412 protein-coding genes, 3 tRNA genes, 1 other RNA gene, 3 pseudogenes and 2 riboswitches (2 of these 421 cut by a window edge) are annotated in these 455,823 nt (G+C 66.0%); of the genes and pseudogenes, 255 read left to right on the forward strand and 164 right to left on the reverse strand.

Annotation, left to right across the window (positions count from 1 at the left end):
- The 4 genes from infB to typA all read left to right on the forward strand — a co-directional run.
- A protein-coding gene (gene infB / locus KY496_RS24585) for a translation initiation factor IF-2 (protein WP_219862847.1) crosses the window boundary here: on the forward strand, window positions 1-2,455 show its 3' portion. The gene continues 380 nt to the left of window position 1, outside the view; 2,455 of the gene's 2,835 nt are visible here — the last part of the coding sequence; its start codon lies off the left edge, out of view; it ends in the stop codon at window positions 2,453-2,455.
- A gap of 216 nt (window positions 2,456-2,671) precedes the next feature.
- On the forward strand, window positions 2,672-3,100 hold the full coding sequence (rbfA, locus tag KY496_RS24590) for a 30S ribosome-binding factor RbfA (protein WP_005668560.1): 429 nt from the start codon (window positions 2,672-2,674) through the stop codon (window positions 3,098-3,100).
- Window positions 3,097-4,023 carry a tRNA pseudouridine(55) synthase TruB gene (gene truB, locus KY496_RS24595; protein WP_219862848.1) on the forward strand — a complete coding sequence of 309 codons (927 nt, stop codon included), beginning with the start codon at window positions 3,097-3,099 and terminating at the stop codon, window positions 4,021-4,023. Before rbfA ends, truB begins: the two co-directional genes overlap by 4 nt.
- Window positions 4,024-4,263: 240 nt before the next feature.
- Window positions 4,264-6,096, forward strand: coding sequence for a translational GTPase TypA (typA, locus tag KY496_RS24600; protein WP_005668564.1), 1,833 nt, complete (start codon window positions 4,264-4,266; stop codon window positions 6,094-6,096).
- 285 nt (window positions 6,097-6,381) lie between these two features.
- Here typA and KY496_RS24605 read toward each other — a convergent pair whose 3' ends face one another.
- The 3 genes from KY496_RS24605 to KY496_RS24615 all read right to left on the reverse strand — a co-directional run bounded on the left by KY496_RS24605 (window position 6,382) and on the right by KY496_RS24615 (window position 7,837).
- On the reverse strand, window positions 6,382-6,975 hold the full coding sequence (locus KY496_RS24605) for a hypothetical protein (RefSeq protein ID WP_040777014.1): 594 nt from the start codon (window positions 6,973-6,975) through the stop codon (window positions 6,382-6,384).
- Window positions 6,956-7,183, reverse strand: coding sequence for a CHAP domain-containing protein (locus KY496_RS24610; RefSeq protein WP_219862850.1), 228 nt, complete (start codon window positions 7,181-7,183; stop codon window positions 6,956-6,958). Before KY496_RS24610 ends, KY496_RS24605 begins: the two co-directional genes overlap by 20 nt.
- A gap of 159 nt (window positions 7,184-7,342) precedes the next feature.
- Window positions 7,343-7,837, reverse strand: coding sequence for a type VI secretion system tube protein Hcp (locus KY496_RS24615; protein ID WP_005668568.1), 495 nt, complete (start codon window positions 7,835-7,837; stop codon window positions 7,343-7,345).
- 138 nt (window positions 7,838-7,975) lie between these two features.
- Here KY496_RS24615 and KY496_RS27325 point away from each other — a divergent pair, with 138 nt between their 5' ends.
- Complete coding sequence (locus KY496_RS27325; protein WP_267877508.1) at window positions 7,976-8,107, forward strand: hypothetical protein; 132 nt, start codon at window positions 7,976-7,978, stop codon at window positions 8,105-8,107.
- Between the two features lie 17 nt (window positions 8,108-8,124).
- Window positions 8,125-8,583, forward strand: coding sequence for a hypothetical protein (locus KY496_RS24620; RefSeq protein ID WP_157225638.1), 459 nt, complete (start codon window positions 8,125-8,127; stop codon window positions 8,581-8,583).
- Window positions 8,584-8,611: 28 nt separating this feature from the next.
- On the opposite strand, the gene fliD (KY496_RS24625) is transcribed toward KY496_RS24620, so the two are convergent.
- The 13 genes from fliD (KY496_RS24625) to flgB all read right to left on the reverse strand — a co-directional run bounded on the left by fliD (KY496_RS24625) (window position 8,612) and on the right by flgB (window position 19,852).
- Entirely contained in the window at window positions 8,612-9,940 is a 1,329-nt protein-coding gene (gene fliD / locus KY496_RS24625; RefSeq protein ID WP_219862852.1) for a flagellar filament capping protein FliD, read from the reverse strand.
- A 137-nt stretch (window positions 9,941-10,077) separates the two neighbouring features.
- On the reverse strand, window positions 10,078-11,115 hold the full coding sequence (locus KY496_RS24630) for a hypothetical protein (RefSeq protein ID WP_229520359.1): 1,038 nt from the start codon (window positions 11,113-11,115) through the stop codon (window positions 10,078-10,080).
- 5 nt (window positions 11,116-11,120) lie between these two features.
- On the reverse strand, window positions 11,121-12,032 hold the full coding sequence (gene flgL / locus KY496_RS24635; RefSeq protein WP_219862855.1) for a flagellar hook-associated protein FlgL: 912 nt from the start codon (window positions 12,030-12,032) through the stop codon (window positions 11,121-11,123).
- Window positions 12,033-12,042: 10 nt separating this feature from the next.
- Window positions 12,043-13,416 (reverse strand): flagellar hook-associated protein FlgK, encoded by a 1,374-nt coding sequence (flgK, locus tag KY496_RS24640; RefSeq protein ID WP_219862857.1) that lies wholly within the window; start codon window positions 13,414-13,416, stop codon window positions 12,043-12,045.
- Between the two features lie 101 nt (window positions 13,417-13,517).
- Complete coding sequence (locus tag KY496_RS24645) at window positions 13,518-13,862, reverse strand: rod-binding protein (RefSeq protein ID WP_219862859.1); 345 nt, start codon at window positions 13,860-13,862, stop codon at window positions 13,518-13,520.
- Window positions 13,862-14,971: a flagellar basal body P-ring protein FlgI gene (locus KY496_RS24650; protein ID WP_219862861.1), complete on the reverse strand. Its 1,110-nt coding sequence runs from the start codon at window positions 14,969-14,971 to the stop codon at window positions 13,862-13,864. The genes KY496_RS24645 and KY496_RS24650 overlap by 1 nt, the downstream gene beginning before the upstream one ends.
- Before the next feature lie 10 nt (window positions 14,972-14,981).
- The gene (gene flgH / locus KY496_RS24655; protein WP_005668584.1) at window positions 14,982-15,635 is read right to left on the reverse strand and encodes a flagellar basal body L-ring protein FlgH; all 654 of its coding nucleotides are present in this window, start codon (window positions 15,633-15,635) and stop codon (window positions 14,982-14,984) included.
- Window positions 15,635-16,420 carry a flagellar basal-body rod protein FlgG gene (gene flgG, locus KY496_RS24660; RefSeq protein WP_005668586.1) on the reverse strand — a complete coding sequence of 262 codons (786 nt, stop codon included), beginning with the start codon at window positions 16,418-16,420 and terminating at the stop codon, window positions 15,635-15,637. Before flgG ends, flgH begins: the two co-directional genes overlap by 1 nt.
- Window positions 16,421-16,457: 37 nt before the next feature.
- Window positions 16,458-17,183: a flagellar basal body rod protein FlgF gene (locus KY496_RS24665; protein ID WP_219862863.1), complete on the reverse strand. Its 726-nt coding sequence runs from the start codon at window positions 17,181-17,183 to the stop codon at window positions 16,458-16,460.
- 9 nt (window positions 17,184-17,192) lie between these two features.
- On the reverse strand, window positions 17,193-18,377 hold the full coding sequence (locus tag KY496_RS24670) for a flagellar hook protein FlgE (RefSeq protein ID WP_219862865.1): 1,185 nt from the start codon (window positions 18,375-18,377) through the stop codon (window positions 17,193-17,195).
- Between the two features lie 14 nt (window positions 18,378-18,391).
- Window positions 18,392-19,075 (reverse strand): flagellar hook capping FlgD N-terminal domain-containing protein, encoded by a 684-nt coding sequence (locus KY496_RS24675; RefSeq protein ID WP_005668592.1) that lies wholly within the window; start codon window positions 19,073-19,075, stop codon window positions 18,392-18,394.
- Between the two features lie 2 nt (window positions 19,076-19,077).
- Window positions 19,078-19,482 carry a flagellar basal body rod protein FlgC gene (gene flgC / locus KY496_RS24680; protein ID WP_005668593.1) on the reverse strand — a complete coding sequence of 135 codons (405 nt, stop codon included), beginning with the start codon at window positions 19,480-19,482 and terminating at the stop codon, window positions 19,078-19,080.
- A gap of 10 nt (window positions 19,483-19,492) precedes the next feature.
- Window positions 19,493-19,852 (reverse strand): flagellar basal body rod protein FlgB, encoded by a 360-nt coding sequence (gene flgB / locus KY496_RS24685; protein ID WP_005668595.1) that lies wholly within the window; start codon window positions 19,850-19,852, stop codon window positions 19,493-19,495.
- Window positions 19,853-19,965: 113 nt separating this feature from the next.
- On the opposite strand from flgB, the gene flgA reads away from it, so the two are divergent.
- Entirely contained in the window at window positions 19,966-20,628 is a 663-nt protein-coding gene (gene flgA, locus KY496_RS24690) for a flagellar basal body P-ring formation chaperone FlgA (RefSeq protein ID WP_229409855.1), read from the forward strand.
- Between the two features lie 4 nt (window positions 20,629-20,632).
- Here the strand turns inward: flgA and flgJ are convergent, their stop codons facing one another.
- From flgJ to KY496_RS24775, 17 genes are read right to left on the reverse strand one after another with little or no spacing between them, the layout of a single operon-like run.
- Window positions 20,633-21,397 (reverse strand): flagellar assembly peptidoglycan hydrolase FlgJ, encoded by a 765-nt coding sequence (gene flgJ / locus KY496_RS24695; RefSeq protein ID WP_005668599.1) that lies wholly within the window; start codon window positions 21,395-21,397, stop codon window positions 20,633-20,635.
- A complete protein-coding gene (flgN, locus tag KY496_RS24700; RefSeq protein ID WP_219862867.1) occupies window positions 21,384-21,812 on the reverse strand; it encodes a flagellar export chaperone FlgN in 429 nt (142 codons plus the stop codon). Before flgN ends, flgJ begins: the two co-directional genes overlap by 14 nt.
- Entirely contained in the window at window positions 21,812-22,084 is a 273-nt protein-coding gene (gene flgM / locus KY496_RS24705; protein WP_071360150.1) for a flagellar biosynthesis anti-sigma factor FlgM, read from the reverse strand. The genes flgN and flgM overlap by 1 nt, the downstream gene beginning before the upstream one ends.
- 29 nt (window positions 22,085-22,113) lie before the next feature.
- On the reverse strand, window positions 22,114-23,061 hold the full coding sequence (locus tag KY496_RS24710) for a flagellar motor protein MotB (RefSeq protein WP_219862868.1): 948 nt from the start codon (window positions 23,059-23,061) through the stop codon (window positions 22,114-22,116).
- A 3-nt stretch (window positions 23,062-23,064) separates the two neighbouring features.
- The gene (gene motA, locus KY496_RS24715) at window positions 23,065-23,976 is read right to left on the reverse strand and encodes a flagellar motor stator protein MotA (RefSeq protein WP_005668603.1); all 912 of its coding nucleotides are present in this window, start codon (window positions 23,974-23,976) and stop codon (window positions 23,065-23,067) included.
- A gap of 36 nt (window positions 23,977-24,012) precedes the next feature.
- Window positions 24,013-24,747 (reverse strand): FliA/WhiG family RNA polymerase sigma factor, encoded by a 735-nt coding sequence (locus KY496_RS24720; RefSeq protein WP_184235048.1) that lies wholly within the window; start codon window positions 24,745-24,747, stop codon window positions 24,013-24,015.
- A 28-nt stretch (window positions 24,748-24,775) separates the two neighbouring features.
- On the reverse strand, window positions 24,776-25,225 hold the full coding sequence (locus KY496_RS24725; RefSeq protein ID WP_184235045.1) for a flagellar basal body-associated FliL family protein: 450 nt from the start codon (window positions 25,223-25,225) through the stop codon (window positions 24,776-24,778).
- 5 nt (window positions 25,226-25,230) lie between these two features.
- On the reverse strand, window positions 25,231-26,493 hold the full coding sequence (locus KY496_RS24730) for a flagellar hook-length control protein FliK (protein ID WP_219862870.1): 1,263 nt from the start codon (window positions 26,491-26,493) through the stop codon (window positions 25,231-25,233).
- Window positions 26,490-26,804 (reverse strand): hypothetical protein, encoded by a 315-nt coding sequence (locus tag KY496_RS24735; RefSeq protein WP_219862872.1) that lies wholly within the window; start codon window positions 26,802-26,804, stop codon window positions 26,490-26,492. Before KY496_RS24735 ends, KY496_RS24730 begins: the two co-directional genes overlap by 4 nt.
- Window positions 26,797-27,186: a flagellar export chaperone FliS gene (fliS, locus tag KY496_RS24740; RefSeq protein WP_219862874.1), complete on the reverse strand. Its 390-nt coding sequence runs from the start codon at window positions 27,184-27,186 to the stop codon at window positions 26,797-26,799. The genes KY496_RS24735 and fliS overlap by 8 nt, the downstream gene beginning before the upstream one ends.
- Window positions 27,187-27,196: 10 nt before the next feature.
- The gene (gene fliD, locus KY496_RS24745) at window positions 27,197-28,588 is read right to left on the reverse strand and encodes a flagellar filament capping protein FliD (RefSeq protein ID WP_219862876.1); all 1,392 of its coding nucleotides are present in this window, start codon (window positions 28,586-28,588) and stop codon (window positions 27,197-27,199) included.
- 27 nt (window positions 28,589-28,615) lie between these two features.
- Complete coding sequence (locus KY496_RS24750) at window positions 28,616-29,062, reverse strand: flagellar export protein FliJ (protein WP_184235033.1); 447 nt, start codon at window positions 29,060-29,062, stop codon at window positions 28,616-28,618.
- Window positions 29,059-30,375, reverse strand: coding sequence for a flagellar protein export ATPase FliI (gene fliI / locus KY496_RS24755; protein WP_219862879.1), 1,317 nt, complete (start codon window positions 30,373-30,375; stop codon window positions 29,059-29,061). The genes KY496_RS24750 and fliI overlap by 4 nt, the downstream gene beginning before the upstream one ends.
- Window positions 30,372-31,046 (reverse strand): flagellar assembly protein FliH, encoded by a 675-nt coding sequence (gene fliH, locus KY496_RS24760; RefSeq protein ID WP_005668613.1) that lies wholly within the window; start codon window positions 31,044-31,046, stop codon window positions 30,372-30,374. The genes fliI and fliH overlap by 4 nt, the downstream gene beginning before the upstream one ends.
- Window positions 31,043-32,065 carry a FliG C-terminal domain-containing protein gene (locus tag KY496_RS24765; protein ID WP_005668614.1) on the reverse strand — a complete coding sequence of 341 codons (1,023 nt, stop codon included), beginning with the start codon at window positions 32,063-32,065 and terminating at the stop codon, window positions 31,043-31,045. The genes fliH and KY496_RS24765 overlap by 4 nt, the downstream gene beginning before the upstream one ends.
- The gene (fliF, locus tag KY496_RS24770) at window positions 32,049-33,764 is read right to left on the reverse strand and encodes a flagellar basal-body MS-ring/collar protein FliF (RefSeq protein WP_219862881.1); all 1,716 of its coding nucleotides are present in this window, start codon (window positions 33,762-33,764) and stop codon (window positions 32,049-32,051) included. Before fliF ends, KY496_RS24765 begins: the two co-directional genes overlap by 17 nt.
- Before the next feature lie 19 nt (window positions 33,765-33,783).
- Window positions 33,784-34,125 (reverse strand): flagellar hook-basal body complex protein FliE, encoded by a 342-nt coding sequence (locus KY496_RS24775; protein ID WP_219862882.1) that lies wholly within the window; start codon window positions 34,123-34,125, stop codon window positions 33,784-33,786.
- 332 nt (window positions 34,126-34,457) lie between these two features.
- Between KY496_RS24775 and KY496_RS24780 the strand changes: the two genes are divergently transcribed.
- From KY496_RS24780 to KY496_RS24810, 7 genes are read left to right on the forward strand one after another with little or no spacing between them, the layout of a single operon-like run.
- Window positions 34,458-35,393: a FliM/FliN family flagellar motor switch protein gene (locus KY496_RS24780; protein WP_184235022.1), complete on the forward strand. Its 936-nt coding sequence runs from the start codon at window positions 34,458-34,460 to the stop codon at window positions 35,391-35,393.
- Window positions 35,393-35,749, forward strand: a complete 357-nt coding sequence (locus KY496_RS24785) for a FliM/FliN family flagellar motor switch protein (RefSeq protein WP_370662473.1) — start codon at window positions 35,393-35,395, stop codon at window positions 35,747-35,749. The genes KY496_RS24780 and KY496_RS24785 overlap by 1 nt, the downstream gene beginning before the upstream one ends.
- Window positions 35,746-36,522: a flagellar type III secretion system pore protein FliP gene (gene fliP / locus KY496_RS24790; RefSeq protein ID WP_083415088.1), complete on the forward strand. Its 777-nt coding sequence runs from the start codon at window positions 35,746-35,748 to the stop codon at window positions 36,520-36,522. Before KY496_RS24785 ends, fliP begins: the two co-directional genes overlap by 4 nt.
- 31 nt (window positions 36,523-36,553) lie before the next feature.
- Window positions 36,554-36,823 (forward strand): flagellar biosynthesis protein FliQ, encoded by a 270-nt coding sequence (gene fliQ / locus KY496_RS24795; protein WP_005668624.1) that lies wholly within the window; start codon window positions 36,554-36,556, stop codon window positions 36,821-36,823.
- Window positions 36,824-37,615: a flagellar biosynthetic protein FliR gene (gene fliR, locus KY496_RS24800; protein WP_219862884.1), complete on the forward strand. Its 792-nt coding sequence runs from the start codon at window positions 36,824-36,826 to the stop codon at window positions 37,613-37,615.
- Window positions 37,605-38,744, forward strand: a complete 1,140-nt coding sequence (flhB, locus tag KY496_RS24805; RefSeq protein WP_005668627.1) for a flagellar type III secretion system protein FlhB — start codon at window positions 37,605-37,607, stop codon at window positions 38,742-38,744. The genes fliR and flhB overlap by 11 nt, the downstream gene beginning before the upstream one ends.
- On the forward strand, window positions 38,741-40,843 hold the full coding sequence (locus KY496_RS24810) for a flagellar biosynthesis protein FlhA (protein ID WP_005668628.1): 2,103 nt from the start codon (window positions 38,741-38,743) through the stop codon (window positions 40,841-40,843). Before flhB ends, KY496_RS24810 begins: the two co-directional genes overlap by 4 nt.
- Here the strand turns inward: KY496_RS24810 and KY496_RS24815 are convergent.
- Window positions 40,840-41,703 (reverse strand): hypothetical protein, encoded by an 864-nt coding sequence (locus KY496_RS24815; RefSeq protein WP_219862886.1) that lies wholly within the window; start codon window positions 41,701-41,703, stop codon window positions 40,840-40,842. The two genes, KY496_RS24810 and KY496_RS24815, sit on opposite strands and share 4 nt — an antisense overlap.
- 85 nt (window positions 41,704-41,788) lie before the next feature.
- A complete protein-coding gene (locus KY496_RS27510; protein ID WP_370660073.1) occupies window positions 41,789-42,961 on the reverse strand; it encodes a flagellin in 1,173 nt (390 codons plus the stop codon).
- 184 nt (window positions 42,962-43,145) lie between these two features.
- On the opposite strand from KY496_RS27510, the gene KY496_RS24825 reads away from it, so the two are divergent.
- The 9 genes from KY496_RS24825 (at window position 43,146) to KY496_RS24865 (ending at window position 51,637) form a co-directional block, all read left to right on the forward strand.
- The gene (locus KY496_RS24825) at window positions 43,146-44,243 is read left to right on the forward strand and encodes an NAD(P)/FAD-dependent oxidoreductase (protein WP_219862888.1); all 1,098 of its coding nucleotides are present in this window, start codon (window positions 43,146-43,148) and stop codon (window positions 44,241-44,243) included.
- 203 nt (window positions 44,244-44,446) lie between these two features.
- Complete coding sequence (locus tag KY496_RS24830) at window positions 44,447-45,229, forward strand: alpha/beta fold hydrolase (protein WP_219862889.1); 783 nt, start codon at window positions 44,447-44,449, stop codon at window positions 45,227-45,229.
- A gap of 36 nt (window positions 45,230-45,265) precedes the next feature.
- Window positions 45,266-45,409, forward strand: coding sequence for a hypothetical protein (locus tag KY496_RS24835; RefSeq protein ID WP_219862891.1), 144 nt, complete (start codon window positions 45,266-45,268; stop codon window positions 45,407-45,409).
- Window positions 45,410-45,498: 89 nt separating this feature from the next.
- Entirely contained in the window at window positions 45,499-45,930 is a 432-nt protein-coding gene (locus tag KY496_RS24840; RefSeq protein ID WP_219862893.1) for a DUF2231 domain-containing protein, read from the forward strand.
- Complete coding sequence (locus KY496_RS24845; protein WP_219862894.1) at window positions 45,927-47,222, forward strand: sorbosone dehydrogenase family protein; 1,296 nt, start codon at window positions 45,927-45,929, stop codon at window positions 47,220-47,222. The genes KY496_RS24840 and KY496_RS24845 overlap by 4 nt, the downstream gene beginning before the upstream one ends.
- Window positions 47,223-47,489: 267 nt before the next feature.
- Window positions 47,490-48,449, forward strand: a complete 960-nt coding sequence (gene dusA / locus KY496_RS24850) for a tRNA dihydrouridine(20/20a) synthase DusA (RefSeq protein ID WP_229520551.1) — start codon at window positions 47,490-47,492, stop codon at window positions 48,447-48,449.
- Between the two features lie 354 nt (window positions 48,450-48,803).
- Window positions 48,804-50,573 (forward strand): methyl-accepting chemotaxis protein, encoded by a 1,770-nt coding sequence (locus tag KY496_RS24855; protein ID WP_005668655.1) that lies wholly within the window; start codon window positions 48,804-48,806, stop codon window positions 50,571-50,573.
- 94 nt (window positions 50,574-50,667) lie between these two features.
- The gene (locus tag KY496_RS24860) at window positions 50,668-51,012 is read left to right on the forward strand and encodes an energy transducer TonB (RefSeq protein ID WP_137175129.1); all 345 of its coding nucleotides are present in this window, start codon (window positions 50,668-50,670) and stop codon (window positions 51,010-51,012) included.
- A gap of 214 nt (window positions 51,013-51,226) precedes the next feature.
- The gene (locus tag KY496_RS24865; RefSeq protein ID WP_219862897.1) at window positions 51,227-51,637 is read left to right on the forward strand and encodes a YXWGXW repeat-containing protein; all 411 of its coding nucleotides are present in this window, start codon (window positions 51,227-51,229) and stop codon (window positions 51,635-51,637) included.
- Between the two features lie 10 nt (window positions 51,638-51,647).
- On the opposite strand, the gene KY496_RS24870 is transcribed toward KY496_RS24865, so the two are convergent.
- From KY496_RS24870 to KY496_RS24895, 6 genes are all read right to left on the reverse strand, one after another.
- Window positions 51,648-53,216, reverse strand: a complete 1,569-nt coding sequence (locus KY496_RS24870; protein ID WP_229520360.1) for a sensor domain-containing diguanylate cyclase — start codon at window positions 53,214-53,216, stop codon at window positions 51,648-51,650.
- A gap of 168 nt (window positions 53,217-53,384) precedes the next feature.
- On the reverse strand, window positions 53,385-54,053 hold the full coding sequence (locus KY496_RS24875; RefSeq protein WP_219862901.1) for a pentapeptide repeat-containing protein: 669 nt from the start codon (window positions 54,051-54,053) through the stop codon (window positions 53,385-53,387).
- Window positions 54,054-54,117: 64 nt separating this feature from the next.
- Window positions 54,118-54,193: transfer RNA gene (locus KY496_RS24880), tRNA-His, on the reverse strand.
- 87 nt (window positions 54,194-54,280) lie between these two features.
- Window positions 54,281-55,138, reverse strand: coding sequence for a glutamate racemase (gene murI, locus KY496_RS24885; protein ID WP_219862903.1), 858 nt, complete (start codon window positions 55,136-55,138; stop codon window positions 54,281-54,283).
- A 13-nt stretch (window positions 55,139-55,151) separates the two neighbouring features.
- Entirely contained in the window at window positions 55,152-56,687 is a 1,536-nt protein-coding gene (locus KY496_RS24890) for a fumarate hydratase (protein WP_005668663.1), read from the reverse strand.
- Between the two features lie 62 nt (window positions 56,688-56,749).
- Window positions 56,750-57,352 carry a TIGR00645 family protein gene (locus KY496_RS24895; RefSeq protein ID WP_219862905.1) on the reverse strand — a complete coding sequence of 201 codons (603 nt, stop codon included), beginning with the start codon at window positions 57,350-57,352 and terminating at the stop codon, window positions 56,750-56,752.
- Between the two features lie 252 nt (window positions 57,353-57,604).
- Here KY496_RS24895 and acs point away from each other — a divergent pair, with 252 nt between their 5' ends.
- Window positions 57,605-59,605, forward strand: a complete 2,001-nt coding sequence (gene acs / locus KY496_RS24900; protein WP_219862907.1) for an acetate--CoA ligase — start codon at window positions 57,605-57,607, stop codon at window positions 59,603-59,605.
- A 239-nt stretch (window positions 59,606-59,844) separates the two neighbouring features.
- Window positions 59,845-59,935 (forward strand) — tRNA-Ser (locus KY496_RS24905).
- A 166-nt stretch (window positions 59,936-60,101) separates the two neighbouring features.
- On the opposite strand, the gene KY496_RS24910 is transcribed toward KY496_RS24905, so the two are convergent.
- Together KY496_RS24910 and KY496_RS24915 are read right to left on the reverse strand one after the other, a co-directional pair.
- The gene (locus KY496_RS24910; RefSeq protein ID WP_219862908.1) at window positions 60,102-60,566 is read right to left on the reverse strand and encodes a T6SS effector amidase Tae4 family protein; all 465 of its coding nucleotides are present in this window, start codon (window positions 60,564-60,566) and stop codon (window positions 60,102-60,104) included.
- Window positions 60,563-60,967 (reverse strand): Rap1a/Tai family immunity protein, encoded by a 405-nt coding sequence (locus KY496_RS24915; RefSeq protein WP_219862910.1) that lies wholly within the window; start codon window positions 60,965-60,967, stop codon window positions 60,563-60,565. Before KY496_RS24915 ends, KY496_RS24910 begins: the two co-directional genes overlap by 4 nt.
- A gap of 658 nt (window positions 60,968-61,625) precedes the next feature.
- On the opposite strand from KY496_RS24915, the gene KY496_RS24920 reads away from it, so the two are divergent.
- Window positions 61,626-63,059 (forward strand): diguanylate cyclase domain-containing protein, encoded by a 1,434-nt coding sequence (locus KY496_RS24920; protein ID WP_219862912.1) that lies wholly within the window; start codon window positions 61,626-61,628, stop codon window positions 63,057-63,059.
- Here the strand turns inward: KY496_RS24920 and KY496_RS24925 are convergent, their stop codons facing one another.
- Window positions 63,060-63,593, reverse strand: a complete 534-nt coding sequence (locus KY496_RS24925; RefSeq protein ID WP_040777392.1) for a DinB family protein — start codon at window positions 63,591-63,593, stop codon at window positions 63,060-63,062.
- Window positions 63,594-64,071: 478 nt separating this feature from the next.
- Here KY496_RS24925 and KY496_RS24930 point away from each other — a divergent pair, with 478 nt between their 5' ends.
- Complete coding sequence (locus tag KY496_RS24930; protein WP_184234962.1) at window positions 64,072-64,833, forward strand: FxDxF family PEP-CTERM protein; 762 nt, start codon at window positions 64,072-64,074, stop codon at window positions 64,831-64,833.
- Between the two features lie 84 nt (window positions 64,834-64,917).
- Window positions 64,918-65,739 carry a sterol desaturase family protein gene (locus KY496_RS24935; protein WP_184234959.1) on the forward strand — a complete coding sequence of 274 codons (822 nt, stop codon included), beginning with the start codon at window positions 64,918-64,920 and terminating at the stop codon, window positions 65,737-65,739.
- A 3-nt stretch (window positions 65,740-65,742) separates the two neighbouring features.
- On the opposite strand, the gene KY496_RS24940 is transcribed toward KY496_RS24935, so the two are convergent.
- The gene (locus tag KY496_RS24940) at window positions 65,743-67,089 is read right to left on the reverse strand and encodes an MFS transporter (RefSeq protein ID WP_184234956.1); all 1,347 of its coding nucleotides are present in this window, start codon (window positions 67,087-67,089) and stop codon (window positions 65,743-65,745) included.
- A gap of 220 nt (window positions 67,090-67,309) precedes the next feature.
- Between KY496_RS24940 and KY496_RS24945 the strand changes: the two genes are divergently transcribed.
- Together KY496_RS24945 and KY496_RS24950 are read left to right on the forward strand one after the other, a co-directional pair.
- Entirely contained in the window at window positions 67,310-68,875 is a 1,566-nt protein-coding gene (locus KY496_RS24945; RefSeq protein ID WP_184234952.1) for a TerC family protein, read from the forward strand.
- Between the two features lie 66 nt (window positions 68,876-68,941).
- Window positions 68,942-70,288: a VWA domain-containing protein gene (locus tag KY496_RS24950; RefSeq protein WP_219862914.1), complete on the forward strand. Its 1,347-nt coding sequence runs from the start codon at window positions 68,942-68,944 to the stop codon at window positions 70,286-70,288.
- A gap of 7 nt (window positions 70,289-70,295) precedes the next feature.
- Here KY496_RS24950 and KY496_RS24955 read toward each other — a convergent pair whose 3' ends face one another.
- Window positions 70,296-71,372: a biotin carboxylase gene (locus KY496_RS24955; protein ID WP_229520361.1), complete on the reverse strand. Its 1,077-nt coding sequence runs from the start codon at window positions 71,370-71,372 to the stop codon at window positions 70,296-70,298.
- 251 nt (window positions 71,373-71,623) lie between these two features.
- Between KY496_RS24955 and KY496_RS24960 the strand changes: the two genes are divergently transcribed.
- A complete protein-coding gene (locus tag KY496_RS24960; protein ID WP_219862915.1) occupies window positions 71,624-72,442 on the forward strand; it encodes a fatty acid desaturase in 819 nt (272 codons plus the stop codon).
- A gap of 13 nt (window positions 72,443-72,455) precedes the next feature.
- On the opposite strand, the gene KY496_RS24965 is transcribed toward KY496_RS24960, so the two are convergent.
- From KY496_RS24965 to KY496_RS24975, 3 genes are all read right to left on the reverse strand, one after another.
- Window positions 72,456-74,012, reverse strand: a complete 1,557-nt coding sequence (locus KY496_RS24965) for a PepSY-associated TM helix domain-containing protein (protein ID WP_219862917.1) — start codon at window positions 74,010-74,012, stop codon at window positions 72,456-72,458.
- Window positions 74,013-74,024: 12 nt separating this feature from the next.
- A complete protein-coding gene (locus KY496_RS24970; protein WP_219862919.1) occupies window positions 74,025-76,175 on the reverse strand; it encodes a TonB-dependent siderophore receptor in 2,151 nt (716 codons plus the stop codon).
- A gap of 93 nt (window positions 76,176-76,268) precedes the next feature.
- Window positions 76,269-76,670, reverse strand: a complete 402-nt coding sequence (locus KY496_RS24975; protein WP_219862920.1) for a DUF2946 domain-containing protein — start codon at window positions 76,668-76,670, stop codon at window positions 76,269-76,271.
- A gap of 185 nt (window positions 76,671-76,855) precedes the next feature.
- Between KY496_RS24975 and KY496_RS24980 the strand changes: the two genes are divergently transcribed.
- The 12 genes and pseudogenes from KY496_RS24980 (at window position 76,856) to KY496_RS25035 (ending at window position 90,221) form a co-directional block, all read left to right on the forward strand.
- Window positions 76,856-78,469: an ABC-F family ATP-binding cassette domain-containing protein gene (locus tag KY496_RS24980; RefSeq protein ID WP_219862922.1), complete on the forward strand. Its 1,614-nt coding sequence runs from the start codon at window positions 76,856-76,858 to the stop codon at window positions 78,467-78,469.
- A 51-nt stretch (window positions 78,470-78,520) separates the two neighbouring features.
- Complete coding sequence (gene waaF / locus KY496_RS24985) at window positions 78,521-79,543, forward strand: lipopolysaccharide heptosyltransferase II (RefSeq protein ID WP_184234931.1); 1,023 nt, start codon at window positions 78,521-78,523, stop codon at window positions 79,541-79,543.
- 29 nt (window positions 79,544-79,572) lie between these two features.
- Window positions 79,573-80,583 (forward strand): ADP-glyceromanno-heptose 6-epimerase, encoded by a 1,011-nt coding sequence (rfaD, locus tag KY496_RS24990; protein WP_184235600.1) that lies wholly within the window; start codon window positions 79,573-79,575, stop codon window positions 80,581-80,583.
- Window positions 80,584-80,716: 133 nt separating this feature from the next.
- The gene (locus tag KY496_RS24995; protein WP_184234928.1) at window positions 80,717-81,481 is read left to right on the forward strand and encodes a TorF family putative porin; all 765 of its coding nucleotides are present in this window, start codon (window positions 80,717-80,719) and stop codon (window positions 81,479-81,481) included.
- A gap of 101 nt (window positions 81,482-81,582) precedes the next feature.
- Window positions 81,583-81,672 carry a K(+)-transporting ATPase subunit F gene (gene kdpF, locus KY496_RS25000; protein WP_005668695.1) on the forward strand — a complete coding sequence of 30 codons (90 nt, stop codon included), beginning with the start codon at window positions 81,583-81,585 and terminating at the stop codon, window positions 81,670-81,672.
- Window positions 81,672-83,426, forward strand: coding sequence for a potassium-transporting ATPase subunit KdpA (kdpA, locus tag KY496_RS25005; RefSeq protein ID WP_219862924.1), 1,755 nt, complete (start codon window positions 81,672-81,674; stop codon window positions 83,424-83,426). Before kdpF ends, kdpA begins: the two co-directional genes overlap by 1 nt.
- A 1-nt stretch (window position 83,427) precedes the next feature.
- Window positions 83,428-85,536 carry a potassium-transporting ATPase subunit KdpB gene (kdpB, locus tag KY496_RS25010; protein ID WP_219862926.1) on the forward strand — a complete coding sequence of 703 codons (2,109 nt, stop codon included), beginning with the start codon at window positions 83,428-83,430 and terminating at the stop codon, window positions 85,534-85,536.
- Window positions 85,537-85,545: 9 nt separating this feature from the next.
- Window positions 85,546-86,130: a potassium-transporting ATPase subunit KdpC gene (gene kdpC / locus KY496_RS25015; RefSeq protein WP_184234919.1), complete on the forward strand. Its 585-nt coding sequence runs from the start codon at window positions 85,546-85,548 to the stop codon at window positions 86,128-86,130.
- A 3-nt stretch (window positions 86,131-86,133) separates the two neighbouring features.
- Window positions 86,134-88,843, forward strand: a pseudogene (locus KY496_RS25020) (DUF4118 domain-containing protein).
- Complete coding sequence (kdpE, locus tag KY496_RS25025) at window positions 88,836-89,528, forward strand: two-component system response regulator KdpE (RefSeq protein ID WP_184234913.1); 693 nt, start codon at window positions 88,836-88,838, stop codon at window positions 89,526-89,528. The pseudogene KY496_RS25020 and the gene kdpE overlap by 8 nt, the downstream one beginning before the upstream one ends.
- A gap of 123 nt (window positions 89,529-89,651) precedes the next feature.
- Complete coding sequence (locus KY496_RS25030; RefSeq protein WP_184234910.1) at window positions 89,652-89,930, forward strand: type II toxin-antitoxin system RelE/ParE family toxin; 279 nt, start codon at window positions 89,652-89,654, stop codon at window positions 89,928-89,930.
- Window positions 89,931-89,948: 18 nt separating this feature from the next.
- Complete coding sequence (locus KY496_RS25035; protein WP_005668709.1) at window positions 89,949-90,221, forward strand: HigA family addiction module antitoxin; 273 nt, start codon at window positions 89,949-89,951, stop codon at window positions 90,219-90,221.
- Window positions 90,222-90,250: 29 nt separating this feature from the next.
- Here the strand turns inward: KY496_RS25035 and KY496_RS25040 are convergent, their stop codons facing one another.
- Window positions 90,251-90,670, reverse strand: coding sequence for a putative quinol monooxygenase (locus KY496_RS25040; RefSeq protein ID WP_219862928.1), 420 nt, complete (start codon window positions 90,668-90,670; stop codon window positions 90,251-90,253).
- Window positions 90,671-90,765: 95 nt separating this feature from the next.
- On the opposite strand from KY496_RS25040, the gene KY496_RS25045 reads away from it, so the two are divergent.
- A complete protein-coding gene (locus tag KY496_RS25045; RefSeq protein WP_005668711.1) occupies window positions 90,766-92,400 on the forward strand; it encodes a M28 family peptidase in 1,635 nt (544 codons plus the stop codon).
- 1 nt (window position 92,401) lies between these two features.
- On the opposite strand, the gene KY496_RS25050 is transcribed toward KY496_RS25045, so the two are convergent.
- The gene (locus KY496_RS25050) at window positions 92,402-94,963 is read right to left on the reverse strand and encodes an ATP-binding protein (RefSeq protein ID WP_229520362.1); all 2,562 of its coding nucleotides are present in this window, start codon (window positions 94,961-94,963) and stop codon (window positions 92,402-92,404) included.
- 123 nt (window positions 94,964-95,086) lie between these two features.
- Window positions 95,087-95,617, reverse strand: a complete 531-nt coding sequence (locus KY496_RS25055) for a GNAT family N-acetyltransferase (protein WP_219862930.1) — start codon at window positions 95,615-95,617, stop codon at window positions 95,087-95,089.
- A gap of 237 nt (window positions 95,618-95,854) precedes the next feature.
- On the opposite strand from KY496_RS25055, the gene KY496_RS25060 reads away from it, so the two are divergent.
- The 4 genes from KY496_RS25060 (at window position 95,855) to KY496_RS25075 (ending at window position 101,749) form a co-directional block, all read left to right on the forward strand.
- Window positions 95,855-96,325 (forward strand): chemotaxis protein CheW, encoded by a 471-nt coding sequence (locus tag KY496_RS25060; protein WP_005668716.1) that lies wholly within the window; start codon window positions 95,855-95,857, stop codon window positions 96,323-96,325.
- A gap of 13 nt (window positions 96,326-96,338) precedes the next feature.
- Window positions 96,339-98,030 (forward strand): methyl-accepting chemotaxis protein, encoded by a 1,692-nt coding sequence (locus KY496_RS25065; RefSeq protein ID WP_219862932.1) that lies wholly within the window; start codon window positions 96,339-96,341, stop codon window positions 98,028-98,030.
- Between the two features lie 194 nt (window positions 98,031-98,224).
- Window positions 98,225-99,883: a methyl-accepting chemotaxis protein gene (locus KY496_RS25070; protein WP_229520363.1), complete on the forward strand. Its 1,659-nt coding sequence runs from the start codon at window positions 98,225-98,227 to the stop codon at window positions 99,881-99,883.
- 225 nt (window positions 99,884-100,108) lie between these two features.
- The gene (locus tag KY496_RS25075; protein WP_184234900.1) at window positions 100,109-101,749 is read left to right on the forward strand and encodes a methyl-accepting chemotaxis protein; all 1,641 of its coding nucleotides are present in this window, start codon (window positions 100,109-100,111) and stop codon (window positions 101,747-101,749) included.
- A gap of 128 nt (window positions 101,750-101,877) precedes the next feature.
- On the opposite strand, the gene KY496_RS25080 is transcribed toward KY496_RS25075, so the two are convergent.
- Entirely contained in the window at window positions 101,878-102,912 is a 1,035-nt protein-coding gene (locus KY496_RS25080; protein ID WP_005668723.1) for a porin, read from the reverse strand.
- A gap of 614 nt (window positions 102,913-103,526) precedes the next feature.
- On the opposite strand from KY496_RS25080, the gene KY496_RS25085 reads away from it, so the two are divergent.
- The 19 genes from KY496_RS25085 to KY496_RS25175 all read left to right on the forward strand — a co-directional run bounded on the left by KY496_RS25085 (window position 103,527) and on the right by KY496_RS25175 (window position 130,068).
- Window positions 103,527-106,184, forward strand: coding sequence for a TonB-dependent receptor (locus KY496_RS25085; protein ID WP_219862934.1), 2,658 nt, complete (start codon window positions 103,527-103,529; stop codon window positions 106,182-106,184).
- 5 nt (window positions 106,185-106,189) lie between these two features.
- The gene (locus tag KY496_RS25090) at window positions 106,190-107,548 is read left to right on the forward strand and encodes an MFS transporter (protein WP_229520553.1); all 1,359 of its coding nucleotides are present in this window, start codon (window positions 106,190-106,192) and stop codon (window positions 107,546-107,548) included.
- Window positions 107,549-107,568: 20 nt separating this feature from the next.
- Complete coding sequence (locus KY496_RS25095; RefSeq protein WP_219862937.1) at window positions 107,569-108,519, forward strand: family 43 glycosylhydrolase; 951 nt, start codon at window positions 107,569-107,571, stop codon at window positions 108,517-108,519.
- Between the two features lie 23 nt (window positions 108,520-108,542).
- Window positions 108,543-109,598 carry an aldose epimerase family protein gene (locus tag KY496_RS25100; protein ID WP_229520364.1) on the forward strand — a complete coding sequence of 352 codons (1,056 nt, stop codon included), beginning with the start codon at window positions 108,543-108,545 and terminating at the stop codon, window positions 109,596-109,598.
- Window positions 109,595-110,476 carry an SMP-30/gluconolactonase/LRE family protein gene (locus KY496_RS25105; RefSeq protein WP_005668728.1) on the forward strand — a complete coding sequence of 294 codons (882 nt, stop codon included), beginning with the start codon at window positions 109,595-109,597 and terminating at the stop codon, window positions 110,474-110,476. The genes KY496_RS25100 and KY496_RS25105 overlap by 4 nt, the downstream gene beginning before the upstream one ends.
- Before the next feature lie 189 nt (window positions 110,477-110,665).
- On the forward strand, window positions 110,666-112,408 hold the full coding sequence (locus KY496_RS25110; RefSeq protein WP_219862941.1) for an IlvD/Edd family dehydratase: 1,743 nt from the start codon (window positions 110,666-110,668) through the stop codon (window positions 112,406-112,408).
- A 46-nt stretch (window positions 112,409-112,454) separates the two neighbouring features.
- Window positions 112,455-113,447, forward strand: a complete 993-nt coding sequence (gene araD1, locus KY496_RS25115; protein WP_219862943.1) for an AraD1 family protein — start codon at window positions 112,455-112,457, stop codon at window positions 113,445-113,447.
- Between the two features lie 53 nt (window positions 113,448-113,500).
- The gene (locus tag KY496_RS25120; protein WP_005668734.1) at window positions 113,501-114,268 is read left to right on the forward strand and encodes an SDR family NAD(P)-dependent oxidoreductase; all 768 of its coding nucleotides are present in this window, start codon (window positions 113,501-113,503) and stop codon (window positions 114,266-114,268) included.
- Between the two features lie 98 nt (window positions 114,269-114,366).
- A complete protein-coding gene (locus KY496_RS25125) occupies window positions 114,367-116,277 on the forward strand; it encodes a glycoside hydrolase family 97 protein (RefSeq protein WP_219862945.1) in 1,911 nt (636 codons plus the stop codon).
- Between the two features lie 25 nt (window positions 116,278-116,302).
- A complete protein-coding gene (locus tag KY496_RS25130) occupies window positions 116,303-117,850 on the forward strand; it encodes an alpha-N-arabinofuranosidase (protein WP_273161559.1) in 1,548 nt (515 codons plus the stop codon).
- A gap of 34 nt (window positions 117,851-117,884) precedes the next feature.
- Window positions 117,885-118,883: an arabinan endo-1,5-alpha-L-arabinosidase gene (locus KY496_RS25135; protein ID WP_229520365.1), complete on the forward strand. Its 999-nt coding sequence runs from the start codon at window positions 117,885-117,887 to the stop codon at window positions 118,881-118,883.
- Window positions 118,880-121,225 (forward strand): glycoside hydrolase family 127 protein, encoded by a 2,346-nt coding sequence (locus KY496_RS25140; RefSeq protein ID WP_219862948.1) that lies wholly within the window; start codon window positions 118,880-118,882, stop codon window positions 121,223-121,225. The genes KY496_RS25135 and KY496_RS25140 overlap by 4 nt, the downstream gene beginning before the upstream one ends.
- A gap of 101 nt (window positions 121,226-121,326) precedes the next feature.
- Window positions 121,327-122,301 (forward strand): ABC transporter substrate-binding protein, encoded by a 975-nt coding sequence (locus tag KY496_RS25145; protein WP_219862950.1) that lies wholly within the window; start codon window positions 121,327-121,329, stop codon window positions 122,299-122,301.
- A gap of 7 nt (window positions 122,302-122,308) precedes the next feature.
- Window positions 122,309-123,832, forward strand: coding sequence for a sugar ABC transporter ATP-binding protein (locus KY496_RS25150; protein WP_219862952.1), 1,524 nt, complete (start codon window positions 122,309-122,311; stop codon window positions 123,830-123,832).
- The gene (locus KY496_RS25155) at window positions 123,829-124,923 is read left to right on the forward strand and encodes an ABC transporter permease (protein WP_005668744.1); all 1,095 of its coding nucleotides are present in this window, start codon (window positions 123,829-123,831) and stop codon (window positions 124,921-124,923) included. Before KY496_RS25150 ends, KY496_RS25155 begins: the two co-directional genes overlap by 4 nt.
- Window positions 124,920-125,900 (forward strand): galactofuranose ABC transporter, permease protein YjfF, encoded by a 981-nt coding sequence (gene yjfF / locus KY496_RS25160; RefSeq protein WP_005668745.1) that lies wholly within the window; start codon window positions 124,920-124,922, stop codon window positions 125,898-125,900. Before KY496_RS25155 ends, yjfF begins: the two co-directional genes overlap by 4 nt.
- 40 nt (window positions 125,901-125,940) lie before the next feature.
- Window positions 125,941-126,882: a LysR family transcriptional regulator gene (locus KY496_RS25165; protein WP_005668746.1), complete on the forward strand. Its 942-nt coding sequence runs from the start codon at window positions 125,941-125,943 to the stop codon at window positions 126,880-126,882.
- 181 nt (window positions 126,883-127,063) lie between these two features.
- Window positions 127,064-129,310: an ATP-binding protein gene (locus KY496_RS25170; protein ID WP_219862953.1), complete on the forward strand. Its 2,247-nt coding sequence runs from the start codon at window positions 127,064-127,066 to the stop codon at window positions 129,308-129,310.
- 68 nt (window positions 129,311-129,378) lie between these two features.
- Window positions 129,379-130,068: a fumarylacetoacetate hydrolase family protein gene (locus tag KY496_RS25175; protein ID WP_005668748.1), complete on the forward strand. Its 690-nt coding sequence runs from the start codon at window positions 129,379-129,381 to the stop codon at window positions 130,066-130,068.
- Here KY496_RS25175 and KY496_RS25180 read toward each other — a convergent pair.
- Window positions 129,969-130,847: a hypothetical protein gene (locus tag KY496_RS25180; protein WP_219862955.1), complete on the reverse strand. Its 879-nt coding sequence runs from the start codon at window positions 130,845-130,847 to the stop codon at window positions 129,969-129,971. The genes KY496_RS25175 and KY496_RS25180 overlap by 100 nt on opposite strands.
- A 109-nt stretch (window positions 130,848-130,956) precedes the next feature.
- Between KY496_RS25180 and KY496_RS25185 the strand changes: the two genes are divergently transcribed.
- Entirely contained in the window at window positions 130,957-131,886 is a 930-nt protein-coding gene (locus KY496_RS25185; protein WP_219862957.1) for an alpha/beta fold hydrolase, read from the forward strand.
- Window positions 131,887-132,007: 121 nt separating this feature from the next.
- Window positions 132,008-132,865: a hypothetical protein gene (locus KY496_RS25190; RefSeq protein ID WP_219862959.1), complete on the forward strand. Its 858-nt coding sequence runs from the start codon at window positions 132,008-132,010 to the stop codon at window positions 132,863-132,865.
- Between the two features lie 27 nt (window positions 132,866-132,892).
- Here the strand turns inward: KY496_RS25190 and KY496_RS25195 are convergent, their stop codons facing one another.
- Together KY496_RS25195 and KY496_RS25200 are read right to left on the reverse strand one after the other, a co-directional pair.
- Window positions 132,893-134,590 (reverse strand): methyl-accepting chemotaxis protein, encoded by a 1,698-nt coding sequence (locus tag KY496_RS25195; RefSeq protein WP_273161562.1) that lies wholly within the window; start codon window positions 134,588-134,590, stop codon window positions 132,893-132,895.
- 20 nt (window positions 134,591-134,610) lie between these two features.
- Window positions 134,611-135,645, reverse strand: coding sequence for an asparaginase (locus KY496_RS25200; RefSeq protein ID WP_219862961.1), 1,035 nt, complete (start codon window positions 135,643-135,645; stop codon window positions 134,611-134,613).
- 365 nt (window positions 135,646-136,010) lie between these two features.
- Here KY496_RS25200 and KY496_RS25205 point away from each other — a divergent pair, with 365 nt between their 5' ends.
- On the forward strand, window positions 136,011-136,403 hold the full coding sequence (locus tag KY496_RS25205; protein ID WP_005668755.1) for a hypothetical protein: 393 nt from the start codon (window positions 136,011-136,013) through the stop codon (window positions 136,401-136,403).
- A gap of 24 nt (window positions 136,404-136,427) precedes the next feature.
- Here KY496_RS25205 and KY496_RS25210 read toward each other — a convergent pair whose 3' ends face one another.
- Entirely contained in the window at window positions 136,428-137,294 is an 867-nt protein-coding gene (locus tag KY496_RS25210) for a pirin family protein (RefSeq protein ID WP_219862963.1), read from the reverse strand.
- A 131-nt stretch (window positions 137,295-137,425) separates the two neighbouring features.
- Between KY496_RS25210 and KY496_RS25215 the strand changes: the two genes are divergently transcribed.
- From KY496_RS25215 to KY496_RS25240, 6 genes are all read left to right on the forward strand, one after another.
- Window positions 137,426-138,973, forward strand: a complete 1,548-nt coding sequence (locus tag KY496_RS25215) for a dipeptidase (RefSeq protein ID WP_219862965.1) — start codon at window positions 137,426-137,428, stop codon at window positions 138,971-138,973.
- 213 nt (window positions 138,974-139,186) lie between these two features.
- Window positions 139,187-141,439 (forward strand): ATP-binding protein, encoded by a 2,253-nt coding sequence (locus KY496_RS25220; RefSeq protein WP_219862967.1) that lies wholly within the window; start codon window positions 139,187-139,189, stop codon window positions 141,437-141,439.
- Between the two features lie 370 nt (window positions 141,440-141,809).
- On the forward strand, window positions 141,810-142,904 hold the full coding sequence (gene galT / locus KY496_RS25225) for a galactose-1-phosphate uridylyltransferase (protein WP_005668762.1): 1,095 nt from the start codon (window positions 141,810-141,812) through the stop codon (window positions 142,902-142,904).
- Window positions 142,901-144,004, forward strand: a complete 1,104-nt coding sequence (locus tag KY496_RS25230) for a Xaa-Pro peptidase family protein (RefSeq protein WP_219862969.1) — start codon at window positions 142,901-142,903, stop codon at window positions 144,002-144,004. Before galT ends, KY496_RS25230 begins: the two co-directional genes overlap by 4 nt.
- Window positions 144,001-145,110, forward strand: coding sequence for a galactokinase (galK, locus tag KY496_RS25235; protein ID WP_005668765.1), 1,110 nt, complete (start codon window positions 144,001-144,003; stop codon window positions 145,108-145,110). Before KY496_RS25230 ends, galK begins: the two co-directional genes overlap by 4 nt.
- Entirely contained in the window at window positions 145,097-146,908 is a 1,812-nt protein-coding gene (locus tag KY496_RS25240; protein WP_219862971.1) for a glycoside hydrolase family 2 protein, read from the forward strand. Before galK ends, KY496_RS25240 begins: the two co-directional genes overlap by 14 nt.
- A gap of 66 nt (window positions 146,909-146,974) precedes the next feature.
- Here the strand turns inward: KY496_RS25240 and KY496_RS25245 are convergent, their stop codons facing one another.
- The 4 genes from KY496_RS25245 to KY496_RS25260 all read right to left on the reverse strand — a co-directional run bounded on the left by KY496_RS25245 (window position 146,975) and on the right by KY496_RS25260 (window position 149,944).
- The gene (locus KY496_RS25245; protein WP_219862973.1) at window positions 146,975-147,583 is read right to left on the reverse strand and encodes a hypothetical protein; all 609 of its coding nucleotides are present in this window, start codon (window positions 147,581-147,583) and stop codon (window positions 146,975-146,977) included.
- Window positions 147,584-147,741: 158 nt separating this feature from the next.
- Window positions 147,742-148,155, reverse strand: a complete 414-nt coding sequence (locus KY496_RS25250) for a VanZ family protein (protein ID WP_219862975.1) — start codon at window positions 148,153-148,155, stop codon at window positions 147,742-147,744.
- 92 nt (window positions 148,156-148,247) lie between these two features.
- A complete protein-coding gene (locus KY496_RS25255) occupies window positions 148,248-148,550 on the reverse strand; it encodes a hypothetical protein (RefSeq protein ID WP_219862977.1) in 303 nt (100 codons plus the stop codon).
- A gap of 626 nt (window positions 148,551-149,176) precedes the next feature.
- On the reverse strand, window positions 149,177-149,944 hold the full coding sequence (locus KY496_RS25260) for an SDR family NAD(P)-dependent oxidoreductase (RefSeq protein WP_219862978.1): 768 nt from the start codon (window positions 149,942-149,944) through the stop codon (window positions 149,177-149,179).
- Window positions 149,945-150,084: 140 nt separating this feature from the next.
- On the opposite strand from KY496_RS25260, the gene KY496_RS25265 reads away from it, so the two are divergent.
- The 6 genes and pseudogenes from KY496_RS25265 to KY496_RS25285 all read left to right on the forward strand — a co-directional run bounded on the left by KY496_RS25265 (window position 150,085) and on the right by KY496_RS25285 (window position 154,476).
- Window positions 150,085-151,470, forward strand: coding sequence for an alpha/beta hydrolase (locus tag KY496_RS25265; protein ID WP_005668775.1), 1,386 nt, complete (start codon window positions 150,085-150,087; stop codon window positions 151,468-151,470).
- Between the two features lie 10 nt (window positions 151,471-151,480).
- A pseudogene (locus tag KY496_RS27240) lies at window positions 151,481-151,899 on the forward strand (ATP-binding cassette domain-containing protein); the annotation flags it as partial.
- 18 nt (window positions 151,900-151,917) lie between these two features.
- Window positions 151,918-152,214 (forward strand): hypothetical protein, encoded by a 297-nt coding sequence (locus KY496_RS27245; protein ID WP_229520556.1) that lies wholly within the window; start codon window positions 151,918-151,920, stop codon window positions 152,212-152,214.
- Complete coding sequence (locus KY496_RS25275) at window positions 152,211-153,377, forward strand: ABC transporter permease (protein WP_219862980.1); 1,167 nt, start codon at window positions 152,211-152,213, stop codon at window positions 153,375-153,377. Before KY496_RS27245 ends, KY496_RS25275 begins: the two co-directional genes overlap by 4 nt.
- On the forward strand, window positions 153,377-153,877 hold the full coding sequence (locus tag KY496_RS25280; protein WP_219862982.1) for an RNA polymerase sigma factor: 501 nt from the start codon (window positions 153,377-153,379) through the stop codon (window positions 153,875-153,877). Before KY496_RS25275 ends, KY496_RS25280 begins: the two co-directional genes overlap by 1 nt.
- Window positions 153,874-154,476, forward strand: coding sequence for a hypothetical protein (locus KY496_RS25285; RefSeq protein ID WP_219862984.1), 603 nt, complete (start codon window positions 153,874-153,876; stop codon window positions 154,474-154,476). The genes KY496_RS25280 and KY496_RS25285 overlap by 4 nt, the downstream gene beginning before the upstream one ends.
- On the opposite strand, the gene KY496_RS25290 is transcribed toward KY496_RS25285, so the two are convergent.
- Genes KY496_RS25290 through KY496_RS25300 form a run of 3 tightly spaced genes read right to left on the reverse strand, consistent with a single transcriptional unit; the run spans window position 154,466 to window position 156,432 of the window.
- Complete coding sequence (locus tag KY496_RS25290) at window positions 154,466-154,978, reverse strand: TPM domain-containing protein (RefSeq protein WP_219862986.1); 513 nt, start codon at window positions 154,976-154,978, stop codon at window positions 154,466-154,468. The two genes, KY496_RS25285 and KY496_RS25290, sit on opposite strands and share 11 nt — an antisense overlap.
- Window positions 154,978-155,814, reverse strand: a complete 837-nt coding sequence (locus tag KY496_RS25295) for a YgcG family protein (protein ID WP_219862988.1) — start codon at window positions 155,812-155,814, stop codon at window positions 154,978-154,980. The genes KY496_RS25290 and KY496_RS25295 overlap by 1 nt, the downstream gene beginning before the upstream one ends.
- A gap of 6 nt (window positions 155,815-155,820) precedes the next feature.
- Window positions 155,821-156,432: a LemA family protein gene (locus KY496_RS25300; protein ID WP_005668788.1), complete on the reverse strand. Its 612-nt coding sequence runs from the start codon at window positions 156,430-156,432 to the stop codon at window positions 155,821-155,823.
- Window positions 156,433-156,580: 148 nt separating this feature from the next.
- Between KY496_RS25300 and pyrF the strand changes: the two genes are divergently transcribed.
- Complete coding sequence (pyrF, locus tag KY496_RS25305; RefSeq protein WP_040777044.1) at window positions 156,581-157,405, forward strand: orotidine-5'-phosphate decarboxylase; 825 nt, start codon at window positions 156,581-156,583, stop codon at window positions 157,403-157,405.
- A 37-nt stretch (window positions 157,406-157,442) separates the two neighbouring features.
- Here pyrF and sbcB read toward each other — a convergent pair whose 3' ends face one another.
- Window positions 157,443-158,888 carry an exodeoxyribonuclease I gene (gene sbcB / locus KY496_RS25310; protein ID WP_219862990.1) on the reverse strand — a complete coding sequence of 482 codons (1,446 nt, stop codon included), beginning with the start codon at window positions 158,886-158,888 and terminating at the stop codon, window positions 157,443-157,445.
- A gap of 87 nt (window positions 158,889-158,975) precedes the next feature.
- Window positions 158,976-159,938 (reverse strand): GGDEF domain-containing protein, encoded by a 963-nt coding sequence (locus tag KY496_RS25315; RefSeq protein WP_219862992.1) that lies wholly within the window; start codon window positions 159,936-159,938, stop codon window positions 158,976-158,978.
- 113 nt (window positions 159,939-160,051) lie between these two features.
- On the opposite strand from KY496_RS25315, the gene KY496_RS25320 reads away from it, so the two are divergent.
- Window positions 160,052-160,864 (forward strand): helical backbone metal receptor, encoded by an 813-nt coding sequence (locus tag KY496_RS25320; RefSeq protein ID WP_219862994.1) that lies wholly within the window; start codon window positions 160,052-160,054, stop codon window positions 160,862-160,864.
- A 44-nt stretch (window positions 160,865-160,908) separates the two neighbouring features.
- Here the strand turns inward: KY496_RS25320 and KY496_RS25325 are convergent, their stop codons facing one another.
- Complete coding sequence (locus tag KY496_RS25325) at window positions 160,909-161,286, reverse strand: HPF/RaiA family ribosome-associated protein (protein WP_005668793.1); 378 nt, start codon at window positions 161,284-161,286, stop codon at window positions 160,909-160,911.
- A gap of 318 nt (window positions 161,287-161,604) precedes the next feature.
- On the opposite strand from KY496_RS25325, the gene KY496_RS25330 reads away from it, so the two are divergent.
- Window positions 161,605-163,245, forward strand: coding sequence for a methyl-accepting chemotaxis protein (locus KY496_RS25330; RefSeq protein WP_219862995.1), 1,641 nt, complete (start codon window positions 161,605-161,607; stop codon window positions 163,243-163,245).
- A 28-nt stretch (window positions 163,246-163,273) separates the two neighbouring features.
- On the opposite strand, the gene KY496_RS25335 is transcribed toward KY496_RS25330, so the two are convergent.
- Both KY496_RS25335 and KY496_RS25340 read right to left on the reverse strand, forming a co-directional pair.
- Entirely contained in the window at window positions 163,274-164,521 is a 1,248-nt protein-coding gene (locus KY496_RS25335; protein WP_005668797.1) for an MFS transporter, read from the reverse strand.
- Between the two features lie 76 nt (window positions 164,522-164,597).
- On the reverse strand, window positions 164,598-165,626 hold the full coding sequence (locus tag KY496_RS25340) for a CDP-6-deoxy-delta-3,4-glucoseen reductase (protein ID WP_184234797.1): 1,029 nt from the start codon (window positions 165,624-165,626) through the stop codon (window positions 164,598-164,600).
- Window positions 165,627-165,796: 170 nt separating this feature from the next.
- Between KY496_RS25340 and KY496_RS25345 the strand changes: the two genes are divergently transcribed.
- Both KY496_RS25345 and KY496_RS25350 read left to right on the forward strand, forming a co-directional pair.
- On the forward strand, window positions 165,797-166,681 hold the full coding sequence (locus KY496_RS25345) for an NAD(P)H-binding protein (RefSeq protein ID WP_005668801.1): 885 nt from the start codon (window positions 165,797-165,799) through the stop codon (window positions 166,679-166,681).
- A gap of 159 nt (window positions 166,682-166,840) precedes the next feature.
- Window positions 166,841-167,113 (forward strand): hypothetical protein, encoded by a 273-nt coding sequence (locus KY496_RS25350; RefSeq protein ID WP_071360039.1) that lies wholly within the window; start codon window positions 166,841-166,843, stop codon window positions 167,111-167,113.
- A gap of 57 nt (window positions 167,114-167,170) precedes the next feature.
- On the opposite strand, the gene KY496_RS25355 is transcribed toward KY496_RS25350, so the two are convergent.
- The 5 genes from KY496_RS25355 to KY496_RS25375 all read right to left on the reverse strand — a co-directional run bounded on the left by KY496_RS25355 (window position 167,171) and on the right by KY496_RS25375 (window position 176,650).
- Window positions 167,171-167,992, reverse strand: coding sequence for a glycine-rich domain-containing protein-like (locus KY496_RS25355; RefSeq protein ID WP_219862997.1), 822 nt, complete (start codon window positions 167,990-167,992; stop codon window positions 167,171-167,173).
- 253 nt (window positions 167,993-168,245) lie between these two features.
- Window positions 168,246-170,087, reverse strand: coding sequence for a CHASE domain-containing protein (locus tag KY496_RS25360; RefSeq protein WP_229520366.1), 1,842 nt, complete (start codon window positions 170,085-170,087; stop codon window positions 168,246-168,248).
- A 236-nt stretch (window positions 170,088-170,323) separates the two neighbouring features.
- A complete protein-coding gene (locus KY496_RS25365; protein ID WP_219862999.1) occupies window positions 170,324-172,528 on the reverse strand; it encodes a metallophosphoesterase in 2,205 nt (734 codons plus the stop codon).
- Between the two features lie 115 nt (window positions 172,529-172,643).
- Window positions 172,644-174,692 (reverse strand): PKD domain-containing protein, encoded by a 2,049-nt coding sequence (locus KY496_RS25370; RefSeq protein WP_219863001.1) that lies wholly within the window; start codon window positions 174,690-174,692, stop codon window positions 172,644-172,646.
- Between the two features lie 203 nt (window positions 174,693-174,895).
- A complete protein-coding gene (locus KY496_RS25375; protein ID WP_040777049.1) occupies window positions 174,896-176,650 on the reverse strand; it encodes a glutamine--tRNA ligase/YqeY domain fusion protein in 1,755 nt (584 codons plus the stop codon).
- Window positions 176,651-176,826: 176 nt separating this feature from the next.
- On the opposite strand from KY496_RS25375, the gene KY496_RS25380 reads away from it, so the two are divergent.
- From KY496_RS25380 to KY496_RS25400, 5 genes are all read left to right on the forward strand, one after another.
- Entirely contained in the window at window positions 176,827-177,120 is a 294-nt protein-coding gene (locus KY496_RS25380) for a DnaJ domain-containing protein (protein WP_005668814.1), read from the forward strand.
- A 76-nt stretch (window positions 177,121-177,196) separates the two neighbouring features.
- Window positions 177,197-177,709: a hypothetical protein gene (locus KY496_RS25385; protein ID WP_005668816.1), complete on the forward strand. Its 513-nt coding sequence runs from the start codon at window positions 177,197-177,199 to the stop codon at window positions 177,707-177,709.
- Entirely contained in the window at window positions 177,699-178,484 is a 786-nt protein-coding gene (locus KY496_RS25390) for a hypothetical protein (protein ID WP_184234783.1), read from the forward strand. Before KY496_RS25385 ends, KY496_RS25390 begins: the two co-directional genes overlap by 11 nt.
- A 17-nt stretch (window positions 178,485-178,501) precedes the next feature.
- A complete protein-coding gene (locus tag KY496_RS25395; protein ID WP_005668820.1) occupies window positions 178,502-179,380 on the forward strand; it encodes a hypothetical protein in 879 nt (292 codons plus the stop codon).
- Window positions 179,381-179,382: 2 nt separating this feature from the next.
- Entirely contained in the window at window positions 179,383-180,591 is a 1,209-nt protein-coding gene (locus KY496_RS25400) for an MFS transporter (RefSeq protein ID WP_005668822.1), read from the forward strand.
- A 5-nt stretch (window positions 180,592-180,596) separates the two neighbouring features.
- Here the strand turns inward: KY496_RS25400 and KY496_RS25405 are convergent, their stop codons facing one another.
- Together KY496_RS25405 and infA are read right to left on the reverse strand one after the other, a co-directional pair.
- Complete coding sequence (locus KY496_RS25405; protein ID WP_040777052.1) at window positions 180,597-180,830, reverse strand: hypothetical protein; 234 nt, start codon at window positions 180,828-180,830, stop codon at window positions 180,597-180,599.
- Between the two features lie 180 nt (window positions 180,831-181,010).
- Window positions 181,011-181,280 carry a translation initiation factor IF-1 gene (gene infA / locus KY496_RS25410; protein WP_005668826.1) on the reverse strand — a complete coding sequence of 90 codons (270 nt, stop codon included), beginning with the start codon at window positions 181,278-181,280 and terminating at the stop codon, window positions 181,011-181,013.
- A gap of 561 nt (window positions 181,281-181,841) precedes the next feature.
- Between infA and KY496_RS25415 the strand changes: the two genes are divergently transcribed.
- Genes KY496_RS25415 through KY496_RS25430 form a run of 4 tightly spaced genes read left to right on the forward strand, consistent with a single transcriptional unit; the run spans window position 181,842 to window position 186,304 of the window.
- A complete protein-coding gene (locus KY496_RS25415) occupies window positions 181,842-183,320 on the forward strand; it encodes an ATPase domain-containing protein (protein ID WP_184234780.1) in 1,479 nt (492 codons plus the stop codon).
- A complete protein-coding gene (locus tag KY496_RS25420) occupies window positions 183,307-185,061 on the forward strand; it encodes a response regulator (RefSeq protein ID WP_219863003.1) in 1,755 nt (584 codons plus the stop codon). Before KY496_RS25415 ends, KY496_RS25420 begins: the two co-directional genes overlap by 14 nt.
- Window positions 185,058-185,615 (forward strand): sigma-70 family RNA polymerase sigma factor, encoded by a 558-nt coding sequence (locus KY496_RS25425; RefSeq protein ID WP_005668832.1) that lies wholly within the window; start codon window positions 185,058-185,060, stop codon window positions 185,613-185,615. Before KY496_RS25420 ends, KY496_RS25425 begins: the two co-directional genes overlap by 4 nt.
- Window positions 185,612-186,304, forward strand: coding sequence for an anti-sigma factor domain-containing protein (locus KY496_RS25430; RefSeq protein ID WP_219863005.1), 693 nt, complete (start codon window positions 185,612-185,614; stop codon window positions 186,302-186,304). Before KY496_RS25425 ends, KY496_RS25430 begins: the two co-directional genes overlap by 4 nt.
- A gap of 209 nt (window positions 186,305-186,513) precedes the next feature.
- Here the strand turns inward: KY496_RS25430 and KY496_RS25435 are convergent, their stop codons facing one another.
- Window positions 186,514-188,172 carry a DUF4394 domain-containing protein gene (locus KY496_RS25435; protein WP_219863007.1) on the reverse strand — a complete coding sequence of 553 codons (1,659 nt, stop codon included), beginning with the start codon at window positions 188,170-188,172 and terminating at the stop codon, window positions 186,514-186,516.
- Window positions 188,173-188,346: 174 nt separating this feature from the next.
- On the reverse strand, window positions 188,347-189,543 hold the full coding sequence (locus KY496_RS25440) for an MFS transporter (RefSeq protein ID WP_040777433.1): 1,197 nt from the start codon (window positions 189,541-189,543) through the stop codon (window positions 188,347-188,349).
- 105 nt (window positions 189,544-189,648) lie between these two features.
- Here KY496_RS25440 and KY496_RS25445 point away from each other — a divergent pair, with 105 nt between their 5' ends.
- Window positions 189,649-190,563, forward strand: a complete 915-nt coding sequence (locus KY496_RS25445; RefSeq protein WP_219863008.1) for a LysR substrate-binding domain-containing protein — start codon at window positions 189,649-189,651, stop codon at window positions 190,561-190,563.
- A 127-nt stretch (window positions 190,564-190,690) separates the two neighbouring features.
- Entirely contained in the window at window positions 190,691-191,014 is a 324-nt protein-coding gene (locus KY496_RS25450; protein WP_005668842.1) for a hypothetical protein, read from the forward strand.
- 4 nt (window positions 191,015-191,018) lie between these two features.
- Here the strand turns inward: KY496_RS25450 and KY496_RS25455 are convergent, their stop codons facing one another.
- Window positions 191,019-192,272 (reverse strand): CaiB/BaiF CoA-transferase family protein, encoded by a 1,254-nt coding sequence (locus KY496_RS25455; RefSeq protein ID WP_005668845.1) that lies wholly within the window; start codon window positions 192,270-192,272, stop codon window positions 191,019-191,021.
- A 191-nt stretch (window positions 192,273-192,463) separates the two neighbouring features.
- Between KY496_RS25455 and KY496_RS25460 the strand changes: the two genes are divergently transcribed.
- Window positions 192,464-193,126, forward strand: coding sequence for a hypothetical protein (locus KY496_RS25460; RefSeq protein WP_184234764.1), 663 nt, complete (start codon window positions 192,464-192,466; stop codon window positions 193,124-193,126).
- Window positions 193,127-193,402: 276 nt separating this feature from the next.
- Here the strand turns inward: KY496_RS25460 and KY496_RS25465 are convergent, their stop codons facing one another.
- The gene (locus KY496_RS25465; RefSeq protein ID WP_184234761.1) at window positions 193,403-195,721 is read right to left on the reverse strand and encodes a family 1 glycosylhydrolase; all 2,319 of its coding nucleotides are present in this window, start codon (window positions 195,719-195,721) and stop codon (window positions 193,403-193,405) included.
- A 303-nt stretch (window positions 195,722-196,024) separates the two neighbouring features.
- Between KY496_RS25465 and trpS the strand changes: the two genes are divergently transcribed.
- Both trpS and KY496_RS25475 read left to right on the forward strand, forming a co-directional pair.
- The gene (gene trpS / locus KY496_RS25470) at window positions 196,025-197,068 is read left to right on the forward strand and encodes a tryptophan--tRNA ligase (protein ID WP_143054426.1); all 1,044 of its coding nucleotides are present in this window, start codon (window positions 196,025-196,027) and stop codon (window positions 197,066-197,068) included.
- A gap of 124 nt (window positions 197,069-197,192) precedes the next feature.
- On the forward strand, window positions 197,193-198,242 hold the full coding sequence (locus KY496_RS25475) for a zinc ribbon domain-containing protein (protein WP_219863011.1): 1,050 nt from the start codon (window positions 197,193-197,195) through the stop codon (window positions 198,240-198,242).
- A gap of 23 nt (window positions 198,243-198,265) precedes the next feature.
- On the opposite strand, the gene KY496_RS25480 is transcribed toward KY496_RS25475, so the two are convergent.
- Window positions 198,266-198,718: a DUF3597 domain-containing protein gene (locus KY496_RS25480; RefSeq protein ID WP_219865176.1), complete on the reverse strand. Its 453-nt coding sequence runs from the start codon at window positions 198,716-198,718 to the stop codon at window positions 198,266-198,268.
- Between the two features lie 687 nt (window positions 198,719-199,405).
- Here KY496_RS25480 and KY496_RS25485 point away from each other — a divergent pair.
- The 5 genes from KY496_RS25485 to KY496_RS25505 all read left to right on the forward strand — a co-directional run bounded on the left by KY496_RS25485 (window position 199,406) and on the right by KY496_RS25505 (window position 204,263).
- Complete coding sequence (locus KY496_RS25485; protein WP_005668861.1) at window positions 199,406-199,750, forward strand: DUF1294 domain-containing protein; 345 nt, start codon at window positions 199,406-199,408, stop codon at window positions 199,748-199,750.
- Window positions 199,751-199,769: 19 nt separating this feature from the next.
- Window positions 199,770-200,522 carry a glycerophosphodiester phosphodiesterase gene (gene ugpQ / locus KY496_RS25490; RefSeq protein ID WP_184234755.1) on the forward strand — a complete coding sequence of 251 codons (753 nt, stop codon included), beginning with the start codon at window positions 199,770-199,772 and terminating at the stop codon, window positions 200,520-200,522.
- A gap of 94 nt (window positions 200,523-200,616) precedes the next feature.
- Window positions 200,617-200,835, forward strand: a complete 219-nt coding sequence (locus KY496_RS25495) for a hypothetical protein (RefSeq protein WP_184234752.1) — start codon at window positions 200,617-200,619, stop codon at window positions 200,833-200,835.
- A gap of 113 nt (window positions 200,836-200,948) precedes the next feature.
- Window positions 200,949-203,558 (forward strand): alanine--tRNA ligase, encoded by a 2,610-nt coding sequence (gene alaS / locus KY496_RS25500; RefSeq protein ID WP_184234749.1) that lies wholly within the window; start codon window positions 200,949-200,951, stop codon window positions 203,556-203,558.
- Window positions 203,559-204,035: 477 nt separating this feature from the next.
- On the forward strand, window positions 204,036-204,263 hold the full coding sequence (locus KY496_RS25505) for a sulfurtransferase TusA family protein (protein ID WP_040777452.1): 228 nt from the start codon (window positions 204,036-204,038) through the stop codon (window positions 204,261-204,263).
- A 137-nt stretch (window positions 204,264-204,400) separates the two neighbouring features.
- Here KY496_RS25505 and KY496_RS25510 read toward each other — a convergent pair whose 3' ends face one another.
- On the reverse strand, window positions 204,401-206,722 hold the full coding sequence (locus tag KY496_RS25510) for a DUF4214 domain-containing protein (protein WP_184234746.1): 2,322 nt from the start codon (window positions 206,720-206,722) through the stop codon (window positions 204,401-204,403).
- A gap of 262 nt (window positions 206,723-206,984) precedes the next feature.
- On the opposite strand from KY496_RS25510, the gene KY496_RS25515 reads away from it, so the two are divergent.
- The 3 genes from KY496_RS25515 to KY496_RS25525 all read left to right on the forward strand — a co-directional run bounded on the left by KY496_RS25515 (window position 206,985) and on the right by KY496_RS25525 (window position 210,599).
- On the forward strand, window positions 206,985-207,734 hold the full coding sequence (locus KY496_RS25515; RefSeq protein ID WP_005668874.1) for an electron transfer flavoprotein subunit beta/FixA family protein: 750 nt from the start codon (window positions 206,985-206,987) through the stop codon (window positions 207,732-207,734).
- Window positions 207,735-207,768: 34 nt separating this feature from the next.
- Window positions 207,769-208,698 carry an electron transfer flavoprotein subunit alpha/FixB family protein gene (locus KY496_RS25520; protein WP_071360019.1) on the forward strand — a complete coding sequence of 310 codons (930 nt, stop codon included), beginning with the start codon at window positions 207,769-207,771 and terminating at the stop codon, window positions 208,696-208,698.
- 110 nt (window positions 208,699-208,808) lie between these two features.
- A complete protein-coding gene (locus KY496_RS25525) occupies window positions 208,809-210,599 on the forward strand; it encodes an acyl-CoA dehydrogenase (protein WP_219863013.1) in 1,791 nt (596 codons plus the stop codon).
- On the opposite strand, the gene KY496_RS25530 is transcribed toward KY496_RS25525, so the two are convergent.
- The gene (locus KY496_RS25530) at window positions 210,596-211,009 is read right to left on the reverse strand and encodes an NINE protein (protein WP_005668880.1); all 414 of its coding nucleotides are present in this window, start codon (window positions 211,007-211,009) and stop codon (window positions 210,596-210,598) included. The genes KY496_RS25525 and KY496_RS25530 overlap by 4 nt on opposite strands.
- Window positions 211,010-211,249: 240 nt before the next feature.
- On the opposite strand from KY496_RS25530, the gene rpsP reads away from it, so the two are divergent.
- From rpsP to KY496_RS25585, 11 genes are all read left to right on the forward strand, one after another.
- A complete protein-coding gene (rpsP, locus tag KY496_RS25535; RefSeq protein WP_005668882.1) occupies window positions 211,250-211,498 on the forward strand; it encodes a 30S ribosomal protein S16 in 249 nt (82 codons plus the stop codon).
- A 42-nt stretch (window positions 211,499-211,540) separates the two neighbouring features.
- The gene (gene rimM, locus KY496_RS25540) at window positions 211,541-212,071 is read left to right on the forward strand and encodes a ribosome maturation factor RimM (RefSeq protein ID WP_005668883.1); all 531 of its coding nucleotides are present in this window, start codon (window positions 211,541-211,543) and stop codon (window positions 212,069-212,071) included.
- A 27-nt stretch (window positions 212,072-212,098) separates the two neighbouring features.
- The gene (trmD, locus tag KY496_RS25545; protein ID WP_005668885.1) at window positions 212,099-212,860 is read left to right on the forward strand and encodes a tRNA (guanosine(37)-N1)-methyltransferase TrmD; all 762 of its coding nucleotides are present in this window, start codon (window positions 212,099-212,101) and stop codon (window positions 212,858-212,860) included.
- A 116-nt stretch (window positions 212,861-212,976) separates the two neighbouring features.
- On the forward strand, window positions 212,977-213,363 hold the full coding sequence (rplS, locus tag KY496_RS25550) for a 50S ribosomal protein L19 (RefSeq protein ID WP_005668886.1): 387 nt from the start codon (window positions 212,977-212,979) through the stop codon (window positions 213,361-213,363).
- 34 nt (window positions 213,364-213,397) lie between these two features.
- A complete protein-coding gene (locus KY496_RS25555; RefSeq protein ID WP_184234737.1) occupies window positions 213,398-214,108 on the forward strand; it encodes a CoA pyrophosphatase in 711 nt (236 codons plus the stop codon).
- Window positions 214,109-214,199: 91 nt separating this feature from the next.
- Window positions 214,200-215,159, forward strand: coding sequence for a CobD/CbiB family protein (locus KY496_RS25560; RefSeq protein ID WP_005668890.1), 960 nt, complete (start codon window positions 214,200-214,202; stop codon window positions 215,157-215,159).
- A 131-nt stretch (window positions 215,160-215,290) separates the two neighbouring features.
- Window positions 215,291-215,644 carry a DUF3579 domain-containing protein gene (locus KY496_RS25565; RefSeq protein ID WP_005668891.1) on the forward strand — a complete coding sequence of 118 codons (354 nt, stop codon included), beginning with the start codon at window positions 215,291-215,293 and terminating at the stop codon, window positions 215,642-215,644.
- 96 nt (window positions 215,645-215,740) lie between these two features.
- Window positions 215,741-216,190 (forward strand): CBS domain-containing protein, encoded by a 450-nt coding sequence (locus KY496_RS25570; RefSeq protein WP_005668893.1) that lies wholly within the window; start codon window positions 215,741-215,743, stop codon window positions 216,188-216,190.
- Between the two features lie 118 nt (window positions 216,191-216,308).
- Window positions 216,309-219,104 (forward strand): pitrilysin family protein, encoded by a 2,796-nt coding sequence (locus KY496_RS25575; protein WP_229520367.1) that lies wholly within the window; start codon window positions 216,309-216,311, stop codon window positions 219,102-219,104.
- Between the two features lie 103 nt (window positions 219,105-219,207).
- Window positions 219,208-219,999 carry an SDR family oxidoreductase gene (locus KY496_RS25580; protein WP_219863015.1) on the forward strand — a complete coding sequence of 264 codons (792 nt, stop codon included), beginning with the start codon at window positions 219,208-219,210 and terminating at the stop codon, window positions 219,997-219,999.
- Between the two features lie 162 nt (window positions 220,000-220,161).
- Window positions 220,162-220,854: a choice-of-anchor E domain-containing protein gene (locus tag KY496_RS25585; protein ID WP_219863017.1), complete on the forward strand. Its 693-nt coding sequence runs from the start codon at window positions 220,162-220,164 to the stop codon at window positions 220,852-220,854.
- Between the two features lie 88 nt (window positions 220,855-220,942).
- Here the strand turns inward: KY496_RS25585 and KY496_RS25590 are convergent, their stop codons facing one another.
- The 13 genes from KY496_RS25590 to KY496_RS25650 all read right to left on the reverse strand — a co-directional run bounded on the left by KY496_RS25590 (window position 220,943) and on the right by KY496_RS25650 (window position 233,656).
- The gene (locus tag KY496_RS25590; protein ID WP_229520368.1) at window positions 220,943-221,134 is read right to left on the reverse strand and encodes a YvbH-like oligomerization domain-containing protein; all 192 of its coding nucleotides are present in this window, start codon (window positions 221,132-221,134) and stop codon (window positions 220,943-220,945) included.
- 18 nt (window positions 221,135-221,152) lie between these two features.
- Window positions 221,153-222,708 (reverse strand): IS3 family transposase gene (locus tag KY496_RS25595; protein WP_229520324.1). Its coding sequence is split into 2 segments (ribosomal slippage): window positions 221,153-222,246 and window positions 222,246-222,708, totalling 1,557 coding nucleotides; the frame shifts between segments, so codons are not numbered across the junction.
- Between the two features lie 39 nt (window positions 222,709-222,747).
- On the reverse strand, window positions 222,748-223,215 hold the full coding sequence (locus KY496_RS25600) for a PH domain-containing protein (protein WP_229520369.1): 468 nt from the start codon (window positions 223,213-223,215) through the stop codon (window positions 222,748-222,750).
- Window positions 223,216-223,259: 44 nt separating this feature from the next.
- On the reverse strand, window positions 223,260-224,018 hold the full coding sequence (locus KY496_RS25605) for a GntR family transcriptional regulator (RefSeq protein ID WP_005668900.1): 759 nt from the start codon (window positions 224,016-224,018) through the stop codon (window positions 223,260-223,262).
- Window positions 224,019-224,069: 51 nt separating this feature from the next.
- Window positions 224,070-224,429: a DUF2752 domain-containing protein gene (locus KY496_RS25610; RefSeq protein ID WP_005668902.1), complete on the reverse strand. Its 360-nt coding sequence runs from the start codon at window positions 224,427-224,429 to the stop codon at window positions 224,070-224,072.
- Window positions 224,426-224,593 (reverse strand): hypothetical protein, encoded by a 168-nt coding sequence (locus KY496_RS25615; protein WP_005668903.1) that lies wholly within the window; start codon window positions 224,591-224,593, stop codon window positions 224,426-224,428. The genes KY496_RS25610 and KY496_RS25615 overlap by 4 nt, the downstream gene beginning before the upstream one ends.
- A 108-nt stretch (window positions 224,594-224,701) precedes the next feature.
- Window positions 224,702-225,775 carry a flavodoxin family protein gene (locus tag KY496_RS25620; protein ID WP_219863019.1) on the reverse strand — a complete coding sequence of 358 codons (1,074 nt, stop codon included), beginning with the start codon at window positions 225,773-225,775 and terminating at the stop codon, window positions 224,702-224,704.
- A gap of 183 nt (window positions 225,776-225,958) precedes the next feature.
- Entirely contained in the window at window positions 225,959-227,230 is a 1,272-nt protein-coding gene (locus tag KY496_RS25625) for a tetratricopeptide repeat protein (RefSeq protein ID WP_005668906.1), read from the reverse strand.
- Window positions 227,231-227,411: 181 nt separating this feature from the next.
- Window positions 227,412-228,956 carry a beta-N-acetylhexosaminidase gene (nagZ, locus tag KY496_RS25630; RefSeq protein ID WP_219863021.1) on the reverse strand — a complete coding sequence of 515 codons (1,545 nt, stop codon included), beginning with the start codon at window positions 228,954-228,956 and terminating at the stop codon, window positions 227,412-227,414.
- Between the two features lie 10 nt (window positions 228,957-228,966).
- The gene (locus tag KY496_RS25635) at window positions 228,967-229,977 is read right to left on the reverse strand and encodes an SIS domain-containing protein (RefSeq protein WP_219865177.1); all 1,011 of its coding nucleotides are present in this window, start codon (window positions 229,975-229,977) and stop codon (window positions 228,967-228,969) included.
- A gap of 41 nt (window positions 229,978-230,018) precedes the next feature.
- The gene (nagA, locus tag KY496_RS25640; RefSeq protein ID WP_184234720.1) at window positions 230,019-231,116 is read right to left on the reverse strand and encodes an N-acetylglucosamine-6-phosphate deacetylase; all 1,098 of its coding nucleotides are present in this window, start codon (window positions 231,114-231,116) and stop codon (window positions 230,019-230,021) included.
- Complete coding sequence (locus tag KY496_RS25645; protein ID WP_219863023.1) at window positions 231,113-231,991, reverse strand: BadF/BadG/BcrA/BcrD ATPase family protein; 879 nt, start codon at window positions 231,989-231,991, stop codon at window positions 231,113-231,115. The genes nagA and KY496_RS25645 overlap by 4 nt, the downstream gene beginning before the upstream one ends.
- 315 nt (window positions 231,992-232,306) lie before the next feature.
- The gene (locus tag KY496_RS25650) at window positions 232,307-233,656 is read right to left on the reverse strand and encodes a GIN domain-containing protein (protein WP_219863025.1); all 1,350 of its coding nucleotides are present in this window, start codon (window positions 233,654-233,656) and stop codon (window positions 232,307-232,309) included.
- Window positions 233,657-233,865: 209 nt separating this feature from the next.
- On the opposite strand from KY496_RS25650, the gene KY496_RS25655 reads away from it, so the two are divergent.
- Genes KY496_RS25655 through KY496_RS25675 form a run of 5 tightly spaced genes read left to right on the forward strand, consistent with a single transcriptional unit; the run spans window position 233,866 to window position 237,502 of the window.
- Window positions 233,866-234,363, forward strand: coding sequence for a hypothetical protein (locus tag KY496_RS25655; protein ID WP_219863027.1), 498 nt, complete (start codon window positions 233,866-233,868; stop codon window positions 234,361-234,363).
- Window positions 234,364-234,393: 30 nt separating this feature from the next.
- Entirely contained in the window at window positions 234,394-236,022 is a 1,629-nt protein-coding gene (locus KY496_RS25660) for an AAA family ATPase (protein ID WP_219863028.1), read from the forward strand.
- Between the two features lies 1 nt (window position 236,023).
- Window positions 236,024-236,722 carry a general secretion pathway protein GspB gene (locus KY496_RS25665; RefSeq protein WP_219863030.1) on the forward strand — a complete coding sequence of 233 codons (699 nt, stop codon included), beginning with the start codon at window positions 236,024-236,026 and terminating at the stop codon, window positions 236,720-236,722.
- Window positions 236,709-237,287 carry a molybdopterin-guanine dinucleotide biosynthesis protein B gene (gene mobB, locus KY496_RS25670; protein WP_005668923.1) on the forward strand — a complete coding sequence of 193 codons (579 nt, stop codon included), beginning with the start codon at window positions 236,709-236,711 and terminating at the stop codon, window positions 237,285-237,287. Before KY496_RS25665 ends, mobB begins: the two co-directional genes overlap by 14 nt.
- 23 nt (window positions 237,288-237,310) lie before the next feature.
- Window positions 237,311-237,502: a YjfB family protein gene (locus KY496_RS25675; protein ID WP_005668925.1), complete on the forward strand. Its 192-nt coding sequence runs from the start codon at window positions 237,311-237,313 to the stop codon at window positions 237,500-237,502.
- A 136-nt stretch (window positions 237,503-237,638) separates the two neighbouring features.
- On the opposite strand, the gene KY496_RS25680 is transcribed toward KY496_RS25675, so the two are convergent.
- From KY496_RS25680 to fumC, 3 genes are all read right to left on the reverse strand, one after another.
- The gene (locus tag KY496_RS25680; protein ID WP_005668927.1) at window positions 237,639-237,923 is read right to left on the reverse strand and encodes a DUF883 family protein; all 285 of its coding nucleotides are present in this window, start codon (window positions 237,921-237,923) and stop codon (window positions 237,639-237,641) included.
- 143 nt (window positions 237,924-238,066) lie between these two features.
- Entirely contained in the window at window positions 238,067-238,279 is a 213-nt protein-coding gene (locus KY496_RS25685) for an RNA-binding S4 domain-containing protein (RefSeq protein WP_005668930.1), read from the reverse strand.
- Window positions 238,280-238,397: 118 nt separating this feature from the next.
- Window positions 238,398-239,792 (reverse strand): class II fumarate hydratase, encoded by a 1,395-nt coding sequence (fumC, locus tag KY496_RS25690; RefSeq protein WP_005668932.1) that lies wholly within the window; start codon window positions 239,790-239,792, stop codon window positions 238,398-238,400.
- Between the two features lie 89 nt (window positions 239,793-239,881).
- Here fumC and KY496_RS25695 point away from each other — a divergent pair, with 89 nt between their 5' ends.
- Window positions 239,882-240,982, forward strand: coding sequence for a hypothetical protein (locus KY496_RS25695; RefSeq protein WP_219863033.1), 1,101 nt, complete (start codon window positions 239,882-239,884; stop codon window positions 240,980-240,982).
- Between the two features lie 346 nt (window positions 240,983-241,328).
- On the opposite strand, the gene KY496_RS25700 is transcribed toward KY496_RS25695, so the two are convergent.
- On the reverse strand, window positions 241,329-241,610 hold the full coding sequence (locus KY496_RS25700; protein WP_005668938.1) for a flagellar protein FliT: 282 nt from the start codon (window positions 241,608-241,610) through the stop codon (window positions 241,329-241,331).
- Window positions 241,611-241,777: 167 nt separating this feature from the next.
- Between KY496_RS25700 and KY496_RS25705 the strand changes: the two genes are divergently transcribed.
- Together KY496_RS25705 and KY496_RS25710 are read left to right on the forward strand one after the other, a co-directional pair.
- The gene (locus KY496_RS25705; RefSeq protein ID WP_184234700.1) at window positions 241,778-242,407 is read left to right on the forward strand and encodes a bifunctional 2-polyprenyl-6-hydroxyphenol methylase/3-demethylubiquinol 3-O-methyltransferase UbiG; all 630 of its coding nucleotides are present in this window, start codon (window positions 241,778-241,780) and stop codon (window positions 242,405-242,407) included.
- A gap of 72 nt (window positions 242,408-242,479) precedes the next feature.
- Entirely contained in the window at window positions 242,480-242,656 is a 177-nt protein-coding gene (locus KY496_RS25710) for a CsbD family protein (protein ID WP_005668942.1), read from the forward strand.
- Between the two features lie 103 nt (window positions 242,657-242,759).
- On the opposite strand, the gene KY496_RS25715 is transcribed toward KY496_RS25710, so the two are convergent.
- Complete coding sequence (locus KY496_RS25715) at window positions 242,760-243,857, reverse strand: AI-2E family transporter (protein ID WP_219863034.1); 1,098 nt, start codon at window positions 243,855-243,857, stop codon at window positions 242,760-242,762.
- Between the two features lie 183 nt (window positions 243,858-244,040).
- Here KY496_RS25715 and KY496_RS25720 point away from each other — a divergent pair, with 183 nt between their 5' ends.
- Window positions 244,041-244,247, forward strand: coding sequence for a CsbD family protein (locus KY496_RS25720; RefSeq protein ID WP_005668944.1), 207 nt, complete (start codon window positions 244,041-244,043; stop codon window positions 244,245-244,247).
- A gap of 78 nt (window positions 244,248-244,325) precedes the next feature.
- On the opposite strand, the gene KY496_RS25725 is transcribed toward KY496_RS25720, so the two are convergent.
- Together KY496_RS25725 and KY496_RS25730 are read right to left on the reverse strand one after the other, a co-directional pair.
- Window positions 244,326-246,545 carry a S9 family peptidase gene (locus KY496_RS25725; RefSeq protein WP_184234694.1) on the reverse strand — a complete coding sequence of 740 codons (2,220 nt, stop codon included), beginning with the start codon at window positions 246,543-246,545 and terminating at the stop codon, window positions 244,326-244,328.
- 86 nt (window positions 246,546-246,631) lie between these two features.
- Entirely contained in the window at window positions 246,632-248,044 is a 1,413-nt protein-coding gene (locus tag KY496_RS25730) for an MATE family efflux transporter (RefSeq protein ID WP_184234691.1), read from the reverse strand.
- A 174-nt stretch (window positions 248,045-248,218) separates the two neighbouring features.
- Between KY496_RS25730 and tssF the strand changes: the two genes are divergently transcribed.
- The 3 genes from tssF to KY496_RS25745 all read left to right on the forward strand — a co-directional run bounded on the left by tssF (window position 248,219) and on the right by KY496_RS25745 (window position 251,775).
- Window positions 248,219-250,054 (forward strand): type VI secretion system baseplate subunit TssF, encoded by a 1,836-nt coding sequence (tssF, locus tag KY496_RS25735; protein WP_219863036.1) that lies wholly within the window; start codon window positions 248,219-248,221, stop codon window positions 250,052-250,054.
- Window positions 250,051-251,040, forward strand: a complete 990-nt coding sequence (gene tssG, locus KY496_RS25740) for a type VI secretion system baseplate subunit TssG (protein ID WP_229520370.1) — start codon at window positions 250,051-250,053, stop codon at window positions 251,038-251,040. The genes tssF and tssG overlap by 4 nt, the downstream gene beginning before the upstream one ends.
- A 105-nt stretch (window positions 251,041-251,145) precedes the next feature.
- Window positions 251,146-251,775, forward strand: coding sequence for a type 1 glutamine amidotransferase domain-containing protein (locus tag KY496_RS25745; protein ID WP_219863040.1), 630 nt, complete (start codon window positions 251,146-251,148; stop codon window positions 251,773-251,775).
- 21 nt (window positions 251,776-251,796) lie between these two features.
- On the opposite strand, the gene KY496_RS25750 is transcribed toward KY496_RS25745, so the two are convergent.
- On the reverse strand, window positions 251,797-252,354 hold the full coding sequence (locus KY496_RS25750; RefSeq protein WP_005668955.1) for a manganese efflux pump MntP family protein: 558 nt from the start codon (window positions 252,352-252,354) through the stop codon (window positions 251,797-251,799).
- 3 nt (window positions 252,355-252,357) lie between these two features.
- A riboswitch (yybP-ykoY riboswitch) is annotated at window positions 252,358-252,526 on the reverse strand.
- A gap of 155 nt (window positions 252,527-252,681) precedes the next feature.
- On the opposite strand from KY496_RS25750, the gene KY496_RS25755 reads away from it, so the two are divergent.
- Together KY496_RS25755 and KY496_RS25760 are read left to right on the forward strand one after the other, a co-directional pair.
- Window positions 252,682-253,233, forward strand: coding sequence for a hypothetical protein (locus KY496_RS25755; protein WP_184234683.1), 552 nt, complete (start codon window positions 252,682-252,684; stop codon window positions 253,231-253,233).
- A gap of 194 nt (window positions 253,234-253,427) precedes the next feature.
- Window positions 253,428-254,398 (forward strand): annotated as a pseudogene (locus KY496_RS25760) (integrase core domain-containing protein).
- Between the two features lie 122 nt (window positions 254,399-254,520).
- Here KY496_RS25760 and KY496_RS25765 read toward each other — a convergent pair.
- Together KY496_RS25765 and KY496_RS25770 are read right to left on the reverse strand one after the other, a co-directional pair.
- Complete coding sequence (locus tag KY496_RS25765) at window positions 254,521-256,668, reverse strand: peptidase domain-containing ABC transporter (RefSeq protein ID WP_307729061.1); 2,148 nt, start codon at window positions 256,666-256,668, stop codon at window positions 254,521-254,523.
- Window positions 256,669-256,744: 76 nt separating this feature from the next.
- Entirely contained in the window at window positions 256,745-258,076 is a 1,332-nt protein-coding gene (locus tag KY496_RS25770; protein ID WP_221434550.1) for an HlyD family secretion protein, read from the reverse strand.
- A gap of 512 nt (window positions 258,077-258,588) precedes the next feature.
- On the opposite strand from KY496_RS25770, the gene KY496_RS25775 reads away from it, so the two are divergent.
- Window positions 258,589-258,732, forward strand: a complete 144-nt coding sequence (locus tag KY496_RS25775; protein ID WP_157225642.1) for a hypothetical protein — start codon at window positions 258,589-258,591, stop codon at window positions 258,730-258,732.
- Between the two features lie 179 nt (window positions 258,733-258,911).
- Window positions 258,912-259,103 carry a hypothetical protein gene (locus KY496_RS25780; RefSeq protein ID WP_157225643.1) on the forward strand — a complete coding sequence of 64 codons (192 nt, stop codon included), beginning with the start codon at window positions 258,912-258,914 and terminating at the stop codon, window positions 259,101-259,103.
- Between the two features lie 845 nt (window positions 259,104-259,948).
- Here KY496_RS25780 and ssrA read toward each other — a convergent pair.
- Window positions 259,949-260,307: a transfer-messenger RNA gene (gene ssrA / locus KY496_RS25785) on the reverse strand.
- Window positions 260,308-260,457: 150 nt separating this feature from the next.
- Between ssrA and KY496_RS25790 the strand changes: the two genes are divergently transcribed.
- Window positions 260,458-261,315: a class I SAM-dependent methyltransferase gene (locus KY496_RS25790; protein ID WP_040777478.1), complete on the forward strand. Its 858-nt coding sequence runs from the start codon at window positions 260,458-260,460 to the stop codon at window positions 261,313-261,315.
- 40 nt (window positions 261,316-261,355) lie between these two features.
- Here KY496_RS25790 and KY496_RS27390 read toward each other — a convergent pair whose 3' ends face one another.
- The 4 genes from KY496_RS27390 to ompA all read right to left on the reverse strand — a co-directional run bounded on the left by KY496_RS27390 (window position 261,356) and on the right by ompA (window position 264,419).
- Window positions 261,356-261,973, reverse strand: a complete 618-nt coding sequence (locus KY496_RS27390; protein WP_005668969.1) for a glycine zipper 2TM domain-containing protein — start codon at window positions 261,971-261,973, stop codon at window positions 261,356-261,358.
- A gap of 162 nt (window positions 261,974-262,135) precedes the next feature.
- The gene (locus tag KY496_RS25800; RefSeq protein ID WP_005668972.1) at window positions 262,136-262,843 is read right to left on the reverse strand and encodes an HAD family hydrolase; all 708 of its coding nucleotides are present in this window, start codon (window positions 262,841-262,843) and stop codon (window positions 262,136-262,138) included.
- Window positions 262,844-262,848: 5 nt separating this feature from the next.
- Window positions 262,849-263,553 carry a bifunctional 2-polyprenyl-6-hydroxyphenol methylase/3-demethylubiquinol 3-O-methyltransferase UbiG gene (ubiG, locus tag KY496_RS25805; RefSeq protein WP_184234680.1) on the reverse strand — a complete coding sequence of 235 codons (705 nt, stop codon included), beginning with the start codon at window positions 263,551-263,553 and terminating at the stop codon, window positions 262,849-262,851.
- 158 nt (window positions 263,554-263,711) lie between these two features.
- Window positions 263,712-264,419: an outer membrane protein OmpA gene (gene ompA / locus KY496_RS25810; RefSeq protein ID WP_005668975.1), complete on the reverse strand. Its 708-nt coding sequence runs from the start codon at window positions 264,417-264,419 to the stop codon at window positions 263,712-263,714.
- A gap of 385 nt (window positions 264,420-264,804) precedes the next feature.
- Between ompA and gyrA the strand changes: the two genes are divergently transcribed.
- From gyrA to cysM, 17 genes are all read left to right on the forward strand, one after another.
- Window positions 264,805-267,420 carry a DNA gyrase subunit A gene (gyrA, locus tag KY496_RS25815; RefSeq protein ID WP_005668977.1) on the forward strand — a complete coding sequence of 872 codons (2,616 nt, stop codon included), beginning with the start codon at window positions 264,805-264,807 and terminating at the stop codon, window positions 267,418-267,420.
- Window positions 267,421-267,524: 104 nt separating this feature from the next.
- Window positions 267,525-268,076 (forward strand): DUF2059 domain-containing protein, encoded by a 552-nt coding sequence (locus KY496_RS25820; RefSeq protein WP_184234677.1) that lies wholly within the window; start codon window positions 267,525-267,527, stop codon window positions 268,074-268,076.
- A 118-nt stretch (window positions 268,077-268,194) separates the two neighbouring features.
- Window positions 268,195-268,989: a hypothetical protein gene (locus tag KY496_RS25825; RefSeq protein ID WP_184234674.1), complete on the forward strand. Its 795-nt coding sequence runs from the start codon at window positions 268,195-268,197 to the stop codon at window positions 268,987-268,989.
- A gap of 23 nt (window positions 268,990-269,012) precedes the next feature.
- Complete coding sequence (gene serC / locus KY496_RS25830; protein WP_184234671.1) at window positions 269,013-270,098, forward strand: 3-phosphoserine/phosphohydroxythreonine transaminase; 1,086 nt, start codon at window positions 269,013-269,015, stop codon at window positions 270,096-270,098.
- Window positions 270,099-270,264: 166 nt separating this feature from the next.
- Window positions 270,265-271,335, forward strand: a complete 1,071-nt coding sequence (pheA, locus tag KY496_RS25835) for a prephenate dehydratase (RefSeq protein WP_005668982.1) — start codon at window positions 270,265-270,267, stop codon at window positions 271,333-271,335.
- Window positions 271,336-271,354: 19 nt separating this feature from the next.
- The gene (hisC, locus tag KY496_RS25840; protein ID WP_219863042.1) at window positions 271,355-272,458 is read left to right on the forward strand and encodes a histidinol-phosphate transaminase; all 1,104 of its coding nucleotides are present in this window, start codon (window positions 271,355-271,357) and stop codon (window positions 272,456-272,458) included.
- Window positions 272,459-273,367 carry a prephenate dehydrogenase/arogenate dehydrogenase family protein gene (locus KY496_RS25845; protein ID WP_219863044.1) on the forward strand — a complete coding sequence of 303 codons (909 nt, stop codon included), beginning with the start codon at window positions 272,459-272,461 and terminating at the stop codon, window positions 273,365-273,367.
- Window positions 273,364-274,695: a 3-phosphoshikimate 1-carboxyvinyltransferase gene (aroA, locus tag KY496_RS25850; protein ID WP_005668989.1), complete on the forward strand. Its 1,332-nt coding sequence runs from the start codon at window positions 273,364-273,366 to the stop codon at window positions 274,693-274,695. Before KY496_RS25845 ends, aroA begins: the two co-directional genes overlap by 4 nt.
- Before the next feature lie 18 nt (window positions 274,696-274,713).
- Window positions 274,714-275,376, forward strand: coding sequence for a (d)CMP kinase (gene cmk, locus KY496_RS25855; protein WP_005668991.1), 663 nt, complete (start codon window positions 274,714-274,716; stop codon window positions 275,374-275,376).
- A gap of 322 nt (window positions 275,377-275,698) precedes the next feature.
- Window positions 275,699-277,402: a 30S ribosomal protein S1 gene (rpsA, locus tag KY496_RS25860; RefSeq protein WP_081589962.1), complete on the forward strand. Its 1,704-nt coding sequence runs from the start codon at window positions 275,699-275,701 to the stop codon at window positions 277,400-277,402.
- Window positions 277,403-277,426: 24 nt separating this feature from the next.
- The gene (locus KY496_RS25865; protein ID WP_005668997.1) at window positions 277,427-277,732 is read left to right on the forward strand and encodes an integration host factor subunit beta; all 306 of its coding nucleotides are present in this window, start codon (window positions 277,427-277,429) and stop codon (window positions 277,730-277,732) included.
- Window positions 277,733-277,887: 155 nt separating this feature from the next.
- Window positions 277,888-278,205, forward strand: a complete 318-nt coding sequence (locus KY496_RS25870) for a lipopolysaccharide assembly LapA domain-containing protein (RefSeq protein ID WP_071359980.1) — start codon at window positions 277,888-277,890, stop codon at window positions 278,203-278,205.
- Between the two features lie 21 nt (window positions 278,206-278,226).
- Entirely contained in the window at window positions 278,227-279,402 is a 1,176-nt protein-coding gene (gene lapB, locus KY496_RS25875) for a lipopolysaccharide assembly protein LapB (RefSeq protein WP_005669000.1), read from the forward strand.
- A 5-nt stretch (window positions 279,403-279,407) separates the two neighbouring features.
- Window positions 279,408-280,385 (forward strand): D-glycero-beta-D-manno-heptose-7-phosphate kinase, encoded by a 978-nt coding sequence (rfaE1, locus tag KY496_RS25880; protein WP_267877511.1) that lies wholly within the window; start codon window positions 279,408-279,410, stop codon window positions 280,383-280,385.
- A gap of 109 nt (window positions 280,386-280,494) precedes the next feature.
- A complete protein-coding gene (locus KY496_RS25885) occupies window positions 280,495-280,836 on the forward strand; it encodes a helix-hairpin-helix domain-containing protein (protein WP_219863046.1) in 342 nt (113 codons plus the stop codon).
- A gap of 99 nt (window positions 280,837-280,935) precedes the next feature.
- Window positions 280,936-282,309, forward strand: a complete 1,374-nt coding sequence (locus tag KY496_RS25890; protein ID WP_219863047.1) for a M20/M25/M40 family metallo-hydrolase — start codon at window positions 280,936-280,938, stop codon at window positions 282,307-282,309.
- A gap of 129 nt (window positions 282,310-282,438) precedes the next feature.
- The gene (gene cysM, locus KY496_RS25895; RefSeq protein ID WP_005669006.1) at window positions 282,439-283,341 is read left to right on the forward strand and encodes a cysteine synthase CysM; all 903 of its coding nucleotides are present in this window, start codon (window positions 282,439-282,441) and stop codon (window positions 283,339-283,341) included.
- A 233-nt stretch (window positions 283,342-283,574) separates the two neighbouring features.
- On the opposite strand, the gene KY496_RS25900 is transcribed toward cysM, so the two are convergent.
- The 5 genes from KY496_RS25900 to KY496_RS25920 all read right to left on the reverse strand — a co-directional run bounded on the left by KY496_RS25900 (window position 283,575) and on the right by KY496_RS25920 (window position 289,394).
- Window positions 283,575-283,913, reverse strand: coding sequence for a hypothetical protein (locus KY496_RS25900; RefSeq protein ID WP_005669009.1), 339 nt, complete (start codon window positions 283,911-283,913; stop codon window positions 283,575-283,577).
- Between the two features lie 453 nt (window positions 283,914-284,366).
- A complete protein-coding gene (gene mltB, locus KY496_RS25905; RefSeq protein WP_219863049.1) occupies window positions 284,367-285,452 on the reverse strand; it encodes a lytic murein transglycosylase B in 1,086 nt (361 codons plus the stop codon).
- Window positions 285,449-287,443 carry a DUF3488 and transglutaminase-like domain-containing protein gene (locus tag KY496_RS25910; RefSeq protein WP_219863051.1) on the reverse strand — a complete coding sequence of 665 codons (1,995 nt, stop codon included), beginning with the start codon at window positions 287,441-287,443 and terminating at the stop codon, window positions 285,449-285,451. Before KY496_RS25910 ends, mltB begins: the two co-directional genes overlap by 4 nt.
- Window positions 287,440-288,474: a DUF58 domain-containing protein gene (locus KY496_RS25915; protein ID WP_219863053.1), complete on the reverse strand. Its 1,035-nt coding sequence runs from the start codon at window positions 288,472-288,474 to the stop codon at window positions 287,440-287,442. The genes KY496_RS25910 and KY496_RS25915 overlap by 4 nt, the downstream gene beginning before the upstream one ends.
- Complete coding sequence (locus tag KY496_RS25920) at window positions 288,474-289,394, reverse strand: MoxR family ATPase (protein WP_219863055.1); 921 nt, start codon at window positions 289,392-289,394, stop codon at window positions 288,474-288,476. The genes KY496_RS25915 and KY496_RS25920 overlap by 1 nt, the downstream gene beginning before the upstream one ends.
- Window positions 289,395-289,595: 201 nt before the next feature.
- Here KY496_RS25920 and KY496_RS25925 point away from each other — a divergent pair, with 201 nt between their 5' ends.
- From KY496_RS25925 to ylqF, 4 genes are all read left to right on the forward strand, one after another.
- Complete coding sequence (locus KY496_RS25925) at window positions 289,596-290,528, forward strand: histone deacetylase family protein (RefSeq protein WP_219863057.1); 933 nt, start codon at window positions 289,596-289,598, stop codon at window positions 290,526-290,528.
- Between the two features lie 88 nt (window positions 290,529-290,616).
- Window positions 290,617-291,489 (forward strand): hypothetical protein, encoded by an 873-nt coding sequence (locus KY496_RS25930; RefSeq protein ID WP_005669019.1) that lies wholly within the window; start codon window positions 290,617-290,619, stop codon window positions 291,487-291,489.
- A 9-nt stretch (window positions 291,490-291,498) separates the two neighbouring features.
- A complete protein-coding gene (locus KY496_RS25935) occupies window positions 291,499-292,695 on the forward strand; it encodes a hypothetical protein (RefSeq protein ID WP_219863058.1) in 1,197 nt (398 codons plus the stop codon).
- A gap of 285 nt (window positions 292,696-292,980) precedes the next feature.
- Complete coding sequence (gene ylqF / locus KY496_RS25940) at window positions 292,981-293,928, forward strand: ribosome biogenesis GTPase YlqF (RefSeq protein ID WP_081589963.1); 948 nt, start codon at window positions 292,981-292,983, stop codon at window positions 293,926-293,928.
- Here ylqF and KY496_RS25945 read toward each other — a convergent pair whose 3' ends face one another.
- Window positions 293,929-294,753: a class III extradiol ring-cleavage dioxygenase gene (locus tag KY496_RS25945; protein ID WP_219863060.1), complete on the reverse strand. Its 825-nt coding sequence runs from the start codon at window positions 294,751-294,753 to the stop codon at window positions 293,929-293,931.
- 86 nt (window positions 294,754-294,839) lie between these two features.
- A riboswitch (cobalamin riboswitch) is annotated at window positions 294,840-295,093 on the forward strand.
- A gap of 67 nt (window positions 295,094-295,160) precedes the next feature.
- Here KY496_RS25945 and KY496_RS25950 point away from each other — a divergent pair.
- The 4 genes from KY496_RS25950 to KY496_RS25965 all read left to right on the forward strand — a co-directional run bounded on the left by KY496_RS25950 (window position 295,161) and on the right by KY496_RS25965 (window position 299,164).
- Entirely contained in the window at window positions 295,161-297,128 is a 1,968-nt protein-coding gene (locus KY496_RS25950) for a TonB-dependent receptor (protein ID WP_229520371.1), read from the forward strand.
- Window positions 297,129-297,132: 4 nt separating this feature from the next.
- Window positions 297,133-298,008, forward strand: coding sequence for a cobalamin-binding protein (locus KY496_RS25955; RefSeq protein WP_219863062.1), 876 nt, complete (start codon window positions 297,133-297,135; stop codon window positions 298,006-298,008).
- Between the two features lie 152 nt (window positions 298,009-298,160).
- Window positions 298,161-298,823 (forward strand): thiol:disulfide interchange protein DsbA/DsbL, encoded by a 663-nt coding sequence (locus KY496_RS25960; RefSeq protein WP_005669033.1) that lies wholly within the window; start codon window positions 298,161-298,163, stop codon window positions 298,821-298,823.
- Window positions 298,820-299,164, forward strand: coding sequence for a hypothetical protein (locus KY496_RS25965; protein ID WP_005669035.1), 345 nt, complete (start codon window positions 298,820-298,822; stop codon window positions 299,162-299,164). Before KY496_RS25960 ends, KY496_RS25965 begins: the two co-directional genes overlap by 4 nt.
- 61 nt (window positions 299,165-299,225) lie before the next feature.
- On the opposite strand, the gene KY496_RS25970 is transcribed toward KY496_RS25965, so the two are convergent.
- Both KY496_RS25970 and KY496_RS25975 read right to left on the reverse strand, forming a co-directional pair.
- Entirely contained in the window at window positions 299,226-300,437 is a 1,212-nt protein-coding gene (locus KY496_RS25970) for an MFS transporter (protein WP_219863064.1), read from the reverse strand.
- The gene (locus tag KY496_RS25975) at window positions 300,434-301,735 is read right to left on the reverse strand and encodes an ATP-binding protein (protein ID WP_219863066.1); all 1,302 of its coding nucleotides are present in this window, start codon (window positions 301,733-301,735) and stop codon (window positions 300,434-300,436) included. The genes KY496_RS25970 and KY496_RS25975 overlap by 4 nt, the downstream gene beginning before the upstream one ends.
- Window positions 301,736-302,240: 505 nt before the next feature.
- On the opposite strand from KY496_RS25975, the gene KY496_RS25980 reads away from it, so the two are divergent.
- Both KY496_RS25980 and KY496_RS25985 read left to right on the forward strand, forming a co-directional pair.
- Window positions 302,241-303,074 carry a MipA/OmpV family protein gene (locus tag KY496_RS25980; RefSeq protein WP_219863067.1) on the forward strand — a complete coding sequence of 278 codons (834 nt, stop codon included), beginning with the start codon at window positions 302,241-302,243 and terminating at the stop codon, window positions 303,072-303,074.
- A complete protein-coding gene (locus KY496_RS25985; RefSeq protein WP_219863069.1) occupies window positions 303,074-303,769 on the forward strand; it encodes a hypothetical protein in 696 nt (231 codons plus the stop codon). Before KY496_RS25980 ends, KY496_RS25985 begins: the two co-directional genes overlap by 1 nt.
- Before the next feature lie 52 nt (window positions 303,770-303,821).
- Here the strand turns inward: KY496_RS25985 and KY496_RS25990 are convergent, their stop codons facing one another.
- Window positions 303,822-304,508 (reverse strand): response regulator transcription factor, encoded by a 687-nt coding sequence (locus KY496_RS25990; protein ID WP_219863071.1) that lies wholly within the window; start codon window positions 304,506-304,508, stop codon window positions 303,822-303,824.
- Between the two features lie 229 nt (window positions 304,509-304,737).
- Between KY496_RS25990 and KY496_RS25995 the strand changes: the two genes are divergently transcribed.
- The 3 genes from KY496_RS25995 (at window position 304,738) to frc (KY496_RS26005) (ending at window position 309,351) form a co-directional block, all read left to right on the forward strand.
- Complete coding sequence (locus KY496_RS25995; protein ID WP_219863073.1) at window positions 304,738-305,856, forward strand: phosphatidylserine decarboxylase family protein; 1,119 nt, start codon at window positions 304,738-304,740, stop codon at window positions 305,854-305,856.
- Window positions 305,857-306,513: 657 nt separating this feature from the next.
- A complete protein-coding gene (gene oxlT / locus KY496_RS26000) occupies window positions 306,514-307,836 on the forward strand; it encodes an oxalate/formate MFS antiporter (RefSeq protein ID WP_219863075.1) in 1,323 nt (440 codons plus the stop codon).
- A 267-nt stretch (window positions 307,837-308,103) separates the two neighbouring features.
- Window positions 308,104-309,351 (forward strand): formyl-CoA transferase, encoded by a 1,248-nt coding sequence (gene frc, locus KY496_RS26005; protein WP_005669050.1) that lies wholly within the window; start codon window positions 308,104-308,106, stop codon window positions 309,349-309,351.
- Here the strand turns inward: frc (KY496_RS26005) and KY496_RS26010 are convergent.
- Window positions 309,348-310,301 carry a LysR family transcriptional regulator gene (locus tag KY496_RS26010; protein ID WP_219863077.1) on the reverse strand — a complete coding sequence of 318 codons (954 nt, stop codon included), beginning with the start codon at window positions 310,299-310,301 and terminating at the stop codon, window positions 309,348-309,350. The two genes, frc (KY496_RS26005) and KY496_RS26010, sit on opposite strands and share 4 nt — an antisense overlap.
- Before the next feature lie 121 nt (window positions 310,302-310,422).
- Here KY496_RS26010 and gcl point away from each other — a divergent pair, with 121 nt between their 5' ends.
- The 4 genes from gcl to KY496_RS26030 are packed head-to-tail and all read left to right on the forward strand — an operon-like array spanning window position 310,423 to window position 314,867.
- Window positions 310,423-312,165, forward strand: a complete 1,743-nt coding sequence (gene gcl / locus KY496_RS26015; RefSeq protein WP_219863078.1) for a glyoxylate carboligase — start codon at window positions 310,423-310,425, stop codon at window positions 312,163-312,165.
- Window positions 312,166-312,198: 33 nt separating this feature from the next.
- The gene (gene hyi, locus KY496_RS26020; protein ID WP_219863080.1) at window positions 312,199-312,984 is read left to right on the forward strand and encodes a hydroxypyruvate isomerase; all 786 of its coding nucleotides are present in this window, start codon (window positions 312,199-312,201) and stop codon (window positions 312,982-312,984) included.
- Window positions 312,985-313,015: 31 nt separating this feature from the next.
- Window positions 313,016-313,903 (forward strand): 2-hydroxy-3-oxopropionate reductase, encoded by an 888-nt coding sequence (locus KY496_RS26025; protein ID WP_219863082.1) that lies wholly within the window; start codon window positions 313,016-313,018, stop codon window positions 313,901-313,903.
- A 31-nt stretch (window positions 313,904-313,934) separates the two neighbouring features.
- On the forward strand, window positions 313,935-314,867 hold the full coding sequence (locus KY496_RS26030; protein ID WP_219863084.1) for a histone deacetylase family protein: 933 nt from the start codon (window positions 313,935-313,937) through the stop codon (window positions 314,865-314,867).
- 30 nt (window positions 314,868-314,897) lie between these two features.
- Here KY496_RS26030 and KY496_RS26035 read toward each other — a convergent pair whose 3' ends face one another.
- Entirely contained in the window at window positions 314,898-315,053 is a 156-nt protein-coding gene (locus tag KY496_RS26035) for a hypothetical protein (protein ID WP_005669059.1), read from the reverse strand.
- A gap of 190 nt (window positions 315,054-315,243) precedes the next feature.
- Window positions 315,244-316,170, reverse strand: a complete 927-nt coding sequence (locus tag KY496_RS26040) for a LysR family transcriptional regulator (protein WP_219863086.1) — start codon at window positions 316,168-316,170, stop codon at window positions 315,244-315,246.
- A gap of 83 nt (window positions 316,171-316,253) precedes the next feature.
- On the opposite strand from KY496_RS26040, the gene KY496_RS26045 reads away from it, so the two are divergent.
- The 3 genes from KY496_RS26045 (at window position 316,254) to KY496_RS26055 (ending at window position 318,528) form a co-directional block, all read left to right on the forward strand.
- Window positions 316,254-316,613 carry a hypothetical protein gene (locus KY496_RS26045; RefSeq protein ID WP_005669062.1) on the forward strand — a complete coding sequence of 120 codons (360 nt, stop codon included), beginning with the start codon at window positions 316,254-316,256 and terminating at the stop codon, window positions 316,611-316,613.
- 110 nt (window positions 316,614-316,723) lie between these two features.
- Entirely contained in the window at window positions 316,724-317,491 is a 768-nt protein-coding gene (locus tag KY496_RS26050; protein ID WP_005669064.1) for a fumarylacetoacetate hydrolase family protein, read from the forward strand.
- 17 nt (window positions 317,492-317,508) lie between these two features.
- On the forward strand, window positions 317,509-318,528 hold the full coding sequence (locus KY496_RS26055; RefSeq protein WP_219863088.1) for a 2-dehydropantoate 2-reductase: 1,020 nt from the start codon (window positions 317,509-317,511) through the stop codon (window positions 318,526-318,528).
- A 133-nt stretch (window positions 318,529-318,661) separates the two neighbouring features.
- On the opposite strand, the gene KY496_RS26060 is transcribed toward KY496_RS26055, so the two are convergent.
- Window positions 318,662-319,270 carry a Crp/Fnr family transcriptional regulator gene (locus KY496_RS26060; RefSeq protein ID WP_005669066.1) on the reverse strand — a complete coding sequence of 203 codons (609 nt, stop codon included), beginning with the start codon at window positions 319,268-319,270 and terminating at the stop codon, window positions 318,662-318,664.
- Window positions 319,271-319,412: 142 nt separating this feature from the next.
- Between KY496_RS26060 and oxc the strand changes: the two genes are divergently transcribed.
- From oxc to KY496_RS26075, 3 genes are all read left to right on the forward strand, one after another.
- Window positions 319,413-321,119, forward strand: coding sequence for an oxalyl-CoA decarboxylase (gene oxc, locus KY496_RS26065; protein ID WP_219863090.1), 1,707 nt, complete (start codon window positions 319,413-319,415; stop codon window positions 321,117-321,119).
- 85 nt (window positions 321,120-321,204) lie between these two features.
- Window positions 321,205-322,455, forward strand: coding sequence for a formyl-CoA transferase (gene frc, locus KY496_RS26070; RefSeq protein WP_005669069.1), 1,251 nt, complete (start codon window positions 321,205-321,207; stop codon window positions 322,453-322,455).
- A gap of 85 nt (window positions 322,456-322,540) precedes the next feature.
- The gene (locus KY496_RS26075; RefSeq protein WP_184234612.1) at window positions 322,541-322,969 is read left to right on the forward strand and encodes a PAS domain-containing protein; all 429 of its coding nucleotides are present in this window, start codon (window positions 322,541-322,543) and stop codon (window positions 322,967-322,969) included.
- Between the two features lie 99 nt (window positions 322,970-323,068).
- Here the strand turns inward: KY496_RS26075 and KY496_RS26080 are convergent, their stop codons facing one another.
- Genes KY496_RS26080 through KY496_RS26100 form a run of 5 tightly spaced genes read right to left on the reverse strand, consistent with a single transcriptional unit; the run spans window position 323,069 to window position 329,109 of the window.
- Window positions 323,069-323,323 (reverse strand): formate dehydrogenase subunit delta, encoded by a 255-nt coding sequence (locus KY496_RS26080; RefSeq protein ID WP_219863092.1) that lies wholly within the window; start codon window positions 323,321-323,323, stop codon window positions 323,069-323,071.
- A complete protein-coding gene (gene fdhD / locus KY496_RS26085; RefSeq protein ID WP_219863094.1) occupies window positions 323,320-324,177 on the reverse strand; it encodes a formate dehydrogenase accessory sulfurtransferase FdhD in 858 nt (285 codons plus the stop codon). The genes KY496_RS26080 and fdhD overlap by 4 nt, the downstream gene beginning before the upstream one ends.
- Window positions 324,174-327,023 (reverse strand): formate dehydrogenase subunit alpha, encoded by a 2,850-nt coding sequence (fdhF, locus tag KY496_RS26090; RefSeq protein ID WP_219863096.1) that lies wholly within the window; start codon window positions 327,021-327,023, stop codon window positions 324,174-324,176. The genes fdhD and fdhF overlap by 4 nt, the downstream gene beginning before the upstream one ends.
- A gap of 23 nt (window positions 327,024-327,046) precedes the next feature.
- Window positions 327,047-328,606 carry an NADH-quinone oxidoreductase subunit NuoF gene (locus KY496_RS26095; protein ID WP_219863098.1) on the reverse strand — a complete coding sequence of 520 codons (1,560 nt, stop codon included), beginning with the start codon at window positions 328,604-328,606 and terminating at the stop codon, window positions 327,047-327,049.
- Entirely contained in the window at window positions 328,603-329,109 is a 507-nt protein-coding gene (locus KY496_RS26100) for a formate dehydrogenase subunit gamma (protein ID WP_083415565.1), read from the reverse strand. The genes KY496_RS26095 and KY496_RS26100 overlap by 4 nt, the downstream gene beginning before the upstream one ends.
- Before the next feature lie 117 nt (window positions 329,110-329,226).
- On the opposite strand from KY496_RS26100, the gene KY496_RS26105 reads away from it, so the two are divergent.
- The gene (locus KY496_RS26105) at window positions 329,227-330,291 is read left to right on the forward strand and encodes a substrate-binding domain-containing protein (protein WP_005669084.1); all 1,065 of its coding nucleotides are present in this window, start codon (window positions 329,227-329,229) and stop codon (window positions 330,289-330,291) included.
- On the opposite strand, the gene KY496_RS26110 is transcribed toward KY496_RS26105, so the two are convergent.
- Genes KY496_RS26110 through KY496_RS26140 form a run of 7 tightly spaced genes read right to left on the reverse strand, consistent with a single transcriptional unit; the run spans window position 330,288 to window position 337,578 of the window.
- Window positions 330,288-330,884, reverse strand: coding sequence for a flavodoxin (locus KY496_RS26110; protein ID WP_219863100.1), 597 nt, complete (start codon window positions 330,882-330,884; stop codon window positions 330,288-330,290). The genes KY496_RS26105 and KY496_RS26110 overlap by 4 nt on opposite strands.
- A gap of 10 nt (window positions 330,885-330,894) precedes the next feature.
- Window positions 330,895-333,087, reverse strand: a complete 2,193-nt coding sequence (gene paoC / locus KY496_RS26115; protein ID WP_219863102.1) for an aldehyde oxidoreductase molybdenum-binding subunit PaoC — start codon at window positions 333,085-333,087, stop codon at window positions 330,895-330,897.
- Entirely contained in the window at window positions 333,084-334,043 is a 960-nt protein-coding gene (locus tag KY496_RS26120) for a xanthine dehydrogenase family protein subunit M (protein ID WP_219863104.1), read from the reverse strand. Before KY496_RS26120 ends, paoC begins: the two co-directional genes overlap by 4 nt.
- A complete protein-coding gene (paoA, locus tag KY496_RS26125; protein WP_005669092.1) occupies window positions 334,040-334,669 on the reverse strand; it encodes an aldehyde dehydrogenase iron-sulfur subunit PaoA in 630 nt (209 codons plus the stop codon). Before paoA ends, KY496_RS26120 begins: the two co-directional genes overlap by 4 nt.
- A gap of 36 nt (window positions 334,670-334,705) precedes the next feature.
- A complete protein-coding gene (locus tag KY496_RS26130) occupies window positions 334,706-335,863 on the reverse strand; it encodes an aldo/keto reductase (RefSeq protein ID WP_051205148.1) in 1,158 nt (385 codons plus the stop codon).
- Between the two features lie 47 nt (window positions 335,864-335,910).
- Window positions 335,911-336,723: a carboxymuconolactone decarboxylase family protein gene (locus KY496_RS26135; RefSeq protein ID WP_005669095.1), complete on the reverse strand. Its 813-nt coding sequence runs from the start codon at window positions 336,721-336,723 to the stop codon at window positions 335,911-335,913.
- A gap of 3 nt (window positions 336,724-336,726) precedes the next feature.
- The gene (locus KY496_RS26140; RefSeq protein WP_005669097.1) at window positions 336,727-337,578 is read right to left on the reverse strand and encodes an aldo/keto reductase; all 852 of its coding nucleotides are present in this window, start codon (window positions 337,576-337,578) and stop codon (window positions 336,727-336,729) included.
- Window positions 337,579-337,744: 166 nt separating this feature from the next.
- Here KY496_RS26140 and KY496_RS26145 point away from each other — a divergent pair, with 166 nt between their 5' ends.
- Window positions 337,745-338,656, forward strand: coding sequence for a LysR family transcriptional regulator (locus KY496_RS26145; protein WP_219863106.1), 912 nt, complete (start codon window positions 337,745-337,747; stop codon window positions 338,654-338,656).
- 323 nt (window positions 338,657-338,979) lie between these two features.
- Here the strand turns inward: KY496_RS26145 and KY496_RS26150 are convergent, their stop codons facing one another.
- Window positions 338,980-339,558: a superoxide dismutase gene (locus KY496_RS26150; protein ID WP_071363618.1), complete on the reverse strand. Its 579-nt coding sequence runs from the start codon at window positions 339,556-339,558 to the stop codon at window positions 338,980-338,982.
- 116 nt (window positions 339,559-339,674) lie between these two features.
- Window positions 339,675-341,036, reverse strand: coding sequence for an exodeoxyribonuclease VII large subunit (gene xseA / locus KY496_RS26155; RefSeq protein ID WP_219863108.1), 1,362 nt, complete (start codon window positions 341,034-341,036; stop codon window positions 339,675-339,677).
- Window positions 341,037-342,089: 1,053 nt separating this feature from the next.
- On the opposite strand from xseA, the gene KY496_RS26160 reads away from it, so the two are divergent.
- The 13 genes from KY496_RS26160 (at window position 342,090) to KY496_RS26220 (ending at window position 357,002) form a co-directional block, all read left to right on the forward strand.
- Entirely contained in the window at window positions 342,090-342,698 is a 609-nt protein-coding gene (locus KY496_RS26160) for a MotA/TolQ/ExbB proton channel family protein (RefSeq protein WP_184234583.1), read from the forward strand.
- On the forward strand, window positions 342,698-343,135 hold the full coding sequence (locus KY496_RS26165) for a biopolymer transporter ExbD (protein ID WP_040777085.1): 438 nt from the start codon (window positions 342,698-342,700) through the stop codon (window positions 343,133-343,135). Before KY496_RS26160 ends, KY496_RS26165 begins: the two co-directional genes overlap by 1 nt.
- A gap of 40 nt (window positions 343,136-343,175) precedes the next feature.
- Complete coding sequence (lpxK, locus tag KY496_RS26170; protein WP_184234580.1) at window positions 343,176-344,201, forward strand: tetraacyldisaccharide 4'-kinase; 1,026 nt, start codon at window positions 343,176-343,178, stop codon at window positions 344,199-344,201.
- Entirely contained in the window at window positions 344,182-344,352 is a 171-nt protein-coding gene (locus KY496_RS26175) for a Trm112 family protein (RefSeq protein WP_005669111.1), read from the forward strand. Before lpxK ends, KY496_RS26175 begins: the two co-directional genes overlap by 20 nt.
- 10 nt (window positions 344,353-344,362) lie before the next feature.
- Entirely contained in the window at window positions 344,363-345,115 is a 753-nt protein-coding gene (gene kdsB, locus KY496_RS26180) for a 3-deoxy-manno-octulosonate cytidylyltransferase (RefSeq protein ID WP_219863110.1), read from the forward strand.
- A gap of 184 nt (window positions 345,116-345,299) precedes the next feature.
- Entirely contained in the window at window positions 345,300-345,956 is a 657-nt protein-coding gene (gene adk / locus KY496_RS26185; RefSeq protein ID WP_005669115.1) for an adenylate kinase, read from the forward strand.
- Between the two features lie 249 nt (window positions 345,957-346,205).
- The gene (locus KY496_RS26190) at window positions 346,206-346,721 is read left to right on the forward strand and encodes a hypothetical protein (protein WP_005669117.1); all 516 of its coding nucleotides are present in this window, start codon (window positions 346,206-346,208) and stop codon (window positions 346,719-346,721) included.
- Window positions 346,722-346,831: 110 nt separating this feature from the next.
- Entirely contained in the window at window positions 346,832-347,590 is a 759-nt protein-coding gene (locus KY496_RS26195; RefSeq protein ID WP_005669119.1) for a 3-hydroxyacyl-CoA dehydrogenase, read from the forward strand.
- Between the two features lie 52 nt (window positions 347,591-347,642).
- Window positions 347,643-349,499: a gamma-glutamyltransferase gene (gene ggt / locus KY496_RS26200; protein ID WP_184234577.1), complete on the forward strand. Its 1,857-nt coding sequence runs from the start codon at window positions 347,643-347,645 to the stop codon at window positions 349,497-349,499.
- A 176-nt stretch (window positions 349,500-349,675) separates the two neighbouring features.
- Entirely contained in the window at window positions 349,676-353,959 is a 4,284-nt protein-coding gene (locus KY496_RS26205) for a hybrid sensor histidine kinase/response regulator (protein ID WP_229520372.1), read from the forward strand.
- Window positions 353,960-354,021: 62 nt separating this feature from the next.
- Window positions 354,022-354,726, forward strand: a complete 705-nt coding sequence (locus tag KY496_RS26210) for a response regulator (protein ID WP_005669126.1) — start codon at window positions 354,022-354,024, stop codon at window positions 354,724-354,726.
- 111 nt (window positions 354,727-354,837) lie between these two features.
- On the forward strand, window positions 354,838-356,466 hold the full coding sequence (locus KY496_RS26215; protein WP_229520373.1) for an AMP-binding protein: 1,629 nt from the start codon (window positions 354,838-354,840) through the stop codon (window positions 356,464-356,466).
- 8 nt (window positions 356,467-356,474) lie between these two features.
- A complete protein-coding gene (locus KY496_RS26220; protein ID WP_005669130.1) occupies window positions 356,475-357,002 on the forward strand; it encodes a MarR family winged helix-turn-helix transcriptional regulator in 528 nt (175 codons plus the stop codon).
- 6 nt (window positions 357,003-357,008) lie between these two features.
- Here the strand turns inward: KY496_RS26220 and KY496_RS27515 are convergent, their stop codons facing one another.
- Window positions 357,009-357,275 (reverse strand): hypothetical protein, encoded by a 267-nt coding sequence (locus tag KY496_RS27515; protein WP_219863112.1) that lies wholly within the window; start codon window positions 357,273-357,275, stop codon window positions 357,009-357,011.
- A gap of 408 nt (window positions 357,276-357,683) precedes the next feature.
- Here KY496_RS27515 and KY496_RS26230 point away from each other — a divergent pair, with 408 nt between their 5' ends.
- Genes KY496_RS26230 through KY496_RS26245 form a run of 4 tightly spaced genes read left to right on the forward strand, consistent with a single transcriptional unit; the run spans window position 357,684 to window position 363,977 of the window.
- The gene (locus KY496_RS26230) at window positions 357,684-360,428 is read left to right on the forward strand and encodes a type VI secretion system Vgr family protein (RefSeq protein WP_219863113.1); all 2,745 of its coding nucleotides are present in this window, start codon (window positions 357,684-357,686) and stop codon (window positions 360,426-360,428) included.
- A 20-nt stretch (window positions 360,429-360,448) separates the two neighbouring features.
- Window positions 360,449-362,209 carry a triacylglycerol lipase gene (locus KY496_RS26235; protein ID WP_219863115.1) on the forward strand — a complete coding sequence of 587 codons (1,761 nt, stop codon included), beginning with the start codon at window positions 360,449-360,451 and terminating at the stop codon, window positions 362,207-362,209.
- 10 nt (window positions 362,210-362,219) lie between these two features.
- Entirely contained in the window at window positions 362,220-363,707 is a 1,488-nt protein-coding gene (locus tag KY496_RS26240; protein WP_005669139.1) for a T6SS immunity protein Tli4 family protein, read from the forward strand.
- A 3-nt stretch (window positions 363,708-363,710) separates the two neighbouring features.
- Window positions 363,711-363,977, forward strand: a complete 267-nt coding sequence (locus tag KY496_RS26245) for a PAAR domain-containing protein (protein WP_081589964.1) — start codon at window positions 363,711-363,713, stop codon at window positions 363,975-363,977.
- 68 nt (window positions 363,978-364,045) lie between these two features.
- On the opposite strand, the gene KY496_RS26250 is transcribed toward KY496_RS26245, so the two are convergent.
- Window positions 364,046-364,120: transfer RNA gene (locus KY496_RS26250), tRNA-Arg, on the reverse strand.
- A gap of 228 nt (window positions 364,121-364,348) precedes the next feature.
- Here KY496_RS26250 and KY496_RS26255 point away from each other — a divergent pair.
- From KY496_RS26255 to KY496_RS26335, 17 genes are all read left to right on the forward strand, one after another.
- The gene (locus KY496_RS26255; RefSeq protein ID WP_005669140.1) at window positions 364,349-366,271 is read left to right on the forward strand and encodes an ATP-binding cassette domain-containing protein; all 1,923 of its coding nucleotides are present in this window, start codon (window positions 364,349-364,351) and stop codon (window positions 366,269-366,271) included.
- Window positions 366,272-366,308: 37 nt separating this feature from the next.
- Complete coding sequence (locus KY496_RS26260; RefSeq protein ID WP_005669142.1) at window positions 366,309-367,034, forward strand: CAAX prenyl protease-related protein; 726 nt, start codon at window positions 366,309-366,311, stop codon at window positions 367,032-367,034.
- 111 nt (window positions 367,035-367,145) lie between these two features.
- Window positions 367,146-368,294 carry an XrtB/PEP-CTERM-associated polysaccharide biosynthesis outer membrane protein EpsL gene (epsL, locus tag KY496_RS26265; protein ID WP_229409861.1) on the forward strand — a complete coding sequence of 383 codons (1,149 nt, stop codon included), beginning with the start codon at window positions 367,146-367,148 and terminating at the stop codon, window positions 368,292-368,294.
- An 18-nt stretch (window positions 368,295-368,312) separates the two neighbouring features.
- Window positions 368,313-369,695, forward strand: a complete 1,383-nt coding sequence (locus KY496_RS26270) for an undecaprenyl-phosphate glucose phosphotransferase (protein WP_005669148.1) — start codon at window positions 368,313-368,315, stop codon at window positions 369,693-369,695.
- 293 nt (window positions 369,696-369,988) lie between these two features.
- Window positions 369,989-371,041 (forward strand): GDP-L-fucose synthase, encoded by a 1,053-nt coding sequence (locus KY496_RS26275; RefSeq protein ID WP_219863117.1) that lies wholly within the window; start codon window positions 369,989-369,991, stop codon window positions 371,039-371,041.
- Between the two features lie 102 nt (window positions 371,042-371,143).
- On the forward strand, window positions 371,144-372,163 hold the full coding sequence (locus KY496_RS26280; RefSeq protein ID WP_229520374.1) for an EpsD family peptidyl-prolyl cis-trans isomerase: 1,020 nt from the start codon (window positions 371,144-371,146) through the stop codon (window positions 372,161-372,163).
- 42 nt (window positions 372,164-372,205) lie between these two features.
- Window positions 372,206-372,994: a polysaccharide export protein EpsE gene (gene epsE / locus KY496_RS26285; protein ID WP_005669154.1), complete on the forward strand. Its 789-nt coding sequence runs from the start codon at window positions 372,206-372,208 to the stop codon at window positions 372,992-372,994.
- A gap of 66 nt (window positions 372,995-373,060) precedes the next feature.
- The gene (epsF, locus tag KY496_RS26290; protein WP_219863121.1) at window positions 373,061-374,479 is read left to right on the forward strand and encodes a chain length determinant protein EpsF; all 1,419 of its coding nucleotides are present in this window, start codon (window positions 373,061-373,063) and stop codon (window positions 374,477-374,479) included.
- A gap of 29 nt (window positions 374,480-374,508) precedes the next feature.
- Window positions 374,509-375,378: a chain length determinant protein tyrosine kinase EpsG gene (gene epsG / locus KY496_RS26295; protein ID WP_219863123.1), complete on the forward strand. Its 870-nt coding sequence runs from the start codon at window positions 374,509-374,511 to the stop codon at window positions 375,376-375,378.
- 1 nt (window position 375,379) lies between these two features.
- Window positions 375,380-376,396, forward strand: a complete 1,017-nt coding sequence (gene xrtB / locus KY496_RS26300) for an exosortase B (protein ID WP_219863124.1) — start codon at window positions 375,380-375,382, stop codon at window positions 376,394-376,396.
- Entirely contained in the window at window positions 376,393-377,133 is a 741-nt protein-coding gene (gene epsI / locus KY496_RS26305; RefSeq protein ID WP_005669163.1) for an exosortase-associated protein EpsI, B-type, read from the forward strand. The genes xrtB and epsI overlap by 4 nt, the downstream gene beginning before the upstream one ends.
- A gap of 18 nt (window positions 377,134-377,151) precedes the next feature.
- Entirely contained in the window at window positions 377,152-378,699 is a 1,548-nt protein-coding gene (locus tag KY496_RS26310) for an O-antigen ligase (protein ID WP_219863126.1), read from the forward strand.
- Window positions 378,585-380,222 (forward strand): oligosaccharide flippase family protein, encoded by a 1,638-nt coding sequence (locus KY496_RS26315; protein WP_229409863.1) that lies wholly within the window; start codon window positions 378,585-378,587, stop codon window positions 380,220-380,222. The genes KY496_RS26310 and KY496_RS26315 overlap by 115 nt, the downstream gene beginning before the upstream one ends.
- A gap of 263 nt (window positions 380,223-380,485) precedes the next feature.
- Window positions 380,486-381,766 carry a glycosyltransferase family 4 protein gene (locus KY496_RS26320; protein ID WP_184234542.1) on the forward strand — a complete coding sequence of 427 codons (1,281 nt, stop codon included), beginning with the start codon at window positions 380,486-380,488 and terminating at the stop codon, window positions 381,764-381,766.
- Complete coding sequence (locus KY496_RS26325; protein ID WP_219863128.1) at window positions 381,702-382,538, forward strand: glycosyltransferase family 2 protein; 837 nt, start codon at window positions 381,702-381,704, stop codon at window positions 382,536-382,538. The genes KY496_RS26320 and KY496_RS26325 overlap by 65 nt, the downstream gene beginning before the upstream one ends.
- Before the next feature lie 287 nt (window positions 382,539-382,825).
- Window positions 382,826-385,060 carry a DUF4962 domain-containing protein gene (locus tag KY496_RS26330; protein ID WP_219863130.1) on the forward strand — a complete coding sequence of 745 codons (2,235 nt, stop codon included), beginning with the start codon at window positions 382,826-382,828 and terminating at the stop codon, window positions 385,058-385,060.
- Window positions 385,061-385,137: 77 nt separating this feature from the next.
- Window positions 385,138-385,995: a beta-1,6-N-acetylglucosaminyltransferase gene (locus KY496_RS26335; protein WP_005669173.1), complete on the forward strand. Its 858-nt coding sequence runs from the start codon at window positions 385,138-385,140 to the stop codon at window positions 385,993-385,995.
- Window positions 385,996-386,004: 9 nt separating this feature from the next.
- Here the strand turns inward: KY496_RS26335 and KY496_RS26340 are convergent, their stop codons facing one another.
- A complete protein-coding gene (locus KY496_RS26340) occupies window positions 386,005-386,433 on the reverse strand; it encodes a VOC family protein (protein ID WP_184234530.1) in 429 nt (142 codons plus the stop codon).
- A 158-nt stretch (window positions 386,434-386,591) separates the two neighbouring features.
- Between KY496_RS26340 and KY496_RS26345 the strand changes: the two genes are divergently transcribed.
- The 12 genes from KY496_RS26345 to KY496_RS26400 all read left to right on the forward strand — a co-directional run bounded on the left by KY496_RS26345 (window position 386,592) and on the right by KY496_RS26400 (window position 401,964).
- Window positions 386,592-387,104 (forward strand): MgtC/SapB family protein, encoded by a 513-nt coding sequence (locus KY496_RS26345; RefSeq protein ID WP_005669177.1) that lies wholly within the window; start codon window positions 386,592-386,594, stop codon window positions 387,102-387,104.
- Window positions 387,105-387,185: 81 nt separating this feature from the next.
- Window positions 387,186-388,406 (forward strand): glycosyltransferase, encoded by a 1,221-nt coding sequence (locus KY496_RS26350; protein ID WP_005669180.1) that lies wholly within the window; start codon window positions 387,186-387,188, stop codon window positions 388,404-388,406.
- A complete protein-coding gene (locus KY496_RS26355; protein WP_005669183.1) occupies window positions 388,406-389,689 on the forward strand; it encodes a phenylacetate--CoA ligase family protein in 1,284 nt (427 codons plus the stop codon). The genes KY496_RS26350 and KY496_RS26355 overlap by 1 nt, the downstream gene beginning before the upstream one ends.
- Window positions 389,690-389,799: 110 nt before the next feature.
- Window positions 389,800-390,897, forward strand: coding sequence for a glycosyltransferase family 4 protein (locus KY496_RS26360; protein ID WP_219863132.1), 1,098 nt, complete (start codon window positions 389,800-389,802; stop codon window positions 390,895-390,897).
- A gap of 31 nt (window positions 390,898-390,928) precedes the next feature.
- Window positions 390,929-392,935 (forward strand): alginate lyase family protein, encoded by a 2,007-nt coding sequence (locus KY496_RS26365; protein ID WP_219863134.1) that lies wholly within the window; start codon window positions 390,929-390,931, stop codon window positions 392,933-392,935.
- 88 nt (window positions 392,936-393,023) lie between these two features.
- Window positions 393,024-393,722 carry a WecB/TagA/CpsF family glycosyltransferase gene (locus KY496_RS26370; protein ID WP_229520376.1) on the forward strand — a complete coding sequence of 233 codons (699 nt, stop codon included), beginning with the start codon at window positions 393,024-393,026 and terminating at the stop codon, window positions 393,720-393,722.
- A gap of 103 nt (window positions 393,723-393,825) precedes the next feature.
- Entirely contained in the window at window positions 393,826-394,824 is a 999-nt protein-coding gene (gene galE, locus KY496_RS26375) for a UDP-glucose 4-epimerase GalE (protein ID WP_005669194.1), read from the forward strand.
- A gap of 16 nt (window positions 394,825-394,840) precedes the next feature.
- Window positions 394,841-396,013: a sugar phosphate nucleotidyltransferase gene (locus KY496_RS26380; protein WP_071363589.1), complete on the forward strand. Its 1,173-nt coding sequence runs from the start codon at window positions 394,841-394,843 to the stop codon at window positions 396,011-396,013.
- Window positions 396,010-397,428: a mannose-1-phosphate guanylyltransferase/mannose-6-phosphate isomerase gene (locus KY496_RS26385; protein WP_005669198.1), complete on the forward strand. Its 1,419-nt coding sequence runs from the start codon at window positions 396,010-396,012 to the stop codon at window positions 397,426-397,428. Before KY496_RS26380 ends, KY496_RS26385 begins: the two co-directional genes overlap by 4 nt.
- Window positions 397,429-397,481: 53 nt before the next feature.
- Window positions 397,482-398,195, forward strand: a complete 714-nt coding sequence (locus KY496_RS26390; protein ID WP_219863138.1) for a PEP_CTERM-anchored TLD domain-containing protein — start codon at window positions 397,482-397,484, stop codon at window positions 398,193-398,195.
- A gap of 185 nt (window positions 398,196-398,380) precedes the next feature.
- Window positions 398,381-401,362: an ExeM/NucH family extracellular endonuclease gene (locus tag KY496_RS26395; RefSeq protein ID WP_184234521.1), complete on the forward strand. Its 2,982-nt coding sequence runs from the start codon at window positions 398,381-398,383 to the stop codon at window positions 401,360-401,362.
- Window positions 401,363-401,373: 11 nt separating this feature from the next.
- Window positions 401,374-401,964, forward strand: a complete 591-nt coding sequence (locus tag KY496_RS26400; RefSeq protein ID WP_184234519.1) for an NF038129 family PEP-CTERM protein — start codon at window positions 401,374-401,376, stop codon at window positions 401,962-401,964.
- A 16-nt stretch (window positions 401,965-401,980) separates the two neighbouring features.
- Here the strand turns inward: KY496_RS26400 and KY496_RS26405 are convergent, their stop codons facing one another.
- Window positions 401,981-402,337 carry a hypothetical protein gene (locus KY496_RS26405; RefSeq protein ID WP_219863140.1) on the reverse strand — a complete coding sequence of 119 codons (357 nt, stop codon included), beginning with the start codon at window positions 402,335-402,337 and terminating at the stop codon, window positions 401,981-401,983.
- Between the two features lie 303 nt (window positions 402,338-402,640).
- Here KY496_RS26405 and KY496_RS26410 point away from each other — a divergent pair, with 303 nt between their 5' ends.
- A complete protein-coding gene (locus tag KY496_RS26410; RefSeq protein WP_005669208.1) occupies window positions 402,641-403,054 on the forward strand; it encodes a hypothetical protein in 414 nt (137 codons plus the stop codon).
- Between the two features lie 84 nt (window positions 403,055-403,138).
- Here the strand turns inward: KY496_RS26410 and KY496_RS26415 are convergent, their stop codons facing one another.
- Both KY496_RS26415 and KY496_RS26420 read right to left on the reverse strand, forming a co-directional pair.
- Entirely contained in the window at window positions 403,139-406,285 is a 3,147-nt protein-coding gene (locus KY496_RS26415) for a S8 family peptidase (RefSeq protein ID WP_219863142.1), read from the reverse strand.
- Between the two features lie 51 nt (window positions 406,286-406,336).
- Window positions 406,337-407,077 carry an NF038120 family PEP-CTERM protein gene (locus tag KY496_RS26420; protein ID WP_005669212.1) on the reverse strand — a complete coding sequence of 247 codons (741 nt, stop codon included), beginning with the start codon at window positions 407,075-407,077 and terminating at the stop codon, window positions 406,337-406,339.
- Window positions 407,078-407,472: 395 nt separating this feature from the next.
- On the opposite strand from KY496_RS26420, the gene gspG reads away from it, so the two are divergent.
- From gspG to KY496_RS26475, 11 genes are read left to right on the forward strand one after another with little or no spacing between them, the layout of a single operon-like run.
- Entirely contained in the window at window positions 407,473-407,916 is a 444-nt protein-coding gene (gene gspG / locus KY496_RS26425) for a type II secretion system major pseudopilin GspG (RefSeq protein WP_219863144.1), read from the forward strand.
- A gap of 52 nt (window positions 407,917-407,968) precedes the next feature.
- Window positions 407,969-409,156: a type II secretion system F family protein gene (locus KY496_RS26430; RefSeq protein WP_005669215.1), complete on the forward strand. Its 1,188-nt coding sequence runs from the start codon at window positions 407,969-407,971 to the stop codon at window positions 409,154-409,156.
- On the forward strand, window positions 409,153-410,838 hold the full coding sequence (locus KY496_RS26435) for a GspE/PulE family protein (RefSeq protein ID WP_219863146.1): 1,686 nt from the start codon (window positions 409,153-409,155) through the stop codon (window positions 410,836-410,838). Before KY496_RS26430 ends, KY496_RS26435 begins: the two co-directional genes overlap by 4 nt.
- A complete protein-coding gene (locus KY496_RS26440) occupies window positions 410,831-411,646 on the forward strand; it encodes a hypothetical protein (protein WP_040777114.1) in 816 nt (271 codons plus the stop codon). Before KY496_RS26435 ends, KY496_RS26440 begins: the two co-directional genes overlap by 8 nt.
- Window positions 411,643-412,188: a PilN domain-containing protein gene (locus KY496_RS26445; protein ID WP_184234501.1), complete on the forward strand. Its 546-nt coding sequence runs from the start codon at window positions 411,643-411,645 to the stop codon at window positions 412,186-412,188. The genes KY496_RS26440 and KY496_RS26445 overlap by 4 nt, the downstream gene beginning before the upstream one ends.
- Window positions 412,185-412,745, forward strand: coding sequence for a hypothetical protein (locus KY496_RS26450; RefSeq protein ID WP_184234498.1), 561 nt, complete (start codon window positions 412,185-412,187; stop codon window positions 412,743-412,745). The genes KY496_RS26445 and KY496_RS26450 overlap by 4 nt, the downstream gene beginning before the upstream one ends.
- The gene (locus KY496_RS26455; RefSeq protein WP_219863148.1) at window positions 412,742-413,278 is read left to right on the forward strand and encodes a hypothetical protein; all 537 of its coding nucleotides are present in this window, start codon (window positions 412,742-412,744) and stop codon (window positions 413,276-413,278) included. Before KY496_RS26450 ends, KY496_RS26455 begins: the two co-directional genes overlap by 4 nt.
- Complete coding sequence (locus KY496_RS26460) at window positions 413,278-415,305, forward strand: secretin N-terminal domain-containing protein (RefSeq protein WP_219863150.1); 2,028 nt, start codon at window positions 413,278-413,280, stop codon at window positions 415,303-415,305. The genes KY496_RS26455 and KY496_RS26460 overlap by 1 nt, the downstream gene beginning before the upstream one ends.
- Window positions 415,302-415,790, forward strand: coding sequence for a type II secretion system protein (locus KY496_RS26465; protein WP_219863151.1), 489 nt, complete (start codon window positions 415,302-415,304; stop codon window positions 415,788-415,790). The genes KY496_RS26460 and KY496_RS26465 overlap by 4 nt, the downstream gene beginning before the upstream one ends.
- A gap of 5 nt (window positions 415,791-415,795) precedes the next feature.
- Window positions 415,796-416,170, forward strand: a complete 375-nt coding sequence (locus tag KY496_RS26470; RefSeq protein ID WP_370660068.1) for a type II secretion system protein — start codon at window positions 415,796-415,798, stop codon at window positions 416,168-416,170.
- A complete protein-coding gene (locus KY496_RS26475; protein WP_219863153.1) occupies window positions 416,170-416,829 on the forward strand; it encodes a type II secretion system protein in 660 nt (219 codons plus the stop codon). The genes KY496_RS26470 and KY496_RS26475 overlap by 1 nt, the downstream gene beginning before the upstream one ends.
- Before the next feature lie 6 nt (window positions 416,830-416,835).
- On the opposite strand, the gene KY496_RS26480 is transcribed toward KY496_RS26475, so the two are convergent.
- From KY496_RS26480 to KY496_RS26490, 3 genes are all read right to left on the reverse strand, one after another.
- Window positions 416,836-417,468 carry a response regulator transcription factor gene (locus KY496_RS26480; RefSeq protein WP_219863155.1) on the reverse strand — a complete coding sequence of 211 codons (633 nt, stop codon included), beginning with the start codon at window positions 417,466-417,468 and terminating at the stop codon, window positions 416,836-416,838.
- On the reverse strand, window positions 417,465-418,697 hold the full coding sequence (locus KY496_RS26485; RefSeq protein WP_219863157.1) for a sensor histidine kinase: 1,233 nt from the start codon (window positions 418,695-418,697) through the stop codon (window positions 417,465-417,467). The genes KY496_RS26480 and KY496_RS26485 overlap by 4 nt, the downstream gene beginning before the upstream one ends.
- A gap of 100 nt (window positions 418,698-418,797) precedes the next feature.
- Window positions 418,798-419,373 carry a porin family protein gene (locus KY496_RS26490; RefSeq protein ID WP_184234480.1) on the reverse strand — a complete coding sequence of 192 codons (576 nt, stop codon included), beginning with the start codon at window positions 419,371-419,373 and terminating at the stop codon, window positions 418,798-418,800.
- A gap of 257 nt (window positions 419,374-419,630) precedes the next feature.
- Between KY496_RS26490 and KY496_RS26495 the strand changes: the two genes are divergently transcribed.
- Both KY496_RS26495 and KY496_RS26500 read left to right on the forward strand, forming a co-directional pair.
- Window positions 419,631-421,694 (forward strand): protein-disulfide reductase DsbD, encoded by a 2,064-nt coding sequence (locus KY496_RS26495; RefSeq protein WP_229520377.1) that lies wholly within the window; start codon window positions 419,631-419,633, stop codon window positions 421,692-421,694.
- A 23-nt stretch (window positions 421,695-421,717) separates the two neighbouring features.
- Complete coding sequence (locus tag KY496_RS26500) at window positions 421,718-422,350, forward strand: redoxin domain-containing protein (protein ID WP_184234471.1); 633 nt, start codon at window positions 421,718-421,720, stop codon at window positions 422,348-422,350.
- Here KY496_RS26500 and murJ read toward each other — a convergent pair whose 3' ends face one another.
- Window positions 422,351-423,907, reverse strand: a complete 1,557-nt coding sequence (murJ, locus tag KY496_RS26505) for a murein biosynthesis integral membrane protein MurJ (RefSeq protein WP_219863160.1) — start codon at window positions 423,905-423,907, stop codon at window positions 422,351-422,353.
- Window positions 423,908-424,166: 259 nt separating this feature from the next.
- Here murJ and rpsT point away from each other — a divergent pair, with 259 nt between their 5' ends.
- Together rpsT and KY496_RS26515 are read left to right on the forward strand one after the other, a co-directional pair.
- A complete protein-coding gene (gene rpsT, locus KY496_RS26510) occupies window positions 424,167-424,433 on the forward strand; it encodes a 30S ribosomal protein S20 (RefSeq protein WP_005669248.1) in 267 nt (88 codons plus the stop codon).
- A 388-nt stretch (window positions 424,434-424,821) separates the two neighbouring features.
- The gene (locus KY496_RS26515) at window positions 424,822-427,053 is read left to right on the forward strand and encodes an NADP-dependent isocitrate dehydrogenase (RefSeq protein WP_219863162.1); all 2,232 of its coding nucleotides are present in this window, start codon (window positions 424,822-424,824) and stop codon (window positions 427,051-427,053) included.
- Between the two features lie 51 nt (window positions 427,054-427,104).
- Here the strand turns inward: KY496_RS26515 and KY496_RS26520 are convergent, their stop codons facing one another.
- Window positions 427,105-427,650, reverse strand: coding sequence for a pseudouridine synthase (locus tag KY496_RS26520; RefSeq protein WP_219863164.1), 546 nt, complete (start codon window positions 427,648-427,650; stop codon window positions 427,105-427,107).
- Between the two features lie 129 nt (window positions 427,651-427,779).
- On the opposite strand from KY496_RS26520, the gene icd reads away from it, so the two are divergent.
- On the forward strand, window positions 427,780-429,033 hold the full coding sequence (gene icd / locus KY496_RS26525; RefSeq protein ID WP_219863165.1) for an NADP-dependent isocitrate dehydrogenase: 1,254 nt from the start codon (window positions 427,780-427,782) through the stop codon (window positions 429,031-429,033).
- Window positions 429,034-429,062: 29 nt separating this feature from the next.
- Window positions 429,063-429,371, forward strand: coding sequence for a hypothetical protein (locus KY496_RS26530; protein ID WP_184234462.1), 309 nt, complete (start codon window positions 429,063-429,065; stop codon window positions 429,369-429,371).
- A gap of 52 nt (window positions 429,372-429,423) precedes the next feature.
- Here the strand turns inward: KY496_RS26530 and KY496_RS26535 are convergent, their stop codons facing one another.
- Window positions 429,424-429,627 carry a cold-shock protein gene (locus KY496_RS26535; RefSeq protein WP_005669258.1) on the reverse strand — a complete coding sequence of 68 codons (204 nt, stop codon included), beginning with the start codon at window positions 429,625-429,627 and terminating at the stop codon, window positions 429,424-429,426.
- A 318-nt stretch (window positions 429,628-429,945) separates the two neighbouring features.
- Between KY496_RS26535 and clpS the strand changes: the two genes are divergently transcribed.
- From clpS to KY496_RS26560, 5 genes are all read left to right on the forward strand, one after another.
- Complete coding sequence (clpS, locus tag KY496_RS26540) at window positions 429,946-430,248, forward strand: ATP-dependent Clp protease adapter ClpS (protein WP_005669260.1); 303 nt, start codon at window positions 429,946-429,948, stop codon at window positions 430,246-430,248.
- On the forward strand, window positions 430,245-432,545 hold the full coding sequence (clpA, locus tag KY496_RS26545) for an ATP-dependent Clp protease ATP-binding subunit ClpA (protein ID WP_071363564.1): 2,301 nt from the start codon (window positions 430,245-430,247) through the stop codon (window positions 432,543-432,545). The genes clpS and clpA overlap by 4 nt, the downstream gene beginning before the upstream one ends.
- A 187-nt stretch (window positions 432,546-432,732) precedes the next feature.
- Window positions 432,733-433,080, forward strand: coding sequence for a hypothetical protein (locus KY496_RS26550; RefSeq protein ID WP_005669263.1), 348 nt, complete (start codon window positions 432,733-432,735; stop codon window positions 433,078-433,080).
- Window positions 433,077-433,391, forward strand: a complete 315-nt coding sequence (locus KY496_RS26555) for a DNA-binding transcriptional regulator (RefSeq protein WP_005669264.1) — start codon at window positions 433,077-433,079, stop codon at window positions 433,389-433,391. Before KY496_RS26550 ends, KY496_RS26555 begins: the two co-directional genes overlap by 4 nt.
- Window positions 433,392-433,541: 150 nt before the next feature.
- Window positions 433,542-435,137: a methyl-accepting chemotaxis protein gene (locus KY496_RS26560; RefSeq protein ID WP_219863167.1), complete on the forward strand. Its 1,596-nt coding sequence runs from the start codon at window positions 433,542-433,544 to the stop codon at window positions 435,135-435,137.
- A gap of 7 nt (window positions 435,138-435,144) precedes the next feature.
- Here the strand turns inward: KY496_RS26560 and KY496_RS26565 are convergent, their stop codons facing one another.
- The 3 genes from KY496_RS26565 to prpR form a co-directional block, all read right to left on the reverse strand.
- Entirely contained in the window at window positions 435,145-436,326 is a 1,182-nt protein-coding gene (locus tag KY496_RS26565) for a PLP-dependent aspartate aminotransferase family protein (RefSeq protein WP_005669267.1), read from the reverse strand.
- Entirely contained in the window at window positions 436,323-437,702 is a 1,380-nt protein-coding gene (locus tag KY496_RS26570) for a cystathionine beta-synthase (protein ID WP_219863169.1), read from the reverse strand. Before KY496_RS26570 ends, KY496_RS26565 begins: the two co-directional genes overlap by 4 nt.
- 156 nt (window positions 437,703-437,858) lie before the next feature.
- Window positions 437,859-439,463: a propionate catabolism operon regulatory protein PrpR gene (gene prpR / locus KY496_RS26575; RefSeq protein ID WP_219863171.1), complete on the reverse strand. Its 1,605-nt coding sequence runs from the start codon at window positions 439,461-439,463 to the stop codon at window positions 437,859-437,861.
- A gap of 164 nt (window positions 439,464-439,627) precedes the next feature.
- On the opposite strand from prpR, the gene KY496_RS26580 reads away from it, so the two are divergent.
- Together KY496_RS26580 and KY496_RS26585 are read left to right on the forward strand one after the other, a co-directional pair.
- On the forward strand, window positions 439,628-439,936 hold the full coding sequence (locus KY496_RS26580; protein ID WP_005669270.1) for a DUF485 domain-containing protein: 309 nt from the start codon (window positions 439,628-439,630) through the stop codon (window positions 439,934-439,936).
- Window positions 439,936-441,594, forward strand: a complete 1,659-nt coding sequence (locus tag KY496_RS26585; RefSeq protein ID WP_177185614.1) for a cation acetate symporter — start codon at window positions 439,936-439,938, stop codon at window positions 441,592-441,594. Before KY496_RS26580 ends, KY496_RS26585 begins: the two co-directional genes overlap by 1 nt.
- Before the next feature lie 54 nt (window positions 441,595-441,648).
- Here KY496_RS26585 and KY496_RS26590 read toward each other — a convergent pair whose 3' ends face one another.
- The 3 genes from KY496_RS26590 to KY496_RS26600 all read right to left on the reverse strand — a co-directional run bounded on the left by KY496_RS26590 (window position 441,649) and on the right by KY496_RS26600 (window position 443,360).
- A complete protein-coding gene (locus KY496_RS26590; RefSeq protein WP_005669272.1) occupies window positions 441,649-441,975 on the reverse strand; it encodes an antibiotic biosynthesis monooxygenase in 327 nt (108 codons plus the stop codon).
- 29 nt (window positions 441,976-442,004) lie between these two features.
- Window positions 442,005-442,994, reverse strand: coding sequence for a zinc-dependent alcohol dehydrogenase family protein (locus KY496_RS26595; protein WP_219863173.1), 990 nt, complete (start codon window positions 442,992-442,994; stop codon window positions 442,005-442,007).
- A gap of 63 nt (window positions 442,995-443,057) precedes the next feature.
- The gene (locus tag KY496_RS26600; protein WP_071363555.1) at window positions 443,058-443,360 is read right to left on the reverse strand and encodes a helix-turn-helix transcriptional regulator; all 303 of its coding nucleotides are present in this window, start codon (window positions 443,358-443,360) and stop codon (window positions 443,058-443,060) included.
- A gap of 268 nt (window positions 443,361-443,628) precedes the next feature.
- Here KY496_RS26600 and prpB point away from each other — a divergent pair, with 268 nt between their 5' ends.
- The 5 genes from prpB (at window position 443,629) to KY496_RS26625 (ending at window position 452,274) form a co-directional block, all read left to right on the forward strand.
- Complete coding sequence (gene prpB, locus KY496_RS26605) at window positions 443,629-444,519, forward strand: methylisocitrate lyase (protein ID WP_005669275.1); 891 nt, start codon at window positions 443,629-443,631, stop codon at window positions 444,517-444,519.
- Between the two features lie 12 nt (window positions 444,520-444,531).
- Window positions 444,532-445,692 (forward strand): 2-methylcitrate synthase, encoded by a 1,161-nt coding sequence (prpC, locus tag KY496_RS26610; protein WP_219863175.1) that lies wholly within the window; start codon window positions 444,532-444,534, stop codon window positions 445,690-445,692.
- A gap of 11 nt (window positions 445,693-445,703) precedes the next feature.
- Window positions 445,704-448,310, forward strand: coding sequence for a Fe/S-dependent 2-methylisocitrate dehydratase AcnD (gene acnD / locus KY496_RS26615; RefSeq protein WP_219863177.1), 2,607 nt, complete (start codon window positions 445,704-445,706; stop codon window positions 448,308-448,310).
- Between the two features lie 14 nt (window positions 448,311-448,324).
- Window positions 448,325-449,515 (forward strand): 2-methylaconitate cis-trans isomerase PrpF, encoded by a 1,191-nt coding sequence (gene prpF, locus KY496_RS26620; protein ID WP_005669282.1) that lies wholly within the window; start codon window positions 448,325-448,327, stop codon window positions 449,513-449,515.
- 143 nt (window positions 449,516-449,658) lie between these two features.
- Window positions 449,659-452,274, forward strand: coding sequence for an EAL domain-containing protein (locus tag KY496_RS26625; protein ID WP_219863179.1), 2,616 nt, complete (start codon window positions 449,659-449,661; stop codon window positions 452,272-452,274).
- A 65-nt stretch (window positions 452,275-452,339) separates the two neighbouring features.
- Here KY496_RS26625 and xth read toward each other — a convergent pair whose 3' ends face one another.
- The 8 genes from xth to KY496_RS26665 form a co-directional block, all read right to left on the reverse strand.
- Window positions 452,340-453,107 (reverse strand): exodeoxyribonuclease III, encoded by a 768-nt coding sequence (gene xth, locus KY496_RS26630; protein ID WP_005669285.1) that lies wholly within the window; start codon window positions 453,105-453,107, stop codon window positions 452,340-452,342.
- A gap of 138 nt (window positions 453,108-453,245) precedes the next feature.
- The gene (locus tag KY496_RS26635) at window positions 453,246-453,422 is read right to left on the reverse strand and encodes a helix-turn-helix domain-containing protein (RefSeq protein ID WP_083415557.1); all 177 of its coding nucleotides are present in this window, start codon (window positions 453,420-453,422) and stop codon (window positions 453,246-453,248) included.
- 6 nt (window positions 453,423-453,428) lie between these two features.
- Window positions 453,429-453,629 carry a hypothetical protein gene (locus KY496_RS26640; RefSeq protein WP_219863181.1) on the reverse strand — a complete coding sequence of 67 codons (201 nt, stop codon included), beginning with the start codon at window positions 453,627-453,629 and terminating at the stop codon, window positions 453,429-453,431.
- On the reverse strand, window positions 453,623-453,973 hold the full coding sequence (locus KY496_RS26645; RefSeq protein ID WP_219863182.1) for a hypothetical protein: 351 nt from the start codon (window positions 453,971-453,973) through the stop codon (window positions 453,623-453,625). The genes KY496_RS26640 and KY496_RS26645 overlap by 7 nt, the downstream gene beginning before the upstream one ends.
- Window positions 453,970-454,482: a hypothetical protein gene (locus KY496_RS26650; protein WP_219863184.1), complete on the reverse strand. Its 513-nt coding sequence runs from the start codon at window positions 454,480-454,482 to the stop codon at window positions 453,970-453,972. Before KY496_RS26650 ends, KY496_RS26645 begins: the two co-directional genes overlap by 4 nt.
- A complete protein-coding gene (locus KY496_RS26655; RefSeq protein ID WP_219863185.1) occupies window positions 454,475-454,702 on the reverse strand; it encodes a hypothetical protein in 228 nt (75 codons plus the stop codon). Before KY496_RS26655 ends, KY496_RS26650 begins: the two co-directional genes overlap by 8 nt.
- Window positions 454,699-455,589: a hypothetical protein gene (locus tag KY496_RS26660; RefSeq protein ID WP_219863187.1), complete on the reverse strand. Its 891-nt coding sequence runs from the start codon at window positions 455,587-455,589 to the stop codon at window positions 454,699-454,701. The genes KY496_RS26655 and KY496_RS26660 overlap by 4 nt, the downstream gene beginning before the upstream one ends.
- Window positions 455,586-455,823, reverse strand: the 3' portion of a protein-coding gene (locus tag KY496_RS26665; RefSeq protein ID WP_219863189.1) for a DUF2528 family protein. 110 nt of this gene lie beyond the right edge of the window; 238 of the gene's 348 nt are visible here — the last part of the coding sequence; its start codon lies off the right edge, out of view; it ends in the stop codon at window positions 455,586-455,588. The genes KY496_RS26660 and KY496_RS26665 overlap by 4 nt, the downstream gene beginning before the upstream one ends.

Here is a 455,823-nt window from a genome sequence, read left to right on the forward strand (position 1 = left end):
CCGCCAGGCCGAGCTGATCGCCCGTCAAGAGGCCGACCTGCGCGAGAAGCAGGAACGCCTGGCCAAGCTGGAAGCCGAAGAAAAGGCGCAAGCCAAGACGGCTGAAGAGCAGGCCAAGCGCGAAGCCGAAGAACAGGCCAAGCGCGACGCCGCCGACAAGGCTGCCGCCGACAAGGCCGCCAAGGAAGCCGCGGCGGGCAAGCAAGCCGCCGGCGCCGACGAAGCGGCCAAGAAAGCCGCCGAGGAGGCCCAGGCTGCCAAGGAAACCGCCGCCAAGGAAGCCGCCGAACGCGCTGCCGCCACCGAGCGCGCACGCAAGGCCGTGGCCGACGAAGTGGCGCAGATCAAGCTCATGATGAGCCAGCCACGCCGCGTGATCAAGGCGCCGGAACCGGCGCCGAAGCCAGCCGCTCCTGCGGCTGCCGCCGGCACGCTGCACAAGCCTGCCGATAAAAAGCCGGGCGAAGTCAAGAAGGACGACGCCAAGAAGCCGGGCGACAAGAAGTCGATCAAGTCGGCCAATGTGTCGTCGACCTGGTCGGACGACGCCAAGAAGCGTGGCGGCCCGAGCGTGAAGACGCGCGGCGGCGCCGGCGCCGGTGCCGGCGGCCGTGACGGCTGGCGCAGCGGTGGCCGTGGCGGCCGTCGCGGTCATGGCGACGATCGTGAATCGAACTTCCAAGCGCCGACCGAGGCGATCGTGAAGGACGTCCACGTTCCAGAAACCATCACCGTGGCCGAACTGGCGCACAAGATGTCGGTCAAGGCATCCGAGGTCATCAAGCAGCTGATGAAGCTGGGCCAGATGTGCACCATCAACCAGGTGCTGGATCAGGAAACCGCGATGATCCTGGTGGAAGAGATGGGCCACAAGGCCTTCGCCGCCGCCGAGGACGATCCCGAGGCACTGCTGGCCGACCAGGGCGAGCACTCCGAGTTCGAATCGACTTCGCGCGCACCGGTGGTCACCGTCATGGGTCACGTCGACCACGGCAAGACCTCGCTGCTGGACTACATCCGCCGCGCCAAGGTCGCGTCGGGCGAAGCCGGCGGCATTACCCAGCACATCGGTGCATACCACGTGGACACCCCACGCGGCATGATCACCTTCCTGGATACCCCAGGCCACGAAGCGTTCACCGCGATGCGTGCCCGCGGCGCGAAAGCGACCGACATCGTCATCCTGGTGGTGGCGGCGGACGACGGCGTGATGCCGCAGACGAAAGAGGCGATCGCTCACGCGAAAGCCGCCGGCGTGCCGCTGGTCGTCGCGATCAACAAGATCGACAAGCAGGGCGCCAACCCGGATCGCGTGACCCAGGAACTGGTCGCCGAAGGCGTGGTGCCTGAAGAGTACGGTGGCGAGTCGCCATTCGTGCCAGTGTCGGCGAAAGTCGGCACCGGCATCGACGACCTGCTCGAGAACGTGCTGCTGCAGGCCGAAGTGCTGGAACTGAAGGCGCCGACCGAGTCGCTGGCCCGTGGCCTGGTGGTCGAAGCCCGTCTGGACAAGGGCCGCGGCCCGGTCGCGACGATCCTGGTGCAGTCGGGCACCCTGAAGCGCGGCGACGTCGTGCTGGCGGGTTCCTCGTTCGGCCGCGTCCGCGCCATGCTGGACGAGAACGGCAAGACGATCGCCTCGGCCGGCCCGTCGATTCCGGTGGAGATCCAGGGCCTGACCGAAGTGCCGAGCGCCGGCGAAGAAGTCATGGTCATGGCCGACGAGCGCGAGGCGCGTGAAATCGCCCTGTTCCGTCAAGGCAAGTTCCGTGACGTGAAGCTGGCCAAGCAGCAAGCCGCGAAGCTGGAAAACATGTTCGAGCAGATGGCCGAAGGCGAGGTGAAGAACCTGCCGCTGATCGTCAAGACCGACGTGCAGGGTTCGCAGGAAGCGCTGGTGGGCTCGCTGCAGAAGCTGTCGACCTCGGAAGTGCGCGTGCAGATCGTCCATGCGGCGGTCGGCGGCATCACCGAGTCGGACGTCAACCTGGCGACCGCATCGAAGGCAGTCATCATCGGCTTCAACGCCCGTGCCGACGCCCAGGCGCGCAAGCTGGCCGAGGCGAACGGCGTCGACATCCGTTACTACAGCATCATTTACGATGCGATCGACGAGATCAAGACCGCACTGTCGGGCATGCTGGCGCCGGAGAAGCGCGAGACCGTCACCGGCCAGGTCGAGATTCGCCAGGTCATCCTGGTGTCGAAGGTCGGCGCGATCGCGGGCTGCCTGGTCACCGATGGCGTGGTCAAGCGTACCTCGTCGGTCCGCCTGCTGCGCAACAACATCGTGATCTGGACCGGCGAGATCGATTCGCTGAAACGCTTCAAGGACGACGCGAAGGAAGTGCGCGCCGGTCTCGAGTGCGGTCTGTCGCTGAAGGGCAACAACGAAATCCAGGTCGGCGACGTCCTGGAAGTGTTCGAAGTCACCGAAGTGGCGCGTACGCTGTAAGCCACGCCGTTGGCGTACCATGGGGGCCAGGACGCTTCGCGGCAATGTCGCGGAGGGCCTGGCCCTTTTTTATCACGTCATCCCCGCGCAGGCGGGGACCCAAGTTCGCTCGCTGGACGACTGCCCCCAGCAGAGCCACTGAACTTAGAAACTTGGGTCCCCGCCTACGCGGGGACGACGGTGAATTGAAGCTCACAAAAGAACAAGCAGCACATCATGGCTAAACACAGCAAAAGCATTCCACAGCGCGGCCTGCGCGTGGCCGACCAGATCCAGAAGGACCTGTCGGAACTCATCGCCTTCGAACTGAAGGACCCGCGCGTCGGCATGGTCACCATCAGCGAAGTCCAGCTGACCCCCGACTACGCCCACGCCAAGATCTATTTCACCCTGCTGAAGGACAGCGCGGAAGAAGTGCGCCAGACGCTGGAAGGCCTGTCCAAGGCGTCCGGCTACCTGCGCAATATGCTGGGCAAGCGCCTGCACATCCACACCTTGCCGTCGCTGCACTTCGTGCACGACACCTCGACCGTGCGCGGCATGGCGATGTCGGCCCTGATCGACCAGGCCAACGCCACCCGCGCCAAGGACGATCCGGAGTCGAATCCCGACGCGCAGGAAGCCGACCCGGCGGAGAAAGAGTGAACGGTCGTCCCGCGAAAAAACCGCGCGACCTCGTCGACGGCGTGCTGTTGCTCGACAAGCCGGTCGGCCTGTCCTCGAACGACGCCCTCATCAAGGCCAAGCGCGTGCTGAACGCGAAGAAGGCCGGTCACACCGGCACGCTCGACCCGTTCGCCACCGGCTTGCTGCCGCTGTGCTTCGGCGAAGCGACCAAGTTCTCGCAAGACCTGCTCGAGGCCGACAAGACCTATGAAGCCACGGTCCACCTCGGCATCATGACGAATACCGGCGACACCGAGGGCGAGGCCATCGAGACCCTGCCGGTCGACGTCACCGTGGAGCAGATCGAGGCGGCGCTGGCGCGGTTCCGCGGTCCGATCCAGCAGGTGCCGCCGATGTATTCGGCGCTCAAGCGCGACGGCAAGGCGCTGTATGAATACGCGCGCGAGGGCATCACGCTCGAGCGCGAGGCGCGGCCGGTGACGATCCACGCGCTGTCGCTGATCGACTACCAGGCGCCGTTCCTGAAGATCCGCGTCACCTGCAGCAAGGGCACCTATGTGCGCGTGCTGGGCGAGGACATCGGGGCCGCGCTCGGCTGTGGGGCGCACCTGAACGCGCTGCGCCGGATCGAGGTCGGTGCGCTGGACGTCACGGGCATGATCACGCTGGATGAGCTGCTGGCGCACCCGGACCCGCGCTCGCTGCTGCGGCCGGTCGATGCGCTGTTGTCGACCTTCCCGTCGATCGAACTGGATGCCGAGCTGGCAAGGCGTTTCCTGCAAGGCCAGCGCCTGGCGCTCGGCAAGGAAGATGTCGCCGTGCCGGAACAACAGGGCAGGGTGCGCATCTACCACGACGGCCGCCTGCTCGGTACCGGCCAGCTGGGCGAGTATGCGATCCTGGCGCCGGAGCGCCTGATCTCGACCGCGCCGGCAGCCTGATCGCTTTTCCATCGGGCATGTCACGCGGCTGTCACGGATGGCGGCTAATCTTCCACCACGCTGCCACCGTGACAAGCTGTTGAAATTCCGTTGAAAAATCGTGCCTTTCGGCGGCGAGATTCAGACTGGCCGGCTTCCCATGCTATACTAGTCGGTTTCCGAAATCAGCAGTATCGGACTTGCAGTTCCAGTACACGCAGTTCCAGTACATTTCGTACACCACGCTACTTCTCAAAAATCATGTCAAACACCAAACGCGCGATTCGTAATATCGCAATCATTGCCCACGTTGACCACGGCAAGACCACGCTCGTCGACCAGCTGCTGCGCCAGTCCGGCACCTTCCGTGAAAACCAGGCCGTGGACACCCGCGTCATGGACTCGAATGATCTCGAGAAAGAGCGCGGCATTACCATTCTGTCGAAGAACTGCGCCGTCGAGTACGAAGGCACGCACATCAACATCGTCGACACCCCGGGCCACGCCGACTTCGGCGGCGAAGTGGAACGCGTGCTGTCGATGGTCGACTCGGTGCTGCTGCTGGTCGATGCGCAGGAAGGCCCGATGCCCCAGACCCGCTTCGTGACCCGCAAGGCGCTGGCGCTGGGCCTGAAGCCGATCGTCGTCGTCAACAAGATCGACCGTCCGGGCGCGCGCGCCGACTGGGCGATCAACCAGACCTTCGAACTGTTCGACAAGCTGGGCGCGACCGACGAGCAGCTGGACTTCCCGATCGTCTACGCCTCGGGCCTGAACGGCTACGCCGGCATGGACGAAAGCGTGCGCGGCGGCGACATGAAGCCGCTGTTCGACGCCATCCTGAAATACGTGCCGGTGCGTGACGACAATCCGGATGGCCCGCTGCAGATGCAGATCACCTCGCTGGACTACTCGTCCTACGTCGGCAAGATCGGCATCGGCCGCGTCAATCGCGGCACCGTCAAGACCGGCCAGGATGTGCTCATCCTGAACGGTCCTGATTCGACCCCGATCAAGGGCCGCATCAACCAGGTGCTGAACTTCAAGGGCCTGGAGCGCGTGCTGGTCGACTCGGCTGTTGCCGGCGACATCTGCCTGATCAACGGTATCGAAGAAATCGGCATCGGCTCGACCGTGTGCGCCGTGGATACGCCAGAAGCGCTGCCGATGCTGACCGTCGACGAGCCGACCCTGACCATGAACTTCATGGTCAACAACTCGCCGCTGGCCGGCCGCGAAGGCAAGTTCGTCACCAGCCGCCAGCTGCGCGAGCGCCTCGAGCGCGAACTGAAGGCCAACGTCGCGCTGCGCGTGGCGCCGACCGACGACGACACCACCTTCGAAGTGTCGGGCCGCGGCGAGCTGCACCTGACCATCCTGCTGGAAAACATGCGTCGCGAAGGCTTCGAGCTGGCAGTGTCGCGTCCACGCGTCGTCTACAAGATGGTCGACGGCGTGCGCCAGGAGCCATACGAAAACCTGACCGTCGACGTCGAGGAAGCCAACCAGGGCGGCGTGATGGAAGAACTGGGCCGCCGCCGTGGCGACCTGCAGAACATGGAATCGGATGGTAAGGGTCGCGTGCGTCTGGAATACCTGATCCCGGCGCGTGGCCTGATCGGCTTCCAGGGCGAATTCATGACCCTGACCCGCGGCACCGGCCTGATGAGCCACGTGTTCCACGAATACGCAGCGGTCGACAACAGCAAGGGTGACCTGGCCGGCCGTCGCAACGGCGTGCTGATCTCGCAGGATGACGGCGCCGCCGTCGCCTACGCGATCTGGAAGCTGCAAGACCGCGGCCGCATGTTCGTCGAGCACAACACCCCGGTGTACGAAGGCATGATCATCGGCATCCACTCGCGCGACAACGACCTGGTCGTCAACCCGATCAAGGGCAAGCAGCTGACCAACGTGCGTTCGTCGGGCACCGACGAAGCGGTGCGCCTGGTGCCGCCGATCCAGATGTCGCTGGAATACGCCGTCGAGTTCATCGAGGACGACGAACTGGTCGAGATCACCCCGAAATCGATCCGCCTGCGCAAGCGCTTCCTGAAAGAGCACGAGCGCAAGAAGGCCAGCCGCGAGGCGTAAGCGAAATAGTCCAGGGTGCTCCGTCGCCCCAGGGCGAAAAAAATCCCGCTGCTTGCAGCGGGTTTTTTTTTGCCGGCGGCGGTAGGGTGGACGGCTACGCCGTCCACGTGGTGATGGTTGGCAGATAATTCATCCGGCACAAGATCGGCATCGATAACTATCACCGCGTGGGCCGTCCACGCGGCGATGGTTGGCTTCCGAACGACCACGCCTGAAAGCGGAGCCGTGGTTGACTTCAAAGCGGGTTCGCTTACCGAGGAGTCAACCAGGAAGGGTTGGCTTTATCTATTTTTCTCGAAGGTCACGAAGCGATGCTTTAATCTCTTCTGGAAGTGCGTCGAGATCGATACGCTGATTGGTTATCTCGACACGAAGCTTATATGCTCCACCGAACGCATTCTTCATCCGCGTTGCAAAATTATTCGCAAGCTTTTGGACAATATGCTGCGGAAGCTCTTCATCGAATAGACGATCTGCGAAAGACTGCCGGGCGTCCGCGTCGATGAGCTGACACTCATGCCCGTTGACTACCAGAAGAAGCCCATAGCCCCCAGCGCTGTACCTTGGAAAGTCTGGGGGCTCTGGCTTGCTCCTGATCTCGTATCCGTTGACGAGATAGAAGGTTCGTCCGGTCGCGTCGCCAGCCAGGCCGAAAACAAACCAAACCCCGCGCATGTGCTGATTTCCCGAGAGGGCCTCGCACTTTGAGACGACTTGCTGCGGCACAGGTTCAAAATGGATCTTGGTGGGTTCGTAGCGCAAGCCGATGAGCGGATCTTGAAGAAAGCGAGGCTGAGCCTGAGCCTGAGCGAAGAACGGTCCGCCCGCGATGAGGAACATGGCGAGCGCGACAAAATGCTTAAGGGCGATAGAAGACATGGGCGGGCCTCTTTCTTCGGTAGCCGGGGCCGGACCAAAAGTCGATCTGGCGAAAATCGGAGATCCAAATGCGTCCATCAAAAGCGGCGATGTGCCCTGAGGGGTTTCCGCCCTCGTAAGGCTGAAGCACAACAACGTCGCCTTTCATGGGAATAAACTTGTCTGAGTCTTTGACCGTCAGTTGATGAAAGCCGAGGCGCAGCAGCATAGGCCCCCAATCCTTGGCGTCAACGGGATGCGCTCCTTTCGTGTGTGCGCCGCCGGCAGCCAGAGCCTGGCGAACGAATCTAGCGCATTTGCGTTGGCTCCGCGCCTCCGATTTCTCGCGAAGATGCGCTGTAAACCTTTCTACATCGATGTACATGGCCTAGCACGCGATCCGATTCTGATTCAGATCCCAGCCGCCTAGCGTGGAGCCGCCGCTGCCGCCACCGATCTTTTGCTGGCTGTAGCGCCACTTTACCCTTGAGAATTTGAGGCACACATTCTCGGACAACAATGAGCCGGCCTCGATGCTCGGGGTGATCTGCCCGACAAGAACGTTTTCAAGCTCGATCTCGAAATACTTGATGGGCTTGCCGTCCCCGTCGGCGCGCATGAATTCAAACTTGGCTTTCGGGATGGTTTTGCCGGTAGCGCAGGTCTGCATCAAGATGGGCGAAGCCAAATCCGCGATCTTGTGAAACATGATATCGTCAAGCTCGCAGCGCTCGGCAGTGTGTCCGCCCGCCGATGATACGCACGCCGAACGCGGTTGCATGATCCCCCAATGGACTGAGCTGCATTCGATCCAGTCCTTATGCCCGCTGTCCTGGGACTCGCCCTTAATCCCATCAATTTGCAGATAGACGTCGCTTGCCATGGAACCTCCGAGAATGTTGATTTCGAGGCCACATTCTTGCCCGGCTCTGCAGTAGTAGAGTTGGCGGGCCTCAAGGTATATCCCGTTGGGTCACTCGCCGTCGGCCGGTATTGGAGTGATATCAGTGGAAAGGCAACCATGGACGCTCCAGAAGTTCCTTGCAAGTTAAAACTGACGCCCGACAAGCTGCTGATCCCGGCGGCTGGCATGGCCACCCAGAGATTTCCAGGCAACGCTGGAAAGCCCCTCGGCCAAGAAGACCAAGAATGAACATATGAGGACAAGCGATGAATGGGCTACGACTCCTTGGTTTCGCAGGAATGCTGGCGGCCATGTTTGCTAGCGGTATGGCATTTCAAAAACTTGGAGCACCAATGATGCAGAACGCGACTCACTTGGAACTACAGGAGCCGCTCCTGCTGGAAGTGCTCACACCTGAAGCACAGCAGAGGGCCTACCACATGCTGCCTGCAGGAACCGCTCTTTACAAAGATTACGCGTTTCCCGAAGGGCATACCCGGTACATCGTCTATGTGAACATTAAGGCGCCGGTCGCAACCAGGACAGTCGTCTCCGACAAGCCGAACTTTACAGCGCCGCTCTGGGGCGAGCCAGTGAGACCCGAAGACCTTCCTATGCTGCTGGCGAACACGCCGGTGTCCAAGGCCGATCTTGTCCGAATACTGAAGGCCCGAAAGATGACGCGTGAAGAACTGGCGCAGATTGTCAGGGAGTGGCAAGACTAAGAACCACTCCCGATACCCCTATACGATATCAGGCCATGTAATCGAACGACGACATCGGTCGCCCGAGCCCGCCGCCGAACAGCAGTCCGCCACCGCTGCCGGCCAGCTGGTATTGCTGGGCCATGAGCGTGGCCTGGCGGGTCACGGTGTCGATCACCTTGTCGCGCTGCTCGAGCAGGCGGTCGCGCTCGCGCATCACGCTGGCCGCCTCCACCCCCAGGTTGCCGCTGGCGCCGATCTGCTTGTTGACCTGATCGACCAGGCGGTCGGCCAGGCCGCCCTTGTCGCTGAACACCTTGTTGGCGCGCGCCGGATCGGCGGCGATGGCCGCCTTGAGCTTGTCCTCGTCCAGCACCAGCGCGCCATCCTTCCGGGTGATGCCGAAGCCGGCCAGGTCGCGGACGCTGCTGCCGTTGACGATGTTGCCGATCTGGGCCCGCATGCGCAGCAGCGTGGTGTCGGAGCGGTCGTCGCCCGTTTCCAGCTTGCCCAGCTGGGTGTTCAGGTCATTGAATGCCTTGACGAAATCCTTGACGTTGCCCGCGATCGCGGCCGGATCGCTGCGCACCTCGACCTCGCTCTTGCCGGTCTCTTCCAGGGTCAGGTTCAGGCCGGGGATGGCCTCGGTGACCGAGTTGGTGGCGGACGTGACGGTCTTGCCGTCGACCACCAGGCGCGCATCCTGGGCCGCGGCCACCTGCTGCATGCCGCCTTCCGTGCCCGGCTGGTAAGCGAGCAGTCCCCCCAATACCGGATCGCCGGCGACGCTGATGCGCATGCCGTTGGCTGCGCCCGTTGCGCCGGTCAGGCTCAGCGAATAGCCGTCGCCATCCTTGGCGACCCCGGCATCCAGGCCGGCTTCGCGCATGGCCTTGGCGATGCCTTCGAGGCTGTTGTTGCCCGGATCGATGCGCACCGTGGTCTTTTTGGCATTCGCGCCGGTTCCGGTCTCGACCGTGATCACGCTGGCGCCGCCGGTTCCCAATGCCGCGTCCTTGTCCGCCACCGCCCTGGTCTCCAGCGTCTGGCCCTGGGCCAGTTGCTGCACGTCGATCCTATACTTGCCGGGGTTGGCGGAAGCGGCGCTCAGCTTCGCCGACAGGGCACTGCCGCTGGCGCTCGCCAGCATGTCGAGCTTGCCGCCGGTGAGGCCGGCCGCGACCGAGCGGAAGCCGTCCAGCGCCAGCGCCATCTTGCCGATGGACGACAGGCGCGCGTCGTCGCGCTTGACCTGGGCATCGATGATCTTCAGCCCGGGATTCTGGGCCAGCAGCGACTGCGTGAGGTTGGTGCGGATGTCGCCGTATTGGCTGGCGGCGGGCTGGGACGCGAGTCCGGTGGTGGAAGTTGTCAGCATGGCGCGATAATCCTGGTCGGGAATGTCGTGCAACCGAAGGTTGCTACCATTGCTTTATCGCATGAAAATGCGACCGTGACCAGTCATCGATTGTATCGGTGGCCGGAACGGTCAAGTCCCGGCCATCCTGGTGCAGCTTAGCGCAGGCCGAGCAGGGCGTGCACCCGTTCGCGGCTGACGCCGACCAGGGCCGAGGTGATGGCCAGCAGCGACTCGTAGTCGTGGCTGGCGGCGGTGGAGGCGAAGTCGCGCGCGATCATGGCCAGTTCGGCGCTCGGGATCTCGGGCTGGGCGCTGCGCGCCATGGCGGTGCTCAGCGCCAGCGAGGCGGCGTCCTGCGAGCGGCGCACCCGGGCCAGCGCCTGCACCACTTCGCGCAGGCTCTGGCGCAGGGCGTCGGGGTTGCCCAGTTCCCATTCTTTCGGCTCGAGCGAGGACGGGAGGGCGACCGTGTCGACCCGGCCGCGGCCGGTCACCGCGATCGCATCCTTGACGCCGGCGAACGTCGATTCGCTGGTGCGGAACACCAGTTCGCGGTCCTGGTCGAGACCGGCGCGCACCTTGACCGGGGCCAGGGTTCGGTCCAGGCGCCGGGCGGTCTCTTCCGGCGTCATGCCCGGTTCGATCGTGGTGGCCAGTTGCGGGCCGCCGGCGCTGCCGACCGAAAAGCCCAGGGTCTGCGTGCCGCCGGCCTTGAGCGAGGCGATGTCGAGGCCCTGGATGCGGAAGCGCTGCTGGGCGCCCTGCACCGCGTCGAAGTCGAGCTGGGCGTCGAGGCCGTCGCCGGCCTGCTGGCGGCGCGCCTCGAGGGCGGCGCTGAGCTGGCGCACGCGCGCTTCGAGTTCGCGCGAGGCGGCGCCGCGGCCCGACAGGCGCGCGCTGAGGTCGGCCTTGAGCGCTTCGAGCTGGCTGGCCATGCGTTCGAGGTAGTCGAGCGCCTGCTGGGCGCGCGCCACTTCGCCCTGGTTCTGCTGCATGCCGACGCCGCGCCGCAACGGGCTCGCCGTCGGCGCGCTGCGGCTGACGGCGCGGTCGGCGGAGCTTGCCGGCGGCACCGCATGCGCGCGTCCGGTGGCCGACGTGCTCTGGGCGCCGGTGTTGCCGCTGACGGCGCCGCCGTTAGGGTTGGCGCCGCTGGCGGTCGTCGTGCTGGTTGGTCTGAGCAGTGCTTCCATGGCCATCAGATCGCATTGAACAGGCTCAGGTTGCCGATCTTGGCATAGGCCTTGTAGGTCGCCTGCAGGGCGGTCGAGTAACCGTTGAGTTCAGTGGCGGCGACGCCGACGTCGAGCGCGCCGATGTCGGTGATCGCCATCTTGTTCGACAGGCTGATGTTGGCGTGGTTGTCGTCCAGGGTCTTGATGATGTTCTGGCGTCCGCCCAGGTCGGCGACCTTGCTCGAGATCAGCGCCTGCGCATCGTCGAAACCGTTCAGGTTGGCTTCGAGCACGGCGCGCACGGCCGGGTCGTTGGGCGTGGCGCCCGGTTGCGACATCACCTCGATGGTGGCGTCGATCTGGTTCAGCAGCTTTTCGAGGCCGGCCAGGTTCTCGTTGGCGGGCTGGGTCAGGCCATTGCCGACCACGACCAGCTGGGCATTGGTATTGGCGGCGAAGCGGTAGCGCGCGCCGGCGTCCGCGTCCGCGTCGAGCGCCAGCGGCGCGGTCTTGGTCGCGGTGCCGGCGAACAGGTAGTTGCCTTCCTCGTCGATCGTGTTGGCGGTGTAGAACAGGCTGTCGCGCAGCGATTGCAGCGGCGCGATCATGGCCTTCAGGTCGTCCGGCGTGTTGGCGCCGTCCAGGGCCCAGACCAGCTGGTCGCGGCCCGGGATCATCTCGGTGACCATATTGCTCAGATAGCCTTCCGACTTGGTCAGGCGCAGCTGGAGCGAGGAGATATTGCTGCGGTACTGGCCGACCGTGGACTCCTCGCGCGCCAGGCGCGACAGGCGCACGCTGTCGACCGGGTCGTCCGACGGCAGCAGGATGCGCTTCTGGGTGTCCAGCTGGCGCATGATGTAACTGAGCCGCTCCTGGTTGTTCTGGAGCGACTGGTTCATCGTCGATTGGTATTGGGCAGTGGCGATACGCATGCTGCTCTCCTTATTGCATCATGGCGAGGGTGGCGTCGAACAGCGAATTGGCGATCGAGATCACCTGCATGTTCGCCTGGTACATGCGCTGGAACTCCACCAGCTTGACCGCTTCCTCGTCTTCGTTGACGCCGCTGGTCGACTGCCAGTCGTTGATCGACTGGACGCGCACGGTCTCGGCGGTTTTCAGCGCGGCCTTGTTGATCTTGCTGTCCACGGCCAGCTTGCCCAGCATCTGGGTGTCGGCGTCGCTGAGCAGCACGTTGCCGATGTTCGGCAGCTCGATCGACCGGCCCTTGAGCGCGGCCAGTATCTGCAGGTTGCCGGTGTCGCCCGGCGTGCCGTCGCTCGAGAACGCCAGGTCCTGGGCCTTGAAGCCCTCGACCGTCTTGAGCATGTTGGCGCCATTGCCGGGGGTATAGACGAACAGCGGGGTGCCGGCCACGCCGGGGGCGGTGAAACCGTCCGCCAACTGCTCGTTGACGAGGGTGGCGATCTGCTCGGCCAGCGAGTCGACGTCTTCCTGCAGCGGCAGCAGGGTATTGATCTCGAACTGGGTCAGGCCGCCGAGCTGGCCGCCCATCTTGCCGGCGTCGAGCGCGAAAGTCGAGTTGGCGAAGCTGATCGAGAACGCCTGCGGCGAATCGGCGCTCGGGGCCGCCTTGAGGGTGCCGTGCATGCTGCCGATCACCAGCGCCTGGCCGCTCTTGAGCGAGACGTCGCGGCTGCCGTCCGGATTGTCCGACACTTCGAGCGCCATCTTGCTCGACAGGTCGTCGATGGCCTGGTCGCGCGCATCGATCAGGCTCGACGCCGACACGCCGCTGGCCTGGGTCTCGATGATCTGCTTGTTCAGGCGGGCGATGGTGGCGATGTCGACGTTGGCCGAGTCGACCAGGGCGCTGCGCTGCTGGCGCACCGAGGTCAGCTGGGTGTTGAAGACGTTGTTCAGGCCATTGAAGCGCTCGCCCATCAGGCCTGCCGCGGTCAGCACCTGCTGGCGCAGCGGGGTCGAACCGGGGTCGCCGGCCACCGCGTTGATCGCCTTGAAGAAGTCGTCGATGCCGGCCGACAGGCTGGCCGAGGCGTCGCTCATCACGCTCTCGAGCTGGGTCAGGTAGGGCTGCGACTGCGAGTACATGCCCTGCTCGGAATTGGCGCGCCACATGGCCTGGGTCTTGTAGTTGTCCGAGAAGCGCAGCAGCGAGGTCACCTGCACGCCATTGCCGGCCGAGCGGCCGCTGGCATCCGGACCGACCGCCATCAACAGCGCCGACTGGCGGGTATAGCCCTTGGTCTGCAGGTTGGCGATGTTGTGGCTGCTGGCCGACAGTGCGAGCTGGGCGGCGAGGGCGCCCGACAGGGCATTATTGATGATCGTCATGATGCGAATTCGTCCTCGATACAGGCTTAACCTGCGTTAACCTAACAGGGCGACCGATTATTGCCGTTTATTAAGTATTAGATGTAAATCGGGTCGACCGCTCAGCGCTTGCCGGTGGTGGCGCCCGGCACCAGCTGGCGCAGGATAGCGTCGGCGATGCCGAAGGCGCGCTGGCCGGCCATATTCCCGGCCAGCAGGTCGTCGGCCATGTCCTGCATGTCCTGGTTGACGCGGTTGTTGAACACGCTGTCCTCGGCCGCCATCGCGCGGGTCGAAGAACGCATCGTGCGCAGCATGTGGCTCACGAAGAAGCGTTCGAACTCGACCGCGGCCTGGGTGGCTTTCGCCACGTAGGCCGGGTCGGGCTGGTCGGCGGCTGGCGCGACCGGCGCCTGATCGGCGGCGCCGAGAGGCATGGAGGCGTTGCGAAGATCGTCGATGCGCATCAGATCACCACCAGTTCGCCTTCGATCGCGCCGGCCTGGTCCAGGGCCTGCAGGATCGCCATGATGTCGTCGGGCGAGGCGCCCAGGCTGTTCACGGTGTCGATGATGGTTTGCAGGCGCGCGCCCGGCGGCCAGCGGAACATCTGGCCCGAGCCCTGGTCGACCGACAATTTCGATTCCGGCGTCACGGCGGTCTGGCCGCGCCCGAACGGGCCCGGCTGGCTGACGCGCGAGCTCTCCGAAATGATCACCTTGAGCGAACCATGGGTCACGGCGGCCGCCTTCACGCGCAGGCCGTCGGCGATGACGACGGTGCCGGTGCGCGAGTTGAACACGACTTTCGGCACTTCGATGCCGGCTTCCACGCTCAGCGCGTTCAGGGCGGCCACAAAAGCGACGCGCTCGGTGGGATTCTCCGGCGCGATGACTTCGACGCTGGTGCCGTCCAGGGTGGTGGCGATCGGACCGTAGCGCTTGTTGATCGCATTGACCACGTTGGTGGCGGTCTCGAAATGCGGCTGGCGCAGGCGCAGCATCACTTGCGGGCGGGTCGCGAAGTCGGTCGCGATCTCGCGCTCGATCATGGCGCCGTTGGGCACCCGGCCGGCGGTCGGGGTGTTGACGGTGACCGAGGAGCCGCTGCGCCCGGTCGCGTTCAGGCCGCCGACCACCACATTGCCCTGGGCCAGGGCATAGACTTCGTTGTCGGCCGCGCGCAGTTGCGTGAGCAGCAGGGTGCCGCCGCGCAGGCTCTTGGCGTCGCCCAGCGACGAGACGGTGACGTCGATGCTCTGGCCGCGGCGGTAGCCGGGCGGGAAGGTGGCCGAGACCATCACGGCGGCCACGTTCTTGTTCTTGGCGTCCTCGCCTTCCGGCAGGCGCACGCCGAACTGCTTGAGCATATTGATGACCGACTGGCTGGCGAACTTGACCTGGGTCGAGTCGCCCGAGCCGTTCAGGCCCACCACCAGGCCATAGCCGACCAGCGGATTCTCGCGCACGCCTTCGACGCTGACCAGGTTGCGCAGCGCTTGCGCGGCCTGGACGGGCAAGATGGCGCAGCCGAGGACGGCGGCGACCATGAGGGGAACAATGCGGCGCAGGTTCATGATGTCGACCTTAGAATGGCATCAGGGGGCTGTTGAAGAAGCGCGTCAGCCAGCCCGGCTGGTTGGCCTCGGCCAGCGCGCCGCGCGCCGAATAGGCGATGCGGGCATTGGCCACGCGCAGCGAGGACACGCGGTTGTCGGCGTCGACGTCGGCGGCGCGCACGAAGCCCTTCAGGCGCACGAATTCCTCGCCCTGGTTCAGCATCAGGTTCTTTTCGCCGGCCACGCGCAACAGGCCGTTGGGCAGCACTTCCTGCACGATCACGGTCAGCGAGCCGGACAGCGCATTCTGCTGGGTGCTGGTAGCGTCGCCCTGGAAATCGCGGTCGGCGGTGATGTCGACCGCCGCCTTGTCGTAGACCTTGCCCAGCGCGGCGAGCGGAGAAATGCCAATGGAAGACCCCTTCGAGATGCTGGTGCCGGCGCGCTTGCTGGCCTGGGTCGTCTCTTGCAGGATCACGGTGACGGCGTCGCCTACGCGGTAGGCGCGGCTGTCCGAGGTCAGCGAGACGGTGTCGGCGGTGAACACGCCGCCCGAGACGCCGCCGCGCGCCATGCGCTGCAGCGGCATGTGGTCGTCATCGTCGTCGCGCATGGCGACCTGCGCCGGCGTGGCGCAGCCGGCCAGCACCATGACGCAGAGCAGGGCAGCCAGGGCTTTCATCAGCGCGCCGCCTGCGACAGGTATTGCAGCATATTGTCGGCCGCCGACAGCACCTTGGTGTTCATCTCGTAGGTGCGCTGGGCGGCGATCATGTCGACCATCTCTTCGACCACCTGCACGTTCGAGCCTTCCAGCGCGCCCTGCTTCAGGGTGCCGAAGGCGGCGTCGCCCGGACGGCCTTCGTTCGGCGCGCCGCTGGCGGCGGTTTCCTGGAACAGGTTGTCGCCCAGGGCCAGCAGGCCGGTCGGGTTGATGAAGGCGGTCAGGTTGATCTGGCCGATTTCCTGCGGCGCCGGCTGGTTCGGGAAGGTCACCGAGACCACGCCGTTCTCGCCGATGGTCACGCCGCTGGCATTTTGCGGGATCGTGATCTGCGGGACGATGGCCAGGCCCTGGGCATTGGTCAGGGTGCCGTTCGGATCGACCTTCAGCTGGCCGGCGCGGGTGTAGGCCGGTTCGCCGTTCGGGCGCAGCACCTGCAGGAAACCGTTTCCCGAGATGGCGACGTCGAGCGGCTGGCTGGTGGTCTGCAGGCTGCCGTTGGTGAAGGCTTTCTGGGTGCCGACCACGCGCACGCCGTTGCCGAGCTGGACGCCGCCGTTGACGGTGTTGTCGGCGTTCTGGGCGCCCGGCTGGGCGTCGACCTGGTAGAACAGGTCTTCGAACACGACGCGGTCGCGCTTGAAGCCGACGGTGTTGACGTTGGCCAGGTTGTTGGCGATGGCCTGCAGCTTGGCATCCTGTGCCTGCACGCCGGTCTTGCTGATCCACATTGCTGGATTCATGGTTGCTCCCTAATTAAGTGTCGCCTTATTTCGCGATTCAGGCGCCGATGAGCCGGTTGCCCGACTCGTTCATGCTGTCGCTGGTCTTGAACATCTTCATCTGCAGTTCGAAGCTGCGGTTCAGGCTCATCACGGCCACCATCTCCTCGACCGCCGAGACGTTGCTGCCTTCGAGGGCGCGGCCGCGCACGGTGACGTTCGGGTCGGCCGCGAGCTGCTCGCCGTCGCGCGTGACGATCAGGCCGGCTTCGTTCTTGGCCAGCTGGGCGCCGTCGGCGCTGACCAGCCGCAGGCGGTCGATGATCTGGGTGAGGGTGCCGCCTTCGGGCATCACCGAGATGGTGCCGTCATTGGCGATATCGACCGCGGTGTGCGGCGGCAGCACGATCGGCCCGCCTTCGCCCAGCAGCGGGCGGCCACCCACCGACAGCGCGCCGTTGGCGTCGATGTCGATCGCGCCGGCGCGGGTATAGGCTTCGCCGTTGTCGAATTCCACCGCCAGGTAGCCGTTGCCGTTGACGGCGACGTCCAGCGCGCGGCCGGTGTCGCGCACCGTGCCGTTGCGGGTCGAGACGGCATCGGCCATGCCGCGCGCCAGGTGCACGTCGTCGTAGCCGTAGCCGGCCAGCGCCTGGCTCGAGGCCAGTTCGATATTGGCGCGAAAGCCCGGAGTGTCGGCATTGGCCAGGTTGTTGGCGCGCACTTGCTGCGCCTGCAGGGTGCGCTGGGCGGCGCTGACGGCGGTGAAGATGAACTTGTCCATGGCCTATGCTTACAGCGCCTGCATCAGCGACTGCATCATCTGGTTCTCGGCGGTGATCACTTTCGAGTTGGCCTGGTAGTTGCGCTGCGAGGTCATCAGGCCGACCAGTTCCGAGGTGATGTCCACGTTCGAGCCTTCCAGCGAACCCTTGGACAGCTTGCCGGCCAGGCCGACGCCCGGGGTGGTGTACAGCGGCGCGCCCGAGTTGGCGTTGGCGACCCAGGTCGTGTCGCTGGTCGGGACCAGGCTGCCCTCGTCCGGGAAGGTGGCCAGCGCCACGGTGCCCACGACCTGCTGCTGTTCGTTGCTGTACTTGGCGACGATCGAGCCGTCTTCGGCCAGTTCCACGCCGACGAAGGTGCCCGAGGCATAGCCGTTCGGACGGTTGATGTTCTGGGTCGCGGCGCCGGCCAGCTTGGTGGTGCCGCTGTAGTCGAAGTTGAACTCCAGGGGTTCCGCGCCCGGCGGGGTGAGTTCCAGGTCCGGGCCGTTGACCGAGGCCGCTTCGATCCGGCCATTGGTGTCGAAGTTCATGGCGAAGCCGGCGCCGGTCGGCGCGGCGCCGTTCAGGCTGTAGTGCACGGTCACGACGTCGTCGTCGGTCTTGACGAAGTATTGCGAGACGGTGTGCTGGGTGCCCAGCGAATCGTAGACCACCGATTGCTTGACCATATTGTAGGTATTCGGGTTGTTCATGTCGAAGGCCGCGGTCGGCTCGACCCACTCGTTCGACATATTGCCGGAATAGGCCACGCGGGTGCTGGCCACGGCCGGGATCTGGCCGGTCGGGACTTCGATGTCGCCCATGGTGCCCATCACGCCGTTGACGGTCGGGCCATAGCCCTGCACGCGCTTGCCGGTGGCGTCGACCAGGTAGCCGTCGGCATTGGTGTTGAAGATGCCGACGCGCGAGTACGAGACCACGCCCTGGTCGTCGCGGCTGGTGAAGAAGCCGCGGCCGAGGATGGCGGCGTCGAGGCCGCGGCCGGTGGTCTGCAGGCTGCCGTTCTTGTTGATGTCCTGGGTCAGCGAGCCGACCTGCACGCCGTTGGCCATGTCGCCCGCGTACACCGACGAGAAGTTGGCGCGGCTGCTCTTGAAGCCGTAGGTGCCGGCGTTGGCGATATTGTTCGACAGCGTGTTCAGCTGCTCGTTGATGGCCTGGATGCCCGACAGGGCGATATTGAAGCTCATGGGGAATCCTTTGCTTAGTTGGTCAGCGCCAGGTCGGCGGACGTGTTTTTACCGTTGAAACCCGTGATCCAGCCCGGCTCGACTTCGCCGACGCCGGCCACCTGCATCAGGATGCCGCCGGTCGAATCGAGGCGCACGCTGTTCAGGCGGCCGTCGATCTCGATCGCCGGCTTGGTGCCGTCCGACGACTCGGCCGCGATGCTGTACTTGCCGGCCGGCAGGCCGAGCTGCGCCGGGTCGAGCGTGAATGCCTGGCCGCCGGCGCCGTGCGGCGGCAGTTCGATCCTGGTCTGCTTGCCGGCGACGTCGGTCAGGATCACATGGGTGAGGGTGCTGGCGCCTTCCAGGCGCACGCTGCCGGTGATCGCGGCGTCGCCCAGTTCCACGCGGCTGGTCTCGACCGAGACCTGGCTGCCGACCTGGCCGCCCATCGCCAGCACCTGCAGGCTCTGCAGCATGGTGGCGCTGGCGGCCGTGGTCTGGGTCATGTTTTCCAGCGCCTCGGTCTGCGACAGCTGCGACAGCTGGTTGACGAAGGTGGCCGGATCGGACGGGGCCAGCGGATCCTGGTTGCGGATCTGCGCCACCAGCAGCTTGGTGAACATGTCCTTGTTCTCGCTCATCGGCACGCCGGCCGGGCTGGTGCTGGTGCTGCTGTAATTGCTGCTGAAACCGAAGTTGTTGGTGGTGGTGACCATGATCAGCTTTCTCCCATGCGGATCAGGGACTGCTGCATCGACTTGATGCGGCCCATGACCTCGACGTTCGTTTCGAAGGCGCGCGAGGCGGCCATCATGTCGGCCATCTCGGCCACTTCATTGACGTTGGCGTAAAAGACCATGCCGTCGGCGTCGGCCAGCGGATTGTCCGGCTCATGCACGCGGCGCAGCGGCTCGCTCGACTGCACCACGTCCAGCACCTGCACCTTGGCCACGCCCTCGCCGTCGAGCACGGCGGAAAACACGGGCTTGCGGGCGCGGTAGGCTTCGGCCTCGGTGGTAGCCACGGCATTTGCGTTGGCCAGGTTGCTGGCGATCGTGTTCATGCGCACGGTCTGGGCCGCCATGGCCGAGCCGGCGATCAGGGAAATGTCTTTGAAACCCATTCAGCGCTCCTTATTGGCCAGTGATGGCTTTGTTCAGGCCGCGCAGCTTCATATTGATGAAGGTCAGGCTGGTCTGGAAATCGGAAGCGTTCTGCGAGAACGCCGCCTGCTCGACGCCGATCTCGACGGTATTGCCGTCGGCGCTCGGGTGGTAGGGCACGCGAAACAGCGGGCCGTCCTCGGAGAGCGTCGGCAGGCCGTCGTCGGCATCCATCCGGTCCTGCATCACGCTGGCGAAGTCGATGTCGCGCGCCGTATAGCCGGGCGTGCTTTCGTTGGCGATGTTGGCGGCCAGCACGCGGGTGCGTTCGGCGCGCAGCTGGAGCGCGTCGGCGCTGACGCCGAGGGCTTCCTTGAAATTAATCGACATGGCGATTCTCCAGTGAACTGCAGTGAACTTGGTTAGAATGGGCCTTTCCGCCTGACCCGTATTGTCCAATGATTGCTTTCCGTACGGCAACAATAAGTATTGTAACCTGTCTGTTGTGCACCACAGCGTGGTCGGCGCAAACTCTTTCCGTACAAATAGAACAAGCCGCGCGCGAGCAACTCGAGAAGGTCGCCGCGGCCAGCGCTCTGGGCGATCCCGAGTTCGACCTGAACGTGGTCAGCAGCCGTCCGGCGCCCGCCTGCAAGGGGCCGGTAAGCGTCGAAGCGCTCGACACGCGCCAGCCGGCGCGCATGCGCTTCGTGGCGCGCTGCCCGGACGGACAGGGCTGGCGCCACGACTTCGTGGTGCGCGCGCGCATGTCGGCGCTGGTGGCGGTGACCGCGGCGCCGGTGGGCGCCAACCAGACGCTGGGCGAATCCGACGTCACGCTCGAGCGGCGCGACGTGACCAACCTGCGCGATCCGATCGGCCTGCCCGAGGAAGCGGTCGGCCAGTCGAGCCGGCGCAGCCTGCGCGCGGGCGAGGTCCTGCGCGCCAGCCAGCTGGTAGCCCCGATCGTGGTGAAACGCGGCGACGCCGTGGTCATGACGGCGCGCGAGGACGGCATCGAGGTCAGCATGGCGGGCGAGGCGCTCGACGCCGGCGCGCGCGGCGCCGTGGTGCGGGTCAAGAACAGCGCCAGCGGCCAGGTGGTGCGCATGCGCGTGCTCGGCGCCGGCGCGGTGCAGCCGATCGACATGCCGCTGGGCGAATAGTCCGTCATTCCTGGTTCCCTTGCAGGCTGGCCGCGATGCGGGCCAGCTTGGCGGCGTAGCCGGGATCGGTCGCATAGCCGCCGCGCGCCAGTCCCTGGGCGAAGGCCTGGGCGTCGTTGCCGGTGTTCAGGGCGGCGCGGTAGCGCGGATTATCGGTGAGCACGCGCGCATAGTCCTGGAAGGCGCTGGCCGCGTCCGGATAGGCGCGGAAGCGCTCGCGCGTCTTGAGCGCGGCGCCGTTCACGTATTCGGTGGTGGTGGACTCGCCGGCGGCGCCTTCCCAACCGGCGCCGGCCTTGATCCCGAACAGGTTGTGGCTGCTCGCGCCGTCGGCGGTGCGCAGCGGACGCTGACCCCAGCCCGATTCGAGCGCGGCGTGGGCCTGCACCAGTTCCGGCGCCACGCCGAGTTGTCGCGCGGCCTGGCGCGCCCAGGGGGCGATGCTGTCCAGGAACGCCTGCTGCTCCGGCGTGTTGGCGGCAGCGCCGCCGCTGGCGGTGGCAGGGTCGACGCGCTCGTCCTCGCCCATGATCAAGCCTTGCGCGCGCAGCCGCAGCAGGGCGCCTTCGGCGCTCAGGCTGCTGGCGGCGCCGCCGTCGACGTCGCCGTGCTGGATGTAGGCGTTCACTTCGCCCTGCAGCTCGCTGAACAGGCGGCCGAAGCCGGCGCCGCCGCCGTCGCCGATGGCCGCGGTCGGACGGGTCGCGGCGGTGGCCGACGTGGCCGCCGTGGCGGCGGTCGGCGCGATGGAGAAATCAGCGTGGCGCATAGATGCCATCCTCGCCGTGCAGCACGCGCTGCATCACGGAGTATTGCTCGGCCAGCAGCTGGCCATTGCGGATGGTCGCTTCCTTGCAGGCGCGCACGATGGTTTCCAGCTCGGCCCAGGCGGCGTCAAAAGTGGCGCGCGCGGCCGGTGTCAGGCTGGCGATGTACTGTTCCATCGTGGCTTGCGCGCCGAGCAGGGCGCGCACCAGCCGCAGGCGTTGCTGGCGCCGGCCTTCCATGGCCTCGAGCAGCGGCGCCAGGTCTTCGGCCAGCGCCGTCAGTTCAACGCTGCGGTGGCGCACGGCGGCCTCGAACTGCCGTTCCAGCAGGGCGTGGATGGCGGCCGCTTCGTGCAGGTCGCGCTGGACGCCGTCGAGCAGCAGCGCATTGGCCTGGGTGCGGGTGAGGGTGGCCATCAGCGTCCTCCGTGGAATTTCTGGATCAGGCCGGCCAGGCGGCCCGGGTCGAACGGCAGCTCGCCGCGCGCCAGCGCATCGCGCAGCTCGGCCACGCGGGCGGCGTCGAAGTCGGGCATGGCGCGCAGGGCTTCGGACGCCGGTTTCAGCACCTCGGATTGCAGGGCGGCGCCGGCGCCCGCCGGCATCTCGGCCTGGACCGGCGCGGCCACGGTCTGGGCGCCGACAGTGACGCTGGCGACGGCGGCGTTGGATGAGCCGGTGATTTTCATGCGGTTACCTCGGGATTTCGGTTGGATCGTCATGGCGTTTTCGGCAATTGGCCGCGCAATTCTTCCAGCGCCGTCGCGTCGGGCAGCGTGACGGTGGCGCCGTTGCCCAGCGCCGTTCCATTGCTGCCGGGGGCGCCGAACATGTTCGCCACCGCGCGCGACTGGGCGCTGGTCAGGATCAGGAGTTCGATGCGGCGGTTCATGCCGTCCAGCGGGTCTTCCGGATGCAGCGGACCGCGGTCGGCCATGCCGACCACCTGCAGGATGGTGGAGGTCTGCATGCCGCCGGTGAGCAGCTGGGCGCGCGCGGCCAGCGCGCGGTCGGTCGACAGGGCCCAGTTCGAGTAACCGCCCTTGTCGATGCCGGCGTAGCGGCTCGAATCGGTATGGCCGATGATCAGCATCTGGTTGCGCATCTGGGCGAACAGCGGCCCCATCTTCTGCAGCAGGCGCGCGAAGCGGCCGGTGGGCAGCGCGCTGCCGCGCATGAACATGCCCTGCTTGTCGGTGTCGTGCAGCATCACGCGCAAGCCGTAGGGCGTGACGACGGTGGCCAGGTTCGAGGCCAGGCCGGCGTTCACCGACAGCTCGGTCAGGGCCCTGGACAATGCTGCCAGGTCGGCTGGCGTCTCATAGCCGACCTTCGGGGCGCTCGGGCTGCCCGGCTGGCTGGTGCCGGCATTGCCGGTGCGCGGGACGTCGAAGCGTTCGATCAGGCTGCCGCTCGGCTCGGTGGCGATGGCCGGCTTCTGGCCTTGCCCCTCGAGCATGCCGGCGCTGGTGGCGTCGTGCACGATCGCCTTCAGGTTCTGCTGCTCGCGCGCGGCGATCAGCCACAGCACCAGGAACAGCGCCATCAGGGCCAGGCAGAAGTCGGCGAACGCCACTTTCCAGGCGCCGCCGTGCTCGTCGTGCTGGTGCTTGCCGCCGCCGCGCTTGACGATGGTCGATTCGTGCTTGTCGTTCGTTTTCGACACGTGTTACCCCGCCATGCGGTCGCTGCCGCGGCGCCGCTTGTTCTGCGATTCGTCTTCGCCGCCCATGGCGTTGATCCACTGTTCGAGCTGGGCGAAGCTGGGCTTGGTGTTCAGCTGGATCAGGCGGCGTCCGGCGTCGATCGCCAGCAGCGCCGGCTTGCCGGCCACGTGGGTGCACAGCACCACCTTGACGGTCTCCATGGTCGAGGCGTCCGAATTGACGGTCTGCTTCATCAGGTTGGCCAGCGGTTCGAGCACGCCGTAGCAGAAGAAGATGCCGATGAAGGTGCCGACCATGGCCGCGCCGACCTTCTCGGCGATCTCGCCCGAATCGGCGCCGCCCGAGACCGAGTACATGGCCATCACGATGCCCAGCACCGCGGCCAGGATGCCGAAGCCCGGCATCGCCTCGGCGATCTTCTGCAGCGATTTCGACGGCTGGGTCAGCTCTTCGTGGATGGCTTCCAGTTCCTGCTCCAGCACGCCTTCCAGCTCGTGGGCGTTGATCTTGCCCATGGCCATCAGGCGGAAGTTGTCGACGATGAAGGCCAGCAGCTTGGGCTCGGCCAGGATCGCCGGATAGCGCTGGAACAGCGGGCTTTCGGCGGGCGCCTCGACGTGGGCGTCCAGCGCCTTCAGGCCGCCGGCGGCGGTCTGCAGCAGTTCGTACATCAGGAGCAGCAGCTGGCGCTGGAATTCCGAGTCGTGCTTCTTGCGCGCCGCGACCTTCTTGAGCTGGTGGCCCATCTCGGACAGCACGTGGCGCGGATTGCCGAGCACGAGCGCCCCGAAGGCGGCGCCGCCGATGATCAGGATCTCGACCGGGTGGAAGATCGAGGCGAAGGTGCCGCCCATCATGGTGAATCCACCGAAGATGGCGCCGAGCACGATGGCGATGCCGAGTAGTTGCTGCATGACTTAGGGCCTTTCTGGCTTATTCTGTGATTCGGTTCAGTCGCGCTGGAGCGCGGCCTTCATCTTGGCCAGCGCACTCTTGTTGAGCTGGCAGACGCGGGCGTCGGACAGGTCGAGCACGGCGGCGATTTCCTTGTAGCTCAGTTCGAACTCGTAGATCATCTGGATCACGCGCTGCTCCTTTTCGTTGAGGGTGGTCAGCACCTGTTCCAGGCTGCGCCGCACCATGAACTGTTCTTCCGGGCCGGGCGTATGGTGGGCGTCGGCGACCGCTTCCTGCAAGACTTCGTCAAAGCTCAGCATTTCCTCGGCGCTGTCGTCGAGCAGATACTGTTGATACTCATCAAAGGACAGGCCCAGGGCCTGCGCCGCCTCTTTCTCGCTCGGCTCGCGGCCCAGGCTGCGGGTCAGCGCGCGCAAGGCGTCGCGCTGACGGTGGCTGTCCTGGCGCACGGCGCGCGGACGCCAGTCCTGGCGCCGCAGCTCGTCGAGGATGGCGCCGCGCACGCGCAGCGCCGCATAGCTCGAAAAGCCGGCGTCGGGCTGGCCGTAGCGGCGCAGCGCTTCGAGCAGTCCCATCAGGCCGATCTGTTCCATGTCCTCGCGCCCGAACGCGCCCGACACCTGGCTGCCGAGCTGGCGCGCGATGCGCTTGACCAGCGGCGCGTAGGCCAGCAGGTGGCGCCCCTCGTCCTGGGCGCTCATGCCGGCGGCTTGCGCCTCGCCATAGTCGGCGCAGGCGCCGGCGGCAACGTCGAGGTAATCGGTCATATAGGCCACGTGGTCACCCGCGATGGTGTCACTCGATGATCAGCTTGCCGACCATGACTTCGGAAAACGGCTTGATGTGGTTTTCCTTTTCATAGTTGGCGTCGAATACCTTGTTCAGCTCGGCCGCGTACTGGTCGACCGTCATGCTCGAGGCTTCGGCCATGGTGCGCGCCGACAGCGCCGAGACGGCGATCGAGCGCAGCAGCGGCAGCTGTTCCTTGGCTTCCTTCTCCTCGGCCGGCGTGGTGGCCAGCACCAGGTCGACCGACAGGTAGTGCGCGGCCTGCTCGTTCGGCGCGCGGCGCAGCATGACGATCACCTTGTCCAGCGTGACGTACTTGGTCGGCTTCTTTTCGGGGGCCGGCTTGGCCACGGCGCCCGCGGCGGGCGCCGGGTTCATGTACCACATGGCGCCGCCCGCGGCGGCGGCGGCCGCTACGGCGACCCCGGCAAAGGCGATGATCAGTTTTGCTTTCATGGTCTTTAGTCGCGGTTATTCATCGAAAACAGGGAACCGGCGTCGCCGGCGTCGTTCAGGGCCAGGCCGGGCGTGCGCTGGCGCTGTTCTTCCTCGCTCTGCTGGCGGCCGCGGCCCCCGGCATCGGCGCCGGGCTGGCCGGACGGCTGGTTGCCGGCCTGGGCGGTGGATTGGGCGGTGGATTGGGCGGTGGATTGGGCGCGCGGGGTCTCGCTCACGTTGACCGAGACGTTGCTGTACTGGCGGCCGGCCAGGTCGTTGCGCAGGCTGTCGCTGACCGTGTTCAGCTGGCGCAGCACTTCGCTGTTGGAGGCGGCGATGGACACTTCCAGGCTGCCGCCGCTGTGGCGTACCGAGATCTCGATCCGGCCCAGCATCGGCGGCTCGAGGCGGATCGTGGCCTGCTCCATGCCGCGGCCGAGCTGCAGCTGGAGGCGGTCGCCCAGCGCTTCCTGCAGGGTCTGGCGCCAGGCGGTCGGCGGACCGGCGAGCGTGACGCTGTCGGCGCCGCGGGTCGCGGCCGGCTGGCTGGCGGCGCCGGCGACGCCGGTGGTGGCGCCCGTGGGCGCGGGCTCGGCGCCGTCGGCCGGGGCAGCGTCCAGCGCCGGGGCGGTGTGCGCCGGGGCGGCGCCCGCCGTGGCCGGGGTCGCGGCGGCCGGCAGCGCCTGGGCCACGGCGGCGTCGGTGCGCGGCGCGGCCGGCGCCGCGGCTGGCAGCGGCAGGGCAGCGGCGTCCGCTGCGCCGCGGGCCGCGGCCTGAGGCTCGGCGTCGAGCGCCAGCAGGGCATCGGTGGCGGGTGCGGCGGAAGTCACGGCGGCGGCGTTGGCGCCGACGTTGGCGCCATCGTTGGCGGCGCCGGGCTTGGCGCCCGGCATCGCCATCATCATGGCCGGCAGCGCGGTCGGCGCCGCTTGCGGCGTGATCACGGACAGTGCGGCCAGTGCGGCATCGATCGCCACCGCATCCTGTGCGGTCGTGTCGTCCGGCTGGTCGGCGCCAGGGTCTTGCGGTGCGGCCTCGGGCACGGCGCCGTCGACCGGCAGCGCCGCGTCGGTCCCGGGCGCCACGTCGCCCAGGGCGATCCACTGCTGGAATGGCAGCGCCTCGGCGGCCGGCTGCGGCGCCGCCGCGTCCGCCGGCATGCCCGGCTGGGCGCCATCAGGCGCCGCGGCCGCGTCGAGCGGGGCGCCGTTCACGGCGACCTTGCCGGCGCTGGCGCCGACGGCATTCATGGCATTCATCGCGCTGTTCATGGAAAAGTTCATCATGGGGTGCTGCCTGATTCGAGTTCGCCCGCGAGGGCATAGGCCATCCAGCCTTCCTTGTTGTCGCGCATCTCGCCCAGCTGGGCTTGCAGGTGCGACGCCGCATCGGCGCTGGCGCGGGCGGCGCCATCGTGGGCCGCGCGCAGCCGGGCCAGGGCGGCGCGTTCGCGCGCGCTCCAGTTTCCGCGTCCGGCCAGCGCCTGCAACTGCGGCCCGAGCGCGCGCACCGCGCGTTCCAGCAGGTCCCAATCGGCGCCTGCGCTCGCGTCGCGCAGCTGCGTTGCCAGGCGCTCGATGGCGGCGCTCCTATCCATTACGTTCCTGCACGCCTTTCCAGCCCTGGCGGATGGTGGTCAGGACCTGGATCACCTCGTCGACCATGGTCGGGTCGAGCTTGATGCCGGCGCCGTTCAGGCGGGTGGCGCAGAAGTCATAGATACGCGCCAGGTTGGCCACGGTCTCGCCGCCGCTCTCGAAGTCGAGCGAGCTCGACAGGCCATTGATGATCTCGACGCATTTGTCGATGCTCTTGGCCTTGGCTTCGTAGCGGCGCGCGACGATGTGGGCGCGCGCGCGCGCCAGCTCGTCGAGCAGGCCGTCGGTGAGCAACAGGACCAGCTCGACCGGCGAGGCGCGCGACGTTTGCGCGTCCAGGTTGACGGCGTGGTAGCTGCCGTAGGCTTCTTGATAGGACATGTGGTTCTCTTTAATCGTTGTCGTTGCCGAACAGGGCATCGAACAGCGATACATTGCTGTTCATGATGTTTTGCATACTTTGTAGCTGTGTAAATTGCCCGAGATAGCGCTGATACGCGGCGTTATACTGTTGATCGATCAGCGCTTCGCGGTCTGTCAGGCTCGATTGGAGTTCCTGGGTTGCCGACTTTCGTTTCGTGATCTGCCCGTTGGCCGCGTCGTTCCAGACCTTCAGGTACTTATCCAGCTCGTTCGCAATACCGCTGGCGCCGGCAGCGGAGGTGCTGCCGATGAGCTTGTCCAAGCCACCGGGATTGATCGCCATCTGGCTCTTCAGGCGTTCGCTATTCAGCTCGAGCGTGCCGTCCTTGCTGGCGACGATGCCGAAGGAGGCGAGGGTGTTGCCGCTCACCGGACGCATGAGGCTGACCAGGCGGTCTTGCAACGCCCTTACACCACCGTCGGCTGCAAAAATCCCTGCCGCGGCGCCGCTTGTCGGGTCGCCGGAATAAGTCAGCGTCTTCAAGGCCGTCCAGAGCTTGTTATAGGCGTCGACGAACGATTGGACATTGGCGATGGTCGATGCGCTGTCCTGCCCGACCGTGATCGAGACCGGAGGCGAACCGGCCGCTTGCGCCTTGGTGAACGTCATCGTCACACCGTCGATATTGGTGAACGTGTTGCTGCTCTGGGTGATCGGCGTGCCGCCCTCGCTGCCGACATGGATGATTGCATCCTGGGCGGCTACCAGAGTGCGCATCGAGCCATTGGCCGCGACCAGGCTGGATTGTGCGGGCGGCTTGATGCCGGCGGTGTCGAGCGTGATCTGGGTGTTGCTACCGGTCCCTTTTGCAGTGAGCACCAGTTCCGAGGTCGTCCCGGTGGTGATCACCGAAGCGGTGATCTTGGACGCATTGCCGGGCGCGCCATTGATTGCCGCCGCCAGTTCGCGTGGCGTCAGGGTGCCGTTCTTGTCTGCATCGGCAGTGGTCATGTTGATCTTGAACGCCTCGGTGCCGCCCATCTTGACGACCAGTTCGCCACTGACACCGGTGTCGTCTTTCAGGCCGGCAAATGCGACCTGGCTCGAGGTGGCCAGTTGCTTGACGAAGAAAGCGTAGGTTCCCGGCGCCGCGGACGCGCTTGCAGTGCCGGAGCCGATGCCGGTGTCGCTGAACTTGGCCGACTGGGTGTACAGCGTCTTCCCGGTTCCCGTCAACGCCGTAAGGCTGGCCTGGAACGACGACAGCGCGGTCCCCAGATCTGCCAGGCCGCGCTCGGTCGCCGTGGCGATGCGGGTCTGCGACGTCAGAATATCGCGCCGTGCGGCGACATATTTTTCGGCGAGGGCGGTCGCCGTGGTGATCGGATCGTAAGTAGGTGCGGTAATCACTGATGCCATCTCGTTCTCCTGATTCTCATGCAGCGGTCAAGCCGCCCGGCCGGCCATCCATGACTGGGTGGCGATATCGTCTTCGCGCTTTCTTGTAGCGCGTTCCTGTTCGACTGCCAGCGCATCCTGCTCGCGCACCAGCACCTTGCCCAGCAGCTCGCGCCGTACCCAGGCATCCTTCAGGCGGCCCTGCGCGACCGCCATGTTCGCTTCGTGCAGCGCCAGGTCGGTGCGGTGGCTGTCGGCCAGCGCCAGCACGCCCTGCTTGTAGGCGCCGCAGTTCAGGGCCAGCACCGGGTTGAGCGCCAGCGTGGCGCCGGACGCGCCGCTGCCTTCGGCCAGCAGCGCCAGGCGCTCCAGGTTGACCTGGTAGCGCACCCGGGTCGCTTCCTGGCTGGCCAGGTCGGCCTGCAGGCGGTCGACCTGGGTGGAGCGCAGCTGCACCAGGGTGTCCAGGCTCCGGATCGTCTGTTCGCGCTTCATGCCATCATCTCCTTCAGGGCGGCGACGCAGCCGGCCATCGGCGCCGCCTCGCGCGTGCCCTGGCACAGGAAGGCTTCGAACTGCGGCTGCAGCTGCACCGCGCGGTCGGTTTCCGGATCGGCGCCCGGGACGTAGGCGCCGAGCGGGATCAGGTCGCGCACGCGCGCATGGCGCGCCATCGCGGCTTTCAATTTGCGCGCGGCCAGCGCGTGCTCCTGCGGCACCACCTGGGCCATGCAGCGCGAGATCGACTGGGCGACGTCGATCGCCGGATAGTGGCCGCGCTCGGCCAGTTCGCGGGTCAGCACGATGTGGCCGTCGAGGATCGCGCGCGCCGAGTCGACCACCGGATCCTGTTGGTCGTCGCCCTCGGCCAGCACCGTGTAGATGGCGCTCATGCTGCCTTGCGGATGTTCGCCATTGCCGGCCGATTCGACCAGTTGCGGCAGGTTCGAGAACACCGACGGCGGATAGCCGCGGGTGGCCGGCGGCTCGCCCAGCGACAGCGCGACTTCGCGCAGCGCCATCGCGTAGCGGGTCAGCGAATCGCACAGCAGCAGCACGTTCAGGCCGCGGTCGCGGAAATGGGCGGCGATCGAATGGCACATCTCGGTCGCCATCACGCGCATCAGCGGGCTTTCATCGGCCGGGGCCACCACCAATACGGCGCGTTTCAGGCCTTCCGGGCCGAGCGAGCGCTCGACGAACTCGCGCACCTCGCGGTTACGTTCGCCGATCAGGCCGACCACGATCACGTCGGCCACGGTCTGGCGCGTGATCAGGCCCAGCAGCACCGACTTGCCGACCCCGGAGCCGGCCATCAGGCCGACGCGCTGGCCCTTGCCGATGGTGAGCATGGCATTGATGGCGCGCACGCCGACGTCGAGCGGTTCCTCGACCGGCGCCTTCCTGAGGGGATTGACGCGCGGCGGGGTGGTCGACAGCGGCTGGTCGCCGCCAAGGCGGCCCAGGCCGTCGATCGGCTCGCCCAGGCCGTTGACCATGCGGCCCAGCCACGAAGGTCCGATCATCAGGTCGCTCTTGTCCGGCGTGGGCAGCACGCGCGCGCCGGTGGCCAGGCCGGCCGCCTTCTTGAACGGCATCAGGTACGACACCTTGTCGCGAAAGCCCACCACCTGGGCGTCGAGCCACTCGCCGTCGACGGTCTCGATGCGGCAGCGCTGGCCGGTGTGCAGGCGGCAGCCGACGGACTCCAGCAGGAGTCCCTGGGCGCCCACCAGGCGCCCGGTCGGCGTCGCCACCGGCACCGCGCCGATGTCGACCGCACGCAGGCTGTCGGCCAGGGCCATCATGCCGTCGGCTCCTCCGTCATGAGCTGGTCGTGGACCTGCTCCATCACCGCCGCCAGGCGACCCTGGCAGCCGGCGTCGACTTCATTGTCGCCGGCACGCACGCGGCACTCGCCCGGCTCGAGGGCAGGGTCGGGCAGCAGGGTCCAGGTGCGCGCGCGCTTGGGATCGAGTTCCTGCACCCGGCGCAGTTCCTCGGGATTCAGGAAGACCTCGACCTCGTCGCGCGACGGCGGCATCACGGCCAGCGCTTCTTCCACCAGGGCCAGCAGTTGCACCGGCTGCAGCGCGAGTTCGGCGCGGATCACCTGGCGCGCGATCTTGCCGACCAGTTCGACGACTTCGTTGCGCTGGGCCGCGCGCAGGTCGGCCTTGAGCTGGGACAGGCCCTCGAGCATGGCCTCGACCGGACGCGCCAGTTCGTCGAAGCGCGCCAGAGCGGCGGCGCGGCCTTCTTCCATCCCGCGCTCGCGGCCCTCGGCCTCGCCGCGCGGATAGCCTTCGGCGCGGCCCTGGTCGAGACCGGCCTCATAGCCTTCGCGCTGGCCCTGGCGATAGCCGTCGGCCAGGGCGCTCTGCCATTCCTCCTGCGAGCCCGCGCCGTTCGGGCCGGCCGGGCGCGCCGCGCTGAACTGGTGCAGCGGCGGGAAGTGATAGGACCTGAACTGCTTCATTCCGCGGTCGCCTCGGCAAACAGCTGGATGTCGATCTCGCCGGCGTCGGCCAGTTCCTTGACGGTGGCCATGATCTCGCGGCGGGTCTGCTCGATGCGCGACATCGGGATCGGGCCAGAACGGCGCATCAGGTCTTCGAAGCTCTGGGCCTGGCGGCGCGGCATCGCGGCCAGGATGGCTTCGCGCAGCGGCGCCTCGGCGCCCTTGAGCGCGATCGCCCACTGTTCCAGCGGCACGTCGTCGAGCAGGCGGGTGATGACCTGTTCGGTCTGGCGCGACAGGATGAAGAAGTCGTACATCGACATCTCGATCTGCGACACCACTTCGGGATCGTGGGCGCGCAGCAGTTCGACCATGCCGGCGCGGTTGTCCTGCAGGCGGTTGAGGATGTCGGCGACCTGGCGCACGCCTTCCACGCTGGCGCTTTGCGTATCCAGCGCGGCCAGGCAGCGGCCGACCAGCTCTTCGAGTTCGTGCAGCACGTCGCGGTCGATCTCGTCCAGGCGCGCCATGTTCAGCAAGACCAACTCGCGGCCCTCGACCGGCAGCGCCTCGAGGATCTGGGAAGCCAGCGCCGGCGGCAGGAAGGCCAGGAACACGGCCTGCATCTGCACGTGCTCGCTCGAGACGAATTCGGCCAGCCAGCGCGGCGAGGCGTACTGCAGGCGCGCCATCATCGGGCGGATCGCATCGCCATAGATCGTATTGAGCACGCTGTTGGCGATGTCGCTGCCCAGCGCCAGGTCGAGCGAGCGCTTGAGGTAGCTGCGCGAGGCGCCGTGCAGGCCACTTTGCTGGCGGTAGTCGTCGAAGAAGGACTGGAGCGCCGACTTGACGGCATCGACCTTGATGCCGCTCATGCGCGACATGACCTGGGTCAGTTCCATCAATTCGTCGCGTTCGAGGCAGCGCAGCACAGCGGCCGCCTGCTCCTCGCCGATCGACAGCAACACGATCGCGGCCTGTTCGACCGGCGTCAGGACGACGGCGTCGTCCTCAAAATTATTCTGGTCGGCCATGTTTTTTCTGTACCCATTGTTTGACGACTTCGGCAACGCGCTCGGGCTCCTTGCCGGCCAGGATCTTCAGGTGGTCGACCATGACGTCCACCGCGGAACCGCTCGGTGGCAGGTCGTAGTTCTCGAGCAGCGGGACCACGGCGCCGGGGCTGGTCGCGGTGGCGGCGTCCGGCGCGCCGAGGGCGGCCACGCCGGCAGGCAATGCGCCGGCCGCGGCCGCGCCGGGCGCGGCGGCTGCGGCGCCCGGTGCGCCCGGCAGGGCAGGGGTGGCCGGCGCCAGCGGCGGCTGTTGCGGCGCCAGGCGCGTGGTGACGGCGCGCAGCAGCGGGCGGGCCAGCAGGAAGTAAGCGAGGATCGCGCCCAGCGCCCACAGGGCGTAGCTGGTCATGTCGACCACGTTGTCGCGCTCCTGCCACCATTCCTGGGCCACGGGCGCGGCCGGGAAGTTCAGGCTCGAGACGGCCAGCACGTCGCCGCGCGCGGCGTCGATGCCCAGGCCGCCGGCCAGGATGGTCTTGATGTTGGCCAGCTCGGCCGGCGTCCAGGCCTGACCGTTGGCGGCGCTGGCATTGTTCAGCACCACCGCCACCGACAGCTTCTTGAGGCGGCCGCGTTCGCGCTTGATCTGGGTGATCGCACGGTCATAGGCGTACTGGCGGGTGGTGGCGTTCTTGCGCGCGCTGCCGTCCTCGCCGTTCCCGCCCGGCGCCTCGGTATCGAGCGCATCCGGATTGGCCGGCGCCGGCGGGCGGTTCGACAGGGTGCCGGGCACGCCCAGCGCCATGCGGTTCTTTTCCATCTCCTCGCGCATCGCCTCGCTGGTGACCTTCGGCGCTTCGCCGTATTTTTCCTGGGTCTCTTCGATGCGGTCGTTGTCGACCGCGGCGGTCACGCTGAGCTTGTAGTTGTTGACGCCCAGGATCGGCGCCAGCAGGTCGTTGACGTTGGCGCGCACCTCGTCGGTGTAGCGCTTCGAGGCCGCGTCGCCCTGCGTCGCGCCTTCGAATCCATCCTCCAGGTCGACCCGCGACGACAGGAAGTTGCCGGCCTGGTCGACCAGCGACACGCGCTGCGGCTTGAGGCCGGGCACGCTGCCCGAGACCAGGTTGACGATCGCCGCCACCTGCTCGTTCGACAGCGCGCGGCCGGGTTTCACCGAGACCACCACCGAGGCCGAGTTGCCGTCGGTAGTGGCGGTCACGAAGGAGCTGGTCTTGGCGATCGCCAGGTGAACCCGCGCCGACGCGATCGCGTCCATGGTCAGGATGCTCTGCGCCAGCTCGCCTTCCAGGCCGCGCCTGAAGCGCACGTCCTGCACGAACTGCGACACGCCCAGCGGATCGTTGCGGTCCATCAGTTCCAGGCCGGCCGGCAGCTGGGCGGTCACGCCCTTGGCGGCCAGCAGCATGCGCACCTTGCCCAGCGCGGCGGCCGGGACCATCACCTGGCCGCTCTCGGGGTGCACACGATAGGGAATCTGTTCGGCTTCGAGCACCGACATCATGTCGGCGGCGGCGACTTTTTCGCGCGCGCCGAACACCGGCTTGTAGCTGGACTGGTCCTGCCACAGGTACATCATGATGGCGGCGGTGAGCGCCACGGCCAGGCCGAGCATCAGCGGCAGGTTGTTGCGCAGCAGGGGCGGCAGCGAGGGCAGGGCCAGCTTGCCGCCGACGGCGGACTTGAGGGAGGAGATCACGGGAAGTTTCGCTGTATGGTTAGACCGGGAGCTTGATCAGCTCGTCGACGGCCGTCATGACCTTGTTGCGTACTTGCATCAGCATCGAGAACGACAGGCTGGCTTGCTGGCTGGCCAGCATCGCGCCGACCAGGTCGTCGCTCTTGCCGGACTCGACTGCGGCCACGCGCGCGCCGGCCGCCTGGTCCTGGGCGTCGACGTTGGCGATGACCTGCTTCATCACCTGGGTGAAGGAAAAGGCGTTGCCGGATTCGGCGCCGGGGTTGGCGAAGGAAGTGGCGGGGGCGATCGCCAGGCGATTCGCGTCGTTGGTCAGTTGCGCCAGGTCGGCCCGGATCAGGCCGGCAAGTTCAGTTGCCATCGTGGTTCCCATGTAAAAACGTTGTTGTTTGCGAGCGACAAAAAGTTGCGGATTTTCGGCTTTTGCTGGCCCGGTCAGTCGTGAAATTCTTAAACATCGGTCAACGAACGAACGTTTGTTTTTTCCGTTTGTCTTCTGTCCTTTCCCTTCGTCTCTCCTCTGGGAAACCGGGAAAGTGGGGCGAGTTGTTGCGATGCGACAGCACGATATTACCGTACGGCAAGTTGGAAATCAAAGAAGAATGTCAAAGCTTCTGTATAAAACTTCCCTGTATAATTGTTGCCGTGGAGAATGAAAAGCTGTCATCGAAACGTAATTTTTAGTCAACAAACATGTCGATAAATCAACCAGATCGTGCGCGCGATTTCCAGGTGCTCGACCCCTGCCTGCTGGGGCGGCCGGTGCATCTGCTGCCGGCCTTCGCGGCGCGCCTGGCCGAGGCGCTCGGCGCCGCGATGGCTTCTCCGGGTGGGCGCCGCTACTGGGGCGCCTTCCGTCTCGAAAGCCTCGCCTTCGAGCGCGCTCCCGACGACCGCGCGCTGCGCTGGCTGGGCGTGAACGGTCCCTACGGCCTGGCTGCCGTCGCTTTCGAACGCAGCCTGCTGCTGGACCTGCTCGAAGGCCGCTATGCGCGCCGCACGCAGGGGCCGCTGCAGGGACCGAATATTGCACCGCAGCGCGATCCCGGCCTCGAGCGCGTGACCGCCACCGAGGAGCGCCTGGCCGCGACCCTGGCCCAACAGGTGACGCGGCTGCTCGACGAGCAGGTGGCGCAAGGACTGGCCGCGGCAGGGACTGCCGCGCCGGCGCCGGCGCCGCAGCTGGCCAAGGGCGGCGCCTCGATCGTGCCGGCCGGCGCGCCGGGCAAGTCCGGCTGGGTGATCCGCGCCGTGCTGCGCGCCCAGTACGGCCGGCGCGACACCGACGACCCCAGCCTGGCGGCGCCGGAAGGGCGCTTGTGGATCAGCCTCGATCACGGCCTGATGGCCCACGTGCTGCAGGGCCTGATGGCCGACCGCAACGGCATGCGCGGCGCGGTGCGCATGGCGCGCGAGCCGCTGGCATCGCACCTCCGGGTGAAGCTCGAAGGCCGCCTGGTGAGCAAGGAAGTGACCCTCGCCACGCTGTTCGGCCTGAAGGTCGGCGACGTGATCCCGGTCTCGGTCGGCCGCGCGGACGTGTTGCTCGACGATTCCCGCCTGTTCACGGCCGCGGTGGCCGAGCACAAGGGCAAGCTGTGTTTAACCTCATTTGAAGACGCCGAATAATGGACATGAATCTCAACGAGCAACTGGCTGGCGACGTGATCATCGATGATCTGGACGCCGTCGACGGTGCGACCGCCACGGCCGGCCGCCAGGCCGGACGCCAGCTGCCGCAGATGATGCGGCGCATCCCGGTGACCCTGACCCTCGAGGTCGGGTCGGCCCGCGTCTCGCTGCAGGAACTGATGGATATCCAGCCATCGTCGGTGCTGCCGCTCGATTCGCTGGCCGGCGAGCCGCTGGTGATCAAGGTCAACGGCACCCCGATCGGGCGCGCCGAGGTGGTGGTCGCGGGCGAGCAGTATGGCCTGAAGGTGATCGACCTGGACGGCCTGAACCTGGACATGCTCGCGCCATGATGCGTGTCACCCGCAGCGCGCCGCCGGGCGCGCTGCTGCTCGGCGCGCTGCTGGGCGGCCTGCTGCTGTCGTCCCCGGCGCTGGCCCAGAACCAGGACCTGCTGGCCGGCGTCATCCCGGGCGCCGATGCGACCAGCTCCGGCATGAGCGTCAAGTCGCAGATCCTGGTCATCATGACCCTGCTCGGGCTGCTGCCCGTGATGATCATGATGATGACCTGCTTCACCCGCTTCGTGATCGTGCTGTCGCTGCTGCGCCAGGCCCTCGGCCTGCAGCAGGGCCTGCCCACCCGGATCATCACCGGCATCGCCCTGATCCTGACCATCCTGGTGATGCGTCCGATCGGCGAGCAGGTATGGAAAGAGGCGTTCCTGCCCTACGACCAGGACAAGATCGGCCTGGAGCAGGCGCTGCGGATCGCCGAAGTGCCGGTGTCGCGCTTCATGCTGGCCCAGACCAGCAAGGCCTCGCTGGCGCAGGTCGCGCGCCTGGCCGGTGAACCCGACTATGCGCAGCCGCAGCAGCACAGCTTCCCGGTCAAGCTGGCCGCCTTCGTGCTGTCCGAACTGAAGACCGCGTTCCAGATCGGCGCCATGCTGTTCATTCCCTTCCTGATCATCGACCTGGTGGTGGCGTCGGTGCTGATGGCGATGGGCATGATGATGCTGTCGCCGCTGGTGATCTCGCTGCCGTTCAAGCTGCTGCTGTTCGTGCTGGTCGACGGCTGGACGCTGACGGTGAGCACCCTGGTGGGCAGCATCCACGGCTACTAGCCGGCCATTCCTGTACGAGAGAGCGACGAACATGAGTCCCGATATCGCCGTCGACCTGGTGGTCGAGGCCCTGCAGATCGTGATGCTGCTGGTGATGGTGCTGGTCATCCCGGGCCTGGTCATGGGCCTGGTGGTGGCGCTGTTCCAGGCCGCGACCCAGATCAACGAACAGACCCTGAGCTTCCTGCCGCGCCTGCTGGTGACCCTGCTGGCGGTGATCCTGGCCGGCCACTGGATGACGACCCGGCTGATGGATTACTGCGTCTCGGTGTTCCAGCGCGCGGCGACCCTGGTGGGTTGAATGGGCATCGAGCTGTTCGGCTTCCTGCTGCCGCTGATCGGCGCCCTGTGGTGGCCGTTCTGCCGCATCATGGCCATGATGGTCACCGCGCCGGTGATGGGCGACGGCGCCATCCCGGTGCCGGTGCGCGCGCTGCTGGCGATCGTGCTGTCGTTCCTGATGCTGCCGCTGACCACGCGCGCCGGCATGGCCGCGCCCGATCCGTTCTCGCTCGCCGGCGTAGTCGCCATGTTCGAGCAGGCCGTGATCGGCGGCGTGCTGGGCCTGGCCCTGCAGTTCGCGATGGCGGCCGTCACCATGCTGGGCTTCCTGGCCTCGAGCCAGATCGGCTTTTCGATGGCGCAGATGAACGACCCGGTCAACGGCCAAGTGTCGGACGTGATCTCGGGCCTGATGTCGCTGGTGGCGATGCTGGTGTTCTTCGCCATCGACGGCCACCTGGTGCTGGTCGCGGTGCTGGGCCAGAGCTTCCATGCGTGGCCGGTCGGCTCGGGCGTGCCGCCGATGCTGCTGGAGGCGGTGGCGCTGAATGTCGGCTGGGTGTTCGCCGCCGCCGTGCTGCTGGCATTGCCGATCGTGTTCTCGACCATCGTGGTGCAGATGGGCTTTGGTTTCCTGAACCGGGTCGCGCCCAGCCTGAACCTGTTTTCGCTGGGCTTCGCGCTGGTCACGATCTTCGGCCTGTTGATGTTGATCCAACTGGTGCGCTTCATTCCCGAGCACTACGTGTCGATGACCAACCAGGTGCTCGAGATGCTGACCGAACAGATGAGGATGGCCCGTGGCGGATAACAACAGCGGTGGCGACAAGACCGAAAAGCCCTCGGCGCAAAAGCTCAGGAAAGCGCGCCAGGAGGGCCAGGTGGTGCGCTCGCGCGACCTGGCGACGGCGGTCGGCATCCTGATCAGCCTGAAGCTGTTCTCCTTGATGGCGCCCGGCTACCTGGAAGACATGCGCCACCTGTTCCGCCTGGTGTTCGTGCCCATGGGCGCGGCCGGCGACATGGAGAACGCGCTGTCGACCGTGTTCGGCGCCGGCGTGATGCTGCTGGTGCAGATGGTGCTGCCGCTGTTCTCGATCCCGCTGGCGATCGTGGTGGCCGGCGTGATCCCGGGCGGCTTCGTCGCCAGCGGCAAGAACCTGCAGCCCAAATTCAGCCGCTTCAGCCCCATCACCAACCTGGGCAACCTGTTCTCGCAAAAGCACTGGGTGGGTTTTTTCACCTCGCTCGGCAAGGCCGTCATGCTGGGCGTGGTGCTGTGGATGGTGTCGCGCGCCGGCATGAAGGCGTACGTCGAACTGCAGCGCATGCCGCTGCCTGATGCCATCGCCGCCGGCAGCGGCCTGGCCTTCGACGCCCTGATGGCGATGGTGGCGGTGTTCGTGGTGTTCGCCCTGGTCGACGTGCCGGTGCAGCACTTCCTGTTCATGCGCAACCAGCGCATGAGCAAGCAGGAGATCAAGGAAGAACACAAGAGCAACGAGGGCCGCCCCGAAGTCAAGCAGCGCATCCGCCAGCTGCAGCAGCAGCTGGCCCGGCGCAGCGTGCGCAGCACGGTGCCGACCGCCGACGTCGTGATCGTCAACCCGGAACACTATGCGGTGGCGCTCAAGTACGACACCGCGCGCGCCGAGGCGCCGTTCGTGGTGGCCAAGGGCGTGGACGAGATGGCGCTGTACATCCGCCGCGTGGCGAAAGAGAACAACGTCGAGACCCTGACCCTGCCGCCGCTGGCGCGCGCCATCTACAACACCAGCCAGGTGCAGCAGCAGATTCCGGCCCAGCTGTACCAGGCGGTGTCGCAGGTGCTGAACTACGTTTTACAACTGAATGCGTTCCGCACGGGCCGGCGCCAGGCGCCCCCGCGGTTCCCCCACGAGATGGACGTCCCATCTCATCTGAGCGAGAAACAAGCATGAACTTCACGAATACCATCAATGCCTTCGTCGGCGAGCTGAGACGGCACAAGTTCGCCGCGCCGGTATTCCTGATCGCGCTGCTGGGCATGATCATGCTGCCGCTGCCGCCGATCCTGCTCGACGTGTTGTTCACCTTCAACATCGTGCTGTCGCTGATCGTGATCCTGGTAGCGGTGACGGCCAAGCGTCCGCTCGACTTCTCGGTGTTCCCGACCGTGATCCTGGGCGCCACGCTGATGCGCCTGGCGCTGAGCGTCGCTTCCACCCGCGTGGTGCTGCTGCACGGCCACGAGGGCACGCATGCCGCCGGCCAGGTGATCGAAGCCTTCGGCAACGTCGTCATCGGCGGCAACTTCGTGGTCGGCCTGGTGATCTTCATCATCCTGATGATCGTCAACTTCATCGTCGTGACCAAGGGCGCGGAGCGGATCTCGGAAGTCTCGGCCCGCTTCACGCTCGATGCGCTGCCGGGCAAGCAGATGGCGATCGACGCCGACCTGAACGCGGGCCTGATCAACCAGGAACAGGCCACCACGCGGCGCAAGGATGTCGCGGCCGAAGCCGACTTCTACGGCGCCATGGATGGCGCCTCGAAGTTCGTGCGCGGCGACGCGATCGCATCGATCCTGATCCTGATCATCAACCTGGTGGGCGGCGTCGCGATCGGCGCCCTGATGTACGACCTGGCCCTGGGCGACGCCTTCCGCGTGTACGCGCTGCTGACCATCGGCGACGGCCTGGTGGCCCAGATCCCGGCCCTGATGCTGTCGGCCGCGGCCGCGATCCTGGTGACCCGCATCGGCGAATCGGGCGACCTCGAGCAGCAGGTCGGCAACCAGGTGCTGGCCCAGCCGGGCGTGCTGTACTCGGCGGCCGGCGTCATGCTGTTGATGGCGGTGGTGCCCGGCATGCCATGGCTGTTCTTCGCGCTGGCGGCGGCGGTGCTGGCCTTCGCCGGCTGGAAGGTTGGCGGCCGGATCAAGGCGCCGGACGTATCCGGCGTGGCCAAAATCGAGGCCGCGCTGCGGGATGAGCGCGCGCCCGATCTCGACTGGCAGGCCCTGCCGGTGGTGCAGCCGGTGACGGTGGCGGTCGGCTACAAGCTGGTCGGGATGGTCGACCGCGCCCAGGGCGAACCGCTGGTCAAGCGCATCAAGGGCGTGCGCCAGAGCCTGTCGGAACAGATGGGCATGTTGCTGCCGGCGATCGCGGTGCGCGACGACCTGGCGCTGCGCCCGACCCAGTATTCGATCAGCCTGTCCGGCACCGTGGTGGCCGAGGCCGAGGTGATGCCCGAGCACCTGCTGGCGATCCCGTCGCCGAACGTGTACGGCGAACTCGACGGCATCCCCGGCATCGAGCCGGCCTACGGCATGGCCATCACCTGGATCACACCCGACCAGAAGGCGCATGCGCTGGGCCTGGGTTACCAGGTGGTCGAGGTGCCGAGCGCCATCGCGACCCACGTCTCGAAGGTGGTGCGCGAATACCTGCACGAGCTGTTCCGCCACGAAGACGTGCCGGCGATCCTGGAGCGCCTCACCGCCCTGTCGCCCAAGCTGGCCGCGGCGCTGGAAAAGGCGCTGACCCACACCCAGCTGCTGCGCGTGTTCCGCGTGCTGCTGGCCGAGGGCGTGTCGCTGAAGGACATCGTGGTGATCGCCACCACCCTGCTCGACAGCTCGGAGACCACCAAGGATCCGATCCTGCTGGCGGCCGAGGTGCGCTGCGCGCTGCGGCGCCAGATCGTCTCGACCCTGTTCGGCAAAAAGAAGGAGATGCCGGCCTTTAACCTGTCGGCCGAACTGGAAAACATGCTGCTCGGTTCCCTGAACCAGGCGCGCCAGAACGGCGGCGGCAAGGTAGTGCTGGATAATTACCCGATCGATCCGCAACTGCTGTCTCAGCTGCAGATCAATATGCCGGTGGCGCGCGAGCAGATGAAGCAGCAGCACACGCCGCCGCTGCTGCTGGTGCTGCCGCAGGTGCGCCCGCTGCTGGCGCGCTATGCGCGCCTGTTCGCGCCGGGGCTGCACGTGCTGTCGTATAACGAGATTCCCGAGAACCGCGACGTGTCGATCGTGGGGACGGTGGGCTAAACCTCAGCGCGCGCTTCCGGCGCCGGCTGCGCCGGAAGCAGCAGCGCCAGTTCGGCCACCGTCCTGAACACCGCGGGCGTGAGCGCCTGCGCCGCCGCCTCGGCGTTGGCGATCATGGCGTGGCTGGCCCCGGCCGGCAGGCGGTCGCGGTACTGCCAGCGCAATACCTTCACCCCGGCCTTTTCCAATACCGTTTCCAGTTCCGGCTGCAGCCAGCGCAGCCGCGTCAACGCACGGCTGTCAGGGGCGCAGATCTCGATGGCGACGCCCTGCGGCAGCGGCTCGACCTGGATCACCACCGCCGAACCGTCGGCCAGTTCCAGTTCCAGGCGCAGCGCGGCGCGCGGCCGGCGCCGGCGGCCGGGCGGCTTGTCCGCGTCCTCGGACACGACGTCAAGGTGCTGCGGCGCGGCGCCGCCGGCATGCACGGTGAAGCGCCAGGCGTCCTGGTGGGCGGCCAGCAGCTCGGCCTGGCGCAGCACCTGGCCCTGCTGGGCCGCCATCAGCTGCGCCGGCGACAGCTGGCCGGCGCTGGCCGCCAGCGCCTGGCTGGTCAGCTGGCTGCCGTGGTTGCGGACCTGGGCGCGCCAGGCGCGCGCCAGGCTGGCCCCATCCTGCTGCGGATAGGCGAGCTGGCGCGCCATCAGCACCTGATCGGGACGCATGGCGGCGCCGTCGGCGCCGGCCTCGGGTGCTGTCTGTGCGGAAGCGGCGCCGCCGCCCGCCAAGGGCTGGGAAAAGGGCAGCGCCGGCGCATCGCCGCCGGCCAGCAGCGCGGCGGGAACGACGGCGGTCACGGCGCCGACCTGCAGCGGCGTCGCAGGCGGCGGAGGAAGGGCAGGGAAGGTGATGCTGGCCATGAGGGACCCCGGTCAAAAAGAAAAAGGCCAACCGCAAGGCTGGCCTTTGTAGCTCAACCCGGAGTGAGGTCCGGGTATGCGGCCATTACTGCAGCAGCGACATGACCATCGACGACAGGCTGTTCGACTGCTTCAGCATCGCGGTGCCGGCTTGCAGCAGCATCTGGTTCGAAGTCATGTTGGCGCTTTCGGTGGCGAAGTCGACGTCCATGATGCGGCCAGCAGCGGCTTGAGTGTTGCTGCTGATGTTTGCCAGGTTGCTCGAGACGTGTTCCAAACGGTTCGATGCCGCGCCCAGGGTCGAACGGACTTCGCCGACTGCATCGATTGCGGTTTGCAGCGCGTCGATCGTATTCGATGCATCAGCAGTCAGCTCGGTGCCAGTCACGCCGGCCGAGGTGCCAAACGAAGTATAGTTTTTGCTGGTAGCGCTGAGCGAGGTATGCAGGGCAGTAACGACGTTAGTCAAATCGACAGTCATTTTTTCGGCGGTGGAGGCGCCAATTTGGAAATTCATTTCGCCAACCATTGCGCCGTCATCACCGCTGGCACCGGCAGCGATTGCAGTATTGAACTTAGTTGCCGCGTCGACAGCCGTTTGCTTCTCTGCAACAATTTTCTGCTGTGTTTTCAGCGCGACATCTGCATTCTGGTAAGCAGCCAACAGCGTTCCCAGATTTGTATCATCAGTGCGATTGTCGTATGCATCCTTAGCGTTGTTGAAAGTCAGCAGCAGTCCAGGATCCGTACCATCACCGATCTTATCGCTTTCCGTCGTGAGTTCTGCGGTCGCGCTTTCCAAAGCCAAGGCGGCAGCGTCGATATCACCCGCAGTTGCGGCGGTGGACAGCAGTTTAGTACCGCCGAAAGTAGTGTTCCCGACGATATTGGTCAGCTCTTTCGCCAGCGCGTCGTATTCCGACTGCATGGCGGTCTTGTCCTTGGCAGTCGATGATGCATCGGCAGCCTGGGTTGCCAGATCCTTCATGCGCACCAGGATGTTGCTGGTTTCAGCCAGCGCGCCTTCAGCGGTTTGCATCATCGAGATGCCGTTCTGGGTGTTGCGCATGGCCATGGCCATCCCGCTGGTCTGTGCTTTCAGACGGGTAGCGATCTGGAGGCCGGCGGCGTCGTCCATTGCCGAGTTGATGCGGTAGCCGGTCGACAGGCGGGTCATCGAGGTCGACAGCGAGCTCTGATTGCGCGAAATCGCGTTCTGTGCGGACAGCGCAGCGTTGTTGGTGTGAAGGCTCAGCATGGGAAGCTCCTAGTATGTGAATTCGGGTGAATCGTCTGGTTTCGAGTGCGTCACTCGCTCTCACAGGTACAAGGCGACATGTTTCGCTCAGTCATTAAGTTCCATGTGGAAATATTTTTCTTGCCCTTGACCTCAAGTGAGCTTGAGGATTTATAAAGGCAGTATTTACTACCCAGGAGAGAACATGAACAAACCAGCCGAGCTACCCATTCTCGACCGTCCCGAGTTTCGGACTTCCAGCGGCGCCATCGAAGCCGACGCCGTGATCATCGGCGCCGGCCCGGTCGGCCTGTTCCAGGTCTTCGAACTGGGCCTGCTCGATATCCGGGCCCACGTGATCGATTCGCTCGGCGCCGTGGGCGGCCAGTGCATGGAACTGTACCCGGACAAGCCGATCCACGACATTCCGGCGGCGCCCGTGCTCACCGGGCGCGAACTGACCGACAACCTGCTGCGCCAGATCGCGCCGTTCGCGCCGACCTTCCATCTGGGGCAGGAAGTCACGCTGCTGCAGCGGCGCGCCGACCGCCGGTTCGACCTCGAGACCTCGCTCGGCACGCGCTTCATCGCCAGGACGGTCATCATCGCGGCCGGCGTCGGCGCCTTCCAGCCGCGCAAGCTGAAAGTGACCGGCATCGACCGCTTCGAGGGAAGCCAGCTGTTCTACCGGATCAAGCACCCCGAGCGCTTCCACGGCCGGCAACTGGTGATCTGCGGGGGCGGGGATGCGGCGCTGGACTGGGCGCTGGAATTCGCGGGCAAGGCCGCATCGGTGGTGCTGGTGCACCGCCGCGACGGTTTCCGCGCCGCCCCGGCCTCGATCGCGAAGATGAAGCAGCTGTGCGAGGCGCAGGAGATGCAGTTCATCTCCGGCCAGGTCACGGGCTTCGACGTGCAGGGCGGCCGGCTGTCCGAAGTGAAGGTGGCCGGGGGCGACGGCGTCACCCGGCGCGTGCCGGTCGACGTCCTGATGGTGTTCTTCGGCCTGCTGCCGATGCTGGGACCGATCGTGGACTGGGGGCTGGACATGGAGATGCGCCAGTTGCGGGTGCGCGACACCGCGACGTTCGAGACCAGCGAACCGGGCATCTATGCCGTCGGCGACATCAATACCTATCCCGGCAAGAAGAAACTGATCCTGTCGGGCTTTCACGAGGCGGCGCTGGCGGCCTTCGGCGCGGCGGCCCATGTCTTCCCCGACAAAAAGACGCACATGTTGTATACGACGACGTCGCCGAAGATCCACAAATTGCTGGGCGTGGAGACGCCGGTCTTCGACTGAGCGAAAAGAAAAGCGTCGGTCGGTGCATCCAGTGCGGCCGTGGCGCCGTATGTCGGCACACCACGCCGGAATGACACGCGCGATGGGTGGCGCGGGATGATCTTCTGGAACATCGGTCGCCTCGGTCGATCGACCGATACCGCGACGATGTGGCCATTCCTATACTGGCTTCACTCACCCAACGACACCTCAAGGAGAACACCATGACCGTCCAACGCCACCTGCGCACCCTCGCCATCGCCGCCGCTCTCGCCGCCACCGGCTTGCAGGCCCACGCCGCCGACGCAGCCGCCAGCGCCAAGCCCTCCGTCGTGATCGTGCACGGCGCCTTCGCCGACGGCTCGGACTGGGCCAGGGTCATCCCGCTGCTGCAGGCCAAGGGCGTGAAGGTCACCGCGGTGCAGAACCCGCTGACCTCGCTGGCCGACGACGTCGCCGCCGCCAGGCGCGCGATCGAGACCCAGCCGGGCAAGGTGGTGCTGGTCGGACACTCCTGGGGCGGCACCGTGATCACCGAGGCCGGCCAGCACGACAAGGTGGGCAGCCTGGTGTACGTGGCGGCGTTCGCGCCGGACGCCGGCAAGTCCACCGCCGAGACCGGCGAAGGCTACCCGGCCGCCCCCGGCAGCAAGCGTTTCGTGGCCGATAAAGACGGCTTCCTGAGCCTGCCGGAAGCGGCGATGCGCGAAGACTTCGCCCAGGACGTGCCGGCCGCGCAAGCCGCCGTGATGACCGCGACCCAGGGGCCGATCCAGGCCAAGGCGTTCAGCGACAAGGTGAGCAACGCCGCCTGGGCGGGCAAGCCGTCGTGGTTCATCGTCAGCGCCCGCGACCGCATGATCGATCCCGGCCTGCAGCGCGCGATGGCGAAAAAAATCGGCGCCAGGGTCACGGACCTGCCGGCCAGCCACGTGCCGCAGCAGTCGCGTCCGGCGGAAGTCGCGAAAGTGATCCTGGATGCCGTGGCCGCCACGGGCGCAAACTGAGCGCCAACCGAGCGCCAACCGAGCGGGCAAGACTGGATGAACGGGACGTCGGGCCGGCCTTCGCCGGCCAGACGCGACGCCTGGTCGACCAGGGCCCGCATCCTGGACTGGTGCTGGCTGCGCATCGAGAGCGGGCTGATACCCGGCATCGGCTTCATCCTCGCCGTCGCGGCGTTTTAATGGAAATTGAACGCTGGCTCAACCATGCGCCAGGACATCGATTGACTCGATATGATTTGAATAACACAATTACTATCAAGGACAATCCAATGTCGACTGTCGTTACAGCGAACCCGGCATACCGCAGCGCGCCGGGCACGCTTCATACCATCCTGCTCGCGGGCAGCGTCTCGCTCTTCCTCGGCGCATTGCTGAGCGATCTCGCCTACTACAACACTTACCAGATCCAGTGGAGCAATTTTGCGTCCTGGCTGATCGCCGGCGCCGAGCTGTTCAGCGGGCTGGCCCTGGTGTTTGCGCTGGTCAACCTGATCCGCGCGCCGCACAAGAAGGGCCATGTATTGACTTATTTCCTGCTGCTGCTGGCCACCTGGGCGCTGGGGCTGTTCAACGCCTTCCAGCACGCCAAGGATGCCTGGGCCGTCATGCCGGCCGGCCTGGTGTTGTCCGTCATCGTCTTCGTCCTGGCCTGCCTGGCGGCCTGGGTCGGCCTGAATCCACGCGTGGGAGGTGCGCCATGAAGCGATCGAGCCCACTGGTCATGCTGGGCGTGACCCTGCTGCTGGCCGCATGCACCGAAGGCGAGGGCGCCAAGACGCTGTCGCGCGGCGCCGACCCGACGCTGCCGGAGCCGCAACGCGGCATCTTGCCAAGCATGAAGATCGCCGAACCGTCGCCATGGGGCGACCAGAAGCCGACCGTGCCGGAAGGCTTCAGCGTCACGGCCATCGCGACCGATCTGCAGATCCCGCGCCAGACGCTGGTCTTGCCGAACGGAGACATCCTGGTGGCCGAAGGCCGCGGCGGCAATGCGGCCAAGCTCAAGCCGAAAGACGTGATCGCCGGCTACATCAAGGCCAAGGGCAATACCCAGGTCAAGAGCGGCAACCGCCTGACCCTGCTGCGCGACGCCGACGGCGACGGCCAGTACGAGCTCAAGACCGTGTTCGCGGACAAGCTGAACGCTCCATACGGCCTGGCGTTTGCCAACAACAAGATTTACGTGGCCAACCAGGACGAGCTGGTGAGCTTTGACTACCAGGAAGGCCAGACGGAGGCCGGCGGCGCGCCGACCACGATCACCAAGCTGCCTTCCGCGATCAACCACCACTGGACCAAGGCAATGACCGTCAGCCCTGACGGGCGTTATCTCTATGTCGGCATCGGCTCGAACAGCAATATCACCGAGCGCGGCATGGAAGCCGAGGTCGATCGCGCCATGGTGTGGCAGATCGACGCCACTGCCGGCACCTATAAACCGTATGCGACGGGCCTGCGCAATCCGACGGCGCTGGCGATCAACCCGGAAACCGGGCAGCTGTGGTCGGTGGTCAACGAACGCGACGAGCTGGGACCGGACCTGGTGCCGGATTACCTGACCTCGGTGCGTGAAGGCGGCTTCTATGGCTGGCCCTACGCCTACTGGGGCCAGAACGCCGATCCGCGCGTCAAGCCGGGTGACCCGGAAAAGGTCAAGGCCACCATCAAGCCGGATTACAGCCTCGGCTCGCACGTCGCCGCACTGGGTCTGCATTTCTCGTCGCCGGTGATGGGCGAGAAATTCGCCAACGGCGCCTTCGTCGGCGAGCATGGCAGCTGGAACCGCAATCCGCCGGTGGGCTACAAGGTGATCTTCATACCGTTCGCCAACGGCCGTCCGGCCGGCGAACCGATCGACTTCGTCACCGGCTTCCGTACCGAGGAAGGCAAGACGCGCGGCCGGCCGGTGGGCGTGACTGTCGACCCTAAGGGCGCCCTGATCGTGGCGGACGACCTGGCCAATACCGTGTGGCGGGTGACGCGCAACCGTTGATGCGGTAGTGAATCGAGAACGGCGGCCTTGCTCCGGCAATGCCGCCATTTTTTATGCGCCCGCATGGTCCGCTAGCAAAGGTGTTCGCAAAACTGTTCGGCACCAAGTGTGCGGTCCGGGCAGCTTTGGCTTATCATTGCGGGTTCCCGACAGTATCCGTCGTCTTTTTACCGGCGACCACCCCCTCTCAGCATGAGCACCACCCCGACCATTCCAGGCATCGCCCCAGCCTCCGTCCTGCCATCGCGCCGCCTGTCGGTCGCTCCCATGATGGACTGGACCGACCGCCATTGCCGCGTCTTCCACCGCCAGATCACCCGCCACACCTGGCTGTACACCGAGATGGTCACCACCGGCGCCCTGGTCTATGGCGACGTCGAGCGCCACCTGCGCTATGACGACGTCGAGCACCCGGTCGCCCTGCAGCTGGGCGGCAGCGATCCGCTTGATCTGGCCAAAAGCGCGAAGCTGGGCGAGCAATGGGGCTATGACGAGATCAACCTCAATTGCGGCTGCCCGTCCGAGCGGGTGCAGAAGGGCGCGTTCGGCGCCTGCCTGATGAACGAGCCGCAATTGGTGGCCGATTGCGTGAAGGCGATGCGCGACGCGGTCTCGATCGACGTGACGGTGAAGCACCGCATCGGCATCGATTACGACGAGGAATACGGCTTCGTGCGCGATTTCGTCGGCACCATCGCCGATGCCGGCTGCAAGACCTTCATCGTGCACGCCCGCAATGCCGTCCTGAAAGGGCTGTCGCCCAAGGAAAACCGCGAGATCCCGCCGCTGCGCTACGCGGTCGCCTACCAGCTCAAGCGGGAATTCCCTGACCTCGAGATCCTGATCAACGGCGGCATCAAGAGCGACGACGAGATCGCGCTGCACCTGGAACACGTCGATGGCGTGATGCTGGGCCGCGAGGCCTATCACAATCCCTGGACCATGGCCGACTGGGACCGCCGCTTCTATGGTGACGCCGGCGCCGGTCGCCCGCGTTCGCGGGTCGAGGTGCTGGAGGCGATGATCCCGTATATCGAGGAGCAGCTGCGCCTGTACGGCCCGCTGGGCCTGAAGCTCAACAGCATCACGCGCCACATGCTGGGCCTGATGCAGGGCTTACCGGGCGCCCGTTCTTTCCGCCAGACCCTGTCCGACTCGAAGAAGCTGGCGCTGGGCGATCCGCGCCTGCTCCTTGAAGCTGCCGCCAGGATGCCGGCTGCGGCCTGAAATAATCTATCCAAAAGTAACAAAAAGGCGTGCTGAGGCACGCCTTTTTTTATTTCCTGTCGACAAATCGATACATTTGATTGTCGAAATGACCACGCAAGTTTCAAAATTGCTTGCTGTGTGGAAATAGCCGTTCCATAATGCAGACCTGTTCCAATGTTGCACTGTATCAATCCTGTTGTTGTGCCGAAACAATTCGGTCGAGCAAGAGATTTTCTGACTAGCGACATGAAATCTTGATTTATCCTGTCGGAAACACCTGAAATCGTGAAGAAACAATGATTTCAGACGCGCTTCGCACGGCGCTTGTCTCTCCGAGCGAGTTTCGATCAATAAGTTACAGGGAAAACACGAATGAATTTGAACAACATGAAGGTCGGTACCCGTCTGGCCCTCGGTTTCGCACTGATCCTGGTGCTGCTGGTGGCTGTTGCTGTAGTGGGTATCTTGCGCATGGCGCAGATCCAGGATCGCCTTGACCACGTGGTCAGCGTGAGCAATGTGTCGACCGGCCTCGTGATCGAGATGCGCAACAACGTCAATGACCGCCTGCAGTCGCTGCGCGTCCTGACCCTGATGGCCGATCCGGCCGACATGGAACCGGAGATCGCCAAGTTCAAGGAACAGACCGCGCAGTACAACGAAACCCAGCGCAAGCTGACTGCCCTGTTCGCATCGAATGGCAACGACCAGGAAAAGGCGCTGCTGGCCCAGATCAAGGAACACGAAACCGCCGCCATGCCGGCGATCGCCCGCGCCACCGAACTTTATCTGGCCGCTAACGCCATGGACGCCACCCGCGTGATGGTGCGCGAAGTGCGCCCGGTGCAGCGCAAGTGGACCGACGCCCTGAACGCGCTGGCCGCCCAGGAAGAAAAACAGAACGCGCAGACCAAGGCCGATGCCGAAGCGGCGTTCGACAATGCCCGTAACTTCATGCTGGTCCTGCTGGCCCTGGCCGTGGTGCTGGGCGTGGCCGCCGCCGTCGTGATCACCCGCAGCCTGCTCAAGCAGCTCGGTGGCGAGCCTGGCTACACCGCCAAGATCGCCGGCAGCATCGCCCACGGCGACCTGTCGATCGCCATCGACACCAAGGAGTCGGACCGCGGCAGCCTGCTGGTCGAAATGAAAGAAATGCGCAACAGCCTGGTCGACATCGTGGCCCAGGTGCGCCGCGGCACCGAAACCATCGGCACCGCCTCGCGTGAAATCGCCGCCGGCAATATCGACCTGTCCTCGCGTACCGAACTGCAGGCCAGCTCGCTGGAAAAGACCGCATCGGCCATGGAACAGCTGACCTCGACCGTCAAGCAGAACGCCGACAACGCCCGTGAAGCCAATGCCCTGGCTGCCGCCGCGTCGGACGTGGCCCGCAAGGGCGGCGACGTGGTGTCGCAAGTGGTCGGCACCATGGGCGAGATCAATGGCTCGGCCAGCAAGATCGCCGACATCATCGGCGTGATCGACGGCATCGCCTTCCAGACCAACATCCTGGCGCTGAACGCCGCGGTCGAAGCGGCCCGCGCCGGCGAACAGGGTCGTGGCTTCGCGGTCGTCGCTTCCGAAGTGCGTAACCTGGCCCAGCGTTCGGCTGCGGCGGCGAAAGAAATCAAGACCCTGATCGACGATTCGGTGTCGAAGGTCGAGCGCGGCAGCAAGCTGGTCGGCCAGGCCGGCGTGACGATGGATGAAGTGGTGTCGAGCGTCAAGCGCGTGACCGACATCATGAGCGAGATCGCCAACGCCAGCGCCGAACAGAGCGCCGGCATCGCCCAGGTCAACACCTCGATCATCGAGATGGATGGCATGACCCAGCAAAATGCCGCGCTGGTGGAAGAAGCCGCCGCGGCCGCCCAGAGCCTGCAAGACCAGGCCGGCGAACTGGCCCGCGTGGTCAGCATCTTCAAGCTGGAAGAGGGTGAACAGTTCCAATTCGAGGCGCAGGCGCCAGTCGCGACCACCACCGCGGTGGTGGTCCGTCCGGCCGCCAAGCGTCCCGTACCGCCGGCGCCGAAAAAGCCGGTCGCCGCCAGCGCCGCGGTGAATCCGGACGAGGCGGAAGTCGCGCCGAAGCCGAAAAAGGCAGCTGCCACCGTCGGCAACGACGAGTGGGAAGAATTCTAAGCATTCATTACCAAGCAAACCTGCGCCGGCCAGTCGGGCGGCGCGCAGCACGCATCACGACATTTAACTCTTAAAAACCTTATTTGGGGAAATCATGAAAAACCTGTCCGCCAAGCTGTTCGTTGCACTGACCCTGACCGGCGCCGCCAGCGCCAGCTTCGCCGCCGAAACCCCGGCATCGTTCGATCCGAAGAAGTGCGCCATCGAATATCCGAAGGCGTCGCTGATGAACGAAGAGCAGGGCACGACCTCGGCATCGTTCCTGGTCAATGCGGACGGCACCGTGGCGGAATCGAAGATCGACAAGTCGAGCGGCTTCAAGAACCTGGACCGCGCACTGGTCAAGGGCTTGACCTCGTGCAAGTTCAAGCCGGGCACCAAGGATGGCGCACCGGCCCAGACCTGGACCAAGGTCGACTACGCCTTCAAGCTCGACTAAACCCTTCCCCCTTTACACAGCCGGCTTCCACAGCCGGCTGTGTTTTTGCGGCGCCTGTTTTTGCGCACCACCGCTTTCTCGCCCTCCCGCCTTTTTCCTTTCGCTGTTACAAATTTGTAGCGGCATGTATCGACTGTAAAGACTTCCTTCAGTTCATCTTTTTGGCGTTCCGTCTCGCTATAGTGATCTCACACCAACCGAAACGGAGAGCACCATGAAAACCATTCTCGCCACCGCCGCCGCCATCCTGATCGGCAGCGCAGCATTCGCACCAGTGCAGGCCCAGGCCGCTCATCCGCGGGCCGAGGTGATCGTCATCAAGAAGGCGCCGCCGGCGCCCCGCCGCGAAGCCGTGCCGGCCGCGCGCCGCGGCTTCGAATGGGTGTCGGGTTACTGGGACTGGAACGGCCGCCGTCACGAATGGGTCGCCGGCCACTGGGAAAAAGTACGTCCGGGCTATGCCTACCAGCGCGCGCAATGGCGCCAGGACCGTAATGGCTGGCATCTCGAGCGCGGCGGCTGGCACCAGTCGCGCCAGGTAGCGGTCCATCGTGACCGTGACCGCGATCGCGACGGCGTCCCCAACCGCCACGACGCCCGCCCGAACAATCCTAACCGCTATTGATGGCAGGCGCTCAGGGTGCGGCGAGATCGCCGCCGCACACCTGGTTGCGGCCCGACTGCTTGGCCCGATAGAGCAGGGCGTCGGCCCGCTCCACCAGAGCGGTGGCGCTGTCGGTCGCCATGCCGCCACCGGCGCCGCTGGTATACACGCCCACGCTGATGGTCACCACGCCAGGGCCATTGCCGACATGCGCAATCCCGAGCGCCATCACTTCCTGGCGGATGCGTTCGGCCACCATCCTGGCGCCGGCCGGATCGGTATCCGGCAGTAGCGCCACGAATTCTTCCCCGCCGTAGCGCGCGACAAGGTCGGCCGGCCGCACCAGGCAACCTTCCAGCGCTTGCGCCACCTGGCGCAGGCAGGCGTCGCCCGCCACATGGCCATAGGTGTCGTTGTAGCGCTTGAAGTAATCGACGTCGAGCATCAGCAGCGACAGCGGCACGCCGCTTCGGGCCGCGCGCGCGAACTCCACGTCCAGCGCTTGCTCGAAGCGGCGCCGGTTGGCGATGCCGGTCAGGCTGTCGTGGTCGGCCAGGACGGTCAGCGCGCGGTTATGTTCCTGCAGCAGTTCGCGCGCCTGCACCAGCTCGTGCTCGAGGTGGTCGCGGATGACAATCTGGCGCACCAGGCGCCGGCCGAAATAGAGCAGGAATGCAATGGCGACCAGGGTGATGACGGCCTGGCCGAGCATCGACTTCAGCCATTTTTCCAGGATGTCGTGCTTGCTCTGCGCGGTGGCGACGATCAGCGGATACGTTTCCAGGTGGCGGTAGCTGTACAGCCTTTCGATGCCGTCGATCTTCGATCGCAGCATCGCGGTGCCGGCCGGGCCGGAACTCTGGAACAGCCGGTGCACCGGGCCACTGCTGGTATCGGTGCCGATCAGCATGTCGCTGTGTGGGAGGCGATACACCATGGTGCCGTCGTCCAGGGTCAGCATGATCACGCCGTTGCTGCCCACGTCGAAGGTCTTGTAGAGAGTGGAGAAGTAGGCGATGCGGATCGTGCCGAGCGCGACGCCGCCGAAGGTGCCGTCCGGATTATTGAGGCGGCGCGACACGGGCAGCACCCACTCGTCGTTGGAGCGGCTGCGTACCGGCTTGCCCACGTGGATGAAGCGGTCGGGATTGTTCAGGTGGTACTGGAAATACTCGCGGTCGTCGACCGTGTACAACGGGATGCGGTCCTGCGAGGTCATCAGCCAATGGCCATCGGGGCCGAACACGAACAAGCCATGCAGCTCCTCGACCTGGGCCACCATATTCTTCAGGTGCAACTGCAGGCGTGGGCGCCCCGCACCTGTCATGCCATCGTTCTCGATCCGCTCGACGACGCCGGCCAGCACGGTATCGACCACCCGCACCGCGCTCTCGGCCTGGGCCGCCAGCGCGTGCGACATATTCGTGGTGGCGACGGCCACTTCCGCCAGCCGCTCCTTGCGCGCGCGCCAGCCGTCCCAGACCTGTATGGTCAGCAACAACAGCCATAGGGCGGCAACGAACAGCACGGCGTTGCGCACTGCCGGGCGTTTTTCGGCGGTCAGGCGGGAGATCTCGGGGGCGGTACGCTTGTCTGGCATAAATCGGGGAGCCGCCAGGGCTCCATGCCCGCAATCCGGCATGCAAGGAAGGCGACTCGAATTTCCTGTAGAAAAGTCACCAATTGTTGCACATCAAGCATTGCCCAGCCGTTAAGTTGGTGTTTTTTACATCTGTCTCACGGTATTGACGCCAAATGTGAAGCGCATTCAGGCCACGCGCAAGCCGAGCTCGCTGACCAGTTCGGCGGCTTGGCGCGGCGTGATCCAGGCGCCCTGGAACAGCTTGATGTCGGCCAGGGTGATGCCGCCCAGGTCGGCTTCGCGCAAGTCGGCGTTGTCGAAGCGCGCCTGCTTCAGGTTGGCGCCGCGCAGGCTGCCGCCTTCGAACACGGCGTCGCGAAAATCGCAGGCGGCCAGATCGGCGTCGCCGAAATCGAGCCCGATGAGTTTCGCCTTGCGGAACGACATGCGACGCAGGTCGGCGCCGACCAGCAGGCAATCCTCGAACGCCAGGCCGAGGTGGGCCGCTTCCTCGAAGCTGGCGCCGGTCAGCTTGCAGCCCCTGAAGACGAGGGAGGCCAGGTGGGCGCGGCGCCAGCTGCTGTTGTTCAAGTCGCAGCCCTGGAAGCGGGCGTCGGTCAGGTCGGCCGCTTCGAAGTCGGCTTGCCGGCCGCGGCAGCGTTGCCAGGTGGTCTGGCCCAGCCTGGCGGCGTAGAACGAGGTCTCGGCGATGCTGCAGCTGATGAAAGTGCAGCTGCGCAGGTCGAGGCGCGACAGGTCGGCGCCGTCGAGGTCGCACTCCTGGAAGACGAGCGGGGCGTGCGGCAATGCCGCTTCGACGTCCGCGCGGGAGAGGGTTTGTTCGACAATCTGCATGCTGATTCTTCGCAAAACAAAAAAGGCCACGTGCCGGAGCAGGTGACCTTTTTCGTGAATTCGGTGGGGTGGCTGATGGGACTCGAACCCACGACAACAGGAATCACAATCCTGGACTCTACCAACTGAGCTACAGCCACCACTGACTTTCTTTTCTATCTCTGCATTGCCGAGACAGAACGAGATTATAAGGGCTTCATCTCAAACTGGCAAATTTAAATGTGCACTCAGGATGCCGGGGCCGGCGGCCAGCCCGCCGGCAGTGGCAACGCCACCTCGTGCACCGGCGGATCGATGCCCAGCAGGCTGCGGAATGCCGCCGTCAGGGCGGTCGCGCTGGCGCTGGTGTAGCCGGTCAGGCTGGCGGGAATGGTGCTTTGTGCGCGTAGCTGGCTGGCGCCGGCCAGCAGGCGCGCGAGCTGGCGCGCCACGGCGTCGCCGGTATCGACCAGGGCCACGTCCGGCCGGCCGGCATCCTTCAGCAGGCGCTCGATCGAGGCGCGCACCAGCGGGTAGTGGGTACAGCCCAGCACCAGCGTGTCTGCTCCTTCAGTGAGCAGCGGCATGATGAAGCGCTTCAGCATCGCGCTGGTGGCGGTCGAATCCAGTTCGCCGAACTCGATCTGGTCGGCCAGGCCGACGCAGGGCTGCAGCAGGAACTCGGCGCCTGAATCGCGGTGGATCTGGTCGCGCAGCTGCAGGAACTTGGCGCCGCGCAGGGTGCGCTCGGTGGCCAGCACGCCCACCTTGCCGCTGCGGGTGAGGCTTGCCGCCGGCTTCAGGCCCGGTTCGACGCCGACGATGGGCATGCCGGGGTGGCGTTCGCGCAGTTCGCGCACGGCGGCCACGGTGGCGGTGTTGCAGGCCACGACCAGCGCCTTCGCGCCTTGCGCCAATAGAAAATCGCCGATCGCCAGCACGCGTTCGACGACGATGTGTTCGGGTTTGTCGCCGTAGGGGGCGAAGCCGGTGTCGGCCAGGTAGAGCAGGTGTTCGTGCGGCAGCTGCGCCTGGATGTGGCGCAGCACCGACAGGCCGCCGACGCCCGAGTCGAAGATGCCAACCGGAGCGTCGGGGAGAGTCATGATTCTGTTCGAATCAAGCGACGGTGACCGGCACGCCTTTCAGCGATTCGATCTTGGCCGACCATTCTTTCGGGCCGGTATTGTGGACCGAGGTGCCGGTCGAATCGACGGCGACGGTGACCGGCATGTCGGTCACGTCGAACTCGTAGATCGCTTCCATGCCCAGGTCTTCGAAACCGACGACTTTCGCGGACTTGATCGCTTTCGAGACCAGGTAGGCCGAGCCGCCGACCGCCATCAGGTAGGCCGACTTGTGCTTCTGGATCGATTCGATCGCCGCCGGGCCGCGCTCGGCCTTGCCGATCATCGAGATCAGGCCGGTCTTCTCCAGCATCATGTCGGTGAACTTGTCCATGCGGGTGGCGGTCGTCGGGCCAGCCGGGCCGACCACTTCGCTGCCGACCGGATCGACCGGGCCGACGTAGTAGATCACGCGGTTGGTGAAGTCCACCGGCAGGCTTTCGCCCTTGGCCAGCATGTCCTGGATGCGCTTGTGCGCGGCGTCGCGGCCGGTGAGCATCTTGCCGTTCAGGAGCAGGGTCTGGCCCGGCTTCCACGATGCGACTTCTTCCTTGGTCAGGGTGTTCAGGTCGACGCGCTTCGATTTCTCGGTGTCCGGGGTCCAGTGCACTTCAGGCCAGGTCGACAGCGCAGGCGGTTCGATATAGGCCGGGCCCGAGCCGTCCAGCACGAAGTGGGCGTGGCGGGTGGCGGCGCAGTTCGGGATCATCGCCACCGGCTTCGAGGCCGCGTGGGTCGGGTACATATTGATCTTCACGTCCAGCACGGTGGTCAGGCCGCCCAGGCCCTGGGCGCCGATGCCCAGCGCGTTGATCTTGTCGCACAGCTCGATGCGCAGCTCTTCGAGCTTGTTTTGCGGGCCGCGCTGGCGCAGCTCGTACATGTCGATGTCTTCCATCAGCGACTCTTTCGCCATCAGCATCGCCTTCTCGGCGGTGCCGCCGATGCCGATGCCGAGCATGCCCGGCGGGCACCAGCCGGCGCCCATCAGCGGCACGGTCTTGATCACCCAGTCGACCAGCGAGTCGGATGGGTTGAGCATGACGAACTTGGTCTTGTTTTCGGAGCCGCCGCCCTTGGCCGCCAGCTTGACGTCCACGGTGTCGCCCTCGACCAGTTCCATGTGGACCACGGCCGGGGTGTTGTCCTTGGTGTTCTTGCGCTCGAAGTGCGGGTCGGCCACGATCGAGGCGCGCAGCTTGTTGTCGGCGAAGTTGTACGCGCGGCGCACGCCTTCGTTGACGGCGTCGGTCACCGAGCCGGTGAAGCCTTCAAAGCGCACGCCCATGCCCACCTTCAGGAACACGTTGACGATGCCGGTGTCCTGGCAGATCGGACGCTTGCCTTCGGCGCACATGCGCGAATTGGTCAGGATCTGGGCGATCGCGTCCTTCGCGGCCGGGCTTTGCTCGGTCTCGTAGGCGCGTGCCAGGTGCTGGATATAGTCGGCCGGATGGTAGTAGCTGATGTACTGCAGCGCGGCCGCGACGGATTCGATCAGGTCTTCCTGGGTAATGACGGTTGCCATGGTGGGAAATCTCTCGTGATGGAGTGTCGGAGTATCGTTATCGTTGTGTTACTGCTGGTGCTTCAGTGCTTGTCGTGATGCGTCATGGTGGTGATGCGGTCGGTCCACGAGATCGCCAGCGCCGACACCAGGAAGGCGACGTGAATCAGGGTCTGCCACATCAGGGTCTTCTCGTGGTAGTTGGCGGCGTTGATGAAGGTCTTGAGCAGGTGGATCGACGAGATGCCGATGATCGCCATCGCCAGCTTGGTCTTCAGGACCGAGGCGTTCACGTGCGACAGCCATTCCGGCTGGTCCGGGTGGCCTTCCAGGTGCATGCGCGAGACGAAGGTCTCGTAGCCGCCGACGATCACCATGATCAGGAGGTTCGAGATCATGACCACGTCGATCAGGCCCAGCACGACCAGCATGATGACGGTTTCGGTCAGGCGTTGCGGACGATTGCCGGACAGGCCGACGGCGTCGATGATGTGGTTGAGCGAATCGACGTTGCCCATGGCGGCGCCGATCAGGTCGACGAGTTCGACCCAGAAGTGGAACACGTAGACGCATTGCGCCAGGATCAGGCCGAGGTACAGCGGCAGCTGCAGCCAGCGGCTGGCGAAGATCAGGTTACTCAGTGGGGACAGCTTGCGGACTTGCTTGCTTGGTTCTAGGGCGGACACGGAAGAAAACTCCAGGGAGGCGAAAATTCAGCTCAGCATTCTACACCGGAGCTTGTCGATGAGGTGGGACGCGCAGCGGCGCGCTCACGTCACTTGCACGCATTGCAACGGCTGGCGTTAGAATAAGTGGGGACAAGAGCGGGCAAGCGCAGTCAATACCGACCCGCCTCAGGGAGTTTCCATGTAAGGGCTCAGTAAGCGAGCCCCCCTATGGTATCTGGCATAACCTACTACATTAATATGGAGACTAGTATGGCCGATAACGAGACAACCCAAGAGCAAACCCAGGGCCTGCAGGAACACCGCGTGTTCCAACCGCCTCAGGCGTTTGCCGACAAGGCCACCATCAATGGCATGGCCGCCTACGAAAAACTGTGCGCCGAAGCCGCCAGCGACTACGAAGGTTTCTGGGCCCGCCTGGCGCGCGAACACCTCGACTGGCACAAGCCGTTCACCTCCACCCTCGACGAATCGAATGCGCCATTCTATAAATGGTTCGCCGACGGCCAGCTGAACGCCTCGTACAACTGCCTCGATCGCAACCTCGAGAATGGCAACGCCGACAAGACCGCCATCATCTTCGAGGCCGACGACGGCGCGGTGACCAAGGTCACCTACCGCGAACTGCACGAGCGCGTCTGCAAGTTCGCCAACGCGCTCAAGTCGCGCGGCATCAAGAAGGGCGACCGCGTCGTCATCTACATGTCGATGTCGATCGAAGGCGTGACCGCGATGCAGGCCTGCGCCCGCATCGGCGCGACCCACTCGGTGGTGTTCGGCGGCTTCTCCGCCAAGTCGCTGCAGGAGCGCATCATCGACGCCGGCGCCGTGGCCGTCATCACGGCCGACGAACAGCAGCGCGGCGGCAAGGCGCTGCCGCTCAAGGCCATCGTCGACGAAGCGCTGGGCCTGGGCGGTTGCGACACCGTCAAGGACGTGATCGTCTACAAGCGCACCGGCGGCAACATCAATTTCAAGGAAGGCCGCGACATCTGGCTGCACGAACTGGTGCAGGGCCAGTCGGCCGACTGCGCACCTGAATGGGTCGATGCGGAGCACCCGCTGTTTATCCTCTATACGTCCGGCTCGACCGGCACCCCGAAAGGCGTGCAGCATTCGACCGGCGGCTACCTGCTGTGGGCCGCGCTGACGATGAAGTGGACCTTCGACCTCAAGCCAGAAGACGTGTACTGGTGCACCGCCGACATCGGCTGGATCACCGGCCACACCTATATCGCCTACGGCCCGCTGGCCGTCGGCGGCACGCAAGTGGTGTTCGAAGGCGTGCCGACCTTCCCGAACGCAGGCCGCTTCTGGCAGACCGTCGAGAAGCACAAGGTCAGCATCTTCTACACGGCGCCGACCGCGATCCGTTCGCTGATCAAGGCCTCGGACCTGGACGAGAAGGTGCATCCGAAGAACTTCGACCTGTCCAGCCTGCGCCTGCTCGGCTCGGTCGGCGAGCCGATCAATCCGGAAGCCTGGATGTGGTACTACCGCAATGTGGGCCAGGAGCGTTGCCCGATCGTGGACACCTTCTGGCAGACCGAGACCGGCGGCCACATGATCACCCCGCTGCCGGGCGCGACCCCGATGGTGCCGGGTTCCTGCACCTTGCCGCTGCCGGGCATCATGGCCGCCATTGTGGACGAGGCAGGCGCCGACGTGCCGAACGGGCAGGGCGGCATCCTGGTCGTCAAGCGTCCATGGCCGTCGATGATCCGCACGATCTGGAACAACCCGGACCGCTTCCGCACCAGCTACTTCCCAGAAGAACTGGGCGGTAAATACTACCTGGCCGGCGACGGCGCGATCCGCAACAAGGACACCGCCAACTTCACCATCACCGGCCGCATCGACGACGTGCTGAACGTGTCGGGCCACCGCATGGGCACGATGGAGATCGAATCGGCGCTGGTGGCCAATCCGATCGTGGCCGAGGCGGCGGTGGTGGGCAAGCCGGACGAGACCACGGGCGAGTCGATCTGCGCCTTCGTCGTGCTCAAGCAGGCGCGTCCGACCGGCGAAGAGGCCAAGAAACTGGCCAACGAGTTGCGCGCCTGGGTGGGCAAGGAGATCGGTCCGATCGCCAAGCCGAAAGAGATCCGCTTCGGCGACAACCTGCCGAAGACCCGCTCCGGCAAGATCATGCGCCGTCTGCTGCGCGTGCTGGCCAAGGGGGAGAACATCACGCAGGACGTGTCGACGCTCGAGAATCCGGCCATCTTGGAGCAGCTGAAGGAATCGGCGTGAGCTACAATCACTGAGCAACCTGCCTGCGCCGGCCCACAAGGCTGACGCAAGGCTTGCCCGCTTACTCGGGAGAGGGGTGGGCATTTTTTTGTGCTGTTGGCCGGGACGTAGGGTGGATGGCTCGTGATCAACAACACTCGGGTTCGCCGTTCAGACGTCCGACACCGTTGTCGGCCTTGTACTGCTGGGAATACTTGCTATAATAGGCGGCTTCGTGGTGTTCTCACGTCGACCCATCAGGAGAGATGGATGAGTGGTTTAAGTCGCACGCCTGGAAAGCGTGTATAGGTTCATAGCCTATCGGGGGTTCGAATCCCCCTCTCTCCGCCAAAACACCCAAAAGCCCCTAGGAAGAGGCTTTTTCAATTCTACCTCCCCCATTTCTACCCACATCGCTAACTGAGCTGTTTCTTGACGCCACCGCTCAGGTTCTCTAGCCACTGCGACAATTCTTGCTCGTCCCGTGCCGATCGTCCGCCGACACCGACTGGCGGAGTTACGTTAGCGGCCAGAACCAGATCGTCTCCGAATCCCAAAAGCAGACTCGAGCGCAATCCTGGAACCTCCCCCCGGGCTTGTGTACGACCAAGTCAATGTGTCCGCCGTGGCCTCCGCCAATGCGAAAGAACGACACCACGCCTGTGCGCGAGCCGATTCCGTTGCGCGCCGCATGCTCACCCTTGTAGACCTCGGGCGCGCCCCACTGCTGCCGCAGTATGTTCGATAGCCTGGCTTGGCCCGGCTCCATGTATCTGCCCTTGAGGACGCCAGCCTTCGCCTTCATGCGTGCGCCAGGCAAACTCACCCCGGCCATGAGCAGGCTATAGCTCATGCGGATCGCACAGGTGTCGTTGTAAGCCTTGTTGTCGATGAGGTCATTCCAGCCAATATCGGCATACAGGTCTTCACGCTTAACGCGGTTGGGATAGTGCATCATCACAGTGAGCAGTGGCGGTCTCACGACGGCCTCCCTTTGATTGGGCACGGATATATCTTGGCCAGGGCAGCCACGACGAGCGGCGCGGCGCCTTTCTTCAACTGCTCCGCTGGCAGTGACTTCATTTGCTCAGCGGCCAGGTAGTTGAGCTCATGTCCAACGTGCTGGCCTGCGGGGCACCAAAGCAGGCCGGCCGTGCCATCCATGACGCCATCCATATAGCCCATCGCGCGCTCACGGCGCATTGAAGCGGCACCGTTGTCAGGCGCGGCCAACATGTCCCGAACGAACTTTTCGCCGGTTAAGGTTGGGATATAGGGTGCCGCGGGCACCTCGACCGGCAGCATGGCCACCAATAGGGCCACCGCGTATGTCGCCGTCTGCTGTTTTCGAGCCATCTTGTCCTCCCAATTCGGAAAGGCCATCGTGACCGATGCGCTGCCTGGGAGAATTGGTTGGCGTCAACATCAGCGCGAGCGCGCAGGAGCCGCTTGATCGAGTCTGTCTCGGTCGGCGCCAGCAGGCTGTCGATCTTTGTCTCGGGATAAATGAACGGCCTGCGCTCCACTGGCCGCGTCATCGCACGGTTGATCACGGCGCGCGGCGCGCAGCGCCGACAAACATCTGCTCCGCATTGGCCAGCCCGATTATTGGCAGCAGGATAGGGGCGAGGTCTGCGCCTACGTCGCAGCTAGCGTGATGAGGCGAACGTCACAGACCTGACCAGCGTAGTTGATGCTCCGCTGCTCCGAGGGCGGTTTTGTAGTGCAGGCCACCCACGCTAAGCAATTGACCCGCAACGGAAAATCAGCAAAGCATAGATAGATTCATAGCCTATCGGAGGCAAACTCACTCCCCACTAGAATTGAGAAACAGTCGGCTGTCACGGGCGGCCAATTTTCTATCCGCGCAACGCACGCCTAATATTTTCCTTGGGAAATTGTTAATGACTGACTTTGAGAGTTGTCAATTTGTATTTGAACAGACCCGACCATGGTAAGGTGGCAAGCACAAGCCCATCCGCCTAAACATACTTCATCCTGACGATGCTCCACTGCGTGAGCCGTTCGCGCCCATAGACACATGAATCTATTCCCGAGAAAATCGCGACTCACGGTCGGTGATAATTCATTTTCTGCGCCAAATTTGCCGATCGCCGCCGCCAACCAGTCGATCAAGCTGCTGCTCGTGGACGACGAGCCACGCATGCTCTCTTCACTGCACGAGTTGCTCCGCCAGCGACATTTCGACGTCGACACGGCAAGCTCCGGCGCCGAAGCGCTGGCATCCCTGTCCAGCACGCGGTACGACCTGGTCCTGCTCGATCTCAGCCTGGAAGACATGGATGGCCACCATGTCATGGACTTCATCAACCATCACTGCATCGAAACCGAGGTCATCGTCATCAGTGGGAATGTCCAGATCGACGCCGCGATCGGGGCAATGCGGCGCGGCGCCCACGACTTCCTCCGCAAGCCATTCAGCCAGCAGGACTTGTTCAAATCCATCGATCACGTCCTGACCTTGCGCCGGCTTCGGCAAACCAACCGCGACATGGCGCATCGACTGGAAATGTCCGAGCGCACTTACCGCTACATTGTCGATACGTCGCCGGATCTCATCTACATGGTCGAACCGGATGGACGGTTCACCTTCGTGAACAACCGGGCCTGTCAAATGCTGGGCTACGATCGCCGCGAACTGATTGGCCAGCACTATTCGGTGCTGGTGCACGAGGAAGATTTCGCCAGGGCGCGTTATGCCTTCAACGAGCGGCGCTCCGGCGACCGGGCGTCGCGTGACGTCGAGCTGCGCATGACGTGCCGGTCCAATGCCAGCCCGGCGCAAAACGTCGACGCATCGATCACCGTATCGCTCAATGCGGTCGGCATGCACCTGGACCATGCGGAACCGGGCGGGGCGAAATACATCGGCACCTACGGGATCGCCCGCGATATCACGGCGCGCAAGCAGGCGGAAGCCATCATCCTTCACCAGGCCTACCATGACGTCCTGACCAATCTCCCAAACCGCCTGCTATTCAAGGACCGGCTTGGCCAGGCGATCCTGCAGTCCCGGCGCAACCGGACCGAGTTGGCGACCATGTTCATCGATCTCGATCGGTTCAAGGTCGTCAACGACACGCTCGGTCACGACAAGGGGGATGAATTGCTGTTGCAGGTGACGGCGCGTCTCAAAGGCTGCCTGCGCAAGGGCGACACGCTCGCGCGCCAGGGTGGCGACGAATTCACCGCCGTTCTTCCCGACCTGCATACCCGTGACGACGCGCGCGTGGTCGCCGACAAATTCCTGGAATGCCTGAATATGCCGTTCGACCTGGACGGAAAGGCGGTGACGATCTCCGCATCGATCTGCATCGCGGTCTTTCCCCACGATGGTGAAACGATCGACGAACTGATGCGCCATGCGGACGTCGCGATGTACCACATCAAAGGGCAAGGAAAGAACGGCCAGGCGTTTTATGCTCACACGATGGAGCAGGGCGGCAGACCGTAGTCAGGGCTCGTCGGGAATCGAAACGATCAGGTCGGTGACCCCGATATCCACGCCCGACTGCGTCAACAGCGTGCTGACCTGACCGCGGTGATGCGTTTGATGGTTGAAGAAATGCAGCAGCAGGCTCCCGAATTTCTTCCGGAACGCTCCACGTGCACTTTTGTACGTGACCGGCTGCGCCAGGTCATCGTCGGAACACTCCGCCGCCAGTGCCTCGATGATCGCATCGAGCCGCGCGCGATGTTCGCGCAGCACCTCGAGATCGTCGCTGTAGATATGCGTCAGTCCGGTGGGCGTTGCGATATCCCGCATCGGCGCCAGCGCGAAGAACGTTGTCGGATGCCCCTGGTAACGTTGCAGCCAGATGGTGTCTCCGGCGACGATGTGATTCAGCGTGCCGAGGATCGAGCCAAAAAAGGCGCCTCGGTGGGCATTCAGCGCGTCCGCAGGCAAGGTCGCCGCAGCGGAATACACCTTGGCATTCATGGACGCGTTATAGGACGCTAGTAGAACGATGTCTTCCCGTGTCGGCATGCTGGCCCCTATCCTTCATCGCTGGTCATTATTGCCGATCGATGCGGGACATCGACCGACTGTTGTTTTTTGGTAGCCCTACTATTAGTCCGCCAAGCTGTGCAATTCGTCTGCCGGCCCGGTCACCATCTCCGTTCTTGCACTGCATATGTAACCTTTAGCCCCGTCCTTCACGAATCGATTTTCCGGTCACAGCCTTGATTACCGGGTGTTACTGCGAAATCTCCGCGGAGCGCATGCCTGCACATCAATGGAAATTGTAAAAACATTTCCCATAAGAAAATATTGTTATCTATAGAATATTGAATTTCCTCAATCATGATTCTGATAGAATAATCTCAGTGCAATAATTCGTGATAGTTATCAATTATTCTCGCATTGAAACGGCGTGGAAAATATTGTCCCGCTCACGTTCAGACCGGCCCAGAAAACGCCGGCGCTTTCTCACCGCCATCCACCATTTTCTGGAGTCCGCGCCATGCGCATCAAACCATTCCTGCTGACCCTGCTGGCCGCCTCGGTACTGAGCACCAATGCCGCTCATGCGAACCTCATCAAGAACGGCAACTTCGAAGAGACCACCAACGGCGGCAACAAGCAGCTCGCCGGCGGCACGTCCACGACGCGCACCGACCGTACTACCTTGGCGTACTGGGAAAGCGGCTATGGCAAGGATGGCCGCTACAACTTCGTCCTGAATGGCGACATCGCCAACACCGACAAGTCCGCGATCTGGTTGAAAGACAAATACCGTACGACTGGCCTGAGCAATGGCTACAGCGCTTCTCCAACCGGTGGCAATTTCTTCGCCTCGGACTGGATGTATTTCCCGGGCCCGCTCAAGCAGCAGGTCAACGGCCTGACGGTGGGCGACACCTATACGCTGACTTTCGATTTCGCGCTGGCCCAGCAGGTCATCGAGACCGGCGCCAACAATAACAATTACTGGGAAGTCGATTTCGGCGGCGTCAAGCAACAGTCCGAACTGCTGAGCATCGTCGACAGCGGCTTCAGCGGCTGGAAGACCGCCACCATGACTTTCACCGCCACCAGCGCCAGCGAATGGCTGAGCTTCCTGGTGCACGGCAGCGGCGCCGGCGCGCCGCCGTTCATGCTGCTGGATAACGTCGCCCTGAATGCCGAAGTGCCGGAACCGGCAACCCTTGGCATGCTGCTGGGCGGCCTCGGCCTGATTGGCTTCACGGCCCGCCGCCGCAGCCGTAGCGGCGGCCAGGCCTGATACGCCAATCCACCGGCTGCAGTCCTCTGCAGCCGGGCGCCGCCGGTCCGGCGACAACTTCCGCATCGCGCCACCGTTTCCACCATGAACGTCACCTTCGCCGAATTCGCCATGACCGCGCTGCGGCTGTGCATCTGGCTCGTGCTGCTGACGGCGCTGTTCGTCCCGCTCGAGCGCTGGTTCGGCGTGCGCCACGAGCAGCCGAATTCCGAGCTGCGCCACAATCTGGCCTATTACTTCATCAGCAGCCTGGTGCCCGTCGTGGTGCTCTCGGTGCCGATGGCGCTGCTGGCCTCCGCTGCCCATTACCTGGTGCCGGCCGCGCTCAAGACGGCCGTGGCCGACCTGCCGCAGGCGCTGCGCATTGGCCTGGCCTTCGTGATCGCCGAAACGGGCTTTTATTGGGGACACCGCCTCAGCCACGAAATTCCCTGGCTATGGCGCTTCCACGCGCTGCATCACAGCACCGAGCGCATGCACTTCCTGGCCAATACCCGCAGCCATCCGGTCGACATGGTGATCACCCGGCTGTTCGGCCTGGTGCCCTTGTACGTCATCGGCCTGGCCAGCCCGGGCATGGCCGGCAGCGGCACGCCGGCGCTCTTGATCGCGCTCGGCATCGTGTGGGGTTTCTTCATCCACGCCAACCTGCGCTGGCGTTTCGGGCCGCTGGAATGGCTGGTGACGACGCCGGCCTTCCACCACTGGCACCACAGCCGCCACGACCACATCAACCGTAACTACGCGTCGACCTTGCCGTTCCTGGACCGCGTGTTCGGCAGCCACTACCTGCCGAAGAGTTGGCCGGCCGAGGTCGGAACCGACACGCCGTGCCCGCCCACGCTGGGCGGCCAGCTGCTCGAGCCGATGCTGCCGGCGCGCAAGGGGGCGCCGGTCGCCGATTGAACGCTACGCCGGCTGCTTGCCGGCGCGTTCCGCGGCCAGCTTGACCAGCAGCGCCAGCGTGGCCACGATCCCCGCCAGCGCCACGACGCCGAAGATCCCCTCGATCCCGAAGCGCAGCCGCGCCAGTTCCGCCACCAGGAACGAGCCCGCGATCCCGCCCAGCCGCCCGATGCCCATCATCCAGGCCACGCCGGTCGCGCGGCCGCGGGTCGGATAGAAGGCTGCCGCCAGCGCCGGCAGCGACGCCTGCGCGGTGTTCATCGCCAGCCCGGCCCCCAGCACCACCGCCATCAGCAGCGCAAGATCGTGGGCGCTCTGGCCGATGGCGAAGATGGTGGCGGCGGTCAGCGCGAAGCAGGCCGCGATCACGGCGTTGGCGTTGTAGCGGTCCATCAGCCAGCCGGCCAGCACCGCGCCCACGCCGCCCAGCGGGAACAGGGCCGAGACCAGGGTCGCGTCCTTGGCCGACAGGCCGGCGTCGCGCAGCAGCAGCGGCATCCAGTTGATCAGCGCGTAGAAGATCACCAGCCCCATGAAATAGGTCAGCCACAGCATCAGGGTGCCGACCACGTAGGGCCGCGACAGGATCACCTGCATGCCGCCGCCGGCTTGGTCCGCCGGGGCGGCCTCGCGCGTCACGAAGGCGTGCGCAGCGTCGGCGCTTGGCGAGACGTGGCGCAGGATGGCGCGGATGCGTTCGTGGCCGGCGCCGCGCGCGACCAGGAAGCGCACCGATTCCGGCAGCAGCAGGATGATCAACAGGCCCGCCAGCAGCGGCGCCAGGCCGCCCAGCAGCAGCACGCTGCGCCAGCCCCACAGCGGAATCATCCAGGCCGCGAGAAAGCCGCCCAGCGCGGCGCCGAGCGGGAAGCCGCAGAACATCGCATTGGTGAGCAGGGCGCGCTTGCGGTCGGGGCAGAATTCGCTCATCAGGGTTACCGCGTTCGGCATCGCCGCGCCCAGTCCCAGCCCGGTGATGAAGCGCAGGATGGCCAGTTCGGTGACGCCGCTCGCGAACGCCGACCAGGCGCAGGCGGCGCCGAACAGCAGCACCGACAGCGCCAGCACCAGCTTGCGCCCGACCCGGTCCGACAGCGGGCCGGCCGCCATGGCGCCGGCGGCCAGGCCGAACAGCGCGGCGCTGAGCACCGGCGCCAGGGCGGGGCGCGTCACGCCCCAGTCCTGCACCAGCGAAGGGGCGATGAAGCCGATCGCCGCGGTGTCGAAGCCATCGAGCAGCACGATCACGAAGCACAGGCCGAAGATCAGCCATTGATAGGGCGAGAAGCGGTGTGCGTTCAGGAAGTCCTGGACGTTGACGGCGCCGTCGGCGCGGCCGTGGTGCTGCATGGTGGTTCTCCGTTATTGTTATCGCCGGGTGCATGCGGCCAGGCCGGACTCTACACCGAATCGGTCGGCAAGGCGACGGTTCGCGGCGCTGCGCCCGACTGTTCGCACTCCACCCGCCGCACCTGTCGAGCGCGATGGTGGGCGCCCTGGCGCCGCCAGTTCTCCCCCGATGCCGACACGATCGCGTACAATGCCCCTTCCTTAACTACAAAACTCTCCAATGGAATGGCTACTTGACCCGAATATATGGGTCGGCTTGCTCACCCTCGTCGTGCTCGAGATCGTCCTGGGCATCGACAACCTGATCTTCATCGCCATCCTGGCGGACAAACTTCCCCCGCACCAGCGCGACAAGGCACGACTCCTCGGCCTGTCCCTCGCCATGATCATGCGCCTTGGCCTCCTCACGATGATCTCGTGGCTGGTCACGCTCACCGCACCCTTGTTCTCCATCGGCGCCCTGTCGTTCTCGGGGCGCGACCTGATCCTGCTGATCGGCGGCATCTTCCTGCTCGCCAAGGCGACCATCGAACTGCACGAGCGCGTCGAAGGCAAATCGCATGTCCAGAGCGGCAAGCGCGAATACGCGAGCTTCGCCGCCGTGGTGGCGCAGATCATCGTGCTCGACGCCGTGTTCTCGCTCGACGCCGTGATCACCGCGGTCGGCATGGTCGAACAGCTCGGCGTCATGATGGCCGCCGTGATCATCTCGATGGGCGTCATGCTGTTCGCATCGAAGCCGCTGACGCGCTTCGTCAACGCCCATCCGACCGTCGTCGTGCTGTGCCTGTCCTTCCTGTTGATGATCGGCCTCTCCCTGATCGCCGAAGGCCTGGGCTTCCACATCCCGAAGGGCTACCTGTACGCCGCGATCGGTTTCTCGGTGGTGATCGAGTTCTTCAACCAGCTGGCGCGCCGCAACTTCATCAAGCAAGAGGCGCACATCCCGCTGCGCGACCGCACCGCCGACGCCGTGCTGCGCCTGCTGGGCAGCAAGCGCGGCGCCGACCACCATGACGAGCCGGAAGCCGAGGCGCAGGCCGCCGAGGTACCGGCGTTCGAGGCCGAGGAGCGCAATATGGTCAGCGGCGTGCTGAGCCTGTCGCAGCGTTCGGTGCGCTCGATCATGACCAACCGCTCGGAGATCTCGTGGATCAATATCGAGGATGACGCCGACACCATCCGCGCCCAGTTGCTGGCCACGCCGCACGGCTTCTTCCCGGTGTGCCGCGGCCAGCTCGACGAAGTGATCGGCGTGGCGCGCGCCAAGGACCTCATCGCCGACCTGACCCAGTCGGGCGCGATCGACCAGGCCCATATCCGCGCGCCGATCATCATGCCCGACGCCAGCGGCGTGCTGAAGGTGATGGACCGCCTCAAGCGCTCGCATGGCCAGCTGGTGATCATCGCCGACGAATACGGCACCCTGCAGGGCCTGGTGACGCCGATCGACATCCTGGAAGCGATCGCCGGCGAATTCCCCGACGAGGACGAGCAGCCGGTGGTGCAGGAGCTCGGACCGGGCCGCTGGCGCGTCGACGGCACCGCCGACCTGCACTACCTGGAGCAGGTGCTCGAGGTGGACGCCCTGGTGGGCGACACCGACGACTACACCTCGCTGGCGGGCCTGATGCTGGAACGCTTCGGCACCCTGCCGAAAGTGGGCGACGCGGTCGAGATCGAAGGTTTCCGGTTCGAGGTGGCGCAGGTGCTGGAGCGCCGCATCGCGACCGTGATCGTCAGCCGTGTCGACGACGGGTACGACCAGCCGCTGGACAAAGGCTGAGCGAACGGTAATATCGCAGGGTGGACGGATGTTCCGTCCACGCGTTCAACCTGACTGGAGGGAGCTATGAAACAGCTGGAACGCGGCGAGCGCCTGCCTCTGGCGCAATCGGCTCCCGACGGTGTCCTGCAGGCCGGCCTCTCGGCCCAGGGCCTGGCGCTGGACTTTGCCTGCTTCGCGCTCGACGCCGGCGGCAAGCTGGCCGACGAGCGCTACATGACCTTCTTCAACCAGCCGGCGACACCCTGCGGCGGCGTGGCGCAAGCCAGCGTTGGCGCCGATAGCCGAGGTTTCAGCTTCAGGCTCGCCAGCCTGCCGGCCTGGGTCGAACGGCTCAGCATCGTGGCCAGCACCGACGGCGGCGCGCTCATGGCGCAGTTGCAGGCAGGTAGCCTGCGCCTCGCCGGTCCGCAGGGTGAATTCGCGCGCTTCGACTTCAGTGGCCGCGATTTCGTCGGCGAGAAGGCGGTCATGCTGGGCGAGCTGTATCGCAAGGACGGCGGCTGGCGCTTCATGGCGGTCGGCCAGGGCTTCAATGGCGGCTTGGACGCCCTGGTGCGGCATTTCGGCGGCGCGGTGGCCGATGAAACGCCGCCGCCTGCGCCACCGGCGCCCGCCCCGGCCCCGGCCTTACCGCGCGCCGCGGCGGTCGACCTGGAAAAGCGCGTCGCGCAAGCCGCGCCGCAGTTGGTCAACCTGGTCAAGTCGGCGGCGGTATCGCTCGAAAAGGCCGGCCTGGCGCAGCACCGGGCCAAGGTCTGCCTGGTGCTGGACATCTCGGGTTCGATGAGCACCTTGTACCGCAAGGGCCTGGTGCAGCAGTTCGCCGAGCGCATCCTGGCGCTGGGCTGCCGCTTCGACGACGACGGCGAAATCGACGTCTTCCTGTTCGGCCGCAACGTGCACCACGGCGCGCCGATGGGCCTCTCGAACTGGTCGAACTACATCAAGCGCATCATCGACAAGCATCCGCTCGAGGGCGACACCCGCTACGGCGCCGCGATCGAGGCCGTGCGCCGGCATTACTTTCCGGATGACGGGGGCGGCGAGCGCAAGGCCCCGGTCAAGGCCGAGGTGCCGGTGTACGTGATGTTCGTGACCGATGGCTCGACCTCGGACAAGCCGCTGACCGAGCGCCAGCTGCGCTGGGCCAGCCGCGAACCGATCTTCTGGCAGTTCATGGGCATCGGCAAGGGCCGCAAATCGAAAGCCAGGGCCCTGGCTAACTTCGCCGACTCGGACTTTCCGTTCCTGGAAAAGCTGGACGAACTCGATGGCCGCCTGATCGACAACGCCGACTTCTTCTCGGTGGCCTCGCCCGACGAGCATTCGGACGGCGCGCTGTACGACCTCCTGATGAACGAATACCCGCAGTGGGTGAGACAGGCGCGCCAGCGCGGCCTGATCGTTTGAACATGCGCTAGGCGCGCCAGGCCCCGTCGAGCATGCGCAGCAGCAGATCGGCGTAATCCCAGCCGACGGCGCGCGCCGCGATGGCGCTCAGGCTGTCCTGGTCGTCGCGTCCGGGGCGACCGGCGCCGGTCATGTTCGGCTTCATGTTCTGGTCGAACAATCGCAGCACGCCGTCGGCGCCGGCGCGGCAATCGATGCGGATCGGCGAGCGCGCCCCGACCAGCCTGGCGGCCGTCACGCAGGCTTCCAGCATGGCGCTCACTTCGCAAGCGGCCTGTTCTTCGCGCGACAGCGCGCGGCTGTTGGTGCTGACGGCAACGACGCCGTTGTAGGGCGCGACGCCGTTCTCGTGATTGAAGCGCAGCACCGGGGGCAGGGCCCACGGCGCGTCTCCCGGCATGACCGTCACCGTCATCTCGGCGCCCGCCAGGAACTGCTCCACGATCAGCTCATCGCCGAAGCGCCCGGACGCGACCAGCCCGGCCGCCGTCACCATGCACGCCGCATGGTCGTCGACCCGGGTGACGCCCTGGCTGCCGCGTCCGCGCACCGGCTTGACCACCAGCGGAAAATCCAGTCCAAGCGCCGCCAGTGCCGCAGGCGTGAGCGACGCCAGCGCGTGCACGCCCGGCCGCGCCTGCGGCGCCGCCAGGATCGATGCCGCCACCGGCAGGCCGGCCGCGCGCAGCCTGGCATTGGTGGCGAACTTGTCGTCCGCTTCCTGCATCGCCGCCGGCAACTGGCCGACGATCCAGCAGCGCTCCATGACCGCTTCGAGCGGATGGCCGGCGAACAGCACCGTGTTTGCCCACAGCAGGGTGGCGCCGGCCGCGCGCGCGGCGGCGATGCCTTCCGGGGTGTCGGGAAACACCCAGTCCAGGTCGCGCGCCGGATCCGGGCTGGCCTGCGGCGTCGCCACCTTCACGCCCGCCATGCGCAGCGCATGGGCGATATCGGCCCCGCTGTCGGCATAGCCGCCGGGCTTGGGATCCTTGCGGATGCCGTCGATGACCGGCGGCGGCATGGCCTGGTAGAGCAGGGCGACGGTGAGTTCGCGCGGATTCGGGCAGCGGGTGAAGGCCATGACATGGGTGCCGTTCTGGCATCGTTCGATCAGGTTCCAGCATAACCGATCGTCAATGATGCCGCCTGACGGGCACATTCATGGAGAAGATGACCATGGATCGTGTTCGTCATCGTGGCAGCAATTGAAGGGTAAACTGAAGGGTAAACACCGCTCTTATCATCGATTCGAACCGGTCCGGCGCACGTTATTCTCTCTGCAATATCAGGACACCCATCGTCCTGATCAACACAACAACAGGGAGAAATGCCGTGTTCGAAGGATTCATCCAGCTCAGTCCCATGGGCGTCGCGCTGGCCATGGCGGGGTCGTACATCATGACCGTCTTCGCCAGCGAGCTGTATCTGCACCGTTCACGCAGCCACCGCGCCGTGACCTTCCATCCGATCCTGTGCCAGGCGTTTCGCATGTGGATCTGGCTGACGACTTACGGCGTCACCGCCAAGACCTGGGTCGCGGTGCACCGCAAGCATCACGCCAAGTGCGATACCGAGGAAGATCCGCACAGCCCGCGCATCCACGGCCTGTGGACCATCCTGGGCAAGGGCACCCTCCTGTACCGCAAGGCGGCGCGCGACGCCGACCTGGTGAAAGCCTATGGCGTCGGCATCAAGGAAGACTGGATGGACGAGCATCTGTATACCAGGCACCGCTTCCGTGGCGCGCTGTTCTTCCTGGCGGTCGAACTGCTGGTGTTCGGCCCCGTGAACGGCTTCCTGATCTGGCTGTTCCAGCTGTCGATCCTGCCGTTCTGGGCGTCGGGCTTCATCAACGGCATCTTCCACGTGGTGGGCTATCGCAATTTCGAGACCAAGGAAGATTCGCGCAACTTCTTCCCGATCGGGATCATCTTCGGCGGCGCCGAGCTGCACAACAACCACCACGCCAACCCGGCTTCGGCCAAGCTGTCGATGAAGTGGTGGGAATTCGACTTGGGCTACCTGGTGCTGCGCGTGCTGGCCTTCCTGCGCCTGGCGAAGATCAACCATGTCGACCGCCTGCCGGCCGGCGCCGACGGTCCCCGACAGCCGCGCATGCGCCGCCACGCCGCCGGCGCCGCCGGCCAGTAAGCCTTATCCAGACCTAGCCGGCCAACTCCCCGCGAGGCGCGCCCACGATCGTTTCGTGGCGCGCCTCGCGCAGTTTCCGCCCCAGCCGCCGCCAGCCGATCACCACCCCCGTCACGCTGAGCAGGGTCCCGCCCAGGCTCAGCGCGATCAGCACCAGGTCCCACAGCGGACGCCGCTCGAGCAACGGCAGCCAATCCCAGGAATGCAGCATCGCGAACAGCCAGCGGCTGGTGCGCTTGCCGCGGTCCAGGCGGCCGAGCACGGCGCCGGTGTGCGGGTCGAGATGGACCCAGGTGGCATGCGGATCGTCGAACACGATGCGCAGGATCGGCAGCGGCTTCATGGCCCCGCCCATCATCGTGTGCGCATCGCGCGCATAGTAATAGAAGTCGTAGTCGCGCAATTGCTCGACCCGCGCCACCGGCGCCGGCAGCAGGCCGGCCGCGGCGGCGCGCAGCGCGGCCGCATCGAGGACGACCGGCTGCCCGTCATGGCTGCCGATCACCCGGGGCGCGCCGCCGGCGGCCTGGGCCAGCACCCGGTTCTCGCCCAGCACGCGGGTCCAGCGCAGCTCGCGCACGGCGCCTGCGCCTGCCGCCAGCAGCGCCTGCGACGCGGCGTCGGCGTCGCTCAGCGCCAGCGCCGAACCCTGCAGCGCTTCCATGCGCAGCGGCGGCGCGCCGGTGTCGAAGATGCGCCACGGGTTCATCGACATCAGGCCGCTGAAGATCCAGGTGATCGTCACCAGCGCGAACAGCAGGCCGGTCACGTGGTGCCAGCGCATCATGGCGTGCGGATAGGGCGTGCGCGCGCCGCTGCGGTAGGGCTTGCGGAAGCGCCAGCGCAGGATGCCGACCACGGTCCCGCTGAGCGCCATCGCGATGCCCAGGATGGACAGCCAGTTGACGATGTCGGTCCAGTAAGGCTGGAAGGCATTGCCGCGCAAGGGATACAGCCAGTGGATCCAGGCGCCCGCATAGTTCCACAGCTGCTCGCTGCGGGTCGCGTCGCGCACCACTTCGCCGCTGCGGCTGGAGATGTAGAGCAGGGTGCGTTCGGCGTCGCCCAGCTGCACCTTGTGCAGCGGCCGGTGCGGGTCGAGCGCGCGCGAGTGGGTGAACGCGTCTTCGGCTATCGTGCCCAGGTAGTCGCATGTGACACCTGGCCCGGCGAAGGCCGTGGCGCTGGCCATGGCGTGCGCCTCGTCCACCGCCCGCAGGCGCTGTCCGCTCACGGCGTCGATCACCACCGCGCCGCTGCCCTTGGGCGGACCCTCGTGGCCGGCCGGCGTCGCGACGTAGACTGGACGCCCGCCGCTGGACGCGGCCAGGCGCAGCTCGTCCAGCGGCCCGGTCACGCCGGCCGCCGCCAGCGCCCGCGCCGGGGCTAGCAGGCGCGCGTCCGCCTGCAGCGGCGGCAGATGCTGCAGGCGCTCTTCTTCGGTCAGCTTGGGATAGCCGACGTACATCATGACCATGCCCGAGACGAACCACATCGCGAACAGCAGGCAGATGCCGATGCCGAGCCAGCGGTGGACCAGGAACAGCCAGCGTTTCAATCGTGCGCCCATCGTGCCCTCGCGTCAGAAGGCCATGCGCAGCGCCACGTCGGCCGTGCGCGGGGCGCCGAGATAGGCCATCGTGCCGGTGACGTTGGCCGCATACAGCCGGTCGGTGAGGTTGCGCACGCGCGCTTCCAGCGACAGCCTGCGGTCGATGCGCCAGCTCAGGCCCAGGTCGACGAAGGTATACGACGGCCAGTACAGGGTGTTGGCCGCATCGGCATACACCTTGCCGACCCGGCGCGCGCCGAGGTGGGCCTGCAGCGCCGGGGTGACGGCATACGACAGCCACAGGTTGGCCACCGTCTTCGGCGTATTGGTCGGCGTCTTCCCGGCCAGCGAAACGCCGCCCTGGCGGTAAGTCTCGTACTCGGCATCGGCATAGGTGAAGTTGCCCTGCACGGACAGGCGCCTGGTCGGCTGCAGCCCCAGCGCCAGTTCGACGCCCTGCGAGGACTGTTCGCCGACCAGGATCGTCAGGTTGCTGTCGACCGGATCCTGGGTCGCGATATTCTTGCGCGTGATGTGATAGGCGGCCAGGGTCGCCGTGCCTTTGCCTTGCCAGAAATCCAGCTTGGCGCCGGCCTCCGCCTGGCGGCCGGTGGTCAGTTCACTGTTGTTCCGCACGTCGGCGAACGAGGCGGTGGACAGCACGCCCGAGGGCGGATCGGCAGCCGTCGCGTACTGGGCATAGACGTTCATGCCGGGCGTGACGTCCCACACCAGGCCCAGGCGTCCGGTGGTCGGATTGTAGTTGCGCGAGAAGCTGGCCGGCGCCGCCGGCGTGATCTCGCGCCGGTTGACCAGGTCGAGTTCGATGCGCTCGTGGCGCAGGGCGGTGACCAGATTGAGGTTCGGGACCAGCTCGGTGCGGTTCTCGACATACAGCGCCGTGGTCCTGACCTCATTGTCGCGGTCGGGGCGGTAGAGCGGCGTCATGTTCGGCACGTCGAAGAAGCGCTCGGTGACGAAGTCGTACGGGTCGACGCTGCTCACCGTGGCCGATTGGCTGTTCGGATAGCGGGTCTGGCGGTTGATGCCGAAGTCCAGCCCGAACGCCCAGTCGCTGCGGCGTTCGCCGATGCGGCCGCGGTAGACGCCGTCGATGCGGTCGCCCACCAGGGTCTGGTCGTGGCGCTGGAGCAGGGCGGCCGAGCGGATGACCTGCGTGTTCGATGGATCGAAGCGGTAGTTCTCGACGTTGCGGTAGTCGCGCAGCGCGTCATAGACGTAGAAGGTGTTGGTCAGCTGCAGGGCGTCGCTGACCTTCCAGGCGCCGATCGAGCGCAGCCACTGCACGCGCTGGTCGTAGACGCCATCGGCGCTGTTGTAGTTCTTGAAGCGGGTGGCCTCGTCGATGCGCAGCTTGCCGGCGACGGGATTCAGCAGCGGCGTGCCCCAGTAAGGCCGGTCGACGTCTTCCTGCTGGAATTCATAGGCCAGCGTATGCGTGAAGCCGCGTCCGAAGTCGGAACGCAGCGACGCCGCCAGCTGGGTCGCGCGGCGCTCGACGCCGTCGACCCAGCTGCCGCCGTCGCGGTGATTGACGTCGATGCGCGCGTAGTGACCGTCGCCGACGCGGCGGTTCAGGCCGACCGAGGCTTCCTTCAGCGCGTCGGCGCCCAGGCGCAGCCGGCCTTCCGCGAACTCGCGCGTCTCGGCCAGCTTGGTGATGGTGTTGATCGTGCCGCCGACGGCGCCGGAACCGAACAGGAAGCTCGACGGCCCGCCAATGGCTTCGACGCGGTCGACGATCCAGCTGTCGACCGGTCGCGCGGCGATCGAATACTGCACGTTGATGCCGTTGAACAGCTGGCTGACCGAGCCGCTGCCGAAGCCGCGGTAGCTGACCCCGATATTGCCGGGAGCATCGTGGGCGGTGACGCCGGGGATAGCGCGCAGGATTTCCTGCGTGTCCTGGGCGCCGCGCACCTCGATCAGGGCGCGGTCGACCACGGTGACGCTGGCCGGCGTCTCGCGCGGGCTCAGGCCCAGGCGGCTGGCGGTTTCGCTCGGGGCGTCGAGGTTCAGTAATCCGTTGGCGTGCGGCGCTTCGGCCGTGACCTCGACGGTGGGAATGGTCGTGGTCTGGGCCTGGACATTCAAGGTGGCCAGGGCGCAGCCGAGGGCGAGCGCCAGCCTGCGCGGCCGGAGGCGATAGCGAGTCTTCATTGCAAATCCTGTGCGCGCGACGCAGCGTCTCGCGGCGTCACGCATGGTGGGTGACGCATCGGCTGCGTCACTCGAATGGTGGTGAGGGGCGGATCAGGAAAGCGAAGACGGCGGCCCGCGCGATTGCGAGGGCGTCCAGGCGTGCTGCGGACGCGGCGAGCGGTAGAACAGGGGCGGGTAGGGATCGCGCTCGTTGTCGAGCGCGAGCACCGACGGGATCGGCGCCGGCGGCGCCAGTGGCGCGTGGTGGTGCGAGCAGCACAGTTCGCAGTGCGACATGTCCGGCACCGCCGGCGTGTCGGTCTGCGCCGCATCGTCGATCACCATCACATGACGGGTGCCGCTGGCGCTGCAGATCTCGGTGATCCAGGCCGCTGCCGGCTGCTGGGTGGCGTGGGCCACGGCATGGGAAACTGCAGGCACGAACAGGCCGAACAGGAACGTCAGGAGGACGGTCCAGCCATACAGCGTTCGGGTTGTTCGGAGCCTGTGCATGTGAAAATTATAGTCCTGCTGGCGCGGCGGCGCGCACGGGTGGGCAATTTGTCCAGCAGGACCGATCCTGCTACCATAGACCGTCATTTCCAAGGAGCGCGCACGTGTAATACCTCATCGATGCCATTTTTCCGGTCTTCCCAGCATGGCTGCGGAAGCGTTCAGGCATCCCTGGAGTCGTACATATGACGCATCCCATTCTAGCGCTCGACGGCGCGTCCCTGCATCTGCCCGACGGCAGCGTCCTGTTTTCAAACCTGCATCACCAGTTCGACCTGCGCTGCACCGGCCTGGTGGGACGCAACGGCGTGGGCAAGTCGATGCTCGCGCGCCTGCTGGCCGGCGAACTGGCGCCCAGCGCCGGCCGCTGCCTGCGTGCGGGCCGCATTGCCTATCTGTCGCAGCAGGCGGGCGGCGGCCGGGCGGCGTCGGTGGCTGAACTGGCCGGCATCGGCGCGATCACGACGGCCCTGGCGCGCATCGAGGCCGGCAGCGCCGACCCGCACGATTTCGATGCGGTGGGCGAGCACTGGGATATCGCCGCCCGCCTGCGCCAGGCCTGCCAGGCGCATGGCCTGCCGCACGTCGACCTCGACACGCCGCTGGCCGCGCTCAGCGGCGGCGAGGCGATGCGGGTGGCGCTGATCGGCGCCACCCTGTTCGATCCCGACTTCCTGATCCTCGACGAGCCGAGCAACCACCTCGATGCAGCGGGCCGCGCGGCGCTGCAGCGCCAGTTGCAGGCCTGGTCCAAAGGCCTGCTGGTGATCAGCCACGACCGCGAGCTGCTAGACGCGATGGACTGCATCGTCGAGCTGTCCAGCGAGGGCCTGCGCAGCTATGGCGGCAACTACGCGTTCTACGAAGAAGCGCGCTGCCACGAACAGGAAGCGGCGCAGGGCGCGCTCGATCATGCGCGCCAGGAATTGCGACGCGACGAAGCCGCGCGCCGCGCGCAGCGCGAACGCCAGGACCGGCGCCAGGCGCGTGGCCACCGCAATGCGAAGGAAGCCAACCAGGCCGCGATCCTGCTCGGGCGCGGCAAGGAGCGCAGCGAGGGCAGCGCCGGCCGCCTGCGCCAGCAGCACGCGGCCGCGCGCGCGGATCAGGCCGGGCGCGTGCGCGACGCCTTTCATCGGGTCGCCGCCGACGCCGCCGTGCGCATCCACGCGGTGTCGGCTGACGGCGTGGGCCAGCGCCGCGTGGCGCGGCTGGAAGAGGCTGTGCTGCCCTGGGTGGCCGCACCGCTGGACCGCATCAGCCTAAGCCTGACGGGTCGCCAGCGGGTGGGCCTGGTCGTCCCGAACGGCAGCGGCAAGTCGACCCTGCTCAAGGTGCTGGCGGGACGGCTCGATCCGGTCGCGGGCGAATGCAGCCTGCCGGCGCACGTCGCCTACCTGGACCAGCAGCTGGCCAGCCTCGATCCGCGGCGCCCGACCCTGGACCAGCTGCTGGACGTGAACCGCAGCGCCGGACAGGACATGCTGCGCACCTGGCTGGTCCAGCTGGGCCTTGACGCGCGCGCGATCGCCCAGCCGGCCGGCCTGCTGAGCGGCGGCGAGCGCCTGAAGGCGGCCCTGGCCTGCGTGCTGTATGCCGACACGGCGCCGGCGCTGCTGTTGCTGGACGAGCCGAGCAACCACCTGGACCTGGCGTCGCTGGCGGCGCTGGAGACGATGCTGAACGGATACCAGGGCGCGCTGGTCGTGGTGTCGCACGACCGCGTGTTCCTGGAGCGCGTCAAGCTGACCCACCGCCTGGCCGCGCTGGACACCGGCTGGCGCCTGGAGGAATGCTGAATCGGCCGCGATTGCTATAATCGTGGGTTGGCACACCACCCGAAGAACACCATGTTGCGCACCCTTGTGATTTCCCCGAACTGGATCGGCGACGCCGTGATGGCCCAGCCCTTGCTGCGCCGGCTCAAGGAGCTTACGCCGGGGCGGCCGATCGACGTGCTGGCCCCCACCTGGGTGGCGCCGGTCTGGCGCGCGATGGCGGAAGTCGACACCGTGGTCGAGTCGCCGTTCAAGCACGGCGCGCTGCAGTGGAAGGAGCGCAAGGCCTTCGCGAAGATGCTCAGGGCGCGCGGCTATGCCGACTCCTATGTGCTGCCGAATACCCTGAAATTCGCATTGATCCCCTGGCTGGCCGGAATCCCGAAGCGGGTCGGCTACAAGGGCGAGATGCGCTATGGCCTGGTCAACGTGATGCACCACGACGACAAGGCGGCGCCGCGCCCGATGGCCCAGTTCTACCAGGCGCTGGCCGACGCGCCGGTGCGAAATCTGCCGCGCCCGGAGCGCTTGCCGGAGCCGGTCATGACGGTCGCCGCGGGCGAAGCCGAGGCCGCGATCGCGCGCCTCCAGCTGCCGGCCGGCGTGTATGTCGCCTTCGCGCCGGGCGCCGAATTCGGCCCGGCCAAGCGCTGGCCGTCGACCTACTTCGCCGAGCTGGCCCGGACCATCCTGGCCAATCGCCCGGATGCGCAGATCCTGCTGCTCGGCTCTCCCAAGGACCGCGCGGTGTGCGACGAGATCACCGCCATCGTGCCGCAGGCGCACAACCTGGCCGGCTCCACCTCGCTGAGCGAGGCGATCGCGCTGATCTCGCGCGCCGCCGCCGTGGTCACCAACGATTCGGGCCTGATGCACATCGGCGCCGCCCTGGGGCGGCCGGTGGTGGCGATCTATGGACCCACCGACCCGCGCCACACGCCGCCGCTGTCGCAGCTGGCGCAGATCCTGTGGCTGCACATCGAATGCTCGCCCTGCCAGCAGCGCGAATGCCCGCTGGGGCACCAGAACTGCATGAAGCAGATTCTTCCGGCCGACGTGTGGCAGCCCTTGCAACCCATGCTTGCCGGCGCCTGAAGGCGCGGGCTAATTTGAAGAGGACTATTATCATGATTCTGGTTACCGGCGCAGCAGGCTTCATCGGCGCGAACCTCGTGCACGCGCTGTCGCAGCGCGAGCCGTTCAGCGTCTTCGCCGTCGACAATATGTCGCGTCCCGAGAAGTTCCACAACATCGTCGACGCCGAGATCGCCGACTATGCCGATAAAGAAGATTTCCTGGTGCGCCTGAAGGCGGGCGAATTCGACAACAAGTTCACTGCCGTGCTGCACCAGGGCGCCTGCTCCAACACGATGGAGACCGACGGCCGCTACATGATGAAGAACAACTACGACTACACGGTCGCCCTGTTCGAATTCTGCCAGCGCCAGGGCATTCCCTTCATCTACGCCTCGTCGGCCGCCGTCTACGGCGCCGGCACGGTGTTCCGCGAAGAGCGCCCGCTCGAGCGTCCGCTCAACGTCTACGGCTACTCGAAGTTCCTGTTCGACCAGTACCTGCGCCGCTACTGGCAGGCCAAGGGCCAGGACGCCGGCAGCCAGGTGGTCGGCCTGCGCTACTTCAACGTCTACGGTCCGCTCGAAGGGCACAAGGGCACGATGGCCTCGGTGCCGTTCCACCAGTACCACCAGTTCCTCAAGGACGGCAAGGTCAGGCTGTTCGGCGCCAACGAAGGCTATGAGGCCGGCGCCCAGATGCGCGACTTCATCTACGTGGAAGACGTGGTCAAGGTCAACCTGTTCTTCCTCGATCACCCGGACAAGCGCGGCATCTTCAACCTCGGCACCGGCCGCGCCCAGCCGTTCAATGACCTGGCGGTCGCCACCGTCAACGCGCTGGCCAACGAAGGCAAGCCGGCGCTGTCGCTGCAGCAGATCATCGACGGCGGCCTGCTGGAGTACCTGCCGTTCCCCGACAAGCTGAAGGGCAAGTACCAGAGCTTCACCCAGGCCGACATCTCGGCGCTGCGCGCGGCCGGCTACGACGAACCGTTCACCGACGTGGCGACCGGCGTGGCGAAGTACATGGACTGGCTGCGCGCCCAGCCGGCGCGCTGATTTTTACACCGCGTTTACACCGTCCGCCGGCCTTTATACCCGGTTTTTACGCCTGAATCGCTAACCTGCTCGTGTTCCATGCGCCGTCCTCGCGACGCCGCATGGCTTCAACCACAACCACGAGCAGGAACACATGAAAGCATCGATTCACGCGCTGGCCGCCACCCTGGCGTTCGCCGGCGCCGCCCACGCCCAGGTCACCGAACCCCTGGAGACCGCGCCGGCGGCATCTTCTTCCATCGCCTGGAACGTCGCCGTCACCTCCGACTACCGCTACCGCGCCATCTCGCAGACGCGCCTGCGTCCCGCGCTGCAGGGCGGCGTCGATTACGTCCACACCGACGGCTGGTATGCCGGCGCCTGGGCCTCGACCATCAAGTGGGTCGAAGACGCCGGCGGCGACGGTGAAGTCGAGATCGACGTCTATGGCGGCAAGCGCGGCGCATTGTCGCAGGGCCTGTCGTACGACGTCGGCGTGCTGCGCTATGTTTATCCCGACAACGGCCTGGGCCGGCTCCCGGGCTGGGTCAATGCCCACACCACCGAGGTCTATGCGCAGCTGGGCTATGGCCCGGCCTACGTCAAATACTCGCATGCCACCACCAACCTGTTCGGCTTCGTCGACAGCGAGAACAGCGGCTACCTCGACATCGGCGCCAACCTCGACGTCGGCCATGGCTTGACCCTGCAACTGCACGCCGGCCGCCAGGAAGTGAAGAACAACCCGGCATCCGACTACACCGACTGGAAGATCGGCGTGAGCCGCTCGTTCGACCTTGCCACGGTGAGCCTCGCCTACCTCGGCACCAATGCCAGCAAGTCGGCGTACACCTCGCCGGTCAACGGAAAATTCACCGGCCGCGACGCCTTGCAACTGACCGTCAGCCGCACCTTCTGATAGAGAACGCCCATGGACCTCATCTACCTCGGCGCGCTCCTGATCTTCGTCCGCCTGACCTGCCTGCTGGTGGCCGGTTGCGCACAAGCGGGAGGCAAGCCATGAATCTGTCCTACGTGATCGGCGGCCTGGCCGCTGCCGCGCTGCTGGTCTACCTGCTGGTGGCCCTGTTCAAGCCGGAGGAATTGTGATGACCACCGAATTCATCGTCCTCCTCGCGGCCTTCCTGCTGGTGCTGCTCCTGCTCGCCTGGCCGCTGGGCCGCTTCATCGCCCGCGTCGCCGCGGACGGCAAGGTGCCCGGCCTGGGCTGGGCCGCCGGCATCGAAGGCGCGCTGTACCGCCTAGCCGGTCCGGCCGCCTCGGCCTCCCAGGACTGGAAAGCCTACGCGCTGGCGCTGATCGCCTTCAACACCGTCGGCGCGGTCTTCGTCTACGCGCTGCAGCGCCTCCAGGCCTGGCTGCCGCTCAACCCCGAGGGCATGGCCAACGTCAGCCCGGACTCGAGCTTCAATACCGCCATCAGCTTCGTCGCCAACACCAACTGGCAGGGCTATAGCGGCGAGCAGACCATGAGCATCCTGACCCAGATGGTGGGCCTGGCCGGCCAGAACTTCTTCTCGGCCGCCACCGGCATCGCCGTCGTGTTCGCGCTGATCCGCGGCTTCGCCGCGCGATCGAGCGGTGCGATCGGCAACTTCTGGGTCGACCTGACCCGCTCGACCTTGTACGTGCTGCTGCCGCTGTCGCTGATGCTCGCGGTGTTCCTGGCCGGGCAGGGCGTGGTGCAGAGCCTGTCGGCGCACGCCGAGGCGCGCCTGCTCGAGCCGGTGACCTACATGGTCGATGCGACAGCAACGCGTGCGGACACCCAGGTCATCCCGATGGGCCCCGTCGCTTCGCAGGAAGCGATCAAGATGCTGGGCACGAATGGCGGCGGTTACTTCAACGCCAATTCCGCGCACCCGTTCGAGAACCCGAATGCGCTCACCAACTTCGCGCAGATGGTCGCCATCTTCCTGATCCCGGCCGCGCTGTGCTTCACCTTCGGCCACATGGTGGGCGATATCCGCCAGGGCTGGGCGGTGCTGGGGACGATGACGCTGCTGTTCGTCATCGCCGCCGTCGCCGCCTTCGCCGCCGAGCAGCAGGCCAATCCGCTCCTGACCCCGCTGGGCGTCGACCAGGTCGCGAGCAGCCTGCAGGCGGGCGGCAATATGGAAGGCAAGGAGACCCGCTTCGGCATCGCCGCGTCGAGCCTGTTCGCGGTGGTGACCACGGCCGCATCGTGCGGCGCGGTCAACGCCATGCACGATTCCTTCATGCCGCTGGGCGGCATGGTCCCGATGGTGCTGATGCAGTTCGGCGAAGTGGTCTTCGGCGGCGTCGGCTCGGGCCTGTATGGCATGCTGGTGTTCGCGATCCTGGCGGTGTTCATCGCCGGCCTGATGATCGGCCGCACGCCGGAATACCTGGGCAAAAAGATCCAGGCCTACGAGATGAAGATGGCCGCGCTGGTCATCCTGGTCACGCCCTGCCTGGTCTTGCTGGGCACCGCGCTGGCGGTGACCTCGGCATCGGGCACCGCCGGCGTGGCCAATCCGGGCGCGCACGGCTTCTCCGAGATCCTGTACGCGCTCACGTCCGCCGCCAACAACAATGGCAGCGCCTTCGCCGGCCTGTCCGCCAACACGCCTTTCTATAACACCCTGCTGGGCGTGGCGATGTGGTTCGGCCGCTTCGCGGTGATCGTGCCGGTGCTGGCGATCGCCGGCTCGCTGGCCGGCCGCCAGCGCCTGCCCGCCACCCCGGGCACCCTGCCTACCCATGGCCCCATGTTCGTCGGCATGCTGGCCGCCGTCGTGGTGCTGGTCGGTGTCCTCAACTATGTCCCTGCGCTGGCGCTGGGACCGGTGGTCGAACACCTTCAGCTGTTTGGAGAATGAGATGGAACAGATATCCCACAATCCCGTCCAGGCGCCACGCGGCTCCCTGAGCCTGTTCGATTCCACGCTCGTCTGGCCGGCGATGGTCGACGCGCTGCGCAAGCTCCATCCACGCACCCAGCTGCGCAGCCCGGTGATGTTCGTGGTCTACATCGGCAGCATCATCACGACCCTGCTCTGGTTCCAGGCGCTGGCAGGGCAGGGCGAGGCACAGGAGCAGGCACAGGCGGGCTTCATCCTGGCCACCGCCGTCTGGCTGTGGTTCACGGTGCTGTTCGCGAACTTCGGCGAGGCGCTGGCCGAAGGCCGCAGCAAGGCCCAAGCCGCCTCGCTGCGCAGCCTGCGCCAGACCGTGACCGCCAAAAAACTGGCCAATCCCGCGCATGGCGCGCCGTGGCAGGCCTGCGCCTCGAGCGAGCTGCGCAAGGGGATGTTCTTCCTGGTCGAGGCGGGCGACGTGATTCCCGTGGACGGCGAAGTGGTCGACGGCGTCGCCTCGGTCGACGAGAGCGCCATCACCGGCGAATCGGCGCCCGTGATCCGCGAATCGGGCGGCGATTTCTGCGCCGTCACCGGCGGCACGCGCGTGCTTTCCGACTGGCTGGTGGTGCGCGTGTCGGCCAATCCGGGCGAGACCTTCCTCGACCGCATGATCGGCATGGTCGAAGGCGCGGCGCGCAAGAAGACGCCGAACGAGATCGCCCTGACGATCCTGCTGGTGGCCCTGACGATCGTGTTTTTGGTCGTGACCGTGACCCTGCTGCCGTTCTCGATCTTCGCCGTGCAGGCCCAGGGCAGCGGCCAGGCGGTGACCATCACCGCGCTGGTGGCGCTGCTGGTGTGCCTGATCCCGACCACCATCGGCGGCCTGCTGTCGGCCATCGGCGTGGCCGGCATGAGCCGCATGTTGCAGGCCAACGTGATCGCGACCTCGGGCCGTGCGGTGGAAGCGGCGGGCGACGTCGACGTGCTCCTGCTCGACAAGACCGGCACCATCACCTTTGGCAACCGCCAGGCCGCCGCCTTCCGGCCGGCGCCGGGCGTGACGGAGGAGGAACTGGCCGACGTGGCGCAACTGGCCTCGCTGGCGGACGAAACGCCGGAAGGGCGCAGCATCGTGGTGCTGGCCAAGAACCGTTTCAATATCCGCGAGCGTGCGATGGAAGCGATGGGCGCGGTGTTCGTGCCGTTCACCGCGCAGACCCGCATGAGCGGCGTCGACCTGGGGGAGCGCCATATCCGCAAAGGCGCCGCCTCGGCCATTCGTCGGCATATGGAGTCCATCGGCGCCGCCTGGCCCGGCGACGTCGAGCGCAGCGTCGACGAATCCTCGCGCCGCGGCAGCACGCCGCTGGTGGTGGCCGACGGCGCGCGCGTGATGGGCGTGGTCGAACTCAAGGACGTGGTCAAGGGAGGCATCCGCGAGCGCTTCGCCGAGCTGCGCCGCATGGGCGTCAAGACCGTGATGGTCACCGGCGACAACAAGTTGACGGCGGCGGCGATCGCGGCCGAGGCGGGCGTCGACGATTTCATCGCCGAGGCCACGCCCAAAGAGAAACTGGCCCTGATCCGCCGCTACCAGGCGGAAGGCAAGCTGGTGGCGATGACCGGCGACGGCACCAACGATGCCCCGGCGCTGGCCCAGGCCGACGTGGCGGTGGCGATGAACTCGGGCACCCAGGCGGCGAAGGAGGCCGGCAATATGGTCGACCTGGATTCGAACCCGACCAAGCTGCTCGAGATCGTCGAGATCGGCAAGCAGATGCTGATGACGCGCGGCGCGCTCACCACGTTCTCGATCTCGAACGACATCGCCAAGTACTTCGCGATCGTGCCGGCCATGTTCGTGGCCACCTATCCGAGCCTGGACGCGCTCAACGTCATGGGGCTGGCCAGCCCCGCGTCCGCAATCATGTCGGCCGTGATCTTCAATGCCCTGATCATCGTGTTCCTGATTCCGCTGGCGCTGCGCGGCGTGCGCTACCGCGCGATCGGCGCGGCCGCGCTGCTGCGCCGGAACATGCTGGTGTATGGCCTGGGCGGGCTGCTGCTGCCGTTCGCCGGCATCAAGCTGATCGACCTGGCGCTCGCCGCCTTCAACCTGACGTAAGGAGTTGTCATGCAATCGATTCTTCGCCCCGCGCTGGCGCTGTTCGCGGCGCTCACCCTGGCCTGCGGCGTGCTGTATCCGCTCCTGGTCACCGGCGTGGCCCAGGCCGCGTTTCCGTTCCAGGCCAATGGCAGCCTGGTCGAGCAGCACGGCCAGGTGGTCGGCTCGCGCCTGATCGGCCAGTCGTTCAGTGCGCCCGGCTATTTCTGGGGCCGTCCCTCGGCCACCGCGCCGATGGCCAATAACGGCGGCGGATCAAGCGGCTCGAACCAGGGGCCGCTCAATCCGGCCCTGCAAGAAGCCGTCAAGGACCGGATCGCGGCGCTGCGCGCGCTCGACCCGGGCAACACGGCCTTGGCGCCGGTCGACCTGGTCACCAGCTCGGCCAGCGGCCTCGATCCCGAGATCAGCGTGGCCGCCGCGCGCTATCAAACGGCGCGGGTGGCGCGTGCGCGCCAACTGCCGGTGCAGCAGGTCGACGCCCTGGTCGAGGCGCACACCGAGCGGCCTTTCCTGAGCCTGTTCGGCGCGGCGCGCGTGAACGTGCTGGCCCTGAACATGGCCTTGGACGCCGAAAGCGGGCATACTCGCTGAACCATGCCGCACGACCAACAGCGACCCGACCCCGACGCCTTGCTCGCCCAGATGCGCGAGGACGAGCGGCGCGCCGCGCGCGGCCGTCTGCGCATCTATTTCGGCGCCTCGGCCGGCGTCGGCAAGACCTACGCCATGCTGCAGGAAGCGCGCAAGCTGCGGGCGGAAGGCAAGGCCCCGCTGGTCGGCGTGATCGAGACCCACGGCCGGGTGGAGACGGCGCGCCTGCTCGACGGCCTCGAAGTGCTGCCGCGCAGGCGCGTCGACCATCGCGGCCGGCAGCTCGACGAGTTCGACCTCGACGCCGCGCTCGAACGCGCGCCCGGCATCATCCTGGTCGACGAGCTGGCGCACTCCAACGCGCGCGGCTCGCGTCATCCCAAGCGCTGGCAGGACGTCGAGGAACTGCTCGACGCCGGCATCGACGTGCTCACCACCGTCAACGTGCAGCACCTGGAGAGCCTGAACGACGTGGTCGGCGGCATCGCCGGCATCCGCGTGGCCGAGACGGTGCCGGACCGGGTGTTCGACGCGGCCGACGAGGTGATCATGGTCGACCTGCCCGGCCGACGCGCTGCTGGCGCGCCTGAAGGAGGGCAAGGTCTACCAGCCGCAACAGGCCGAGCGCGCGGCCGGCAATTTTTTCAGGAAGGGCAACCTGATCGCGCTGCGCGAGCTGGCGCTGCGCCGCACCGCCGACCGGGTCGAGGGCGATGTGCGCGCCTGGCGCGAACAGCAGTCGATCGACGCGATCTGGAAGACCGGCGCCGGGCTGCTGGTGTGCGTCGGGCCGGGCGGGCTGGCCGAACACGTGGTCAGGAGCGGCGCGCGCATGGCGTCCCAGCTCGGCACCGGCTGGCATGCGGTGTACGTCGAGACGCCGCGCCTGGCGCGGCTGCCGGACGCCGCGCGCCAGCGCATCATGGACACGCTGGCGCTGGCCGGGGACCTGGGCGCCACCACCGCGATGCTGTCGGGCGACGACGTCGCCGTCCAGACCGTCGAGTATGCGCGCGACCACAACCTGTCGCGCATCGCCCTCGGGCGCAGCGGCTCGCGCCGGCCCTGGCGCCGCCGCACCGCGCGCCGCCTGGCGCGCCAGGCCCCGGGCGTCGACCTGATCGAGATCGGCCAGCCGGCGGTGGCGCCGCCGGCGGCGACCGCCGCGCGGCCGGCGCCGCCGCGGCGCCAGCCGCTGTCCTCGCACGCCTGGGCGGCCGGGGCCAGCCTGCTGGCGGCGGCGCTGGCCGCGCCGCTGAGCGGCCGCTTCGACCTGGTCAACATCGCCATGATGTTCTTGCTGGTGGTGCTGCTGGTGGCGGTGCGCTTCGGCCGGGCGCCGTCGGTCACCGCCACCTGCGTCGGCGTGGCCTGCTTCGATTTCATCTACGTGCCGCCGCGCTTCACCTTCGCGGTGTCCGACTTCCAGTACGTGGTCACTTTCGGCGTGATGCTGGCCGTGGGGCTGATCACCGGACACCTGACGGCGGGGCTGCGCTTCCAGGCGCGCGCCGCCGGCGAGCGCGAGCGGCGGGTGCGCGCGCTGTACGAGTTCGCGCGCGAACTGTCCGGCGTGCTGGCGGCCTCGCAGGTGTTCGAATCGAGCCGCGCGGTGATCCAGAACGCCTTCGGCGCCCGCGCCACCCTGCTGGTGCCGGACGCCGAAGGGCGGCTCGGCATGCCGCCGGCGGACGATGGCGGCTTGGGCCCGCCGCTGCCGCCCGACGTCGATCCGGGCGTGGCGCAGTGGGCCTTCGACCATGCCCAGCCGGCGGGCCTGGGCACCGACACCTTGCCGGCCAGTCCCCTGTTCTACCTGCCGCTGGTGGCGCCGATGCGCACCCGCGGCGTGCTGGCGATCGCGCCGGAAGGCGGGCGCTGGGTGCTGGCGCCCGAGCAGCGGCGCCAGCTCGACGCGCTGGCGGCGCTGGCCGCGATCGCGCTCGAGCGCGTGCACTATGTCGAGGTGGCCCAGGCGGCCCTGGTGGACATGGCGTCCGAGCGCCTGCGCAATTCGCTGCTGGCGGCCCTGTCGCACGACCTGCGCACGCCGCTCACGGCCCTGGTCGGGCTGTCCGAATCGCTGCTGCGGGGCGAGGCGCTGCCGGAGACGCCACGCGCGCTGGCGCAGTCGCTGCACGACGAAGCGGTGCGCATGGGCGCCCTGGTCGCCAACCTGCTCGACATGGCGCGCATCGAGAGCGGCGAAGTGCGCTTCAACCTGGAATGGCAGGCGCTCGAAGAAGTGGTCGGCAGCGCGCTGCGCGCCTGCGGCGCCGCCTTGCGCGATCACACGGTCGCGGTGCGGCTGCCCCCCGATCTGCCGTTGGTGAGATTCGATGCGGTGCTGATCGAGCGGGTGCTGTGCAACCTGGTCGAGAATGCCGCAAAATATACGCTTGGCGGCTCGCGCATCGAGATCGCGGCCAGCCGGCGCGGCGCCTGGATCGACGTCACGGTGGTCGACGACGGTCCCGGCCTGCGTCCGGGCAGCGAAGAAGCGATCTTCGAGAAGTTCACGCGCGGCGAACGCGAGTCGGCCTTGCCCGGCGTGGGATTGGGCCTGGCGATCTGCCGTGCGATCGTGGAGGCGCACGGCGGCGCGATCCGGGCCTGCGCGTCGCCCCTGGGCGGCGCCGGCTTCGTGTTCTCGCTGCCGGCCGGCACGCCGCCCGCGCTTGACGCGCCTTCGATGGAAAGAGACGATGACTGACGCCCCCTGCGCCTTGCTGGTCGAGGACGAACCCCACATCCGCCGCTTCGTGCGCGCCGCCCTGGAGCAGGAAGGCTGGCAGGTGCACGAGTCGGCGAGCATGGGGCGGGGGCTGATCGACGCCGGCACGCGCCGGCCCGACCTGGTGGTGCTGGATCTCGGCCTGCCCGACGGCGACGGCATCGAGTTTATCCAGGACGTGCGCAAATGGTCGACGGTGCCGATCATCGTGCTGTCGGCGCGCGTGGCCGAGGGCGAAAAGATCCGCGCGCTCGACGCCGGCGCCGACGACTATCTGACCAAGCCGTTCGGCACCGGCGAACTGCTGGCGCGCGTGCGCGCCACCTTGCGCCGCCAGCGCCAGGGCGGCGCCAGTGGCGACGGCGCGATCCATTTCGGCGACGTGACGGTCGACCCGCAGGCGCGCGCGGTCACCCGCAACGGCGAGCACGTGCACCTGACGCCAACCGAGTACCGCCTGCTGTCGGTGCTGGCCGCCAACGCCGGCCGGGTGATGACCAATCCCCAGCTGCTGCGCGCGGTGTGGGGGCCGGGCCATGTCGAGAGCGGCCACTACCTGCGCATCTATATGGGCCACCTGCGCCACAAGCTCGAAGCCGATCCGGCCCAGCCGCGTCATCTGCTGACCGAGACCGGCGTGGGCTACCGACTTTGGCTCGGCTAGCGGCACCGGTTTTTCGATCTTCCTTGCCCTTCCATCAACGTCGAGTCGTGCGGTGATGTTGAGAACGGGTGAATCCGCGATAGCGTGTTGTATCTAGTGGCGATACACGATACAATAAATCGCATGATAAAGGATTTCAGGCACAAAGGGCTGCAACGTTTCTTTGAAACGGGGAGTAAGGCCGGTATCCAGGCAGCGCATGCCATCAAGCTGCAATTGCAGCTTGCGGCTTTGCACAATGCGACCAAGCCCGAGGATATGGGGGCGCCAGCGTGGGCATTGCACCCGCTACAAGGGAGCCTGAAAGGCCATTGGGCAATCAAGGTCAACGGTAACTGGCGAATGACCTTCAAGTTCGAAGGTACGGACGCGATTGTGGTTGACTACCAGGACTATCATTAAGGATCAGGGAGGATAAAAATGCGTATGTTTAATCCGCCGCATCCCGGCGAGGTGATCAAGGAGTACCTCGGTGATGTCACCGTGACCGAGGCGGCAGCCAAGATGGGTGTGAGTCGTGTCACGCTCCAGCGCGTCGTGAGCGGTTCGGCTGGAGTTTCACCGGACATGGCCTTTCGGCTTGGCGCAGCGTTCGGAACGAGCGCGGAAATGTGGTATGGCATGCAGGCGCAATATGACCTCGACGTTGCCAGCAAGGTTGAGCGTCCACATATCGAGCGCATTGCAGCCTGAAAGATTCCTGTTGCCCCTGGTAAGTATGTCTACTTCTTCAACAGGCCGTGGCCGCCGACCGGTTCGGTTTCGAAGCGCTCGCCGAAGCCGGCGATCAGCGGCCGGCCTTTCGCGATCGCAGCCTGCACCGAGGGCAGTGACAGCGAAGCCTTGTGGCTGGCCTGGTCTGTCCAGGTCTCGGTGATCCAGATGGCGTCGGCATCCTGCGCGTCCTTCGCGATCACGTAGGCCAGGCAGCCGGGCATGCCGGCGGTGCCATCCAGCAGGATGGCGATGAGTGCGTCGCGCTGGCCTGGCTGGGCGCGCACTTTTCCGATCAAGCCGTACATCCGGGGTTTCTCCATGGTGGTCGTGGTGGTCGTGGTGGTCGTGGTGGCAGGTGAGGCGTGTGCGCCGGCCAGGGGCATGGCGGAGAGAAAGCCGATGGCGGTGCGTCGTGATATGGGCATGCTTGCTTCCTTCTGGCGTCATTCCTGGGTTACCGGCAGTATAAGGCCCTGTTGGTTTAAGATGGTCTTTTTCACCACACTGTCACGGAACATCGATGCGACTTCATCCCCTTGCCCTGGCCGCCAGCGCCGTCGTCCTCACCCTGTCACAGGCAGCGCACGCCCAGCAGCCGTCCGCCATCTCGGAAACCGCGCTGCGCGCGCATCTGTCCTTCCTGGCCGATGACCTGCTCGAAGGCCGCGGCACCGGCCAGCGTGGCGGCGACCTGACGGTGCGCTACCTCGAGACCCAGGCCGCCCTGATCGGCTTGCAGCCGATCCCCGGCGGCGGCTATCGCCAGAAGGTCGAGATCGAGGGCAGCAAGCTGGTCGAGGGCAGCGCCACCTTCACGGCTGGCGGCAAGACCATCAAGCCGGAACTCGGCAAGGATATCGTGATGGGCACCAAGAGCGGCAAGCAGAACGTGGCCTTCGATGCGCCGCTGGTCTTCGTCGGCTACGGCGCCGCCGCGCCCGAGGAAAACTGGGACGACTACAAGGGCCTGGACGCCAAGGGCAAGATCCTGGTCATGATGGTCGACGATCCGCAGCCCACTGCCGAGGAACCGAACCGCTTCGCCGGCAAGGCCTACACCTGGTACGGCCGCTGGGTCTATAAATTCGAGGAAGCCGCGCGCCGCGGCGCCGCCGGCGTGCTCCTGATCCACACCACGCGCTCCGCCTCGTACCCGTGGAGCGTGCCGGCCAACGGCTTCGGCAACGAGCGCTTCGGCCTCAAGGGCAACGGCAATCCGATGGAAGGCTGGCTGCACGAAGACACCGCGCGCGAACTGTTCGCCGCCGGCGGCCATGACCTGGACCAGTTGCGCGCCCAGGCCGAGCGGCGCGATTTCCGTCCGGTCGACCTGAAGGTGGCCGCCAAGGTCGCGCTGCGCTCGACCATCCGCCCGGTCGAACAGTTCAACGTGGTCGGCATCGTGCCCGGCAGCGACCCGAAGCTGAAGGAGCAGGCCGTGGTCTATTCCTCGCACTGGGATCACATGGGCATGGCGGAAGCGAAACCGGGTGACGATCCGAAGGCCGACCGCATCTACAACGGCGCGATCGACAACGCCTCGGGCACCGCCGCGCTGCTGGCGATGGCGGCCGAAGCCGTCAAGAAGCCGGCCAAGCGCACCCAGATCTTCCTGTGGCCGGCGGCCGAAGAGCAGGGGCTGCTGGGCGCCGCCGCCTACGTCGCCAAGCCGGTGTGGCCGCTGGCGCAGACCGCCGCCGACCTGAACCTGGACAGCCTGAACTTCGTGGGCCGCACCAGGGACATCGGCGTGGCCGGCGCCGAGCGCAGCTCGCTGTACGAGACCTCGCAGCAGGTGGCGAAATCGATGGGCCTGAAGATCGCGCCGGCCGTTCCCGACCTGTCGGGCGCCTACTTCCGCGCCGACCACTTCGCCTTCGCCAAGGCGGGCGTCCCGGCCTTCAACGTCGGCTCGGCCGTGTTCTCGGGCGACGGCCACTTCGAGTTCGAGCACCACCAGCACGAATCGAGCGCCAACATCAAGGGCTTCAAGGACCACTACCACCAGGTCAGCGACGAGTATCAATCGGAATGGGATCTGTCGGGCATGGTGCAGCAGGCCCAGTTCACGCTCAACCTCGGCTACGCGGTCGCCAACGCGCCGACCATGCCGACCTGGAAGAAGGGCGAAGCCTTCGGCAGCGTGAAGCGCTGATCTAGGCTGCCGCCAGGATCCGTTCCAGCTCGCCCATGTCGACCGGTTTCACCAGGTGATGGTCGAAACCGGCGCGGCGGCTGGCCTCGCGGTCCTGGGCCTGGCCGTAACCGGTGACCGCCACCAGCAGCGCACCAGAGGTGGCAGGGTGCGCGCGCAGGCGGCGCGCCAGTTCGTGTCCGTCCATGCCGGGCAGGCCGATGTCGAGCAGGCAGGCGTCGGGCGCGAACGCCCCGGCGCGCGCCAGCGCCGCGAACGGGTCGTGCTCGACCGCGACTTCGTGGCCGGCGGCGCCGACATACATCGCCAGCACCTGGGCCGCGTCGACGTTGTCGTCCACCACCATCACCCTCAGGGCGCGCGCGGAGGGCGCCTGCGCCACGCCGTGCCCGGCGCCGGGCGCGCCCGTGCTGCGCTCGGCGCAGCGCGGCAGGGTCACCGTGAAGGTGCTGCCCTGGCCCTGCCCGGGGCTCTCCACCGCCACGCTGCCGCCGTGCAGCTGGACCAGGCTGCGCACCAGCGCCAGTCCGATGCCCAGGCCGCCCTGGGTGCGGTCCGGCGTGCGCTCGCCCTGCACGAACATCTCGAAGGCGCGCTCCAGCTCGTGCGGCAGCATGCCGATGCCGTTGTCGGCCACCACAATGCGCAGCGTCTTTTCCTCGAGTTCGAGCGCGACCGTGATATGGCCGCCCGAGGCGGTGAACTTGACCGCGTTGTGCAGCAGGTTGCCGACCACCTGCACCAGCCGCTTGCGGTCGCCCATCACCCAGGCCGGCGCCGGCAGCAGCGCGGTCTCCAGGCGGTGCCGCTTCTGGCGCAGCGGTTCGCCCACCTGTTCCAGCGCCTCGAGCACCACCTCGTTGACGTCGATGCGGGCCTTCGACAGCGCCACCAGGCCGCGCGTCACGCGCGAGACGTCCAGCAGGTCGTCGACCAGGCCGGCCATGTGGCGCGCCTGGCGCGCGATGATGCCGCTGATCTGGCGCGTGCGGCCCGGATCCAGGCCGTCCTGGCCCAGCAACTGGGCGCCCGAGGCGATCGGGGCCAGGGGATTCCTCAGTTCGTGCGCCAGCATGGCCAGGAACTCGTTCTTGCGGCGGTCGGCTTCGCGCAAGCCTTCCTCGGCGTTGACGCGGTCGGTGACGTCCTGGATGGTGCCGCGCACCGCCGTCACCCGGCCCTCGGCATCGTGCACGGCTTCGCAGTGCAGGTCGATCCAGATGCGGTGGCCCTCGCCGTGCAGCACCTGCAGCTGCAGGCGGCCGCTGCCGCCGTCGCGTTCGAGCTCGCGCAGCAGGGCGTCGACGCGTTCCCATGATTCCTCGGGCAGCAGGGTGCCGCGCTGCTGCGTGAACGGCGGCAGCGCGCGCCCGTAGATGTATGGCACCGATTCCGAGGTCTCGACCACGCCGGTCGCCAGCGTCAGGTGCCAGGTGCCGAAGCGCGCCATGCGGTGCGCGTCGCGCAGCTCGGCTTCCTTGACCGCCAGCGCCTGGGCGCGTTCGCCCAGCAGGCGCGAAGCGGCGCTGATCGCTTCGGCCACCTCGGCGGTCTCCTTGACGTAGGCCTGGGTGAAGCGCGGTGGGTCCTCGCCCTTGCCCAGCGCCACCGCCGGCGCCGTCAGGCCCTGGACCGAGCTGGCCAGCCGGCCGCCGATCTGCCATGCCAGCCACAGGCCGATCCCGAACAGCAGGGTGATGCCGATCAGGAGCGCCGCCAGCGGCTCGAACATGGCCTGGTTCAGGTTCGCGCGCGGCACGCCGATCGCCACGTGCCAGCCGGTGATGGGCGAGCGCGAGTAGAAGGTCAGCAGCGTCGTGCCCTCCTGCGAGACCGAGGGCACGATGCCTTCGCGCGCGCGCAGGATGGCGCGGTACAGGGGATCGGTGACGCGCTTGCCGACGAACAGCTCGGGGCTGAGGTTGCGCGCGAAGATGGTGCCGGCGGCGTCGACCACCGAGGCGCGCGCGCCGTCCGACACCGCCTTGGGCGACAGCATGTCGTCGAAGTAGTCGGGCCGCACGCCGATGCTCAGCACATAGGCGATGCGGCCGTCGACCCGCACCGGGACGTTGATGCTGACGGTGGGACGCTTGAGCACGGCGCTGGTGAACACCTCGGAGATCGAGGGTTTGCCGGTGGCGAACACGCTCTCGAGCTGCACCGTGTGTTCGAGCGGGAGCGTGGCGCCATACGGACGGCTGGTATTGAAGATCTGCTGTCCGCTGCGGTCGCGCAGGACGGCGCTCATGCCGGAGTCGGCCAGCTGCAGGGCTTCGCGCGCCTGGCGGTGCGCGCGCGCGAAGTCGGCGCTTTGCAGCGCGTCGAAGGTCGACAGCGTCTGGGCGATCGCCTGCGCCTGCAGCAGCTTGCTGTCGACCGTGTGCACCAGCGCGCGCACGGTCTGCATGGTGTTGCGTTCGTACTGGGCGCGGCTCTTGCGGTATTGATCGATGAACAATAGCGAGGCGCCGACCATGCCCGGCAGCAAGGTCGCCAGGACGAGCCAGAGCAGGTAGGCCCGCAGCGGCCTGCGGGTCATGGTGGAGGAGGCGCCAGTCACATTGCTTTCCAGAACATTTGAACCGGCGATTCTACGCGCAATCGTGCCGCCGCACACTGGGCGCGCGGTAGCGTGTGGCAGACGCCACGATGGCGCGACATCGCGGCGCGCGGCTGCCGCGGCTCAGGCGCGGCTGCGGGTGAACAGCGTCTTGTAGTAGATCGCCGTCGCGTGCCAGCGGCCGTTCGGGGTGCAGGCGTACTCGGGCAGTTCGCCGACCTTGTGGTAGCCGGCCTTGCGGTACAGCTGCTCGGCCTCGGAGCCGGCCGCCGTGTCGAGGTACAGCAGGCCGCGGCGCAGCGCCAGCGCCTCGATCTCGAGCGCCTGCATCAGGGCGGTGCCGATGCCCCGGCGGCGCTCCGTGCAATGCACCAGCACCTTCTGCACCTCGGCGCGGTTGTCGCCGTTCGGTTTCAGGCACAGGTCGAGCTGGGCGCTGCCGACCAGGTTGCCGTCGCGCTCGGCCGCCAGCAGCACGCGCCGGCCGACGCCGACCTCGTCCGCCACGCCCTGCCAATAGGCGTCGAGTCCGTCCTGGTCGAGGCCGTTGAGAAAGCCGAGCGAATGGCCATCGGCGACGGCATCGAGCAGCAGCGTGGCCAGTTGCGGCTTGCGTTCGGCGATGGCGCGCGGGTCGAGTCGGCGGATGATCATGGGGGCTCCCGGGTGCTGGATAAGTGATGTTATTTCTCTAGCACAATTCGTGCCAATGCAATTTCATCGTAGGTAATAAGCGGTTCAAACCCGTTGCAATGGCGCCATACTTACGGCCGAAACGGGGAAAAATTTACAGATCTTAACAATTGACCATCGACACCACGAATTGCTGCTTGTACTGTATTTCCTCTTGGAAATTCAAACAATCCGGTCAGTCCGATACAAGGGGGTACGATGGAAACAGGCAACGAGAACGAAGTGCTGTCTTTCCGGCTAGGGAAGGAAGAGTACGCAATTAGTATCCTCAAGGTACAGGAAATTCGGGGTTACGAAGCGCCTACCCGCCTGGCCAGCGCTCCCGACTACCTGAAGGGCATCATCAATCTGCGCGGCGCCATTGTTCCGATCGTCGACATGCGCCTGAAGTTCGGCATCGGCGAGGCGGTGTATGACGCTTTTACCGTGGTGATCATCCTGAACATCGAGCATCACGTGATCGGCATGGTGGTCGACAGCGTTTCGGACGTGGTGACCCTGACCCCGGAGCAGGTGCGGCCCGCTCCCGAGATGCAGGCCACGCTGGACGGCAACTGCCTGCTCGGCCTGGGCACCGTGGACGAGCGGATGCTGATCCTGCTCGATATCGACAAACTGATGCAGTCCGACGAGCTTGGACTGGTGGCGGCGCTGCCGCGCGCGGCTTGAGGACAGCACCAACATGAAACTGGCAAACCTGAACATCGGCAAGCGCCTGGCGCTGGGCTATGGCGTGATCTGCGCCATGCTGGTGGTGATGATCGTGATGAGCAATGCGATGCTGGGCCGGATCAATGCCGGCACCGACGAGATCGTCCACGGCCGCATGCCGCGCATCGCGCTGACCAACCAGATGCAGGCCGAGATCAACGACATCGCGATCGCGCTGCGCAATATGCTGCTGAGCACCGATGCGGCCGACCACGAGCGCCAGGTGCGCGACATCATGGCGTCGCGCGCGGCGATGGACGACATCCTGGCCAAGCTGAAGGACGCGCTGCACAACCCGCAGGCGCTGGCGCTGCTCGACCAGATGCGCAACGAGACCGCCCAATACAAGACGGGGCAGGACGCCATCATCCGGCACGTCGCCGCCGGCGACGTGGAGGCGGCGCGCACGCTGCTGAGCGAAGAGCTGCGTCCGCTGCTGGTGCGGCTGAAGGGGGCGACCAGGGAGCAGACCGCCCTGCAGAACGAGATCGCCGACGCCGCGGCGCGCGATGCGCAAGCCACCTACCGCAACACCAGCGCGCTGATGTGGGGCCTCGGCGCCGCGGCGCTGGTCCTGGCGGCGCTGGTGGCCTGGTGGATCACCCGCTCGATCACGCGCCCGCTCGGCCGCGCGCTGGAAGTGGCCAATACCGTGGCCGCGGGGGACCTGACCAGCCGCATCGAGGTCACCACGCGCGACGAGACCGGCCAGCTGCTGCAGGCCCTCAAGACCATGAACGAGAGCCTGGCGCGCACCGTCGGCACCGTGCGCGTGGGCACCGACACCATCGCGGTGGCCGCCGGCCAGGTGGCGGTGGGCAGCCAGGACCTGTCGAGCCGCACCGAGCAGCAGGCATCGGCGCTGGAAGAAGCGGCGTCCTCGATGGAAGAGCTGACCTCGACCGTGCGCCAGAACGCCGACAATGCGCGCCAGGCCAATGTGCTGGCCGACGCCGCATCGAACGTGGCGGCCCGTGGCGGCGCCGTGATCGAACAGGTAGTGGGCACCATGGACGCCATCAATGCTTCCTCGGCCAGGATCAACGACATCATCGGCGTCATCGACGGCATCGCCTTCCAGACCAATATCCTGGCGCTGAACGCGGCGGTCGAAGCGGCGCGTGCGGGCGAGCAGGGCCGCGGCTTCGCCGTGGTGGCGAGCGAGGTGCGCAACCTGGCCCAGCGTTCGGCGGCGGCGGCCAAGGAGATCAAGGGGCTCATCGGCGACTCGAGCGGCAAGGTGGCCGACGGCAGCCGCCTGGTGGCCGAAGCCGGCGCCACGATGGCGGAGATCGTCGACAGCGTGCGCCGCGTGACCGACATCATGGGCGAGATCAGTTCCGCCAGCCTGGAGCAAACCGAGGGCATCGAGCAGATCAACGGGGCGGTGGCGCAAATGGACGAGGGCACGCAGCAGAACGCGGCCCTGGTCGAGGAAGCGGCGGCCGCGGCGGCGGCGCTGCGCGAGCAGTCGACCCGGCTGGCACAGGTGGTGTCGGTGTTCCGGATCGATGGCGAGCAGATGCTGGCGGCGTCGACCGCCGCGGTGGACGCATCGCCGGCTCCGGTCCGTCCAGCGCTGACCGTACGGAAGCCAGCCCCGAGGCCGGTCTCCACGCGAGGAAAAGCGACGGCGGACGCGGGAGCGTGGGAAGAATTCTGACGTCGTCACCGGCCCACGAGGAGGCAGGCCGCGGCCTGCCTTGTTTTCGCCTGGCGGTGGCGATCCACACGTCACCCACTCTTTTTTGAACTGGAAAATATTTATTCAACTTTAGAAGGACTGAACACCTACATGAAACTGCAGAACCTCCATATCGGAAGCGCCTGGGCCTTGGATTCGGCGCCGTCGGCCTGATGCTGGTCGTCATGCTCGGCCTGAGCAACGTCATGCTCGCCCGCGTCAACGACGGCACCCGCATGCTCGTCACCAACCGCATTCCCACGATCGACGCGACCGCGCGTCTCGAGTCCGAAAACAACAATATCGCGATCGCCCTGCGCAACATGATGCTCAACGCCGATGCGGCCGACCGCCAGAAGCAGGTCGACCAGATCATGGCCTCGCGCAAGATCATGGACGAGATGCTGGCCGCGCTGCGCACGACCATCACCACGCCGCAAGGACGCGAGATCCTGGAACGGATGGCGGCGGCGAACACCGGCTACCTGGCGGGCCAGGATGGGCTGCTCAAGCTGATCGCCGCCGGCGACGACGAGGGGGCGCGGGACTACCTGGTGCGCGAACTGCGTCCGCGCCTGGCGCAACTCAAGGGCGCCACCGCCGAGCAGACCAAGCTGCAGAAGGAGCTCAGCGTGCGCGCCGGGAATGAGGCCGAGGCGACCTATCGCAGCACGACCTGGCTGATGTCGATCGTGGGCGCGCTGGCGCTGGCGCTGGCCGCCGTGGTCGCGTGGTGGATCACGCGCTCGATCACGCGTCCCCTGGTGCGCGCGCTGGATGTGGCCAATACCGTGGCCGCGGGCGACCTGACCAGCCGTATCGACGTCACCAGCCGTGACGAGACCGGCCAATTGCTGCAGGCTCTCAAGAGCATGAACGAAAGCCTGGCGCGCACCGTGGGCACCGTGCGCGTGGGCACCGACACTATCGCTGTCGCTGCGGGCCAGGTGGCGGCGGGCAGCCGGGACCTTTCCAGCCGCACCGAACAGCAGGCGTCGGCGTTGGAAGAGACGGCATCGTCGATGGAAGAGCTGACCTCGACCGTCAAGCAGAACGCCGACAATGCGCGCCAGGCCAACAAGCTGGCCGAGTCGGCGTCGAACGTCGCCGCGCGCGGCGGTGAAGTCATTCACCAGGTCGTCAATACGATGGACGCGATCAATGCATCGTCCAGCAAGATCAACGACATCATCGGCGTCATCGACGGCATCGCCTTCCAGACCAATATCCTGGCGCTGAACGCGGCGGTGGAAGCGGCGCGCGCGGGCGAGCAGGGCAGGGGCTTCGCCGTGGTGGCGACCGAGGTGCGCAACCTGGCCCAGCGCTCGGCGGCGGCGGCCAAGGAAATCAAGGGGCTCATCGGCGACTCGAGCGGCAAGGTCGCCGACGGCAGCCGCTTGGTGGCCGAGGCGGGCGCGACGATGCAGGAGATCGTCGAGAGCGTGCGCCGCGTCACCGACATCATGGCCGAGATCAGCGCGGCCAGCCAGGAACAGACGGCCGGCATCGAACAGATCAACGGCGCGGTGGCGCAGATGGACGAAGGCACGCAGCAGAACGCCGCCCTGGTGGAAGAAGCCGCTGCGGCGTCGGCCTCGATGCAGGAGCAGGCGGCGCGGCTGGCGCAGGCGGTGGCGGTGTTCCGGATCGATGGCGAGCAGGCGCGGGCGGCGGCGGACATGGCGACCGGCGTGGCGGCGGCCCCGCAGCGTGTCCTGGTGACGGCGCAGACGAAGCCGGCGCCACGGGTGGCGCCGGCACGGACGGCCGTGCAGCCGGCAACTGCCAAGGCCAGGACGCCCGCTACTGCGGGAGAGTGGGAAGAGTTCTGATTCCAGGACATCCGACAAAAGACGGCAAGCCCAGGCTTGCCGTTTTTTTTGTAATTCTTGACATTAAACATTGTCAGAAACTTTGCATATCGTCCAAAAAACCTGGCTATCAGCCCAATATCCCTGTTTTGTTAGCGTGCACACATCGTCATAGTACGAACTGGAACTTACTCCAATTTCCGATTGGCAATATCTATTACTAGACTGGAAACGAGGAGTACGACCATGAAGTTAGCAAACCTGAGTATCGGCAAGCGCCTGGCGCTGGGGTTCGGCGCCGTCAGCTTGATGCTGGTGCTGATCAGCGCCCTGAGCAACGCCTCGATCCTGCGCCTGAATAACGGCACCAGGGAGATCGTCGAGCAACGCATCCCGGCCATCGAGATGAGCAACCGGGTCGAGGCCCAGATCAGCATCATCGCCATCGCCGTGCGCAATATGATGCTCAACGATGATCCGGCCGACCGCCAGCGGCAGGTCCAGGCGATCGAGGACGCGCGCAAGGTGATGACCACGACCCTGGTCGAGATCGAGCCGACCCTGATGGCGCACGCCGAATCGATCGGCATCCTGCGCCGCATGGAAACGGCCAGCGCCAGCTACCTGGCCGGCGCCGACCAGCTGGTCAAGCTGATCCAGGCGGGCGAGGACGCGCAGGCCAGGGCTTATCTTCTCAATGAGCTGCGTCCGCGCCTGGGCATCCTGAAGGAAGCCACCGGCGCCGAGCTGGCGCTGCAAAAGCAGTTCAGCGCGGCGGCGGCGCAGGACGCGGCCACGACCTACGGCAGCACCATCCGCCAGACCTGGGGCCTGGGCCTGTTCGCGCTGGCGCTGGCCGCGGGCATCGCCTTGTGGATCACGCGCTCGATCACGCGACCGGTGGCGCGCGCGCTGGAAGTGGCCAACACCGTGGCCGCGGGCGACCTCACCAGCCGCATCGAGGTCACCACCCGCGACGAAACGGGCCAGCTGCTGCAGGCCCTGAAGACCATGAACGACAGCCTGGCGCGCACCGTCGGCGCCGTGCGCGCCGGCACCGACACCATCGCGGTCGCGGCCGAGCAGGTCGCCGCCGGCAGCCTCGATCTGTCGAGCCGCACCGAGCAGCAGGCCGGCGCGCTGGAAGAAACCGCGTCGTCGATGGAAGAGCTGACCTCGACCGTGCGCCAGAACGCCGACAATGCGCGCCAGGCCAACAAGCTGGCCGAATCGGCGTCCGGCGTGGCCGCGCGCGGCGGCGAAGTCATCCACCAGGTGGTCGGCACGATGGACGAGATCCAGGCGTCTTCCAGCAAGATCGGCGACATCATCGGCGTCATCGACGGCATCGCTTTCCAGACCAATATCCTGGCGCTGAACGCGGCGGTGGAAGCGGCGAGGGCCGGCGAGCAGGGGCGCGGCTTCGCGGTGGTGGCGACCGAGGTGCGCAACCTGGCCCAGCGCTCGGCGGCGGCAGCCAGGGAAATCAAGGAGCTCATCGGCGACTCGAGCGACAAGGTGGCCAACGGCAGCCGGCTGGTGGCCCAGGCCGGCGCCACGATGGAGGAGATCGTCGACAGCGTGCGCCGGGTGACCGACATCATGGCCGAGATCAGCGCGGCCAGCCTGGAGCAGACCGCCGGCATCGAGCAGATCAACGGGGCGGTGGCGCAGATGGACGAAGGCACGCAGCAGAACGCGGCCCTGGTCGAGGAAACCGCCGCCGCATCGAATGCGATGCAGGAGCAGGCGGCGCGGCTGGCGCAGGCGGTGGCGGTGTTCCGGATCGCTGCCGGCCCGGCCGTGGAAGCGCCACGGCCCGTCGTCCGGGCGCCGGCGTCCAGGCGCCCTGCGGTTGCCGGTCCTGCGGCGGCGCCGGCGTTCTGAAGAAATCGAACGACAAAGAAATCGACAGGCCAAACAAAAACGGCAAGCCGCAAGGCTTGCCGTTTTTGTTGGCGTATTTCTTTGCAACCCGCACCGGGTGACGGGCACCCGGCTTGAGGCAGAGTCGCTTAGAACGAGTGACGCACGCCGATGTTGTAGACCTGTGGGTCCGCGCCGAAGGCGGTTGCAGGCAGGGCGATCGCGTTGCCCGAGCCAGCCAGCGTGAACACGCCGGTGCCGTTGTTGCGCAGTTTGGCGTACGAAGCGTACACGTTGGTGCGCTTCGACAGGGTGTAGGTGTAGGCCAGGGTGATTGCCTTGCCTTCCGCATCGCCCAGTTCCTGCTCTTGCTGCTGGTAGTTCAGGTAGACGCGGCTGGCGCCGAAGCCGTACGACACGCCGGCGTTCATCTGCTCGTACTTGTTGTCGATGCCGTTGGCGAATTCAGGATCGGCCGCCAGGTAGCCGCCGCGCAGTTCGAAGTTGCCGAACTTGTAGCCCAGGCCGACGCCGTATTCCTTGCTGTCGCCGCTCGGCAGGTCTTCACGATTCTGGTAGCCGGCGCCGACGTAGAAGCCCGCGTTCGCGTATTCCAGCGCCACACCGGTGATGTCGCCGGTATCCTGCAGGTCGGTCTCGTTACGCTCGCCCGCGCCGTAGGCTGCGCGCAGGGTGAAGCCGTTCAGGGCATTGCTCTGGTAGTTGACCGAGTTGTCCAGGCGGCGGGTCAGGCGGTTGGTGCCGAACGATGCCAGGTTCGAGCCGTAGAAGCCCTGGCCCAGGGTGTCCGAAGCGCTGGCGACGGCGGCGATCGGACCGTATTCACGGCCGACGGTCACGGTGCCGAAGGCGCCTTGCAGGCCGACCACGGCGCGGCGGTCGAACATGCGCGAGTTGGTCGCGCCGGTGTCGGCGGCGATCGCGGCTTCGATGTTGAACAGGGCTTTCAGGCCATTGCCCAGGTCTTCGGTGCCACGGAAGCCGAGACGGCTTGCCGACTGGGTGCCCGACGACACGACGGTGCGGCTGCTTTCGCCTGGCGCATCGTTGTTCTCGACGCCGATCGAAGCGTCGATCAAGCCGTACATGGTGACGCTGGTTTGTGCTTGGGCGACCAGCGGCAGTGCCGACACGATGGCGATGGCAAGAATTTTGTGCTTCATGGATGTCTCTCCAGTGTTTGTTTGTGAAATAGCCTATCCATCATGACATGCCAAGTGGACATTTGTCATCGGGCACGGTCCAATCGGAACAGGGTCGAAACCCCTCATTGACAAGCGAAAATTGCCCTTGTTCGACACCGCTTTTCATAGGAGAACCCTGTATTGGCGGGCTTTCTGTGAGCCTAGCGCAGGCGCGCCGCGCACTTTCAAATAATTGCCAATAATCAACTTATTGCGTTGCAATAACGCCACATTTTCGCCCTTGACATCTGTTGCAGTGCGCAATAACGGTGCGGGCTCGATGCGCAGCGGTAAGCGGCAGCCTCCGCCAAAGCGTGCATATATAGCGGCTCTCGCTATTGCTCAAGATCAAATGGCAGTTCACATCGTTGTCATCGCACTATGCTTATGCGCTTTTTGCACCGCGGTAGTGCATCGCGATTTGCCGTTCCAGCGTCATCTTTCACGAGGAGCTTGACAGAAGCCTCGATACTTAAATCGGTATCGGAGCGCCAGAAAAATTGATTGGAACGTTCTCGATGGGCCGCCTACCATCATTGTCGAGTAGTACATAAATACAGCCGGATACCGGCATATAACGACAAAGGAGACATATGAAACGGTATGCACCGGGCTTCGTCACGCCCGTACTTTCCCCTGCCTCTCGGCCTGCTTCTCGTCCTGCTTCTCGTCCTTCTTCCCGCCGCTTCGCCCTGCGCGCCACCGTCGCCGCCCTGGCCGGCGCCGGCCTCGGCCTGACGTGCGCCACCGCGGGCGCCCAAGAAGCCGTCCCGCCCGACGCCGTGGTGACCGTCACCGGCACCCGCCAGGCTGCCCAGAGCGCCCAGGCCATCAAGCGCGACGCCGAGCAGTTGCTCGACTCCATCGTCGCCGACGACATCGGCAAGTTCCCCGACAAGAACGTGGCCGAGATCCTGGGCCGGGTGCCGGGCGTGCAGGTGATCCGCCAGAATGGCGAAGCCGGCAACGTCGTCATTCGTGGCCTGGGCGGCATCGTCACCCTGTACAACGGCCGCGAGATGTTCACCGCGGCCGGCCGCAGCTTGTTCCTGGCCGACGTGCCGGTGGCGATGCTGCAGCGGGTCGACGTCTATAAATCGCAGGGCGCCGACATGGTCGAAGGCGGCACCTCGGGCGTGATCGACGTGCGCACCAACCGTCCGTTCGACTTCAAGGGGGCCCAGGCCGCCTTCAACTTGCGCGGCGAACACCGCGACAAGGCCGACAAGGTCGACCCCAACGTCTCCGGCCTGCTGTCGAACCGCTGGAAGACCGGCATCGGCGAGATCGGGGTGCTGGGCGGCCTGTCCTACCAGCGCGGACGCTACCACGACGAAACTGCCTTCGTCGGCGAGCCGCGCACCCTCGACAGCGGCGTGATCGGCGCGCCGTCGATGGGGCGGGTGATGACCGGCGGCGACCGCGAACGCCTGGCCGGCAACCTGTCGGTCCAGTGGCGGCCGACGAGAGACCTCGAGGTCTATGCCGAGAGCTTCTCGACCAGGATCGAGCACGATTCGCAGAGCATCTTTTTTGTTGGCGACCTGCCGATCAACAACCCGGGAGCGACGGTCACCACCATGCCCGGCTCGAACTACCTGGGCTCGATCAGCCACCCGGACGTGAATACCTTCACCCTGAGCTCGACCCAGGCGCGGCGCGAGGTGTCCGAGACCCACCAGGCGGCGGTCGGCGCGATCTGGAAGGCGATGCCCGGCGTGCGCGTGAGCACCGAGCTGGTTCGCACGATCAGCAAGCACGGCATGAAGAACCCGATCCTGGACACCGTGATGGACCGCTCCAAGGCCATCCACGCCGAGGTGCGCGACGGCGGCGGCTACCTCGCGTACCCGGGCACCGATATGACGGACCCCGCCAACTGGACCATGTTCGCCCTGTTCGACAACCACAACCGCTCGCGCGGCGCCGCCAACGACTGGCGCGGCGACGTGGCCTGGACCCCGGAGCACGACGGCTTCTTCAGGGAACTCAGCGCCGGCCTGCGCTACGCCGAACGCGACGCCACTTTCGTCCACGAGCTCAACGGCCACTCGCCGGCCCCCAATCTGTGGTCGCCGAATGCCATCCGCGTCACCGACTTCCCGGGCCTGAACTGCACCAGCCCCGAGACCGGCGGCAACTACGGCATGAACCAGTTCTACGCGCCCTGCATGGATTACCTGCTGGACCACACCGGCGACATCCGCCAGGCGATCCGCGGCGACCGCGATCCGCGGCCGGACAATCCGCAATCGTTCTACGCCGACCGCGAACAGACCAGCGCCGTCTACCTGAAGGCCAATTTCGGCTTCGACGCCTGGTCGCTGCCGATCGACGGCAGCGCCGGCCTGCGCTATGTGAAGACGAAGCAGCGCATCAGTGGCTTCTCGGCGCGCGAGGGCGTGGTGTCGCCGACCACGGTCTCGTCCACCACCAGCGACGTGCTCCCGAGCCTGTCGCTGCGGGCGCACTTTCGCCAGGACCTGATCGGCCGCCTGTCGGCCAGCAAGGCGATCGAGCGCGCGCCATTTGCCGACTATAACCCGGGCCTGGCGCTGTTCCCGTCGACCACGACCACCCTGGCCACCGGCACCGCCGGCAACCCGAACCTCAAGCCGCAAGAGGCGCGCAACGTCGACGTGGCCCTGGAATGGTATTTCGCGCCGGCCGGCTCGATCACCGGCACGCTGTTCCAGCACGACTACGACAACTACCTGCGCCGCAGCGCGCGGCCCGAGGTGCACGATGGCGACACCTATAACGTCAGCCGCCCGTATAACGCGGTCGAGGGCAAGCTGAAGGGCGCCGAGCTGGCCTACCAGCAGTTCTACACCCAGCTCCCGGGCTGGCTGGGCGGTCTCGGCATGCAGGCCAACGTCACCTGGATGGATGGCGGCCTGGCCGAAGCGGACGGCACCATCAATACCTTCGCCGGCATGTCGAAGCTGTCGGCCAACGTGGTCGCCCTGTACGAGTACGGCAAGTGGTCGGCGCGCCTGGCCTACAGCTGGCGCGACAAGTTCACCGCCGAGTATAACTACCGCGCGCTGCCGTACAACATCGTCGTCGATCCGCTCAAGACCCTGGACGCTTCGGTGTCGTACAAGCTGACCGACAGCCTGACCCTGACCCTGGACGGCAGCAACCTGCTGGACCAGGCCTACCACGACTACCACAGCGTGCCGCAGCTGCCGCGCGACGTGCGCCGCTATGACCGGGTGGTGGGGCTGGCGCTCAGGTGGCGCAACTGAGGACGATGAACGTGCACACGCAAAAGCTCTCGACCCTCGAAAAAGTCGGTTTCGGCGCCGGCGACATGGCGCTCAACGTCGTGATCTCGTCGATGATGTTGATCATCACCTTCTTCTATACCGACATCTACGGCCTGCGCACGGCCGACCTGGCGGCGCTGTTCGTCGCGGTCAAGGTGGTGGGGGCGCTGGCCGACCTGGCGATGGGGCAGGTCAACGATGCGGTGCTGACGCGCTGGGGGCGCTACCGCCCTTGGCTGCTGCTGCTCGCGGCGCCCTACGGCCTGTCGGTGTTCCTGGTATTCAGCACGCCGGAATGGAACTATGACGCCAAGCTGGTCTGGGCCTACGCCAGCTACATCCTGATGACCCTGATGACGGCGGGCGTGGGCATCCCCTACATCTCGCTGATCAGCGGCCTGACGTCCGACCCGCAGCAGCGCCTGTCGGCCAACGGCTACCGCCTGTTCTTCGCCAAGGTCGGCGCCTTCATGGTGACCATCGTGGTGCCGATCCTGGCCGACGCCTGGGGCGGCGCGAATCCGGCGGCCGGCTACCAGGCCGCGATGGCGCTGATGGCGGCGGTGGGCGTCCTGCTCTTCGCGTTCTGCTTCTTCACCACCACCGAGCGCGTGGTGCACAAGGTCGAGAAGCAGCCTTTGACCGAGCAGGTGCGGTTGCTGCTCAAGAACGACCAGTGGCTGATCCTGTGCGCCGTGTGCGTGACCGGCACCATCGGCTACGTGATCCGCGGCTCGGTGGCGATCTACTACGCCAAATACTATTTGAACGGCGACACCGCCACCGTGTCGGCCTTCCTCTCGACCGGCGTGGCGGCGGCGATCCTGGCCATGGTGGTGTCCACCTGGACCACCAAGTTCTATTGCAAGGTCAAGCTGTTCCGCAATTCGCAGATCATGGTCGCGGTGCTCAGCCTGATGCTCTACTTCCTGGTGCAACCCGGCGACATGGCGCTGGCCTTCGCGCTGTACTTCCTGCTGTCGCTGGTGGTCGACCTGCATGCGCCGGTGTTCTGGTCGGCGATCGCCGAGACCATCGACTATGGCCAGGTCAAGACCGGCAAGCGCGTCTCGGGCTTCGCCTTCGGCGGCATCTCGGTGTGCCAGAAGGCCGGCATGGCCATCGCCGGCGGCCTGGTCGGGGTGCTGCTCGACGTCTTCGAATACCAGCCGAACCAGGCGCAGTCGGCGCTGGCGCTGCAGGGCATCGCGCTGATGCTGTCGGTGATCCCGGGGTTCTTTCACTTTCTCATGGGGCTTCTGATGTTCAAGTACCGGATCAGCGACGACTATTACAGCAGCGTCAAGGAAGACATGCGCGCGCAGGGCTACGCGACCACCTGAACCACGAAGCGAGACACGAGATGCAAGAAACGATCCTGACACCCTTGATCGAGCAGCGCGCCGATCCCTATATCTACAAGCACAGCGACGGGTATTATTACTTTACGGCCTCGGTCCCGCTCTACGACCGCATCGAACTGCGCCGCGCCACCACGATCGACGGCCTCGTGAGCGCGCCGACGGTCGACGCCTGGATCAAGCCCGACACCGGGCCGTATTCCGAACTGGTGTGGGCGCCCGAGCTGCACTTCAACCAGGGCGCCTGGTACGTGTATTTCGCCGCCGCCCCGAGCCGCGAGATCAAGCACCAGCTGTTCCAGCATCGCATGTACGCGATCCGCAACACGAATGCCAATCCGCTGGAAGGGGAGTGGGAATTCATGGGCCAAGTCGACACCGGCATCGACAGCTTCTGCCTGGATGCCACCACCTTCACCCACCAGGGCCGGCTGTACTACCTGTGGGCGCAGAAGGATGTCGAGATCGAGGGCAATTCGAACCTGTACATCGCGCCGATGAAGACGCCGTGGCAGATCGAGGGCAAGCCGGTCCTCATCAGCCGTCCGGAGCACGACTGGGAAACCATCGGATTCCGGGTCAACGAGGGTCCATCCGTGCTACGCCGCAACGGCAGGATCTTCATCAGCTACTCGGCCAGCGCCACCGACCACAATTACGCGATGGGCCTGCTGTGGGCCGACGAGGATGCCGACCTGCTCGACCCGGCAGCGTGGACCAAGTCGGCGCAGCCCGTTTTGCGGTCGTGCTACGATCACGGCGTCTATGGCCCGGGCCACAACAGCTTTACCTATGCCGAAGACGACGACACCGTCATGCTGGTCTACCATGCGCGCACCCATACCGAGATCGTCGGCGATCCGCTCTGGAATCCGGACCGCCACACCTTCGTGAAACCGCTGCGCTGGGACGAACAGGGCATGCCGCTGTTCGGCCGTCCTTCCACTTATTGATGACATCTGGAGATCGATACAACGTGCAAACCGGTATCACGCAAGCGCCATTCGGCCAGCTGCCCGACGGCAGGGCCATCACCCAGTTCACGCTGACCAATGCCGGGGGCATGGTGGCGAAGATCATCGACTATGGCGGCATCATCACCGAGCTGCATGCGCCCGACCGCGACGGCAACCTCGCCGACGTGGTGCTGGGTTTCGACACGCTCGAGCCCTACCGCACGGATAGCCCATATTTCGGCGCGCTGATCGGCCGCTACGGCAACCGCATCCGGCACGGACGCTTCACGCTCGACGGCCAGGAAGTCCAGCTGCCGGTCAATAACGGCAGCAACCACCTGCATGGCGGGCCGGATGGCTTCGACCGCGTCAAGTGGGAGGCCACGATCGACGGCGCCAGCCTGCGCCTGCAGTACCGCAGCGTCGAAGGCGAGATGGGCTATCCAGGCAACCTCGCTGCGACCGTCACCTACACGCTCCTTGATACCAACGAGCTGGTGGTGTCCTTCCACGCCGTCACCGACAAGGCGACGCCGGTCAACCTGACCCAGCACAGCTACTTCAACCTGGCCGGCGACGGCGACATCCTCGGCCACGTGCTCTGCATCGAGGCCGACGCTTTCGTGGCCATCGACGCCGAATCGATCCCGACCGGCGAACTGACGCCGGTGACGGGCACGCCGTTCGACTTCCGCATGCCGCGCCCGATCGGCGAGCGCATCGGCCAGCCGGACAAGCAGCTGCGCCATGGCGGCGGCTACGACCACAACTTCGTGCTCAACAGGCCGCAGGGCAAGGCATTGGGCCGCGCGGCGCGCGTGGTCGATCCGGGTTCAGGACGCGTGCTGGAATTGTGGACCGAGGAGCCGGGCGTGCAGTTCTACAGCGGGAACTTCCTCGACGGTTCGCTGGCGGGCAAGGGCAGGACCTACCAGCACCGCAGCGGCTTCTGCCTGGAGCCGCAGCACTTCCCGGATTCGCCGAACCAGCCGCTGTTCCCGAACGTGATCCTGCGTCCGGGCGAGGCATACCAGACCGAGTCGCGCTTTCGCTTCCTGGTGGAGCCGGGCGCATGATGGAAGTGCTGCTCGACGCCGGGCACGAGCTCGGCGAATGCGTGCTGTGGTGCGAGCGCACTGGCCGGCTGCTGTGGACCGACATCCCGGCCGCGACCCTGTGGTCGCATTCGCCGTCCAGCGGGCGCACCGTCTCCTGGCGCATGCCCGAGCGCCTGTGCAGCTTCGCGCTCACCGGCAGCGACGATCGCTTGCTGCTGGGGCTTGCCTCCGGCCTGGCCTTCTTCACTTTCTCGACCGGCAAGGTCACCCGCATCGTCGACGTCGAAGCGGACAATCCATCGACGCGCCTGAACGATGGGCGTTGCGACCGCCAGGGGCGCTTCGTGTTCGGCATGTTCAACCAGGACGAGAACCCCAAACGCGCGGTGGGCGGCTTCTATCGCCTGAACCTCGACCTGTCGCTGGAATCGCTGCCGCTGCCGAAGGCGGCGATCGCCAACAGCATCTGCTTCAGCCCCGACGGCCGGCGCATGTATTTCGCCGACTCGCAAGAGAAGGCCATCCTGTACGCCGACTACAACCCCTGCAGCGCCGAAGTCGGGCGGGTGCACACCTTCGTCGCGGCCGATGCCGCGCCGGGCGAACCGGATGGTTCCACGGTCGATGCCGAGGGTTACCTGTGGAGCACGCGCTGGGGCGCGGGGCAGGTGAGGCGCTTCGCACCAAGCGGCAAGCTGGATCGGGTGATCCCGCTCGCCGCGCCGCAGCCGAGCTGCCCGGCTTTCGGCGGGCCAGGTCTATCGACCTTGTTCGTCACCAGCGCGCACGTGGGCATGACGGCGCGCGACCGGGATGCTGCGCCGCTGTCGGGCGCGGTGTTCCAGCTGCCCCTGGACGTGCGCGGCCTGCCCGAAGCACGCTTCCTGCACCGCTGACCTTCCATCCTGGCGGCCAGCGCCGCCCCATCTCCCGCCGATCCACCCGCTGATCGATACTGAAAACGGTATCGACGTCGCCAAAAATGTGATTGGAAAGTTATCTGGCTGGTCTTTACCATTACTCTCATCAGGAGACATGGGCCAGGCTCGACGCCTCGCTCGGCCAAGAATAAACAGGAGATCTGCATGTCCGGGGAAAAGAAAAAGACGCCGCTGCGCTCGGCGGCGTGGTTCGGGACGCAAGACAAGAACGGTTTCATGTACCGCAGCTGGATGAAGAACCAGGGCATTCCCGACCATGAATTCCAGGGCAAACCCATCATCGGCATCTGCAATACCTGGTCCGAACTCACTCCCTGCAACGCCCATTTCCGCAAGCTGGCCGAACACGTCAAGCGCGGCATCCTGGAAGCCGGCGGCTTCCCGGTCGAATTCCCCGTGTTCTCGAACGGCGAATCGAACCTGCGGCCGACCGCCATGCTGACCCGTAACCTGGCGTCGATGGACGTCGAGGAGTCCATCCGCGGCAATCCGATGGACGCCGTGGTGTTGCTGGTCGGCTGCGACAAGACCACGCCGGCCCTGCTGATGGGCGCGGCCAGCGTCGACCTGCCGACCATCGTCGTCACCGGCGGCCCGATGCTCAACGGTAAACTGAACGGCAAGGACATCGGTTCCGGCACCGCCGTCTGGCAGCTGCACGAGCAAGCCAAGGCCGGCGCCATCACGATGCACGAATTCCTGTCGGCCGAAGCGGGGCACTCGCGTTCGGCCGGCACCTGCAACACCATGGGCACGGCGTCTACGATGGCCTGCATGGCCGAGGCGCTGGGCACCTCGCTGCCGCACAATGCGGCGATTCCCGCCGTGGATGCGCGGCGCTACGTGCTGGCCCATATGTCGGGCATCCGCATCGTCGAGATGGTGCACGAAGACCTGCGCATCTCGAAGATCCTCAAGCGCGAGAACTTCGAGAACGCGATTCGCGTGAACGCGGCGATCGGCGGTTCGACCAATGCCGTGATCCACCTGAAGGCGATCGCCGGCCGCGTCGGCGTGCAGCTCGAACTCGAGGACTGGACCCGCATCGGCAAGGGCACCCCGACCGTGGTCGACCTGCTGCCGTCGGGCCGCTACCTGATGGAAGAGTTCTATTACGCCGGCGGCCTGCCGGCGGTGGTCCGGCGCCTGGGCGAAGGCGGCCTGATTCCGCACCGGGACGCATTGACCGTCAACGGCAAGTCGCTGTGGGAGAACTGCGTCGACGCGCCGATATACAACGACGAGGTGGTGCGCCAGCTGGACAATCCGCTGATCGCGGACGGCGGCATCTGCATCCTGCGCGGCAACCTGGCGCCGCGCGGCGCGGTGCTGAAGCCGTCGGCGGCGTCGCCCCACCTGATGCGGCACCGCGGCCGCGCGGTGGTGTTCGAGGATTTCGACCACTACAAGGAGCGCATCCTCGATCCCGACCTGGACGTGGATGAGAACTGCGTGCTGCTGATGAAGAACTGCGGGCCGAAGGGCTATCCGGGCATGGCCGAAGTGGGCAATATGGGACTGCCGCCCAAGCTGCTGGCCAAGGGCATCACCGACATGGTGCGCATCTCGGACGCGCGCATGAGCGGCACCGCCTACGGCACCGTGGTGCTGCACGTGGCGCCTGAGGCGATGGCCGGCGGCCCGCTGGGCATCGTGCAGGACGGCGACATGATCGAGCTCGATTGCCATGCCGGCCTGCTCAACGTGGAGCTGAGCGATGAACAGATCCGCGCGCGGCTGGCGGATCGGGCCGAGAAAGCCGCGCCCGTGCAGCATAGCGGTTACCAGCGGCTGTACCTGGACCATGTGATGCAGGCCGATGAAGGGTGCGACTTCGATTTTCTCGTCGGGTGTCGCGGGTCGGCGGTGCCGAAGCATTCCCATTGAGTCGATGGAAAGCGTCAATCACCATAATATAAAGGAGACCCGAACCATGCTGCTCGTCCAATTTCTGACCGAATCGAATGAACGCCGCGTCGGCATCCTGAACGACGCCACCATCCGCATCATCGACGGCTATGCCACCACGCTCGACCTCGCGCGTGCCGCGATCGCGCAGGGCAGGGGCCTGGCGCACCTGGCCGACAGCGCCGCCGGTGCGCAGCAGGTCGCCTATGACGAGCTGGCCGCTGCCAGCCGTATCCTGCCCCCGGTCGACCATCCCGACCCCGCCCACTGCTACGTCACCGGCACCGGCCTGACCCACCTGGGCAGCGCCGACACGCGCGACAGCATGCACAAGAAGATCGGCGGCGACATCGAGGCCCTGAGCGACAGCATGAAGATGTTTCGCCTGGGCGTGGAAGGCGGCAAGCCGGCGCCCGGCACGCCCGGCGTGCAGCCGGAATGGTTCTACAAGGGCGACGGCTCGATCCTGCGCGCCAGCGGCCAGGACCTCGACATGCCGGCGTTCTCGCTCGACGGCGGCGAGGAGCCGGAAATCGCCGGCCTGTACCTGATCGGCGACGATGGACAGCCCTACCGCCTGGGCTATGCGATTGGCAACGAATTCTCGGACCACGTCACCGAACGCCAGAACTACCTCTACCTGGCGCACTCGAAGCTGCGCAACTGCGGTGTCGGTCCAGCGCTGCTGGTCGGCGAGCTGCCAGCCCACGTGGCGGGCGTGTCGCGCGTCATCGGCCTCGACGGCGAGGTGCGCTGGGAGAAGGCCTTCGTCAGCGGCGAAGACAATATGTCGCACACGCTGGAAAACCTCGAGCATCATCACTTCAAATATGGCCTGTTCAAGCGCCCCGGCGACGTGCACGTCCACTTCTTCGGCACCGCGACCCTGAGCTTTGCCGACGGCGTCCAGGTCGCGGCGGGGGAGACCTTCGAGATCGAGGCGCCGGCCTTCGGTCCGGCCCTGCGCAACCGCCTCGCCGTGCATGACGCCCCGTTCGTCAAGGTCAAGCGCTTATGATGCAGTAAGCCGGCCCGCAGAGGCTTCGGCTCGATAACAGGATGGAGACAAGCATGGAACAGATGGGGAACTACCCCAGCCTGCGGGACAAGCGGGTATTCGTGACGGGAGGCGGCAGCGGCATCGGCGAAGCGATCGTGCAGGCCTTCGTGGAGCAGGGCGCGACCGTCGCCTTCGTCGACATCGCGCAGCAGGCCAGCGAGGCGCTATGCGCGCGGCTGGCCGATGCGGGGCCGCATGCCCCGGTCTACCGCCATTGCGACATCACCGACATCCCGGCGCTGCAGCGCACGATGGCCGAACTGGCCGCGCAGCTGGGCGACTTCGACGTCCTGGTCAACAATGCGGCCAACGACCAGCGCCACGACATCCAGGACGTCTCGCTCGACTACTGGAACGAGCGCATCGCCATCAACCAGCGTCCGATGTTCTTCACCTGCCAGGCGGTCCTGCCCGGGATGAAGAAGAAGGGCGGCGGCTCCATCATCAATTTCAGCTCCATGTCGTGGCATGCCAAGGGCGCCGGGTATCCGGTGTACGCCACCACCAAGGCGGCCGTGATCGGGCTCACGCGCAGCCTGGCGCGCGACCTGGGGCCGTTCGGCGTGCGGGTCAACACGGTCACGCCGGGCTGGGTCATGACCCAGCGCCAGGTCGAGCTGTGGGTCGATGCGGCGGCGGAAGTCGAGATCGGGAAGGCGCAGTGCCTGCCGGGCAAGCTGATGCCGGACGACGTCGCGCGCATGGTGCTGTTCCTCGGCGCCGACGACAGCAGGATGTGCACGGCGCAGGATTTCGTCGTGGATGCCGGCTGGACCTGATCGATCCGCACGGCCCCACGATTCCCTTCACGCCCCAGTCGTCCATCCGTTACCATCGTTGCCGCTTGCGTGGCGACGATGGGCCATTGGAGTCCGCCATGATCGCATCCCGCTCCACCGCACTGCTCGTCCTTGGAACACTCTGCGCGCATGCGCACGCCGCGCCTCTCAGCAGCCCCGACCGCCACATCGCGGTCGATGTCGGCGTCTCGGCGGACGGCGCGCTGACCTACTCCGTCGCCCGCGACGGCACGCCCGTCATCCTGCGCTCAAGCCTCGGCCTGGCGGTGCAGGGCGCCGACCTGACCACGGGCTTGAGGCTGGCCGCCAGCTCGCCGGTCAAGCCGATCGAAGACCGCTACGAACTGGCCACCGCCAAGAAGCGCCACATCACCTACCGCGCCAACGAACAGACTCATACCGTGCGCAATGCCCAGGGCCAGGCCATGGACGTGACCTTCCGCGTCTCGAACGACGGCGTCGCCTTCCGTTACCGCGTCGCCGGCAAGAACCTGAAATTCGTCCGCGAAACCTCGGCCTTCGCCTTCGATCAGTCCGCGAAGGCCTGGCTGCAGCCGATGTCGGTCGCCCAGACCGGCTGGTCGAACACGAATCCTTCCTACGAAGAGCACTACCAGCGCGAGATCCCGGTCGGCACCCCGTCGACCCTGGGCGCCGGCTGGGTCTTCCCGGCGCTGTTCCGTACCGGCGAGACCTGGGTCGCGCTCACGGAGGCGAACCTGGACGGCAGCTTCCATGCCTCGCGCCTGCACACCGACTCGCGCGGCGGCGTCTATCGTCTCGACGTCCCGGCCGCGCCCGAGGTGTTCACGGGCGGCGCGCTGCTGGCCGAGTCAAAGGGCGATCTGGTCACGCCGTGGCGCATCATCGCACTGGGCAGCCTGCGCACGCTGGTGGAATCGACGCTCGGCACCGATCTCGCGGCGCCTGCGATCGCCTTCGACAAGGCGAAGGTCCAGCCCGGCCACGCATCCTGGAGCTGGGCGCTGCTCAAGGACGACGGCACCTATCTCGATATCCAGAAGCGCTTCGTCGACTACGCCGCCGACATGGGGTGGGATTACACGCTGGTCGATGCCGACTGGGACCGCAAGATCGGCTTTGAGCGCATGCGCGAGCTGGTGGCCTATGCGGCCGCGAAGAAGATCGGCATCCTGGTCTGGTACAACTCGTCCGGCGCCTGGAACAAGACGCCATACACCCCGAAGGGCGCGCTGCTCACTCGCGAAGCGCGCGTGCGCGAGTTCGCACGCCTGCGCGACATGGGCGTAAAAGGCGTCAAGATCGACTTCTTCGCCGGCGACGGCAAGTCGATGATCGCCTATTACGTCGACATGCTCCAGGACGCGGCCGATGCCGGTCTGCTGGTGAACTTCCACGGCGCCACCTTGCCGCGCGGCTGGTCGCGCACCTTCCCGAACCTGATGACGGTGGAGGCGGTGAAGGGCTTCGAGTTCACCACCTTCGACCAGAAGGACCAGGATGCGATGCCGCCGCACGCCGCCATGCTGCCGTTCAGCCGCAACCTGTTCGACCCGATGGACTACACGCCGCTGGTGTTCGGCGACATCCCGAAGATCAAGCGCGTCACGCGCAACGGCTTCGAGCTGGCCGAGGCGGTGCTGTTCCTGTCCGGGATCCAGCACTTCGCCGAGCGGCCCGAAGGCATGGCCGGCGTTCCCGACTACGTGAAACAACTGCTGCGCGACCTGCCGCGCAGCTGGGACGATGTGCGCTTCATCGACGGCTACCCGGGTCGCCATGCGGTCATCGCGAGAAAGAGCGGCGACAGCTGGTATGTGGCCGGATTCAACGCGGACAGTGAAGAGCGCAGCCTCGACCTCGACCTGTCGTTCATCGCGGGACGCAGCGGGACCTTGACCACCGACGGCGATGGCGAGCGCGCATTCAGCCAGGCCCCGATCAAGGCGGGCAAGTCCAGCGTCCGCATCAAAGCGCGCGGCGGCTTCGTCGCGGTATTCAAATAAGACTGACTAAAACCAGGAGACATCAGTGAAAGCACTCAAGCCCCTCATCCTCGCATGCAGCCTTGCCGCCTTGCCGGTTCTGACCTTCGCCCAGGTGAGCGTGTCGGTCGACACCACCAAGCCGGGCCCGGTCATCAACAAGAACGTGTACGGCCAGTTCGCCGAGCACCTCGGCACCGGCATCTATGAGGGGCTGTGGGTGGGGCCGGATTCCAGGATTCCGAACACCCGTGGCTGGCGCAACGACGTGGTGGGGGCGCTGAAGGAACTGAAGGTGCCGCTGGTGCGCTGGCCGGGCGGCTGCTTCGCCGACGAGTACCACTGGCGCGACGGCATCGGCGCGCGCAACAAGCGTCCGGTCAAGGTCAACACCCACTGGGGCGGCGTGGCCGAGGACAATGCGGTCGGCACCCATGAGTTCTTCGACCTGGTCGAGCTGCTGGGCACCGAAGCCTACGTCAACGGCAATCTGGGTTCCGGCACCCCGCAAGAGATGGCCGAGTGGCTCGAGTACATGACCTCGGACACCAAGTCGTCGCTGGCCGAGCTGCGGCGCAAGAACGGCCGCAAGGAGCCGTACAAGGTCGCCTATTTCGGTATCGGCAACGAGGCCTGGGGCTGCGGCGGCAATATGAAGCCGGAGTATTATGCCCACCTGTATAACCACTATGCCACCTTCCTGAAGACGCCGCCGGGCGCGCGTCCGAAGATCATCGCCAGCGGCGGCAACGACAACGACACCAAATGGACCGACGTGTTGAGCCGCGAAGCCGCGCGCGGCACCGACGGCATCAGCTACCACTACTATACCTTGCCGACCGGCGTCTGGGAGAAGAAGGGCGCCGCGACCGGCTTCCCGGAATCCGAATGGTTCTCGACCATCCAGCAGACCCTGCGCATCGACCAGCAGATCCGGCAGAACATCGCCGTCCTCGACAAGAACGATCCGCAGAAGAAGATCGGCTTTTATGTCGACGAGTGGGGCACCTGGTACGACGTGGAGCCGGGTACCAATCCGGGCTTCCTGTTCCAGCGCAACACGATCCGCGATGCGGTGGTGGCGGCGCTCAACTTCAACATCTTCCATGAGTACGCCGAGCGGGTGCGCATGACGAATATCGCGCAGATGGTCAACGTGCTGCAGGCGATGATCATCACCGACAAGGACAAGATGCTGCTCACGCCGACCTACCACGCCTACAAGATGTACATCCCGTTCCAGGACGCGACCAAGCTGCCGGTGGCGGTCGACAACGACGTGGCCTATTCGAGCAATGGCAAGGCGGTGCCGGGCATCAGCGCCACCGCGGCGCGCGCCAAGGATGGCAAGGTCTATGTCGCCCTCGTCAACACGCATCCGACCCGCGCCAGCGACGTGGCGCTGAACGTGGCCGGCCTGAACGTGGGCAGCGTCTCGGGCCAGGTGCTCACGGCCGAGAAGATGGATGCCCACAACACCTTCGAGCAGCCGCAGGCGGTCAAGCCGGCGCCGTTCAGCGCGAAGGCGGCAGACGGCAAGCTGACGATCAAGGTGCCGGCCAAGGCCGTGATGGTCTTCGCCGTCGAGGCGTGAGGTGAAGGCCGCGCGCGCAATCGCGGCTGTAGCGATGGCGGTATTTTCTTTACTGGCCGCGCTGACCGGTGCGGCATACGCCGCCCAGGTCGGCGTGCACGATCCGGTCATGGCAAAACAGGGCGATCGTTACTACCTGTTCAGCACCGGCCCGGGCATCACCTTCTACAGCTCGAGCGACATGAAGACCTGGAAGCCGGAAGGACGCGTATTCCCGGAAGGCCCGGCGTGGGCGACAAAGGCCGCGCCGAGCTTCAACGGCCATGTCTGGGCGCCCGATATTTATCACCATGACGGCAAGTACTATCTGTACTACTCGGTGTCCGGCTTCGGCAAGAACACCTCGGCCATCGGCGTGACCGTCAACAGCACGCTGGACCCGCGTGCGCCCGGCTACAAATGGGAAGACCAGGGACTGGTGGTGCAGTCGGTGCCGGGCCGCGACCTGTGGAATGCGATCGACTCGCACGTGATCGACGACGAGAAAGGCACGCCGTGGATGTCGTTCGGCTCGTTCTGGGGCGGCCTCAAACTGGTGAAGCTGGACGCCAGCCGCACCCGCCTGGCCGAACCGCAGGAGTGGCATACGATCGCCCGCCGCGAGCGTCCGGCCTTCACGCCGGACGAAGAAGCCGCGCCGGCGCAGATCGAGGCCCCCTTCATCTTCCCGAAGAACGGCTGGTACTACCTGTTCGCGTCGTGGGACCTGTGCTGCAAGGGCAAGGACAGCACCTACAAGGTGGTGGTGGGACGGTCGAAGAGCGTCACCGGTCCCTACCTCGACCGCAATGGCGTCGACATGGCCAGGGGCGGCGGTTCGCTCGTGATCCAGGGCGACGGCGATTGGCAGGCGCTCGGCCATAACAGCGCCTATACCTTCGACGGCAAGGACTACATGGTGCTGCACGCCTACGAGACCTTTGATAAGTACCGGCAGAAGCTGAAGGTGCTGGACATGACCTGGGACGGCGACGGCTGGCCCGTGCTCGACCAGAAGGACCTGAACCGCTACCAGAGCGTGCTGCAACAATGAAAACCCACATCGCCGCCTTGAGCCTGATGGTCGCCGGCGCCTGGGCGCAGGCGGCCGAGCTGTTTCCGCTGTCCGCCGTGCGCCTGGGCCCTGGTCCCTTCCTCGACGCCCAGACCACCAACCTGAACTACCTGATGGCGATGGAGCCCGACCGCCTGCTGGCGCCGTTCCTGCGCGAAGCCGGCCTGCAGCCGCGCCAGCCCAGCTACGGCAATTGGGAGTCGACCGGACTGGATGGCCATATGGGCGGCCACTACCTGTCGGCGCTGGCGCTCATGCATGCGTCGACCGGCGACCAGGAAGCCCTGCGCCGCCTGAACTACTTCGTGGCCGAGCTCAAACGCGCACAGCAGGCCAACGGCGACGGTTATCTCGGCGGCATTCCCGGCGGACGCCAGGCCTGGCGCGACATCGCGGCCGGCAAGCTGGAGGCCGATAACTTCTCGGTCAACGGCAAGTGGGTGCCCTGGTATAACCTGCACAAGGTATACGCCGGCCTGCGCGACGCCTACCGTTACGCCGGCAACGAGGATGCGAAGGCCATGCTGGTGCAGCTGTCCGACTGGGCGCTGGCCTTGAGCGCGAAGCTGTCCCCCGAGCAGATGCAGACCATGCTGCGCAGTGAGCATGGTGGCATGAACGAAATCTTCGTCGACGTGGCCGAGATGACGGGCGAGCGCAAATACCTCGACCTGGCGCTGGCCTTCTCGCACCAGGCCGTGTTGCAGCCGCTGGCGCGCAGGCAGGACCAGCTGACCGGCCTGCACGCGAATACCCAGATCCCGAAGGTGATCGGCTTCAAGCGCATCGCCGACACGACGGGCCGGCAGGACATGGGGGAGGCGGCGCGCTTCTTCTGGCAGACCGTGGTCGACAAGCGCACGGTGGCGATCGGCGGCAACAGCGTCAAGGAGCACTTCCACAGCACCGACGACTTCGAGCCCATGGTGCACGAGGTCGAAGGCCCGGAGACCTGCAACACCTACAACATGCTGAAGCTGACCGGGATGCTGTTCCAGTCGGAGCAGAAGGGCAGCTACGGCGACTACTACGAGCGGGCGCTGTACAACCATATCCTGTCGTCGCAGCGGCCGGAAGGCGGCTTCGTCTACTTCACGCCGATGCGGCCGAACCACTACCGCGTGTATTCGCAGGTGGACAAGGGCATGTGGTGCTGCGTCGGCTCGGGCATCGAAAGCCACGCCAAATACGGTGAATTCATCTACGCCCGCGACAAGGACACGCTGTTCGTGAACCTGTTCGTCGCCTCGACCCTGGACTGGAAAGACAAGGGCGTCAGGGTCACTCAGGCGACGACGTTCCCTGATGCCGACACCACGCGCCTGACGGTCGATGGCGAGGGCCGGTTCACGATGAAGATCCGCTACCCGGCGTGGGTAGCGCCGGGCCGGATGGCGGTGCGGGTCAACGGCGCAGAGGTGAAGATCGACGCCCGGCCGGGCGGCTATGCGACGATAGCGCGCGCCTGGCGCAAGGGCGACCGGGTCGACGTGCGGCTGCCGATGACGACGCATCTCGAGCAAATGCCGGGCAGGTCGAATTACTACGCCGTGCTGCACGGGCCGGTCGTGCTGGCGGCGCGCACGCGCATGGTCGGCGACGACAAGCTGAATTACCTGGCCGATGACTCGCGCATGGGGCATATCGCCTCGGGGCCGACCTGTCCTTTGGCGTCGGCGCCGATGTTCGTCAGCGATTCGACCGATTTCATTGCGCGCTTCATACCGGTAGCCGGCAAGCCGCTGACGTTCACGGCGCCGGGGTTGGTGCATGGCGCGGATGGGCCGCGCACCGAGTTCATTCCTTTCTTCCGCCTGCACGAATCGCGCTACACGATGTACTGGCAGCATGCCACGCCGGACGGCCTAGAGGCGCAGCAGGCCGCGAACGCGGAGCGCGAGGCGGACCGAATCGCGCTCTATGCGAGGACCATCGACCAGGTGGCGCCGGGCGAGCAGCAGCCGGAGTCGGATCACTTCTTCAAGGGCGAGGGCATCGATGCCGGGATCAATCATGGGCGGCGCTGGCGCCATGCGACAGCGTGGTTCAGCTATGAGCTGAACGATCCGAAGAAGGAAGCCAGGGTGCTGCGCCTGGCCTTCGCGAAGGCGGACGCGGGGCGGCGGTTCGACATCCTCGTCAACGGGCAGGCGCTGGCGAACGTGACGTTGACGGCCGATGCGCAGGAAGACATCTATACGGTCGATTACCCAATCCCTGATGCGGTACGCATGAAGACGAACGGAAAGCTCAGCGTGCGGTTCGTGGCCAAGCCCGGATCGATTGCCGGCGGCTTGTACGGGCTTAGGCTGTTGCGATAGTTGTTGATGCCGAAAACCGTATCACAATTATCAAAAAAGTGATTGGAACAGTATCTCAGTTTGGCCTAGGATTGCAGAACAACAATACCGGAGACAAAGTGATGAGCCTCACCCGCAGGAATTTCCTGGGCGTCGCAGTTGCCGCGCCTGTGGCCGCAACCGTTGTGCCGCTCAACGCGGCCTTCGCCGCCAAGCCCCTCACCATCGGCTTCTCGCAAGTCGGCGCCGAAAGCGAATGGCGCACCGCCAACACCGCCTCCATCAAGGACGCCGCCAAAAAGGCCGGCATCAACCTCAAGTTTGCCGACGCCCAGCAACGCCAGGAAAACCAGGTGAAAGCGATCCGCTCCTTCATCGCCCAGCGCGTCGACGTCATCGCCTTCTCTCCGGTCGTGGAATCCGGCTGGGACACCGTGCTGCGCGAAGCCAAGCGCGCCAACATCCCCGTCATCCTGACCGACCGCGGCGTCAAGGTCAGCGACGAGTCGCTGTACGTCACCTTCCTCGGTTCCGACTTCGTGGAAGAGGGCCGCCGCGCCGCGCGCTGGCTGGTGGAACACGCGAAGAAGAACCCGAATCGCGCCTATAACATCGTCGAGCTGCAGGGCACGGTCGGCTCGGCCCCGGCCATCGACCGCAAGGCCGGCTTCGCGGAAGTCATGAAGCTTGAACCGCGACTGAAGATTATCCGTTCCCAGACCGGCGACTTCACCCGCGCCAAGGGCAAGGAGGTGATGGAAGCCTTCCTCAAGTCCGAGGGCAAGAACATCACCGTGCTGTACGCGCACAACGACGACATGGCGATCGGCGCCATCCAGGCGATCGAGGAAGCGGGTTTCAAGCCAGGCAAGGACATCCTGGTCGTGTCGATCGACGGCGTGCGCGGCGCGTTCGAGGCCATGTTGCAGGGCAAGCTGAACGTGACCGTGGAGTGCAACCCGCTGCTTGGGCCGCAGCTGATGGAAGCGGCCAAGGCGATCAAGGCTGGCAAGCCGCTCTTGAGGCGCATCGTGGTGCAAGAAGGTGTCTTCCCGGCCGAAGTCGCAGCCAAGGAATTCCCGAACCGCAAATACTGAGGCGGCCATGCTCGCCTCGACCACGGCGCTGCCGGTGCTCGACGTCACCGGCATCCACAAGCTTTTTCCCGGCGTGAAAGCGCTGTCGGAGGCGGGCCTGCGCCTGTATCCGGGCGAAGTCCATACCCTGATGGGCCAGAACGGGGCCGGCAAGTCCACCCTGATCAAGGTGCTGACGGGCGTCTACCAGCCGGAGCGCGGCAGCATCGTGCTCGATGGCGAGCGCATCGCGCCGCGCTCGACCCAGCACGCCCAGGAACTCGGCATCAGCACGGTGTACCAGGAAGTGAACCTGTGCCCGAACCTGTCGGTCGCCGAGAACATCTTCATCGGCCGCTATCCGCGCCGCTTCGGCATGATCGACTGGCGCAGGATGCGGCGCGATGCCGCCGAACTGCTGGCGCGTTTGCAGGTGAATGTCGACGTCAAGCAGCCGCTGGCCAGCTATCCGCTGGCGATCCAGCAGATGGTGGCCATCGCCCGTGCGCTGAACATCTCGGCCAAGGTGCTGATCCTCGACGAACCCACGTCCAGTCTCGACGAGGCCGAGGTGCAGCTGCTGTTCTCGGTCTTGAAAACCCTGCGCGAGCAGGGCATGGCGATCCTGTTCGTCACCCACTTCCTCGACCAGACCTATGCGATCTCGGACCGCATCACGGTGATGCGCAATGGCGAGCGCGAAGGCGAGTACCTGTGCAGCGAGCTGTCGCGCCTGGCGCTGGTGAACAAGATGATCGGCGTGGCCGCCGACACCAGGGAGCAGCCGCAGACCTGCATCGAAGAGGGCCACCAGGCCGGCCCGACCCTGCTGCGCACGAAAGAACTCGCACGCCGCGGCGTGCTGGCGCCGCTCGACCTGACCATCAAGCAGGGTGAACTGCTGGGCCTTGCCGGCCTGCTGGGTTCCGGGCGCACCGAGACCGCGCGCCTGCTGTTCGGCGCCGACAAGACGGACGATGGCGCGATCGAGATCGGCGGCCGTTCGACCACCTTCGCCACCCCGCGCGACGCGATCCGCGAGGGCATCGGCTTCTGCTCCGAAGACCGCAAGCACGAGGGCGCGATCCTCGACTTGTCGGTGCGCGAAAACCTGATCCTGGCCCTGCAGGCGCGCCAGGGATTGCTGCGCGCGATCCCGCTGCGGCGCCAGCAGGCGCTGGCCGATTACTACGTTAAACAATTGGGGATCAAGACGGCGAGTATCGAAACGCCGATCGGCACGCTCTCGGGCGGCAACCAGCAAAAAGTGCTGCTGGCGCGCTGGCTGGCCACCGAGCCCAGGCTGATGATCCTCGACGAACCCACACGCGGCATCGACGTGCGGGCAAAGCAGGAAATCATGGACTATGTCACCACGCTGTGCCGCAAAGGCATGGCCATCCTGTTCATCTCGTCCGAACTGCCCGAGGTGCTGCGCGTCTCCGACCGGATCGTCGTCATGCGCGACCGCAAGGCCTGCGGCGAGTACCGCCGTGGTGAGCTGGACGACAGCTCGGTGCTGCACGTGATCGCAGGGGAGGGCTGCCGATGATCGTCAAGGAACAAGCGCCCGTGGCGGCGGCCACCCCGGCCACGAAGCCGAACGCACCCGTACCCGCCTCGTTGCTCGCGCGCGCAACAGGACATCACCTGTTCCGCCCCCTGGCCGCGCTGGCCGCGCTGCTGCTGATCGACTTCCTGCTGATCCCTGGCTTCTTCCGCCTGGAGATCAAGGACGGCCACCTGTACGGCTCCCTGGTCGACATCGTCAACCGCGCCGCGCCGCTGATGCTGGCGGCGATCGGCATGACCTTGGTGATCGCCACGCGCGGCATCGACATCTCGGTCGGCGCCGTGGTGGCCTTGTCCGGCACCGTGGCGTCGATGCTGGTTGGCGGGACGATGGTGATCCAGGACGGCGTGCCGGTCTATGTGGCCGAGACGCCGATGTTGCTGGCGATGGCCGCCGCCTTCGGCGTCGCGCTGCTATGCGGCCTGTGGAATGGTCTGCTCGTCGCCGGCCTGGGCCTGCAGCCCATCGTCGCCACCCTGATCCTGATGGTGGCGGGACGCGGCCTGGCCCAGTTGCTGACCGACGGCCAGATCGTCACCGTCTATTATCAGCCGTTCTTCTTCCTGGGCAGCGGCTACCTGTTCGGGTTGCCGTTCGCGCTGTTCGTGGTGGCGGCGGTAGCCGGCGTCACCGCGCTGCTGCTGCGCCACACCGCGCTCGGGCTGTTCATCCAGGCTGTTGGGGTTAATCCTGTTGCGGCGCGCCTGGCCGGCATCCGCACCGCGGCCCTGATCGTGTTCGTCTACGTGTTCGCCGCCGCCTGCGCCGGCATGGCGGGCTTGATGATCAGTTCCAACGTCAAGAGCGCCGACGCCAACAACGCCGGCCTGATGCTCGAACTCGACGCCATCCTGGCCGTGACCCTGGGCGGCACCTCGCTCGCCGGCGGCAAGTTCAGCCTGGCCGGCTCCATCGTCGGTGCGCTGATCATCCAGACGCTCACCTACACCATCTATTCGCTGGGCGTGCCGCCCGAGGTCAATATGGTCGTCAAGTCGGTCGTCGTGTTCCTGGTCTGTATGTCGCAGTCGGACCAGTTCAAGCGCCTGTGGAAGCGGAGGGCGGCATGAACGCGGTCGTCGAGCACGCACGCAAGCTGTCAAGCGCGCCGTCCTTCACCTCGCTGGTCACGGTGGTGTTGCTGGCCGCGATGCTGCTGATCGGCGGCGCCCTGTATGAAGGATTCCTGTCGCTGCAGGTGATGCTCAACCTCCTGATCGACAACGCCTTCCTCCTGGTGATTGCGATCGGCATGGGCTTCGTGATCCTCTCGGGCGGGATCGACCTGTCGGTCGGCGCCGTGCTGGCGCTGTCGACCATGATCGCGGCCTGGCTGCTGCAGGTGGCGCATTGGCCGCCGCTGGCGGTAATCGCCACCGTGCTGGCGCTGGGCTTCCTGTTCGGCGGCGGCATGGGGGCCGTCATTCATTACTTCCGCCTGCAGCCCTTCATCGTCACCCTGGCCGGCATGTTCCTGGCGCGCGGCCTGTGCTACCTGATCAGCATCGAGTCGATCACGATCGAGGATCCGCTGTTCGTGGCGATGTCGCAGACGCAAATCCCGTTCTTCGGCGGCTTTCTCTCGCCCGGCGCCCTGATCGCGCTCGCCATGCTGGCCTGCGCGGTCTGGCTGGCCCACTACAGCGCTTTCGGGCGCGCCGTGTACGCAGTCGGCGGCAACGAGCAGTCGGCGGCGATGATGGGCCTGGCGGTCGCCCGCACCAAGATCCTGGTGTATGCCTTCAGCGGTTTCTGCGCCTCGCTGGCGGGCCTGCTGTTCGCGTTCTACATGCTGTCCGGCTACGGCTTGCATGCGCAGGGCACGGAGCTCGATGCGATCGCCGCGGTCGTCATCGGCGGCACCCTGCTCACCGGCGGCTACGGCTACATCCTCGGCGCGCTGTCCGGCGTGCTGGTGCTGGGCACGATCCAGACCCTGATCGCCTTCGACGGCACGCTCAGCTCGTGGTGGACCAGGATCGTGATCGGCGGCCTGCTGTTCGTGTTCTGCGTGGTGCAACGCGTGATGGCGTTCAAATCGACATGACTCGCCGCCGGGCCGCCGTCCACGCTGATATGATTTCCTGATGGATACGACAAACCCGAACTGGTTCCTGAAGGCGCGCCTCAAGACGCGCCAGCTGCTGCTGCTGATCGCGCTGGACGACTACCGCAACATCCACCGCGCGGCCGAGGAGCTGCACATGACGCAGCCGGCGGCGTCCAAGCAGGTCAAGGACCTGGAAGAGATGCTCGACGTGCGCCTGTTCGAGCGCCTGCCGCGCGGGATGGAGCCGACCATCTACGGCGAGACCATGATCCGCCACGCGCGCATGGCGCTCACCAGCCTGGCGCTGGCGCACGACGACATCGTCGCGCTCAAGGCCGGGCTGGCGGGGCAGGTGGAGGTGGGCGTCATCATGGCGCCGGCGATGGCGCTGCTGCCGCGCGCGATCGCGCGCATCAAGGAGCAGGCGCCGCTGCTGCGCATCGGCGTGCAGCTCGAATCCAGTAACGTATTGCTCGACAAGCTCAAGCACGGCGCCCTCGACTTCATGATCGGCCGCATCCTGGACAAAGAGGATTCGACGGGCCTGATCTACGAAGAGCTGAGCGAGGAGCCGGCCTGCGCCGTCGTCCGCCCCGGCCATCCGCTGCTGGAGCGGCGCGGCCTGACGCTCGAGGACATCGCCGCCCGGCCGTGGATCCTGCCGTCGCCCGGCAGCATCCTGCGCCACCGCTTCGACATGATGTTCCGGCGCGTTGGGTTGCCGCCACCCGGCAACGTGGTCGATACCACCGCGATCCTGGTAGTGACGGCGCTGCTGCAGCAGACCGACGCCCTGCACGTGATGCCGCAGGAGGTGGCGCAGTACTATGCCTCGCTGAACGTGATGCGCATCCTGCCGATCGAGCTGCCATGCAAGATGGATGCCTTCGGCATCATCCGCCAGCAAGACCACCTGCTGTCGCCGGGCGCCGACCTGCTCTTGACGGCCGTGCGGGCCGCGGCCGCCGAGATCTATTGATTGTGCCATAGATACAACCACCAAAAGTCACGGATGTGTAACGGGCGCAGCCCATTCTGTTTGCTCGTTATAATCGCCGACAATAAGAAAATGTTGGCGGCGGGGCAATAAGAACGTGAGGGGAAACGTTCCAGTGTATTAAGCCCAGCCAGCTTCGCGAGAACCATACTGGGCAATCCTGATGAGCAATCTGAGCAGTTTCCCGCCGGCGGCCGTCGGCGGCCTGGCGCTGGGAGAGCCGGCGCAGTCCGAGCCTGCGCAGTTGGAGCCAAACTCCTGGCCCGAAGGCCTGCGCGCCATCTTCGACCTGATCCTGGCATCGCGCTTTCCGATGTTCCTGGCCATGGGCCACGACCTGCGCCTGTTCTACAACGACGCCTATTCCGACTTGCTGGGCGACAAGCACCCTGCCGCGCATGGCGCGCCGTACGCCAGCGTCCGCCCCGAGCTGTGGGAGCGCATGCGTCCGTATTTCGAACTCGTGCTGGCCGGCGAAGCGACCCAGCTCCAGCACGCCCTGATGGAGTTCGAGCGCAACGGCAAGCGCGAGCGGCGTTTCTTTTCCGTCTCGCTGTCGCCGGTGCGCCATGCGGGGCAGGTGGCCGGCGTCTATTGCGTGCTCACCGAGACCACGTCCGATGTGTTGTCCGAGCACCGCCACGCTTTTCACCAGAAGCTGGGCGAGACCCTCGAGGGCCTGGACGACGCCATCCACATCATCAAGGCCACCAGCGCCATGACCGGGCAGACCCTGGGCGCGGCGCGCGTCGGCTATGGCGAGATCGATCCCGCCGGCCGCACCGTGAACGTCGACCGCGACTGGACCGACGGCCGCATGGCCAGCCTGGGCGGCATGTCGCATGTGCTGGACGATTTCGGGCCCGAGATCGCCGCCATGCTGCGCCAGGGCCGCACCGTGCGCATCGACGACGTCGCCGCCGACCCCCGCTCGGCGCCGTGCGCGGCTGCCTATGCCGGCATCGGCGCGCGCGCGGTGGTGATCGTGCCGATCATCGAGGAAGCGCGCCTGGCGGCCGTGTTCTACCTGCATGAACCGTCCGCGCGCCACTGGACCGAGCAAGAGACGGCGATGGCCGAGGACGTGGCGCGCCACACGCGCGAAGTGGTGCGCCGCTCGCGCCTCGAGGAAACCCTGCGCGATGCGGCGCTGGAGCGTGACGCGCTGCTGCAGAGCGAGCGTCTGGCGCGGGTGCAGGCCGAGCGCCTCAGCCACGCCAAGGACGAATTCCTGGCCATGCTGGCGCACGAGCTGCGCAATCCCCTGGCGCCGATCAGCAGCTCGGCCAGCCTGCTGAGCATGCAGTTCTCCAGCGAGCCGCGCATCTGCCAGACCAGTTCCATCATCAGCCGCCAGGTCAAGCACATGAGCCGCCTGATCGACGACCTGCTGGACGTCTCGCGCGTGACGCGCGGCCTGGTCAAGCTCAAGCTGGCGACGGTCGACTTCCGCGAGGTGGTGACCGGGGCGCTCGACCAGACCCGTCCGCTGGTGCTGGAAAAAGCGCACCAGGTGCGGGTGGAGCTGCCGGAGACCCCGGTCTGGGTGCGCGGCGACCAGACACGCCTGGTGCAGAGCGTGGCCAATATCGTCAACAACGCCGCCAAGTACACGCAAAAAGGCGGCCAGCTCGTGCTCGCCCTCGAGGCGGTCGATGGCCGCATGGTCTTGCGCGTGCGCGACAACGGCTCCGGCATGCCGCCCGACCTGGTGCCGAGCGTGTTCGACCTGTTCACGCAGGGCGCGCGCACGCTGGCGCGCTCGCAGGGCGGGCTCGGGCTGGGCCTGACCCTGGTCAAGCGCCTGATCGACCTGCACGAGGGCGAGGTGGCCGCGCACAGCGACGGCGTCGGCTTGGGCAGCACCTTCACGCTCACCTTGCCCTGCGTGACGGGCGCCTGCGACGGCGGCGACATGCAGCCGGGCGACCCCGAGGCCGCGCGCGCGGTCCTGCAGCGCAAGCTGCGGGTGCTGATCGTGGACGACAACAGCGACGCCGCCGACAGCCTGGCCAACCTGCTGCAGGTGCAGGGCCACGCCACCTCGGTCGAGTACGACGCCGAATCGGCCCTGCGCCGCGCGCGCGCCGAGCGGCCCGACGTGATGCTGATCGATATCGGCTTGCCCGACGTCGACGGCTACCAGCTGGCCTCGGCGCTGCGGTCCCTGCCCGAGACGGCGGCCACGGTGCCGGTCGCGGTGACCGGCTACGGCCAGGCCAAGGACCGCGAGCGGGCGCTGCAGGCGGGCTTCGCCCACCACCTGGTCAAGCCGGTCGACATGACGGCGCTGGTGCGCATCCTGGAATCGAGCGCGGCGCTCGCGGCGGTGGCGGAGGCGGCATCGACTCCGGTGACGCCCAAGCCGGCTTCGGCGTCCGAATCCGAAGAGACGATGGCGCCGGCCTGAGTATTTCCTGGGGCCACGGCCAGCGATGGCGGTAGTATGATCATGCTTCCCTCAATGAAAGGATGAGCATGTCCGAATTCGTCTTCACCGCTCCCGCCACGCCTTCGGTGGCCGTCAGCGGTTCGAGCAGCCGTTTCCCGGTGCGCCGCGTGTTCTGCGTCGGCCGCAACTATGCCTCGCACGCGCGCGAGATGGGGAGCGATCCGAACCGCGAACCGCCGTTCTTCTTCTCCAAGCCGGCCGATGCCGTGGTGCCCGCCGGCGGCGCGGTGCCGTATCCGCCGTCGACCGGTGACCTGCACCACGAGATCGAACTGGTGGTGGCGCTCGGCGCGGGCGGCGCCGACGTCGACCCGGCCAATGCGCTCGACCTGGTATGGGGCTATGGCGTGGGCCTGGACCTGACCCGGCGCGACCTGCAGGCGGCAGCCAAGGACACCGGCCGTCCCTGGGACATGGCCAAGGGTTTCGACGCCTCGGCGCCCTGCAGCGCCCTGCATCCGGTGAGCGCGGTGGGCCATCCGGCCGAAGGCCGTATCTGGCTGGAGGTGAACGGCGCCCTGCGCCAGGAAGGCAACCTCAATGAGCTGATCTGGCCGATCGCCGACGTGATCGCCTACCTGTCGCGCTTCGTGACGCTGGCGCCGGGCGACCTGATTTATTCGGGCACGCCGTCGGGCGTGGCGGCGCTCAAGCCCGGCGACCGCGTGCGCGGCGGCGTCGACGGCGTCGACACCTTCGAACTCGAGATCCGCTGACCTTCCATCAACCCCGCCATCTGCGCCTGCAAGGCCTGGCGCGCCGCGTCGAGCTGCGCGCCATTGGTCTTGGCCGATAGCGCGGCACGCTCCTTGCGGCCCAGGAAGTAGGCGACCCGCTCGGCGTTCGCGCCGGAAGGGTGGGGCAGGCCGTGCAGGATGCGGCTCGCCGTCAGCATGCCTTGCGCCGCCAGCCAGTCCAGACCTGCGCCGACGCTGGCTCCCATCGGGATGTACACGGCGTCGGGCAGCATGGCCGCTTCATGCGCGAAGTAGCGCAGCGTTTCTTCCCGTAGAAAAGCGTGGCGCGGCATGGCGGGCGTGCCGCTGTAGTTCTTGCCATCCACGAACACGGGGTGGCGCAGGATGGCGCCGATGTGGACCAACCCGGCATCCGGGCCGAACAGCGTGGCGCAGCTGGCGATGCCGAGCCAGCGCTGCACGCCGATCGCATCGAGCAGGGCCACGAAGTTGGGCCGGATCGCGCCGCTGAAGGCGCCGGCCTGGCGCGCCGCCACCAGCACCGCGTCGCGTGACGCGCCCGCGGCCATCTGGCGCTGCGCCTCGCGCATCGCATTCTTCCACTGCACGAAGCCGGGCGAGATGCCGACCACCACCACGCGCGCCGCGCGGTTCACCGACTCGAACGGAATGTAATAGCTGCGGTAACGCCCTTCATGTGCCAACAGGAAGTGTTCTGGAATGTCGGCTGGCGCGGCGATGGCATCCAGGTCCAGTCGGGCAATGGCATCGGCGTAGTGGTCGAAAAGAATTTCCATGAGACAGGTTGTGCGAATGCGACGAGCTGGGCATTGTGCCAGTCTTTCGGGAGGCGTGAAGCCGGGATAAATGCGCTACGCTGGCGTTGTCGCATACGAGGAGCCGATCATGAAAATGTACCGCTCAGTCATCGTCGCCGGCTGCCTCCTGGCGCTGGCGGCCCAGGCCGCCGAACCGTCGATGCCCGCAGGCTTCAAGACGGCCAGCGTCCAGACCGCCGACGGCGCCACCATCCACGTCCGCAGCGGCGGCAAGGGGCCGGCGGTGGTGCTGATTCACGGCTTCGGCGACACCGGCGACATGTGGGGCCCGCTGGCCGCGCGCCTGGTCAGGCGCCACACCGTCATCGTGCCCGACCTGCGCGGCCTGGGCCTGTCGTCGAAGGCGCCCGGGGGCTATGACAAGAAATCGCAGGCGGCCGACATCCGCGCCGTGGTCGAGCACTTCGGCCAGGACCGGGCCGACGTGGTCGGCCACGACATCGGCACCATGGTGGCCTATGCCTACGCGGTGCGCTATCCGGACAAGGTGACGCGGCTGGTCGTGATGGACGCACCCGTGCCCGGGGTGGCGCCGTGGGACGAGCTGGTGCTCGACCCGCGCCTGTGGCACTTCAATTTTGGCGGCAAGGAGGCCGAACGCCTGGTGGCGGGCCGCGAACGCATCTTCCTGGACCGCCTGTGGAACCAGTTCGCGGCCGACCCGGCGAAGGTCGACGAGGCGACCCGGGCCTACTACACCAGGCTGTATGCGCAACCGGGCGCCATGCGGGCCTCGTTCGCGCAATTCAACACGATCGCCACCCACGACGTGGCCGACAACCGCGCCGCATCGAAGGTCAAGCTGACGATGCCGGTGCTCGCGGTGGGCGGCGAAAAATCGTTCGGCCCGATGATGGCCACGGTGATGCGCAATGCCGCGCTCGACGTGCGGCAAGCCGTCGTGCCCGGCGCCGGTCACTGGATGATGGAAGAAAATCCGGACGCCACCGTCGAGCTGATCGACGATTTCCTGACCGCCGGGGTTGCCGCCCGCTGAGCCAACACGGGCCTGGCCTATATAACCATGTCCTGCTCAATGCATTGAGATGCGTCAGTGCGCATGAACTGATACGCTAGCGATAACGACGCACTTTGCGCCAGATCGAGCGGAGGTTTTCATGTCGCAAGTTGCATTGATCGCCGTGCACGGCATGGGAGAGACGCTGCCCGCGTATGCGGACGGCCTGATGGCGCAGCTGCGCAGCCGCCTGGGCGGGCTGGCGGGCCAGGTGACGATGCGCTCGGTCTATTATCAGGGCATCCTGCACGAGAACCAGCGCCAGGTCTGGGAGCGCACCGCCGCCGGCGGCAAGGTGCGCTACGACGCCTTGCGTCGGTTCGTGCTGTACGGGCTGGGTGACGCCGCCGGACTGGAAAACCGCAAGGAAATCCCCGGCTCGGTCTATGAGCTGGCCCAGGGCGAAATCGCAGGCGCCTTGTTGTCGGCCCATGCGGTGCGTCCCGACATGCCGGTGGTGTTCGTGGCCCAGTCGCTGGGCGGCCAGGTGCTGTCGAGCTATCTGTACGACGCCCAGAAGGCGGCCGCCGGGCGGCCGGTCGGCGCCGGCGTCTGGCGCAATATCGACGCCTGGGCCTCCAGCGCGCTGGGCCGGCCATTGACCGCGAGCGAGCGCGTGTTCCTGGGTGGCGGCACCTGCGCCGGCCTGGTCACCACCGGCTGCAACATCCCGATCTTCGTCGCCGCGCACAAGGAGATGGACATCATCCCGATCGCGCCGCCCACCTCGCTGTTCAAGTGGATCAATTTCTACGATCCGGACGACGTGCTGGGCTGGCCGCTGCAGCCGCTGTCGGGCGGTTACCGGGCGCTGGTCGAGGACCGCGCGATCAATGCCAGCGGCGGCATTGGCAGCCTGCTGGCGCGCAGCTGGAATCCGCTGTCGCACGAGAGCTATTGGGAAGACGCCGCGGTGCTGGACGCGATCGCCGCCATGCTGCGCCGGCTGGCGGCCTGAATTTCGGCCGGCCGCCGCCGGCATCGCTTACATCGCCAGCGCCGGGCTCTTGCGTAGCGCCAGGCGCGGCCGGGCATCCGCATCGCCCAGCCTGAAGCCGGCCGCCACCTCGGCCAGGCGCGCCGCCTGTTCTTGCATGCTGGCCGCGGCCGCCGCGGCCTGTTCCACCAGCGCCGCGTTCTGCTGCGTCACCTGGTCCATCTGCGTGATCGCCTCGTTCACCTGGTGGATGCCGGTGCGCTGTTCCTGGGTGGCCGAGGTGATCTCGGACATCATGTCGGTCACGCGCGCCACGCTGCTCACCACGTCGTGCATGGTGGTGCCGGCCTGCTGCACCAGGGCGGTGCCGGCATTCACCTGGGTCATCGAGTCGCCGATCAGGCCCTTGATTTCCCTGGCCGCGCTGGCCGAGCGCTGCGCCAGGTTGCGCACTTCGCTCGCCACCACGGCGAAGCCGCGGCCCTGTTCGCCGGCGCGCGCCGCTTCCACGGCGGCGTTGAGCGCCAGGATATTGGTCTGGAAGGCGATGCCGTCGATCACGCCGATGATGTCGACGATCTTGCGCGCCGAGGCGTCGATCGAGCCCATGGTGTCGACCACCTGGCCGACGATGGCGCCGCCGCGCGCCGCCACCTCGGACGCCGCCTGCGCCAGGCCGTTGGCCTGCACCGCATTGTCGGCGTTCTGGCGCACGGTCGCCGTCAGTTCTTCCATCGAGGCCGCCGTCTCTTCGAGCGAGCTGGCCTGCTGCTCGGTGCGGCTCGACAGGTCGAGGTTGCCGGCCGCGATCTCGCTCGACGCGGTGGAGATGGCGGTGGTGCCTTGCTGGACTTCGGCCACGACCCGGGCCAGGGCGCCGTTCATGGTTTCCAGGGCCCGCATCAGGTCGCCCACTTCGTCCTCCGGGTAGGTGGCGAAGGTATTGCCGAGGTTGCCCGCCGCCACCGTCCTGGCCACGTCCACCGCGGTGTCGAGCGGCCGGGTGATGCTGCGCGTGATCAAGACGGCGGCGACCGAGCCGAGCGCCGTGGCCAGCACGGTCAGCAGGATCACCAGGCGCGTGCTGCGCTCGTTCGCGACCTCGATGTCGAGCGCGATCTGGTCGATCGACTTGCGCTGGATCTGCAGCAGGCTCAGCACCCGAGCGCCATAGGCCGTAGCGGCCGGGGAAAAGACCGTCTCATAGGCCTGCTCGGCGCCGGCCGCGTCGCCCGCGGTGCGGGCGTTCATCACCACTTCCTTGGCCGCCTGGTATTGCTTGCGCAGGCCCAGGATTTCTTGCAGCGTCTGTTTTTCTTCGGGCGAGTCGAGCAGGACTTCGACCTTCTTGAGGATCGCGGTGGTGTCGGCGACGCTGTCCTTGATCGGCTTGGCGAACACGGTCGACAAGGTGCTGTCGGTGCTGCGCGCGATCAGCGAGGTGCGGGCAATCGCCGAATACGTCATGACATACCAGTCCGAGACCAGGCGTTCCTTGGTCAGGGGCTTCTGCATCATCTGGTGGGTGGCTTCGGCACTGCTGCGCGTGGTGTACAGCGCGAACGCGGTGCCGGCCAGGGAGAGAACGAGGATCGTGGCGAACGCGAGCGTCAGGCGCGAGCCGATGCGTAGATTTTTTAACACGATGTCAGTAACCCGTAGAAACGGAAAATTCCGCCAGGAAAGTATCACCTGTTTAAACCTAAAATGAAATCTCCCGATGTGCTGGCTGTTGTATGGGCGCATCGCCTGTTATTTCGGTGAAGTCACCCTTTCACCGGCCGCCCCTCCAGCGTGAAGATGGGACGGATGTCGCCCGCCACCGCGCCGCGCGCATTCTTGATGGCGGGCTGGCGGTAGAGCTCGAGCGCGGCCTTGCGCCCGGCGTCGAGCAGGCCGAGCTGGTCGAGCACGGCGTACACGGCCGGATGCAGCGCGCGGCTGTTGCCGTCCGCAATCTTGATCGCGATGCCGATCCCGGCCGAGCGCACGCCGATCGCCTGTACCGCGTCGGCGCCGATCTTGGCCACCCAGTCGCCACCGCCGGCCGTCATCCAGTGCAGGTCGGTGCGCGCCAAGCCCGAGACCATGTCGGGCCGCGCCGTCATGGCGTCACACAGGATGCCCATCGCGCTGCCCAGCTGCGGATCGTTGGGGCCATGCGCCAGGCGCGCATACAGGTGCGCCAGACGCGACAGCGGCAGCGCATAGTTCGGCGCCGAGCAACCGTCGATCCCGGTCGGCATGGCGTCCGCCGGCACCCCGGCCGTGTCGGCCAGCGTGGCGTGGATCGCCTGCTGCAGCGGGTGGCCGCGCTCGACGTAGTTGGCGGTCGGCACGTCGTGCAGCCTGCACCAGGCCAGGAAGCCGCTGTGCTTGCCGGAACAGTTGTGGTGCAACGGCGTCCACTGCGCATCCTGCGGCGGCTTCGTTCCGGTGAACTCGTAGTGCAGCGGCTGCGCGCAGCCGCATTCGAGATGGCCGGGTTCGAGGCCGATCTTGTCCAGGATGGCGCGCACGCCCTCGAGGTGGATGTCCTCGCCCGAATGGCTGGCGCACAGCAGCGCTACTTCGTCCTGCGTGAGGCCGAAGCGCGCCGGACCGTCGGACAGGATAAAGGGCAGGGCCTGGAAGGGTTTCAGGGCGGAGCGGGTGAAGGTCGGATAGTCCGGGTCGCCCGCCGACCACAACAGCCGGCCGCGGGTGTCGACCACGGCGACCGAACCCCAGTGGACGTTTTCGATCACATTGCCGGAGTCGGGATAGCCGCGCGTGGTCGCGACGAGGGGAATCGCTTGCATGGGTTGGGTCTGTTTCGTTGTCGATGGCGCTAATGTACGGCATCTGCACGCAATGCAGACACACGCTTGACAGCGCTTGCGCCGCAGCAGGAAACAGGCATGCAGACGGGGTGCAGACGTGTCCGAACGGGGCCCATATGCACCTCCCATTCACCTCACGTTTTCAGCGTTTCATCGCGCGTTTCGGCGCTTCATCCCACTGCCGCTTGAGCGTTCGCGAAGTCTGGCTAGACTGGCTTCATCGCCAGACAAAAACAGCAGCCCTGGCGACGACGAAACACGTGGACCATGCGGCCTCTTCACGAGCGAACGAACGCTTGCCGCACAGGTTCTTCTCTCGCATTCGACCTGAAAGGAAAAGCATCATGCGCATCAAGCACATCGCCCTGTTCGCCGCCGTCGCCGCCGTTTCGTTCTCCAGCGGCGCGGCGCCGCAAACGACCGACAACGAAGTGGTCAAAGTCCGCGCCTCCAACGTCAAGCAGGTAAGGATGGCGCCGTTCATGTATGACCGTGTGCAGGGTGAATATGCGCTCGAGGACGGCCGCGTGCTGCAGGTGAGCGGCAAGCTCAATGGCAGTCAGCGCGCCCTGTATGCCGACCTGGGCGACGGGCCGGTCGAACTGGTCCACGTCGGCAGCAAGCGCTTTGTCGCCGTGGACAGGGAGCTGAGCCTGCGCTTCCAGGGCGACCGGATTCCGGAAACCGTCTTCGTGCGCGAGGGCGACAGGCGCGCCGTGGCGTCGACCCAGCGCTGAACCCGGCGCGAACCTCGGGTGGTCTCAAGCCTGCGTCGAACCGAAGCGCCCGGCCTGGTAGTCGGCGATCGCCTGCACGATCTCTTCGCGGGTGGTCATGACGAAGGGACCGTGCGCCACCACCGGTTCGCGGATCGGTTCGGCATGGCCGAACAGCAGCAGCGAATCGGCCTCGGCCCGGATGTGCAGGGCGTCGCCGTCGTCGTCCAGTTCCACGAGTTGGTAAGCGTCGACGAGATCGCCGGGGTCGCCCACGCCGATACGTCCACGCACCACGTACAGCAGCACGTTGCGTCCCTGCAGGCCGGCGACCTTCAAGCGTCCTCCGGCCTGCATCGCGACCGTGCTCATGAACACGCCGGTCAATGACCGCACCGGTCCCGTGCTCGTCTCCCATTCGCCGGCGATCAGGTGCAGCGTCACCTTGCCGCCATCGAGCGGCAGGGCGGGGATCTGGTCGCGCTGCAGGCCGGTATAGGCGGGCGCGCTCATCTTCAGGCGCGACGGCAGATTCACCCACAGCTGCAGGATCTCGAGCGGGCCGCCGTGTTCCAGAAAATCGCGCGGCGAGACCTCGGCGTGCACGATGCCGCTGCCGGCCGTCATCCACTGGATGCCGCCGGCGTGGATCACGCTCTCGTGGCCGGCGCTGTCGCGATGCGCCAGCATGCCGTCGACGATGAAGGTGACGGTCTCGAAGCCACGGTGCGGATGCGGTCCGAACGGCAGGCCGCGGTTGTGCGGTCCGTAGACCTGCGGGCCGTGATGGTTCAGGAACAGGAACGGGTCGATCTGCTCGAGCTGGTGCGAGGGCACGGGGCGCTGTGTCAGCAGGTCGCCGATGTCGTCGCGCAGGGCGGGGTGCAGGCGGCGGATGGTCTTGTCGGTCATGGGCGTTTTCTCTTGGTGCGAAGCGCCTAACGATACGCGGAAAACGCGGATCGGGTGCACACATGCCTGTGCTAGACTCCTTGCGCATTTGCAATCCCGCGCCGTATTCCTGCGCCGTTTCCCGGAGTTGTATGTACAAGAAAGCCTTGATTGCCAGCCTGGTGCTGGCGTGGACCGCCGCCACCGGCGCCGCCACTGCAACAGCAGCGCCTGCCGCATCTTCCGCGCCGGCGACGGCGCCGAGCGACGCCGCCGTCAGCGCCGCCAAGTATGCGGTCCAGACCTACCGCAACGACGTGGTCGATACCCTGGCCAGGCTGGTCAGCTTCAATACGGTGGTCGATGCGCGCTACCCGTCCGACCGGAACCCGGTCCATATCGCGTTCAAGGCCGCGTTGAAAGAGGAGGCCGAGCGCCTCGGCCTCGATTACGAGGACCATGGCTGGACCGTCATCGTCGGTCTCGGCAAGGGCAGCGAGCGGGTCGGCATCGTGACCCATGGCGACGTGCAGCCGGTCGACCCGGGCAAATGGAAGAAGTCGCCCTTCGTGCTGGACCGCACCAGCGAGCCGGGCAAGCTGATCGCGCGCGGCGCCGAGGACGACAAGGGACCGATCGCCACCGCGCTGTATGCGATGAAGACGATCCGCGACCGCCAGATCCCCTTGAACAAGCGCATTGAACTCTACGTGTACATGGGCGAGGAGTCGGACTGGGGACCCTTGACCGAATTCCTCAAGACCCACGTGCCGCCGCAAATGAGCATCACGCTCGACGCCGAGTATCCGGTGGTGACGGCGGAGAAGGGCGGCGGCACCGTGGCCGTGACGATCCCGAAGGCGGGCGCCGCGCTCCCTGCGGCCGGCGACGCCCATATCGCCGAATTCAGGGGCGGCTCCTTCAATACCCAGATTCCCGAAGACGCCGAGGCGCTGGTGGCCAATGCCACGCCGGAGATCGAGCGGCAGATCCGCGCGCGCGCCGCGGCGCAGGACGACATGCGCTACACCTTCGAGCGCCAGGGCGCGAACCTGAAGGTGGTCGCGAAAGGCGTGTCGGCCCACTCGTCCAAGCCGCAGGAAGGCGTGAACGCGGTCAGCATGCTGGCCGACGCGCTGGCGGTGCGCGACTGGCCGAACACGGTGGCCGGCGGCGTGGTGAACTACCTGAACGACCTGGTCGGCACCGGTTATCACGGCGAGAAGTTCGGCAAGATCGCCTACCGCGACAGCTTCATGGGCCCGATGACCTTCAAGCCGACCGTGATCCGCCAGCTGGACGAAGGCATCGAGGTCGCGATCAATGTGCGCCGGCCGCGCGGCAAGACGACCGAGCAGCTGACGTCCGAGATCGACGCCGCCCTGGCCGAGTGGCAGGCGCGCCGCCTGCCGCTGGCGAACGTCAGGGTCGGCGTGCGCGACCCCTGGATTCTCGAGAATGCGCCGCAGGTGCCGACCCTGCTGTCGACGTTCTCCTATTTCACCGGCATGAAGGACGCCAAACCGGTGGCGATCGGCGGCGGCACCAATTCGCGCCTGTTCCCGAACGCGGTCAGCTTCGGTCCATCGATGCCGGGCCAGAAGTACACCGGTCACTCGGAACACGAATTCATCACCACCAAGCAGCTGTTGCTGAACCTGCAGATGTACACGGCCGTCCTGGTCGACCTGGCCAGGTAAGCGCATCGAAGTCAATGGTTCCGAGTTGCTCTTGCGACTTGAAAAAATTGCCGATCGTCTAAATTATTGGCAAGTGAAAATTTGGTTGAATGCCGGGGATAGAATGTGAAGTCGTGCCCGACTTTCGACTCCGCGTATTTAATCGTTTGGCTTTAGTATCGAGTGGAAGCGGGTTTTCTCAACATCCCGGAACATCCCGAGTATCTGATACACATGAGCCAGACGATTTCGCAAGCGACCCTGGTCCAGTGCGAGAACGAACCGATCCACATCCCGGGCGCGATCCAGCCGTTCGGCATCCTGGTCAGTATCGACATTCCTTCACTGAAGATCACCAACGCCAGCGTCAACTGCGCCGAGGTCTTTGGCGTCAATGCCGTTTCGCTGGTCAACCGTTCGCTGGCCGAGCATCTGTCGGCCACCGCGCTGGCCTCGTTGCGGGCGTATATCAGCGCCGACGATCTGGTCGAGGCGGCGCCCCTGGTCATTCCCATTCTCGATCTGGCCACGCAATGCGAGCGGGAATGGGAGCTGACGGCCCACCTGCGGCACGGCGTGCTGATCCTCGAGTGCGAGGCCCTGGCGCCGCAGGAGGCGCTGTCCACCTCGCTGCAACGTTCGATCCGCAGCGCCGTTCACGTGGTATTCGCCGCGAGCAGCCTGCTTGACCTGTGCCAGCGCACCGCCGAGCAGGTAAGGATGATCACCGGCTTCGACCGCGTGATGATCTACCGCTTCACCGAGGATTGGCATGGCGACGTCGTCGCCGAAGCCAAATCGGAACAGTCGCACTCGTACCTGCACCATCATTTCCCGGCCTCGGACATTCCGGCGCAGGCAAGGCGGATTTTCCTCGAAAACTGGCTGCGCATGATTCCGGACGTCGGCTATGCGCCGGTGCCGATTTACCCCGACCGGAATCCGGCCACGGGCGGTGCCCTCGATCTTGGCCTGTCGGCGCTGCGCAGCGTGTCCCCGTTGCATGTCGAGTACCTGCGCAATATGGGCGTCGGCGCCACGCTCACGCTGCCGCTGATCGATGGCGGCAAGCTGTGGGGCCTGATCGCCTGCCATCATCCGACTCCCAACAAGCTGGGCTCCGACCGCCGCCTGGGCGCCAAGATGATCGCGCAGATCGTGTCGTCGCAGCTGGTGCTGAAGGAGTCGATGGAAGACCAGCGTTACCGGGGCGAGTTGAAACGAATACATGCGAAGCTGATCGCGCGTACCGAAGAAGAGGACGACCTCGTCCCGGGGCTGGTCAAGCGCAGCCAGGACGTGCTGGACCTGGCCGGCGCCGGCAGCGCCGCGATCTATTACAACGGCAGCTGGACCACGATCGGGCAGACGCCGGATGTCGGGCAACTCGAACTGCTGGTCGAGTGGCTGTCGGCCGAGCATGCCAATGAGCAGGTCTACGCGACCAATCAGTTGGGCAATTTCTTTCCTCAAGCCCGGCAATACAAGGACATCGCCAGCGGCCTGCTGGCAATGTCGATCCTGAAGGCCGACCAGAACTACGTATTGTGGTTTCGTCCCGAAGTCATCACGACCGTGGTGTGGGCCGGCGCGCCCGATAAACGGGTGCAGGTCGAGGACGGCGTCGCCCGGCTGCATCCGCGTTTTTCCTTCGATTCGTGGAAGCAGGTGGTCGATGGCGTGGCCACGCCATGGAAACGTGCCGAGGTCGAGGCGGTGTCGGACTTCCGGGTCAGCGTGCTTGCCTATGGCCTGCGGCGCGCCTTCCGGCAGGAGCAGGCCGCCAGGGAGCTGGCCGAGCGCGCCAGCCTCGAGAAGGAAAGCTTGGTCCACATGGTGTCGCACGACATCCGCAACCCGCTGAGCGTGCTGAAGATGACCTTGCAGGTGATGCAGATGGACCAGGCGCTCACGCCGGCCATGCTGGCGCAACTGGTCGCGCGTGGCCTGCGTGCGACCGACTCGATCGAGCGGCTGGTGACGTCGGTCCTGGATTTCGCCAAGAAGGAGCACGCCGCCCTGGCGCCCGGCCTTCAGCTGGAAAACGTGAATGCGCTGATCCGCGAAGCGATCGACCTGGCGCTGCCGCTGGCGAGAAAAGCCGAGGTCGGCGTCTCCGCTGCGGTCGAGCCCGGCAAGCTCATGATTGCCTGCAAGCGGACGCGCGTCGAGCAGGTGCTGGGTAACCTGATCAGCAATGCGCTCAAGTTCACGCCGGCTGGAGGCCGCATCACCGTGGCCGCGCGCCGCAGCGACGGCGAGGTCGTCGTCTCGGTCGCGGACACGGGCATCGGCATCGCGCCAGCGCTGTTGCCGCGCATTTTCGATCGCTTCACGCAGGGGCGCGTCGGCTCGGAAAAGGGCGCCGGCCTGGGCCTGTCGATCGTCAAGGGGATCGTCGAACAGGAAGGCGGTCGCCTCTGGGTCGACAGCGCCGTCGGCGTCGGATCGACCTTCTATTTCACGCTTCCTCTGCGTCAGGAATAAACTGCCTGGTAGCAATATGCGCTGACATTGCACCTGCTGTGCGTGTCAGCGTTTTTCTTGGCGTTTGGTGTAATTACTTCTATTTGCGATGTAGGTATGTGCCTACAATATTTTGAAGGGCGAGGGCTAGCTCATGCACTGTCCCTTATGAATCCACGTCTTAGACTGAGCGCTGTATCGCCCCTGTGACAGAGCGGTATTGTCCCCCGGAAAATGAGTTTGTACGCCTCTGAAAGTGTGGCGAAAACAGCATGTTAGGATCGGTTTCTCGTGCCGCGAGCGCGCCGATGCATTGGTATCCGGCGTGCGCGCTTGCGCCCGGACCGACCCAATGCTTGATCGAACGCTTGATCGAACCTGAACTGTTGCCATGCATAGTAAAGAACTCAAGAAACCGGACGGACGTCACCTCACCCTGTACAGCAATGGGCCGATCCCTGACGGCATCGTTGCGCCCAGCCCGTTCCCGGATCCGCAGCATGCGAATCCGCACCTGCGCTGGCATTCGCTGCGCGGCGAATGGGTGACCTACGCCGCCTTCCGCCAGAACCGCACCTACCAGCCGCCGCCGCAATACAACCCGCTGGCGCCGACCGTGGACCAGGAGCATCCCACCGAGATGCCGGCCGGCGACTACGAGATCGCCGTGTTCGACAACCGCTTTCCTTCGCTGGCGCTGGAGTCGCACGATCCGCCATTGGCGACGGTGCCGACCGCGCCGGCCAACGGCCATTGCGAGGTGGTGGTGTTCACGCAGGATCCGCATGCGGCGCTGGCCCACCTGCCGCTGTCGCGCATCGAGCTCCTGCTGCAGGTCTGGGGCGATCGCACCACCCGCATCGGCAGTCACCAGCACATCCATTACGTGCTGCCGTTCGAGAACCGCGGCGCCGAAGTCGGCGTGACCCTGCACCATCCGCACGGCCAGATCTATGCCTATCCCTTCGTGCCGGCGGTGCCGGCGCGCATGCTGGCGCAGGAGCGCGAATACTATCTGCAGCACGGCGCCAGCCTGCTGTGCGACATGGCGCGCGACGAGGCCGCCGACGGCCGGCGCGTGCTGTACCAGGACGACTACGCGATCGCCTTCGTGCCGGCCTGCGCGCGCTATCCCTACGAAGTGTGGGTGATGCCGACCGCGCCGTGCAAGGATTTCGCCGCGCTCACGCCGCCGCAGCGCGAAGCCCTGGCGCGCGCGCTCAAGACCGTGCTGCTCAAGTACGAGACCCTGTGGAACCGGCCTTTCCCCTACCTGATGGCCTGGTACCAGGCTCCGACCGACGGCGCCGAGCACCCGGAAACCCAGCTGCACGCCCAGTTCTATCCGCCTTACCGCACGCGCGACCGCCTGAAATACCTGGCCGGCACCGAGCTGGCGGCCGGCATGTTCGCGATGGACGTGCTGCCCGAAACCACGGCCTATGAATTGCAGCAGGTCGAAGTCAGCCTGGAGGACGCCGCATGACGGGGCTGGATATGCGGGCCACGGAGGTGGCCGACAAACTGGCGCTGCTGCGCGCGACACTGGTCCAGGAAGGGGCCGGCGCGGTGCGCCTGCGCGGCACCGACTGGTTCGCCTGGGTCACGGCCGGCGGCTCGAGCGCGGTGCTGCTGACCACCGGCGTCGGCGTCGCCGAAGTGCTCGTCACGCAGGACGACGCCTGCGTGCTGACCGACGAGATCGAGGGCGAGCGTCTGCGCGCCGAGGAAGTCCCGGGCGGCTTCACCTTCCACATCGAACCGTGGGCCGAGCCGGAGCTGCGCGAGCGCTTCGTCGCCAATGCGGCCCAGGGCCGCGCCGTCCTGTCCGACCGTCCCGTGGGCGAGGAACTTCCCTTGCCGCTGGCGCTGCGCCAACGCAAGCTGGTGCTGGGCGACGCCGAACAGGCGCGCTACCGCCTGCTGGGCCGCGAGGCCGCCGAGGCGATGACGGAAGTGCTGCACCGGGCCAGGCCCGACTGGACCGAGCAGCAGCTGGCCGGCGCCGGCGCCGAGGCGCTGTGGCGGCGCGGCATCCATCCGGCCCTGGTGCTGGCGGCCGGCGCGCGGCGCCTGCCCCTGTACCGCCACGCGACGCCGTCGCACGAGCCGCTCGGCGAGCGCGCCATGCTGGTGTTCTGCGCGCGCCGCCACGGCCTGTATGCGAACCTGACCCGCTTCGTGAGCTTCGGCGGCACCGGCTCGGCGCCCGAGGCGCAGCGCGCGCTGATGGATGTCGAGGCCACCGGCCTGGCCGCCGTGGCGCCGGGTAAATCGCTGTCGAGCGTCTATCATGCGCTGGCCCAGGCCTACCACCATGCCGACGTCGAAGGCGCGATCCGCGAGCACCACCAGGGCGGCATCACCGGCTACCTGGCGCGCGAGATCGTGGCCACCGCCAGCACCGCGACCCAGCTCGAGGAAGGCATGGCCTTCGCCTTCAACCCCAGCTTCGGCGGCATGAAGATCGAAGACACCTTCCTGCTCGGCCCGCAGGGGCTCGAGAACCTGACGTGCGATCCGGGCTGGCCGGCGCTGGACGTCCATGGCCGCAAGCGGCCGCTCTGGCTGGAGGCGCAGGCATGACCTTGAACCCCGACACCTTCTTTGGCGGCGCGCCCGAAGTGAACGCCTCGGCCCCGGGCCGGGTCAACCTGCTGGGCGAGCACACCGACTACAACGACGGCTTCATGCTGCCGGTGGCGACGCCCCAGCGCACCATGGTGGCACTGAGCCGCAGCGGCGACGACCATTTCCACTTCTATTCGCCGAACCTCGATGCGACCGTGACCTTCGCCCGCGACGGCAGCGCGCCGCAGGGCTTCGGCAGCTATATCGAAGGCTGCATCCGGCTGGTGCAGGCGGAAGGAATCGAGGTGCCGCCGCTGCGCGTGTATGTCGAGACCGACCTGCCGGTCGGCTCGGGCCTGTCGTCCTCGGCCGCGCTCGAGGTGGCGATGCTGCGCGCCATGCGCGCGCTGCTGGAAATAGGACCCGATGCGCTGGACGACGTCAAGCTGGCGCGCATCGCCCAGCGCGCCGAGATCGAGTATGCGCGCGTGAATTGCGGGATCATGGACCAGATGGCGTCCAGCCTGGCCGACGAGAGCAATATGCTGTTCATCGACGCCCGCACGCTGGAGCATCGCCTGGTGCCGCTGCCGCCAGACACCGAGCTGATCGTGGTCGACTCGGGCGTGGCGCGCAAGCTCGCCGCCAGCAAGTACAACGAGCGCCGCGCCGAATGCGAGGAGGGCGCGAAAAAGCTCGGCGTGCAGGCGCTGCGCGACGTCGCCGACCCGGCCTCGGTGGAGAGCCTGCCGCCGCCGCTGCGCGAGCGGGCGCGCCACGTGGTGCAGGAAAACCTGCGCGTGCTCGAAGCGGCGCAAGGCGTGAGCGCCGAGCGCTTCGGCGAATTGATGAATGCATCGCATTTCAGCCTGCGCGACGACTACGAGGTCTCGATCCCGGAACTCGACGCGCTGTGCGAGGCCCTGCGCGCCGCCCCCGGCGTGCTGGGCGCGCGCCTGACCGGCGCCGGCTTCGGCGGCGCCTGCGTGGCGCTGTGCCGCAAGGGCCAGGCGCAGCAAGCCGCCGCCAGCGCGCTGGCGGCCTATAACCAAGATGGACGCCAAGGCCGGATCCTGGTGCCGGTGCCGACTGACAGAAAGGACCACGATGAACCAGTTTGAATATCCCCGTCCACAGCTGGTGCGCGACCAGTGGCAGAACCTGAACGGCAAGTGGCGGTTCTGCTTCGATGACGAGGGCAAGTACTTCATGCCGTCCGACGTCAAGGAGTGGACGCACGAGATCACCGTGCCGTTCGCTCCCGAGACCGAGATGAGCGGCATCCAGGACACCGGTTTCCACCGCGTGGTCTGGTATCAGCGCGACTTCGACCTGATGCCCAACGACGGGCGCACGATACTGCACTTCGGCGCGGTCGACTACAGCGCGAAGGTGTGGGTCAACGGCCAATTGGTGGCCGAGCACGAGGGCGGCCATACGCCGTTCTCGGCCGACATCACCTGCGCCATGCAGGGCGACGGCAAGCAGACCGTGACGGTGTGGGTCGAGGACGATCCGGCCGACCTGGCCAAGCCGCGCGGCAAGCAGGACTGGCTGCTCGACGCGCACTCGATCTGGTATCCGCGCACGACCGGCATCTGGCAGACCGTCTGGGTCGAGCAGGTGGCGCCGACCTATATCCAGAAGCTGCGCTGGACGCCGGTATTCGAGACCTACGAGATCGGCTGCGAAGTGTTCGCGACCGGCGACATCCAGCAGGAGCTGTTTGTCGAGGTCAAGATCTGGCACGGCGACCAGCTGCTGGCGGACGATTACTACAAGCTGCTGGCCGGCGAAGCGAACCGCAAGATCGCGCTGTCCGACCCCGGCATCGACGATTCGCGCAACGAGATCCTGTGGAGCCCGGAGCGGCCGACCCTGCTCGACGCCGAAGTGACCCTGCGCTGCGGCGACGTGGTGCTGGACCGCATCCGCTCGTACACGGCGCTGCGTTCGGTGTCGATCAACCGCGACCGCTTCATGCTCAACGGCCGCCCTTACCAGCTGCGCCTGGTGCTGGACCAGGGGTACTGGCCGGAATCGTTCATGACGGCGCCGTCGGACCAGCACCTGAAACGCGACGTCGAACTGGTCAAGCTGATGGGCTTCAACGGCGTGCGCAAGCACCAGAAGATCGAAGACCCGCGCTTTTTGTACTGGGCCGACAAGCTGGGCCTGCTGGTATGGGAAGAGATGCCCTCGGCCTACCGCTTCAGCCCGCGCGCGATCACGCGCATGGTCAAGGAATGGACCGAGGCGATCGAGCGCGACTACAGCCATCCCTGCATCATCGTGTGGGTGGCCTTCAACGAGTCGTGGGGCGTGCCCAACCTGACCCTGACCCAGGCCCATCGCAACGCGGTCGAAGCGCTGTACCACCTGACGCGTACGCTCGATTCGACCCGTCCGGTGATCGGCAACGACGGCTGGGAGGCGTCGGCCACCGACATCCTCGGCATCCACGACTACGACAGCGATCCGGAGAAAATCCTGGCGCGCTACGCCGTCACCGATCCGGTGCGCACCCTGTTCGACCAGCGGCGTCCCGGCGGGCGCATCCTGACCCTGGATGGCTTCCCGCACCGCGGCCAGCCGATCGTGCTGACGGAATTCGGCGGCATCGCCTACGATCCGAAGCAGACCCCGAATCCGGACGAGACCACCTGGGGCTATAACCGCGCCCATACGGCGGAAAGCTATCTCAAGCAGTACCGGCGCCTGTTGCAGGTGGTGAATGAGACCTTCATGTTCAGCGGCTTCTGCTATACCCAGTTCGCCGACACCTTCCAGGAGGCCAATGGCTTGCTGAACGCCGACCGGACGCCCAAGCTGCCGCTGGAAGTCATCAGCAATGCGACGCGCAACATCCCGATGTTTCACCGCGAGGTGGAGGAGGGCAAGGACCCGGGCACGCCCTGAGCCCGGCAATCCCTCGTTTGCTTCTGTCACGGGTGGACGGCCGGTCCACCCGGCGGCGCGGCCCGGCTAGCGCTGGATGGCGCCACCCGTCACGTTGACACGGTCGCCGCTGCGGAAGTCGGGCGTGGCGCCGTGGGTGACCACCTGCGTGCTGCCGTCGTCCATGCGCACCGTGACGCGATAGGACTGGCTGCTGCCGGTAGCGCCGGCGGCGCCGCTGCTGCCCATCGACGAATCGCCCTCGGTGATGCCGCTCGATGCCGGCAGGACCTCGATCGCCAGCACGGTGCTGTTGGGCGCCGCGCTGGCCGCGGCCGCGCCCGCGGTCGAGGCGCTGCCGCTGCCGTCGTCCTGCATGCTGGAGGTGCCGGAGCCGCTGGCGCCGGAGCTGCCCGAGCTGCCCGACGTGTCGGAGCTGCCCGAGACGCCGGCGCCGTCCTGGATGCTCTCGGTGGTCGTGCCGCTGCTGCCCGAGGTGCCGCTGCTGCCCGAGGTGCCCGAGGTGCCGCTGGAGCCCGCGCCGTAGTCGCTGGTTCCGGTGCTGCCGCTGGCGCCGCTGGCGCCACTCGACGACGATCCGCTGGACGCTTCGCCACGCATGGCGGCGCACCCCGAAATGGCGAGCGCGACCGCCAGCAGGCCCGCCATGGCCACGCTCTGGTGTGTTTGCTTCATGATCAACTCCTCGTTTGGATGTTTAGTGGGGATGTGACGATGCCGCGCGCCACGAGGATAAGAGGCGGGAAGTGCGGCAGCGTTCCAGCTGACTTCCTTTGGAGGCCGGTTGGATCAAGCTGGAGGGTTCTTTGCGGAACCCGAACAGAGGATGATGGTCAGCGCCGACGCGCCGCCGGCGCCGGCCGCGGCGCGAGGCTGGCCAGCACCGCCAGCACGGTGGAGGCGAGGGTGGCGGCCGTGACGTCGACCAGCCAGTCGCGCACGTCGCCCGAGCGATACGGGAAGAAACTTTGTACCCATTCGTCGACCGCGCCCATCAGCGCGATGGCCAGCATCGCCTTCAGGGCGCGCTGCAGCGGCGTGCCGGTGGCGCCCAGGAACCACAAGGCGGCCAGGACGGCGTAGGTCATGCCATGCAGAACCACACCGGATGCATAGGCGCCGACCTCGGCGCGGGCGCCGGGGATCGAGCCCGCCACCAGGATGGCCAGCAGCCCGAGCAGGGCGAAGCCATGCAGGGCGCGGCGGACTGTGGGTGGGGGCTGCAGCAGGGACGACAGGGCGGGCATCGAGGCGAACGGGGTAGGTGGATGCGTAAGGTGACGCGTAGAGCGGCAACCATACCACGCTTGCAGCCAATTGCCCGCACGCTAATGCCAGATCAGATCGTCAGGGCCGGCGCGCCGTCTGCGTAATGGGCGTCGAAACAGCTTTCGCAATCGGCACAGAACAGGTGGGCCATGCGCACACTGCCCTGTCGCAGGACCAGCTTCAGGTGGGCTTGCTGGCACTTGGGGCAGACTTCGCGGACGCTGCCGAAGGTGAGCAGGTTGAGCGGCGTGCCGTCGCTGTCGAGCGTGTCGACGACGGTGCGCGGATTGAGTTCGCTCAGGACGAGGTCGCCGTCTTCATGATGGCGGCGGCAAGTGTCGGGGGCGGCGCTGGCTGGTACACGTAGGTTCATAGGACGGGTTCCCTTGGACGTTTCGTGGTACGTGGTCTTCCGACCGGTGGCCGAATCGGAAGCGCGAACTTTATGATAGTCAAATCAGCGACGGCTTCAAGCGCTGTGACAATTTTTTTGCTGCGAGTTGCGCCGGGGCAGAGAATAGGACCAATGTGCAACGGATATGGTTCCCCAAAGCATGCGCATCATCCAAAAAAATGCCCGCCGGTGGCGGGCACAACCCAAGATCGGGCCAAGAGATGCGAAATCGGTTGGTGTGTAGCACCCCGGGCGCTGCACACCTGCTGTCATCAGGCATATCGGTTGCGTGTATGACAGGTGATTCTTAGTATAGGGAGAGTTTGTGACGCGATTGTGACCAAGCGCAAAGTTCTGGCGGTATCAAATGACCGGCGGACGCCGTCGCGTCATGCGTGTGGGTTATACGTAGAACTACGTAGCAGCAGCCTTTCTGTCCGTTTCAGGCAAAAAAAAAGCCCGCTCTTGCGCGGGCTCAAAACTATTTTCTTGGAGGAGAATAGTGGAGACAGGTGTAATTATCGGGGTCGGCCATTCGGGTGTCCAATTGCGAGTTCGGATACCAGACATGCGTTAAAGTAATATCTGCCCCGTTTCGGTCGTTGTCAGTCGCGTACCGGCACCGTGTAGTTCAGCGCCATGCGGCCGCCGTCGGCGTACAGCGTCTGGCCGGTCATGTACGAGGCGTCGTCGCTGGCCAGGAAGGCGGCGATCGAGGCGACTTCTTCCGGCTCGCCGCAGCGGCCCAGCGGCGTGCGCGACAGGATGGTGTGACGCGCCTCCGGGCTGCCCAGCACGGCCTGCCTGGCCAGTTCGGTCAGGATGGTGCCCGGGCCGATCGCATTGACGCGGATGCCATAGTGGGCCAGGGCGATCGACGCCACCCGGGTCAACTGGTTGACGCCGCCTTTCGACACCACGTAGGGCACCTGGTTCGGGATGGTCAGCTCGGCGTTGACGCTCGACATATTGATGATGCAGCCGCCTTCGCCCCGTTTCACCATGTCGCGCGCCGCCGCCTGGCTGCACAGGAACATCGATTTCAGGTTGACGCGCAGCACGCGGTCGAAATCGTCTTCTTCCAGGTCGAGGAAGTCGGCCGCGTGGGTCACGCCTGCGTTGTTGACCAGGATGTCGATGCGCCCGAACGCGTCGAGCGTGGCCTGGACCATCGCATCGACCTCTTTCTTGACGCCGACGTCGGCGCGGAAGAACCGGGCGGCTTCGCCCAGGCTGGCGGCGGCCTGCTCGACTTCCGGCTTGAGGTCGACGAGCATCACGCGCGCGCCTTCGCGCACCAGGCGCTGGGCGCAGGCCAGGCCGATGCCCTGGCTGGCGCCGGTGACGATGGCAATCTTCTGATGGAGTTTCATGGCAGGCTTTCGTAGAGAGGCAAAGGCCGCCATTCTAACCACTCGGCGTGGCTACCCGCCATGCATGATCTTCGCTGCGCGTGTAAGTTTTCCACGCACGGCACGACTACACGGGTATCTCCACCACAACGAGAATAAAAATGACCCGCAAGCATCTCGCCCTCGCCTGGACCCTGTTCCTGGCGATGCTGCTGTATTCCGGCATGGCCGCCGCGCTGGAACCGTGCCACCTGCCGCACTTCCCCGAGCGGGTCGAGTGCGGCACGCTGCAGGTGCCGGAAGACCGCGCCAAGCCGGCCGGCCGCAGCATCACGATTCACTTCGCCCGCCTCAAGGCCACCGCGAAACCGCCGGCGTCCGACCCGCTGCTGGTGCTGGCCGGCGGTCCGGGCCAGGCCGCCATGGATTACGGGCCGCTCCTGGCCAGCGCCTTCCGTGAAGCGAGGAAGCGCCGCGACATCCTGCTGGTCGACCAGCGCGGCACCGGCAGGTCAACCCCGCTGCGCTGCCCGATGCCCGAGGAGGCGATCGCGCGAGGCGACACGGCTGCCGTCCAGGCCAGCCTGCGCGCCTGCCTGGCAGGACTCGACGCCGACCCGCGCCACTTCCATACCGAAGCCGCGCTGGCCGATTTCGAGGACTTGCGGCGCGCGCTCGGCTACCGCCAGTTCAGCCTGTGGGGCGGTTCGTACGGCACCCGCACCGCGCTGCTGTATGCGCGGCGCTACCCCGGCAGCGTGCGCGGCATGGTGCTCGATTCGGTGGCGCCGCCCAATGCCCGCATCCTGCTGTCGTCGCGTCACGCCCAGGCTGCGCTCGAGCGCCTGCTGGCCGACTGCGCCGCCGACCAGGGCTGCGCCCGGGCCTTCCCGAACCTGGCGCGCGAGCTCGACGCCGTGCTGGCGCTGCCGGCCCTCGGCCAGCACCAGGCCGAGGCGGTGCCGCAACTGCTGCGCGGCGCCATGTACAGCGCCCAGCATGCCAGCGTGCTGCCGTTCGCCATCCACGCCGCCGCCAATGGCCGGCCGCAGCCGCTGCTCGCCCTGTACGACGCCCTGGCCGGCTGGAGCCTGGAAGGCATGACCTTCGGCCAGACCTTGTCGGTGCTGTGCGCCGAAGAAGCGCCATTCCTCGACGCCGCCGCCATGCGCCGGGACGCCGCCGGCAGCCGCTTCGGCGAAGCCTATGCCAGGGGCTGGCGCGACTGGTGCGCGGTGTGGCCGGCCGCGCGGCCAGATGCCGCACTGACGCGCGCCGTGGTGTCCGACGTTCCGACCCTGCTGCTGGCGGGCGGCCTCGATCCGGTCACGCCGCCGGAAAATGCCCACCTGGCGGCGCGCACCCTGCGCCACAGCCGGGTGCTGGTGGCCGCCGGCGCCGGCCATACGTTCAGCGGCGCCGGTTGCGCGCCGCGCCTGATCGCCGCCTTCCTCGAGCACGCCGATCCTGCCGCCGTGGATGGCGCCTGCCTGGCGGCGATTCGCCGGCCACCATTCGTGCTGGCCGACGGCCAGCCCACCCTGTGAGGAGCGCGCCATGATCGTCGTGAACCATATCGGCAAGCGTTTCAAGACCTTGCAGGCCCTGGACGAGGTCAGCTTCACGGCCCGCCCCGGCGCCATCACCGCGCTGCTGGGGCCGAATGGCGCCGGCAAGTCGACCTGCCTGCGCATCCTGTATGGCCTGCTGGCGCCGGACAGCGGCATGGTCGCCATCGACGGCATCGACGTGACGCGCGCGCCGCTCGCCGCGCGGCGCCGGCTCGGCATCGTCACCGACGAATTCGGGCTCTATGAACGGCTCACGCCGCGCGACCACCTGCGCTACTTCGGCCGCCTGCACGGCATGCGCGGCGCCATGCTGGAGCGCGCCATCGAGCGCGTCGTCCGGGAGGTGGGGCTGGAGGCCGAGGCCGGGCGCCCGACCAGGGATTTTCGGCCGGCCAGCGCATCAAGGTGGCGCTGGCGCGCGCCTTGCTGCATGATCCTGCCGTGCTGGTGCTGGACGAGCCCACGCGCGGCCTGGACGTGATGAGCACGCGCGCCGTGCGCGAGGCCCTGATGCGGGCGCGCGTGCGTGGCGCGGCGGTGCTGCTGTCGACCCATGTGATGCAGGAGGCGGCCCAGTTGTGCGACCAGGTGGTGGTGCTGGCGGCCGGCCGGGTGCGCTTCGCGGGAACGACGCCGGCGCTGCTGGCGCAGACCGGCGGGAGCAGCCTGGAACAGGCATTCGTCGAAGTGATCGGCAGCGATGAGGGGATAGCAGCATGAAGATAGAGAGTCTGTGGATCGTGGTGTCGAAGGAAGTGATGGATGCGCTGCGCGACCGCCGCTCGATGATGGCCGGCCTGCTGTTCGCGCTGCTCGGCCCCTTCGTGCTGGCGGGCCTGCTCAAGGCGATGATCGCGTCCGAGGTCGATGCCGGCGTGCGGCCGCTGCACCTGGTGGGCGCGCTGCATGCGCCGGGACTGGTTCGGCATCTGGAGGCCGCGGGTGTCACGCTGCAGGAGAGCAGCGGGAAGCCCGAGGACCTGCTCGCGGCTTCGCCGGGCGCGGTGGTGCTGGAAGTGCCGGCGCAGGCGCCGCGCGAACTGGCGCGGGGGCGCGAGGCCACGCTGGCCCTGTGGGCCGACATGTCCGACGACGACGCCAGGCGCCAGGCCCAGCGCGTGCAGGCGCTGGTGGCAGAGTATGGCGCACAGCTGTCCGGCCAGCGCCTGCTGGGCGCCGGGGTGGCGCCCGGCCACGCCAATGCCTTGCACCTGCAGTTGCGCGACATGGGCGGGCAGGGCGGACGGGCGGCGCTGGTGTTGGGCGCCTTGCCGCTGTTCTGGCTGCTCGGCCTGGTCGTCGGCGGCTCGCACGTGGCCCTGGACGCCACCGGCGGCGAGCGTGAGCGGCGCTCGCTCGAGGCGTTGTTGGCGCAGCCGGTGGCGCCCGGCACGCTCTTCATCGGCAAATGGCTGACCGCCTCGCTGTTCGGCTACGCGAGCTGCGCCGCCGCGCTGCTGCTGTCGGTGCAGGCGCTCGAACGCCTGCCGCTGCACGAAGTGGGCATCGCCTTCGCGCCCGACGCCGGGCTGCTGGTGCAGATGCTGCTCATCCTGCTGCCGCTGGCGCTCCTGGTGGGCGCCCTGCAATGCGTGGTGGCGCTGCATGCCCGCACCCACAAGGAGGGCCAGATCTATCTCAACCTGCTGCAACTGGCGCCGATGCTGCTGATGATGCACGAGCTGGGGGCCGGCTCGTCGACGGCTGCCCACCTGCTGCCGATGTTCAGCCAGCACGCGCACCTGGGTGCGCTGCTCGCCGGCCAGGCCGTGGCGCCCCAGCTGTTGGCCTTGTCGGTGGCCGGCTGCCTGGGTGGCGCTGCGCTGTTGATCGCCTTCGGCAGCCGGCGTTTGGGCAGCGAACGCTTTGTGTTCGGGCTGTGATGGATCGAGCGCAAGTCCCGCACTTCGAGGCCGTGATGGCCGAGCATGGCGGCATGCTGGTGCGCTTCGCCGCCAGCTTCGAGCGCAACCGCCACGCGCGCGAAGACCTCGTGCAGGACATCATGCTCGCCGTGTGGCAGGCCCTGCCGGCCTTTCGCGGCGAAGCCAGCCTCAAGACCTATTTGATCGGCGTGGCGCACCGGCGCTGCGCCAGCCACGTCATGCGCGCGGTGGCGCAGCCGCAGCATGAGGAGCTGGATGACGAATGGGCCGACGAACAACCAGGGCCGGAAACCCTGGCGCGCCTGAGCCAGCAGCAGCAACGCCTGCTGGCGGCGCTGCGCCAGCTGCCGGTCGGGCAGCGCCAGCTGGTGCTGCTGGCGCTCGAGGGCATGTGCTACGACGAGATCGCCGAGCTGCTCGGCATCTCGATCAATAATGTCGGCGTGCGGCTCAATCGCGCCAAGACCGCGCTCAAGGAAAGACTGGAGGAACGATGAACGATGCGGATGAATGGGCCAGGCTGCAGGATGCCTGGAGCGCGGATGCGCCGGCCGCCGCGCCGCTGCCCGACGTGACGGCGATGATCGCGCGCGCGCGGCGCGAGCGTCGTTTGATCATGTGGACGATCGCGGGCGAATGGGCATTGGCGGCGGTAGCTGCCGGCATGCTGGTTGCACGCTGGCCGCTGCCGGATACCGAGGGCGTCCTGTTGCCGTGGACGATGTTCTATGTGCTGGTGAGTTGCTTCGTCATGGTCGCCTATACCTGGACCCGCGTGCAGGCCTTGCAGGAGCCAAGCGGCGCTAGCCTGCGCGACTGGCTGGAGCTGAGGCGGCGCCGCGCGCTGCTCGGGTTGCGTCTGGCACGGCTGACGCGCTGGACCACCATCGCCCTGTCGCCGGCGCCGGTGGTCAGCCTGATCACGGCGCGCGACGCCTGGAATGCGGTCTGGTCTTCGGTGGCGGTTACCCTGGTGCTGGCTGGCGGCTGGGTGTGGGCGCACCATAAGACGCGCCGCATGAAGGCGGAAATCGCCGAGGTCGACGCCATGGAGTGCGAGTGGCTCGGCGAACAGGACGGAACGACTACAGCATGACCGGCCGGTCGGGCAGCTCGTTCGGCCGCTCGCCGCTGGCCGGGAAGTGCTGGCGCAGCAGCGCGTTGACCTGGTCGACCGCCGCCAGGGTCGCATCATGGAAGCGTCCCTGCCTGAAACCCTCGGTCATGGTGCGGCATACGGCCTGCCAGGTGGCGGCATCGATCTTGCGGTCGATGCCGCGGTCGGCCACGATGTCGACCTTGTGCTCGGCCAGGTTCACGTAGATCAGCACGCCGCAATTGTCTTCGGTGTCCCACACGCCGTAGTCGGCGAACAGGGCGATCGCGCGCTGGCGGTTGGTGACGCCTTCCCAGGCCGCCTCGAACGGCAGCGATTTTTCGACGATCAGGCGCACTTCGCCGCGGTGGGTGCGTTCGCCCTGGTCGATCGCCTCGGCGATCGCGTCCAGGGTCGCGTCGGGGAAAGACTGTTTCGCCTCGCTGGCGCTGCTCTTCCAGTGGCGCCAGGCGCGGCGCATCTTGTGTGTCATCGATCCCATTACCAGTCTCCCGAGGCGCCGCCGCCGTCGAAGCTGCCGCCGCCGCCCGAAAATCCGCCGCCGCCGAAGCCACCGCCGCCGCCGCCGAAGCCGCCGAAGCCGCCTCCGCCGCCGCGGCTCATATTGCCGATGATGTTGCCGAGGACGAAGCCGGTGGTGGCGCTGCCCCAGTGCGACTGGCCGCGGCGGGTGGCGATGGTGCGGCCGCGGCGCGGCCGGAACACCGAGCGCAGCATGGAGGCGCCGATGATGATCAGGAAGATCGCCCACAAGGGGAAACCGCCGTCGCCCGCCGCCTGGCGCTGCGGTTGCTGCGGCGGTGGGGCGGGGAAGGCTTCCTGGTTAAGCAGGGTGGCGATGGCGCCGACGCCGGCGACCAGGCCCTCGTAATAGTGTTGTTGCCGGAAGTGCGGCGCGATCACGTCCTGCAGGATGCGCTTCGATTGGGCGTCGGTCAGCACGCCCTGCACGCCGCGTCCGGCCTCGATGCGCAGCCGGCGCAGCGCACTGGGGTTATCGCGCGCCACCAGCAGCAGCACGCCGTCGTCGACGCCCTTGCGGCCCAGCTTCCAGGCGTCGGTGACGCGGATGCTGTACTGCTCGATCGCTTCGGGCTCGGTCGACTTCACCAGCAGCACGGCGATCTGGCTGCCGGTCTTGGCTTCGTAGTCGGCCAGCACCGCTTCCAGGCGTTGACGCTGGGCGGCGTCGAGCATGCCGGCCTGGTCGGTGACGCGCGTGGTCAGCGTCGGCACCGGCTGCAGCTGCGCGAAGGCCGGCGCGGTGGCAACCAGCGCGAGCAGCAGGATGCAGAAGAATCGTGAGAGCGCAGCCATCCGCGCTTACTTGCCGAAGTCGACCGTCGGCGCGGTCGAAATCGCCTTCTCGTTCTCGACGGTGAACGACGGCTTGGTGTCATAGCCGAACACCATCGCCGTCAAGTTCTTGGGGAACTGACGCACGGTCACGTTGTAATCCTGGACCGAGGCGATATAGCGCTGGCGCGCCACCGTGATGCGGTTTTCGGTGCCTTCCAGTTGCGACTGCAGGTCGCGGAAGCTCGTGTCGGCCTTCAGGTCGGGGTATTTTTCCGAGACCATCATCAGGCGCGACAGCGCGCCCGACAGCTCGCCCTGCACCTGCTGGAACTTCTGGAAGGCCTCTGGGTTGTTCAGCACCTCGGGCGTGATCTGGAAGCTGGTGGCCTGGGCGCGGGCGCGGGTCACCGCTTCGAGCGTGGCGCTCTCATGCGAGGCGTAGCCCTTGACGGTGTTGACCAGGTTCGGGATCAGGTCGGCGCGGCGCTGGTACTGGTTCACCACCTCGCTCCATGCCGCCTTGGTGGCTTCGTCCTTGGTCTGGAATTCGTTGTAGCCGCAGCCGGACAGCAGGGCGCCGGCCAGGACGGCGCCGCCGAGGAGACGGGTCCAACGGAAGAAGAAGGAATGGGTCATGATGTTGTTCGTGTGGTCAAGTTGTCGAATGATCAAAATATACCTGAAACAGACACGGTTTGGCGTCCGGCCGGCGCCGATTCCCGGCGATGGACCGCCGGCGGGTACAATAATGGGTTTGCATTTACAAAGATACAAGGGGCTAGAGGTGAATTTCATCAACAAACTTTCCGCCGCATGGGCCCGCAATGATTCGCTGCTGTGCGTCGGCCTCGACCCGGACCTGGCGCGCCTGCCGGCCCACTTGCAGGGCCAGCCGGACGCCATCGTCCAGTTCTGCAAGGCCATCATCGACGCGACCGCCGACCTGGCCTGCGCCTTCAAGCCGCAGATCGCCTATTTCGCCGCCCTCGGCGCGGAAGACCAGCTGGAACAAATCTGCGCCTACCTGCGCGCCACCTACCCGCACATCCCGCTGGTGCTGGACGCCAAGCGCGGCGACATCGGCGCTACCGCCCACCAGTACGCGCGCGAAGCCTTCGAGCGCTATGGCGCCGACGCGGTGACGGTCAGCCCCTACATGGGCTTCGACTCGGTCGAGCCCTATATGGAATGGCCGGACCGCGGCGTGATCGTGCTGTGCCGCACCTCGAACGCGGGCGGTTCCGACCTGCAGTTCCTGGACGTGGCGGGGCGTCCGCTGTACCAGCACGTGGCCCAGCTGGTCGCCGACAAATGGAACCGCAACGGCCAGTGTGCGCTGGTGGTGGGCGCGACCTTCCCGGACGAGATCGCGCAGGTGCGCAAGCTGGTGGGCGACATGCCGCTCTTGATCCCGGGCGTGGGCGCCCAGGGCGGCGACGTCGAGGCGACGGTCAAGGCCGGCCGCACGGCGGCTGGCGCGGGCATGATGATCAATTCGTCGCGCGCGATCCTGTATGCGACGCCGCAGGAGGGCGAGGATTTCGCCCAAGCGGCGCGGCGCGTGGCGCGCGAGACGCGCGATGCGATCAACGCATATCGCCACGCTTGATCCCGGGTCGTGGACGCCTCCGCCGTCCACGACACGTTCAATATCGGTCGGGAGCGATCGACTCGGCGTAATCGTACAAGGCGCCGAGGATTTCCTCCGCGCGCTCGTCCGCCGTCTCCGACAAGGCATCGATCTCGGTAAACAGCTGGTCGACCGTACGCGCCCCATGCGCGCCCTCGAACAGCCGCGCCGCCCGGTGCGCTTCCCACAGCTGCATCTCGTCTTCCGAAAGCGTGTGCGGGAAGTTGCGCGCGCGGTAGCGGAACAATAGTTCGTTCAGGCGCTCGTCCTCGAAGCTGACGCGCCGCGCCAGCGCCTCGGGCTTCTGCATGCGCAGGGATTCGAGCTGGCGGCGATCGTCGCGGCTGACGAAGCCGCCGTACAGGTCTTCGTCGACGTCCACCGCTTCGCCCGCGCCGGGCTTGGCCAGCACCTGGGCCCAGATCGCCCGCATGTCCGGCCCGCCGGCCGCCAGCGCGGCGTGCGCGCGACCGCGCTCCAGGTCGATGTCCCAGCGCGTGGCCAGGTCGGCCCGCAGCGTCTTGAGGTTCCCGACCAGCATCGGCGATTTATTCAGGTGCACGCTCTTGATCGGCAGCCGGGTCACGCCTTCGGGCAAGTCGCCGGCGCGCGTAAACATGCGGGTGCGGATGGTGTCGGCGTCGAGCGCGAACAGTTCGGACGGGTCGTGGCGGCAATCCCAGACCAGCACCTCGTTCTTGTTGGTCGGATGCTGGGCCAGCGGATAGACCAGGCCCAGGCAGCCGTATTCGACCGGGAACATGCCGGACACGTGCAGGAAAGGCTGGCGCTGGCCCGGGTCGAGATGCAGGCCGATCTCGGTCGCGACCCGGTCCTTGCGGCGCAGCTCGAGGCAGAAGTCGAACAGGCGCGGTTGCCTGTCGCGGATCAGGCGCGCCAGCGCGATGGTGGCGCGCACGTCGGACAGCGCATCGTGCGCCGCCTCGTGGGCCAGCCCGTTGGCGGCGCTCAGGTGTTCCAGCTTGAAGCTCGGCTTGCCGTCTTCGCGGGTCGGCCATTCGATGCCTTCCGGGCGCAGCGCGTACACCATGCGCACCACGTCGAGCAGGTCCCAGCGGCCGCAGTTGTGCTGCCACTCGCGCGCATACGGATCGATCAGGTTGCGCCAGAACAGGAAGCGGGTGACCTCGTCGTCGAAGCGGATCGTGTTGTAGCCGACGCCGATCGTGCCCGGCTCGCTGAAGGCGGCTTCGATGCGGCGCGCGAATTCGTGTTCGGGCACGCCGCGTTCGAGGCAGTGCTGCGGGGTGATGCCGGTGATCAGGCAGGATTGCGGGTCGGGCAGGAAGTCGTTGGCCGGCTGGCAGTACAGCATGACCGGCTCGCCGATCTCGTTGAGGTCGGCGTCGGTGCGGATCGCGGCGAACTGGGCCGGGCGGTCGCGGCGCGGCACTGCGCCGAAGGTTTCATAGTCGTGCCAGAGGAAGGTATGCGTGCTCATGTGTTGTTGTTGTGTGTGCTGCTTCACAGCGTCAACCAGCATGGTGGCACATCCGCGCCGATCAGTCACGGCCGGCGGCAAGCGACCTCAAGCGCAGACGCGGTCGCGTCCCGCCTCCTTGGCGCGGTACAGGGCGGCGTCGGCCGCCGCCATCAGGCTGCGCTCGTCGTCGCCGGGCGCCAGGCTGGCCATGCCGAAGGAGGCGGTCAGGTGCGGCAGCGGCAGGCGCATGTCGGGGAACACGACGGCCAGGCGCAGGCGCCGGCACAGGCGTTCGGCCACCCCGGCGGCCAGTTCCGGCGTGGTGTCGGGCAGTACGGCCAGCAGCTCTTCGCCGCCATAGCGCACCGCGAAGTCGGACGGGCGCAGCGCGCCGCGGATCACGTTCGCCGCCGCGGCCAGCGCGGCGTCGCCGGCGATGTGGCCGTGGGTGTCGTTGAAGCGCTTGAAGTGGTCGAGGTCGATCATCACCAGCGACAGCGCCTTGCCGTCGGTGGCCGCGCGCGCGGCCAGCTTGGGCAGCATCTCGCCCAGCCAGGCGCGGTTGTACAGGCCCGTGAGCGGGTCGTTGAGCGAGAGCTGGCGGTAGAATTCGCCCAGCTTCTGGCGCCGGCGCAGCAGGGCGTTGGTGGCGCGGATGCGGAAGGACAGCAGGCGCAGCAGGTTACGCGCCAGCACGCTGGAGCGTTCGATCAGGGTCCACACCATGTCGGACTCGATCACCAGGAGTTCGGTGTCCTCGAGCGCCGTCATCGCCGCCAGGTTCGCCGCGTCGTCCAGCACCGCCTGTTCGCCGACGCTCTCGCCCGGGAGGATGCGGCTGGTGTTGCCTTCGTCGCCGGCATGGGCGTCGGGTGCGATCTCGAGCGCGCCCGACAGGACGATGTACAGGCGCGCCTGGCCGCCATCATCGATGCGGCGACCGCGCGCCATGCGCACGACCGCGCAGCCGGCCACCATCGCGGCGATGGCCGGGTCGGTCTCGTCGCGAAACAGGTGCAGGTCGCGCAGCGTCGTACGGGAAGCACCGAAGGTGCCGATGTGTTCCAAGTGGGGCCTCGAGCGAATCGCGTAAGGTTGAGTCCTTACAGCGGTGAAATGATAGCCTATCGGACCTGGAATGCGTATTCGGCGCGGCTTAAACAACAATGGTGAAACATCGCATGACGACTTCTGACAATCTCCTCGTCGACGCGCTGGGCCGTCGGCATGCCGTGGCCGCGGACGCCCGCATCGTGTCGCTGGTGCCGTCGATCACCGAGCTGCTGTGCGACCTCGGCCTGGCGCCGCGGCTGGTCGGCCGCACCGGTTTCTGCATTCACCCGAAGGCGGCGGTGGCGGACATCCCCAAGGTCGGCGGCACCAAGGACGTCAACCTCGAGAAGATCCGCAAGCTGGCGCCGACCCACGTCGTGGTCAACATCGACGAGAACGAAAAGCCGACCGTCGACGCGCTGGCGCAGTTCGTGCCGCACGTGGTGGTCACCCATCCCCTGGCCCCGCACGACAACCTGGCGCTGGCGCGGCTGATGGGCGGCATCTTCGGCGCCCCGGAACAAGCCGGGGCATGGTGCGGGGCCTTCGAGGAAGAACTGGCGCGGCTGCGCGCCTTGCCGGCCGGCCCGGCGCGCACAGTCCTGTACTGCATCTGGCAAGACCCGTGGATGAGCGTGTCGAAAGACACGTATATCGCCGCCATGCTGGCCGAACTGGGCTGGCGGGTGCCCGCGCTGGGAGCGGCGCGCTATCCCCGTTTCGACTGGTCCGAAGCCCTGGTGGACGGGCTCGACGCCGTGCTGCTGTCGACCGAACCCTACCGCTTCACCGAGGCGCACGCGGACGCGCTGGAAAAACAGATCGGGATTCCGGTGCTGCTCGTCGATGGCGAGATGATGTCGTGGTACGGCAGCCGCGCGCTGGCGGGCTTGCGCTATCTGCGCGAAGTGAAGGCGATGCTGGAGGGGAGCGCTGTGTAGGCTGAAGGCAGGCCCGGACGGGCCTGCGCTTCATTGGGTCACGATCACATGTCCGTCAAGTGCTTGTCGGCGGTTGGATCTTCGGTGTGCGTGATCGAGGCGGCGCGCTGCTTGTCCTGCAGGCGGCCGATCGCGCTGTCGAGGGCGCGCGCCAGCTTGCCGCCGGCGTTGTTGATGGCCTGGTGCAGGTCGGTGGCGTGCTCGTGGATGACGATCGGCGCGATGCCCGCCAGGCGTGCTTCCAGCATGCAGGAATTGCCGCCGTCCGCTTTCTTCTCCTTGTTCTCATTGCTCAGGTGAACGTCAACACGGTTGACCTGGTCGCCGAAACGACCGATGGAGGAGCGCACGACTTCCTGGACGTGCTCGTCCAGGCCCTGATGCTTGTTGATGGTGTTATCGGTATTTACATTGATCTGCATGGATGGCTCCTGTAGTCATTACGGCTTCATCTTACACCTCCCGCGATTTTCGCCGCGCCCGCTCGCGTTATCTTCTTGATAAGCCATTTTTATATCTTAGTTGCATTATTTCCACATCGCAATTTAGTGCTCGTGTTGTAGGACTTGTCCTACTAGAATCCAACACGTATTTGCAAATCTATCGAATTCTTGCAGCAGACGATCCCATTCAGGTTGGGCGCGGACGTGGCGGCAGCATTTTTTAATAACAAATCGATAAAAATGCGCAAGCACCGATAAGCAACCTGGCTGGCGCACCTTCACAGAACGGAGAGTATGATGCAGTTGAAGCAACTTAAAATCGGCCAGCGCCTCGCGCTCGGATTCGGCCTGGTCCTGGCCTTGCTGGTCGTGGTGCTGGGAACCGGCATCCAGAAACTGCAAGCCATGGACGCGCTGCTGGTCAGGATCGTCGAGGGCAATAACGTCCGCATCGAGGCGGCCAGCAATATGCGCGACAGCCTGCGCCGGATCTCGATCGCGGTACGCGACATGACGATCGTCTCGGACGAGGCGCAGATGCAGGAGCTGGCACGAAGCATCGGGGTCGCCCGGGAAGCCTACGACAAGGCGGAAAGCACGCTCGCCGGACTGCTCATCAGCGAAGAGGGCACGACGCTCCACGCGAACATCGTCGCCGCGCGCAAGGCCGCGCTGCCGCTGGTGGCCCAGGGCGAGGTATTTGCCCGCGCCAACGATCTGGAGGGCGGCCGTGAATTCCTGAGCGCGAAGATGGCGCCGGCGATGCGCGCGTGGACCGCGGCGATCGACGAGATGGTCGTCCTGCAGGCGACCCGCAATGCCGCAGACCAGGCGGGCGGCCGTGAAGCCTATTCGCAGGCCATGGCCCTGATGCTGGGCGTGGGCGCCGTGTCCCTGCTGGCCGCGGTGCTGATCGCCTGGCTGATCACGCGCTCGATCGTCAAGCCGCTGAACCAGGCGGTGGAAGTGGCGCGCACCGTCGCCGCCGGTGACCTGAGCAGCGAGATCGAGGTCACCTCGACCGACGAGACGGGCCAGCTCCTGCGCGCGCTGAAAGACATGAACACGAACCTGCGCGACATCGTCAGCCAGGTGCGCAGCGGCACCGACACCATCGCCACCGCTTCGGACGAGATCGCGGTGGGCAACCTCGACCTGTCGAGCCGCACCGAGCAGCAGGCCAGCTCGCTGGAAGAAACCGCCTCGTCGATGGAAGAACTGACCTCGACCGTCAAGCAGAACGCCGAACACGCCCGCCAGGCCAACGGCCTGGCGCGCTCGGCCTCCGACGTCGCCACCCGCGGCGGCGTCGTGGTATCCAGCGTGGTCGACACCATGGGCGCCATCCATGCGTCGGCCAGCAAGATCGTCGACATCATCTCGGTGATCGACGGCATCGCCTTCCAGACCAACATCCTGGCGCTGAACGCGGCGGTCGAGGCGGCGCGCGCCGGCGAGCAGGGCCGCGGCTTCGCCGTGGTGGCAAGCGAGGTGCGCAACCTGGCCCAGCGTTCGGCCAGCGCGGCCAAGGAAATCAAGACGCTGATCGACGACTCGGTGAACAAGGTCGACGAAGGCAGCCGCCTGGTGACCCAGGCCGGCGCCACCATGGACGAGATCGTGGTGAGCGTCAAGCGCGTCACCGACATCATGGGCGAGATCACGGTCGCCAGCCACGAGCAGGAAAACGGCATCGAGCAGATCAACCAGGCGGTCAGCGAGATGGATGCGGTGACCCAGCAGAACGCGGCCCTGGTCGAGGAAGCGGCCGCCGCCGCCCAGTCGCTGAAGGAGCAATCGGCGCGCCTGGCCGAGACGGTCAGCGTGTTCAAGCTGGAGACTGGCCAGCGCACCGCCGGCGCGGCCCGTCCGGCAGCATCGGCATCGGCATCGGCGTCGGCATCGGCATCGAACCGGCGCGCGCTGGCGGTGGCCTGAAGCCAGGGCAGGGGCGACGGCGCGGGAGTCAGTTCCCGCGCTCTTTTTCGTGGTGCGGGAAGCGGTCCATCCTGGACAGCACCGGGAACAGCACCGCCCACAGTCCGGTGACGACCAGCGTGGCCACGCCGCCGAGCAGGATGGCGCGCGTGAGGCCCAGCCAGCCGGCGGTGACGCCGGATTCGAATTCTCCCAGCTCGTTCGAGGCGCCGATGAACACCGAGTTCACGGCGCTGACGCGGCCGCGGATCTCGTCCGGGGTCTCGTACTGCACCAGCAGGTGGCGGATGTAGACGCTGACCATGTCGCCCACGCCGAGCAGGAACAGGGCGGCGAGGGCGACCGGGAAACTGTCGGTCAGGCCGAGCAGGATCACGCAGACGCCGTACAGCGCGACGCCGCCGAACATCCAGGCCCCGACCCGGCGCGTGATCGGGAACATCGCGAGCGTGATCGAGCACAGGGCGGCGCCGACGCCGGGCGCGGTGCGCAGGAAGCCGAGGCCGGTGGGCCCGGCGCCCAGGATGTCGTGGGCATAGGCCGGCAGCAGGGCGGTGGCGCCGCCGAACAGCACCGCGAACAGGTCGAGCGAGATGGCGCCCAGCACGATCGGGCGCGAGCGCACGAAGCGCAGGCCCTCGAGCAGGGTGTGCCAGCTGACCGGCGCCTTGTTGATGATCTGCTGGATGCTGCGCGTGTTCGTCATCAGGAGCACCGCCAGCGCCAGCAGGCTGGCCGACGTCATGTGCACGACCTGCGCGCCGAACACGTACAGCAGGCCGCCGACGATCGGTCCCAGGATCATCGCCACGTGCATGGTCGAGGAGCCGAGCGCCACCGCCTGGCTGAATTCGCGGTCGGGCACCAGGTTCTTGAGCACCGCCTGCGAGGCCGGCATCATGAAGGCGCGCGCGCTGCCGAACACCACCAGGATCGCGAACACCGGCCACACGACCGTGCTGCCGCTGGCGGTGAAGGCGATCAGCAGCGCGCTGCACAACAGCTGCACCGCCATGCAGGCCATGACGATCAGGCGCCGGTTGTAGCGATCGGCCACGTGGCCGGCCCACAGGATGAACAGCAGGAACGGCGCGAACTGCGCCAGGCCGATCAGGCCGAGGTCGAACAGGCTGCCCGTGATCTGGTACACCTGCCAGCCGATCGCCACGCTCTGCATCTGGACGGCGAAGGTGGCGAGGAAGCGCGCCGAGAGATAGAAGGCGAGATTGCGGTTGCGCAGGACGCCGAGGCGGCCGGAGGGAGACAGCAGGGACATGGATTGTTCGGGGCGACGGGAGAACCCATCATTGTGCCCGAAGATGCGGCGCCGCGTCGGCGCCGCCAGCGGCGGGTCAGCCGCCCGCCAGGTCCGCTTCGGTGGTGAACGAATCGGCGAAGAACTCGTCTTCGGGCAGGCCGCACAGGGCGGTGTAGTCGCGGCGCGCCGAATCGACCATGACCGGGGCGCCGCAGGCGTAGACCTGGTGCCCCGACAGGTCGATGACGTCCTGCATGACGGCCGCGTGCACGAAGCCGGTGCGGCCGGTCCAGGCATCCTCGGGCAGCGCGTCCGAGATCACCGGCACGTAGGTGAAGTCGGGCAGCGTGGTTTCCCAGGCCCGGCACAGCTCGTCCATGTACAGGTCTTGCGGACGGCGGCCGCCCCAGTACAGGCGCACGGGGCGGGTCGACTTCAGGTGCATCAGGTGCTCGACCAGGGCCTTGACCGGGGCGAAGCCGGTGCCCGAGGCCAGCAGCACGATCGGCTTGTCGGACTCTTCGCGCAGGAAGAAGGTGCCCAGCGGGCCCTCGAAGCGCAGGATGTCGCGTTCCTTCATGGCGCCGAACACGTGGTCGGTGAACAGGCCGCCCGGCAGGTGCCGGATGTGCAGTTCGAGCGGGCCTTCGAACGACGGCGCGTTGGCGATCGAGTAGGCGCGGCGCTTGCCGTCCTTGAGCAGGAATTCGATGTACTGGCCGGCGCGGTAGGCCAGCAGCTCGTTGGCCGGCAGTTGCAGGTTGACGATCGCGACGTCGGGCGCGGCGCGGCGGATGGCGGCGATCCGGGTCGGCATCTTGCGCAGCGGGTAGTCCGAGCTGCCGCCCACTTCGCGCGCCTCGATCACCAGGTCGGCGCTCGGCACGGCGCAGCAGAACAGCGACATGCCGCCGGTCTTTTCGATGTCGGACAGCGCGCGCTGCTGGTGCGGCTTGTGCTCCACCGCGCCATCGAGCACCTTGCCCTTGCACGAGCCGCAGGCGCCGTTCTTGCAGCCATAAGGCAGGCCGATGCCGGCGCGGATGGCCGCGGAAAGGACGGTTTCGTCGGCTTCGCAGGTGAACTGGCTGCCGCTGGGCTGGACGGTGATCTGGAAGGTCATGCGATTCGGTGGTTGGCGCGCAAGCTAAGCGCAAGTGGTTGATCCTATGGCGATTTTGTCGCAACTGGGCGCTATTCTACACCGGCCCCGGTTTTGCCGGGCGCGGGTGGGCCCGGCCCGGCGCCGGCGCTGTGCTACAGTGCCGCGGTCCGCCTCCATCGCCCGAACCCATGCCAGACCGCTCCTCCTTCGCCCGTCCCCGCCTGCTCATCGTCGGTTGCGGCGACGTCGGCATGCGCCTACTGCCGCTGCTGGCCGGGAAATTCCGGGTGTTCGCCCTGACCAGCCAGCCCGAGCGCCGCGCCGAGCTGCGCGCGCTGGGCGCGGTGCCGCTGGTGGCGGACCTGGACCGCCCCGCGACCCTGACGCGCCTGCGGCGACTCGCGCCATGGGTGCTGCACCTGGCGCCGCCGCAGCCGGACGGCGAGCACGACCGGCGCACGCGCCACCTGGCGGCGGCGCTGGGAAAGGTCGAGCGCATGGTGTATGTGAGCACCAGCGGCGTGTACGGCGATTGCGGCGGCGCGCTGGTCCATGAACACCGCCCGGTGGCGCCGCGCAACGCGCGCGCGCGGCGGCGCGTGGACGCCGAACGCATCCTGCGCGCCTGGGCCCTGGCCAGCGGCGCGTCGCTGTCCATCCTGCGCGTGCCCGGCATCTATGCCGACGACCGCCTGCCGCTGCGCCGCCTGGAGCAGGGCACGCCGGCGCTGCGTGCCGAGGACGACGTCTACACCAGCCACGTGCACGCCGACGACCTGGCGCGCATCGTGCTGGCGTCCTTGCAGCGCGGACGGGCCGGGCGCGTGGTGCACGCGGTCGACCGCACGCGCATGAAGATGGCCGATTATTTCGATGCCGTGGCCGACGCCTTCGGCATGCACCGCCCGCCGCGCCTGGCGCGCGCCGATCTGGAAGGTGCGGTGTCGCCGATGCTGCTGTCCTTCATGTCGGAATCGCGGCAGCTGGACGACACCCGCCTGAGGCGCGAACTGCGCGTGCGCCTGCGCCATCCCGACGTCGCCACGACGCTGGCGCGCCTGCGCGCGGCGTAGTGACCAGATGATGGAATAGTAAACATTATTTATCGACTATCTGTATAATTTCGCGTCCCGCGAAAATAGCCGTATAAATACTGATGGTTTGCCTCTTTCTGCTAATTTTTCGCGGTATAGCGTGTTAAATAGCAAATTAATAATACTCCTGAAAGAGCCATGCCGATCCGCCGCCTCCCGCCCGGCGCCGAGTACGACCCCAACCGGGTCCTCGACGCCATCATTGCCCGACTGCGCCTGAAGAATGACGCAGCCCTGTCGAAGCTGCTCGAAGTGGCGCCGCCCGTGATCAGCAAGATCCGCCACGCTACCCTGCCGATCGGCGCCACGCTGCTGATCCGCATGCACGAGGAGAGCGATTTCAGCATCAGCGAATTGCGGGCGCTGATGATCAGGAAGGGCAGCGAAGCAGAGATGACGCTCGCCGAATAGGCGACAGCCGGGATGGCGGCATGGCTGCCTCCCGGCTGCGAGGGTCAGACAGGCAGGTCAGGCGGCTTGCAGGGATTTGCCGGGCGCGGCGCAGAACGCGATGTCGCTGGCCAGCTTGCCCGGGGCGGCGCAGAAGGCGGTGGCGCTGGCCTGTTTGCCCGGGGAGGCGCAGAACGCGATGTCGCTGGCTTGCTTGCCCGGGGCGGCGCAGAAGGCGGTGGCGCTGGCTTGCTTGCCCGGGGCGGCGCAGAACGCAATGTCGCTGGCTTGCTTGCCCGGGGCGGCGCAGAACGCGGTGGCGCTGGCCTGCTTGCCCGGGGCGGCGCAGAAGGCGGTGGCGCTGGCTTGCTTGCCCGGGGCGGCGCAGAAGGCGGTGGCGCTGGCTTGCTTGCCTGGGGCGGCGCAGAAGGCGATGTCGCTGGCCTGCTTGCCCGGGGCGGCGCAGAACGCGGCTTCGGCGGCCTGCTTGCTCGGGTAGGCGCAGAATGCGGCGTCGCCCTTGACGACCACGCCGAACTCGGCCTCGTACAACGCACGCATGCGGTCGCCGGCGCGCTGGCGTTCGCCATCGTTGGCGCCGGCGCCCATGCCGACGTAGGGGTAGTGGTGTAGGAAGAATCCGAAGGTAGCCTCACAGTCGCGGGCGTACTTCATGGTGTCCAGGATGTGGTAATGCCAGAAGGTGTCGACTTCAACGGTTGGCGAAGCACCGGCCTCCGGGTATTTTTTCATCAGGAACAGGAAGCGGCGGTACTCGGCTGCGGCGGCATCGGCACGCTGCTCGGACCAGCCTTCACCTGATTCCACGTGCATCAGTTTCATCTTGATGGGGGCCAGGTCGAGTGCTTCAAAGACGGAGAATTCGGTATGGGTCGACATCGTTTCACCTCGTTTTGTGTTGTAGACGTTGGTGTTGCTTCATCCCTGTTCAGGTCGTGCGCTTATGTGCCGCGCTTGCGCTGCTGAACGGTCAGTATGGACTCCCGCCTACTCGATATAGGAAGAATCCCGGTGTGTTGACCGGCGACAGCTATAGGAATTGTCCTGCGGTCTGTCAGACTAACTGTTGAGGTTGCTCAAGTGCTGGTCGCATTGCGAGTTTTGGCAACAGCCGTGCGAACATTGCCGGGCATTAGGCGGCTACTGCGATCGGGGACGCCTTGCCGGGATAGAAGTCCATGCCGACGTCCCCGCACAGGCCGACCACGGGAATCGTGACCACGATCGTGGTGCCCGAATCGAGTCCGCTGCTGATCGAGAACGAGCCGCCCAGGATGCCGACCCGCTCTTCGATGCCGACCAGGCCGAACGAGCCGTGGCGGTTGCGGCTGCCCGGCTGCATGCCGACGCCGTTGTCGCGGATCGTCATGGTCAGCATGTCGGCCTGCTGCTGCAAGGCGATCCTGACCTTGGTGGCGCGTGCATGGCGTGCCACGTTGTTGAGCGATTCCTGCAGGATGCGGAAGAAGGCGGTGGCGCAATGGTCGTCGATGCGGTGCTCGCCGTCGTCGTCGACCAGTTCGCACTCGATGCCGGTGCGGCGCGCGAAATCGGCCACCTGCCAGTCGACCGCCGCCGACAGGCCCAGGTCCAGCACGTTGGGACGCAGGTCGTTGATGATCTGGCGCACGCTGCGGATGGTGACGTCGATCTGGCGTACGGTGGCGTCGGCGCGCGCGTGCAGGCGCCGGTGGCCGCCGCGGGTGCGATTGGCCAGGAGCTCGGCCTCGATCTTCAGGGCCAGCAGGTTCTGCGCCAGGTCGTCGTGGATCTCGCGCGCGATGCGCTTGCGTTCGCCTTCCTTGATCTGCTCGGCGTGCGCCGCCAGCATGCGCAGTTTTTCGTGGCTGGCCTGCAGCTTGGCCTGGCTGGCGCGCAGCTCGCGCGTCATTTCCTCGGCCATGCGCAGGGCGTTGCGGCGCGACGAGGCCAGGGTCTGGAACAGGGCGTAAAGGAGGGCCGCGCTCATGCTGGCGGCGAAGGCTGCCAGCCACGGGTAATACACGTCGAAACGGGTGTACAGCGCCGACTTGGCGACGCTGAAGTCGGCGCGCCAGACGCGCTCGTTGAATTCGATCGGCAGACTGGTTGCGAACATGCTGCTGTCGTCCGGCGGCAGCGCCGGGTTGGGGTAGTCGACGGTGGCCAGGCTGTCGTAGAGGACCGTCTGCGGCGCCGGTTCGCCAGGCTCGGTCAGCTCGGTCAGCATCAGGCGCACGCCTTCGACCGGGAACTCGTCCAGCACGCCGCTGACCAGCGGCGTGACGCCGAACCCCAGCCCGGCCGAGCCGACATAGGCCAGGCGCCGCTGTTCCGCACTGGAAGCGGGCATGTCGCCGCGGTAGACCGGCAGGCGCAGCGCCAGCGCGGTCTGGTTGGGCCCGGGCCGCAGGGTGATGCGCGTGCCGGAAGCGCTCAGCAGGCCACTGTCGCGCGCATGCGCCATGACGCGCCGGGTGATGCCGCGCGCCTCCAGGTCCAGGCCCAGCCTGTCGTACAGGTCGGGCGACAGCGGCTCCATGTACACCAGCACCGTGTAGCTGTCGCGTTCGGACGAAGGCAATAGCGGCGTGTGATGGCGCACACCATGGCGCGCCAGCCGCGCGCGCAATTCCTCGTTCAGTGCGGGCAGGCCGTCGGCGCGCACCATGCGCGCATAATTGATCACGACGATGCCCGGAAAACTGCGCTTGATGTCGAGCTGCTCGACGTACTGGCGAAACTCGGATGCGGTGGTGTCGGGGTTGACGCGAAACAGCCCCGCGACCCCGCGCAGCACGGCGCCGTAGCCCTTGATACGGGTATCGATATTGTTCTGGGCGGCGCGCGCCATGCCGCGAAACCGCGCGTGGGCATCGCTCTCGATCGCCTCCGCGGTGGCGAAATAGGCGCCGGCGCCGAACGCCAGCGACAGCAGCAAACCCGTCAACAAGGTTGCCGGCGAGAACATTGCGGGAGGACGATCTGAAGGCATGCGGTATCTCGAAAGGGCGGGACGGCACGTGGCCATGCTTAACATCAATACCTATGGTCCATACGCTAAGCAATGTCTGACCAGACAGGAGCTATCAGGTTTACTAGGTTTTACAAAAACACGACGTCTGGCGGCGGGGGCCGCGAAACAGGTCGGACGGCGTGCGCATCGCTGTTCCCGAAAAAAAAGCGCTGCGGCCATGGGGCGCAGCGCCTTCGGGTGAGTGAGAGCGGCAGTTAGTTGAAGCTCAGCCCATTATTGCTGGCATTGCTGACCTTCTTGCCCTTCAGGTCGACCGTGAAATGGTCGCTCGGCTTGGCCGAGCCCAGGCCCTTGAGGATGGCGAACACCTGCTTGAACTGGTTCTGGAACGGCACGTGCACCGGGTTCTGGTCGGACGGCTTGTCGCCGACCTTGACGATCGCCGCCGGCGTCGCCGGGAAGGCGGCCATCAAGACCTTGTACTGGTTCACGCGCTGCTGGCCCATGTCGCGCAGGGCCAGTTCGCCCGCATACACGGTGCGGTGGAAGTCGCCGTAGAAATCGTAGGCAGAGATGGTGGCGAAGTCGTCCAGGCGCAGGCCCGCGGTGCCGGCCAGCTTGTCGGCGCGCGCGGTGGCCTCCAGCCAGTCGGTGGCCAGGGTCGAGGCGGCGACTGCGGCGCCGGCGGCAGTGCCGGCCGCTGCGCAGGAGGCGGTGAGGGGCACGACGCCGGGCACATCCTTCAGCTGGGCCAGCGTCACCTTCGTCTGCAGCTGCGACAGGATCAGCATCTGCTTGCCGTCCAGCGCCATCGCCGCTTCCTTCATCTCGCATGGCCAGTATTCGTCCATGAAGCGCAGGCGCGACAGTTCGCCGAAGTACTGATGGGTGTACTCGCCGTAGGAACGGGTCTCGAGGATGCTGCGGTCCCAGCGCTTGCTGGCGTCGCCAGGGACCGAGCTGCCCTTCAGGTAGTCGTTCTCGACCACGTAGTGCGGGAACAGCTCGGCAAAGCGCGGCACCGTGTTCAGGGGCATGGTCTGGACGTCGATCGTATCCTGGTCTTTATAGGTGACGATCTTGTAGGCGGCGCCGTACACCGCCAGCGATGGCGACTGGACGTTGACCAGGTAGTTGCCGCCGGCATCCTGGTGGTCGTTGGTGCCGTTGAAGTGCATGTGGCCGCCGACGTGCAGGCGCAGGCCGGTCGCGGCCACCGCGTTGGCCACCGTCTGGTCCGGCACGCGCGCGGTCTGGAAGGCGCCCGACTTGAACACCGCCTTCATGGCCGCGGTCTGGTTGGCGTAGAAGTCCATGGTCGGGTAGTGCGAGAAGGCCATCAACTGCTTGCCTTCGGCCTTGGCGCGCGCCGCCACCGACTTGATATAGTCCATCAGGAACATCTTGTGGGTGATCACCTTGTTCCAGCCGGCGTTGCCGGCGCCGTCGTAGCCCTTGAAGTCGTGCGGCTTGGCCGGATCGAACTTCGCGTTCGGTACGAAGACGTTGGCGTCGATCGAGAGCAGCCACAAGCCCTTGACCGGTTCCACCAGATAGGTGCTGTCGATCATTGCGGTGCACTTGGTAAACGGCTTGCCAAGCTTGGCTTCGCCGGCCGCCTTGTAGGCGCCGCCCGAACCCTCGAGGCAGATCTCGAACTGGCGGTTCTTCACCGCGGCCTGGGCCAGCGCTTCGTCATAACTGTACTTGCCGCCGCTGTACTTGCTGAACGGGGTTTCCCACAGCAGGTCGGCCTTGTTCGGCATGAAGCCGAATTCGGCCATCCTGGTCATCAGGCGTTCGGTCCCTTGCTCCATGATCTGGTCGGTGCAGATCACGGTCGGGTCCTTGGCGATGCAGGCCGGATTGCCGGTGGCGAAGATTTTCTGTTCCTTGCCTTCCTTGGTCAGGAAGTCGTTCTTGCCGGCTTCGTTGTCGTCGTAGGGCTCGACCGGATCGTGGTTGCCCGGCGCCAGGAAGAAGCGCATGCCCTTGGCCTGGTATTCGCGCATGATGGCGGCGATGCCGTCGACGTTCATCGGCTGGGCGTCGTCGGTGTAGTCGCCCGGCAGGGCCACGACGCGGATGCCCTTGGCGTAGGCGTCGTCCAGCGCGGCAAAGAAGGCGAAGTAGTTCTCGTTGAACAGGCGGGTCGAGGTCAGCTGCGCGTACATGGTGCGGATGGTCGCGTGCTTGCCGTCCCTGGTCGGGATGCCGGCGAACTGGCTGTTCTTGAAGTCGCCATAGACGTTCTGGAAGTGCACGTCGCTCATGAAGGCGACCGGCGTCGGCGCCGCAGGCGTTGGCGTCGGGTCCGGCGTCTGTACCGGAGGCGGCGTAATCGCAACGGGATCGGATGGATCGCTGGGGCTGCAGCCGGCCAGCAGGGCCAGGGAAAGGGCGGCGGCGCAGGGAGCAGCGCCGGTCAGGCGCAAGCGGGGCAAGGATAAGCGGGTCATGCAGGCTCCGGTCAGAAAGATGGCCGGCATGATTACATTCTTGCATGACCGCTTTGTTACAGGGCGGCGCGAAGGGGCATCTTTGCCGCGCGCCGTCCTGGTACCGGGATAGTTTTTAGTACAGGGTGATGCTGCCCTCGGCCAGGGCGCTGCCGGCGCCATCGCTGGCGCCGGTCGCGGAAGCAGCAGCGCGAGCGGTCGCGCCGGCCACGGCAGCGCGCACGCGTCCGTCGTCGGCCCCACTATTATCGTAGGCAACCACTTCCTTGCCCGTCGCCCGGTCGAGATGCCAGATCCTGAGCTTGATACGGCCCGGTTCGCCGCCGGCGGCGTTCGATGCGGTGGCAGCCAGCGCGAACCGGTAGCCGCCTTTGCCATTGAGTGTGCCGCTGCCTTCGAAGCGGCTCTGGGCGCCCTGCGCCGCGACGCGCCTGAGGTCCTTGCTCACGAAGTCCAGGTCGCCGGCATCGAAGTGCAGTGAGCCCGGCGCCGCTGGCGAGAACGCCGCCGCGCTTGCCGGCTGGGCGCCGACCGCCGGCGCGATGAACAGAAAGCGGGCCTTGCCCGTATGGCGCAGAGGCGCCTTGCTGGCCGCGAGCGGCGAGATGAAGGCGCCGGCGCCGGCCGCCATCCCCTTGCCCGGCTGGTAGGCGACGACCTGGCGGCTGACGTCCACGCTGGCGCCGTTGCCGTCGACGACCTTCGCCGTCACCGTATAGATGCCGGGACGGGTATAGCTGTGGGTCGCGCCGGCGCTGGCGGCGCCGCTCGCGGCCGGCGTGCTCGCCGTGCGCGTGGCATTGCCGTCGCCCCAGTGCCAGGTGATGCCGTAGCGCGCGGCCTGACGTTCGCCGGCGACGCCGACCGATGCCGTCAGCGGCGCGCCCACCGCCACCATCTCGCTCGCCACGACCGGGCCGACGCTGTGCGGGCAGCCGCAGGGCGACTTGCTCACCGGCTTGAGCAACACCAGGCCGGTGTTGCTCACGGCGACGATGTAGCCGTTCTCCGCGATGCCCAGGGCGGCTTCCAGCACGAGGCCCGGCGGCGCGTGTTTCAGGCGCGTGTTCAGGTCGACCATGCCCTCTTTGGCGGTCCAGACATAGGCATGGACCGGCCCGGCGCCGGTCTGGGCGCCGCCGACCACTTGCCCCTTGTTGTTGGCGCCGCGCGCGGACGAGATGGTGCCGCCGAGCGTGCCCAGGTCGACCAGGCCGCCGCCCTGGGTCCAGGTCATGGCGCGCGAACCGATGAACGGGTCGCCGATCTGGCCGGTGATGCGCCCGCCGGAAGTCATGCCGAAGGTCTCGGTGCGCACGGCGGGCGGGGCGATGTCCACCATGCCGGTGCCGAAGGTCCAAACGTAGCCGCGCCAGAGCTCGCCGTCGACATGGTAGTTGCCGGCCACCTGGCCGAAGGCGCTGATGCCGACCGGCGTCGAGTCGTTGCTGGCGTTGGTGTGGATGTCGATCATGCCGGTGCCGAAGGTCCAGAGGAAGGCATGGTAGTCGTTGCCGAAGGCCCACGAGTCGCCGACGATGATGCCGGCATCGTTGATGGCGCGGGGATAGGACGATTCAACCGGCCCCGGCGCCAGCACGCCGAGGTCGGTGATGCCGCCCAATGCGCTCCAGCGGAAGGCGCGGTTGAAGCTGGTGGCGGTATTGTGGGCGATGGCCGTGATCACGCCCTTGTTGTTGATGACCGGCTCGAGGGCTTCGTCGGCCCCGGGCAGGGTGCCGATATCGGTCATGCCGTCCGCGGCGTTCCAGGTGAAGGTGCGGATGTCGTCGGCGGCATTGAGGGACACCCCGGCCACCTGGCCTGAATTGGTGAGCCCGGTGGCGCGGGCGAAATTTCCCGGGCCGGTCAGGCTGCCGATGTTCTGCGAGCTGCTGCCATTGTAGAAATAGGCGTTGATGGGCTCGTTGAAGATATCGGTCGTGAGCGAATAGGCGACCTGGCCGCTGGCATTGATCGAGGCCGAGATCACTTCGCCTGCGGCGAGGTTGATGACGCGGTAGGTGGTCTTGGCGGGCGCGGGATGGTGCGGCTTCTTGCCGTCGACCTGGCCGGGCGCGCCCTGGGCGGACGCGGCGCCGATCAACCCGGGCGCGAGCAGGCAGAGTAGACAAGACAGGACGGTGTGGAAACTTGCGTGCATATCGCCTCCGCTTGGGTGGGTGCATGTCAGGACTTCCATGATCGCGGCGCGATCCGCGGAGTGGCGTGAGGAGAATCAGGCGACGGCGGCGCGCACGAATGATGCAGCTCGAAGCCACCTTGCTGGAGCCGGCCCGGCAAGAAAAAAATCCCGCCACGGCAATGCCGGGGCGGGATTCTTCAGAACGGCAGCAGACTGGGAGCTTACTTGCCCCAGCTATCCTTCAAGGTGGTCACGCGGTTGAACACCGGCTTGCCCGGCTGCGAATCGACGCGGTCCGCCACGAAGTAGCCATGGCGCTCGAACTGGAAGCGCTGGTCGGCCACGGCGTCCTTCATGCCCGGCTCGAGGTAGGCGGTCACGGTTTCCAGGGCGTTCGGATTGAGCACCGACTTGAAGTCCTTGCCGCCGGCGTCCGGCTGCGGGTCGAGGAACAGGCGGTCGTACAGGCGCACCTCGGCTTCGAGCGCGCTGGCCGCGCTGACCCAGGTGATATTGCCCTTGACCTTGTAGTTGTCGGCGCCCGGCGTGCCCGACTTCGAATCCTCGAAGTACTTCACGTGCACGGCGATAACGTTACCGTCGGCATCCTTGTCGTAGCCGGTGCACTCGACCACATAGCCGTATTTCAGGCGCACGCGGCTGCCCGGCTGGTCGCCGACGGGCGGGGTGAAGCGGAAGTAACCCTTGGTCGGGGTTTCCATGAAGTCTTCCTGCTCGATCCACAGCTCGCGCGTGAACGGGAAGGTGCGCTTGCCCAGTTCCGGGTGGTGCGGGTGGACCGGCGACGAGCATTCCACCGACTCGCCTTCGGGGAAGTTGTCGACGATCAGTTTTAAAGGACGCAGCACGGCGATGGCGCGCGGCGCCTTCGGGTCCAGGTCGTCGCGCAGCGCGCCTTCGAGGGTGCTCATGTCGATCCAGCCGTCGGCCTTCGACACGCCGATGCGCTCGCAGAACAGCTGGATCGATTCCGGCGTGTAGCCGCGGCGGCGCAGGCCGACGATGGTCGGCATGCGCGGGTCGTCCCAGCCGGTCACGGTGCCGTCGTCGACCAGCGCGCGGAGTTTACGCTTGGAGGTGACAACGTACGTCAGGTTCAGCCGCGCGAATTCGTACTGGCGCGGCACCGGCTTGTTGAAGAAGCCGCCTTCGGCCAGCGTCTCGACTAGCCAGTCGTAGAACGGGCGGTGGTCCTGGAATTCCAGGGTGCACAGCGAGTGGGTGATGTTCTCGATCGCATCCGAGATCGGGTGCGTGTAGTCGTACATCGGGTAGATGCACCAGGCGTCGCCGGTGCGGTGGTGGTGCGCATGGCGGATGCGGTACAGGGCCGGGTCGCGGTTGGTCATGACCGGGGACGCCATCGCATCCTCGCTCATCTTGGCGCGCAGGATGTGTTCGCCATCCTTGTACTTGCCGGCCCGCATGTCGCGGAACAGTTGCAGCGATTCCGCGGCCGGACGGTCGCGGAACGGCGAGTTGGTGCCCGGCGTGCCGAAGTTGCCGCGGTTCTTCGCCATGTCTTCGGCGCTCTGGCTGTCGACGTAGGCGTGACCCTTCTCGATCAGGTACTCGGCCATCTTGTACAGCTGCTCGAAGTAGTCGCTGGCGTAGTACAGGTGTTCCTGGCCCTCGCGCTCCCACGAGAAACCGAGCCACTTGACGCTGTCCATGATGGTGTCGACGTATTCCTGGTCTTCCTTCTCCGGATTGGTGTCGTCGAAGCGCAGGTGGCACAGGCCGGCGTAGTCGCGCGCCAGGCCGAAGTTCAGGCAGATCGATTTCGCATGGCCGATGTGCAGGTAGCCGTTCGGCTCCGGCGGGAAGCGCGTGATGACCGGCGGCAGGCCGTCCCGTTGGTGGGTGCCGGCGGCCAGGTCGGATTCGACGATCGCACGGACGAAGTTCGACGACGGTGCATTGCCCGGCGCCGGGGTATTCTTGTCGTTGCTCATGAAAAAGTTCTGGAAGGGTAAGTTGGGGGGCATTTTACCGTACCCGGACGCGCCTGAGGTTGCCCGCGTCGCAAGGCGGACATCGGCGTTCGCGCCACGTCCGGCGTTTTCTATAGGATAATCTCTGTTTGGTCTCAATCCACCGCATTTTTAAGATAGTTGCCGGAGAATTTCTGTTGGAAAATTTATATGCGATCCTCGGCGTCGCGCCGAATGCCAGCGACGACGAGATCAAGAAAGTCTACCGCTCGCTGGCGATGCGCTACCACCCGGACCGCAACCAGGCGCCAGGCGCGGAAGCGCGTTTCAAGGCAGTCACCAAGGCCTACGAGATCCTCTCCGACCGCGCCAAACGCGAGGAATACAACCAGAGCGTGAACCACCGCATCGTGCTGGACGCCGAGGCCGAGGCTTTCGAGCTGTGGCGTTCGCTGTTCGCGCTCAACGGCGTGAACCTGCCGGCGAACTGACCCGGCCTTGCACGTCATCCGACGGCAACGCAACGGATGCGGCCAGAAGCGCCGCGTCCCATCAACAGGATAGAACATGAAGAACGTACATCCCGAATTCTCTTTCCAGTCGCGTGAACTGGAAGGCCAGATCGAGGGCACCCTGGGCGACCCGCCCAACCGCAAGAACTACGACATGATGGTCGGCGCGCTGGTGGCCGAATACGCCGACGGCGGCGGCATCGACGACGTCAACATGATGGCGTTCGCCCTGGTCGACAAGATCCGCTTCCTGGATCCGAAGGGCTTGATGCGCGAAGCGGCCGACTACGCCGACGGCGATCCGGCGCGCGTGTTCGCGATGGCCGAGTGCAGCGGCGACGACGGCAAGGCCATGTACGAGGGCATGACCGCCAACTATCCGGAACTGGCGCGCCAGGCCATCATCACCGCCTTCCTGTTCAAGAACCAGAACCGCTGGGACGACGAAGACCAGTCGCTCGAGCAACTCGGCCGCGACGACGATGGCGACGACGACGACGACGAAGACAGCGCCGCCACCGACGACTTCACCCAGCTGTTCGACGAAGGAGAGCGCGATGAGCGATGACACCAACAAATCCAATCTGCCGGCCCTGGTCAGCCAGGTCGGCGAACTGGTGCTGGCCGGCTCGCTGGAGCACGCCGAAGAGGTGTTCTCCAAGGCCGCCGACGAGCACGGCGACTACGCCGTGGCCCAGGTCCTGACCGAGCTGCCGCCGCAAGTGACGGCGCTGCACCTGTCGGGCTTCGACGGCGCCAAGACCTCGCTGGCGACGATGCTGGTGCCGCCCAAGGCCTGGGCCGACAGCCTGGCCTTCATCGCCGCCACCTGGCCCGACAACCTGATCGAAGACGATCCCGAGCGCATCGCCGAGAACCTGTTCAACCACGTGCACGGCGTGGTCTACGCCCAGGACGACGAGGAGCGCCGCAACGAGCTGCTCGAGGCGGCGTCCGCCACCGACCATGGCGCGACCGTGTTCGCCATCCTGTGGTCGCTGGCGCCGAAGGAAATCCTGGAAGTGGCGGGCGAGATCCTCTCGAAAGGCCGCTACGTCAGCGGCCAGACCAGCGCCGACAGCGACGTCGTGCCGCTGGCGGTCGACCTGGCCAAGGCCACCGAGGACGGCTGGGAGCGTTCGCTGCTCGAGCTGTTCCCGGAATTCCGCCACAGCGCCGAGATGGCCGAGATCGAGCTGCCCGACGATCCGGACGAAGAGTCCGAGTTCATGCAGCGTTCCACCCGCGACCTCCTGCTGCGCCTGCGCAAGCAGGTGCCGTCGGTGCGCAGCATGCCGCGCCGCAGCCCGCGCCGCAGCATGGGCACGGACATCTTCTCGTGACGGGAGCCGCCGCTGATATGTTGCCAGCCATCGTCATCGAACAACCGCCGCGCCTGATCCGCGCCATCAAGCTGCTGCCGGGCGAAGCCACGCCCGACGAGGCGGCGATCCTGGCCGACGAGCTGTCCGGGATCACCGCCATGGTGGCCGAGAAGTTCACCAACGACCGCACCGCCGAAGGCATCCAGCGCGCGCTGCTCTTGAGCATTGGCTGTGTTTCGCTGGGTCTCGAACACCTCATCCAGAGCGAGGACGAGGGCGACCTCGACGCGCTCGACATCCTGGTGGGCGAGGGCGCCGAACACGCCTTCCAGGCGGGTTTCCGCATGATCCGCGAGCTGGCCGCGCTGCCCGAGGACAGCCTGGTGAGCGAGTACGACAACGATCCGGTCTATGCCCAGCGGCGCCTGAAGGAGCTGTTCGTGGACATCTGCACCGCCGACCCGGGCGAATCGTGGTCGGGCTACGAGCGCTTCCTGGGCCAGGTCCAGCAGCGCCAGCAGGTCCAGGCGATCGTCAAGGCCGCCGAATGGCTGCGCAAGAACCACTACGAAGGCCCGGTCAAGGACCCGGACCTGAACGCCGAGGGCGTGATCGCCATGGCGATCATCTTCGCGGCGGAAGGCGGCGCGCGCATCACGGCGCGCACCGGCCAGGCGGAGTTCGAGCGCTTCGTGAAGGCGGTGCGCAAGCACCGGCCCGATTTCGAGCAGGGCTGGGCCGAGTTCATGGCGCGCATCCCGCCGGCCCACCAGGCCGTCGTGGCCGAACGCATCGACATCTACCGCAAGCACTGCACGGTGCTGGAGCAGATCGGGACGAATGCGACCATGGGCCAGCTGATGGCCGAGCTGGAGAACTACGCCGGTTCCGAACTGGATCCGGAATACCCTTGAGCATGACCGCCCCCGGCGCGCGCATCGCCTCCGGCAGCCCGGAGTTCCGGCGCATCAACCGCGCGATGGCGTTCGGGGGCTTTTCCATCTTCGCCCTGCTGTACTGCGTCCAGCCTTTGATGCCGCTCCTGGGGCATGACTTCCGGCTGTCGCCGGCCCAGAGCAGCCTGGTGCTGTCGGTGTCCACCGCCACCCTGGCGCTGGCGCTGCTGGGCTCTTCCAGCGTGGCCGAGCGCTTCGGCCGCAAGACGGTGATGGTGGCCTCGATGATCAGCGGGGCGGTGCTGACCCTGGCCTGCGCCTTCGCCGCCAATTACACGCAACTGGTCGCCGTGCGCGGCCTGATGGGCCTGATGCTGGGCGGCTTGCCGGCCGTGGCCATGGCCTACCTGAGCGACGAGATCGAGCCGACCTCGCTCGGCCTGTCGATGGGCATGTACATCAGCGGCAGCGCCTTCGGCGGCATGAGCGGGCGGGTGATCTCGGCCTTCATCAGCGACGTCGCGTCGTGGCGCGTGGCGGTCGGGCTGCTCGGCGCGGCCGGGCTGTACGCGGCCTGGGAATTCTCGCGCAGCCTGCCGCCGTCGCGCCATGGCGGCGCGCTGCCGGCGCGCGGCCCCGGCTTCGTCGACGGCCTGCGCATCCATTTGCGCGACCCGGGCCTGCCGTGGCTGTTCGCGCTGCCGTTCCTGCTGATGGGGGCGTTCGTCAGCCTGTACAACTACATCGGCTACCGCCTCCTGGCGCCGCCGTTCGGGCTGCGCCAGAGCGCGGTCGGGCTGCTGTCGCTGCTCTACCTGCTGGGCATTTTCAGCTCGATGTGGGCCGGCAAGCTGGGCGACCGCCTGGGCCGGCGCAACGTGCTGTGGCTGCTGATGGGGGTGATGATCGCGGGCTTGCTGGTGACCTTGGTCGATTCGGTGGTCGCCGTGGTGCTGGGCGTGGGCGTGGCCACCTTCGGCTTCTTCGCCGCCCATTCGGTGGCCAGCAGCTGGGTCGGACGGCGTGCGCAGCCGCCGCAGGCGCTGGCCTCGGGCATTTACCTGTTCTTCTATTATCTCGGCTCGAGCGTGGTGGGGTGGTTTACCGGCTATGTCTACGAGCACTGGGCCTGGCCCGGAGTGGTGGCGCTGCTGGGCGCGATCCTCGGCGTCGGCTTGCTGATCGCGCTGCGCCTGCGCAGGCTGGCGCCGGTGCCGCTGCTGAGCTGAGCGGCTCAGTTCGGAAAGCGGCCGTTGCGCGGCAGCGGCAGGATCGCCTCGGACACCGCCTGTTCGGGCGTCAGCCGGCGGCACGCGTGCGGACTTTGCAGGACGCGCTCGATCACGGTTGCAGGGACGTTCTTGTATTCCATATAGCGCCGCGCCTGGGTGGCATCGCGCACGGCCAGGATGTTCAGGCCGCGCGCCACGGCGTTCGCGGTGGTTTCATCGCTGCGTCGTTGCCGCATTTGCATCTCACAACACCTTTGCATCATTTACTGTCGAGTGCGGATGGTTCGGTATGCATCCGCGCGTCCGGGGATGATACCCCGTGACGAAGACGATCTGCCAGCCTGGTCCGAAATGTGTGCGCCAATGAAAAACGCCACGCTGGGCGTGGCGTTGCTTGCCGATGAGCGGTGCCCCGATCAGCGACGCGCCGCGCGGTTCACCGGCGGACGCGGACCGCTGCCGGTCTTGCCGAGGTGGCGGAAGGTGATCCGGCCCTTGCTCAGGTCGTAAGGCGACAGCTCCAGGCTGACCTGGTCGCCGGCGATGATGCGGATGTGGTTCTTGCGCATTTTGCCGGAGGTGTAGGCGATCAGCTTGTGGCCGTTTTCGCAATCGACGCGATAACGCGAATCGGGCAGCACTTCAGCGACGACGCCATTCATTTCGATGAGTTCTTCTTTTGCCAAGATGGGCTCCTGTTAGTTGCAAATACGATATCAGGCCAGCCTGGCGCGAAGGCGCACGGGCGGGCGGTGAAGCGGCCCGCGCAAGCGGGCAGTGTAGGTGACCGTGGCGGCGCGGCGCAGGCGCCGTGCCGGGGAATGAAAAAGCCCGCACATGCTGCAGGCCTCGATTCGATGTCAGGTATGACGGTTACTTCGTTGGGTGCGACGGCCCGCGTTCCGCGTCGCGCTTCAGGGCTGCGCTGCTGGCGCAGTATTCGTCCGCAGGAACACGATATGGGGACGGAATCAGGAATTTCCAGAGGCAATCTCGTGTCGCCAGCCCCAGCACTGCATGACGCGCAACGCGCGCGAGGGGCGGTCGATGCCGCAGAACCGATAGTGTAGCACGGTTGGCGCCTTGCTGTCCCGGGTCGGCCTTGATGAGGATATAATCCCAGCAATATTCGTTACGCTGCGCTTGTACCGCGCGCGACGCCTCCCGATCCCGGGCCATCCCCCGTTCCGTCCCTCGTGCGCAGGCGCGGACGCGCGTGAACCGGCCTACAGCCAGGGCTGCATTGCATGAACGACCGCACTTCGACCGGCATTCCCGGTCTCGACGACATCCTGGGTGGCGGCCTGACGTCAAAACGCCTGTACCTGGTCGAGGGTTCTCCCGGCGCCGGCAAGACCACCCTCGGCCTGCAATTCCTGCTCGACGGCGTCGCCCGGGGGGAGAGCGGTATGTACATCACGCTGTCCGAGACCACCGACGAGCTGGTCGCGGTGGGTCACAGCCATGGATGGGACCTGGGCGCCCTGGCGATCGTCGAGCTGGCCGGCGACGACGACCTCGACCCCCACTCGCAGCAATCGGTGTTCCATCCTTCCGAAGTCGAGCTGGGTGAAACGACGCGCAAGGTAATGGACCGGGTCGACGCGCTGCGGCCGATGCGCATCGTGTTCGACAGCCTGTCCGAGGTGCGCCTGCTGGCCCAGAACCCGCTGCGCTACCGGCGCCAGATCCTGGCGCTCAAGCAGTTCTTCTCGGCGCGCGACTGCACCGTGCTGCTGCTCGACGACAAGACCGCGGAATCCGACCAGCACCTGCACAGCCTGGCCCACGGCGTCATCAGCCTGGAGCAGATCACCAGGGAATACGGCAAGGAGCGGCGCCGGGTCAACATCCTCAAGATGCGCGGCATCCGTTTCCGGGGCGGCTTCCACGACTACACGCTCGACACCGGCGGCATCGTCATGTATCCGCGCCTGGTGGCCGCCGAACACGTGCGCGACTTCGCGCCGCAGGTCGGCTCGAGCGGTTCCGACGGCCTCGACGCGCTGCTCGGCGGCGGGCTGGTGCGCGGCACGAACACCCTGCTGGTGGGCCCGTCCGGCATCGGCAAGACGACGCTGTCGACGCGCTGCCTGCTGTCGGCGCTGCAGCGCGGCGAGCAGGCCTCGTACTACCTGTTCGACGAGGGGCTCGGCACCTTCTTCGCCCGCAGCATCCAGCTCGGTCTCGACCTGCGTCCCTATCTCGACAATGGCCAGCTGACCATCGACCACTTCGATCCGGCCGAGCTGTCGCCCGGCGAATTCGCCCAGAAGCTGCGCGACGCGGTCGACCAGCGCCGCAGCCGCTTCATCGTCATCGACAGCCTGAACGCCTATCTGCAGGCGATGCCGGGCGAGCACTTCCTGATCCTGCAGATGCACGAACTGCTGTCCTACCTGAACCAGCAGGGCGTGACCACGGTGATGATCCTCGGCCAGCATGGCCTGATGGCCGATGCGCGCACCGACGTCGACCTGAGCTACCTGAGCGACAGCACGGTGCTGCTGCGCTTCTTCGAGGCGGGCGGCAAGGTGCGGCGCGCGATCAGCGTGATCAAGAGCCGCACCACCGAGCATGCCACCACCATCCACGAGCTGTTGCTGGGCGAGGGCGGGGTGCGCATCGGCGCGCCTTTGGTGGGATTCGAGGGCGTCCTGTCGGGGATGCCAACCTACCGCGGAGAAACGCCGCTGATGGCGCAGGCCGGGCATGCACCGGAATAGCCTGCACGAAGAGCGGATACTGATCTTCGCGCCACTCGGGCGCGATGCCGAGGTCATGGCCTCGATGCTGGCGCGCGACGGCCTCGGATGCGAGGTCGCCGCCGGTTTCGGCGCCCTGGTGAGCGCCATCGGCGCGGGGGCGGGCGCCGCCATCGTGGCCGAGGAGGCCCTGCACGGCGTCGATGTCGCGGCGCTGCATGCCTGGCTGGGGCGCCAGGAGCCGTGGTCCGACTTTCCCTTCGTCGTATTGCTTGGCAAGACGATCGGCCTGCAGCAGGGCGCGGCGCGCGAGCGCCTGGGCGACCTGGGCAACGTGATCCTGCTCGAGCGTCCGCTCAACGTCCAGACCCTGCGCAGCGCCAGCGTGTCGGCGCTGCGCGCGCGGCGCCGCCAGTACCAGGCGCGCGACGTGCTGGCCGACCGCGAGCGCACCGCCGCCAGCCTGCATCACAGCCGCCAGCAGCTGGTGGCGCTGAACGAAACGCTCGAGTCGCGCATCGACGAGCGCACCCGCGCCCTGGCCCAGGCCAACGACCGCCTGATGAGCGAGATTATCGAGCGCGAACGGGTGCAGCAGGCCATGGCGCAGTACCAGAAGATGGAAGCGGTGGGGCGCCTGACTGGCGGCATCGCCCACGACTTCAACAACCTGCTCAACGTGGTCCAGGGCAGCATGGACCTGATCCTGCTGATGTCGAAGGACGAAGTGGCGAAGGGCCGCGCCGAGATCGCGCGCAAGGCCTGCCAGCGCGGCGGCAAGCTGACCCGCCAGTTGCTGGCCTTTGCCCGTAACCAGAGCCTGGACCTGCGCGAGACCGATATCGGCTTTCTGTTCGACGGCGTGCGCGAACTGGTCGCCACCTCGCTCGGTTCGCGCATCCGGCTGCGCTTCGACGCCGCCATGGACTGCCCGCCGGTGCTGGCCGACGCCAACCAGATGGAGATGGCGCTCCTGAACCTGGCCATCAATGCGCGCGACGCGATGCAGGACGGCGGCGAACTGGTCTTCGTCGCCGCCTGCGACGAACCACCGCCCGATTTCCTGCCGCCGGGCGAGTACGTGCGCATCGCCGTCACCGACAGCGGCGAAGGCATGACGCCGGAGCTGGTGGCCAAGGTGTTCGAGCCCTTCTTCACGACCAAGGGCGTGGGAGGCACCGGCCTGGGCCTGAGCCAGGTGTACGGCATGGCGCAGCAGTCGGGCGGCGCCGCGCGCATCCTGAGCGAGCCGGGCGCCGGCACCACGGTGGAAATCTGGCTGCGCACGGCCCGCGGCACGGAAGACGCCGAGCCGGCGCCCCTGGCGCGCATCCCGGCCGCCATCCAGGCGGCGCGCATCCTGGTCGTCGAGGACGACGACTTCGTGCGCGCCTCGATGGTGTCTTCGCTCGAAGCCCTCGGCCACACGGTGCGCCAGGCGCCCGACGGCGAGGCCGGCCTCTGCGCGCTGCACGACGAGCGGCCCGACCTGCTCATCACCGATTACCTGATGCCGGGCATGACCGGCGCCGAACTGGTGCAGCGCACGCGCGCGATGTTCCCCGGCCTGCCGACGATCATCGCCACCGGCTACGCCGACATGAAGGCGATCGAGCAGGTGATCGGCGATGGCGCGGTGCTGCGCAAGCCCTTCCAGCTGGCCGAGCTGGCGATCAGCGTCGGTCAGGCGCTGCAGCGCCAGCGCGCCGGCGACGAATCACAGCGGCCAGCCATGGTTCCACCGACCGAAGGAGAAAGATGAGCGACTCCACCGCGCCGTTCGACTATGAAGCCGCGCTCGCGGCCTGCGCGCGCGGCGACCGCCATGCGCTGCGCCGCCTGTATGACCAGGAAAGTCCGCGCCTGCTGTCCGTGGCCCTGCGCATCGTGCGCGAGCGCCAGGCGGCCGAGGACGTATTGCATGACGCTTTCGTCGCCATCTGGACCCGCGCCGCGAGCTTCGAGCCGACCCGAGGCTCGGGCCGCGGCTGGATGTACACCGTGGTGCGCCACGCGGCGCTCGATGCGGTGCGCGACGGCGCCCGCGAAATCAACGTTGGCGAGGAAGCCTTCGATGCCTTGAGCACCGATGCCTTCGATCCCGGCATGCAGGACGCGTTCGAACTGCGCCAGGACATGGGACGCCTGCACGACTGCCTGAACCGGCTCGACGTCGCCAAGCGCAACAGCATCCTGCACGCCTATGTCGATGGGCTGTCGCACAGCGAGATCGCCGATCGCCTCAAGTCGCCGCTGGGAACGGTGAAGGCCTGGATCAAGCGCGGCCTGAGCGCGCTGCGGGAGTGCATGGTATGAGCGAACGATTCGATCCCTATGAGCTGGCCGGCGAATACGTGCTCGGTACCCTGTCGCGCGAGCGCCGCCGCGAAGTCGACGCCATGTTGCCGAACGATGCCACGCTGCGCGCCGCCGTCGCCTATTGGGAAAAGCGGTTGCTGCCCCTGAGCGCGCTGGTCGAGCCGGTGGCGCCGCCCCCCGCGCTGTGGACGCGCATCGAGCGCAGCCTCGGGCCGGCGTCCGTGTCCGCCGTCGCCCGTCCGGGCTGGTGGGAACGCCTGGGCCTGTGGCGCGCGCTGGCCGCCGGCGGCTTCGCCGCCGCCGCGATCATGGCGGCCGTGGTCGGCGTGCGCCAGTTCGAGGTCGCGCAGCCGCGCTACATGGTGGTGCTGGCGGCGCCGCAGAACGCGGGGCCGGGCTGGGTGCTGGAGCTGGTGGCCGACGACACGCTGCGCCTGCAGCCGCTGGTCACGACCGAGGTCCCGGCCGATCGCGCGCTGCAGCTCTGGACCAAGGCCGACGACTGGGAGGGTCCGGTCTCGCTGGGGCTGGTCAAGCCGGGCGAGGCGGTCGAGGTCAAGCTCGCCAACCTGCCGAAGGTGGTGCCGAACCAGCTGTTCGAGATTACATTGGAACCGGCCGCCGGTTCACCGATCGGCCGTCCGACCGGCCCCATTCTCTACATCGGGCGCGCGGTCAGGATATAGGGAAGCACTGATTTATTCATGGCGGCGCGCTCGTCCACGAGAAAATGCGCCCTGCGGCGTTGCAAATCCTCGCGATACCACGCGGTATCGCTGCGGTTTGTGCGCGGCCGGCGAGGCCTTGCCGGGCACATTTTTCGTGACCGATCGCAGCCCGCCAGAATAAATCAGTGCTTCCCTAGGCGGCAGCCCGCATGCCGCCGCCCGGATCATCAGCGTAGCCAGATCGCGATATCGCGCACGCCTGGCCCGCTGTTGCCACTACTGCCGCCGATCACCGACGTCGCCGGCGTCGCCGCGCCATTGACCAGGGTTGCCGCGCCGCTGCTCAGGTTCACCCGGTACAGCGAGCTGGGGCCGCCGGCCGTGGTGCGCAGCGCCGCCAGCACCAGGCCGTTCTCGCCGCCGCCGATGTCCATGGCGCCTGCGCCCGCCACCGTCACGCCCAGCGGTCCGACGTCGACCAGCGTGCCGTCGTTCGGCGGATTCTGCAGCGCCAGCACCGAACTGGCGCCGTCGACGTCGAACAGCTGGGTCGAGGCCGGGGTCGGGATGCTGTTGGTGTAGGCCGCGGCCACCACGCGTGGGGCCACGCCGGCGCGGTTGATGTTGCCGTCGGTGGTGGTGGCGCCGGTGTCGACGTTGATGCGCAGGCTCTGGCCGCTGTCGCTGATCACGCGCAGGCGGTCGGCGACCGGGTTGAAGTCGACCGCAAATGCGGTTCCCTGCATGGCGGTGTAGGGCGCGCTCGTGTCGGCGCCGTCGGCGGCGAGCGTCGCCTTGACGCTGGCGGCGCCGGTGGCCGGGTCGATGGTGACCAGGCGCGCGTTGCTCGTCAGGCCGTACAGCCTGCTGTCTTTCGGCCGCACGTCGATGCCGACCAGGGTTTCGCCGCCGGCCAGGCCGGTGATGGCGACGTTGGTGTCGATGGTATTCGGCGAACCGACCTTGAAGCCCATCAGCCGGTTGTCGTTCGAGAGACCCAGCACGACCGGCGCCGCGGCGCCGCGCAGCGCGATGCCGCGGATGTCTTCGGTGACGCCGAGCGCGCCGATGAGCGTCGTGGGGGCGCTGGTGGCGGCCAGGTTCACGCCATACAGGTTACGCGCGCCGCCGACGGTGGCGACCATGTATCCCATATTCGTGCGCGCATCGATGTCGAAGCCGTTGGCGGCGCCGATGGTCACGCCCAGCGGCACCGGCGTGGCCAGGGCGCCGCTGTTCGGCGGATTCTGCGTGTACAAGGTCGAGTTGGCGCCATCGATGCCGTACAGCGTGGTCGAGCCGGTGCTGGCGAACGAGTTGGTGTAGGCCGAGGCCGAGATCGCGGCGCCGGCCGCGCCGCCATTGATGCCGCCGTCGGTGGTGGTGGCGCCGGTGTCGACGTTGATGCGCAGGTTCTGGCCGGTATTGCCGACGATGCGCAGGCGGTCGGCCATCGGGTTGAAGTCGACGCCAAAACTCGTGCCGGCCAATGCGGTGAACGGTTCCGTGGTGTCGGCGGCATCGGCGACAAGGCGCGATTTGTTGGTGGCGGCGCCGGTGGCGGCGTCCAGCGTGTACAGGCGGCCGGTCGAGCCGACGCCGTACAGCATGCCGTCGGCCGGCCGCACGTCGATGCCGACCAGGTTCTCGCCGCTCTGCAGGCCCGTCACCAGCACGTTGGTGCGAATGGCGCCCGGCGTGGCGCGGTCGAACGACACCAGGCGGTTGCTGGTGGTCAGGGCGACCACGTCGCCGACGGTGGCGGCGGGCGGCGGCGTGGTGGTCGGCGGCGAGGCGTGATCGTCGTCGCTGCTGCTGCCGCAGGCGGCCAGGGCAAGGGCGATCGACGAGACGAGAGCGAGCTTGGTGAATTGCGGTTGGGTCATGATGTGTCCTCAGTAAGAATTGCTTGCTTGAATTCATTGGGGGCGCATCGCGGCCGGGTCGGCTGCAATGTTGGCGTTGGTACTACGCGCCAGATGCAGGAATGGATGCACCTTGTGAAAAAATATTTTCACAAGGTGCAGAGAATAGTGATGGCGACGGTGGCCGCCGGGGCGTCACTCGCCCTGGCGCAAGCGCGCCACCAGGGGCGCCAGCAGCACGGCCAGCACTGCGAAGCCGGCCGCGAAGTAGCCGATCTTGTCCAGGCCGACCAGCGGGATTGCCGCGCCGCCCAGCATGGCGCCGATGCCGATGCCGGCATTCGCGGCCGATACATTGGTGGTGCCGGCCAGCGCCTGCGAGTGGGTGACCGATTTCATCACCCGCACCTGGCAGATAGGGAACAGCGCCGTGTACGCGATGCCCCACAGCGCCAGCACCGCGCAGAACAGGATCGTCGAGCCGGCGCTGGGCGCCGCCAGCGCCATCGCCAGCGCCAAGAGGCCCGAGAACAGCGCCGTGGCTTTCAGTGGCGCGCGGTCGACCACCTTGCCGCCGACCCAGTTGCCGATCAGGCCGATCGCGCCGAAGCCCATCAGCCACCAGCCGACGTCCAGCGGCGCCACGCCGGCCACCCGCTCGAGGATGTCGGCCAGGTAGGTGTAGGCGGTGAACATGGCGGTGAACACCAGGATCGACAGGCCGACGTTGGCCAGGAAGTAGGGCTCACGGAACAGGCGCGCCTGGGAACGGAAGTCCACACGCTTGGCGCGCGCCACGGCCGGCATCAGGAACAGCAGCGCGAGCGCCATCGCCAGCGACAGGGCGGCGAGGATCCAGAATGCATTGCGCCAGCCGATGCTGTTGGCGGCGATGGTGCCGAGCGGGATGCCGAACAGCAGGGCGGCCGAGATGCCGAGGTAGACCCGCGCCACGCCTTGCCCGGCCTTGTCGGGACCGGCCAGTTCGGCCGCGGTCTCGCTCGCGGTGCCCCAGAACACCGGCAGCGCCAGCGCAGGAATGAAGCGCGCCAGCGCCAGCACCCAGACGTTCGGCGCCAGCGCGGCCAGGGCATTGGACAGCGCGAACACGACCAGCACGCCGATGAACAGCGCCTTGCGGTCCAGGTGCGACAGCCAGGCCGTCAGCGGCGGACCGAACAACATCACGGTGAAGGCGAACAGGGTCACCAGCTGCCCGGCGAGCGAGATCGAGATGCCGAGGTCGCGCGACAAGGCCGGCAGCAGGCCGACGATCAGGAATTCGGTGGTGACGATGATGAAGGCGGCGACCGCCAGGATCAGGATGGGCAGCGCGCCGGACGACGATGACGCCGGGGCCGCCTGTGCGAGCGCAGAGCTTGAACGGGACATGGATTTCTTATAAGGATTAAGCAGGGTCGCCATCCTATTTGAAATACCATTTCCTATCTCGGGCATTTTTTCTATACTTGGCGGAATATTTTTCCGCAATAGCCTATGCAAACCAGTGAACGCCTGAAGGGGGTCGATGTCTTCGTGGCCGCGGCCCAGGCCGGCAGCTTCGTCCGCGCGGCCCAGCGCCTGCACCTGACCGGATCGGCCGTCGGCAAGGCCATCGCCCGCCTCGAGGCGCGCCTGAACGCGCGCCTGTTCGAGCGCAGCACGCGCCGGCTGGCGCTGACCGACGCCGGCGCCCGTTTCCTGGCCGCCTGCACCCGGGTGCTCGGCGAACTCGAGGAAGCCGAGCATGCATTGCACGCCGAGGGCGACCTGCTGGCCGGGCGGCTGCGGGTCGACCTGCCGGCCACCTATGGACGCCTGATCGTATTGCCGGTGCTGACGGCTTTCCTGCAGCGTTATCCGCGTATCAAGCCGGTGCTGTCCTTCACCGACCGCTATGTCGACCTCGAGGACGAAGGCATTGACGTGACGGTGCGCATCGGCAGTCCGGAAGCCTGGTCGCCCGCGCTCGGCCACTGCCTGCTGGGCCAGGACCGCAAGGTGTTCTGCGCGGCGCCTTCCTACCTCGCGGCGCACGGCGCACCGGCCTCGGTCGAAGACCTGGTGGAACACGCGGTGATCATGTACGGCAAGGCCGACAGCCGCGTCAGTCCCTTGCTGATCCGGCGCGGCAACGCCCTGGTCGAGCAGCGCGCTTTCGATGCGCGGATCGTCGCCGGCGACGCCGAAGCCCAGGCCGAGCTGACCGTGGCGGGGCTCGGCATCGCCCAGCTGTCGACCTGGCTGATCGAGCGCCACCTGGCGGACGGCAGCCTGGTCGAGGTGCTGCCGGACTATGCGACGCCCGGCCTGACAATGCACGTGGTGTGGCCGAAGGCGAAACAGGACGTGCCGCGCGTGCGCGAGCTGGTCGACGTCTTGCGCGCGGCGCTGTCGGAGCCGGCGGCGTAACACTGCCATCTGGAGTGCACCGCGATTGTCCCGCGGAACGGGCGAAATCGATGCTTGATAAACCACGAATCCATCCTAAGCTGGAAGGCTCCAGTGGTTTTTTCCACATCTTTTTCAGGAGAACATCATGCTGCAAACCGCCGAAATCCAGCAACGTTTCATGAACGTCCAGCAGGTCGTGAACCAGGCCGAGCAAGTCTGCCAGAGCGACCAGAGCGTCCCCAGCGAAATCCGCGACTGCATCCACAAGATCGCCGAGGAAGCCGGGCGCGCGCAAAGCGTCATGCAGTCGAACGACCAGTCGAGCATGATCCAGTGCATCGACGACCTGGAAGCCATGGGCGACGAGGCCAAGCGCGTCTGCACCTCGACCAGGCCTTCACCGCAAGTGCAATCCGTCGTCGTGCGCGTGCACGACGAGCTGTCGAACCTGAAGCACCAGCTGCACTGAGCCTTTAAACCACACCCCGCTCGCGCAAGGCCGCGATCTCTTCCTCGCTCCTGCCCAGCATCTCGCGCAATACTTCCGTCGTGTGCTGGCCCAGCAGGGGCGGGGCCATCCCGCTGGTCGCAGGAGTGGCCGACATCCGGATCGGATTGCGCACCAGCTTGACCTGACCCGCGCTCGGATGCGGCAGGTCGATCGCCATCGCACGCGCCTGCACCTGCTCGTTGGCGAACACTTCGCCGACGTCGTTGATCGGCCCGCAGGGCACGCCTTTTTCTTCCAGCAGGGCGATCCATGCGTCGCGCGGTTTCGTCCTGACCATCTCGGCCAGCAGCGGCACCAGCACATCGCGGTTCTGTACGCGCAGCGGATTGGTGGCGAAGCGCGGATCGCCGGCCAGCTCGGGCCGGCCGCCGGCCTCGACGAACTTCTGGTACTGGCCGTCGTTGCCGGTGGCGACGATGATGTGGCCATCCGCGCAGGCAAAGGTCTGGTAGGGCACGATGTTGGCGTGGGCATTGCCCCAGCGCTTGGGCGGCTTGCCGCTGTTGAGGTAATTGCTGCCGACATTGGCCAGCATCGCCACCTGCGTGTCTAACAGCGCCATGTCGATGTGCTGGCCCTCGCCCGTGCGGTCGCGGTGGGTGAGGGCGGCCAGCACGGCCACCGTCGCGTACATGCCGGTCATGAGGTCGGTCAGCGCGACGCCGGCCTTTTGCGGACCGCCGCCGGGCAGGTCGTCGCGCTCGCCGGTGACCGACATCAGGCCGCCCATGCCCTGGATCAGGAAGTCGTAACCCGCGCGGTGGGCGTAGGGACCGTCCTGGCCGAAGCCGGTGATCGAGCAGTACACCAGGTCGGGCTTGATTGCCTTGAGTGAGTCATAGTCGAGGCCATAGCGCTTCAGGTGGCCGACCTTGAAGTTCTCGAGCACCACGTCGCAATGCAGCACCAGCTCGCGCAGCAGGGCCTGGCCTTCGCTGCTCGCGATGTCGACCGTGAGCGAGCGCTTGCCGCGGTTGGCCGACAGGTAATAGGCCGCTTCCTGCGTATCGTTGCCCTGCGCATCCCTGGCATATGGCGGACCCCAGGCGCGGGTGTCGTCGCCGGCGCCGGGGCGCTCGATCTTGATCACGTCGGCGCCGAGGTCGGCCAGGTTCTGCGAGCACCAGGGGCCGGCCAGCACGCGCGACAGGTCGAGCACGCGGATGTGGCCGAGGGCTTTCGGCAGCGCTGAGGGGGGAGAGGTGGATAGCGTCATGACGTTCTTTGCGCGGCAACAAGGAAGGCTGATTATAGCTGGCAGGAACGAAACGGCATTGTGAGTGGACGAGCGCTTGGCTCGTAGGCGCAGTCTGTATCGCTTCACTGATGATTCAGACCTGCCTTCATCGTTCGTCACCTTTTGAGAGCTCAAGGGACGGGGAGGATTGGTGAGTGCTAAGATGCTGGATGGTTCGCGATATTACCTCTCAAAAGTACTTCAATCAGCATTGCATCACGTTGGAGATCGGATCGTCAATTACTGACGACGAGTTTGATACATTTAACAATGTGGATTTACTTGCTCGTCTCACTGGTGCACCCGATCGAAGCACCATCCTTGTTTCGCGGGGTATAGGGGCAGTTGATACGCTCAACCTCAAAGTGCACAATGAGGTGTTTCAGTATCCGTCAGAATATTTCATCATTAACAACGGTGGAGAACTCAGGTTTCAGCTGATCGTCGATTCAATCTATGTTCGTAAAGAAGATCAGGACAAAGGCATTGGCGTCAGGTCGGTGATGATCAGTATCGACCAGGCAAAAGAATTGGGTTTTCATTCAGTTGGCTTGGAAGCTGCCGGCAGTGCAAGCAATCGAAGCATGTTTTTCGGTTATCACGTCTGGCCATCTTTGGGTTTCGATGCAGATTTGCCAAGCGTGATATTGGGCAAGCTTCCTGACGAGCTTCAGTGGTGCGCGCGGGTATCTGATTTGATGCAGGCAGATGGAGGGCCTGATTGGTGGTACTATAACGGTGTAGGACTCGAATTGACGTTCGAACTTGACGATGATAGTGTGAGTTGGAAACTTCTGCATGAGTACGCCAAGGCGAGGGGGATTTCAATATGACAAGAAAATTTTTGCAAGCGCTATCGCAGCTCAAATCGACTTCGCTTGAAGAGGTACGTGCACAGCGTAGGGAGCGTGATACTCCCCAGCATGGAGCAGTTGCCTTTCAGGCAGATGTTTACCGCAGACGGCGAGCTGGGACAATTGTCACCTTCTCCAAGCCTCGTACTGCTGAGCATTGATAAAAAGCCACGATCTTCGTGGCTTTTTTGCTAATAATGAAATAGGCCCTTCTTAGGAGAAAGCGCCGTAGCGCTCTCCGTTAATTGCAGTTGCTTACGTCCCGGACTGCACTACCGCAACCGAATCGGCCTCCCCCTGGCTATCGCCACCCGCCACCGCCTGCCGCCCTTCGGCCTCGGCCAGCAGCGCGCAGCGTTCGGCTTTCTCGGCATTGCGCAACTCGACATAACGCCGCAGCGCATCGTCCAGCGCCGGCAGCAGCGCGCCGCGCTCGCTGTGCAGCGACGAGTAGGCTGGCCGCGCCGCCGTGAAGCCGAACTCCGCCGCCGGTTTCGCTTCCAGCGTCGATGCATCGACGCCGGCCAGCCCGGCCGCGCGCCGCGCCAGCTCGGCCCAGGTCAATTCTCCCTTGTTGGCGAGGTGCCAGATGCCGGCTTCGCGGTCCACGGCCAGGTCCAGGCAGGCGTGCACCAGGTCGGGCACATAGGTCGGCGTGATGGTGATGTCGCCGGCCGCCACGAAGGCGTCGCCGCGCTCCAGGGCATCGAGCGCCTGGGTCACGAAGTTGTGCTGGTCCCACGGCCCGAAGAAGGCGCTGGTGCGCACCACCAGCGCGCCCGGGTGATTGGCCAGCACCGCGCGTTCGGCGTCGAGCTTGCTGCGGCCGTAGACGTTGAGGGGATTCGGCGTATCCGATTCGACGTAGGGACGCTCGTTGCGCCCGTCGAACACCAGGTCGCTCGAGAAGGTGGTCAGGTGGATGGCGTGGCGCGCGCAGGCGGCGGCCAGGATGGCGGCGCCGTGCGTGTTCTCGCGCTGGCAGCGTTCCATGTCGTGCTCGGCGTCGTCGACCCGCACATAGCCGCAGGTATTGACCACCGCCCACGGCTTGTGCCGCGCCAGCGCGCGCTCGACCGAGTCGGCGTCGGCGATGTCCATGTCCTGGCGCGACAGCAGCTTGTAGGCCAGGTTGCGCTTGTCGCAGATGCGGGCGAAGGCGCGGCCCAGGGTGCCGGTCGCGCCCAGGATCAGGATCGGCGCGGCGTCGCTGCCCACCAGGCGGTGGCCGTCGGCCGCGATCGAGGTGAGGGCGGCCGGCGTGGCCACCGGCTGCTGGCACAGGAAGCGGCCCGGCCGGCGCCACCAGCCCTGGGCGCGCAGCACCGGGTGCGACAGCGGCGCGCCGCTCGACAGTTCGCGCATCATGTTCGCCAGCGCGGTCGGCCGCGGCAGCGGCGAGCGCACGTCGAGCGGGCCCGGTTCGTAGTAGCCGCGGTCGACCGTCACCAGGCTGTTCCAGTCGAAGGAGCCGAGCAGGGCCCACACCGTGACGGCGCGCACGTCGACGCCGTTGTCGCGCGACTGCTGGGCCGCTTCCCAGATCTCGAGCAGCCAGCGCATCTGGTCTTCGCGGTTGGCGTCGATGTGGGCTTCGGTGATGGCCAGCGGGATGCGATAGCGCTCCCAGATCTCGGACAGCAGCGGGGCGATGCCGGGCGTCGGCGTGGCCAGCACGCGCGAGGCTTCGATGTCGGCGCAGGGAATGCCGTCGGCCACGCCGCGGTGGTGCGCCGGATAGCGCTCGGGGCGGTGGTCCAGCCAGCGCTCGCTGGTGACATAGTAATTGACGCCGATGAGGTCGGGCGGGCAGGGGTTGTCGCGGAACCACAGGATGTCCTCTGGCCTGGCGCCGCTCTTGAGCAGGTAGTTCCACAGCTTGTGCTCGGGCCCGACCATGCCGCACAGCAGGTCCCAGCCCAGCCAGCGGCGCTCGTTGTAGAACTCGGCCACGTGGCTGAGCTCCGGCGTGCTGTAGGTCTTGCCGAGGTCGTCGGTCTGCACCAGTTTCGCGTTCGGGTTGACGGCGCGGATGGCGCGCATCGACAGCACGGTGGCGCGGCACTGGTTGAGCAGGGCGTCGATGAAGGTGCGGTCGTCGCGGCCGTGCGGATACCACACGCCATACAGGCCGGCGAAGCGCGCCGTGGTGCAGATCTCGTTGACCGGGGTATAGAACTCGAGCCAGGGGTAGCGCGCGGCGACGGCGCCGGCGTAGTCGGCCAGCTCTTGCGCGAAACCGGGATCGACCAGGCTCGTGTGGCGCGGGCCGCTGCCATGGTGGATCAGTCCGGCGATCGGGGTGACGCCAGCCTCTCGCAGGGCGGCCAGGCGCTCGTCCGGCCAGCGCCAGTCGGCGCCGTCGATGCCGTCGGGGGCGGTGCGTTCCCACAGGATGGGGTAGCGGATGGCGCGGATGCCGAGCGCGGCGAAGCGCTCGATGTCGCAGGCGCGTCCGCTATGACCGTTGCGGTCCAGCTGGCTGAAGTAGGTGTCCTGCACGCGGTTGACCGTGCATTCGAGGCCGCCCCAGAGTTCGAGGGGGTGTGCTGGGCTGTTCGTGCTCTTGTTCATGGTGGTCTTGAATCCTTAATTTTATGACAACAAAGTTTCGACAATGCGGCGCTACCGACGTTCAAACTGCGTGGGGAGAGCCCTGCCTGCCGAGTCACGGTGCGGGTAGCGGTTGACAGCGGAGCGCCAACCTGCAACCATGCGGTCCATGATCTTTCCGAAAGCACATCTCATTCTTGCCTGGTGGCGCCGCTCCTAGCGCGCGGCCCCGGAAATGATGTGCATTTCAGCTAACGCCGCCTCGATTTGGGTGGCGTTTTTTCTTTGACGCAGGACGATCGAGGCATCTACCAAGGAATCTCGATGACCCTGCAACAAACTACCGCTCCTGCTTCTGCTTCCGCTCCTGGAAGCCAGATCATCCTGACCGGCGACCGTCCGACCGGTCCGCTGCACCTCGGCCACTTCGTGGGCAGCCTGCGCGATCGCGTGACCTACCAGCACCAGTACCGCCAATTCGTCATGCTGGCCGATTCGCAGGCCCTGACCGACAATATGGATGACCTGAGTAAGGTACACCGGAACGTGCTGGAGGTGGCGCTCGATTACCTTGCCGTAGGGATCGACCCGGCCAAGACCACGATCTTCATCCAGTCGCAGATTCCGGAACTGACCGAGCTGACCTTCTATTACCTGAACCTGGTGACCGTCGCGCGCCTCGAGCGCAACCCGACCGTGAAGGCGGAAATCGTCCTGCGCGGCTTCGAGCGCGACATCCCGGCCGGCTTCCTGACCTACCCGGCCAGCCAGGCCGCCGACATCACCGCCTTCAAGGCCGGCGTGGTGCCGGTGGGCGAAGACCAGATCCCGATGATCGAGCAGTGCAACGAGATCGTGCGCCGCTTCAACCGCATCGTCGGCCGCGACATCCTGGTCGAGGCCAAGGCCTTCGTGCCGGAAGTCGGCCGCCTGCCGGGTATCGACGGCAAGGCCAAGATGAGCAAGTCGCTCGGCAACACCATCAACCTGGGCGCCAGCGCCGACGAGATCCGCGCCGCGGTCAAGAACGTGTACACCGACCCGCTGCACCTGAAGGTGTCGGATCCGGGCCATATCGAGGGCAACGTCGCCTTCACCTACCTGGACGCTTTCGACACCGACAAGGAAGGCCTGGCCGAGATGAAGGCGCACTACCAGCGCGGCGGCCTGGGCGACAGCATCGTCAAGAAGCGCCTCGAAGGCATCCTGCAAGACCTGCTGGCGCCGATCCGCGCTCGCCGCGAAGAGTTCGCCAAGGATCCGGCCCAGGTGATGAAGATGCTGCAGGAAGGCACCCTCAAGGCGCGCGAAGTGGCGGCCGCGACCACCGACGAGGTCAAGAAGGCGCTGGGCCTGTCCTACTTCTGATGAGGGCAGGGGTATCGCTGCGCGATACCTGCGGTAGCGCAACCCGTGCCTCTGATAACTATCAGTAGCACGGAGCCCGCGATGATGGCAAGCTGCGGGCTTGTCCATCGCCGAGGAGCGCTTCATGAGCAAAGGCTTGCGCCTGACCGAACAATGGATGCAGCGGGCCTTGTGGCTCGTCGCCTTCGTCTTCGCCGGCTTCCTGATCGGCCTGGGCGGCCTGGTCGTGCAGCAGCTGCGCGACGTCGAAGAGCCGCTGACGGTCGAGCAGTTCATGAACCCGGCGCTGGTCGGCAAGCTGCGCGCCGAGATGGACAGCGAGCGCGCGCGCATCGAAGGCGCACGCACGCGCCTCGAGCAGGCCAGCCAGAAGCATGCCGTGGCGCAGTCGAACACGCGCTCGGCGCGCTCGACCTTCGACAACTGGCTCGCCACCCGGCAAGCCACCGCGCGGCCCGAGCAAGACCCCGAACTGATCAAGCGTACCCAGGGCCTGGAGGCCCTGGAGCGCGCTGAACGCGCCGCCCTCGCGGCGGTGGAAGGCGAGCAGCAGACGATGCTGGACGCCACCCAGGCCTACGAGCGCGCCAACCTGCGCTGGAACGCCCTGCAGGAACCGGCGCAGCAGGCCTTCGCCGACGAAGTCGAGGCGCGCGAGCTGCGCGTCTTTCTGTATCGCCTGGCATTGACCTTGCCGCTGCTGCTGGCGGCCGGCTGGCTGTTCCGGCACAAGCGCAAGACGCCGGACTGGCCGTTCGCCTGGGGCTTCATCATCTTTGCCCTGTTCACCTTTTTCTTCGAGCTGGTGCCCTACCTGCCGAGCTATGGCGGCTATGTGCGCTACATCGTCGGCATCATCCTCACCGTGGTCGCGGGGCGCTACGCCGTCGCATGGCTGCAGGGCTACCTGGCGCGCCAGAAGCTGGCCGAGGCATTGCCCGACGCCGAACGGCGCCAGGGGATGCGCTACGATCTCGTCCAGGCGCGCCTGGCGAAAAGCGTGTGCCCGGGTTGCGAGCGCGCCGTCGACCTCAAGGATGGCAAGACCGACTTTTGCCCGCACTGCGGCATCGGCCTGTTCAACCGATGCGGCGCTTGTACGACCCGCAAGAATGCGTTCGCGCGCTTTTGCTTCGCCTGCGGGACGGCGGCCAATACCACGCTGGCCGATTAGCCGGCCAGCGCCGTGCGACAGGGTCAGTCGCGCAGGTCGGCCGGCACCTTGCCGCCATTGGCGGCCAGCTTGTTCATCACCTGGCGGTGCAGCCAGATGTTCATCTTGGCCGAGTCGCCCGTGTCGCCGGTGTAGTTCAGTTCGGCGGCCAGTTCCTTGCGCGACTGCAGGCTGCTGTCCAGGCCGAGCAGCTTGAGCAGGTCGACGATCGAGGTGCGCCAGTTCAGCTGCTGGCCGGACGATTTCTGCATGTCGTTCAAGACCTGCTCGACGTCGACCTGCTGCATGGGTGCGGCGGCCGGGGCGGCGGAAGCGGCGGGCGCGGCCGCCGGTGCGCTTGGCGCGGGCGCGGCTTGCGGCTGCGGCGCGGCGCTTGGGGCTGCCGGTGCGGCCGTCGGAGCGGCGGTCGTTGCGGCAGGCGCCGCCTCTTTCTTACCTGGGAAAATTTTGTGGAAAATATTGCTCAGGATACCCACGGGACCCTCCTTTTCTGGTGATTGTTTACGGATATTGTTTGCCATATAGCCGAGCGCGACCGCCAGCGCGGCGCCGCCGGCAGCCTTGATCAAGGTCGGATGCTCGGCATAGAAGTCGCTCATGCGATCGACAATGCCAGGGTTCTGTTGTTGCGCCTTTTCAGCCAGTTCTTGCACTTGCTCAGGCGAGACCTGGGCCGCCTGTTCCGGCGTCACCTGGGAGGTGTTGCCACCGAAGATCTTGCCGAGCGCACCGCCAGCCACCGAGGACAGCAGGCCGCCGCCGGCGCCGCCGATCAGGTTGTTGAGCATGCCGGCGCGCTGGTCGGGATTGCTCTGGCCGAACAGCTGGCTGACCATCTGGGGGAAGGGTGGGGTCTGGTCCGAGCGCAAGGCGCTGGCGATGCCCTGGGCGATGCTGGCGCGGGGCGCGTTCTGCGCCACCTGGTCGAAGTCGTCGGCAGCCTTGCCATTATTGGCGACGGCGCCGCCAATATATTGCTGCAATAAGTTTCCTAAATCGAAAGCCATGTCATCTCCTACGTGATGTGATACCTGTGATTGTTCAGCGTAGGCGTTTGGTATCGCCGGCTCTGTTCGATGACGAACCCAGGAAGGGTATTCATCGACGATCGGCCCATATTTGCCCAGTGGACATTTGCAAGCCGGGAGCGGTAAGCTGTCGCCATGCCCTACCTGCCGCTCGTCATCTTCCTCGCCGTCTACCTGTTCGCCAGCCTGGCCTGGGACATGTCCCAGCTGGTCGGCGCGGCCTACCTGACGACCAGCCTGACCTGCTTCGTCGCCTACGCCATCGACAAGTCGGCGGCGCGTGCGCAGTCCTGGCGCACGCCGGAAAGCACCTTGCTGATCCTGGGCCTGGTCGGCGGCTGGCCCGGCGCCTTGCTGGCCCAACAATGGTTGCGCCACAAGAGCAGCAAGCCATCGTTCCAGCGCAAGTTCCAGCTGACGGTGGCGCTGAACCTGGGCGCCTTCGCCTGGCTGGCCTGGCGCTTCGGCGTGCCGGCCTGATCGTCGAAAGGAGGAGCGCATGTGGCCTTACCCCCGTATCCTGGCCCACCGCGGCGGCGGGACCCTGGCGCCCGAGAATACCTATGCCGGACTGCGCTGCGGGATGCAGGCCGGCTTTCGCGCGATCGAGTTCGACGTCATGCTGGCGCGCGACGGCGTGCCGGTGTTGATGCACGATCCCGGCCTGGGCCGCACGGTGAAGGGCAGCGGCAGCGTGTTCGAGCACGATGCCGGCGATCTCGCGGCGATGGATGCCGGCGCCTGGTTCGGCCCGGCGTTCGTCGGTGAACCGGTGCCGCTGTTCACCGAGTTCGCGCGCCGGTGCAGGGAGGAGGGCGTATGGATGAATATCGAGATCAAGCCGGCACCCGGGTTCGAGGAGGAAACCGGCGCGGTCGTGGCCGCGCTTGCCGCCGAGCTGTTCGCCGCCGAACTCGCGGCCGGAGACATGGCCCGGGTTCCGCTGCTGTCCTCGTTCAGCGACGTGGCGCTGGCCAGCGCGCGCCTGGCCGCGCCGCCACTCCCACGCGCCTGCCTGATCAGCGCGCTGGGGCCGGATTGGGAGCGACGCGCGCGGGCGCTGGACGCGGTGGCCATCCACACCAATCACCAGCACCTGGGGCCGGAAATGGCGCGGGCGGTGAAGGAAGCGGGCTTGGGCCTGTTCTGCTATACCGTCAACGATCCCGGCCGTGCGCGCACCTTGCTGGACTGGGGCGTGGACGCCTTCTGCACCGACCGCATCGACCTGATCGGGCCGGACTTCGCCTGAGATACTTTCGGCTCAGCAATATATTTGTGAGGCGGCCTCAAGAATGGAGGCGGGGGAGACGTTAAGTACAGACGATCTCTTTGAAGCAGCTAGCATGGCACCCTCGACCACCATTATCCCGTTCACTTCGCATGGCGAAGACACCCAGGCCGCCGTCAGCCGCTGGCTCGGCCAGGTCGCGATGGCCGGCGTGCGCCAGTCCGCCAACGAGGCGAATGGCGAGGCGCGCGCCCGCATCCTGCGGCAAGCCGCAACGACGATGCTGGCCCCGGTCGAGCCCAGGACGCGCGCGATCTCGAACCTGCTGCGCTGAATCCATTGTTGCTGGCAAGTTGTCAATATTAGTGGGACTGATATTGACGGCGGCGGCTAGGCTATAATCGTTCCTTTATATGGCACGCTGCCTCATTCCGCCCTCCAACAGACATGAAATCCTCAGACATTCGCGAAAAGTTCCTGAAGTTCTTTGAATCCAAAGGCCATTCCATCGTGCGTTCCAGCCCGCTGGTGCCTGGCAATGACCCGACCATGCTGTTGACCAATAGCGGGATGGTGCAGTTCAAGGATGTGTTCCTGGGCCTGGATTCGCGCCCGTATTCGCGCGCGACCTCGGTCCAGCGCTGCGTGCGCGCCGGCGGCAAGCACAACGACCTGGAAAACGTCGGCTACACCGCGCGCCACCACACCTTCTTTGAAATGCTGGGCAACTTCAGCTTCGGCGACTATTTCAAGCGCGATGCGATCCAGTATGCCTGGGAACTGCTGACGAAGGTCTATGGCCTGCCGGCCGAGAAGCTGACGGTCACCGTCTATTTCGAGGACGACGAAGCCTACGATATCTGGGCCAACGAGATCGGGGTGCCGAAAGAGCGCATCATCCGCATCGGCGACAACAAGGGCGCGCGCTACGCCTCGGACAACTTCTGGCAGATGGCCGACACCGGCCCATGCGGCCCGTGCACCGAGATCTTCTATGACCACGGCGCCGACATCTGGGGCGGTCCTCCGGGCTCGCCCGAAGAAGACGGCGACCGCTTCATCGAGATCTGGAACCTGGTGTTCATGCAGTTCAACCGCGACGAGGCGGGCAATATGACCCCGCTGCCGAAGCCGTCGATCGACACCGGCATGGGCATGGAGCGCCTGGCCGCCGTGCTGCAGCACGTGCACAGCAACTACGAGATCGACCTGTTCCGGAATTTGATCCGCGCCGCCGCGCGCGAGACCGGCATCGACGAGCTGGGCAACAACTCGCTCAAGGTCATCGCCGACCACATCCGCTCGGCCTCGTTCATGATCGTCGACGGCATCATCCCGAGCAGCGAAGGCCACGGCTACGTCCTGCGCCGCATCATCCGCCGCGCGCTGCGCCACGGCCACAAGCTGGGCCAGACGAAACCGTTCTTCTACAAGCTGGTGGCCGACCTCGACCTCGAGATGGGCGAAGCCTATCCGGAACTGCGCGACGCGAAAGACCGCGTGGCGCAGGTGTTGAAGGCCGAGGAAGAGCGTTTCGGCGAGACGCTGGAAAACGGCATGAAGATCCTGGAAGCCCAGCTGGCCAAGGATCCGAAGAACCTCGATGGCGCCACCGCCTTCACCCTGTACGACACCTACGGTTTCCCGCTCGACCTGACCGCCGACATCTGCCGCGAACGCAACATCACGCTCGACGAGGCCGGCTTCGCCGCCGCCATGGAACAGCAGAAGAAGACCGCGCGCGCCGCCGGCAAGTTCAAGATGGCCGCCAACGTCGAGTATGCGGGCGAGAAGACCAAGTTCGTCGGCTACGAATCGCTGGCCCACAACACCCACGTGCTGGCGCTGTACGCCGACGGCGTGAAGGTCGACGAGCTGAAGGCCGGCCAGGCCGGCATCGTGGTGCTCGACACGACCCCGTTCTATGCCGAATCCGGTGGCCAGGTCGGCGACCAGGGTGTCATCGGTACTGCCGGCGTGCAGTTCGACGTGGAAGATACGCTCAAGATCCAGGCCGACGTGTTCGGCCACCACGGCGTGCTGCGCGAAGGTTCCCTGAAAGTGGGCGATACCGTCGATGCGCAAGTCGATACCGTCAAGCGCGCACGCACCATCCGCAACCACTCGGCCACCCACCTGATGCACAAGGCCTTGCGCGAAGTGCTGGGCAGCCACGTGCAGCAGAAGGGTTCGCTGGTCGATCCGGACAAGACCCGCTTCGACTTCAGCCACCCGCAAGCCTTGACCGCCGACGAAATCGCCAAGGTCGAAGCCATCGTCAACCGCGAGATCCTGGAGAACCATCCGACCCAGTCACACCACATGTCGTTCGACGACGCCGTCAAGCATGGCGCGATGGCGCTGTTCGGCGAGAAGTACGGCGACACCGTGCGCGTGCTGGACATCGGTTCGTCGAAAGAGCTGTGCGGCGGCGTGCACGTGACCCGCACCGGCGACATCGGCCTGTTCAAGATCGTGTCGGAAGGCGGCGTTGCCGCCGGCATCCGCCGCGTCGAAGCGGTGACGGGCGAGGGCGCCCTGGCCCTGGTGCAGTCGATCAACCGCAAGCTGGTCGAAGCGGCCGGCGCGCTCAAGACCAGCCCGGACGAGCTGACGGCCCGCATCGCCCAGGTCCAGGATCAGGTCAAGGTCCTGGAAAAGGAAGTCGCCGCGCTGAAGTCGAAGCTGGCGGCCGGCCAGGGCGACGAGCTGGTGAGCAAGGCGGTCGACGTCAACGGCATCAAGGTGCTGGCGGCAACGATGGAAGGCGCCGACGTGGCCACCCTGCGCGAAGCCATGGACAAGCTGAAGGACAAGCTGCAGACGGCCGCCATCGTGCTGGCCAGCGTGGCGGACGGCAAGGTCAGCCTGATCGCGGGCGTGACCAAGGATGCCACCGGTAAAGTAAAAGCCGGCGAGCTGGTGAACTTCGTCGCCCAGCAGGTTGGCGGCAAGGGCGGCGGCCGTCCTGATATGGCGCAAGCAGGCGGCACCGATCCGTCGGGCCTGCCGGCGGCGCTGGCCGGGGTGGCCGGCTGGGTCGGCGAACGCGCCTGATTTTCCGCAAACGCCACCTTTAACATTTAGCTTCAACACGTCGTCCCCGCGCAGGCGGGGATCCAGGTCCTTTGCGCAGCCACTACGATTTACGTAGACACAGCGCATGACAACTTGGGTCCCCGCCTGCGCGGGGACGACGTTTTTACGTTTGCGACAATGGGCCATGCAGACTTGTCAACCAAGTCGTAACACTTTGTTTTCATGGTCATTTAAACTATTGCGCGCCCTAATTCGGACCGCATCTAGGAGGCGTGCTGCACCGCTGCGGTGCCGATTTGTGAGCACCGAGTACACAGTCAATGTTATTTGGTCAAGCATTTCACATTGTGGTTGCAATCCTGCAACAATGTGTGACTATTTTGGTGCGGTGCGTCATACTGCCCGAATTGGAGTAGTATGCGACTGAAGTTGGACCACTTAATCAAAGCAGGTAATGCGATGAGCGATATCACTTTTGAAACCGACACCGACACCATGGAATTCCAGAGAGACCTGGATGCACGCGGACTGAACTGCCCGCTGCCCATCCTCAAAGCCAAGAAGGCGCTCGCCGAGATGGAAACCGGCCAGGTGCTGCGCATCGTTGCCACCGACACCGGGTCCGTGCGCGACTTCCAGGCCTTTGCCAAGCAAACCGGCAATGCCTTGCTGGCTCATACCCATGAGAATGGCGAGTTCACCTTCCTGATGCGCCGCAAATAAGCGATTCGGCTGCAGTCCATGCTGCAGCCGCGTGCGTATCTCGCGACGGGGCGTCCTGCCCCGTGCGCTTCCCGCAAAAAGAAAAGCCCCGCATCCGAGGATGGCGGGGCCTTTGCCTGCGCGGTGACGGGATGCCGTCAGCCGCCGAAGCCGGCGCCGTCGGCCACGCCGACCAGCCCGATCCGTTCTCCCTCCGCACCGGCATCGAGGTCGACCAGGTCGAGGGTGCCGAACTGCAGGTCCAGGCCCGGCGTGCCGCCGGCGAAGTTGGTGAACACGACACTGTTGATGCCGACCTCATCGGTCCATTGCATCATCCAGGCCTCGCCGCCCGTATTGGCAACGAAGGCGTCGGCCACGATGTCGCCGCGGACGAGGGCGGCCTGGTTCAGTTCGCCGGTCGTGAGGAAGGTGTCGCTGACGACGGCCACTTCCGGATCGATGTAGGAGGCGAAGAAGATGTCGCCGGCTTCGGCATTCGTGATCCGGTCCAGTTCGGCAATCGAATCACCGCTCGCGAATACGCCGCTCAGGGCCTCGCCCACGTTGTACATGAACAGGGCCGGTATCCCATCCGCGGTCAGGATGATCGTGTCCGCGCCGAGACCGCCCGAAATGGTGTCGCGGCCGCCATTCGAGTAGATGATGTCGTTGCCTTCGCCGCCGCTCAGCAGGTCGTCGCCGCTGGTGCCGATGAGCGTGTCATCGCCGCCAAACCCCCACAGCTTGTTGCCCGTGAGTTCTTCGCCGGCGGCGCTGCCGAAGGTATAGATGAAGTTGTCGCCGGTCGTCATCGTCTCGCCCTGCGCGGACGTGACCGTGAGCGTGCCTTGCATCAGCGTTTGCTGTTCCAGGATCTGGACGGAGACACCTGCAACGGCGCCCTTGCTGGCGTGGTTCGATTCCACCACGAACGAGCCGGCCGCCGATTCCAGCGTGATCTCGCCGTCGAACGGGCTTGTGAGTCTCACCCAGCGCAGGCCCAGCCCGATGTCGATGCCGCCAGGCCCGTCGATACGAACCTCGGCCGTCTCGCCGATATTGCCGGCCGCGTCGATGGCCCGCACCTCGATCGTCGGATCGTTCTTTGTCAGGTCGACGCCCTTCAGCGTGATGGTCCCGGCGCCGGTGTCGTCCTCGACGTCGATCCAGTCGTCGCTGCCGGTCATGCGCCACTGGAGGATGCCGTCGTCGCGCGCGCCCACGCTGAAGCTCACGTCGACGGTTTCTTTCGTCGTGATCACCGCGCCGTCGTACTGGCCTTCGATGCGCAGGAAGGCCAGCCGCTCGGTCGGGGGCGTGGCGTCGTGGACGATGTCCTGGTCGATCGCGGTGACTGCCGAGCCGTCGGCGTTCACCAGGCGTACCTGCACATTCGTGCCCGCGGGGCTGGCGGTCAGGTCGACGTCCGTGACGGTGATGGTCTTGCCAACCGGCGCGATATCGGTCCAGTCCGCTTCAGCATCGAGCCGGTACTGGAACTTCTGGCCCGTGGCTGGCGTGCCGCTAAAGCTGAAGCGGACGTCGGCGACTTCCGCATTGGTGACGTTGTCGTCGGGAGTCCGGTCGTTGGCGTCGTGATCGACACCGGCGAACTTGAGCGTCACGCCGACTGGCGGCGTGGGCGCCGGCGGGGTCGGACGCGGCGGGTCGACGATGTCGATCACGGCGTCCAGTCCGCCCTTGGCCACGGCGTCCACCACGTCCTGCAGGCTGGCCCTGGCCGGCAGCTTGTCCAGCACCTTGGCCATGCCGCCGTGGCGCTGCAGCGCCGCGAGCGCGGAGGGATCGTCGGCAGCGGCCTTGGCCATGTCGGCCAGGGCCTGCGCCAGGGTCACCGGATCGGCCGCGCCGCGCTCGGTGTCGAACAGCGCCAGCAGGGTGGTGCCGGTGGCGATCGCCTCGATCACCTTCGGATTGGATGAGGCGATGTCGGTGAACGCGACCGTGGCCTGCACCAGCTGGTCGATGTCGTCCTGCGAAGCGCCGAGCGTGACGGCGCGCATCAGCACGCCGGCCGCCTCGAGCGCGGCGTCGCCGGCGTAGTTGCTGCCCGACTCAGCCACCTGGGCGGTAAAGTCGACGGCGGCCTGCTTGCGCAGTTCGACCAAGTCCGCATCCGTTCCCTGGGCGGCATCGAGGATGGTGATGGCGACGTCGGCCAGCGACACATGGCCGGCGCCGATCGCGTCGCTCCAGAAAGCCAGGCCGCCGGCATCGGGTGCGCGGCTGAACAATTGTTGATAGATCTCGGCGATGCGCTCGGCCGGCGTGTCGTCGCCGAAGCGGTCCTGGGCTTCCTCGGAGTGCGCGAACGATGCGGCGATAGCGCCGAGGTCGCTTTCATTGGCGGCGAGACGCGCGGACCAGTACGCCAGGCCGTCAGGATCGGCCGGACGGCCGAGGAAAGCGAGATAGAAGGCGTGCACCGCGGATGCGTGGGAAGTCAGTTCGTTCATATCAGGATCATTCGTTTTTATGCATGGTCAAATTGCCATGTAGAAACATTATGTATTCAGAATGTAATTGTGTGTAGGAAATAATCACCGCTTTTCGGGTAGCGCATCACTTTTAGTCAAGGTACATGAAATGGACGGGTGCATTAGGCGGTTTCCTCTAACAAAAAATCGTACGATCGTGCTTTAATTTAGCCCGTCGCTCGAATTTCTCTTATAATCTGGGCCACAGTTCTGTCATCCATTCCATTTTTAAAGGCACCCTATGAAAGTCCTGGTACCCGTCAAACGCGTGGTCGACTACAACGTCAAGGTTCGCGTCAAGTCCGACAATAGCGGCGTCGATGTCGCCAACGTCAAGATGTCGATGAACCCGTTCGACGAGATCGCGCTGGAAGAGGCGACCCGCCTGAAAGAGGGCGGCAAGGTCACCGAGGTGGTGGCGGTCTCGGTGGGCGTGGCCCAGTGCCAGGAAACCCTGCGTACCGGCATGGCGATCGGCGCCGACCGCGGCATCCTGGTGGAAACCGCCGGCGACACCGAGCCGCTGGCCGTGGCCAAGATCGTCAAGGCGCTGGCCGATAAGGAACAGCCGCAACTGATCATCCTGGGCAAGCAGGCGATCGACGACGATTCGAACCAGACCGGCCAGATGCTGGCTGCGCTGCTGGGCTGGCCGCAAGCGACCTTCGCCTCGAAAGTCGTGCTGGAAGACGGCAAGGTGACCGTGACCCGCGAAGTCGACGGCGGCCTGGAGACCGTTGCCCTGACCCTGCCTGCCATCATCACCACCGACCTGCGCCTGAACGAGCCGCGCTACGTGACGCTGCCGAACATCATGAAGGCGAAGAAGAAGCCGCTCGAGACCGTCAAGCCGGAAGACCTGGGCGTCGACGTCGCGCCGCGCCTGAAGACCCTGAAGGTCGTCGAGCCGGCCAAGCGCTCGGCCGGCGTCAAGGTGCCGGACGTGGCGACGCTGGTGCAGAAGCTGCGCACTGAAGCCAAGGTCATCTGAGTCGTCTGTCGTTACTTAATACATAGGAATCAACATGGTCGCATTAGTCATTGCTGAACACGACAACGGCTCCCTGAAGGGCGCTACCCACCACACCGTGACGGCTGCCGCCCAGTGCGGTGGCGACGTGCACGTCCTGGTCGCCGGTTCGAACTGCGGCGCCGCCGCCGAAGCCGCCGCGCAAATCGCCGGCGTGTCGAAAGTGCTGGTCGCCGACGCGCCGCACTTCGCCGACGGCCTGGCCGAGAACGTGGCCGGGCAGATCCTTGCCGTCGCCGGCGAGTACTCGCACATCCTGGCTCCAGCCACCGCCTACGGCAAGAACATCCTGCCGCGCGTGGCCGCCAAGCTGGACGTGGCGCAGATCTCCGAGATCACCAAGGTCGATTCGCCCGACACCTTCGAGCGTCCGATCTATGCCGGCAACGCCATCGCCACCGTGCAGTCGAGCGACAAGGTCAAGGTCATCACCGTGCGCGGCACCGCCTTCGACGCCGCCGGCGCCGGCGGTTCGGCCGCCATCGAGAACGTGACCGCAATCGCCGACTCGGGCACCTCCACTTTTGTCGGTCGCGAACTGGCCAAGTCGGACCGTCCGGAGCTGACCGCCGCCAAGGTGATCGTCTCGGGTGGCCGCGGCATCGGCTCGGCCGACAACTTCAAGATCCTGGAGCCGCTGGCCGACAAGCTGGGCGCCGCCATGGGCGCCTCGCGCGCCGCGGTGGACGCCGGCTTCGTGCCGAACGACTGGCAGGTGGGCCAGACCGGCAAGATCGTCGCCCCGACCCTGTATATCGCCGTGGGCATCTCGGGCGCGATCCAGCACCTGGCCGGCATGAAGGACTCGAAGACCATCGTCGCCATCAACAAGGATCCGGAAGCGCCGATCTTCTCGGTCGCCGACTACGGCCTGGTGGGCGACCTGTTCGAGGTCGTGCCGGAGCTGGTCAAGGAACTGGGCTGATCGCGCGGCGCGCCATCCACCAAGGCGCGCCACAAGCACCCCGCACACGCCGTTCCCGCCCGCGCAGGAACGGCGTTTTTCATGCATGAGAGACAATCAGGAGACAACAGGTGAGCTATAACGCCCCGCTGAAAGACATGCAGTTCGTCCTCAATGAACTGGCCAACCTCGCCGAGGTCAATGCGCTGCCCGGCTGCGAGGACGCGACCCCGGACACCGTGGAAGCGGTGCTGGAAGAAAACGCGAAATTCTGCGGCGAAGTGATCGCCCCGCTGAACCATGCCGGCGACCAGGAGCCGAGTTTCTGGAGGGATGGCGCGGTCACCACCACCAGGGGCTTCAAGGAAGCCTTCCGCGCCTACGCCGACGCCGGCTGGCAGGGCGTGCAGCATCCGCAGGAATTCGGCGGCCAGGGCTTGCCCAAGCTGGTGGCCACGCCGTGCATGGAGATGCTGCACGGGGCGAACCTGGCGTTCGCGCTGGTCGCGCTGCTCTCGGACGGCGCGATCGAGGCGCTGCTCACCGCCGGTTCCGATGCGCAAAAGGCGCGCTTCCTCGAGCCGCTGGTCTCGGGCCAATGGACCGGCACCATGAACCTGACCGAGCCGCAGGCCGGCTCCGACCTGGCCGCCGTGCGCACCCGCGCCGAGCCGCAGGGCGACGGCACCTACAAGATTTTCGGCACCAAGATCTTCATCACCTATGGCGATCACGACATGGCCGAGAACATCGTCCATCTGGTGCTGGCGCGCACGCCCGACGCGCCGCCGGGCGTGAAAGGCATCTCGCTGTTCATCGTGCCGAAGTTCATGATCAACGACGACGGTTCGCTGGGCGCGCGCAACGACGTGCACTGCGTCTCGATCGAGCACAAGCTGGGCATCAAGGCCAGCCCGACCGCCGTGCTGCAGTTCGGCGACGGCGGCGGCGCGATCGGCACCCTGGTGGGCGAAGAAAACCGCGGCCTCGAATACATGTTCATCATGATGAACGCGGCCCGCTTCGGCGTCGGCATGCAGGGCGTCGGCCTGGCCGAACATGCCTACCAGCAGGCGGTGGCGTTCGCGAAGGACCGCATCCAGTCGCGCGACGTGGCCGGTTCCAGCGGCCCGGTGGCGATCATCAACCACCCTGACGTGCGCCGCATGCTGATGTCGATGCGCGCGCAGACCGAGGCGGCGCGCGCGCTGGCCTACGTCGGCGCCGGCATCTCGGACCTGGCGCATCACCATCCGGACGAGGCGACGCGCCAGGCGAACCTGGCGGTGTATGAATACCTGGTCCCGGTCATCAAGGGCTGGTCGACCGAGATGAGCGAGAACGTCGCGCGCGACGGCGTGCAGGTGCACGGCGGCATGGGCTTCATCGAAGAAACCGGCGCGGCCCAGCATTACCGCGACGCCAAGATCCTCACCATCTATGAGGGCACGACGGCGATCCAGGCCAACGACCTGGTCGGCCGCAAGACGGTGCGCGATGGCGGGGCGGTGGCCAGGTCGCTGCGGGCGCAGATGGACGAGGTCGTCCAGCAGCTGGCAGAAACGCAGAGCATCGACCTCACCGCGATCGCCCGCCAATTGCGCGATGGCGCCAGCGCGTTCGAGTCCGTGGTCGACTTCGTGGTGGAAAACGCAAAGAACGATCCGCGCGGGGTGTACGCCGGCAGCGTGACGTACCTGAAACTGGCCGGCATCGTGCTGGGCGGCTGGCAGATGGCGCGCGCGGCGCTGGTGGCGCAGCGCAAGCTGGATGCGGGCGAGGGCGACGCCGCCTTCTACCGCGCCAAGATCGCCACGGCGCGCTTCTTTGCCGACCACATCCTGTCGCAGGCGCACAGCCTGCGTCACGCGATCATGGAAGGCGCCGCCGGCGTGCTGGCGCTCGACGTCGAGCAGTTCTAACCGTAGGCGCCGCCGGTAAACAGCAGGTCGAACAGTCGCGCCATCGTCCCGATCAGGACGATGGCGCCGGTCAGCATCGTGATCACCAGCAGCAGCGGCAAGGTCCAGTTCGACCGCGACTGGCGGCCGCTGCCGGCGTTGTGTTTGGCATCCCATTTCTCGTCGGGCGTGAGGCCGATCGCCAGCGCCTCGATGAAGCCGGCGATGAACGATACCAGCAGCGGCAGGATCACATAGAAGGGATGCGGCTTGACCGCGCCGTACAGGATGCCGGTGATGGGCAGCGCGCACAGGTGCAGCAATCCGAGCCGGTCGGCGCCGCCCTTCAGGTAAAAGCGATGCGCGCCGAACCCGCCCAGCAGCAGGGCGAGCAGGGTGGCGACGGTCTTGTTCTTGTGAGTAGCAGCCATGTCGTGTTGTTCAGGATTCAGGACAGCAAGAGTATCGTCCATATTTGCAGGAATGGCACGTTTCAGGCGACAGGCTGGCGAAATGGCGGGATGGCCGGTGGCGGTGTGGTGAAAAATCAGCGATAATGGTTGATTCTGCTGGGACTGCGCGCCCTGTTGTCATTAACGCTTGCTGCTGTTCGGTGTCGCGCGCTATAATCGTCGACTTTCTCCGTCCAGAACAACTTTTTCGGAAATATTATGGTCGTTATTCGTTTGGCTCGTGGTGGCGCTAAAAAGCGTCCGTTCTTCAACATCGTTGCAACCGATTCGCGTAACCGTCGCGATGGCCGTTTCATCGAGCGCATCGGCTTCTACAACCCGATGGCTTCGGGCGCCGAAGTCGGCCTGCGTATCGCTGCTGACCGTCTGGCTCACTGGCAAGGCGTTGGCGCACAACTGTCGCCGACCGTCGCTCGTCTGGTCGCCCAGAACAAGCCAGCTGCTTAATTTATCAAGCAACACGTAGTGAGCGATTCAGCAGCAAGCCCGGTGGCCGTCCCCGATGACCTGACCCAGGTCGGGCACATCTCCGGGGCGTATGGCATCGTGGGCGGCATCCGTGTCACCCCGTATTCGCAAGACGCCGATGCGCTGCTGAACGTGAAGACCTGGTGGCTCGACAAGCCGACCCTGCACGCCGTCACCGTACGGAGTGCAAAGCTGCATGGTGGCGACGTCGTCGCGACCCTGGTGGGCATGCGCGACCGCAATGAGGCCGAGGCACTGAAAGGTGCGTCGGTTCAAGTCGCGCGCAGCGAGTTCCCAGCGCTCGAGGAAGACGAGTATTACTGGTCCGACCTGATCGGGCTGGACGTGGTCAACCTGCAGGGCGAAGCCCTGGGCAAGGTGACCGACATGATGCACAACGGCGCGCAATCGATCTTGCGCATCACTCCGGTCGCTGATCCAGCTGCCGAAGGCAAGGCGCAAGAGCGCCTCGTGCCGTTCGTGGACCAGTTCGTCAAGACCGTCAGTCTCGAGCAAAAACTGATTACCCTGGATTGGGGTCTCGATTTTTGAGCCCATCCAATAGAGGAGCACAGCGCGATGCAGTTTGACGTCGTCAGCTTGTTCCCCGAAATGTTCGCCGCATTGACGCAGTCGGGGGTGACCCGGCGCGCTTTCGAGCAGCAACGCTGGGGCCTGACCCTCTGGAATCCGCGCGATTTCACGCAGGATCGCCACCGCACCGTGGACGATCGCCCTTACGGCGGCGGCCCCGGGATGGTGATGATGGCCAAGCCGCTCGAAGCGACCATCAATGCAGCAAAGCAAAGACAAATCGAGCTCGGCCTGCCGAGTCCGCGCGTGGTGTTCATGTCGCCGCAAGGCAAGCCATTGACCCATGAACGCGCGATGGCGCTGAAGGACGAGCCCGGCCTGGTGATCCTGTGCGGCCGCTACGAGGCGGTGGACCAGCGCCTGCTGGACCGCTGTGTCGATGAGGAAATTTCTCTCGGCGACTTCGTGCTGTCGGGCGGAGAATTGCCGGCCATGGCCTTGATGGATGCGGTGGTGCGCCTGATTCCCGGCGTGCTGGGCGACGATGCCTCGGCGGTCGAAGACAGCTTCGTCAACGGCCTGCTCGATTCGCCGCATTACACGCGGCCGGAAGTGTACGAAGACGTGCCAGTGCCGCCGGTCCTGATGGGCGGCAACCATGCCGAGATCGTCAAGTGGCGCCGCCAGCGCATGCTGGAAGCGACCGCGACCAAGCGGCCCGATCTGCTGGACAAGGCGCGCGCCGCCGGCCAGTTGAGCAAGGCCGATGAACAGTTTTTGGCGGGTTTGGAAAAACCTGCTGATTAAAAGAATATGCGCGGCAGTATGGCGCATGCAATCACGGGCATGTTGCCCGTGGTTCAACCCCATCCTCTACTGGGCGAAGGTAGTGCCAGCAAGATGGTTTTTGGAGTCATAAAAAAATGAATCTGATTCAACAACTCGAGCAAGAAGAAATCGCGCGCCTCGGCCGTGATATCCCTGATTTCGCACCTGGCGACACCGTTGTCGTCAGCGTCAACGTCGTCGAAGGCAACCGCAAGCGCGCCCAGGCATACGAAGGCGTCGTGATTTCGCGTCGTAACCGCGGCCTGAACTCGAACTTCATCGTTCGCAAGATCTCGTCCGGCGAAGGCGTCGAGCGTACGTTCCAGCTGTACTCGCCGCTGATCGCTTCGATCGAAGTGAAGCGTCGTGGTGACGTCCGTCGTGCGAAGCTGTACTACCTGCGTGAGCGTTCGGGCAAATCGGCGCGTATCAAAGAAAAACTGCCACAGCGTCGCGTCAAGACCGCCGCTGCTGCTGAGTAATAGCATTCGTGCTCAGAAAAAGGCATCCGCAAGGATGCCTTTTTCTATTCCGGCGGAGTATTGCAAAGGATTCAGTTTGGCCAAACTCATTTTCGATCCGACCCAGTTGCCGGTTGCCGGCCTTGCCGGTGAAGCGCCGGTTGCGCCCGCGCGCCTGATCCCGGCCGCGCTGCGCGCACGCTTTGCGCAAACCCTGCCGTGGGAAGAGGAGGTGTCGGACGAGGGCCGCGGCATGACGGGCGCCACGCTGCGCCGTGCAGCCGTGCTGGTGCCGCTGGTAGCGCGCCCCGAGGGTGTGACCGTGCTGCTGACGCTGCGGACCGACCATTTGTCCAGCCATGCCGGCCAGATCAGTTTTCCCGGCGGCCGCGCCGAAGAACTCGATTCGTCCCCGATCGAGACGGCGCTGCGCGAAACCGAGGAAGAGGTCGGCCTGCACCGCCGTCATATCGAGATCATCGGCGTACTGCCCGACTACACCACCGTGAGCGCCTATCGCGTGACGCCGGTGGTGGCCCTGGTCCAGCCGCCATTCGAGCTGCAGCCCGATCCGGGCGAAGTGGCCGAAGCGTTCGAAGTGCCGCTCAGCTTCCTGATGGATGGCCTGAACCACCAGCGCCGGGTAGTCGAGTTGCCGAAAGGGGCCGGCAGGCGCGCTTTTTACACGATGCCGTACGAGCAATATTTCATCTGGGGCGCCACGGCGGCCATGCTGCGCAACCTCTTCCATTTTCTGCGCGCGTAACGCTTTATCGCAGGTCCGGATTTGATTCTGGCTGGCTTCTCCGTTATCGTAACGGGGCAGTCGTATTGCCATAACAAAAAAGGGTTCCTGAATGACATTCTTTTCCATCCTGTGCGCACTGCTCATCGAGCAACTGAAACCGCTGCGCGCCGATAACCAGGTGTATGGCGGCGTCAAGTCGCTCGCCGTGCGCATCGAGACCTGGTTCAATGCAGGCGAGCAAAAGAATGGGCGCATGGGCTGGATCCTGATGATGACCGCGCTGATGCTGCCGACCTGGCTCGTCTACTGGTTCTTCATGCACTACAACCTGGTATTCCTGGCCTTCGCCTGGAATGTCCTGATCGTCTACCTGACCCTCGGTTTCCGTCACTACAGCCATTACTTCACCTCCATCCAGTTCGCGCTCAATGCAGGGGATGACGCCAGGGCGCGTACCCTCCTGGCCGAATGGACGCGGCTGGACACCGTCGGGATGGACAGCACCGAGATCACCCGCATCGCGGTCGAAAAGGCCTTGATCACAACCCATCGCAACGTGTTCGGGGTGTTCTTCTGGTTCTTGATGCCGCTGGGGCCGGCGGGCGCCGTGATGTACCGCGTGTCGGAATACCTGTCGCGCGCCTGGAACGAGCCCGACCACATGCGCAACGAAGCCTTCGGCCAGTTCGCCGCCAGGGCCTTTTACTGGATCGACTGGGTGCCGGTGCGCCTGACGGCGGTGGCCTTTGCCGTGGTCGGTAATTTCGAGGATGCCGTCTATGCCTGGCGCAATTTCGCCAACCGCTGGGCCGACGAGGCGCGCGGCATCATCCTGTCGGCCGGCGGCGGCGCGATGGGTGTGCGCCTCGGCACGCCGAACGAAAATGCGCCACAATTGCTGCCAGCGGACGCCGCCACGGTGGACTTGAGCGAAAGCGACGTCGACGTGCTGCCGGGCGAGGAGCCGAACGTGCGCGCGCTGCAGAGCACGGTTGGCCTGGTGTGGCGCGCCCTGATCTTGTGGATGATCCTGCTGCTGCTGACCTCGAGCGTGGCCTGGCTGCGCTGAGTGTGGCGCGCCGGGCCTCGTCCTCAAGTCTTCTATAAGATATAATACTGCCTGAGCCGAGCAAAGCCGTATTGCACCGAGCCGAATTTGCTCTCATCCACGCAGTATTTTCTGTCTGAGCCCGTAGGACTATGACCGACCAAGCGCCCCCCAAGGATGATGAACTGTCTGGCGAGTTTTTCATCCTGGGCATCACGAACAAAGGCAAGACGTTCCGCCCGAGCGACTGGGCCGAGCGCCTGTGCGGCGTCATGTCCTGCTATTGCCCCGGCGCCGGCGGCCCCAATGCCCACCTGAAGTTTTCGCCCTACGTTTACCCGACCGTGGTCAACGGCACCAAGGCCGTCGTGGTCAACCGCACCCTGCAAAAGATCGAACCGATGGCCTACCACTTCGTGGTCAATTTCGCCAAAGACAACGATATGCAAGTCGTCGACGCCTGTTTCGTGCCCTTGCCGGGCGAAAAGAAACCAGGCGCGGCCTGACCGTCGCTGCAAGCCTGCCACCACTGGCGCTTTGATCGAAATCAAAGCGCCAGTTTTGTTTCGGCCTAGCCTCAAGCGACAACGGGGGAGGGCACCATGCGCATCGGCGAAATCTGTACCACTGACACCATTTGCTGCACGCGCGACGAGACCGTGCAGGGCGCCGCCATGCTGATGCGGCGCCACCACGTCGGCGACCTGGTCGTGATCGATACCGACGGCGGCGGCAACGTCCCGCTCGGCATCCTGACCGACCGCGACATCGTGCTGGCCGTGATCGCCCCCGGCCTCGATCCGGCCAGCCTGCTGGCCGGCGACATCATGAGCGACGACCTGCTCACCGCCGGCGAGTCCGACGATGTCTACGAGACCATCGAGCACATGCGCCTGCGCGGCATCCGCCGGGTGCCCGTGGTGGACGCCCAGGGCAACCTGAGCGGCATCGTCAGCGCCGACGACCTGCTCGAATTCCTGGCGGAAGAAATGAGCGAGCTGTCGCGCATCGGCTCCTGGCAGCAATCGCACGAGCGCCGCGTGCGTCAATAGCTGCCTATCGGCAAGTCTTGTCAACTGGGTGGCTGTATAGGCCACAGGAAACACGTCCGTCTGCTACCATCGTGCGGCAGGCGGGACGGCTGGCGTCCCGCCGAGTCAACGGGACACCATGGATTCGAGATTTCAGTTGCGCGGGATGGCCGCGCATGTAGCAGCGGGCTGCCTGGCCCTGGTCATGATCGCGCCGGCGACCGCCGCCGCCTCTGCAACCCCGGCCGCCGGCAAGTCCGCCGCCGGCGCAACGCTCCCCAAGGGCGTGACCCTCGGCCCCTCGGTCGAAGGCATCACCGAATACCGCCTGGCGAATGGCTTGAAAGTGCTGTTGTTCCCGGACGCCTCGCGTCCCACCGTGACCGTGAACGTCACTTACCTGGTCGGTTCGCGCCACGAGAACTATGGCGAGACCGGCATGGCCCACCTGCTCGAGCACCTGCTGTTCAAGGGCGCGAAGAACAACCGCGACATCACCAGGCAGTTCTCCGAGCGCGGCATGCAGTTCAACGGCACCACCTCGCTCGACCGCACCAATTACTACGAGGTGTTCCAGGCCTCCCAGGAAAACCTGGACTGGGCCTTGCAGATGGAGGCCGATCGCATGGTCAATTCCTTCGTATCAAGCAAGGATCTCGCGTCCGAGATGACCGTGGTGCGCAACGAGTACGAAGCCGGCGAGAACGAGCCCGGCAACGTGCTGTTCAAGCGCATGCAGAGCGTCGCCTACGACTGGCACAGCTATGGCCGCTCGACCATCGGCAACCGCAGCGACATCGAGAACGTGCGCATCGAGAACCTGCAGAATTTCTATCGCACCTATTACCAGCCCGACAATGCGGTGCTGCTGGTGGCCGGCCAGTTCGACCAGCACGCAACTTTAGCGAAGATCAACCGCCTGTTCGGCGCGATCCCGAAACCGAAGCGCAGCCTGCCGGCCTTCTGGACGGTGGAGCCGACCCAGGACGGCGAGCGCAGCTTCGCCGTGCGGCGCCAGGGCGATATGCAGTTCGTGGCCGTCGGCTACAAGATCCCGTCCGACCTGCATCCCGAAGCCGAGGCGCTCGGCTTCGCCTCCGAGATCATGGGCGACGCGCCGAACGGGCGCCTGCACAAGCTGCTGGTCGAGACCGGCAAGGCCAGCCAGGTGTTCAGCTTCGGCCAGACCGGCTACGCGCCGGGCCTGCAATTCTTCGGCGCCGTGGTCAAGCTGGGCGAGCCGATCGAGCCGGTGCGCGAGGCGCTGGTCCAGGCGGTCGAGGAACTCGCCAGCAAGCCGCCCACCACCGAGGAACTGGAACGGGTGCGCCGCTCCTGGCTGAACACGATCGAACGCAGCCTGAACAATCCGCAGGCGGTGGGCGTGGCCCTGTCCGAACCGATCGCCCTGGGCGACTGGCGCATGTATTTCGTGGGCCGCGAGCGCGTGCAGAAGATGACGGCCGAACAGGTCGCCGCCAGCGCCGGGCGCTATTACCTGCGCAGCAACCGCACGGTCGGCACGTTCATCCCCGAAGAAGCGGCGAAGCGCGCCGAACTGCCGCCGGCGCCCACGGTGCTTGATGCCATGAAGGACTTCAAGCCGGCCGTCTCGACCCTGGTGGCGGAGAATTTCGATCCGAGCCAGCACAACATCATGAAGCGCACCACCTTGACGACCGCCGGCGGCGTCAAGCTGGCCCTGCTGCCGAAAAAGAACCGCGGCGAAACCGTGACGGTCGACCTGCGCCAGCACTTCGGCGACGAGAAAAGCCTGTTCGGCCAGGGCACGACCCAGGCCCTGACGAACCTGATGCTGACGCGCGGCACCACCCGCTACACGCGCGCCGAACTGGCCGACGCCTTCGACAAGCTCAAGATCGCCGGCGGTCCGACCCATTTCCAGACCACGCGCGAACACCTGCCTGAAGCGCTCAAGCTCATGGCCCACGTGCTCAAGGAGCCGGCTTTCCCTGAATCCGAGTTCGAGCAATTGCGCCAGCAACTCGTGGTTGGCATCGAAGCGGGCCGCAACGAGCCGCAAAGCGCCGCCGTGCGCGCGCTCAGCCAGCATTTCAACCGCTATCCGCGCGGCGACATCCGTTACTCGCCGAGCCTGGAAGAACAGCTCGACGACGCCAGGGCGGCGCGGCGCGAGGACGTCAAGGCCTTCCACGCGCAGTTCTATGGCGCCAATCCGGCCGAGATGGCCATCGTGGGCGACTTCGATCCGAAGGAGATCACACCGCTGGTCAATACCCTGTTCGGCGCCTGGCGCGCACCCCAACCGCACGCGCCGGTGCTGGTCGCGCATGCCGAGGTGGCCCCGGTGGCGCGCACCCTGAATACCCCGGACAAGGAAAACGGTTTCTATATCGCGCGCCTGAACCTGGACCTGAACATCGACGATGCGGACTATCCGGCCTTGACCTTGGCCAACTACATCTTCGGCGACGGCGGCCTCAAGTCGCGCCTGATGGACCGCATCCGCCAGCGCGATGGCCTGTCGTATGGCGGCGGCTCGGACGTGTCGCCGGGCACCCTGGACCGCGCCGGCAGCTTCACGATCAATGCGATCGCGGCGCCGCAGAACCTGGCCAGGCTCGACGCCGCCGTGCGCGCGGAACTGGCGCGGGCGCTCAAGGATGGCTTCACTGCCGAGGAGCTGGCCGGCGCCAAGTCGGGCCTGATGCAGCAGCGCCTGCAATCGCGCTCCAACGATGGGGCGCTGGCATCCGGCTGGACCTCGTTCCTGTATCGCGGCAAGACCTTCGAGGCATCGGCCGAGCTCGAACGCAAGATGCAGGCGGTGACCCTGCCTCAGCTGAATGCAGCATTCCGCAAGGCGATTGATCCGGGTAAGCTATCGGTATTCATGGCGGGCGACCAGGCCAAGGCAGGCGGCGCGGCGACACCGTCAGTCACTATGCCGTAACTACAACAGTTTCCTGACAAAAACTCTCTGGATTGTGACAATGCACGAAGCCATGCGTTAAAATGTTTCTTTTCAGAAGCAAAAGTTTCATCCAGGGAGCATCATGAAGGCCATCAGCAAGCAGCAGCCGGCGAGCGGTTTCTCGTTCACCGGCAAGGTCGTTTTGGTCACCGGGGCCGCCAGTGGCATCGGTCGCGCCATCGCCCTGGCGTTCGGCCGCGCCGGCGCCTGTGTCGTGGTGGCCGACGTCTCGATCGACGGTGGACACGCCACCGCGGCGATGATCGTCGAAAACGGCGGCAAGGCGCTGTTCGTGCAAAGCAACGTCACCCGTGCCGGCGACGTCGAAGCCCTGGTCGACAAGACCATCAATTACTACGGCCGTCTCGACTTCGCGATCAACAATGCCGCGGTCGAGGAAGAGCGCCAGCCGCTGGCCGACGCCGACGACGAGCAGTTCGACCGCATCATGAACGTCAACGTCAAGGGCGTCTGGCTGTGCATGAAATACCAGTTGCGCCAGATGCTCAAGCAGGGACACGGCGCGATCGTCAACATGGCCGGCATCGCCGGCCTGGTCGGCAGCCCGAACCATGCGATCTATGGCGCCAGCAAGCACGCGGTGGTCGGCCTGACCAGGAGCGCCGCCGCCGAATATGCGCGCGAGGGTATCCGCGTCAATGTGCTGTGCCCGGCCGCGGTCAAGACGCCGATGCTGGCGCGCGCCTTCGAGCGCGATCCGGCGATCGAGAAGAAGCTCAAGGCGGCGCATCCGATGGGGCGTTTCGCCGAGGCGAGCGAGGTGGCGCAGGCCGCCCTGTGGCTGTGCTCGGACATGGCGTCGTATGTGAATGGCCATGAGATGGTGGTCGATGGCGGGTTCACCGCCGTTTGAGCAGTTTTCTTGTTGGAAATCTTTACAGCGCGGGGCGTATTGACGCTCCGGGAAAGTTCAAGTCTCTGTTTTTAATCAAGTATTTCTTAGTGGCATAAATTATGCTTATTGGTTGCAACGTCGCCGTATGGTCCCGACGTCCATCCAACTAGTGCGATCAACTTGAAAAAGACTTTCGCCGCACTGGCGCTCGCAGCCGCCCTGATCCCTGTCGCCAGCGTCCAGGCTGCCACGATCAGCTTCAGTGATGCCGCTGCGCTCAAAAAGACCAACTGGACCAATACCCTCAGCTTTGGCAAGTTCGATACCGGCCTGGGCACCCTCAATTCGATCAGGTTCGATTTGAGCGGCCTGATCCAGGGCACTGGCAGGGCCGAGAGCGACGATGAGGAAGCGACCACGGTCAACCCGAGCCTGGCGTCGATCCTGAAGCTGTCGCGTCCGGACGGCAGCCTGCTGGTGCTGAGCAATCCGGTATTCAACCATGTCTTCGAGTTCAGCGCAGGCGACGGCGACATCGATTTTGCAGGCACTTCCGGCGGCAGCACCGGCCTGGTCACGGCCAACGCGCATGACTTCTTCCTGAGCACCAGTTCCAGCGATTTCGCCCTGTTCTCGGCGCTGGGCGGGGGGCAGATCAATCTGTCGCTGAAAGCGACCGGCGCATCGGGTGCGAACGGCGCGGGTAACCTGGCAGCCATTTTCCAGACCTTCGCGTCTGGCAATGTGAATGTGACCTACGACTACACGCCATTTGCGGTCGAAGTGCCGGAACCGGCAAGCCTGGCGACCATCCTCGCAGGCCTGGGCCTGATGGGCGCCGTGCGCCGCCGCCGCGCCGGCAAGCCTGCCTGATTGCAGGCGAGGCGGCAGCGCCGCATGAAAAAACCACCATCCCGGCGCACGCCGGCATGGTGGTTTTTTGTTGGCGGCGACCGCTGCGTCAGTTGTGGATGTATTTGGCGAACACGTCGCTGAAATCGCGTTTGGTGTGGGTGTCGAGCATGGCCGTATTCAGCGCTTCCAGCAGTTCGCCGTACTGGCTGACCAGGCTGCCCGCGCCGGGGGCGATATTGAGCTTGTGGACCGAGGCGGTGGCATCCAGCGTGCGCAGCGCATTGTCGGTGTTTGTCAACGTAGTTGTCGCGTCACCTCACGCGACCTGCCGTAGTTCCTCTGGTCGAATCCGTTCCGGATTCAGCCAGACCTGACTATCCAGATTCCAGTTCCTGACATCCCGCGACCAGCGCTGCGGATTACGGTTCTTCGCTTCTCGATATACCTGTTCGCGATACTCCAGAATCGCTTCAGCCTGGCCGCCATGACGTTGTGCCGGCGTCACGAATTTCAGGCCGCTGTGCTTATGCTCCTGGTTGTACCATCGCACAAATTTCTGCGTCCATGCCCGCGCGTCTTCCAGCGTCGCAAACGGCTGGCGCGGGTAGTTCGGTCGATATTTGCAGGTCCTGAATAACGACTCTGCGTAGGCGTTGTCGTTGCTCACACGCGGCCTGCTGAACGACGGTGCAACGCCGAGTTGCTCCAATGTGGCCAGCATGGTCGAGCCCTTCATGGCGCTGCCATTATCCGAGTGCAGTACCAGCGGTCGGCCGGCCAATCCCTCAGCCAGGCTGGCCCTGCGCATCAGCCGCGCCGCCGATTCTGCCGACTCCGCCTCGTGGACTTCGTGACCGACAATCTTGCGGCTGTAGATGTCGAGCACCATGTACCAGTAGTGGTACTTGCCTTTGATCGCAGCCGGCAGCCACGTAATGTCCCAACTCCACACCTGGTTCGGCGCTATGGCGCAATGGCTCGTGACCACGCGCTCACTCGGCTTTTTGGCCTTGCCACGATGGTGCTGCTGCGAGGCCGACTTCAAGACACGGTAGAAGCTCGACTCCGAAGCCACATAGATGCCTCGATCGGCCAGCGTCGGCACGATCTGACTCGGCGGCAGACTGGCAAATTCCTCGCTGTTGGCGACAGCCAGAATCTCGGTACGCTCGTCTTCGGTGAGCTTGTTGGCCGGCTCAGGCCTGACGCTAGTTGGGCGGCTGTCGACGGCTACAGCATCATCTCCGCCCCGCACCCAGCGCTGAAACGTGCGCAGGGTGATGCCGAGTTCACGACAAGCCGGTGACAGCCGGCTGCCTGCAGCTTCGGCTTCACGGATCAACGCAACACATGACAGGCGATCTGGGGCGCTGATCAGTCTTCCTCTTTGTCCCCCCAGATCGCCTGGGCTTTTTTTCGCAGGATCAGCAACGCTGCTGCTTCAGCCAGCGCCTTCTCCTTGCGTTGCAAGTCCTTCTCCAACTGCCGGATCCGCTTCTTGTCTTCCTTCGACTGGACCTGCTGCGCCCGGGTTTGCTGCACCACGCTCACGTTGGCGGCCATACATGCGGCTCGCCAGGTGGCGATCTGCTCCGCAAACAGCCCCTTCCGACGGCAATATTCCGACAGTTCGCTCTCGTTCAACGCAGCCGTTTCCAGCACGACAGCGAACTTGTCCTCTGAGGTCCATTCCTCAGCATTTTTCCCACTACCTGGCACCGGCATTCCTTGATTACGAAGTTGACGGCGCCAAGTATAAAGCGTCTGTTCGGTGATCCCACTCTCACGGGCCAGTTCCGACACCACGCGGTTCTGGGGCGGCATCATCTGCCGTAACAACGCCTCTTTTCGTTCTGCTGGATACTGCTTCACACGTTCTCTCTTGCCCGTCCCCGGTATGGCTTTACTCAATCACGTGACGCGACAACTATTCTGACACCGGGGGTTGTCGCGGCACACGGCATCGCGCCGCTGCTGCTTGCCGATGGTAATCAAGGCCTTGTAGATGTCCTTCAGCTGTTCGATGAAGGATTTTTTAACGTCGATCGAGAACTTCGTGTCATCCACGTTGAACTTCAGCTCGATGTCCATGTCCAGCGTTCCGGCGGTTTCGATGCTGACGTCGGTGATGAGGTTCGACGCATACTCGTAGCGCTTGATCGCGCGCTTCGACGACACGGCCGAGTCGCCGTCGACGTGGATCAGGGCGAGATTGGTGAAGCAGTACTCGTCCTTCTTGCTCTTGATCAGGAAGAAGATCTGCTCACCGTCCTCGGTGAACAGGTAGTCGTCGGCATCGACCTTGCTGTAGTCTGCCGGTCCGACGATGACACCGATGTCGCTCAGCCCCAGTGCTTCCGCCGCCATTCTCTTGAACATGATCGTCCTCGCGTGGTGAAAACGACCAGATTACCACTAGTTCATCAGGCTGCGGTCAGCTCGGCAACAAAGTCATACGTATCTCCGCGAAAATACGAGCGGCAGAACTCCACCGCGCGCCCGTCGCGCAGGAAGCCCAGGCGCTCGACGCACAGGCCGGCGTCGCCCTCGCGCGCATCGAGCAGGCGCGCCTGTTCGACCCCCAGCAGCAGGGCGGACAGGCGCTGTAGCGCGCGCACCGGGCGGTTGCCGGTGGCCTCGAGCGCTTCGTACATCGAGTCGCCCACCGCGTCGAGCGAGGGCAGGGCGAAGGCGGCAATGGTCGCGTATTCCAGGCACATCGGCGCATCGTCGGCATAGCGCAGGCGGTTGAAGCGGTACACCGGCGTGCCCGGTGAGAGCCGCAGGCGCAGCGCTTCCTCGGGCGTGACCAGGCCTTCCGAACGCTTGAGCCAGCTGCTCCGCGGCACCCGTCCGCGCGCCCGCATGTCTTCCGAGAACGAACTCAGCTTGGCAAAATTCTTTTCGATGCGCATGTTGAGAAAATTGCCGGAGCCGGCGCGCCGCACCAGCAAGCCGTCGTCGACCAGGCTGTCGATCGCCTTGCGCACCGTGATGCGCGAGATCCCCAGTTCCAGCGCCAGCTGGCGCTCGGCGGGCAGGGCGCTCGACGGTCCATAGACGCCGTTGTCGATCGCCTGGCGCAGCGCGCGCTGCAGTTGCTGGTAGAGCGGCAGCTTGCCGGCGCCGGTGGCGAGACTGGCCTTGGCGGCGTCGTGCATCAGTTGGACGAGGGGATTCATTCGGCGGGCATGAAGATGGGACCGCCCATCATACCGCAGGCCGCCCGGCGATCAAGGCAAGGGGTGCACGATGTTCACCAGGATGGACAGCCCAACGAACCAGGCCGCGGCCAGGATTTCATGGCGCCGCGTTGCCAGGCGCACCCCGGTCACGGCCCAGGCGATCAAGGCGCAGGCGACCAGCGGCGTCAGGAAATTCGCCGCGAGCGCCGCGCCCAATTCGCCATGCACGAGCTGGTGCATTCCCTCGGTCATTCCGCTGAAGGCATTCTTGATGCCGAGATGGCGTTCGAGGGGGCCGGGCGACAGGCCGAGCAGGGCTTCGGCGCGTACCAGCGGATTGGCCGGCAGCCAGGCCAGGGCGGCGCTCGCCAGCAGCAGGCCCAGGCGCCCGCCGACCGTCCCGATCATGCGATACGCGGCTTGCGGACGATGAGGTAGATCGGTACCGCGACGATGCAGATCAGAAAGGAAAACAGGCCCCAGCCGATACCGCTCATGCCACGCGCCTTTGCATCCTTGCCGATCAGTACGCCGATGATCGCTGCGATGATGAGTCCGCCAACTGCTTCCATCTGAGGATCCCCTGTAGGTTGTTTCCACAATTCTACTGAGAATCACGTGTGTAAAACTCGCCAATAGTCACGGCATCGGCCGGGGCGCCGCGCGGCTCCCGGGCGCCATCATTCCGGGCGCGGATTCTTCAATGGCTGGCTGACCACGGCAACCCGTCCCGCGCGCACCTCGCGCACGGCGGTGGCCACCGCGCGCGCCACGTTGCGCGTCTCTTCCTGCACCGCGACGTCCTTGTCGAGCGTCTCGTGGCTGTCGGCATACGATTCGTAATAGCCGATGTAGCGGTCGAGCTGGCCGAAGCTGCCCGAGTTGATCAGCCCCATCCACTCGAGCCAATCCGACAGCGAGCGCCGCGTGCCCTCGACGCCGGCCACGTCGCCGTGCACCAGCAGGCCAAAGGCGCGGCCGGCCAGGTGTTTCGGATAATCCCAGCCGTCGCGCTCGATCTGCTTGGCCTCCTCGGCCTTCTTGCCGTGGGTGGAGGAGGGGTCGGGATTGCCGCCGTCGGCGCACACCAGGCGGTCGATCATCAGTTTCAGTACCGCCGGGGTCTGGTACCAGTAGACCGGGGTGACGATGATGACGCCATGGGCCAGCACCCAGCGCTCATAGATCTCGTTCATCCAGTCGTTCACCTGGCGCTCGCCGTGGTTCGGGTAGCAGCTGCACGGCCAGTGGCACAGCGGCATCGCGGTCGAGACGCAGCCCTTGCAGGGGTGGATGTGGCGGTCGTAGTCCGAATTGAGCAGGCTGAGGTCGAGCACGTCGGCCTCGAAGCCTTCGTTGATGAGGACCTCTTTCGCCATCTGCGTCAGGCGCCAGCTTTTCGACATCTCGCCGGGACAGGTGCCGTCGTTGCGGGCCGAGGCGTTGATGAGCAGGACGCGGTTGCGCGAGTCGGGATTCTTCTGGTGCCGCTCGGCGCCGATCAGGCGGTCGCGCGCCTCCTTCCACTCGACCGACAGGTCGTAGCCGGGATCATGGAATCCGGGTCCGGCCTTGACCGTGTGCGGGGCCTTGCGGCCGTTCTGGTACGCATCCCAGGCCACGTCCTCGATCGCCGCCAGCTCGCGGTCGAGCGCTTCGTAGCCAGGGTCCTGGAACGCCCTGCGAAAGCGCAGGTGGAATTCGTCGCGTCCCAGCTTGGCGGGCGCCTGGCCCTTGCGTACCGTCGTCGTCATGCTGCCTCCGATGCAAATAAGGCAATTATCGGACGGGCTCGGGCGGCCTTAATGTACGGGCGCGCACCTTGGGCCGGTAAAACCGCCGGCCGGCAGCGGGACAGGATGACCCGCGCATACGAAAAAAGCGGGCCGGGCAGCGAGCCCGGCCCGCTTTCGCGGGTGCAACGTGAAGCGCAGCGATTACTTCTGGTTCAGGTGAACGATCCAGTATTTCGCCAGGTCGCCCGCGCCGCCGCCGCCCTTGACGGTTTCGAAGGTCTGGATGGCTTCGGCTTTCTTGCCGGCCAGCGCCTGCGCCATGCCCAGGCGCAGCTTGGCTTCTTCAGGGTTCTTCAGGCCGCCCTTGGCGATGCCTTGCTGGATGAAACCGACACCCTTGTCGCCCTGGTCCATGGTGGCGTAAGCCCAGCCCAGGTTGACCAGGCCGGCGCCGGTCTTGGCCTTGGCGGCCGAGGCTTCGCCGGCGGCGATGCTCTTGGCGTCGTCGGCCGCGCCCTTGGTCGCCTTGTCGCGCAGGGCGGCGTGGGCCTTGGCGTTCGAGCCCTGGCCCAGCACGCCGGCGGCGTAGCCGGCGTCCATGGCTTTCTTGGCTTCGCTCGGGAAGCCGTCGCGCAGCGCCAGTTCGGCCAGGTCGACGTATTCTTCCGGCGCCATCTTCTTGACGGTGGCCGCTTCCAGGCGGTACACGTTGATCATATTGGTCTGCGCATCGAAGCCGGACTTGCGCGCCACGCCGCGGTTCAGGACGTCGGTCCAGAAGTCGTCGTTCGGGTAGTGGGCGACCAGTTTTTCCAGTGCGGTCAGGTAGCCCGCGTCGTCCTTGACCTTGTTGGCCGACGAGGCCAGCAGGCGCAGGTCTTCCTCGCTCGGCTTCTGGCCGGCTTTCTCGGTCGCTTCGATCGCCGGCAGCAGGGCCGCCTTGGCGCTGGCGAAGTCGCCGCCCAGGTAATGGGCGCGGATCAGGGAAGGCGTGACTTTTTCAGGGGTCGCGCTTTCTTTCTGATAGCGCTTGAACCACTCGATCGCCTTCGTGTAGTCCTTGGCGTTGTAGTGCATATTGCCCAGGGCCAGGATGAAGTCGGCCTGTTCCTGGCCTTGCAGGCGGCCGGAATTGATCACGGCTTCGAGCGCCGGCATGGCGATGGCGTTGTTGTTGGTCGCCGAGCCCAGCGACAGCTTCATGCGGTTGACGACGTAGTCTTCGTACGGGGTGCGGTTCGGGAAGGCTTCGGCCTGCTGCACGCGGTTCTGCACTTCGGCGTAATTCTTTGCGTCCATCAGCGGCTTGATCGCGGCCGGGTCGAGCAGCTTGAACAGCTCTGGACGGACGGTGTCCTTCGGCGCTTCGGCGGCAGGCTTCTCTTGCGCGTGGACGGCGGTGGTCAGGGCCGGGGCCGAGAGGCCGACGGCGGCCAGCATCAGGCAGAGGCGGGCAAGACGGAGTTGGGACATTGTGTATCCTTCTATCTAGACAAAAATTCGACGAAACGCGCTTTCGCTACGCTTTTTCTGCACGCATTTTTACAACTATAGCAAAAATGCCAATCTCGGACAAAACGTGCATTGTCCCATAAATCAGCCATTTTCTGGCCGGCCAATTGTGCCGCAGAGCTTGCGCGCGCGCCCAGCGTCGTTACATCGCGTTACCTCGTCGTTGGCGCCGCCGCTGTCGCTGCGGTCGTCGCCGTCTTGTCATCCGCGCGAAACCCGGCACCGGGCAGATCCCCGGCGCGTCGATCTCGCCGCCCAGCCAGGCCACGGCCGCCTCCAGGGCGGGCGGGGCGAAGCCATAGCTCATCAGGGCCGGGGCCGGGAAGTCCAGCGCCTGGTAAGGATTCCACAGGGCCAGGTGCAGGTCGGGGCGCCAGCCGGCGCGCGCGTTCGGGCCATAGCGGCGGCGCGAGGTCGAGGCCAGGATCGTGAAGCGCCCGTCCTGCGGCAGCGCCGACCAGTCGAAGCGTTCGCTGTCGGCGAAGGTGACGAGTTCGACGTCGTACAGGGTCCCCAGCGCCTCGGCGATGCGGGCCGCCGGCACGCCGGCTTCCGAGATACCATCGCTGACCACATCGGCGCGCGCGACCAGGCGCACGCGGCTGCCGCGCGCGGGCCGTTGCGGCTGGCCGAGTGCGGTCAGGCCGGCGCGCCAGGCGCGCGCCATCAGCGCGCGGTCGTCCTGCTCGCGGGCGTAACTTGCCGGGCCAGCCGGGTGCGTGGCCGCCAGCTTCGCCAGGCGCGCCAGTTTCGCCTCGACCTCAGGCAGCGGCAGCAGGCCGTCGCGGATCGCCTGGGCGATCGCGTGTACGGTCTCCACCTGCGTCTCGCGCGTGCCGATCGCCATCACCATGTCGGCGCCCGCCACCAGCGCGTTGACGGCAGCCTCGCCGGCGCCGTAGCGGTGGGCGATCGCATGCATGTCCATGCCGTCGGTGATGATCACGCCGCCGTAGCCGAATTCCTCGCGCAGCACGCCGGTGAGGATCGCGCGCGACATCGTGGCCGGATTGACCGGGTCCAGGGCGGGGTAGACGATGTGGGCCGTCATCATAGCGGGAGCATGTGGAGCGGCCAGGCGAAACGGCGCGAACTCGAAGCGTTCCAGTTCCGCGCGCGGTTTGTCCACGCGCGGCAGGTCGCGGTGCGAATCGACGTGGGTGTCGCCGTGGCCGGGGAAGTGCTTGACGCAGCAGGCCACGCCTTCGCTCTCGCTGCCTTCCATCCAGGCCAGGGCAATGCGCGTGGCCTGCTCTGGATCGGCGCCGAACGAGCGCTCGGCGATGACGGGGTTGTGCGGGTTGTTGTTCAAGTCCAGCACCGGCGCGAAGTTCCAGTTGAAACCCAGCGCGCGCACCGCGCGCGCCACCGCCGCGCCGACCTCGCGCGCCAGGTGCGGATCGTTGGCGGCGCCCAGCGCCATCGCGCTCGGCGGCGCCGGCACCCAGGTCGAGCGCACCACGGCGCCGCCTTCCTGGTCGAGGGCGACCAGGGCGCGCGGACCCATGGCGTCGACCAGGGCGCCGGTGAAGCGGGTCAGTTGAAAGGCGTCCACCATGTTCTGGCGGAACAGGCACACGCCGCCGATCTTGTGGCTGCGCAGGAAGGCGTCGGTGTCGGCATCGAGCTCGGTGCCGAACAGGCGCACCATCATCAATTGGCCGGCGAGGTCGAGATAATCAGTCATGGCGAGGGCGTCAGTTGGTCTTGGTGACCTTGCTCAGGTGGCGCGGCTGGTCCGGATTCATGCCGCGCGCGGCGGCCAGCTTCGCCGCCATCGTATAAAAGGCCTGCACCGCCGCGATCGGGTCGAGGTCGGGGATGGCGGCGGTGGGCAGGGTCAGGTCGCGGCTGGCGACGTCGGCGGGCGCGGCCAGCAGCACGCGCGCGCCGCGCCCGCGCATCTCGTCGGCCAGGGCCACCAGGCCGGCCTGGGTCGGGCCGCGGGTGGCGTAGACCAGCAGCGGATAGCCTTCCTCGATCAGGGCCATCGGGCCGTGCTTGATCTCGGCGCCCGAGAACGCCTCGGCCTGCAGCGCCGAGGTTTCCTTGAACTTGAGCGAGGATTCGAGGGCCAGCGGGAAGCTGATGCCGCGGCCCACCACCATGATGTTGCGGGCCGGCGCCAGCACCTCGATCGCGGCCGACCAGTCCACTTCGGTGGCGGCGCGCAGCGCCTCGGGCAGGGCGTCGATGCCGTCCTTGAGCTCCTTGCTGTCCTGCCAGTCGGCGACCAGGCGCGCGCCGGCCACCAGGCTGGCGATGAAGCTCTTGGTCGCGGCCACGCTTTTTTCCGGGCCGGCATGCAGCGGCATGGTCCATTCGGCGGCGTCGGCGAGCGGCGACGCGGGGTCGTTGACCAGGGCCACGGTGGTGGCGCCGCCGTCGCGGAAGTAACGGATCGGCTCGACCACGTCCGGGCTCTGGCCCGATTGCGAGATCGCCACCGCCAGCGTGTCGCGCGCGACGATCGGCGATTTGTACAGGGTGATGAGCGACATCGGCAGCGAGGTCACCAGGCGGCCCATGCGCGCCATGATCAGGTAGGCCAGGTAGCTGGACGCGTGGTCCGAACTGCCGCGCGCCACCGTCACCGCGCTGTGCAGCTGCGTGGCGCGCAGCTTCGCCCCCAGCTCCGCGTAGCGCTCCACGTCCTGGGTCAGCTGGTGGGCGATGCAGTCGGCGGCCGACAAGGCCTCCTGCAGCATGAGCGACGGGGGTTGGGCGACTGCGGAAGCGGCGGCGGTGGTCACAGGACTTCTCCTTCGATATGGACGGCTTTGATGTTCAGGTCGCGGTCGAGGACCACGAAGTCGGCATGGCAGCCCGGCGCCAGGCGGCCGCGCAGGGTTTCGCCGAGGTAGTCGGCGGCGTTGAGGGAGACGCGGCGGCTGGCGTCTTCGATCGACAGCCCGATCTTGACCAGGTTGCGCAGCGCCTGGTCCATGGTGAGCGTGCTGCCGGCCAGGGTGCCATCGGCCAGGCGCACGCCGCCCATGCATTTATGGACCACCTGGCGGCCCAGCATGTATTCGCCGTCGGGCATGCCGGCGGCGGCGGTCGAATCGGTCACGCAGAACAGCTTGGGGATGCAGCGCAGCGCGGTCCTGATCGCGCCCGGATGCACGTGCAGCAGGTCGGGGATGATCTCGGCGTACTCGGCATGCGCCAGCGCGGCGCCGACCATGCCGGGATCGCGGTGGTGCAGGCCGGGCATGGCGTTGAACAGGTGGGTGAAGCCCGCCGCGCCGTGTGCGAGGGCGGCCACGCCCACCTCGTAGTCGCCGTTGGTGTGGCCGACCTGGACCCGGATGCCGGCGTCGGCCAGTTGCCGGACGAGGTCCATGTGGCCGTCGATCTCGGGCGCCACCGTGATCAGCTTCATCGGCGCCTGGGCGTCGAAGCGCTTCACTTCATCGAGGCTGGCTTCGCGCGCGAACGGCGGCTGGGCGCCCAGCTTGCCCGAATTGATGTAGGGGCCTTCCAGGTGCACGCCCAGGATGCGCGCTTCTCCCTTGCCGCGCGCGGCGCAGGCGCGGCCGATGGCCGAGAGGGCGCGGTCGATGTCCTCGATCGGCGCGGTCATGGTGGTGGCCAGCAGGCTGGTGGTGCCGTGCTTCGCGTGCAGCGCCGCGATCACGTGCGGGGCGTCGCCGCCTTCCATCATGTCGCGTCCGGCGCCGCCGTGCACGTGCACGTCGATGAAGCCGGGCAGGATGTAGTCGTCGCCGTTGGCGTCCGGGTCGGCCTGGCTGCCGTCGATGGCGTCGACGTGCGCGCCGTAGCGCAGGGTGCCGTGGATCCAGCCGTCTGGAGTGAGGATATTGCCTTTGATGGTAGCGCTCATGCCTGGGAGTCCTTCAGGTGCAGTTCGATCATGCGCAGCGCGCCCAGGGCCGAATCGCCATGGGGCGGACTGCAGCGCGCCAGCATCTCGGCCGGCAGGTACAGGCGCAGGGTGTCTCCCAGGCCCCCGCACAGCGACAGCGGCAGGTCGCCCGAAGGATCGAGCGCATGCGCCATCCTGGCCACTTCGCGGCCTGCCTGCTCCAGAATGGCGCCGGCGACCGGGTCGAGCGCGCCATGGGTCACCACGAAGCGCGCCAGGCTCGCGTAATCGGTCTGGGTGGCCTTGCCGAGCCAGACCTGGATCGCGTCGCGCCCGCCGCCGCAGGCGGCAATGACGTCGCGCGCCAGCGCGCCGCCTTCGGCGCGGCCGTCGAGCACCTGCTGGACGTGGGCGATCGCGCGCAGGCCCATCCAGGCGCCGCCGGCTTCATCGCCGGAAGGAAAGCCCCAGCCGCCGACCTCGACCCGCGCGCCGTCCGCCCGCAGCGCTTCGCCCACGCTGCCGGTGCCGATCGCGACGATGGCGCCGGGGCGGCCTCCATGGGCGCCCATCAGGGTCGAGAAAGCGTCGGTGTCGAGCGTCAGCGCGGCATAGCCCGGATTGGCGGCGCGAAAAGCGGCCGCCCATTCCTTGTTGTGCACGCCCGCCAGGCCCAGGCCGATGGCGCACGACTGGCGCGGAATCGCGTCGATGCCGATCGCGGCAAAGGCCTTGGCGGTGGCATCGTCGACCGCGCGCCAGGCATTGTCGATGCCGTGGACAAGACCGGAAGCGCCACTGCGGCCGGTGGCCAGTTCGGCGCCGTCGCGCCCCGCCAGGCGCACGCGGGTATTGGTGCCGCCGCCGTCGACGCCGATGAGATAGTCGATCATGTGGTAGGTGGGAGAAATAGGGTCAGGGCACTATAGGCAGGCCCTATCTGGATGTCAACAGGTATTTAACTGGTATTCTCCTCTGCAGACCAAAATCCGGGACTGGCTTACGCTCATGCTGCCGAGCAGTCTGGCGACGGAAGTGAAAATTGGTATCGTTATTGGTATTGTCCGGGCGTCGGCGTGGACGGCGGAACCGCGGGAGTGGTCGCGGGCGGGGAAAGGATGGTGGAAGAAAGGATCGCCGAGACCATACCGCAGGTCCCGGCGCAAGGTCGAAACGGCGCGCCGCGGCCGGCGGCCGCGGTGTGTGGCCTACTGCGGCGCGTGGCTGCTGCCGCGCCGGTCGACGACCAGCAGCTGGCCGCTGGCGCCCGCCGGCGCGCCGCCCGCGCGTTCGGCCACCTGGACCCGCGCCGTGCCGGGGCCGCTGACCGCGATGTCGGCGCGGCCGGCCCTGAGGCGATTTCCGTCCAGGCCGCCGGAGCCGCTCAGGCGCGCATGGACCATCTCGACCTGGCCGCTGATCCGGGCGTCGCCCGGACCGCCCGAGGTCAGGAGCAGGCGCTTGCCCTGGATCTCCGACGTCAGGCCGCCCGAGCCGCGCAGTTCGGCCTCCAGCGTGTCCGAGACCCGGGCCAGTTCGATGCCGCCCGGGCCGCGCGCCTTGAGCGTGGCTTTCCCGACCGCGAGGCCGCCGGCGTCGATATTGCCCGAGCCCGACAGCTGCGCCTTGAACTCGCCCACCGTGCCGGCCAGCCGGGCGTCGCCCGGACCGTGCAGGCGCAGGGTGGCCGCCTGCGCCCGCAGGCCGAGCGCGGTCAGGTTGCCCGAGCCGCCGATCTCGGCGTCGAGCTGGGCGATGGCGCCGCCCAGGCAGACGTCGCCGGGACCGCTCTGCGATGTGCTGGCGCGGCCGGCGGCCAGGTCGCAGGCGTCGAACGAGCCCGAGCCGGTCACTTCGGCGCGCACCTCGCCGCTGGCGCCGCGCAGCACCATGTCGCCAGGGCCGGACAGGCGCGCTTCCAGGCGCGCCAGGCGCAGGCCGTCCGCCTCGAGGTCGCCCGAGCCGCTGATGTTGGCGTGCAGGGAGCCGTCGATATTGGCCAGCCGCACGTCGCCCGGACCGGACATCGTCAGCGCCACATTGCTGGCCCGCAGCCGCTGCAGCTGGGCGTCGCCGCTGCCGCTCACGGTCAGCGCCAGGTCGCGCACCGCGCCGGAGACTTCCAGGTCGCCCGGGCCATTGAGGTCGAGCGCGAAACGCTCGCCGCTCACCTGGCCCAGCGTGGTGTCGCCGCTGCCCGACATGGACAGGCTTTTCAAGGCCGGCGCGCCGATGTGGATGACGACGGTCTCGCGCCGCGCGCCGAAGCCGAAGCGGAACGTCCTGCTCTCTTTGGGGCGCACCACCAGGGTGTCGCCGCGCACGAAGGTCTCGATCTCGTCCAGCTGCTGGCGTTCGCCGCGCAGGCTCAGGCCGGCCCGGCCCTGGGTGTCGATGGCGACGTCGTACGGGCCGCTCAACTCGATGGCGCTGAAGGCCGCGACGCTGCGCTGTTCGGAGACCGCCCTGGCTGGTGTATCGGCCTGGCTGTTGTCGATCGATAGGAAGGCGGCGCCGAGGGCGGCGGCCAGCAGGGTGGTCTTCTGTACGAGGTGCATATTGTTCCTGGCCAGGAGTCGATGGGAGCCTGAACGATACGCCGGCGGCGCATGCGGCGCATGCGGGGCATGAGGAAACCGACGGAACGGTGGATTCGGGGGCCCGGCTGCGCCTGCATGCGACGAACCGTGCGCCGTTTGCGACAATCCGCGGCACCCGCCACGGCGTGCGATGTCATAATGTCGAGATCGTCGAAAAAAGGATGTCCATGATTCGCCACCCAGGGCTGCAGGGCAAGACCCGCTCCATGCTGCGCGCCTTGCCGCTGCTGGCAGGGCTCGCTTGCTCCGGCGCCATGGCGGCGCCGTCGACCTTCGGCCCGGTGATCGGCAGCGCGCTGCTGTGCCGCAGCCAGCTGGACAACGCCTACTTCCACGCTTACCTGACCCAGGCCTTCGGCCCGGCCTACAAGCGCGAGGGCGGGGCTTGGTGGTTCAAGACCGAGGCTTCGCTGTGGGGCGCCCAGGTGAGCGAGGTGATGGTCAGCGACGATACCAGCAACCTGGTGTTCGTGGCCGCCGTCGTCGACAGCACGCCCGAGGAGCTCGAGAAATCGGTGCGCGCCGGCGCCGGCGTCGCCTTCAAGCCGGTGGACGCCTCGCGCTACCCTTTGCGCAAGTCCAACCCGGGCAGCACGATCGCCTACGCCAGGGACAAAAGCAAAATATACTGCGCGAAGTTCAAGCCGCAGCCTCCGGGCCGCTAGCCACGCACGCAATATCGTACGGTCCAACGCATGTACAACCATTATTTCCAGCTGAAGCACGCCCCGTTCTCGATCGCGCCCGACCCGCGCTACCTGTTCATGAGCGAGCGGCACCGCGAGGCGCTGGCCCACCTGCTGTACGGCATCGGCAGCGGCGGCGGCTTCGTCCTGCTGACCGGCGAGATCGGCGCCGGCAAGACCACCGTGTGCCGCTGCTTCATCGAGCAGGTTCCCGATAACTGCCGCCTGGCCTATATCTTCAATCCGCGCCTGAACGCCGAAGAGCTGTTGCAGACGATTTGCGACGAGCTGCACATCGCGCTGCCGTCCGGGGTGAGCGGCGTCAAATCCTATGTCGATGCGATCAACCGCTACCTGCTCGAATCGCATGCCCAGGGCTTGAACAATGTGCTCGTGATCGATGAGGCCCAGAACCTGTCGAGCGAGGTGCTCGAGCAGTTGCGCCTGTTGACCAATCTCGAGACCAGCGAGCGCAAGCTGCTGCAGATCATCCTGATCGGCCAGCCCGAGCTGCGCACCATGCTGGCGCGCCCGGAGCTGGAGCAGCTGGCGCAGCGCGTGATCGCGCGCTACCACCTGGGGCCGCTGTCCGAGCAGGAAACCGGGGCCTATATCGCGCACCGGCTGGCGGTGTCCGGGGCGGCCGGGATGCCGTTCCCACCAGGGCTGACGCCTGTGGTGCACCGCCTGACGCATGGCGTGCCGCGCCGGATCAACCTGCTGTGCGACCGCGCGCTGCTGGGCGCCTATGTCGAAAACAGCCCGCACGTCACGCGCGCCATTTTGCTCAAGTCGGCCGAGGAAGTGTTTGCCGGTGAGCCGGCGTCACGCAAGCCGCTGCGCTGGCCACTGCTGGCGGGCGGGGCGCTGGCCGGGGTGGCGATCAGCGCCGCCGCCTGGCAGATGCTGCCGCATCAGCAGCAGGCGCAGCCGGCCAGCGCACAGGCGGCGCCGGCCGTCGTGACACAGGTGGCGGCCAGGCCGTCGCCGGCGTCGATCCAGGCCGCGTCCGTGGCGGGCGCCGATTTTGCGGCCGGCAAGAGCGAGAACGATGCGCTGCGCGCGCTGGCGGCCCTGTGGGGGCCGTCGTTCGCCGGCATTGCCGGATCCAGTCCGAAGGCGACCTGCGAGGCGGCCCAGCGCGCCAACCTGCGCTGTCACCAGGGCCGCGGCGGCCTGTACGAACTGCGCCTGCTGGACCGTCCGGCCGTGGTCACCCTGCACGACGGCCCGCGCACCGGGTATGCGGTGCTGGTTGGGATGGACCAGGACAGCGTGCTGCTCGCGGTGGACGGGCGCCGCCAGCGGGTTACCATTCCCGCCTTCGTCGCGCGCTTCGGCGGCGAGTTCACGACCTTCTGGCGCATGCCGGGCGCGTTTCGCGACGTCGTGGGGCAGGGCGACCGTGGCCCCGACGTCGACTGGATCGCCCAGCGCCTGGCCGGCCTGAACAAGACGACCGCGCCGGCGCTCGACCAGCCTCTGGCGGCGCGTACCCAGGAATGGCTGCGCGCCTTCCAGGCGGGCCAGGACCTGAAGGCGGACGGCGTGGCCGGGCCGCGCACCTATATGCGCCTCAACCAGCTGTCCGGCGTGGCCGAGCCGCGCCTGGTGGCCGGTCCGGTGACGGGAAACTGATATGTCGTACATCCTCGAAGCACTCAAGAAGGCCCAGGCCGAACGCCAGCTGGGCAACGCCCCGACCATCCATGCGCCGCCGCCGATGTACGCGGCCCCGGATCGCGCCCGGGACGGGAACCGGCGCCATCTCATCATCGGCCTCGGCCTGGGCGTGCTGGTGGCGGCGGCCGCCTTGCTGTGGGTGCGTCACACGGGCGAACAGCCGGTGCGGCTGGCGGCGGCGCCGGTGTCTGCGCCGGCCTCCGCACCTGCGCCTGCTCCCGCTCCCGCTCCCGCGGCGGCTGCCGCGCCGCCTGCCGCGCCGGCGCCGGCGCCGCGCGAAGCCGCGCCGGTGGCCGCAAAGCCGGCGCCGGCCAGGGCAGCCGAGCCGGCGCCGCCGCCGGTGCGGGTGGCCGAGGCGCCGCTTTCCGAAACGCCGGCCGCTTTGGCGCCGGCGCCCGTGGCGGCGGCCCAGCCGGCCGGCGAGGATAACCTGCGCACCCTGCAGCAATTGCCCGAGTCGGTCAGGCGCGAGATCCCGCAGGTGAGCTTCGGCGGCTATATCTATTCGCCGACGCCGGGCGAGAGCTTGCTGCTGGTCGATAAGACGCTGCGCCGCGAAGGCGAGGAAGTGGCGCCCGGCCTGGTGCTCGAGCGCCTGATGCCGAAGGCGGCGGTGATGAACTACCGGGGAACCCGCTACCGTGTCGCGTACTGAAGCGCCGCGGTCGGCGCAGGGGCTGGGTCCGGTCCTGGGCGTGGTGGGCTGGTCGGGCAGCGGCAAGACCACCTTGCTGGAAGGGCTGGTCGCGCGCCTGGCGCAGGACGGCTTGCGGGTCAATATCGTCAAGCACAGCCACCATGACATCGAACTCGAGCCGCCGCGCAAGGACAGCGCGCGCCTGCGCCTGGCCGGGGCGGCCGAGGTGATGATCGCCTCGCCTTACCGCATTGCCATCATGCGCGAGCTGCGGGCGGAGCCGGAGCCGGGACTTGTAGAGTTGCTGGCGCGGCTGTCGCCGGCCGACCTGACCCTGGTCGAAGGGTATAAATGGGAATCGTTGCCCAAGCTCGAGGTGCATCGCCCGAGCCTGGGCAAGCCGCCGCTGTTCCAGGACGATGTCACGATCCTGGCCGTGCTCTCGGACGCGGCGCGGCCGGCGGACGCGCGCGCCGGACTCGCCTGGCTCGACTTGAACGACCTGGGGCGGGTGGTGGACTGGGTTTGCGGATGGTTAAAGATGCAGCCTCAAGTTCTGGTCGATGAGGCCGTTAAAGACTGACAAGTCTTTTTCTGGAGAGGTGTATGGACGTCACGAACATTGCCAAGCTTGCAACCAGCATGGCCGAAACCGGTATCCGTCAGGAAGTGGGCGTGTCCATGCTCAAGAAATCCATGGACATCCAGGCGGCGTCGGCCGCCCAGTTGCTCGACGCGCTGCCACAGCCGCAAAACCTGCCGCCCCACCTGGGCAATACGATCAATACGAAAGCTTGAACCCAGGGCTTGAACGACCCGGGATCGTCGCTGCATCCGGCGCGAACTCGAGCGCGAAAGCCGGGTCGAAGATCACATGGGATTGTGTCTTGCCTTTTGAAACCCGGCCTCGATGCCGGGTTTTTGCTGTCGTCGATCAGTGGAAGGCGCGCAGGATGCGTTCTTCGCCCGACCTGTCGTTGTAACGGTCATTGGCGGCGCGGGTGGCGGCCATCATGCGCTCCAGTTGCGCATCCTCGAAGCGGGACAGTTCTTCATTGGCCGCTTCCAGGGCGAGCGACAGCTTGGCGCGCGCGTTCTGGTACAGGGCGCTGGAATAGTGATCGGTATTCTTGAGCAGTTCTTCCGCGTTTTCGATCACGAGACGCAGGTCGCCAATCAATTGCTCCTGCGTTTGTGCGCTGTGTTCCGGGGTTTCCATCGCCTTCACCTCTAAGCCGTATGAGTGACGTCTTAAAATATAAACAAGGAAGCCCCGCTCTGTTTGTTAGTGCGCAAACATAAGGCCGCCGTTCCGGCGCCCCATTTCTTGCACTATCAGCCCGGCTCGCGGGCGCCAACAGCTTACTGCACGGTGATGCGCAGGTCGCCGACCGAGACGGTCTGGCCACTGCGAATTTTCGCCGTTTTGCGGAGTTCCTGTCGTCCATCGACCGACACCACGCCGCTGGCGACCATGTTCTTGCCGGCGCCGCCGCTGTCGACCAGGCCGACCAGCTTCAGCAGCTGGTTGACCTCGACGAATTCTGATGTCAAATCGAAAACTATTTTTTGCATTCTATCCTCGGGTTGGTGAAGGCGGCGTACGATTGATGAGGCCGCCTATTTGAAGCGCATGTAGCAGCGTCCGGTGGCGCCGTGCCGGCACCCGGTACACGCCGTCTCGCCGTCCGGCTTACACCGGATCCGGATGCGTCATGTCGATCGGCACGATCCACTGGTCGAACTGCTGTTCGTCGACGAAGCCGCTCTGCAGGGCGGCCTGGCGCAAGGTCAGGCCGTCCGTCGATGCCTTCTTGGCGATCTGCGCGGCGCGATCATACCCGATGTGCGGCGCCAGCGCAGTCACCAGCATCAGCGATTTTTCCATCAGCTCGCCGATGCGGGCGCGGTTCGGCTCGATGCCCTGGGCGCAATGCGTGTCGAAGGAGCGCATGCCGTCGGCCAGCAGGCGCGCGCTTTGCAGGAAGTTGTGGACGATCATGGGCTTGAACACATTGAGCTCGAAATTGCCTTGGGAGCCGCCGACCGTGATGGCGACGTCGTTGCCGAACACCTGGCAGCACAGCATGGTGAGCGCCTCGCATTGGGTCGGATTGACCTTGCCCGGCATGATCGAGCTGCCCGGCTCGTTCTCGGGGATGGTGATCTCGCCCAGGCCCGAGCGGGGGCCGGACGCCATCCAGCGCACGTCGTTGGCGATCTTCATGAGGGCGGTGGCCAGGGTCTTGAAGGCGCCGTGGGCGGCGACCATGGCGTCGTGGGCGGCCAGGGCCATGAACTTGTTCGGCGCGGTCTTGAACGACAGGCCGGTGCGCGAGCCGAGCTCGGCTGCGATGCGCGGGGCGAACTCGGGGTGGGCATTCAGGCCGGTGCCCACGGCGGTGCCGCCGGCGGCCAGCAGCAGCAGGCCGGGCAGGGCGGACTTGAGCTGCTGCTCGGCATAGTCGAGCTGGGCCACGTAGCCGGAGAATTCCTGGCCCAGGGTCAGCGGCGTCGCATCCTGCAGGTGGGTGCGCCCGATCTTGACGATCGGCTCGAAGTCGCGCGATTTGCGCAGCAGGGTGCCGCGCAGCTGGGCCAGTGCGGGCAATACCTCCTTGGCCAGGGCCCAGGCGGCGGCCACGTGCATGGCGGTCGGGAAGATGTCGTTCGACGACTGGCCCATGTTGACGTGGTCGTTCGGGTGCAGCAGGCGGCCTTCGCCGCGCGCGCCGCCCAGCAGCTCGGAGCCGCGGTTGGCCAGCACTTCGTTCATGTTCATATTGCTCTGCGTGCCCGAGCCCGTCTGCCACACGGCGAGCGGGAATTCGGCCGGATGGCGGCCCTCGAGCACTTCATCGGCAGCCCGGATGATGGCGTCGGCCTTGTCGCTGGAAAGCTTGCCGAGCGAGCGGTTGACCGCCGCCGCCGCGCGCTTGACCTGGGCCAGCGCCGCGACCAGCTCGGGCGCCATGCGCTCGGTGGAGATGTGGAAATGGTGGAGCGAGCGCTGGGTCTGCGCACCCCAAAGACGATCGGCGGGCACGTCGATCGGGCCAAAGCTGTCCTTCTCAATCCTGTTTTCCATAGACATTCCTGTTGTACGAGGGGGCTGGGATTAAAGAGTTTATCGCAATGTCCGTTAATTACGCTTGGGCTTCACTCTCGGTATTTCTAATGGCTAGCCGCCTCCCCTTGATCATCACTTGCGCGCTACTCTCTGGCGCTGCCGGCGCAGCCGAACTGGGCGAAGCGCGGGTCGCGTCGTATATCGGCCAGCAGCTCGTGGCCGACATCGAACTGACCATGCTCAACGCCCCGGCGACGCCGGTGCAGGTGCGCCTGGCCCACCCGAACGTCTACCGCGGCGCCAATATCGGCATGCCGCACGTGCTGTCGACACTCAACATGACTGTGACGCAGCGCGATGGCCGCCAGTTCCTGCACGTGACGTCGCTGGCCCCGGTTGAGTCAAACCGCCTGCATCTGTACCTGGAATTGGCCGATGGCGTTCAGCGCGACGTGCGCCTGGTGACCTTGTCGATGACGCCGAATCCGAATCCGCCGCCGCCGGCGGCGGTCAGGATGCCGGCGCCGGTCGTGGCCGATACGCCGGCGCCCGCGCCAGTCGTGGCCAGGCCGCCGCCACGGCCGCGCCCGGCGCCAACGCCCAAGCCGGTCGTCGCGAAGATCGAGGCGGCGCCAACGCAGGAGCCCAAGCCCGCCCCCGAACCGGAACCGAAACAGGAAGCCCGGCCAGTGCCGGCAGCGGCGCCGAGGCCGGCTCCCAAGGCGCTGCCCTTGCCACTGGCTGCCCCGGCCGCGCCGGCCGCCTGCGCGCCCGCGCCCGACGTCGACCGTTCGACCGTGTGCGCCGCGCTGGACTACAAGAACGCGCAATTGCGCGAACAGATCGGCCAGCTGGAAGACAAGGTGAGGGTATTGCAGGTGGCGCTTGGCGCCAGTCCGGCGGACGTCAGCAGGGCGCGGCCGCTTGATCCGAACAAGCCGCATCCGGCGCGGCGGCGCCCGGCGCCCGAACCGGAGGCGTCGACGCCCTGGGGCTGGATCGCCGGCGGCGTTGGCGTCGTGCTGGCGCTGGCCGGCGCCGCGATGCTGATAGTGCGCCGTCGCAAGCGGGCAGGGCAGATCCAGCCCATGCCTGGCGTGCCCCTGATGACCCGTCTGCGCCAGCGTTTCGCGCGCAAGAAAGCGGGCCAGCAGCCGGTCGAGCCGAAGCTGGACGAGACTGAACAGGAAATGTCTACACAACTTTGATTTTGCGTTATACTGGACTTGTGATCGACGAGGTCACAGACGGCACAGGGTCTGCGCAGCCACCACCGATAGCGTGGCGCGACAACAGACGACCGTTGATGAAACGCCTGTGACCGGAAGCAGTCCACTTGCCTGCAGCGGCGGTGGACGCCGGGAGCAACCGGCAAGAGGCGACGCCAGCAGATAGCTGGGGTTCGCCCTCCACCCGATTCGCGGCCGAGCCACTGGCTCGGCGGCAGCCAAGGCGCCCGATGGGCGCCTTGTCATTTGTGCTTCGACCATCCCCGCTTTGTTCCGGCAACAAAAAAGGCACCCGCAGGTGCCTTGGTTCAGGATTCGCCAGGAATCAGTGCGCCTGCAGCGCGCGGTCCAGCTGGCCATCGAATGGCTCGGTCACGTCGCGAATCGCGCGGTCGTTGGCCATCAGCTGCTTGAGCAGGTCGATCTTGCGCAGGCGCTGGGCGCCTTCCAGGGCCGGCATGCCGGCGGCGGCGCTGCGCGCTTCGACCTTGGCTTCCACGTTCAGGTTGGCAAACTCGTTCCAGTCACCGGCCTTGGCGGCTTCCGACATCTGACGGGTCAGGCCAGCCAGGTTTTCGTACATCGCGAGGACTTCGTTTGCGTTCATGTTGCCACCAAAACAATGAAACTCCGGCCGGATTGCCGGTTGTCTGACTCTATTACGGCAGGGATTGTGGGAACTTTAGGGTAACTTCGAAAAATTTTTGAACTTTTTTTCTGACGTGGCGAGCATGTCCGGCGAAGCCGTTCGCCGCCGGCTGGCATACTGTCGCCATGGATCACGATAACAATCACGACGACATCGCCCGCCGCACGCTGGCGCATTACGAGCGCAATGCCGATGCCTTCTTTGCCGGCACGATCGACCACGACGTCAGCCAGAACATCGCCGCCCTGCTGGAAGCGATCGAGGCCCCAAGCCCGTACACCATCCTCGACCTGGGCTGCGGCCCGGGGCGTGACTTGAAAGCCTTCAGCACGCTCGGCCACCGCGCCATCGGCGTCGACGGCAGTGAGCGTTTCGTCGCCATGGCGCGCGACTACAGCGGCTGCGAGGTCTGGCATCAAGACTTCCTGCACCTTGATTTGCCTCAAGCGACCTTTGATGGCATTTTCGCCAACGCCGTGCTGTTCCATGTGCCCAGCGCTGCCCTGCCGCAGGTGCTCGCGCATCTGCACGCCGCGCTCAAGCCGGGCGGGGTGCTGTTCAGTTCGAATCCGCGCGGCGACAACCAGGAAGGCTGGAACGGCCCGCGCTATGGCAGTTATTACGACTACGCCACCTGGGAACGCTACCTGCGCGCGGCCGGTTTCACGGCGCTGCATCACTATTACCGTCCGCCCGGCTTGCCGCGCGAGCAGCAGCCCTGGCTGGCCAGCGTGTGGCGCAAGCCTGTTTGTTAGGCGTCGAACAGAACCGCTTGGCAGTTATCCTTACCATCAAGGCTCATCCACGTAACAGGCAAGGAGACTGCAATGAACAAGGATCAAGTCAAAGGCAAGGCGAAGGAAGTTGGCGGCAAGGTGCAGCAGAAAGTCGGCGAAGCCGTCGGCAGCCGCCAGCAGCAGAGCGAAGGCCTGTCGAACCAGGCCGAGGGCAAGGTCCAGAAGAAAGTTGGCGACATGAAGGAAATCGCCAAAGGCAACCGCTGATCTGCCTTCCGCCCCACAAACAAAGCCGCGCAATCGCGCGGCTTTGTTTGTGCGCCGACAATCTCTGGAATGCCGCGGCACGGCACTCCAGAAACGAGGCGAGTCAACTCGACCCAACCCCCTTCGCCGGTCTGTCCCCCAGCACGTCTTCTATATAGAGCATCTTGACCAGCACCGACAGCACGGCCGCCAGCGGCGTCGCCAGCGCCACGCCGGCAAAGCCGAACAGGGTGCCGAAGATCAGCTGCATCACGATCACCAGCGCGGGCGGCAATTCGATCGCCTTGGCTTCGATCATCGGCTGCAACACATAACCCTCGAGCATATTGATCGCTGCGAACAACAGCAGCGCATACATGGCCATTTCCGGACTGATCGACAGCGCCAGCAGCACCGCCGGGACGCCGGCCATGATCGGGCCGAGGTAGGGGATGAAGTCGAGCAGGCCGGCGATGACGCCGAGGATCAGCGCCAGCGGCACGCCCAGCAGGGAGAGGCCGATCGCGGTGGTGGTGCCGACGATCAGCATCGAGACCGCCTTGCCGACCAGCCAGCTGGCCAGCGAATCGCCCATCTCGTCGATGACTTCGCGCGCGCGGCCGCGCTTGTGTTGCGGGATCAGGCGGATGAAGCCGCCGGTGTAGACGCCCGGCGTGGCGGCAAAATAGATGCCGACGAAAATGATGATGACGACATTGCCGAGGGCGCCCAGGATGCCTGTGAAGAACAGGCCGGCGTTCGGCACCATCGAACTCATCTGCTTGACGATGTCTTCCGGCGGCGGCAGTTCGTCGACGACGCGCTTGATCAGCGGATGCTGCTCGACTTCGCCCTGCAGGCGCTCGATCGCGGCCGGGATTTCCTTCGCCAGCTGGGTCGACTGTTCGGAAATCTGCGGCGCCATGGCCCAGCCACCCAGACCGATGATGGCGCTGAGCAGCAGCACGACGATGCCGAGCGCGAGCTTGCGCCGCATGTGGAAGCGCCGATGCATGATCTCGCTCAATTTGTAGAGCAGGATGGCGAACAGGATGCAGGCGAACACCAGCAACAGCGCATCGGCTGCCAGCACGACGGCGGCCAGGCCGAGGATGAACAGCACGGCGATGCCATTGACAAGGGTCACGCGGCGCGCCAGGCGGCGTTGGCCCTGTGGGGCTTCCTGGGTGGCGGGGACGGCTTCGGTATTGTTGTTATTCATGGAGGATTCTCTTCTTGAGCGGCGCGCCGCGTTGCAAGAAAAGATTAGCATTCAAGCTATAAAAATGTCGCGCGGCTGGGGTTGATTGACTGTGTGCGTGCGCTAACAGATGAGCAGGCGCGAAAGGACTATTCTGTATCCATCGCATGGCCATTCAGGCATGCACTACTCAAGGAGAACACCATGAACAAGGACCAAGTCGAAGGCAAACTGAAAGACATCGGCGGCAAGATTCAGGAAGGCGCCGGCAAAGTGGTGGGCAGCACCGAACAGCAGGCCAAGGGCCTGGCGAACCAGGCCGAGGGCAAGACCCAGGAAGCCTATGGCGACGCGAAAGAAGTCGTGAAGGATGCCGTGGACCAGACGAACCGCCCAGCGCCACGTCCGTAAGCCACACCGCGCTGTAAAGGCGCAATGAAAAACGGCCGCGTCGATCGACGCGGCCGTTTTTGTTTCAAGAGGTCGAACTCAGTTCGGCTGCGTGCCGCCCAGCTGCTTCTTGAAGTAGGACTCGATCAGCCCATACACGTGGCGCTGGTTGGTGCGGCCCGACATGCCGTGCTTGGCGCCCGGATAGGTCATCAGGTCGAACTGCACATTGCGCTTCACGAGTTCGTCGATCAGCAGGGTGGTGTTCGAGAACAGCACATTGTCGTCGGCCATGCCGTGGATCAGCAGCAGGTGCGACTTCATGCCGTCCAGGTGGGCGAACACGCCGCTGCGCTTGTAGGCTTCGGGGTCGCCCTTCGGCGTGCCGCCGACGTAGCGCTCGGTATAGTGGGTGTCGTACAGCGCCCAGTCGGTCACCGGCGCCACCGACACGCCCATCGCGATCTTGTCCGACGCTGCGGACAGCAGGCGCAGGGTCATGAAGCCGCCGTAGCTCCAGCCGAACACGCCCACGCGTTTCGGATCGACGAAGCTCTGCTTGGCCAGCCAGTCGATGCCCGCCACCTGGTCTTCGACTTCGTGCTTGCCCAGGTTGTTGTGCAGCACGTCGGTGAACTGGCGCTCGCGGCGGCCCGAGCCGCGGTTGTCGAGGCGGAATACCACGAAGCCCTGCTGCGCCATGTACTGGTCAAAATAATTGCCCCAGGCGCGGGTCACGCGTTGCGAGTGCGGGCCGCCATAGGTGAACAGGAACACCGGGTAGCGTTTATTGGCATCGAAACCGGCCGGCTTGATGATCGAGTAGTGCAGGGTCTGGCCATCGGCCGCCTTCAGGGTGCCGTATTCGGTCGGCAGGTGCGCATCGAGGTGGCGCGTGTACGGGTGGTTGGCATTGAGTTCGTTCTTCTCGATCCATTCGACCATGCTGCCGTCGGCGCGGCGGATCGACACCTGCGGCGGAGTGTTCGGGTTCGAATAGGTGTCGACGAACAGCTTGCCGTTGCCGGCGAACGAAGCCTCGTGCCAGCCGTCGCCCTGGGTGATGCGGGTCGGCTTGTCGGCGCCGCGGCCATCGAGCGACAGCGCATAGGTCTGCTTGTCGATCACGGCGTCGCGATTCGACGAGACATAGATCTTGCCGGCGCCTTCATCGACGGCCAGGATATTGTCCACGCCCCATTCGCCGCGCGAGATCGGATGCAGCAGCTTGCCGTTCAGGTCGTACAAATACAGGTGCTTACGGCCGCTGCGCTCGGAGGCCCAGACGAAGGCCTGGCGGTTCTTGAGGAAGCGCAGATCGTTATGGACTTCGACCCAGGTAGGGGAGGTTTCCGAGAACAGCGGACGCTGGGCCAGGGTGGCGACGTCGACCGCCACCAGGTCGAGGCGTTTCTGGTCGCGCGTCTGGCGCTGGTAGACCAGGGTCTTGGCGTCGGCGCTGAAGTCGGCGCGCACCAGGTAGATGTCCTTGTCCTGGCCGAGGTCGATCTTGCGCTGTTCACCCGTGGCCGGATTGACGACCATCAGCTCGATCGCCACGTTCGGATCGCCCGCGGCCGGGTAGTGCTGGTCGATCACTTCGGTGCGGTCGGCGAAGATCTCGAAGCGGCGCACCACCGGCACCGGCGCCTCGTCGTAGCGACGGTAGGCGATGTGCGAATCGTCCGGCGCCCAGTAGTAGCCGGTGTGCTGGTCCATCTCTTCCTGGGCGATGAATTCCGCTTCGCCATTGTGCACGGTGCCCTTGCCATCGGTGGTCAGCTGACGCTCGGCGCCGGTGGTCAGATCGATCACCACCAGGTTCTGGTTGCGCACGAAGGACACGTAGCGGCCGCGCGGCGAGATCTTCGGATCGATGACGTTGCCCGAGGCGACCTTGCGCGCGGCTTCCGGTTTGGCGGCATCGACGAGATACAAGTCGCCGCCGATCGGCACCAGCAGCCGCTTGCCGTCGGGCGACCAGTAATAGTTGAGGATGCCCGACAGGCCGGCGGTACGCGCGCGTTCGCGGCGCGCTTTTTCTTCGAGCGACAATTCCTCGTTCGGCACCAGTTGCTTGGAGTCGACCAGGCGCTGCGTGGCCTTGCTCCTGGTGTTGTATTCCCACAGGTCGAGACGGTACTGGTCGTCGGCGCGCGGGCGCAGGAAGGTCACGCGTTCGCCGTCGGGCGACACGCGCAGGCTGCGCACGCTGGCGCCGGCCAGCGAGGATTCACCGTAGATGCGGTCCAGCGTCAGTTTTTCAGCCATGGCGGGCGTGGCCGCGAGGGCGGCCAGGAGAAGGAGGAGAGGGCGCATGATGTCTCTTGGAGAATATTAATTTACAGCAATCGCGAGACGATACCAGAGTCGGCGGGGCTGCGCTGTAATTACTTGTCCTCCGGTTAACGTGCTGTGGCGCGATGCCCACCCTCGCGGATGCGCTGGCGCGCCAGCTTTTCGAACTGCCAGGTCAGCAAGACCGCCGCCACCGTCAGCGCCACGACCAGCCCAATCCAGAAGCCGGTGGCTTCCATCGGCGCATCCGGCGCCCACGGGAACCACGCCGGCGCCAGGCCGAGGATGCAGCCGAGCGGCAGCGACAGGCCCCAGAACGACAGTAACTGGATCACCATCGGCGGGCGCGTCACCTGGTAGCCGCGGATGGCCGAGGCGGTTGCGACCTGGGTCGAGTCCGACAGCTGGAACAAGGCCGCGAACAGCAGCAGGTTGGCGGTCACCTGCTGCACCGCCGGGTCCGAGGTGTACATGGCCGCGATCTCCCAGCGGAACAGGGCGATGCCGAGCGCCGCCACCACGCCGAAACTGACCGAGACGCCGACGCCGACCCAGCCGACGAAGCGCGCGCGCACCGGGTCGCCTTCGCCCATCGCCTGGCCGACGCGGGTGAGCATGCCGATCGCGAAGCTGAGCGGCACCATGAACACCAGCGAAGCGAAATTGAGCGCGATCTGGTGCGAGGACACCTGCACCACGCCATAGCGCGCAACCAGCAGGCTGATCAGGCCGAAGGCGCTGACTTCGGCAAAATAGGTGATGCCGATCGGCAGGCCGAGGCGCAGCTGGGCGCCGATCTCGCGGCTATCCGGCCCTTCGTAGCGGTTGAAGGGGTAGGTCAGGCGGTAGGCCGGCGCGCGCGTGATCCACCACAGCATGGCGCCCAGCATCAGCCACAGCGCGCTGGCGGTGGAGATCGCGCAGCCGATCGCGCCCAGTTGCGGGAAGCCGAACTTGCCGTACACCAGCACCCAGGCGAGCATGGTATTGAACACCAGGCCGAGGATGGCGATCCACATGATCGGCTTGGTCTGGTTGATGCTGGTGGTATAGCCGTACAGCGCGCGATACACGCCGAAGGCCGGCATGCCGACGCTGATTACGTGCAGGAACAGCGAGGCGCGGTCGGCCACGTGGGCGTCCATGCCGATGTGGTCGAACAGCAGCGTGCACAGGTTGGCGAACAGGCAGCCGACCAGGCCGACCAGCAAGCCCTTCCACATGGCCTGGCGCACCGAATGCGGCACCCGGTCGTGGCGCGCGGCGCCGATCTCGTGCGCGACCACGGTATTGATCGCCATCATGGTGCCCATGACGGTCACCAGCACGATCGACCACACCGCCGTGCCCAGCGACACCGCCGCCAGCTCGTCGGCGCTGACGTGGCCGGTGAGGGCGACGTCGACCACACCCATGCCGACCGTCGCCAGCTGGCCCACGAGCACCGGCCACGACAGGCGCCACAGGGTGGCGATCTCGGTGCGGACGGGTGTTTCGGTGGCGGCGGTCGTGGCGGTCATGATGCGGTGATAGGTCGATGGACCCGTGATTTTACTGACTTATTGTCAAGGTCGGTATTGCCACTCGAGATCTGTTTATCGCGACGAGTTTTATCCCATCGTTAATGTTGCGCCGTCGCAAGACAACTTGCCGCGATCTGCACCACCGTAGAGCGACAGCCCCAGGAGGTCTTCATGGAAGAACTGTTGCCGTATTTCGAGCGCGAACTGGTCTACCTGAACACCGTCGGGCGCGAGCTCGCCCACCAGTATCCGCGGCTGGCGGCCGAGTTGGGACTGGGGCCGGAGGGCAGCGAAGACCCGCATATCCGGCGCCTGATCCAGGCCTGCGCGCTGCTCAATGCGCGCACCGCGAAAAAGCTCGACGACGACTATCCGGAACTGACCGAAGCCCTGCTGGGCAGCTTGTATCCGCACTTCCTGCACGGCCTGCCGAGCTGTTCGATCGCGCACGTGGACGGCGGCGATCCACAGGCCCGGGCCGGCAAGATCGAGCATGTGCAGGCGGTGCCGCGCGGCACCGAGATGAGTTCGCTGAGGGCGCGCGGCGCGCCCTGCGTGTTTCGCACCACGGCCGAGCTGGCGCTGGCGCCGGTGAAGGTGGCCCGCGCCTGGTTCGAGCCGGTGGCCCACGTCCCGCCGCGCATCCGGCTGCCGCCGCGCGCGGGCGCGCGCATCGGCATCGCCTTCGACAGCGCGCTGCCGGCGCGCATGCTGCATGGCCGCGGCCTGCCGCATGTGCGCCTGTACGTCGACGGCGACGGCCTGCTGTCGGCGGCGCTGATCGACGCCCTTGGGATGAACGTGGTCGAGACCTGGGTCGAGGCCGAAGGCGTGGAGGGCTGGCGCCGCCTCGACGGCGCGGCGCTGCACCTGGGCGGCCTGGAACCCGACGAGGCGCTGGTGCCGCAACAGGAGCATGCCCATCCCGCCTACCGGTTGCTGACCGAGTACTTCGCTTTCCCCGACAAATTTCACTTCCTGGACGTCGACCTGGCCCGGCTGGCGCCGCTGCTGCCGGCCGGCGCGCGCCGCTTCACCCTGCATTTCCTGCTCTCCGGCATGCACGCTGAATCCAGCCCGGCGCGGATCCTGCGCGCGCTGTCGGCCGCCAACCTGCTCACCGGTTGCGTGCCGGTGGTGAACCTGTTCCGCCAGGCGGCGGCGCCGGTGCGCATCACGCACCGTTCGGCGATGTACGACGTGGCGCCGAGCCGGCACGAGGAGGGCGTCGAAGTCTATTCGATCGACGCGGTGCACGTGCTCAGGACCGAGGACGGCAAGACTGCCAGCGTGGAGTACCGTCCCTATTACGGCTTGCGCCATGGCGAAGGGGACGAGCATGGCCAGCGCTACTGGTTCGCGCGCCGCGACGATCGCGGCGACAGCCGCCACCGCATGAAGATCGCCTTCACCGACGACCACTTTTCGCTGCTGGGCGAGGACGCCAGCGTGGCCTCGATCGACCTGACCTGCAGCAACGGCGCGGCGGCCTGCGGCGTCGGGGTTGGCGCGCCGGGCGGGGACCTGGCCAGCGAGACCGCGACGAGCGGCCTGCCGATCCGCCTGCTGCGCAAGCCCTCCGCGCCGCTGCGCTTCGGCAACCGCGACGGCACCCACTGGCGCCTGGTGACCCAGCTGGCGCTGAACCACCGCTCGCTGGCCGACCTGGACGCCTTCCGCGAGACGCTGGCCTTGTACGACCTGCCGCGCTCTGGCGCCTCGCAGCGCCAGATCGCCGGCGTCAGCGCGATGGCGTCGACCCCGGCCACCGCCTGGCTGCGCAACCGCTACGGCGCGAGCCTGGTGCACGGCATCGAGGTGCGCATGACGGTGGACGAGGACGCCTTCGCCGGCAGCAGCCTGTTCGTGTTCGCCCAGGTCGTGAGCCGCTTCCTGGGCCTGTATGTGCACCTGAACAGCTTTACCCGGCTGGTGCTGGTGTCGGGGCAGAGCGACAAGGAGTTGCTGCGATGCGAGCCCCGCAACGGCAGCCTGGCGCTGGTGTGAACGCTGTCAGGCGGACGAGCGCCATCGCCGACCTGTTGCGGCAGCCGCAACGCTACGAATTCTTCCAGGCGGTGCGGCTGCTGGTGTGCTGGCTGGCGCACCAGGGCATCGCGCCCGAGCATGCGCTCGGCGGCCTGATCCGCTTTCGCAACAGCCTGGGACTGGCCTTCCCGGCCAGCGAGATCGAGACCATCGTGCCGACCACCGAGGGCGTGCCGGCGGTGAGCATCACGCCCACGCTGATGGGGTTGCTGGGCGTGATGGGGACCTTGCCGCTGCATTACACCGAACGCTTCGCCGCCTGGGAGCTCGCAGTGCGCGACGAGGGGCCGCGCGCTTTCCTCGACTTGCTGTCGAGCCGCCAGGTGGCGCTGTTCTACCGCGCCTGGTGCAAGTACCGGGTGCGCCATCCCATGGAGCCCGATGTCGACCGCTTCCTGCCGCTGCTGCTGGCGCTGGCCGGCGTGCCGGCGCGCGAGGACGGCATGTCCGGCCTGGAAGCGGCCAGCCTGGCCTGGTTCGCGGCGCCGCTGCGCAGCCGGGTAGTCAGCGCGGAGTCGATCGCGGGCGTATTGCGCGCCTATTTCCGCGTGCCGGTGCGGGTCGAGCAATTCACCGGGCGCTGGGACGTGCTCGAGCCGGCGCAGCGCACGCGGCTCGCATGCGGCAACTGCGTGCTGGGGGAGGGCGCCACCGCGGGGGCGCGCCTGTTGCGGCCCGAGCTGGGCATCCGCATCCGCCTTGGGCCGCTGGATGCGCACGCCTTCGAGCGCTTCCTGCCCGGCGCCGAAGGCGCGCGGGCGCTGGCCGCCTTGCTGGACCGCTTCGCGATCGAGGTGCCGTTCCGCGAGCTGCAGGTGGTGCTGCGGCGCGAGGATGTCGACGGCGCCTGCCTGGATGGCTCGGTGCGCCTGGGGCTGGACGGTTTCCTGTGTACCCGGACCGGGCGGTGCGACCGCGACGATGTGTGTTATCTGCTCGACTGAATCTGGCCGACTGAGCAATTGAATGCCGGCAGGCATGCGCGCGCCGCGGGCGCGATGGTAGACCTACAATCGATGCGAATGAACCGCATTGAACAAGGAGGCCATATGCAACAAGCAGAAAACATGCAGCCGGCGGATCACGTCGAGCCGGCCGCCACCCAATCCCTGCAGGGCAGGAGCGTCGCGGTGTTGATGACCGATGGCGTCGAGCAGGTCGAATACACGGAGCCGCGCCGCTTCCTCGAGGAGCAGGGCGTGAAGGTGATCCTGATCTCGCCGAAGAAGGCCGGCGAGGAGATCCAGGGTTTCAACCACCTGACGCCGGACCAGAAATTCAAGGTCGAACTGAGCGTGCAGGACGCCAAGCCGGGCGACTACGACCTGCTGCTGTTGCCGGGCGGCGTCGCCAACCCGGACAACCTGCGCCTGAGCGCGGAGTCCATCGCCTTCATCAAGGCCTTCGGCGACGAGGACAAGCCGATCGCCGCGATCTGCCACGGCCCGTGGCCGCTGATCGACGCCGGCGTGGCCGAGTCGAAGCACCTGACCAGCTGGCCGACCCTGCAGCACGACCTGCGCAACGCCGGCGCCGAATGGACCGATGAAGAAGTCGTCGTCGACGGCAAGCTGATCACCAGCCGCAAGCCGGACGACATCCCGGCTTTCAACGAGGCGATCCAGAAGCAGCTGATGGTGCTGCAGCAGGCGGGGAGCGACCCGGGGCCGACGTCCTGATCTTTCCTTGCCGCGGCGGCGTCACTGCAGGTGTTCGTACAGCGTGACGCTGCCTACCGCGATCAATACCAGGCCGCCGAAGATCTCGGCGCGCTTGCCCACCACGGCGCCAATACGGCGGCCGATCAACAATCCCAGCGTCACCATCGTCAGGGTCGCCAGGCCGATCGCCAGCGCCGGCCACAGGATGCCGGTGTCGGCGAAGGCCAAGCTGACGCCGACCACCATCGCATCGATGCTGGTGGCGAAGCCGGTCAGGGCCAGCAGCCAGAAGGGGCGGGCGGGATCGTCCGCTTCCGTGTCAGGTTCGCCGCAGCCTTCGACGATCATGCGAATACCCAGGCCGCCGAGCAGGACGAAGGCGATCCAGTGGTCCCAGCTTTCGACGTAGGACGCGGCAATGCTGCCCATGGCCCAGCCGACCAGCGGCGTCACACCCTCGATGATTCCGAACAGCAGGCCGACCTTCAGCGCATCCTTGAACAGGACGTGGGCGCGTCGGGAACCCATGGCGATCGCGACGGCGAAGGCGTCGGTGGACATGGCGAGGGCGAGGATGATGATTGCAGCGAGAGTCATGACAGCTTTCCGATCGGGCACGACACAAGGCATGTCGCGCGGCCCGATCGTCGCGTGAACATGCCAATGGTCTTGCCAACCAGAAGGCTTCCGCACCATGACGTGCTGACGTCAAGTATGTTGATGCGGGAACTTCCGTTGCGGAAGTAGGCTACTCCCCAAGGGCGGGGGCATGGTAACGCAAGAATGGCTTGAAGACAAGAAACACACTGGCCGGGGCTTCGCGGTGCCCGGCTTAATTCATATCAGACAGACGGCGTAGATCTTGAACTCGCCCGTATTTTGTCGGTCTTCCAGTCAGTATGAACTGGCTGAAAGGAACCCATCGTGCGAGACACCGACGCGCCGTCGCTTTCCCCATTGAGGCGGGCCGAGATCGAGCGTCTGTTGCCGATCGCGCCGGAATGGATCCTGGTCGAGCGGGTTGTCGAATGCCGGCCGCCCGACTATATCCGCACCTGCCGCCGGATCGAAGCCGGCGACGCTTTCGTGGCCGCGCATGTGCCGGGCGGTGCGCAGGCCTTGCGCGAGTCCTTGCTGATCGAGTTCGCGCAGCAGTCGGCCTACCTGCTCGCGCTGTTGTCGCGCACGGAGCACGATGGCGCATCGCAGCCGCGCCCGCCAGCACGCTGCAGCGCCCAGTTCCTGGCGTCCGCCAGCGTCGGCGAGTTGCTGGTGGCGGAAGTGATGCTGGACGATATGGCCGACGGCGTCGTGCTGCATGACGCGATCCTGACTTGCGACGAGCGGATCGTTTGCAGGGTGAGGATGTTTGCGGCGCCGGATCCGTCGGTGAAGCATCGCGTGAAGTCTCCTGCGTCGCGTGTAACTGCGTGGGAAGGAAGGGCGCGCAGGCGCGACATTCCTGGTGCGGACTGACCCGCCAGTGACGGCGCTCGAAATGAAAAAGCCGCTGACGAATGGCAGTGGCAAGCAGGCTTTAGCTGTTTAGTTTCGTGCGATCATACTTCTCGTCTTGGCTGGCATTTGTTGCGTGCAAAGGCTATGCTGGACGACTTGATTGCTGAGTTCAGCAGTCCCGGCATTCAATCGCACCAGGAGCAGTTCGCAGCATGAGTTTACGCATCCAGCCGCAAGCCTGCACCACGCCGAAAATCCGGCAGGAAGTCAAGGATTCGGTCTGTCTGATCGGCAGGCCGCAAAGGTCGTTGGCGTCTCGCGAGCCACTGCTGCGAAGTGGCTCAAGAGGGACGATGTGCAGGACCGGTCGTACTGTGCCCGCATGCTCCATACGACCTTAAGCGCATCCCAAGAAGCCATCGTCCTGGCACTGCGCCAGTCGCTTTATCCTTCCCAAGATGATCTGTTGTTTGTTATGCAACAATACATTAATCTAGATGTCTCTCGGTCAGGCGTCGCTCGTCAAGCGCGAGGCATGTCGTGTCTCGAAGACGTGATCGCAAATGCCGAAGGCGAAATCACCACGCCAAGAAGACCTTCAAGGACTACGGACCAGGCTTCATTCACATCGAGATCAAGTACTTGCCTCAGATGCCAGGCAAGACCTCGCGTCGCTACGTGTTTGTCGCCATCGACCGCACCATGCGCCGGGTCTTCATGCACATCTATGGCGACATGACCGACAAGAGCAGCGTCGATTTTCTGCGCCGTTTGAAGCTGGCCTCGCCCATCAAGATTAGCAAGATCCTGGCTGACAAGGGCTCGCAATTTATTGACCGTTTCGCCACCAAGATAAAAAGCCTAGCGGCCAGCACTCGGTGACATGGCTTGCGCCGAAATACCTGCCGAGCATCGTCTAGCACCGCCGCGGCACCCCACAAACGAACGGCATGGTCGAGCGCTTCAACGGCCGTATCAACGAACTGCTGCAGCAGACTCGCTTCGACAGCAGGGCCGATCTGCAAGCTACATTGATGAACTACTTGAAGCTGTAAAATCACCACCATTCCGCAGCGTGCACTCGACGCAAAACTCCCATCTTTGCAATCAAGGAGTGTGACAGCAGAAACTGCCGGAATTATTCATTAAGCGCGTTTATGATCAAACGGGACTCGACACGTAACTTCTCAGCGTCCTCGATTAGGAACGCAGTCCTTTGCGCTCGTGAGGAAGGTAAGATCGAGCACGCGATCAATGCAATAACTATTTATATGCGGAGCCGGTGAGCCGAGTTGCGACCAGTCATTATGCGGCCTGCTTATCCTCATGAGTCAGGTTACTAACATCTTGGACTATCTGCCCGTTTTGCAGCACAATTACACGCTCTGCCATTTGGATTGTTTCTGGACGATGAGCAACGATGATTCGGGTAAGCGGGATTGTCTGGATTGCCCGGTTCACGGCCTGCTCATTCCATACGTCCAAATGGCTGGTTGCCTCGTCCATAAATAAAATTTTCGGGTTCTTGTACAATGCGCGTGCGAGTAGAATACGCTGCTTTTGTCCACCCGATAGGCCAGTACCGATATCGCCAATTAACGTATTGAAGTTCATTGGCATGGCCGCGATTTCGGGCGCGATTGCGGCTAGTCCCGCACATTCGTAGACGCGCTGTATGTCGATCACTGGATCAAAGAAACTAATGTTTTCGGAGATCGAGCCGGCGAATAAAGTGTCATCCTGCATTACCGTGCCCAGCAAATTACGGTAATTTGTCAGGCCGAGCGAACCCAATGGCACGCCGCCGACGAGAATTTCGCCACTCGTTGGCGTGAGTAACCCGAGCAATAATTTCATCAGTGTCGTCTTGCCGCAGCCTGATGGCCCAGTGATCGCAATGCATTGCCCAGCGGGGATGCTGAGGTTAAGTTCGCGGATGATATCGGATTCACTGTCGGAGTAGCGAAAACTCAGGTTATTTATTTCGATCGACGGAGTAATATGATTTGCATCAATTTCAGCTGCATGATCATCCTGTTCCACCTCAGCCAGCGTGATGTCCGCCACACGCTCGCCATGCAGACGCATCATCCGCAATTCAAACAGTTTGTCGATTAAGCTAGCCATACGCTGGCTGAACTGGTCTTTGTAGCTGAGGAAGGCAAACACCATCCCAATCGAGAAGTCGTTGCTGAGTACGGCGAGCGCTGCAAGCCAGATTACGATTACGCGCTCCCCGTTGAACAACAAGGTATTAGCTGTCTGGTATGAGACCGAAAGTTTGGCGACACGCAATTGGGCGTTGAATTCGTCGGTTAGCGAGTTCAGCCAACCTGAACGACGCTCTTCGCTGCGTCCGAACAAGCGAATACTCTGTATGCCGCGCACGGTTTCCATGAAATGGCTCTGCTGTTTCGCGGCGTGAATGATCACCTCGGAACTCGCATCTCGGAGGGGGCGGAAGATCGCGCAGCGCAACAGCGTATACAGCAGCACGGCCACGCAGGCGACTGCGGCCAGAGCGCTACTATACAGAAGCATCATTACCAAGGTGCCCAGAGCCAAGACGCCGTCAATAACCCCCTCGACGAATTGGGTTGTTAGACTGGTCTGGATCCGCTGGATTGAGCCGAAGCGCGAAACGATGTCTCCGGTATGGCGCTTTTCGAAGTATGGCAACGGCAACTTCAGGAGGTGGACAAAGGTATTGCCTAACCATTGCAGGTTCAGGCTGGTGGAGAGTACTGTGGTTACCCAAGAACGGACGGCACCGATCGCAGTTTGCAGAAGTACCAGTAATAAGAAGCCACAGCCCAGCACCGTGACCAAGTCACGGTCTGACGCCAATAGGGCTTCATCCACCATCCACTGCATATAGAAAGGTGCAATCAGAGCACAAACTTGCAGGGCCAGTCCGAGCGCGAGTAGCTGAAACAGTCCACGACGCAGGCCGACCACATGCCCAATCAGCGAGAACAGTGAGAATTGCTGACGTTCCTCCTTAGGCCGGAACTGCGCGGTCGGTGTAATCTCAAGCGCGATGCCGGTAAAATGCTTGGAGACGTCCTCCAGTTCCATGCTTCTTTCGCCGACAGCCGGATCATGCAGGACGGCATACTTCGCGGAGATAGACTTAAGCACGACAAAGTGGTTCAGATCCCAGTGCAGAATGCAGGGCAACTTTAACTCTGGCAAATGTTGGAGATCTAGCTTGAGCGGGCGCGTCTGCAATGACAGCCCTCTTGCCATCGCCATCAGACCCTTCAGATTTACTCCCTTCATCGACACCGAGAAGAGGCGGCGCATGCTCGGAATATCGATTCGGTGGCCCCAATAATTTGCGACCATTGCCATGCACGCCAAGCCGCATTCAGCTCCTTCAGTCTGTAGCAGGACGGGTAGCCGCCGGCGGTTCCAGAAAGCTAACTCGGTAAGAACAGGAAATTGCATCATTCACCTGCGATCAGGATAAGCCGGCAGTACGAATATGGCCACTGCTAGCACGATGTTGGTAGTGAACAGTATTCGCTTACAAGCGGCCGGAGATACTAAATAGCGGTTCGAGCACCCATTCATAAAGCTTGCGGCGCTCAAGCATGACGCTGGCGTCGACGAGCATGCCAGAGCGTAGGGGGATCTGTGCGCCGTAGGCGCGGACGGTCTGCTGGTCGAGCTCGAGCCGAATGCGGTAGACCGGCTCCGCCTGGACTGCCCCGGGCATTGCTGCCGCTGAAGTGGGCAACTCCTCGGGACGCACAGAGGTTGTTACCACCTCGCGCACGCGCGCAGGATGCTGGCCGAACTTTTGGTATGGGAAAGCCTGATACCGCACCAGGGCGCTCATTCCCGGCTTGATGAAGCCGACCGCCCGAGATGGCACGTACATTTCCGCTTCAAGCTTGTTCCCTTCTGGCAGGATCGATGCTAGAGAGGTGGCAGCGCCGACGGTTTGGCCAAGATTTGCCGCAATTGCCGTTATTGTGCCGTTCTGACGTGCCCGAACCGGCACTTCGCGCCGCGCTTCATTCTCGGCCAGGTCTTGATCCAGCATTGATACATTTCGACGTAAGGCGTTCTCGTCGCGCAGTGCTTGAAGTGCAATGTCCTGCTCCTCTGCCTGGGTACTAGCCAATTCGCGCTGAATCGTGGATCGAATGCGCTCGATCTCAAGCTGGCGTTGCCGCTGATCGAGCAACTCGGCTTCCCGTTCCTGCAGTTGCGCTGCTGAAATGTAGTTTGTAGCTTTTAATTGTACGAAGCGTGCGAAATTTTGCTCTGACAAGGTAACGCGCTGCTTTTGCATAAAGGCCTGTCTGTCGAGGCCTTTGATTTCACCGCGTAGATCAAACGCACGTTGTCTCAAGGCCGAGCGTCGATACTTGAACTGCGTTCGGGCTTGCAGGAGCTCGGTATGAAAATTGTCGCGGCGGCGCGCCAGCAATTCGGAAATCAGGTCTTCCGTAGAGCGTAGATTGGAGGTGCTGCGTTCACTGGAAACGACGAATAGGATCTCACCTTCGCGCACGAGCTGTCCGTCCTTAACATGAACCTCCTTGATGACGCCGGCTTGGCTGGAAAAAACGCGCGTTACTCCGGCAGTCGGCATTAGCATCCCCTGAATCGGCACCTTACGGATAGTTTCAAACGTGGCGAAAAATATAATGAGCAGCAGCGTCAGGGTCACGAACACGCTGGTGAGGATTAGATGACTGATGTGACGGGTTAGGATTACTCTGCCGCACGCGTGAACTGTTACATGTTCAATGGCTTGTTGGCGAAATAATGACTTACGTATGGGATCGGATGACTGCGTAGCCTGTGTTTTTCCTTTTTCATCCGTGGGGAGAACGGTATTGTGCAAAGTAGCTCCTCTCAAGATGCTTCTGGGAAATCCATCAGCAAACTTATTGTATGGAGGAGGGGAATATAGGAATGTATCGGCGTCATCAACAACTGTAGACGCATATCAACAATGTGTGCAGTCACGAGGAAAAGCATACAGATTTATCAATAAAGAAAATATAACGATCTCGTGCCGACGTCATATTCGGGAAGAATGCTTCACGAGGCAGAAGAGGCGCATGTATTGCGCTTACTTAGTAAAGCGGCAACAAAACGAGCTGAAGTCAAAGAAGAGATGTAGATATAGAAATATTTTCTGAAATTTGCTCTTAAGCAAAAAAACTTCTCTTTCGTAAATATTCTGTTGACAGTCACATTTACGTTTTGCAATACTGTCTCTGCCGTCTAAGCTGTTCATAGTAATGTCACATGCACTTATTTTTACTCCAGAGTTTCGGATGCTGATGAGTGCCGACTTACATGAATATGTGTTTCTAACGGCCGTCCTATTAAATTTTAAAGGAAAATATCATGCAAGAAATGAATGTGTTTGAGATTGATGAGGTCAGTGGCGGCCTTCTTATGATTCCTTTGTGGGCTTTTTATGCTGCTGGCGGAACTGCAGGGGTTGCGGCCGGCTGGCAGTTTGGTCGTGCACTTTTCTGTGATCAATGAGTCGATAAATTACGCCACGACTTAGATGGAGAGGGAAATGAAAAAAGAGCTTCCATTTGGTGCAATGGCTGGCCCAGCACTCTTTTTCTTGGCCGTCTACTCGGGTTGGGTATTGGGTAGATTTTACTTCTGTGGCATCGCAATTTAACCGTTTCAATCATTAATTAGGAGGTGGTGTAATGATCGCTATTGATTCGACTAATAAGGGCAGTGTTGCACTGCTAACCGAAGCTGAGATAGATCAAGTTGGCGGCGCGGTTGGCCCCCTCGTCGCCTATGCTCTTTGGACGGCTGGTGGAGCAGTTGTTGGCTTCGCAGGCGCTGCAATCGTTCATTACTTTGGTAACGGTAATCATTCGCACGCGAAATAAGATTTGCCCCCCTTCCCGAAGGGCATTGGGGGGCTTTTTTATATGTTAATTTCCTGCAGATAAAAATATTAATTTTTCGGTCCGAACTATCATCAGTTCTTGATAAAAACCTTCACACGTGCCTTAGAAGCTCTGGAGCTGATAGTCCACTTAGAGATCGTAAACATGTTTATGCGGGGCAGTTATTGACTAAATAGGTGATGATATTGCCGATAGGTTTCCCTGTCTTCCTTTTGCCGGTGATCTTGGTGAGAAGTGCGATCGCGGCTGTGTCGGATCTAACTGGCCTCTCCTTCAGTATGAGAGCTACGAAAGTACTGGCAAGAATCTCTCGATATAAATGGATAGCGATCTAAATCAGTTCAGCCTTGGCGTGTTCGCCCGATAGGCGTGCCGCCGGCGTACTGTCCCGTACTACTTGAATCGCCGACTTCTTCGCCTAAAGCGAATGGCCTGATTCGCATGGCAACTCGGCTCACGTCGGTCGCCCGAATTCATCAAGCTGATCCCGGCGATCAGATCGAGTCTCTTGCTCTGTCGCTAGATCGCTTCTTTATGTAGCAAAGTGGCCCTACAAGCGGGTGGAAGGTATCTTGGCTGAGGGCGATCAACTAAATTGCGTCGGTAGTATTATTTCTGCTCTGTGAACTGAGCAGTTCACTGTGGCTTAACGAAAACGACGGCGCGGGCACGTTCGATCAGAATTTCAAAAGGTACAATATTCCGCAGCGACTATAGTATGAAAGTTGACGAAGAGTGATGTGATATTCGGCTCGAACCCGCGACCGAAACTGTCGCCAGAAAAGGAAAAGCCGCTGACGAATCAGCGGCTTTTGGAAAGAGGTTGGTGGAGGCGGCGGGAATCGAACCCGCGTCCGCAAGCACTCTACAGACAGTTCTACATACTTAGCACTATCATTTGATTTGACCTGCACAACGGGGATGTGCACCCTTTGTACAAGCGAGTTACCTTAAATTTCGGAAGCAACCAAGTAACCCGATTGATTCCTAGCCTCTGTAAATGACTCTACCAGTCTTGCGACTCACCCCAGAGGCGAGGTGTTGTAGAGCTAGCAGCAATTAAGCTGCTTGTGCGTACGAGTTATCGTTTGCAGTTATTGATTTCTGGATGTATTTACGAGGTAACCAGTCCTCGGTATGCCCTGCGCTGCTTTGCAACCCACGTCGAAACCAGGTCGCCCCCAACGTCAAGAACCTCTATTGTACTCCAAGCGCTGAGGATGTACAGTGCCGTTCCTTAGCGCCTGCTTAAAGTCTGTCACCATAAAAAACCTACAATGCATAGCTTAATTGCAATATGCTAAAGGGATTCGAGATGCTGACGAGGTTCGACATGACGTGTATCGTTTGTGGCAACACCAAGGTGGCTGGCCTGGCCGGATGGCATGCGACCTGCCCGGCTTGCAACTATGAAAGCGCCGCCCTGAGCGTCGTCATCAATGCGCATACCGGTCCCGCCGTGGACGAAGTCGAGCGTGAGGCCGGCCTCAAGGCGCTGCGCCTCGAGAACTTCCGCACCATCGTCGCCTGGGCCCGGCAGCACGTCAGTGTCAGCCGGCCGCGCCTGCTCGACGTCGGCAGCGCCCACGGTTGGTTTCTCGAGACGGCGCGCGAACAGTTCGACGTGCTGGGCGTGGAGCCGGATGCGGTGGTCGGCGCCCGCGCCGCCGCGCGCGGCTTGCCGGTACGCTCCGGCTACTTTCCGGACGTGCTCAAGGACGGCGAACGCTTCGACGTCATCGTGTTCAACGACGTGATCGAACACATTCCCGACATCCGCAGCGCGCTGGCCGCCTGCCACGCGCGCCTGCACGACGGCGGTATCCTGATCCTCAACCTGCCCAACAGCCGCGGCTTCTTCTACCGGTTGTCGAAGCTGATCGCGCGCCTGGGCTGGCGCGGGCCGTTCGAGCGCCTGTGGCAGAAAGACCTGCCGTCGCCGCACGTTCACTACTTCAATCCGCGCAATCTGCAGCAGCTGGTCGTGGGGCAGGGCTTCGAGCTGGCCGAGGCGGCCGAGCTGCCGGCGCTGCGCGCGAAGGGCTTATTGGAGCGCCTGCGCTGCGCCGGCAATGTGCCGACCGTATCGCTCTACCTGCAATATGTCGCGATCATGTGCGCGATTCCCGTCTTGCGCATGTTCCCGAGTGACATCATCGTCGGCGTGTTCAAAAAAAAGGCCGCAGACTGAAGGTCCGCGGCCAAGGGAGAGAGAGTTAGTTAGCGCTTGCTTAGCGGCCGTTGCGGTTGGCGATTTCGTTGCCGATGATGCCGCCGCCGATCACGCCGGCGACAGTCGCCAGCTTCTTGCCGTTGCCGCCGCCGATTTGGTTGCCGATCAGGCCACCGATCACGGCGCCGGTGCCGATGCCGACATAGTTCGGCTGCTGGGCCGGGGCCGGGGCCGGCTGCGAGTAGCGCGGTTCTTCATAGCGCGCCGGCTGCGGCGCGGCATGCACCACCCGGGTCTTCTCGACCACTTTCACCACCGGCTTTTCCTTGACGATCACGGTCGGCTGCGGTTGCGGTTGGACTGCCGGCTGGGCATACGCGACCTGCTGGGCCGGGACCATTGCGGGCACCATTGCCGGTACCATCTGCTGGCCGGCCGCCGCCACCGGCGCCATCTGGCCAGGCTGGGCGGCATAGCCGTTCACCGGCGCCTGCATGCCCGCTTGCGGCATGGCATACGGCGAGGCCGCTGCCAGCGGCAGGCTCGGCTCGGGCGCGCTGTTCGAGGTAGGCAGCAGACCGGTGATCGCGGCGGCGCCGGTCAGGCTCACGATGATGACCGACGCGGCGGCAGCGGCCATCAGTGGGTGAATGCGGTTGGTGGTCGTATTTTCCATGATCTGCTCCATAAGGTATGGCGTGTTCGTATGGACGTAGATTACTGGCGAGCCGGACCGAGAGATAGACATGCCCCTGTATCAATCGTAAATAGATGTAAGCACAGGGCAGAAATGAAAAACGGCGCCGAGAAGGGCGCCGTCACGGACGAATGTCAAAGATCAGGCCGCGTGCTCGGCCTGTCGCGCCGCTTCGGAGACTTGCCCCAGCAGCGCCAGCAGCTCGGCCGGCGTGTCGAGCAGGTAGTCCGCGCCCCAGGTCGATGGTTCGATCGCGCCGCAATAGCCCCAGGCGCAGGCGACGGTGACCATGCCGGCCGCGCGTCCGGCTTCGATGTCGCGCAGGTCGTCGCCCACGTACCAGCACTGTTCTGGTGCAAGGCCGAGGCGGCGCGCGCCTTCCAGCAGCGGGGCGGGGTGGGGTTTGGCGAAACCCGTGGTGTCGCCCGAGACGATGCAGCCGGCGTGCGCCAGCGCGATCTGCGGCACCAGCGGATCGGTGAAGCGCGACGGTTTGTTGGTGACGATGCCCCAGGCCATGCCGGCGTCCGAAATACCGTCCAGCAGCTCGGGAATGCCGTCGAACAGCGTCGTGTGCAGCGACATCGCCGACTGGTAGCGCTCGAACCAGGCCAGGCGCAGTTCCTCGTAGCCGTCGTCGCCCGGCGCCAGGCCGAAGGCGGCGCCGATCATGCCGCGCGCGCCGGCCGAGGCGGTCGGACGCAGCGCCTCGTACGGGGTCGGGTCCAGGCCACGTTCGGTGCGCAGCCAGTTGACGGCCGCGGCGAGGTCGGGCGCCGTGTCGGCCAGCGTGCCGTCGAGGTCGAACAGGATGGCACGCGGTGCCGGCATCACGGTGGGAAAGGTCATGTCGTTCAGAGCGGTTTGCTGCACGCCACCATGTAGTTCACATCGGTGTCGTTGTTCAGCGAGTAGATCTTGGTCAGCGGGTTGTAGGTCAGGCCCTTCAGGCCGTCGACCTGCAGGCCGGCCTGGCGTACGAACTGCGCCAGCTCGGCCGGAGTGATGAACTTGCCGTAGTCGTGGGTGCCGCGCGGCAGCATGCGCAGCACGTACTCGGCGCCGATCACGGCGAACAGGTAAGACTTGGGGTTGCGGTTCAGGGTCGAGAAGAACACGTGGCCGCCCGGTTTCACCAGCTTGGCGGCGGCGCGCACGATCGAGGCCGGGTCAGGCACGTGCTCCAGCATTTCCATGCAGGTGACGACGTCGAACTGGCCGGCTTCCTGCTCGGCCATCTCTTCGGCCGCGATGTGCTTGTAGCGCACCTCGACGCCCGATTCCAGGCTGTGCAGATCGGCCACCTTGAGCGCCTTCTTGGACAGGTCGATGCCCGTCACTTTCGCGCCCTTGCGCGCCATCGATTCGGACAGCACGCCGCCGCCGCAACCGATGTCGATCACGTTCTTGCCGCTAAGTGGCGCGCGCGCATTGATCCACTCGAGGCGCAAGGGATTGATTTCGTGCAGCGGTCGGAATTCCGAGGTCGGGTCCCACCAGCGGTGGGCCAGTTCGCTGAACTTCTGGATTTCTAATGGGTCTGCGTTTGTCGTCGTCATGGCTCGAATAATAGCGGATTAATTCAATTTCGGCGGCGCAAAAACGTCGTCCCCGCGCAGGCGGGGACCCAATTTTTGCCAGCGCTATCGAAACGCTGAGAAACTTGGGCCCCCGCCTGCGCGGGGACGACGTGCTTACGGCAGTGGCTTAGAGCCGATTACTTGTTGACGGTACGGGTACCGACGACTTCGATTTCCACGCGACGGTTCTGGGCGCGGCCTTCGGCGGTCTTGTTGTCCGCTTTCGGCTGGCTTTCGCCCTTGCCTTCGGTGTAGATGCGGGTTTCTTCGATGCCTTTGCCTTTCAGGTAGGCCTTGACGGCTTCGGCGCGGCGGATCGACAGCTTCTGGTTGTAGGCATCGGTGCCGATCGAGTCGGTGTGGCCGACGGCGATGATGACTTCCAGGTTCATGTCGCCCAGCTTGGCGCTCAGCTCATCCAGCGAAGCCTTGCCGGCCGGCTTCAGGATCGCCTTGTCGAAGTCGAAGAAGGCGTCGGCCGAGTAGCTGACTTTTTCCGAGGTCGGCACTGGCGCGGCCACGACTGGCGCAGGCGCTGGAGCCGGTGCCGGCGCTGCCGGTGGCGGCGGAGCGACGCACTTGCCGTTTTCGAGTTTCTCTGGCTCGACGCACAGTGGCGCATCGCAGCCCGGGACCGCGTCGGCCGGGGTCCAGTAGCCGGTGCGCCAGCACAGGCCGAAAGGATTGCGCGCGATCACGCCGCGGGAGTCCTGCACATAGGCGCTGTATGGGGTGCGAGCCTGGATGTCGGTGGTCAGCGGTGCGTAGGGTGGGGCGCTTTGGGCGGAGGCGACGCCCGCAATCGCGGCCGACGCTGCGAGCAGAACAGTGATCAGTTTCTTCATATTCTTTTCCTTTCGGTTAATTCCGTAGCGATTCAGACAGGCTCCATGTGGTCATAAGATTAACACGGCGGCCGCTCCGTCTGTTTCGTATTATGAAACAAGCAATTGACTTCCTGTCCATTTTGCCACATGCACCAAAATCGCACGACTGCACCCAAATCAAACATCAAGCATTAATTGCTTGACGTTGTTTTGCCGCAACATTTCCACAAGCGTGCCCGGCCGGGGACGACAATGCTGGAAATTTCGTGGTCATTCCATCGGTCGACCCTTGATTTCCGGCATCCATAGTGGGCCGGTCGGAATTGAGCAACTGCTATCTGTCGCATGGTAGAATCGTCCGTTGCAACTTATAACCATCGCCTGAAAGCAGTCGACCCGCCCAATGGATCAATTCGCAAAAGAAACAGTCCCGATTTCCCTCGAAGAAGAGATGCGCAAGAGCTACCTCGATTACGCCATGAGCGTGATCGTGGGCCGTGCGCTGCCGGACGTACGCGACGGCCTGAAGCCGGTGCACCGCCGTGTGCTCTACGCGATGCACGAGATGAACAACGTGTGGAACCGTCCCTACCTCAAGTGCGCGCGCGTCGTCGGCGACACGATGGGTAAATTCCACCCGCACGGCGACTCGTCGATCTACGACACCCTGGTCCGCATGGCCCAGGACTTCTCGCTGCGCTACACCCTGGTCGACGGCCAGGGCAACTTCGGTTCGATCGACGGCGACAGCGCCGCGGCGATGCGTTACACCGAGTGCCGCCTCGACCGCATCTCGGGCGAGATCCTGGCCGACATCGACAAGGACACCGTCGACTTCCAGCCGAACTACGACGGCAAGGAAAAGGAACCGACGGTCTTGCCGACCCGCATCCCGAACCTGCTGATCAACGGTTCGTCCGGCATCGCGGTCGGCATGGCGACCAATATTCCGCCGCACAATCTGTCCGAAGTCATCAACGGCGCGATGCATGTGCTGCGCAATCCGGACTGCACCATCGACGAGCTGATCGAGCTGATCCCGGCGCCGGACTTCCCGACCGCCGGCATCATCTACGGCGTCTCGGGCGTGCGCGACGGTTACCGCACCGGCCGTGGCCGCGTGGTGATGCGCGCCAAGACCCACTTCGAGGAAGTGGGCCGCGACGGCAGCCGCACCGCGATCATCATCGACGAGCTGCCGTATCAGGTAAACAAGAAATCGCTGCTCGAGCGCATCGCCGAGAACGTGCGCGACAAGAAGCTCGAAGGCATTTCCGACATCCGCGACGAGTCCGACAAATCGGGCATGCGCGTGGTGATCGAACTCAAGCGCGGCGAAGTGCCTGAAGTCGTGCTGAACAATCTGTACAAGCAGACCCAGCTGCAAGACACCTTCGGCATGAATATGGTGGCGCTGGTCAATGGCCAGCCGAAGCTGCTGAACCTCAAGCAGATGCTCGAGTGCTTCCTGTCGCACCGCCGCGAAGTGGTTACCCGCCGCACCGTGTTCGAGCTGCGCAAGGCGCGCGACCGCGGCCACATGCTCGAAGGCCTGGCCGTCGCGCTGGCGAACATCGACGACTTCATCGCCATCATCAAGGCCGCGCCGACCCCGCCGGTCGCCAAGGTCGAACTGATGGACCGAGCCTGGGATTCGTCCCTGGTGCGCGAGATGCTCAATCGTACCGAACTGGGCGAGTCGGGCGGCATCGCGGCCTTCCGTCCGGAGCACCTGCCGAAGCACTACGGCATGCAGCAGAACGGCCTGTACAAGCTGTCGGACGAGCAGGCGCAAGAGATCCTGCAGATGCGCCTGCAGCGCCTGACCGGCCTGGAGCAGGACAAGATCGTCAACGAGTACAAGGAAGTGATGGCCCACATCGCCGACCTGCTCGACATCCTGGCCAAGCCGGAGCGCGTTACCACGATCATCGTCGACGAGATGACCGCCATCAAGGCCGAGTACGCCGACAATGGCAAGGACACCCGCCGTTCGACCATCGAGCACAACGCCAGCGACCTCGAGACCGAAGACCTGATCACCCCGCAGGACATGGTGGTGACCCTGTCGCACGCCGGCTACATGAAGGCGCAGCCGATCTCCGAATACCGCGCCCAGAAGCGCGGCGGCCGTGGCAAGCAGGCGACGGCGACCAAGGACGAAGACTGGATCGACCAGCTGTTCATCGCCAATACCCACGACTACATGCTGTGCTTCAGCAACCGTGGCCGCATGTACTGGCTCAAGGTGTGGGAAGTGCCGCAAGGCTCGCGCAATTCGCGCGGCAAGCCGATCGTCAATATGTTCCCGCTGCAGGACAACGAAAAGATCACCGTCGTGCTGCCGCTGCAGGGCGAGAACCGCACCTTCCCGGAGGATCACTACGTCTTCATGTCGACCTCGCTGGGCACCGTCAAGAAGACGCCGCTGCGCGACTTCAGCAATCCACGCAAGGCCGGCATCATCGCGGTCGACCTCGATGAGGGCGACGTGCTGGTCGGCGCCGCGCTCACCGACGGCAAGCACGACGTGATGCTGTTCTCCGACGGCGGCAAGGCCGTGCGCTTCGACGAGAACGACGTGCGTCCGATGGGCCGCACCGCGCGCGGCGTGCGCGGCATGAACCTGGAAGAAGGCCAGCAGGTCATCGCGCTGCTGGTGGCCGAGAGCGAAGAGCAGACCGTCCTCACCGCCACCGAGAACGGCTTCGGCAAGCGTACCCCGATCACGGAGTACACCCGCCACGGCCGCGGCACCAAGGGCATGATCGCGATCCAGACCAGCGAACGTAACGGCAAAGTGGTGGCCGCGACCCTGGTCGAGCCAAGCGACGAGATCATGCTGATCACGACCGGCGGGGTGCTGATCCGCACTCGCGTGTCCGAGATCCGCGAGATGGGCCGCGCGACCCAGGGCGTGACCCTGATCGCGGTCGAGGATGGCACCAAGCTGTCCGGCCTGCAGCGCATCGTCGAGACCGACCTCGAAGAAGTCGAGCTCGAACCGGCGCCGGAGTAATGGCGCCGGGGCGCAAGCGCGTGTGTTGTCCATGCACGCGCTTGCGCCCGTTGTCCACGTTTCGAAAACTGTGTCGATGGGCTCTGCGCCCGCATGGAAAGCCAATGAAAAAAATCCTTCTCGCCGTGACCTGCGCCGCAGCCTTTGCCGGCTTCCCTTCGTTCGCGCTGGCACAGGCGCCTGCGGCGCCGAGTGCGCAGGAGGCTGCCGCCGTCAAGGAATTGCTGGCGGCGATGGACGTGCGCAAGATGATGCTGGCCTCGTTCACCGAGATGGAAAAGGCGCTGCCGCAGATGATGCGCTCCCAGATGACGGCCGTAATCAATGCCGATCCGGCCGCCAGCGACGAGAAGAAGAAGGAAGCCATGGCCAAGGTCGAGCAAGTGCTGCCGGGCGCCGCCGAGGCGATCAACCGCATGTTCCGCGATCCTGCGCTGCTCGACGAGATGATGGCCGAGATCGGCCCGCTGTATGCCCGCAATTACAGCGTGTCGGAACTCAAGGAACTGACCGCCTTCTACCGCACCCCGCTGGGCCAGAAGATGCTGGCCCTGTCGCCGCGCCTGGCCGCCGAGAGCATGGCCGCCGGCCAGCGGGTCGTTGCGCCGCGCCTGAACGGCCTGATGCTGGAAGTGATGCAGAACGCCCAAAAATAACACCGCTTTTAAGGTGGGTTTGGGTTTTTCTGAACCATCTGTTGCTGATGTAATTATGTCGCTACATTACGTCAAATGGGAATGAAAATTTAATTTTTAAGTCCATATTATATTCGTTATGAATAATCCTGCTGCCCGATTGCATGCGTTATTAATTGAATTAAGGGGTGCTGATCGTAGTAATAGGCCTACTTTCAAAGTGTTGGCCGAAGTGTTGACGGTTGAGGAATCCATTAATGCTGTTTTCCGAGCATTGGTGACGATGCATGAGTTGATCAACGACGTTGTTCAAACAGCTCGGGCTAGCGGCAAGATGCCTTTGGTAGTTTTGGATAAGTACGCAGCTCAACTAAGCGATACTTTGACGTATGCCAATCTAGAGGCACCTTGGCATTCATATAGAGAGAAGATCACACCAGAGTGCGTGACTATTGTCGAGATTTTAGCTCATCAAGAGGGTGCTGCTCAGATTGGAGAGCCTTCTGCAGACGACTTCAACTCGTTGACCGAAAACCTGCAGAAGCTGTTCGATTCTGTAGAGAGCTTGAAGTTAGATCCGGATTTTCGAAAATTTGTGCTTGAACAGATTGAAGGCATCCGACAGTGCCTCGCGAATTATAGAATTTCTGGGGTTCAAGGTTTTCAAAAATATTTGGAACGGTTTATAGGTCAAGTTGCTCGTCACTCACAGGCTATGAGGGAACAGTCGACTGTTAACCCATCCTTAATGATGAGTTTTAGAGCAGTAATAGCCGGTGTAGCGAAGTTTGTCGGATTGACAAAAGACGGCGTGCAACTGTTGGGGAGTGTGCGCGAAGTATATATTGATGGCGCAAAGCTTTTTAATCTGTTGCCGGGAGGCGGTGATGGAGATAGCCCTGAAATCGGGAGTATCGGCGGCAGCGATACCTAGATTTCTTATTTCGCGGAAAACCTGTGACTAACATTTTCAATTTCTCGGCCGGCCCCGCCGTCCTTCCGAAAGAAGTGCTGCAACAGGCAGCGAGCGAGACGCTCGACTGGCATGGCAGCGGCATGTCGGTGATGGAGATGAGCCATCGCGGTCCAGAATTTTCCAGCATCCACCGCCAGGCGCTCGATGACCTGCGCGAGCTGCTGGACGTGCCGGCCAACTATAAAATCCTGTTCCAGCAGGGCGGGGGGCTGGGCCAGAACGCCATCGTTCCACTCAACCTGGCCGGCCGCCGCAATGATCCGGTGATCGACTTCGTTCACACCGGTTCGTGGTCGGGCAAGTCGATCACGGAAGCGGCGCGCTATGCGCGCGTCAACGTCGCCGCATCGAGCGAGGCTGAGGGTTTCGCCCGCGTTCCGGCGCGCGATTCCTGGAAACTGTCGCCGGACGCGGCCTACCTGCACATCTGCACCAACGAGACCATCGACGGCGTCGAATACCCTGGCGCGCCCGAGATCGACCCAGATGTGCCGATCGTGGCCGACATGTCGTCGCACATCCTGTCGCGGAGAATCGACGTCTCGAAATATGGCGTGATCTTCGCCGGCGCCCAGAAGAATATCGGCCCGGCCGGCCTGACCCTGGTGATCGTGCGCGAAGACCTGCTCGACTACGCGTCGCCGCAGTGCCCGTCGGCCTTCAACTGGAAGACCTGCGCCGAGCACGATTCGCTGTACAACACGCCGCCGACCTACGCGATCTATATCGCCGGGCTGGTGTTTGCCTGGCTCAAGGCCAATGGCGGCGTGGCGGCGATGGAGGCGCGCAATATCGAAAAGGCGCGCCTGTTGTACGAGGCGCTCGACCGCGACGATTTCTACGCCAACCGCGTGGCGCCCGAATTCCGTTCGCGCATGAACGTGCCGTTCTACCTGCGCGACGAAGCGCTGAACCAATCATTCCTGGCCGGCGCACAAGCGCGCGGCCTGCTGCAACTGAAGGGCCACAAGTCCGTCGGCGGCATGCGGGCATCGATCTACAACGCGATGCCGATCGAGGGCGTACAGGCCCTCGTCGATTACTTGAACGAGTTTGCGGGGCGGTGATTCCGGTGTGATGCGCGACGGCGCATCGGCCGGTTGAACGCGTGGACGGCGTAGCCGTCCACCCCACATGATGTGACATACCGTGGGGTGGGCGGCTTTGCCGCCCACGCGTTCAACGAACGTCGGCTCACCATTGACGCAAACAAAATCGACCCACAGCATAACGATGACAGACAAACTCAAACCCCTGCGCGAACGCATCGATGCGATCGACGCGCAAATCCTCTCGCTGCTCAGCGAGCGCGGCAAGGTCGCGCAAGAGGTCGGCCACGTCAAGGCCGAAACCAACGCCCCGGTGTTCCGTCCCGAGCGCGAAGCGCAGGTGTTGCGCGGCGTCGCCGACCGCAATCCCGGTCCGCTCAAGGACAAGGACGTGCAGACCATCTTCCGCGAGATCATGTCGTCCTGCCGCGCGCTCGAGAAGCGCGTGACGGTCGCCTACCTCGGCCCGAGCGGCACCTTCAGCGAGCAGGCCGTGTTCCAGCAGTTCGGCACCGCCATCGAGACGCTGCCGTGCGTGTCGATCGACGAGGTGTTCCGCGCCACCGAGGCCGGCACCGCCGACTTCGGCGTGGTCCCGGTCGAGAACTCGTCCGAAGGCGCGATCAACCGTTCGCTCGACCTGCTCCTGGGGACCACCACCATCATCAGCGGCGAGGTGTCGATCGCCGTGCACCACAGCCTGATGACGAAGACCGGTTCGATGGACGGTGTCAAGGTCGTCTGCGCGCATTCGCAGGCGCTGGCCCAGTGCCAGGTCTGGCTCAACCTGCACCATCCGCACATCGAGCGCCGCGCCGTAGCCTCGAACGCCGAGGCGGCGGTGCTGGCGAGCCAGGATCCGACGGTGGCCGCGATCGCCAGCGAGATGGCGGGCGAGCAGTACCAGCTGGGCGTCGTGCAGGCCCACATCCAGGACGACCCGCACAATCGCACCCGCTTCGTGGTGATCGGCCAGCTGCAGACCGGGCCGTCGGGCAAGGACCGCACCGGCATCGTGCTGGCCGTGCCGAACAAGGCCGGCGCCGTCTACAACCTGCTGGCGCCGCTCGAAAAGCATGGCGTGTCGATGACCCGTTTCGAATCGCGCCCGGCGCGCATCGGCACCTGGGAGTATTACTTCTACGTCGACATCGAGGGCCATGTGCACGACGCCGCGGTGGCGCGCGCGCTCGAGGAACTCAAGGACAACGCCGCCTTCTTCAAGGTGCTGGGCTCGTACCCGCAAAGCCTTTAACAATAGAGAGAGACACATCATGTCGAAATTCGGTCCAGAATACGTCCGTGCCATCGCCCCTTACCAGGCCGGCAAACCCATCGCCGAAGTCGCCCGCGAGTTCGGCCTCGACGAAGCGACCATCGTCAAGCTGGCTTCCAACGAGAACCCCTTCGGCCTGCCGGAATCGAGCCGCGCCGCGATGCTCGAAGCCGCCGCCGACCTGGGCCGCTACCCGGACGCCAACGGCTTCGAACTCAAGACCGCGCTGTCGCAGCGCTACGACGTGCCGCTCGAGTGGATCACCCTCGGCAACGGCAGCAACGACATCCTGGAGATCGCCGCCCATGCCTTCGTGCAGAAGGGTGAAGCGGTCGTGTATTCCCAGTACTCGTTCGCCGTGTACGCGCTGGCCACGCAGGGCGTGGGTGGACGCGCCATCGTGGTGCCGAGCGTGAACTACGGCCACGACCTGGATGCGATGGCCGCCGCCATCGACGCGGACACGCGCCTGGTCTACGTCGCCAACCCGAACAACCCGACCGGCACCTTCATCCCGGCCGAACAGGTCGAAGCCTTCCTGCAGAAGGTCCCGGCCAACGTGATCGTGGTGCTGGACGAAGCGTATAACGAATACCTGGCGCCGGAACACCAGTTCGAGTCGAGCGCCTGGGTGCGCAAGTACCCGAACCTGATCGTCTCGCGCACCTTCTCCAAGGCCTACGGCCTGGCCGGCCTGCGCGTGGGCTTCGCCATCGCCCAGCTGGAAGTCACCGACCTGATGAACCGCATCCGCCAGCCGTTCAACGTCAACTCGCTGGCGCAGGCCGCCGCGGTCGCCGCGCTGAACGACAAGGCGTTCCTGGAGAAAGGCGCAAAGAACAACGCCGAGGGCTACAAGCAGATGGTCGCCGCCTTTGAAGAGCTGAAGCTCGAGTATGTGCCGTCGTTCGGCAACTTCGTGCTGGTGAAGGTTGGCGACGACGAGGGCGCCGGCGCGCGCGTGAACCTGGCGCTGCTCAAGCAAGGCGTGATCGTGCGTCCGGTCGGCGCCTATGGCCTGCCGCAGTGGCTGCGCATCTCGATCGGCCTGCCGGAAGAGAACGCGGCCTTCATCGCGGCATTGCGCAAGGCGCTGGGCTGAATGCTCGCCAAAGTCGTTATCGTCGGCGTCGGCCTGATCGGCGGCTCGTTCGCGCTGGCGCTCAAGCGCGCCGGCCAGGTGGGCGAGGTGGTCGGCATCGGCCGTCACCCGGAAGCGCTGGCGCGTGCGCTTGAACTGGGCATCGTCGACCGCGTATGCGACGACCATGCCGATGCGCTGCGCGGCGCCGACCTGGTGCTGCTGGCGGCGCCAGTGGCCCAGACCGGCCCGATTCTCGAAGCGCTGTTGCCGCACCTCGAGCCGCAGACGGTCGTGACCGACGCCGGCAGCACCAAATGCGACGTGGTCGCGGCCGCGCGCGCGGTGTTGCAGGATCGCGTGCACCAGTTCGTGCCGGGCCACCCGATCGCGGGCAGCGAATCGAATGGTCCCGACGCCGCGCTGGCCGCACTCTATCAAGGCAAGAAGTGCGTGCTGACGCCGCTGCCGGAGAACGCTGAGCAAGACGTCGAAAAAGTCGCCGGCGCCTGGCGCGCCTGCGGCGCCGTGATCCACACGCTCAGCCCGGAAGACCATGACCGCGTGTTCGCCGCCGTCAGCCATCTGCCGCACCTGCTGGCCTATGCGCTGGTGGACGACATCGCCGCCAAGCCGCATGCGGACCTGCTGTTCCAGTACGCCGCCAGCGGTTTCCGCGACTTCACGCGCATCGCCGGTTCGTCGCCCGAAATGTGGCGCGACATCAGCCTGGCCAACCGCGCCGCGCTGCTTACCGAGCTAGATGCATATCTGGCACAATTGACGTCGATGCGGGCCATGCTCGCGGCCGCAGACGGCGTCGGCTTGCAAGGAATCTACGCGACCGCCCAGCGCGCCCGCCGCGAATGGCAAGAGGCCATCGAAGCCGGCGCGCTGGAACGGCGTTCGCCCAATCAGGAAAACACATGACGCAGCAAAAACACTACCCGCAGCATATCGACCTCGAGCCCGTGCTTCATGCGCAGGGAACGGTGCGGCTGCCGGGTTCCAAGTCCATCTCGAACCGCACGCTGCTGCTGGCGGCGCTGTCCGAGGGCACGACCACGATCCACGACCTGCTGGCCTCGGACGACACCATGGTGATGCTGGGCGCGCTGCGCTCGCTCGGCATCCAGTGGGATGAAGTCGACGAGCGCACCGTGGTCGTGCACGGCAATGGCGGCGAGCTGCCGAACCATGAAGCCGACCTGTTCATGGGCAATGCCGGCACCGCGATCCGCCCGCTGACGGCGGCGCTGGCCGTGATCGGCGGCGACTATACCTTGCATGGCGTGTCGCGCATGCACGAGCGTCCGATCGGCGACCTGGTCGACGCGCTGAACGAAGTCGGCGCCCAGATCGAGTACACGGGAGAGCAGGGCTTTCCGCCGCTGCGCATCCGCCGCGGCCGCGTCAACCCGCAGCGCATCGCCGTGCGCGGCAATGTGTCGAGCCAGTTCCTGACCGCGCTCCTGATGGCGGCGCCACTGATGGCCAAGACCCATCCGGTGGCGATCGACGTCGTCGGCGAGCTGATCTCGAAGCCGTATATCGAGATCACCCTGAACCTGATGCGCCGCTTCGGCGTCGAGGTCGAGCAGAACGGCTGGGCCTCGTTCACCGTGCATCCCGGCCAGCGCTACCAGAGTCCCGGCACGATCCACGTCGAGGGCGACGCGTCGTCGGCATCCTATTTCCTGGCGGCCGGCGCGATCGCCGGCGGTCCGGTGCGGGTGGAGGGTGTGGGCGAACAGAGCATCCAGGGCGATGTGCGCTTCGCCGACGCGCTCGAGAGGATGGGCGCCATCGTCACCCGCGGCGATAACTGGATCGAAGCGCGCTCGAACGGCGTGCTGAAAGCCATCGACGCCGATTTCAATCACATTCCGGACGCGGCGATGACGATCGCGGTGGCGGCGCTGTACGCCGACGGTCCGAGCACCCTGCGCAATATCGCCAGCTGGCGCGTGAAGGAAACCGACCGCCTGGCGGCCATGGCCACCGAGCTGCGCAAGGTCGGCGCCGAGGTGGAGGAGGGGCCGGACTACATCCGCATCACCCCGCCGGAAGAGCTGAAGCCGGCCACGATCGACACCTACGACGACCACCGCATGGCGATGTGCTTCTCGCTCGCTTCGCTGGACGGCAAGGCGCGCCGCGGCAACGCGATGCGCATCAACGATCCGAAATGCGTCGCCAAGACCTTCCCCGATTATTTCGAAGCGTTCGCGGGCATCGCGCGCGACGAGCTGTTCTAACCGATTGCCAGGATCCGCATGCCGAATTCGAACGTTCCAGTCATCACCATCGACGGCCCCACCGCATCCGGCAAGGGGACGGTCGCCAGCCGGGTCGCCGAGCGCCTCAGCTTCCACCTGCTCGATTCGGGCGCCCTGTACCGCCTGACGGCGCTGCAGGCGCTGCGGCGCGAGGTCGAGCTGCGCGACGAGCACGCGATCGCCAAGCTGGCCGAGCACCTGCCGGCGCGCTTCCAGGGAGAGCATATCTACCTGGCGCAAGAGGAAGTGACGCACGCGATCCGGGCCGAGGAGGTGGGCAATATGGCGTCGAAGATCGCGGCGCTGCCGACCGTGCGCCAGGCGCTGTTCGGGCTGCAACTGGGCTTTCGCCAGACGCCGGGCCTGGTGGCCGACGGGCGCGATATGGGGACCGTGATCTTCCCGACCGCCAAGCTGAAGGTGTTCTTGACCGCAAGTGTTGAGGCCCGTGCGCAACGCCGGTATAAGCAATTGATTGACAAAGGGTTTTCTGCTAATATGAACGACCTCCTGGCAGATTTGCAGGCAAGAGACGAGCGCGACACCAATCGCGCGGTCGCTCCCCTGGCCCCGGCAAGCGATGCGCATCTGCTGGATACGTCCGAAATGGGCGTGGATCAGGCAGTGGACCAGGTGTTGGCCTGGTACGCGCAAAAGTAATCAAGAAGAGTTTTTTAAAGACTTTGAATGGCGTTGATGGTGTTTTCGACGATCGGCTGCAATAGCGGCCGGTAGTCGTCAGCACCTGAACGTCATTCCCGCGCAGGCGGGAATCCAAGTTCGATGCATACCGTTGGCTCGAGTCATCGCCGTGGTAGGCAAGCAAACTTGGGTCCTCGCCTGCGCGGGGACGACGGCTTCACGGCCGGCGTCCTTTGGTGCTTGCAACAGATTTTTTACCGTTGCAGGCGTGTTTTAACCCTAACCCAGTTCAGTCCGCATATTGCCGGCCTGCTGGCTAACATGAAATAACACTCCTTTTATGTCTACTGCAACCCAAGATACCGGTATGGAAAGCTTCGCAGCCCTCTTCGAGGAATCGCTGTCGCGTCAAGACATGCGTTCGGGCGAAGTCATTTCGGCTGAAGTCGTGCGCCTGGATCACAACTTCGTGATCGTCAACGCCGGCCTGAAGTCGGAAGCGTTCATCCCAGTTGAAGAATTCAAGAACGACCAGGGCGAACTGGAAGTTCAGATCGGCGATTTCGTTTCCGTGGCTATCGAGTCGCTGGAAAACGGCTTCGGCGACACCATCCTGTCGCGCGACAAGGCCAAGCGCCTGGCATCGTGGCTGGCACTGGAAAAAGCGATGGAATCGGGCGAAATCGTCACCGGTACCGTCAACGGTAAAGTCAAAGGCGGCCTGACCGTCCTGACCAACGGCATCCGCGCCTTCCTGCCGGGTTCGCTGGTTGACACCCGTCCAGTCAAGGACACCACCCCATTCGAAGGCAAGACCCTCGAATTCAAGGTCATCAAGCTGGACCGCAAGCGTAACAACGTCGTGCTGTCGCGTCGCGCCGTCATCGAAGCATCGATGGGCGAAGAGCGCGCGAAGCTGATGGAAACCCTGAAAGAAGGCACCGTGGTTACCGGCGTCGTCAAGAACATCACCGACTACGGTGCGTTCGTCGACCTGGGCGGCATCGACGGCCTGCTGCACATCACCGACCTGGCATGGCGTCGCGTGCGTCACCCGTCGGAAGTTCTGTCGGTTGGCCAAGAGATCACCGCTAAGGTCCTCAAGTACGATCAAGAGAAGAACCGCGTTTCGCTGGGCGTCAAGCAACTGGGCGACGATCCATGGACCGGTCTGTCGCGTCGTTACCCACAAGGCACCCGCCTGTTCGGTAAAGTCACCAACCTGACCGACTACGGCGCGTTCGTCGAAGTGGAACAAGGCATCGAAGGCCTGGTCCACGTGTCGGAAATGGACTGGACCAACAAGAACGTGGCTCCAAACAAGGTTGTCCAGCTGGGCGACGAAGTGGAAGTCATGGTCCTGGAAATCGACGAAGAGCGTCGCCGTATCTCGCTGGGCATGAAGCAGTGCAAGGCGAACCCATGGGACGACTTCGGCATGACCCACAAGAAGGGCGACAAGGTCAAGGGTTCGATCAAGTCGATCACCGACTTCGGCGTCTTCATCGGCCTGCCAGGCAACATCGATGGCCTGGTCCACCTGTCGGACCTGTCGTGGACCGAAGCCGGCGAAGAAGCCGTGCGTCGCTTCAAGAAGGGTGACGAGCTGGAAGCCGTCGTCCTGGCAATCGACGTCGAGCGCGAGCGTGTTTCGCTGGGCGTGAAGCAGCTGGAAGGCGACCCGTTCAACACCTACTCGTCGCTGAACGACAAGGGTTCGCTGGTCACCGGCACCGTGAAATCGGTTGAGCCAAAAGGCGCCGTGATCTCGCTGAGCGATGAAGTCGAAGGCTACCTGCGCGCTTCGGAAATCTCGCGTGACCGCGTGGAAGACGCTGGCACCCACCTGAAAGTGGGCGACAAGGTCGAAGCCCTGGTCATCAACATCGATCGCAAGGCTCGCAGCATCCAGCTGTCGATCAAGGCGAAAGACAGCGCCGACACCCAGGAAGCGATGAGCAAACTGGCGAACGACAACAGCGCAGCTTCGGGCACCACCAGCCTGGGCGCACTGCTGAAGGCCAAGTTCGACAATAAGAACTAATCAGGAATTTCCTGAGGAGCTGCGATGACCAAATCCGAGCTGATCAACCGTCTGGCTGAGCGTTATTCCCAGCTGGTGGCGAAGGATGCGGAATTCGCTGTCAAGACCATCCTCGATGCGATGACCAACGCCCTGGCGACCGGGCAGCGCATCGAGATCCGTGGTTTCGGCAGCTTTTCGCTGAACAGCCGTCCCCCGCGCATCGGACGCAATCCGAAGTCCGGCGACAAGGTGATGGTGCCCGAAAAACGGGTGCCGCACTTCAAGCCGGGCAAGCAGTTGCGCGAGCGGGTGGATGCGATGGTCGGGCAACCGATCATCAACGATTGAGTCGCCCTGCAGTCCCGAAAAACGGCATCCGCGAGGATGCCGTTTTTTTTCGCCGGTCTGCGATTGGCTTCCAGCCCACGCCCGGTGTCATTTTGAAATATCATGGCGAATATGCGACACTTCGCCCTCACACCATTCTCCAGCGGAACCTGCTGATGAAATTCGTCTCGACCATCGTCGGAATCGTCCTGTTCATCCTCTTCTTCGGCTTCGCCCTGAAGAACACCCAGGAAGTCGACCTGCATTTCTTCCTGCAATATGAATTGCGCGGCCCGCTGGTGCTGATGCTGCTGGCCTTCTTCGTGGCCGGCGCCGCCTTCGGCATCCTGGCGCTGGCTCCGACCGTGTTCCGCCAGCGCCGCGAGAAATGGCTGAACAAGATCACCATCCAGTCCCTGCAAAGCGCCGCCGGCACCGGTAACGCAGCGCCGACGCCGGACAGCGTGACCCCGCCCCCTGCACCGCGGCCCTGAACAATAACAACACTAGAATCCATGGAATTTGAACTCTGGATGCTGCTTGGCATCCCATTCTTTTTTGGCCTCGGCTGGCTTGCCGCCCGGGTCGACATCAACGAACTGGTCTCCGAATCGCGTACCTTGCCACGCGGCTACTTCAAGGGCCTCAACCACCTGCTGAACGACCAGCCCGACAAAGCCATCGATTCCTTCATCGAGATCGTCAAGCTCGACCCCGAATCGGCCGACATGCACTTTGCCCTCGGCAACCTGTTCCGCCGCCGCGGCGAGACCGAGCGCGCGATCCGGGTGCACCAGAACCTGCTGGCGCGGCCCGACCTGCCGGCCGAGGACAAGGCGCACGCCCAGTACGAGCTCGGCATTGACTACCTGAAGGCCGGCCTGCTGGACCGCGCCGAGGAAACCTTCAACCAGCTGGTCGATACCTCGTATGCGGTCAAGGCGCGCCGCTCGCTGCTCGAGATCTACCAGCGCGAGAAGGAATGGAAGCGCGCCATCGCCGCCGCCGAAGGCCTGCAGGATTCGGGCGCCGGATCGCGCCAGAAGGAAATCGCCCAGTTCTATTGCGAACTGGCCCAGGACGCGCTGGTGCACACGGCGCCGAGCGACGCCATGCAATTGCTCGACAAGGCACTGGAAGCCGACCGCCACAGCGTGCGCGCCACCATCCTGCGCGGCGACGCGCTGCTGGCCCAGGGCGACGTCGAAGAGGCGCTCAAGACCTGGCGCCGCGTCGAGCAGCAGAGCGTGCCGCACGTGGCGCTGGTGGCTGCCCGCCTGATGGATGGCTACCGCAAGGTGGGCCGCCCGCAGGAAGGCGTCAACCTGCTCAAATCGTATTTGGCCGAGGCCTCGTCGATCGACCTGATCGAAGTCGTGTTCAAGGCCGTCATCGAGCTCGATGGCGTGCAGGCGGCCAAGGAACTCGTCGTCGAAGAGCTGCGCCGCAATCCAACCCTGCTGGGCCTGGATAAACTGCTGGAAGCGCGCCTGATGGATGCGCCGGCGAATATCTGGGAAGAGCTGTCGATGGTCAAGAACCTGGTGCAGCGCTATACGCAGAAGCTGGCGCGCTACCAGTGCAGCCACTGCGGCTTCAAGGCGCGCCAGTTCTACTGGCATTGCCCGGGGTGCAACCGCTGGGATTCCTACCCGCCGCGCCGCACCGAAGAACTGAACGTCATGAACTGAGCACGATGAACAAGCCGACTCCAAGCCGCCTGCTGGCGGCCGACGATTTCCGCCAGCAGGCGGCCCCGCAACTGTCTTCCGTGCGCCTGCTGGTGGTGGGCGACGTCATGCTCGACCGCTACTGGTTCGGCGACGTCTCGCGCATTTCGCCCGAGGCCCCGGTGCCGGTGGTGCGCATCGAGAAGCGCGAAGAGCGCCTGGGCGGCGCCGCCAACGTGGCGCGCAACGCCGCCGCGCTCGGCGCCCACACGGGCCTGCTGGGCGTGGCCGGCGCCGACGAGGCGGGCGACCAGATGGAACAATTGCTGCAGGATGGCGGCATCCACAGCTACCTGAAGCGCGACGAGGCGATCTCGACCATCATCAAGCTGCGCGTGATCGGCCGCCAGCAACAGATGGTGCGCATCGACTTCGAGGATGCGCCGACCGAGAACGTCCTGCGCGACAAGCTCACCCAATTCAAGGCGCTGCTGCCTGACTACGACGTGATCGTCCTGTCCGACTACAACAAGGGCGCCCTGGTCAACGTGGCCGAGATGATCGCGCTGGCGCGCGCCGCCGGCAAGATCGTACTGGTCGATCCGAAGGGCGACGACTTCACGCCGTATCGGGGCGCGAGCATCCTGACCCCGAACCGCTCCGAGCTGCAGCGCGTGGTGGGGGGCTGGAAGACCGAAGAGCAATTGCTCGAGAAAGCGCAGAAGCTGCGCGAGGAACTGAGCCTGGACGCACTGCTGCTGACCCGCTCCGAAGAAGGCATGAGCCTGTTCACCAGAGACGAGGTGCTGCACGTGCATGCCGATGCGCGCGAAGTGTTCGACGTCTCGGGCGCCGGCGACACCGTGATCGCCACGCTAGCCACCATGCTCGGCACCGGCGCGCCGCTGGCCGAGGCCCTGGTCACCGCCAACCGCGCCGGCGGCATCGTGGTCGGCAAGCTGGGCACCGCTACCGTGACGCGCGAGGAGTTGTTTCCCGCCTGACGCTTGATCGCGCTCAGTCCCCGGGCCCCAACAATAGCCGGGGTCATCCGTCTAAGTGAACACCGGCGGCGCCCCGCCGTCGGGAGCATTCACTTACGGAGAACATGCAATGATCAAGAATCTGATGCTGGCGGTCGCCGCGCTGGTCGCCTCGGCTGGGTTTGCTTTCGCCCAGGTGGACGTCAACAAGGCCGATGCCGCGGCGCTCGATGGCGTGAAGGGCGTGGGGCCGAGCATGTCCAAGGCCATCCTGGACGAACGCGCCAAGGGCGAATTCAAGGACTGGGCCGACCTGCAGGGACGCGTCAAGGGCCTGGGCGACAAGAAGGCCGCCAAGCTGTCCGAAGCCGGCCTGGTGGTCAACGGCAAGGGCAAGGAAGGCGCCGCGGGCAAGCCGGTCGCGAAAGACGCCAAGCCGAGCCAGACGGCCGACGCCAAGGCGGCCCTGTGATCGCCAGATGACATGTATTGACTGACATTCCCGCGGCCGCGTGGCAAGATGTGCAAGCTCATCTGTTACAGCTTGCACATCAATACCAGAAAGGTCATCATGCCTCACGCCCGTGTTTCCACCGCCTTGCTGGCGGCCCTGCTGGCCGCGTCCGCGACGGCTTCTGCCGCCACCCCGGCCCAGCCGAACATCACCGCCCAGCAAGCCCAAATCAACAAGATCCTGGGCGAAATTTCGCAGCAGCGTATCGAAAGCCATATCCGCAAGCTGGTCAGCTTCGGCACCCGCCACACGATGTCGGAAACCGAATCGAATACGCGCGGCATCGGCGCCGCGCGCCGCTGGATCAAGGCCGAGCTGGAGCGCTGCGGCGCCGGCACGCCGCTGCAGGTGGCCTTCGACAGCCATGTGGCGCCGGTCTCGGCGCGCATCTCGAAGCCGACCGAGATCGTCAACGTGGTCGCGACCCTGCCGGGCACGCAGGCGGCCTCGAAGGACCGCATGTACGTCGTGAGCGGCCACTACGACTCGCGCGCCTCGGACGTGATGGACTTCACCTCGGATGCGCCGGGCGCCAACGACGACGCCTCGGGCACCGCCGCCATCATGGAGCTGGCGTGCGTGATGGCCAGGTACAAGTTCGACGCCACGCTCGTGTTCATGGCCGTCGCGGCCGAGGAGCAGGGCCTGATCGGCGCCCGCCACTGGGCGACCCAGGCGCGCGAGAAGGGCTGGAACGTGGCCGGCATGTTCACCAACGACATCATCGGCAGCTCGCGCGGCGACGACGGCAAGGTCGACGACAAATCGGTGCGCCTGTTCGCCCAGAGCATCCCGGCGACCAAGGAAATGAGCGAGGCCGTGCGCCAGCTGGTGGCCACCGGCGGCGAGAACGATTCGATCTCGCGCCAGCTCGCGCGCCACACCAAGGAGCAGGGCGAGCGCTACGTGAAGGGCTTCAAGGTGTCCGTCATCCAGCGCCACGACCGCTACCTGCGCGGCGGTGACCACATGCCGTTCCTGGAGCAGGGCTATGCCGCGCTGCGCTTCACCGAGCCGGCCGAGAACTTCGACCACCAGCACCAGGACCTGCGCACCGAAAACGGCAAGGTGTATGGCGACACGCTCGACCACGTCGACTTCCGCTATGTGGCCAACGTGACCAAGGTGAATGGCGCCGCCATGGCGTCGCTGGCGCTGGCGCCATCCGCGCCACAGGAAGTGAAGCTGCGCACCGCCGGCCTGACCAACGATTCGACCCTGGTGTGGAAGGCCAATGCCGAGCCCGACCTGGCCGGCTACCGCCTCGTGTGGCGCGACACCACCAGCGCGAACTGGGAAGGCTCGAAGTGGGTCGGCAACGTCACGGAAGCGACGGTCGACCTGTCGAAGGACAATGTGTTCTTCGGCGTGCAGGCGGTCGACAAGGACGGCAACGTCAGCCCGGCGACCTATCCGCTGCCGCTGCGCTGAACCGGCGTACGCCACGCTTCCTCGCCCTGTCGGAAGATGTCCGGCAGGGCATGTTGGAACCATGCGCAAACGCCGTATTGCTTCTCGGATTAAAATGGCGCTTTGGTTTCGCAAGGAATAGAGAAAGCAATGGCTTACAAGACCATCGAAGCCACGATCGGCAACACGCCGCTCGTGCAGCTGCAGCGCCTGCCCGGCGCCGACATCGCGGCCCGCAACAACATCATCCTGGGCAAGCTGGAAGGCAATAACCCGGCCGGCTCGGTGAAGGACCGCGCCGCCATGTCGATGCTGCGCGGCGCCGAGCTGCGCGGCCAGATCAAGCCGGGCGACACGCTGATCGAAGCCACCAGCGGCAATACCGGCATCGCGCTGGCGATGGCGGCCGCGATCCTCGGCTACAAGATGATCCTCCTGATGCCCGACAACCTGTCGGTCGAGCGCCGCCAGAGCATGGCCGCGTATGGCGCGCAAATCATTCTGACGCCGAAATCGGGCGGCATGGAATACGCGCGCGACATGGCCGAGCAGATGCAGAAGGATGGCCAGGGCATCATCCTCGACCAGTTCGCCAACTTCGACAATCCACGCGCCCACTACGAGAGCACCGGTCCCGAAATCTGGCGCGACACCGAAGGCCGCATCACGCACTTCGTCAGCGCCATGGGCACCACCGGCACCATCATGGGCGTGTCGCGCTACCTGAAGGAACAGAACGAGGCCATCCGCATCATCGGCGCCCAGCCCGAGGAAGGCTCGTCGATCCCGGGCATCCGCAAATGGCCCGAAGCCTACCTGCCGAAGATCTACGAGGCGGCGCGCGTCGACCAGGTCGAGAGCGTGAGCCAGGCGTCCGCCGAACAGATGGCGCGCCGGCTGGCCGCCGAAGAGGGCATCTTCTGCGGCATCTCCGCCGCCGGCGCCTGCGAAGTCGCGCTGCGCATCGCCCAGACGGTGGAAAACGCGACCATCGTGTTCGTGGTGTGCGACCGCGGCGACCGCTATCTGTCGACCGGCGTCTTCCCGGCCTGAACGGGGTCGCGCAATGAAAAAGGCCGCCTGGGTGACAGGCGGCCTTGTTGTATCAGTCGCTGGGACTGCATAGACCGTTCAGTTGGCATGTCGCCGACGATATCCGGTCGTCCGCCAATGCGGCGGCTCGTACGCCCGCGCGGGCGTACGCACTACTCATCCGGCGGCGCGCAAGGCGCCGCCCATCCCGCCAGGAGAGAAGCCCGGGCGCCAACTGCCGCGCCCCCGACGACTCAGTCCTTGGCTGCCGGGACCGCGCCTTCCTTCGGCTTGAACTGCTTGTCGCTGATGCGGAACTTCGCACGGCGATCGCCCATCAGGTAGCGCAGGTCGCGGATCGACAGGTCGCTGACTTCGTGCATGCGGATCAGCAGCGAAGCGCCGACCGGCAGGCGGTGGTGGCGGATCTTCGAGATCACCGGCGGCGCCACTTCGAGGGCGCGCGACAGGGCTGCGTCGTTTTTCAGGCGCAGGTTCTCGATCAGGGTGTCGAGCAGGCGGTTCGGGTTGTACTGAAGCAGTTCATCGCCTTCCGAATCGCTGTTCATATCAATGCCGACTTGGTTAGTCATGATTCAAATTCCTATCTGGGGTTGAAACGGAGTCGCTGGCGGCGTTCGATTCCGGAAGTTTAATTTCGTAATTTTCTATTCAATTGTACAACTATTTTTATTCCGATACTCATGAGCAAGTCGGAATCATTTTTCTCACCTCGGATTTTGTTGTCTCATTGCAACAATAGCCGCAATGCAATTCTCTCACAAAGTCACTGAAGAAATATATTGTTTTTTATTTAATGACCAGTGTACGAGCATCCAGCATTTGATGCCGCACGGTACGATATTTGCTGACGAAATGGAAAGAAACAGGGGGGTATGTTGCCATCAGTGCTATTTTTGTCACGGACACAACAATGTTGTCGGCGGATACCCCTGGGGGGTATGTAGGAGAATGCCTACGAACAACGGAAGAGGAAGGCGGGAAATCTGTTACAAAAGATTACAAAATTTCCCGCCTGGAAAGACTCAGCCGGGCCGTGCCGCCCGCACTGCACGCCCCAGGTCGACGACCGACATGGCATAGAAGTAACTGCGATTGTATTTGGTGATGGCATAGAAGTTATCGTTAGCCACCCAGTATTCCGTCGCCTCGGCGCCGTTTTGCAGGTCGATCAGGCCGTACAGGCGGTCGCCCGGCAGCGTCGTCCCGGTGGTCACGCCCGCTTCGCGCAGCTCTTCCGGGCGCAGGGTGGCTTCCAGGCCGCGCCCGAGCAAGCCTTCCCAGGCGCGTGCCGGCGAAACGTCGGCTGCGAACGCGGTCGGGCCGCGGTGCTCGGCATTCCAGCCATGCTGGACCAGGAAATTGGCCACACTGCCGATCGCATCGGTGGCCGAACCGCGCAGGTCGACCCGGCCGTCGCTGTCGAAGTCGACGCCGTACTTGAGAATATTGCTCGGCATGAACTGCGGCATCCCGACCGCGCCGGCGAACGAGCCCAGCAGCGAGAACGGATCGTAGCCGCGTTCGCGCGCCAGCACCAGGGTATTGGCCAGCTCCTCGCGGAAGAACGCCTTGCGGGCGGCCTGGTTCGGCGCTTCCGGATAGGCGAAGGCGAGCGTGGTCAGGCTGTCCAGCACGCGGAACTTGCCGGTATCGCGGCCATAGATGGTCTCGATGCCGATGATGCCGACGATGATCTCGGCCGGCACGCCATAGGCCGCCTCGGCGCGCGCCAGCGCATCGGCATTCTCGTTCCAGAAGCGCACGCCGGCGCGGATGCGGATCGGCTCGATGAAGCGCGCGCTATAGGCTTGCCAGTTCTTCGGCTTGCCCGGCGGCGCCGGCTTGACCAGCTGCACGGCGCGGTCGATGAAACGGACCTGGCCGAACAGGGTATGCAGCGCCTCGCGCTCGAAGCCGTGCTGCGTGACCATCTCTTCGATGAACTCGCGCACCGGCAGCCATTCGACGAAGTTCACGTGTTCCGGGTCCTGGTCGGCCGCCAGCGTCATGGCGGCTTGGGTCGAGGTGGTCTGGGGAGCGGCGAGGGCATCGCCATGCGCGCCGGCGGCAAGCGCGAGCGCGGAAAACAGGATTGCGATCGATTTCATCTGACTTGCGACAATAAGCTTTTCAAGGTGGCGGTAAGCCGGGGATCGGTTGTCGGGGGCGCGTAGCGCCAGGCGCTGTAACGACGCAGGAATTCCTGCGCCGCCGCGCGCGTTTGAGGCGCCAGCTCGCTGGCGCCGGCGACCCGCGCCGCGTAGGCGCTCGGTCCTTCGTCCTGCGCGCGCGCCAGGCCCAGTTGGCCGAGACGCTTGCACAGGGTCGAGTATAGAGCATCGACCGGGTGGATTTCCCGGCGGCGGCGCAAAAAGACCAGCAGGGCGAGGCCCAGGGCAACAGACGTTAACAGAGCGATAAAAGGCCAGCCGGACAGTTTGCGCCGCAAGTCGCGCACGACGTCGCGCTGGCGCTCCGGCGTATAGTTGAGCACCCACTGGTTCCAGCCGTTGTTGACGGCGCCGACGGCGTTGCGCAGCTGGGCCAGCCAGGCGTTGGCGCCGCCCTGGAACGGATTCATGCCGCGCAGCGCCTCGATGCCGAACGGCGCCGGGCGCGGCACCGAGGCGTCCAGGCCGCGCCGCACGCGCTCGGGCGCCACCGCCGCGGTCGGGTCGACCCGCTGCCAGCCGATGCCCGCGATCCAGACTTCGGCCCAGGCGTGGGCATCGGACTGGCGCACGGTCATGAAGCCGTCGAGGGGATTGATCTCGCCGCCCTGGTAGCCGGTCACCACGCGCGCCGGCACGCCGGCCGCGCGCAGCAGGAACACGAAGGCGCCCGAATAGTGTTCGCAAAAGCCCGAGCGGGTGCCGTACAGGAATTCGTCGACCGTGTGCCGGCCCAGCAGCGGCGGCGCCAGCGTGTATTCGAAAGGCTGCTCGCGGAACTGCGCCAGCACGGCCTCGACCCGCTGCGCCGGATCGGGCAGCCGGCGCAGCGCGCGCCCGGCGGCCAGCGCGCGCGGGTTGAAGCCATACGGCAGCAGCAGCCAGCGGCGGGCGTCGTCCAGGGTCGGCCCGCCCTGGAAGGCGAACTGCAGGTGCGAGCTGGCGCGATAGCGCACCCGGCTGGAGAGCGCCTCGTTCGCGGTCAGCTCGAACTGCGGCGAGAGGCGCAGTTCGTGGCCCGCCACCTGCGGCAGCTCGCCCGGCATCTCCAGCGTAAACACCCAGCGCGACTGCGAGGGTTCCAGCGTGACCTCGTAGTCGACCGGGTCGCCATGCACCGCCAGGTGCAGGTCGCGGCCGGAGGCCTGGCTGGCGCCGCGCGACCAGGTCAGGCCGTCGAAGAAGTCGAGCACCGGGCCGCGCCAGTAGAGCTGGGTCTGCACCGGGGGCGGCGTCAGGAAGCGCACGCGGAAGGCCGGTTCCTCGGACAAGGCCAGGTTCGACATCTGGCCCGGCGCCATCGTGTCGGAAAGGCCCGAGCGCGAACCGCCGCCTGAATCGCCCGGCATGGTCCACAGCGGGCCGTGGATGCGCGGGAAGACCACGAACAGCACGATCGCGATCGGCAGGGCGAAGGCCAGCATGCGGCCGGCCATCGCCAGGCGGGTGCGCAGCGGCGGCACCCTGCCTGCGAACTGGAACGAAAGTTGAGTCGCAAGCAATAGCAGCACCGAGGCGATCGTCAACAGGGCGGTGCCGATCCCCTGGGAATAGAAGAAGTTGGTCAGCACCAGGAAGAAGCACAGGAAGATCACGACGAACAGGTCGCGCCGCGCATGCATCTCGAGCATCTTGAAGGCGACCAGCAGCACCAGCATCGCCACCCCGGCATCCTTGCCGAGCAGGGTCTCGTAGCTGAACTGCACGCCGGCCATCGCGGCCACCGCCACCGGCAGCAGCACCAGGGCCGGCGGCATGCGCTTGCCGCGCAGGGTGATCGCGGCGCGCCAGGCCAGGGTGGCGCCGCACAGCAGCGAGACCCACAGCGGCAGGTGCAGGGTATGCGGCGCCAGCACCAGCACCGCGCTGGCCAGCAGCAGCAGGGTGTCGGCCTTGTCGCGGGTGAGGGGCGTGGCCGGGAGTTTCATGCCGCGTCCCCCATGTCGTTCTCCAGCCCATGCAGCGCCAGCGCGCGCAGGCAGGCCGCCTGGTGGGCCGCGCCCAGGGCGGCGGGCAAGCGCAGCGCGCCGAGGCGGAAGGCATAGGGCAGGGCGCGGCTTTCCGCCTCCAGCACCCAGCGCGTCAGGCGCGACAGGCGCAGCTCGAGGTCGAGCGTGGCGGGCAAGGCATCGAAGTCGAGCACCAGCTGGTCGCCTCCGCCACCCTCGAAATGCTTCGACACCAGGGCGCCGCCGATGCTGGGATCGAGCCGGGCGATCTGGCGCCAGGCCAGCTGGCGCGGCGAATCGCCGGCCTGGTAGTTGCGCACGCCGGCGAAGTCGTCGTGGCCGGCGGCGCGCAGGCTGGCCCCGCTGCCCCCGCCCAGCGGCAGGCTCGGCGCGCCTTCCTCGGGGCGCGGATAGACCAGGGCGCGCGCGGCCGGGCGCCAGTAGCTCCAGGCGGTGAACAGGCCGAGCGGAAAGCGCGTCGACAGCTTGACCCGGGCCGGCGCCAGCCAGCCGCGCTGCAGGGTCGGCACCGACAAGGTCAGGATCGCGTGGGTGCCGGGCGCGATGTCGGCCACGTGGCGGCGCATATCGTCACCCTTGGCGACGTCGGCGAAATCGGCCCAGATGGCGTAGCGCGCCAGCCGCGTGCGGTTGAACACCTGCAGTTCGAACTGGACTTCCTGGCCGGCGAACACGGGCGCGACCCGGCCCTGCTGCAGGGCCAGGTGCGCTAGGTTGCGGTAGGTGGCGACCATGTCGACCAGCGCGCATGACAGCGCAAGAAAGGTCAGGCCGAAGCCCAGGCCGAGCGCATAATTGACCGAGCCGATCAACAGCACCGCCAGCAGCAGGGCAAAGCCCAGGCCGGCCCGGCTGGGCAGGATGAACACGCGGCGCTGCCTGAGCACCACCTCGCCGGCGTCGAGCGTGCCGGCGCGCGGCAGCCAGGCGCCAGTCGCGCGGCGCAGCCGCCCGCGCAACCCCCAGACCTTCTGCGCCGTCTGCCCCATCAGACCGGGACCGCCTTCTGCAGCTGCAGCACCAGGTCGCGGCTCGCCAGCGCGGTGCCGTGGGCGGCGCGCAGGGGCCGCAGGCGGTGCGCGCAGACCGGCACCAGCACGGCCTGGATGTCTTCCGGGATCACGTGGTCGCGGCCTTCCAGCGCGGCCCAGGCGCGGCCGGCCTGCAGCAGGGCGATCGCGGCGCGCGGCGACAGGCCTTCGGCGAACAGGCCGTTCTGGCGCGACGCCTGGGCCAGCGCCTGCACATAGGTGACCAGGTTGCCTGACGCGTGGATCTCGCGCAGCTGGCGCTGGGCCTGCGCCAGTTCCTCGGGCAGCATGGCCGGCTGAAGGGTCTTGAGCATGCTGCGCCGGTCTTCGCCCATCAGCAGTGCGCGCTCGGCGGCGGCGTCCGGGTAGCCCAGGCTCAGGCACATCAAAAAGCGGTCGAGCTGCGATTCGGGCAGCGGGAACACGCCGACCTGGTTGGCCGGGTTCTGGGTCGCGATCACGAAGAACGGCTCGGGCAGCGGCCGCGTGACGCCGTCGGCCGACACCTGGCGTTCTTCCATCGCCTCGAGCAGGCCCGACTGGGTCTTGGGCGTGGCGCGGTTGATCTCGTCGGCCAGCAGCACCTGGGTGAAGATGGGCCCGGGATGGAACACGAACTCGTTCTTGTCGCGCTCGTAGACCGAGATGCCGGCCACGTCCGCCGGCAGCAGGTCGCTGGTGAACTGGACCCGGTTGAAGCGCAGGCCGAGCGAGATCGCCAGCGCATGCGCCAGCGTGGTCTTGCCCACGCCCGGCAGGTCGTCCAGCAGCAGGTGGCCGCCGGCCAGCAGGCAGGTCAGGGCCAGGCGCACCTGCTGGTTCTTGCCGACCACGACTTCGTTGACCTGGCGTGCGACGGCGTGCAATTTGTTGAACATGGATTTTCCGTGAATTGATCGATACGTCGTTCGGCTTGCGCTTGCCATGGCCGCGGCCGAGCGGGACCGCGGCCTGCCGTGGTAGATTAGCGCCATTGGCAAGCTTCATGCCCTGGCCACTGCCAGCCGTTCCAGAAGATTCTATGCGAGAACGGCGGCGCAGGGTGTGAATGGATGAGCATAGTCGGAGACGAGAGCACCATGAGCACAGCGATTTACAGCCACCCGGACTGCCTGCGGCATGACATGGGCAGCTGGCACCCCGAATCCCCGGCCCGCCTGCAGGCGATCGACGACCAGCTGATCCTGGCCCGGCTGGACGGGCTGATCGAGCAGCGCAGCGCGCCGCTGGCCGAGGTCGAGCAGGTCTTGCGCAACCATACGCAAGGGGCGCTGGCGCTGGTGCGCGACCACGTGCCGGCCACGCCCGGCGACTATTACCCGCTCGACGGCGACACCTCGCTCTGTCATTACAGCTACCAGGCGGCGCTGCGCGCGGCCGGCGCCGCGGTGGCCGCCACCGACGACGTCATCAAGGGCAGCGTCTCGAACGCCTTCTGCTCGGTGCGCCCGCCCGGCCACCATGCCACGCCGACCGAACCGATGGGGTTCTGCTTCTTCAACAACGTCGCCATCGCGGCGCGCCATGCGCTCGAGGCCCACGGCCTCGAGCGGGTCGCCATCGTCGATTTCGACGTCCACCACGGCAACGGCACCGCCGACGCCTTCCGCGACGAGCCGCGCGTGCTGATGGCCAGCTTCTTCCAGCATCCGTTCTATCCCTATAGCGAGGTCGAGCCGGTCACGGCCAACCGCGTCAACCTGCCGGTGCCCGAGCGCAGCGACGGCGAAGCGGTGCGCGCCCTGGTGCGCGAACACTGGCTGCCGGCCCTGCACGCCTTCAAGCCGCAGATGATCTTCATCTCGGCCGGCTTCGACGGCCACCGCGACGACGACATGGGCGGCATGGGCCTGGTGGAGGCCGACTATGCCTGGATCACGCGCCAGATCATGGCGGTCGCGAACGAACATGCGGGCGGGCGCGTGGTGAGCTGCCTGGAGGGCGGCTACGACCTGTCGGCGCTGGGCCGCAGCGTGGTGGCGCACCTGAAGGTGATGGCCGACCTCGAGTAGGCAACGGCGCCGGTCGCGGAACTCAGCGGCTCCTCGCGCGCACTAACGCATGACCGGCCTTTGTCCGGCTTGCGTAGAGGAGACGAAGATGAACAAGAAACACACCCTGTGTGCGCTCTGCTTGCTATCAGCCGCCGGCATCGCTGAGGCTGCCAACTACACCCTCTGGATCAACGGCCGCAACAGCGGTGGCAGTCCCGGCAACTACGCCGATTTCCGCTACTGGGGGCCGGACACCACGCCCGCCGGCGTCAACAAGAAGGCCGTCAACTGGGACGGCTACAGCAGCATCTCGTCGCAGAGCCTGCGCGTGCGCGACGCGCTCGACTGCTTCTGCACCGGCCAGAACTGGTGCTATATCGCGGCCTACAGCGCGGGCGAGCTGCTGCTGGGGTACACGCTGGCCAACTTCGGCGGCACCACGCGCGCGGTCAAGAACGCCACGGCCAATGCGGCCGGCGTCTGCGGCGACGCGGGCGGCGTGCAGGGCGGCTGGAACATCAAGTGGGTCAGGACGGCCTCGGGCGCCGCGGGCGGCTCCGAACTGGCCAATGCCGGCGCCTGGACCACCTCCGAGCCGCTGGTGCAAGACCTGCGCACCGGCACCGCGCGCGCCATGTACAACCACAACGACACCCGCAATATCTGGTTCTACCGCTACGCCGGCGCGCGCGGCACCTTGTACTCCTTCCTGCTGCCGGGCCAGGATGACGAGGTGGTGGCCTATCACAGCAGCGGCGGCGCGGCCGGCAACTCCGGCCGTTCGCTCTGCAATCCGGGCGACTGGTTCTGCGACGACCTGCGCTATGGCACCGAACCGAACCAGGGCGGCAGCGTCAAGTGGAGCTGGCACTCGGTCGCCTTCCGCGACGACGGCGAAGACTTCGACCACTACGCCGACGGCAACTGGGAGGGCATCATCGGGGTCGTGCGCCAGGCGATGGTCGACACCGCCAACTAGGGGCACAGGATGGCTTGGCGTCGGCGTTGGCGCTGGCCGGCCGCGGCGGGCGTGGGGGGCTGCATCGGCCTGGGGCTGATCGTCCTGGCGGACAAGGGCGAGGCGGTGCCCGACGCGGCGCAGGCGCCGCAGTCCGCGCCTCCCATTGCCGAGGCGCGGCCCGTCGCGCCCCGGCTTGAAGACCGCGCCGCGCGCCGGCGCCAGCTGGTCGAACAGGTGCGCCTGACCGACCACACCTATTGCAGCTACCTGGCGCATTCGCGCTATCCGCACGATTCGCGGCCGGCCGGCCACCATTCCGACCAGCTGTACCCGAACCAGCCGCTGCTCGAGACCAACCCGATGCGGGCCGAGGGTGGCGACAGCGGCGACAGCCACCCCGAGGTCCAGCTGCAGACCGCGCAGTCGCGGGTCTACCTGGCGGCCGGCGAAGAGGCCCGCTTCTCGCTGCGCGCGGTGGATGGGGGCGGCCAGCCGCTGCCGCTGGTTGTCACGCGCGCGCTGGCCCAGGGCATGACCTATGGGCCGAGCCGTCCGGCGCCGCAGGTCGCCGTGCCGTTCGCTGAACAAGGCGGCGCCTGGCAGGGGACGCTCGCGCCGGCGCAAACGGCGCTGGCGGGTTTTCACGGGACGATCCGGCTCGAGGTGCGCTACCAGGCCGGCGGCCGCGCAGGTTTCGTGCTGTTCGACGTCATGTATTCGCCGCAGTCGCCGGCCACCTGGAGCGGGGCGCCGCGCGAAGCGATTGAGGGCGGCGCGCTGCAGTTCGCGCTGCCGCTGGAGGTGCGCCTGCCCGGACGCTACGTGGTCACGGGCCGCGTCGACGATGCGGACGGCCGCCCGTTCGCGCTGGCCACCTTCAACGAGGTGCTGGGGCAGGGCGCGCAGCAGGTGCGGCTCAGGGTGCACGGCAAGCTGCTGCACGACGGCGCGCCGCGCCTGCCGCTGCTGCTGCGCGACGTCGAGGGCTATCTGCTGCGCGAAAATGTCGATCCCGACCGCCTGCTGTTGCCGCGCCTGGAGGGCAAGGTGTTTGCCAGCCGCACCCGTTCGCTGGCCGGCGTGCCGGATGCCGAGTGGCAGAGCGAGGAACGCAGCCGCTACCTGGCCGAGTACGCGAAAGACCGCGCCGCGGCGCGGACGCGGCTGGCGCGCTTCGATCCGCAGGCGCCGCTGCCGCCGGCCGACTGCGGGAAGGCTCAGTAGGGAAGCAGGGGCAATTGCTCGACCATCGCCGACACCGCGATGGCGCAGCACAGCATCAGCACGCCATACCAGCGCGCCAGCGACCGTTTCAGTTTTTCCCGTACGCGCATTCCCATCTCCGTCTTGTGCAGGCAAGAGAGCAGTGTGCGCGCGGAATATGTCATCAGTGTTGCAATAGCTCAACGGTGTGCGCGATGGAAAGAGGCCTTGTGGCTGCGCCGCTACGTTTGTGTCGACGCTCAGCGTAAAATAGCGCCTTGGACGAAAGATTAAGAGAGCAATAGTATGTCGATTCAATGGTTCCCTGGCCACATGAACGCGGCCAAGCGGGAAGCGGCCGAGCAGATGGAAAACATCGATCTGGTGATCGAGGTCCTCGATGCGCGCCTGCCCGAGGCGAGCTGCAACCCGCTGGTGGAAGAGCTGCGCAAGTTCCGCCAGCGCCCTTGCCTGAAGGTCTTGAACAAGATCGACCTGGCCGACCCGAACGCGACCGCCGCCTGGAAAGCCTATTACGACGCCCAGGACGGCGTGACCGCCTATCCGATGACGACCAAGAAGCCGGCCGACGTCGCCCGCATTCCGGACCTGGCCCTGTCGCTGGCGCCGCACCGCGGCGTGCCGACCAAGCCGCTGCGGATCATGATCATGGGCATCCCAAATGTAGGAAAATCAACACTGATGAACGCGCTTTTAAAGAAGCGTGTGGCCAAGGTGGGCGACGAGCCCGCCGTGACCAAGACCCAGCAGCGCCTGTACCTGAACAAGAACGTGGTGCTGGTCGACACTCCAGGCATGCTGTGGCCGAAGATCGCCATGGCCAGCGACGGCCTGATGCTGGCCGCCAGCCATGCGATCGGCACCAATGCGCTGGTCGAGGAAGAAGTGGCCGAATACCTGGGCGAGCTGCTGCTGCAGCGCTATCCGCAGCTCTTGAGCGCGCGCTATGGTTTCAAGACCGAAGGGATGGATGGCGTGGCCGTGATCGAGGGCGTGGCCCAGCGCCGGGGTTTTCGCGTGCGCGGCGGCGATTTCGATTACGAAAAGGCGGCGCACACGCTGCTGCAGGATTACCGCCAGGGCGCGCTCGGCCGCATCAGCCTCGAGACGCCGGAATCGCGCGCGGCCAGCCTGGCCCAGCACGAGGCCGAGATGGCCGAAAAAGCACGTATCGCGGCCGAGAAGGCAGCCGCCAAGGCCGAAGAAGCGGCGCGCGGCAAGCGCGGGACGTAATCACACCGCTGGCGGTGCCCCGAACCTGAAACTCGACACCGTCAAATTCCCCATGAACGCGTCTTCATGATAGACGCAGGCGGCCGCCTCCCGCTCGGCCGCCCCCAATGCCACCATCAGCGGAATCAGGTGTTCCTCGCGCGGATGCGCCGCCCGCGCCATCGGCGCCGCATCCCAGCGCAGCAAGGCCTGCTCACGTTGCGCCGGATCGAGTTCGAGCAGCGCGTGCTGCAGCCAGCCGTCGAAAGCGCGTGACGCCTCCCGCCCGTTCGGCCCGAACTGGCGCAGGTTATGGTACGACAGCCCGCTGCCGATGATCAGGATGCCTTCGTCGCGCAGCGGCGCCAGCGCACGGCCCGCCGCCAGGTGGGTGGCCGGATCCAGGTCGCGCCGGATCGAGAGCTGCACCACCGGCATGCGCGCTTCCGGATAGACCGGGTACAGCATCGAGAATGTGCCATGGTCGAAGCCGCGTTCGGCGTCCATCGCGGCCGGGTGGCCCGCGGCGGCGAGCAGCTCGGCGACGCGTCGCGCCAGCGCCGGCTCGCCCGGGGCCGGGTACTTGACCTGGTAGGTGTGCGGCGGGAAGCCGCCGTAGTCGTAGATCATGCCCGGCGCCGTGCCGGACGACACCATGAACTGCGGCGTTTCCCAGTGGGCGGTCACGACCAGCACCGCGCGCACCGTGTCTCCAGCCTCGGCCCGCAGCGCGGCCAGCGAGTCGGCAAGCTGGTTGTAGGCCGACCCGTACTGCTCGCGCATCCACGGCCAGGGGCCGCCGCCGTGCGAGACGAAATAGGTGGGCAAGGTGGGTAAGCGCGCCATGATCGCTCCTGTCATGCATTGAAACGGTCATGTTAGCCCAAGCGGCAAGAGCTTGCCGGTGGCCGGGCAGGTCGCACCTTGTCAAGGTATAATCGCCCCGTTTTGGTGCTCTCGCGCACATCCAGGTACGCGAAGTTAAACGGGAAACACGACATGGCCGCGCCGCGCGCCGCCATGGAAGTGTGCTGCCCCCGCAACGGTCAACAAGCGCCGCGCCTGCGTCTGCAGCGTGGCGGACGGTCTCGACAACCACTGCGCCGCTGTACGGTCTGTTCTGCGCAGGAAGGTGAGGCCGTCATGCTTGCCAGCCCGGATACCGGCCAATACAGGTGGAAGCGCCAGGCGTTTCCGTTGACTCCGGGCTGCGGGGAAGCAGGCCGGTGCCTTTTACCGAGAACACATTCATCATGATTTTTGCAGCTGCACCGCGCCGCGCGCCACTCGCACTGGCTTGCGCCTTCGCCCTGTCCGCCATTTCCGCCCATGCCGTCGCCCAGGACGCCGCGCAGTCCTCCCTGCCATCGGTCCTCATCACCGGCCCGCGCTTCCCGGCCCAGGCCACGCCGATCGGCGCCACCGTCATCACCGCGGAGCAGATCCGCAGCGCCGGCGCCCTTGATGTCAATGCGGCGATCCGCAAGATCGGCGGCGTGTTCGGCCGCCAGAGCCTGGACGGCTCGCCCGACTTCGGCCTCGACCTGCGGGGCTTCGGCACCAACAGCGCCCAGAACACGGTGGTGCTGGTCGACGGCGTGCGCCTGAACGAGAACGAGCTGGCGCACACGGTGCTGTCGACCATTCCCGTGGACACGGTGGAGCGCATCGAGATCACGCGCGGCGGCAGCAGCGTGCTGTATGGCGATGGCGCCACCGGCGGCGTGATCAACATCATTACCCGCCGCGGCGCCGGCGCGGGAACGCATGGTTCCCTGTTCGCCGAAGCCGGCCGCTTCGACCACCGCGACCTGCGCGCCTCGGTCACGCACGGCGCCGGCCCATGGTCGTTCGACGCCGCAGTAAGCGACCGCAGCACGGATAACTACCGCGACAACAACAAGTACGAGCAGACCAGCTTCAGTGGCGGCGTGCAGTATGCCTACGCGCCGAACGGCCGCGCCGGCCTGCGCTTCGAGAGTTCGCGCTCCGATTCGCGCCTGCCGGGTTCGCTGAGCGAAGAGCAGTTCCTGACCATCCCGACCCAGAGCAACACGCCGAAGGATTACGGCTCGCTCGACACCGACCGCGTGACCGCCTTCGTCGAGCACCGTGTCGGCGCCTTCGAGCTGGCGGCCGATCTATCGCATCGCGAGCGCGAGGTCTCGTCCACCTACGATTTCGGCGCACCATCGACGTCGATCTACGAGGCCGAGCAGACCCAGTTCTCGCCGCGCCTACGCCACACCCTCGACCTCGGCGACAAGCGCAACGAATTCGTCACCGGCATCGACCTGATCCGCTGGGAGCGCGACGTCACCTCCGCGTTCTCGGCCGGCGACGCGCGCCAGGACTCGAAAGCCTTCTACCTGCGCGACGAACTGCGTTGGAACGCCCCGCACAACGCCCGCCTGGCGGTGGGTGGCCGTCACGAACGCTTCGAGAAGAACTACAGCGACCCGCTGGCCTTCCCGCCGGTCGTGAACGAGCACCGCAAGCAGTCGCTCAACGCCTGGACCGTGGAAGGCAGCATCGACGTGATGCCGCTCGTGACCGTGTTCGCCAAGGCCGGCCGCAGCTACCGCATCGCCAATATCGATGAAAACAGCTACCGTTCGACCCTGGACGTGCTGGAGCCGCAAACCTCGCGCGACCTGGAACTGGGCGTCAGCGCCGGCCTCGATGCGCGCAAGGTGACCGCGCGCGTGTTCCGCCACCGCCTGACGAACGAGATCTTCTACGACCCGACCATCGGCTATGGCGCCAACACCAACCTCGATCCGACCCGCCGCCAGGGCGTGGAGCTGGAAGGGCAGGCGACCTTCGCCGACGCCTGGCGCCTGCTCGGTTCGTGGCAGTACGTGCAGGCCGAGTTCCGCGACGGCCCGAACGCCGGCCGCGAGATGGTGCTGGTGCCGAAACACGTGGTCACCGCGCGCCTGGCGTGGACGCCGGGCATTGGTCAGACCGCCGACATCGGCGCCCAGTGGGTCGACAGCCAGCGCTATGGCGACGACTTCACCAACAGCTGCAGCACCCGCATGCCGTCGTTCACCACGATCGACGCCCGCTATGCGCGCCGCTTCGGCCCGTGGGAAGTGGCGCTGTCGGGCCTGAACCTGGCCGACCGCCAGTACTACAGCCAGGCCTACAACTGCCGCGCCGGCATCTATCCAAGCGACGGTCGCCAGCTCAAGTTGTCGCTGCGCTTCGACTTCTGAGGCCATGAAGTCCGCGCTGGCGGCCGTGCTGGCCGCAACCTCGGTCAATGCGTTCGCGGCGATCGCCGTCGTCGACGACGCCGGGCGCACGGTCACGCTGGCGCGGCCGGCGCAGCGGGTGATCTCGATGGCGCCGCACGTCACCGAGCTGCTGTTCGCGGCCGGCGGCGGGGCGCGCACGGTCGGCGCAGTGGACTACAGCGACTATCCGGCGGCGGCGAAAAAGCTGCCCCAGGTCGGCAGCTTCAACAAGATCGATGTCGAGCGCGTGCTGGCGCTGAAGCCCGACCTGCTGGTAGTCTGGCAGAGCGGCAACCCGACGCGCCAGGTCGAGCAGCTGGCGCGGCTGGGCATCCCCGTCTATTACAGCGAGCCGAGCCGGCTGGAGCAGGTCGGCGACAGCCTGCTGCGCCTGGGCCGGCTGCTCGGCACCGAGCCCGTGGCCAGGCGGGCGGCGCACGACTACGGCGCGCGCATCGCGGCGCTCAGGACGCGCTACGCCGGGCGGCCGCAAGTAGGCGTGTTCTACCAGGTCTGGGACCGCCCGCTGTACACCCTCAACGACGACCATGTCGCCAGCGACATCCTGCGCCTGTGCGGCGGCCGCAACCTGTTCGGGGCCCTGAAGACGATCGCGCCCGAGGTCGGCATCGAGGCGGTGATCGAAGCCGATCCCGAAGTCATCCTGGTCGGCAAGCGCGACGATCCCAAGGGCCCGGGCTGGAAGATCTGGCAACCGTACAAGGGCATGACGGCGGTAAGACGCGGCAACCTGTTCGAGATCGATGGCGACCTGACCAGCCGGGCGGGGCCGCGCACGGCGGAGGGCGCCGCCCGCATCTGCGCGCTGCTCGAGGAAGCGCGCGGGCGCCGGCCTTGACGACTTGACTATTCGCGTTGCCGGCGTAGATTGAAAGTCACCACGCCCCTGTTTCAGCCGTAAGCAAATGCAAAAAAATGCGCTCCCGGGACAGGGGACAGACAAAAAGTGGTAATCTCGCGGTCGTTCGTTCATTCTTTTGGAAGGATTTTATGCGCACCCTGCGTTTCGCCCTCGTTGCCGCTGCCCTGGTCGCCGGTTTCGCCAATGCTTCGCCAACCGATCCGCGCGTCGGCGCCGAATACACCGTGCTCGCGACCCCGCAGCCGACCCAGACCGTGGGCAAGAAGGTCGAAGTGGTCGAGTTCTTCGCCTATCACTGCGGCGCCTGCAATGCGTTCGAGCCGACCCTGGTGAACTGGGTCAAGAAGCAGGGTGACAATATCGTGATGCGCCGCATTCCGCTGCCGTTCCAGGGCGCCAGCGATCCCGAAGCCCGCCTGTTCCTGACGCTCGACGCCATGGGCAAGCTGGAGCAGTACCATCACCGCGTGTTCCGCGCCGTGCACGTCGAGCGCAAGCGCCTGATGAAGGACGACGACATCATCGCCTGGGCCACCGCGAACGGCCTGGACAAGGCGAAATTCATGGAAGCGTGGAACTCGTTCGGCGTGCAGACCAAGCTCAAGCGCCTGCCGCAGATCGCCGAAGCGTACAAGGCCAGCAGCACCCCGACCGTCGTCATCGACGGCAAATACGTCGTGTCGCCGGCAACGGTGGCGCAGTCCAACAAGATCCAGGACATGGGCCAGCTGATGACGGCGACCGGCCAGGTCCTCGACGCACTGGTGGCGAAGGCAGCCAAGGAAAAATGACCGATAAAGTCGAAGGCGAGATCCTCAAGATTTACGAAGGGTCCCGGCCCAAAGAGGAAAACTTGTTCGAGACCAGTAACGTGAATCACGTCGCGTGGACGCTTGCGCTGATCTTCGTCCTGACCACCGTCTGGTTCGGCATCGCGCTCGTCCATGCCGAAAACCAGCGCCACGCGATGGCGTCGAATCTCTGTCCCGATCAGGTGTTCAAGGAGGGGTTCGACCAGAAGTGCCTGCTGACCGTGCGTTCGCGCGATCACTGGTGGGAGCATCTCTGGTACGGCGTGACCCATGTGCGTTCCCATCCCGAGCACGATGGTCGCATCGATACCAGGAAGTAATACTATACGGTAAGACAACACGGCGTCCCCTGCGGACGCCGTTTTTCTGTCTGGATGCGGGTCAGGTGCTTTCCAGGTGCGGACGGGGACTGCGGGCGCTCCAGCGCCGCAGGGCCACCGAGGCCCAGGCAGTCAACAGGCCGCCAACGATCAGCACCAGCCGGGTATCGATCAGCGTGAGCACGGCGCCGATCAGCGCCATCAGGATATTCGCCAGGCAAAAGATCGTGGACAGCAGAGCCATGACCGAACCCTGGCCGTGCAGCGCGAACTCGTCGGCCGACCAGGTCTGCAGGGCGGTGTTGTAGAAGGCGTGCGGTGCGCCGAACAGGACGATGCCGGCGATGCCGACCCACAGGTTGCCGAAGCCCACGCACAGCACCGCGGCGGCGGCCATGCTCGCATACCAGCCGGCGCGCAGGCGGCCCTCGACCCGGCTGGCATGGCCGGCGAACAGCGCGGCCGTGGTCATCAGCGCGCACATGCCCATGTTGACGACGGCGATCTGGCGCGCATCGTAGCCGCCCACGTCCACCAGCCACAGCGGAAAGAATTCATACAGCGCGGCGACGCCGCAGCAATACGCCAGGTGCACCGTGAACAGGGTGCGCAGCGGCGCATGGCGCAGCAGGGTAAGCGCATGGCGGTCGCGCGCCACCGCCCACCAGCGGTGCGCATGCGGCGGCGCCGGCGTGGACGGGATCGACACCAGCACGCCCAGCGTCCCCAGCAGCAGGGCGCCGGCGGCGATGTAGAACGGCAGCTCCGGGCCGAACGCCATGGTGAAGCCGGCCAGCAGCGGGCCGACCAGCCAGCCCAGGTTGAACGAACCGTTGAGCCACGACAGCGCGTGGTTGCGCAGCGGCCCCTTGATGCGCTCGATGACCAGTGCCCGCATCACCGCGCCATTGCCCTCCAGCAGACCGGTGAAGAAACGCGCGGCCAGGAACAGCAGATACGATTCCATCACCATCGCCACGGCCGTGAGCAGGTGGCCGACTGCCGCCCCGACGGTGGTCAGGAGCAGGGCGCGGCGCCGGCCGAAGCCGTCCGACAGCGGCCCCAGGACCGCGCTGCCGATCAGCAGGCCGACCGGATTGATCATCAGCGCGATCCCCAGCAGCAGCTTGGGCGGCAGGCCGAGAAAACTGTTCAGGCCGTTGACCCCGCCGTCCGCGAACAGCGGCGCCAGCATCGGATAGGGGAGGGAGGCGCCGACGGTGGACAGCAGTCCCAGCCCGCACAGTGTGGCGATCAGCAGGCGCTCGTTCATGCCGGCAGCCTGAGCACGAAGCGGGCGCCGCCCAACGGTGAGCTTTCCACGCGCAGCGTCCCGTCATGCAGGGCCACCGCCTTGTGCGCGATCGACAGGCCGAGCCCGAAGCCGCCGGTGGCGCGGTCGCGGCTGCGGTCGAGGCGGTAGAACGGGTCGAAGATCCGGTCGCGCTCGTCAAGGGGGATGCCGGGGCCGTCGTCGTCGACGGCGATCTCGACGCCATCCGGCGTGCGCCGCGCCGACAGCACGATGCGCTCCTGCGCATACTTCTGGGCATTGCGCAGCAGATTGCCGACCGCGCGCGCCAGCAAGCGCGCGTCAGCCTCGACCGTGCCGAGCCCGGACGCCAGTTCGCAGGCCACCTGTTGCGGCGAAGGCGGCAGGGTGGCGCAGCAATCGCGCAGCAGCGCTTCCAGCTCGACCGGCGCGCCCTGCAGCGTGCGCGTACTGTCGAGCTTACTCATATCGAGCAATTCCTTGACCAGGTTGTTCAGCTCAGACAGGTCGCCCTCCATGGCGGCGATGCGGCGGCTCAGCTCGGGGTCCCTGGCCTTGGCGTCGAGCAGCTCGAGCGCGAATTCCAGGCGCGCGATCGGCGTGCGCAGTTCGTGCGACACCGAGTGCAGCAGGCTGCGCTGCGCTTCCATCAAGTCTTCGATGCGGCCGGCCATGTGGTTGATCCGCTGCGCCAGCGGATAGACGGCGTCCGACGGTTTCAGCTGCGCGCGCACCGACAGCTTGCCGGCGCCGAACTCATCCGCCATGCGCGACAGCGACTGCAGGCCCTGCCAGTGCGAGCGCGACCACAGCGCGATCGGCACCAGCAGGGCGATGGCGACGATCACGTAGCGCAGCAGCTCCATCTTGAGCGCCTGTCCTGTATCGATCGGCAAGTTCCGGGCGTGCAAGACTTCGTCCTGGCTGCCGATATAGCGTTCGCCGTCCAGGTCGACCCGCCGGTAGAACGATTTGCCGGCCACGTCGATCACGATGTTGCCCCGCTCGAGCTCGGCGCGCTGGCCGGCGCCGAGGGCATCCAGCGCCTGGGCCATGGGCATCAGGTCGTAGCGCACCTCGGACACTTCGCGCACATTGTTCAGGCGGGTCAGCCATTCGTCGCCGGGCGCCTGGTCGACGTATTGTTCGAGCAGGAAGATCTGGGCCGCGGCCTGGCGCCGCGCGATGTCGTCCAGCGGGTCGCCGAACAGGCGCGCGAACGCGAAATAGATGACGAAGGTGGCAGCCGTGATCGACAGCATGACGAGCACGAAGAAACGGAAGAAGATCCGGTTCACGGGCGGGTCCTGGGTAACTGTCGGTCTGGCGGTGGTGCCGGCTGCATGGTGTCTCCTCGGGCACGAATTGTACAGGCGCAATGATTACTTCGGTGAGCCATGAGAGCGGGAGGCAGCGCGGCTTACAAATTGACGACAATTGGCCGACATCTGGAGGGTGCATGACAGGAGGCCCAGCGATTACCATCTTTCCCATCATCAGGTTTTCCGTTTGCCCACCTGATGCGAAAGTATCGGTGGGTTTTTTTATTCATAGGAATCGACCCGCACGGGCCGCGCCTCGACCATAAGGAAGCGCTTATGAGTATGGTGCGCGCGAGCAACATCCTCAAACCCGGCGCCGCGCCGGTCGGTTCCGAAGCGCCAGCGCGGCGCATAGCGCGGTTCCATGCGCTGACCGCGAACGCAGCCCGAACGGGAATGCGACGCTTGTCATAATGGGATGGGAGAGCGAAGCTTGCTCGACGTAAAATATCGACAAACGAACTCTCCGAGTACTTTCACGATGAAACCATTTTTCGCCCTGGCCCTGGCGGCTGCGAGCACCGCAGCGAGTGCGCAGACGCCGGCCACCAACCCGATGCCCGACGGCAGCCGCGACATGTACGCAGGGCTGGGCGCCGTCTCGCGGCCGCGTTACGAAGGGGCGGACAGCCAGAAGGTTTCAGCCTTGCCGGTGCTCCAGGTTCAATGGAGCAACGGCCTTTTTATTTCCGGCATGAGCGCAGGGATGCATCTGTCCAACCGCCCGACGGTCGAATACGGTCCGCTGCTGTCGGTCCACCCCAATCGTGACGAGTCCGGCACTGGGCATGTCGTCGACGGCGTCGGCGTGACCAGCTCGCCCATGCAGTTCGCACGCACCGGGAACCGCCTGGACGGCATGAAGGACGTCAGTACCCGCCTCGAAGGCGGGTTCTTCTTCAACTACTACCTGGCGCCGGAATGGCGGCTGACCAGCAGCGTGCTGCTCGGCGCGGGCAATGACCGCGACGGCGCGCGCATGGAGCTGGGCATCCAGCGCCTGGCCATCCAGGTCGCGCCGCGGCATACGCTGTCGTTCAACGCCGGCGCCACCATCGTGAATGCCGACTACAGCCGCGCCTATTTCGGCGTGACTGGCCAGGAGTCCTGGCAAAGCGGCAATCCTCCGTATCGCCCGGGCGGCGGCCTCAAGGATGTCCGCGCCGGCGTGCGCTGGAACTGGGCGTTGAGCCCGTCCTGGATGCTGGTCACCAATGTCCAGGCCGCGCGCCTGGTCGGCAGCGTCCGCAATAGCCCGCTCGTCGAGCGGCCCACCAACGTGACGGTTTCGGCCGCCTTCGCCTACCGGTTTTGATGATGCGACGCGCACACCTCACCGCCTGCGTGACCTTGCTGCTGACGGCCGGAACGGCCGTGGCGCAAGCGCGCGCCGGGGAATGGGTGAACTATCGCGACGCCTACCGCGCGATGGTGCTGTTTGACAAATACGGTGGCCCCAAGAATCTGCTGAACAATCACTTGCAAGTGTTGCCGCGCGACAAGGACGTGCTGGGGCCGGGCGCGCAATTGCTCATGCAGGGCAAGACCGTCCAGACCAGCCTGGCGCTGGATCCGCTCGGCCGCGCCGTGCTGCCGCTGCTCAAGGCGGCCTATGACGAAAACGCGGTGTTGACGCCAAACCGGCCGCTGGGCGGCTTCACGGTGAAGCCGCGGGTCTCGCTGGCGCTGCGCGCCGACGGTTCGTACGACGTGGCCGACCTGCGCGCGGCCTGCGAGCAGGCGCTCGGCTTCGCCCGCTATGCCGACAACTCGGCGCGTGGCCGCCAATGCGTCGGCGTGCGCCTGGTGTTTCCGAAAGAGGGCACGGCGGCGGGCGTGCGGGTGCGTACGGGCGGCGCCGAACAGGCGTTGCCGGCGGCGCGCGGGGCCGCCTTCGCGGGCGACCTTGATGCCGACTTCCCGGTCGTCACCTACCGTTTCGGCGCGCAGCCTGCGGGCCAGGTCGTCACTTACAACGCTCCGCTGGCGATCGTGCCGCTGTTCGAGTAACAGGCGCGCGACGAAAAAAAACCTGCAGGGCGCAGGTTTCATGGGCAGGTCGTCAATTCCAGGCCGACGGCGAGAACAGGTAACCTTCGCCCCATACCGTCTTGATCTTTTCCGATTCGGCATCGTCGAACTTGCGGCGCAGCTTCGAGATGCAGTTGTCGATGCTGCGATCGAGGCCGTCGAACTCGATGCCGCGCATCTTCTTGAGCAGGGCGTCGCGCGACAGCACGCGTCCGGCCGCCTCGGCCAGCACCAGCAGCAGCTTGTATTCGGTATTCGACAGCACGCAGGGCTGGCCGCGCCAGACCACGCTGCGGTCGGAGGTGGCGATGCGCAGGGCGCCGAACTGCAGCACGCGCGCATCGACGCCCGACTTGGCCTGGGTGCGGCGCATCAGCGCGCGCAGGCGCGCCAGCAGCACGCGCGGCTGGACCGGCTTGTTGACGAAGTCGTCGGCGCCTTGCTCGAGGCCGGAGACTTCGTCGTAGGAGTCCTCGCGCGCGGTGAGGATGAGGATGGGCACCTCGGACTGGTCGCGAATCTGGCGGCAGACGACCATGCCATCCAGGCCCGGCAGCATCAGGTCGAGGATCACGACGTCGGGCGCCAGTTCCTTGAAACGGCCGAGCGCCGCATCGCCGCGCGTGACCAGCTCGACCGCGAATTCATAGCCGGACAGGTATTCGGTGACGAGCTCGGCCAGGCGCGCATCGTCTTCCACCAACATCACTCGGTACATACATTTTCTCCTTGGTCTGCCATTGTATAAGACCAAGTGTCGAATTAACACATCCTCCAGACATAGAAGACAGTTCATTACAGTTTGACGACAATTGGGCGGGCTTGCACCTTGTCGAGATGCCTCCGGGATGGCAGGAGAGCGGACTGATCTATATCAAACAGGCGTGATCGGGCGGCAGTTAAAAAGGTGATCGTTCCATGTTGATCACCATGCCAAAGGAGACGCCGTGACGATCGCCCTGCATGACGCGCAATTCGACATCGATCCCGGTGCCGACGATCCGCACGGCGGCTGGCTGCCCCGATACGGCAGCGCCGCCATGCGGACCTATGTCGGGCGCGTGCTGGGCGCCGAAAGAACGGCGCTGGCGCCATCGGTCCAGGCGCTGGCCACCTATATCGAGCGCACCGAAGCCGTGCGGCGCCTGGCCGACGCTGCCTGCGCCGCCAACCTGGCCACCATCGACCGGCATGCGCCGCAGGCCGGGAGCATGGCGGGCACGCGCATCGGGGACGTGGGCGCCCTGCTGCACGGCCTGAACACGGTCCTCACCCATGCGCCGGGCTTCGTCGACGGCGAGCTGATCGGCCTGCCGTTTTCCGCCTTCCTGGCGGAGTTCGGCAGCACCGCGCGCGGCGCCGCCTTGTTCAGGCAGCCCACCGTCAGCCTCCTGATGTCGAACATCCTGACCGACTGGCACGCCTTCCTCGACAGCCCGGCCTCGAATGCGGGTTTTCGCATCGAAGGCGAACAGTGGCTGGCGCCAGACGTGAAGGAGCGCTACCGGTTCGCTCTATGGAAAAAGGATGCCGGCAAGCCGCCTTACTGGAAAAGCTGGAATGCCTTCCTGGCCCGCACCTTCGAGCATCCCGGGCCGGCGCGCGCGCCGGCGCCCGGGGATGCACGCCGGTCCGCGGACAGGCATTGCGCGCCGGCCGATCTCCTCGCATCCAGCGTGCCGCGGCAGCAGGCGCTGATCGACGATTACCGGCTGCTGGACCTGTTCGAAGGTGGCCAGGTCTTCCAGACCGATCTGGGGCCGTATGACTTCCACCGCTGGTGGGCGCCGGCCGATGGCGAAGTGCTGTTCGATCCGTTCACCATTCCCGGCTGCTTCATCGGCCCGGACCGTGCGCGCGGGGTGATCGTGATCAGGACCGAGGACCATGGTCATGTGTGCTGCATCGCGCTGGGCATGAGCGAAGTCGCCAGCATCGCGTTCGATCCTGGCATGCGGCGCGGCGCGCGGGTGTGCAAGGGCCAGGAGATGGGGATGTTCAAGGGTGGCGGGTCGTCCTTCGCGCTCGTCTTCGAAAAGCCGCCCGGCACCCGGGCCGGCGTCTGAAACCCCACGAAACAGGACGGCGGGCAGTGCGCCACGATGATTTTTCAACGACAGGCTCGCGTTGAAGGCATTGAGCGACTACAGTGTATTGATGAGCATGACGCAGTCGCACCTTCCCTGAGGCCAGGCCGCCACGCGGCGGCCAAATCAAGCCCGCCTGGCGGCGGCCCGCTAAAAACTCAAAACATAACCGCGGTCAATGATTCTCAAAATCGGCTCCAGCAACATCATCTCACTTTCACCGTTTTCCAGATCACGATGCGGCGCCGTCCGTTTCGGGCGCCGATGGTGAAAGCAGGGGAACGCAATACCTTTGCGGTCGTCCAGGGTAGCAATCTTGCTAGATGAGGAGAGCGGCAATAGCGCACATCAAAATCTGGAGAGCACTGTAGCAAGCGGCTGTCTCGCCTGGTGGGCAGGTTGGCCGCCAGGAGCATGCCGACGTCCTTTTTGCTGGCAGGGTGCTTTAACAATTTTAACTAGAAAAGGCGTAGGGGTTGGCGCGCGAGTCCATGACTCGACGTGGAGCATGCACATCACACCATAAAAATGGAGACATGAAAATGCTGGAAACCATAACCAGGCAGGCGCCCCCGGCGTCCGCATATCCGTCTGCACGTTGGGAAGAACAACACCACACCGATCGAGGAGCGCCAAATGCATAATTCATCGGCAGCCGCGCTTCAACCACAGCACCCGGCCTCCGGCAGCACGCGCTGGTTCCAGCTCGCCGTCGGCGTCGTCTGCATGATCGCCACCGCGAACATCCAGTATGCATGGACCCTGTTCGTTCCCGAGATCCAGGGTGAGTTCGGCTGGTCGCGGGCCAGCATCCAGGTCGCCTTCACGCTGTTCGTCATCGTCCAGACCTGGCTCGCACCGCTCGAGGGCTACTTCATCGATAAATTCGGTCCGCGCATGATGGTCGCCTTCGGGGCCATCTTCATCGGCCTGGCCTGGATCATCAATTCGCAAGCCACCAGCCTGGCCGGCTTCTACGTCGGTGCGGCCGTCGGCGGCATCGGCGTGGGCTCGATCTATGCCACCTGCATCAATAACGCGATCAAGTGGTTCCCGGATCGCCGCGGCCTGGCCGTCGGCCTCACGGCGGGTGGCTATGGCGCCGGTTCGGCCGCCACGATCCTGCCGATCGCGGCCATGATCGAGTCGTCGGGCTTCCAGCAGACCTTCCTGTTCTTCGGGATCCTGCAAGGCACGCTGGCCTTCGTCGCCGCCTGGTTCCTGCGCTCGCCAAAAGCGACCGAGGTCAGGAAGTCGGGCAAGCTGGTGCAATCGACGCACGACTACACGCTCAAGGAAGCGCTGAACACCAAGTTGTTCTGGCTGATGCTGGTGATGTTCGTGCTGGTGGTCACCGGCGGCATGATGGCGGTGGCGCAGCTGGGCGTGATCGCGCAAGACCTGGGCGTGAAGGAATTCCAGGTCGACCTACACTTCTTCGTGATGGCCGCCTTGCCGCTGGCGCTGATGCTCGACCGGATCATGAACGGCATCTCGCGGCCGCTGTTCGGCTGGATCTCGGACCACATCGGCCGCGAGAAGACCATGGTCATCGCGTTCACGCTCGAAGGCTGCGGCATCATCGCGCTCGGCTACTTCGGCAGCAACCCGTACGCTTTCCTGATCCTGTCCGGCGTCGTGTTCCTGGCCTGGGGCGAGGTGTACTCGCTGTTCTCGGCCCTGGCCGGCGATGCCTTCGGCACCAAGCACATCGGCAAGATCTACGGCGTCCTGTACACCGCGAAGGGCATCGGCGCGCTGTTCGTCCCGGTCGGCAACCTGATGATGGAGGCGACCGGCACCTGGTCGACCGTCCTGTACACGGTCGCCATCATGGACTTGACCGCGGCGCTGCTGGCGATCACGGTGCTGCGACCGGTGCTGCGCAACCACGTCAGCTACTCCAGGAGTCGCTATGCCGAGGAGAACGCGGTCGGGAAAGGGCCTTTGCCTGCATGATGGCCTTGCCGCAAGCGTAGCGTGACAGGGAAAGGGGCTTCTTCGGAAGCCCTTTTTCTTGCCGATGAAACGGTATTTCAATGTCAAATCGCTATTTCATGAATCTTGACGGCGGTCATTGAGCTCGGCCGGTGCGTTTCGCTACCATCGGTTGGCGTTTTGCTCTCACGCGCTGAGGCAAGCGGCGAAGTGTGCACCGCAGCGTGCATTAAGGCGTTGGCGGGAGCAGAATGCAATGGCTGAGTTAAATCTTCGGAGGAAACTGGTATGGGCAAGGCATTGGAAGGCGTTCGCATCCTCGATTTCACCCATGTCCAGTCCGGACCGACCTGCACCCAGCTGCTGGCCTGGTTCGGGGCCGACGTCATCAAGGTCGAGCGCGCCGGCGAGGGCGATGCGACCCGCGGCCAGTTGCGCGATATCGCGGGCGTGGACAGCCTGTACTTCACCATGCTCAACCATAACAAGCGTTCCATGACGCTGGATACCAAGCGGCCCGACGGCAAGAAGGTGCTCGAAACGCTGATCAGGCAATGCGACGTGCTGGTCGAAAACTTCGCGCCGGGCGCGCTGGATCGGATGGGCTTCAGCTGGGAACGTATCCAGGAACTCAACCCGCGCATGATCGTGGCCTCGGTCAAGGGCTTCGGCCCCGGCCCCTACGAGCACTGCAAGGTCTATGAAAACGTCGCCCAGTGCACCGGCGGCGCGGCGGCCACCACCGGCTTCGACGATGGCCCGCCGATGGTCAGCGGCGCCCAGATCGGCGACAGTGGCAGCGGCCTGCACCTGGCGCTGGGCATCGTGACCGCGCTCTACCAGCGCAACACCACGGGACGCGGCCAACGGGTGCTTACCGCGATGCAGGACGCCGTGCTGAACCTGTGCCGGGTCAAGTTGCGCGACCAGCAGCGTCTCGAGCGCAACGGCGTCATGGAAGAGTATCCGCAGTTCGCGGAGGGCCGCTTCGGCGAGTCCGTCCCACGCGCGGGCAATGCCTCGGGCGGTGGCCAACCCGGCTGGATCCTCAAGTGCAAGGGCTGGGAGAGCGATCCGAACGCGTACATCTATTTCATTGCGCAGGCCCAGGTCTGGCCTTCGGTCTGCAAGCTGATCGGGCGCGAGGAGTGGATCCTTGATCCCGATTACGCGACGCCGAAGGCGCGCCTGCCGCGCCTGATGGCGATCTTCGCCGCCGTCGAGGAGTGGAGCACCACGCTGACCAAGTTCGAAGCGATGGATATCCTCAACAAATACGATATCCCATGCGGGCCGATCCTCTCGATGAAGGAAATCGCCGAAGATCCGTCACTGCGCGCCACCGGCACGATCGTCGAGGTCGATCATCCCGAGCGTGGCTCCTATCTCACGGTGGGCAACCCGATCAAGCTGTCCGACAGCCCGACCGAGGTGCGCCGCTCGCCGCTACTGGGTGAGCATACCGACGAATTGCTGTCCGAGCTCGGCTACTCTCCCGAGCAGATCGCCATGCTGCGCGAAGAGCGGGTAATCTAGGGCCGCGTCGTTACCGGAGGCGCCGCTACCGGACGGACCCCTGCAGGCCGTGTCCAGTACCCGGGCTGGGCGTAGACCGCCTTGAGGGTGTCGATGAACGACCGCACCCGCGCCGGCAGGTGGCGCTGCTGCATGTAGACCGCCATGATGTCGTAGTCGGGCAGGGCGAACTCGTCGAGCACCGTGACCAGTTCGCCGGCCGCCAGCTGCGCCTGGATTTCCCAGGTCGAGCGCCAGGCCAGCCCCAGTCCTTCGCTGGCCCAGCGGTGCAGCAATTCGCCGTCGTTGCAATCGAGGTTGCCGTTGACCTTGATGGTCACCGGCTTGCCATCTTTCTGGAAGTACCAGCCGCGCTGCTGCCCGCCCTGCAGGTTGAAGGCCAGGCAGTTGTGCTGCGCCAGCTCCTCCAGCGTGCGCGGGACGCCGCAGCGCGCGAAATAGTCCGGGGTGCCGCACACCACGCGCCGGTTGGTTGCCAGCCGCACCGCGACGAAACTCGGATCGAGCACGCCGCCGATCCTGATCCCCAGCTCATAGCCTTCGCGCACCAGGTCGACCACGTGGTCGGTGAGGTTGAACGAGATCTGCACGTTCGGATTGGCGGCCAGGTAGGCCGGGGCGTGCGGCGCCACGTGCAGCCGCCCGAACGCCGCCGGCGCCGAGACGATCAGGTGCCCGCTGGCCTGGTCGCGGCCTTCGGACACGATGGTCTCGGCCATGTCGATGTCGGCCAGCAGCCTGCGGCAATGCTCGAGGAATACCGACCCCGATTCGGTCAGCGTCAGGTGGCGCGTGGTCCGGTGCAGCAGCTTGACGCCCAGGCGGCGTTCGAGCGCGTCGATGCGCCGCCCCAGCATGACCGGCGTGATGTTCTGCCCCAGCGCGGCGCGCGCCAGGCTGCCCTTGTCGACCGCGTCGACGAAGGCCCACATCTGTTTGACCTTGTCCATCCCTGCAGTATTCCATACTCCAGGGATCGAATACACCTACTTTTTGTGTTCTTATCAGCAGCGCCGCGACGCTCTAGCATACGCTCATCGCAATCGTGCGGTGATGAACCTGGAGAGCGCAATGGCAAAGATGACAGCCGCGGAGGCAGCGGTCCTGGTGATGGAAAAAGAAGGCATCGAGGTCGCCTTCGGCGTGCCCGGCGCCGCGATCAATCCCTTCTACGCCGCGCTGCGCAAGCGCGACAGCATCCGCCACTACCTGGCGCGCCACGTCGAAGGCGCCTCGCACATGGCCGAGGGCTATACCCGGGCGAAGGCCGGCAACCTGGGCGTGTGCATCGGCACTTCCGGGCCGGCCGGCACCGACATGATCACGGGCCTGTATTCGGCGCAAGCCGATTCGATACCTATTCTTTGCATTACCGGCCAGGCGCCGCGCGCCCGCCTGTACAAGGAAGACTTCCAGGCGGTCGACATCGAGTCGATCGCGCGCCCCGTGACCAAATGGGCGGTCACGGTGCGCGAGCCGGCCCTGGTGCCGCGCGTCTTCCAGCAAGCCTTCCACCTGATGCGCTCGGGCCGGCCCGGCCCGGTGCTGATCGACCTGCCGATCGACGTGCAGATGGCGCAGATCGAGTTCGACGGCGACACCTATGCGCCGCTGGCGCTGCACAAGCCGCAGGCCACCCGCGCCCAGGTCGAGAAGGCGCTCGACATGCTGAACGCGGCGCGCCGCCCCCTGATCACCGCCGGCGGCGGCATCATCAATGCCGACGCGTCTGCGCTGCTGGTGGAGTTCGCGGAGATCACCGGCGTGCCGGTCATCCCGACCCTGATGGGATGGGGCGCGATTCCCGACGACCATCCGCAGATGGCGGGCATGGCCGGCCTGCAGACCAGCCACCGCTACGGCAATGCGACCTTGCTGGCGTCCGACTTCGTGATGGGCATCGGCAACCGCTGGGCCAACCGCCATACCGGCGGCATCGAGGTGTTCACCAAGGACCGCACGTTCGTGCACATCGATATCGAACCGACCCAGATCGGGCGCGTGTTCGGTCCGGACCTCGGCATCGTGTCCGACGCCAGGGCCGCGCTCGAACTGCTGGTGGAGGTGGCGCGCGAGTGGCGCGCGAGCGGCCGCCTGCAAGACCGCAGCGTATGGCTCGAGGAATGCCAGGAGCGCAAGCGCACCATGCTGCGCAAGAGCGACTTCGATACCGTGCCGGTCAATCCCTTGCGCGTCTACCACGAGATGAACGCCTACTTCGGACGCGAGGTGCGCTACGTGGCCAGCATCGGGCTGTCGCAGATCGCCGCCGCCCAGTTCCTGCACGTGCACCACCCGCGCCACTGGATCAACTGCGGCCAGGCCGGCCCGCTGGGCTGGACCATCCCGGCGGCGCTCGGCGTGCGCGTGGCCGACCCCGACGCCGACATCGTCGCCATCTCGGGCGACTACGATTTCCAGTTCCTGATCGAGGAGCTGGCGGTGGCCGCGCAGTTCAAGCTGCCCTACATCCACGTACTGGTGAACAACGCCTACCTCGGCCTGATCCGCCAGGCGCAGCGCGGCTTCGAGATGGACTACTGCGTCCAGCTGGCGTTCGAGAACGTCAACGCGCCCGAACTGGAAGGGTATGGCGTCGACCACGTCGCCGTGGTCGAGGGCCTGGGCTGCAAGGCGCTGCGGGTGTTCCGGCCCGACGACATCATCCCCGCCTTCGAACGTGCGCGCGCGTTGATGCAGCAGTACAGCGTGCCGGTGGTGGTCGAGATCATCCTCGAGCGCGTCACCAATATCGCGATGGGCACCGAGATCGATGCGCTCAACGAGTTCAATGAAGTCCTGGACGTCAAATAACGCAGCACGGGAGACCGAGATGAGGAGACCGCAATGACCAGACTTGCCGCCAACCTGACCATGCTGTTCAACGAAGTCGATTTCCTCGACCGCTTCGAGCACGCCGCCAGGGCGGGCTTTCGCGGCGTCGAATTCCTGTTCCCGTACGCCTACCGGGTCGAGGACATCGCCGCCCGGCTCGACGCCCACCGCCTCGAACTGGTGCTGCACAACCTGCCGGCCGGGGACTGGGCCGCGGGCGAGCGCGGCATCGCCTGCCATCCGGGACGCGTGACGGAATTCCAGGACGGCGTGGGCGCGGCGATCGACTATGCCAAGGCGCTGGGCGTCAGGCAGCTCAACTGCCTGGCGGGCATCGTGCCGCCCGGCGTCGCGCTCGAAGAGGCCTATCTCGCGCTGGTGTCGAACCTCGAATTTGCCGCCGGCCAGCTGAAACGCGAGGGGATCCGCCTGCTGGTCGAACCGATCAACACCTTCGACATCCCGGGATTCTTCCTGCACGGCACGCGCCAGGCGCTGGAGCTCATCGGCGCGACCGGCTCCGACAATCTGTTCCTGCAGTACGACATCTATCACATGCAGCGCATGGAGGGCGAGCTGGCGGCGACGATCAAGGCCAACCTCGGCCTGATCCGCCACATCCAGCTGGCCGACAATCCGGGCCGCTTCGAGCCGGGCACGGGCGAGATCAATTACCGCTACCTGCTCGGCATGCTCGACGAGATCGGGTATGACGGCTGGGTCGGCTGCGAGTACAAGCCCCGGGCCGGCACCGCCCAGGGCCTGCACTGGATCGGCGAGCACGGCCTGCAGGCATAGGGTATCGCACACCATCACACTGGAGACCATCATGACGAAAGTAGGATTCATCGGCCTGGGCATCATGGGCGGGCCCATGGCCGCCAAGCTGCAGGAGGGCGGCTGCAAGCTGTACCTGCACGACCTGAAAAATCCGCCGCTGGCCCTGATCGAGGGCGGCGCCACCGTCTGCACCAACGCCACCGAGGTGGCCAAGCGCGCCGACATCATCATCGTGATGGTGCCCGATACCCCGCACGTCGAGGAAGTGCTGTTCGGCGCCGACGGCGTGGCCGCGGGCCTCACGCCGGGCAAGATCGTGATCGACATGAGTTCGATCTCGCCGATGGCCACCAAGGAGTTCGCCAGGAAGATCAACAAGCGCCAGTGCGACTACCTCGATGCGCCCGTGTCGGGCGGCGAGGTGGGGGCGCGCGCCGCGACGCTCACCATCATGGTGGGCGGCGCGCAGGAGGCGTTCGACCGCGCCCGGCCGCTGTTCGAGCTGATGGGGAAGAACATCACGCTGGTGGGCGGCAACGGCGATGGCCAGACCACCAAGGTGGCGAACCAGATCATCGTGGCGCTGAACATCCAGGCGGTGGCGGAGGCGCTGCTGTTCGCCTCGAAGGCGGGCGCCGACCCGGCCCGGGTGAGGCAGGCGCTGATGGGCGGCTTCGCCGCCTCGCGCATCCTGGAAGTGCACGGCGAGCGCATGGTCAAGCGCACCTTCGCGCCGGGTTTTCGCATCGAGCTGCACCAGAAGGACCTCAACCTGGCGCTGCAGGGGGCCAAGAGCCTCGGTCTCGCGCTGCCGAATACCGCCAGCGCCCAGGAGCTGATGAATTCCTGCGCCGCCCACGGCATGGCCCAGCTCGATCATTCGGCGCTGTGCCAGGCGATCGAGCGGATGTCGAACCACGCCATCGCCGCAGCCTGACGCAGCGGCGTGGCGCCATCGGAGACAGCATATGGACACCTGGGTGTTTCACCATCCGGCCTGCCTGGCGCACGAGCCCGGGCCGGGCCATCCTGAAGCGCCGCAGCGCCTGCATGCGGTCATGAAGGCGCTGCGCCAGCCGGAATTCTCGCAGCTGGCCTGGCGCGAGGCGCCGCTCGGCACGCGCGACCAGGTCTTGCTGGTGCACGGCGAAGAGTATGTGGACGCGATCGCCGCCGCGGCGCCGGGCAGCGGCCTGGTGGCGCTGGACGGCGGCGACACATTGATGTCGCCCGGCACCTGGGAGGCGGTGATGCGCTGCGTCGGCGCCGCCTGCGCCGGGGTCGATGCGGTGGTGGCGGGCGAGGCCGCCAACGTCTTTTGCGCGACCCGGCCATGCGGCCATCACGCCGAGCCGGAGCGGGCAATGGGCTTCTGCATCTTCAACCAGGCCGCCATCGCCGCCGTCCACGCGCTCGAGACGCATGGCCTGCAGCGCGTCGCCGTGGTCGATTTCGACGTCCACCACGGCAACGGTACGCAAGCGGCATTCTTCCACCGTCCGCAACTGTTCTTCGGCTCGAGCCACCAGTCGCCACTGTATCCGGGAACCGGCGCGGCGGATGAGACGGGAGCCAGCGGCAATATCGTCAACCTGCCGCTGCCGCCGGGCTGCGGCTCGGCGCTGTTCCGGTCCACGGTGGCGAGCGGGCTGCTGCCCGCCTTGCGGCGCTTCGCGCCACAATTGATCGTGATGTCGGCCGGGTTCGACGCGCACCGCAGCGATCCCCTGGCCAGCATGGCCCTGGAAGACGAGGATTTCGCGTGGATTACGCGTGAAGTGATGGCGATCGCAGCAGAGGTGTGCGAGGGCCGGATCGTGTCGATCCTGGAGGGAGGCTACAGCGTCGAGGGGCTGCAGGGCGGCAGCGCGGCGCACGTGCGTGCGCTGCTGCAGCGCTGAAGGGTGTTGCGCGGGGCTGGCCCCAGGAAATTACAGGCCGCAACCGTAGTAGGCCGGGTCCGAATCCTGGCCGGTGTAGCCTGGCTCGAGCTTTTCGCGCAGGTTGAGCGTGAGGAAAGCGACGATGAGCGACAGCAGCGAGTGCGACGGGGCTGCGAAAGTGGTTTCGGCTGGTGCGTTGATCATGACTGGCTCCTGAAAGTTGGTTTGTGCAATGCAGTAAATATAGGGACTACTTACGCGCGCTTCCAATTTCGAGTGCTGATACCAGTTATACTGCTCGTGAATGTTGCTCTATAAAAACCGGCATTTATGCGTGATCTCTACCGCGGCCCGCGTGGTCGTCGGATGTGGCTGCGTCGCCACAGGCTGCCGGTCAGGATGAGGGGATCAGCGCATCGATGCGTGCCTTTCCTTCGTCCAGCAGGAACTGGCGAAACGCCCGCGCCACCGGCGGCAGGCGCTTCTCGCGACGATGCACGACATACCAGTTGAGCATCAGTGGAAACCCCTCGACCTCCAGCACCACCAGGCTGCGCGCGGCGAGTTCGCGGCCGATCGTGTGAAACGACAGAAAGCCCAGTCCGATGCCGGCGATCACCGCCTGCTTGATCGTCTCGGTGCTCTTGATCTCCATGGCGACGCTCAGCTCGGCCAGGTGCGGGCCAAAGGCGTCCTGCATCGAGAACCAGGTGTCGGAGCCCGGTTCGCGGATCACGAACGGGTGGCGGATCAGGTCGCTCATCGGGATGCGCCCATGCCTGGCCGCGGCCAGCGGATGGTCGGGCGCCGCCACGATCACGTACGGATGAGGGGCGAACGCATCGTTCTGCGTGTCGAGTTCGGCGGGTGGGCGCACCATCACGGCCAGGTCGGTGCGATTGGCCGCCAGCTTGTCCAGCAACTCCTCGCGGTTGTGCACCGTCAGGTTCAGCTGCACACCAGGATGCTGGCGCGCGAAGGCGACCATCAGCTGCGGAAAGAAATAGTCGCCGGCGCTGATCACCGCCACGTTCAGCTTGCCGCCGGCGATTCCCTTGAGTTGCGCCATCGCATCTTCCGCCTCGTCGAACTGCTGGATGATGGCGCGGCAGAAGTGCAGCAGCTCCTCGCCCGCCTGGGTCAGGTAGATTTTCTTTCCCAGCTGTTCGAACAAGGGCATGCCGACGTGGCCCTCGAGCGTGCGGACCTGGGTCGACACGGCCGGCTGGGTGAGGTGCAGCTCCTCGGCGGCGCGCGAAAAACTGCGCCGGCGCGCGACGGTTTCGAAGACTTTCAGTTGACGCAGTGTCGCGTTCTTCATCGGCGCTTCCGTCCATGTATAAGCAGTCGTTAATGATTATCCCTAAAAACTTTCACTATTGCTCATCATTTTGTTGGACTACGATGATGTTCAGACAGCTCGACCGCAACCACCACCACCTGGAGAGTGCCATGACGACGATCTGCAATGCCGATGCCGAGTGCAATGCCTATAACGCGGCCTTTCATGAACTGGGATTGAGCTGGGTCTGGGACACCGGACTGTATGCGAGCGCGGTCGCCGGCGCCGATGACCGCACCGGCCTGCGCAACTATCTGGCGCGGCATCAATCCCACCTGTTGAGCGCGCACGACGCCGACTTCCTGGTCGAGGCGATCCTGGCCGCCAAGGAGCGCTGCCACGCGCAGCTGAGCGCCGCCGGGTGCAATCCGGGCGCTTTCATCGACTGGTCCGCGCTCCAGCAGCGGCAGATCGGCGTGTAGACACCAACGGCTGGGCAGAGATTTTCGAATCTTAACCGTGGTCAAGGATATACGGAAATCGTTCTTCCACAATCAGCCCATCCACCGACCCGACGTACGAGAGACATCATATGATCCGACACTGGATACGCTTCCAACACCTCGACACCGTACGTTTCGGCACGATCGAGGGCGACAAGATCCGGATCTTCAAGGGCGATATGTTCGACAGCCCGCGCCGCACCGACCTGGCGGTGAACCTGGACGAGGTCGAGGTGCTCACCCCGTGCGTGCCCGGCAAGGTGCTGGCGATGTGGAACAATTTTCACGCGCTCGGCCAGAAGCTGGGCCTGGCGCCCCCGGGCGAGCCGCTCTACCTGATGAAGCCATCGACCTCTTACCTGGCGCCGGGCGGCACGATCCGCAAGCCGCTGTGCGAGGGCAAGGTGGCGTTCGAAGGCGAGCTGGCGATCGTGATCGGCCGCCGCTGCAGCGCCGTCCCGGTCGAGGAGGCGCCCGACTACGTGTTCGGCTATACCTGCGCCAACGACGTCACCGTGGGCGAGATCATCGGGCGCGACCCGACCTTTCCCCAGTGGGTGCGCGCCAAGGGCTTCGACACCTTCTGCCCGTTCGGTCCGGTGATTGCCACCGGGCTCAACCCGGCAATGCTGGTCGTGCGCACGACCCTGAACGGCGAGGTGCGCCAGGATTATCCGATCAACGACATGGTGTTTCCGGTGGCCGAGCTGGTCAGCCGGATTTCCCAGGACATGACATTGGAGCCGGGCGACCTCCTGCTGTGCGGGACGTCGGTCGGCGTCGGCTCGATGCGGCCGGGCAGCACGATCGAGGTAGAGATCGACGGCATCGGAAAGCTCATCAATCGGTTCGAGTAAACGACAAGGGGTGGGTCATGAAGATCGCAGTTATCGGAGCGGGAGCAATCGGCGGCCTGGTCGGCGCCAGGCTGGCGCTGGCGGGCGAGGAGGTGACATTCATCGTGCGGGGCGCCAATCTGGCGGCGATCCGAGCGAACGGCATCAAGCTCATCGAGATGGACGGGGAGGAGAAGATTGCCTCGCAAGTGCGCGCGACGGACGACTATGACGCGGCCGGCGAGCAGGACCTGGTGATCCTGGCCCTCAAGGCGCACCAGGTCGACGGCGTGTCGGCCCAGATCGGCAAGCTGTTCGGGCCGCGCACCGTGGTGGTGACGATGCAGAACGGCATACCGTTCTGGTATTTCCACCGCCATGGCGGCGAGTTCGACGGGCGCACCGTGCGCAGCGTCGATGCCGGCGGCGAATTGGCGCGCCGGATTCCACCCGAGCGGGTGCTCGGCTGCGTGGTCTATCCGGCCGCCGAACTGGTGGCGCCGGGCGTCATCCGGCACATCGAAGGCGCGCGCTTCCCGCTGGGAGAACTGGACGGCACGGCGAGCGAGCGGGTCAATGAAGTCTCGGCCTGCTTCCAGAACGCCGGCTTCAAGTCGCCGGTGCTCGACAATATCCGGGCCGAGATCTGGCTCAAGCTATGGGGCAACGTCTGCTTCAACCCGATCAGCGCGCTGGCGCATTCGACCCTGGTCGACATCTGCCAATACCCGCTCACACGCGAGCTGGCGGCGGAGATGATGCGCGAGGCGGAAGCGGTGGCCACCAAACTGGGCATCACCTTCCGCGTGCCCCTGGACCGGCGCATCGAGGGCGCCGCCCAGATCGGCAAGCACAAGACCTCGATGCTGCAAGACGTCGAGGCGGGCCGGGGGCCGGAAATCGATGCCCTGGTCGGGTCGGTGATCGAACTGGCGCGCATGACCGGCACCCCGACGCCGCATATCGATTCGGCGTATGCGCTCGTCAAGCTGCTGGAGCAGACCATGACCGAGGAGGGTGGTGGGGTCAAGCTGCAGAGGGCGGTAACGACCGCTTAGATGCAATCAGCACGTCGCCCCCGCGAAGGCGGGGGCCTAAGATTACAAGCGTCTCGGTAACGCTGAACTTGGGCCCCCGCCTTCGCGGGGGCGACGTTTTCGAGCAGACGAAGGAACTGATTTCGCCTGATCTTCAGATCTTCCCCCGATTCTTCAGGCGGCTCAGCGTCTCAGGCGACAGGTTCAGGTACGCCGCCAGTTCTTTCTTGGGCAGACGTTCGAACAGGTCGGGGTGCTTGCGCATGAAACGGTGGACCCGGCCCGGCGCATCGAGCAAATGCAGCGTGATGGTGTGCGCCATGATGGCGCTCATCAGGTTCATGACCTCGTACTCGAAGGCCTGCTTGACGATGCTGTGACTGCGCATGAAGTCGACCCATTGCGGCAGCGGCATGCGCGCCACCCGCACCTTGGTGACGCAGGCGATGGAAAATGGCGTCGGCGTCTTGAGGCACCAGGCGGCGTAGCTGGTTTCGATGTCCCGCTCCGCCGAGAAGCGCAGGATCATCTCCTTGGCTTCCTGGTTGGAGACCTGGCGCTTGAGGATGCCGTCCAGGATGAAGTACTGCGACATCTCGTGCACCCCCTGGTTCAGCAGCAAGTCGCCTTTCTGGTGGTTCTCGATCGTGAGGTACGGCTCGAGCGCCGCCATTTCGCTGTCGCGCAGTTCCTTGAGGACCACGTTTTGTTTTAACTGCAGACGAATGATGTTTCGTTCGGAGTGATTTGCAATAGTCGTCATGACGCGGCCGTTTACCGAGATTCTCGCATCATGCGGCCAAAATTGACCATGGTCAATGAGACAAATCAGGCGCGCTGGCTATGATGGTTTGCGGGCGATACACACCGCGTTCTGCCCGGATCGACAATAACTGGAGACAGCAATGACTAACCTCGTATCGGTAGACGTGACCGACGGCTTCCACCTGGTAATCGATGCGCTAAAACACAACGACATCGATACGATCTTCGGCCTGGTCGGCATTCCGATTACCGACCTGGCGCGCCTGGCGCAGGCCGAAGGAATGCGTTTCATCGGCTTTCGTCATGAACAGAACGCCGGCAACGCCGCGGCAATCGCCGGCTACATGACGCAAAAGCCAGGCATCTGCCTGACGGTCTCGGCGCCGGGCTTCCTCAACGGCCTGACGGCGCTGGCCAACGCGACCACCAACTGCTTCCCGATGATCCTGATTTCGGGGTCGAGCGAACGCGAGATCGTCGACCTGCAGCAGGGCGACTACGAAGAAATGGACCAGCTGAACGCGGCCAAGCCCTACGCCAAGGCATCCTACCGCATCAACAAGGCCGAGGACATCGGCATCGGCGTCGCGCGGGCGATCCGCGCCGCCGTCTCGGGCCGCCCGGGCGGCGTCTATCTCGACCTGCCGGCCCAGCTGCTGGCGCAGACGATCGAGGCCGGCCACGCCAAGCGCTCCCTGGTCAAGGTGGTCGACCCGGTGCCGCGCCAGATCCCGGCCCCGGACTCGGTGCAGCGCGCGCTGGCGCTGCTCAAGGGCGCGAAGAAGCCGCTGATCCTGCTCGGCAAAGGCGCCGCCTACGCCCAGGCCGACGCCGACATCCGCGCCCTGGTGGAGCGCACCGGCATTCCTTACCTGCCGATGTCGATGGCCAAGGGCCTGCTGCCGGATACCCATGCCCAGTCGGCCTCGGCGGCCCGCTCCTACGTGCTGGCCGAGGCCGACGTGGTGGTGCTGATCGGCGCGCGCCTCAACTGGCTGCTGGCGCACGGCAAGGGCAAGACCTGGGGCAAGCCCAAGCAGTTCATCCAGATCGATATCTCGCCCACCGAGATCGACAGCAACGTGGCGATCGCCGCGCCGCTGATCGGCGACATCGGCTCCTGCGTGGCGGCCTTGCTCGACGGGCTCGACGGCGCCGGCATCGCGAAGCCGGACGCGGAATGGCTCGGCCCGATCGCCGAACGCAAGGAGCAGAACACGGCCAAGATGGCGGCGCTCCTCAACCGTGACGCGGCGCCGATGAACTTCCACACCGCCCTGCGCGCCATCCGCGACGTGCTCAAGCAGCATCCGGACATCAACCTGGTGAACGAGGGCGCCAATACCCTGGACTATGCGCGCAGCATCGTCGACCAGTACCAGCCGCGCAAGCGTTTCGACTCCGGCACCTGGGGCATCATGGGCATCGGCATGGGCTACGCGATCGGCGCGGCCGTCGTCAGCGGCAAGCCGGTGGTCGCGATCGAAGGCGACAGCGCCTTCGGCTTCAGTGGCATGGAGCTCGAGACGATCTGCCGCTACGAGCTGCCGGTGACGACCATCATCTTCAACAACAACGGCGTCTACCGCGGCACCGACGTCAACCCGACCGGCGGCAAGGACGTCGCGCCGACCGTGTTCGTCAAGAACGCCCGCTACGACAAGATGATCGAGGCCTTCGGCGGCATCGGCTACCACGCCACCACCCCGGAAGAGCTGACCCGGGCGTTAGCCGAGGCAATCGCGGCCGGCAAGCCCGCCCTGATCAATGCCGTGATCGACGAGACCGCCGGCACCGAGAGCGGCCGCCTGACCAATCTGAATCCGCAAAGCAACGCAAAGAAGTGAACAGCCAGCGACACGCACGACCGCCGGCGCCCACGAGGCCGCCGGCGGGGCCCGCAATATCGACTGAACAAAGGAGACTGACATCATGAGCAAACCACTCGAAGGCATCAAGATCATCGACTTCACCCACGTCCAGGCCGGTCCTGCCTGCACCCAGTTGCTGGCCTGGTTCGGCGCCGACGTGATCAAGGTCGAGCGTCCCGGCGCGGGCGACGTCACGCGTTCGCAGTTGCGCGACATCCCCGGCGTCGACGCCCTGTATTTCACCATGCTCAACAGTAACAAGCGCTCGCTGACGCTCGACACCAAGACGCCCGAAGGCAAGGAAATCCTGACCAAGCTGATCAAGGAGTCGGACGTGCTGGTCGAGAACTTCGGTCCGGGCGCGCTCGACCGCATGGGCTTCACCTGGGAGCACATCAAGGAACTGAACCCGGGCATGATCGTGGCCTCGGTGAAGGGCTTCAGCGACGGTCACCACTACGAAGACCTGAAGGTCTATGAAAACGTGGCGCAGTGCGCCGGCGGCGCGGCGTCCACCACCGGTTTCGACGACGGCCCACCGACCGTCAGCGCCGCCGCCCTGGGCGACAGCAATACCGGCATGCACTTGGCGATCGGCATCCTGACCGCCCTGCGTGCGCGCGACACCACGGGCAAGGGCCAGAAGGTGGCGGTGTCGATGCAGGACAGCGTGCTGAATCTGTGCCGTGTGAAATTGCGCGACCAGCAGCGCCTGGACCGGGTCGGCTACCTGGAAGAGTATCCGCAGTACCCGCACGGCAAGTTCTCCGACGTCGTGCCGCGCGGCGGCAACGCCGGCGGCGGCGGCCAGCCGGGCTGGGTGCTCAAGTGCAAGGGCTGGGAGACCGACCCCAACGCCTATATCTACTTCACCATCCAGGGCCATGCCTGGGCGCCGATCTGCAGGGCGATCGGCAAGGAAGAGTGGATCGACGACCCGGCCTACACGACCGCCATCGCGCGCCAGGACAAGATCTTCGACATCTTCGGCACGATCGAGGAATGGCTGAAGGACAAGACCAAGTTCGAAGCGGTCGACATCCTGCGCAAGTTCGACATTCCCTGCTCGCCAGTGCTGTCGATGAAGGAAATCGCCGCCGATCCATCGCTGCGCGCCAGCGGCACGATCGCCGAGGTCGAGCACAAGGAACGGGGCACGTACCTGACCGTGGGCAGCCCCATCAAGTTCTCGGATATGAAGGTCGAGATCAAGGGTTCGCCGCTGCTGGGCGAACACACCGACGAGGTGCTGGAAGGCCTGGGCTACAGCAGCAAGGAGATCGCGGCGCTGCACGAGAAGCGGGTGGTGTGATCACGGGCCTGGCTGGATAAAACGAGCGTCTGGTGCGCGTCGGCGGTGTGCGACGCGCACCTGTTTTTTTATGGGGGAGACAAGCATGCAAGCCGACATCGATTTTCAACAACTGCTGCAGGCGCTGGGCGACGGCGTCATCGTCTGCGACGCGAAAGGCGACATCACGTTCTGGAACGCCGCCGCCACGCGCATCTTCGGCTTCACCGAAGGCGAGGCGATCGGACAGTCGCTGGACCTGATCATCCCCCAGCGCCAACGCCAGCGGCACTGGGACGGCTATCACAAGACCATGGCCACGGGCGAGACGCGCTATGGCGCCGACGTATTGCGGGTGCCGGCTGTGCACAAGGAAGACAAGCCACTGTCGATCGCCTTCACGGTGGCGCTATTGCACGGGCCGGGCGGGGAAGTGTCGGCGATCGTCGCCCTGGTGCGCGACGAGACCGAACGCTGGGGAGAAGAACGCAAGCTGCGCGCGCGGCTGGCGCAGCTCGAGACGGCGCAGGCTTGATCCTGTTCATCCAGTCTCGCTCCACGCTAGTCCCGTAATGCAAGAACGTCATTCCCGCCTACGCGGGAATGACGCGCCTGGGCCGCGGGACGTGGGACATCAGCCGGCGTCGCCACCCGGCGGCGGCGGCGGCATGTGCTCGCGCCGGTGTTCCAGCAAGGCCTCGATCACCATCGGGCTGAGTCCCTCACCCTGGGTGTCGTCGATGTGCGAAAACAGCCGGCTGCGCATGCGCGGCGCCCAGAAGCGCTGCAGGTGGTTGGCGATCTCGGTGCGCCCTTCCCGGGGATCCGGGTAGGACGCGAAGAAGGTGCCGATCTGGTTGGCCATGGTGACCAGGTTGTCGATGTTCATGCGGACTCCATAGCGATGTTGGCGCCGTGGGCGTAGGCGACGAAGTCGTCGCCGCGGGCGAAGGCGACCAGGGTCAGGCCGCAGCCGAGCGCGGTGCGCACGGCGAGGGCGGTGGGTGCGGAAATGGCGACCAGGGCGCCGATGCCGACGGTGGCGGCCTTCTGCACCATCTCGACGCTGGCGCGGCTGGTGATCACGCAAAAACCGTCGGCGAGATCGGCGCCATTCATGTGCAGCCCCCCGATCAGCTTGTCGAGCGCATTATGGCGGCCGACGTCCTCGAACGCCGCGCGCGGCATGCCGTCACGGCCGCACCAGATGGCCGCATGGGTGGCGCCGGTGATGCGATTGAGCGGCTGCTGGGCCCTGGCATCGAGCAGGGCGCGCCGGATCGCCGCGCCGGACAGCGCCCGCGTCGGCGCCAGCCAGGGCAGGGGACGCACCACCTGGGCCAGGCTGTCGACCCCGCACAGGCCGCAGCCGGTGCGGCCGGCCAGGCTGCGCCGCCGCTCCTTGAGGCGCATGAAAGCGCCGGCGGCGAGGTCGATGTGGGCGGTGATGCCGCTTGCAGCGTGTTCGATCTCGACGCCATAGCATTCGGCGGGCGAGGCCATGATGCCTTCGCTCAGCGAGAAGCCGAGCGCAAACTCTTCCAGGTCGGCGGGCGTGGCCAGCATCACCGCGTGCGAGACGCCGTTGTACTCGAGCGCGACCGGCACTTCCTCGGCCAGCTCGTCCTGGGCGCTGCGCAAGGCGCCGCCGTGCATGCGCGTCACCGTCATGCAGGCGCTCGGGAAGCGCTGGACCGGCGCCTGCACGCCGGTATCCGCATCCATATCGAGCGCGCACGTCATGCGACCGGCTCCGCCAGGCCCAGCTGCATCTGGTTGAAGCGGGCGTATTCCAGCTGCCAGTCCGACTGCTGCTGGACCGGCATCACCTGCACCGCCGTGACCTTGTATTCGGGGCAGTTGGTCGCCCAGTCGGAGTTCTCGGTCGTGATGACGTTGGCGCCCGATTCGGGGAAGTGGAAGGTGGTGTAGACCACGCCCGGCTGCATGCGCTCGGTGACCATCGCGCGCAGCACGGTCTCGCCCGCGCGGCTGTGGATGCCGACCCACTGGCCATCCTCGATGCCGCGCTCCTGGGCGTCGTGCGGGTGGATCTCGAGCCGGTCCTCGGCGTGCCAGCGCACGTTCTCGGTGCGGCGCGTCTGCGCGCCGACGTTGTACTGCGACAGGATGCGGCCGGTGGTCAGGATCAGCGGATACTTGCGCGTCACCTTCTCGTCGGTGGCGACGTACTGGGTGATGATGAAGCGGCCCTTGCCGCGCACGAAGCCGTCGACGTGCATGGTCGGCGTGCCTTCCGGCGCCTCGTCGTTGCAGGGCCACTGGATGCTGCCCAGTTCATCGAGGCGGCGGTAGCTCACGCCGCTGAAGGTCGGCGTCAGGCGCGCGATCTCGTCCATGATCTCGGACGGGTGGCGGTAGTTCATCGGATAGCCCAGCCGGTTCGACAGCGCCACCGTGACTTCCCAGTCGGCATAGCCGGCCCGCGGCGGCATCACCTTGCGCACGCGCGAGATGCGGCGTTCGGCATTGGTGAACGTGCCGTCCTTTTCCAGGAACGAGGAACCGGGCAGCAGCACGTGGGCATACTTGGCGGTCTCGTTCAAGAAGATGTCCTGCACCACGATGCACTCCATCGCCTCGAGCGCCGCGGTGACGTGCTGGGTGTTCGGGTCGGATTGCACGATATCCTCGCCCTGGCAATACAGGCCCATGAAGCTGCCGTCGAGGGCCGCTTCGAACATGTTCGGGATGCGCAGCCCCGGTTCGGCCTGCAGCGGCACGCCCCAGGCTTGCTCGAACAGGGTACGCACGGTGGTGTCCGAGACGTGGCGGTAGCCCGGCAGCTCGTGCGGGAACGAGCCGATGTCGCACGAACCCTGCACATTGTTCTGCCCGCGCAGCGGATTGACGCCCACCCCGGGGCGGCCGACGTTGCCGGTGACCATGGCCAGGTTGGCGATGCCCATGACGGCGGTCGAGCCCTGCGCGTGCTCGGTCACGCCCAGGCCATAGAAGATCGCGCCGTTGCCGCCGAGCGCATACAGGCGGGCGGCGTCGCGCACCTGCTGCGCCGGCACGCCGGTGATCGCTTCCATCGCTTCCGGCGAGTTCTCGGGCTGGGCGACGAAGGCGCGCCACTGCGCGAAGGCGCGCAGGTCGCAGCGCTCGGTGATGAAATCGTTGGCCATCAGGCCTTCGGTGACGATCACGTGGGCCAGCGCGCTGATCATCGCGACGTTGGTGCCGGGCCGCAGCTGCAAGTGGTAGTCGGCGCGGATGTGCGGCGACTTGACCAGGTCGATGCGGCGCGGATCGATGACGATCAGGCGCGCGCCCTGGCGCAGGCGCTTCTTCATGCGCGAGGCGAACACCGGGTGGCCGTCGGTCGGGTTGGCGCCGATGACCAGGATCACGTCGGCCTTTTCGACCGACTTGAAGGTCTGGGTGCCGGCCGATTCGCCGAGCGTCGTCTTGAGGCCGTAGCCGGTCGGCGAGTGGCATACGCGGGCGCAGGTGTCGACGTTGTTGTTGCCAAACGCCGCGCGCACCAGCTTCTGCACCAGATAGCCTTCTTCATTGGTGCAACGCGACGAGACGATGCCGCCAATTGAATCCCGGCCGTGCTTGGCCTGGATGCGCTTGAATTCGGACGCCGCATAGTCGAGCGCCTCGTCCCACGACACTTCCTTCCACGGGTCGGTGATCTTCGCGCGGATCATGGGTTTCAGGATGCGGTCCTTGTGGGTGGCGTAGCCCCAGGCGAAGCGGCCCTTGACGCAGGCATGGCCCTCGTTGGCCTTGCCGTCCCGGGCCGGCACCATGCGTACCACCTCGTTGCCCTTCATCTCGGCCTTGAGCGAGCAACCGACCCCGCAATAGGCGCAAGTCGTGGTGATGCTGTGCTCGGCCTGGCCGAGCCAGATCACCGATTTCTCGGTGAGGGTGGCGGTCGGGCAGGCTTCGACGCAGGCGCCGCACGAGACGCATTCGGACTGCATGAACGGTTCGTTCTGGCCGGCCGACACGCGCGCATCGAAGCCGCGCCCCGAGATGGTCAGCGCGAAGGTGCCTTGCGTCTCCTCGCAGGCGCGCACGCAGCGGTTGCACACGATGCACTTCGACGAATCGAAGGTGAAATAGGGATTGCTCTCGTCCTTCTTGAGCTTGAGGTGGTTGGCGCCCTCGTAGCCGTAGCGCACCTCGCGCAGGCCGGTGACGCCGGCCATGTCCTGCAGCTCGCAGTTGCCGTTGGCGGGGCAGGTGAGGCAGTCGAGCGGGTGGTCGGAGATGTACAGCTCCATCACGCCCTTGCGCACTTCTTGCAGCTTGGGGCTCTGGGTGCGCACGATCATGCCCGCTTCGGCCGGCGTGGTGCACGACGCCGGATAGCCGCGGCGGCCTTCGATCTCGACCAGGCACAGGCGGCAGGAGCCGAACGGCTCCAGGGTGTCGGTGGCGCACAGCTTGGGAATGTTGATGCTGTTCTCGGCCGCGGCGCGCATCAGCGAGGTGCCGGCCGGGACGGTGACCTGGACGCCGTCGATGGTCAAGGTGATCATCTCGGTGGCGACGTTAATTTCTTTCGCCGGGGTGCCAAAGTCGCGGGTGAGGATGGTTTCGATCATTGCCTTCTCTCCTGGGCAGCCATTCAGGCGGCCAATTCGTCGCCGGCCACCTGGCCGAAGTCTTGCGGGAAGTGGTTCAGCGCCGACAGCACCGGGTAGGGCGTCATGCCGCCCATCGCGCACAGCGATCCATTGAGCATGGTGTCGCACAGGCTGCGCAGCAGGATCACCTGCTTCGGGCGCTCGTCGTTGGCGCGGATCTTGTCGATCACCTCCACGCCGCGGGTGGAGCCGATGCGGCAGGGTGTGCACTTGCCGCACGATTCGACCGCGCAGAACTCCATCGCGTAGCGCGCCAGCTGCGCCATGTCGGCGCTGTCGTCGTGGACCACGATGCCGCCATGGCCCAGCACCGCCCACAGGGCGGCGAAGGCTTCGTAGTCGAGCGGGGTGTCCCACTGCGATGGCGGCAGGTAGGCGCCTAGCGGGCCGCCCACCTGCACCGCCTTGATCGGACGGCCACTGGCACTGCCGCCGCCGTAGTCGTACAAAATCTCGCGCAGCGTGGCGCCGAACGCCAGTTCGATCAGGCCGCCGTTCTTGATATTGCCGGCCAGTTGCACCGGCAAGGTGCCGCGCGAGCGCCCCATGCCGAAGTCCTGGTAATACTGCGCGCCCTGGTCGAGGATGACCGGCACCGAGGCCAGCGACAGCACGTTGTTGATGACGGTCGGCTGGCCGAACAGGCCGGCGAGCGCGGGCAGGGGCGGCTTGGCGCGCACCACGCCGCGCTTGCCCTCGATGCTCTCCAACAGGGCGGTCTCTTCGCCGCAGATATAGGCGCCGGCGCCCTTGCGCACCTCGAGCTCGAAGGCGCGGCCCCTGCCGGCGACGTTGGGGCCGAGGAGGCCCGCGCGCGTGGCCGTTTGAATCGCGTGATTCAGCGCGGCGATCGCATGCGGATACTCGCTGCGCACGTAGATGAAGCCGCGCGTGGCGCCGACCGCGAGGCCGGCGATCGTCATGCCTTCGATCAGGACGAAGGGATCGCTTTCCATGATGATGCGGTCGGCGAAGGTGCCGGAATCGCCTTCGTCGGCATTGCAGACGATGTATTTCTGGTGGCCGGGCGCGCGCAGCACCGTGTTCCACTTGATCCCGGTGGGGAAGGCGGCGCCGCCGCGTCCGCGCAGGCCGGAGGCGGTGACCGCGGCGACGATGTCGGCGCCGCTCATGGTCACGGCCTGGCGCAGGCCGCGGTAGCCGCCATGGGCCTCGTAGTCGCGCAGCGACAGCGGATCGGTGACGCCGCAGCGGGCGAAGGTCAGGCGGGTCTGCCGGGCCAGGTAGGGAATCTGCTCGACGAGGCCGAGCGCCAGGCGGTGCGTGGATTGGCCGTCGTGGAAACCGGCGTCGAACAGGGCGGCCACGTCGCTTTCATCGACGTTGCCGAAGCCGATGCGCCCGCCTGGCGTCTCGACTTCGACCAGCGGTTCGAGGTACAGCAGGCCGCGCGTGCCGTTGCGCACCAGGTCGATCGCGATGCCGCGCCGCTCGGCCTCGCATTGAATCGTGGCGGCGACGTCGTCGGCGCCCAGGGCCAGCGCCGCCGAATCGGCCGGGACGTAGATGCGTACGCTCATGCTGCCTCCTTGGCCTTGGCGGCCACTTTCGCGACCAGCTTGTCGAAACGCGCCGGCGTCACGCGGGCGTGGACCGCGTCGTTGATCATGATGGCGGGCGCGGTGGCGCACTGGCCGAGGCAGTACACCGGCTCCAGGGCGAAGCCGCCGTCGGCGGTATGCGCGTGCAGGTCGCAACCGAGGGCTTGCTGGACATGCGACAGCAGGGCGTCGCCGCCCATGCTCTGGCACGCCTCGGCGCGGCAGACCTGCACCGTGCAGCGCGCCGGCGGCGTGGTCTTGTAGTAGTGGTAGAAAGTGATCACGCCATGCACCTCGGCGCGCGAGAGATTGAAGCTTTGCGCGAGTCCTTCGACCGAATCGGGCGGGATGAAGCCGAGCCGGTCCTGGATGGCGTGCAGCACCGGCAGCAGCATGTCCTGGCCGAGCAGGCCATTGTGCGCATGGAGTGCGAGGATGTCGCCGATGACGCGACGCGGGTCAAGGGTATCTGGTGCATTCATGGGTGTCTCCATCTCTGCCTTGCATATGTTTATGGGAACATATATAACGGCTTTTATGTACTGCTCCGTCCAGAGTAGCACCCGTTCTGCAGGTGTTCAATATGAAGGATTTTGCATATGATCAGAGTGGAGATACGGCCGGACTGGATCGTGCGCGACGCCGCCGGCCAGCCGACCGCGCTGCCGGCGCTGCTCGGGCTGTTGCTCGCGGTGAGCGAGCTCGGTTCGATCAGCAAGGCCGCCACGGCGCGCGGCATGTCCTACCGCCATGCATGGGGATTGCTGCAGCAGTTCTCGCGACAGTTCGGCGTGGAGCTCGTTCACAAGGTGCGCGGACAGGGCACGGTGCTGTCTCCGCTCGCCGAAAAGCTGATGTGGGCCGACCGCCGCATCCACGCCCGCCTGACCCCCATGCTCGACAGCCTGGCCTCGGAATTGCAGCAGGAACTGGCGCGGGTATTGGTCGGCGACGCCCAGGTGCTGCGCCTGACCGCTTCGCACGGGTTCGCGGTGGCCGCGCTGGTGACGCAGCTGAACGAGCATGGCGTGACGGTCGACATCAATTACCGCAGCAGCAGCGACGCGGTGGCGGCGCTGGCGCGCGGGGAGTGCGACCTGGCGGGCTTTCATTTGCCGGTGGGAGAACTGGAGGGAGCGGCGGCGGCCAAGTACCGGCTTTGGCTCGATCCAGAGCGCCATGCGCTGCTGCACCTGGCGTACCGCATGCAGGGGCTGTTCGTGGCCAAGGGCAATCCGAAAGGCGTGACAAGCCTGGCCGACCTGGCGCGGTCGGACCTGCGCTTCGTCAACCGCCAGAAGGGGTCGGGGACGCGGGTGCTGCTCGAATTGTTATTGGCCGACCTTGGCGTCGACCCGGCCGTCATCAACCGTTCCGGCACCGCCGAATTCACGCACGCGGCGGTGGCGGCTTACGTTGCCAGCGGCATGGCCGACGTGGGCTTCGGCGTCGAAACCGCGGCGCGGCGCTTCGATCTGGATTTCATCCCGGTGATTCGCGAACGGTATTTCCTGGCTTGCGACGCCGGCGCGCTGGAGACGCCGCTCCTGACGTCGGCGCAGGCCGCGATGGCGGGCGGCTCGTTCAGGGAGGTGCTGTCGACGCTGCCGGGCTACGATGGCGCGCTGAGCGGTGAGCGGCTCGACCTGCATTTCCTGTTCTAGGTGCTGCCGAGACCGCTCAGCCATTGATTGACCCGCTCCATCGTGCGGCGTTCCTGGTCGGCTTCCATGACCAGGCCCTGGTCATGGACGCGCGCACCACGGGCATGGGCGGCGACCACCGCCAGGCTGTTGCCGGGGCCATAGCCGCCATGTGTGATGAATGGAATGATCGTCTTGCCCTTGACATCATGCGCCGCAAGGAAGGCGCGGATCACCGGGGGCGCGGTTTCGCCCCAGATCGGAAAACCGAGGTAGATGGTCCGGTAACGGGCCAGGTCGGGCACGGTCGCCATCAATGCCGGACGCACGTCGCCGTCGCGCTCGCGGCGGGCCTGCTCGACCGTCTCGAGATAGTCCTCGGGGTAGGGCCGGGCCGGCTGGATCTCGAACAGCGTCGCCGCCTGTGCGCGCTGGATCTGGCCGGCGATCACGCGGGTGTTGCCGCTGCGTGAAAAGTAGGCGACCAGGACGTCGCCGCCCTGGCGCCGCATGCTGCCTGGGGCGGCGCCGGCAGTGGGCGCCGCCACCGCGAGGCCGGACAGGACGGACGTCGCCATGAACTGGCGGCGCCGGGTCGAAGCGGGTTGACTCATGGCGTTCTCCTCATGCCATCCTGGGCAGCTTCGGCAGCAGCTTGTCGAGCGTGATCGGATACTCCCGCACGCGGATGCCGGTGGCGTTGTAGACCGCGTTCGCAACGGCTGCCGGCGTCCCGCAGATACCGAGTTCGCCCACACCTTTCGCTTTCAACGGCCCCACCGTGGGATCGACCTCGTCCAGGAAGATCACTTCCTGCTCCGGGATGTCGGCATGCACCGGCACTTCGTAGCCGGCCAGGTCGTGGTTGACGAAGAAGCCGACCTGCTTGTCGACCACCAGGTCTTCCATCAGCGCCGCGCCGACGCCCATCGTCATGCCGCCAATGATCTGGCTGCGCGCAGCGAGCGGATTGATGATGCGGCCGGCGGCGCACACGGCCAGCATGCGGCGCACCCGGATTTCTCCGGTGCCCGCATGCACGCCCACCTCGACGAAGTGGGCCGCGAACGTCTGCTGGGCATACTGCTTGCCGAGTTCCCCGATTTCCATCACGTCTTCGGCCTGCAACTCTCCCGCATCGACGGCGTCTGCCAGCGGCCTGCTCGTGCCGCCGGCCCGTACGCGGCCGCCGCTGAACTCGATGTCGGTAGTGCCCAGTCCCAACCGCTCTGCAACCAGGCCGCGCAGCTTGACGCAGGCCGCGTACACGCCGGCCGTGCACGAGGCCGCGCCAAACTGGCCGGCGGAGCCCGCGCCTTCCGGGTACGCCGAGTCGCCCAGCAGCACCGTTACCTTGTCGATCCCGACACCCATCATTTCGGCCGCCGTTTGTGCAATGATCGTGTAGCTGCCGGTGCCGATGTCGGTCATGTCCGTCTCTACCGTGATCCGGCCCTGGCGGTCCAGTCGCACGCTAGCCGCCGACTTCATGGCGCGCCCGCCGCGGATGCCCGCGGCCATGCCGATCCCGATGAGCCAGTGGCCCTCGCGCCGGGCGCCCGGCCTGGCGTTGTGCCGGTCCCAGCCGAATCGATCTGCTCCCGTCTGCATGCACCGCACCAGCTGGCGCGTCGAGAACGGCCTGGCGGGCACCTCGGGGTCGACCTGGGTGTCGTTGAGGATGCGGAAGGTGACCGGGTCCAGGCCCAGCTTCTCGGCCATCTCGTCCATCGCGACTTCGAGCGCCATCAGGCCTGGCGTTTCGCCTGGCGCGCGCATCGCATTGCCCTCGGCCAGGTCGAGATGGGACACGCGCAGCCGCGTGATGCGGTCGGCGCTCGCGTACAGCAGGCGGGTCGGCAGCGTCGCCCGTTCGGGCAGCGAGCCGAGATTGCCGGACCAGCTTTCGTGGCCGATCGCGGTCAGCTTGCCGTCGCGCCCCGCGCCGAGCCGGATGCGTTGGATGGTGGCGGGGCGGTGGGAGGTGTTGTTGAACATCAGGTGGCGCTGCAGGGTGACCTTGACCGGCCGTCCCACCAGCCGCGCGGCAACGGCGGCCAGCACGGCGTCGGCCAGGACCGAGGCCTTGCCGCCGAAACCACCGCCGATGTAGGGAGACACGATGCGGATGTTCTCGCGCGGGATGCCGAGCGTGCGCGACAGGTCTCGCATGCCCCAGCTCACCAGCTGGATCGCATTCCAGAGCGTCAGTTTGTCCCCCTTCCAGGACGCGATTGCCGCATGCGGCTCCATCATCGCGTGCGAATGGTCGGGCGTCGTGTAGTGCTGGTCGAGCGTGACCGGGGCGCTGGCGAAGGCGGAATCGAAATCGCCTGCCGCCGTGTCCATGCCCGGCCCGGGCGGCAGCGGTGTGCTTTTCGCTTGCGCCAGGCTGAATTTGCCGTCGGTCCGTGCGTACCGCACGCGCACCAGCTGGGCCGCCGCGCGCGCCTGTTCGAAGGTTTCGGCGACCACGATCGCCACCGCCTGGTGGTAGTGCTGCACCTCGGGGCCGGCCAGGACCCGCGCCACGTAGAACTGGCCGACGCCGAGCTTGCCGGCGTTGTCCGCCGTGACGATGCCGAGCACGCCCGGCGCGGACTTCGCCTGGGCCAGGTCGATCGCCACGATGCGTCCCTTGGCGATGCCGGTGCCGACGATGTAGCCATGGGCCGCATCCGGCACGGCGGCATGGTGTTCATAGGTGTAGGTCGCGGTTCCGGTGGTCTTGAGGCGTCCCTCGATGCGCGCGGTCGGCTTGCCGACCACGTTCAGGCGGTCGATCGGGTTGCGGGTGGCGGGAGTCAGGAATTTCATCGTGGGCTGGTCCTCGCGTCGGTCAATATGGTGGCCAGCGTGCGCTCGACCAGTTGCAGCTTGAAGGCGTTCTGTTCCGTGGTGGCCGCATCGGCCAGCAAGCGGGCGGTCAGCGCCGCGGCGCCGCGCGGCATCTCGGCCTCTGCCGCCTCGATCCGCCACGGCATGTGGGCGACGCCGCCCACGGCGACGCGCCCGCTGCCGTCGGGCTGGACGATGGCGGCGACCGACACCAGCGCGAAGGCGTAGGACGCGCGGTCGCGCACCTTGTGGTAAGTGTGCATGCCGCCTGCGGGACGGGGCAGCGTCACGGCCGTGATCAGTTCGTTCGGCGCGAGGTTGGTGTCCCGTTGAGGCGTCATGCCGGGGAGACGGTAGAAATCCGCGATCGGAATGGTGCGCGTGGCACCGTCCGGGCGTACCGTCTCCACCGCCGCATCGAGCACGCGCATGGCCACCGCCATGTCGCTCGGATGGGTGGCGATGCATGCCTGGCTGGCGCCGACGATGGCGTGGGGACGATTGAAGCCGCGCAGGGCGCCGCAGCCGCTGCCGGGCTGGCGCTTGTTGCACTGCTGGGCGGTATCGTAGAAGTAGGGACAGCGGGTGCGCTGCAGCAGGTTGCCGGCGGTGGTCGCCTTGTTGCGCAACTGGCCCGAGGCGCCTGCCAGCAGCGCGCGCGACAGCACCGCGTAGTCGCGCCGCACCCGCGGCTCGCTGGCCAGGGCGGTGTTGCGCACCAGCGCGCCGATGCGCAAGCCGCCATCGGCAGCGGACTCGATCCGGTCCAGTCCGATGTGGTTGACGTCGATGAGGTGTTGCGGCGTCTCGATCTGCAGTTTCATCAGGTCGAGCAGGTTGGTGCCGCCGGCGATGAAACGGGCGCCGGGCGTGCGCCGCATGGCCTGCGCCGCCTCTGCCGGACTGTGGACGCGTTCATAGGTGAATGACTTCATGCGGCGTCTCCCGCGACCTCGGTCATCGCATCGATGATGTTGGGATAGGCGCCGCAGCGGCAGATATTGCCGCTCATGCGTTCGCGCAGCTCGGCCTTCGACAGCAGCGGCCGCGCGTTCAGGTCGGCGCTGGCGTGGCTCGGGATGCCGGCCGCGATTTCAGACAGCACCGCCACCGCCGAACAGATCTGGCCGGGGGTGCAGTAGCCGCACTGGTAGCCGTCGTGCTTGATGAAGGCGGCCTGCATCGGGTGCAGCTTCGAAGGGGTGCCGAGTCCTTCGACCGTGGTGATGCGGTCGCCATCGTGCATGACGGCCAGGCTCAGGCACGAATTGATGCGCTCGCCGTTGACCAGCACGGTGCAGGCGCCGCACTGGCCCTGGTCGCAGCCTTTCTTGGTGCCGGTGAGATGCAGGTGTTCACGCAGCGCATCGAGCAGGGTGGTGCGGGTGTCGAGTTGGAGGCGGAGTGGCTTGCCGTTGACCTCGAAGCTGACGGCCGATGGAGGCGCACCGGAAGGCGCTTGCGCGGCTTCGGCCAGCGGCGCCGCCAGCGCGGCGGTGGCGCCGGCGCTGGCGGCCATGAAGGCGCGGCGAGTGAATGACGGGTTGTCGTTGCTGTTCATTGTCTGTCCTCGTGTTCGTTGGCGACCATGCGTCGATCAAGACCTGGCGGGCGCCTCGACGTCCGAATAGACCTGCACCGCATCCGGCAGCCTGGCGCCGCGCACCTGGATCTCCCTGACGGCGCGATCGAGTTCGGCCAGTTCGGCGCTCGTGAAGCGCACGGCGTCGGCGCCCAGGTTCTCGACCATATGCGCCATTTGGGTGGTGCCGGGGATGGGCACGATCCACGGCTGCTGCGCCATCAGCCATGCCAGCGCCAGCTGGGCCGGCGTCGCGCCCTTGCGCTGAGCCCAGTGCCCGAGCAGGTCGAGCAGGGCCAGGTTGTGGGACAGGTTGCTGGGGGCGAACCTGGACTCGATGCGGCGAATGTCGCCCTCGGCAAAACGGGTGTTGGCATCGATGGCGCCGGTGAGAAAGCCCACGCCCAGCGGGCTCCATGGAACGAAACCGATGCCCAGTTCGCGGCAGGTCGGGATCACATTCTGCTCGGGTCCGCGCCACAGCATCGAATACTCGCTCTGCACGGCGCTGACGGGCAGCGCGGCATGCGCGCGGCGCAGGGTCTGCAAGCCCATTTCCGACAGTCCCCAGTGCAGCACCTTCCCCTGTTTCATCAAATCCTGCACCGCGCCGGCCACGTCCTCGATCGGCACCTGCGGATCGACGCGGTGCTGGTATAGCAGGTCGATGCGGTCGGTGCGCAGGCGTTTGAGCATGCCCTCGACTGCCTGCCTGATATGCGCGGGCCGGCTGTTCAGGCCGGGCAGGCGCTTGCCGGTCTCGAGGTCGATATTCCATCCGAACTTGGTCGCGATGACGATCTCGTTTCGAAACGGCGCCACGCCTTCGCCGAGGATGCGCTCGACTTCATGCGGCCCATAGGCTTCGGCGGCGTCGTAGAAAGTCAGGCCGCGCTCGTGGGCGGCGCGGATGATGTTCAGCATCTCCGGACGGCTGGGAACCGTGGTCTGGTAGGTGCGGCTCATGTTCTGCACCCCCAGGCCGATGCTGGACACTTCCAGCGTACCCAGCTTGCGGCGCATGCCGGCCGCGGCGCGCGCCGGTGCGCCGCTGCTGGCGCCTGCCTGGGCCAGGGCATCGCCCGCGAGCGGCGCCGCGGCCAGGCTGCCCGCCGCCAGCAGGAAATTCCGGCGGCCTGGAGCCGATGCGTGCTTCGTGGTGTGTGTCGACATATCCAACCTTTCATCGGGATTGCTGTAGAAGGACTTGAGCAGGGCAATCATTGCGCGCCCGTGGGCTTGGCAAACACCTCCCTGGCGACGGCGATTGCCGTGACCGCGTTCGGCCATCCGGCATAGAACGCCAGGTGCGTGATGGATTCCACCAGTTCGGTTTCGGTGACGCCGTTCTCGCGTGCGATGCGCAAGTGCGAGCGCAGTTGATCGGGGCGGTTCATGGCGACCAACGCGCTGACGGTGGCCAGGCTGCGGTCGCGTTTCGACAGCCCGGGCCGTTCCCAGACGTCGGCGTAGAGCACCCTGTCGGTGAGATCGGCCAGTTTCGGCGCGATGTCCCCATACATGCGTTGTGCCGGCGTGGCTAACGGGCCGGGGGCGCTTGCGTCGGGAGCGGCGTCGCCGACTTTTTCCATCCATACCGTCGATGTGCCGTCCAGCGATTCCGTGATCGCCACATGGCGCATCGCCTGGGTCGGGCTCGCACCATGCCAGTGCTTCACGCCGGCGGGAATCCAGATGACGTCGCCCGGCCGGATTTCCTCGACCGGACCCTGCCATTGCTGCACCCGTCCGGCGCCTTCGGTGACGATCAGCGTCTGCCCCAGTGGATGCACGTGCCATGCGGTGCGCGCGCCCGGCGCGAAGGAGACCACGCCACCGCTCGAACGGCCGGGCGCCGGGGCACGGAACGCGGAATCGACGCGGACCGCGCCCGTGAAGTTCTGCTCCGGCCCCGCGACGGCCGGCCGCGAGCCGTTGCGAATGATCGTCACGTCCGGCGATGGGTTCTCGGCGGCGCTCGCGACGCCGATGCAGAAGAGGAGGGCGCACGGCGCCAGCAGTCGCTCGATCATCGCCTAGATCCCGAGCCGGCGTTCGCTCATCCACTTCACGATCGCCGGGTCGCGATGCGAGAAGAAGCTGCTGGCGCCGGTTTCCAGCGCCGCGATGGCGGCCATGTCGTCGCCGTCCAGCGCGAAATCGAACACGTCCAGGTTTTCCCGCATCCGCTCGCGGCGCACGGTCTTGGCCAGTGACGCGATATTGCGCTGGACAAGCCAGCGCAGCACGACCTGGCCGATGGACTTGCCGTGCCTGGCCGCGATCTCCGCCAGGTCCGGGTGCTCGAACAAGCCGTTCCTGCCTTCCGCAAACGGCGCCCAGGCCTGGGCCTGTATGCCGTTCTCGGCCATGAAGGCGGCGCTCTCTTCCTGCTGATGGAAGGGATGCACCTCGATCTGGTTCAGCGCCGGCTTGATCTCGTTGAAGGCGATGATGTCCATCAGGCGGTCGGGCTGGAAGTTGCTCACGCCGATGGCGCGCAGTTTGCCGGCGCGCTGCGCTTCCTCCATCGCGCGCCAGGCACCGTGGACGTCGCCGAATGGCTGGTGGATCAGGTACAGGTCGAGGTAGTCCAGGCGCAAGCGTTGCAGGGATTGGTCGATGGCCTCGCGGGTACGTTCGTAGCCCGCGTGCTGAACCCACAGTTTGCTGGTGACGAACAGCTCGTCGCGGGCGACGCCGCCATTCCTGATGCCGTTGCCGACCGCGGCTTCGTTCAGGTACGACGCCGCGGTGTCGATCAGGCGGTAGCCGGACGCGATCGCGTCGATGACCGCGCGTTCGCATTCCGCCGGGTCGGGAATCTGGAAAACGCCGAAGCCGAGGATGGGCATTCTGAGCCCGTTATTGAGTGTCACATGGTCCATGGTCGAATCCTTGTCAGTAAGCTGCAATCTGCCGGTGTACTGTACCGGGCACGATTGCCCCTTGATTAGCCGCTTAATTGTGCATGGCGTTATTAGCTCAACTTATCAATGTCTTTTGGGCATCTCGCTATAATCGACGTGTCCTTATTAGCTTCCCTTATGAGTAATGCGAGAGAATCTGAATGACCTGACGGCCTTCGTCATGGTGGCGCGCGAAGGCAGCTTTACGCGCGCAGCGGCGCAACTGCGGGTCTCGCAATCGGCGCTGAGCCAGACCATCCGCGCGCTGGAAGAGCGACTGGGTGTGCGCCTGCTGACCCGGACGACGCGGCGGGTCGCGCCGACCGACGCTGGCGAGCGCCTGCTGGCATCGGTCGGCCCGCGACTCGACGGCATCGCGGACGATCTCGCCGCCTTGAGCGAGCTGCGCGACAAGCCTGCGGGCAATGTCAGGATCACTGCATCCGAGCACGCGGCAAGCTGGATTCTGCTGCCGCGGCTGGCAACGCTCCTGCCGAACTACCCTGACATCAAGGTGGAGATCAATACCGACTACCGCATGATCGATATCGTCGAGCAGCGCTTCGATGCCGGCGTGCGCCTGGGAGAGCATTTGCAGAAGGATATGATCGCGGTGCCTGTCGGCCCCGAAGTGCGGATGGCGGTGGTGGGGTCTCCGGCCTATTTCGCCACCCGCCCCCGGCCCGTGAAGCCACAGGATTTGACGAGCCACGACTGCATCAACGTGCGTCTGCCCACGCATGGCGGGCTGCTGCCGTGGGATTTCAAGCAAGGTACGCGCGAGCTGGTCGTTCGGGTGGAAGGGCAGATGACCCTGAATGGTTTCCCGCAGGTGGTCGACGCGGCGCTGGCCGGGATGGGGCTGGCGTTCGTGCTGGAAGACGTGGTGCAGCGCCAGCTCGCGACGGGCGCTCTGCAGCGGGTGCTGGAAGACTGGTGCGAGCCTTTCCCCGGTTACCATCTTTATTATCCAAGCCGGCGGCAGGCCTCGCCCGCCTTCGCATTGGTGCTCGATGCCTTGCGTTACCGCAGCGAGCCTGGCGCGTTCGATGGGTGAATGACGACCTGCTCTTCCTATTCCAGGGAATAGAAGTGGGCGCGGTTTGATGTCGCGCTGCCGGCGTTGTTCGGTGCGGGCCTGGTCAGTGAAATGACTTACCTGGCGCTGTTGAAGAACCCAGGACCGGAAGCGCAAACAGGCGATGGCGGCATTGCCGTTTTCGATTCCGCTGGCGGCAGCGACGGTTGCGGCGATGGTGGGGGCGATGGGTGCGGCGGCGGCGGCGGTGACTAGCTTTGGGGTCCGATAAAAAAAGGCCCGCGCGAGCGGGCCTTGATCGTCGGCGCATCACGCCGTCGCCGGCGTGACCATCAGCGCATTCAGACGAAATTCTTGTTCACGAATTCCCAGTTCACGACATTCCAGAACGCGTCCAGGAACTTGGCGCGCGCATTGCGGTAGTCGATGTAGTAGGCGTGTTCCCAGACGTCGGCAGTCAGCAGCGGCACGTCGGCGGTGGTCAGCGGGGTGCCGGCGCCCGAGGTGTTGACGATGTCGACGCTGCCGTCGGCCTTTTGCACCAGCCAGGTCCAGCCCGAGCCGAAGTTGCCCAGTGCCGACTTGTTGAACTCTTCCTTGAACTTGTCGAACGAACCCCACTTGGCGTTGATCGCGTCCAGCGCCTTGCCGGTCGGCGCGCCGCCGCCGTTCGGGCTCATGCAGTTCCAGAAGAAGGTGTGGTTCCAGACCTGGGCCGAGTTGTTGAACACGCCGCCGGTCGACTTCTTGATGATCTCTTCCAGGGACAGGTTCTCGAACTCGGTGCCCTTGATCATGTTGTTCAGGTTGGTCACATAGGTCTGGTGGTGCTTGCCGTGGTGGTATTCCAGGGTCTCGGCCGAGATGTGCGGTTGCAGGGCGTCCTTGGCATACGGCAGCGGCGGCAGGGTGTGTTCCATTGTGCGATTCCTTAGTGGTTGGGAAAGGTTGCTGTTCTTATAGCGCCGTTATTCTACGCAATATGGAGCAACGTTGCAGGCTTGCATTTCTTGCAGGCCCGGCAACCGATCCGGATTCACTCGAGGACGCTCTGGACCTGGGCCACGCCCACCTCGGCGCTGCCATTGGCCAGCTTCACCGTCAGCGTGTCGCGCGCATGGATCTGGGCCGGGTCGCGCACGATCTGGCCCTTGGCGTCGCGCACGATGGCATAGCCGCGCTCCAGCGTGCGCTGCGGGTTGAGCAGCTCGAGCTGGGCGGCAAGGGCGTTCAGCGCTTCGCGCCGCGCCCTGACCTGGCTGCACAGGCTGGCGTTCAGGTGACGGCTGTCCGACGCCAAGCGTGCGCGCAGGGCGCGCATGTCGGGACGGTGGCGCGACCAGCGTTGCTGCAGCTGGGCGAGCAGCAGGCCGTGGCGGTTCACCGGGAGCTTGACGGCGTGCGTCATGGCGGTGGCCAGCGACAGCAGTTTCAGGCGCTGGTGGCCGATCTGGGCCGAGGGGCTGAGCAGCCGCCGGCTCAGGTTGTCGAGGCCCTGGCTGGCGTCGTGCAGGCGGCGCTCCATCGCGCGCTGCAGGTCGAGGGCGTCGCCTTCGAGCGAGGCCAGCCAGTCGGCGCGCGGCGTGGCGGCCAGTTCGGCGGCGGCCGTCGGCGTGGCGGCGCGCACGTCGGCGGCGAAGTCGGCGATGGTGACGTCGGTTTCGTGGCCGACGCCCGAGATCACGGGGATCGCGCAGGCGTCGATGGCGCGCGCCACGCATTCCTCGTTGAAGCTCCATAAATCCTCGATCGAGCCGCCGCCGCGGCAGACCAGCAGCACGTCCACCTCGGCGCGGCGCGAGGCGGTCATGATGGCTTCGGCGATCTTGTCGGCCGCGAACTGGCCCTGGACCGGGGCAGGGTAGAGCACGATCCGCACGTGCGGGGCGCGCCGGCGCAGGGCGGTCAGCACGTCGCGCAGCGCGGCGGCCTGCGGGCTGGTGACGATGCCGATGCTGCGCGCGAACAGCGGCAGCGCGCGCTTGCGGTCGGCGTCGAACAGGCCTTGCGCGGCCAGCTTTTCCTTCAGGCGCAGGAAGGCTTCGTAGAGCTGGCCCACGCCGGCGCGGCGGATCGCCTCGACGTTGATCTGGTAGTCGCCGCGCGCGCCGTACAGGGTGACCAAGGCGCGCACCTCGACCTTGTCGCCTTCGCGCGGGGTAAAGCCGGCCATCTGCGCGCGGCTGCGGAACATCACGGCGCGCACCTGGGCCGCGTCGTCCTTCAGCGTGAAATACCAGTGGCCGGAGGCGGCCCGGGTAAAGTTGGAGATCTCGCCGCCTATCCACACCAGCGGGAACGAGCGCTCCAGCAGGCGCGCCACCTGCTGGTTCAGGGCGGTGACGCTCAGGACGGCGGGGGCGGTGAAGGCTGGATCGGCGTCGTTCGGTGCTTGCATGGCGGGTTGGCGAAAATGGCGAAAGCGATCATTATCCCCTATCGGCGGATGGCAAGTGGTTTCCACGCCGCGGCCCGGATCCGATCAATGTTGCTGCTTTTCAATGCAATCTATTGAAAACCCTTTTAAATCAATGGCTTGGATGTTGGGTAATGTCGTTTGAGAGCGGTTTATCCACAAAAACTGTGGGGAACTCAGCCGCGCGAAGAGGGAGTGCGCAGCGATTGGGCAGGATAAGTAGAATTGTTACGAATCAATGACTTAACCCCCTAGCCGGAAGCTTGATCACAAAGTTGTCCACAGAATCTGTGCAAACATTTGGCGTCGTGTCCAGGTCAGCGGCGTGGACTACCGTGCCCTTTGTCGAGCTGAACATGTTGCGTTCTCCGCTGCCTGTTCTTGAGGCAGTCTGATCTAATGTCAATCAAATCAAGCACTTAAGTAGTAAAGTTTGACCTTCCTCACATTCTTATCCACAAAAATTGTGCAGATAACGAATAATGTGTGCACCGGTGCCCCGGAGGCCAAACAAACGAGGCAGAAAGCGCCACTCAGGCACCTTTTGTTGGCAAAAAGTGCTGTATGCCAATATTTTAAGCAGCGGTGTTTTATTGAGGTAAATCAAAGGCTTACGGTCATAAAGTGCCCATTGCTCACACTTTTGTCCACAAAAAGTGTGCGGAACCTCACCTGATCGCAGCCAAAGTACAGCCGGGTTCGGCTGCCCGGAATTTAGGCTCAACAATAAAATCGTCTGGAATCAGTTACTTAGTCGAGTCCGGCTACCCTTGCGCACAATTTTGTCCACAGAATTTGTTCGCAACTACACGATGCCAGTGAGTAACTGGTTGAGCCCGGGCCCGGTTGAGCCAAGTCATGAGACTGCCATTTTCTTGCGCAGGCGCAGAAAGCCCTTACAAATCAAGGTACTTGTTCCACCTCGCGGCCATTGCGCACAATTTTATCCACAGAAGATGTGAAGAACTCTACTTGCCGCTTTGCTGCCAACTTGCTACATTGCCGAATTGATCTTTTTCCTCTCAGGAGTATCTCTTGCTCGCCATTTTTCAAGCCGCAGGCTGGCCCATCTGGTTCCTGCTGATCGCGTCGATCGTCGCCGTCGCCCTCATCGTCGAACGTCTGATCACCCTGCGCCGCGAGAAGATCCTGCCCCGCAACCTGCTCGATGAAGTCATCCGCGTCTACCGCAGCGGCAAGGTGACGCCCGACGTGGTGGACAAGCTGGAACAGAACTCGCCCCTGGGCACCGTGCTGGCCGCGGCGCTGCGCAACGTCGACGCCCCGCGCGACGTGATGAAGGAGTCGATCGAAGAGGCCGGCCGCGGCGTGGCCCAGAACCTGGAACGCTTCCTCACCACGCTCGGCACCATCGCCTCGCTGGCGCCGCTGATGGGCCTGTTCGGCACGGTGGTCGGCATGATCGAGATCTTCGGCGCCTCGACCCCGACCGGCGGCAACAATCCGGCGCAACTGGCGCACGGCATCTCGGTGGCGCTGTACAACACCGGCTTCGGCCTGGCGATCGCGATGCCGGCCCTGGTGTTCTACCGCCACTTCCGCAACCTGGTCGACACCTATATCGTCGAGATGGAACTGCAGGCGGTGAAACTGGTCGACGTCGTCCACGGTGCCCGCAAATGATGGACTTTCGCCGCGGCCGCAAGCGCGAAGAGCCGGAGATCAACCTGATCCCGTTCATCGACGTGCTGCTGGTGGTCCTGATCTTCCTGATGGTCTCGACCACCTACAGCAAGTTCACCGAGCTGCAGATCACCCTGCCGACCGCCGAGGCCGAGAAGCAGGCGGAGAAGCCGTTCGAGATCAACGTGACGGTCGACGCCAAGGGCAACTACACGGTCAACAATACGCCGGTGACCTTCCACAGCGTGGCCGGCCTGGCCCAGGACATGAAGAACGCCGCGCGCACGCCCGACGGCCAGGTGGTGGCCAGCCCGGTGATCATCGTCAACGCCGACCAGTTCGCGATGCACCAGATGGTCATCAACGTGCTGGAAGCGGCGCGCGTGGCCGGCTACGACAAGCTGACCTTCGCGGCCCAGACCGGCGCCGCCAAATAATCCCCAAGGCGCGCACGCTGCGCGCCGTTTTTCTTTCCGCATGGCTTCCCGACTCGAATCGACCCTGACCCGCGCCTGGCTCCGGCGCGGGCCCCTGGCCTTGCTGCTCCTGCCGCTGGCGCTGCTGTTTCGCCTGCTGGCCGGCCTGCGCCGCCTGCTGTTTCGCACCGGCCTGAAGCGCGCCGAACGCCTGCCGGTGCCGGTGATCGTGGTCGGCAATATCTTCATCGGCGGCACCGGCAAGACGCCGCTGACGATCTGGCTGGCCGAGAGCCTGCGCGCGGCCGGCCTGAATCCCGGCGTGATCTCGCGCGGCCATGGCGGCCAGGAAGGCGCGGCCCTGGAGGTCGCCCCGCAGTCCGATCCGCGCGCCGTCGGCGACGAGCCGCTCCTGATCGCGGCCCGCGCCGGGTGCCCGGTCGTGGTCGGTCGCCGCCGCGTCGAGGCGGGCAGGGCGTTGCTGGCGGCGCATCCCGGGGTCGACGTGCTGATCGCCGACGACGGCCTGCAGCACTACGCGCTGGCGCGCGACGTCGAGATCGTGCTGTTCGACGGCCGCGGCGTCGGCAATGGCTGGCTGCTGCCGGCCGGTCCCCTGCGCGAACCGCCGTCGCGCCGGCGCGACTTCACGGTCGTCAATGCGCCCGAGATCACGCCCGGCCTGGCCCGGGCGGTCGGCGGACAACCGTGGCGCATGCGCCTGGCCGGCGACCATGCCGAGCCGCTGCAGGGCGGCCAGTCGGTGCCGCTCGCCCGATTAACGGATAAACGCATCGTGGCCGCCGCCGGCATCGGCAATCCGGGACGCTTCTTCGCCATGCTGCGCGCGGCCGGCCTGGCGGTCGGCGAGCTGCCTTTGCCCGACCATCACGACTTCATGGACGACCCGTTTGCCGGGGTCGATGCCGATGTCATCCTGATCACCGAGAAGGATGCAGTAAAATGTCGGCAAATTGATCATCTGAAGAACGATCCACGCCTGTGGGTCGTGCCGGTCACGGCGCAGCTCGACCCTGCACTGGCCGAACAAATCGTGGAGAAATGTCGTGGACGCTCGCTTGCTTGATATCCTGGTCTGCCCGTTGTGCAAGGGACCGCTTGAACTCGACAAAAAGGCGCAGGAACTGACCTGCCGCGCCGACCGCCTGGCGTACCCGATCCGCGACGGCATCCCGATCATGTGGGCCGACCAGGCGCGCAAGATCGAACCGGCATGACGGGTTACAGATGAACTTCACTGTCATCATCCCGGCGCGCCTGGCCTCGACCCGCCTGCCGAACAAGCCGCTGGCCGACCTGGGCGGTAAACCCATGGTGGTGCGCGTGGCCGAACGCGCGCGCGCATCCGGCGCGGCGCGCATCATCGTCGCCACCGACCATGAAGACATCGCCGCCGCCTGCGCCGCCCATGGCGTCTCCGCGGTGCTCACGCGCGCCGATCACCCGTCCGGCACCGACCGCATCGCCGAAGTGGCGCAGGTGCTGGGCCTGGGCCAGGATGAAGTCGTGGTCAACCTGCAGGGCGACGAGCCGTTGATCGATCCGGCGCTGCTGGCGGCCTGCGCCGCCCGCATCGACGCCCACACGCCGATGGCCACCTGTGCGCATCCGATCCTCGACACCTCCGAGGTCTTCAACCCGAACATCGTCAAGGTGGTGCTCGACAAGCTCGGCCGCGCGCTTTACTTCTCGCGCGCCACCATTCCCTGGCACCGCGACGCCTTCGCGGCCACCCAGGATTCCCTGCCTGCCGGCTACGCGCCGCTGCGCCACATCGGCCTCTACGCCTACAGCAACGCCTTCCTGCAAGCCTATCCGAAGCTGGACGTCTCGCCGCTCGAAGGCATCGAGGCGCTCGAACAGCTGCGCGTGCTGTGGCACGGCTACCCGATCGCCGTGCACGTCACACAAGATGCGCCACCCGGCGGCGTCGACACGCCGGACGACCTGGCGCGAGTACGCCTGCATTATCCGTCTTGACGTAAACCACAGGTCTGTGATGGGGCTGTCTGCGCAGGATCAATAATCCTGGCCGCAGGGCCCCAAAACTGGCTTGAAAGCCAACTTTTGTGGTAACTTCCGTGTCAAGAAGGCTTGGCAACATCAAACATAATTTATACAATCCACAGCAATTTTCATTATTTTCTAGAATCTCAGGAAACTCATGCGTCTCATTCTGTTAGGAGCACCCGGCGCCGGGAAGGGCACCCAGGCAAATTTCATCAAGGAAAAGTTCAATATCCCGCAAATCTCGACCGGCGACATGCTGCGCGCCGCGATCAAGGCGGGCACCGAACTGGGCCTGGCTGCGAAAAAGGTGATGGATGCCGGCCAACTGGTGTCGGACGACATCATCATCGGCCTGGTCAAGGAGCGCCTGAAGGATGCGGACTGCGCCAACGGCTATCTGTTCGACGGCTTCCCGCGCACCATCGCCCAGGCCGAGGCGATGAAGGACAGCGGCGTCACCATCGACTACGTGCTCGAAATCGACGTTCCTGACGAAATGATCCTCGAACGCATGACCGGCCGCCGCTCGCACCCGGCCTCGGGCCGCGTGTACCACGTCAAGTTCAACCCGCCGAAGGTCGAAGGCGTCGACGACGTCAGTGGCGAGCCGCTGATCCAGCGCGACGACGACAAGGCCGAGACCGTCTCGAAGCGCCTGGAGGTCTATCACAACCAGACCGAAGTGTTGCTGGGCTACTACGGCAAGTGGGCCGAGTCGGGCCTGCCGGGCGCGCCGAAATACCGCAAGATCTCGGGCGTCGGCCCGGTCGAGCAGGTGCGCGACAACGCGTTCGCGGCGCTGTCCGAATAAGCGCAGCCACCCAGGGCAAGTTAGCAGCAACCCTCGTTCCCGCGCAGGCGGGAACCCAAGTTTCCACGTGTCGCGATGACGCAAGCAACTTGAGTTCCCGCCTCCGCGGGAACGACGTTTTTGGGCGCGGCGCATTCTCTGCTTGACCTGCATGTCTCCTCGATTATGTGAGAAATTGTTTCTCGTGCGCCGTGCGCACGTTGACAAGACGATAATAGGTCATCGATCAAGCCAAGAGAGAGGTCTGCCATGAATACGCCGAAAACCATCCTTGCCGTCCTGCTCGCCGCCACCGCCATCGGCGCCGGCGCCCAGACCACCGGCGTCACTCAGGGTCAGCCGGCGACTGGCGCGACCTACCGCCCATCGCTCGACGGCCAGCAGACCACGGCGCCGGCCCCGACGATCGACATGCGTCCCATGACCCAGGAAGAAAAGGCGACCGGACGCCAGGAACCGTCGCGCCTGAAGGACATCGATCCCGCCACCCATCCGGCGCCGCAGAACGTGCGTCCGCAGCCGGTCCCGATGCCGCGTCCGCAGGACACCCAGGCGGTGCCGGCGAGTACGCGCATCACGCCCACGCCGACGCCGACCACCGCGCCAGCCCCGGTCGGCCCGACTTCGCGCCCGGTCAGCGCCTGCACCGGCGCCACCTGCACCGACGCCAGCGGCGCCACCACGGCCGGCCAGGTCGGCAACGCCAGCGTCAACAGCGAAGGCCGCCTGTGCAACCGCACCGGCAACACGATGCAGTGCTTCTGAACGCCTGAGCGCCGACATGGTGGTTCCCTATAAAAGTTCGCTACAATGCCAGTTGACGTTAACGTAAACGTTAAACATGTGGCACATAGAACTTTTATAAGGGACACACCATGCAAATCCAGAACAACGTCTTCATCGTCACCGGCGGCGCCTCGGGCCTGGGCGCGGCCACCGCGCGCATGCTGGCGGACGGCGGCGCGAAAGTCGTGATCGCCGACGTCCAGGAAGAGGCCGGCCGCGCGCTGGCGCAGGAACTGAACGGCCAGTTCGTCCGCTGCGACGTCACCCAGGAAGCGGACGGCAAGGCGGTGGTCGAGGCGGCCGTCGCGCTGGGCGTCCTGCGTGGCCTGGTCAATTGCGCCGGCGTGGCGCCGGCCGCCAAGACCGTCGGCAAGGACGGCCCGCATCCGCTCGAGGTGTTCCAGCGCGCCGTCAACATCAACCTGGTCGGCACCTTCAATATGGCGCGCCTGGCGGCCGACGCCATGGCGAAGACCGACGAGGCCGAATACGGCGAACGCGGCGTCATCATCAACACCGCCTCGGTCGCGGCCTACGACGGCCAGATGGGGCAAGCCGCTTATGGGTCATCCAAAGCGGCCGTGGCCGGCCTGACCCTGCCGATGGCGCGCGACCTGGCGCGCAGCGGCATCCGCGTGATGACCATCGCCCCCGGCATCTTCGAAACCCCGATGCTGATGAACATGCCGCAGGAAGTGCGCGATTCGCTGGGCAAGATGGTGCCGTTCCCGCCGCGCCTGGGACTGCCGAAGGAGTATGCCCACCTGGCCAAGGCCATTATCGAGAACGTGATGCTCAACGGAGAGACGATCCGCCTCGACGGCGCGATCCGCATGCAGCCGAAGTAAACGGTCAGCTCAGGCATTGTCCTTAAAGCAAGCTCGCGCGACATGAGGTAGCATGTCTGCGATCTCGGGCGCGTCGCCGCTGTCGTGCGGCGGCGCGCCCGTCTGCTTTTGGGAGAATCATTTGAAACAGTTCAGCACCTTTGCGCGTGCAGTCATACCTGCACTTTCCCTGGCCGCCGCCTTCCACCTGCCCGCCGGCGCCCAGGATTCCCTGCAGGCCGCGCCGGAAGCGGCCACCGGCTATGCCGACAAGGCCGGCTGGCCGGCCCAGAAATACATGGTGGCTGCGGCCAACCCGCTGGCGGTGGACGCCGGCTACCAGATCCTGCGCCGCGGCGGCAGCGCGATCGACGCGGCGATCGCCACCCAGCTGGTGCTGACCCTGGTCGAGCCGCAATCGTCGGGCATCGGCGGCGGCGCCTTCATGGTCCACTACGACGGCAAACAGACCCAGGCTTTCGACGGCCGCGAGACCGCGCCCGCCAGGGCCGACGAGCACCTGTTCGAACGCCCGGACGGCACGCCGCTGTCGCGCACCGAAGGCGTGGTCGGCGGCCGCTCGGTCGGCGCCCCGGGCGTGCTGCGCATGCTTGAACTTGCCCACCGCCAGCACGGCAAGCTGCCCTGGAAGACGCTGTTCGAGCCGGCGATCCGGCTGTCGGAGCAGGGCTTCGCGGTCAGCCCGCGCATGCACAAGATGCTGGCCGGCGAGACCCACCTGCGCAAGGACCCGGTGGCCGCCGCTTATTTCTACGACCAGCATGGCCAGGCGTGGCCGGTCGGCCATGTGCTGAAGAACCCGGCGCTGGCCAGGACGCTGCGCGAGATCGCCGAGGGCGGCGCCGACGTGTTCTATACCGGTCGCATCGCGCGCGATATCGCGGCCAAGGTCGCCAGCCATCCGACCAACCCCGGCCTGCTCACGGCGAAGGACATCGCCGACTACCGGCCCAAGGTGCGCGCGCCGGTCTGCAGCGACTATCGGCAATACACCGTGTGCGGCATGCCGCCGCCGTCGTCCGGCGGGATCGCCGTGGCCCAGATGCTGGGCATGTTCGAGACCTTCGACATGAAGGCGCTGGCCCCGAAGGACGGCGTGCCGGGCGCGCAAGCCGTGCACGTGTTCTCGGAAGTGGGGCGCCTGGCCTACGCCGACCGCAACCGCTATGCGGCCGACGCCGACTTCGTGCCGCTGCCGGGTCGCGGCATCCCGAGCCTGATCGACAAGGGCTACCTGAAGGGGCGCGCCGCCCTGGTCGGCGCCCGCTCGATGGGCGAGGCCAAGGCCGGCACGCCGCCGGGCATGGAAGTCGCGTGGGGCACCGACAATGCGATCGAGACGCCGTCGACCTCGCACCTGTCGGTGGTCGACGCCGACGGCCGCGGCCTGGCGATGACGACCACCATCGAGGACGCCTTCGGTTCGCGCCAGATGGTCGACGGTTTCATGCTCAACAACCAGCTGACCGATTTTTCGTTCAGCGCGCGTGACGCCGACGGCCCGGTGGCGAACCGGGTCGAGGCCAATAAACGGCCGCGCAGCGCCATGTCGCCCACCATCGTGTTCGAGAAGGACAGCGGCAAGCTGGTGCTCACCGTCGGCTCGCCGGGCGGCCCGGCCATCATCAACTACGTGGCCAAGGTGCTGGTCGGAACCCTGGACTGGGGCCTGAACGTGCAGCAGGCGATCGCGCTGCCCAATTTCGGCAGCCGCAACGGCCCCACCGAGCTGGAACGCGGGCGCTTCCCGCAGGCCACGCAAGACCTGCTGCGCGCGCGCGGCCATGCGATCCGCGTCAGCGAACAGACCTCGGGCCTGCACGGCATCGAGCGGATCCAGGTGCACGGGGTGCCGATGTGGTTCGGCGGCGCCGATCCGCGCCGCGAGGGCATTGCCAAGGGCGATTGAAAATGGGCGGGGAAGCGACAAATGCAGACAATTTGTTGCGTTCCCCACCCCATATTTGCCTCAAGACAATCAGAGTTTGCTAACCTGTCGCCCGTGGATAGCAAACAGAAAACCGGATCGATCCCGATGGGAGCGGGAGCGCGTGTCGCCGATGCGCGCGCCCGCTTTCGCGCCCCATGACCATGCTGCGCCGGTGCTTCTCCATCTTCCTGTCGATCTTCCTGCTGCCGCTCGTGCTGGCGGCATCGGCGCCGTCGCGCGCGGCGGCGCCCGAACCGACCCTGCGCTTCGAACACCTGTCGGTGCAGCAGGGCCTGGCCCAGGAATCGGTCCTGTCCATCGTCCAGGACCGCGACGGCTTCATGTGGTTCGGCACCCAGTCCGGCCTGTCGCGCTATGACGGCTACCGGTTCGTGCACTACCGCAGCGAGATCGGCAACCCGCGCAGCCTGTCCAGCAACTGGGTGCGGGTGCTGCACCTGGACCGCCACGGCCGCATGTGGCTGGGCACCGACGGCGGCCTGAACCGCTACGATCCGGCCACCCGCAGCTTTACCCTGTACGCGCCGCACGAGCCGACCCGGCGCGGCACCGGCAACCGCCAGATCAAGGCCATGATCGGCGACGGCAAGGACGGGCTGTGGATCGGCACCGCCGACGGCCTGCAGCACTTCGACACCGAGACCGGCAAGTTCACGGTCTGGCACCACGTGCCGAACGACGAGCGCACCCTGCGCGACGACGGCATCCAGGCGCTGGCGCTCGACGCCGACGGGCGCCTCTGGATCGGCACCGCGGCGGGCCTGGACAGCCTGGCCCCCAACCGCCGGACGGTCGAGCACCATCCTTCGCAACTGGACGTTCGTTCACGGCCGGTGCACGCGCTGCTGGTCGACGCCGGGCAGCGGCTCTGGGTCGGGCGCTTCGGCGGGCTGGAACGGCGCGAACTGCGTGGCCCGGATGCGGGCAGGCTGCGCCGCTTCGGGCCGGCCGACGGCGTCAAGGAATCCTGGATCACCACGCTGTACCAGGATCCCGACGGCACGGTGTGGGCCGGCACCCACGAAGACGGCCTGCTGCGCTGGCGCGCCGGGGGCGAGCGCTTCGACGCCTTCCGCAACGTCGTGACCGACCGCCACAGCCTGGTCGACAACTACGTCTCGGCCCTGTACCGCGACCGGGTCGGCACCTTCTGGGCCGGCACCTGGTATGGCGGCGTCTCGCGCGTCGACCTGGGCAGCGGCGGCTTCGCGCGCCTCAATGCGCGCCCCGGCATGCCCGACTCGCTGGCGGACAACAAGGTGCGCGCATTGCTCGAAGACGGACAGCGGCTGTGGGTCGGCTCGGCCACCGCCTTGCACCACCTCGATCCGCGCACCGGCAAGGCCGAGGTGTTCCGCCACCGCAAGGACGACCCGAACAGCCTGATCGACGTGCCGGCGGCGGCCATCGTGCGCGACGGCGCCGGCCTGCTGTGGATCGGCAGCCGCTCCGGCATCACCTCCTTCGACCCCGCGGCGCGCCGGTTCCGGCGCCAGGTGCTGCCGGGCGACGCCGACGCCAACAACGTGCGCTCGATGCTGCTCGACCGCGCCGGCATGGTCTGGATCACGACCCGCGGCGGTATGCACCGGCTCGACCCGGTCACGCGCGCGGTGACCAGCTACCGCCACGATCCGTCGAAGTTCACCAGCCTGTCGGACGACATCGCGCGGCCGATGCTCGAAGACCGGCGCGGCCGCTTCTGGGTCGGCACCTTCGCCGGCCTCGACCTGTTGGACCGCGCCAGCGGCAGGTTCCGCCACTTCCGCCACGATCCCTACGACCCGAACAGCATCAGCCACGACGAGGTGCACCACCTGATGGAAGACAGCCGCGGCGACATCTGGATCGGCACCGCGGTAGGCCTGAACCGCATGGTGACGGGGCGCGACGGCGCGCTCAGCTTCACCCGCTACACCACGCGCGACGGCCTGGTCGACGATTCGGTGGCGGCGATCGTGGAAGACCAGGACGGCCGCATCTGGGCCAGCACCTCGAGCGGCATCTCGAGCTTCGACCCGGCCAACGGGCGCTGGCGCAGCTACACGGCGGCCGACGGCATCACCGAAGGCGCCTTCTTCGACGCCTCGGTGTTGCGCGCGAGCGACGGGACCCTGTATTTCGGCGGCTTCAACGGCATCACCGCCTTCGATCCGCGCGCGATCCGCGACAACCGCATCGCGCCGCGTCCCGTGATCACCGGCCTGCAGGTCTTCAACCGGCCGCTCGAGCAAGCCTTCCCGGGCCTGCTGCCGGGGCCGATCGAGAACGCCAGCGCCGTGACCCTGCCGGCCGACGCCGCCGTGCTCACCCTCGAATTCGCGGCGCTGCACTTCGCCGCGCCCGAACGCAACAAGTTCGCCTACCGGCTGGACGGCTTCGACAAGGGCTGGGTGAACGCCGGCGCCGACCAGCGCTTCGCCACCTATACCAACCTCGATCCCGGGACCTATGTGTTCCGGGTGCGCGCGGCCAACAAGGACGACGTCTGGAGCGAGGACGTGGCGGCGCTGGCGCTGACCATCGAGCCGCCGCCGTGGGGCACGCCGTGGGCCCGGATCGCCATGATCCTGCTGGTGTGCAGCGCCGTCTACGGGGGGCTGCGCATGCGCCTGTCCAGCCTGCGCCGCCACAAGGAGCGGCTGGAACACCAGGTGAGCGCGCGCACCGAGCAGGTGGAGCAGCAGAACCGCATGCTCGAGCAGCAGACGCAGGAACTGCGCGAGCAGGAGCGGCGCGGACGCCACCAGAGCAACGAGCTGGCGCGCGCCTACCGCACGCTGCAGGAGAACGAGGAAGTCCTGCGCCAGGCCAAGGAGCGCGCCGAGGATGCGACGCGCCAGAAGTCCGAGTTCCTGGCCAATATGAGCCACGAGATGCGCACCCCGCTGGCCGGCGTGATCGGCATGCTGGGCTTCGCGCTGCGCGACGCGGCGCTCAGGGACAACACGCGCGAGCAGATCCTGCGCGGCCAGGCCAATGCCGAAGCGCTGCTGGCGATCATCAACGACCTGCTCGACTTCTCGAAGATCGAGGCCGGCAAGCTGACCGTCGAGCGCATCGACTTCGACCTGCACGAGAAGATGCGCAACGTGGCCAGCCTCTTCCAGGAGCAGGCCGCCGGCCACAGCCTGGACTTCTCGGTCCAGGTCGACGACAACGTGCCGCGCTTCCTGGTGGGCGACCCGACCCGCGTGCGCCAGGTGCTGGTGAACCTGATCGGGAATGCCTTCAAGTTCACCAGGTCGGGCAGCGTGACGGTGCAGGTCGAGTGTCGGCCGGACGACCAGGACCGCCCGCCGGGCATGCACATGATCCGCTTCACGGTGCGCGACACCGGCATCGGCATCCCGTCCGATGCGCTGCCGCGGCTGTTCCAGAAGTTCGAGCAGGCCGATACCACCACCACGCGCCGCTACGGCGGCACCGGCCTCGGCCTGGCGATCTGCCGCCAGCTGGTGGAGCTGATGGGAGGCACCATCGGCGTCAACAGCCAGGAAGGCAAGGGCAGCGTGTTCAGCGTGCTGCTGCCGCTGCCGGACGGCGCCCCGCCGGTGCGCGTGGAGCATGCGCCGCGCGCGCCGCACAGCCATCGCCTCAGTATCCTGTGCGCAGAGGACTTCCCCACCAACCAGATCATCGCGCGCCTGATGGTCGAGGAGCTGGGCCATGCGATCGACATCGTCGACAACGGCCTGGAGGCGGTGGCCGCCTGCGCGCGCAAGCGCTACGACCTGGTCCTGATGGACGGCCGCATGCCCGAGATGGACGGCGCCAGCGCCACCCGCCTGATCCGCGCCGGCGGCCCGCAGGATGCGCCAGTGATCGATCCGCACCTGATGATCGTGGCGCTCACCGCCAACGCCAGCGACGAGGACCGCACGCGCTACCTGGCCTGCGGGATGGATGCCTTCCTGACCAAGCCGATCGACGAGGCGGCGCTGCACACCCAGCTGGCGCGCGCGATCGAGCGCCAGCTGCAGCGCGGCGTGCCGCTCGAGCCGATGCCGGCGCAAGGCGCGCCCGACAGCCGTGCGCAGGCGATGGCGGCGCTCGACGCGATGTTCGAGGTCACCTTCGACGCGCCGGCGGCGGGGCGCGGCGCGGATCCGGGGCCAGCGGCCACCGCGGCCACCGCCGCGCCTGGCGAGGCCCTGGCGCTGCGCCTGCGCGCCGCCTTCGTCGCCGACCTGCCGCGCCGGCGCCGGGAGCTGGCGGCGGCGGTCGCGTCCGATGACCTGGACGCCGCCGGCCGCATCCTGCACGGCCTGCGCGGCAGCGCCGTCCACCTGGCGGAGCCAGGCCTGGCAACGCTGTGCGGCGAACTGGAAGCGGCGGCCGACGCCGGCGAGCACGAGCGCCTGCGCGCCGGGCTGCCGCGGCTGCATACGCTGCTCGACGCCTTCGATGCGCGCTAATCTCCGGCCTGTCCCGAATGCTTGCCTATAATGCAGGTCTTGACCGAACTGGCGGAGAGCGAATGAAGGTGCTGGTAGTGGACGACGACATCGTGGCGCGCATGATGCTGATGCATCTGGTCGACAGCTGCGGCAATCATGCGATCCTGGAAGCGGAAGACGGCGCCGATGCCTGGCGCCAGCTGGAATCGGGCCTGCGGCCCGACATCGTGTTCTGCGACCTGCGCATGCCGCACCTGTCCGGCCTGCAACTGCTGCAGCGGGTGCGCGCCGGCGCCGACACGGCGGCGCTGCCCTTCGTGCTGGTTTCGGCCGCGTCCGACGGCGCGACGCTGGACGAAGCGGCGGCCCTGGGCGCCAGCGGCTACATCGTCAAGCCGTTCCGCCAGGAAGACGTGCGCGCGCAGTTCGCGCGCCTGTTTCCGGCGCTGGCCGGCGCCCAACCCGCAGACGAAGCGCCGGACGAAGCACCGGACGAGGTGGCGCGCCGGCTCGGCATCGATCATGCGCGCCTGCGCCTCTACCTGGACGGCCTGGCGCGCCAGCTGCAGGTGGCCATGCACGAGCCGCCGGCCGGCGACGAGGGAACGCAGGCGCGCCTGAACCGCCTGCGCGAAGGCTGCAAGACGCTCGGCCTGTACGGCGCCGCCGCGGCGCTGGCCACGGTGGCCGAGGCCCGCTCCCCGGCGCCGCACGATGTGGCGGCGGCGCTGGCGACGGCCGGCGCGGCGGTCGCGCGCCAGGCCGGGCGCGCCGCGCATGGCTGAACGCAAGAAGGGGTGGCGAATCCGCTTGCCGGGCAGGTGCTTTAGATTTAAAGTATTCCTGGCTTGTTGCTTGAGTTCTTGTCGCCTCGTTTTACCCAGCCGGGACCATCCATGAACGACGCCACCATCGCAACGCTGTTCCCGTCCGGCCACACGGACAGTTTCGCCCGCGCCAACCTGCCGCCGGCGCACACCTGGCCCGAGTTCCTGTTCGACCTGCCCGAACTGCATTACCCGCCGCGCCTGAACTGCGTCGCCGACCTGCTCGACGGCGCCGTCAAGCGCGGCTGGGGCGGGCGCACGGCGCTGATCGGCGCGCGCGAGCGGCTGACCTACGCCGCATTGTTGGAGCGGGTCGACCGCATCGCCCACGTGCTGCGCCACGACCTGGGCCTGGCCACCGGCAACCGGGTGCTGGTGCGCGGCGCCAACTGCCCGACGATGGCGGCCTGCATCCTGGGCGTGATCAAGGCCGGCTGCATCGCGGTGCCGACCATGCCGCTGCTGCGCGCGCGCGAACTCGGCGCCATCGCCGGCAAGGCGCGCGTGAACGCGATGCTGTGCGCCGGCACCCTGGTGGACGAGGTCGCCGCGCTCGGCCTGTCCGTGCCGGTGCTGGTGTTCGACGCCCCGGTCCCCGATTGCCTCGAACAACGCATGGCGCGCCATGGCGAGCCGTTCGTCGCCGCCGACACGGCGCAGGACGACGTCTGCCTGATCAGCTTCACGTCCGGCACCACCGGCGTGCCGAAAGGGACCATGCACTTCCACCGCGACGTGCTGGCGATCTGCGACTGCTTCCCGCGCCACGCCCTGCGTGCGCAGGCGGACGACGTCTTCGTCGGCACGCCGCCGCTGGCCTTCACCTTCGGGCTGGGCGGGCTGCTGCTGTTCCCGCTGCGGGTGGGGGCGGCCGGGGTGCTGGTCGAGAAGCTCACGCCCGAAGCCCTGCTGGGCGCGATCGCCGAGCACCGCGCCACCGTGTGCTTCACGGCGCCGACCTTCTACCGCCAGATGGCGGCGCAGGCTGGCCGCTTCGACTTGTCGAGCCTGCGCGCCAGCGTGTCGGCCGGCGAAGCGCTGCCGGTGGCCACGCGCGAGGCCTGGCAGGCGGCGACCGGGCTGGCCATGATCGACGGCATCGGCGCGACCGAGCTGCTGCACATCTTCATCGCGAGCGCGGGCGACGACGTCCGGCCAGGGGCCACCGGCAAGCCGGTGCCGGGCTACCAGGCCTGCATCCTCGACGCCCAGGGGAGGCAGCTGGGGCCGGGCGTGATCGGCCGGCTGGCGGTGAAGGGGCCGACCGGCTGCCGCTACCTGGCCGACGAGCGCCAGCGCGACTACGTCCAGGATGGCTGGAACCTGACCGGCGACGCCTACGAAATGGATGACGACGGCTATTTTTATTACCGCTCGCGCACCGACGACATGATCATCTCGGCCGGCTACAACATCGCCGGCGCCGAAGTCGAAGAAGCGCTGCTGCACCATCCGGCGGTGGCCGAATGCGCCGTGGTGGGACGGAGCGACCCCGAACGCGGGCAGGTGGTCGAAGCCCATGTCGTGTTGCGCAACAGTCACGTGGGAACCGAGCGACTGGCCCACGAGCTGCAAGAATTCGTGAAGGGCCAGATCGCGCCGTATAAGTACCCGCGCGCGATTCTGTTCAAGGAACAACTGCCTCGGACCGAAACCGGTAAACTGCAACGGTTTAAATTACGCACTGAAGCGGTTTGAGGACTTGCATGGATGACGACAGGCGCATACGGGCTGCCGACGCCGAGGGGGGAGAGGCGGCCGACCTGGACCTGGAAAGCCGCCTGACGGACGAACACCACCAGTCGCTGCGGCTGTGGCTGCGCATGCTGTCGTGCACGACGCGGATCGAGAACGAGATCCGCAGCCGCCTGCGCACCACCTTCGGCATCACCTTGCCGCGCTTCGACCTGATGGCGCAGCTCGAGCGCCATCCGGACGGGCTGCGCATGGGCGAGCTGTCCCGGCGAATGATGGTGACCGGGGGCAATATCACCGGGATCACCGACCAGCTCGAGCGCGAGGAACTCGTGGTGCGGGTGCAGGATGCACGCGACCGGCGCGCGTCGGCGGTCAAGCTGACCGAGGCGGGAAGAAAGGCCTTCGCCGAGATGGCGGCGGTGCATGAGCGCTGGATCGAGGAGATGCTGGTGGATGTGCCGGGCGAGGACAAGGCGGAGATGATTGCCTTGTTGTCGACCATGAAGCGCAAGCTGCGGGTGGATGATGAAGTCTAGGGGCTGCTAGTCACGGTCCGGCTGCTCGCGGATCCGGGTTGGCGGCAGCAGCGAGAATGCCGACTTCACGTCGCACGCCTCCTGGCGCGGACTGCGGCCGAAAAAACGCTTGAATGCGCGGTTGAAGTGAAAGGAGCTCTCACAGCCCACCCGGGCCGACGCCGCCGAGCTGCGCGAGATCGCCGAGATCACCGCCTTCCTGGCGTCGGACAAGGCCAGCTTCTTCGTTGGCGCGGTGGTGATGGCGGATGGGGAAATGAGCGTGGCGATCAAGTGATGTGCGTGGTGGTGTGCGCCGCGGGCACGTCGTCAACGTTGCCCGCGCACAGCGACTATCACCGGATGGATTCCTGCTTCGCCATGGAATAGAAGAGCCTCTGCAATCCCGCATGAGCGCGTCAATAGGCTGAGCATTGCCAGTCGAATACCACAAAAGTACCAACAACTGCGGCCGCTGGTGAAGTTACCGCAGTCGGATGTGTTGCATTGTCCGTCGGTATATCCGCGCGTCCACACTAAAAGCATGAACGAGCGAGGGCTTATCTGATGTCAAAGATATTGTCGTTCCAAGTACATACCATTGATTCTTGGAATGTATTGCGAAGACACGTATAGCGGAGGACGCATGCTCACTGTCGCCATATTTCGTCATCGGGTTAGAGCAGCCTCGACGGCGGATAAATGAACCTCAAGGACCTGATTGAAGGATTTACCAGCCTGACCGAGTCGCATCGCCCCATACGTTTGCGGTTTTCGCGAGGACAGCAAGCGTCTGGCGACGTCCTGCTGGTCCAGCGTGTCAGCGGAACCGAAACACTGTGTGGCGGACTGGAATACCGGCTCCTGTGCGTGTCGACACGCGCCGATCTCCCTCTCAAGGACTTCATCGCACTGCCGGTCGAGCTGCAGTTCGTGACGGACCGCGGCAACATGCGCGCGGTGCGCGGCATCGTCGCGCAAGCGGCTGCCGGCCAGAGCGATGGTGGCCTGGCGACCTATGAACTGGTGCTGCGCGATGCGCTGGCGCTGATGGAGCAGCGCACCAGTACCCGGGTCTTCCGCAACATGAACGAACTGGACATCACTCAGGTCATTGTGGGCGAGTGGCGTCGGAACAATCCGGTGCTGGCCAGGGCATTCGACGTGGAGTGGTCGCATGTGAAAGGCATGTTCCCGGCCCGCGAGTTCACCATGCAGCACAACGAGTCCGATGCCGACTTCTTGCGCCGCTTGTGGAAACGGCGCGGCATCGCGTGGTTCATGCGTCCAGGGCTCGCTAGCGAATCCCAGGGCGAGGACATGCCGGCGCACACGCTGGTGTTGTTCGACGATGGGTTCACGCTGCCGCAAAATGCCGCGGGCGTGGTGCGCTACCACCGGGACGACGGTACCGAGCAAAGCGATACCATCTTCGCGTGGAGCCCGGTACGCAAGCTCGTCCCGGGCAATCTCAACCGTCTCAGCTGGGACTACCTGCAGGGCCGGCCGATGACCGCCAATACGCCGTCATGTATAGACCAGGGGGCGACTGGTAACCGCTTCGCGCTCGGTCTCGATGACTACCTGATCGACGTGCCGCATGCTGGGGCGGACGGCGACGACTACCGCGAGCTTGGCGAACTACGCATGAAGCGCCATGAGTACGAGTCCAAATGCTTTTATGGCGAAGGAAGTGTGCGCGCTCTTTGTATCGGAGAATGGATCGCCTTGAGCGGCCATCCGGATATCGACACCCACTCGCCGCAGGAACGGGAATTTGTCATCACGCGCCTGGAGGTCGATGCGCAGAACAACCTGCCGAAGACACTCGATGAGCGGATACAGCGGCTGTTTGCGCTCAACCGGTGGGATGAAACCTATTTCGACAGCGGTCTGCACCAGGCCAGCGCCGAGCGCGGCATGCGCTACATGAACCGCTTTGCCTGCGTTCGCCGCAGCATTCCGATCGTGCCGGCATTCGATCCGCGTACGGATCTGCCGCGTCCACAGCTGCAAAGTGCGATCGTCGTCGGCCCGCCCGGCGAAGAAGTGCATTGCGATGAACACGGGCGGGTCAAGGTACGCTTTCCCGGCGCCAGGGTTGAAGACCACGAGCATGCGCAAGGCGCGGGTGCCAGCGGCAGCGACCGGGACTCCGCCTGGATACGGGTCGCCAGCACCTGGGCCAGCAATCAGTGGGGGACGATCACGCTGCCGCGCGTCGGCGATGAGGTCCTGGTTGGCTTCCTCGGTGGCGATCCGGATAAGCCGATCATCGTTGGCCAGGTCTACGGGCGCATGGCGCCGCCGCCCGCGTTCAGTCATGCCGGGGCGCTGCCTGGAAACCGATACGTTGCCGGCATCAAGAGCAAGGAGGTCGGCGGCGACCGCTACAACCAGTTGCGGTTGGATGACACGTCGGGCCAGATCAATGCACAGCTGTCGTCCCAGCACGGTCATAGCGAGTTGAACCTGGGGTGGCTGACCCACCCGCGCAAGGACGGCAAGGGCGAGGCGCGCGGCGAAGGCGCGGAGCTGCGCAGCGACCTTGCCGTCGCGCTCCGGGGCGCGCAAGGGGTCTTGATCAGCGCCGCCGCGCGCCAGCATGCCGGCGGAAAACAACTGGATCGCAGCGAGCTTCTCGGCCTTGCCGAGGCCTTGCAGGGACTGCAGAGGCAACTGGCTGAACTGGCGTCGACGCATCACGCGGACAGTACCGACGATGGGGAGCTCGAACAACTGATCGGCTACCTGAAGCAGTGGGAAGCCGGCAGCAATACCGAAAAGGACGGCGCCGGCGGCCAGCCCGTGGTGGCGCTATCCGCGCCGGCCGGCGTCGCCATGACCAGCCAGGACAATATTGCGATCGGCGCGCAGACGCATATCGATGTGCTCAGCATCGGCAATACCCAGCTATCGGTCGGCAGGAAACTGCTGGCGCGTGTTTCGGAAAGCATCAGCCTGTTCGCACACCGGCTCGGTATCAAGCTGATTGCCGCCAGCGGCAAGCTGGAATTGCAGACACACGGCGACGATATCGAGGTCACTTCCTCCAAACGCATCGTGCTGACTGCCACCGACGAGATCGTGCTGCAGGCGCCCAAGGTCCGCATCGTGGCGCAGGGCGCCCAGGTGGATATCGGCGCCGGGGTCATCACTCAGCAGAGCAGCGGCGAACACACGATCAAATCGTCGAAGTTCGCGCATATCGGACCGGGAGGCGGCAACCCGGCCGCCGTGACGCCGCCGAAGAGCGAGGCGCAGCACGACCAGCAGACCGTGCTGCGCTGGATCGGGACCGATGAGCCGATGCAGAACCAGCGCTATCGCATCACCACCGAAGACGGCCGCAGCTTCGAGGGGCGGACAGATGCGAACGGGCTGACCGAGCGTTTTAGCAGCGCCATTTCGTTTGGGCGCTACAGCATCGAGGCATTGGACGACTGATACACCATGGGGAGCATGCGATGACGACTGCCGAACATCCTTTGCCTGCGCAACATCATGCCCACGCGGCTCGCAAAGCTGAAGGGTTTGCGACACCGAAGCAGGACAAGAAGCCGCAGTGCGCGCGGATGTTGCCGAAGCGGGTGCTGCCGGTAATTTTTCTTCCGGGCATCATGGGGTCGAATTTGCGGTTGAGCGCCGAGCGGCAGAGAGAGTTGAAGCAGAGCGACAATATTGCGTGGCGGCCAGATGCGCTTGGGGTATCGAACATCAGCAAGAATGCGAATAGCCCGCCGCGTGAGCGGCAACTGCGACTGGATCCGCTGCAAACCACGGTCGATATCTACGATCCTTCCGGGCCGTCTGACGTCACGGGCGATGGACGGCATGGTAATGTGGCCTTGGCCGAGAACTTTAATTCTCCCTTGCTGACGAGCGACCCGCCGACTATGCCGAACGGACGTACCGCGGTCCAAAAGGCACGGGCACGCGGCTGGGGCGAAGTATTTTTCAAGAGTTATGGCGAGTTGCTGCAACACCTCGAATCTCGCCTGAACAACACGTTCGCCAATGGAAAAATACGGTCCGAGTGGCGCGATGTCGTTGGCGTTGATCCAAAGGTATGGAGGTCCGACCCCAGTCTGCCGCAGCAAGTATTGACTGAGGACGAACTTAAAAAGGCGGTCACCGGCTGCTGGTTTGCCGTTTACTCGTTCGGCTACAACTGGCTGCAGTCGAATGGCGAAAGCGCGAAGATTATCGCCGCACGCATTAACAAGGTCATCGGTGAGCTGACCGCGTCCGGCTACGAATGCGAAAAGGTGATCGTTGTAACCCATTCGATGGGCGGGCTTGTCGGGCGGGCGCTGGTGCATCCGGCCTATGGCAATTTGCAGGACAAAGTGCTCGGCATTGTGCACGGCGTGATGCCGGCAATCGGTGCGCCGGCCGCCTATAAGCGCATGCGGGCAGGATTCGAGGACCCGGGCCTGATGAGCATTAGCCCAAGCATCATTGAAGCAAGTATTGGCGCAAAGGTAGCCGGCAATTATGGCGACGAAGTCACGGCGGTGCTGGCGAATGCCACGGGCGCACTGCAGCTGCTGCCTAGCGATTCCTACGGCAACGGCTGGCTGCGCGTGAGACACAATGGGCGGGATCTGGAAGCCTGGCCGAAGCAGGGCGATCCCTATAGCGAAATCTACAAGCTGCGCGGCAAATGGTATGCGTTGTTCCGGGAGGACTGGATCAATCCGTCCAACGTTCCCCCAAAGAAAGACGGCGGAACGTTTGCACGAACATGTAGATTTCTCGATCAGGCAAGGCAATTTCATCAGACGATTGCAAACACCTATCACCCGAACAGTTATGCGCATTACGGCGCCGACGGCGGACGGCAAAGCTTCGGCGAGGTGGTTTGGGAAATCAGGAATTGTGCCGACCCTAGCGGCTGGCAGAACTGGTCTGTCGTCCGCGACAGCCGGCAGGGCAGGCTTGAATTCACTTCGTGGGACCCAGATGGAGCGAATAATATCGGGGCACTGCCGTTCAATGACAGTAGGCCTGTACCGATGCACGCAACGATACTCGCGCCGTCGGCGCCAGGCGACCAGACCGTGCCCGCCAAATCCGCCGACCACCAGTTGAACAGCGGCACGTTCAAGGGCGTGTTCCGCCAGACCGGTTACGAACACCAGTCCAGTTACAAGGACCCGCAGGCCATTGCGTCGACCTTGTATAGCATCGTGCGCATCGTCCAGCACGCAAGCTGGGAATGCTGAGAGGGATACCATGTGCCCGACCGCCATCAGACGCCTGTTCCTTTTTCCGCTTGCTGCCGCGAGCCTGTTGCTCGCAGCATGCGACCACCACCCGAAAGAATGGAAGACGCCGAACATGACCTCCTTTACGTCCCGCCTGCAACCTGTGTTTGACAAAACGAAAACCGTCTGCTTTGGCCGCTTCATGGTCGATGTACCCGCATCGGCTACCGTCGCATGGGGCGGTACCGATGTTCCGCTGGGCGTGACCATTTACCGTGACGGCGTGGATGAGGTAAAGGCCTTGATGCAGAAGTTCGTCGACGAGCTGAAAAGCGAAAAGGCCATTTACCTCAACAACGTCCCCTTGCTGATTTCGGTGGACGACATGCGCCAGCCCGAAGGAAAAATCGTAACTGGCTACGATGGTTTTGAAGCGATTGGTATGCTGAAAATAAACGGCTACTTCAGGATGAACAACGACAGCGTTATCATTGATGCGCGTCCGTTAGAAGAACAGAAAGACGAGACTATCACAGACATAAAAAGCATTGCACGCCGTATGCGCCAGCGTCCAGAAGATGAAATCCCCATCGAGCCCGGCAACTGCATCGAACACTTTTTTTTGCCAGATAAGCAAAATCCAACACACGATGATCTTATGGAACACATCCGTATTGGCTTTCGTTTAAAAGAGTTCCCCGATACGCATTTTTCAATTTATGTCGCACCATCGAATCCCCCCAACCCTGAGGGCGACTCGCTCCGGGCCCAGTGGAAGCGTATCAAGGAAAGCCCAACCACGCCCGAAGAGAAAGCGGCGCTTGCCAAGATTGATTTTTTCCGCGAGAGCCCGCGCCAGATACATGAATGGAAGACCGGCTACGAGGTCCTCTTGCGTAATCCCGACGAAGAACACGTCCATTCTTATCACGACTTTCAGGCCAAATTCACGGGCGTTCCCCACGACCCGTTCAGACCGTACGCCGATATCCAGCTCCAAACCGGCGTCGGCGATAACGCAGCCGGCTCCACGAAGGCCAGTCTGACCGACGAAGAAGCCATCGCAGTCTGGGACAAGATCATCAGCACCATCCGCGTGCGCCCGACCCGCGCCGTGCCCGCCAAATCCGCCGACACCGGTCCACGCCTGCCGCTGGGCGAACTCGCGGCAACCGGGCGCACCTGCCCGCAGACCGGATTGTGGGAGCACGATAGGCCGGGGCCGACGGGGGATAGCCGGCGTCAACACATCCGGGCCGGCGACCGTATGCCGCATGTGGCTGTGATTGGCGAGCCGTCGATCTGGCAAAAACTCAAGGGGCAACGGCCCTCTTACCGAGCGGCGACAGTCTGGAAACTGGTCAGCTACGATGATGCGCCTACTCTTGCACACACGGCGGGGCAGCCAACCTCAATCGTGGAAATCTCTCCCCCTGATGACCTTCCGAAAGACGCTACCGATCCCAGGCCACACGGTGGCCGTGGCGAAGGAACCCCACCCAATGAGAAAGGCTGAGCGATGCCCAATGTGATTCGATTAGGTGACGCAACGTCTCATGGTGGCAAGGTCGAAAGTGTGAGCGCCACGTACTTCACGGTTGACGGGGTCCCGGTCGCCTGCGTCGGTGATGCGTGCAGTTGTCCCATCAAGGGACATGACAAATGCACGATTGCTGAAGGCGATCCGAGCCACGTCATCAACGGCATTGCCGTTGCCTACGACGGGCATAAGACGACGTGTGGAGCAAGCCTGATTGCTTCTATCGGAAACTTCAGTGGGCAATAAAGAACCCGACCCTCTGATACTTCAGGCGCATATGGTGAGATGCGGTGAAACATTCCGATTTAAAGGGGTGGTCCCCCCGACTGGAATCGAACCAGTATCCCACGCTTAGGAGGCATGTGCACTATCCATTGTGCTACGGGGAGGAGGCAGGTTCCGCCATCACTGACGACGCCTCGCAAGACAAGCTTGCAATCCGGTGGCCACGCCTGCAAGACAGACCGCGACCATGGACCGACTGCAATTATAGCCGAGGATAGCAAGAGTTTTGCAAGTTCAGGCCCGCCAGTCGGTACAATGTGCGCCTCAATCAATTAACGCACATTTTTCCGATCCCGCGCCGGCAACACCGCGCGACGGAACGCTTACCGAACATGGCAGTCATCTCCCTCACTTCCGCGCAACTGGCCTTCGGCCACGTCCCGCTGCTCGACCACGCCGACTTTTCGCTGGAAACCGGCGAGCGCGTCGGTCTCATCGGCCGTAACGGCACCGGCAAATCCTCGCTCCTGAAGATCATCTCGGGCCGCTCGAAACTCGACGACGGCCTGCTGGTCATGCAGCAGGGCGTGAGCATCGCCTACGTTGAGCAGGAACCAGTGTTCGACCCGCAAATGACCGTGTTCGACGTGGTCGCGCTCGGCATGGGCGACCAGCAGGCGATGCTGACTGAATATGAAGAACTCACCGGCAAGTTCGGCCAGGGCGACGACGATGCGCTGATGGAACGCATGCACGTGCTGCAGACCAGGCTGGACGCCACCGACGGCTGGAACCTGGCGAACAAGGTCGAGACCACGCTGGGCCGCCTGAACCTGGCGGGCGACGCGAAAATGGGCACCTTGTCCGGCGGTATGCAAAAGCGGGTGGCGCTGGCCGTGGCCCTGGTGTCGGCGCCGGACGTGCTGCTGCTCGACGAACCGACCAACCACCTGGACTTTACCTCGATCAAGTGGCTGGAGAGCCTGTTGCGTGAGTTCCGCGGCTCGATCCTGTTCATCACCCACGACCGCAGCTTCCTGGACAATGTCGCCACCCGCATCATCGAGCTCGACCGCGGCAAGCTGCTCTCGTTCCCGGGCAATTTCTCGACGTATCAGGAGCGCAAGCGCGAATTGCTGGCCAACGAGGAAGTCGAGAACGCCAAGTTCGATAAATTCCTGGCGCAAGAAGAAGTGTGGATCCGCAAGGGCGTGCAGGCGCGCCGTACCCGCGACGAAGGCCGCGTGCGCCGCCTGGAAGCGCTGCGCCTGCAGCGCGCCGCGCGCCGCGACCAGCAGGGCCAGATCAAGCTCGACGTCGCCACCGGCGAGCGCTCGGGCAAGATCGTCGCCGACCTGGAAGGCGTGTCGAAGCGTTATGGCGACAAGGTGATCGTCGACGGTTTCACCGGCACCATCATGCGCGGCGACAAGGTCGGCCTGATCGGGCCGAACGGCGCCGGCAAGACGACCTTGCTCAAGATCATCCTGGGTGAGGAAACGGCCGACAGCGGCGCCGTGCGCCTCGGCACCAAATTGAACGTGGCGTATTTCGACCAGATGCGCACCCAGCTCAACGAAGAGGCGAGCCTGGCCGACACCATCGCTCCCGGCAGCGACTGGGTCGAGATCAATGGCCAGCGCAAGCATGTGATGACCTACCTGAACGACTTCCTGTTCTCGCCGGAACGGGCGCGTTCGCCCGTCAAGTCGCTCTCGGGCGGCGAGCGCAACCGCCTGCTGCTGGCGCGCCTGTTCGCCAAGCCGGCCAACTGCCTGGTGCTGGACGAACCGACCAACGACCTCGACATCGACACCCTCGAACTGCTGGAAGAATTGCTGGAGGAATACACCGGCACCGTCTTCCTTGTCAGCCACGACCGTACCTTCCTGGACAATGTCGTGACCCAGGTCATCGTGGCCGAGGGCGGCGGCAAGTGGCGCGAATATGTCGGCGGCTATACTGACTGGGAGCGCGTCAGGGCGGCGGCCCCGGCGGCGTCTGCGCCGGCGCCTGCGCCGAACGCGGCCAAGGCCAGCGCCGCCAAGGTGGACGAGGCGCCGGCCCAGGGCGCGGGCAAGAAGGTCAAGCTGAGCTACAAGGAACAGCGCGAGCTCGAAGAGTTGCCGCAGTTGATCGCGTCGCTCGAAGACGAGCAGTCCGCGATCACGCAGCAGTTGAACGCGCCTGATTTCTACAAGACGAATCCGGCCGACGCCAAGCGCATCAATGCGCGGTATGCCGAGATCGACGACTTGCTGCTCGACGCGCTCGAGCGCTGGGAGCGCATCGAGGCGCGCGCCAGGGGCGAATAAGCACGACGTTCAATGAGGCAATGAAGGGACGGCATCGATGACCGAACGCGATGAACCACATGCTGTCCCGCCACCGGCCGCGTTCGCGGCCGACGAACCCCTTCTCAACCGCGCCGCCTGGATGCGGATCCTGCCTTTCGGCACCTATATTTTCTTCATTATCCTTGCCGACATGCTCGAGCGGATCGGTGTCGGCCGCGCCGAGCTGCGCTGGCTGTATCCGGTGCAGGTCGGCGCCGTGCTGGCGCTGCTGGCCGCGTTCTGGCGCGGCTATGACGAGCTGCACCGTTTCGCGCTGTCGCTGAGGCAGGCGCTGGCCGCCAGCGCCGCCGGCGTCGTGGTGCTGGTCTTGTGGGTGCATCTCGACGCCCCCTGGATGACGCTTGGCAGCGCGCCCGGCTACGACCCGCGCACACAAGGCGAGATCGACTGGTTGTTGGTGACGATCCGCATTGCCGGCGCCGCCCTGATCGTGCCGGTGATGGAAGAGCTGTTCTGGCGCTCTTTCTTGATGCGGTGGGTCGAGCGATCCGACTTCATGTCGCTTGATCCGGCGCGTATCGGCTTCAAGGCTTTCGTGATTCCATGCCTGTTGTTCGGATTCGAACACCATCTTTGGCTGGCCGGCGTCATGGCCGGCGTCGCCTATGGTTTGTTGTATATGCGGCACCGCAAGCTGTGGTCGCCGATACTGGCTCACGCTATCACCAATGGATTGCTGGGAGTCTGGGTGGTGCATACCGGAGGCTGGCAGTTCTGGTAATTCCTTCGGCGCAGCATCCACCGGGAAATGTAGAACATGCCTTTCAACCCTGCAGCGCATCGGCTTCGAACCGTGGCGGCCCTGGCGACGGTGTTATGTTCCTTCCCAGCAGTGTCTGCGCCGAACGACGCGCGACAAGAAGACGGCATACGGCTGCTTGGCGGCATCGGCTGGGCCTACGACGACAATATTTTTCGTGTGGCCGACGACGAGCAACCGTTCGAAGGCCAGCGCAGCGATTCCTATCGCACGCTCGACGCCGGCGTCGTGCTCGACAAGACCATCAGCCGCCAGCGCATCGCGGCGACCGCCAAGGTGTCGAAGGTCAAGTTCGACCACTTCGACCAGCTCGACTACGACGGACGTGACCTGCAGGCGAGCTGGTTGTGGCAAGCCGGCAAGCAGTTCGAGGGCCGTGTCGAAGCGTTGTACATCAAGACGCTGGCGCCATACACCGACTTCGACAGCGACGAACGCAACCTGCGCCGGCAGCGGCGCCAGTTGCTCGATGCCGGCTGGAAGCTGCATCCAAGCTGGAAGCTGCGCGTCGGCGCCGCGCGCGACAAGTACACCTACGAGTTGCTGGCCCAGCGCTACAACGACCGCACCGAAAAAGCCTATGAGGTCGAGCTCCAGTACCGGCCAAAAAGCGGCAGCACGGTGGGCCTCGTCGCGCGCCGCCTGAAGGGCAACTATCCGTACCGGCGACCTTACAACAGCAGCGTGCTCACCGACGATTTCACCCAGGACGAGCTCAAGGCGCGGGTCGACTGGCTGGCGAGCGGCTCGACGACGGTGCAGGCGCTGGTCGGCTATGCGCGGCGCGACCAGCCCTCGTACGACGACGGCCGCACCAGCGGCGTCAACGGCCGTGTCACCTGGCTGTACAAGCCGCAGGGCAAGATCAGCTATGGCGCGTCGCTGTGGCGCGAATTCGCGCCGATCGAAAGCTCGCGGGTCAGCACGACCCTGAACAAGGGAGCGAGCCTGCAAGCCACCTGGCTTGCCACCGACCGCATCCGGCTGGACGCCCGCGCCGCCTACGAGAAGCGCGACTATACGGCGCGCGACGTGTTTGCCGGATTGGACGACCTGACCGACGCGATCCGCAGCGCCACCGTACGGGCGTCATGGCAGGTCCGGCCCAAGGTACAAGTGATCGCCGGCTACGCCTACGAGTCGCGCACCGGTTCGCAGGCACTCGGCACCGGCAAGTTCGACGCCAATATGGTGCAACTGAGCGCCAATGTGCTGTTCTGATGATGGATGTGGCGGCGCATGACGGTCAATGACATTCCCATTATTTCGTTCTTCCAGCGCGTGCTCGATCCGCTGATCGTGATGGGCAGCCTGTACCTGGCGACATTGGCCTTTGGCGAACCGTTCTCCGGCTATTGCCTGGTGCTGATGATCCTGGCCTTCTTCATCTCGTCGGCCGTCTACCAGCAGATCGATCCCTACCGCACCTGGCGCAGCGGCCGCATGCTGGCCTATGCGCGCGATACGGTATTCGGCTGGTGCCTGACGCTCGCCGTGCTGTATTTCCTCGGCTCGGCCAGCGGCATGAGGTACTACTACGACGAGCGGGTGCTGCTGGCCTGGGCGCTGGCGACGCCGCTGACGATCCTGGCCAGCCATATCGCGGTGCGCTTCGCCACCGGCAACCGCAAGCACGCCGGTGAGCTGCGCTCGATCGTGGTGGTCGGCGCCAACGATGCCGGCATCAAGTTCGCCGGCGTGTGCGAGCGCTATCCGAACCTGTTCATGCAGGTGCAGGGCTTTTTCGACGACCGTACCGACGGTCGCAAGCCGCCCGGCCTGCGCTATCCGATGCTGGGCAAGATGGCAGACGTCGCCGCTTATGTGCGGCGCAAGAACATCAAGATGATCTTCATCAGTCAGCCGGTCTCGGCCCAGCCGCGCATCCGCCAGCTGGTCGACGAATTGAAGGACACCACCGCCTCGGTCTATTTCTTGCCCGACGTGTACGTGTTCGACCTGATGCAGGCGCGTTTCGATACCGTGGGCGGGATGCCGGTGATCGCGATCAGCGAGTCGCCGTTCATGGGCTTTAACAGCGTGCTCAAGCGCGGCACCGACGTCGTGGTCAGCGCGCTGGCCCTGGTGCTGCTGGGGCCGCTGATGCTGGTGATCGCACTTGCCGTGAAGCTCGGTTCGCCTGGCCCTGTGCTGTTCAAGCAGCGCCGCTACGGGCTGTATGGCGAAGAGATCTATATCTATAAATTCCGCTCCATGACGGTACTGGACGACGGGCCGACCATCGTCCAGGCCAGGGCCGACGATCGCCGCATCACCCGCCTCGGCCACTTCCTGCGCCGCACTTCGCTCGACGAATTGCCGCAGTTTATCAATGCGCTGCAAGGACGCATGAGCGTGGTCGGACCGCGTCCGCATGCGGTCGCGCACAACGAGGAATACCGCAAGCTCATCAAGGGTTACATGTTGCGCCACAAGGTCAAGCCGGGCATTACCGGCTGGGCCCAGGTGCATGGCTTGCGCGGCGAGACGGCCACCCTCGACAAGATGGAAGCGCGCATCCAGTACGACCTCGATTACCTGCGCAACTGGTCGCTGTGGCTCGATCTGTGGATCATCCTCAAGACCGTCAAGGTCGTCCTCACGCGCGAGAACGCGCACTGATGCCTATCCCGGCGCGCCGCCGGCGAAGCGCGGCGCGAGAAAAATGAACCGTCGGGCTTCGCGCGCATCGAATGGCAGGGTGGCGGGGATTCCAGCCGAGCTTTCGAGCCAATCTATTTTGTCCTAGAAACGGATGAGCGCTAATCGACGCGCTCTTTGATCTGGACGATTCCCGACAAGCTTGCGCGGCCATCCGGGCTGGGTAGAATCGTTAACCACAATGCAAGAACAATGGCCGATTTCGCTGCTGCAATAGGGGCGGCGACACATCGACATTGATCACGGGAGGCAATGTGCACAACAAGCCACGCATTTATGTTGCGGGCCACCGCGGCCTCGTCGGCTCGGCCATCGTGCGCGCGCTGGGCGCCGCAGACAAGGCCGAGATCGTCACCCGCAGCCACGACGAACTCGAGCTGACCGACCAGGCGCAGGTGCGCGAGTTCTTCCGCAGCGAAGGCATCGACCAGATCTACCTGGCGGCGGCCAGGGTCGGCGGCATCCACGCCAACCATACCTATCCGGCCGAGTTCATCTACGACAACCTGATGGTGCAGGCGAATGTCGTGCACGAGGCCTGGCGCGCGGGCGTGCGCAAGCTGCTGTTCCTCGGTTCGTCCTGCATCTATCCGCGCCTGGCGGCGCAGCCGATCCGCGAGGAATACCTGATGAATGGCATGCTCGAGCCGACCAACGAGCCCTATGCCATGGCCAAGATTGCCGGCATCAAGCTGTGCGAAAGCTATAACCGCCAGTACGGCACCGACTATCGCAGCGTGATGCCCACCAACCTGTACGGTCCCGGCGACAACTACCACCCCGAGAACAGCCACGTCATTCCCGCCTTGCTGCGCCGCTTCCATGAGGCCAGGACGAGCGCCGCGCCCGAGGTCGTGATCTGGGGCAGCGGCAAGCCGATGCGCGAATTCCTCTACGTCGACGACATGGCGGCCGCCAGCGTCCACGTGATGGCGCTGGCGCCCGAGGCGTATGCGGCGGCTACCGACCCCATGCATTCGCATATCAATGTCGGCACCGGCCAGGACGTCACCATCGCCGAGCTGGCGCGCCTGGTGGGCCAGACCGTGGGCTACCGGGGCGAGATCGTCTTCGACGCCAGCAAGCCCGACGGCACGCCGCGCAAGCTGCTCGACGTCTCCAAGCTGGCGGCGCTGGGATGGCGCGCCAGCACGCCGCTGGCCGAGGGGCTGGAGCGTGCTTATCGCGCGTATCTGGCGCACCTCTGCGCAGGTGGCGATCCCGACGCACGATGTGAGATGCACAACAGAACAGATGGCGCAAGCGGTCCAGAATGGCGGATTTCACACCGGACTGCGCATGCCTGAGGGCCAATGCCGTCCACGCCGGAGAACACCATGCAGAGCTCGTACCATAATGTCACAGACTTGCCGCATCCATTCGCACCGAGGTTCAGCCCGAGGCGGGCCGTGTGCGCGGTCCTGGTGCTGGCCAGCGTCGCGCTGGCCGGTTGCAACCGCGACAAGCCGGTGCCCGAGACCAAGCCCGGCCAGGCCCTGGCCAGCGTCAACGGCGAAGAGATCACGGTTTTGCAGCTGAATGAAGAAATGCAGCGTGCCGGCGTCCCGGCTGCCCAGCAGCAAACCGCCAGCAAGCAGTTGCTGCAAGCCCTGATCGACCGCGAACTGCTCGAAAGCGCGGCGGCCAAGGAAAAGATCGACCGCGATCCCAAGGTCATGCAGGCGATCGAGCGAGCGCGCTCCCTGATCATCGCCCAGGCCTATATGCAGAAGCGGGTGGGCGACGTCGGTCGGCCGACCGAGGCCGAGATCGAGGATTATTTCAACAAGCATCCCCAGTTCTTCGCCAACCGCCGCCAGTTCGCGATGAACCAGCTCGTGCTGCCGGCGTCCAGCGTGACGCCCGAGCTGCGCGCCGCCGCCGACAAGGCCCGCTCGCTCGAGGACGTGGCCGCCTATCTCGACACCAGGCAGGTCGCCTACGGCCGCGCCCAGGTCACGCGCAGCACTGCCGACCTCAAGCCCGAGCTGGCCGCGAAGCTGCTGTCGATGCCGAAGGGCCAGCTGTTCCTGGTGCAGGAAGGGGAGCGCGCGCTCCTGACCTCGATCGACGAGGTGCGCGACGCGCCGGTCTCGCTGGCGATCGCCGCGCCGCAGATCGCGCAATACCTGGCCAACCGCAAGAACAAGGAACTGGCCCAGGCCGAAATCCAGCGCCTGCGCGCCACCGCGAAGATCGACTACCTGAACAAGGACCTGGCGCCCGACGCCGCCACGCCCGGCGCGCTCCCGGCCGCGGCGCCGGCGGCGCTGGCGGGCATGCCCGCCACGCCGGCGCACGCCGGACCGGGTGCGGGTGCGGGCGACGGCGACGGCAACGGCGACATCGGCCCGGTGGCCGACACCGTGCACGAGGACGCGCGCGCCGACAAGGCGGCGCTCGACCGCGGCGTGGCCGGCCTCAAGTAGGGCTTGCGAAGGACTTCCCAACGACGTGCCTGGAGACTGACGATGAAACGCTGGATCAAGTGGATGACGGGGGCCGCCTTCATGCTGGGCATGAGCGTGGCCGGTGCGACCGAGGTGCTGCTGGGCGCCGGCGACGTGGTCAAGCTGTCCGTGTATGGCAGCCCCGACCTGTCGATCGAGACCCGCGTCAGCGAGAGTGGCCACATCACGTTCCCGCTGCTGGGCCAGGTGGCTGTCGGCGGCCTGTCGGTGGCCGCCGCCGAAAAGAAGATCGCAGGCCAGCTCGAGAAGGGGGGCTACATCAAGCGGGCTCAGGTGAACATGCTGGTGACCACGCTGGCCAGCCAGCAGGTTTCGGTGCTGGGCCAGGTGAACCGGCCGGGCCGCTATCCGGTCGAAGGCAGGCGCAAGGTGCTCGACATGCTGGCGCTGGCCGGCGGCATCCATGGCGATGGCGGCGACATGATCAGCCTGGTGCGCACGCGCGACGGCAAGACGACGCGCGAGACCATCGATGTGGTCGACATGGTGCGCAAGGGCGAGCTCGACAAGGACTACGAGGTCGCCGGCGGCGACATCATCTTCGTGGAGCGGGCGCCGCGCGCTTACGTCACCGGCGAGGTCAGCCGTCCCGGGCCGTTCCGCCTGGAGCGCGGCATGACGGTCCAGCAGGCGATCTCGGCCGGTGGCGGCCTGAGTCCGCGCGGCAGCGACAACGGCATCAAGGTCACGCGCCGCGACCCCAGCGGCAAGCCGGTCACGCTGGACGTCCAGGCCAGTGATACGGTCCAGGTCGACGACGTGATCGTGGTGCGCGAAAGCTGGTTCTGACGGCAGCGTGTCCGGCATCGGCTTCTCGCCGGGCTTGGACGCGGTCCCCGCATGCAAAGGTGAGTCATGAGCGTGCATCAATTTCTGCTGATTTTGCTGGCCCGTAAGAAAATCGTCCTGGGCACGCTCCTGGTCACGGTGCTGCTCGCCCTCGGCTGGAGCGTGGTGCAGCAAAAGACCTACGAGGCCACGGCATCGGTGCTGCTCAACTACAAGGGCGTCGATCCGCTCACCGGCCTGACCATGCCAGGGCAACTGATGCCGGGATATATGGCAACGCAAATGGACATCATCGGCAGCAAGAACGTGGCGCTGCGCGTCGTCGACACGCTGCGGCTGGCGTCGAGCCCGGCCGTCGTCCAGCAATTCCAGGAAGCCAACGAGGGCAGGGGGACGGTGCGCGACTGGCTGGCCGACCTGCTGCTCCAGAAGCTCGAGATCATGCCGTCGCGCGAGTCGAGCGTGGTCGAGATCAGCTTCAGCGGCGCCGATCCCGTGTTCGCGGCCGCGGTCGCGAACGCCTTCGCCGAGGAATACCGGCGGGTCGGCGTGCAGCTCAAGACCGAGCCGGCCAAGAACGCCTCGCTGTACTTCAACGAACAGACCAGGCAGTTGCGCGACAACCTCGAGGCGGCCCAGGCCCGCCTGTCGAAGTACCAGCAAGAAAAAGGCATCGTCAGCCTCGACAACAACCGGGTCGATGTCGAGCTGTCGCGCCTGAACGACCTGGCTGCCCAGCTGGTGGTGGCCCAGGCCGCGGCCATGGAAGCGGGTTCGCGCGAAAGGGCGGCCGGGACCGCCGGCGCGGCCGTCGATTCGCCCGACGTCGCCAACAATACCCTGATCCAGAACCTGCGCATGAATCTGGCCAGCGCCGAGGCCAAGCTGGCCGAGGCCGGCGCGCGCTTCGGGCGCAACCACCCGCAATACCAGGCCGCGGCCGCCGAAGCCGGCAAGCTGCGCGCCGAGCTCGGCAGTGCGCTGGGCAGCGTCAGCCGCAGCGTCGGCGCCAACGCCGATGTCTACCGCCAGCGCGAAGCCGAGCTGCGCAGCGAGCTGGCGGCGCAGAAGGAGCGCGTGCTCGAGCTCAACCGCACCCGCGACGAGCTCGGTCCCTTGCTGAAAGACTTCGAAGGCGCGCAGCGCGCCTTCGATGCGGCCAGCCAGCGCTATTCGCAGACGCGGATCGAGGCCCAGTCCGAGCAGTCCGACGTCTCGGTGCTCAACCCGGCCGTGGCCCCCACGACGCCGAGTGGCCCGCGCATCCTGCTCAATACATTGGCTGCGATCGTGCTCGGCACCGTGCTCGGCGTCGGCCTGGCGCTGCTGCTGGAATTGCTGGCGCGGCCGGTGCGCTCCAGCAGCGACCTGCAAGACATGCTGGGCATTCCGGTACTGGGCGCCATCGCCTGGCAGGCGCCGCCCGCGCGGACGGGCCGTCTTCGCCGGCTGATGGCGCCCGGCCGGCAACCGCGCCTCAATTGAACAGCGCTGAGCTGAGCCGAGGACTCGCCATGAACTCATCCGTGCTATCCGCCCTGCACAGCGGCCCCGGCCGCGACGCCAGCATGGGCGCGCTGCTGGTCGATGCTGGCAAGCTCAGCGCCGATGACGCCGAGCGCGTGCTGCGCACCCACGAAGACCTGGGCATCCGTTTCGGTGAGGCGGCGCTGCGCCTCGGCCTGGTGAGCGAGGACGACATCCAGCAGGCGCTGGCCCGGCAGTTCGCCTATCCCTATCTGCAGAAAGGGCAGGCCAGGCTCTCGCCCAGGCTGGTCGCCGCCTACGAACCGTTTGCGCCCCAGGTCGAGGCCTTGCGCGCGATCCGCAGCCAGCTGACGCTGCGCTGGTTCGCGCGCGGGCGGCGCGCGCTGGCGATCGCCGGCGCCGATCCGGACGATGGCGCCAGCCTGTTCGCCGCCAATCTGGCGCTGGTGTTTTCCCAGCTCGGCGAGCAGACCCTGCTGGTGGACGCCAACCTGCGCGCGCCGCGCCAGCATGAACTGTTCGGACTCCGGCCGCGCCAGGGTCTGTCCGATATGCTGGCGGGGCGGGCCGACCTGGACGCCATCCTGCGCGTGCCGTCCTTTGCCGACCTGTCGGTGTTGCCGGCCGGGACCTTGCCGCCGAATCCGCAAGAACTGCTGGCGCGGCCAGGCTTTCGCACCCTGGCGGCGCAGCTGGAGAGCCGCCACGACGTCGTGCTGCTCGACTTGCCGCCGTTTACGGCCGGCGCCGATGCCCTGGCGGTGGCGGGCCGGGCCGGCGGCGTGCTGCTGGTGGCCTGCAAGCACCGCACCCGCATCGCCGACATGGCGCGCATGGCCGGGCAGATGGTCGATGCCGGCGCCGAAGTGGTCGGTTCGGTGGTGATGGAGTTCTAGCATGGACCCGCGGCACGGCGTGCATCCCGGCCCCGGTCCTGGCCCCGGTCCTGGCCCCGACCCTGGCCGCGACCCTGGCCTGGGCGCCGGCCTGCGCCAGGCCTTGCCCGAATGGTGGCCGGTCATGCTGGGCCTGGCCCTGCTGTTCGGGCCGACGTTCCGCGACCTGTTCAGCGGCGCCTGGATCGGCGAAGAGCAGGGCCATGGACCGATCATTTTCGCCCTGTCCCTGTGGCTGATCTGGCGCAAGTGGCCCGAGGTGCGGGCGGCCAGCGCGCCGCCGCGGCCGCACTGGATCGGCTGGGCGGTGCTGGTGTTCGGCCTGGGCATCCACCTGCTGGGCCGTTCGCAAAAGATCCTGATGTTCGAGGTCGCCTCGATCCTCGCGGTGCTGGCGGCAACCGTCCTGCTCAAGCTGGGCGCGCGCGCCCTGCGCCTGCTGTGGTTCCCGTTCTTCTTCATGCTGTTCATGGTGCCCCTGCCGAGCGAGCTGGTGGCGGCGGTGACGATGCCGATGAAGATGGCCGTGTCCTGGGCCACCGAACACCTGCTGTTCGCGGCCGGCTATCCGATTTCGCGCTCCGGCGTGGTGCTGCAGATCGGCCAGTACCAGCTGCTGGTGGCCGATGCCTGCGCCGGCCTGCAGACCCTCCTGACCCTCGAGGCGCTGGGCCTGTTCTACCTGAACCTGATGCGCCATCCGTCGGCCTTTCGCAATCTGGCGCTGGCGATCCTGATCGTCCCGGTCTCGTTTACCGCGAACGTGATCCGCGTGATCGCGCTGACCCTGATCACCTATTATTTCGGTGACGCGGCCGGGCAGGGCTTCCTGCACGGCTTTGCCGGCATGGTGCTGTTCGTGACGGCGCTCCTGATGATCCTGGCGCTCGACGCGGCCCTGCAGTGGTTCATCAAGCGCCGCGAGCAGCCGCGCCATCCCGGCCACGGTTGGCCAAACCCGCCGAACTCGCCGAACTCGCCGAACTCGCCGAGTCCACTGCGCGGGGGCGCCCGATGAAACCGGCGCGCCGCCACCTGGCCGTCAGCATCGTGCTGGGCCTGGCCATGGCCGCCACCTCGGCGCTGACCGGGGCCTTGACGCCGGCGCCGCGCGCGCCGCTGCCGCACGAGCGCTTCAGCCTCGAGCAGATGATTCCGCAACGCTTCGGCGCCTGGACGGTCGACCCGGGCGTCGTGCCCCTGCAGCCCGACCCGGAGCAGCAGGGCGTGCTCGCGAAGATCTACGACCAGACCCTGTCGCGCACCTATATCGACGCCCACGGCCAGCGGGTGATGTTGTCGATCGCCTATGGCGGCGACCAGAGCAGGGCATTGCAGCTGCACCTGCCCGAGGTCTGCTACGTGGCCCAGGGCTTCGAGCTGGTCGAGGACAGCGAAGACCTGCTGCCCACCCGCCATGGCCGCTTGCCGGTCAAGCGCCTGGTGGCGCGCCTGAGCGAGCGTAACGAGCCGATCACCTACTGGATCACCATCGGCGACAAGGCGACCAAGGCCGGCATCCAGCAAAAGCTGCGCCGCCTCGCCTACGGCCTGTCGGGCGAGATCCCGGACGGCATGCTGGTGCGGGTATCGACCATCGGTTCCGACGAGCATGCCGCCTGGCGGGTGCAAGACCGTTTCGTGCTCGACCTGCTCGCGGTGCTGGCGCCGGGAGACCGCGCCCACCTGATCGGCGCCGACACCGTGCGCGCCACGGCCGACGCGTCGCGCGCCGTCGGCAGCGCGCGCCACTGACCCGGCGACGGCGCGGCGATGAACGACATCCTGCCCTATATCTATTATTCGTTGCCGTGGCTGTTCGTCATCGGACTGTCGCTCGCGGCCGTGCTGGGGATCGGTGTCGGGATGGTCTGGCCGCGTTTCCTGGTCTATCCCTATCTGCTGGTCTTTTTCTGGGTCAATTCCACCAGCTATGGCAACCTGGCCGTGTTCGCGTCACGCAGCATCTACAGCCGGGGCTCGGGCATGCTGTTCTTCGGCGTGGTGCTGTGGTATGTGCTCGGCGCCTGGCTGTGCGCCCGCATGTCCGCCAGTTTCATGAATCACTGCGTGAACGGCAGCGCAAACAACTTCGCGCCCGGCCGGCCGCGCCAGGCCGCGCCGGCCTGCAATCTGCGGCCCTGGTTCCTGGCCTGGGCCGTCCTGCTGGCCGCCCACGTCGGCGTCGGGCTGGCCACCGGGGTGCCGCTGGCCGAGTCGCTGGCGCCGTCGGGCTTCTCGAATATCGTCTGGATGGCGCCGCTCGTCTCGCTGATGCTGCTGGCCTTCCGCACCCGTGAGCAGGCGCTCGAGCTGGCGCGCTTCATCATGCTGGCGGGTCTGGCGCGCGCGCTGTTCGGCCTCGGCCGCTGGGCGGTATCGGGCGGCGACCCGAACAATGTGTATGCCAATATGAATGCGATCCAGATCCGCCTGACCTTCTTCGACATCAACGACAGCCTGCTGTGCACGCTGGCGTTCGCGATCGCCGCCGTCGCGCTGTTCCAGGCGCCATCCGGCGCGCCGACGCCGGCGCAAGGCCGGCCGTGGCGCGCGCTGGCGTGGGCCACCTTGCTTGCCACCACGCTGTGCGTCGTGCTGTCCTATCGCCGCACCGCCTGGATCGGCTTCCTGCTGGCGTTCGCAGTCGTGCTGTGGCGCTTTCCGCCCGCGCGCCGCCTGCAGCTGGGCCTGGCCGCCATGCCGCTGGCCGGCGCGGCCATGGCCTTCGTGGCGGCGCGGCGCCTGGCGCAGACGCGCGCCGCAGGCGAGGCGGGCGGGGGCGGCGGCGGGGTCGGTGGGCTGTTGTACGACATGCAGTCGCGCCGCTTCGGTCCGGAAAGCGAACGGGTGCTGGAACTCAAGCTGGCGTTCGCCGATTTCCTGGCGCACCCGCTGGCCGGCATCGGCGCCTGGGGCCGCTACCATGGCTACCAGGCCATTTCATGGCAAGGCAACCCGGACGGCGGGCTGTTCCTGCACAGCGGGGTGCTGCACATCGCGCTCAAGAGCGGCCTGCTCGGCACGGTGCTGCTGGCCGGCACCATCGTCGCCTTCGTCGTGGGCGCGCGGCGGGCGCTGCGCAGCCTGCCGCCCGAGCTGCTGGGCCTGGGCGCGGCCGGGGCGGCGGGGCTGGCGTTCATGATTCCCGACCTGCTGATCGGCACGCCGTTCCCGCAGGTGCGCACCACCCAGATGCTGGCTCTATGCCTGAGCCTGCCCTACCTGGCGCTGGCGGCCGCGCAAGAAGCGGCGCAGCGGCCGTCCTGGCAGCGGCCGGCCTGGCAGCGCGCGCCGCGGCGCCCAATGGCGCCGGCGTGATGAAGCTGCGCCTGGCCCTCAACGCCTGGTCCAACCTGCTCGGGGCGGCGGTCCCCGCGCTGGTGATGCTGGGCACGGTGCCGCTGGTGGTGCGAGGCCTGGGCGAGGCCGGCTATGGCGTGTACTCCCTGGTGACGGCCATCGTCGGCTATTTCGCGGTGATCGACATCAACCTCACGGCCGGTTCGGTCAAGTACATCGCCCAGCACCGGGCCAACGGCGACGCGCGGCAGGTCGCCGAGACCCTGTCCTTCGGCCTCGCCACCTATGTCGCCATCGGCCTGCTCGGCGCGCTGGGCATCTGGCTGAGCGCGGCCTGGCTGATCGAGGCCGTGTTCGCGGTGCCGGCGGCCTTGCGCCTCGAGGCGAGCGCGACCCTGCAACTGGCCGCGCTGGCGTTCTTGTGCGGCCAGTTGCAGATCTACCTGAACAGCGTGCCGCAGTCGCTCATGCGCTACGATATTTCGGGCCGGCTCGAGATGGCGTTCGGGACGCTGGTGCCGCTGGCCACGGTCGGCGTGCTGGCCCTGGGCGGCGGCCTGTTCGAGGTGGTCCTGCTGCGCGTGGTCGCGAGCGCCATCCACGCTCTGGTGCTGTGGCGCGCCGTCCGGCGCCTGCTGCCCGACTGGCGCTGGCGCTGGCCGGGCGCCGGCGTGCGCGCGGCCCTGCTGCGCTTCTCGGGCTGGACTTTCCTGTCGCGCTTCGCCGCGCTGTCGTACGCCCACGCCGACAAGCTGGTGATCGGGGCCCTGGTCGGCGTCGCCGGCCTCGCGTATTTCACGGTCGCCGCCACCCTGGCCAACCGCGTGCTGGGACTGAGCTTTCGCCTGTCGGCCGTGGCCTTCCCGGCCGCCAGCGCGCTCGCGGCCAGGGGCGAGCTGGCGCGCCTGGACGCGGTCTACCTCAAGGCGACGCGCTACGTGGTCTACCTGAACGCGGCGATCCTGGTGCTGCTGACCGTGTTCGCCCATCGCATCCTGGGCTACTGGATGGACGCCGCCTTCGCGCGCCACGGCGCCACCATCCTGGCGCTGATGGCCTTGTCGCAATTCGTCGATTCCCTGACCAGCCTGCCGTCTCTGGTCAACGACGGCATGGGCCACCCGCGCGTCTCGGGGCTGTTCGCCGTGGTGCGCGCGCTGGCCGGGCTGGGCATGGTCTACGCCGGCGTGGCCGGGTGGGGGATCCTTGGGGCCGCCTGGGGTCACCTGGCCACCTCGCTGCTGTTCGCCACGGCATTCCTGGTCTACGTCCATGGCCGCACCGTCCCGACCCCGCTGCGGCGCCTGCTGGTCCATGGCTATGTGCCGGGGCTGGCCGGGATCGCGCCCGTCGCCATCGCCGCCGGCGCGGCCGAGGCCCTGCTCGACGATAGCCTGGGCGCCTTCCTCGCGATCCTGGCCGCCACCGTGCTCCTGCTGGCCCTGCATGGAGCGCTGTTCGTGATCGAGCGCGGCGACCGCGACCTGGCCTGGGCCCGCCTCAAGACGCGCTGCCAGCCGGCGCGCGCCAGGGCCGGTTGAGGATGGCCGGGGCGCTGAACTCAAGTAGCGCCATGGATGTCCAACCATATGCGGTGGCGGACAGTCGACATCACCGATTCGGCACCTTCGGCGGCAGCGTGACGGTCGGGCCATGCACCGCGCCAGCGCACGGGCGTATCTCCCGCGTTTCAAGCGAAAGGGCGCTGTCAGGACGCCTTCCATGTCGCCACGATACATTCCGCCTCGAGGGCATGGCGGTCGTCCTGCCCGAGAGCTCACGTCTTTGATAGCGGGGGTGAGGCATGCGCATCCTGATGGTGTCCGAGGATCTGCCAGGCGAACAAGTGGGCGGCCTGGGCAAGCACGTGGTGACCCTGGCCAACCGCCTGCTGCAAGAGGGCCATGCGGTCGAGATCCTGGGCCGCGCCGACCGGCCCTCGGCCGACCCCGCGCGCCAGATCGGCTTCGCCGGACGCTTCCGGCCCGGTTTCGCCATCGTGCGCCCCGGCTGGAAAGAGGCGCAGCTGGGCGTCTTCAATCCGCTCAAGCGGCCCTGGTTTGCGCGCCGCATCGCGCGCGCCATCGATGCCCATGCCGCCGGCTTCGACGTGGTCCACTACCACGGCCACCTGCCGATGACGGGCCTGTACGTCCGGGACGGCATCAACTTCGTGCAGACCCGCCACGACCAGGGCAGCGAATGCCTGACCCACCTGCGCTTCGTCGACGACGCCGTGTGCGAGCGGCTGGCGCCGGGCGCGTGCACGGCGTGCAGCGCGCGCCACGCCGCCCCGAGTCCCGGCCCGGTGCGCACGGCGCTGACGGCGCTCGCCGTCAGCGGCTACCGCAGCCAGGCCGCGCGCGCCTTCGCCCGCCACAAGACAGTGTTCGTGTCCCACTTCCTGCGTCGCCGTTTCCTGCGCGCGGTGCCCGATGCCGACCTGGCGCGCAGCCGCGTGATCCACAACCTGGTCGACTATTCCTCGCTGCGCGCGCTGGCCCTGGCCGCCCCGGCGCCGCAGGCAGGAGAGGTGGTGCTGGCCGGCAGGATCGACACCGGCAAGGGGTTCGCGGAATTTCTCGACGCCGCCGCCGGCCACCTGCCGGCCCATACCCACTTGACCGTCGTCGGCGACGGTCCGCAGCGCGCGGCGCTGGAGCGGCGCCATGCCGGTCCGCAGGTGCGCTTCCTCGGCTGGCAAGACCATGCCGCCACCCTGGCCCTGGCCGCGCGCGCCCACCTGTGCGTGGTGCCGTCGTTGTGCGAGGAAGCCTGCAGCACCACGGTGCTCGAAGCGCTGGCGCTGGGCCGCGGTTGCCTGGCGCTGGCGCGCGGCGGCACGCCCGAGCTGGCCCAGTACGCCCAGTATCCGGGCCAGCTGGCGCTGGCCCGCACCATGCCGGCGCTGGTCGCACGGCTGGCGCGCCTGCTCGCGGCGGCGCCGCCGCCACGCATTGCGCCGCCGGCCGACTTCGGAACCGACGCCGCCCGCCTGCTGCCCACCTTACTGGAGCTGTATGCCGAACCAGCCGACCTTCTCGATCGTCACCTGCACCTGGAACAGCGCGGCTACGCTGGCTGACACGCTGGCTTCGGTCCAGGCCCAGACCTGCCGCGATCTCGAGCACATCTTCGTCGATGCCGGCTCGAGCGACGCCACCCTGGACATGATCGCCGCCTATCCCGGCGCCAAGCGCGTGCTGCGCGACGTGCGGGGCGGCATCGGCCACGCCATGAACCAGGGCATCGCCGCGGCGGGCGGCCGCTACGTCGCCCACCTGCACTCCGACGACTATTACGCCGGTCCGGCGGTGCTGGCCACGGTCGGGCGGCGCATCGAAGAGCTTGGCGGCATACTCGGCGACGGCGACGGCGACGGCGACGGCGACGCAGGCGGCGGCTGCCCGCCGGCCTGGGTGGTCGGCAACATCCAGGTGCTCAGGGAGGGCCGCCTGCTGCCGCCGAACGCGATGCCGCCGTTCTCCTACCGCTCCTACGCCGCCGGCCGCGCCTGGGTGCCGCACCCGGCCGTGTTCGTGCGGCGCGACGTGTTCGCCCTGGTCGGCGGCTTCGACGAGCGCCTGCGCTATGCGATGGACGTCGACCTGTGGCTGCGGCTGGGGGCGCTCAGCCGGCCGGAGCTGGTCGATGCGGTGCTGGCCGTATTTCGCGACCATGCCGGCAGCGTCTCGTCGCGCAACCGGATCGCGGCGCGGCGCGAGGAGTTCGCCGTGCGCCGGCGCCATGCGGACAAGGCGCCGCTGTCGTTCGGCATCTATTGCCTGCGCTACCTGAAGCGCATGCATGCCTTGCGCCGTCTGCAACGCAGCGCGGATGGCCAGGCGCAAAGCTAGCGCATGCTCCCAGTTATCGCACAGTCTTTCCACATCGAGCACGACAGTTACTGGACAGAACATCCTGTTCACCAAATGTTAAATCTGTCGTGTTGGATTCGTGCGAATGCAGGGCGCGAAAGCAAATAAACCTCTTGTTTCCTTGGGGAAGTTGATTTTGTTCAAAAAAACCTGCGGTAACATTGTTCCCGTCAAGCAAGCGTCGCCCGACGCCTGCAGCAGGTATCGATCCAGCGCCCGATCGCGGCGCGATCCCTGAACAATTCTCGTTCTCTCGGAGCTTCAGCATGAATTTTCACCGGAAAGGTCTGGTCCACGCGTTGGCGCTGGCGTCGCTCTTCGTATGCATGAGCGCGCGCGCGGACTGGGCCCAGTCCCCCGATCCCCTGGTCGTCCAACCCAGCCCGGACCTGAACCAGGTCCAGGCCCAGAATCCGCCCGGATTCACCTGGGCTCGCCACGCCAACGGCCCCGCCGCCTACGAGCTCGAGATCACGCCGAGCGGCGGTGCGCCGAGCAAGGTCGTCACCGAGCGCAACTGGTACCTGCCGCCGAAGGCCCTGGCCCTGGGCAAGTACACCTGGCGCGTGCGTCCGGTCGGCAGCGACGACTGGTCGACGCCGCGCGCCTTCTCGATCACCAGCAGGTCGAACCTGTTCGAGGTGCCGGACAATGCCACGCTGCGCGCGCGCATCACGGCCAAGGCGCGTCCGCGCGCGCTGCCGTCGTCGTTTACACCGTATGCCAGCTGGAACAGCGCCAAGCGCGCCGAACTCGACCCCTACGTCAGCCGCATGATGAACGAGATCAAGCTGCAGATCAACGCGGTGCCGGCGCTGAGCGATGCGCGCTGGCCGATCGTGATCAGCTCGCCGCTGACGGCCGCCATGGCCAGCCAGCAGACCGACATCCGCCAGCGCATCAACGAAGCCAGCCGCCAGCTCGAGGCCGCGGCCGTGATGTGGCGCATGAAGGGCGACCGCCTGTTCCTCGACGAAGCGCTGCGCCGCGGCGACCAGATGGCCGCCCTCGACCCGAAAGGGCCGACCAGCTACGCCAACCAGGACCAGGCCACGCGCCAGATCTCGGTTTCGCTGATCAAGGCGGTCGACATCCTGGCCGCCGACCTGGACGCGCCGCGCCGCGCGCGCTGGCTGAACACGGTCAGGATCCGCGCCGAGGAAATCTACGGCAACCTGGCCGGCGACAATGGCCGCCTCGACCAGTATCCCTTCGATTCGCACGGCAACACGAGCCTGATCTTCCTGTCGCTGATCTCGACGCTGGCGCTGGGCGACATTCCCGAGGCGCAGAAGTGGTTCGACTTCTCGTTCCGCGCCTATGCCAACTCGCCGTCGCCCTGGAGCGGCGAGGAGGGCGGCTACGCCAACGGCACCGCCTATGCCGAATATGCGGCTGGCTACCTGGTCGCGCTGTGGGATCCGATGTCGCAGGCGTCCGGCGTGAATTTCTATGCCAAGCCCTGGGCCCAGGGCCTGCTCGACTTCGCCACCCAGTTCACGCCGCCGGGCTCGCGCGTGCACGCCTTCGGCGACGGCTCCGAGACCAAGCCCGACACCCGTGTCTGGCATGCCTTCGGCTCGCGCATGGTGTCGCCGCGCGCGGCCTGGTACGTGGCCAGCCTGGGCGGCACCGAGGATACGCTGAGCCTGCTGCAAGCGCCGTACCCGATGCCGATCAAGGGCACCGTGACCAAGACGCCGCCGACCAACTCGGCCTATTATCCGAGCATCGGCTGGGCCTCGATGCACACCGACATCGGCTCCAGCAGCCGCACCTCGCTGTACTTCAAGTCCAGCCCCTACGGTTCGTTCAACCACAGCCATGGCGACCAGAACGGCATCCTGCTGTCCAGCGCGGGCCAGCCGCTGCTGGTCAAGGCCGGCTGGTATGACTGGTACGGTTCGCCTTACTGGAGCGACTGGTATCACCAGACCCGCTCGCAGAATGCGATCACCTTCGACGGCGGCAAGGGCCAGCTGGTGACGGGCTACCGCGAACAGCTGCAGCGCAACGGCAAGATCACCGGCTTCGCCGCCCAGCCCGCCTATGATTTCGTCGAGGGCGACGCCACCGCCTCTTATGGCGGCCAGCTGACCATGGCCAAGCGCCAGGTCTGGCACCTGCGCAATGCCGGCAATGCGATCCTGGTGCGCGACCGCCTGGCCAGCACGATCGCCCGCACCTACGAGTGGAATATCCACACTCCGGTCATCATGACGGTGGAGAATGCGCAGAACGTCAAGGTGTCGGCCGGCGGCCAGTCGCTGTGCCTGCGCTCGCTCAACGCGGACGCCAGCTTCGCCAAGTGGATCGGGCCGGGCGCCAAGGTTAACGTGATCGAGGACCATGGCGCCTTCTACCTCAAGAACGACGGCAAGTCGACCGCCGAGTTCCTGGTGCTGCTCGACGTCGGCTGCAAGAAGCCGCCGGTCAGCATCGCCACCTCGGGCACGGTGCGCACCGTGACCGTCGCCGGCCAGAGCGTGACCTTGAATTAATAGCCTGGCGCCTAGGTGGCGCGCTCGATTCATGCGCGATGCTAGTCTGGCGCGCATGAGTGGAGCCGCGCTCGCCGATGAAACAGGTGTTCCTGATCTGTGCGCACAAAGACATGGACCAGCTCAACAGGCTGATCGGGCAATTGTGCGATCCCGATTTCCTGGTCTATGTGCACCTGGACGGCAAGAGCGCGCTCGACCCGGCGCGACTGCATCCGCATGCCCGCCTCGTGCGCGAGCGGGTCGCCGTGCGCTGGGGCGACGTGTCCCAGGTCGAGTCCACGCTGGCATCGATGCGCCAGATCCTGCCTGAAGCCCCGGATTTCGACAAGCTCATCCTCATGTCGGCCCAGGACTTCCCGCTGTTGCCGAATCCATTGTTGAAAGCCGAGCTGGCAAGGATGCGCGGTTACGAGCTGATTGAGACCGCGCCGATTGCGGCCCATGGCTGGCGCGTGATGCACCGTTACGCCTATTTCCATCGCGACGGCGGCATGCTGGCCGAACGACTGGCCTGCGCCGCCGCCAACCGCGGCCTGCGCCTGCTGCGGCGCACCCGGCATTTGCCAGACGGATTGGTCCCCTACGGCGGCTCGTGCTGGTGGACCCTGTCACGCGACTGTGCGCGCGCGCTGCTGCGCCTTGCCGACGCACATCCTCGCCTGCTGCGTTTTTGCCGCAGCGTGCAGTCGCCCGACGAGCTGTTCTTCCAGACGCTGGTGATGCGTTCGGAGTTCGCCGATCGTGTGTTGCCGCATAATTTTCGCTACATCGCGTGGCCGGAAGGCGGCGCCTGCCATCCGAAGGTGCTCGACGAAGGCGACTTCGAGCGCGTCAAGGCTTCCGGCGCCCACTTCTGCCGCAAACTGGACAGTCACGCCAGCGCCGCCTTGCTCCCACGCCTGCTGGCATGGAAGCAAGACCGGCTGGCGTGACGCTGTTGGTCAGAAAGTGATCTTGATCTCGCGCGCGCTGAAGGTCGCTTCGCCGTGGTACACGGCTTCGATATTGTTACCGTCGGGATCGATCACGAAGGCGCCGTAATAGCCCGGATGATAGGGCCGTTCGCCCGGCGCGCCATTGTCCTTGCCGCCGGCCGCCAGCGCCGCACGGTAGAAGGCGTCGACCATGGCGCGGTCGCGCGCCTGGAAAGCCAGGTGATGGCGGCCGGTCAACTGGCCCTGGGCCGCTTCGCTGTCCGCCGTCGAGACGAACAACTCGTCGGCCCAGAAATAATCAATGCCCGAGCCGGCCAGCGGGATGCCCAGCACATCGAACACGGCCGTATAGAACGTGCGTGAAGCGGGCAGGTCGCGCACCACCAGCTGGATGTGGTCGATCAGGCGTCCGCGATAGATCTCCATCGTTTCCATCAGGTTCTCCTCGTGAAGGTTGGCTGCGCTGCCGATTATACGAAAAGCGCAACGGCATGCCGCGTCTTTACGCAGGCGCCAACGGCCGAGCGTGGCGACACGGATCTTGCATGGATGGCATGATTTACCGGAAATCGAACCGGACAAAGGATGGAGGAATGCAAGTGTGGTGGACACAAAGCTGGCTGACAATACAGCGTGAATTTTCCGACCTGGGCAATGCCGAAGACGTGACCGTCATCGTGGTGCGCCTGCTGGTGGCCGCCCTGGTGGGCGGAATGCTGGGTTACGAGCGCGAAACGGTCGGCGCCTCGGCCGGCCTGCGCACGCATATGCTGGTCTCGGTCGGCTCGGCCTTGTTCGTGCTGATCCCGCTGCAGGCCGGGATGGAGGTGTCGGACCTGTCGCGCGTGCTGCAGGGCGTCACCGCCGGCATCGGCTTCCTGGGCGCCGGCGCCATCCTCAAGCAGAAGGAACAGAACGACATCCGCGGCCTGACCACCGCCGCCAGCGTCTGGATGACGGCCGCCATCGGCGTGGCCGCCGGCATGGGCCGCGAAGCCACGGCCATCCTCAGCGCGCTGTTCGGCCTGGTGATCCTGTCCATCCTGCGCGCGCCGGCCAAGAAGGCGGGCGAATACGGCAAGGACGACCGCGACGCCGGACGCTAGCGCGCAAGTCTGCGATAGCTGAAACGTTTGCGTCGGGCGCCGGTCTAGTATCGTAGGTCCCACCCATCGATACGAGGCGCCATGCGCAAGCCGTGTTCCATCGCTTTCATCGTGCGCGACCCCTTGCCGCCGGTGCGCGCCGACCTGCTGACCCTGTTCGGCGCCGAGATGCCGCGCCATGGCGTCGATAGCGAGCTGGTCGGCCAGTCCGGCGGCGCCGGCCCGCCGGAGTGGGGCGGCGGCGGCATGCACGCCGTGGGCAGCCTGGGCAGCCGCTACGCCAGCGTGCTGGCGCCCGCCTGGGACCTGCTGGGCCTGGCGCGCGCCTGGCGCCGCCGCCGGCCGGACGGCATCCAGGTGCGCGACAAGATCGCGTCCGGCCTGCTGGGCCGCCTGGCCGCCGCCGCGCTCGGCGTGCCCTTCCTGTACTGGATGTCGTTCCCGATCGTCGAAGGCTTCGAGGCGCGGCGCGACGAGATCGCACGCCGCGGCCGCGGGCCGCGCTGGCTGGCGCATGCGGCGCGCGCCGCGGCCTCGCGCTGGCTGCTGTATCGGCTGGTGCTGCCGGGCGCGCGCCATGTGTTCGTGCAGAGCGACGCCATGGCCGACTGGCTGGCAGGCAAGGGATTCGCGCGCACGCGCATGACGGCGGTGCCGATGGGCGTCGATCTCACGCTGTGTGCGCGCGCGCGGGTCGCGCCCAGCCTCGATCCGCGCCTGGACGGGCGGCGGGTGCTGCTCTACCTGGGCCGGGTCGCGCAGGCGCGCGGCTCCGGCTTCCTGCTCGACGTCGTCGAGCAGCTCGCCCTTGATGTGCCCGATATCCTGCTGGTGATCGCCGGCGACGCCCCCTCGGGCGACGAAATGGCCTGGATGCGCGCCGAGATCGCGCGCCGCAAGCTGGAACGGCTCGTGCTGCTGACCGGCTGGCTGCCGCGCCAAGCGGCGCTCGGCTATGCGGTGCGGGCCGAGGTCGGCCTGTCGCCGATCCCGCGCGGCGTCCTGTACGACGTTTCTTCGCCGACCAAGCTGGTCGAGTACCTGGCGCTGGGCATCCCCGGCGTGGCCAACGACATCCCGGACCAGGCCCGGGTGCTGGCCGAGAGCGGGGCCGGGCTGTGCGTGCCGATGGAGGCGCCGGCCTTCGCCGGCGCCGTGCGCCGCTTGCTGCACGAACCCGGCCTGGCCGCCGCCTGTCGCGCGCGCGGACCAGGCTGGGTCAGGGCACACCGCAGCTACGCGATCCTGGGGCGGGTGGTGGCCGAGGCCTATGCCGGCATCCTGGCCGGGCGGGGCGCCTGATGGATGCGCGCACGCTCGCGCTGGCGTTCAGGTCGCTCGGCCGCCTGCTGGCGCGCGGCCTGCCGGCGCGGCTGCTGGTGCTGCCTTCTCTCATGCGCAACGAGCGGTCCGGGGCCATTCTCAACGCCTACGTGGCGCGGCGCGCGCGCCGCCTCGGCGTGGAAGTGCCGCCGGACGCGACCCGGCTGCACGCGGTGCCGCCCGGCGCCTTCCTGCTCGCCAAGCCGGCCCTGCGCCAGGACCCCGCGCGCCACCTGCGGCCGCGCCGCTTCGGCTCGCTGCTGCGCAACACGATCCGCACCAGCGGCACTTCCGGTTCACCGCTCACCCTGGTACAGTCGCTCGGCGCCGTGATCCGCGAAGAAGCCTTCATCCAGCGCCAGCTGCGCTGGATCGGCTGGCGCCCGGGGCAGCGGCGCGCCTGGATCCGCGGCGACCTCGTGTGCGACGAGCATCCCCATGACGGGCGCTACTGGCGGCGCGACCCGGTCGGCAGGCTGCTCGTGATGTCGTCCTATCACTTGTCCAACGCGACCATCGGCGCCTATGTGGCGGCGCTGGAAGCCTACGATCCGGTGGTGATCCACGCCTATCCATCGTCGGTCGAGGCCATCGCCCACTGGCTGGAGGCGGCCGGGCGCCGCTATGCGGGCCGGGCCCTGCGCGGCGTGATGACCTCGTCCGAGACCCTGGAGCCGGACGTGCGCGCGGCCGTCATGCGCGCCTTCGGCGTCGTCGTGTACGACTGGTATGGGCAGGCCGAGCGGGTCGCCGCCATCGGCACCTGCGAGCACGGTCGCTACCACCTGCTGAGCGACTACGGCGGCGTGGAACTGCTGGCGCTGCCCGACGGCAGCAGCGAACTCGTCGGCACCAGCCTGAACAACGCCGCGATGCCGCTCGCGCGCTACCGTACCGGCGATACCGTGCGCGTGGGCAAGGCGGATCCTTGCCCCTGCGGGCGTGTGTTTCCGACGCTCGATGCCGTGATCGGACGCCAGGAGCGCATCCTCACCTTGCCCGACGGCCGCATGGTGGCGCGCCTCGACCGCGTGTTCCAGGGCAGCGGCCTGCGCCTGCTCGAGGGCCAGGTGCGCTACCACGGCCAGGCCCGCTTCACCCTGCGGGTCGTCGCGGCCGACGGTTTCGGCAGCGGCGACGAAGCCGCCCTGCGCGAACAATTCCTGCAGCGAGTGCCCGGCGTGCAGGTGGCGGTGGAGCGGGTCGAGGCGATTCCACGCGGCGCCAACGGCAAGTTCGAGTTCATCGCCGTCGACGGTTGAATCGTGCGCGAGATTCGACAAGTTGCCATGTATGATCGTAAATATTGTCCCTTTCATAAGTGCATGAACCTCATGATCAGGATTGCGACACATTTCTCAAAGGCGCCTGCATGAACGTGGCGTCCCCACGCGTGTTGATGGTTGGAACCGCGCTGGGGGGCAGGGGAGGCATCGCAAGCATGGTCGAGGTGCTGCGCATCGACGGCCTGTTCGAGCGCGAGGGCATCGCCTACGTCGCGACCCACGCCGAGGGCCGCCGCCTGCATAAGCTCGGCAGCGCGCTGCGCGGCCTGTGGCGCACCGCGCAGGCCTGCCTCGGCGCCGGGCAGAAGCCGGGCATCGTCCATGTGCACGCCGGATCGCATGCCAGTTTCCTGCGCAAGTCGCTGGTGCTGCTCATGGCGCGCAGGGGCGGCGCGCGCACCGTGTTCCACCTGCATGGCGGCGGCTTTCGGCGCTACGCGCTGGTGGAGGCCGGGCCGTTGCTGCGGCGCTGGATCCGGCACACCCTGGAAGCAAGCTCGCGCGTGATCGCGCTGTCGCCCGCCTGGGCCGCCTGCGTGCGCGAATGCGCGCCGCGCGCGCGGGTCGAGGTGCTTGCCAATCCGGTGCGCCTGACGGCGCCGGCGGCGCCTGGACAGGCCGAAGCCGGCCGTATCCTGTTCCTGGGCCGCCTCGACCCGGCCAAGGGCGTGGACGAACTGCTGCAAGCCTGCGCCGCCCTGGCCGCGCGCCACCCGGGGCTGCATCTGGTGCTGGGCGGCAGCGGCGACTTGGACTGGGTGCGGCGCCGCGCCGCCGAACTCGGCGTCGCCAACCGGGTCGAGACGCCGGGCTGGCTGGACGCCGCTGCGCGCGATGCGCAGCTGGCGCGCGCCTGGCTGTTCTGCCTGCCGTCCCATGCCGAAGGCTTGCCGATGTCGGTGCTCGAGGCGATGGCGGCGGGGGCGCCGGTGGTGGCCACCCGGGTCGGCGGCATCCCCGAAGCGCTGGCCGACGGCGCGCGCGGCCTGCTGGTCGCGCCGCGCGACGCGGCGGCGCTGGCCTGCGCCATCGGACGCCTGCTGGACGACGCGCGATTGCGCGCGCGGCTGGCGTGCGCGGCGCGCGCCGCCGTCGAGCGACACTACGCGGCCGGCGTGGTGTGCGCCAGACTGTCCGCGCTGTACGCGCAATTGCTGGAAGAGAACGCGATAAGCGCGCAATGAGGCGCGATGAAAAAACGGTGAGGGAAAATCGATGAACGCAACAGTACGCATGGCGTGGCTGGTCAACCGGCTGCGCTGCATGTCGGTGCCGGAACTGGCTTACCGGCTGCGCCAGGCGGCGACGATCCGCCTGGCGCGCCGCTCGGTCGGCCGCGCCGCGCCGCCGCCGCTGCCGCGCACCCTGAGCCTGGGCGTGCGCGGCGCGCCGGCGCTCGAGCGGGCCGAGGTCGAGGCGCTGCTGCTCGACGCCGAGCGCATCGAGGCGGGCCACGTGGTGCTGTTCGCAGAACGCCGCTTCGACGTCGGCGTGCCGACCGCCTGGAACCGCGATCCAGAGACCGGCGTCGTCGCGCCGTCGCTGTACCGCGGCGACATCGCCATCGGCGACCGCGAACTGGTGGGCGACATCAAGCACGTGTGGGAACTGAACCGCCACCTGCACCTGGTGACGCTGGCCCAGGCCTGGGCCCTGACGGGCGAGGCGCGCTGGCTGGACGCGCTGGCGCACAACCTGCGCAGCTGGTTCGAAGCCTGTCCGCCGCTCACGGGACCCAACTGGACCAGCTCGATGGAGCTCGGCATCCGCCTCGTCAACTGGAGCCTGATCTGGCAACTGGTGGGCGGCGAACACAGCGCCCTGTTCGAAGGCGATGGCGGGCAGCGCCTGCGTGCCGACTGGCTGGACAGCATCCACGCCCACTGCCGCACCATTGCGCGCCACCCGTCGCGCCATTCCTCGGCCAACAACCACCTGATCGCCGAAATGGCCGGCCTGTATGCCGGCGCCGTCACCTGGCCGTGCTGGAAGGAATCGAAGGACTGGGAAGCCCAGGCGCATCGCGAACTGGAGCACGAGGCCCAGGCCCAGTTCTCGCGCGACGGCGTCAACCGCGAGCAGGCATTTGCCTATCATATGTTTTCCTGTGAATGCCTGTTCGTGGCCGGACTGCTGGGCCAGGCGCACGGCCAGGCGCGCGGTCAGGCGCGCAGCCGCCCTTTCTCGCGCGCCTACTGGACCGTGCTGCAGCGCGCGCTGCGCTTCCTGCGCTCCGTGCGCGACGTCGACGGCGGCCTGCCGATGGTCGGCGATGCCGACGACGGCTGCGTGTTCCGCCTGCACGCCGGCACCGGGCGGCCGGGCCCGGACCGCGCCGCGCAACTGCTGGCGCTGGGTGACACCGTGTTCGGCGGCCAGCCCGACCACCACCCGGGCGTGCGCTGGCTGCTGCACGCGCTGCCGGGCGGGCGGCCCGACTGCGATCCGCACGAGGTCGAGTCCGGATGGTCCTTCCCCGACGGCGGTTACCTGCTGTTCGGCAACCACTTCGGCGAGGCGAACGAGATCAAGGGCGTGCTCGACTGCGGCCCGCTGGGCTATCTCGGCATCGCCGCCCATGGGCACGCCGATGCGCTGGCCCTGAGCCTGTCGGTGGCGGGCGAAGCCTGCCTGGTCGATTCCGGCACCTACTCGTACTGGCAAGACCAGAAATGGCGCGATTACTTCCGCGGCACCTCGAGCCACAACACCGTGCGCGTCGACGGCCTCGACCAGTCGGCATCGGGCGGGCGCTTCATGTGGCTGCGCAAGGCGCGCGCCAGCATCGAGCGCATGCCGGCCTCGCCCCAGGAATTCGACTTCCGCGGTTCGCACGACGGCTATGCGCGCCTGCCGGACCCGGTGCTGCACCTGCGCAGCGTGCGCTTCGACGGCGCCAGCAATACCCTGACCGTGCGCGACGAGGTCGCCGCCAGGAAGCACCACAAGGTCGAGGCCTTCTGGCACTTCGCCCCCGGCCTGGACGTGCGCCTGACCAGCCACGGCCTGTCGGTGCGCGGCAAGCGTTTCGTGCTGCAGATGCAGGCCAGCGGCGAAGACCTGCACCTCGAGCTGGTGCGCGGCGCCGAGAATCCGCCGCTGGGCTGGTATTCGGCCGCCTATGAATCGAAAACGCCGTGCGAAGTGCTGCGCATCACGACCGTATCGTCCGCCGTTCCCATCGAATGCAGGTTTACAATCACCTTTGTCGATGATAAATAATTAATGTCAAGAAACGTCACGCACCGGACCGGAGGCACGCATGAACGAGCGCGTCACGCTGTTTGGTTGTAATATAGATAACGTTTCAATGGAAGAGACCCTGGAGCGGGTCGAGGGTTTCGTGCGCAGCGGGCGGCCACACCAGCATGTGGTGGTCAATGTCGACAAGCTGGTCAAGGCCAGCCGCGACGAGGACCTGCGCCGCATCATCAATGAATGCGACCTGGTCAATGTGGACGGCATGCCGGTGGTGTGGGCCTCGCGCCTGCTGGGCAAGCCGCTCAAGGAAAGGGTCGCCGGCATCGACCTGTTCGAGGCCCTGATGCGGCGCGCGGCGCAGAGAGGCTGGCGGGTGTTCCTGCTGGGTGCGCGCGCCGACGTGGTGCGCGAGGTGGCCGCGACCTATGCCCGCCGCTATCCTGGCCTGGTGCTGGCCGGCGTGCATGACGGCTACTGGCAGGGCGAGGGCGCCGAAGCGCAGGTGGTGCGCCAGGTGCGCGAGAGCCGGGCCGACCTGCTGTTCGTGACGATTTCCTCGCCCAAGAAAGAACAATTTCTCGGTCTGTACCAGGCCGAGATGCGGATACCGTTCGCGATGGGGGTAGGCGGGAGCTTCGACGTGGCGATCGGCCGGGTCAAGCGGGCGCCGGCCTGGATGCAGATGGCCGGGCTCGAGTGGTTCTTCCGATTCCTGCAGGAACCGCGCCGGATGTTTCGGCGTTACTTTATCGACGACATGGCGTTTCTCTGGCTCCTGATCAAGGAAGCGGCCAGAACAAACAACTAAAACTGGGATCACGGCGCAGCAGCACTTCGTTGCGCCGACAAGAACAAAGGGCCGCAACCGGTCCATGGGTCATCAAATTATTTATTAACAGAGAGCGAAAGACATGAAGATTCTGGTTACTGGCGGTGTGGGCTATATCGGGTCGCATACTGTCGTCGAACTGCAGAACGCCGGTCACGACGTGGTCGTGGTCGACAACCTGTCGAACGCCCAGCAGTCGGTCTGCGAGCGCGTCCGGCGCATCACCGGCAAGCCGTTCGCCTTTGTCCAGGCCGACATCCGCGACCGCTCGGCCATGGAGGCCGCGTTCGCCGAGCACAAGCCCGAGGCGGTGATCCACTTCGCCGGCCTGAAGGCGGTCGGTGAATCGGTGGCGCAGCCGCTGCGCTATTACGACAACAACGTCAACGGCAGCGTGGTGCTGTTCGAGACCATGGCCAAGTTCGGCTGTAAATCGCTGGTGTTCTCGTCCTCGGCCACCGTGTACGGCGATCCGGCGTCGGTGCCGATCCGCGAGGATTTCCCGCTGTCGGCCACCAACCCCTATGGCCGCAGCAAACTGATGATCGAAGACATCCTGCGCGACCTGGCAAAGGCCGAGCCCGACTGGCGCATCGCGCTGCTGCGCTACTTCAATCCGGTCGGCGCCCATGAAAGCGGCCTGATCGGCGAAGAGCCGAGCGGCATCCCGAACAACCTGGTCCCCTACATCGCCCAGGTCGCCAACGGCCAGCGCGACAAGCTGTCGGTGTTCGGCGGCGACTACGACACCCCGGACGGCACCGGCCTGCGCGACTACATCCACGTGGTGGATCTCGCCATCGGCCACGTCAAGACCCTGGATCGCCTGAACAAGGGCCCGGGCATCGTCACCTACAACCTCGGCACTGGCCGGGGCAACAGTGTATTGGAAATGGTACGCGCCTTCGAAGCGGCCAGCGGGCGTCCGGTCGCCTACCAGATCGTCGACCGCCGTCCCGGCGACGTGGCCAAGTGCTACGCCGATCCGGCCCTGGCCCGCGAGGAGCTGGGCTGGAGTGCCGAACGTGATGTCGCTCAAATGTGCGCTGACGTATGGCGCTACCAAACCACAGCCAAATAATGCAAAGGATAGTCTAATGAAAGCCATGATTCTCGCCGCAGGCAAAGGCACTCGCGTCCGTCCGCTCACCTACGACCTGCCAAAACCCATGATCCCGATTCTGGGCAAACCCGTGATGGCTTACCTGATCGAACACCTCAAGAAAAATGGCGTGTCCGAAATCATGGTCAACGTCAGCTGGCTGCACGAAAAAATCGAAGAGTATTTCGGCGAAGGCGAGCAGTTCGGCGTCCAGATCGGCTACTCCTTCGAAGGCTATACGAAGGATGACGGCGAAGTCGTCCCCGAACCGATCGGCTCGGCCGGCGGCATGAAGAAAATCCAGGAATTCGGCGGCTTCTTCGACGACACCACCGTGGTGCTGTGCGGCGACGCCCTGATCGACCTCGACCTCAAGGCCGCGCTGCTGGAGCACCGCCGCAAGGGCGCGATGGCCACCGTCATCACCAAAGAAGTGCCATGGGACAAAGTTTCGTCGTATGGCGTGGTGGTCTCGGACGAGCAGGGCCGCATCCTGGAATTCCAGGAAAAGCCGAGCCAGCAAGAGGCGAAGTCCAACTTCATTTCCACCGGCATCTATATCTTCGAGCCAGAAGTCATCGACCTGATCCCGTCGGGCGTGCCGTTCGACATCGGTTCCGAGCTGTTCCCGCTGCTGGCCGAGCGCGGCCTGCCGTTCTATGCCCAGGGCCGCCCGTTCAACTGGCTCGACATCGGCACCATGGGCGACTACTGGGAAGTGCTGCAGTCGGTGATCACCGGCGAGGTCAACAATATGGACGTGCCCGGCATCCAGATCAAGCCGGGCGTCTGGGTGGGCCTGAACACCAGCATCGACTGGGAAGGCACGACGATCGAGGGTCCCGTCTATATCGGCTCCGGGGTGAAAGTGGAAGCCGGCGCCCGCATCGTGGGTCCGACCTGGATCGGCCACGGCAGCCATATCTGCGAAGGCGCCGAGATCGTGCGCAGCGTGCTGTTCGAGTACACCCGCGTGTTGCATGATGTAACATTGAATGAAATGATTGTCTTTAAGGAATATAGTGTCGACCGAAAAGGCGAAATGAAACACGCCTCCGAGTATTCTTCGGAGGAATGGCTCAATGCACGCGACCGTCGCCGCTCCCGGCGCAAGGAAGTCGCGGACCACGACACCAACGAGTTAGAGAAAGAGAAAGTCAGCGCATGAAGATCTATCCAGTCATCCTTTCCGGCGGCGCCGGCACCCGCCTGTGGCCTCTGTCGCGCAAGGTTTTGCCGAAGCAGTTGCTGCCGCTGGTTGCCGACAAGACCATGCTGCAGGAAACCGCCTTGCGCGTGGCCGGTTGGCCGGAGATGATGGCGCCGCTCGTTGTGTGCGGTAATGACCACCGCTTCATGGTGGCCGAGCAATTGCGTGAAGTGGGCATCACGCCGCTGGGCATCCTGCTCGAGCCGGTCGGCCGCAACACGGCGCCGGCCGTGGCCGCCGCCGCCCACCACCTGCAGGCGATCGACCCAGAGGCCGTCATGCTGGTGCTGCCGGCCGACCACGTGATCCAGAACGGCGAAGCCTTCCGTGAAGCGGTCGACCGCGCCACCCGCCTGGTGGCCAAGGGCGCGCTGGCGACCTTCGGCATCGTGCCCAATGCGCCGGAAACCGGTTACGGCTACATCCGCCGCGGCGAACAGGTGGACGAGTGCGGCGAATGCTACAAGGTGGCGCGCTTCGTCGAGAAGCCCGACGCCGCCACGGCCGAAGGCTTCCTGGCCGAAGGCAGCTACTACTGGAACAGCGGCATGTTCATGTTCGCCGCCGCGCGCTACCTGCAAGAGCTGGAGCAGCACGCGCCGGCCATCGCCAGCGCCGCCAGCCAGGCCATGCACGCGGCCTACCGCGACCTCGATTTCTGCCGCCTCGACGAGAGCGCGTTCTCGGCTTGCCCGTCCGATTCGATCGACTACGCGGTGATGGAACACACCCGCGACGCCGCCGTGGTGCCGGCCGATATCGGCTGGAACGACGTCGGTTCGTGGTCGGCGCTGTGGGAAACCCAGGCCAAGGACGCCAACGGCAACGCCCAGCGCGGCGACGTCTACCTGGACGGCGTCAAGAATTCGCTGGTGCGCGCCGAAAGCCGCATCGTGGCGGTGGTGGGCCTGGAAGACGTGGTCGTGGTCGAGACCCAGGACGCGGTGCTGGTCACCTGCAAGAGCAAAGTGCAGCGCGTCAAGCAGGTGGTCGAACACCTGGCTTCCAAGGAGCGCACCGAGCACCTGCACCACACCCGCGTCTATCGTCCATGGGGCCACTACGAGGGCATCGATGCGGGCGACCGTTTCCAGGTCAAGCGCATCACCGTCAAGCCGGGCGAGAAGCTCTCGCTGCAGATGCACCACCACCGCGCCGAGCACTGGGTCGTGGTGTCGGGCACCGCCCGCGTCACCTGCGGCGATACCGTCAGCCTGCTGTCCGAGAACGAATCGACCTATATCCCGATCGGCATGAACCACCGTCTGGAAAACCCGGGCAAACTGCCGCTGCACATCATCGAGGTGCAGTCGGGCAGCTACCTGGGCGAGGACGATATCGTCCGCTTCGAGGACATCTACAAGCGCGCCTGAGTCCTCCGGCCGCGCGCCTGGAACTTGTCCGGCAACGTGCAGTCTGACGTTGCATGAACAAGATCCTGGCACGGGGCGGTGCGGCCGCCATCCTGGTTGCGGCCATTGGCATGGCGGCATCGCCGGCTGTGGCACAAGACGAACCTCCCTTGCTCGACCCCAGCCTGCAGGGCCAGCTCGAACGCTGGCTCGGCGCCGGCCCCCTTTATCTCGACAACATCTACACGCGGCAGCCGGGCGACGACTCGCTCGACTTCCATGCCGCTGCAGATGGGCGCGGCAGCAACTTCACCTTGATGCGTGTCGCCAACGACGCCGGCGACAGCTGGGTGGTGGGCGGCTACAACCCGCGCAGCTGGTCTTCCACGGCCGGCTGGCACGTTTCCGAGCGCGACTGGCAACGCACCGCCTTCCTGTTCAACTACACCGACCCGGCCGTGTACCGCCAGCTGCTGCTCGATAACGTCCTGCCCAGCCAGGGCTCGCGCCAGACCTACAACTGGCCCGATCACGGCCCCACCTTCGGCGCCGGGCCCGACCTCTTCGTCGACGACCGGCTGACCACCTCGATTTCCTGGCAACTGAGCTATGGCGACCCCGCCTTCGAAGGCCGCAGCATCATCGACGGCACCTATGGCGGGCAATTCAGGCGGGTCGAAGCGCTCGAAACCTACGCCATTTCGCTCGTGCCCGAGCCACCCACGTATGCGCTGCTGCTCGGCGGCCTCGGGGTGGCCGCCTGGGCCGTACGACGCCGTCGCCGCTGACACCCGCGCCAAGCTCTCTACTGATTCCCTGCGGAAACTCGATCCTCGTGTGTTGATTTGCCGCTAAGCTAGAAATTATCCACCGTGGCTAATTTCTGGTCATCATGTTGTCAATCTCCGCATTTACTATCATTCTGCTAATGAATGTAGCAGGCACATCTTGTGCGATAACCAATGGGGAACCCATGACGACTTTTGCATCCTTCGCACCGCGGCGCACGCTGCTGGCGACCTTGCTGGCAGGCCTTGCCGCCAGCGCCCATGCCGCCCCCGGCGACGTGGTAATCAGCCAGCTGTATGGCGCATCGAACAACGCCGGCGGCCAGTGGAGCCACGACTTCGTGGAGCTGTTCAACCGCAGCGATGCCCCGGTGCGGCTCGACGGCCTGAGCCTGCAATACCAGTCGGCGACCGGCAGTAACTGGGGTTCGGTCACGGTCTTGCCGGATGTGACCCTGGCGCCGGGCCAGTATTTCCTGGTGCTGGGCCGCAATGGCGGTGGCCCGAATGCGGTGGGCGAGGGCGATCTCTTCAATAACGGTCTCGATATGGCGGGCGCTGCCGGCAAGGTGGCGTTGGTCAATGGACGCACTCAAATGTCCACGCCGGAAGGCGCCAACCTGGTCGACCTGGTCGGTTTCGGCACCGCCAACCGCTTCGAGGGCGCGGCGGCGGCGGCGCCGTCGACCGTCAATGCGATCGCGCGCCTGGCCCAGGGCTGCCAGGATACCGACAATAACCGCGACGACTTCGTCGCCGGCCCGGTCGACGGTCCGCGCAGCACCCGTTCCCCGCTGGCGCCCTGCGACGGCAGCGGCGGCCCGGTCGTCAAGCCGATCGTCCCGAGCTGTCCGGCGGCGGTCCAGGTCGCCCAGGGCAGCGCGTCCTCGGCGCAACTGTCGGCGGTCGACGCCGACAGCATGGTGACGCGCGCCGCCATCGTGGCCGGCGCCGTGCCCGGCGTCAGCCTCGCCGACTTCGCGCCTGCGAACGCCATCGGCGGCACGGCGACGGCGCGCCTGCTCATCGGCGACACGCTGGCCGGCGGCCGGTATCCGGTCCAGGTCGAGTTCGCCAACACCGAGGGCGACACCGAGCGCTGCACCGTCACCGTCGACGTCGCCGGCCAGTTGAGCATCCCGGCGATCCAGGGTTCTGGCCCGACCAGCGCCTATGTCGGCACCGTGCAAACCACGCAGGGCGTGATCACCGCCAAGGTCGGCGCCGGCTTCTTCATCCAGGACCCGCAGGGCGACGGCGATCCGTCGACATCGGACGGCCTGTACATCTACGGCAAGACCACGGACTTGCCGGTCGGCACCCTGGTGCGCGTGACCGGCACGGTCGAGGAATACCGGCCGAGCGGCGCGACCCGCAGCTACACCGAGTTCAAGGACGTCGGCAGCATCGTGTCGCTGGGCGCCGGCCCGGCCATCGTGCCGACCAATATCGCGTTGCCGAACGCCAACCTGGCCGACGTGGAAGGCATGCTGGTACGTTTCACCACGCCGCTGACCGTCAACGGCAACCGCAACCTCGGCGACCGCGGCGAACTGATCCTCGCCAACGGCCGCCGCGAGAACCCGACCAACCGTTATCCGCTCGGCTCGCCCGAGGCGCTCGCGCTCGCCCGCGAGCATGCGAGCAACCAGATCGTGCTGGACGACGGCATCTTCGTGGCCCCGGCCACCATCCCCTACCTGGCGGAGGACGGCACCGTGCGCGTGGGCGACACCGTGCACGACCTGACCGGCGTGGTCGACTATGGCGCGCTGGGCGGCGGCGGGGCCGGCTTCAAGCTGCAGCCGACCGTCACGCCGACCTTCGCGCGCACCAACGAGCGCACCCCGGCCCCGGCCTTGCCCGGCGCGATCAAGGTGGCCAGCGCCAACGTGCTCAATTTCTTTACCACCTTCACCGATGGCCGCGACGCCTGGGGCCGCAGCGGCCAGGGCTGCACCATCGGCAACCGCACCTCGGCGGGCGAGTGCCGCGGCGCCGACAACACGGCCGAGTTCGTGCGCCAGCGCGACAAGATCGTCGCCTCGCTGGCCGAACTCGATGCCGACGTGGTGGGCTTGATGGAAATCCAGAACAATGGCGACGTCGCGGTCGGCTACCTGGTCGAGCAATTGAATGCCGCCACCGCGGCCGGCACCTATGCGGTGGTGCCGAAGCCGGCGGCGCTGGGCACCGACGCGATCCGGGTGGCGATGATCTACAAGCCCGCCAAGCTGAGCCTGGCCGGCAGCGCGCTGTCGGATGGCCACGAGATCAACAACCGTCCGCCGATGGCCCAGGCCTTCAAGGCGAAGCAGGGCGGCGGCACGTTCTCGGTGATCGTGAACCACCTGAAATCGAAGGGCGGTTGCAGTGGCGCCGGTCCTGGTGACACCGACCCGGGCAATGGCGAAGGCTGCTGGGACCGCACCCGTACCGAGCAGGCCCGGCGCCTGAGCGACTATTTCATCCCGCAGGTGGTCAAGGCGGCCGGGGATCCGGACGTGCTGGTGATCGGTGACCTGAACGCGTATGCCTTCGAGAGTCCGATCAATCACCTGACCCAGCAGGCCGGCATGGTCAACCTGCTCGAGCGCTTCGTGCGTCCGCACGGCATGCCGTATTCGTATGTGTTCGACGGCCTGTCCGGCTACCTCGACCATGCGCTGGCAAGCGGCTCGCTGGCGCCGCAAGTGGCGGGCGCGGCCGAATGGCACAGCAACGCCGACGAGCCTGAAACCATCGACTACAACCTCGGCGATACGGCGCAAGACCCGTACCGCAAGAACGCCTGGCGCGCCTCGGACCACGATCCGCTGGTGGTGAGCCTGAACCTGGCCGGCTCGCATGCCGACGTCACGGCGTCCAGCAAGATCGTCATCGGCGGCTTCAGCATCAACCGGGCGACGGGCAAGACCACCGGCAACGTCACCATCACCAATACCAGCGGCCAGACCCTGAACGGACCGCTGCACCTGGTGCTGCGGGGCCTGCCGTCCGGCGTCACGCTCGACAATCCGGCCGGCGTCCACGAGGGCGCGCCGTACATCACGCTGCCGCAAGCCGGCATCGCGCCGGGCGCCACGGTCACCATCGCCACCGCGTTCAGCAATGGCGCCAAGCGTAACTTCACTTATACCCCGCAGCTGGTCTCCGGCGCGTTCTAAAGGAAAACACCATGTCGAACCTCGTATCCCTGTTGTTCCGTGTCTTGCTGGCGCTGTCGATCGCGGCCGGCGCCCCGGCGGCCCTGGCCGGTCCGCTGTACCGGGTCTCGCTCGATACCTCGGCCCTGGCCGGCACCGTCGGCTACCTCGACCTGGGCCTGAACGGCCCGCTGGATGCGGCGCCGACGGTGGCCCGCCTCGGCAACTTCAGCGGCGCCTTCCTGGAAGGCGGCATGACGTCGGGCGACGTCAGCGGCGACGTCGTGAATGGCGTCGTGTTGCGCAATGGTCCGGAGTGGAATTTCTTCGACCAGCTGGTCACGTTCGGCGGCCTGTTCAGCTTTGACGTCGAGTTCGACCTGGGCGAGGGCGCCAATGGCAGCCTGTTCAGCGTCGCCTTCGTCGACGACGCCCTCAATTACCTGGGCGCCGCCGGCAATGTGCTCGAGATGAACCTGGTCGCGGGCCAGAGTGTCGAGCTGCAACTGGTGGATGCGGCCTTCGCCAGCGTGGCCGAGGTGCCGGAGCCGGCCGCCTGGCTGCTGGTTGCGAGCGGCCTGTTGTTGCTGGCCGCGACGCGCCGTCTGCGCCAGCAGCGCTGACGCGGGCGTCCCGCGCTCAGGATCGGGGCAGGCTGGCCTCGAGCGCGGCGCGGCGCTGGGCATCGATGCGCCAGGCTTCGGCATTGCCGTCGATGATGCGCAGGCTGGCGCAGCCTTCGGCGGCGCAGTCAGGCGCCGGCATTGTCGCAGAGGCGATGGTGGCGATGGTGGCGATGGTGGCGATAACCGGGGCGCCCGGCGCCGGGGCCGGGACCGCGTTCGGGCCGGTTTCCGGCGTTCCCGCGAGGATGGGCGCACTGGCGGTCGTGCTGGCCGACGCGGTCTGGACGGTCGTATCGAGGTCGTATTGGCCGCCGCAGGCAGCCAGGGCGGACGTCAGGGAGAGGGCGATGATGGTGCGCAGGAAGGTCATGTGAACTCGAACAAGCTCGTCTTTAACGAAAGCTATTGTAGTGAGTAAATTTTTCCTGCGCTCAATTTTTTACATTTGCGAACATCCAAGTTATCATTCGATGGAAACGGGATGCGCGACGTTCATGCCTTTTGCCTGCAAATGAGAAATATATCCTCACGGAAATTTAAGATGTTCTGAGATAAGTTTACGGAGCTTGCCGTGTTCCGTAAGAAGCGCGCAACAGGTGGGACGACACATTTGGTAACAGTCAGTCAAGGTGATCCGCTTGACCAGCTGTATCGTGCGCGCGAAGATGGCGGCATGAAAAAACTCATCCTCATCCTCCTGTTCGGCGCCAGCGCCGCCTGCACCACCCAGGCCCACGATCCGGTCCAGCCGCCGGTGAAGGACGGCGCGCCCCCGGTCGTCGCGCTCCAGCCCGGCGCCACCGTGTCCGAGATCAAGCGCCTGATCGGCACGCCCACCTGCAGCGACAACGCGCAATGCCGCTCGCTCCCGGTCGGCGCGCTGGCTTGCGGCGGCCCGCAGGAATACCTGCCGTATTCGACCGCGAAGACCGACGAGAAGGCGCTGCTGGCCCTGGCCGAGCGTTCGAAGACCGAGCGCCAGGCCGAGATCCAGCGCACCGGCGAAATGTCGATCTGCATCCATCGCCCCGACCCGGGCGCCGTCTGCGTCGCCGGCGCCTGCCAGCTGGGTTCGCCCGCAGCCTGAGTCTTTCCATTCCTTCAAAAAGACAAAGCGCGCCGTGGCGCGCTTTGTCTTTTCAACCGGGGCCAGGGGCCCCGGACCTGTCGATTACACGCCGACGTCCTTCGCCTTGACGCGTTGCGGACGCTCGGCCTTCGGCACCGGCTGGTTGGTCTCGACCTGCAGCACGGTGGTCGAGCCGACCGCGCCGCTGGCGTCGAGCAGGCGCACGCCGCCCAGGAAGCGCTTGCCGGTCGGCAGGCCGGACCAGCTCACCGCCACCGTCGCCTTGCCGCCGGCATAGACGTTGGCCGGCACCAGGGCGCGCAGGTTGCCGCCCTTGTCGCTGGTGTTCACGACCGCCGCATGCAGGCCGTACGAGGTGGTGCCGCCGGACGCGGTGCTGTAGCCCAGCGTGCAGACGCGGTAGTTGCCTGCCGGCGGGGCCGCCAGCGCGATCGTCTCGTCCGAACCATAGGTGGCGGAGTAGGCGACCAGCTGGCCGGCCGCGTTCACCATCACCAGGTCGAGGTCGTCGCCACCCTGGCCGCTGGTATCGCGGTCGAACAGCTCGAACTGCGCCGCCACCGTGTCGGCGGTGAAGGTCACCGGCAGCACGCGGGCGCCGTACAGGCCGCGGTGGCAGGCGTCGGCCATCTGTGCCAGCGTGTCGAGGCTGCCTTCCGGCGCCGGTGCGATCGTGTTTGCCGTGCGCACGATTTCCTTCAGGCCGCCGACGCTCGAGCCCATCTTGCCGGCGAAGCCGGTGGTGACGGCCAGGGCCTTGCTGCCGCTGGCGCGGTCGCTGGAGAAGAATACCGGTGCGATGATCGGCTTGCCGGAGCGGGCCACGACCGGGCTGCGCACGGTATGGCCGCCGCCGGTCCAGGTCAGGGTGCCGTACTGCCAGGTGTTCTCGGGCGCGCTGGTGCGGGTCAGCGTGACGGTGAACGACCGGGTCTGGCCGGGCTCGATCGCCAGCGTGGCCGGGGTCACCACGGCCTCATAGCCCGGCACCGAGATCTGCCCGCTGAAGCTCGAGGTGCTGGCGCTGACGTTGGTCACCGAGCGGTTGATGGTCACCGAGCCGAGCACGTTGCCGACGGCGATCGACGGCAGGTTCAGGTCATAGCCGGGGATCTGGCCGCCCGCGCACTGGGTGGTGACGCCGGCGCCGCACAGGTATTTGCGGTAGTCGGCTTCGCCGATGTCGTACACCAGGCCCGGGTCGAGCGCGGCGGTCGGGTTGACGTGGCCCGCGCCCTGGGCGAACGGCAGCTGGCCGCGGATGTCGCCGGTCAGCGTGTCCGGGAAGGTGTCGGTCGCGGTGGTCATCAGCGCCGACTTGATCATCGCCGGCGACCAGGTCGGATGCTTCTGGCGCAGCAGGGCGCTCACGCCGGCCACGTGCGGCGCCGACATCGAGGTGCCCTGCATCGACACGAACTCGACCGGCGGCACCATGGTGCCGTTGACGATGTCGGCATGGTCCTCCTCGCTCAGGCCCGGCGTGCCGCCGGCGATGATGTCCACGCCCGGCGCGGTGACGTCCGGCTTGAGCACGTTGGCATCGGCGCGGTTCGGGCCGCGCGACGAGAAGTTGGCCATGATCGGGGCGTTCAGCTTCGACACGCCGACCACGAACTTGCTGATCGCGGCGGTGGCGCTGGCCGCGCCCGCGGCCGCGTAGCTGCGGATCGCCTGGCCGTCGGCCTGGGTGACGTGGACCGAGGGCACCGAGTGCATGTCGGCGACCAGGCCGCTGCCGTTGTCGACCTGGATCATGCCGACGCCGCCGGCTTCGCGCACCGCGCGGCTCTTGTCGACGCGGTCGTTCTCGCCGCGGTTGCAGATCACGACCTTGCCGGCCACCTTGGCCGGATCGAGCACGGGCTGGCCGCCGTTGAACGAGGCGCTGTAGCACAGGGCGAGGCGGGAGGCGTTGGCGCCCGGCAGGCCGACAGTGGAGGCGTCGACCACCGGCTCGGCCGGCAGCGGTTCGGTATTCATCGAGGCGCCGGTGTATTTCTGGCCGTTGCTCAGGGTGACGGTGGCCTGGAACTCGCGGTTATGGGTCGAGGCGCCGACCGTGGTGTGCCACGGGCTGATGTGGGCCACCTGGTTGCCCGGGCCGTCGTTGCCGGCCGAAGCCACTGCAATGACGCCAGCATTGGCGGCGCCGAAGAAGGCTTGCTCGACCGGATCGGTGAGGGTGGTGCCGCCGCTGATCGAGAAGTTGATCACGTGGACGCCGTCGGCGACGGCCTTCTCGATTGCTGCCACGCTGTCGCCGACGTAGCAGCTGTTGCGCCGGCCGATGGTCACGCTGGGGTCGACATAGGTCCAGCACACCTTGTAGGAAGCGAGGCGTGCGCGCGGGGCGACGCCCGACATCTCGCCGATGTTGACGCCGGCCATGGTCACGTCCACGCCGTAGTTGCCGCCGGCGGTGGTCGAGGTGTGGGTGCCGTGGCTGCCTTCGCCGACGTCGCCGCCCAGCGAATCGCGCGGCGAGGAGCGGAATTCGCTCCAGTGGCTGACGCGGCCGGTGCTCCGGTAGATGTCGTCGAAATACTGCGCGCCGATCAGTTTGTTGTTGCAGTGGGCCGTGGTGAAGCCTTCGCCGGTCTGGCAATCGCCCTGCCAGCGCGATGGCGGCGCCGAATAGGCCAGGCTGCCGCTGGTGTCGTGGGTCGGCTTGCCGTTGGCGTCCACGCGATCGGCGTAGGACAGGTGTTCCGGCCAGACGCCGCCGTCGACGATGCCGATGATGATGTCTTCGCCGGCCTCGGCCAGGCCGCCGAGCTTGGACCAGGCGCCGTTCGGGCCGGTCAGCTTGAGGAAGTCGCGGGTCGAGACGGTGGTCAGTTCGCGCGGCACGTCGGGCGTGACCGCCAGCACGTCGCCGCGGCCGACCAGGGCGCGCACTTCGGCGTCGGTCAGCATGGCGGAGAAGCCGTTGAGCACCACCTTGTAGTCGTGCACGACGGGAGCGTTGCCGATGGCGGCGCGCACGGCGGCCTTCTTCTGGGCCAGGTAGCCGCTGTAGAGCTGGACGCTGGCGCTGTTCAGGTCGAGGCGCTGGCCGGCGCGCGGCTGGGTGGCGGCCAGGCCGTTGACGCTGCCGTCATAGGAGGCGATCGGCTTGTCGGCCAGTTGCACGACATAGGGGCGGCGCGCGTCGTCGGCCTGGGCAGACAGCGACAGGCTGGTCAGTGCGAACAGGATGGCTGCGGAAATTGGGCGGAGTTTCATGGATGCGTGTCCTTGGATTCTGCGGGGTTCGGCTGTGATGTGACGGCGTGCTCAGGCATTGCGGCGGCGGGCCCGGGCGGCGAAGCCGAGCAGGCCGAGGCCGAACAGCGCGAGACTGGCCGGCTCCGGCACCTCGGCCAGGGCGTCTTCGAGCACCAGGTTGTCGATGGCGAACTGGCCGCGGTTGTTCTCGAAGGCCAGGCAACTGCCCGAGTTGTCGCAGGTAAAGCCGAATAGGGCGACGCTCACGAAGGCGGTGTTGGCGAACGTCTCGAACGGCGAGTAACGGCCGAACAGGAAGCCCTGATCGCTGGGACCGTCGAGCAGCAGGTCTTGCAGCATATAGCTGCCGTCGGCCAGGAAGCCCTGCATCCGCAGCAGGCCGGAATAGATCGGATAACCACCCAGGGCCGCATCCAGGCCGATGAAGCTGGCGTCGATCGATTTCACCATGAAGGAAGCGGCAGTCTCGGACTCGACCCACACGATGCTGTCGTTGAAGGCGCCGTAATAGCCGCCTTCGCCGTTGACCGGGCACGCCATGCCGATGCAATAACTCGGATCGCTGGTGTCGACGATGGCGCCGACCAGGCTGCCCACATCCGCCGGATTGTAGGCTTCGAAGCTCAGCTTGTACCCTTGCTCCTGCCAGCTGTCGCCACTGCCGAACACCATGCCTGCGCCGGCATCGAAATTGATGGTCGCGCCTTGGGCCGGAGCGGCGATGGCCGCGGCGCCAAGGGCCGCGGCGGCGAACTTGGCGAGCGGGCTGGTCAGGGAGGGTAATGCCATATGCGATTTCCGAGTCATGATTTGCCTTTGTGGTTGGGATTTCTCTCGCCTGGATACGGCGGGGCACTGCGTTTCGCACCTGAGGTTCAGGTTGCCAAGAAATATATCAATTGAATTAAGAAAAGTGTAAAAAAGTTTAACGAGCAATATTTTGACTTTCCACAACTTGCACTGATTAAATTTGGTTTCTCCTATGGGCAATCATTATTTCCACCTGTTTGTCACCTGTCTGAAATATGCATCGTTGCAATCGAGAAAGCTTTATTGAAAGGAATCAAGCGCCGTGCGCCTTGCATCAGGATGGTGTTTTTTTGAAAAGAACAGTTGTCGTCGCGCTCGGCAGCGTGTTACCTTTCACGGGCAGGATTTCAAAGAAGCAATCTAGGAGTCGCTTGATGGTTTTTGCTATGAAACAGGGCGCCGACGTCCGTCACGGACGCAGCGCGGGCTTCACGCTGCTGGAGCTGCTGGTGGTGATCGTCATCATCGGCCTGCTTGCCGCCTATGTCGGACCCAAGTACTTCTCACAGCTCGGCAAATCCGAAGTCACCGCCGCCCGCGCCCAGATCGACGCCTTCGACAAGACCCTCGACACCTATCGGCTCGACGTCGGCCGCTATCCAACCACCGAAGAGGGCCTGGCCGCCCTCATGACGGCGCCGCCGAGCGCCGGCGCCAAGTGGAACGGCCCCTATCTGAAGAAGGCGATTCCGCTCGATCCCTGGGGCAATCCCTACCAGTACCGGGCGCCGGGCGCCCGCGGCGAGTACGAGGTGCTGTCCCTCGGCAAGGATGGGCAACCTGGCGGCGCCGGCGACAACGCCGACATCACCAACTGAGCACGAACTGAACGTTCCTATTTCGCTTCACCGCAACCTCGCCGGGCATCCCATGCAGTTCGCCGTTCGCACCCTCGCGCCCGACATGTCGATCTCGAACATCGTCGTCGACGCGCCCGACGCCCAGGACGCGCGCCGCCAGGTCGAGGCGCGCGGCCTGTTCGTCAGCGCCGTCGAGCCGGCGCGCGGCGCGGCGCTGGCGCGCCCCAGGGGCGGCAAGCTCTCCCTCGTGCTGTTCAGCCAGGAGCTGCTGGCGCTGCTCAATGCCGGCCTGGGCATCGTCGAAAGCCTGGAGGCGCTGCTCGAGAAGGAAGCCGCGCCCTCCACGCGCGCCGTGCTCGAGCGCCTGCTGGCCGGCCTGCGCGAGGGCAAGCGCTTTTCCAGCGTGCTGGCGGCGCAGCCGGCGCTGTTCCCCCCGCTGTACGTCGGCATCGTGCGCGCCGCCGAAGGCACCAGCGACCTGCCGCGCGCGCTGGCGCGCTACATCGACTACCAGCAGCGCATCGACACCGTGCGTTCCAAGATCGTCAGCGCCTCGATCTATCCGGTGATCCTGTTGATGGTCGGCGGCGGCGTCAGCGCCTTCCTGATCGGCTACGTGGTGCCGAAATTCGCCGAGGTCTACCACGGCGCCGGGCGCGACCTGCCGTGGATGTCGCAACTGCTGCTGGACTGGGGCCAGTTCGCGGCCGGCCACGGCGGCGCGATCCTGGTCGTCGCGGCGCTGCTGGTGGCCGGCCTGGCCGCCGCCGTGCGCCACTTGCTGCGCAGCGGCGGCATGGCGCGCCTGCTGGCGCGCCTGCCCGGCATCGGCGAGCGGGCCCGCGTCTACGAGCTGTCGCGCCTGTACCTGACCCTGGGCATGCTGACCGAGGGCGGGATCACCATCGTCGGCGCGATCGAGACGGTGCAGCCGATGGTGTCAGGCCACCTGGCGCGCAACCTGGCCGCGGCGCGCGCCGCGATCGAGGCCGGCCAGCCGCTGTCGAACGCCTTCGAGGCCCACGGCCTGACCACGCCAATCTCGCTGCGCATGCTGCGCGTGGGCGAGCGCACCGGCGACATGGGGCCGATGCTGACCCAATCCGCCGCCTTCTACGATGGCGAGATCGGACGCTGGATCGACCGCTTCACGCGCACCTTCGAGCCGCTGCTGATGGCGGCCATCGGCCTGGTGGTGGGCGCCATCGTGGTGCTGCTGTACATGCCGATCTTCGACCTGGCGGGAGACATGTCGTGAACGCGGAACCCTTCGACACGGGGCTGCTGGCGCGCGCCCGGGCCGCCGCCGCCGTCTCGCGGCGCGGCCTGGTGCTCGAGCTCGAAGCCCTGACCGGGCGCGATCCGCGCGAACTGGTGAAGGAACTGGCCGCGCCGTTCGGCCTCGCGGTGATGGAGACCGGCGCCATGCTGGCGCTGGCGCCGGCCTTCGAACTCTTGCCGCTGGCCCAGGCGCTGTCGCGGCACTGCGCGCTGCTGCGCCACCCGGATGGGCGCCTGACCGGGGTGCTGGCCGATCCCTTCGACCTCGACCTGCAGACCTGGCTCGGGGCCCAGGCGCGCGCCAGCGCCAGGAACCCATTGGATGTATGCCTGGCGCTGCAGTCCGACATCCAGGCCTATCTGTCGAAGCAGGAAGAGTCGGCGCGCGCCGTCGACTCGCTGGTGGGCGGCGCCCAGGATGCGCGGCGCGACGGCAAGTCCGGCACCGTGCTGTCGTTCGCCTCGGTGTCGGAAGCGGGCAGCCCGGCCGTCAAGCTGGTCAACTCGACGCTGTACGACGCATTGAAGGCCGGCGCCTCGGACATCCACCTGGAGAGCACCGCCGGCGGGCTGGCCGTCAAGTACCGGGTCGACGGCGTGCTCGATCACGCCGCCACCGTGGGCGGCATCGAGCTGGCCGAGCACATCATCTCGCGCCTGAAGGTGCTGGCCGAACTCGACATCGCCGAGCGCCGCGTGCCGCAGGACGGCAGCTTCCGGGTCGAGGCGGGCGGGCGCGACATCGACCTGCGGGTCTCGATCATGCCCAGCATCCACGGCGAGGACGCGGTGATCCGTATCCTCGACAAGCGCGCCATGATCGAGGCCTATGGCGCGCTCACGCTCGAGGCGCTGGGCTTCGACGCGCCGTCCCTGGTGAGCTTGCGCCAGCTGGCCCAGGAGGCGTACGGGATGCTGCTGGTGACCGGCCCCACCGGTTCGGGCAAGACCACCACCCTGTACGCGGCGCTGACCGAGATCCACAACGGGCGCGAGAAAATCATCACCATCGAGGACCCGGTCGAATACCAGCTGCCGGGCATCCTGCAGATTCCGGTCAACGAAAAGAAGGGCCTGACCTTCGCCAAGGGACTGCGTTCGATCCTGCGCCACGACCCCGACAAGATCATGGTGGGCGAGATCCGCGACCGCGAGACCGCCGAGATCGCGGTGCAGTCGGCCCTGACCGGCCACCTGGTGCTCACCACCGTCCACGCCAACAATGTGTTCGACGTGTTCGGCCGCTTCACCCACATGGGCATCGATCCGTATGCCTTCGTCTCGGCCCTGAACGGCATCTGGGCCCAGCGCCTGATCCGCATGTGCTGCCCGCGCTGCGCCGAGCGCTACGAGCCGGACGCGCACGAGCTGGCCTCGGTGCACCTGGCGCGCGACGAAGTGGCGGACTATGTCTTCATGCGCGGCAAGGGCTGCGGCGACTGCCGCGGCACCGGCTACAAGGGCCGCCGTTCGATCGCCGAAATCCTGACCCTGAACGACGAGATCCGCGAACTGATCGTCGACAAGCAGCCGATCCGCCGCATCAAGGCCGCGGCCCACGCCAACGGCACCCGCAGCCTGCGCCTGGCGGCGCTCGACCTGGTGCGGCGCGGCGCCACCACGATCGACGAGATCAAGCGGGTGACCCTGCATGCGTAGACTGCATTTTCCTCCCATCGGACAAGCCTTGCGCCTGGGCGTGGCCGCGGGCGGCCTGGCCCTGGTCAAGACCAGCCGCCTGTTCGGCGGCGCGCCGCTGGCCTTGTCGGAACAGCCGCTCGACCTGTTCGCGCCCGACGCGCTGGCGCGTGGCCTCCCGATGCTGTTTGCCGACCTGCCGGTCAAGGGCTGGCCGGTGAGCGTGGTGCTGGCCGACGAGCTGGTGCGCCTGTGGCAAGTGCCGCCGCCGCCGGGCGCCACCCGCATGGGCGACCTGGAGGCGGCCGCCGCGCTGCGCTTCCAGCACCTGTTCGGGGCGTCCGGCGCCGACTGGAAGATCAGCGCCGACTGGGATGCGGTCGATCCCTTCCTGGCCGCGGCGGCGCCCGTGGCGCTGCTCGACGCGCTGGCGGCGGCCGCCCGGGAGCACGGTTTCCACCTGGTCGAGGTGAGCCCGCAATTCGTCGCCGCCATGAACGCCTGGCGCCGCGAACGCCGGCCCGGCGCCTGGTTCGGCCTGGTCCATGGCGGCGTGCTGTCGCTCGCGGCCTACGAGGGCCGCAAGCTGGCGGCGGTGAGGAGCGCCCCGATCCCGGCGGGGGCCGACCGCGACTGGCTCGAATCCCATATTGCGCGCGAAGCGCTGCGGGTCGGGATCGCGCGGCCCGAGCGCCTGCAGCTCTCCGGCGCGGCTCCCGCCGCCTGGGCCAGCAGTCCGGGACGGCTGAAATTCGCCTGCAGCCTGCTCGAGCAGCTTGATGACTGGTCGGAACTGGCGCGCCTGGCCCGCACCGGGGTGCCGGCATGAAGCGCACCCGCATCGATTTCGCGCCCCCGAGCCTGCGCCGCACGCTGTTTCGCACGCCGCCGACCCTGGCCTATACGCTGCCGGGCGTGCTGGCGCTGTGCATCCCGGCGCTGTTCATGACCCAGCGCTATTTTGAACAGCAGGAAGAAGTGCGCGATCTGCAGGCGGCGCTGGCCGCGCGCAGCGCGCCGGCGCCAGTCGCCGCGCCGCCGGCCGCGCCGATCGCCGTGTCTCCGACCCAGGCCGGGGCCGTCAATGCCGCCATCCTGCAACTGAACCTGCCGTGGCGCGACCTGGCGGCGGCGCTGGGCGAAGCCACGCCGAACACGATCGCGCTGCTGGCGCTGGAACCGGACGCGAAGCGGCGCACGGTGCGCATCAGCGCCGAGGCGCGCTCGAGCGACGAGATGCTGGCCTATATCACGCGCCTGCAGGCCGAGGAATGGTTCAGCAGTGTGGTGCTGCTGCGCCATGAGGTGATGGAGCAGGACCCGAACCGCCCGCTGCGGTTCCAGGTCAGCGTGCAGTGGGAGAGCGCGTGAAGACGGGCGCATTGCTGCTGCGCGCGCGCCTGCTGCTGGCGCGCGTCGATCCGCTGGTGGCCCTGGTGCTGGCGCTGATGCTGGCCGGCGCCGCGGTCCAGGCGGCGCTGGTGCCGGCGCGCGCGCGACTGGACGCGGAATACGAGGCGGCGCGCCGGGCGGCGCGCACGCCGCTGCCGCCGCAGCCTGTTCCTGCGGCGGCGCCGCCCAGCAGCGACCAGAATTTGCAGCACTTCTATGCGACCCTGGGCGAGCGCCGCGGCGTGGAGCGTCAGTTGAAGGAAGTGTTCGCGCTGGCCGAGCGCCACGGCCTGGCGCTGCGCCAGGGCGAATACCGGGCCACGAACGACCGCAACGCGAAGCTGGTGGCCTACCAGGTCAACCTGCCGGTGAAGGGCAGTTATGGCGCGATCTGGGAATTCGCGATGGACGTGCTGCGCGCGATTCCGCATGCCTCGCTGGACGACGTGGCCTTCCGCCGCGACAGCGTGGGCGAGGCCGGGGTCGAGGCGCGCCTGCGCCTGACCTTCTATCTCACGGAAGGAAGCAAGTCTTGAAGCCGCGCCACATTGCCATGGGCGTGGCGCTGGCGCTGGCCGCCGGCCTGGTCGTCTTTGGCGACAACGCGCCGGAGGCGGAACTGGCCGAGCCGGTCGAACGCGCGGCTGTTACGCCCCCCTTGCGCAGCACCGCGCCGGCCATCAGGAAAACCGGCGACGACGTGGCCATCGCGCGCCTGATCCCGCGCGAGACCTTGATCGGCGCCAGCGGCGACCGTTTCGGGGAGGGAGAAAACAGCCTGTTCGCGCGCCATGACTGGACGCCGCCGCCACCGCCGCCATCGAACGAGCCGCCGCCCCCGCCACCGCCGCCGAGCGCGCCGCCGCTGCCGTTCACCTATCTCGGCAAGTCGCTGCAGGACGGCGTGTGGCAAATCTACCTGGCGCGCGGCGAACGCACCTATCTCGTCCAGGATGGCGAAACCATCGATGGCACCTACCGCGTGGACGAGATCCGTCCACCGGTGCTGACCCTGACTTACCTGCCGCTGGAACAACGACAGCAGCTCAATATTGGAGTATTCGACTGATGGTGCGAACCCGGATTCAAGGTCTTGGCCTGCTGCTGCTTCCACTGCTGCTGGCAGGCTGCGCGGCCCAGCGCGCCTACCAGGAAGGCAACGAGCTGGTGGCCCGGGACCAGGTGGGCGCCGGCCTGGCCAAGTACCAGGAAGCGCTGGCGTCCGAGCCGGACAACCCGGTCTACCGGGCGGCCTTCCTGCGCGCGCGCGACAACGCCACCGCGCGCCTGGTGGACCAGGCCGAGCGCGCGCTGGCGGCCGGCCAGGTGGACCTGGCGACGCAGGATTTTCGCCGCGTGCTGGCGATCGACCCCGTCAACGACCGCGCCCGCGCCGGCCTGCGCCAGGTCGAGGCCGAGCGCCGCCACGCGGCCGCCATCGTCGAAGCGCGCGCCGCCCTTGACAAGGACGAACCCGAGACCGCGCGGCAACTATTGGCGGCGGTGCTCACCGAACGCCCCGCGCACGAGGCGGCGCGCCAGCTGATGCAGGAAGTCGACGCCAAGGCCGCCGCCGCGCCGAAGGGCCAGGCGGCGCTGGCGGCCAGCTACCGTAAGCCCATCAGCCTGGAGTTCCGCGAGGCGCCGCTCAAGCAGGTGTTCGAGGTCATCGCGCGCCATTCGGGCCTGAACTTCATCTTCGACAAGGACGTCAAGGCCGATACCCGCACCTCGATCTTCCTCAAGAACAGCACGGTCGAGGCGGCGGTGTATTACCTGTTGATGACCAACCAGCTCGAGCGCCAGGTCATGGATGGCAACACGGTCCTGATCTACCCGAACGTGGCGGCCAAGGTCCGCGAATACCAGGAGATGACGGTCAAGACCTTCTTCCTGGCCAATGCCGAAGCCAAGAGCATCGCCAACACGTTCAAGACCATCCTCAAGGCGCGCGACGTGGTGGTGGACGAGAAGCTGAACCTGGTGATCCTGCGCGACAACCCGGAAGCGATCCGCATCGCCACCCAGCTGGTGGCCCTGCAGGACGTGCCCGAGCCCGAGGTCATGCTCGACGTCGAGGTGCTCGAGATCCGCCGCAGCAGCGTGATGGACCTCGGCATCGCCTGGCCGGCGGGGCTCTCGTTCACGCCGCTGCAGACGCTGAACGGCGCCCCGCTGACGATCGACGACCTGCGCAACTTCAACAGCAGCAATATCGAAGTGAGCGGCATCGGCGCGTCGCTCAACGCCAACAAGACCGACGGCGACACCAATACCCTGGCCAATCCGCGTATCCGCGTGCGCAACAAGGAGAAAGCCAAGGTCGTCATCGGCGACAAGATCCCGAACATCTCGGCCACGGTGTCGTCCGGCATCGGCGGCTTCGCATCCGAAAACATCAACTACATCGACGTCGGCCTGACGCTGAACGTGGAGCCGACCATCTACCTCAACAACGAGGTGGCGATCCGCATCGGGCTCGAGGTCAGCAGCCTGGGCGAATCGGTGCGCACCACCAGCGGCACCGTGGCCTACCGCATCGGCACCCGCTCGGCCAACACGCTCCTGCAACTGAAGGATGGCGAGAACCAGGTGCTGGCGGGCCTGATCAGCAATGAAGACCGCAGCAGCGGCAGCAAGGTGCCGGGCATCGGCGAGCTGCCGGTGGTCGGCCGCCTGTTCGGCAGCCAGCGCGACCAGCGCGACCGCACCGAGATCGTGCTGTCGATCACGCCGCGCATCGTGCGCGCCGTGCAGCGCCCGCCGGCGTCGGCGTCGGAATTCGGCGCCGGCACCGAGGCCAGCTTCCGCCGCCGGCCCGACAACGTGGTGCGGGTGCAGGTCACGGGATCGCCGATCCGCGCGCCAGCCCCGGCGCCGGCGGTCGAAACGACCCCGGTCGCGCCGCCGCCGGACGCTACCCCGAGCTTCTCGGTGCCGCCATCCGCCTTGCCGGCCACGCCGCAACTGGGCTCGCCGCCATCGGCGCCGCCGGGCGCGCCGGCGCCGCCGCCCGAGCTTGCGCCGGCGCCCGAACCCGAGGTCGTCCCGGCCGCCTATCCGCCCGGCGTCAATCCGCCGATCCCGCAGCGATGAACGTGCAGGCGCGGCGCGCAGCCCCTGGATTCACGCTGATCGAACTGCTGGTCACGCTGGCCATCCTCGCGCTGCTGGGCACCCTGGTGCTGCCGGTGGCCGAGGTCACCGTGCAGCGCCGCGACGAACAGGAACTGCGGCGCGCGCTGCGCGAGATCCGCGCCGGCCTGGACGCCTACAAGAAGGCCGGCGACGAAGGCCGCGTGAGCAAGGCGGCGGACGCCAGCGGCTACCCGGAACGCCTGGAGCTGCTGGTCGAAGGCGTGCCCGACCTGCGCAGCCCGAAGCAGGCCAACATCTACTTTTTGCGGCGCCTGCCGCGCGACCCCTTCAATCCCGATGCCGAGCTGTCGGACGCCGCCACCTGGGGCAAGCGCAGCTACGCCAGCGAGCCCGACGAGCCGAAGGAGGGCGACGACGTCTATGACGTGTATTCGACCTCGCAGCGCATTGGCCTGAACGGCATCCCCTACAACAAATGGTGAACCCGATGAGAACACGGCGCGGCTTCACGCTGATCGAACTGCTGGTGGTGCTGGGCATCGTGGCCCTGCTGCTGACGCTCGCCGTGCCGCGCTTCTTCCCCAGCATCGACGGCGCGAAAGAGACCATCCTGGCCGACAACCTGCGCAATACGCGCGCCGTGGTCGACCAGTACCGCTCCGACACCGGCCGCTATCCCGAATCGCTCGAGCAGCTGGTCGACGAAAAATACCTGCGCGAGATCCCGCTCGACCCGGTCACCGAAAGCCGCGAGACCTGGATACTCGAGGCGCCGCAGGACGGCGAGCAGGGGGGCTTTTCCAACCTGCGCAGCGGCGCGCCCGGCAACGACCGGCGCGGGCGTCCCTATCTGGAGTGGTAGTGAAAGCGCGCCGCCAGGCCGGCTTCACCTATCTCGGCCTGATCATCTTCGTGGCCATCATCGGCCTGGTGGGGGCGGCCACGCTCAAGATCGGCGCGCTCCTGCAGCGCGCCGCCGCCGAGGAAGAATTGCTGGAAATCGGCGCCGCCTTCAGCGCCGCGCTCGACAGCTACGCCGCCGCCACGCCGCGCGGCGGCTCGCCCTATCCGCCATCGCTGGCCGAATTGCTGAAAGACCCGCGCTCGCCCGCCGTGCGGCGCCACCTGCGCAAGGTCTACGTCGATCCGCTGACCGGCAAGGCCGAGTGGGGCATCGTCTACCTGGGCAGCGGCGAGACCGGCGTGGTCGCCATCCACAGCCTGTCGACCGCCAGGCCGCTGAAGATCGCGAACTTCGACAGCCGCTTCAAGGGCCTGGACAACAAGGAGATGATTTCGGAGTGGCGTTTCAGCGCGGGCGAGCGCAGCCTGGCGCCTGCCGTCCCGACGACGCAGTCGGGCGGGCCGGGCGTGCCGCCGGCGCCATCGGTCCAGGAACCGGCGCCGGCCGTGGCGCCGCCGCCGCCCGCACCCGCACCCGCACTGGAAGCCGAGCCCGAACCCGAACCCGAACCCGAGCCCGAGTCCGAGCCGGCGGAACAAGCCGCGTCGCCAGCCTAGGCGGCGTCAGACGAGTTCGAGCTCGATGCCGCGCAGGACCGCGCGCACGCGGTCGCGCACGCCGAGCTTGGACAGGATGCTCGACACGTGGTTCTTGACCGTGCCCTCGCTCACGCCGAGGGCGGCGCCGATCTCGGCGTTACTGAGTCCGCCGGCCATCAGGGCGAGGATCTCGATTTCGCGGCGCGTCAGCCCGGCCGCGCCGGCGGCTGCTGTTGCGCCATGCGTGCGCTGGTAGGATGCCCGCACGCGTTCCGTCATGCCGGGCCGGAACAGGGTGGCGCCGCCGGCCACGGCGCGCAGGCCCTCCGCGAGCCGTTCCAGCGAAATGTCCTTCAGCAGGAAGCCGCGCGCACCAAAGCGCATCGCCTCGAACAGGACCGCGTCGTCGTCGAACGTCGTCAACATGATCGTCGGCGGCAGCGCGGCGCTCTGGCGGCGCAACAGGTCGACCCCGTCGCAGCCCGGCATGCGCACGTCGAGCAGGAGCACGTCCAGCGCGTGCGTGGCCAGCATCGCGCGCGCCGCGTCGACGTCGGCCGCTTCCGCCACCACGCGGATGTCGTCGGTCAGGTCCAGCAGCCCGCGGATGCCGCTGCGCACCAGGGTCTGGTCGTCGACCAGGCCAACGCGGATCATGCCGCGCTCCCGGCCTGCGGCACGCGCATCTCGAGCCTGAATCCCTTGCCCTCATCGGGCCCGCAGCTCAGCGTGCCGCCCAGTTCGGCCAGGCGCTCGCGCATGCCGCGCAGGCCGTTGCCTTCGGCGGCGCCGGGCTTGCCGCAGCCGTCGTCGGCGACGCGGGCAACCGTCATGCCGTCGCGGTTCTCGAGGACGATGTCCAGACGCCTTGCTTGCGCGTGGCGCAGCGTGTTCGTGATGGCTTCCTGGATGCAGCAAAACAGCGCGTGCGCCACCGGCGTCGGCTGGCATGCGGCTGCGGCGTCGACGCGCAGGTCGACCTTCAAGGCCGGAAGCCCCGCGCACAGCATCCGCAAGGCCTGCGCCAGGTCGATCGGGCGGTCGTCGCGCGTGCTGGTGACCACGCCGCGCACCTGGGCCAGCAGATCCTGGCTGACGGCGCGCGCCGTCGGCAGGGCAGGCGGGGCGGCGCTCCCGGCCTGGCGCAGCGCCAGGTCGAGATGCAGGTTCAGGGCCGTCAGGTGGTGGCCGACCGTGTCGTGCAGGTCGCGTGCGATGCGCAGGCGCTCGCTGCCGCGCACGGTGTCGGCCAGCAGCGACTGGGTGGCCAGCACCTGGGCATGGGCGGCAGCCAGCGCTTGGCGCGTGCGGCGCTCGTACAGGACCAGGCGGCCGACGGCGGCGAAGCCGGCGACGACGACGGCGCGCTCGGCGCACAGGTAACCCAGCAGCGACCACTGCGCCGGCTGCGCCTGGCGCTGCGCAAGGTCGAGCACCAGCAGCAGATCGACGCCGGCGCCCAGCAGGTACTGGATGGCCAGCCACGCCAGCGCCGTGCGCAGCGGCAGCAGCATGCCGATCTGGACGGCCACCAGCAGGTGGAAGGGCGTGGAATCGAGCGCCAGCGCGCATGCCATCTGCAGCGCCAGCAGCGCCGCACGCCGCCGTGGCAGGCGGGCCGCGCAGGCGGCGGCGGCCGCCGCCACGGCAAGCACGGCCACCGCCGTCTTGGCGATCGCATAGCACTGGAACACGGCCGGCCGCTGCGCGCCGCCAGTCCAGGCCAGCCAGTCCTGCGTCCCGACGACAGCCGCCAGCGCGGCCAGGCCGATCGGGTTGTGCAGCGGCGCCCGCTCCACGCCGGCGGCCAGGACGGCGGCGATGTCCAGGACCGCGAACAGCAGCGCGGCGACGCCGGCGAACGCCCAGGGTGGAATATGCGGCATGCTGGGGGCGGTGGGCGCGGGCATCATTGTTCGCATGGGGAAAGGGAGCAGTATTTTCGCAGATGCACTGAGGAAAGTCTGCTCGTTCTTGCCGGCGCCATCAGAAGCCGAACTGGACGCCGAGCTGCGCGCGGTTCTGGACGAAGCGGCGGTTCCCTTCGCGCACGCGGCCGTAGTGTTCCAGCTCGGCCGTCAGCGCCACCTGGTCGGACACGCGCCAGGCGACGCCGGCCCCCACCATCGGCTTGACGGCGGTCACGTGGAAGTCTTGCGCGCCGGCGCCGGTGAGCTCGAACCGGTTGCGCGCCACGCCAAGCCTGGCGAACAGGTCGACCGATGCCCCGACGGCGACCTTGCCGCGCAGCGCCGCATAGAGGGCGCTCATGTCGGCGCGCGGATCGGTGGCCACGCCGAAGCGCGCGCCGTCGAAGCGGAGCTTGCCCGTCGTGCCAGCGTAACCGCCCTCGATGGCGAGGTGCCGGTTCAAGTCGTAGCCGGCATAGCCCTTGAACGCGACGACGTCGTTGTCACGGTCGACACGCTGGCCATCGCCGTTGGTGACGCTGGCTTTCGAAGGCCCGACGGCGAGGCCGATGTAGCCGCGCTCCTGCGCGCGTGCGGCGCCGGCGACGGCGAGAATGGCGATGAGGACGGCGGCATGGACGAATTTTTGCATGGTTGTTTTTCCGGTTCTGGTTGAATCGCGGCGCCCCCGAGGCGCTGCGAGTGGGGCGATTATCCGAAGCCGCGCGAAGGTCCGCATGTGCCGAAAGTCAGGATGCGAATCGGTGTCTTTACAGTATCGGGATGATTGCCGGGCGACGCGGGAACGTGTTAGCTTTGTCACCGACCGTCGAACCCATTGATTGACCCACGCATTAGCAACTGATGCCCGGATCTTTTCTAACCGCCGCCCGGTCTTCCTGGCGCACCTTGATCGCTGCACTGTCTCTCGTATTGACGCCGGCGCTGGCCGTGGCGACAGAGAGCAATGTGCAGCAAAGCCCGCGCGCCACGGTGTCGCTGGTGAGCGAATACGCCGCCGTGAGTCCGGGCCAGGCGTTGCGCATCGGCCTGCGCCAGCGCCTGGCGCCGCACTGGCACACTTACTGGAAGAATCCCGGCGACGCCGGTTCGCCGCCGAGCATCACATTCAATGCGCCGCCAGGCGCCACGGTCGGCGAGATCGCCTGGCCGGGCCCCGACCGCTTCATCATCGGTCCGGTCGCCAGCTACGGCTACGAGAACGAGATCGTGTTTCCGATGACCCTGACAGTGCCGCGGGATGCGCGGCCCGGCAGCCAGCTGGTTCTCGAGGCCGATGCCGACTGGGTGGTGTGCGAGAAGGAGTGCATTCCCGAGGAAGGCAAGTTCCGCCTGGCCTTGCCGGTCGAGGCGAGCGCACGTCCGGCCAGCGCGGGGATCCTGGCCGCCTTCAAGAGCGCCGACGCGCGCCAGCCGCAGCCATCTGCCTGGCGCGCCTCGGTGAGCGCCGGCGAATCGACCTTGCAACTGGCGGTCGAGGGCGAAGGCATTTCGCCGGCATCCGTGCGATCGGCGCTGTACTTCCCGGACAGCTGGGGCGTCGTCGACCACGTGGCCGACCAGGCCTTGACGGTGGAAGAGGGCAGGCTCACGCTGGCGACGACCAAGGGCCAGGGCTACACGCCGGGGCCATCCGCCGGCCTGCTGGCGATCACGGACGGCGGGGGACAGAAACGCTGGTTCGCGCTCGAGCTCACGCCGGCAGCCGCCGCTCCCGCGCCCGCCACCGAGGCGCCGGCCACGTTGCCGCTGTGGCAGATGGCGCTGTTCGCCTTCCTGGGCGGCCTGATCCTGAACCTGATGCCGTGCGTGTTCCCGGTGCTGGCGATCAAGGCCACGGCGGTGGCCGCCATGTCGGGCAGCGACCGGCGCGCGGTCCGCCTGTCCGGCCTGTTCTATACGCTTGGCGTGCTGGCCGCCTTCATGGCGCTGGCCCTGGCCCTGCTGGCCGTGCGTCTGGGGGGCAGCGCGGTCGGCTGGGGCTTCCAGTTCCAGTCGCCGCTGTTCGTGGCGGCGATGTCCTGGCTGATGCTGGCGATCGGCCTGAACCTGTCCGGGGTGTTCGACATCGGCGGCGCGCTTTCCGGCGCGGGCCAGGGGCTTACCGAGCGCAAGGGCCATGCCGGCAGCTTCTTCACCGGCCTGCTGGCGGTGGTGGTGGCCACGCCCTGCACCGCGCCGTTCATGGGCGCCGCGATCGGCTCGGCGCTGGTGGCGCCGGCCTACGTCAGCCTGGTGGTGTTCGCGACGATGGGCCTCGGCCTGGCCCTGCCGTTCCTGCTGCTCGGGATGTTCCCGGCGCTCGCCCGGCGCCTGCCGCGGCCCGGCGCGTGGATGGTGACGCTGCGCCAGGCGATGGCCTTCCCGATGTATGCGACGGCCGCCTGGCTGCTGTGGGTGCTGGCCCAGCAGGCGGGCGAGGCAGGCCTGCGCATGGCGCTCGCCGGGCTGGTGCTGGTGGGCCTGGTGGCCTGGCTGGTCGGCCTCGGCCAGCATGGGACCAGGAAGCGCTGGTGGCCGCGCGGGGCGGCAGTGGCCGGCGTGGCCGGCATCGTGGGCCTGATGGCCGCGCTGCATGGCGCCGGGCCGGTGGCCGCAGCAAGCCCTGCGCAGTCCATGCAGGCCGAACCCTACAGCGCCGAGCGCCTGGCAGCCCTACGCGCCGAAGGTAAACCGGTATTCGTCAACATGACCGCCGCCTGGTGCATCACCTGCCTGGTCAACGAGCGCACGACCTTGTCGACGGCCGCCGTCCAGCAGGCCATGCGCGAGCGCGGCGTGGTCTACATGAAGGGCGACTGGACCAACCGCGATCCCGCCATCACGGCGTTTTTACAATCGTTCCAGCGCGACGGCCTGCCGTTTTATGCCTTCTACCCGGCCGGGAAAGAGCCGGTGGTCCTGCCGCCGGTGCTGACCCAGTCCATCGTCACCGAGTCGTTCGAGCAGTAATCATTTACTCACAAGGAGAGATCATGAAAGCTTCCCCACGTCGCGCCATGCTGCGCACCACGGTATCGATGGCCGCCCTGCTGCTGGGCGCCGCTGCGGCGCCGGCGTTCGCCGCGCCCGCCATCGGCCAGCCGGCCCCCGCCTTCACGGCCGTCGACAGCAAGGGCAAGCAGCACAGCCTGGCCGACTACAAGGGCAAGGTCGTGGTGCTGGAATGGACCAACCACGATTGCCCGTACGTGAAGAAGCACTACCAGGCGAACATGCCGGCCCTGCAGAAGCAGGCGCAGGATGCCGGCGTGGTGTGGCTGAGCGTGATCTCGTCGGCGCCGGGCGAGCAGGGCCATGTGGACGGCAAGAAGGCCGATGAACTGACCGCCAGCCGCAATGCCGCACCTAGCGCGGTGCTGCTCGACCCGCAAGGCACGGTCGGCAAGGCGTACGATGCGCGCACCACGCCGCATATGTACGTGATCGACGCGAAAGGCGTGTTGCGTTACGCGGGCGGCATCGACAGCATCGCGTCGGCCAAGCTGGAAGACATCGAGAAGGCCAGTCCGCTGTTCAAGACCGCGATGGAAGCGGTCGTGAAGGGCGGGAACGTGGCCCAGGCCACCACCCGTCCTTACGGCTGCAACGTCAAGTACAAGTCCTGATCAATTGGCGCGGCGCCGGAAGTCGCGCGGCCGGAAGCCCAGCACGGCCAGCACGGCGAAATAGGCGAAGGCGCAGGCGCCGATGATGGCGAGCAGGGCGCCGATGCGCAGGGCCGGCGTCGCCTTCATCGCCGCCCAGTCGAACTGCGCCTGGCCGAACCAGGCGAGAAGCCCCATCACGCCGACCGCGACGGCCAGCTTGATGAAGAACGTCAGCCAGCCCGGCTGCGGCGCATAGATGCCGCGCCGGCGCAGTCCCACGTACAGGCAGGTGGCGTTGATGCAGGCGCCCAGGCCGATCGACAGGGCCAGGCCCGCCACGCCCAGGTCGAGCAGGTACACGAACAGCAGGTTCATCAGCTGGGTCGCGAACAGCACCATGATCGCGATGCGCACCGGCGTCTTGACGTCCTGGCGCGCATAGAAGGCCGGCGCCAGGATCTTCACGAGAATGATGCCGAGCAGGCCGGCGCTGTAGGCCATCAGGGGCATGGCCGAGTTGGCCAGCGCGGCATCGTCGAATTTGCCGTAGTGGAAGAGGGTGGCGATCATCGGCTCGGCCAGCGTCGCCAGGCCCACCGCCGCCGGCAGCGCCAGCAGGAAGGTCAGGCGCAGGCCCCAGTTGAGCAGGGCCGCATACTCTTCGGTATTGCCTTCGCTATTGGCTTTCGACAGCGACGGCAGCAGGATGGTGCCCAGGGCCACGCCCAGCATCGCGGTCGGGAATTCCATCAGGCGGTCGGCATACTGCAGGGCCGAGACGGCGCCGGCCGCCAGGCTGGCGGCGATGCCGGTATTGATCAGCAGGCTGATCTGGGCCGCCGACACCGCGAACACGGCCGGGCCCATCTTTCTGAGCATGCGCCGCACGCCGGCGTCGCGCAGGCCGTGCATCGGGTTGAGCGAGATGCGCGGCAACATGCCGATCTTGACCAGCGAAGGAATCTGGATCGCCACCTGCAGCAGGCCGCCGATGCAGACCGCGATCGCCATCGCATAGATCGGCTGCTCCAGGTAGTTGACCAGCACCAGCGAGGCGAAGATGAAGGACAGGTTCAGCAACACAGGGGTAAAAGCAGGCACCTTGAACTGGCGCCAGGTATTCAGGATGCCGCCGGCCAGGGCCACGAAGGACATGCAGGCGATGTACGGAAACATCATCTGCGTCATGATCACCGAGGCGTCGTAGGCGCCGGGTGTCTCGCGCAGGTCGCCGGCGAGCAGCGTGATCAGGAGCGGGGCGCCGACGATGCCGACGATGCTGGTCAGCACCGTGGCCCAGATCAGGGCGGTGGCGACGTGGTCGACCAGGGTCTTGGTGGCCCCTTCGCCATGCTGGGTTTTATATTCCGACAAGATCGGCACGAAGGCCTGCGAGAACGCGCCTTCGGCGAACAGGCGGCGCAGCAGGTTCGGCAGGCGGAAGGCGATGATGAAGGCATCGGTATAGGCCGAGGCGCCGAAGGCGCGCGCGAACAGGCTTTCGCGCAGCAGGCCGGTGACGCGCGACAGCATGGTCATGCTGGAGATGGCGGCGAGGGTTCTGAGCAGGTTCATGGCGCAAGATTATACTTGGGCAACTCGTCCGTACGGACACGAATGACAGGTATCGGACGGTGCTCCGAAAGGCACAGTAAACCGACAATCTTTGAATTATGAATTGCTCCGAATTGAAACCTTCGCTATAATCGTGGGCTGTACTGAATTCTGTTAGCAGACACTAATCGTTGGGCAGGCACCGCATAGCCAACCCCGGCGCCAGTTTGACAGTCGCTAATGTTTGCAAACGCAACTTGACCCCGATTTAGGAAATTCCATGGCAAATACCGCACAAGCGCGCAAACGCGCTCGTCAAGCAGTTAAGCAAAACGCACACAACTCGTCGCAGCGTTCGACCCTGCGCACCGCAATCAAGGCCGTCCGCAAAGCCATCCAGGCTGGCGACAAGGCTGCCGCGACCACCATCTTCCAGCAATCCGTGTCGAAGATCGACAGCATCGCTGACAAGAAGATCATCCACAAGAACAAGGCAGCGCGTCACAAGAGCCGCCTGGCTGCAGCCCTGAAAGCACTGTCGGCTTAATAGCCCGTTTGCGACGCGGCCCGATGGGCCGCGACGGCAAAGTTCTGTGCAGTTGGAAAGACCCGCCCGACTTCGGTCCTGGCGGGTTTTTTTGCTTGGTGCTTCATTTTTCACGTCCTGGGTTGTCGAACGCTTAAAAACTGGTAAGCCGCGCAAAGCTCGGGCATAATATGGCGCGTCTTATGTCTTATAGAAGACTTGCGGCGCCGACCGCGACGCCGCAGGGTGGATGTGATCACTCCTTTGCGATCTGCCATCCCGGAGTCCGGAGGGGTAGAATGTCCGGCATCAGCGCGGAGCGCCAAGGCGGAGCGCCAAGGTCTTGGCCTGTGGCCAATTGTCAGTTTTATACTCGCGACAGCGTTCGCGACTACCGAGGAAAATGTGCATGAGCAGTGATCAGACCATCATCTACACCCTGACCGACGAGGCGCCGCTGCTGGCGACCCACGCCTTCCTGCCTGTGGTCAGCACCTTCACCAAGCCGGCCGGCATCACGGTCGAGGCCAGCGATATCTCGGTCGCGGCCCGCATCCTGGCCGCCTTCCCGGAGAACCTGACTCCGGAACAGCGCGTGCCCGACGCGCTGGCCGAGCTGGGCAAGAAGACGCTCACGCCGGAAGCCAACATCATCAAGCTGCCGAACATCAGCGCCTCGGTCACCCAGCTGACGGTCGCGATCAAGGAACTGCAGGAGAAGGGCTACAACATCCCCGACTATCCGGCCGATCCGAAGACCGACGAAGAAAAAACCATCAAGGCCAAGTACGGCAAGTGCATCGGCTCGGCGGTGAACCCGGTCCTGCGCGAAGGTAACTCGGACCGCCGCGCACCGCGCGCCGTCAAGGAATACGCGCGCAAGAATCCGCATTCGATGGCCCCATGGTCGCAGGCGTCGCGCACCCACGTCTCGCACATGACCCATGGCGACTTCTACCACGGCGAAAAGTCGATGACCCTCGACGCCGCGCGCGAAGTCAAGATGGAACTGGTCACCAAGAGCGGCCAGACCATCGTCCTGAAACCGAAGGTCGCCCTGCAGGCCGGCGAGATCATCGATTCGATGTTCATGAGCCGCAAGGCCCTGCTGGACTTCTACGAAGCCCAGATCGAAGACGCGCACCAGACCGGCATGCTGTTCTCGCTGCACGTCAAGGCGACCATGATGAAGGTCTCGCACCCGATCGTGTTCGGCCACTGCGTGCGCATGTTCTACAAGGAAGCCTTCGAAAAGCACGGCCCCCTGTTCGACAGCCTCGGCATCAACGTCAACAACGGCATGGCCGACCTGTACAACAAGATCGCCGACCTGCCGTCGTCGCAGCGCGAGGAAATCATCCGCGACCTGCACGCCTGCCAGGAACACCGTCCTGAACTTGCCATGGTCGACTCGGCCAAGGGCATCACCAACTTCCATTCGCCGAACGACGTGATCGTCGACGCGTCGATGCCGGCGATGATCCGCGCCGGCGGCAAGATGTACGGCGCCGATGGCCGCCTGAAGGAAGTCAAGGCCGTCATCCCGGAAAGCACCTTCGCCCGCATCTACCAGGAGATCATCAACTTCTGCAAATGGCATGGCGCCTTCGATCCGAAGACCATGGGCACCGTGCCGAACGTCGGCCTGATGGCCCAGCAAGCCGAAGAGTACGGCTCGCACGACAAGTCCTTCGAGATTCCCGAGGCCGGCGTGGCCAACATCACCGACCTCGCCACCGGCGAAGTCCTGATGAGCCAAAACGTCGAGCAGGGCGACATCTGGCGCATGTGCCAGGTCAAGGACGCGCCGATCCGCGACTGGGTCAAGCTGGCCGTGACCCGCGCCCGCAACTCGGGCATGCCGGCCGTGTTCTGGCTCGATCCGTACCGTCCGCACGAAAATGAGCTGATCAAGAAGGTCAAGGTCTACCTGAAGGAGCACGACACTAGCGGCCTGGACATCCAGATCATGTCGCAGGTGCGCGCGATGCGCTACACGCTCGAGCGCGTCAAGCGCGGCCTGGACACCATCTCGGTGACCGGCAATATCCTGCGCGACTACCTGACCGACCTGTTCCCGATCATGGAACTGGGCACGTCCGCCAAGATGCTGTCGATCGTGCCGCTGATGGCCGGTGGCGGCATGTACGAAACCGGCGCCGGCGGTTCCGCGCCGAAGCACGTGCAGCAGCTGGTCGAAGAAAACCACCTGCGCTGGGATTCGCTGGGCGAGTTCCTGGCCCTGGCCGTGTCGCTGGAAGACCTCGGCATCAAGACCGGCAACAACAAGGCCAAGGTGCTGGCCAAGACCCTCGATTCGGCCACCGGCAAGCTGCTGGACAACCGCAAGTCGCCATCGCCGAAGACCGGCGAGCTCGACAACCGCGGCAGCCAGTTCTACCTGTCGATGTACTGGGCGCAAGAGCTGGCCGCGCAGACCGAGGATGCCGAACTGGCCGCCAAGTTCGCGCCGCTGGCCAAGCAGCTGGGCGAGAGCGAAGCCAAGATCGTTGCCGAACTGCTGGAAGTGCAGGGTAAACCTGCCGACATCGGCGGCTACTACAAGCTGGACGAAGCCAAGGTGGGCGCGGTGATGCGTCCGAGCGCGACCTTCAACGCCGCGCTGCAATCGCTGGTGTAAACCTGAAGCGTCAGTAAAAAACCCGCCGCACCGTGAGGTCGGCGGGTTTTTTCACATCCTTACCTCGGTATATTCACCCGGCATCAATGGGTGCGTCGCCAGCGAAAACGGCCCGATACTGCTGCGCACCAGGCGCAGGGTAGGGAAGCCCACCGCCGCCGTCATCCGCCGCACCTGCCGGTTCTTGCCTTCTTCGAGCGTGATCGCGATCCACGCGGTCGGCTTGTCCTGGCGCGCGCGGATTGGCGGATTGCGCGGCCACAGCCACTCGGGCTCGGCGATGCGCACCGCGCGGCAGGGTTGGGTGACGAAGTCGCCCAGGTCGAGCGGGGCCTGCAGGCGCGCCAGCGCGGCGGCGTCCGGCACGCCATCGACCTGCACCAGATAGGTCTTGGCTTCCTTGTGGTCGGGGTGGGCGATCTTGTGCTGCAGCTTGCCGTCGTCGGTCAGCAGCATCAGGCCTTCGCTGTCGGCGTCCAGCCGGCCGGCCGGATAAATACCTGGAATATCGAGATAATCGGCCAGCGATTCGCGGCCCTCCTGCGGCGAGAATTGGCACAGGACCTGGAATGGCTTGTTAAAGAGAATCAGGGGCATGGGAAAGCGTGTGAACGGATGAGGATAGCTGAGGCATAATGCAGGGCACGCCGATGTCTCGTGGCGGCATGCCGGGCGTCATTGTAAGCCAGTTCGCACCGCCGGCCGCCGCCTTAACTGGAGGAATGGATGGTCCAGCATATCACCGTCCCGGCCGCTGGCCGGAAGATCACCGTCAACGCCGACTTCACCCTGAACGTCCCGGACAATCCGGTCATTCCCTATATCGAGGGCGACGGCACCGGCGTGGACATCACGCCGGTCATGATCAAGGTGGTCGACGCGGCGGTGGACAAGGCCTACGGCGGCGCGCGCAAGATCAGCTGGATGGAAATCTTTGCCGGAGAGAAGGCGACGCAGCGCTACGGTGCGGACACCTGGCTGCCGGACGAGACGCTCGTCGTGCTGAAGGACTATGTGGTCTCGATCAAGGGCCCGCTGACGACGCCGGTGGGCGGCGGCATCCGCTCGCTCAACGTTGCGCTGCGCCAGGAACTCGACCTGTATGTCTGCCTGCGTCCGGTGCGTTACTTCGCCGGCGTGCCGTCGCCGCTCAAGCAGCCGGAAAAGACCGATATGGTCATCTTCCGCGAGAACTCCGAAGACATCTACGCCGGCATCGAATGGGAAGCCGGCTCCGAAGGCGCGCAGAAACTGATCGCCTTCCTTTCCGAAGAAATGGGCGTCAACAAGATCCGCTTCCCTGGCACCTCGGGGCTGGGCATCAAGCCGGTCTCGCGCGAAGGCACCGAGCGCCTGGTGCGCAAGGCGATCCAGTACGCCATCGACCATGACAAGCCTTCAGTGACCCTGGTCCACAAGGGCAATATCATGAAGTACACCGAAGGCGCGTTCCGCGACTGGGGTTACGCGCTGGCGCAGAAGGAATTCGGCGCCGAGCTGTTCGACGGCGGTCCGTGGTGCAAGGTGAAAAACCCGAAGACCGGGCGCGACATCATGATCAAGGATTCGATCGCCGACGCCTTCCTGCAGCAGATCCTGCTGCGTCCGGCGGAATACAGCGTGATCGCCACGCTGAACCTGAATGGCGACTATATCTCCGACGCGCTGGCGGCCCAGGTCGGCGGCATCGGCATCGCGCCGGGCGCGAATATGTCCGATTCGGTGGCGATGTTCGAAGCGACCCACGGCACGGCGCCGAAATACGCGGGCAAGGACTACGTGAATCCCGGTTCGCTGATCCTGTCGGCCGAGATGATGTTGCGCCACATGGGCTGGAGCGAGGCGGCCGACCTGATTATCGGGGCGATGGGCCGGGCGATCGTGTCGAAAAAGGTGACCTACGATTTCGCGCGCCTGATGGAAGGGGCGACCCAGGTGTCGTGTTCCGGCTTCGGCGAGGTCATGATCGAAAACATGTAGGCGTCATTTAATTCGCATGAGGAGAGGCCGTGAGCGAAGCATCGATCACCCAAGCCAAATACGAGAGAATCGGACGTTTTATGTATGCGTTTCAGAGGCATGCCGATCCGGAGCGCTTGCGCGCGGCGGCCGCGACCGGTGTGCTCCCGCCCGACCTGGCCGAGCGTGCGGCGGCGCTGGTGCGCCGCTACGACGAGGCGCTGGAGGCGATCCAGCGCAACAGCCTCGCGGGCACGCTCGATGCGGTGAGCGACGAGCAATTGCAGGCGATTCTCGCCGACGCGCAGGCCTTCGTGCGCGAGAGCGGCTGGACGCATGAACAAGGGCACGACCGGTAGGCGAAAAAAAACCCCGCATGCGCGGGGTTCCTTGCTTCCGGGAGGGGAGAGATTACAGACCCTGGATGTTGGAAGCTTGCTTGCCTTTAGGGCCTTGCGTGACTTCGAATTGGACTTTTTGACCTTCTTTGAGGGTCTTAAAACCGTTCATGTTGATCGCGGAGAAGTGAGCAAACAGATCCTCGCCGCCGTCATCAGGAGTGATGAAGCCAAAGCCTTTGGAATCATTGAACCACTTAACAGTACCAGTTGCCATAAAAGAACTTTCAAATTTAACAAATCACACGAGCCATAAAAGCAAGAAGCTTCTTGCCCCCTCCTCAGCCTGCTCACTTCTTATCAACAAGTACATAAGTACAATGTCAATAACTGCATTGTTGGTGGAATAATCACTGAAGTCAAGCGCTTTTGCGTGCCCATTGCCAAATATTTCCGGACCAACCCATCCACGGTCTTGATTTCCGCAATCGGAACGCCATCTGCGCAAATATCCGAAAACGCGTAAGATGGAAGCACCAGAAAACGAGCTGATGTTTACGCTTGGCACCAACCTCGGAAGTATTAGAATAACCCCATGGCAACGAAGCACGATACTGAACAACTGCTTGAGCGGCAGACCATCAAACCGCCTCCGCTGTACCAGGTGGCGCTACTGAACGATGACTACACGCCGATGGAGTTCGTGGTGGCCGTGATCCAGGAGTATTTCAACAAGGATCGCGAAACCGCAACCCAGATCATGCTCTCTGTTCACCGTCATGGTAAGGGTGTGTGTGGGGTGTTTTCCAAAGATATAGCGTGTACCAAAGTGGAGTTTGTCTTAACGCATGCGCGCAAGGCCGGGCACCCCCTGCAGTGCGTGATGGAGGAAGTATGATTGCGCAGGAACTTGAAGTATCCCTACACATGGCCTTTGTCGAGGCACGACAGGCACGCCACGAGTTCATCACCGTGGAACACCTGCTGCTCGCGCTACTCGATAATCCATCGGCCGCCGAAGTCCTGCGTGCGTGCGCGGTCAATATCGAAGACCTGCGCAAGACCTTGACTAATTTTATCGGTGACAACACCCCGACCGTGCCAGGCACGGGCGAGGTCGACACCCAGCCGACGCTCGGCTTCCAGCGCGTGATCCAGCGCGCGATCATGCACGTGCAGTCGGCTTCGAACGGCAAGAAAGAAGTGACCGGCGCCAATGTGCTGGTCGCGATCTTCGGCGAGAAGGATTCGCACGCCGTCTACTACCTGCACCAGCAGGGCGTGACCCGTCTCGACGTCGTCAACTTCATCTCGCACGGCGTGCGCAAGGACCAGCAGATGGACACCCAGAAGGCGTCCGAAGGCGTGGAAGAAGCGCAGGTCGAAGGCCAGGCCAAAGAGTCGCCGCTGGACCAGTTCACCCAGAACCTGAACAAGGCGGCTGCCGACGGCAAGATCGATCCGCTGATCGGACGCGAGGAAGAAGTCGACCGCGTGATCCAGATCCTGTGCCGCCGCCGCAAGAACAACCCGCTGCTGGTGGGCGAGGCCGGCGTGGGCAAGACCGCGATCGCCGAAGGCCTGGCCTGGCGCATTGTGCAGGAGGACGTGCCCGAGATCCTGCAGAACGCCGTCGTGTTCTCGCTCGACATGGGCGCGCTGCTGGCCGGCACCAAGTACCGCGGCGATTTCGAGCAGCGCCTGAAGGCCGTGCTCAAGCAGATCAAGGACACCCCGAACGGCATCCTGTTCATCGACGAGATCCACACGATCATCGGCGCCGGCTCGGCCTCGGGCGGCACGCTCGACGCATCGAACCTGCTCAAGCCGGCACTGGCCAATGGCCAGCTCAAGTGCATCGGCGCGACCACGTTCACCGAATTCCGCGGCGTGTTCGAGAAAGACCATGCGCTGTCGCGCCGGTTCCAAAAAGTCGACGTCAATGAACCGTCGGTCGAGCAGACCGTGGCGATCCTGCGCGGCCTCAAGTCGCGCTTCGAAGAGCACCATGGCGTGAAATACTCGGCGTCGGCGCTGTCGACCGCGGCCGAACTGGCGGCGCGCTTCATCAACGACCGTCATTTGCCGGACAAGGCGATCGACGTGATCGACGAAGCCGGCGCGGCCCAGCGCATCCTGCCGAAGTCGAAGCAGAAGAAAACCATCGGCAAGACCGAGATCGAGGACATCATCGCGAAGATCGCGCGGATTCCCCCGCAAACGGTCAACCAGGACGACCGCAGCAAGCTGCAGACGATCGACCGCGACCTGCGCAACGTCGTGTTCGGCCAAGACCCGGCGATCGAGGCGCTGTCGGCCGCGATCAAGATGGCGCGCGCGGGCCTGGGCAAGACCGACAAGCCGATCGGCTCTTTCCTGTTCTCCGGTCCGACCGGCGTCGGCAAGACCGAGGTGGCGAAACAGCTGGCCTTCATCCTGGGCATCGAGCTGGTGCGCTTCGACATGTCCGAGTACATGGAGCGTCATGCCGTGTCGCGCCTGATCGGCGCGCCGCCGGGCTACGTCGGCTTCGACCAGGGCGGCCTGCTGACCGAGGCGATCACCAAGAAGCCGCACACCGTGCTGCTGCTGGACGAGATCGAGAAGGCCCATCCCGACATCTTCAACATCCTGTTGCAGGTGATGGACCATGGCACCCTGACCGACAACAACGGCCGCAAGGCGGACTTCCGCAACGTGATCATCATCATGACCACCAATGCGGGCGCCGAAAGCCTGACCAAGCGTTCGCTGGGCTTCGTGGATTCGCGTGCGACCGGCGACGAGATGGCCGACATCAAGCGCATGTTCACGCCGGAGTTCCGTAACCGCCTGGACGCGATCATCAGCTTCCGCGCGCTGGACGAGGACATCATCCTGCGCGTCGTCGACAAGTTCCTGATGCAGCTCGAAGAGCAGCTGCACGAGAAAAAGGTCGAAGCGGTCTTCACCGAGAAGCTGCGCAAGTTCCTCGGCCAGAAGGGCTTCGATCCGGCGATGGGCGCGCGTCCGATGTCACGCCTGATCCAGGACATGATCCGCAAGGCGCTGGCCGACGAGCTGCTGTTCGGCCGCCTGGTCAACGGCGGCCGCGTGACGGTCGACCTGAACGAGAAGGACGACGTGGTCCTCGAGTTCCCGGAAGGCGACGCACTGCCGCCACCGGCGCCGGCAGAGACGGTCGAGATCGAGTGATTGCCCTCGACTGAGCCGGAACGGGGCGGCATGCCGCCTTGTCCAAGCAAGCCCGCACACGAAAGTGTCGCGGGCTTTTTTTGTGTCGCATGACTTTGTCATGGGCAGGTGTAACGCAATCATGATCGGGAGTGGCGCAGCTAAAGTGTGAAAGCCAGACAAAATATCCCCAATTTGGGTACACTATATGAAAGCGACCTTCATCGAACTTCCCCCGTTCGAGCGGCTGCGCAACGCATACTTCGACGACGAATCGTTCAAGGATCTGCAAAGCGAGATGATGAAGGACCCGGTTGCCGGGGCTGTCATCAAGGGCACGGGAGGACTTCGGAAAATCCGGTATGGCGATGAACGGCGTGGCAAGGGAAAGCGCGGCGGCCTGCGCGTCATCTATTTCTGGAAAGATGCCAACGACCAGTTCTGGCTATTCACCGTCTACGACAAGGATCAGGCCGACGATCTCACGGCAAGCGAACGCAGATTGCTGAAACAACGACTTGAGTTGGAAATCAAGGCAAGGAGTACCGAAAAATGACCAAGCGAAATATTTTTACTGAGTTGATGGAAGGCTTCGATGCGTTGGAAGATGCTCGGCAAGGGAAAGTCACCCTACGCGCGACCGAGGTGGAACTGAAGGCGCCGCCTGTCATGACCGCGGCCGGCGTGCGTGCGGTGCGGGAAAAGCTTCGCGTATCGCAACCGGTATTCGCACGCAAATTGCGCACCAATCCGCAGACGATCAAGAACTGGGAGCAGGGTACGGCAAAGCCGAATGCCCAAGCCGCCATTCTCCTCAGCCTGATTGATCGAAACCCCAGCCTGATCGACGACATTGCGGCACTTTGAGGAGACGTGGTTATTTTGAAAACTCAGTGGATTTTTATGCAATAAGATTTATAAAGAACCATGGTAATTCTGGAAATGTGAGTTCATGACGGTGTCATATAACATTTCTACACTCCTCGCATCGTTGTCCCACCTTCTCACGGACCATCAATGCGACTTGCACAGCTCAACACCTCCGCCAAGCTCATCGGCGCCTTCGGCATCCTCTCCCTCGTCATCGTGATCATCGCCGCCGTCGCGGTATGGCGCATGCACGCGGCGGATGTCATCACCTCCAATCTGGTCGACGACAAGCTGGCCAAGCAGCAGCTGGTGTCCGACCTGCTCGGCATCGAACGCCTGAACGGTTCGCGCACCGTCTCGATCGCGCGCAGCGACAGCCTGGAACTGGCCGACTACTTCCAGGCCCAGCTGGCCGAAGGCCGCAAGAACATCGCCGCCATCGAGGAGAAACTGGCCAAGCTGCCGGTGTCGGAACGCGAACGCGCGCTGCTGCAGGATGCGGCCCGTCACAAGGCCGCGCTGGGCACGGTGCAGGAAGCGCTGTTCAAGGCCAAGGACCTGGGGCAGACCGGCCTGGTCGAGGAAATCCTGACCAGGCAATGGGAACCGGGCTACAAGGCCAAGGTCGGCGCTTTCGAAGCCTTGCTCGCCTACGAGAGCAGCGAGGCGCACCGCCTGGCCGACGAGACGAGCGCCGCATCGAGCTTCAGCAAGATCCTGCTGCTGGGCCTGGGCGGCGCGGCGCTGCTGGTCGGCGTCGGCCTGGCCTGGGCCTTGAGCCGCAACCTGGTGGCGCCGCTGCAGCGCGCCGCCATGCTGGCCGAGCAGGTAGCGAAAGGCGACCTGCGTCCGACCATCCAGCACGGGCGCAGCGACGAAATCGGCCGCCTGTTCGACGCCCTCAATGGCATGACCCATGGCGTCTCGAGCACCGTGTCGCAGGTGCTGGTGGGCGCCCAGGCGATCGATTCGGCCTCGAGCGAGATCGCCGAAGGCAACCAGGACCTGTCGACCCGCACCGAGCGCCAGGCCGACGCGCTGCGCCAGACCGTGAGCGCGATGGACGAGTTGAGCGAGGCGATCGCCAGCAACAACGCCAATGCGCGCCAGGCCAATGCCCTGGCCCAGACCGCGTCCGGCGTGGCCACCGAAGGCGCGAGGGCGGTCGAGCAACTGGTGGCGCGCATGGGAGCGATCAAGGCATCCGCCGCGCGCATCGTGGACATCACGGGCATGATCGACAGCATCGCCTTCCAGACCAATATCCTGGCGCTGAACGCGGCGGTGGAAGCGGCGCGCGCCGGCAGCGAAGGCCGCGGCTTCGCGGTGGTGGCGAGCGAGGTGCGCAACCTGGCCCAGCACTCGGCCGGCGCGGCCAAGGAAATCAAGAAGCTGATAGGCGAGTCGTCGAGCGAGATCGAGGCCGGCACCGGCATGGCCGAATCGGCCGGCTCGACCATGCGCGCCATGCTCCAGCACGTGCACGAGGTGGCCGGCATCCTCGGCCAGATCCACACCGCCAGCGCGGGCCAGGCCGACGGCGTCATTCAGGTCAGCAAGTCGATCGCGGAGATCGACATGTCGACCCAGCAGAACGCGGCGATGGTGGAAGAAGCCGCCGCAGCGGCGGCCTCGATGCGCCAGCAGGCGGCGGAGTTGTCGGCGCTGGTGGCGACGTTCAAGTTGCGCAGCGCGCTGGCCGCGTCGGAGCAGCCGCATCAGCGCCTGCTCGAAGCGGCTTGATCGACGTTCAGATCGCGGCCAATGCGCGGCGCAGATCCTCGCGCTGGTCGTCGATGTGCTCGATGCCCACCGACAGGCGAATCAGCCCGTCGCCGATGCCGAGTTCGGCGCGCTGCTCCGGCGGAATGGTGGCGTGGGTCATCAGGGCAGGATGCTCGATCAGGCTTTCCACGCCGCCCAGGCTCTCGGCCAGGGTAAACACTTCGCAGGCCTCCAGGAAGCGCCGCGCGCCGGCGATGTCGGTGTCGAGGTCGATCGACACGATGCCGCCGTAGCCGTGCATCTGGTGGCGCGCCAGCGCGTGCTGGGGATGCGATTCCAATCCCGGGTAGTACACTTTGCGCACTTGCGGCTGCTGCTCGAGCCAGCTGGCCAGCAGCAGGGCGTTGGCGTTGCTGCGCTCGACGCGCAGGGCCAGCGTCTTGATCCCGCGTAGCACCAGGAAGCTGTCGAACGGGCCCTGGATGGCGCCCACGGCGTTCTGGATGAAGCCGAGCTTCTCGGCCAGCCCGGTCTGGGCGTCGCCGGCGCCGACCACGGCCACGCCGCCGATCACGTCCGAGTGCCCGTTCATGTACTTGGTGGTCGAGTGCACCACGATGTCGAAGCCGTGTTCCAGCGGGCGCTGGTTGATCGGACTGGCGAAGGTGTTGTCGCACACGCTGATGATGCCGCGCGCGTGGCAGACGCCGGCGATCGCCGTCAGGTCGGCCAGCTTGAGCATCGGGTTGGTCGGGGTCTCGACCCACACCATGCGCGTCTCGGGCCTGATGGCGGCGGCCAGCGCGTCGGGGTCGGACAGGTCGACGTAGCTGAACGACAGGCCGGCGCTGTCGCGGCGCACGCGCTCGAACAGGCGGTAGGTGCCGCCATACATGTCGTCGCCGGCCACGATGTGCGAGCCGGCGGGCAGCAGCTCGAGCACCGCCGCGATCGCGGCCAGGCCGGACGCGAAGGCGAAGGCGGCGCGGCCGCCCTCGATGTCGGCCACGCAGCGCTCGAGCGCCCAGCGCGTCGGGTTGTGCGAGCGGCCGTAGTCGAGGCCCTTGTGCACGCCGGGGCTCTCTTGCCGGAAGGTCGAGGTGGCGAAGATGGGCGGCATCACGGCGCCGGTGGCCGGTTCGGGCGCCTGGCCGCCGTGGATGACACGGGTGGCCAGATGGCGCTTGAATTCGATTGGATTGGTCAAGACAGGGTCCTTCGCAGATGGTTGAGCAGGTCGTAGCGCGTGATCAGACCGTAGAAGGTCGGCCCGTCGGCGATGACGGCGGTCAGGCCGCGGTCGAGGATCTCGCGCAGCTGGCCCATGCTCGCCGCCGGATGCAGGGTTTGCAGTTCGGTCGTCATGGTGCCGGACACCGGCGCATTGAAGCGCGCGGTATCTTGCGTCACCTGGTGCAGCAGGTCGGATTCGTCGATCAGGCCCAGCAGCCGGCCGCCGGCGTCGACCACCGGCAACTGCTGCAGGTCGCTCGAGCGCATGCGGTTGAAGGCGGTGAGCAGGGTGTCGTCGGGCGACAGCGTGATGACTTCGCCGGCATCGTGGCGGCGGCCGATCAGGTCGCGCAGGTCGCCCGTTTTCGGCCGCGTGATCAGGCCCTGGTCGACCATCCAGCCGTCGCTGTACACCTTGGAGAGGTAGCGGGTGCCGGTGTCGCAGACGAAGGTGACCACGCGCTTGGGGCGGGTCTGCGCGCGGCAATAGCGCAGCGCGGCCGCCAGCAGGGTGCCGGTGGAGGAACCCGCCAGGATGCCTTCTTGCTGCAGCAGCAGGCGCGCGGTCGAGAAACTCTCTTCGTCGCTGATGGTGTAGGCGGTTTTGACGCGCGACAGGTCGGCGATGCCGGGGATGAAATCCTCGCCGATGCCCTCGACCGCCCACGAACCCGCGTGCTGCGAGACGTGGCCGGTTTCGACGTACTCGGCCAGGATCGAACCCTTGGGGTCGGCCAGGACGAATTCGAGCAGGGGCTGGGTCTTTTTGAAATAGCGCGACAGGCCGGTGAGGGTGCCGCTCGAGCCGACGCCGACCACGATGGCGTCGAGCTTGTGGTTGGTCTGGTCCCAGATCTCGGGGCCGGTGGTGGTTTCGTGGGCGCGCGGATTGGCGGGATTGTTGAACTGGTCGGCGAACCAGGCGCCGGGAATCTCCTTGGCCAGGCGCGCCGCGTAGTCCTGGTAATACTCGGGATGGCCCTTGCCGACGTCGGAGCGGGTCAGGTGGATCTCGGCGCCGAGCGCCTTCAGGTGCAGGACTTTTTCGGCCGCCATTTTGTCGGGCACGACCAGCACCACGCGGTAGCCCTTGATGCGCGCCACCAGCGCCAGGCCCAGGCCGGTATTGCCGGCCGTGGCCTCGATCACGGTGCCGCCCGGCTGCAGCAGGCCGTCGTGCTCGGCCTGCTCGATCATGGTCTTGCCGATGCGGTCCTTGATGGAGCCGCCCGGGTTCTGCGATTCGAGCTTGAGGAACAGCTGGCAGGGGCCGGTGTCGATCCGGGTGACTTCCACCAGCGGGGTATCGCCGATCAGCGAAAACAGTGCAGCTTGCGACGCATGTTGCATATTGCCTCCGTTAAGCCGACCAGCCGGCGCGGGTAGCGCAAGAGACCGCGGCAGGCCGGCGTGCTACGACGAACTGGCGCGGGTAGGCGCCAGCACTTTAAAGATTCATGATACGAGTTTTTGTCGAGCGCTGCTTTGGATCAGCTTAAAGTTTTGTTAAGAGCCCTCGGCCTTGAGACGGCGCCACAGGGTGGTGCGGCTGATGCCCAGGTGCTGCGCGGCAAGATCGCGCTGTCCGCCGAAGCGGGCCAGCACGGCCGCCACCGACTCGCGCGCCGCACCGGGCGTGGGCAATGCGTCGACGGCCGGCGCCGCTTGCCGCCCCAGTTCCGGCGCCACCGACAGCATGAAGGCCGGCGTGAGCGCCTGCAGCGGCTCGGCCGCCAGGAACAATGCGACCCTTTCCATCAGGTTGCGCAGCTCGCGCACATTGCCCGGCCAGGCATAGGAAGCGAGCAGGGGCGCGCACGCCTTGACCTCGGCCGCCAGGTTCGGATGCGGGCGCGCATCGAGCGCGGCCAGCGCCTGCTTCAATGACCATTCGGCCAGCGGCGCGATGTCCTGCGCCCGCGCGCGCAGCGGCGGCAGGGCCAGGCGCAGCACCGCCAGCCGATAGAACAGGTCGGCCCGAAAACGTCCCTCGCGCACCCGCGCTTCGAGGTCGCAGTGGGTGGCGCTGATCACGCGCACGTCGATCGGCACCGGGCGCGTGCCGCCGACCCGCATCACCTCGCGTTCCTCCAGCACGCGCAGCAGGCGGGTCTGCAGGGCCAGCGGCATTTCGCCGATCTCGTCCAGGAACAGGGTGCCGCCGTTGGCGGCCTCGAACAGGCCGGCGTGGCCGCCGCGGCGCGCGCCGGTGAACGCGCCTTCCTCGTGGCCGAACAGTTCCGACTCCAGCAAGGACTCGGCGATCGCCCCGCAGTTGACCGCCACGAAGGGGCGGTTGGCGCCACGGCGCGGGCTTTCGCGGTGGATCGCCTGGGCCACCAGTTCCTTGCCGCTGCCGGTCTCGCCCTCGATCAGGACGGTGCTGGGCGAGCGCGCGTACAGCACCACGGTCTGGCGCAGGCGCTCCATCGCGGGCGAGTCGCCGCGCAGGTCGTTCATGCCGCGCCGCGCGCGTTGTTCGGCTCCCTTGCGCCGTCCGCGGCCGGCCTCGAGCCGGGTCAGGCGCGCCAGCTCGAGCGCGTCGTCGAAGGCCTGGCGGATCGAGGCCGCCGAATACAGGAACACGCCGGTCAGCCCGGCTTCCTCGGACAGGTCGGTGATCAATCCGGCGCCGACGATCACGGCGATGCCCTCGGCCTTGAGCTCGTGCACCGCGGCGCGCGCATCCTCGCGCGTGACGTAGGTGCGCTGGGCCAGGTCGAGGCCGAAGGTGGCGGCGAAGTCGGCCAGTTCCGGCAGCGGCGCCTGGTAGCTGATGACGCCGATCCGGTGCGACACGCGGCGCGCGCGCGCCAGCGCCTTCAGCACGTCGAAGCCGCTGGCCTTGGCCGCCACCACCGGCACCGACACGCGGCCCTTGAGCCAGGCGGCGTTCGAGCCGGCCGCGATCACCACATCGCAGTGCTCGACGGCAAGGCGCTCGCGGATATGTTTCGCAGCCTCGTCGAAACCAAGATGCAGCGGTTCGATCGAAGCTAAATGGTCGTATTCGACGGTGATGTCGCGGAACAGCTCGGACAGGCGCGAGACGGAGACGGTCCAGATGACCGGCTTGTCGCCGGCCTCCAAGGGGGAGCGAGGTGCATTCATGTTTCAAGTCTAGTGCATTTTTCAGCGCCAAGTTTCAATTTGAAACGTCGTGACCTAAGCGAACGAGCGGTCAATTACTTCCATGCCGTAAGAATCCGGTAAGGGGCCGGCCGTAGGATGGGTCTCAGCCGCAAAGGCAATACCAGAAAAATCAGGAGACAAAATTGGATCAAGACGTCGTACAAAGGGTCAAGAGCGACCCGAATTACCTCAAGCTCAAAGAGACCCGTTCCCGGTTCGGCTGGACGCTGACCTGGGCCATGATGATCGTGTACTACGGCTTCACGCTGCTGGTCGCCTTCAACAAGGAGTTCATGGGTTCCCGCATCGGTGAAGGCGTCATGACCTGGGGTATTCCCCTGGGCCTGTTCGTCATCGTGTTCACCGTGGTCATCACCGGCATCTACGTGCGCCGCGCCAACCGCGACTACGACGAACTGAGCGACGCCATCAAAGCGAAAGTGGGGGCATGATGAAGCGCTTCCATACCGCAGCCGCAATTGCCCTGCTGGCCGCCGCGGGCATCGCCCAGGCCGCCCCCGACCTCGGCCAGGGCGTCAAGCAAGCCACCAACTGGACCGCCATCATCATGTTCGGCGTGTTCGTGCTGGGCACCCTGTACATCACCAAATGGGCTGCCGCCAAGACCCGTTCGGCATCCGACTTCTATACCGCCGGCGGCGGCATCACCGGCTTCCAGAACGGCCTCGCGATCGCGGGCGACTTCATGTCGGCCGCGTCCTTCCTGGGCATTTCCGCCGCCGTGTTCCTGGACGGCTTCGACGGCCTGATCTATGCGATCGGCTTCCTGGTCGGCTGGCCCGTCATCACCTTCCTGATGGCCGAGCGCCTGCGCAACCTGGGCCGCTTCACCTTCGCCGACGTGGCCTCCTACCGCTTCGCCCAGAAGCCGATCCGCGTGTTCGCGGCTTCCGGCACCCTGGTCGTGGTGGCCTTCTACCTGATCGCGCAGATGGTCGGCGCCGGCCAGCTGATCAAGCTGCTGTTCGGCCTGGACTACTGGATCGCGGTGGTGCTGGTCGGCATCCTGATGATGGTCTATGTGCTGTTCGGCGGCATGACCGCCACCACCTGGGTGCAGATCATCAAGGCCGTGCTGCTGCTGTCGGGCGCCTCGTTCATGGCGTTCTCGGTGCTGGCGCAATACAACTTCAGCCCGACCCAGCTGTTCCAGAGCGCCACCGAGCTGCACGCCAAGGGCGAAGCCATCATGGGCCCGGGCAGCTTCATCAAGGATCCGATTTCCGCGATTTCCTTCGGCATGGCGCTGATGTTCGGCACCGCCGGCCTGCCGCACATCCTGATGCGCTTCTTCACCGTCCCGAGCGCCAAGGAAGCGCGCAAGTCGGTGCTGTGGGCCACCACCTGGATCGGCTACTTCTACATCCTGACCTTCATCATCGGCTTCGGCGCGATCGTGCTGGTCGGCACCAACCCGGCCTTCAAGGATGCTGCCGGCGCACTGCTGGGCGGTAACAATATGGCGGCGGTCCACCTGGCGCAAGCCGTGGGCGGCGACGTCTTCCTGGGCTTCATCTCGGCCGTGGCCTTCGCGACCATCCTGGCGGTGGTGGCCGGCCTGACCCTGTCGGGCGCCTCGGCGGTCTCGCATGACCTGTACGCCACCGTCATCAAGAAGGGCCAGGCCACCAGCGCCAACGAGCTGAAGGTGTCGAAGATCACCACCATCTGCCTCGGCATCATCGCCGTGCTGCTGGGCATCGCCTTCGAGAAGCAGAACGTCGCCTTCATGGTGTCGCTGGCCTTCGCGATCGCTGCCTCGGCCAACTTCCCGGTGCTGTTCATGTCGGTGCTGTGGAAAGACTGCACCACCCGCGGCGCCACCGTGGGCGGCTTCCTGGGCCTGGCGACCGCGGTCGTGCTGACCCTGCTGTCGAAGTCGGTCTGGGTCGACGTGCTGGGCAACAGCGCCGCGATCTTCCCGTACGCCTCGCCGGCGATCTTCTCGATGGCGGTCGGCTTCTTCGGCATCTGGATCTTCTCGATCACCGACAAGGGCCCGCGCGCCCGCATCGACCGCGCCGGCTTCGAGGCGCAGGAAGTGCGCGCCGAGACCGGCATCGGTGCGGCGGGTGCTTCGGCGCACTAAACCGCAGTCGAGTATGTAAAAAAAGGGGGCGGCCTGTGAGGGCCGCCCCCTTTGTTATTTACCCGACGTCGCATCCCACGGCCCGATGCTGAAGGCCGCACCTTCGATGTGGCGGACAGCGGGTTCGCCGGCGAGGTAGCCCTGCAAGCCCGCCATGAATGCCTGGTGGTCGTCGCTGGTTTCGAAGTTCGGAGTGTGATCTTCCAGCGTCTGCCAGCGCACGATCAGTGTGAATTGTTGCGGCAGCTCGATCCCGGGCGCCAGCAAATGGCCCCGATAACCCTTGGCGCGGGTGAGCAGATGAGCGACCTCGGCGAATGCATGTCTGAAGCCGTCGGTGTGTTCAGGCCGGACGAGCAGGGTGGCGATTTCGTAAACCATGATATTCCTTTCGAAGTGAATCAAACGACTCAGACTTGCGCGCTCGTGCGATCGGCCAGTGGCCCCACCGCGATCGCGATCTTGCCCCTGAGGCCGTTATCACGGCTTTCCAGCCGCGCATGGGCAAGCGGGATGTTGGCCAGCGAATAGACGGCGCCGACGTGGGGTTTCAGCTGGCCGCGCTCGATCAGGGCGCTCAGTTCGTCGAGCTTGCCGCGGTTCTGGCGGGTGAAGACGAAGTGGTAGCTCGCGTTCTTGCCCCAGGCCTGGATCAGGTTCTGCGGCTGCGCGATGTCCACGATCGAGACCACGCGACCGAGTTGCGCCAGCACGTCCGGGCTGCGCGTCAGGGTGTCGCCGCCGATGGTGTCGAACACCACGTCGACGCCATGGCCGCCGGTCTCGCGCCCGATGGCCTCGACGTAATCTTCTTTCGTGTAGTCGATGACCACATCGGCGCCGAGGGAACGTGCGAACTCGAAATTCTCTTCCTTCACCGTGGTGAACACCCGCGCGCCTATGGCCTTGGCGACCTGGATCACGACGTGGCCGACACCGCCCGCGCCGCCGTGGATGAGGATGCTTTCACCGGCTTTCAGTTGTGCACGGACGGCGAGGGCTTCCCAGGCGGTGCCGCCGACGAGGGTCAGGCTGGCGGCTTCGAGATGGGTCAGCGATGCGGGCTTCCTGCCGACGATGTTTTCAAAGGCGACATGGTATTCGGCATAGCTTCCGGGACCATCGAAGATTTGCGGGGTGTACCAGACTTCGTCGCCCGGCGCGAACGCGGTCACGCCCGGTCCGACTTCCTCGACCACGCCCGAGACGTCGTGCCCGGTGATGCCCGGCAGCGGCACCAGGTCGGCATAGTCGCCGCGGCGCACCTGGTAATCCAGCGGATTGATGGAGGTGGCCTGCACCCGCACCAGCACCTGGCCGGCTTGCGGTATCGGTTTCGGCACGTCGCGCAGTTCAAACGATTCCGGGCCGCCAAAAGAAGTGAGCACTTGAGCTTTCATGATTGTTCCTCGTTTCGTTAAAAAGGGATATCGGGAATTATCGATATGCACTGGCAAAAAAATTTACAGCTCTTTTCCGATGATCTCGGCGAGGGCGCTGATGGTGGCCTCGTTCCTCTTGTAGTACGTCCACTGCCCGATACGCCGCACCTCGACCAGGCCAGCGCGCTGCAGCGTTGCAAGGTAGTCGGACACGGTCGACTGCGACAGGCCGACGCCTTCCTGGATACTGCTCACGCAAACGCCGACCGTGTGCACATCGCCCTCGTCTTGCGGAGGGAAATGCTTTTCCGGGTCCTTCAATCCTTTCAGGATGTCGAGACGGGTACGGTTGGAGAGGGCTTTGAAGATGTCGAGCAGTTCCATGGATTCGAGTATATCGAGATATCCCGATATGTCAAGACACCTGCTGCGCTGTCAAGCTCGGCCCGATTGTTTCAAGTGTTGCATCTCATCGTTTCAATGTGAAACGAGATCGGGGACGGTGGCAGACAGCTATGCCGGAATCGTAGGTGCAGCTTGCGCTAAGTAACTGAATAGAAAGGGAACTGCCTGCGCGCCAGTGATTGGCATCGGGCTGGCACGCACTTTGCAATATCAGCATCGACATCCACCGCACCTGAAAGGACACCGCATGACCAAGCTCTCCGCCGGCGCCGCATTCCGCAAGGCAATGCAGGAAGAATCCCCATTGCAAGTGGTGGGCGCGATCAACGCCAACCACGCCCTGCTGGCCAAGCGCGCCGGTTTCAAGGCGATCTACCTGTCGGGCGGCGGCGTGGCGGCGGGTTCGCTGGGCTTGCCCGACCTCGGCATCTCGAACCTGGACGACGTCCTGATCGACGTGCGCCGCATCACCGACGTGTGCGACCTGCCGCTGCTGGTCGATGTCGACACCGGCTTCGGCGCATCGGCCTTCAACGTCGCGCGCACCGTGCGCACGCTGGCCAAGGCCGGCGCCGCCGCCTGCCACATCGAAGACCAGGTCGGCGCCAAGCGCTGCGGCCACCGTCCGGGCAAGGAAATCGTCAGCAAGGACGAGATGGTCGACCGCATCAAGGCCGCCGCCGACGCCCGTCCGTACGACGAGTTCGTGATCATGGCGCGCACCGATGCGCTGGCGGTGGAAGGACTGGACGCCGCCATCGAACGCGCCGTGGCTTGCGTGGAAGCCGGCGCCGACATGATCTTCCCCGAGGCGATGACGAGCCTCGAGATGTATAAACGGTTCGCCGATGCGGTCAAGGTGCCGGTGCTGGCCAATATCACCGAGTTCGGCGCGACCCCGCTGTTCAGCGTCGATGAGCTCAAAAGTGCCGGCGTCGGCCTGGTGCTGTATCCGCTGTCGGCCTTCCGCGCGATGAACAAGGCGGCCGAAAACGTGTATACCGCGATCCGCCGCGACGGCACCCAGCAGAACGTGCTCGACACCATGCAGACGCGCGCCGAACTGTATGACCGCATCGACTACCATAGCTATGAACAGAAGCTCGACGCGCTGTTCGCCCAGAACAAAGCGAAATAAGGAGAACCGAGGATGACGACCCAGAACAACGAAACCCCGACCTTCAAGCCGAAGAAATCCGTGGCCCTGTCCGGCGTCGCCGCCGGCAATACCGCGCTGTGCTCGGTCGGCAAATCGGGCAACGACCTGCACTACCGCGGCTACGACATCCTGGACGTGGCCGACGCCTGCGAGTTCGAGGAAATCGCCTACCTGCTGGTGCACGGCAAGCTGCCGAACGAGGCCGAGCTGCGCGGTTATAAAGCCAAGCTGCGTTCGTTGCGCGGGCTGCCGGCCGCCGTCAAGAGCGCGCTGGAGGCAGTGCCGGCCGGCGCCCACCCGATGGACGTGATGCGCACCGGCGTGTCGGTGCTGGGCTGCACCTTGCCGGAGAAGGACGACCACAATATCGCCGGCGCACGCGACATCGCCGACCGCCTGATGGCGTCGTTCGGCTCGATGCTGCTGTACTGGTATCACTACAGCCACAATGGCAAGCGCATCGACGTGGAAACCGACGACGATTCGATCGGCGGCCACTTCCTGCACCTGCTGCACGGCTTCAAGCCGAGCGCATCCTGGGTGCAGGCGATGCACACCTCGCTGATCCTGTACGCCGAGCACGAATTCAATGCCTCGACCTTCACCGCGCGCGTGATCGCCGGCACCGGTTCCGACATGCACTCCGCCATCACCGGCGCCATCGGCGCGCTGCGCGGGCCGAAGCATGGCGGCGCCAACGAAGTGGCGCTCGACATCCAGAAGCGTTATGAAAACGCCGACGAAGCCGAGGCCGACATCCGCAACCGCGTGGCCAACAAGGAAGTCGTGATCGGCTTCGGCCACCCGGTATACACGATCTCGGACCCGCGCAACAAGGTGATCAAGGAAGTGGCGCGCGCGCTGTCTCTTGATGCTGGCTCGATGAAGATGTTCGACATCGCCGAGCGCCTCGAGTCGGTCATGTGGGAGGTGAAAAAGATGTTCCCGAACCTCGACTGGTTCTCGGCCGTGTCGTACCATATGATGGGCGTTCCGACCGCCATGTTCACGCCGCTGTTCGTCATCTCGCGCACCTCGGGCTGGGCCGCCCACGTCATCGAGCAGCGCATCGACAACAAGATCATCCGCCCGAGCGCCAACTACGTCGGTCCGGAAGACCTGCAATTCGTGCCGCTGGCCGAGCGCAAATAAAGAGCATCGCCATGAATTCGAATCACCTGAAACCCCTGCCAGGCACCGACCTGGAGTACTTCGACACGCGCGCCGCGGTCGACGCGATCCAGCCGGGGGCCTACGACACCTTGCCGTACACCTCGCGCGTGCTGGCCGAGAACCTCGTGCGCCGCTGCGAGCCGGCCTGCATGAACGACGCGCTCAAGCAGATCGTCGAACGCAAGCGCGAACGCGATTTTCCCTGGTTCCCGGCGCGCGTGGTCTGCCACGACATCCTGGGCCAGACCGCCCTGGTCGACCTGGCCGGCCTGCGCGACGCCATCGCGGCGCAAGGCGGCGATCCGGCCCTGGTCAATCCGGTGGTGCCGACCCAGCTGGTGGTCGACCACTCGCTGGCCGTCGAATGCGGCGGCTTCGACCCGGACGCGTTCAGCAAGAACCGCGCGATCGAGGATCGCCGCAACGAAGACCGCTTCCACTTCATCGACTGGACCAGGAAGGCCTTCCAGAACGTCGACGTGATCCCGCCCGGCAACGGCATCCTGCACCAGATCAACCTGGAACGCATGTCGCCCGTGATCCAGGTGGAAAACGGCGTGGCGTATCCGGACACGCTGGTCGGCACCGATTCGCACACGCCGATGGTCGATGCGCTGGGCGTGATCGCGATCGGCGTCGGCGGGCTGGAAGCCGAAAGCGTGATGCTGGGCCGCGCGTCGTACATGCGGCTGCCCGACATCGTCGGCGTCGAACTGACCGGCAAGCCCGGCCCCGGCATCACCGCCACCGACACCGTGCTGGCGCTGACCGAGTTCCTGCGCAAGTCGAAGGTCGTATCGAGCTACCTCGAGTTCTACGGAGAGGGCGCAGCCGCGCTGACCCTGGGCGACCGCGCCACGATCTCGAACATGGCGCCCGAATTCGGCGCCACCGCCGCGATGTTCTACATCGACGAGCAGACCATCAAGTACCTGCGCCTGACCGGGCGCGAGGACGAGACCGTGCACCTCGTCGAGACCTATGCGAAGCAGGCCGGCCTGTGGGCCGACAGCCTCAAAAACGCCGAGTACGAACGCACCTTGTCGTTCGACCTGTCGAGCGTGGTGCGCAATATCGCCGGGCCGTCGAATCCGCACAAGCGCGTGCCGACCTCGGAACTGGCGGCGCGCGGCATCGCGGGCAAAGTAGAAGACGAACCGGGCCTGATGCCCGACGGCGCCGTGATCATCGCGGCGATTACCAGCTGCACCAACACCAACAACCCGCGCAACATGATCGCCGCCGGCCTGCTGGCGCGCAACGCCAACCGCGCGGGCCTGCTGCGCAAACCCTGGGTGAAAAGTTCGCTGGCGCCAGGCTCGAAGGCTGTCGCCCTGTATCTGGACGAAGCCGGCCTCACGCCCGAACTGGACAAGCTGGGCTTCGGCGTCGTGGCGTTCGCCTGCACCACCTGCAACGGCATGAGCGGCGCGCTCGACCCGACCATCCAGCAAGAGATCATCGAGCGCGACCTGTATGCGACCGCCGTCCTGTCGGGCAACCGCAACTTCGACGGCCGCATCCACCCTTATGCCAAGCAGGCCTTCCTGGCCTCGCCGGCGCTGGTGGTCGCGTATGCGATCGCCGGCACCATCCGCTTCGACATCGAGAAGGACGTGCTGGGACTGGACGCCGCGGGCAGGGAGATCCGCCTGGCCGACCTGTGGCCGTCGGACGAAGAGATCGACGCCGTGGTCGCCGCCAGCGTCAAGCCCGAGCAGTTCCGCAAGGTGTATACGCCGATGTTCGCGCGCGTCGTCGACGATGGCGCCAGGGTCAGCCCGCTGTACGACTGGCGGCCACAGAGCACGTACATCCGCCGCCCGCCGTACTGGGAAGGCGCGCTGGCGGGCGAGCGCACCCTGCGCGGAATGCGCCCGCTGGCGGTCCTGGGCGACAACATCACCACCGACCACCTGTCGCCGTCGAACGCCATCCTGCTCGACTCGGCCGCCGGCGAGTACCTGGCGAAGATGGGCTTGCCGGAAGAAGACTTCAATTCCTACGCCACCCACCGCGGCGACCACCTGACGGCGCAGCGCGCCACCTTCGCCAATCCGACGCTCAGGAACGAGATGGTGAAGGATGGCCTGGGCAATGTGGTTGCCGGTTCGCTGGCGCGCATCGAGCCGACGGGCGAGGTGACCCGCATGTGGGAAGCGATCGAACACTATATGGAACGCAAGCAGCCGCTGATCGTGGTGGCGGGCGCCGATTATGGCCAGGGCTCGTCGCGCGACTGGGCGGCCAAGGGCGTGCGCCTGGCGGGCGTGGAGGCGATCGTGGCCGAAGGCTTCGAGCGCATCCACAGGACGAACCTGGTGGGCATGGGCGTGCTGCCGCTGGAGTTCAAGCCCGGCGTGAATCGCATCACGCTCGGCATCGACGGCACCGAGACCTTCGACGTGGTGGGCGAGCGCACGCCGCGCGCCGACCTGACGCTGGTGATCCATCGCAAGAATGGAGAACAGCTCGAGGTGCAGGTGACCTGCCGCCTCGATACGGCCGAGGAAGTCGCCATCTATGAAGCGGGCGGGGTGCTGCAGCGCTTTGCCCAGGACTTCCTTGAATCGTCGGCGCCGAAGGCGGCGGCTTGATGGAGAAGCGCACGATGTCCCACGTTCCCCAGATCAGGATTCCTGCCACCTATATGCGCGGCGGCACCAGCAAAGGCGTGTTCTTCACGCTGCAAGACCTGCCCGAAGCGGCGCGCGAGCCCGGCGCCGCGCGCGACGCCTTGCTGCAGCGCGTGATCGGCAGCCCCGACCCCTACGGCAAGCAGATCGACGGCATGGGCGGCGCCACCTCCAGCACCAGCAAGGCCGTGATCGTTGCGCGCAGCGCCCGTCCCGACCACGACGTCGACTACCTGTTCGGCCAGGTGGCGATCGACAAGCCCTTCGTCGACTGGAGCGGCAACTGCGGCAACCTGTCGGCCGCGGTCGGCCCCTTCGCCATCGCGAACGGCCTGGTCGACCCGGCGCGCGTGCCGCGCGACGGCGTCGCGGTCGTGCGCATCTGGCAGGCCAATATCGGCAAGTCCATCATCGCCCATGTGCCGATGACAGATGGACAGGTCCAGGAAACGGGCGACTTCGAACTCGATGGCGTGACCTTCCCGGCGGCCGAGGTGCAGCTCGAGTTCATGGATCCGGCGGCCGAAGAAGAGGGCAGTGCCGGTGCGATGTTCCCGACCGGGAACCTGGTCGACGAACTGGACGTGCCCGGCGTCGGCGTCCTGCGCGCGACCATGATCAATGCCGGCATCCCGACCATCTTCATCGAAGCGGGTGCGGTCGGCTACGACGGCACCGAGCTGCAGGACGCGATCAATGGCGACGCGCGCGCGCTGGCCATGTTCGAGACCATCCGCACCCATGGCGCGCTGCGCATGGGCCTGATCGCGAGCATCGAGGACGCCGGCAAGCGCCAGCATACCCCGAAGGTCGCTTTCGTCGCGAAACCGGCCGGCTACCTGTCGTCCAGCGGCAGGCAGGTGGCGCAGGGCGACGTCGATCTGCTGGTGCGCGCGCTGTCGATGGGCAAGCTGCACCACGCGATGATGGGCACGGCGGCGGTGGCGATCGGCACCGCGGCGGCGATTCCCGGCACCCTGGTCAACCTCGCGGCCGGCGGCGGCGAGCGCAGCGCGGTGCGCTTCGGCCATCCGTCCGGCACCCTGCGCGTGGGCGCCGAAGCGGTTCACGAGGGCGGCGCCTGGCGCGTCGGCAAGGCCATCATGAGCCGCAGCGCGCGGGTCTTGATGGAAGGGCGGGTATGCGTGCCGGGTGACGCGTTCTGAAGCCCCGGGGCGGCATCGACGCGGTGTCGCTTTCTTGCCGCAGGTAGTTCAGTTGCAGGCCCATTTCGCGGTATGATGATCGCCCTTGTTGCCGCTCGGCAACTCAAGGCAACCATGAGCTTTAGCCGCGACAGCAACCACCGATGGATGGATTTTCGAACCTGCAATTAGCTGACGTTGCGCAGCCCCGTGGCTACGATGCGGACCCGGCGCAGCTGGCGGACCTGGCCGCCTTGCGGCGCATGGTGCGCGAGCAGCGCGCCGTGTTCGAGAACGCGCCGGTCGGCATCGCCGTCACCCAGCCCGACCAGATCCGCTCCTTCAACCCGCGCGCGGGCGAGATGTTCGGCTTCGCGCCGGAAGAAGTCGGCCGGATTTCGCCGATGGACGTGTGCATCTCGCCCGACGATTACCAGGACCTGATCCGCGAAGCGTTCGCGGTGCTGGCCCGGGGCGGCCTGTTCGAGAGAACTGAGCAGCAGTTCCGGCGCCGCGACGGCAGCACCTTCTGGGCGCGGCTGCGCGGCTGCGCGGTCGAACCGGGCAACCGCAGCGCCGGCACCATCTGGATCGTCGAGGACGTGACCGAGGCGCGCCAGGCGACGGGCGAGGTGCAGGCGATCATGACCAACGCCTCGATCGGCATCATGTTCACGCGCAACCGCGTGATCCGGCGCGCCAATCCCGCCTTCTGCCAGATGTTCGGCTACGGCGAGGGCGAGCCGATCGGGGTGTCCACGCGCGTGATCTACCCGGACGAAGCCGCCTATCGCCAGCTCGGCGCCGAGGCCTATCCGCAGCTGGCCCAGGGCCGGCCGTTCACCACCTCGCGCACCCTGGTGCGCAAGGACGGCACGCCGGCCTGGGTCCAGATGATCGGCTACCAGGTTAACGCGAAAGACCCCGACAAGGGCACGATCTGGATGCTCGAGGACCGCACCCGCGAGCGCAGCGACGAGCAATCGCTGCGCGAGGCGCTGATGGAAAACCGCGCCATCCTCGACAACGCGGTGCTGGGCATCGCCGTGGTCGAGGCGGGGCGCACCCTGCACTGCAACCGCAAGATGGAAGAGCTGTTCGGCGCGCCGCCGGGCGGCATGGACGGCATCGCGGTGCGCGCGCTGTATCCCGACCACGCCAGCTGGAAGGAGGCGCGCGAGCTGTCCGGACGCCAGTTCGCCCAGGGCCAGGCCCACATGGCCGAGCACGAGATGGTGCGGCGCGACGGCAGCCGCTTCTGGGCGCGCCTGTCGGGCCGCCTGTTCGACCTGGCGCAGGCGGGCGGCAGGAGCGTGTGGCTGGTGGACGACGTCACCGCCCAGCGCGAGGCGGCCGACGCCATCCTGCGCGCGCGCGACGAACTCGAGGTGCGGGTGGCCGAGCGCACCGCCGAACTGGCCGGCGCCAACGCCCTGCTGCAGGAAGAGATCAACGAGCGGCGCCAGGCCGAGGCGCGCGTGCACCACATGGCCTACCACGACAGCCTGACCGGGCTGCCCAACCGGGCCATGCTGTCCGAGCGGCTCGAGGCGGCGATGCGCGCCGTGGCCGCGGGCGACGCGCCGCACGCGGGCGCGAAGCTCGCCCTGATGTTCATCGACCTCGACCGCTTCAAGAACATCAACGACACCCTTGGCCACATGGTCGGCGACCAGCTGCTGCGCGACGTCGCCCTGCGCCTGGTGACGGCGGTGCGGCCCAGCGACCTGGTGGCGCGTCTCGGCGGCGACGAGTTCGTGGTGCTGATGCCGGGGATCGCCGGCGGCGACGATGCCGCCGAGGTGGCGGGGCGGATCATCGCCGCGCTGTCGATGGCTTGCCAGATCGACGGCCACTGCCTGCACATCTCGCCCTCGATCGGGATCGGCCTGTATCCGGACGACGGGGTCGACGTCGAGACCCTGATGCGCCACGCCGACGCCGCGATGTACCAGGCCAAGGCGGCCGGCCGCAACAATTACCAGTTCTTCACCGAACGCATGAACCTGGCGGCGGCGCGCCATTTCGAGCTCGAATCGAGCCTGCGCGGCGCGCTGGCGCGCGAGGAGTTCGCGCTGTATTTCCAGCCGATCATGTGCACCGAAACGCGCCGTCCGAGCGCGCTGGAAGTGCTGCTGCGCTGGCGCCGCGGCGGCGCGCTGGTGGGGCCGGACGAGTTCATCCCGATCCTGGAAGAGAGCGGCATGATCATGGAAGTCGGCGAGTGGGTGATCCGCAGCGCCTGCGCCCAGGCCGTGCAGTGGCAGCGCGAGGGGCTGGACGTGGTGCCGCTGGCGATCAACCTGTCGGCGCGCCAGTTCATGCACCAGGGCCTGGTCGACTCGATCCGCGCCATCGTCGCCGACACCGGGATCGCGCCGGGCCTGGTGGAATTCGAGATCACCGAGACCGCGCTGATGCAGCACGGCGGCCAGACGCTGGAGATTCTGCGCCAGATCAACGCGATGGGGATGCGCCTGTCGATCGACGATTTCGGCACCGGGTATTCGAGCCTGGCCTACCTGAAGCGCTTCCCGGTACGCAAGATCAAGATCGACCGCGCCTTCGTGCGCGAGCTGGAGGCCAGCACCGAGGACCGCGCCATCGTGGCGGCGGTGATGGCGCTGGCGGGCAGCCTGCAATTGTCGGTGGTGGCCGAAGGGGTGGAGACCGAAGGGCAGTATGCCTTGCTGCGCTCCTTCGGCTGCCAGTATGCGCAGGGCTATCTGTTTGCGCGGCCGTTGCCGGCGGAGCAGGTGGCCAGGTTGCTGGCGGGGTGATTCCAGCGCACGCCGGGCGCGTCGGCGGGGAGCCCGCCAACCCTGCGCGCTACCGGGATAGGCACTTAATCCGTGAGTGTCGCCACCACCGGCGCGTGATCCGACGGCTGCTCCCACTTGCGCGTCTCGCGGTCGATATGGCAGGCAGTGCAGCGCTCGGCCAGCGCCTTCGACAGCAGGATGTGATCGATGCGCAGGCCGCGGTTGCGGCGGAACGCCATCTGGCGGTAGTCCCACCAGCTGTATTGCTTCTCGGGCTGTTCGAACAGGCGGAATGCGTCCGACAGGCCTAGGGCCATCAGTTCCTGCAGCGCGGCGCGCTCGGGCAGCGAGAAGTGGATGCGGCCTTCCCATTCGGCCGGGTCGTGCACGTCGCGCGCTTCGGGCGCGATATTGTAGTCGCCCAGGATCGCGAACTGCTCGTGCGCCGCCATTTCGGCCGCCACCCAGGTGCGCAGCGCGTCCAGCCAGGCCAGCTTGTACGCATATTTGTCGGAACCGACTTCCTGCCCGTTAGGCACGTAAGCGCAAATGAAGCGCACGCCCCGGATCGTGGCCGCCAGCAGGCGCTGCTGGGCGTCTTCATAATGCGGGTTGTTCCTGACCACATCCTCGATCGGGTGCCTGGACAGGATGGCCACGCCGTTATAGGTCTTCTGCCCGGAAAACGCGACCTGGTAGCCGGCGGCGTTCAGTTCGGCCAGGGGGAATTTGTCATCCGTGAGCTTGGTCTCCTGGATGCAGAGCACGTCGACCGGATTGGCCTGAAGCCATTGCAGAAGATGCGAGAGTCGGACTTTCAGGGAGTTAACATTCCAGGTAACTATTTTCATTGGGCGGTGCGATGCAGTATCCATGCGGGTTTGCGGTCCTTTTGCTGCTTGATTTCTGAATTAGCTACAAGTCTAGCTACAAATATCAGATGAGCCGAAAAGCAACAGCAAGAGACAGTTTCGCCGCATGATACCCGATCAGCCTTTTGCTTTCCCGCCGTTAATGATCCGCTCGATGCTGACGCTGGTGATGCGCGTACTGCGCCCGACCTTGACGAGCTCGAGCTCGCCGCGGCTGACCATCCGGTAGATCGTGGCGCGGCAGACGTCGAGAAGTTTCATTGCGTTGCTGACTCGATACAGGGCTTGTTCCATTTGTATTTACTCCTTCGCTGAATTCGTTTTGCTGGCGCTATCCACCAGGCCGCGATAGCAGCCCTGGTGAAAAGCGCGTTTTATCAGGCGCCCGCCGCCCGGCTCCTGGGCGCGCACATACCGCTCGCCGGCCTGCACGGTCCGGCCGCAGAATGCGCACTGGTGCTGGCGCCGCGCGGTGTGCGTGATGCTGTCGAGGATCACCATCCATCCTCCGGCGCGCCGCCAATGATCACGGTGCCGACGCCGCTGCCCGCCAGCGCCTGGCCGAGGACTTTCGCGCCGCAGTCCGCGCACCACGCTCCCGTTTCGCCGATGCGCATCAGCGTGACGACGTGGCGGCAGCTTGGCGCCGCGTGTGCATCGCCGTCGATCGGCATCAGCATGCTGGGCGGCACATACCATTCCGGCGACTCGACCGGGCAGGGGTGGCGCGGGAATAGCACGCCATAGTCCTCTCCGTCGAACGCCTCCACGATCTCGCCGACGGCGCCCATCGGCGGCATGTAGCCGTCGGTGCCGACAAGCATCACGAGTTGGCCGATCCTCATGACTGACCTCCGCGCCGCGCCCGATCCGCCGCCACCGCATCGCGCTGGCCCTGGCGGTACTGCTCGGCAATCTTGCGCACGCTCTCGGCATTCAGAGGCGCGCCAGCATCGTCCAGCGCTTCGGCCGCTGCTTGCAACTCGTGCCACCATTGCGGCGGATCGTCGTCCACCTCAGAAGGGCGAGAAGCAAGGGCGCTACGGCGGCCGGCGCTGTGCCCAGCAAAGAAGATGCGCTCCGGCACAGCGCCCGCGCCGAGCGGCCCGCGCTTCTCCATCCAATCGGAGAAGTCCTTCTCGGGATCGGCCTCGGGCGCGGTGCTGGGCGATGGCGGGGTGGCGCGAACCAGCTGCGCGGCCAGTCTCGCCAGCGCCTGCTCGGCATCGGTCTCGCAATTCACCGTCGCCTGTGCAACGTGGTCTTCCTCGGCCCAGCCGAGTGGGCGGTTCTCTTCCCACCACGCGATCACGGCGGCAGCTACATTGCCCTTGTCATGGGAGGGGTTAGCCATGGTCGGCTCCTTTCGTGTGGCCGCAGTGGCGGCATTCGTACCAGCTCTCGTCCTCGCCCATGTGGAACTGCATCTTGGCGAAGTGGCAGGTTGGCGCGCTGTCTTCGATGTGCTTGGCCCAGCCTGCATAGACGATCTCCATACCGGCCATGATCTCGTTCACTTCTTCCTGGCTCGGAGCCGCCTTCGGCCCCGCCATGAATCCAGCCGGGCCGATCATTTGCCCTCTCCCTGGCCGCCGTCGAGCTGGGCGGCGCACTGGATGGCTGCGTCCACCGCCTCATTCACATCGTCGGACAGGTAGCCCTCACCGTCGATCACGTGGCGCTCGCCCTCGGCGTCGTACCAGACCGCCATGCCGCAGCCATTCTCCAGCTCGATGCGCACTTCGTATCCCTCCGGCAGTTCGCCGCATGCGCGCAGCGTGGCGCGCCAAAGCTCGATGCCCTTGCTATCCTCGTCCGGCGCTTCCGGTGTGCCGGGGGCGCTAGGGGCTGGCAACTCCCTGCGCATCAGGATCAGCGCATTCAACACGTCATCAACGTTTTCGGCCCGCGTGCGGTCGATTGCGCCCGGCAGCGATATCACGTAGCTCATGACCGTGTTCGTGTCCCACATGTGGTCGTCGCCATCATCCAGCGCGCCAGGTGCTGCGGCTTGCTGGGCGGCGAGAGCCTCATCTCGCTCACGAGTGCGTCGCTCTATGAGAGCATTGGCTACGACCAGCTCCCCGCGCAGGTCGCGTGCAGCCTGCAAAAGTTCTTCATAAGCCGTCTGTGCGCCTTGGGACTGAGCGGCGATCAGTGCGATCACGTCGGCCTTCACCTCGCACCACGTCACATCGTCGGCGCTGAACCCGCGCTTGCTCCAGTCCTTGAAGCGGCGGTACAGGCCGGTCACGATGGCGTCGACGCGCTCGGCATCTGGTGCGGGTGCGACGCTCTCTGCATGCTGGGCGAGGCGAGCAAGAAGCGATTCGACGTCATCGAAGCGAACCCAACGGCCAGTCGGCTCAATGCGCAGCTCGTCGCCCTCGTCCGTCTCGAACGAGTCGTAGCGGACCAGGCGGTCGAGGTCCGGCAGTTCAGGGGATGGGGTGGTGGTCATGCTGCCTGCTCCTTGATGGAAACTTCTTCTTCGTCGAATTCCCAGTCGTCCACGCTGACCAGGGTGATGCCCGCCGACCCGTCGAGCAGCGGCCAGCCCTCGACGCCCTTGACCTTGAACTCGTGCATGGCATTCCAGTCAGCGACCGACGAATGCAGCACGCGGCAGCAAAGCATCTTGAGGACTGCATGCAGCACGTTGTCATCGGCCTGGCTCAGGCGGAAGTCGGCCTCG

It is taken from the genome of Massilia sp. NP310, from assembly GCF_019443485.1.
Taxonomy (GTDB): domain Bacteria; phylum Pseudomonadota; class Gammaproteobacteria; order Burkholderiales; family Burkholderiaceae_D; genus Telluria; species Telluria timonae.

Bases quoted from the DNA above. Each gene is read 5' to 3' on its own strand.
- KY496_RS25290 (WP_219862986.1), bottom strand. From the start codon at position 154,978: ATGGGATCGATGACACACAAGATGCGCCGCGCCTGGCGCCACTGGAAG.
- KY496_RS24610 (WP_219862850.1), bottom strand. From the start codon at position 7,183: ATGCTGCTGCGCCTCGGCTTTCATCAACTGACGGTCAAAGACTCAGAC.
- KY496_RS25495 (WP_184234752.1), top strand. From the start codon at position 200,617: ATGGCACCCTCGACCACCATTATCCCGTTCACTTCGCATGGCGAAGAC.
- KY496_RS25505 (WP_040777452.1), top strand. From the start codon at position 204,036: ATGGAATTCCAGAGAGACCTGGATGCACGCGGACTGAACTGCCCGCTG.
- KY496_RS25775 (WP_157225642.1), top strand. From the start codon at position 258,589: ATGCAAGAAATGAATGTGTTTGAGATTGATGAGGTCAGTGGCGGCCTT.
- fdhF (WP_219863096.1), bottom strand. From the start codon at position 327,023: ATGATCGAAACCATCCTCACCCGCGACTTTGGCACCCCGGCGAAAGAA.
- dusA (WP_229520551.1), top strand. From the start codon at position 47,490: ATGATGGACTGGACCGACCGCCATTGCCGCGTCTTCCACCGCCAGATC.
- KY496_RS24735 (WP_219862872.1), bottom strand. From the start codon at position 26,804: ATGGATAGGAGCGCCGCCATCGAGCGCCTGGCAACGCAGCTGCGCGAC.
- tssF (WP_219863036.1), top strand. From the start codon at position 248,219: ATGGAAGAACTGTTGCCGTATTTCGAGCGCGAACTGGTCTACCTGAAC.
- kdpC (WP_184234919.1), top strand. From the start codon at position 85,546: ATGCAATCGATTCTTCGCCCCGCGCTGGCGCTGTTCGCGGCGCTCACC.
- KY496_RS25485 (WP_005668861.1), top strand. From the start codon at position 199,406: ATGCCCTACCTGCCGCTCGTCATCTTCCTCGCCGTCTACCTGTTCGCC.
- flgC (WP_005668593.1), bottom strand. From the start codon at position 19,482: ATGGGTTTCAAAGACATTTCCCTGATCGCCGGCTCGGCCATGGCGGCC.
- KY496_RS26105 (WP_005669084.1), top strand. From the start codon at position 329,227: ATGATCAGAGTGGAGATACGGCCGGACTGGATCGTGCGCGACGCCGCC.
- KY496_RS26135 (WP_005669095.1), bottom strand. From the start codon at position 336,723: ATGATCGAGCGACTGCTGGCGCCGTGCGCCCTCCTCTTCTGCATCGGC.
- KY496_RS25340 (WP_184234797.1), bottom strand. From the start codon at position 165,626: ATGACCTTCCAGATCACCGTCCAGCCCAGCGGCAGCCAGTTCACCTGC.
- KY496_RS26100 (WP_083415565.1), bottom strand. From the start codon at position 329,109: ATGAATGCACCAGATACCCTTGACCCGCGTCGCGTCATCGGCGACATC.
- mltB (WP_219863049.1), bottom strand. From the start codon at position 285,452: ATGAAATCGATCGCAATCCTGTTTTCCGCGCTCGCGCTTGCCGCCGGC.
- epsG (WP_219863123.1), top strand. From the start codon at position 374,509: ATGAACTCATCCGTGCTATCCGCCCTGCACAGCGGCCCCGGCCGCGAC.
- KY496_RS25445 (WP_219863008.1), top strand. From the start codon at position 189,649: ATGCAAACCAGTGAACGCCTGAAGGGGGTCGATGTCTTCGTGGCCGCG.
- KY496_RS24980 (WP_219862922.1), top strand. From the start codon at position 76,856: ATGACGCATCCCATTCTAGCGCTCGACGGCGCGTCCCTGCATCTGCCC.
- KY496_RS26320 (WP_184234542.1), top strand. From the start codon at position 380,486: ATGCGCATCCTGATGGTGTCCGAGGATCTGCCAGGCGAACAAGTGGGC.
- KY496_RS25200 (WP_219862961.1), bottom strand. From the start codon at position 135,645: ATGCAAGCGATTCCCCTCGTCGCGACCACGCGCGGCTATCCCGACTCC.
- KY496_RS25355 (WP_219862997.1), bottom strand. From the start codon at position 167,992: ATGTCGACCCATACCGAATTCTCCGTCTTTGAAGCACTCGACCTGGCC.
- KY496_RS25730 (WP_184234691.1), bottom strand. From the start codon at position 248,044: ATGACCGCCACGACCGCCGCCACCGAAACACCCGTCCGCACCGAGATC.
- prpB (WP_005669275.1), top strand. From the start codon at position 443,629: ATGACCAAGCTCTCCGCCGGCGCCGCATTCCGCAAGGCAATGCAGGAA.
- KY496_RS25720 (WP_005668944.1), top strand. From the start codon at position 244,041: ATGAACAAGGACCAAGTCGAAGGCAAACTGAAAGACATCGGCGGCAAG.
- KY496_RS24645 (WP_219862859.1), bottom strand. From the start codon at position 13,862: ATGCGCATCGACGATCTTCGCAACGCCTCCATGCCTCTCGGCGCCGCC.
- trmD (WP_005668885.1), top strand. From the start codon at position 212,099: ATGCAGTTTGACGTCGTCAGCTTGTTCCCCGAAATGTTCGCCGCATTG.
- KY496_RS26095 (WP_219863098.1), bottom strand. From the start codon at position 328,606: ATGAGCGTACGCATCTACGTCCCGGCCGATTCGGCGGCGCTGGCCCTG.
- kdsB (WP_219863110.1), top strand. From the start codon at position 344,363: ATGAACTTCACTGTCATCATCCCGGCGCGCCTGGCCTCGACCCGCCTG.
- KY496_RS26145 (WP_219863106.1), top strand. From the start codon at position 337,745: ATGCGAGAGAATCTGAATGACCTGACGGCCTTCGTCATGGTGGCGCGC.
- KY496_RS25110 (WP_219862941.1), top strand. From the start codon at position 110,666: ATGTCCGGGGAAAAGAAAAAGACGCCGCTGCGCTCGGCGGCGTGGTTC.
- icd (WP_219863165.1), top strand. From the start codon at position 427,780: ATGGTCCAGCATATCACCGTCCCGGCCGCTGGCCGGAAGATCACCGTC.
- KY496_RS24785 (WP_370662473.1), top strand. From the start codon at position 35,393: ATGGACATGAATCTCAACGAGCAACTGGCTGGCGACGTGATCATCGAT.
- nagZ (WP_219863021.1), bottom strand. From the start codon at position 228,956: ATGACTGATTATCTCGACCTCGCCGGCCAATTGATGATGGTGCGCCTG.
- KY496_RS25990 (WP_219863071.1), bottom strand. From the start codon at position 304,508: ATGTACCGAGTGATGTTGGTGGAAGACGATGCGCGCCTGGCCGAGCTC.
- KY496_RS25455 (WP_005668845.1), bottom strand. From the start codon at position 192,272: ATGACGCTATCCACCTCTCCCCCCTCAGCGCTGCCGAAAGCCCTCGGC.
- KY496_RS24730 (WP_219862870.1), bottom strand. From the start codon at position 26,493: ATGATGAACTTTTCCATGAACAGCGCGATGAATGCCATGAATGCCGTC.
- KY496_RS25345 (WP_005668801.1), top strand. From the start codon at position 165,797: ATGCCAGACCGCTCCTCCTTCGCCCGTCCCCGCCTGCTCATCGTCGGT.
- KY496_RS24845 (WP_219862894.1), top strand. From the start codon at position 45,927: ATGAAGCGATCGAGCCCACTGGTCATGCTGGGCGTGACCCTGCTGCTG.
- KY496_RS24815 (WP_219862886.1), bottom strand. From the start codon at position 41,703: ATGGCCAGCATCACCTTCCCTGCCCTTCCTCCGCCGCCTGCGACGCCG.
- rpsP (WP_005668882.1), top strand. From the start codon at position 211,250: ATGGTCGTTATTCGTTTGGCTCGTGGTGGCGCTAAAAAGCGTCCGTTC.
- KY496_RS24975 (WP_219862920.1), bottom strand. From the start codon at position 76,670: ATGCACAGGCTCCGAACAACCCGAACGCTGTATGGCTGGACCGTCCTC.
- gspG (WP_219863144.1), top strand. From the start codon at position 407,473: ATGGTTTTTGCTATGAAACAGGGCGCCGACGTCCGTCACGGACGCAGC.
- KY496_RS25405 (WP_040777052.1), bottom strand. From the start codon at position 180,830: ATGCGGCAACGACGCAGCGATGAAACCACCGCGAACGCCGTGGCGCGC.
- KY496_RS25350 (WP_071360039.1), top strand. From the start codon at position 166,841: ATGCCGATCCGCCGCCTCCCGCCCGGCGCCGAGTACGACCCCAACCGG.
- xth (WP_005669285.1), bottom strand. From the start codon at position 453,107: ATGAAAATAGTTACCTGGAATGTTAACTCCCTGAAAGTCCGACTCTCG.
- KY496_RS25180 (WP_219862955.1), bottom strand. From the start codon at position 130,847: ATGGAAATTCTTTTCGACCACTACGCCGATGCCATTGCCCGACTGGAC.
- KY496_RS25320 (WP_219862994.1), top strand. From the start codon at position 160,052: ATGACGACTTCTGACAATCTCCTCGTCGACGCGCTGGGCCGTCGGCAT.
- KY496_RS25365 (WP_219862999.1), bottom strand. From the start codon at position 172,528: ATGACCCGCTTATCCTTGCCCCGCTTGCGCCTGACCGGCGCTGCTCCC.
- KY496_RS26380 (WP_071363589.1), top strand. From the start codon at position 394,841: ATGAAAGCCATGATTCTCGCCGCAGGCAAAGGCACTCGCGTCCGTCCG.
- KY496_RS25790 (WP_040777478.1), top strand. From the start codon at position 260,458: ATGACGTGTATCGTTTGTGGCAACACCAAGGTGGCTGGCCTGGCCGGA.
- KY496_RS26520 (WP_219863164.1), bottom strand. From the start codon at position 427,650: ATGCCCCTGATTCTCTTTAACAAGCCATTCCAGGTCCTGTGCCAATTC.
- KY496_RS26625 (WP_219863179.1), top strand. From the start codon at position 449,659: ATGGATGGATTTTCGAACCTGCAATTAGCTGACGTTGCGCAGCCCCGT.
- KY496_RS26345 (WP_005669177.1), top strand. From the start codon at position 386,592: ATGCAAGTGTGGTGGACACAAAGCTGGCTGACAATACAGCGTGAATTT.
- fdhD (WP_219863094.1), bottom strand. From the start codon at position 324,177: ATGACGTGCGCGCTCGATATGGATGCGGATACCGGCGTGCAGGCGCCG.
- frc (WP_005669050.1), top strand. From the start codon at position 308,104: ATGGGCAAGGCATTGGAAGGCGTTCGCATCCTCGATTTCACCCATGTC.
- KY496_RS24855 (WP_005668655.1), top strand. From the start codon at position 48,804: ATGAATTTGAACAACATGAAGGTCGGTACCCGTCTGGCCCTCGGTTTC.
- KY496_RS25220 (WP_219862967.1), top strand. From the start codon at position 139,187: ATGAGCCAGACGATTTCGCAAGCGACCCTGGTCCAGTGCGAGAACGAA.
- kdpA (WP_219862924.1), top strand. From the start codon at position 81,672: ATGACCACCGAATTCATCGTCCTCCTCGCGGCCTTCCTGCTGGTGCTG.
- KY496_RS27325 (WP_267877508.1), top strand. From the start codon at position 7,976: ATGGACGCTCCAGAAGTTCCTTGCAAGTTAAAACTGACGCCCGACAAG.
- KY496_RS25845 (WP_219863044.1), top strand. From the start codon at position 272,459: ATGCTCGCCAAAGTCGTTATCGTCGGCGTCGGCCTGATCGGCGGCTCG.
- KY496_RS26050 (WP_005669064.1), top strand. From the start codon at position 316,724: ATGATCCGACACTGGATACGCTTCCAACACCTCGACACCGTACGTTTC.
- cysM (WP_005669006.1), top strand. From the start codon at position 282,439: ATGGCTTACAAGACCATCGAAGCCACGATCGGCAACACGCCGCTCGTG.
- KY496_RS24780 (WP_184235022.1), top strand. From the start codon at position 34,458: ATGTCGATAAATCAACCAGATCGTGCGCGCGATTTCCAGGTGCTCGAC.
- nagA (WP_184234720.1), bottom strand. From the start codon at position 231,116: ATGAGCGCTACCATCAAAGGCAATATCCTCACTCCAGACGGCTGGATC.
- fliQ (WP_005668624.1), top strand. From the start codon at position 36,554: ATGAGTCCCGATATCGCCGTCGACCTGGTGGTCGAGGCCCTGCAGATC.
- KY496_RS25960 (WP_005669033.1), top strand. From the start codon at position 298,161: ATGCGCACCCTGCGTTTCGCCCTCGTTGCCGCTGCCCTGGTCGCCGGT.
- KY496_RS26420 (WP_005669212.1), bottom strand. From the start codon at position 407,077: ATGGCATTACCCTCCCTGACCAGCCCGCTCGCCAAGTTCGCCGCCGCG.
- KY496_RS25395 (WP_005668820.1), top strand. From the start codon at position 178,502: ATGTTGCCAGCCATCGTCATCGAACAACCGCCGCGCCTGATCCGCGCC.
- KY496_RS25095 (WP_219862937.1), top strand. From the start codon at position 107,569: ATGCAAGAAACGATCCTGACACCCTTGATCGAGCAGCGCGCCGATCCC.
- KY496_RS25300 (WP_005668788.1), bottom strand. From the start codon at position 156,432: ATGACCCATTCCTTCTTCTTCCGTTGGACCCGTCTCCTCGGCGGCGCC.
- KY496_RS26255 (WP_005669140.1), top strand. From the start codon at position 364,349: ATGGCAGTCATCTCCCTCACTTCCGCGCAACTGGCCTTCGGCCACGTC.
- fliI (WP_219862879.1), bottom strand. From the start codon at position 30,375: ATGATGGCCCTGGCCGACAGCCTGCGTGCGGTCGACATCGGCGCGGTG.
- KY496_RS25045 (WP_005668711.1), top strand. From the start codon at position 90,766: ATGCGACTTCATCCCCTTGCCCTGGCCGCCAGCGCCGTCGTCCTCACC.
- KY496_RS25580 (WP_219863015.1), top strand. From the start codon at position 219,208: ATGAAGGCCATCAGCAAGCAGCAGCCGGCGAGCGGTTTCTCGTTCACC.
- KY496_RS25065 (WP_219862932.1), top strand. From the start codon at position 96,339: ATGAAACTGGCAAACCTGAACATCGGCAAGCGCCTGGCGCTGGGCTAT.
- murJ (WP_219863160.1), bottom strand. From the start codon at position 423,907: ATGAACCTGCTCAGAACCCTCGCCGCCATCTCCAGCATGACCATGCTG.
- KY496_RS25635 (WP_219865177.1), bottom strand. From the start codon at position 229,977: ATGCTGCAGGAGGCCTTGTCGGCCGCCGACTGCATCGCCCACCAGCTG.
- KY496_RS26410 (WP_005669208.1), top strand. From the start codon at position 402,641: ATGAAAAAACTCATCCTCATCCTCCTGTTCGGCGCCAGCGCCGCCTGC.
- KY496_RS24720 (WP_184235048.1), bottom strand. From the start codon at position 24,747: ATGACCGATTACCTCGACGTTGCCGCCGGCGCCTGCGCCGACTATGGC.
- acs (WP_219862907.1), top strand. From the start codon at position 57,605: ATGGCCGATAACGAGACAACCCAAGAGCAAACCCAGGGCCTGCAGGAA.
- KY496_RS25330 (WP_219862995.1), top strand. From the start codon at position 161,605: ATGCAGTTGAAGCAACTTAAAATCGGCCAGCGCCTCGCGCTCGGATTC.
- KY496_RS24650 (WP_219862861.1), bottom strand. From the start codon at position 14,971: ATGAACCTGCGCCGCATTGTTCCCCTCATGGTCGCCGCCGTCCTCGGC.
- KY496_RS25745 (WP_219863040.1), top strand. From the start codon at position 251,146: ATGCAACAAGCAGAAAACATGCAGCCGGCGGATCACGTCGAGCCGGCC.
- KY496_RS26060 (WP_005669066.1), bottom strand. From the start codon at position 319,270: ATGACGACTATTGCAAATCACTCCGAACGAAACATCATTCGTCTGCAG.
- KY496_RS25680 (WP_005668927.1), bottom strand. From the start codon at position 237,923: ATGGAAACCCCGGAACACAGCGCACAAACGCAGGAGCAATTGATTGGC.
- KY496_RS24665 (WP_219862863.1), bottom strand. From the start codon at position 17,183: ATGGACAAGTTCATCTTCACCGCCGTCAGCGCCGCCCAGCGCACCCTG.
- KY496_RS25375 (WP_040777049.1), bottom strand. From the start codon at position 176,650: ATGAGCAACGACAAGAATACCCCGGCGCCGGGCAATGCACCGTCGTCG.
- KY496_RS24775 (WP_219862882.1), bottom strand. From the start codon at position 34,125: ATGGCAACTGAACTTGCCGGCCTGATCCGGGCCGACCTGGCGCAACTG.
- prpC (WP_219863175.1), top strand. From the start codon at position 444,532: ATGACGACCCAGAACAACGAAACCCCGACCTTCAAGCCGAAGAAATCC.
- KY496_RS25210 (WP_219862963.1), bottom strand. From the start codon at position 137,294: ATGACCGACAAGACCATCCGCCGCCTGCACCCCGCCCTGCGCGACGAC.
- KY496_RS24995 (WP_184234928.1), top strand. From the start codon at position 80,717: ATGAAAGCATCGATTCACGCGCTGGCCGCCACCCTGGCGTTCGCCGGC.
- KY496_RS25700 (WP_005668938.1), bottom strand. From the start codon at position 241,610: ATGAACGCAAACGAAGTCCTCGCGATGTACGAAAACCTGGCTGGCCTG.
- KY496_RS25705 (WP_184234700.1), top strand. From the start codon at position 241,778: ATGGATCACGATAACAATCACGACGACATCGCCCGCCGCACGCTGGCG.
- KY496_RS25265 (WP_005668775.1), top strand. From the start codon at position 150,085: ATGACCCGCAAGCATCTCGCCCTCGCCTGGACCCTGTTCCTGGCGATG.
- KY496_RS25715 (WP_219863034.1), bottom strand. From the start codon at position 243,857: ATGAATAACAACAATACCGAAGCCGTCCCCGCCACCCAGGAAGCCCCA.
- KY496_RS25645 (WP_219863023.1), bottom strand. From the start codon at position 231,991: ATGATCGACTATCTCATCGGCGTCGACGGCGGCGGCACCAATACCCGC.
- KY496_RS25570 (WP_005668893.1), top strand. From the start codon at position 215,741: ATGCGCATCGGCGAAATCTGTACCACTGACACCATTTGCTGCACGCGC.
- KY496_RS26055 (WP_219863088.1), top strand. From the start codon at position 317,509: ATGAAGATCGCAGTTATCGGAGCGGGAGCAATCGGCGGCCTGGTCGGC.
- cmk (WP_005668991.1), top strand. From the start codon at position 274,714: ATGCCGAATTCGAACGTTCCAGTCATCACCATCGACGGCCCCACCGCA.
- flgJ (WP_005668599.1), bottom strand. From the start codon at position 21,397: ATGCGCCACGCTGATTTCTCCATCGCGCCGACCGCCGCCACGGCGGCC.
- KY496_RS25230 (WP_219862969.1), top strand. From the start codon at position 142,901: ATGACGGGGCTGGATATGCGGGCCACGGAGGTGGCCGACAAACTGGCG.
- KY496_RS25460 (WP_184234764.1), top strand. From the start codon at position 192,464: ATGGTTCGCGATATTACCTCTCAAAAGTACTTCAATCAGCATTGCATC.
- clpA (WP_071363564.1), top strand. From the start codon at position 430,245: ATGATTGCGCAGGAACTTGAAGTATCCCTACACATGGCCTTTGTCGAG.
- yjfF (WP_005668745.1), top strand. From the start codon at position 124,920: ATGAACGCGGTCGTCGAGCACGCACGCAAGCTGTCAAGCGCGCCGTCC.
- KY496_RS25575 (WP_229520367.1), top strand. From the start codon at position 216,309: ATGGATTCGAGATTTCAGTTGCGCGGGATGGCCGCGCATGTAGCAGCG.
- KY496_RS24915 (WP_219862910.1), bottom strand. From the start codon at position 60,967: ATGGCCTTTCCGAATTGGGAGGACAAGATGGCTCGAAAACAGCAGACG.
- fliP (WP_083415088.1), top strand. From the start codon at position 35,746: ATGATGCGTGTCACCCGCAGCGCGCCGCCGGGCGCGCTGCTGCTCGGC.
- galK (WP_005668765.1), top strand. From the start codon at position 144,001: ATGACCTTGAACCCCGACACCTTCTTTGGCGGCGCGCCCGAAGTGAAC.
- KY496_RS26335 (WP_005669173.1), top strand. From the start codon at position 385,138: ATGAAACAGGTGTTCCTGATCTGTGCGCACAAAGACATGGACCAGCTC.
- ugpQ (WP_184234755.1), top strand. From the start codon at position 199,770: ATGTGGCCTTACCCCCGTATCCTGGCCCACCGCGGCGGCGGGACCCTG.
- galE (WP_005669194.1), top strand. From the start codon at position 393,826: ATGAAGATTCTGGTTACTGGCGGTGTGGGCTATATCGGGTCGCATACT.
- alaS (WP_184234749.1), top strand. From the start codon at position 200,949: ATGAAATCCTCAGACATTCGCGAAAAGTTCCTGAAGTTCTTTGAATCC.
- KY496_RS25555 (WP_184234737.1), top strand. From the start codon at position 213,398: ATGCCTTTTTCTATTCCGGCGGAGTATTGCAAAGGATTCAGTTTGGCC.
- KY496_RS25725 (WP_184234694.1), bottom strand. From the start codon at position 246,545: ATGCGCCCTCTCCTCCTTCTCCTGGCCGCCCTCGCGGCCACGCCCGCC.
- KY496_RS26485 (WP_219863157.1), bottom strand. From the start codon at position 418,697: ATGCCGCATATTCCACCCTGGGCGTTCGCCGGCGTCGCCGCGCTGCTG.
- fliR (WP_219862884.1), top strand. From the start codon at position 36,824: ATGGGCATCGAGCTGTTCGGCTTCCTGCTGCCGCTGATCGGCGCCCTG.
- KY496_RS26555 (WP_005669264.1), top strand. From the start codon at position 433,077: ATGACCAAGCGAAATATTTTTACTGAGTTGATGGAAGGCTTCGATGCG.
- KY496_RS25055 (WP_219862930.1), bottom strand. From the start codon at position 95,617: ATGATCATCCGCCGACTCGACCCGCGCGCCATCGCCGAACGCAAGCCG.
- KY496_RS25520 (WP_071360019.1), top strand. From the start codon at position 207,769: ATGGTCGCATTAGTCATTGCTGAACACGACAACGGCTCCCTGAAGGGC.
- KY496_RS26550 (WP_005669263.1), top strand. From the start codon at position 432,733: ATGAAAGCGACCTTCATCGAACTTCCCCCGTTCGAGCGGCTGCGCAAC.
- KY496_RS24835 (WP_219862891.1), top strand. From the start codon at position 45,266: ATGAACGGGACGTCGGGCCGGCCTTCGCCGGCCAGACGCGACGCCTGG.
- gcl (WP_219863078.1), top strand. From the start codon at position 310,423: ATGGCAAAGATGACAGCCGCGGAGGCAGCGGTCCTGGTGATGGAAAAA.
- KY496_RS26650 (WP_219863184.1), bottom strand. From the start codon at position 454,482: ATGGCTAACCCCTCCCATGACAAGGGCAATGTAGCTGCCGCCGTGATC.
- rplS (WP_005668886.1), top strand. From the start codon at position 212,977: ATGAATCTGATTCAACAACTCGAGCAAGAAGAAATCGCGCGCCTCGGC.
- KY496_RS25175 (WP_005668748.1), top strand. From the start codon at position 129,379: ATGTCCGAATTCGTCTTCACCGCTCCCGCCACGCCTTCGGTGGCCGTC.
- KY496_RS26480 (WP_219863155.1), bottom strand. From the start codon at position 417,468: ATGATCCGCGTTGGCCTGGTCGACGACCAGACCCTGGTGCGCAGCGGC.
- KY496_RS24615 (WP_005668568.1), bottom strand. From the start codon at position 7,837: ATGGCAAGCGACGTCTATCTGCAAATTGATGGGATTAAGGGCGAGTCC.
- KY496_RS25915 (WP_219863053.1), bottom strand. From the start codon at position 288,474: ATGGGGCAGACGGCGCAGAAGGTCTGGGGGTTGCGCGGGCGGCTGCGC.
- KY496_RS24970 (WP_219862919.1), bottom strand. From the start codon at position 76,175: ATGAAGACTCGCTATCGCCTCCGGCCGCGCAGGCTGGCGCTCGCCCTC.
- KY496_RS25440 (WP_040777433.1), bottom strand. From the start codon at position 189,543: ATGTCCCGTTCAAGCTCTGCGCTCGCACAGGCGGCCCCGGCGTCATCG.
- KY496_RS25620 (WP_219863019.1), bottom strand. From the start codon at position 225,775: ATGACGACGACGGTACGCAAGGGCCAGGCGCCCGCCAAGCTGGGACGC.
- KY496_RS26030 (WP_219863084.1), top strand. From the start codon at position 313,935: ATGGACACCTGGGTGTTTCACCATCCGGCCTGCCTGGCGCACGAGCCC.
- KY496_RS24930 (WP_184234962.1), top strand. From the start codon at position 64,072: ATGCGCATCAAACCATTCCTGCTGACCCTGCTGGCCGCCTCGGTACTG.
- KY496_RS25145 (WP_219862950.1), top strand. From the start codon at position 121,327: ATGAGCCTCACCCGCAGGAATTTCCTGGGCGTCGCAGTTGCCGCGCCT.
- KY496_RS24925 (WP_040777392.1), bottom strand. From the start codon at position 63,593: ATGCCGACACGGGAAGACATCGTTCTACTAGCGTCCTATAACGCGTCC.
- KY496_RS25800 (WP_005668972.1), bottom strand. From the start codon at position 262,843: ATGACCTTTCCCACCGTGATGCCGGCACCGCGTGCCATCCTGTTCGAC.
- typA (WP_005668564.1), top strand. From the start codon at position 4,264: ATGTCAAACACCAAACGCGCGATTCGTAATATCGCAATCATTGCCCAC.
- KY496_RS25135 (WP_229520365.1), top strand. From the start codon at position 117,885: ATGGCGGTATTTTCTTTACTGGCCGCGCTGACCGGTGCGGCATACGCC.
- KY496_RS25530 (WP_005668880.1), bottom strand. From the start codon at position 211,009: ATGGCTGCTACTCACAAGAACAAGACCGTCGCCACCCTGCTCGCCCTG.
- KY496_RS24765 (WP_005668614.1), bottom strand. From the start codon at position 32,065: ATGGCCGACCAGAATAATTTTGAGGACGACGCCGTCGTCCTGACGCCG.
- KY496_RS26500 (WP_184234471.1), top strand. From the start codon at position 421,718: ATGAAAGCTTCCCCACGTCGCGCCATGCTGCGCACCACGGTATCGATG.
- KY496_RS25675 (WP_005668925.1), top strand. From the start codon at position 237,311: ATGGACGTCACGAACATTGCCAAGCTTGCAACCAGCATGGCCGAAACC.
- galT (WP_005668762.1), top strand. From the start codon at position 141,810: ATGCATAGTAAAGAACTCAAGAAACCGGACGGACGTCACCTCACCCTG.
- KY496_RS27390 (WP_005668969.1), bottom strand. From the start codon at position 261,973: ATGGAAAATACGACCACCAACCGCATTCACCCACTGATGGCCGCTGCC.
- KY496_RS26515 (WP_219863162.1), top strand. From the start codon at position 424,822: ATGAGCAGTGATCAGACCATCATCTACACCCTGACCGACGAGGCGCCG.
- xseA (WP_219863108.1), bottom strand. From the start codon at position 341,036: ATGCAAGCACCGAACGACGCCGATCCAGCCTTCACCGCCCCCGCCGTC.
- KY496_RS24725 (WP_184235045.1), bottom strand. From the start codon at position 25,225: ATGAAAGCAAAACTGATCATCGCCTTTGCCGGGGTCGCCGTAGCGGCC.
- KY496_RS26655 (WP_219863185.1), bottom strand. From the start codon at position 454,702: ATGATCGGCCCGGCTGGATTCATGGCGGGGCCGAAGGCGGCTCCGAGC.
- fliS (WP_219862874.1), bottom strand. From the start codon at position 27,186: ATGTCCTATCAAGAAGCCTACGGCAGCTACCACGCCGTCAACCTGGAC.
- KY496_RS26470 (WP_370660068.1), top strand. From the start codon at position 415,796: ATGAGAACACGGCGCGGCTTCACGCTGATCGAACTGCTGGTGGTGCTG.
- KY496_RS25980 (WP_219863067.1), top strand. From the start codon at position 302,241: ATGAAACCATTTTTCGCCCTGGCCCTGGCGGCTGCGAGCACCGCAGCG.
- KY496_RS26215 (WP_229520373.1), top strand. From the start codon at position 354,838: ATGAACGACGCCACCATCGCAACGCTGTTCCCGTCCGGCCACACGGAC.
- KY496_RS25060 (WP_005668716.1), top strand. From the start codon at position 95,855: ATGGAAACAGGCAACGAGAACGAAGTGCTGTCTTTCCGGCTAGGGAAG.
- KY496_RS25240 (WP_219862971.1), top strand. From the start codon at position 145,097: ATGAACCAGTTTGAATATCCCCGTCCACAGCTGGTGCGCGACCAGTGG.
- KY496_RS25400 (WP_005668822.1), top strand. From the start codon at position 179,383: ATGACCGCCCCCGGCGCGCGCATCGCCTCCGGCAGCCCGGAGTTCCGG.
- KY496_RS24830 (WP_219862889.1), top strand. From the start codon at position 44,447: ATGACCGTCCAACGCCACCTGCGCACCCTCGCCATCGCCGCCGCTCTC.
- KY496_RS26120 (WP_219863104.1), bottom strand. From the start codon at position 334,043: ATGAAGTCATTCACCTATGAACGCGTCCACAGTCCGGCAGAGGCGGCG.
- KY496_RS26590 (WP_005669272.1), bottom strand. From the start codon at position 441,975: ATGGTTTACGAAATCGCCACCCTGCTCGTCCGGCCTGAACACACCGAC.
- KY496_RS25370 (WP_219863001.1), bottom strand. From the start codon at position 174,692: ATGCACGCAAGTTTCCACACCGTCCTGTCTTGTCTACTCTGCCTGCTC.
- KY496_RS24965 (WP_219862917.1), bottom strand. From the start codon at position 74,012: ATGGGCGCACGATTGAAACGCTGGCTGTTCCTGGTCCACCGCTGGCTC.
- KY496_RS26310 (WP_219863126.1), top strand. From the start codon at position 377,152: ATGAACGACATCCTGCCCTATATCTATTATTCGTTGCCGTGGCTGTTC.
- KY496_RS25660 (WP_219863028.1), top strand. From the start codon at position 234,394: ATGTACAACCATTATTTCCAGCTGAAGCACGCCCCGTTCTCGATCGCG.
- KY496_RS25295 (WP_219862988.1), bottom strand. From the start codon at position 155,814: ATGGCTGCGCTCTCACGATTCTTCTGCATCCTGCTGCTCGCGCTGGTT.
- KY496_RS25900 (WP_005669009.1), bottom strand. From the start codon at position 283,913: ATGACTAACCAAGTCGGCATTGATATGAACAGCGATTCGGAAGGCGAT.
- KY496_RS25655 (WP_219863027.1), top strand. From the start codon at position 233,866: ATGATTCGCCACCCAGGGCTGCAGGGCAAGACCCGCTCCATGCTGCGC.
- murI (WP_219862903.1), bottom strand. From the start codon at position 55,138: ATGACTCTCCCCGACGCTCCGGTTGGCATCTTCGACTCGGGCGTCGGC.
- KY496_RS25930 (WP_005669019.1), top strand. From the start codon at position 290,617: ATGAACAAGAAACACACCCTGTGTGCGCTCTGCTTGCTATCAGCCGCC.
- KY496_RS26220 (WP_005669130.1), top strand. From the start codon at position 356,475: ATGGATGACGACAGGCGCATACGGGCTGCCGACGCCGAGGGGGGAGAG.
- prpF (WP_005669282.1), top strand. From the start codon at position 448,325: ATGTCCCACGTTCCCCAGATCAGGATTCCTGCCACCTATATGCGCGGC.
- KY496_RS26025 (WP_219863082.1), top strand. From the start codon at position 313,016: ATGACGAAAGTAGGATTCATCGGCCTGGGCATCATGGGCGGGCCCATG.
- KY496_RS25140 (WP_219862948.1), top strand. From the start codon at position 118,880: ATGAAAACCCACATCGCCGCCTTGAGCCTGATGGTCGCCGGCGCCTGG.
- flgM (WP_071360150.1), bottom strand. From the start codon at position 22,084: ATGAAAATCACCGGCTCATCCAACGCCGCCGTCGCCAGCGTCACTGTC.
- KY496_RS25275 (WP_219862980.1), top strand. From the start codon at position 152,211: ATGAAGATAGAGAGTCTGTGGATCGTGGTGTCGAAGGAAGTGATGGAT.
- KY496_RS26430 (WP_005669215.1), top strand. From the start codon at position 407,969: ATGCAGTTCGCCGTTCGCACCCTCGCGCCCGACATGTCGATCTCGAAC.
- KY496_RS25420 (WP_219863003.1), top strand. From the start codon at position 183,307: ATGCACCGGAATAGCCTGCACGAAGAGCGGATACTGATCTTCGCGCCA.
- KY496_RS26390 (WP_219863138.1), top strand. From the start codon at position 397,482: ATGAACAAGATCCTGGCACGGGGCGGTGCGGCCGCCATCCTGGTTGCG.
- KY496_RS26035 (WP_005669059.1), bottom strand. From the start codon at position 315,053: ATGATCAACGCACCAGCCGAAACCACTTTCGCAGCCCCGTCGCACTCG.
- KY496_RS25665 (WP_219863030.1), top strand. From the start codon at position 236,024: ATGTCGTACATCCTCGAAGCACTCAAGAAGGCCCAGGCCGAACGCCAG.
- KY496_RS26385 (WP_005669198.1), top strand. From the start codon at position 396,010: ATGAAGATCTATCCAGTCATCCTTTCCGGCGGCGCCGGCACCCGCCTG.
- KY496_RS25250 (WP_219862975.1), bottom strand. From the start codon at position 148,155: ATGCCCGCCCTGTCGTCCCTGCTGCAGCCCCCACCCACAGTCCGCCGC.
- KY496_RS24940 (WP_184234956.1), bottom strand. From the start codon at position 67,089: ATGCAGCACCACGGCCGCGCCGACGGCGCCGTCAACGTCCAGGACTTC.
- KY496_RS26370 (WP_229520376.1), top strand. From the start codon at position 393,024: ATGGAAGAGACCCTGGAGCGGGTCGAGGGTTTCGTGCGCAGCGGGCGG.
- KY496_RS24840 (WP_219862893.1), top strand. From the start codon at position 45,499: ATGTCGACTGTCGTTACAGCGAACCCGGCATACCGCAGCGCGCCGGGC.
- acnD (WP_219863177.1), top strand. From the start codon at position 445,704: ATGAATTCGAATCACCTGAAACCCCTGCCAGGCACCGACCTGGAGTAC.
- flgL (WP_219862855.1), bottom strand. From the start codon at position 12,032: ATGCGTATCGCCACTGCCCAATACCAATCGACGATGAACCAGTCGCTC.
- KY496_RS25965 (WP_005669035.1), top strand. From the start codon at position 298,820: ATGACCGATAAAGTCGAAGGCGAGATCCTCAAGATTTACGAAGGGTCC.
- KY496_RS25475 (WP_219863011.1), top strand. From the start codon at position 197,193: ATGAGCAAAGGCTTGCGCCTGACCGAACAATGGATGCAGCGGGCCTTG.
- KY496_RS26210 (WP_005669126.1), top strand. From the start codon at position 354,022: ATGAAGGTGCTGGTAGTGGACGACGACATCGTGGCGCGCATGATGCTG.
- KY496_RS25780 (WP_157225643.1), top strand. From the start codon at position 258,912: ATGATCGCTATTGATTCGACTAATAAGGGCAGTGTTGCACTGCTAACC.
- KY496_RS26445 (WP_184234501.1), top strand. From the start codon at position 411,643: ATGAAGCGCACCCGCATCGATTTCGCGCCCCCGAGCCTGCGCCGCACG.
- ubiG (WP_184234680.1), bottom strand. From the start codon at position 263,553: ATGACGACGACAAACGCAGACCCATTAGAAATCCAGAAGTTCAGCGAA.
- frc (WP_005669069.1), top strand. From the start codon at position 321,205: ATGAGCAAACCACTCGAAGGCATCAAGATCATCGACTTCACCCACGTC.
- KY496_RS25710 (WP_005668942.1), top strand. From the start codon at position 242,480: ATGAACAAGGATCAAGTCAAAGGCAAGGCGAAGGAAGTTGGCGGCAAG.
- KY496_RS25685 (WP_005668930.1), bottom strand. From the start codon at position 238,279: ATGCAAAAAATAGTTTTCGATTTGACATCAGAATTCGTCGAGGTCAAC.
- KY496_RS26045 (WP_005669062.1), top strand. From the start codon at position 316,254: ATGATGTTCAGACAGCTCGACCGCAACCACCACCACCTGGAGAGTGCC.
- KY496_RS26075 (WP_184234612.1), top strand. From the start codon at position 322,541: ATGCAAGCCGACATCGATTTTCAACAACTGCTGCAGGCGCTGGGCGAC.
- KY496_RS25820 (WP_184234677.1), top strand. From the start codon at position 267,525: ATGAAAAAAATCCTTCTCGCCGTGACCTGCGCCGCAGCCTTTGCCGGC.
- KY496_RS24870 (WP_229520360.1), bottom strand. From the start codon at position 53,216: ATGCCAGACAAGCGTACCGCCCCCGAGATCTCCCGCCTGACCGCCGAA.
- KY496_RS24920 (WP_219862912.1), top strand. From the start codon at position 61,626: ATGAATCTATTCCCGAGAAAATCGCGACTCACGGTCGGTGATAATTCA.
- KY496_RS26660 (WP_219863187.1), bottom strand. From the start codon at position 455,589: ATGACCACCACCCCATCCCCTGAACTGCCGGACCTCGACCGCCTGGTC.
- KY496_RS24750 (WP_184235033.1), bottom strand. From the start codon at position 29,062: ATGAAGCGCGAACAGACGATCCGGAGCCTGGACACCCTGGTGCAGCTG.
- KY496_RS25565 (WP_005668891.1), top strand. From the start codon at position 215,291: ATGACCGACCAAGCGCCCCCCAAGGATGATGAACTGTCTGGCGAGTTT.
- KY496_RS25605 (WP_005668900.1), bottom strand. From the start codon at position 224,018: ATGAATCCCCTCGTCCAACTGATGCACGACGCCGCCAAGGCCAGTCTC.
- KY496_RS25935 (WP_219863058.1), top strand. From the start codon at position 291,499: ATGGCTTGGCGTCGGCGTTGGCGCTGGCCGGCCGCGGCGGGCGTGGGG.
- KY496_RS26315 (WP_229409863.1), top strand. From the start codon at position 378,585: ATGCCTGAGCCTGCCCTACCTGGCGCTGGCGGCCGCGCAAGAAGCGGC.
- KY496_RS25510 (WP_184234746.1), bottom strand. From the start codon at position 206,722: ATGAACGAACTGACTTCCCACGCATCCGCGGTGCACGCCTTCTATCTC.
- KY496_RS25170 (WP_219862953.1), top strand. From the start codon at position 127,064: ATGAGCAATCTGAGCAGTTTCCCGCCGGCGGCCGTCGGCGGCCTGGCG.
- KY496_RS26010 (WP_219863077.1), bottom strand. From the start codon at position 310,301: ATGGACAAGGTCAAACAGATGTGGGCCTTCGTCGACGCGGTCGACAAG.
- KY496_RS26640 (WP_219863181.1), bottom strand. From the start codon at position 453,629: ATGGTGATCCTCGACAGCATCACGCACACCGCGCGGCGCCAGCACCAG.
- KY496_RS25075 (WP_184234900.1), top strand. From the start codon at position 100,109: ATGAAGTTAGCAAACCTGAGTATCGGCAAGCGCCTGGCGCTGGGGTTC.
- rfaE1 (WP_267877511.1), top strand. From the start codon at position 279,408: ATGAACAAGCCGACTCCAAGCCGCCTGCTGGCGGCCGACGATTTCCGC.
- KY496_RS25985 (WP_219863069.1), top strand. From the start codon at position 303,074: ATGATGCGACGCGCACACCTCACCGCCTGCGTGACCTTGCTGCTGACG.
- KY496_RS26325 (WP_219863128.1), top strand. From the start codon at position 381,702: ATGCCGAACCAGCCGACCTTCTCGATCGTCACCTGCACCTGGAACAGC.
- KY496_RS26110 (WP_219863100.1), bottom strand. From the start codon at position 330,884: ATGAGTCAACCCGCTTCGACCCGGCGCCGCCAGTTCATGGCGACGTCC.
- KY496_RS24955 (WP_229520361.1), bottom strand. From the start codon at position 71,372: ATGGCCTTCACCCGCTGCCCGAATCCGCGCGAACTCACCGTCGCCCTG.
- rbfA (WP_005668560.1), top strand. From the start codon at position 2,672: ATGGCTAAACACAGCAAAAGCATTCCACAGCGCGGCCTGCGCGTGGCC.
- KY496_RS25765 (WP_307729061.1), bottom strand. From the start codon at position 256,668: ATGATGCAATTTCCTGTTCTTACCGAGTTAGCTTTCTGGAACCGCCGG.
- KY496_RS25625 (WP_005668906.1), bottom strand. From the start codon at position 227,230: ATGTCCCAACTCCGTCTTGCCCGCCTCTGCCTGATGCTGGCCGCCGTC.
- KY496_RS25750 (WP_005668955.1), bottom strand. From the start codon at position 252,354: ATGACTCTCGCTGCAATCATCATCCTCGCCCTCGCCATGTCCACCGAC.
- KY496_RS25120 (WP_005668734.1), top strand. From the start codon at position 113,501: ATGGAACAGATGGGGAACTACCCCAGCCTGCGGGACAAGCGGGTATTC.
- KY496_RS25360 (WP_229520366.1), bottom strand. From the start codon at position 170,087: ATGCCTTCAGATCGTCCTCCCGCAATGTTCTCGCCGGCAACCTTGTTG.
- KY496_RS25910 (WP_219863051.1), bottom strand. From the start codon at position 287,443: ATGAAACTCCCGGCCACGCCCCTCACCCGCGACAAGGCCGACACCCTG.
- waaF (WP_184234931.1), top strand. From the start codon at position 78,521: ATGTTGCGCACCCTTGTGATTTCCCCGAACTGGATCGGCGACGCCGTG.
- KY496_RS26635 (WP_083415557.1), bottom strand. From the start codon at position 453,422: ATGGAACAAGCCCTGTATCGAGTCAGCAACGCAATGAAACTTCTCGAC.
- KY496_RS26535 (WP_005669258.1), bottom strand. From the start codon at position 429,627: ATGGCAACTGGTACTGTTAAGTGGTTCAATGATTCCAAAGGCTTTGGC.
- KY496_RS25610 (WP_005668902.1), bottom strand. From the start codon at position 224,429: ATGATCGGGACGGTCGGCGGGCGCCTGGGCCTGCTGCTGGCGAGCGCC.
- gyrA (WP_005668977.1), top strand. From the start codon at position 264,805: ATGGATCAATTCGCAAAAGAAACAGTCCCGATTTCCCTCGAAGAAGAG.
- flgH (WP_005668584.1), bottom strand. From the start codon at position 15,635: ATGAAAGCCCTGGCTGCCCTGCTCTGCGTCATGGTGCTGGCCGGCTGC.
- KY496_RS25080 (WP_005668723.1), bottom strand. From the start codon at position 102,912: ATGAAGCACAAAATTCTTGCCATCGCCATCGTGTCGGCACTGCCGCTG.
- KY496_RS25190 (WP_219862959.1), top strand. From the start codon at position 132,008: ATGTCGCAAGTTGCATTGATCGCCGTGCACGGCATGGGAGAGACGCTG.
- kdpE (WP_184234913.1), top strand. From the start codon at position 88,836: ATGACTGACGCCCCCTGCGCCTTGCTGGTCGAGGACGAACCCCACATC.
- KY496_RS26130 (WP_051205148.1), bottom strand. From the start codon at position 335,863: ATGTCGACACACACCACGAAGCACGCATCGGCTCCAGGCCGCCGGAAT.
- kdpF (WP_005668695.1), top strand. From the start codon at position 81,583: ATGAATCTGTCCTACGTGATCGGCGGCCTGGCCGCTGCCGCGCTGCTG.
- KY496_RS24875 (WP_219862901.1), bottom strand. From the start codon at position 54,053: ATGCAGATTGTCGAACAAACCCTCTCCCGCGCGGACGTCGAAGCGGCA.
- KY496_RS25890 (WP_219863047.1), top strand. From the start codon at position 280,936: ATGCCTCACGCCCGTGTTTCCACCGCCTTGCTGGCGGCCCTGCTGGCC.
- hisC (WP_219863042.1), top strand. From the start codon at position 271,355: ATGTCGAAATTCGGTCCAGAATACGTCCGTGCCATCGCCCCTTACCAG.
- kdpB (WP_219862926.1), top strand. From the start codon at position 83,428: ATGGAACAGATATCCCACAATCCCGTCCAGGCGCCACGCGGCTCCCTG.
- KY496_RS24950 (WP_219862914.1), top strand. From the start codon at position 68,942: ATGAAACAGCTGGAACGCGGCGAGCGCCTGCCTCTGGCGCAATCGGCT.
- KY496_RS25195 (WP_273161562.1), bottom strand. From the start codon at position 134,590: ATGCGCCCATACAACAGCCAGCACATCGGGAGATTTCATTTTAGGTTT.
- KY496_RS25260 (WP_219862978.1), bottom strand. From the start codon at position 149,944: ATGAAACTCCATCAGAAGATTGCCATCGTCACCGGCGCCAGCCAGGGC.
- KY496_RS25155 (WP_005668744.1), top strand. From the start codon at position 123,829: ATGATCGTCAAGGAACAAGCGCCCGTGGCGGCGGCCACCCCGGCCACG.
- KY496_RS25865 (WP_005668997.1), top strand. From the start codon at position 277,427: ATGACCAAATCCGAGCTGATCAACCGTCTGGCTGAGCGTTATTCCCAG.
- KY496_RS26360 (WP_219863132.1), top strand. From the start codon at position 389,800: ATGAACGTGGCGTCCCCACGCGTGTTGATGGTTGGAACCGCGCTGGGG.
- adk (WP_005669115.1), top strand. From the start codon at position 345,300: ATGCGTCTCATTCTGTTAGGAGCACCCGGCGCCGGGAAGGGCACCCAG.
- flgK (WP_219862857.1), bottom strand. From the start codon at position 13,416: ATGACGATCATCAATAATGCCCTGTCGGGCGCCCTCGCCGCCCAGCTC.
- KY496_RS25125 (WP_219862945.1), top strand. From the start codon at position 114,367: ATGATCGCATCCCGCTCCACCGCACTGCTCGTCCTTGGAACACTCTGC.
- KY496_RS25090 (WP_229520553.1), top strand. From the start codon at position 106,190: ATGAACGTGCACACGCAAAAGCTCTCGACCCTCGAAAAAGTCGGTTTC.
- motA (WP_005668603.1), bottom strand. From the start codon at position 23,976: ATGCAGCAACTACTCGGCATCGCCATCGTGCTCGGCGCCATCTTCGGT.
- KY496_RS26365 (WP_219863134.1), top strand. From the start codon at position 390,929: ATGAACGCAACAGTACGCATGGCGTGGCTGGTCAACCGGCTGCGCTGC.
- epsI (WP_005669163.1), top strand. From the start codon at position 376,393: ATGAAACCGGCGCGCCGCCACCTGGCCGTCAGCATCGTGCTGGGCCTG.
- KY496_RS26645 (WP_219863182.1), bottom strand. From the start codon at position 453,973: ATGAGGATCGGCCAACTCGTGATGCTTGTCGGCACCGACGGCTACATG.
- flgN (WP_219862867.1), bottom strand. From the start codon at position 21,812: ATGGCCACCCTCACCCGCACCCAGGCCAATGCGCTGCTGCTCGACGGC.
- KY496_RS25615 (WP_005668903.1), bottom strand. From the start codon at position 224,593: ATGGAAGCAGTTGGCGGACTCATCATCGCAGCGATCATCGGCGTACTG.
- KY496_RS24890 (WP_005668663.1), bottom strand. From the start codon at position 56,687: ATGGCAACCGTCATTACCCAGGAAGACCTGATCGAATCCGTCGCGGCC.
- KY496_RS25955 (WP_219863062.1), top strand. From the start codon at position 297,133: ATGAAGTCCGCGCTGGCGGCCGTGCTGGCCGCAACCTCGGTCAATGCG.
- KY496_RS26240 (WP_005669139.1), top strand. From the start codon at position 362,220: ATGTGCCCGACCGCCATCAGACGCCTGTTCCTTTTTCCGCTTGCTGCC.
- KY496_RS25925 (WP_219863057.1), top strand. From the start codon at position 289,596: ATGAGCACAGCGATTTACAGCCACCCGGACTGCCTGCGGCATGACATG.
- KY496_RS25150 (WP_219862952.1), top strand. From the start codon at position 122,309: ATGCTCGCCTCGACCACGGCGCTGCCGGTGCTCGACGTCACCGGCATC.
- KY496_RS26405 (WP_219863140.1), bottom strand. From the start codon at position 402,337: ATGACCTTCCTGCGCACCATCATCGCCCTCTCCCTGACGTCCGCCCTG.
- sbcB (WP_219862990.1), bottom strand. From the start codon at position 158,888: ATGAGCACGCATACCTTCCTCTGGCACGACTATGAAACCTTCGGCGCA.
- rpsA (WP_081589962.1), top strand. From the start codon at position 275,699: ATGTCTACTGCAACCCAAGATACCGGTATGGAAAGCTTCGCAGCCCTC.
- hyi (WP_219863080.1), top strand. From the start codon at position 312,199: ATGACCAGACTTGCCGCCAACCTGACCATGCTGTTCAACGAAGTCGAT.
- KY496_RS25465 (WP_184234761.1), bottom strand. From the start codon at position 195,721: ATGAACAAGAGCACGAACAGCCCAGCACACCCCCTCGAACTCTGGGGC.
- KY496_RS24670 (WP_219862865.1), bottom strand. From the start codon at position 18,377: ATGAGCTTCAATATCGCCCTGTCGGGCATCCAGGCCATCAACGAGCAG.
- KY496_RS26440 (WP_040777114.1), top strand. From the start codon at position 410,831: ATGCGTAGACTGCATTTTCCTCCCATCGGACAAGCCTTGCGCCTGGGC.
- fliD (WP_219862852.1), bottom strand. From the start codon at position 9,940: ATGCTGACAACTTCCACCACCGGACTCGCGTCCCAGCCCGCCGCCAGC.
- KY496_RS25970 (WP_219863064.1), bottom strand. From the start codon at position 300,437: ATGAACGAGCGCCTGCTGATCGCCACACTGTGCGGGCTGGGACTGCTG.
- KY496_RS26570 (WP_219863169.1), bottom strand. From the start codon at position 437,702: ATGCAACATGCGTCGCAAGCTGCACTGTTTTCGCTGATCGGCGATACC.
- KY496_RS25435 (WP_219863007.1), bottom strand. From the start codon at position 188,172: ATGACCCAACCGCAATTCACCAAGCTCGCTCTCGTCTCGTCGATCGCC.
- KY496_RS26235 (WP_219863115.1), top strand. From the start codon at position 360,449: ATGACGACTGCCGAACATCCTTTGCCTGCGCAACATCATGCCCACGCG.
- oxlT (WP_219863075.1), top strand. From the start codon at position 306,514: ATGCATAATTCATCGGCAGCCGCGCTTCAACCACAGCACCCGGCCTCC.
- KY496_RS25030 (WP_184234910.1), top strand. From the start codon at position 89,652: ATGATAAAGGATTTCAGGCACAAAGGGCTGCAACGTTTCTTTGAAACG.
- KY496_RS25600 (WP_229520369.1), bottom strand. From the start codon at position 223,215: ATGTTCAAGAGAATGGCGGCGGAAGCACTGGGGCTGAGCGACATCGGT.
- KY496_RS24675 (WP_005668592.1), bottom strand. From the start codon at position 19,075: ATGGTCACCACCACCAACAACTTCGGTTTCAGCAGCAATTACAGCAGC.
- ompA (WP_005668975.1), bottom strand. From the start codon at position 264,419: ATGAAGAAACTGATCACTGTTCTGCTCGCAGCGTCGGCCGCGATTGCG.
- KY496_RS26140 (WP_005669097.1), bottom strand. From the start codon at position 337,578: ATGGACCATGTGACACTCAATAACGGGCTCAGAATGCCCATCCTCGGC.
- KY496_RS25870 (WP_071359980.1), top strand. From the start codon at position 277,888: ATGAAATTCGTCTCGACCATCGTCGGAATCGTCCTGTTCATCCTCTTC.
- ggt (WP_184234577.1), top strand. From the start codon at position 347,643: ATGTCTGCGATCTCGGGCGCGTCGCCGCTGTCGTGCGGCGGCGCGCCC.
- KY496_RS25515 (WP_005668874.1), top strand. From the start codon at position 206,985: ATGAAAGTCCTGGTACCCGTCAAACGCGTGGTCGACTACAACGTCAAG.
- KY496_RS25105 (WP_005668728.1), top strand. From the start codon at position 109,595: ATGATGGAAGTGCTGCTCGACGCCGGGCACGAGCTCGGCGAATGCGTG.
- KY496_RS25205 (WP_005668755.1), top strand. From the start codon at position 136,011: ATGCGCATCAAGCACATCGCCCTGTTCGCCGCCGTCGCCGCCGTTTCG.
- KY496_RS25215 (WP_219862965.1), top strand. From the start codon at position 137,426: ATGTACAAGAAAGCCTTGATTGCCAGCCTGGTGCTGGCGTGGACCGCC.
- KY496_RS26340 (WP_184234530.1), bottom strand. From the start codon at position 386,433: ATGGAAACGATGGAGATCTATCGCGGACGCCTGATCGACCACATCCAG.
- epsF (WP_219863121.1), top strand. From the start codon at position 373,061: ATGAGCGTGCATCAATTTCTGCTGATTTTGCTGGCCCGTAAGAAAATC.
- KY496_RS24605 (WP_040777014.1), bottom strand. From the start codon at position 6,975: ATGTCTTCTATCGCCCTTAAGCATTTTGTCGCGCTCGCCATGTTCCTC.
- KY496_RS26270 (WP_005669148.1), top strand. From the start codon at position 368,313: ATGACGGTCAATGACATTCCCATTATTTCGTTCTTCCAGCGCGTGCTC.
- KY496_RS26245 (WP_081589964.1), top strand. From the start codon at position 363,711: ATGCCCAATGTGATTCGATTAGGTGACGCAACGTCTCATGGTGGCAAG.
- flgG (WP_005668586.1), bottom strand. From the start codon at position 16,420: ATGAATCCAGCAATGTGGATCAGCAAGACCGGCGTGCAGGCACAGGAT.
- paoC (WP_219863102.1), bottom strand. From the start codon at position 333,087: ATGAAATTCCTGACTCCCGCCACCCGCAACCCGATCGACCGCCTGAAC.
- xrtB (WP_219863124.1), top strand. From the start codon at position 375,380: ATGGACCCGCGGCACGGCGTGCATCCCGGCCCCGGTCCTGGCCCCGGT.
- ylqF (WP_081589963.1), top strand. From the start codon at position 292,981: ATGTCGATTCAATGGTTCCCTGGCCACATGAACGCGGCCAAGCGGGAA.
- KY496_RS26355 (WP_005669183.1), top strand. From the start codon at position 388,406: ATGGATGCGCGCACGCTCGCGCTGGCGTTCAGGTCGCTCGGCCGCCTG.
- KY496_RS26230 (WP_219863113.1), top strand. From the start codon at position 357,684: ATGAACCTCAAGGACCTGATTGAAGGATTTACCAGCCTGACCGAGTCG.
- KY496_RS26165 (WP_040777085.1), top strand. From the start codon at position 342,698: ATGGACTTTCGCCGCGGCCGCAAGCGCGAAGAGCCGGAGATCAACCTG.
- KY496_RS26595 (WP_219863173.1), bottom strand. From the start codon at position 442,994: ATGAAAGCTCAAGTGCTCACTTCTTTTGGCGGCCCGGAATCGTTTGAA.
- KY496_RS25950 (WP_229520371.1), top strand. From the start codon at position 295,161: ATGATTTTTGCAGCTGCACCGCGCCGCGCGCCACTCGCACTGGCTTGC.
- KY496_RS24825 (WP_219862888.1), top strand. From the start codon at position 43,146: ATGAACAAACCAGCCGAGCTACCCATTCTCGACCGTCCCGAGTTTCGG.
- epsE (WP_005669154.1), top strand. From the start codon at position 372,206: ATGAAACGCTGGATCAAGTGGATGACGGGGGCCGCCTTCATGCTGGGC.
- KY496_RS26465 (WP_219863151.1), top strand. From the start codon at position 415,302: ATGAACGTGCAGGCGCGGCGCGCAGCCCCTGGATTCACGCTGATCGAA.
- KY496_RS26205 (WP_229520372.1), top strand. From the start codon at position 349,676: ATGACCATGCTGCGCCGGTGCTTCTCCATCTTCCTGTCGATCTTCCTG.
- KY496_RS25920 (WP_219863055.1), bottom strand. From the start codon at position 289,394: ATGTTCAACAAATTGCACGCCGTCGCACGCCAGGTCAACGAAGTCGTG.
- KY496_RS24945 (WP_184234952.1), top strand. From the start codon at position 67,310: ATGGAATGGCTACTTGACCCGAATATATGGGTCGGCTTGCTCACCCTC.
- KY496_RS25425 (WP_005668832.1), top strand. From the start codon at position 185,058: ATGAGCGACTCCACCGCGCCGTTCGACTATGAAGCCGCGCTCGCGGCC.
- KY496_RS26150 (WP_071363618.1), bottom strand. From the start codon at position 339,558: ATGGAACACACCCTGCCGCCGCTGCCGTATGCCAAGGACGCCCTGCAA.
- KY496_RS25035 (WP_005668709.1), top strand. From the start codon at position 89,949: ATGCGTATGTTTAATCCGCCGCATCCCGGCGAGGTGATCAAGGAGTAC.
- KY496_RS26330 (WP_219863130.1), top strand. From the start codon at position 382,826: ATGAATTTTCACCGGAAAGGTCTGGTCCACGCGTTGGCGCTGGCGTCG.
- flgB (WP_005668595.1), bottom strand. From the start codon at position 19,852: ATGTCGATTAATTTCAAGGAAGCCCTCGGCGTCAGCGCCGACGCGCTC.
- KY496_RS26560 (WP_219863167.1), top strand. From the start codon at position 433,542: ATGCGACTTGCACAGCTCAACACCTCCGCCAAGCTCATCGGCGCCTTC.
- KY496_RS26585 (WP_177185614.1), top strand. From the start codon at position 439,936: ATGAAGCGCTTCCATACCGCAGCCGCAATTGCCCTGCTGGCCGCCGCG.
- paoA (WP_005669092.1), bottom strand. From the start codon at position 334,669: ATGAACAGCAACGACAACCCGTCATTCACTCGCCGCGCCTTCATGGCC.
- KY496_RS26490 (WP_184234480.1), bottom strand. From the start codon at position 419,373: ATGCAAAAATTCGTCCATGCCGCCGTCCTCATCGCCATTCTCGCCGTC.
- KY496_RS25070 (WP_229520363.1), top strand. From the start codon at position 98,225: ATGCTGGTCGTCATGCTCGGCCTGAGCAACGTCATGCTCGCCCGCGTC.
- KY496_RS26400 (WP_184234519.1), top strand. From the start codon at position 401,374: ATGTCGAACCTCGTATCCCTGTTGTTCCGTGTCTTGCTGGCGCTGTCG.
- KY496_RS24620 (WP_157225638.1), top strand. From the start codon at position 8,125: ATGAATGGGCTACGACTCCTTGGTTTCGCAGGAATGCTGGCGGCCATG.
- KY496_RS25430 (WP_219863005.1), top strand. From the start codon at position 185,612: ATGAGCGAACGATTCGATCCCTATGAGCTGGCCGGCGAATACGTGCTC.
- KY496_RS25560 (WP_005668890.1), top strand. From the start codon at position 214,200: ATGACATTCTTTTCCATCCTGTGCGCACTGCTCATCGAGCAACTGAAA.
- lapB (WP_005669000.1), top strand. From the start codon at position 278,227: ATGGAATTTGAACTCTGGATGCTGCTTGGCATCCCATTCTTTTTTGGC.
- KY496_RS25885 (WP_219863046.1), top strand. From the start codon at position 280,495: ATGATCAAGAATCTGATGCTGGCGGTCGCCGCGCTGGTCGCCTCGGCT.
- KY496_RS25245 (WP_219862973.1), bottom strand. From the start codon at position 147,583: ATGAAGCAAACACACCAGAGCGTGGCCATGGCGGGCCTGCTGGCGGTC.
- KY496_RS25285 (WP_219862984.1), top strand. From the start codon at position 153,874: ATGAACGATGCGGATGAATGGGCCAGGCTGCAGGATGCCTGGAGCGCG.
- lpxK (WP_184234580.1), top strand. From the start codon at position 343,176: ATGGCTTCCCGACTCGAATCGACCCTGACCCGCGCCTGGCTCCGGCGC.
- KY496_RS25040 (WP_219862928.1), bottom strand. From the start codon at position 90,670: ATGCCCATATCACGACGCACCGCCATCGGCTTTCTCTCCGCCATGCCC.
- rpsT (WP_005669248.1), top strand. From the start codon at position 424,167: ATGGCAAATACCGCACAAGCGCGCAAACGCGCTCGTCAAGCAGTTAAG.
- KY496_RS25325 (WP_005668793.1), bottom strand. From the start codon at position 161,286: ATGCAGATCAATGTAAATACCGATAACACCATCAACAAGCATCAGGGC.
- KY496_RS25280 (WP_219862982.1), top strand. From the start codon at position 153,377: ATGGATCGAGCGCAAGTCCCGCACTTCGAGGCCGTGATGGCCGAGCAT.
- KY496_RS26260 (WP_005669142.1), top strand. From the start codon at position 366,309: ATGACCGAACGCGATGAACCACATGCTGTCCCGCCACCGGCCGCGTTC.
- KY496_RS25165 (WP_005668746.1), top strand. From the start codon at position 125,941: ATGGATACGACAAACCCGAACTGGTTCCTGAAGGCGCGCCTCAAGACG.
- KY496_RS26460 (WP_219863150.1), top strand. From the start codon at position 413,278: ATGGTGCGAACCCGGATTCAAGGTCTTGGCCTGCTGCTGCTTCCACTG.
- KY496_RS25825 (WP_184234674.1), top strand. From the start codon at position 268,195: ATGAATAATCCTGCTGCCCGATTGCATGCGTTATTAATTGAATTAAGG.
- KY496_RS24630 (WP_229520359.1), bottom strand. From the start codon at position 11,115: ATGGAAGCACTGCTCAGACCAACCAGCACGACGACCGCCAGCGGCGCC.
- KY496_RS26195 (WP_005669119.1), top strand. From the start codon at position 346,832: ATGCAAATCCAGAACAACGTCTTCATCGTCACCGGCGGCGCCTCGGGC.
- KY496_RS25085 (WP_219862934.1), top strand. From the start codon at position 103,527: ATGAAACGGTATGCACCGGGCTTCGTCACGCCCGTACTTTCCCCTGCC.
- KY496_RS25695 (WP_219863033.1), top strand. From the start codon at position 239,882: ATGGCTAGCCGCCTCCCCTTGATCATCACTTGCGCGCTACTCTCTGGC.
- KY496_RS25945 (WP_219863060.1), bottom strand. From the start codon at position 294,753: ATGGCGCGCTTACCCACCTTGCCCACCTATTTCGTCTCGCACGGCGGC.
- KY496_RS25335 (WP_005668797.1), bottom strand. From the start codon at position 164,521: ATGTCCCTGCTGTCTCCCTCCGGCCGCCTCGGCGTCCTGCGCAACCGC.
- KY496_RS25450 (WP_005668842.1), top strand. From the start codon at position 190,691: ATGCTGCAAACCGCCGAAATCCAGCAACGTTTCATGAACGTCCAGCAG.
- KY496_RS26600 (WP_071363555.1), bottom strand. From the start codon at position 443,360: ATGGAACTGCTCGACATCTTCAAAGCCCTCTCCAACCGTACCCGTCTC.
- KY496_RS25255 (WP_219862977.1), bottom strand. From the start codon at position 148,550: ATGAACCTACGTGTACCAGCCAGCGCCGCCCCCGACACTTGCCGCCGC.
- fliH (WP_005668613.1), bottom strand. From the start codon at position 31,046: ATGAAGCAGTTCAGGTCCTATCACTTCCCGCCGCTGCACCAGTTCAGC.
- fliD (WP_219862876.1), bottom strand. From the start codon at position 28,588: ATGGCATCAGTGATTACCGCACCTACTTACGATCCGATCACCACGGCG.
- KY496_RS24935 (WP_184234959.1), top strand. From the start codon at position 64,918: ATGAACGTCACCTTCGCCGAATTCGCCATGACCGCGCTGCGGCTGTGC.
- KY496_RS25650 (WP_219863025.1), bottom strand. From the start codon at position 233,656: ATGCACCTCGTACAGAAGACCACCCTGCTGGCCGCCGCCCTCGGCGCC.
- KY496_RS25390 (WP_184234783.1), top strand. From the start codon at position 177,699: ATGAGCGATGACACCAACAAATCCAATCTGCCGGCCCTGGTCAGCCAG.
- fumC (WP_005668932.1), bottom strand. From the start codon at position 239,792: ATGGAAAACAGGATTGAGAAGGACAGCTTTGGCCCGATCGACGTGCCC.
- KY496_RS26415 (WP_219863142.1), bottom strand. From the start codon at position 406,285: ATGAAACTCCGCCCAATTTCCGCAGCCATCCTGTTCGCACTGACCAGC.
- KY496_RS26190 (WP_005669117.1), top strand. From the start codon at position 346,206: ATGAATACGCCGAAAACCATCCTTGCCGTCCTGCTCGCCGCCACCGCC.
- prpR (WP_219863171.1), bottom strand. From the start codon at position 439,463: ATGAATGCACCTCGCTCCCCCTTGGAGGCCGGCGACAAGCCGGTCATC.
- KY496_RS25185 (WP_219862957.1), top strand. From the start codon at position 130,957: ATGAAAATGTACCGCTCAGTCATCGTCGCCGGCTGCCTCCTGGCGCTG.
- oxc (WP_219863090.1), top strand. From the start codon at position 319,413: ATGACTAACCTCGTATCGGTAGACGTGACCGACGGCTTCCACCTGGTA.
- KY496_RS24865 (WP_219862897.1), top strand. From the start codon at position 51,227: ATGAAAACCATTCTCGCCACCGCCGCCGCCATCCTGATCGGCAGCGCA.
- KY496_RS24860 (WP_137175129.1), top strand. From the start codon at position 50,668: ATGAAAAACCTGTCCGCCAAGCTGTTCGTTGCACTGACCCTGACCGGC.
- KY496_RS24810 (WP_005668628.1), top strand. From the start codon at position 38,741: ATGAACTTCACGAATACCATCAATGCCTTCGTCGGCGAGCTGAGACGG.
- KY496_RS26040 (WP_219863086.1), bottom strand. From the start codon at position 316,170: ATGAAGAACGCGACACTGCGTCAACTGAAAGTCTTCGAAACCGTCGCG.
- aroA (WP_005668989.1), top strand. From the start codon at position 273,364: ATGACGCAGCAAAAACACTACCCGCAGCATATCGACCTCGAGCCCGTG.
- KY496_RS25385 (WP_005668816.1), top strand. From the start codon at position 177,197: ATGAAGAACGTACATCCCGAATTCTCTTTCCAGTCGCGTGAACTGGAA.
- KY496_RS26350 (WP_005669180.1), top strand. From the start codon at position 387,186: ATGCGCAAGCCGTGTTCCATCGCTTTCATCGTGCGCGACCCCTTGCCG.
- araD1 (WP_219862943.1), top strand. From the start codon at position 112,455: ATGCTGCTCGTCCAATTTCTGACCGAATCGAATGAACGCCGCGTCGGC.
- KY496_RS26080 (WP_219863092.1), bottom strand. From the start codon at position 323,323: ATGAACATCGACAACCTGGTCACCATGGCCAACCAGATCGGCACCTTC.
- KY496_RS25415 (WP_184234780.1), top strand. From the start codon at position 181,842: ATGAACGACCGCACTTCGACCGGCATTCCCGGTCTCGACGACATCCTG.
- KY496_RS27510 (WP_370660073.1), bottom strand. From the start codon at position 42,961: ATGCTGAGCCTTCACACCAACAACGCTGCGCTGTCCGCACAGAACGCG.
- trpS (WP_143054426.1), top strand. From the start codon at position 196,025: ATGACCCTGCAACAAACTACCGCTCCTGCTTCTGCTTCCGCTCCTGGA.
- pheA (WP_005668982.1), top strand. From the start codon at position 270,265: ATGACAGACAAACTCAAACCCCTGCGCGAACGCATCGATGCGATCGAC.
- KY496_RS26395 (WP_184234521.1), top strand. From the start codon at position 398,381: ATGACGACTTTTGCATCCTTCGCACCGCGGCGCACGCTGCTGGCGACC.
- clpS (WP_005669260.1), top strand. From the start codon at position 429,946: ATGGCAACGAAGCACGATACTGAACAACTGCTTGAGCGGCAGACCATC.